This window comes from Enterobacter sp. CPE_E890 (assembly GCF_046521475.1).
Taxonomy (GTDB): domain Bacteria; phylum Pseudomonadota; class Gammaproteobacteria; order Enterobacterales; family Enterobacteriaceae; genus Enterobacter; species Enterobacter adelaidei.
On the sequence record NZ_JBKFZW010000001.1, the window covers coordinates 57010 to 518382 of the forward strand.

The 461373-nt window shown below is 54.1% G+C and carries 417 protein-coding genes, 11 tRNA genes, 6 rRNA genes, 13 pseudogenes and 1 riboswitch (2 of these 448 cut by a window edge); of the genes and pseudogenes, 220 read left to right on the forward strand and 227 right to left on the reverse strand.

Features of this window, described 5'->3' with window-relative positions; translation table 11 throughout:
* The 3 genes in view from ACLHV9_RS00275 to ACLHV9_RS00285 are tightly spaced (at most 14 nt apart) and all read left to right on the forward strand, a layout consistent with a single transcriptional unit that may run on beyond the window.
* Positions 1-1309, forward strand: the 3' portion of a protein-coding gene (locus tag ACLHV9_RS00275) for a ShlB/FhaC/HecB family hemolysin secretion/activation protein (RefSeq protein WP_407220031.1). It extends 389 nt beyond the left edge of the window; 1309 of the gene's 1698 nt are visible here — the last part of the coding sequence; the start codon falls outside the window, past its left edge; it ends in the stop codon at positions 1307-1309.
* A 14-nt stretch (positions 1310-1323) separates the two neighbouring features.
* Complete coding sequence (gene cdiA / locus ACLHV9_RS00280; RefSeq protein ID WP_407220032.1) at positions 1324-13458, forward strand: contact-dependent inhibition toxin CdiA; 12135 nt, start codon at positions 1324-1326, stop codon at positions 13456-13458.
* 8 nt (positions 13459-13466) lie between these two features.
* Entirely contained in the window at positions 13467-14093 is a 627-nt protein-coding gene (locus ACLHV9_RS00285) for an SMI1/KNR4 family protein (RefSeq protein ID WP_200871038.1), read from the forward strand.
* A gap of 322 nt (positions 14094-14415) precedes the next feature.
* Here ACLHV9_RS00285 and ACLHV9_RS00290 read toward each other — a convergent pair whose 3' ends face one another.
* On the reverse strand, positions 14416-14553 hold the full coding sequence (locus tag ACLHV9_RS00290; protein WP_407220033.1) for a hypothetical protein: 138 nt from the start codon (positions 14551-14553) through the stop codon (positions 14416-14418).
* A gap of 45 nt (positions 14554-14598) precedes the next feature.
* Here ACLHV9_RS00290 and ACLHV9_RS00295 point away from each other — a divergent pair, with 45 nt between their 5' ends.
* On the forward strand, positions 14599-14877 hold the full coding sequence (locus ACLHV9_RS00295; RefSeq protein ID WP_154231559.1) for a hypothetical protein: 279 nt from the start codon (positions 14599-14601) through the stop codon (positions 14875-14877).
* A gap of 40 nt (positions 14878-14917) precedes the next feature.
* Here ACLHV9_RS00295 and ACLHV9_RS00300 read toward each other — a convergent pair whose 3' ends face one another.
* The 4 genes from ACLHV9_RS00300 to ACLHV9_RS00315 all read right to left on the reverse strand — a co-directional run bounded on the left by ACLHV9_RS00300 (position 14918) and on the right by ACLHV9_RS00315 (position 18448).
* On the reverse strand, positions 14918-16006 hold the full coding sequence (locus tag ACLHV9_RS00300) for an AAA family ATPase (RefSeq protein WP_108089308.1): 1089 nt from the start codon (positions 16004-16006) through the stop codon (positions 14918-14920).
* Between the two features lie 145 nt (positions 16007-16151).
* Entirely contained in the window at positions 16152-17111 is a 960-nt protein-coding gene (locus tag ACLHV9_RS00305; protein ID WP_108089309.1) for a YbgA family protein, read from the reverse strand.
* Between the two features lie 101 nt (positions 17112-17212).
* Positions 17213-17623: a hydroxyisourate hydrolase gene (uraH, locus tag ACLHV9_RS00310; protein WP_028017825.1), complete on the reverse strand. Its 411-nt coding sequence runs from the start codon at positions 17621-17623 to the stop codon at positions 17213-17215.
* A 99-nt stretch (positions 17624-17722) separates the two neighbouring features.
* A complete protein-coding gene (locus ACLHV9_RS00315) occupies positions 17723-18448 on the reverse strand; it encodes a MerR family transcriptional regulator (protein ID WP_028017826.1) in 726 nt (241 codons plus the stop codon).
* A gap of 117 nt (positions 18449-18565) precedes the next feature.
* On the opposite strand from ACLHV9_RS00315, the gene ACLHV9_RS00320 reads away from it, so the two are divergent.
* The 3 genes from ACLHV9_RS00320 to ACLHV9_RS00330 all read left to right on the forward strand — a co-directional run bounded on the left by ACLHV9_RS00320 (position 18566) and on the right by ACLHV9_RS00330 (position 20710).
* On the forward strand, positions 18566-19090 hold the full coding sequence (locus ACLHV9_RS00320; protein WP_028017827.1) for a lipocalin family protein: 525 nt from the start codon (positions 18566-18568) through the stop codon (positions 19088-19090).
* Positions 19091-19167: 77 nt separating this feature from the next.
* A complete protein-coding gene (locus ACLHV9_RS00325) occupies positions 19168-20166 on the forward strand; it encodes a class I SAM-dependent methyltransferase (protein ID WP_108089310.1) in 999 nt (332 codons plus the stop codon).
* 100 nt (positions 20167-20266) lie between these two features.
* Positions 20267-20710, forward strand: a complete 444-nt coding sequence (locus ACLHV9_RS00330; RefSeq protein ID WP_028017829.1) for an acetyltransferase — start codon at positions 20267-20269, stop codon at positions 20708-20710.
* Between the two features lie 33 nt (positions 20711-20743).
* Here the strand turns inward: ACLHV9_RS00330 and ACLHV9_RS00335 are convergent, their stop codons facing one another.
* The 3 genes from ACLHV9_RS00335 to ACLHV9_RS00345 all read right to left on the reverse strand — a co-directional run bounded on the left by ACLHV9_RS00335 (position 20744) and on the right by ACLHV9_RS00345 (position 23204).
* On the reverse strand, positions 20744-21331 hold the full coding sequence (locus ACLHV9_RS00335; RefSeq protein ID WP_256124987.1) for a hypothetical protein: 588 nt from the start codon (positions 21329-21331) through the stop codon (positions 20744-20746).
* A gap of 444 nt (positions 21332-21775) precedes the next feature.
* The gene (locus tag ACLHV9_RS00340) at positions 21776-22804 is read right to left on the reverse strand and encodes a virulence RhuM family protein (RefSeq protein WP_139156808.1); all 1029 of its coding nucleotides are present in this window, start codon (positions 22802-22804) and stop codon (positions 21776-21778) included.
* 58 nt (positions 22805-22862) lie between these two features.
* Positions 22863-23204: a SymE family type I addiction module toxin gene (locus tag ACLHV9_RS00345; RefSeq protein WP_407220035.1), complete on the reverse strand. Its 342-nt coding sequence runs from the start codon at positions 23202-23204 to the stop codon at positions 22863-22865.
* 125 nt (positions 23205-23329) lie between these two features.
* On the opposite strand from ACLHV9_RS00345, the gene ACLHV9_RS00350 reads away from it, so the two are divergent.
* On the forward strand, positions 23330-23521 hold the full coding sequence (locus ACLHV9_RS00350) for a toxin-antitoxin system HicB family antitoxin (protein ID WP_108089333.1): 192 nt from the start codon (positions 23330-23332) through the stop codon (positions 23519-23521).
* Here ACLHV9_RS00350 and ACLHV9_RS00355 read toward each other — a convergent pair whose 3' ends face one another.
* The 15 genes from ACLHV9_RS00355 to ACLHV9_RS00425 form a co-directional block, all read right to left on the reverse strand.
* Positions 23522-23983 carry a hypothetical protein gene (locus ACLHV9_RS00355; RefSeq protein ID WP_108089313.1) on the reverse strand — a complete coding sequence of 154 codons (462 nt, stop codon included), beginning with the start codon at positions 23981-23983 and terminating at the stop codon, positions 23522-23524.
* Between the two features lie 182 nt (positions 23984-24165).
* A protein-coding gene (locus tag ACLHV9_RS00360) for an IS5 family transposase (RefSeq protein ID WP_100245687.1) occupies positions 24166-25010 on the reverse strand; the annotation gives its coding sequence in 2 pieces (ribosomal slippage) (positions 24166-24665 and positions 24665-25010; 846 coding nt in all).
* Between the two features lie 374 nt (positions 25011-25384).
* Positions 25385-25726: a TA system toxin CbtA family protein gene (locus tag ACLHV9_RS00365; RefSeq protein ID WP_057061651.1), complete on the reverse strand. Its 342-nt coding sequence runs from the start codon at positions 25724-25726 to the stop codon at positions 25385-25387.
* Positions 25727-25746: 20 nt separating this feature from the next.
* A complete protein-coding gene (locus ACLHV9_RS00370; RefSeq protein WP_057061652.1) occupies positions 25747-26064 on the reverse strand; it encodes a type IV toxin-antitoxin system YeeU family antitoxin in 318 nt (105 codons plus the stop codon).
* Between the two features lie 18 nt (positions 26065-26082).
* Entirely contained in the window at positions 26083-26304 is a 222-nt protein-coding gene (locus ACLHV9_RS00375) for a DUF987 domain-containing protein (protein ID WP_057061653.1), read from the reverse strand.
* Positions 26305-26312: 8 nt separating this feature from the next.
* Positions 26313-26789 carry a RadC family protein gene (locus tag ACLHV9_RS00380; RefSeq protein WP_057061654.1) on the reverse strand — a complete coding sequence of 159 codons (477 nt, stop codon included), beginning with the start codon at positions 26787-26789 and terminating at the stop codon, positions 26313-26315.
* A gap of 15 nt (positions 26790-26804) precedes the next feature.
* Positions 26805-27263 (reverse strand): antirestriction protein, encoded by a 459-nt coding sequence (locus ACLHV9_RS00385; protein WP_057061655.1) that lies wholly within the window; start codon positions 27261-27263, stop codon positions 26805-26807.
* A 102-nt stretch (positions 27264-27365) separates the two neighbouring features.
* A complete protein-coding gene (locus tag ACLHV9_RS00390; protein WP_057061656.1) occupies positions 27366-27605 on the reverse strand; it encodes a DUF905 domain-containing protein in 240 nt (79 codons plus the stop codon).
* A gap of 76 nt (positions 27606-27681) precedes the next feature.
* A complete protein-coding gene (gene ykfB / locus ACLHV9_RS00395; RefSeq protein WP_057061657.1) occupies positions 27682-28149 on the reverse strand; it encodes a protein YkfB in 468 nt (155 codons plus the stop codon).
* A 23-nt stretch (positions 28150-28172) separates the two neighbouring features.
* Complete coding sequence (locus ACLHV9_RS00400; protein WP_057061658.1) at positions 28173-28616, reverse strand: YfjS/YafY family lipoprotein; 444 nt, start codon at positions 28614-28616, stop codon at positions 28173-28175.
* On the reverse strand, positions 28616-28852 hold the full coding sequence (gene ypjK, locus ACLHV9_RS00405) for a protein YpjK (protein WP_032181217.1): 237 nt from the start codon (positions 28850-28852) through the stop codon (positions 28616-28618). The genes ACLHV9_RS00400 and ypjK overlap by 1 nt, the downstream gene beginning before the upstream one ends.
* A gap of 40 nt (positions 28853-28892) precedes the next feature.
* Entirely contained in the window at positions 28893-29594 is a 702-nt protein-coding gene (locus ACLHV9_RS00410; protein ID WP_057061659.1) for a WYL domain-containing protein, read from the reverse strand.
* A gap of 216 nt (positions 29595-29810) precedes the next feature.
* On the reverse strand, positions 29811-30632 hold the full coding sequence (locus tag ACLHV9_RS00415; RefSeq protein ID WP_057061660.1) for a DUF932 domain-containing protein: 822 nt from the start codon (positions 30630-30632) through the stop codon (positions 29811-29813).
* A gap of 91 nt (positions 30633-30723) precedes the next feature.
* Positions 30724-31587, reverse strand: coding sequence for a GTPase family protein (locus ACLHV9_RS00420; RefSeq protein ID WP_057061661.1), 864 nt, complete (start codon positions 31585-31587; stop codon positions 30724-30726).
* A 98-nt stretch (positions 31588-31685) separates the two neighbouring features.
* Positions 31686-32579 carry a hypothetical protein gene (locus ACLHV9_RS00425; RefSeq protein ID WP_057061662.1) on the reverse strand — a complete coding sequence of 298 codons (894 nt, stop codon included), beginning with the start codon at positions 32577-32579 and terminating at the stop codon, positions 31686-31688.
* Between the two features lie 330 nt (positions 32580-32909).
* Here ACLHV9_RS00425 and ACLHV9_RS00430 point away from each other — a divergent pair, with 330 nt between their 5' ends.
* The 4 genes from ACLHV9_RS00430 (at position 32910) to ACLHV9_RS00445 (ending at position 35415) form a co-directional block, all read left to right on the forward strand.
* Positions 32910-33485: an inovirus-type Gp2 protein gene (locus ACLHV9_RS00430; protein WP_057061663.1), complete on the forward strand. Its 576-nt coding sequence runs from the start codon at positions 32910-32912 to the stop codon at positions 33483-33485.
* Positions 33486-33618: 133 nt separating this feature from the next.
* Positions 33619-33825, forward strand: a complete 207-nt coding sequence (locus ACLHV9_RS00435; protein WP_048241909.1) for a helix-turn-helix transcriptional regulator — start codon at positions 33619-33621, stop codon at positions 33823-33825.
* Between the two features lie 114 nt (positions 33826-33939).
* A complete protein-coding gene (locus ACLHV9_RS00440) occupies positions 33940-34065 on the forward strand; it encodes a hypothetical protein (protein ID WP_256473287.1) in 126 nt (41 codons plus the stop codon).
* A 142-nt stretch (positions 34066-34207) separates the two neighbouring features.
* Positions 34208-35415 (forward strand): IS3 family transposase gene (locus ACLHV9_RS00445; RefSeq protein WP_100245688.1). Its coding sequence is split into 2 segments (ribosomal slippage): positions 34208-34529 and positions 34529-35415, totalling 1209 coding nucleotides; the frame shifts between segments, so codons are not numbered across the junction.
* 33 nt (positions 35416-35448) lie between these two features.
* Here ACLHV9_RS00445 and ACLHV9_RS00450 read toward each other — a convergent pair.
* The 11 genes and pseudogenes from ACLHV9_RS00450 to ACLHV9_RS00500 form a co-directional block, all read right to left on the reverse strand.
* Positions 35449-35757 (reverse strand): annotated as a pseudogene (locus ACLHV9_RS00450) (IS6-like element IS26 family transposase); the annotation flags it as partial.
* 63 nt (positions 35758-35820) lie between these two features.
* Positions 35821-35916: pseudogene (locus ACLHV9_RS00455) on the reverse strand ((4Fe-4S)-binding protein); the annotation flags it as partial.
* A gap of 80 nt (positions 35917-35996) precedes the next feature.
* Complete coding sequence (gene pgaD, locus ACLHV9_RS00460; RefSeq protein WP_057061619.1) at positions 35997-36503, reverse strand: poly-beta-1,6-N-acetyl-D-glucosamine biosynthesis protein PgaD; 507 nt, start codon at positions 36501-36503, stop codon at positions 35997-35999.
* Complete coding sequence (gene pgaC / locus ACLHV9_RS00465) at positions 36500-37834, reverse strand: poly-beta-1,6-N-acetyl-D-glucosamine synthase (protein WP_034167705.1); 1335 nt, start codon at positions 37832-37834, stop codon at positions 36500-36502. Before pgaC ends, pgaD begins: the two co-directional genes overlap by 4 nt.
* The gene (gene pgaB, locus ACLHV9_RS00470; RefSeq protein ID WP_058654543.1) at positions 37831-39852 is read right to left on the reverse strand and encodes a poly-beta-1,6-N-acetyl-D-glucosamine N-deacetylase PgaB; all 2022 of its coding nucleotides are present in this window, start codon (positions 39850-39852) and stop codon (positions 37831-37833) included. Before pgaB ends, pgaC begins: the two co-directional genes overlap by 4 nt.
* Positions 39853-39861: 9 nt before the next feature.
* On the reverse strand, positions 39862-42324 hold the full coding sequence (gene pgaA / locus ACLHV9_RS00475; protein ID WP_057061618.1) for a poly-beta-1,6 N-acetyl-D-glucosamine export porin PgaA: 2463 nt from the start codon (positions 42322-42324) through the stop codon (positions 39862-39864).
* Between the two features lie 232 nt (positions 42325-42556).
* Positions 42557-43045, reverse strand: a pseudogene (locus tag ACLHV9_RS00480) (IS3 family transposase); the annotation flags it as partial.
* A gap of 80 nt (positions 43046-43125) precedes the next feature.
* A complete protein-coding gene (ltrA, locus tag ACLHV9_RS00485) occupies positions 43126-44634 on the reverse strand; it encodes a group II intron reverse transcriptase/maturase (protein WP_001189111.1) in 1509 nt (502 codons plus the stop codon).
* A gap of 672 nt (positions 44635-45306) precedes the next feature.
* Positions 45307-45732: pseudogene (locus ACLHV9_RS00490) on the reverse strand (IS3 family transposase); the annotation flags it as partial.
* Between the two features lie 9 nt (positions 45733-45741).
* Complete coding sequence (locus ACLHV9_RS00495; RefSeq protein ID WP_001254932.1) at positions 45742-46893, reverse strand: IS30-like element IS30 family transposase; 1152 nt, start codon at positions 46891-46893, stop codon at positions 45742-45744.
* Positions 46894-46960: 67 nt separating this feature from the next.
* Positions 46961-47218, reverse strand: a pseudogene (locus ACLHV9_RS00500) (transposase); the annotation flags it as partial.
* 196 nt (positions 47219-47414) lie between these two features.
* Between ACLHV9_RS00500 and ACLHV9_RS00505 the strand changes: the two are divergent.
* The gene (locus tag ACLHV9_RS00505; protein ID WP_200925733.1) at positions 47415-48395 is read left to right on the forward strand and encodes an IS5-like element ISKpn26 family transposase; all 981 of its coding nucleotides are present in this window, start codon (positions 47415-47417) and stop codon (positions 48393-48395) included.
* Positions 48332-48541 (forward strand): annotated as a pseudogene (locus ACLHV9_RS00510) (hypothetical protein); the annotation flags it as partial. The gene ACLHV9_RS00505 and the pseudogene ACLHV9_RS00510, both read left to right, overlap by 64 nt.
* Here ACLHV9_RS00510 and ACLHV9_RS00515 read toward each other — a convergent pair.
* Together ACLHV9_RS00515 and ACLHV9_RS00520 are read right to left on the reverse strand one after the other, a co-directional pair.
* A pseudogene (locus ACLHV9_RS00515) lies at positions 48528-48728 on the reverse strand (integrase core domain-containing protein); the annotation flags it as partial. The pseudogenes ACLHV9_RS00510 and ACLHV9_RS00515 sit on opposite strands and share 14 nt — an antisense overlap.
* Positions 48729-48745: 17 nt before the next feature.
* Positions 48746-48913: pseudogene (locus tag ACLHV9_RS00520) on the reverse strand (IS3 family transposase); the annotation flags it as partial.
* A gap of 69 nt (positions 48914-48982) precedes the next feature.
* Between ACLHV9_RS00520 and ACLHV9_RS00525 the strand changes: the two are divergent.
* Positions 48983-50005 (forward strand): IS110 family transposase, encoded by a 1023-nt coding sequence (locus ACLHV9_RS00525; protein WP_057061586.1) that lies wholly within the window; start codon positions 48983-48985, stop codon positions 50003-50005.
* Between the two features lie 429 nt (positions 50006-50434).
* Here the strand turns inward: ACLHV9_RS00525 and ACLHV9_RS00530 are convergent, their stop codons facing one another.
* Positions 50435-51631 carry a tyrosine-type recombinase/integrase gene (locus ACLHV9_RS00530; protein ID WP_048241918.1) on the reverse strand — a complete coding sequence of 399 codons (1197 nt, stop codon included), beginning with the start codon at positions 51629-51631 and terminating at the stop codon, positions 50435-50437.
* A 298-nt stretch (positions 51632-51929) separates the two neighbouring features.
* Positions 51930-52024, reverse strand: a tRNA-Sec gene (locus tag ACLHV9_RS00535).
* 290 nt (positions 52025-52314) lie between these two features.
* Here ACLHV9_RS00535 and ACLHV9_RS00540 point away from each other — a divergent pair.
* Together ACLHV9_RS00540 and yicI are read left to right on the forward strand one after the other, a co-directional pair.
* Positions 52315-53706, forward strand: a complete 1392-nt coding sequence (locus ACLHV9_RS00540; protein WP_108089314.1) for a glycoside-pentoside-hexuronide family transporter — start codon at positions 52315-52317, stop codon at positions 53704-53706.
* Positions 53707-53718: 12 nt separating this feature from the next.
* Entirely contained in the window at positions 53719-56037 is a 2319-nt protein-coding gene (gene yicI, locus ACLHV9_RS00545; protein WP_407220036.1) for an alpha-xylosidase, read from the forward strand.
* 90 nt (positions 56038-56127) lie between these two features.
* Here yicI and ACLHV9_RS00550 read toward each other — a convergent pair whose 3' ends face one another.
* Together ACLHV9_RS00550 and xanP are read right to left on the reverse strand one after the other, a co-directional pair.
* Positions 56128-57816 (reverse strand): AsmA family protein, encoded by a 1689-nt coding sequence (locus tag ACLHV9_RS00550; protein ID WP_407220037.1) that lies wholly within the window; start codon positions 57814-57816, stop codon positions 56128-56130.
* 119 nt (positions 57817-57935) lie between these two features.
* Positions 57936-59327, reverse strand: coding sequence for a xanthine/proton symporter XanP (xanP, locus tag ACLHV9_RS00555; protein ID WP_014881972.1), 1392 nt, complete (start codon positions 59325-59327; stop codon positions 57936-57938).
* Positions 59328-59552: 225 nt separating this feature from the next.
* Here xanP and gltS point away from each other — a divergent pair, with 225 nt between their 5' ends.
* Positions 59553-60755 carry a sodium/glutamate symporter gene (gltS, locus tag ACLHV9_RS00560; protein ID WP_108089317.1) on the forward strand — a complete coding sequence of 401 codons (1203 nt, stop codon included), beginning with the start codon at positions 59553-59555 and terminating at the stop codon, positions 60753-60755.
* A gap of 2 nt (positions 60756-60757) precedes the next feature.
* Here gltS and recG read toward each other — a convergent pair whose 3' ends face one another.
* Genes recG through gmk form a run of 5 tightly spaced genes read right to left on the reverse strand, consistent with a single transcriptional unit; the run spans position 60758 to position 66624 of the window.
* Complete coding sequence (gene recG / locus ACLHV9_RS00565) at positions 60758-62839, reverse strand: ATP-dependent DNA helicase RecG (RefSeq protein ID WP_407220038.1); 2082 nt, start codon at positions 62837-62839, stop codon at positions 60758-60760.
* A 3-nt stretch (positions 62840-62842) separates the two neighbouring features.
* Positions 62843-63532, reverse strand: coding sequence for a tRNA (guanosine(18)-2'-O)-methyltransferase TrmH (trmH, locus tag ACLHV9_RS00570; RefSeq protein ID WP_028017841.1), 690 nt, complete (start codon positions 63530-63532; stop codon positions 62843-62845).
* 4 nt (positions 63533-63536) lie between these two features.
* Positions 63537-65651, reverse strand: a complete 2115-nt coding sequence (gene spoT, locus ACLHV9_RS00575; RefSeq protein ID WP_134708587.1) for a bifunctional GTP diphosphokinase/guanosine-3',5'-bis pyrophosphate 3'-pyrophosphohydrolase — start codon at positions 65649-65651, stop codon at positions 63537-63539.
* 19 nt (positions 65652-65670) lie between these two features.
* Positions 65671-65946: a DNA-directed RNA polymerase subunit omega gene (gene rpoZ / locus ACLHV9_RS00580; RefSeq protein ID WP_000135058.1), complete on the reverse strand. Its 276-nt coding sequence runs from the start codon at positions 65944-65946 to the stop codon at positions 65671-65673.
* Positions 65947-66000: 54 nt separating this feature from the next.
* Complete coding sequence (gene gmk / locus ACLHV9_RS00585) at positions 66001-66624, reverse strand: guanylate kinase (RefSeq protein ID WP_028017843.1); 624 nt, start codon at positions 66622-66624, stop codon at positions 66001-66003.
* A 250-nt stretch (positions 66625-66874) separates the two neighbouring features.
* Between gmk and ligB the strand changes: the two genes are divergently transcribed.
* Positions 66875-68545 (forward strand): NAD-dependent DNA ligase LigB, encoded by a 1671-nt coding sequence (gene ligB, locus ACLHV9_RS00590; protein ID WP_407220039.1) that lies wholly within the window; start codon positions 66875-66877, stop codon positions 68543-68545.
* Positions 68546-68547: 2 nt separating this feature from the next.
* Here the strand turns inward: ligB and ACLHV9_RS00595 are convergent, their stop codons facing one another.
* On the reverse strand, positions 68548-69165 hold the full coding sequence (locus tag ACLHV9_RS00595; protein WP_028017845.1) for a trimeric intracellular cation channel family protein: 618 nt from the start codon (positions 69163-69165) through the stop codon (positions 68548-68550).
* 426 nt (positions 69166-69591) lie between these two features.
* Between ACLHV9_RS00595 and ACLHV9_RS00600 the strand changes: the two genes are divergently transcribed.
* The gene (locus tag ACLHV9_RS00600; protein ID WP_126680703.1) at positions 69592-69951 is read left to right on the forward strand and encodes a hypothetical protein; all 360 of its coding nucleotides are present in this window, start codon (positions 69592-69594) and stop codon (positions 69949-69951) included.
* On the opposite strand, the gene ACLHV9_RS00605 is transcribed toward ACLHV9_RS00600, so the two are convergent.
* The 16 genes from ACLHV9_RS00605 to ACLHV9_RS00680 all read right to left on the reverse strand — a co-directional run bounded on the left by ACLHV9_RS00605 (position 69944) and on the right by ACLHV9_RS00680 (position 81918).
* On the reverse strand, positions 69944-70486 hold the full coding sequence (locus ACLHV9_RS00605) for a plasmid pRiA4b ORF-3 family protein (protein ID WP_048994696.1): 543 nt from the start codon (positions 70484-70486) through the stop codon (positions 69944-69946). The genes ACLHV9_RS00600 and ACLHV9_RS00605 overlap by 8 nt on opposite strands.
* Before the next feature lie 120 nt (positions 70487-70606).
* Entirely contained in the window at positions 70607-70792 is a 186-nt protein-coding gene (locus ACLHV9_RS00610; protein ID WP_071786473.1) for a hypothetical protein, read from the reverse strand.
* A 387-nt stretch (positions 70793-71179) separates the two neighbouring features.
* Positions 71180-71557 (reverse strand): hypothetical protein, encoded by a 378-nt coding sequence (locus ACLHV9_RS00615; protein ID WP_060682968.1) that lies wholly within the window; start codon positions 71555-71557, stop codon positions 71180-71182.
* A 417-nt stretch (positions 71558-71974) separates the two neighbouring features.
* Positions 71975-72286 carry a PerC family transcriptional regulator gene (locus tag ACLHV9_RS00620; protein WP_220394470.1) on the reverse strand — a complete coding sequence of 104 codons (312 nt, stop codon included), beginning with the start codon at positions 72284-72286 and terminating at the stop codon, positions 71975-71977.
* 11 nt (positions 72287-72297) lie between these two features.
* Positions 72298-72759, reverse strand: a complete 462-nt coding sequence (locus tag ACLHV9_RS00625; protein WP_407220041.1) for a single-stranded DNA-binding protein — start codon at positions 72757-72759, stop codon at positions 72298-72300.
* On the reverse strand, positions 72759-72968 hold the full coding sequence (locus tag ACLHV9_RS00630) for a hypothetical protein (RefSeq protein ID WP_020801608.1): 210 nt from the start codon (positions 72966-72968) through the stop codon (positions 72759-72761). The genes ACLHV9_RS00625 and ACLHV9_RS00630 overlap by 1 nt, the downstream gene beginning before the upstream one ends.
* 293 nt (positions 72969-73261) lie before the next feature.
* Positions 73262-75697, reverse strand: coding sequence for a primase-helicase zinc-binding domain-containing protein (locus tag ACLHV9_RS00635; protein ID WP_410375938.1), 2436 nt, complete (start codon positions 75695-75697; stop codon positions 73262-73264).
* Positions 75698-75710: 13 nt separating this feature from the next.
* Positions 75711-76337, reverse strand: coding sequence for a hypothetical protein (locus tag ACLHV9_RS00640; protein WP_407220044.1), 627 nt, complete (start codon positions 76335-76337; stop codon positions 75711-75713).
* Positions 76334-76546, reverse strand: a complete 213-nt coding sequence (locus ACLHV9_RS00645) for a hypothetical protein (RefSeq protein WP_063448822.1) — start codon at positions 76544-76546, stop codon at positions 76334-76336. Before ACLHV9_RS00645 ends, ACLHV9_RS00640 begins: the two co-directional genes overlap by 4 nt.
* Positions 76543-77358, reverse strand: a complete 816-nt coding sequence (locus ACLHV9_RS00650; protein WP_407220046.1) for a host cell division inhibitor Icd-like protein — start codon at positions 77356-77358, stop codon at positions 76543-76545. Before ACLHV9_RS00650 ends, ACLHV9_RS00645 begins: the two co-directional genes overlap by 4 nt.
* On the reverse strand, positions 77319-77906 hold the full coding sequence (locus ACLHV9_RS00655; protein ID WP_407220047.1) for a Bro-N domain-containing protein: 588 nt from the start codon (positions 77904-77906) through the stop codon (positions 77319-77321). Before ACLHV9_RS00655 ends, ACLHV9_RS00650 begins: the two co-directional genes overlap by 40 nt.
* Before the next feature lie 13 nt (positions 77907-77919).
* On the reverse strand, positions 77920-78354 hold the full coding sequence (locus ACLHV9_RS00660; protein ID WP_045620578.1) for a hypothetical protein: 435 nt from the start codon (positions 78352-78354) through the stop codon (positions 77920-77922).
* On the reverse strand, positions 78354-78572 hold the full coding sequence (locus ACLHV9_RS00665) for a helix-turn-helix transcriptional regulator (RefSeq protein WP_045620576.1): 219 nt from the start codon (positions 78570-78572) through the stop codon (positions 78354-78356). The genes ACLHV9_RS00660 and ACLHV9_RS00665 overlap by 1 nt, the downstream gene beginning before the upstream one ends.
* Before the next feature lie 109 nt (positions 78573-78681).
* A complete protein-coding gene (locus tag ACLHV9_RS00670) occupies positions 78682-79602 on the reverse strand; it encodes a hypothetical protein (RefSeq protein ID WP_149278260.1) in 921 nt (306 codons plus the stop codon).
* Positions 79599-80924 carry a tyrosine-type recombinase/integrase gene (locus tag ACLHV9_RS00675; RefSeq protein ID WP_407220048.1) on the reverse strand — a complete coding sequence of 442 codons (1326 nt, stop codon included), beginning with the start codon at positions 80922-80924 and terminating at the stop codon, positions 79599-79601. Before ACLHV9_RS00675 ends, ACLHV9_RS00670 begins: the two co-directional genes overlap by 4 nt.
* 130 nt (positions 80925-81054) lie before the next feature.
* A complete protein-coding gene (locus ACLHV9_RS00680; RefSeq protein ID WP_028017852.1) occupies positions 81055-81918 on the reverse strand; it encodes a YicC/YloC family endoribonuclease in 864 nt (287 codons plus the stop codon).
* Positions 81919-82043: 125 nt separating this feature from the next.
* Between ACLHV9_RS00680 and rph the strand changes: the two genes are divergently transcribed.
* Both rph and pyrE read left to right on the forward strand, forming a co-directional pair.
* Positions 82044-82760 carry a ribonuclease PH gene (gene rph / locus ACLHV9_RS00685; protein WP_028017853.1) on the forward strand — a complete coding sequence of 239 codons (717 nt, stop codon included), beginning with the start codon at positions 82044-82046 and terminating at the stop codon, positions 82758-82760.
* 67 nt (positions 82761-82827) lie between these two features.
* Positions 82828-83469 (forward strand): orotate phosphoribosyltransferase, encoded by a 642-nt coding sequence (pyrE, locus tag ACLHV9_RS00690; RefSeq protein ID WP_407220049.1) that lies wholly within the window; start codon positions 82828-82830, stop codon positions 83467-83469.
* Between the two features lie 41 nt (positions 83470-83510).
* Here pyrE and slmA read toward each other — a convergent pair whose 3' ends face one another.
* The 3 genes from slmA to coaBC form a co-directional block, all read right to left on the reverse strand.
* The gene (gene slmA, locus ACLHV9_RS00695; protein WP_028017855.1) at positions 83511-84107 is read right to left on the reverse strand and encodes a nucleoid occlusion factor SlmA; all 597 of its coding nucleotides are present in this window, start codon (positions 84105-84107) and stop codon (positions 83511-83513) included.
* Between the two features lie 120 nt (positions 84108-84227).
* Entirely contained in the window at positions 84228-84686 is a 459-nt protein-coding gene (dut, locus tag ACLHV9_RS00700) for a dUTP diphosphatase (RefSeq protein ID WP_015570042.1), read from the reverse strand.
* The gene (gene coaBC / locus ACLHV9_RS00705) at positions 84664-85875 is read right to left on the reverse strand and encodes a bifunctional phosphopantothenoylcysteine decarboxylase/phosphopantothenate--cysteine ligase CoaBC (protein ID WP_028017856.1); all 1212 of its coding nucleotides are present in this window, start codon (positions 85873-85875) and stop codon (positions 84664-84666) included. The genes dut and coaBC overlap by 23 nt, the downstream gene beginning before the upstream one ends.
* 170 nt (positions 85876-86045) lie before the next feature.
* Between coaBC and radC (ACLHV9_RS00710) the strand changes: the two genes are divergently transcribed.
* The 4 genes from radC (ACLHV9_RS00710) to mutM all read left to right on the forward strand — a co-directional run bounded on the left by radC (ACLHV9_RS00710) (position 86046) and on the right by mutM (position 88241).
* A complete protein-coding gene (gene radC / locus ACLHV9_RS00710; protein WP_028017857.1) occupies positions 86046-86714 on the forward strand; it encodes a RadC family protein in 669 nt (222 codons plus the stop codon).
* A gap of 218 nt (positions 86715-86932) precedes the next feature.
* Positions 86933-87169: a 50S ribosomal protein L28 gene (gene rpmB, locus ACLHV9_RS00715; protein WP_002436699.1), complete on the forward strand. Its 237-nt coding sequence runs from the start codon at positions 86933-86935 to the stop codon at positions 87167-87169.
* Positions 87170-87191: 22 nt separating this feature from the next.
* Positions 87192-87359, forward strand: coding sequence for a 50S ribosomal protein L33 (rpmG, locus tag ACLHV9_RS00720; RefSeq protein WP_003024094.1), 168 nt, complete (start codon positions 87192-87194; stop codon positions 87357-87359).
* A 72-nt stretch (positions 87360-87431) separates the two neighbouring features.
* Positions 87432-88241: a bifunctional DNA-formamidopyrimidine glycosylase/DNA-(apurinic or apyrimidinic site) lyase gene (gene mutM / locus ACLHV9_RS00725; protein WP_407220051.1), complete on the forward strand. Its 810-nt coding sequence runs from the start codon at positions 87432-87434 to the stop codon at positions 88239-88241.
* Positions 88242-88243: 2 nt separating this feature from the next.
* Here the strand turns inward: mutM and coaD are convergent, their stop codons facing one another.
* The 4 genes from coaD to ACLHV9_RS00745 form a co-directional block, all read right to left on the reverse strand.
* The gene (gene coaD, locus ACLHV9_RS00730; protein ID WP_049006993.1) at positions 88244-88723 is read right to left on the reverse strand and encodes a pantetheine-phosphate adenylyltransferase; all 480 of its coding nucleotides are present in this window, start codon (positions 88721-88723) and stop codon (positions 88244-88246) included.
* A gap of 3 nt (positions 88724-88726) precedes the next feature.
* A complete protein-coding gene (locus tag ACLHV9_RS00735) occupies positions 88727-89497 on the reverse strand; it encodes a glycosyltransferase family 2 protein (protein WP_407220052.1) in 771 nt (256 codons plus the stop codon).
* Positions 89497-90771: a lipid IV(A) 3-deoxy-D-manno-octulosonic acid transferase gene (waaA, locus tag ACLHV9_RS00740; protein WP_028017861.1), complete on the reverse strand. Its 1275-nt coding sequence runs from the start codon at positions 90769-90771 to the stop codon at positions 89497-89499. The genes ACLHV9_RS00735 and waaA overlap by 1 nt, the downstream gene beginning before the upstream one ends.
* Positions 90772-90837: 66 nt before the next feature.
* A complete protein-coding gene (locus ACLHV9_RS00745) occupies positions 90838-91821 on the reverse strand; it encodes a glycosyltransferase (RefSeq protein ID WP_049006989.1) in 984 nt (327 codons plus the stop codon).
* Between the two features lie 157 nt (positions 91822-91978).
* On the opposite strand from ACLHV9_RS00745, the gene ACLHV9_RS00750 reads away from it, so the two are divergent.
* Positions 91979-93082: a glycosyltransferase family 4 protein gene (locus ACLHV9_RS00750; protein WP_407220053.1), complete on the forward strand. Its 1104-nt coding sequence runs from the start codon at positions 91979-91981 to the stop codon at positions 93080-93082.
* Here the strand turns inward: ACLHV9_RS00750 and ACLHV9_RS00755 are convergent.
* From ACLHV9_RS00755 to rfaD, 5 genes are read right to left on the reverse strand one after another with little or no spacing between them, the layout of a single operon-like run.
* On the reverse strand, positions 93061-94170 hold the full coding sequence (locus tag ACLHV9_RS00755) for a glycosyltransferase family 4 protein (RefSeq protein WP_407220054.1): 1110 nt from the start codon (positions 94168-94170) through the stop codon (positions 93061-93063). The genes ACLHV9_RS00750 and ACLHV9_RS00755 overlap by 22 nt on opposite strands.
* Positions 94167-95270 carry a putative lipopolysaccharide heptosyltransferase III gene (gene rfaQ, locus ACLHV9_RS00760; RefSeq protein WP_208595152.1) on the reverse strand — a complete coding sequence of 368 codons (1104 nt, stop codon included), beginning with the start codon at positions 95268-95270 and terminating at the stop codon, positions 94167-94169. The genes ACLHV9_RS00755 and rfaQ overlap by 4 nt, the downstream gene beginning before the upstream one ends.
* Positions 95263-96249, reverse strand: coding sequence for a lipopolysaccharide heptosyltransferase RfaC (gene rfaC / locus ACLHV9_RS00765; protein ID WP_208595151.1), 987 nt, complete (start codon positions 96247-96249; stop codon positions 95263-95265). The genes rfaQ and rfaC overlap by 8 nt, the downstream gene beginning before the upstream one ends.
* 3 nt (positions 96250-96252) lie before the next feature.
* Entirely contained in the window at positions 96253-97299 is a 1047-nt protein-coding gene (gene rfaF, locus ACLHV9_RS00770) for an ADP-heptose--LPS heptosyltransferase RfaF (RefSeq protein ID WP_028017867.1), read from the reverse strand.
* Positions 97300-97308: 9 nt separating this feature from the next.
* Complete coding sequence (gene rfaD / locus ACLHV9_RS00775) at positions 97309-98241, reverse strand: ADP-glyceromanno-heptose 6-epimerase (RefSeq protein WP_008502707.1); 933 nt, start codon at positions 98239-98241, stop codon at positions 97309-97311.
* A 214-nt stretch (positions 98242-98455) separates the two neighbouring features.
* Between rfaD and kbl the strand changes: the two genes are divergently transcribed.
* The 6 genes from kbl (at position 98456) to ACLHV9_RS00805 (ending at position 105616) form a co-directional block, all read left to right on the forward strand.
* Positions 98456-99652 (forward strand): glycine C-acetyltransferase, encoded by a 1197-nt coding sequence (kbl, locus tag ACLHV9_RS00780; RefSeq protein ID WP_128348858.1) that lies wholly within the window; start codon positions 98456-98458, stop codon positions 99650-99652.
* A 9-nt stretch (positions 99653-99661) separates the two neighbouring features.
* Complete coding sequence (gene tdh, locus ACLHV9_RS00785) at positions 99662-100687, forward strand: L-threonine 3-dehydrogenase (RefSeq protein ID WP_028017870.1); 1026 nt, start codon at positions 99662-99664, stop codon at positions 100685-100687.
* 176 nt (positions 100688-100863) lie between these two features.
* The gene (locus ACLHV9_RS00790; protein WP_407220055.1) at positions 100864-102444 is read left to right on the forward strand and encodes a sulfatase-like hydrolase/transferase; all 1581 of its coding nucleotides are present in this window, start codon (positions 100864-100866) and stop codon (positions 102442-102444) included.
* 67 nt (positions 102445-102511) lie between these two features.
* Entirely contained in the window at positions 102512-103768 is a 1257-nt protein-coding gene (locus ACLHV9_RS00795) for an O-antigen ligase family protein (protein ID WP_028017872.1), read from the forward strand.
* Positions 103769-103806: 38 nt separating this feature from the next.
* On the forward strand, positions 103807-104697 hold the full coding sequence (locus ACLHV9_RS00800) for a glycosyltransferase (protein ID WP_229255536.1): 891 nt from the start codon (positions 103807-103809) through the stop codon (positions 104695-104697).
* A 7-nt stretch (positions 104698-104704) separates the two neighbouring features.
* A complete protein-coding gene (locus tag ACLHV9_RS00805; protein ID WP_256124988.1) occupies positions 104705-105616 on the forward strand; it encodes a capsular polysaccharide synthesis protein in 912 nt (303 codons plus the stop codon).
* A 36-nt stretch (positions 105617-105652) separates the two neighbouring features.
* On the opposite strand, the gene ACLHV9_RS00810 is transcribed toward ACLHV9_RS00805, so the two are convergent.
* Genes ACLHV9_RS00810 through gpmM form a run of 3 tightly spaced genes read right to left on the reverse strand, consistent with a single transcriptional unit; the run spans position 105653 to position 109426 of the window.
* A complete protein-coding gene (locus tag ACLHV9_RS00810; RefSeq protein ID WP_049006975.1) occupies positions 105653-106585 on the reverse strand; it encodes a divergent polysaccharide deacetylase family protein in 933 nt (310 codons plus the stop codon).
* A gap of 3 nt (positions 106586-106588) precedes the next feature.
* Positions 106589-107848, reverse strand: a complete 1260-nt coding sequence (gene envC, locus ACLHV9_RS00815) for a murein hydrolase activator EnvC (RefSeq protein ID WP_240739585.1) — start codon at positions 107846-107848, stop codon at positions 106589-106591.
* A gap of 33 nt (positions 107849-107881) precedes the next feature.
* Entirely contained in the window at positions 107882-109426 is a 1545-nt protein-coding gene (gene gpmM / locus ACLHV9_RS00820; RefSeq protein ID WP_108089328.1) for a 2,3-bisphosphoglycerate-independent phosphoglycerate mutase, read from the reverse strand.
* Between the two features lie 248 nt (positions 109427-109674).
* Between gpmM and ACLHV9_RS00825 the strand changes: the two genes are divergently transcribed.
* The 5 genes from ACLHV9_RS00825 (at position 109675) to cysE (ending at position 112786) form a co-directional block, all read left to right on the forward strand.
* Positions 109675-110106 carry a rhodanese-like domain-containing protein gene (locus ACLHV9_RS00825; RefSeq protein ID WP_028017878.1) on the forward strand — a complete coding sequence of 144 codons (432 nt, stop codon included), beginning with the start codon at positions 109675-109677 and terminating at the stop codon, positions 110104-110106.
* Positions 110107-110117: 11 nt separating this feature from the next.
* Positions 110118-110369, forward strand: coding sequence for a glutaredoxin 3 (gene grxC, locus ACLHV9_RS00830; RefSeq protein WP_014068373.1), 252 nt, complete (start codon positions 110118-110120; stop codon positions 110367-110369).
* 32 nt (positions 110370-110401) lie between these two features.
* Entirely contained in the window at positions 110402-110869 is a 468-nt protein-coding gene (secB, locus tag ACLHV9_RS00835; protein ID WP_003860835.1) for a protein-export chaperone SecB, read from the forward strand.
* Positions 110869-111888, forward strand: coding sequence for an NAD(P)H-dependent glycerol-3-phosphate dehydrogenase (gpsA, locus tag ACLHV9_RS00840; RefSeq protein WP_049006966.1), 1020 nt, complete (start codon positions 110869-110871; stop codon positions 111886-111888). The genes secB and gpsA overlap by 1 nt, the downstream gene beginning before the upstream one ends.
* 76 nt (positions 111889-111964) lie before the next feature.
* Positions 111965-112786, forward strand: coding sequence for a serine O-acetyltransferase (gene cysE / locus ACLHV9_RS00845; RefSeq protein WP_008502718.1), 822 nt, complete (start codon positions 111965-111967; stop codon positions 112784-112786).
* Here the strand turns inward: cysE and trmL are convergent.
* The 11 genes and pseudogenes from trmL to ACLHV9_RS00900 all read right to left on the reverse strand — a co-directional run bounded on the left by trmL (position 112783) and on the right by ACLHV9_RS00900 (position 124211).
* Positions 112783-113256, reverse strand: coding sequence for a tRNA (uridine(34)/cytosine(34)/5-carboxymethylaminomethyluridine(34)-2'-O)-methyltransferase TrmL (gene trmL / locus ACLHV9_RS00850; protein ID WP_028017880.1), 474 nt, complete (start codon positions 113254-113256; stop codon positions 112783-112785). The genes cysE and trmL overlap by 4 nt on opposite strands.
* A 45-nt stretch (positions 113257-113301) precedes the next feature.
* Positions 113302-114642 carry an MFS transporter gene (locus ACLHV9_RS00855; RefSeq protein ID WP_108089329.1) on the reverse strand — a complete coding sequence of 447 codons (1341 nt, stop codon included), beginning with the start codon at positions 114640-114642 and terminating at the stop codon, positions 113302-113304.
* 180 nt (positions 114643-114822) lie between these two features.
* Positions 114823-116010 carry an FMN-dependent L-lactate dehydrogenase LldD gene (lldD, locus tag ACLHV9_RS00860; RefSeq protein WP_108089330.1) on the reverse strand — a complete coding sequence of 396 codons (1188 nt, stop codon included), beginning with the start codon at positions 116008-116010 and terminating at the stop codon, positions 114823-114825.
* On the reverse strand, positions 116007-116780 hold the full coding sequence (lldR, locus tag ACLHV9_RS00865) for a transcriptional regulator LldR (protein ID WP_028017883.1): 774 nt from the start codon (positions 116778-116780) through the stop codon (positions 116007-116009). Before lldR ends, lldD begins: the two co-directional genes overlap by 4 nt.
* Positions 116777-117610: pseudogene (locus tag ACLHV9_RS00870) on the reverse strand (lactate permease LctP family transporter); the annotation flags it as partial. The pseudogene ACLHV9_RS00870 and the gene lldR, both read right to left, overlap by 4 nt.
* Before the next feature lie 255 nt (positions 117611-117865).
* A complete protein-coding gene (locus ACLHV9_RS00875) occupies positions 117866-118870 on the reverse strand; it encodes an IS110-like element IS5075 family transposase (protein ID WP_000427614.1) in 1005 nt (334 codons plus the stop codon).
* A 67-nt stretch (positions 118871-118937) separates the two neighbouring features.
* Positions 118938-119759: pseudogene (locus ACLHV9_RS00880) on the reverse strand (lactate permease LctP family transporter); the annotation flags it as partial.
* Between the two features lie 278 nt (positions 119760-120037).
* Positions 120038-120400: a YibL family ribosome-associated protein gene (locus ACLHV9_RS00885; protein WP_024906604.1), complete on the reverse strand. Its 363-nt coding sequence runs from the start codon at positions 120398-120400 to the stop codon at positions 120038-120040.
* A gap of 58 nt (positions 120401-120458) precedes the next feature.
* Positions 120459-121049, reverse strand: coding sequence for a mannitol operon repressor MtlR (mtlR, locus tag ACLHV9_RS00890; RefSeq protein WP_028018221.1), 591 nt, complete (start codon positions 121047-121049; stop codon positions 120459-120461).
* Entirely contained in the window at positions 121046-122194 is a 1149-nt protein-coding gene (gene mtlD, locus ACLHV9_RS00895; RefSeq protein WP_108089335.1) for a mannitol-1-phosphate 5-dehydrogenase, read from the reverse strand. Before mtlD ends, mtlR begins: the two co-directional genes overlap by 4 nt.
* A gap of 109 nt (positions 122195-122303) precedes the next feature.
* Positions 122304-124211, reverse strand: a complete 1908-nt coding sequence (locus tag ACLHV9_RS00900; protein ID WP_028018223.1) for a PTS mannitol transporter subunit IICBA — start codon at positions 124209-124211, stop codon at positions 122304-122306.
* Between the two features lie 657 nt (positions 124212-124868).
* On the opposite strand from ACLHV9_RS00900, the gene ACLHV9_RS00905 reads away from it, so the two are divergent.
* The 7 genes from ACLHV9_RS00905 to aldB all read left to right on the forward strand — a co-directional run bounded on the left by ACLHV9_RS00905 (position 124869) and on the right by aldB (position 133348).
* Entirely contained in the window at positions 124869-125225 is a 357-nt protein-coding gene (locus ACLHV9_RS00905; protein WP_028018224.1) for a DUF3302 domain-containing protein, read from the forward strand.
* Between the two features lie 2 nt (positions 125226-125227).
* Entirely contained in the window at positions 125228-126364 is a 1137-nt protein-coding gene (locus ACLHV9_RS00910; protein WP_028018225.1) for an HlyD family secretion protein, read from the forward strand.
* A 90-nt stretch (positions 126365-126454) separates the two neighbouring features.
* Positions 126455-127063, forward strand: a complete 609-nt coding sequence (locus tag ACLHV9_RS00915) for a glutathione S-transferase (RefSeq protein ID WP_028018226.1) — start codon at positions 126455-126457, stop codon at positions 127061-127063.
* 103 nt (positions 127064-127166) lie between these two features.
* Positions 127167-128552, forward strand: a complete 1386-nt coding sequence (selA, locus tag ACLHV9_RS00920) for an L-seryl-tRNA(Sec) selenium transferase (RefSeq protein WP_407220057.1) — start codon at positions 127167-127169, stop codon at positions 128550-128552.
* Entirely contained in the window at positions 128549-130393 is a 1845-nt protein-coding gene (gene selB, locus ACLHV9_RS00925; RefSeq protein ID WP_407220059.1) for a selenocysteine-specific translation elongation factor, read from the forward strand. The genes selA and selB overlap by 4 nt, the downstream gene beginning before the upstream one ends.
* A 179-nt stretch (positions 130394-130572) precedes the next feature.
* Complete coding sequence (gene yiaY / locus ACLHV9_RS00930) at positions 130573-131724, forward strand: L-threonine dehydrogenase (protein WP_407220060.1); 1152 nt, start codon at positions 130573-130575, stop codon at positions 131722-131724.
* Positions 131725-131809: 85 nt separating this feature from the next.
* Complete coding sequence (aldB, locus tag ACLHV9_RS00935; protein ID WP_028018230.1) at positions 131810-133348, forward strand: aldehyde dehydrogenase AldB; 1539 nt, start codon at positions 131810-131812, stop codon at positions 133346-133348.
* On the opposite strand, the gene ACLHV9_RS00940 is transcribed toward aldB, so the two are convergent.
* On the reverse strand, positions 133345-134310 hold the full coding sequence (locus ACLHV9_RS00940; protein ID WP_108089338.1) for a LysR family transcriptional regulator: 966 nt from the start codon (positions 134308-134310) through the stop codon (positions 133345-133347). The genes aldB and ACLHV9_RS00940 overlap by 4 nt on opposite strands.
* A gap of 117 nt (positions 134311-134427) precedes the next feature.
* Here ACLHV9_RS00940 and ACLHV9_RS00945 point away from each other — a divergent pair, with 117 nt between their 5' ends.
* The 3 genes from ACLHV9_RS00945 (at position 134428) to ACLHV9_RS00955 (ending at position 135986) form a co-directional block, all read left to right on the forward strand.
* Positions 134428-135168: a MipA/OmpV family protein gene (locus ACLHV9_RS00945; RefSeq protein ID WP_108089339.1), complete on the forward strand. Its 741-nt coding sequence runs from the start codon at positions 134428-134430 to the stop codon at positions 135166-135168.
* Between the two features lie 210 nt (positions 135169-135378).
* Positions 135379-135564 carry a type II toxin-antitoxin system HicA family toxin gene (locus ACLHV9_RS00950; protein ID WP_041911637.1) on the forward strand — a complete coding sequence of 62 codons (186 nt, stop codon included), beginning with the start codon at positions 135379-135381 and terminating at the stop codon, positions 135562-135564.
* 14 nt (positions 135565-135578) lie between these two features.
* Positions 135579-135986, forward strand: coding sequence for a type II toxin-antitoxin system HicB family antitoxin (locus tag ACLHV9_RS00955; RefSeq protein WP_108089340.1), 408 nt, complete (start codon positions 135579-135581; stop codon positions 135984-135986).
* Positions 135987-135989: 3 nt separating this feature from the next.
* Here ACLHV9_RS00955 and ACLHV9_RS00960 read toward each other — a convergent pair whose 3' ends face one another.
* The 3 genes from ACLHV9_RS00960 to ACLHV9_RS00970 form a co-directional block, all read right to left on the reverse strand.
* On the reverse strand, positions 135990-137066 hold the full coding sequence (locus ACLHV9_RS00960) for a type I restriction endonuclease (RefSeq protein WP_049006244.1): 1077 nt from the start codon (positions 137064-137066) through the stop codon (positions 135990-135992).
* A 205-nt stretch (positions 137067-137271) separates the two neighbouring features.
* Positions 137272-139221 carry a glycoside hydrolase family 127 protein gene (locus ACLHV9_RS00965; RefSeq protein WP_407220063.1) on the reverse strand — a complete coding sequence of 650 codons (1950 nt, stop codon included), beginning with the start codon at positions 139219-139221 and terminating at the stop codon, positions 137272-137274.
* A gap of 10 nt (positions 139222-139231) precedes the next feature.
* On the reverse strand, positions 139232-140632 hold the full coding sequence (locus tag ACLHV9_RS00970; RefSeq protein ID WP_049007774.1) for an MFS transporter: 1401 nt from the start codon (positions 140630-140632) through the stop codon (positions 139232-139234).
* Between the two features lie 224 nt (positions 140633-140856).
* Between ACLHV9_RS00970 and ACLHV9_RS00975 the strand changes: the two genes are divergently transcribed.
* The gene (locus ACLHV9_RS00975; RefSeq protein ID WP_407220065.1) at positions 140857-141666 is read left to right on the forward strand and encodes a helix-turn-helix domain-containing protein; all 810 of its coding nucleotides are present in this window, start codon (positions 140857-140859) and stop codon (positions 141664-141666) included.
* On the opposite strand, the gene araD is transcribed toward ACLHV9_RS00975, so the two are convergent.
* The 9 genes from araD to yiaK form a co-directional block, all read right to left on the reverse strand.
* Positions 141667-142362 carry an L-ribulose-5-phosphate 4-epimerase gene (araD, locus tag ACLHV9_RS00980; RefSeq protein ID WP_028018236.1) on the reverse strand — a complete coding sequence of 232 codons (696 nt, stop codon included), beginning with the start codon at positions 142360-142362 and terminating at the stop codon, positions 141667-141669.
* Positions 142356-143216 (reverse strand): L-ribulose-5-phosphate 3-epimerase, encoded by an 861-nt coding sequence (locus ACLHV9_RS00985; protein ID WP_108089344.1) that lies wholly within the window; start codon positions 143214-143216, stop codon positions 142356-142358. The genes araD and ACLHV9_RS00985 overlap by 7 nt, the downstream gene beginning before the upstream one ends.
* 2 nt (positions 143217-143218) lie before the next feature.
* Positions 143219-143872 carry a 3-keto-L-gulonate-6-phosphate decarboxylase UlaD gene (ulaD, locus tag ACLHV9_RS00990; protein WP_028018238.1) on the reverse strand — a complete coding sequence of 218 codons (654 nt, stop codon included), beginning with the start codon at positions 143870-143872 and terminating at the stop codon, positions 143219-143221.
* Complete coding sequence (locus ACLHV9_RS00995) at positions 143869-145374, reverse strand: FGGY-family carbohydrate kinase (protein WP_028018239.1); 1506 nt, start codon at positions 145372-145374, stop codon at positions 143869-143871. The genes ulaD (ACLHV9_RS00990) and ACLHV9_RS00995 overlap by 4 nt, the downstream gene beginning before the upstream one ends.
* 55 nt (positions 145375-145429) lie before the next feature.
* Positions 145430-146392 carry an IS110 family transposase gene (locus tag ACLHV9_RS01000; protein ID WP_407220067.1) on the reverse strand — a complete coding sequence of 321 codons (963 nt, stop codon included), beginning with the start codon at positions 146390-146392 and terminating at the stop codon, positions 145430-145432.
* Between the two features lie 238 nt (positions 146393-146630).
* Positions 146631-147950 carry an MFS transporter gene (locus ACLHV9_RS01005; RefSeq protein ID WP_108089345.1) on the reverse strand — a complete coding sequence of 440 codons (1320 nt, stop codon included), beginning with the start codon at positions 147948-147950 and terminating at the stop codon, positions 146631-146633.
* Between the two features lie 43 nt (positions 147951-147993).
* On the reverse strand, positions 147994-148920 hold the full coding sequence (locus ACLHV9_RS01010; RefSeq protein WP_108089346.1) for a DUF4862 family protein: 927 nt from the start codon (positions 148918-148920) through the stop codon (positions 147994-147996).
* 26 nt (positions 148921-148946) lie between these two features.
* On the reverse strand, positions 148947-149414 hold the full coding sequence (locus ACLHV9_RS01015; protein WP_108089347.1) for a YhcH/YjgK/YiaL family protein: 468 nt from the start codon (positions 149412-149414) through the stop codon (positions 148947-148949).
* 10 nt (positions 149415-149424) lie between these two features.
* The gene (yiaK, locus tag ACLHV9_RS01020) at positions 149425-150423 is read right to left on the reverse strand and encodes a 3-dehydro-L-gulonate 2-dehydrogenase (protein ID WP_108089348.1); all 999 of its coding nucleotides are present in this window, start codon (positions 150421-150423) and stop codon (positions 149425-149427) included.
* Positions 150424-150649: 226 nt separating this feature from the next.
* Between yiaK and yiaJ the strand changes: the two genes are divergently transcribed.
* Both yiaJ and ACLHV9_RS01030 read left to right on the forward strand, forming a co-directional pair.
* Positions 150650-151468, forward strand: a complete 819-nt coding sequence (gene yiaJ / locus ACLHV9_RS01025; protein ID WP_010436731.1) for an IclR family transcriptional regulator YiaJ — start codon at positions 150650-150652, stop codon at positions 151466-151468.
* A 3-nt stretch (positions 151469-151471) separates the two neighbouring features.
* Positions 151472-151927 carry a 4Fe-4S dicluster domain-containing protein gene (locus ACLHV9_RS01030; RefSeq protein ID WP_108089349.1) on the forward strand — a complete coding sequence of 152 codons (456 nt, stop codon included), beginning with the start codon at positions 151472-151474 and terminating at the stop codon, positions 151925-151927.
* Here the strand turns inward: ACLHV9_RS01030 and ACLHV9_RS01035 are convergent.
* The 5 genes from ACLHV9_RS01035 to ACLHV9_RS01055 all read right to left on the reverse strand — a co-directional run bounded on the left by ACLHV9_RS01035 (position 151911) and on the right by ACLHV9_RS01055 (position 158722).
* Positions 151911-153629: a ShlB/FhaC/HecB family hemolysin secretion/activation protein gene (locus ACLHV9_RS01035; RefSeq protein ID WP_108089350.1), complete on the reverse strand. Its 1719-nt coding sequence runs from the start codon at positions 153627-153629 to the stop codon at positions 151911-151913. The two genes, ACLHV9_RS01030 and ACLHV9_RS01035, sit on opposite strands and share 17 nt — an antisense overlap.
* A gap of 90 nt (positions 153630-153719) precedes the next feature.
* On the reverse strand, positions 153720-154562 hold the full coding sequence (locus tag ACLHV9_RS01040) for a collagen-like triple helix repeat-containing protein (RefSeq protein ID WP_410397550.1): 843 nt from the start codon (positions 154560-154562) through the stop codon (positions 153720-153722).
* 29 nt (positions 154563-154591) lie between these two features.
* Complete coding sequence (locus tag ACLHV9_RS01045) at positions 154592-154927, reverse strand: hypothetical protein (RefSeq protein ID WP_410397551.1); 336 nt, start codon at positions 154925-154927, stop codon at positions 154592-154594.
* 317 nt (positions 154928-155244) lie between these two features.
* Positions 155245-156501, reverse strand: coding sequence for a valine--pyruvate transaminase (gene avtA, locus ACLHV9_RS01050; RefSeq protein WP_108089379.1), 1257 nt, complete (start codon positions 156499-156501; stop codon positions 155245-155247).
* A gap of 193 nt (positions 156502-156694) precedes the next feature.
* Positions 156695-158722 (reverse strand): alpha-amylase, encoded by a 2028-nt coding sequence (locus ACLHV9_RS01055; protein ID WP_407220069.1) that lies wholly within the window; start codon positions 158720-158722, stop codon positions 156695-156697.
* 314 nt (positions 158723-159036) lie between these two features.
* Here ACLHV9_RS01055 and ACLHV9_RS01060 point away from each other — a divergent pair, with 314 nt between their 5' ends.
* A complete protein-coding gene (locus tag ACLHV9_RS01060) occupies positions 159037-159861 on the forward strand; it encodes a protein bax (protein WP_032666887.1) in 825 nt (274 codons plus the stop codon).
* 39 nt (positions 159862-159900) lie between these two features.
* Here ACLHV9_RS01060 and xylR read toward each other — a convergent pair whose 3' ends face one another.
* The 4 genes from xylR to xylF form a co-directional block, all read right to left on the reverse strand.
* The gene (xylR, locus tag ACLHV9_RS01065; RefSeq protein WP_028018248.1) at positions 159901-161079 is read right to left on the reverse strand and encodes a D-xylose utilization transcriptional activator XylR; all 1179 of its coding nucleotides are present in this window, start codon (positions 161077-161079) and stop codon (positions 159901-159903) included.
* A 33-nt stretch (positions 161080-161112) separates the two neighbouring features.
* Complete coding sequence (xylH, locus tag ACLHV9_RS01070) at positions 161113-162294, reverse strand: xylose ABC transporter permease XylH (RefSeq protein ID WP_108089352.1); 1182 nt, start codon at positions 162292-162294, stop codon at positions 161113-161115.
* Positions 162272-163813, reverse strand: a complete 1542-nt coding sequence (locus ACLHV9_RS01075; protein WP_028018250.1) for a xylose ABC transporter ATP-binding protein — start codon at positions 163811-163813, stop codon at positions 162272-162274. Before ACLHV9_RS01075 ends, xylH begins: the two co-directional genes overlap by 23 nt.
* A gap of 72 nt (positions 163814-163885) precedes the next feature.
* Complete coding sequence (xylF, locus tag ACLHV9_RS01080) at positions 163886-164878, reverse strand: D-xylose ABC transporter substrate-binding protein (RefSeq protein WP_407220070.1); 993 nt, start codon at positions 164876-164878, stop codon at positions 163886-163888.
* Between the two features lie 372 nt (positions 164879-165250).
* On the opposite strand from xylF, the gene xylA reads away from it, so the two are divergent.
* The 4 genes from xylA (at position 165251) to ACLHV9_RS01100 (ending at position 169650) form a co-directional block, all read left to right on the forward strand.
* Positions 165251-166573 carry a xylose isomerase gene (xylA, locus tag ACLHV9_RS01085; protein ID WP_407220071.1) on the forward strand — a complete coding sequence of 441 codons (1323 nt, stop codon included), beginning with the start codon at positions 165251-165253 and terminating at the stop codon, positions 166571-166573.
* A gap of 60 nt (positions 166574-166633) precedes the next feature.
* Positions 166634-168088, forward strand: a complete 1455-nt coding sequence (gene xylB / locus ACLHV9_RS01090) for a xylulokinase (protein ID WP_108089355.1) — start codon at positions 166634-166636, stop codon at positions 168086-168088.
* Positions 168089-168190: 102 nt separating this feature from the next.
* The gene (locus tag ACLHV9_RS01095; protein WP_108089356.1) at positions 168191-168730 is read left to right on the forward strand and encodes an isochorismatase family protein; all 540 of its coding nucleotides are present in this window, start codon (positions 168191-168193) and stop codon (positions 168728-168730) included.
* Positions 168730-169650 (forward strand): GlxA family transcriptional regulator, encoded by a 921-nt coding sequence (locus ACLHV9_RS01100; protein ID WP_108089357.1) that lies wholly within the window; start codon positions 168730-168732, stop codon positions 169648-169650. The genes ACLHV9_RS01095 and ACLHV9_RS01100 overlap by 1 nt, the downstream gene beginning before the upstream one ends.
* Here the strand turns inward: ACLHV9_RS01100 and ACLHV9_RS01105 are convergent.
* Positions 169643-170638, reverse strand: coding sequence for an acyltransferase (locus ACLHV9_RS01105; RefSeq protein WP_108089358.1), 996 nt, complete (start codon positions 170636-170638; stop codon positions 169643-169645). The two genes, ACLHV9_RS01100 and ACLHV9_RS01105, sit on opposite strands and share 8 nt — an antisense overlap.
* Positions 170639-170821: 183 nt before the next feature.
* Between ACLHV9_RS01105 and ACLHV9_RS01110 the strand changes: the two genes are divergently transcribed.
* The 3 genes from ACLHV9_RS01110 to glyS all read left to right on the forward strand — a co-directional run bounded on the left by ACLHV9_RS01110 (position 170822) and on the right by glyS (position 174278).
* Entirely contained in the window at positions 170822-171127 is a 306-nt protein-coding gene (locus ACLHV9_RS01110; RefSeq protein WP_028018256.1) for a YsaB family lipoprotein, read from the forward strand.
* Positions 171128-171287: 160 nt separating this feature from the next.
* Entirely contained in the window at positions 171288-172199 is a 912-nt protein-coding gene (gene glyQ / locus ACLHV9_RS01115) for a glycine--tRNA ligase subunit alpha (RefSeq protein ID WP_003860141.1), read from the forward strand.
* Between the two features lie 9 nt (positions 172200-172208).
* Complete coding sequence (gene glyS, locus ACLHV9_RS01120; protein WP_108089359.1) at positions 172209-174278, forward strand: glycine--tRNA ligase subunit beta; 2070 nt, start codon at positions 172209-172211, stop codon at positions 174276-174278.
* A gap of 93 nt (positions 174279-174371) precedes the next feature.
* Here the strand turns inward: glyS and ACLHV9_RS01125 are convergent, their stop codons facing one another.
* Together ACLHV9_RS01125 and ACLHV9_RS01130 are read right to left on the reverse strand one after the other, a co-directional pair.
* On the reverse strand, positions 174372-174821 hold the full coding sequence (locus ACLHV9_RS01125) for a hypothetical protein (protein ID WP_108089360.1): 450 nt from the start codon (positions 174819-174821) through the stop codon (positions 174372-174374).
* Positions 174788-174934, reverse strand: a pseudogene (locus ACLHV9_RS01130) (HAD family hydrolase); the annotation flags it as partial. The gene ACLHV9_RS01125 and the pseudogene ACLHV9_RS01130, both read right to left, overlap by 34 nt.
* 797 nt (positions 174935-175731) lie before the next feature.
* Between ACLHV9_RS01130 and ACLHV9_RS01135 the strand changes: the two are divergent.
* Complete coding sequence (locus tag ACLHV9_RS01135) at positions 175732-177351, forward strand: ABC-F family ATP-binding cassette domain-containing protein (protein ID WP_108089361.1); 1620 nt, start codon at positions 175732-175734, stop codon at positions 177349-177351.
* A gap of 38 nt (positions 177352-177389) precedes the next feature.
* Here the strand turns inward: ACLHV9_RS01135 and ACLHV9_RS01140 are convergent, their stop codons facing one another.
* Complete coding sequence (locus ACLHV9_RS01140) at positions 177390-177677, reverse strand: HTH-type transcriptional regulator (protein ID WP_028018260.1); 288 nt, start codon at positions 177675-177677, stop codon at positions 177390-177392.
* A gap of 330 nt (positions 177678-178007) precedes the next feature.
* On the opposite strand from ACLHV9_RS01140, the gene ACLHV9_RS01145 reads away from it, so the two are divergent.
* Both ACLHV9_RS01145 and cspA read left to right on the forward strand, forming a co-directional pair.
* The gene (locus tag ACLHV9_RS01145; RefSeq protein ID WP_028018261.1) at positions 178008-178718 is read left to right on the forward strand and encodes a DUF3053 domain-containing protein; all 711 of its coding nucleotides are present in this window, start codon (positions 178008-178010) and stop codon (positions 178716-178718) included.
* A 247-nt stretch (positions 178719-178965) separates the two neighbouring features.
* A complete protein-coding gene (gene cspA, locus ACLHV9_RS01150) occupies positions 178966-179178 on the forward strand; it encodes an RNA chaperone/antiterminator CspA (RefSeq protein ID WP_003860775.1) in 213 nt (70 codons plus the stop codon).
* Between the two features lie 58 nt (positions 179179-179236).
* On the opposite strand, the gene ghrB is transcribed toward cspA, so the two are convergent.
* The 6 genes from ghrB to ACLHV9_RS01180 form a co-directional block, all read right to left on the reverse strand.
* Entirely contained in the window at positions 179237-180211 is a 975-nt protein-coding gene (gene ghrB, locus ACLHV9_RS01155; RefSeq protein WP_407220072.1) for a glyoxylate/hydroxypyruvate reductase GhrB, read from the reverse strand.
* Positions 180212-180237: 26 nt separating this feature from the next.
* The gene (locus ACLHV9_RS01160) at positions 180238-181518 is read right to left on the reverse strand and encodes an MFS transporter (RefSeq protein WP_028018263.1); all 1281 of its coding nucleotides are present in this window, start codon (positions 181516-181518) and stop codon (positions 180238-180240) included.
* An 82-nt stretch (positions 181519-181600) separates the two neighbouring features.
* On the reverse strand, positions 181601-182539 hold the full coding sequence (locus tag ACLHV9_RS01165; RefSeq protein ID WP_108089363.1) for a sugar kinase: 939 nt from the start codon (positions 182537-182539) through the stop codon (positions 181601-181603).
* Positions 182540-182542: 3 nt separating this feature from the next.
* Positions 182543-183292 (reverse strand): sugar phosphate isomerase/epimerase family protein, encoded by a 750-nt coding sequence (locus tag ACLHV9_RS01170; RefSeq protein WP_108089364.1) that lies wholly within the window; start codon positions 183290-183292, stop codon positions 182543-182545.
* Positions 183293-183395: 103 nt separating this feature from the next.
* Positions 183396-184412, reverse strand: coding sequence for a LacI family DNA-binding transcriptional regulator (locus ACLHV9_RS01175; RefSeq protein WP_049006066.1), 1017 nt, complete (start codon positions 184410-184412; stop codon positions 183396-183398).
* A gap of 97 nt (positions 184413-184509) precedes the next feature.
* The gene (locus ACLHV9_RS01180; RefSeq protein WP_028018267.1) at positions 184510-185172 is read right to left on the reverse strand and encodes an OmpA family lipoprotein; all 663 of its coding nucleotides are present in this window, start codon (positions 185170-185172) and stop codon (positions 184510-184512) included.
* A gap of 211 nt (positions 185173-185383) precedes the next feature.
* Between ACLHV9_RS01180 and ACLHV9_RS01185 the strand changes: the two genes are divergently transcribed.
* Positions 185384-187663 (forward strand): molybdopterin guanine dinucleotide-containing S/N-oxide reductase, encoded by a 2280-nt coding sequence (locus ACLHV9_RS01185; protein ID WP_256124989.1) that lies wholly within the window; start codon positions 185384-185386, stop codon positions 187661-187663.
* On the opposite strand, the gene ACLHV9_RS01190 is transcribed toward ACLHV9_RS01185, so the two are convergent.
* Together ACLHV9_RS01190 and tag are read right to left on the reverse strand one after the other, a co-directional pair.
* Positions 187626-188072, reverse strand: coding sequence for an N-acetyltransferase (locus ACLHV9_RS01190; RefSeq protein ID WP_108089366.1), 447 nt, complete (start codon positions 188070-188072; stop codon positions 187626-187628). The genes ACLHV9_RS01185 and ACLHV9_RS01190 overlap by 38 nt on opposite strands.
* Positions 188050-188631 carry a DNA-3-methyladenine glycosylase I gene (tag, locus tag ACLHV9_RS01195; protein ID WP_108089367.1) on the reverse strand — a complete coding sequence of 194 codons (582 nt, stop codon included), beginning with the start codon at positions 188629-188631 and terminating at the stop codon, positions 188050-188052. The genes ACLHV9_RS01190 and tag overlap by 23 nt, the downstream gene beginning before the upstream one ends.
* Before the next feature lie 162 nt (positions 188632-188793).
* Here tag and ACLHV9_RS01200 point away from each other — a divergent pair, with 162 nt between their 5' ends.
* The 9 genes from ACLHV9_RS01200 to dppF all read left to right on the forward strand — a co-directional run bounded on the left by ACLHV9_RS01200 (position 188794) and on the right by dppF (position 199378).
* The gene (locus ACLHV9_RS01200) at positions 188794-189492 is read left to right on the forward strand and encodes an autotransporter domain-containing protein (protein WP_108089368.1); all 699 of its coding nucleotides are present in this window, start codon (positions 188794-188796) and stop codon (positions 189490-189492) included.
* Between the two features lie 238 nt (positions 189493-189730).
* Complete coding sequence (locus ACLHV9_RS01205) at positions 189731-190933, forward strand: MFS transporter (protein WP_028018272.1); 1203 nt, start codon at positions 189731-189733, stop codon at positions 190931-190933.
* A 260-nt stretch (positions 190934-191193) separates the two neighbouring features.
* Positions 191194-192885, forward strand: a complete 1692-nt coding sequence (eptB, locus tag ACLHV9_RS01210) for a kdo(2)-lipid A phosphoethanolamine 7''-transferase (protein ID WP_028018273.1) — start codon at positions 191194-191196, stop codon at positions 192883-192885.
* Between the two features lie 91 nt (positions 192886-192976).
* A tRNA-Pro gene (locus ACLHV9_RS01215) sits at positions 192977-193053 on the forward strand.
* A gap of 621 nt (positions 193054-193674) precedes the next feature.
* Positions 193675-195282 (forward strand): dipeptide ABC transporter periplasmic-binding protein DppA, encoded by a 1608-nt coding sequence (gene dppA, locus ACLHV9_RS01220; protein ID WP_028018274.1) that lies wholly within the window; start codon positions 193675-193677, stop codon positions 195280-195282.
* Positions 195283-195442: 160 nt separating this feature from the next.
* The gene (gene dppB, locus ACLHV9_RS01225; protein WP_028018275.1) at positions 195443-196462 is read left to right on the forward strand and encodes a dipeptide ABC transporter permease DppB; all 1020 of its coding nucleotides are present in this window, start codon (positions 195443-195445) and stop codon (positions 196460-196462) included.
* Between the two features lie 9 nt (positions 196463-196471).
* On the forward strand, positions 196472-197374 hold the full coding sequence (gene dppC, locus ACLHV9_RS01230) for a dipeptide ABC transporter permease DppC (protein WP_028018276.1): 903 nt from the start codon (positions 196472-196474) through the stop codon (positions 197372-197374).
* A 10-nt stretch (positions 197375-197384) separates the two neighbouring features.
* Positions 197385-198368, forward strand: coding sequence for a dipeptide ABC transporter ATP-binding protein (gene dppD, locus ACLHV9_RS01235; protein WP_013094994.1), 984 nt, complete (start codon positions 197385-197387; stop codon positions 198366-198368).
* Complete coding sequence (gene dppF, locus ACLHV9_RS01240; RefSeq protein ID WP_028018277.1) at positions 198365-199378, forward strand: dipeptide ABC transporter ATP-binding subunit DppF; 1014 nt, start codon at positions 198365-198367, stop codon at positions 199376-199378. The genes dppD and dppF overlap by 4 nt, the downstream gene beginning before the upstream one ends.
* Positions 199379-199422: 44 nt before the next feature.
* Here dppF and coaA read toward each other — a convergent pair whose 3' ends face one another.
* Positions 199423-200373, reverse strand: coding sequence for a type I pantothenate kinase (coaA, locus tag ACLHV9_RS01245; protein ID WP_028018278.1), 951 nt, complete (start codon positions 200371-200373; stop codon positions 199423-199425).
* A gap of 317 nt (positions 200374-200690) precedes the next feature.
* Between coaA and ACLHV9_RS01250 the strand changes: the two genes are divergently transcribed.
* The 13 genes from ACLHV9_RS01250 to rpoC all read left to right on the forward strand — a co-directional run bounded on the left by ACLHV9_RS01250 (position 200691) and on the right by rpoC (position 214761).
* A tRNA-Thr gene (locus ACLHV9_RS01250) sits at positions 200691-200766 on the forward strand.
* An 8-nt stretch (positions 200767-200774) separates the two neighbouring features.
* Positions 200775-200859, forward strand: a tRNA-Tyr gene (locus ACLHV9_RS01255).
* A gap of 117 nt (positions 200860-200976) precedes the next feature.
* A tRNA-Gly gene (locus tag ACLHV9_RS01260) sits at positions 200977-201051 on the forward strand.
* 6 nt (positions 201052-201057) lie between these two features.
* Positions 201058-201133, forward strand: a tRNA-Thr gene (locus tag ACLHV9_RS01265).
* A 118-nt stretch (positions 201134-201251) separates the two neighbouring features.
* Complete coding sequence (gene tuf, locus ACLHV9_RS01270; protein WP_014830236.1) at positions 201252-202436, forward strand: elongation factor Tu; 1185 nt, start codon at positions 201252-201254, stop codon at positions 202434-202436.
* 229 nt (positions 202437-202665) lie between these two features.
* Positions 202666-203049 (forward strand): preprotein translocase subunit SecE, encoded by a 384-nt coding sequence (gene secE, locus ACLHV9_RS01275; protein WP_013094999.1) that lies wholly within the window; start codon positions 202666-202668, stop codon positions 203047-203049.
* Between the two features lies 1 nt (position 203050).
* Entirely contained in the window at positions 203051-203596 is a 546-nt protein-coding gene (gene nusG / locus ACLHV9_RS01280) for a transcription termination/antitermination protein NusG (protein ID WP_003862341.1), read from the forward strand.
* A gap of 156 nt (positions 203597-203752) precedes the next feature.
* Positions 203753-204181 carry a 50S ribosomal protein L11 gene (rplK, locus tag ACLHV9_RS01285; RefSeq protein WP_008503452.1) on the forward strand — a complete coding sequence of 143 codons (429 nt, stop codon included), beginning with the start codon at positions 203753-203755 and terminating at the stop codon, positions 204179-204181.
* 3 nt (positions 204182-204184) lie between these two features.
* On the forward strand, positions 204185-204889 hold the full coding sequence (gene rplA / locus ACLHV9_RS01290; protein ID WP_013095000.1) for a 50S ribosomal protein L1: 705 nt from the start codon (positions 204185-204187) through the stop codon (positions 204887-204889).
* 291 nt (positions 204890-205180) lie between these two features.
* A complete protein-coding gene (gene rplJ, locus ACLHV9_RS01295; RefSeq protein ID WP_004097644.1) occupies positions 205181-205678 on the forward strand; it encodes a 50S ribosomal protein L10 in 498 nt (165 codons plus the stop codon).
* Between the two features lie 66 nt (positions 205679-205744).
* A complete protein-coding gene (gene rplL, locus ACLHV9_RS01300) occupies positions 205745-206113 on the forward strand; it encodes a 50S ribosomal protein L7/L12 (RefSeq protein ID WP_014882064.1) in 369 nt (122 codons plus the stop codon).
* Positions 206114-206432: 319 nt separating this feature from the next.
* Complete coding sequence (gene rpoB, locus ACLHV9_RS01305) at positions 206433-210461, forward strand: DNA-directed RNA polymerase subunit beta (protein ID WP_014882065.1); 4029 nt, start codon at positions 206433-206435, stop codon at positions 210459-210461.
* Positions 210462-210537: 76 nt separating this feature from the next.
* Entirely contained in the window at positions 210538-214761 is a 4224-nt protein-coding gene (rpoC, locus tag ACLHV9_RS01310) for a DNA-directed RNA polymerase subunit beta' (protein ID WP_028018476.1), read from the forward strand.
* A gap of 55 nt (positions 214762-214816) precedes the next feature.
* Here rpoC and ACLHV9_RS01315 read toward each other — a convergent pair whose 3' ends face one another.
* The 10 genes from ACLHV9_RS01315 to ACLHV9_RS01360 form a co-directional block, all read right to left on the reverse strand.
* Positions 214817-215134 carry a PTS lactose/cellobiose transporter subunit IIA gene (locus tag ACLHV9_RS01315; protein ID WP_028018475.1) on the reverse strand — a complete coding sequence of 106 codons (318 nt, stop codon included), beginning with the start codon at positions 215132-215134 and terminating at the stop codon, positions 214817-214819.
* Positions 215134-215442 carry a PTS sugar transporter subunit IIB gene (locus ACLHV9_RS01320; protein WP_010425948.1) on the reverse strand — a complete coding sequence of 103 codons (309 nt, stop codon included), beginning with the start codon at positions 215440-215442 and terminating at the stop codon, positions 215134-215136. The genes ACLHV9_RS01315 and ACLHV9_RS01320 overlap by 1 nt, the downstream gene beginning before the upstream one ends.
* Before the next feature lie 179 nt (positions 215443-215621).
* Positions 215622-217163 carry a diguanylate cyclase domain-containing protein gene (locus ACLHV9_RS01325; protein ID WP_407220074.1) on the reverse strand — a complete coding sequence of 514 codons (1542 nt, stop codon included), beginning with the start codon at positions 217161-217163 and terminating at the stop codon, positions 215622-215624.
* Positions 217164-217481: 318 nt separating this feature from the next.
* Positions 217482-218615 (reverse strand): 2-iminoacetate synthase ThiH, encoded by a 1134-nt coding sequence (gene thiH, locus ACLHV9_RS01330; protein WP_407220075.1) that lies wholly within the window; start codon positions 218613-218615, stop codon positions 217482-217484.
* A complete protein-coding gene (gene thiG / locus ACLHV9_RS01335) occupies positions 218612-219382 on the reverse strand; it encodes a thiazole synthase (protein ID WP_134708758.1) in 771 nt (256 codons plus the stop codon). Before thiG ends, thiH begins: the two co-directional genes overlap by 4 nt.
* A 1-nt stretch (position 219383) precedes the next feature.
* Positions 219384-219584, reverse strand: coding sequence for a sulfur carrier protein ThiS (thiS, locus tag ACLHV9_RS01340; RefSeq protein WP_028018471.1), 201 nt, complete (start codon positions 219582-219584; stop codon positions 219384-219386).
* Positions 219568-220323, reverse strand: coding sequence for a thiazole biosynthesis adenylyltransferase ThiF (gene thiF, locus ACLHV9_RS01345; RefSeq protein WP_128348912.1), 756 nt, complete (start codon positions 220321-220323; stop codon positions 219568-219570). Before thiF ends, thiS begins: the two co-directional genes overlap by 17 nt.
* Positions 220316-220951 (reverse strand): thiamine phosphate synthase, encoded by a 636-nt coding sequence (gene thiE, locus ACLHV9_RS01350; RefSeq protein WP_407220077.1) that lies wholly within the window; start codon positions 220949-220951, stop codon positions 220316-220318. The genes thiF and thiE overlap by 8 nt, the downstream gene beginning before the upstream one ends.
* Positions 220951-222849, reverse strand: a complete 1899-nt coding sequence (thiC, locus tag ACLHV9_RS01355) for a phosphomethylpyrimidine synthase ThiC (RefSeq protein ID WP_407220078.1) — start codon at positions 222847-222849, stop codon at positions 220951-220953. The genes thiE and thiC overlap by 1 nt, the downstream gene beginning before the upstream one ends.
* A 78-nt stretch (positions 222850-222927) precedes the next feature.
* A riboswitch (TPP riboswitch) is annotated at positions 222928-223041 on the reverse strand.
* 54 nt (positions 223042-223095) lie between these two features.
* Complete coding sequence (locus ACLHV9_RS01360) at positions 223096-223593, reverse strand: Rsd/AlgQ family anti-sigma factor (RefSeq protein ID WP_028018467.1); 498 nt, start codon at positions 223591-223593, stop codon at positions 223096-223098.
* Between the two features lie 95 nt (positions 223594-223688).
* Between ACLHV9_RS01360 and nudC the strand changes: the two genes are divergently transcribed.
* The 6 genes from nudC to ACLHV9_RS01390 all read left to right on the forward strand — a co-directional run bounded on the left by nudC (position 223689) and on the right by ACLHV9_RS01390 (position 228041).
* On the forward strand, positions 223689-224462 hold the full coding sequence (nudC, locus tag ACLHV9_RS01365; protein ID WP_407220079.1) for an NAD(+) diphosphatase: 774 nt from the start codon (positions 223689-223691) through the stop codon (positions 224460-224462).
* A gap of 38 nt (positions 224463-224500) precedes the next feature.
* Positions 224501-225565 (forward strand): uroporphyrinogen decarboxylase, encoded by a 1065-nt coding sequence (gene hemE / locus ACLHV9_RS01370; RefSeq protein ID WP_108089375.1) that lies wholly within the window; start codon positions 224501-224503, stop codon positions 225563-225565.
* Positions 225566-225574: 9 nt separating this feature from the next.
* Positions 225575-226246 (forward strand): deoxyribonuclease V, encoded by a 672-nt coding sequence (gene nfi / locus ACLHV9_RS01375; RefSeq protein WP_049007696.1) that lies wholly within the window; start codon positions 225575-225577, stop codon positions 226244-226246.
* Positions 226247-226287: 41 nt separating this feature from the next.
* Complete coding sequence (locus tag ACLHV9_RS01380; protein WP_028018463.1) at positions 226288-226878, forward strand: YjaG family protein; 591 nt, start codon at positions 226288-226290, stop codon at positions 226876-226878.
* Positions 226879-227064: 186 nt separating this feature from the next.
* The gene (gene hupA, locus ACLHV9_RS01385) at positions 227065-227337 is read left to right on the forward strand and encodes a nucleoid-associated protein HU-alpha (RefSeq protein WP_002445246.1); all 273 of its coding nucleotides are present in this window, start codon (positions 227065-227067) and stop codon (positions 227335-227337) included.
* An 11-nt stretch (positions 227338-227348) separates the two neighbouring features.
* On the forward strand, positions 227349-228041 hold the full coding sequence (locus ACLHV9_RS01390; RefSeq protein ID WP_407221164.1) for a DUF1481 domain-containing protein: 693 nt from the start codon (positions 227349-227351) through the stop codon (positions 228039-228041).
* 57 nt (positions 228042-228098) lie between these two features.
* Here the strand turns inward: ACLHV9_RS01390 and purD are convergent, their stop codons facing one another.
* Both purD and purH read right to left on the reverse strand, forming a co-directional pair.
* Positions 228099-229391, reverse strand: a complete 1293-nt coding sequence (purD, locus tag ACLHV9_RS01395) for a phosphoribosylamine--glycine ligase (RefSeq protein ID WP_028018461.1) — start codon at positions 229389-229391, stop codon at positions 228099-228101.
* A 15-nt stretch (positions 229392-229406) separates the two neighbouring features.
* The gene (gene purH / locus ACLHV9_RS01400) at positions 229407-230996 is read right to left on the reverse strand and encodes a bifunctional phosphoribosylaminoimidazolecarboxamide formyltransferase/IMP cyclohydrolase (protein WP_407220082.1); all 1590 of its coding nucleotides are present in this window, start codon (positions 230994-230996) and stop codon (positions 229407-229409) included.
* 565 nt (positions 230997-231561) lie between these two features.
* On the opposite strand from purH, the gene ACLHV9_RS01405 reads away from it, so the two are divergent.
* The 7 genes from ACLHV9_RS01405 (at position 231562) to aceK (ending at position 242506) form a co-directional block, all read left to right on the forward strand.
* Positions 231562-233099 (forward strand): 16S ribosomal RNA (locus tag ACLHV9_RS01405).
* Between the two features lie 208 nt (positions 233100-233307).
* Positions 233308-236206 (forward strand): 23S ribosomal RNA (locus ACLHV9_RS01410).
* A gap of 72 nt (positions 236207-236278) precedes the next feature.
* Positions 236279-236394: ribosomal RNA gene (rrf, locus tag ACLHV9_RS01415) — 5S ribosomal RNA — on the forward strand.
* Together the 16S, 23S and 5S rRNA genes form the textbook arrangement of a ribosomal RNA operon.
* A gap of 178 nt (positions 236395-236572) precedes the next feature.
* Positions 236573-237502 carry a homoserine O-succinyltransferase MetA gene (metA, locus tag ACLHV9_RS01420; RefSeq protein WP_028017990.1) on the forward strand — a complete coding sequence of 310 codons (930 nt, stop codon included), beginning with the start codon at positions 236573-236575 and terminating at the stop codon, positions 237500-237502.
* A 270-nt stretch (positions 237503-237772) separates the two neighbouring features.
* A complete protein-coding gene (gene aceB, locus ACLHV9_RS01425; RefSeq protein ID WP_129325466.1) occupies positions 237773-239374 on the forward strand; it encodes a malate synthase A in 1602 nt (533 codons plus the stop codon).
* Positions 239375-239405: 31 nt separating this feature from the next.
* Positions 239406-240710: an isocitrate lyase gene (aceA, locus tag ACLHV9_RS01430; protein ID WP_049007765.1), complete on the forward strand. Its 1305-nt coding sequence runs from the start codon at positions 239406-239408 to the stop codon at positions 240708-240710.
* A gap of 50 nt (positions 240711-240760) precedes the next feature.
* Positions 240761-242506: a bifunctional isocitrate dehydrogenase kinase/phosphatase gene (aceK, locus tag ACLHV9_RS01435; RefSeq protein WP_049007764.1), complete on the forward strand. Its 1746-nt coding sequence runs from the start codon at positions 240761-240763 to the stop codon at positions 242504-242506.
* Here aceK and iclR read toward each other — a convergent pair.
* A complete protein-coding gene (gene iclR, locus ACLHV9_RS01440; RefSeq protein ID WP_129325465.1) occupies positions 242478-243305 on the reverse strand; it encodes a glyoxylate bypass operon transcriptional repressor IclR in 828 nt (275 codons plus the stop codon). The genes aceK and iclR overlap by 29 nt on opposite strands.
* Before the next feature lie 193 nt (positions 243306-243498).
* Here iclR and metH point away from each other — a divergent pair, with 193 nt between their 5' ends.
* The 5 genes from metH (at position 243499) to rluF (ending at position 250472) form a co-directional block, all read left to right on the forward strand.
* Complete coding sequence (gene metH, locus ACLHV9_RS01445) at positions 243499-247182, forward strand: methionine synthase (RefSeq protein ID WP_129325464.1); 3684 nt, start codon at positions 243499-243501, stop codon at positions 247180-247182.
* 116 nt (positions 247183-247298) lie between these two features.
* Positions 247299-248930 (forward strand): Na/Pi cotransporter family protein, encoded by a 1632-nt coding sequence (locus ACLHV9_RS01450; RefSeq protein ID WP_129325463.1) that lies wholly within the window; start codon positions 247299-247301, stop codon positions 248928-248930.
* A 95-nt stretch (positions 248931-249025) separates the two neighbouring features.
* Positions 249026-249319: a type II toxin-antitoxin system CcdA family antitoxin gene (locus tag ACLHV9_RS01455; protein ID WP_049007761.1), complete on the forward strand. Its 294-nt coding sequence runs from the start codon at positions 249026-249028 to the stop codon at positions 249317-249319.
* On the forward strand, positions 249297-249545 hold the full coding sequence (locus tag ACLHV9_RS01460) for a CcdB family protein (protein WP_407220084.1): 249 nt from the start codon (positions 249297-249299) through the stop codon (positions 249543-249545). The genes ACLHV9_RS01455 and ACLHV9_RS01460 overlap by 23 nt, the downstream gene beginning before the upstream one ends.
* A gap of 54 nt (positions 249546-249599) precedes the next feature.
* On the forward strand, positions 249600-250472 hold the full coding sequence (gene rluF / locus ACLHV9_RS01465) for a 23S rRNA pseudouridine(2604) synthase RluF (RefSeq protein ID WP_049007759.1): 873 nt from the start codon (positions 249600-249602) through the stop codon (positions 250470-250472).
* Here rluF and ACLHV9_RS01470 read toward each other — a convergent pair whose 3' ends face one another.
* From ACLHV9_RS01470 to lysC, 3 genes are all read right to left on the reverse strand, one after another.
* On the reverse strand, positions 250473-250745 hold the full coding sequence (locus ACLHV9_RS01470; protein ID WP_128348336.1) for a DUF3811 domain-containing protein: 273 nt from the start codon (positions 250743-250745) through the stop codon (positions 250473-250475).
* Positions 250746-250795: 50 nt separating this feature from the next.
* Entirely contained in the window at positions 250796-251740 is a 945-nt protein-coding gene (gene panS, locus ACLHV9_RS01475) for a ketopantoate/pantoate/pantothenate transporter PanS (RefSeq protein ID WP_407220085.1), read from the reverse strand.
* Between the two features lie 90 nt (positions 251741-251830).
* The gene (gene lysC / locus ACLHV9_RS01480; RefSeq protein ID WP_028017979.1) at positions 251831-253180 is read right to left on the reverse strand and encodes a lysine-sensitive aspartokinase 3; all 1350 of its coding nucleotides are present in this window, start codon (positions 253178-253180) and stop codon (positions 251831-251833) included.
* A 375-nt stretch (positions 253181-253555) separates the two neighbouring features.
* On the opposite strand from lysC, the gene pgi reads away from it, so the two are divergent.
* The 6 genes from pgi (at position 253556) to psiE (ending at position 259878) form a co-directional block, all read left to right on the forward strand.
* Positions 253556-255205, forward strand: coding sequence for a glucose-6-phosphate isomerase (gene pgi / locus ACLHV9_RS01485; RefSeq protein WP_108089384.1), 1650 nt, complete (start codon positions 253556-253558; stop codon positions 255203-255205).
* Positions 255206-255571: 366 nt separating this feature from the next.
* Complete coding sequence (gene yjbE, locus ACLHV9_RS01490; RefSeq protein WP_028017977.1) at positions 255572-255814, forward strand: exopolysaccharide production protein YjbE; 243 nt, start codon at positions 255572-255574, stop codon at positions 255812-255814.
* Positions 255815-255876: 62 nt separating this feature from the next.
* Positions 255877-256515, forward strand: coding sequence for a YjbF family lipoprotein (locus tag ACLHV9_RS01495; RefSeq protein ID WP_407220086.1), 639 nt, complete (start codon positions 255877-255879; stop codon positions 256513-256515).
* Positions 256512-257249: a capsule biosynthesis GfcC D2 domain-containing protein gene (locus tag ACLHV9_RS01500; protein WP_407220088.1), complete on the forward strand. Its 738-nt coding sequence runs from the start codon at positions 256512-256514 to the stop codon at positions 257247-257249. Before ACLHV9_RS01495 ends, ACLHV9_RS01500 begins: the two co-directional genes overlap by 4 nt.
* Positions 257249-259345: a YjbH domain-containing protein gene (locus ACLHV9_RS01505; protein WP_049007752.1), complete on the forward strand. Its 2097-nt coding sequence runs from the start codon at positions 257249-257251 to the stop codon at positions 259343-259345. Before ACLHV9_RS01500 ends, ACLHV9_RS01505 begins: the two co-directional genes overlap by 1 nt.
* Before the next feature lie 122 nt (positions 259346-259467).
* Positions 259468-259878: a phosphate-starvation-inducible protein PsiE gene (gene psiE / locus ACLHV9_RS01510; RefSeq protein ID WP_000202963.1), complete on the forward strand. Its 411-nt coding sequence runs from the start codon at positions 259468-259470 to the stop codon at positions 259876-259878.
* 97 nt (positions 259879-259975) lie between these two features.
* Here the strand turns inward: psiE and malG are convergent, their stop codons facing one another.
* The 3 genes and pseudogenes from malG to malE all read right to left on the reverse strand — a co-directional run bounded on the left by malG (position 259976) and on the right by malE (position 263736).
* Positions 259976-260866 (reverse strand): maltose ABC transporter permease MalG, encoded by an 891-nt coding sequence (malG, locus tag ACLHV9_RS01515; RefSeq protein WP_014830272.1) that lies wholly within the window; start codon positions 260864-260866, stop codon positions 259976-259978.
* Positions 260867-260880: 14 nt separating this feature from the next.
* Positions 260881-262425 (reverse strand): maltose ABC transporter permease MalF, encoded by a 1545-nt coding sequence (malF, locus tag ACLHV9_RS01520; RefSeq protein WP_407220089.1) that lies wholly within the window; start codon positions 262423-262425, stop codon positions 260881-260883.
* Positions 262426-262546: 121 nt separating this feature from the next.
* A pseudogene (malE, locus tag ACLHV9_RS01525) lies at positions 262547-263736 on the reverse strand (maltose/maltodextrin ABC transporter substrate-binding protein MalE).
* Positions 263737-264108: 372 nt separating this feature from the next.
* Between malE and malK the strand changes: the two are divergent.
* From malK to ubiA, 5 genes are all read left to right on the forward strand, one after another.
* Positions 264109-265218 carry a maltose/maltodextrin ABC transporter ATP-binding protein MalK gene (malK, locus tag ACLHV9_RS01530; RefSeq protein WP_028017971.1) on the forward strand — a complete coding sequence of 370 codons (1110 nt, stop codon included), beginning with the start codon at positions 264109-264111 and terminating at the stop codon, positions 265216-265218.
* A gap of 71 nt (positions 265219-265289) precedes the next feature.
* Positions 265290-266603, forward strand: coding sequence for a maltoporin (locus ACLHV9_RS01535; protein ID WP_407220090.1), 1314 nt, complete (start codon positions 265290-265292; stop codon positions 266601-266603).
* Positions 266604-266716: 113 nt separating this feature from the next.
* On the forward strand, positions 266717-267673 hold the full coding sequence (gene malM, locus ACLHV9_RS01540; protein WP_028017969.1) for a maltose operon protein MalM: 957 nt from the start codon (positions 266717-266719) through the stop codon (positions 267671-267673).
* Positions 267674-267853: 180 nt separating this feature from the next.
* Entirely contained in the window at positions 267854-268351 is a 498-nt protein-coding gene (ubiC, locus tag ACLHV9_RS01545; RefSeq protein WP_028017968.1) for a chorismate lyase, read from the forward strand.
* Between the two features lie 12 nt (positions 268352-268363).
* Complete coding sequence (gene ubiA / locus ACLHV9_RS01550) at positions 268364-269233, forward strand: 4-hydroxybenzoate octaprenyltransferase (RefSeq protein ID WP_129324855.1); 870 nt, start codon at positions 268364-268366, stop codon at positions 269231-269233.
* An 87-nt stretch (positions 269234-269320) separates the two neighbouring features.
* Here the strand turns inward: ubiA and zntA are convergent, their stop codons facing one another.
* The gene (gene zntA, locus ACLHV9_RS01555; protein ID WP_108089392.1) at positions 269321-271492 is read right to left on the reverse strand and encodes a Zn(II)/Cd(II)/Pb(II) translocating P-type ATPase ZntA; all 2172 of its coding nucleotides are present in this window, start codon (positions 271490-271492) and stop codon (positions 269321-269323) included.
* Positions 271493-271568: 76 nt separating this feature from the next.
* Positions 271569-272195 carry a lysoplasmalogenase gene (locus ACLHV9_RS01560; RefSeq protein ID WP_108089393.1) on the reverse strand — a complete coding sequence of 209 codons (627 nt, stop codon included), beginning with the start codon at positions 272193-272195 and terminating at the stop codon, positions 271569-271571.
* A 129-nt stretch (positions 272196-272324) separates the two neighbouring features.
* Between ACLHV9_RS01560 and ACLHV9_RS01565 the strand changes: the two genes are divergently transcribed.
* Entirely contained in the window at positions 272325-272681 is a 357-nt protein-coding gene (locus ACLHV9_RS01565) for a DUF2500 domain-containing protein (RefSeq protein ID WP_049007748.1), read from the forward strand.
* A gap of 49 nt (positions 272682-272730) precedes the next feature.
* Here ACLHV9_RS01565 and ACLHV9_RS01570 read toward each other — a convergent pair whose 3' ends face one another.
* Positions 272731-273012, reverse strand: coding sequence for a DUF1145 family protein (locus ACLHV9_RS01570; protein ID WP_049007747.1), 282 nt, complete (start codon positions 273010-273012; stop codon positions 272731-272733).
* Entirely contained in the window at positions 272996-273598 is a 603-nt protein-coding gene (rsmD, locus tag ACLHV9_RS01575) for a 16S rRNA (guanine(966)-N(2))-methyltransferase (protein WP_028017962.1), read from the reverse strand. Before rsmD ends, ACLHV9_RS01570 begins: the two co-directional genes overlap by 17 nt.
* Positions 273599-273725: 127 nt before the next feature.
* Here rsmD and ftsY point away from each other — a divergent pair, with 127 nt between their 5' ends.
* The 6 genes from ftsY to livJ all read left to right on the forward strand — a co-directional run bounded on the left by ftsY (position 273726) and on the right by livJ (position 280711).
* On the forward strand, positions 273726-275186 hold the full coding sequence (gene ftsY / locus ACLHV9_RS01580; protein WP_108089394.1) for a signal recognition particle-docking protein FtsY: 1461 nt from the start codon (positions 273726-273728) through the stop codon (positions 275184-275186).
* 2 nt (positions 275187-275188) lie between these two features.
* Positions 275189-275854 carry a cell division ATP-binding protein FtsE gene (gene ftsE / locus ACLHV9_RS01585; protein ID WP_025758973.1) on the forward strand — a complete coding sequence of 222 codons (666 nt, stop codon included), beginning with the start codon at positions 275189-275191 and terminating at the stop codon, positions 275852-275854.
* Positions 275847-276902, forward strand: coding sequence for a permease-like cell division protein FtsX (gene ftsX, locus ACLHV9_RS01590; RefSeq protein WP_028017960.1), 1056 nt, complete (start codon positions 275847-275849; stop codon positions 276900-276902). The genes ftsE and ftsX overlap by 8 nt, the downstream gene beginning before the upstream one ends.
* Positions 276903-277153: 251 nt before the next feature.
* Positions 277154-278011, forward strand: coding sequence for an RNA polymerase sigma factor RpoH (gene rpoH, locus ACLHV9_RS01595; RefSeq protein ID WP_028017959.1), 858 nt, complete (start codon positions 277154-277156; stop codon positions 278009-278011).
* Between the two features lie 136 nt (positions 278012-278147).
* Positions 278148-279413 (forward strand): 4-aminobutyrate--2-oxoglutarate transaminase, encoded by a 1266-nt coding sequence (locus ACLHV9_RS01600; RefSeq protein WP_407220095.1) that lies wholly within the window; start codon positions 278148-278150, stop codon positions 279411-279413.
* A 197-nt stretch (positions 279414-279610) separates the two neighbouring features.
* Positions 279611-280711, forward strand: a complete 1101-nt coding sequence (gene livJ / locus ACLHV9_RS01605) for a branched chain amino acid ABC transporter substrate-binding protein LivJ (protein ID WP_139156810.1) — start codon at positions 279611-279613, stop codon at positions 280709-280711.
* A 217-nt stretch (positions 280712-280928) separates the two neighbouring features.
* On the opposite strand, the gene panM is transcribed toward livJ, so the two are convergent.
* Entirely contained in the window at positions 280929-281318 is a 390-nt protein-coding gene (panM, locus tag ACLHV9_RS01610) for an aspartate 1-decarboxylase autocleavage activator PanM (RefSeq protein ID WP_108089397.1), read from the reverse strand.
* 424 nt (positions 281319-281742) lie between these two features.
* Here panM and livK point away from each other — a divergent pair, with 424 nt between their 5' ends.
* The 10 genes from livK (at position 281743) to ugpQ (ending at position 291806) form a co-directional block, all read left to right on the forward strand.
* On the forward strand, positions 281743-282852 hold the full coding sequence (livK, locus tag ACLHV9_RS01615; protein ID WP_028017955.1) for a high-affinity branched-chain amino acid ABC transporter substrate-binding protein LivK: 1110 nt from the start codon (positions 281743-281745) through the stop codon (positions 282850-282852).
* Positions 282853-282898: 46 nt separating this feature from the next.
* Positions 282899-283825, forward strand: coding sequence for a high-affinity branched-chain amino acid ABC transporter permease LivH (livH, locus tag ACLHV9_RS01620; protein ID WP_028017954.1), 927 nt, complete (start codon positions 282899-282901; stop codon positions 283823-283825).
* Positions 283822-285099: a branched chain amino acid ABC transporter permease LivM gene (livM, locus tag ACLHV9_RS01625; protein ID WP_013099130.1), complete on the forward strand. Its 1278-nt coding sequence runs from the start codon at positions 283822-283824 to the stop codon at positions 285097-285099. Before livH ends, livM begins: the two co-directional genes overlap by 4 nt.
* A complete protein-coding gene (gene livG / locus ACLHV9_RS01630) occupies positions 285096-285863 on the forward strand; it encodes a high-affinity branched-chain amino acid ABC transporter ATP-binding protein LivG (RefSeq protein WP_008500101.1) in 768 nt (255 codons plus the stop codon). The genes livM and livG overlap by 4 nt, the downstream gene beginning before the upstream one ends.
* A gap of 17 nt (positions 285864-285880) precedes the next feature.
* Entirely contained in the window at positions 285881-286594 is a 714-nt protein-coding gene (gene livF / locus ACLHV9_RS01635) for a high-affinity branched-chain amino acid ABC transporter ATP-binding protein LivF (protein WP_108089413.1), read from the forward strand.
* Between the two features lie 248 nt (positions 286595-286842).
* Positions 286843-288159 carry a sn-glycerol-3-phosphate ABC transporter substrate-binding protein UgpB gene (gene ugpB / locus ACLHV9_RS01640; RefSeq protein WP_028017953.1) on the forward strand — a complete coding sequence of 439 codons (1317 nt, stop codon included), beginning with the start codon at positions 286843-286845 and terminating at the stop codon, positions 288157-288159.
* 102 nt (positions 288160-288261) lie between these two features.
* Positions 288262-289149, forward strand: a complete 888-nt coding sequence (ugpA, locus tag ACLHV9_RS01645) for a sn-glycerol-3-phosphate ABC transporter permease UgpA (RefSeq protein ID WP_023618241.1) — start codon at positions 288262-288264, stop codon at positions 289147-289149.
* Positions 289146-289991, forward strand: a complete 846-nt coding sequence (ugpE, locus tag ACLHV9_RS01650) for a sn-glycerol-3-phosphate ABC transporter permease UgpE (RefSeq protein ID WP_028017952.1) — start codon at positions 289146-289148, stop codon at positions 289989-289991. Before ugpA ends, ugpE begins: the two co-directional genes overlap by 4 nt.
* A 1-nt stretch (position 289992) precedes the next feature.
* Positions 289993-291063: a sn-glycerol-3-phosphate import ATP-binding protein UgpC gene (locus ACLHV9_RS01655; RefSeq protein ID WP_028017951.1), complete on the forward strand. Its 1071-nt coding sequence runs from the start codon at positions 289993-289995 to the stop codon at positions 291061-291063.
* Positions 291060-291806: a glycerophosphodiester phosphodiesterase gene (gene ugpQ, locus ACLHV9_RS01660; protein WP_108089398.1), complete on the forward strand. Its 747-nt coding sequence runs from the start codon at positions 291060-291062 to the stop codon at positions 291804-291806. Before ACLHV9_RS01655 ends, ugpQ begins: the two co-directional genes overlap by 4 nt.
* On the opposite strand, the gene ACLHV9_RS01665 is transcribed toward ugpQ, so the two are convergent.
* Positions 291790-292167: a DUF2756 family protein gene (locus ACLHV9_RS01665; protein ID WP_108089399.1), complete on the reverse strand. Its 378-nt coding sequence runs from the start codon at positions 292165-292167 to the stop codon at positions 291790-291792. The genes ugpQ and ACLHV9_RS01665 overlap by 17 nt on opposite strands.
* Positions 292168-292290: 123 nt before the next feature.
* Here ACLHV9_RS01665 and ggt point away from each other — a divergent pair, with 123 nt between their 5' ends.
* Positions 292291-294036, forward strand: coding sequence for a gamma-glutamyltransferase (gene ggt, locus ACLHV9_RS01670; protein WP_176691053.1), 1746 nt, complete (start codon positions 292291-292293; stop codon positions 294034-294036).
* Between the two features lie 77 nt (positions 294037-294113).
* Here the strand turns inward: ggt and yhhY are convergent, their stop codons facing one another.
* Complete coding sequence (gene yhhY, locus ACLHV9_RS01675; RefSeq protein WP_108089400.1) at positions 294114-294602, reverse strand: N-acetyltransferase; 489 nt, start codon at positions 294600-294602, stop codon at positions 294114-294116.
* Between the two features lie 256 nt (positions 294603-294858).
* Here yhhY and ACLHV9_RS01680 point away from each other — a divergent pair, with 256 nt between their 5' ends.
* The 5 genes from ACLHV9_RS01680 (at position 294859) to gntU (ending at position 299810) form a co-directional block, all read left to right on the forward strand.
* Positions 294859-295896 (forward strand): oxidoreductase, encoded by a 1038-nt coding sequence (locus ACLHV9_RS01680; protein ID WP_028017946.1) that lies wholly within the window; start codon positions 294859-294861, stop codon positions 295894-295896.
* Positions 295897-296019: 123 nt separating this feature from the next.
* Positions 296020-296715: a pirin family protein gene (locus ACLHV9_RS01685; RefSeq protein WP_108089401.1), complete on the forward strand. Its 696-nt coding sequence runs from the start codon at positions 296020-296022 to the stop codon at positions 296713-296715.
* Between the two features lie 101 nt (positions 296716-296816).
* Entirely contained in the window at positions 296817-297812 is a 996-nt protein-coding gene (gntR, locus tag ACLHV9_RS01690) for a gluconate operon transcriptional repressor GntR (protein WP_028017944.1), read from the forward strand.
* Positions 297813-297938: 126 nt separating this feature from the next.
* Positions 297939-298466, forward strand: a complete 528-nt coding sequence (gntK, locus tag ACLHV9_RS01695; RefSeq protein WP_008503362.1) for a gluconokinase — start codon at positions 297939-297941, stop codon at positions 298464-298466.
* Positions 298467-298469: 3 nt separating this feature from the next.
* On the forward strand, positions 298470-299810 hold the full coding sequence (gene gntU / locus ACLHV9_RS01700) for a gluconate transporter (protein ID WP_407220098.1): 1341 nt from the start codon (positions 298470-298472) through the stop codon (positions 299808-299810).
* Positions 299811-299926: 116 nt separating this feature from the next.
* On the opposite strand, the gene plsB is transcribed toward gntU, so the two are convergent.
* Positions 299927-302347 (reverse strand): glycerol-3-phosphate 1-O-acyltransferase PlsB, encoded by a 2421-nt coding sequence (gene plsB, locus ACLHV9_RS01705; protein ID WP_108089402.1) that lies wholly within the window; start codon positions 302345-302347, stop codon positions 299927-299929.
* Positions 302348-302501: 154 nt separating this feature from the next.
* Here plsB and ACLHV9_RS01710 point away from each other — a divergent pair, with 154 nt between their 5' ends.
* The 5 genes and pseudogenes from ACLHV9_RS01710 (at position 302502) to ACLHV9_RS01730 (ending at position 305316) form a co-directional block, all read left to right on the forward strand.
* Positions 302502-302870, forward strand: a complete 369-nt coding sequence (locus tag ACLHV9_RS01710) for a diacylglycerol kinase (RefSeq protein WP_028017941.1) — start codon at positions 302502-302504, stop codon at positions 302868-302870.
* 107 nt (positions 302871-302977) lie between these two features.
* Positions 302978-303586, forward strand: coding sequence for a transcriptional repressor LexA (gene lexA / locus ACLHV9_RS01715; protein WP_025757830.1), 609 nt, complete (start codon positions 302978-302980; stop codon positions 303584-303586).
* A gap of 63 nt (positions 303587-303649) precedes the next feature.
* A complete protein-coding gene (gene dinF, locus ACLHV9_RS01720; RefSeq protein ID WP_128348326.1) occupies positions 303650-304987 on the forward strand; it encodes an MATE family efflux transporter DinF in 1338 nt (445 codons plus the stop codon).
* Positions 304987-305058, forward strand: a pseudogene (locus ACLHV9_RS01725) (hypothetical protein); the annotation flags it as partial. The gene dinF and the pseudogene ACLHV9_RS01725, both read left to right, overlap by 1 nt.
* A gap of 48 nt (positions 305059-305106) precedes the next feature.
* Positions 305107-305316, forward strand: coding sequence for a CsbD family protein (locus ACLHV9_RS01730; protein WP_028017939.1), 210 nt, complete (start codon positions 305107-305109; stop codon positions 305314-305316).
* Positions 305317-305382: 66 nt separating this feature from the next.
* Here the strand turns inward: ACLHV9_RS01730 and zur are convergent, their stop codons facing one another.
* A complete protein-coding gene (gene zur / locus ACLHV9_RS01735; protein ID WP_028017938.1) occupies positions 305383-305895 on the reverse strand; it encodes a zinc uptake transcriptional repressor Zur in 513 nt (170 codons plus the stop codon).
* 115 nt (positions 305896-306010) lie between these two features.
* On the opposite strand from zur, the gene ACLHV9_RS01740 reads away from it, so the two are divergent.
* From ACLHV9_RS01740 to pspG, 4 genes are all read left to right on the forward strand, one after another.
* Positions 306011-306499: a cupin domain-containing protein gene (locus ACLHV9_RS01740; protein WP_049007735.1), complete on the forward strand. Its 489-nt coding sequence runs from the start codon at positions 306011-306013 to the stop codon at positions 306497-306499.
* Between the two features lie 170 nt (positions 306500-306669).
* Positions 306670-307917: a conjugal transfer protein TraF gene (locus ACLHV9_RS01745; RefSeq protein WP_407220099.1), complete on the forward strand. Its 1248-nt coding sequence runs from the start codon at positions 306670-306672 to the stop codon at positions 307915-307917.
* Positions 307918-307998: 81 nt separating this feature from the next.
* Complete coding sequence (dusA, locus tag ACLHV9_RS01750; RefSeq protein ID WP_407220100.1) at positions 307999-308994, forward strand: tRNA dihydrouridine(20/20a) synthase DusA; 996 nt, start codon at positions 307999-308001, stop codon at positions 308992-308994.
* A gap of 136 nt (positions 308995-309130) precedes the next feature.
* Entirely contained in the window at positions 309131-309373 is a 243-nt protein-coding gene (pspG, locus tag ACLHV9_RS01755) for an envelope stress response protein PspG (protein ID WP_028017934.1), read from the forward strand.
* A gap of 184 nt (positions 309374-309557) precedes the next feature.
* On the opposite strand, the gene ACLHV9_RS01760 is transcribed toward pspG, so the two are convergent.
* Positions 309558-310541, reverse strand: coding sequence for a quinone oxidoreductase (locus ACLHV9_RS01760; protein WP_407220101.1), 984 nt, complete (start codon positions 310539-310541; stop codon positions 309558-309560).
* A gap of 66 nt (positions 310542-310607) precedes the next feature.
* Between ACLHV9_RS01760 and dnaB the strand changes: the two genes are divergently transcribed.
* The 5 genes from dnaB to ACLHV9_RS01785 all read left to right on the forward strand — a co-directional run bounded on the left by dnaB (position 310608) and on the right by ACLHV9_RS01785 (position 315787).
* Positions 310608-312020 (forward strand): replicative DNA helicase, encoded by a 1413-nt coding sequence (gene dnaB / locus ACLHV9_RS01765; RefSeq protein ID WP_025757838.1) that lies wholly within the window; start codon positions 310608-310610, stop codon positions 312018-312020.
* 16 nt (positions 312021-312036) lie between these two features.
* The gene (gene alr / locus ACLHV9_RS01770) at positions 312037-313116 is read left to right on the forward strand and encodes an alanine racemase (RefSeq protein ID WP_028017932.1); all 1080 of its coding nucleotides are present in this window, start codon (positions 312037-312039) and stop codon (positions 313114-313116) included.
* A gap of 119 nt (positions 313117-313235) precedes the next feature.
* The gene (gene tyrB, locus ACLHV9_RS01775; protein ID WP_028017931.1) at positions 313236-314429 is read left to right on the forward strand and encodes an aromatic amino acid transaminase; all 1194 of its coding nucleotides are present in this window, start codon (positions 313236-313238) and stop codon (positions 314427-314429) included.
* A gap of 174 nt (positions 314430-314603) precedes the next feature.
* Complete coding sequence (gene aphA / locus ACLHV9_RS01780; RefSeq protein ID WP_028017930.1) at positions 314604-315317, forward strand: acid phosphatase AphA; 714 nt, start codon at positions 314604-314606, stop codon at positions 315315-315317.
* A gap of 116 nt (positions 315318-315433) precedes the next feature.
* Positions 315434-315787, forward strand: a complete 354-nt coding sequence (locus tag ACLHV9_RS01785; protein ID WP_049007732.1) for an MmcQ/YjbR family DNA-binding protein — start codon at positions 315434-315436, stop codon at positions 315785-315787.
* A gap of 3 nt (positions 315788-315790) precedes the next feature.
* Here ACLHV9_RS01785 and uvrA read toward each other — a convergent pair whose 3' ends face one another.
* The gene (gene uvrA, locus ACLHV9_RS01790; RefSeq protein WP_028017928.1) at positions 315791-318613 is read right to left on the reverse strand and encodes an excinuclease ABC subunit UvrA; all 2823 of its coding nucleotides are present in this window, start codon (positions 318611-318613) and stop codon (positions 315791-315793) included.
* A 251-nt stretch (positions 318614-318864) separates the two neighbouring features.
* On the opposite strand from uvrA, the gene ssb1 reads away from it, so the two are divergent.
* The gene (ssb1, locus tag ACLHV9_RS01795) at positions 318865-319389 is read left to right on the forward strand and encodes a single-stranded DNA-binding protein SSB1 (protein WP_008503384.1); all 525 of its coding nucleotides are present in this window, start codon (positions 318865-318867) and stop codon (positions 319387-319389) included.
* Positions 319390-319449: 60 nt separating this feature from the next.
* Here the strand turns inward: ssb1 and ACLHV9_RS01800 are convergent, their stop codons facing one another.
* Entirely contained in the window at positions 319450-319731 is a 282-nt protein-coding gene (locus ACLHV9_RS01800; RefSeq protein WP_028017927.1) for a YjcB family protein, read from the reverse strand.
* Between the two features lie 490 nt (positions 319732-320221).
* On the opposite strand from ACLHV9_RS01800, the gene ACLHV9_RS01805 reads away from it, so the two are divergent.
* Positions 320222-321625, forward strand: coding sequence for a sensor domain-containing diguanylate cyclase (locus ACLHV9_RS01805; protein ID WP_108089415.1), 1404 nt, complete (start codon positions 320222-320224; stop codon positions 321623-321625).
* Between the two features lie 340 nt (positions 321626-321965).
* Positions 321966-323531 carry an EAL domain-containing protein gene (locus tag ACLHV9_RS01810; RefSeq protein WP_028017925.1) on the forward strand — a complete coding sequence of 522 codons (1566 nt, stop codon included), beginning with the start codon at positions 321966-321968 and terminating at the stop codon, positions 323529-323531.
* A gap of 6 nt (positions 323532-323537) precedes the next feature.
* Here ACLHV9_RS01810 and soxS read toward each other — a convergent pair whose 3' ends face one another.
* Positions 323538-323864 (reverse strand): superoxide response transcriptional regulator SoxS, encoded by a 327-nt coding sequence (gene soxS / locus ACLHV9_RS01815; RefSeq protein ID WP_013095071.1) that lies wholly within the window; start codon positions 323862-323864, stop codon positions 323538-323540.
* 97 nt (positions 323865-323961) lie between these two features.
* Here soxS and soxR point away from each other — a divergent pair, with 97 nt between their 5' ends.
* The 4 genes from soxR (at position 323962) to ACLHV9_RS01835 (ending at position 328799) form a co-directional block, all read left to right on the forward strand.
* Positions 323962-324420 carry a redox-sensitive transcriptional activator SoxR gene (gene soxR, locus ACLHV9_RS01820; protein WP_023331806.1) on the forward strand — a complete coding sequence of 153 codons (459 nt, stop codon included), beginning with the start codon at positions 323962-323964 and terminating at the stop codon, positions 324418-324420.
* A 266-nt stretch (positions 324421-324686) separates the two neighbouring features.
* Entirely contained in the window at positions 324687-325358 is a 672-nt protein-coding gene (locus tag ACLHV9_RS01825) for a glutathione S-transferase family protein (RefSeq protein WP_108089408.1), read from the forward strand.
* 294 nt (positions 325359-325652) lie between these two features.
* Complete coding sequence (gene ghxP, locus ACLHV9_RS01830) at positions 325653-327002, forward strand: guanine/hypoxanthine transporter GhxP (protein WP_028017923.1); 1350 nt, start codon at positions 325653-325655, stop codon at positions 327000-327002.
* 150 nt (positions 327003-327152) lie between these two features.
* Entirely contained in the window at positions 327153-328799 is a 1647-nt protein-coding gene (locus ACLHV9_RS01835) for a Na+/H+ antiporter (protein ID WP_028017922.1), read from the forward strand.
* Positions 328800-328873: 74 nt separating this feature from the next.
* Here the strand turns inward: ACLHV9_RS01835 and ACLHV9_RS01840 are convergent, their stop codons facing one another.
* Positions 328874-329761, reverse strand: a complete 888-nt coding sequence (locus ACLHV9_RS01840; protein WP_028017921.1) for a LysR family transcriptional regulator — start codon at positions 329759-329761, stop codon at positions 328874-328876.
* A gap of 101 nt (positions 329762-329862) precedes the next feature.
* Here ACLHV9_RS01840 and ACLHV9_RS01845 point away from each other — a divergent pair, with 101 nt between their 5' ends.
* On the forward strand, positions 329863-330273 hold the full coding sequence (locus ACLHV9_RS01845; RefSeq protein ID WP_028017920.1) for a CidA/LrgA family protein: 411 nt from the start codon (positions 329863-329865) through the stop codon (positions 330271-330273).
* Entirely contained in the window at positions 330266-330955 is a 690-nt protein-coding gene (locus tag ACLHV9_RS01850; RefSeq protein WP_014830302.1) for an LrgB family protein, read from the forward strand. Before ACLHV9_RS01845 ends, ACLHV9_RS01850 begins: the two co-directional genes overlap by 8 nt.
* A 33-nt stretch (positions 330956-330988) precedes the next feature.
* Here the strand turns inward: ACLHV9_RS01850 and actP are convergent, their stop codons facing one another.
* From actP to acs, 3 genes are all read right to left on the reverse strand, one after another.
* Positions 330989-332638, reverse strand: coding sequence for a cation/acetate symporter ActP (gene actP, locus ACLHV9_RS01855; protein ID WP_108089409.1), 1650 nt, complete (start codon positions 332636-332638; stop codon positions 330989-330991).
* Positions 332635-332949, reverse strand: a complete 315-nt coding sequence (locus tag ACLHV9_RS01860; protein WP_108089410.1) for a DUF485 domain-containing protein — start codon at positions 332947-332949, stop codon at positions 332635-332637. Before ACLHV9_RS01860 ends, actP begins: the two co-directional genes overlap by 4 nt.
* Positions 332950-333027: 78 nt before the next feature.
* On the reverse strand, positions 333028-334986 hold the full coding sequence (gene acs, locus ACLHV9_RS01865) for an acetate--CoA ligase (protein WP_407220104.1): 1959 nt from the start codon (positions 334984-334986) through the stop codon (positions 333028-333030).
* Positions 334987-335409: 423 nt separating this feature from the next.
* Between acs and gltP the strand changes: the two genes are divergently transcribed.
* Entirely contained in the window at positions 335410-336723 is a 1314-nt protein-coding gene (gene gltP, locus ACLHV9_RS01870; protein WP_014830305.1) for a glutamate/aspartate:proton symporter GltP, read from the forward strand.
* 37 nt (positions 336724-336760) lie between these two features.
* Here gltP and ACLHV9_RS01875 read toward each other — a convergent pair whose 3' ends face one another.
* The 3 genes from ACLHV9_RS01875 to fdhF all read right to left on the reverse strand — a co-directional run bounded on the left by ACLHV9_RS01875 (position 336761) and on the right by fdhF (position 340177).
* On the reverse strand, positions 336761-337435 hold the full coding sequence (locus tag ACLHV9_RS01875) for a tetratricopeptide repeat protein (RefSeq protein WP_134708612.1): 675 nt from the start codon (positions 337433-337435) through the stop codon (positions 336761-336763).
* A gap of 121 nt (positions 337436-337556) precedes the next feature.
* Positions 337557-337709 carry a Hok/Gef family protein gene (locus tag ACLHV9_RS01880; RefSeq protein ID WP_028017915.1) on the reverse strand — a complete coding sequence of 51 codons (153 nt, stop codon included), beginning with the start codon at positions 337707-337709 and terminating at the stop codon, positions 337557-337559.
* Positions 337710-338029: 320 nt separating this feature from the next.
* Positions 338030-340177: a formate dehydrogenase subunit alpha gene (fdhF, locus tag ACLHV9_RS01885; RefSeq protein WP_080351377.1), complete on the reverse strand. Its 2148-nt coding sequence runs from the start codon at positions 340175-340177 to the stop codon at positions 338030-338032.
* Between the two features lie 256 nt (positions 340178-340433).
* Here fdhF and ACLHV9_RS01890 point away from each other — a divergent pair, with 256 nt between their 5' ends.
* Complete coding sequence (locus ACLHV9_RS01890; protein ID WP_108089416.1) at positions 340434-341165, forward strand: response regulator; 732 nt, start codon at positions 340434-340436, stop codon at positions 341163-341165.
* On the opposite strand, the gene ACLHV9_RS01895 is transcribed toward ACLHV9_RS01890, so the two are convergent.
* The 6 genes from ACLHV9_RS01895 to ACLHV9_RS01920 are packed head-to-tail and all read right to left on the reverse strand — an operon-like array spanning position 341162 to position 347257.
* Positions 341162-342166 carry a carbohydrate kinase family protein gene (locus ACLHV9_RS01895; RefSeq protein WP_108089417.1) on the reverse strand — a complete coding sequence of 335 codons (1005 nt, stop codon included), beginning with the start codon at positions 342164-342166 and terminating at the stop codon, positions 341162-341164. The genes ACLHV9_RS01890 and ACLHV9_RS01895 overlap by 4 nt on opposite strands.
* A complete protein-coding gene (locus tag ACLHV9_RS01900) occupies positions 342166-343026 on the reverse strand; it encodes a ketose 1,6-bisphosphate aldolase (RefSeq protein ID WP_108089418.1) in 861 nt (286 codons plus the stop codon). Before ACLHV9_RS01900 ends, ACLHV9_RS01895 begins: the two co-directional genes overlap by 1 nt.
* 10 nt (positions 343027-343036) lie before the next feature.
* Entirely contained in the window at positions 343037-343723 is a 687-nt protein-coding gene (locus ACLHV9_RS01905; protein ID WP_108089419.1) for a D-lyxose/D-mannose family sugar isomerase, read from the reverse strand.
* Positions 343724-343772: 49 nt separating this feature from the next.
* Entirely contained in the window at positions 343773-344714 is a 942-nt protein-coding gene (locus ACLHV9_RS01910; RefSeq protein ID WP_049007723.1) for an ABC transporter substrate-binding protein, read from the reverse strand.
* A gap of 30 nt (positions 344715-344744) precedes the next feature.
* Positions 344745-345740 (reverse strand): ABC transporter permease subunit, encoded by a 996-nt coding sequence (locus tag ACLHV9_RS01915; protein ID WP_049007722.1) that lies wholly within the window; start codon positions 345738-345740, stop codon positions 344745-344747.
* Positions 345737-347257, reverse strand: a complete 1521-nt coding sequence (locus ACLHV9_RS01920) for a sugar ABC transporter ATP-binding protein (protein ID WP_049007721.1) — start codon at positions 347255-347257, stop codon at positions 345737-345739. Before ACLHV9_RS01920 ends, ACLHV9_RS01915 begins: the two co-directional genes overlap by 4 nt.
* A gap of 125 nt (positions 347258-347382) precedes the next feature.
* Between ACLHV9_RS01920 and ACLHV9_RS01925 the strand changes: the two genes are divergently transcribed.
* Positions 347383-349665: a hybrid sensor histidine kinase/response regulator gene (locus ACLHV9_RS01925; RefSeq protein ID WP_108089420.1), complete on the forward strand. Its 2283-nt coding sequence runs from the start codon at positions 347383-347385 to the stop codon at positions 349663-349665.
* 69 nt (positions 349666-349734) lie between these two features.
* A complete protein-coding gene (yjdP, locus tag ACLHV9_RS01930; protein ID WP_049007719.1) occupies positions 349735-350058 on the forward strand; it encodes a DDRRRQL repeat protein YjdP in 324 nt (107 codons plus the stop codon).
* Between the two features lie 45 nt (positions 350059-350103).
* Here yjdP and phnP read toward each other — a convergent pair whose 3' ends face one another.
* The 16 genes from phnP to ACLHV9_RS02010 all read right to left on the reverse strand — a co-directional run bounded on the left by phnP (position 350104) and on the right by ACLHV9_RS02010 (position 361756).
* Entirely contained in the window at positions 350104-350862 is a 759-nt protein-coding gene (gene phnP, locus ACLHV9_RS01935; RefSeq protein WP_108089421.1) for a phosphonate metabolism protein PhnP, read from the reverse strand.
* A 9-nt stretch (positions 350863-350871) separates the two neighbouring features.
* Positions 350872-351306, reverse strand: a complete 435-nt coding sequence (phnO, locus tag ACLHV9_RS01940) for an aminoalkylphosphonate N-acetyltransferase (protein WP_049007717.1) — start codon at positions 351304-351306, stop codon at positions 350872-350874.
* The gene (phnN, locus tag ACLHV9_RS01945) at positions 351299-351850 is read right to left on the reverse strand and encodes a ribose 1,5-bisphosphokinase (protein ID WP_028017901.1); all 552 of its coding nucleotides are present in this window, start codon (positions 351848-351850) and stop codon (positions 351299-351301) included. Before phnN ends, phnO begins: the two co-directional genes overlap by 8 nt.
* A complete protein-coding gene (gene phnM / locus ACLHV9_RS01950) occupies positions 351847-352983 on the reverse strand; it encodes an alpha-D-ribose 1-methylphosphonate 5-triphosphate diphosphatase (RefSeq protein WP_028017900.1) in 1137 nt (378 codons plus the stop codon). The genes phnN and phnM overlap by 4 nt, the downstream gene beginning before the upstream one ends.
* Positions 352980-353660 (reverse strand): phosphonate C-P lyase system protein PhnL, encoded by a 681-nt coding sequence (gene phnL / locus ACLHV9_RS01955; RefSeq protein WP_108089422.1) that lies wholly within the window; start codon positions 353658-353660, stop codon positions 352980-352982. The genes phnM and phnL overlap by 4 nt, the downstream gene beginning before the upstream one ends.
* A 9-nt stretch (positions 353661-353669) precedes the next feature.
* Positions 353670-354425, reverse strand: a complete 756-nt coding sequence (phnK, locus tag ACLHV9_RS01960; RefSeq protein WP_014068565.1) for a phosphonate C-P lyase system protein PhnK — start codon at positions 354423-354425, stop codon at positions 353670-353672.
* Positions 354422-355267, reverse strand: a complete 846-nt coding sequence (gene phnJ, locus ACLHV9_RS01965; RefSeq protein WP_407220107.1) for an alpha-D-ribose 1-methylphosphonate 5-phosphate C-P-lyase PhnJ — start codon at positions 355265-355267, stop codon at positions 354422-354424. The genes phnK and phnJ overlap by 4 nt, the downstream gene beginning before the upstream one ends.
* Positions 355260-356324 (reverse strand): carbon-phosphorus lyase complex subunit PhnI, encoded by a 1065-nt coding sequence (locus tag ACLHV9_RS01970; RefSeq protein WP_028017897.1) that lies wholly within the window; start codon positions 356322-356324, stop codon positions 355260-355262. Before ACLHV9_RS01970 ends, phnJ begins: the two co-directional genes overlap by 8 nt.
* The gene (gene phnH, locus ACLHV9_RS01975; RefSeq protein WP_108089424.1) at positions 356324-356908 is read right to left on the reverse strand and encodes a phosphonate C-P lyase system protein PhnH; all 585 of its coding nucleotides are present in this window, start codon (positions 356906-356908) and stop codon (positions 356324-356326) included. The genes ACLHV9_RS01970 and phnH overlap by 1 nt, the downstream gene beginning before the upstream one ends.
* Positions 356905-357357 carry a phosphonate C-P lyase system protein PhnG gene (gene phnG, locus ACLHV9_RS01980; protein ID WP_108089425.1) on the reverse strand — a complete coding sequence of 151 codons (453 nt, stop codon included), beginning with the start codon at positions 357355-357357 and terminating at the stop codon, positions 356905-356907. Before phnG ends, phnH begins: the two co-directional genes overlap by 4 nt.
* The gene (phnF, locus tag ACLHV9_RS01985) at positions 357358-358083 is read right to left on the reverse strand and encodes a phosphonate metabolism transcriptional regulator PhnF (protein WP_108089426.1); all 726 of its coding nucleotides are present in this window, start codon (positions 358081-358083) and stop codon (positions 357358-357360) included.
* 20 nt (positions 358084-358103) lie between these two features.
* Positions 358104-358883: a phosphonate ABC transporter, permease protein PhnE gene (phnE, locus tag ACLHV9_RS01990; protein WP_028017893.1), complete on the reverse strand. Its 780-nt coding sequence runs from the start codon at positions 358881-358883 to the stop codon at positions 358104-358106.
* A gap of 53 nt (positions 358884-358936) precedes the next feature.
* Complete coding sequence (gene phnD, locus ACLHV9_RS01995; RefSeq protein ID WP_108089427.1) at positions 358937-359953, reverse strand: phosphonate ABC transporter substrate-binding protein; 1017 nt, start codon at positions 359951-359953, stop codon at positions 358937-358939.
* Positions 359954-359977: 24 nt separating this feature from the next.
* On the reverse strand, positions 359978-360766 hold the full coding sequence (gene phnC, locus ACLHV9_RS02000; RefSeq protein WP_108089428.1) for a phosphonate ABC transporter ATP-binding protein: 789 nt from the start codon (positions 360764-360766) through the stop codon (positions 359978-359980).
* A gap of 136 nt (positions 360767-360902) precedes the next feature.
* A complete protein-coding gene (gene yjdN / locus ACLHV9_RS02005; RefSeq protein ID WP_049007707.1) occupies positions 360903-361340 on the reverse strand; it encodes a VOC family metalloprotein YjdN in 438 nt (145 codons plus the stop codon).
* 80 nt (positions 361341-361420) lie between these two features.
* Positions 361421-361756 (reverse strand): zinc ribbon domain-containing protein YjdM, encoded by a 336-nt coding sequence (locus ACLHV9_RS02010; protein WP_028017889.1) that lies wholly within the window; start codon positions 361754-361756, stop codon positions 361421-361423.
* Positions 361757-362351: 595 nt separating this feature from the next.
* Here ACLHV9_RS02010 and crfC point away from each other — a divergent pair.
* Both crfC and ACLHV9_RS02020 read left to right on the forward strand, forming a co-directional pair.
* Complete coding sequence (gene crfC, locus ACLHV9_RS02015; RefSeq protein ID WP_108089429.1) at positions 362352-364706, forward strand: clamp-binding protein CrfC; 2355 nt, start codon at positions 362352-362354, stop codon at positions 364704-364706.
* A complete protein-coding gene (locus ACLHV9_RS02020) occupies positions 364703-365578 on the forward strand; it encodes a diguanylate cyclase regulator RdcB family protein (RefSeq protein ID WP_407220109.1) in 876 nt (291 codons plus the stop codon). Before crfC ends, ACLHV9_RS02020 begins: the two co-directional genes overlap by 4 nt.
* 58 nt (positions 365579-365636) lie before the next feature.
* Here the strand turns inward: ACLHV9_RS02020 and kdgT are convergent, their stop codons facing one another.
* Positions 365637-366629, reverse strand: a complete 993-nt coding sequence (kdgT, locus tag ACLHV9_RS02025) for a 2-keto-3-deoxygluconate transporter (protein ID WP_049007705.1) — start codon at positions 366627-366629, stop codon at positions 365637-365639.
* A gap of 649 nt (positions 366630-367278) precedes the next feature.
* On the opposite strand from kdgT, the gene proP reads away from it, so the two are divergent.
* A complete protein-coding gene (proP, locus tag ACLHV9_RS02030; protein WP_028017885.1) occupies positions 367279-368781 on the forward strand; it encodes a glycine betaine/L-proline transporter ProP in 1503 nt (500 codons plus the stop codon).
* A 34-nt stretch (positions 368782-368815) separates the two neighbouring features.
* Here the strand turns inward: proP and ACLHV9_RS02035 are convergent, their stop codons facing one another.
* Complete coding sequence (locus tag ACLHV9_RS02035) at positions 368816-369769, reverse strand: nickel/cobalt transporter (protein ID WP_407220110.1); 954 nt, start codon at positions 369767-369769, stop codon at positions 368816-368818.
* A gap of 498 nt (positions 369770-370267) precedes the next feature.
* Between ACLHV9_RS02035 and ACLHV9_RS02040 the strand changes: the two genes are divergently transcribed.
* From ACLHV9_RS02040 to rrf (ACLHV9_RS02055), 4 genes are all read left to right on the forward strand, one after another.
* Positions 370268-371802, forward strand: a 16S ribosomal RNA gene (locus tag ACLHV9_RS02040).
* Between the two features lie 85 nt (positions 371803-371887).
* Positions 371888-371963: transfer RNA gene (locus ACLHV9_RS02045), tRNA-Glu, on the forward strand.
* A 192-nt stretch (positions 371964-372155) separates the two neighbouring features.
* Positions 372156-375056 (forward strand): 23S ribosomal RNA (locus ACLHV9_RS02050).
* A gap of 73 nt (positions 375057-375129) precedes the next feature.
* Positions 375130-375245 (forward strand): 5S ribosomal RNA (gene rrf / locus ACLHV9_RS02055).
* Positions 375246-375610: 365 nt separating this feature from the next.
* Here rrf (ACLHV9_RS02055) and ACLHV9_RS02060 read toward each other — a convergent pair.
* From ACLHV9_RS02060 to aspA, 12 genes are all read right to left on the reverse strand, one after another.
* Positions 375611-375847: a hypothetical protein gene (locus tag ACLHV9_RS02060; RefSeq protein WP_224435138.1), complete on the reverse strand. Its 237-nt coding sequence runs from the start codon at positions 375845-375847 to the stop codon at positions 375611-375613.
* Positions 375831-376175 (reverse strand): YkvA family protein, encoded by a 345-nt coding sequence (locus ACLHV9_RS02065; protein WP_176690040.1) that lies wholly within the window; start codon positions 376173-376175, stop codon positions 375831-375833. The genes ACLHV9_RS02060 and ACLHV9_RS02065 overlap by 17 nt, the downstream gene beginning before the upstream one ends.
* Positions 376176-376204: 29 nt before the next feature.
* Positions 376205-376768 carry a recombinase family protein gene (locus ACLHV9_RS02070; RefSeq protein WP_085425220.1) on the reverse strand — a complete coding sequence of 188 codons (564 nt, stop codon included), beginning with the start codon at positions 376766-376768 and terminating at the stop codon, positions 376205-376207.
* Positions 376769-377037: 269 nt separating this feature from the next.
* Positions 377038-377472 (reverse strand): RadC family protein, encoded by a 435-nt coding sequence (gene radC / locus ACLHV9_RS02075; RefSeq protein ID WP_057060399.1) that lies wholly within the window; start codon positions 377470-377472, stop codon positions 377038-377040.
* Between the two features lie 491 nt (positions 377473-377963).
* Positions 377964-378899: a hypothetical protein gene (locus ACLHV9_RS02080; RefSeq protein WP_057060400.1), complete on the reverse strand. Its 936-nt coding sequence runs from the start codon at positions 378897-378899 to the stop codon at positions 377964-377966.
* A gap of 44 nt (positions 378900-378943) precedes the next feature.
* A complete protein-coding gene (locus tag ACLHV9_RS02085; RefSeq protein WP_063448579.1) occupies positions 378944-380518 on the reverse strand; it encodes a site-specific integrase in 1575 nt (524 codons plus the stop codon).
* 129 nt (positions 380519-380647) lie between these two features.
* Positions 380648-380723: transfer RNA gene (locus ACLHV9_RS02090), tRNA-Phe, on the reverse strand.
* Between the two features lie 127 nt (positions 380724-380850).
* A complete protein-coding gene (locus tag ACLHV9_RS02095; protein ID WP_028016412.1) occupies positions 380851-381426 on the reverse strand; it encodes a transcriptional regulator in 576 nt (191 codons plus the stop codon).
* Between the two features lie 49 nt (positions 381427-381475).
* Positions 381476-383167, reverse strand: coding sequence for a protein-disulfide reductase DsbD (locus tag ACLHV9_RS02100; RefSeq protein ID WP_407220112.1), 1692 nt, complete (start codon positions 383165-383167; stop codon positions 381476-381478).
* Positions 383143-383466: a divalent cation tolerance protein CutA gene (cutA, locus tag ACLHV9_RS02105; RefSeq protein WP_028016414.1), complete on the reverse strand. Its 324-nt coding sequence runs from the start codon at positions 383464-383466 to the stop codon at positions 383143-383145. The genes ACLHV9_RS02100 and cutA overlap by 25 nt, the downstream gene beginning before the upstream one ends.
* A 113-nt stretch (positions 383467-383579) precedes the next feature.
* A complete protein-coding gene (locus ACLHV9_RS02110) occupies positions 383580-384881 on the reverse strand; it encodes an anaerobic C4-dicarboxylate transporter (RefSeq protein WP_028016415.1) in 1302 nt (433 codons plus the stop codon).
* 115 nt (positions 384882-384996) lie between these two features.
* On the reverse strand, positions 384997-386433 hold the full coding sequence (aspA, locus tag ACLHV9_RS02115; protein WP_407220113.1) for an aspartate ammonia-lyase: 1437 nt from the start codon (positions 386431-386433) through the stop codon (positions 384997-384999).
* A 335-nt stretch (positions 386434-386768) separates the two neighbouring features.
* On the opposite strand from aspA, the gene ACLHV9_RS02120 reads away from it, so the two are divergent.
* Positions 386769-387233 (forward strand): FxsA family protein, encoded by a 465-nt coding sequence (locus ACLHV9_RS02120; protein ID WP_025758222.1) that lies wholly within the window; start codon positions 386769-386771, stop codon positions 387231-387233.
* A gap of 33 nt (positions 387234-387266) precedes the next feature.
* On the opposite strand, the gene yjeH is transcribed toward ACLHV9_RS02120, so the two are convergent.
* A complete protein-coding gene (gene yjeH / locus ACLHV9_RS02125; protein ID WP_407220114.1) occupies positions 387267-388505 on the reverse strand; it encodes an L-methionine/branched-chain amino acid transporter in 1239 nt (412 codons plus the stop codon).
* Between the two features lie 179 nt (positions 388506-388684).
* Between yjeH and ACLHV9_RS02130 the strand changes: the two genes are divergently transcribed.
* The 3 genes from ACLHV9_RS02130 (at position 388685) to ACLHV9_RS02140 (ending at position 391141) form a co-directional block, all read left to right on the forward strand.
* Complete coding sequence (locus ACLHV9_RS02130) at positions 388685-388978, forward strand: co-chaperone GroES (protein ID WP_003855929.1); 294 nt, start codon at positions 388685-388687, stop codon at positions 388976-388978.
* Positions 388979-389009: 31 nt separating this feature from the next.
* Entirely contained in the window at positions 389010-390653 is a 1644-nt protein-coding gene (gene groL, locus ACLHV9_RS02135; protein ID WP_028016418.1) for a chaperonin GroEL, read from the forward strand.
* A 134-nt stretch (positions 390654-390787) separates the two neighbouring features.
* On the forward strand, positions 390788-391141 hold the full coding sequence (locus ACLHV9_RS02140; RefSeq protein ID WP_023310115.1) for a DUF4156 domain-containing protein: 354 nt from the start codon (positions 390788-390790) through the stop codon (positions 391139-391141).
* Between the two features lie 45 nt (positions 391142-391186).
* Here ACLHV9_RS02140 and epmB read toward each other — a convergent pair whose 3' ends face one another.
* Positions 391187-392215 (reverse strand): EF-P beta-lysylation protein EpmB, encoded by a 1029-nt coding sequence (gene epmB, locus ACLHV9_RS02145; RefSeq protein WP_028016419.1) that lies wholly within the window; start codon positions 392213-392215, stop codon positions 391187-391189.
* 40 nt (positions 392216-392255) lie between these two features.
* Here epmB and efp point away from each other — a divergent pair, with 40 nt between their 5' ends.
* The 3 genes from efp (at position 392256) to ecnB (ending at position 393267) form a co-directional block, all read left to right on the forward strand.
* Entirely contained in the window at positions 392256-392822 is a 567-nt protein-coding gene (efp, locus tag ACLHV9_RS02150; RefSeq protein ID WP_010427766.1) for an elongation factor P, read from the forward strand.
* A gap of 58 nt (positions 392823-392880) precedes the next feature.
* Positions 392881-393012 (forward strand): entericidin A/B family lipoprotein, encoded by a 132-nt coding sequence (locus ACLHV9_RS02155; protein ID WP_024907352.1) that lies wholly within the window; start codon positions 392881-392883, stop codon positions 393010-393012.
* Between the two features lie 108 nt (positions 393013-393120).
* Positions 393121-393267, forward strand: a complete 147-nt coding sequence (gene ecnB / locus ACLHV9_RS02160) for a lipoprotein toxin entericidin B (protein ID WP_003025482.1) — start codon at positions 393121-393123, stop codon at positions 393265-393267.
* A gap of 37 nt (positions 393268-393304) precedes the next feature.
* On the opposite strand, the gene ACLHV9_RS02165 is transcribed toward ecnB, so the two are convergent.
* Positions 393305-393904 carry a helix-turn-helix transcriptional regulator gene (locus tag ACLHV9_RS02165; protein WP_028016420.1) on the reverse strand — a complete coding sequence of 200 codons (600 nt, stop codon included), beginning with the start codon at positions 393902-393904 and terminating at the stop codon, positions 393305-393307.
* Between the two features lie 262 nt (positions 393905-394166).
* Between ACLHV9_RS02165 and sugE the strand changes: the two genes are divergently transcribed.
* Positions 394167-394484: a quaternary ammonium compound efflux SMR transporter SugE gene (gene sugE / locus ACLHV9_RS02170; protein ID WP_028016421.1), complete on the forward strand. Its 318-nt coding sequence runs from the start codon at positions 394167-394169 to the stop codon at positions 394482-394484.
* On the opposite strand, the gene ACLHV9_RS02175 is transcribed toward sugE, so the two are convergent.
* Together ACLHV9_RS02175 and blaACT are read right to left on the reverse strand one after the other, a co-directional pair.
* Entirely contained in the window at positions 394481-395011 is a 531-nt protein-coding gene (locus ACLHV9_RS02175) for a lipocalin family protein (protein ID WP_028016422.1), read from the reverse strand. The two genes, sugE and ACLHV9_RS02175, sit on opposite strands and share 4 nt — an antisense overlap.
* A gap of 96 nt (positions 395012-395107) precedes the next feature.
* Positions 395108-396253: an ACT family cephalosporin-hydrolyzing class C beta-lactamase gene (gene blaACT / locus ACLHV9_RS02180; protein ID WP_108089434.1), complete on the reverse strand. Its 1146-nt coding sequence runs from the start codon at positions 396251-396253 to the stop codon at positions 395108-395110.
* Between the two features lie 132 nt (positions 396254-396385).
* On the opposite strand from blaACT, the gene ampR reads away from it, so the two are divergent.
* Positions 396386-397261, forward strand: coding sequence for a LysR family transcriptional regulator AmpR (gene ampR / locus ACLHV9_RS02185; protein ID WP_049007261.1), 876 nt, complete (start codon positions 396386-396388; stop codon positions 397259-397261).
* Between the two features lie 30 nt (positions 397262-397291).
* Here ampR and frdD read toward each other — a convergent pair whose 3' ends face one another.
* From frdD to frdA, 4 genes are read right to left on the reverse strand one after another with little or no spacing between them, the layout of a single operon-like run.
* Complete coding sequence (gene frdD / locus ACLHV9_RS02190) at positions 397292-397651, reverse strand: fumarate reductase subunit FrdD (protein ID WP_013095272.1); 360 nt, start codon at positions 397649-397651, stop codon at positions 397292-397294.
* A gap of 10 nt (positions 397652-397661) precedes the next feature.
* A complete protein-coding gene (frdC, locus tag ACLHV9_RS02195) occupies positions 397662-398057 on the reverse strand; it encodes a fumarate reductase subunit FrdC (protein WP_108089435.1) in 396 nt (131 codons plus the stop codon).
* Between the two features lie 10 nt (positions 398058-398067).
* Positions 398068-398802: a fumarate reductase iron-sulfur protein gene (frdB, locus tag ACLHV9_RS02200; RefSeq protein ID WP_028016426.1), complete on the reverse strand. Its 735-nt coding sequence runs from the start codon at positions 398800-398802 to the stop codon at positions 398068-398070.
* Entirely contained in the window at positions 398795-400585 is a 1791-nt protein-coding gene (gene frdA, locus ACLHV9_RS02205; protein WP_028016427.1) for a fumarate reductase (quinol) flavoprotein subunit, read from the reverse strand. Before frdA ends, frdB begins: the two co-directional genes overlap by 8 nt.
* A 310-nt stretch (positions 400586-400895) precedes the next feature.
* On the opposite strand from frdA, the gene epmA reads away from it, so the two are divergent.
* Together epmA and yjeM are read left to right on the forward strand one after the other, a co-directional pair.
* Positions 400896-401873, forward strand: a complete 978-nt coding sequence (gene epmA, locus ACLHV9_RS02210) for an elongation factor P--(R)-beta-lysine ligase (RefSeq protein ID WP_028016428.1) — start codon at positions 400896-400898, stop codon at positions 401871-401873.
* Between the two features lie 195 nt (positions 401874-402068).
* Positions 402069-403568 (forward strand): glutamate/gamma-aminobutyrate family transporter YjeM, encoded by a 1500-nt coding sequence (gene yjeM, locus ACLHV9_RS02215; protein WP_407220116.1) that lies wholly within the window; start codon positions 402069-402071, stop codon positions 403566-403568.
* Positions 403569-403606: 38 nt separating this feature from the next.
* On the opposite strand, the gene mscM is transcribed toward yjeM, so the two are convergent.
* From mscM to rsgA, 3 genes are all read right to left on the reverse strand, one after another.
* A complete protein-coding gene (gene mscM / locus ACLHV9_RS02220) occupies positions 403607-406930 on the reverse strand; it encodes a miniconductance mechanosensitive channel MscM (RefSeq protein WP_028016430.1) in 3324 nt (1107 codons plus the stop codon).
* 19 nt (positions 406931-406949) lie between these two features.
* Positions 406950-407918 (reverse strand): archaetidylserine decarboxylase, encoded by a 969-nt coding sequence (gene asd, locus ACLHV9_RS02225; protein WP_407220117.1) that lies wholly within the window; start codon positions 407916-407918, stop codon positions 406950-406952.
* Positions 407919-408015: 97 nt separating this feature from the next.
* Positions 408016-409068: a small ribosomal subunit biogenesis GTPase RsgA gene (gene rsgA, locus ACLHV9_RS02230; protein ID WP_032666746.1), complete on the reverse strand. Its 1053-nt coding sequence runs from the start codon at positions 409066-409068 to the stop codon at positions 408016-408018.
* A 107-nt stretch (positions 409069-409175) separates the two neighbouring features.
* Between rsgA and orn the strand changes: the two genes are divergently transcribed.
* The 4 genes from orn to ACLHV9_RS02250 all read left to right on the forward strand — a co-directional run bounded on the left by orn (position 409176) and on the right by ACLHV9_RS02250 (position 410217).
* The gene (gene orn, locus ACLHV9_RS02235) at positions 409176-409721 is read left to right on the forward strand and encodes an oligoribonuclease (protein ID WP_108089440.1); all 546 of its coding nucleotides are present in this window, start codon (positions 409176-409178) and stop codon (positions 409719-409721) included.
* A 196-nt stretch (positions 409722-409917) separates the two neighbouring features.
* A tRNA-Gly gene (locus ACLHV9_RS02240) sits at positions 409918-409993 on the forward strand.
* A 36-nt stretch (positions 409994-410029) separates the two neighbouring features.
* A tRNA-Gly gene (locus tag ACLHV9_RS02245) sits at positions 410030-410105 on the forward strand.
* A gap of 36 nt (positions 410106-410141) precedes the next feature.
* Positions 410142-410217 (forward strand) — tRNA-Gly (locus ACLHV9_RS02250).
* Positions 410218-410487: 270 nt separating this feature from the next.
* Here ACLHV9_RS02250 and queG read toward each other — a convergent pair.
* Complete coding sequence (queG, locus tag ACLHV9_RS02255; protein WP_028016434.1) at positions 410488-411627, reverse strand: tRNA epoxyqueuosine(34) reductase QueG; 1140 nt, start codon at positions 411625-411627, stop codon at positions 410488-410490.
* Between queG and nnr the strand changes: the two genes are divergently transcribed.
* The 14 genes from nnr (at position 411626) to rlmB (ending at position 427403) form a co-directional block, all read left to right on the forward strand.
* Positions 411626-413149 carry a bifunctional ADP-dependent NAD(P)H-hydrate dehydratase/NAD(P)H-hydrate epimerase gene (nnr, locus tag ACLHV9_RS02260; RefSeq protein WP_108089441.1) on the forward strand — a complete coding sequence of 508 codons (1524 nt, stop codon included), beginning with the start codon at positions 411626-411628 and terminating at the stop codon, positions 413147-413149. The genes queG and nnr overlap by 2 nt on opposite strands.
* Complete coding sequence (gene tsaE, locus ACLHV9_RS02265; RefSeq protein ID WP_028016436.1) at positions 413142-413603, forward strand: tRNA (adenosine(37)-N6)-threonylcarbamoyltransferase complex ATPase subunit type 1 TsaE; 462 nt, start codon at positions 413142-413144, stop codon at positions 413601-413603. The genes nnr and tsaE overlap by 8 nt, the downstream gene beginning before the upstream one ends.
* Positions 413604-413619: 16 nt before the next feature.
* Entirely contained in the window at positions 413620-414957 is a 1338-nt protein-coding gene (gene amiB, locus ACLHV9_RS02270; RefSeq protein WP_049005157.1) for an N-acetylmuramoyl-L-alanine amidase AmiB, read from the forward strand.
* A gap of 9 nt (positions 414958-414966) precedes the next feature.
* Positions 414967-416811, forward strand: a complete 1845-nt coding sequence (gene mutL, locus ACLHV9_RS02275) for a DNA mismatch repair endonuclease MutL (protein ID WP_108089442.1) — start codon at positions 414967-414969, stop codon at positions 416809-416811.
* Complete coding sequence (gene miaA / locus ACLHV9_RS02280; protein WP_049005159.1) at positions 416804-417754, forward strand: tRNA (adenosine(37)-N6)-dimethylallyltransferase MiaA; 951 nt, start codon at positions 416804-416806, stop codon at positions 417752-417754. Before mutL ends, miaA begins: the two co-directional genes overlap by 8 nt.
* 85 nt (positions 417755-417839) lie before the next feature.
* Positions 417840-418151: an RNA chaperone Hfq gene (hfq, locus tag ACLHV9_RS02285; protein WP_008502919.1), complete on the forward strand. Its 312-nt coding sequence runs from the start codon at positions 417840-417842 to the stop codon at positions 418149-418151.
* A 73-nt stretch (positions 418152-418224) separates the two neighbouring features.
* Positions 418225-419505, forward strand: coding sequence for a ribosome rescue GTPase HflX (hflX, locus tag ACLHV9_RS02290; protein WP_028016440.1), 1281 nt, complete (start codon positions 418225-418227; stop codon positions 419503-419505).
* 56 nt (positions 419506-419561) lie between these two features.
* A complete protein-coding gene (hflK, locus tag ACLHV9_RS02295) occupies positions 419562-420824 on the forward strand; it encodes an FtsH protease activity modulator HflK (protein ID WP_028016441.1) in 1263 nt (420 codons plus the stop codon).
* 2 nt (positions 420825-420826) lie between these two features.
* Positions 420827-421831 carry a protease modulator HflC gene (gene hflC, locus ACLHV9_RS02300; RefSeq protein ID WP_028016442.1) on the forward strand — a complete coding sequence of 335 codons (1005 nt, stop codon included), beginning with the start codon at positions 420827-420829 and terminating at the stop codon, positions 421829-421831.
* 71 nt (positions 421832-421902) lie between these two features.
* The gene (locus ACLHV9_RS02305; protein WP_010427497.1) at positions 421903-422100 is read left to right on the forward strand and encodes a DUF2065 domain-containing protein; all 198 of its coding nucleotides are present in this window, start codon (positions 421903-421905) and stop codon (positions 422098-422100) included.
* Between the two features lie 104 nt (positions 422101-422204).
* On the forward strand, positions 422205-423503 hold the full coding sequence (locus ACLHV9_RS02310) for an adenylosuccinate synthase (RefSeq protein ID WP_024907332.1): 1299 nt from the start codon (positions 422205-422207) through the stop codon (positions 423501-423503).
* Between the two features lie 193 nt (positions 423504-423696).
* Positions 423697-424122 carry a nitric oxide-sensing transcriptional repressor NsrR gene (gene nsrR / locus ACLHV9_RS02315; protein WP_023293453.1) on the forward strand — a complete coding sequence of 142 codons (426 nt, stop codon included), beginning with the start codon at positions 423697-423699 and terminating at the stop codon, positions 424120-424122.
* A 38-nt stretch (positions 424123-424160) separates the two neighbouring features.
* On the forward strand, positions 424161-426602 hold the full coding sequence (rnr, locus tag ACLHV9_RS02320) for a ribonuclease R (RefSeq protein WP_108089443.1): 2442 nt from the start codon (positions 424161-424163) through the stop codon (positions 426600-426602).
* Positions 426603-426671: 69 nt separating this feature from the next.
* Positions 426672-427403: a 23S rRNA (guanosine(2251)-2'-O)-methyltransferase RlmB gene (gene rlmB, locus ACLHV9_RS02325; RefSeq protein WP_028016444.1), complete on the forward strand. Its 732-nt coding sequence runs from the start codon at positions 426672-426674 to the stop codon at positions 427401-427403.
* Between the two features lie 35 nt (positions 427404-427438).
* Here rlmB and ACLHV9_RS02330 read toward each other — a convergent pair whose 3' ends face one another.
* Positions 427439-428719 carry an MFS transporter gene (locus ACLHV9_RS02330; protein ID WP_407220119.1) on the reverse strand — a complete coding sequence of 427 codons (1281 nt, stop codon included), beginning with the start codon at positions 428717-428719 and terminating at the stop codon, positions 427439-427441.
* A 201-nt stretch (positions 428720-428920) separates the two neighbouring features.
* Between ACLHV9_RS02330 and ACLHV9_RS02335 the strand changes: the two genes are divergently transcribed.
* On the forward strand, positions 428921-430543 hold the full coding sequence (locus tag ACLHV9_RS02335) for an isovaleryl-CoA dehydrogenase (RefSeq protein ID WP_108089608.1): 1623 nt from the start codon (positions 428921-428923) through the stop codon (positions 430541-430543).
* Here the strand turns inward: ACLHV9_RS02335 and ACLHV9_RS02340 are convergent.
* From ACLHV9_RS02340 to bsmA, 3 genes are all read right to left on the reverse strand, one after another.
* Positions 430540-432471: a methyl-accepting chemotaxis protein gene (locus ACLHV9_RS02340; protein ID WP_407220121.1), complete on the reverse strand. Its 1932-nt coding sequence runs from the start codon at positions 432469-432471 to the stop codon at positions 430540-430542. The genes ACLHV9_RS02335 and ACLHV9_RS02340 overlap by 4 nt on opposite strands.
* A 170-nt stretch (positions 432472-432641) precedes the next feature.
* Positions 432642-432929: a DUF1471 family protease activator YjfN gene (yjfN, locus tag ACLHV9_RS02345; RefSeq protein ID WP_032666749.1), complete on the reverse strand. Its 288-nt coding sequence runs from the start codon at positions 432927-432929 to the stop codon at positions 432642-432644.
* Positions 432930-433065: 136 nt separating this feature from the next.
* On the reverse strand, positions 433066-433395 hold the full coding sequence (bsmA, locus tag ACLHV9_RS02350; RefSeq protein ID WP_028016449.1) for a biofilm peroxide resistance protein BsmA: 330 nt from the start codon (positions 433393-433395) through the stop codon (positions 433066-433068).
* 137 nt (positions 433396-433532) lie between these two features.
* On the opposite strand from bsmA, the gene yjfP reads away from it, so the two are divergent.
* Entirely contained in the window at positions 433533-434255 is a 723-nt protein-coding gene (yjfP, locus tag ACLHV9_RS02355) for an esterase (RefSeq protein ID WP_108089446.1), read from the forward strand.
* Here the strand turns inward: yjfP and ulaR are convergent.
* Both ulaR and ulaG read right to left on the reverse strand, forming a co-directional pair.
* Positions 434252-435007, reverse strand: coding sequence for an HTH-type transcriptional regulator UlaR (gene ulaR, locus ACLHV9_RS02360; protein WP_028016451.1), 756 nt, complete (start codon positions 435005-435007; stop codon positions 434252-434254). The two genes, yjfP and ulaR, sit on opposite strands and share 4 nt — an antisense overlap.
* Before the next feature lie 109 nt (positions 435008-435116).
* Positions 435117-436181: an L-ascorbate 6-phosphate lactonase gene (gene ulaG, locus ACLHV9_RS02365; RefSeq protein ID WP_028016452.1), complete on the reverse strand. Its 1065-nt coding sequence runs from the start codon at positions 436179-436181 to the stop codon at positions 435117-435119.
* 358 nt (positions 436182-436539) lie between these two features.
* Between ulaG and ulaA the strand changes: the two genes are divergently transcribed.
* From ulaA to ACLHV9_RS02395, 6 genes are read left to right on the forward strand one after another with little or no spacing between them, the layout of a single operon-like run.
* Complete coding sequence (gene ulaA / locus ACLHV9_RS02370; protein ID WP_407220123.1) at positions 436540-437940, forward strand: PTS ascorbate transporter subunit IIC; 1401 nt, start codon at positions 436540-436542, stop codon at positions 437938-437940.
* 12 nt (positions 437941-437952) lie between these two features.
* The gene (ulaB, locus tag ACLHV9_RS02375; RefSeq protein ID WP_003856022.1) at positions 437953-438258 is read left to right on the forward strand and encodes a PTS ascorbate transporter subunit IIB; all 306 of its coding nucleotides are present in this window, start codon (positions 437953-437955) and stop codon (positions 438256-438258) included.
* 9 nt (positions 438259-438267) lie between these two features.
* Complete coding sequence (ulaC, locus tag ACLHV9_RS02380; protein WP_028016454.1) at positions 438268-438735, forward strand: PTS ascorbate transporter subunit IIA; 468 nt, start codon at positions 438268-438270, stop codon at positions 438733-438735.
* A 12-nt stretch (positions 438736-438747) separates the two neighbouring features.
* Positions 438748-439398 carry a 3-keto-L-gulonate-6-phosphate decarboxylase UlaD gene (gene ulaD, locus ACLHV9_RS02385; protein ID WP_407220124.1) on the forward strand — a complete coding sequence of 217 codons (651 nt, stop codon included), beginning with the start codon at positions 438748-438750 and terminating at the stop codon, positions 439396-439398.
* A gap of 9 nt (positions 439399-439407) precedes the next feature.
* A complete protein-coding gene (locus ACLHV9_RS02390; RefSeq protein ID WP_028016455.1) occupies positions 439408-440268 on the forward strand; it encodes an L-ribulose-5-phosphate 3-epimerase in 861 nt (286 codons plus the stop codon).
* A complete protein-coding gene (locus ACLHV9_RS02395; RefSeq protein WP_108089448.1) occupies positions 440261-440947 on the forward strand; it encodes an L-ribulose-5-phosphate 4-epimerase in 687 nt (228 codons plus the stop codon). Before ACLHV9_RS02390 ends, ACLHV9_RS02395 begins: the two co-directional genes overlap by 8 nt.
* A gap of 141 nt (positions 440948-441088) precedes the next feature.
* Here the strand turns inward: ACLHV9_RS02395 and yjfY are convergent, their stop codons facing one another.
* The gene (gene yjfY / locus ACLHV9_RS02400; RefSeq protein ID WP_028016457.1) at positions 441089-441364 is read right to left on the reverse strand and encodes a DUF1471 family protein YjfY; all 276 of its coding nucleotides are present in this window, start codon (positions 441362-441364) and stop codon (positions 441089-441091) included.
* Between the two features lie 345 nt (positions 441365-441709).
* On the opposite strand from yjfY, the gene rpsF reads away from it, so the two are divergent.
* Genes rpsF through rplI form a run of 4 tightly spaced genes read left to right on the forward strand, consistent with a single transcriptional unit; the run spans position 441710 to position 443149 of the window.
* Positions 441710-442105: a 30S ribosomal protein S6 gene (gene rpsF, locus ACLHV9_RS02405; protein ID WP_014830397.1), complete on the forward strand. Its 396-nt coding sequence runs from the start codon at positions 441710-441712 to the stop codon at positions 442103-442105.
* 6 nt (positions 442106-442111) lie between these two features.
* On the forward strand, positions 442112-442426 hold the full coding sequence (priB, locus tag ACLHV9_RS02410) for a primosomal replication protein N (RefSeq protein WP_008502895.1): 315 nt from the start codon (positions 442112-442114) through the stop codon (positions 442424-442426).
* Positions 442427-442430: 4 nt separating this feature from the next.
* Positions 442431-442658: a 30S ribosomal protein S18 gene (gene rpsR / locus ACLHV9_RS02415; protein WP_000135199.1), complete on the forward strand. Its 228-nt coding sequence runs from the start codon at positions 442431-442433 to the stop codon at positions 442656-442658.
* A gap of 41 nt (positions 442659-442699) precedes the next feature.
* The gene (rplI, locus tag ACLHV9_RS02420) at positions 442700-443149 is read left to right on the forward strand and encodes a 50S ribosomal protein L9 (RefSeq protein ID WP_028016458.1); all 450 of its coding nucleotides are present in this window, start codon (positions 442700-442702) and stop codon (positions 443147-443149) included.
* A 68-nt stretch (positions 443150-443217) separates the two neighbouring features.
* Here the strand turns inward: rplI and ACLHV9_RS02425 are convergent, their stop codons facing one another.
* On the reverse strand, positions 443218-443856 hold the full coding sequence (locus tag ACLHV9_RS02425) for a LysM-like peptidoglycan-binding domain-containing protein (RefSeq protein ID WP_407220126.1): 639 nt from the start codon (positions 443854-443856) through the stop codon (positions 443218-443220).
* Between the two features lie 233 nt (positions 443857-444089).
* Between ACLHV9_RS02425 and fklB the strand changes: the two genes are divergently transcribed.
* Together fklB and cycA are read left to right on the forward strand one after the other, a co-directional pair.
* Positions 444090-444710: an FKBP-type peptidyl-prolyl cis-trans isomerase gene (gene fklB, locus ACLHV9_RS02430; protein WP_028016460.1), complete on the forward strand. Its 621-nt coding sequence runs from the start codon at positions 444090-444092 to the stop codon at positions 444708-444710.
* A gap of 312 nt (positions 444711-445022) precedes the next feature.
* Entirely contained in the window at positions 445023-446432 is a 1410-nt protein-coding gene (cycA, locus tag ACLHV9_RS02435) for a D-serine/D-alanine/glycine transporter (RefSeq protein ID WP_049005168.1), read from the forward strand.
* A 95-nt stretch (positions 446433-446527) separates the two neighbouring features.
* Here cycA and ytfE read toward each other — a convergent pair whose 3' ends face one another.
* Positions 446528-447190, reverse strand: coding sequence for an iron-sulfur cluster repair protein YtfE (ytfE, locus tag ACLHV9_RS02440; protein WP_028016462.1), 663 nt, complete (start codon positions 447188-447190; stop codon positions 446528-446530).
* A 242-nt stretch (positions 447191-447432) separates the two neighbouring features.
* On the opposite strand from ytfE, the gene ACLHV9_RS02445 reads away from it, so the two are divergent.
* Positions 447433-449082, forward strand: a complete 1650-nt coding sequence (locus tag ACLHV9_RS02445) for a methyl-accepting chemotaxis protein (RefSeq protein WP_129324129.1) — start codon at positions 447433-447435, stop codon at positions 449080-449082.
* On the opposite strand, the gene ACLHV9_RS02450 is transcribed toward ACLHV9_RS02445, so the two are convergent.
* The 3 genes from ACLHV9_RS02450 to ACLHV9_RS02460 all read right to left on the reverse strand — a co-directional run bounded on the left by ACLHV9_RS02450 (position 449079) and on the right by ACLHV9_RS02460 (position 451874).
* Positions 449079-450044, reverse strand: coding sequence for a DMT family transporter (locus ACLHV9_RS02450; protein WP_407220127.1), 966 nt, complete (start codon positions 450042-450044; stop codon positions 449079-449081). The two genes, ACLHV9_RS02445 and ACLHV9_RS02450, sit on opposite strands and share 4 nt — an antisense overlap.
* Before the next feature lie 75 nt (positions 450045-450119).
* Positions 450120-450944: an AraC family transcriptional regulator gene (locus ACLHV9_RS02455; RefSeq protein WP_028016465.1), complete on the reverse strand. Its 825-nt coding sequence runs from the start codon at positions 450942-450944 to the stop codon at positions 450120-450122.
* 81 nt (positions 450945-451025) lie between these two features.
* Positions 451026-451874, reverse strand: a complete 849-nt coding sequence (locus ACLHV9_RS02460; protein ID WP_410376027.1) for an SDR family oxidoreductase — start codon at positions 451872-451874, stop codon at positions 451026-451028.
* Between the two features lie 84 nt (positions 451875-451958).
* On the opposite strand from ACLHV9_RS02460, the gene ACLHV9_RS02465 reads away from it, so the two are divergent.
* Complete coding sequence (locus ACLHV9_RS02465) at positions 451959-452342, forward strand: winged helix-turn-helix transcriptional regulator (protein ID WP_407220130.1); 384 nt, start codon at positions 451959-451961, stop codon at positions 452340-452342.
* Positions 452343-452413: 71 nt separating this feature from the next.
* Here ACLHV9_RS02465 and ACLHV9_RS02470 read toward each other — a convergent pair whose 3' ends face one another.
* Positions 452414-454357 carry a bifunctional 2',3'-cyclic-nucleotide 2'-phosphodiesterase/3'-nucleotidase gene (locus ACLHV9_RS02470; RefSeq protein WP_049005173.1) on the reverse strand — a complete coding sequence of 648 codons (1944 nt, stop codon included), beginning with the start codon at positions 454355-454357 and terminating at the stop codon, positions 452414-452416.
* Between the two features lie 190 nt (positions 454358-454547).
* On the opposite strand from ACLHV9_RS02470, the gene cysQ reads away from it, so the two are divergent.
* Positions 454548-455288: a 3'(2'),5'-bisphosphate nucleotidase CysQ gene (gene cysQ, locus ACLHV9_RS02475; protein WP_028016469.1), complete on the forward strand. Its 741-nt coding sequence runs from the start codon at positions 454548-454550 to the stop codon at positions 455286-455288.
* Here cysQ and ACLHV9_RS02480 read toward each other — a convergent pair.
* Positions 455282-455839 carry a YtfJ family protein gene (locus ACLHV9_RS02480; RefSeq protein ID WP_407220131.1) on the reverse strand — a complete coding sequence of 186 codons (558 nt, stop codon included), beginning with the start codon at positions 455837-455839 and terminating at the stop codon, positions 455282-455284. The two genes, cysQ and ACLHV9_RS02480, sit on opposite strands and share 7 nt — an antisense overlap.
* A 324-nt stretch (positions 455840-456163) precedes the next feature.
* Here ACLHV9_RS02480 and ACLHV9_RS02485 point away from each other — a divergent pair, with 324 nt between their 5' ends.
* Positions 456164-456370 carry a DUF1107 domain-containing protein gene (locus ACLHV9_RS02485; protein ID WP_028016471.1) on the forward strand — a complete coding sequence of 69 codons (207 nt, stop codon included), beginning with the start codon at positions 456164-456166 and terminating at the stop codon, positions 456368-456370.
* A 71-nt stretch (positions 456371-456441) separates the two neighbouring features.
* On the opposite strand, the gene ACLHV9_RS02490 is transcribed toward ACLHV9_RS02485, so the two are convergent.
* Both ACLHV9_RS02490 and msrA read right to left on the reverse strand, forming a co-directional pair.
* Positions 456442-457779: a hemolysin family protein gene (locus ACLHV9_RS02490; RefSeq protein WP_028016472.1), complete on the reverse strand. Its 1338-nt coding sequence runs from the start codon at positions 457777-457779 to the stop codon at positions 456442-456444.
* A gap of 208 nt (positions 457780-457987) precedes the next feature.
* Positions 457988-458629, reverse strand: coding sequence for a peptide-methionine (S)-S-oxide reductase MsrA (gene msrA, locus ACLHV9_RS02495; RefSeq protein ID WP_208594673.1), 642 nt, complete (start codon positions 458627-458629; stop codon positions 457988-457990).
* Positions 458630-458853: 224 nt separating this feature from the next.
* Between msrA and tamA the strand changes: the two genes are divergently transcribed.
* Positions 458854-460587, forward strand: a complete 1734-nt coding sequence (tamA, locus tag ACLHV9_RS02500; RefSeq protein WP_407220132.1) for an autotransporter assembly complex protein TamA — start codon at positions 458854-458856, stop codon at positions 460585-460587.
* Positions 460584-461373, forward strand: partial view of an autotransporter assembly complex protein TamB gene (gene tamB / locus ACLHV9_RS02505; protein ID WP_108089456.1) — the 5' portion only. The gene runs 2987 nt beyond the window's last position; 790 of the gene's 3777 nt are visible here — the first part of the coding sequence; it begins with the start codon at positions 460584-460586; its stop codon lies off the right edge, out of view. Before tamA ends, tamB begins: the two co-directional genes overlap by 4 nt.

Genomic DNA, 461373 nt, shown 5'->3' on the forward strand with positions numbered 1-461373 from the left:
CAGCCGGGGATATATCACCAGCCGGGCTTTTCTTACCGAGCAGGATCTCTCCGGCGGCCAGCTGAATATTGTTGTGCTGGAAGGCAGACTGGAAGCGATCCGTCTGGAAGGCGAAACGCCGCGTATGCTGAAAATGGCGTTTCCGGGACGGGTGGGGGGCATTCTTAATTTACGCGACATCGAACAGGGCATGGAGCAAATTAACCGTTTGCGCACCGAACCGGTTCAGATCGAAATTCTTCCGGGGACGCAGGCCGGATATTCCATCGTTAATCTCACGGCAAAACCGGAATTTACCTTAAGTGCATCCGTAAGCCTGGATAATAGCGGGCAGAAGAGTACCGGGGAAGATCAGCTGAGTGGCGTGCTCACCGCCAATAATATGCTGGGGCTGGCGGATAAATGGTTTGTCAGCGGCGGGCGCAGCAGTGATTTTGCCAGCGCGTACGATGCGCAGAATTTCCAGGCGGGCGTCAGCGTGCCGTTTGGTTACGGATTACTGGACTACAGCTACGCCTGGAGTAACTACCGGACCACCATCAGTAACCAGGGGTTCAACTGGCTCTCCACGGGCGATACCAAAACCCACCGCGTTAACGCGTCATGGGTGGTCTTCCGCAACGGGGATGTCAAAACCGGCATTGCGGCAGGCGTGGTTCAGCGCTCCAGCCGCAACTGGCTTAACGACGCGCCGCTTCAGAGCAGCACGCGTAACCTCTCCAGCCTGGTCCTGGGAATTACCCACACGCAAAAAATGCTGGGCGGTGTGGCGACCTTCAACCCGACCTGGAGCCACGGTATGCCGTGGTTCAATGCCGAAACCGACGAAGATAAGTCCGGGGATATGCCGCGCGCTGAATTCCGCAAATGGAGCCTGAACGCCAGCTTCCAGCGGCCGATTACCCGTAACGCCTGGTGGCTGACCAGCGCCTACGGCCAGTGGTCGCCCGACCGCCTTTACGGCTCCGAGCGCCTGACGCTCGGCGGTGAAAGCTCCGTGCGCGGTTTTAAAGAGCAGTACCTGTCCGGGGACAACGGCGGCTACTGGCGTAACGAGCTGGGGTATTCCCTCTTCACCCTCCCGGTGCTTGGTGCGGTGAGCGCAACGCTCGCCGTTGACGGCGGCTGGCTGGAAAAAGACCGTCAGGACCGCTTTGCCTCCGGCACGTTATGGGGTGGTTCGGTGGGGCTGAGCAGCGCAGGGCGCTGGTACAGCAGCCAGATTTCGGTCGGTACGCCGTTGCACTACCCCGACTGGCTCGGCCCGGATCATGTGAGCGTTAACTGGCGCATTGCCTTCATGCTTTAAGAGACTCTACGACTATGGATACCAGTCACCCACCCGTTCGTTTCTCGCAGCGTCTGATCAGCTGGATTGTCTGCGGCCTGATGGTCTGGCAGCCGATGGCACCTGCCGTCGCGGCGGCGCTTACGCCGACCGGGCAGACCACGGTCGATCGGGCGGGGAACGGGGTGCCGGTCGTCAACATCTCCACGCCGAACGGGGCGGGTATTTCGCATAACCAGTTCGGTGAGTATAACGTCGGCAAAGAGGGGCTTATCCTCAACAACGGTACGGACCGTTTAACCCAGACCCAACTCGGCGGGCTTATCCAGAACAACCCCAACCTGCAGGCCGGGCGGGAAGCGAAAGGCATCATCAACGAAGTTACGGGGGCAAACCGCTCCCAACTGCAGGGCTATACGGAAGTTGCCGGCAAGGCGGCAAACGTCATGGTGGCCAACCCGTACGGCATCACCTGTAACGGGTGCGGATTTATCAACACCCCGAACGTCACCCTGACCACGGGGAAACCGCAGTTCGACGCCAGCGGTAACCTGCAGGCGCTGGAGGTGACGAAAGGCGCCATCACGGTTGAAGGCCAGGGGCTGGATGCCAGTAAAAGTGACGCGCTGACGCTGATTGCGCGCGCGACGGAAGTGAACGCCGCGATACATGCGAACGACCTGACGGTAACGGCAGGGGCGAACCGCGTGGGCGCAGACGGCAGCGTCAAACCGATTGCCGGTGAGGGCGCCGCGCCCGTGGTGGCGGTGGATACCGGCGCGCTCGGTGGGATGTATGCCAACCGTATCCGCCTGGTCTCCAGCGAGACGGGCGTGGGGGTGAACCTCGGTAACCTGAATGCGCGCCAGGGCGATATTCAGCTGGACGCGGGCGGGAAACTGACGGTCACCAACAGTCTGGCCAGCGGTTCTATCGCCGCAAATGGTGCGGGGGTGACCCTCAACGGCAGCCATCAGGCCGGGGGCGCGCTGAATGTAACCAGCTCGCAGGATGTGGAACTCAATAACAGCACGCTCGCCAGCCAGGGCGATATGCGCCTTTCCGCTGCGGGGAAAGTGCAGACGACGGGCGGCGGGACAAACAGCGCGGGCGCGCTGTCGGTGAGCAGCGGGCAGGGGATGACGCTCAGCAATACCTCCCTGGTCTCCCGCAGCGCGGCGACGCTGGACAGTAAAGATACCCTGACCGTAAACGGCGGCGGCGTGTCGGCACAGGGTGGGGCGCTAACCGTCACGAGCAAACAGGGAATGGCGCTTGCGGATGCAACGCTGACGGGTCAGGCCGACACTACGCTGTCCACCGACGGCAGCCTGACGCAGCGCGGCGGCAGCGTCACCAGCAAAGGCGCGCTCAGCGTGGCGGCCGGGAAGGATATCGCGCTGACGAATACCCGCAGCGGTAGCGATACCCGCGCGACGCTCAGCAGCGGCGGTACGCTGACATCCACGGCCAGTGCGGTCTCGGCAGGGGAGAGTCTGGCCCTGAGCGGCGGACAGCTGGTGATGGACGGCCAGAGCCGGGCCGATGCCACGGGCGATGTCCGCCTGACGGGCAGCACCGTCAGTAGCCAGGGGCAGGTGAATGCAGGGCGCGACATTGCGCTCTCCGGCAACAGTGTGTCCAACAGCGGCCAGCTGGCGGCGAAAGGCCACCTTGACGTGAACGCAGGAGAGCTGACAAACGGCGGCACGGTGCAGGGTAATGACGTCACCCTGAAGGGGCAGACGGTTACCAATAGCGGCACCTTGCAGAGTGTCGGCAACCTGGCGTTAAGCGCCGGAACCCTGGAGCAGCGGGGCACGCTGAGCGCGAAAGGCAATGCAAACGTCACGGTGCAGCAGACCCTGCGTAACGGCGGCAGCCTGCTGGCTGACGGCGCGATGAGCGTGACGGCAGACGCGCTTGAACAGAATGGCACCCTTTCCGGCGCGACGGCGCTGACGGCGCAGGCCGGTACTCTGACCAGCGGTCAGGCGTCCCATACCACCAGCCAGGGTAACGTACAGATTACCGCGACCCGCAGCGCCAGCCTGAACGGGCAGACGGACGCGGCGGGGGCCTTAACCGTCAGCACCGGCGATCTGACTACCGGCCAGGATGCGCATATGCAGAGCGGGCAGGCGCTCACCCTGCAGGCGCAGAATGCCGCACTGAACGGCACGCAGGCGGCGAAGGGCGCCCTGTCGGTGACGGCGGGCGCGATTGCGCATACCGGTAAATCCACCGGTGACACGCTGAGTTTTAACGCGACCGGCGACCTGACCAGCGGCGGAGAGCTTACCGCCAGCGCCATCACGCTCAGCGGACAGAACATCCTCCAGTCCGGTGTCGCAAAAGCGGACCGCATGACCCTGACGGCCCCCGGGCGCATCACCAGCAGCGGCTCTCTGGTTGCCGGCACGCTGGCGCTGGACGCTGCCTCGGTGGAGAACAGCGGACTGCTGCAGGGTACCACCCTGCTCGGCCTGAAGACCGGGTTACTCACAAACCTCGCAGGCGGATCGGTCTACAGCACGCAGGATTTAACGCTGAACGTTCCGGTGCTGGCTAACAGCGGGCTTATCTCCACCGACGGCGCGCTGCGCATTAAAGGCGACACGCTGACAAACCAGGGGGAAATCAACGGCATCAGCCTGAGCAGCGACTACCACAGCCTGACCAACACCGATACCGGACGCCTGCTGGCGGACGACCGACTCACCCTGAACGGCACTGCGTTTGCTAACGCGGGCAATATTGCGGCCAGCGACCTGCACATCACGGCGGACAGCCTGCAAAACCAGGGCACCGTTGAGGGGGACTCGGCGCTGACGCTCGGCGTGACAGACCTCACTAACCGTGGCGCGCTGCGCAGCAGCGGAACGCTGACGCTCGGCGGTGAAACGCTTGCCAACAGCGGCGAGCTCAGCGCCACCGTGCTGCTGCTGAACCTGACCCGCCAGGCCAGCAACGATGCCGACGGGCGGGCAATTGCCCGGGACGGCCTGACGCTGACCGCCGCCAGCCTGACGAACAGCGGGCTGATGGCCGGTACCAACGCGCAGTTTAACAGCGCGTCGGTGACCAACGGCGGCACGCTGCAGGGGACACATTCCCTGACGGCGACCGGGGCACAGCTCAGCAACCAGCATGCGGGCATGCTACTCTCCGGCGGCGCGCTCGACCTGCACCACACCACCCTGAACAACGCCGGGCTGCTGCAGGGCAACACCCTGAACCTCGCTACCGGCGAGTGGATTAATACAGGTAACGCGCTGGGGGAAACGGGCGTGACGGCGGCGGTGACCGGCACGCTGACCAACAGCGGTAAGGTGCTCAGCCAGCAGGCGCTGAACGTCCAGGCCGACAGGACCGATAACCGTGGCCAGCTGCTGGCGAAAGTGCTGACCCTGCGGGGTGACCTGCAGAACAGCGGCCTGCTTCAGGGCAGCAGCACGCTGGCCTGGTCCGGGAACACCTTCGCGAACCAGGCTCAGGGGCAGGTGACGGGAGGCGAAACCCTGACCCTGAGCGGACAAACCCTCAGCAACGCGGGCAGCCTTCAGGCGCGCAGCGCGACGCTTGAGGCAGGGAGCCTGAATAACCAGGGCAGCGTTCAGACGCTGGACGGCCTGACCCTTTCCACGACCGGCAGGCTGGATAACACAGGCGCACTGCTCAGCCAGAACCTGTTTACGCTGACGGCGGCGCAGCTGTTCAACGACGGCCAGCTGGCCGGGAAAGCCCTCACGGTGAAGGCTGCGCAGCTGAACAACACCGGGATTCTTCAGGGCAACGACACGCTGGCGCTGACCACCCGCGCGCTGAGCAACGGCGCCACCGGGCAACTGGTGAGCGGCAGCCCTCTGGATTTATCCCTCGACACGCTCGATAACGCTGGTCTGCTGCTGGTGAACGGCGGGTTCACCCTGCGGGGCAGCGACCTGACGAACCGGGGCGATATTCAGGCGCAGAGCCTGGATTTGGGCCTGAGCAAGGCCCTGACCAATACGGGGAACATCGTTGCCACCGAAGATGCTGCACTTAACGCAACGACGCTGACCAGCAGCGGCACGGTGGCGGGCAAAACGCTGACAGCAGGCGGTACTGAGCTGCGCAACAGCGGCCTGATGCAGGGCAGCAACGCGGTTAACGTCACCGCCGACCGCTTTATCAACGAGCTGAACGGTAAATGGCTCTCCGGCGGCGGCTTCACGCTGACCGGCGGACAGCTGACGAACGCCGGTACGCTGCAGGGCGCCACGTTGGGCATGACCGGCACCGCCCTCACCAACAGCGGCACGGTAAACGGGCAGACGGGACTCAGCGGCACGCTCAGTGGGGCGTTAACCAATACCGGGCTGCTGCAGAGCGGCGGCACGACCACCTTCACCGCGGACACCCTGGCGAACCCGGGGCGCATCACGGGCGGTACGCTGTCCCTCACTGCCCGCGATATGAACAACGGCGGGCTGATGCAGGGAACGAACGGTCTGGCGCTCACCGGCACCACGCTGACCACGGGCGCGACCTCGCGCACCCTCTCCGGCGGCATGCTGACGCTGGATGCAGGCCAGCTGACCACGCAGGGCACGCTGCAGGGGAACGGCGCGGACATCAGCGCCAGCGACTGGACGCACGGCGGGTCTCTGCTCAGCCAGGGAACGCTGACGGCCACGACCGGCGGCACGCTGACCTCAACCGGCTCGCTGATGAGCCAGGGCAGGGCGGATATCACCGCACAGACGCTGGATAACCGCGGGCAGCTCCTCAGCGAGGGCGATGTGACGCTCGGCGGCAGCACGCTTAAAAACAGCGGCACCGTGCAGGGGAACACCCTCGCGCTGCGTCAGAGCAGCATTAACAACCAGGGCACCTTAACCGGTCTGCAGAGCCTGACCGTTCAGGGGCAGCAGCGGCTGATGGCGCGCATGGCGATGGCCGCGCCGCAGCAGGAGCTGATCAACGACGCAGGCGGTAAGCTTCTCACCCAGGGTACTCTGACGATTGCGTCCGGGGCAGTGACCAACGCCGGCAGCTGGCAGGCACAGAACATCCTGCTTAACGCCCGGTCGCTCACCAACAGCGGCGCGGTGCAGAGCGCCGACGCGCTGCAGATGACGCTGGCAGACACGCTCACCGGGACCGCAGGCAGCAGGATCACCGCGCTGGGTGCGGCAACGCTGCAGGCCGCAACGCTGGCGAACCAGGGGCAGTGGGCGGCGAAAAACCTGACGCTGACAGGCGGCACGCTCAGCAACAGCGGCGCCATCAGCGGCGTGAATGGCCTGACCCTCAGCCAGACCGGCGCAGTCAGCCAGCAGTCTGGCGGCACCCTGCTGTCCGGCGGGGCGCTGAACGTCACGGCGGCCTCCGTCACCAGCGACGGCAAAATGCAGGGGGGCACGCTCGGCATCACCACCGGGGCGCTCACCAACAGCGGACGTCTGCAGGGCGATAACGGCGCGACGCTGGCCCTAAGCGGGACGCTGACCAACAATAGCGGGGGCGAAATCGTCAGCCGCGATGCGCTGACGCTGACCACGCCCACGCTGTTTAACTACGGCCTGATCCAGGGCGGCGGCGAGACGCGCGTGACCGCCTCCTCCCAGGCGCGTAACGACGGCAGGCTCCTCTCCGGTGCGCGCCTGACGCTCGGCACGCCGCAGTTCACCGGCACCGGCTGGCTGCAGGCCACCGACCTGATCCTGAATGCGGCAAACGCCACCAACGGCGGCACGTGGGTGGCCGATCGCGCCACCCTGACCGGCACCAACTTCGCCAGCCAGGGCACCACCCAGGCGGGACAGCTGACGGTTAACTACAGCCAGCTGAACAACAGCGGCACGCTGCTCGGCAACACGCAGCTGAATATTGGCGCGGACCAGGTAACCCAGAGCGCGGGCGGCAAGCTGCTGAGCGGCGGCAACCTGTGGCTGCAGAGCCGGGGGCTGGACCTTACCGGCCAGCTGGTGTCCCTGGGGGACTTAACGCTGCAGCTGACGAACGCGTTTACCAGCCGGACCGCCGTGGCGGCAGGCAGAACCCTGACCATCAACAGCGGCGGCGACATCGATAACCGCAGTGTGTTGCAGGGGCAGGCGGTCAACCTGAACGCGGGCGGGCAGCTCAGCAACAACGGACAAATCACCACCGGCGGCGGCACGAGTACGCTCTCCGGCAGCAGCGTGGCGCTGAACGCCGCGGGTTCGGTGCAGGGCGGAGGTGACATCACCGTTGCCAGCCGGAGCAATATTACCGTGGACGGCTTCACCGGCACGCGCGGCTCGCTGACCCTGAGCGCGCCAGGTTCCATCGTCAACACCGCGCTGCTGTACGCGGCGAATAACCTGGCGCTGTTTGCCGACAGCATCACCAACCAGCGCGGCGACATCATGGCGGGGAACAACCTGTGGATGCAGCGGGATGCGGCGGGGAATGCGAACAGCCAGGTGGTGAATACGTCGGGGAATATTGAGACGCAGAATGGCGATATTGGGATCAGAACGGGGCATTTGCTGAATGAACGTGATGGACTGAATATCAGTAGCTATGAAAATAAATACTCGAATGCTTTACCCGACACGTCTAAGCCTCTGAGTCGTGTTTATTATGTGAAAGATAAGCCGGATTTTGAAATTAGCCTGGAAGAATGGAAAAATAACGGGGAAAAGGTTGTTTATTATTCATGGCAAAATTGTACGGGAGCAATGAATGAACACTGTCGCAATGTAATCCAATATCGTCTGTCTGGCGAAGATACCCGGCAGTTCATTCTTAGTGAGTCCGTCGTTCAGGTTTCAGCTAACGGGGGTGCGGCTCGCATTGCCGCTGGGCGCGATATTAATATTAATGCTGGCTCAATGGAAAACAAAGCTAGCAATATCCTTGCAGGACGGGATATAGCACTCTCCGGTTCAACTTTAAATAACCTTTCCGCAGAAGGTGGGCGTAAAGTTGAATATGTTGAGGCAAATTATCGTTGTGAATGGTTCTACCAGGATTGTGGTAGTGATTATTGGCAACCATTGGAGAAGCTTAGTAATAATAAATGGTATTGGTGGGATGAAGATGAATTAAAATACCGCAGTTATGTTCCTTATCGGTTAGGTGAACATAAGACGGAATTTACTACTGATGGAGCTGCATACCGCGCCGTCATCCAGGCAGGCGGTAACGTCACAGCAAACTTCACCAGTAACATCAGCAACACCAATACCACTGCGAACGCGGGCGGCGTTAGCAACGTCATCTCCACGCCGTCGCTGAACACCCTCAGCAACCAGACCATCGGCAGCGGCGTTCAAAAGCAGGGGCTGAACGCTACCGGCACCGTGGCGGTGAACTCGCCGCAGTGGAACGATCAGCTTCAGGGGGCGCTGCAGCAGCTTAACGGCGGCGGTGCGCTGGAAAACGGCGGCGCGTCCGGCACGCCTCTTAGCAACATTGCTACCACGCAGAAAGGCAACGCGAACCTCGGCCAGTTGGGCGCGCTGGCGAACGCCGGGGTCACCACCGCCGATCTCCGAACCGCTCAGGGCGGAGCCGTCGGGTATTATCAGGGCCAGCGCGTCGATACCAGCGCTTACCCGCTGCCGTCGGGCAACAACGGCTATTTCGTCTTCTCCGATAACCCGAAAAGTCCGTACCTGATCGGCATCAACCCGAAACTGAACGGTCTCGGACAGCTTGATCCCGCCCTGTTTGCCGACCTGAACGCGATGCTCGGGGTCAAACCGTCGTCCACGGCGCCGCAGGAGACGCGGCTGGCGTTTACCGACGAGAAGCAGTTCCTCGGCTCGTCCTACATGCTCGGCCGCCTCAACCTGAACCCGGATTACGACTACCGTTTCCTCGGTGATGCGGCGTTCGATACCCGCTATGTCTCCAACGTGGTGCTCAACCAGACCGGTAACCGCTACCTGAACGGCATCGGCTCCGATCTGGATCAGATGCGCTATCTGATGGACAACGCCGCGGCGGCGCAGCAGTCGCTGGGCCTGCAGTTTGGCGTCTCGCTGACCGCCGATCAGATTGCCGCACTCGATCACAGCCTGCTGTGGTGGGAGAAAGCCACCGTCAACGGCGAAACCGTGATGGTGCCGAAACTCTACCTGTCGCCGAAGGACGTCACCGTCAATAACGGCAGCGTGATCGCGGGTAACAACGTTACCCTGAAGGGCGGCGACATCACCAACAGCGGCAGCTCGCTGCTGGCGAAAAACAGCCTGACGCTCGACAGCCAGAACAGCATCAGCAACCTCAACAATGGCCTGATGAAAGCGGGCGGCGACCTGAACCTGAGCGCCATCGGCGATATCAATAACATCAGCTCCACCATCAGCGGCAAAACGGTCGCGCTGGAGAGCCTGGACGGCAGCATCAACAACCTGACCCAGGTTGAGCAGATTGATATCAACGCCGGAGGGAAGTACGGCAAGATCGGCCTGAAAGACACCCTGCTGGGCAACACGGCGTCCATTTCCGCGCAGGACGGCCTGTCGCTTGAGGCGGGGAAAAATATCACCGTCACCGGGGCGAACCTGGCCTCCGGCGGTGATATGCTGCTGAACGCGTGGGGCGATATTGCCGTCAACGCGAATCAGATCAACGACGCATTCAGCTCCAGCCGGGAGAAAACCAGCCGTTCGTCTGTCACGTATCAGGGCAGTAACGTCACCGCGGGCGGCAACCTACTGGTGAACGCTGGACATAATCTTGACGTGACCGCCAGCGACCTGAAGGCGGGCGGCAGCGCGGGGCTGAGCGCGGGCAACGATCTCAATCTGAACGCGGCACAGACCAGCGAAAGCAGCCGTAAAGGGAAAAGCGAGTCCCACAGCACCGGGCTAGACCGCACCACGATTTCCGCAGGTGATAACCTGGTGCTGAAGGCCGGGCAGGATATCAACGCCCAGGCCGCCGCGCTGGCGGCGGAGAAAAGCGTCGGGCTGCAGGCGGGCCGCGACGTGAATCTGGCGGCGGAAGAGACCACGCAGGGCGATAGCTATAAGTCAGGCAAGAAAACCGTCATCAACGAATCGGTACGCCAGCAGGGAACCGAGATCGCCAGCGGGGCGAATACCCAAATCCTTGCCGGACGAGATGTCACCACCGAAGCCGCGCAGGTGACGGCGAAGGGCGATATCGGCGTGGCGGCGGGCCGCGACGTCAGTCTCAATACCGCAACCGAAAGCGATTATCACTACAAAGAGCAGACCAAAACCAAAAAAGGGTTCCTGAGCAAGAAAACCACCCACACTATCGAGGAGAACAGCGCGACGCGTGAATCCGGCTCATTGCTGAGCGGCGACAACGTGCAGGTGGTGGCGGGCAATAACCTGCAGGTGTTCGGTTCCGCCGTGGCGGGCGATGGCGACGTGAAGCTTAAGGCGGGCAACAACGTCGATATCGTGGCAGCCACGAACAGCGACACCTCCTGGCGCTTTAAGGAAGAGAAAAAATCCGGCCTGATGGGCTCGGGCGGGATTGGTTTCACCATCGGCAGCAGTAAAAGCACCCAGGATCTTCGTGAGAAGGGCACCACTCAGAGTCAGAGCTTCAGTACGGTGGGTTCGACGGGGGGGAGCGTTGATATTGCCGCCGGTAATCAGCTGCATGTCGGCGGCGCGGACCTGGTGGCTGGCAAAAATATGGCGCTCAGCGGCGACAGCGTGACGATCGAGCCGGGTCATGACAGGCTCACCAGCGATCAAACCTTCAGGCAGAAAAGCAGTGGCCTGACGATTGCCCTCTCCGGCGCGGTGGGTGACGCGGTGAACACTGCGGCCAGTACGGCAATGGCGGTGAAAGACCAGAGTGATGGCCGTCTCGCCGCACTGCAGGCGACCAAAGCGGCGCTGTCGGGTGTTCAGGCCGTGCAGGCCAACCGTCTCGCTGAAGCGACTAACGGCAGCGACCCCACTAGCAATGGTGCGTTTGGCGTGATGGCCTCCATTGGCGGACAGTCCTCTAAATCCACCTCGCACTCGGAGCAGGATAAAACGACAGGCAGCACGCTGAATGCCGGGGGTAACCTCGCCATCACGGCGACAGGTCAGGGAAAAACGGCCAACAGCGGTGATATTACCGTGGCGGGCAGTCAGCTGAAGGCTGGCAAGGATCTGACGCTCAATGCGGCTCAGGATATCAACCTGACGAGTGCAGCCGACACCAATAAACTGACGGGCAGTAACTCCAGCAAGGGTGGCTCAATCGGGATCGGTATTACCGCCGGTCCGAATGGCGCGGGTATCACCGTCTCTGCCAGCGTAAACGCCGCCAGAGGCAGCGAAAAAGGCAATGGAACCTCCTGGAACGAAACGACGCTGGATGCCGGACAGAACGTCAGCCTGACCAGCGGCCGCGATACGGTGCTTAAAGGCGCGCAGGTCAACGGCGATAAGGTCACGGCGGATGTCGGGCGCGACCTGACCCTCAGCAGCCTGCAGGATAGCGACAAATACAACAGCAAACAGCAGAGCATGAATGCGGGTGCAAGCTACACCTGGGGAGCGGGCGGCGGTAGCGGCAGCTTTAGCATCAGCCGCGATAAGATGAAGAGCAACTACGACTCGGTGCAGGAGCAGACCGGGATCTTCGCAGGCAAAGGCGGCTTTGATATTAACGTTGGCAACCATACGCAGCTGGACGGTGCGGTGATTGCCAGCCGTGCTGATGCAGACAAAAACCGCCTTGAGACCGGCACGCTGGGCTTTACGGACATCAACAATAAGGCGGAGTATAAGGTTGAGCATCAGGGTGTGGGCTTCAGTACTGGCGGCGGGGTTGCGGGTAATCTGGTTAGCAACATGGCCAGCACAATGCTGGCAGGAATGGGCGGCAGCGGCCATGCTGAAGGGACGACGCAGTCAGCGGTAGCCGATGGTGCTATCATTGTTCGCGACCAGGCTAACCAGAAGCAGGACGTCAGCACGCTCAGCCGTGACACTGACCATGCCAACGGCAGCATCGGCCCGATCTTTAACAAAGAGAAAGAGCAGAAACGCCTGCAAACCGCGCAGATGATTGGCGATATCGGCAATCAGGTTGCGGATATTGCGCGCACCAACGGCAAAATTGCGGCCACGGAAGCGGCCAACGAGAAGATGAAAACCGCTGGCGGCGATGCGCGTAACGCCGCCATCAGCCAGCTGAAAAAAGACGGTAAAGAGATTACCGATCAGGCGGTTCATGACCAGATGTACCAGACCTTCTATAACGAAGCGTTTAACCAGTCTGGTATGGGGACGGGGCAGAGCACCCAGCGGGCCATCACAGCAGCAACGGCAGCGGTTCAGGCGCTGGCAGGCGGAGACATTAAAGCTGCGATTGCGGGCGCTTCCGCGCCGTATATCGCCAATGCCATCGCAAATGCCATTCCGGATACGGATCTTAAGGGACGTGTGCTGGCCCATGCGGTTGTCAACGCCGCGCTTGCAGCGGCTTCCGGCAGAGATGCGGCGTCCGCTGCAGCGGGTGCGGCGGTGGGTGAGCTTGTCGGTAAAATTGCGGTAGACAAGCTGGCCGGTAAGATTGCGGTTGACGGCTTTGGCAAACCGGTCAGCGAACTGAGCGAGGAAGATAAACAGACGGTATCTGCGCTGGCGACACTGGCTTCTGGCCTGGCTGGCGGGCTGGTGGGAGACAGCAGCGCGAATGCGTTAACGGCGGCTCAGGCGGGCAAGACGACGGTTGAGAATAACACGCTGAGTCCTGGCCATGATGAAGAGAAAATTGAGAAAGAACACGGCAATTTCCCATTAAAAGTTTATCCAATTAATCCTCTGAAAATGGGGGTGGTAGATGATGATGGTATTGTCCAGGGGGCCGGAGGTAAGGTAATAATTATTAATAAATCGAAGTACCCCGAATCTGCTAAGCATATTGAAGATGCTCAGGCTGCAGGGCAGCCAGCTGTTTTAACTATTGATCGTGGCGGTGCAGCTCAGAGACGGCGGGAGTCATTAAAGGATACACCCCCAGTGAAAGGTATGGATAGAGATGAATATCCGCCGGCAATGTTTAAAGAAGGTGGCACCGGCGCTTCGGTTAGGCCCATCACATCTTCTGATAATCGTGGTGCTGGTGCTTGTATTGGTGCACAATGCCGAAATTTACCAGATGGTACATCTGTAACTATAAAGACAGATGGGGATATTAAGAAATGAGTACTTTTATGAAAAAATTACTATCTATTAGTGGTGATGAATTATCATCAAATCAATCGGTTAAGGATTGCTCTGTATTGTTCAACTCGCCAATCGCAGCTCAATTAGATGAGTTGTTGAGGGAAAAAAATGGGTTTTATGGTTTTGAGTCAGCATTACACGTTTTCCCTTATGAAACGACAGATAAAGAGATAGGGTTGCTGGACTGGAATGAAAAGGAGTTATGGATTTCCGCTTATGAAGATATGGCTTTAGATGCATTGTATTTTGCAGAGGATATCTTTGGTGGACAATTTTGTTTAAAAGATGATGGTGTTTATTATTTCGATCCAGAAACGGCAAATGTAGATAAATTAGCTAATACCATAAATGAGTGGAGTAAGTTAATTCTATCAGATTATAGGGTTATAACTGGTTATCCTTTGGCACATTCATGGCAATTGATTAATGGTCCCATTCCTCCAGGATGTCGTTTAGTACCAAAAATCCCATTTATAGCAGGCGGATTATATGAACTTAGCAATCTATACATGTGTACCTCACATGAATCATTGAAAATAAGAGCAAATATTGCATTGCAGGTTCGAGATATTCCTGATGGTAGCAATATCCAGATAATTATTAGCGATGAATAAATATCTGTTATGCAAAGGAATTTTGTAACCCAGTGAGTGAAAAGATAAAGTTGTGTAGGCAGCAGAAGCCACTCAATCAAATTTTTCCGGAAATTTCGCTAAGCTTGTTAGATGGATATCAAGTCCAACTGTACGAAATTATTTGCTAAGTGCAATTTTTAATGAGCTATAATTAATAATATTAATATAAAAGATGCTTTTGCAAAAACCGTTAGGTTGTTGTAAAGTGTGGTCTACTTATTTTATTGATGTTTGATTTTTCCTCTCGAATTTTGATTGTAATTAAATTAATTATCAGTCATGTGGTTTTTATGGTTGGAGATTAAACGGATGCCAGTACAAATGTTATTGCATCAATCGTGGCAATCGTGGCAATCGTGGCAATCGTGGCAATCGTGGCAATCGTGGCAATCGTGGCAATCGTGGCAATCGTCAGGTAGTCGAGATAGACAATCTTCAATGTAAGCGCTGAGAAGAGGTCTATACGTATCTCGACGTACGGCCAATGATGAGTACTAAATATTACGAAAGGAATGATGGACGATTATTCAAAATGATGATTAATCCGCGATTAAAACTTTTCTTGTTACTGGTCTTACTCTGGATGTCTGGCCTCTTTATCACTATGGCTGGTGGCCGTCTGCTGATTGCAGCGGCCTCGTATCTCTTCATAAATGATTTTGATTTCAAGTGGAGCGACTTGATTACTGCGCTCAAAATCTCTGTAGGCGCAGGGTTCATCATTGGAGGGGGGCAGTCCCTGCAGGTGAAAGAGAAAAAATGAAAATTTCATTTTACTGGACTTCAAAGGAAGAGAATGCGGCTTACCCCAGCCTCTCCACCCTCGTCTCCCCCTCCACCATCGACAGCTGATACAGCGAAAACGATCGCTGCTTCTCAATCAACTTTGCCAGCTCCGGCGAGTGGCTGGTGAGCCAGATCTGCGAGTAGCGGCTGGCTTCGGCGATTAAGCTCGCCAGGGCTGGCAGCATCTGCGGGTGCAGGCTGTTTTCCGGTTCGTTCAACGCGATAAACGCCGGTGGGCGCGGGCTTAACAGCGCTACCGCCAGGCACAGGAAACGCAGGGTGCCGTCGGAGAACTCCGCCGGTTCCAGTGGTCTGCTCAGCCCCTCGCGCTGCATCATCATGCGAAAACGTCCGCCGGTGTTGTCGCTGTAAAACACGCAGCCGGGGAAGGCCTGGTCAAGGATGCGCATCAGCAGCAGCTCGTCGCCAATCTCGACAATGGTCTGAAACGCTGCCGCCAGGTTAGCGCCGTCGCTGGCCAGCACCGGGGAGCGAAAACCGACCTGCGGGGCGCGCATCGCCGAGCCGATTGATACAGAAAACTCATGATAAAAGCGCCAGTTACGCAGGGACTCGCGCATCTGCGACACTTCCGGGTAAAGGTGTGGTTCGCCGAGCTGTCCGAATACCGATTCGTTCTCGTACAGCGTGCCGCTGTGGGTCACTTTCTCGTGATGCACGTTGTTCAGAAACACTGCCTGGTTCTTACGCTTCATCAGCTGTGACGAAGGACGACGGTGCTGGCCGCTCAGCCAGATGGACTCTTCTTTGATCACCGGGTCGAGCTGAAACTGCGACGGATACGGCAGCTTTTCGACAAAGCCCACCTGCAATTCGTATTCGTAGGTTTCGGTTTCTACCGCCAGGTTCATGCGCCGCAACTGGTCGCTGCGGGTTTTCCCTGCCCAGAACACCTTCAGAATGCCGCCCTCGTGCGCCAGCGCCTGGGAAAACTGCCCCTGCGCGGCGCTGTGCATCAGGTGTATCGCCTTGTAAATATTGGATTTACCGGTGCCGTTCGGCCCGAAGACGATGTTGAGCTGCTCCAGCTCCAGCGACATGTCGCGGATGGATCGGTAGTTTTGAATGTGCAGGGTGTTGATCACAGGCAGGCCCCTTTCGCAGAATAAGCCTGTATATAATCACAGCCTTTGAGATGAAATGCAAAAAAGAGACGACAGTGAGGATGTCGTCTAAACGGGGTACTGCTTTGGGCCTCTAAGGGTCAATGGGGCCTTCGCATTTTTATGATCACTTGACTGCCAGACGCAGACCCAAATCATCAGGATAGGGATCAAAGTAGTTTTGCGTCATCAGATACCGGTCGGGGTATTCGGCCAGGTAATGCTTCAGCAGCGTTATCGGGGCGAGAATAGGCAACTGTCCGTTGCGATAGTGCAGGATTACGTCGCGCAGCTCGCCGCGCTGGCGGGTGTTCAGCTGGTTACGAAAATACCCCTGAATATGCATCAGCACGTTGGTGTGATTCTTACGCGAAGCGGGTTTTTTCAGGATGGTCATCAGCTTTTCCCGGTACGCCACGAAGAAGGCGTCCAGGTCTTCCCACTCGTGCAGCGAGGCAACGAACGGGCCGATTTCACGGTAACCCGCCTGATGGTGCGCCAGCAGCTGGAGTTTGTAACGGCTGTGGAAGTCCAGCAGCGCGCGGCGCGTGAGGCCATTTCTACGCAGCGTGTTCAGTTCGTGCAGGGCAAAAACACGTTCGACAAAGTTTTCCCGCAGAACCGGGTCGTGCAGCCGTCCATCCTCTTCCACGGGCAGCCACGGCCAGGTTTCAAGGAGCGCGGCGGTGAACAGCCCGACACCCTCCTTGCGGCCCCGGTTGCCGTTTTCGTCATACAGCCGCACGCGTTCCATGCCGCAGCTTGGGGATTTTGCACAGACAATGAACCCCGCCAGATCGCCGATTTTCGACAGATAATCTGTCGTAAAGTCAGCCATTTTCTGCGTGAGATTGTCATGAGGTGGCTTGCTGAAGCGCAGCTGCGTTTCACAGCTTTCTGTCAGCGTTAAACGAATGGCAGGGCGTGGCGTAGGCAGCCCAATCGCCATTTCAGGGCAGACCGGCTTGAAGCTTACCCACTGGGCCAGTTCGTCCATGACAAAACCCATACGTTTATGCCCGCCGTCAAAGCGAACGGCGGAACCGGTCAAACATCCGCTAATACCCAGCACAGGTTTTTTTGTCATGGTGTGGTCCTCCCATTCTCCCTTTAAAACTTACACAACATGCGTAATTTGTCCAAGTATTAGCGTAAGTATTTTTTATATTCCTTTAAAATCAATGAATATTAACTTCCCTTGTAGGTCGAGTAACCGTACTGGCTCAGCAGGAGTGGGATGTGCAGTTTTTCGTTGGTGCGGGTCACGGTAAACAGCACCGGGATCTCCGGGAAGAAGGAGTCCAGCTTTTTGCCGTGGAAGTAATCTGCGGTTTTGAAGGTCACTTTATACACGCCAGGCTGCATATCCTGATCCTGCGGATAAAGCGATTTGATACGTCCGTCGTGGTCGGTTTTACCGCTGGCAACCTGCGTCCATTTGTCCTGCTGCTGTTTTTCCAGCGTGACGGTAACGTCGGATGGCGGCATCCCGGTTTGCTGGTCAAGAACGTGTACACTCAGCGTGCCGACAGGGGCACTAAATACAGCCGGAGCAAAGGCCAGGGTGGTCAGCATCAGCAAAGGGGCGGTTTTTTTCATGGTGTTTTCCTGTTGGGTTATTCGTCACAGGAAAACGTTAGCATCTGCGGTGCGAAAAAATATTCAACTTTTCGTGAAGATTCCCACAGGAGAAAATCGTCAGAGGATAATCACTTCAAGCGATACCTGCTGCTGCCACTGCTCCACCTGCTTTTTCCGTGCAGCGGTGAGTTTACCGCTGGTGACCAGAAGCCATTTACGATCCGGGAATATTTCCGGTGCCAGCGCGGCAGGAGGCGAGGGCAGAATGTCGATCCGGTGACCTTGCCCGGTGCGCGTTAAGGCTTCGAGCCAGATCTCGCACGGGTCATTCAGATGCCAGCCACTGAGCAGAATATTATCGCCAGGCGCTTTTTTATCTCCCTCGAGACAAAACGAGGTGTAGGCGATGATGATGCCATCGAGGATTTCACGCAGGGTCATGGCAGCAGCGACGTTAGCGGAGACCTGACTACGCAAGGGGCGCAGTACGTTCGCGACCAGCTCTGGCCGAGGGTATTCGCGTCCGGCATCGTAAATCATCTGGCGCAGGGACTCGACTTTACCGTCCTGCAGGCGTTGCAGCATGTTCTGTTGCAGGGTTTGCCAGTTATTGGTCCGACCCGGTGTCGGGCGTTCCAGCAGGGGTTTGACCTGGCCAATCGGGACCCCTTTTTTTACCCAGTCGAGGATTTTTAGCGCCTGCTGGACGTCTTCATCGCTGTACTGGCGGTGACCGCCATCCGTGCGCTGCGGCTTGAGTAAACCATAGCGACGCTGCCACGCCCGCAGCGTGGTGGCGGTGATGCCGCTGAGTCTGGCGAATTCGCCGATGGAGTAAGCCATGCCCGTGTCCAGAGTGGAGGAATATTCTCAATATACTACGAATTTTCCCGGACGGGATGAAGCGTCGAAACGGTGCACTACAATTAACGTCCAATCATGCAAATGAAAGGAGTTCTCATGAAGGTATGGCCTGTTGTGACCGGTGTCGCCATCGCTCTGACACTGGTCGCCTGTAAATCTCCTACGCCGCCGAAAGGCGTACAGCCCATTTCAGGCTTTGATGCCAGCCGCTATCTCGGCAAATGGTACGAAATCGCTCGCCTGGAAAACCGCTTTGAACGCGGGCTGGAGCAGGTGACTGCCACCTACGGCAAACGCAGTGACGACGGCATTAGCGTGCTAAACCGGGGTTATGACCCGGTGAAGAAGACGTGGAATGAGAGCGAAGGCAAAGCGTATTTTACCGGTGAACCGACCACGGCGGCGCTGAAGGTGTCGTTCTTCGGCCCGTTCTACGGCGGCTATAACGTGATCAAGCTGGACGATAAGTACCAGTACGCGCTGGTGAGCGGCCCGAACCGCGATTACCTGTGGATTTTGTCGCGTACCCCGACAATCCCGGATGCCGTGAAACAGGATTACCTGAATACCGCGCGCGGTTTGGGTTTTCGTGTTGATCAACTGGTGTGGGTGAAGCAGTGAAGATCGTGCTTTCTTCGTAGGGTATTACTGGTCTGCCTGGATAGACTTTCGTTATTAGCGTAACGGGAGACAACGAGATGAACTGGCAGCCTTTTCGCGGCGACGCGCCGGAAAATATGACGATTTTCAGTGCGTCATTTCCCGATGTCAGCGACCAGTGGCCGATGAAAGACGATGCTGCCCGTGAGATCGCTGCGCTTGACCGGGCGCTGAAAGCCGAGCCAGCGCTCCGGCCCCCGCTGATTGAATACGAAGAAGGCGGGCAGGCCGTGCTTGTCCCTCAGAACCGTTATTCCGAACAGGCTTTTCGTAACCGGCCGGCGCTTACCGCGTGGCGAACGCGACTGGTGCCCTCCGCGCTGGCGTTGTTTGTGGTGCAAAACCCGCTGGAAGACCGTCTGCCTGACGGTACAAAAATGGACAGCGACAGCCGCCAGTGGTTTATCCACGCTAACGATGCGGTTGGCGTGCGCTCCCGTGCCAAAGTACTGGCCGCGCTGGTGGAAAAGTACATTCATAACGAAAGTGAGAACAACTGGGTCAGCCTGGCGAGTGGGGCCGCTATTCCGGTGCTTGAGGCGCTGCGCGAGGCAAAGCTCGACGGTCAGCAGGTTTTTCTCACGCTGGTGGACAAAGACCCCGTGGCGCTCAGCTGGGCCGAAACCATGGCGGCGCAGGAAGGCATTGTGGTGGGCGAACAGCTGACCCTGCTCAGACGCAACTTGTTGCACACGCTGGTGCGTAACGAGGACTTACTGCTGGAGCTGGGCGAGCAGCAGGCCGAGCTTGTCGATGCACTGGGGATTTTCGAATACTTCAACGATACCGATGCGGTGATTTTCCTCCAACGCGCGCTGCGGATGGTCAAGCCCGGCGGCGCGGTGATTGTCTCGAACATGTTGACCAGCAGCCCGCAAATTGACTTTGTGCTGCGGGGTATCGGCTGGGAGGATATTCACCCGAGGTCGTTACAGCAGCTGCAGGATATCCACCTCGCGGCGGGCGTGCCGGTGGAAAACGTCACCGTGGTTGTGCCGAAGGACGGGGTGTATGCGGTGATGGAAATTAAGGTTTAGCACGGTCGGTTCCCTCTCCCTGTGGGAGAGGCCAGGGTGAGGGGGAAAGGAATGTACGGAGTGACTTGAATTAACTTACTTATCCGCACATGATCCCACGATGAAAATAGAAACCGCACACCCCTCACACTTCGAACGTCTGGTCGCGATCTGGGAATCCTCCGTTCGCGCCACCCACCACTTTTTACAGGAAAGCGATATTGCGGCGCTGCGCCCGCTATTGCTCAACGCTTATTTACCTAACCTCAAGGTCGTGATTGCTGAAGATAACGCAGGCGCTATTCACGGCTTTTTAGGCGTTGATGAAAATCGCATTGAAATGTTGTTTGTTGATGATGAGAGCCGGGGGAAGGGCGTCGGGAAATTGCTTCTGCAATACGCCATCGCAGAGTTTGGCGTGAATGAAGTGGATGTGAACGAGCAAAACCCGCAGGGGGTGGAATTTTATCGCCATATGGGGTTTGAGCAGGTTGGCCGCTCAGAGCTGGACGGGCAGGGGAATCCGTTTCCGTTGTTGCATTTGCGGTTGGGTGGGCAGGCTTAACGCCCTCTCCCTGTGGAAGAGGGCGTCTGCAAGCTAGTTACTGGTAATTTGCCCGATGATTACGCCACGCACTTTGTCGCCATCGAAGTAATAAGAGACCGTATTGCTCTGGATGAATCCATTCTGTACTGGCGTCTCATGATAAAAAAGCATCGCTTTCTTTTTTGCGATCTCTTTCTTGCCGAACAATGCGACTAAATTCCCATGCGTCGTATTTAATAATGGAACATTAGCGACTGAGACGCTGACAGGTTCAGTTGTTTTAGCACACTCTTCATGGATGCCATCCCTGGATATGACTAGCGCAGTTAACAATCCTGCACCCATTTCGTTATCCGAGATGAACCAGTAATTCGTGCCATCGTCGTCATGAAGGCAGACCCAGCGTGAGGAACTGTCTTTATTAACTGGTGTGCTGGAGATATCTGACAGGTGAGTAACCTCCATTTGCACGGTTTTCTTGCCTATGGTGATGGTTGGGGAAAGGGGCGCTGTTGTAGAAATTTCCGTCAGCGAGCCGTCTTCATCGTAATACTGGGCCGCAAAGCCGGTCATTCCCGTTGCTGAGACGTGCGAACTGACTGCAACGAGTAATGGCAATAAACAAAATAAACGCTTCATTTGACAATCAATACCGTATCGTTGCTTTTCCAGATACTCCTTCTGGCACTCAGAGGAGCAACGATGCAGCTCGCTGAAGTGTCATCAGAGTGCAGACTGCTTTTACCACTTGCTGTGATTTTCCCGTAGATTTTTTCTCCAGGTTGTTCGAACGAGTGCATAAATTCAATCACTTCTATTGAATCCTCACGATCTTTTATAGACTGAGGGAAACTACCCTTCATTAGTCGTTTAAATTGTGACTTACATTTCAAAACAGGAATTCTAAAAAACGTTATCTGGTCAAATAGAAAGTTATCGTTGAGAGATATGGGGGGTGCCAATTGATGTTAAAAAATTATAAGTTTGATTTATCATTATTCTTCCATTGCAAAAATAATGATAAAAAAACAGCATCAAGTATTGAAATGCTGAATATCACTCAATAATGCATTTGTATCGGGGTTATCGTTTAGCCTGCTTATCCCATTTTAATAAGCCGACGATATCTTTCTCACCTTCGGCTTCTTTCAGCAGGCGCTGCTTTTTTTCAAACTCTATGAATTCTGAGCACGCCTTTTCATCAGCCACTTTCTTGCTGATTTTGCCTGCTCCTTCTAAAACGTCCCGGTCGTTAAATTGCAGGAACTGATCGAGCTTGGTTTGCCAGTCTCGTAAAAATACTTGCTTGCGGCGTTTGGCCTGATCTTCAGCAAAATCGAGCCACATATTAACGACGCGATTAAGCCCGCTCACCTCATCCTGAGACAGATAATTTTTTGCAGTAGTGACATCGCTTTTACGGACTTCTTCGCCTTTATAGCTGGTCAGTCCCATATGTGGTTGAGTGGCGTCCGCACGTTGGTGAATCAACTCAGCAGCGGTGTGCCCAGTGCAGGCAAAATGCAGTTTATTCTGGATAGTCTGGAAGAATTGCGTGGTTTCTTTGAGCGATGGCTGATAGTCAGCGGCTAATGCAAATATCTCCCTCACGCGAAGATAGACCCGGCGTTCGCTGGCCCGTATATCGCGAATGCGTTCCAGCATTTCATCGAAATAGTCAGGTACGGGAGAAGATCCCACAGGCGGATTTTTCAGACGCTCGTCGTCCATAACGAAGCCTTTAACCAAGTATTCCTGTAGCGTTTGGGTGGCCCACTGGCGGAACTGTGTACCTCGTGTGGAGCGGACGCGATAGCCGATAGCGAGAATGACGGGCAGGCTAAAATATTGAACGTTATATACTTTACCATCGCTGGCAGTTGTTCGGTAAAACCGAACAACTGAATTTTCGACCAGCTCACCCTCATCAAAAATGTTCTTGATATGCCCACTGATCGTTGCTTTGGCTTTGCCGTATAACTCACAGATCGTGGCCTGTGAGAGCCACAACGTATCGCTTTCGAAGCGGCATTCAATGCGAACTTTTCCATCCTTGCTGGCAAACATGACGAACTCACCGGCTGGTGAATTTATTAATTCTTCATATGTCATGCTGCCTCCGCGTCATAAGGTTGATGCCCGTAAGCTCGTAGTATGCCAGAAACAGCCGCTAAGCCAGGTGGTTTGTATTTGATTTTGCGAGGCGCTTTCCAGGACGCGGAGTTTGGAGCGCTGCAAGCGCGTCCTCTATCTCAATGAGCTTTGCCTTCGTCCGTTTATAATCATCCTGCAACCTCTGCTCCTGCTCGTTATACGCCACCAAAACGATGCATCCTTTCATCACCTTTACCGTGACCTGCTGCCCGGTATCAAAACCTGCTGCGCGTAGCCACTTGCCGGAAAGGATGATTTTCGGCGTGGATTTGTCGAAAACATTCGGGCGGTATCCCACAATTAATGAACGCTCGATTCCGGATTGGTCGGTGTCTGGGGTAGAATGCGAATCAGCCATAATCAACTCCTTGATAGTTGGTGAGGTTAGACGCTCCGGTTGTGCTCCCGCACATCGGGGCGTTGCAAATACAGGAATTTTAGGTGGCCTCCTATGTGTATCGGAGTAGATGGATAGGTGGCCTCATGTCAATCATATCGCGCGAAAAAAAACCAAAAGGTGGCGGGCAGTCACCGCAGTTTAAAATGCGTATTGATCCGGCATTGAAGGAGCAGTTGGATGCAGTGGCTGCTGAGGAAGGGGTGAGTCTCGCCAGCTGGTTGAAAGAGTTAGCGAGAGAGGTTTTAATTAAAAGAGGTATCTATCCAAAAGGGTGATTATTTATCTGGGGTATCGGGGAAAATACTTTTTAGGCTTTTTATTTTTTCTGAGAATGCTTTATCTCTGTCTTGTAGCATATTATTGATTCTTTCCATCTCATTCATTCGCTGTTCACGATCGCTTTCTAAAACTGAGCTTTTAAGTTCGTCTCTAACATCATTTAGAGCGTTTTGAATAGGTAATGTGCTTTCTTTATATTCTCTCGAGAAATTATTTATTTGGGTATCAAGAATTGAGGCTGTGTTATTTATTATAGTTGTTGCTTCCAGCTCTTTTGATGCCCAAAGATAACCAGAAATACTAGCTATAAGATTCACAATAAAAAACATTGAAGTAATAACAACGATATGTGCTGTTGGACGATTAGATTGATTAAGGCTAATAATTGCACGGTATGAATAATAGACAATAGCGGCAATTAAACCGAGATATCCAGCTTTTAACAATTCTGGAAGCATATTTAGAATAGCCTTTCAATGAAGGTGAAGTTAACATTTTTGGCGGAGATCACAGGAGTCGCATATGATGATTAACTTATTGATTTTTTATTAATTTTTTTCAGGGATAAATAACTAACCCCCATAAGCACCCCCAGATGATTTTGCTTGTGTGGATCAGGGGTATGACTAGGCTGTGTCCCTTAATTGCATAATCTTTTGTAAAACAGTCTGATACAGCCCAGTTTAACCATCGCCAGATAATTCCTCGCCGTTTTGTCATAACGTGTGGCTATGCGACGATATTCTTTCAGGCGACCAAAGCAACGTTCAACAACATTGCGATTACGGTAAGCATCACGATCGAGTTGTGAACGACCATCTGAGGCCATTTTTTCATTGGATTTGCGAGGAATGACGGCTTTTATACCCTTGTTTTTCAGTTCGTTCCGTAACGCATGTCCGGAGTAGGCTTTATCTGCCAGTACGGCATGACCACGTCGCTTCATGCTGCCATTCTGGCGCTGAACACCAATACCGTCCAGCAGACGTTGTGCGAACTGGCTTTCATGGGCTTGTCCGGGGCTCAGCACAATATTTAACGGCAGACCGCTTCCGTCTGTCGCCAGATGGATTTTGGTGCCAAAACCGCCGCGAGAGCGACCCAGCCCATTATCTCCGGCGATATCGGGATGTTTTTTTGAGCCCCGGCTGCACATTTGAGTGCACGGATATTACTGCCATCCAATGCTGTCGCTGACCAGTCAATAAGACTGTTTGTATCAAGTAACGTAAGTAACTTGTTGAAAATCATGTTAATCACTCCTGACTTTGACCACCGGTTAAAACGGTTGTAAACGGTCTTCCATGGACCATATCGTTCAGGCAAATCGCGCCATGGTGCGCCTGAACACAGCACCCAGAACATACCATTGATGACCATACGGTGTTCTGCCCATGGGCGTCCGGCCCGTGGTGTTGCTGGTTCAGCAGGTAATAAGGGCTGGATGAGAGCCCATGCATCATCGGGAAGGTCGTAACGAGCCATAGTTCAATGTGTTGTGGAAACAGGCAGTTACTATAGCTCAGGTGATTAAGGGACACAGCCTAGCTGTTTTTTAGCCGTTTTTTCACTGTGGCAAGGCGGCATCCACTTCTCACCTTCCGCTTCTATTAAGTGCCTAGTTGTTCTGTAAACCGAGCGATTGAAGTTTGGCACATTAAGTTTGCCAACAACCAGCTACGCGTTCAAGTTTGGTTGAACAAACCAGTTCATGATGATCAATTAAGACTTCAGCTTCTTTCTGCATGATATGTTGTCCGTAATAGTAAACGCGCCCACCAATAATAGCGGGCGCATTATGCAATGAATGTTTAAGGAGGAAAGTTCGACATTTGAACTGGGAAAACAGTTCGCAATATTCACCCCATTACGTTGTTACGGCTTTGCCGCAACAAACCAGTTGCCTGCCGCGCTCGCAGAATGTCTACAGCCCGGAGATAAGGGGATTGTTCCTGCCAGCTAAATCCCTTCCTGTCGATACGGACCAGTTCGTATTTCTCCACCAGAAAATTCACGGCATCAGCCATTGTGATACCGGCATTGATGTGTTCCTGAATTACGGTTTCATCACTGAACGGGGTGTCGTTTAGCGTCAGGCCATAGTGTTTTTCGAGCAGTCGGGTCAGCAGCATTTGCCAGACTGCCACGGGTGACAGGCAGGGCTTTACCGCCCGCGAAGTTGTTGCAGGTTGAGATTTCATGTTTGCTCTCGTGAAAGTAATTAGCGCGGAGTGGGGTAAACGGTGATGTATACGTAGCCGCAACTGCCAAGAGTATCGGCTTCGCAGGTGAAACCGTTGTGATACAGGGTGACGCAGTGGGCGTGTTGCGGATTCAGTTCGCCCATGGTCAGCATGGATTCCATCTGGCTGATAAAGTGCGGGAATGTGTCATCCAGCTTCCGGCATCCGGCGTCACTGAACTTGCCGGTGATGCTGGCCCGGTCAGCTAAATAATGCAGCCGGTTCCCCTCCTGTACCAGACGGGCTCCCAGGCGTGGCGTGATATCCCGCTGCAGGCCCCATGTGATGTTACACATTGATAACCTCATTTATTGTCAGTTCAGGGTAATACTCATCAGACAAGCATACGGTCCGTTGCGGTCCTGGCGGCGTTCGGCGTATACCGCCAGCACACCGGGAATATCCGGAACGTCCCTGCCGGTGTAATGACAGACGCTGCCGTGCCACTGATATTTGCCGGTGCAGTAGCGAAAGATTCGGGACTCAGGATGCTGGCGGTATATCGTCATTGCCCGGCGTTTACTGATAATTTTCATGTAATACCTCACAGCAGACCGTGTTCAGCGAACGAATATATTTGCCTGCCGCCGACAATCAAGTGGTCAGGGACGCGGATATCCACCAGCTGAAGCACCTGCACCAGTCGCTGCGTGAGGGTTTTATCGGCCTGGCTGGGTGTCGTCTCGCCGGAAGGATGGTTATGCGCGAGTATCACCGCCGCCGCGTTGAAGTGCAGAGCACGTTTGACCACTTCCCGGGGATGCACCTCAGTACGATTAATCGTGCCGGTAAAGAGCGTCTCATGGGCGATAAGCTGGTTCTGGTTATCCAGATACAGCACCCGGAACTCTTCCCGCTCAAGCGCGGCCATGTGCAGTCGCAGCCATTCACGTACGGCGTGGGTGGAGGTGAAGGCCACGCCGGGCTCATGCAGGTGCCGGTACAGAGCCCTGATCGCCCGCTGAATGAGACGCCGGTCCTGTGGTGTCATCTCGCCGGGTATAAAGGAAAGCTGTTTCATCCGTTGTTCCTCCGTTCAGTCGATGATACGCAGAATGGCGTGGGCTTCTGGATGCTGCAGGGCATAGTCCCGCAGGCGGTAATAGTGCGCGGTCATTGCGTCACACTCTGTACGGCAGGCGTGATGGCTGTATTCAATCAGGCAGACAGCGATGCCTGCGGCTTCCGCGCTCATTTGAGCATCATTGCCGTTCACGCTGTTGAGCAGATGCCATTTATCGTCACTGTCAGCATCAGGGGCCATAAACGCGCCGCCATTGCTGAGGGTGTAGAACGACCAGATGCCGCCGCTGTAGCCCTCACAGAAGCGGTCCATCCAGGCAAAAATACGCGGCTCCAGGGTTAGCCACTGCGAGATAGCGCCAAAGTGCTGCGGCCAGAAGCAGATACGCTGTTCGTCAGGTACCTGCGTGACGGTCAGTTCAAATTCGGGTTCGTTAGCAGATGCGAGGTTGTTTTGTGTCGCTGTTGTCATGGGTATGTCTCCATTAATAAAAAACGCCAGCGGCGATGGCTGGCGTATGGGGGGATCAAAGGTATTGGGGAAGGTGAAATGTCGCGGGCAAATGCTTCGGGATCAGCGGATAGAGGTGTCTGAGCGGATGCCTGAGGTGCGGATATAGCGGTTAAGACCTTCACCGGCATCCGGCTCAAAGTTCCATGCCCGCCAGACCATCCGCCCTTCAGTGTCGCGAACCACCAGGCGGAAGTGACTGCCCTGGTCGTCTTCGAGTGTGATATTGCTGTATGCGGTAGTAACCGCTTGCGCTTGTCTCCGGGTGAAGGGGCCGGGTGGCAGCAACACGGATTGGGACATTTTCAGGCTCCTGATAAAAGAAAACCCCGGCAGCCTGCTGGCTTTCGGGGTGGGTTTGCTGGGGAAGGTACGGCTATCAGTCGTTACCGCAGTCTCCGGGAGTGGGCAGAACTTTCTCTGCGTTCTTCAGGTCCACAGTGAAAGTCCCCGCTTTACGGTCATTGACGTAGACGTCGAATTGTCCGGTCTTACGGATGTCCATGATGAAGTCAAACCAGGCGTTATCGCCGTTACGCCAGCCCAGGCTGGAAGGAATAACGTACTGCTGGTGATTCATTACCACGGTGATCGTGGTGCCGTCATTGTGCGAACTGACCATCCTGTCATCCGTCTGGGTCAGAAAAACAGAATGCTGGTAGAAACCGTTCTGGTCCGGATTTCCCGTGCAATTGATGGTAAACATTTTCCCACTGGCATCCGTCACGCTGTATTCCGTATTGCCCTGGCCATAGCCCTGCTGCCAGAGTCCAGGAACCGCAGAGGCTGTAAAACTGGTAAACAGTGAACATGCCAGTACAAACCGGCTTAGTGAACCTATTGTCATTTCTGTCTCCTTTATCGTTGTTTTTATTCGTGGTTCTCAGGGTTTGAGGGTATCAGCAGTCGACCCATCAGTTTTCCGTCATGGGAGTACTCAAAGTATCTTTCTTTGGTATACGGGTCCGTCACATCCTGGTATTCCAGTTTGATGTTATCGGCAATACACAGCGCATTCATCAGTGGCTGGACGGTTTTTTCCTGCATATCCACGAGGTAGTAGTAACTGCCACCCTCGCAGCCATCGGGCGACTCACGGGTACGTAAGACCTGCAAGGTGAGACCGGATAAGTAGTCAACCTGTGACCATTCTTCGCTGACATCATCCTGGTGGCTGACCACATCGCTGAAATGCGGCGGGGTGAGATCCTTAAATTTACTGATGGCCGTCAGGTCATCACTTCTGTCATCGCATGCGCTGAGAAACAGAGTGGTGGCAACCAGCGCCAGCAGAGGTAGTGCTTTACGTTTCATTATTTTTTCCCTGAAATCAGCCGAACCACTTTGGCAAAGACATAAATGCCCACGAAAATACCCACCGGCACGCCGACGAACGGTGTCAGCGCGACACTGGCGGCACCTGCTGCACCTCCGCCCGTCAATAGTGCAGCAACCGTGGCAAGTGTCAGGGCCGTGAGGCTGTCGGACACCCCGGTTTTGTTCAGAATGATGACGATGACAACAATGGCGATAATGGCAATAACGGGCATAGGGCTCCTCCCTGTTGCCGGGTTGATAACAACGCTTGCGCTATTCTGGTGGGCTGTCGGCCGGAACAAACGTAAGCAGTGACTGCTGGATAAAGCGAAAATGGGGTAAGGTCTGAATAAAGACCGGGTCTTCAACAAGACGACACAGACTGTCGTTACGCCGGAAAGTCTCCTGCAGGGGCTGAACCAGATGGATTTCATCCAGGGTGAATACTGCGATATGTCCGTCGTGCTCTGCCACCAGATACCAGGCCTGCTGGTGGATGAGTAACCGGCAGGGAGCCAGCCTCTCACAGCGTCTCCCCTCCGCAATCAGCGTCACCCGCTTGCGCTCGGTAATAGCCTGAATCAGTCGCCAGAAACACAATGCGCCTGACGGCGAAGAAACCGGACTGGCTGGTGCTATTACGCAGGGGGACTCATCGCACATCAGCAGTGCGTTCACCAGACGACGGTCAAAGCCAGGGAAAAGACCGGCCATCCCGCTGCGGTGGGCAAAGATAAGCACGTCGGGCACCATCTGCGTCTCACTGCCCGCAGTGCGTAAGCGGCAATATCCGGACTGATACTCCAGGTCCAGATACATCAGCCGCTCACGAAAATCACGCCGCAGCGTGCGCACCGACACACCAAACTCAGCGGCAAGCTTACGCACACTCAGCGTTTCCCCTGCCACCAGACGGCTGATTATCAGTGACAGCCTGACAGCCAGCCGGTCATGGCGGCGTTCTGCCTGTGTCATGAGACGTTCTCCGTGGAATTTAACTGACTGAAAATGATGTGATTACTTTAAAGAGGGGGTCGGACAGGGTATGGACACCACAGAAACTATTTTTCATTTCTGCAAAAGCCAGAGGCAGCGGGGGTTACAGGCCTTCCCTCGGTGAGTGAGGACCGTCAGCACGGTGCGATGCGGACAGGTGGTGTCCGATATTAACAAAGCAGCAACATTAAACGGTCACTGCAGTTGCGTGAGCAGGGCTTCCGCCATCACCCACAGTGCCCGGTTAAGTTTCACGTCCCCGTCGATACCGCGAACGGCACGGGTATGTGACCGTCCTCCTTTGGCATTACGGCCACTGAGCCCGCCCTTAATCAGGTTCTCCTGAATACGCTGGTACGTGGTCCACAGGTCATTGCTCTCATCCTGCCAGCGGCGAGGGGAGAGGATCTGCGATTCAGTCACCGGCTGGTGGTCTTCACCAAAGCGGTATGTGAGGGCGGCTTTTGCCAGTGCCTGCTGTGCCGGGGGTGGCAACAGCAACGACTGCATGGCATCCTGTTTCTCCTCCACCCGGTCAAAAATCCCCAGCACCTCATACGCGCCTTCAATCACCTGACTCACCACGTCCCCCTTGTGTGGCACCCGCACCTCGCCAAACGACTCACCGCAGACGAGCCCGTTCTGACAAACCGCACGAAATAGTCCCGGCAACATCTGATACGAACTGGTTCCATCGTGAGAGTTGAGTAGAATAATTTCCGGCACCTGTTTACCGGTGATCTGCCCTTCCCGCCGCAGACGCAGCATATGCTTTGTATGTTCACGACGACCCGGGTCACGCACTCGGGTCTGACAGGCAAAGAATGGCTGGAAGCCTTCTCGCTGTAGGCTGTCGAGCAGGGAGATGGTGGGTATATAGGTATAACGCTCACTACGGGACTCGTGTTTGTCCTCACTGAATACACTGGGCACTACGCGAAACAGCTCTTCACGGGTTAACGGACGGTCGCGACGGATAAGGTTTGCTGCGCCAAAGCGCGAAGCCAGACGGGTCATAAGCAGACTCCTCATAACGGGAAAACAAATAAAAGGGATCCCCGTCGCATCGGCGACAGGGGCAGGGAAGTAACAGGGATGGGTTAAATACTCAGAAGAAGAAATCCCAGACGGCGCGGGCCACTGACACCACCGTGGTGCGCACGGCCTGAATGACGGCCCGCACCGGGGCGGGTATCAGGGGAAAGGCACTGATGCTATCGAGTACGGCCCCGACGGTTTCACCAAAATCGCTACGAGCCTGTTCCCGGACTACCGTCGTGCGAAAGGAAGGATGGAGTTGCGACACCACCGGGCTGGTGGCCTCACGTGGCAGGCACTTAATCATCCGCTCGGCCATCACCTTAAGCCCCCATTGTAGACGGACCGACACAGCACACACCGGATGGACGGGCTGGAACAGCTCATGCAGCAGGCAGATTTTGCGGCTGATATTCTGCTTCTGCGCCGTGGACAACTGTCCCCCACCGCTGGTAGGTTCGGCCTTATCCGACTGGCTGATAACAAACAGCACCTTATGCCGGTATACCTCTCCAATCACCTGATGATAAAAATGTTCATCCACCGCCAGCGCCCGGTCATCGGCCTTAATCAGCCACAGGACCAGGTCGAGGCGAGGAAGCTGTTCGCGGTACAGCGCAGCATACTCGGTATCGCGAGCGCCACTTTCGCCCACGCCGGGCAGATCCATCAGCGTCATATAGCGGTCGCCGACTTGCAGGCGAAAGCGCAGTGGCTCACGGGTACAGGCAGCCACATCGCTGACCGGTGATATATCTCCGGCAAACAGGGCATTGCACAGACTGCTCTTCCCAACACCGGTTTTGCCCATAATGCCGATCACTGGCTCGTAATGGGTTAACTGATTTATCTGCAGCAATAAACGTTCAGACACCCACTGTGGCAGGCTGGAAAGCGAATGATTTAATGACTGCAAACCTTGCTGGTTATTCATGACGACTCCTGCAATAAATAAAACTAAAAACGGCAGGACCGTAAAGCTCTGCCGTTATGCTGGTATATTCATGAGAGTAATATATATCTAACTTAGTTTTAATTCTTAAACCTTTTGTCTTTCCATGCAAGATTGATAGCATGCTCAATAACCCGAGAGTTAGATATCCCCTCAGAGATGGAAATATCCCGTATTTTGTCATGAGTTTCTTCAGAGACATTAACATTAAGCACTTTGAGATTTCCTGTCCTTTTCTTAACCCTTGATTTTTGAGTGCTTAGTGCACTTTTAAACCTTGTCAGGAAAAGCTTTTTATCAGCGTCACTGTTTTCATACCACGAGAACCAAGTGAAATAGGATGCATAACAAAATGCGAGTTTCTCCTCCATGCTTTCCCCTATTGGATATTCGCTCAGAGCCACCTTATTTTCCCGCAGGTAAGTGATTAGCCACTTAAGGGTCACACCGGTACTACCATTGACATCATTAAAAATATTTTGCCCCACAATCATATCGCTCCATTCACGATGAGATTTAATTATGTACTCTCTCATGCTTAGTGTAGGAGTAAGTTGTCGTACAATTTCTTTCAGGTAGTTAACCCTGGCATTATGCTCTGGGGGTAGCAATTTCCCAGACACTTTAAAATTATAAATACAAAAATTTTCAGTAAATCTATCACTAGAAGTTTTGGGCATGCTTACTGATAATTCAGTTTTAACAAGAAACCAATAACTGGCTCGAGGGTCACAAACGAACCACTCTAATTCGTCTGGTAAAGGGCTGGAGTTTTTCACGATAGCATAGGCATTATTTATTAAAGAATCAGCGCCTTGTTCATCAAATTCATTATGTGCCAAAAACTGCCGAACTCTCTCTTCATAACCCTTTACGTTAATTTCCCCTGCATCAGGTGAGTAATCTACACCCAAAGTCTTTAAGGCAGAATACAACATATTAACTTCATGTTTATCATCAAAAAACTGAACCATGACCCCCACCAATAATCACTACGTGATTTCATGCATAAAGGTTGTCATTTTACTAAAGTAAATTATTCATTATCAATATATATCATATGCATAGAGACAAAAAATCATCATTTTGTGTTACTTGTCACCTTTCCCAGCCCAGAACTCTGATTCGCCTGAAGCAAAACCGTTAGGTTAGAACCATGACTATGCTGGTGGTTTTTATTTGATTGTACTTTCAAATAATTAAGGTTAATTAATATAATTAATAAGAGCTCCATCTTAGATACCCACAGATATAAAAATACAACACATCCCCTTCCTCTGAACCATAACCTCAGAGGAAACAATATGAACGATAACTATCCATATATTGCAAAATATAAAATGGACTGGTTTTTACATAGTCTGATAAATCACCATCTGAACAAAGTCATTGAACGCTATTCAAAGGTTCTCGGTATTCGACTGGACTTTTCGTACAACCAGAACTCAGAACGTTACAAAAAGGAGTACAGTTGTCTTCAGGAGGATCTTCGAAAGCTATTTTGGCAAGTTGAACAGGAACATGGTGTAGCTGGATTTTTCTGGGTGATTGAATATGGTCAGGACAGTAGGTTTCATTCTCACTCGGTGGTGTATCTGGATGGGCAAAAAATACGTAAAGCATTTCCGATAGCAGAACGCATAGGTGCTTTGTGGAAGGAAATAACGCAAGGGGAAGGTAAATATCATCGATGTGAATATAAGGAGTGTTATAAAGCGGATATAAACAAAACTATTAACCATCTGGATACCGATTATATCCATGGCTTGAGATATATCATCAGCTACCTTGCCAAACAGGAACAAAAGCATGGAATGCATATTTACGCCTGTAATGAGGTACCGCCACCAAGTGGATTAGGCCGCCCAAGAAACGTGTAAACGAAGTATTCAATGCAGGAGATTATCACCCCTGCATATTTTTACAACAGAAGCCATTGATGTGGAGGAGCTGACGGTAATGATTGGTTTACTACCAGCTCCGGTTATTCATCCTTAACCGGAACACATCATCATGTATACAAAACCTACACTACTTGAAGATCAATTCATTGATATGAAATTCATTACCCAGCTTACTGGCCTGAGCGATAAATGGTTCTATAAACTGATACAGGACGGGATGTTTCCAAAACCAATTAAGTTGGGTAGGGCATCTCGCTGGCTTAAAAGTGATCTTGAAGAATGGTTATATTGTCGTATTAACGAATCGAGGAACTAATTGTTTCTTATTGAAACCTGCGTTGAAAATTAAATATTAAATATTAAATATTAAATATTAAATATTAAATGTTAATGCACTGGGTACCGCCTCTTCATGTAAGGCTTACCCTGCATGCACGGATCTACCATCTTTGGAATGCCCTTTATCGCTCTCGACGGTAATGGCCGTCTGATTGGTGCCAGAACGGTATATACATCTCACGACGATCTGCCGTCTTTGCAATACCATCCTGAGTAAGACACGCAACGCTCATAGTTTGCACATATAGAATCGTGATTTAACACCATCTGATGTAGCCCCCTGAAACACCGGACAGTAGCTGTATCTCCAGATAAGAGATAGGCTTGAATATATGTCTAACACTAACGCCAATTTTGAGATGACCGGGATCCTGTTAGGGCAAGAAGTCCGTAAACGTAAAACTCCTCAGGAGAAGATCGCCATTATCCAGCAGACGATGGAGCCGGGTATGAATGTCTCCCATGTCGCCCGCCTGCATGGTATCCAGCCCAGCCTGCTGTTTAAGTGGAAGAAGCAATATCAGGAAGGCAGCCTCACCGCCGTTGCGGCTGGAGAGGAAGTCGTTCCTGCTTCTGAGCTTACTGCTGCTCTGAAGCAGGTCCGGGAGCTTCAGCGCCTTCTGGGCAAGAAGACGATGGAAGTTGAGATCCTGAAAGAAGCCGTGGAGTACGGTCAGTCGCGAAAATGGATAGCGCACACGCCCTTGTTGCCAAAGGACGGGGAATAGCCCTGGTCAGCCGGACCATGGGCGTGTCGCGTGCGCAACTGTCACTGCGGATTAACCGTTCTGCCGACTGGCAGGACAGGCGCTGTAACCGGCGTAATGAAGAAGCAGACGCAGAAATACTGTCGGCTATCCTCAACATTATCAGCGATATGCCGAGTTATGGTTATCGACGCGTGTGGGGCATCCTGCGCAAGCAACGTCGCACAGAGGGACAGCCACCTGTGAATGCCAAACGGCTTTACAGGATAATGAGCGAGCATAACCTGTTGTTGTTGCATCACAAACCAGAGCGACCGAAGCGTGAACATAAGGGCAAGATAGCGGTGGCAGAAAGCGATATGCGCTGGTGTTCAGATGGCTTCGAGTTCGGCTGCGACAACGGCGAAAAACTGCGGGTAACGTTCGCGCTGGACTGCTGCGACCGTGAGGCCATAGACTGGGCAGCAAGCACGGGAGGCTATGACAGTTCGACCGTGCAGGATGTGATGCTGAGGTCGGTGGAAAAGCGCTTCGGCGACAGGTTGCCCGACACAGCGGTGCAGTGGCTGACGGATAACGGTTCAGCGTATACCGCGTATGAAACGCGGAGGTTCGCGAGAGAGCTGAATCTGGAGCCCTGCACAACAGCGGTGAGCAGCCCGCAGAGTAATGGCATGGCCGAACGGTTCGTGAAAACGATGAAAGAAGACTATATCGCGTTCATGCCAAAACCGGATGTGAGAACAGCACTGCGAAACCTTGCAGCAGCGTTCACGCATTACAACGAATGGCATCCGCACAGCGCGCTGGGATATCACTCCCCGAGGGAATACCGGCGGCAGCGGACATCGTTAACTTAAGATACTAAAGCTGTTCGGAGATGGAGGGTCAAGATCAACAGTGCGGCCCCGGCTGTCGACGGCCCGGTACAGATACGCCCAGCGGCCATTGACCTTCACGTAGGTTTCATCCATGTGCCACGGGCAAAGATCGGAAGGGTTACGCCAGTACCAGCGCAGCCGTTTTTCCATTTCAGGCGCATAACGCTGAACCCAGCGGTAAATCGTGGAGTGATCGACATTCACTCCGCGTTCAGCCAGCATCTCCTGCAGCTCACGGTAACTGATGCCGTATTTGCAGTACCAGCGTACGGCCCACAGAATGATGTCACGCTGAAAATGCCGGCCTTTGAATGGGTTCATGTGCAGCTCCATCAGCAAAAGGGGATGATAAGTTTATCACCACCGACTATTTGCAACAGTGCCGTTTCCTGAATGCTGACATATCGCCGTGTTGAAGTAGACGTCAATCTTCTCGCCGGTATAGGCCCGGTAACCTGCCTCCAGTAGTTCCTTTTCCACGACATTACCTCGCATTTTTATTGTCTGAGTCTAATCATAGACCGATGCGAGGCTGAGGGAAGTGGCGGGTAGCAGAAATATCACTCGGGCCTTTTCTGTAACAATGGCTCCCGCTCCGGCGGCAAATATTCCAGCATTGCAGGCGTCGGCGGCGGCAGGCGGTTATCGGCGATGTGCTTGTCCACATCGATATGACTGATTTCGCCATTCTCATGGTGATGGACCGTCAGCACCCTCGCTTTGTTCAACTCTGTAACCAGTTCACGGGTAATACGTAAACTTTCCGCCAGCTCATGGTCTTCCAGTCCTGGTCTGCGACTGCGACGCTCCACCCGAAAACGAAACTGGTTGTATTTCGCCCAGCCGATCAGCACCAGTCCGTTGACCAGCGCGACAAGGATGTAAAACGTGACCGTATCCAGCGTGGTGAAAAAGGGACGCACGCCCATATACCGTGAATGCGCCAGGGCCGTAATCAGCCCTTTGTAGATTAAGTATAAAAATCCAACCCAGGCAAAAATCGTTAACAGAACGTCAATGATGCGCGGCAGCAGACGCCGCTCCGTAAAGATCAGCGGCTGACTCATGATTCGATCCTCCCTATTCCACGGTCAGGACTCACCCAGCGCGCCCTGCCGCGTTTGCGTTTGAGCATCACTTTCGGGAATGACACCAACGTGGTAAACAGGCTCAACAGCCAGTACACCACCGGGAACCAGATTATCCAGAACAATGAGGCGCCAATGCCTTTTTCATAGCGTCGTTCAATCATCAGGCTTATCGCAAACTGTATTAAGCAGACCACGCCGAGAATAAGTCCGGTAAAGGCTGGCGGGAACAGATGTTGAACATACAGCGAGTCCGGCATCGGGATCATCAGTCCCAGCAGGAACAGCACGATACTGATCGCATAGGCAAATGCCCACGTGGTAGAAAAGCAGAACTCGAAAAATAGCGGCCACATGCGGCGGAACTCCCACGACCACAGACGGCGCATGTTAACAATAAACACCTCCGCCCCGCCTTGCGCCCAGCGCAGGCGCTGCTTCCACAGCCCTCTTAACGTTTCAGGCATCAGGATCCAGCACAGCGCGCGCGGCTCAAAGAATATCGACCAATGGCGCAATTGCAGCTTCCAACTGATATCGATGTCTTCGGTGATCATGTCCGGGCTCCAGTACCCCACCTCGGCCAGCGCGCGACGACGAAACGCCGCAACTACGCCAGAGACGCTAAAGATCTGACCATAGACTCGTTGAGTACGCTTAATTAAGCCGATAATGGAAGAGAACTCACCGACCTGCACACGACCGATTAGCGTGGAACGGGTGCGAATACGCGGGTTGCCGGTTACCGCCCCAACGCGTGGGAACTGGATCAGCGGAGCGACCAGATACGCCACGGCATCGCGATCCAGTAACGCATCGCCATCAATACACACCAGGTAATCGCTGCGCGCAGCGGCCGCGCCCGTTTTGAGCGCCAGCGCTTTGCCCTGGTTTTCAGCCAGATGAATGACGCGCAGGCTGGGGTACTCAATCGCCAACTGTTCCAGAACATCGTGCGTATCGTCCGTTGAACCGTCGTTAATGGCAATCACTTCGATATTCTTGTAGCGCTGTGCCATCGCAGCGCCGATGGTTTCCCGCGCGTTGATCCCTTCGTTAAAGCAGGGGATCAAAATGGAAACCAGCGGATTTCCCTCCAGCGTCGGTGGCGGTGTATCGTCTCCCCATTTCCAGTGACGCTCACGATAAAACCAGAAATAGACCCCGCCGCTTATCCATAATGCAGACATGAATAAAGGCCAGAAGAAGACGAAGTTCAACATGACTTCACCTGTAAAGATGACAGCCACGCCAAACGGCAGGCTGAACATCAGGCAAAGTATCAGGAAAGCAATAATGCGATCGGTCATTTTTGCGGGTACCAGTATGAGGAGAACGTCGAGCGAATCTCTGACATCTCAGGTTTGTCGCTGATGAAATCATCCGGATAATAGCCGTAGTTACCTGCACCACTTAGTTTCAGTTGGCGCATCCATTCGGCTATTTGTTTTCCACTGATTTCTGCCTCGTCCCCGGATTTACGCCAGTCTCGTGCCTGCAGTTCAAACACGGTTTTGTCCAGCGCGCCGGGTGTTTGTGCAACGGCATTGACTAATCTGTCGAGCCAGGCATTGGCATCATTAGCCGGGATCTGCTCCATGAATGGCATCGCCATGGGTGCCGTCCAGTCATAGGTATTGAGGAAATCATTCAGGTTTTGCGCAAACCAGGCTTCGCTTTCAGGCTCCAGTACCGGCATGGCGTATATATTGCGGGCAGTTTGCACCTGCGGACCGCGAATATTGCGTACCGATTGCGTCAGTTGCTTAGTAAAGTCGATCAGCATCTTACTTTTCAGGCGCGTCCAGCGTTCGAAGGTTTGAGGGTTGCTACGGATTTGCTCAATACTTCCCGGAAGCCCTGCGGCGCGGTAGGCGGCTAACGCCTCCGGTGACGCATCTTCAAAGTCCGTCAGGAAAGCATCGTCGTGGAACAAAATCCCTTTGAAGCTGGCATGCTTCGCCAGGTCTTCATAGATTTCAGTGATACGTTTACGCGCTTCGCTGTCCCAGGGAGACAGACGCACATAGTTCTCGTGATTGATCGCAGTGCGTCCTGTTTTCGGATCCCATGCCGTCACGCGTGGAATGGAAGCATCGAGGTCGAAAGCCAGTACCGGCATCCAGGCATATACCGTCACCCCGGCCCGCGTTTGTAACTGCCAGGAGATATAGTTAAAGAGATCGGCACGCATCGGCAGCCAGCGGTTAGGGAAATAGAGTTCGCGAATATTCCCGTCGCCTTTAGGATCGGCGTACGCCTGCAGGAAGACATGAGAAATGCGCATGTCATAAACACGCTGGATCAGCTTATCGATGTTTCGCTTCTGCTGGGCAGGATCTTTGTCATACACGTAATCCAGATCGACGTGCATCACACGCATCGTTTGTGGTTCACGTACCTGAGCAACCTGACTGGCAAAGCGCTTGAGAGACGGGTTATCAGAGATCAGTACGCGCGGGATATCATCAAGAAACGCAGCGTTCGCCAGCCCTTCATTGAGCGTAAAGGCCATCTTATAGCCATGTTCTTTGGCCAGCTTTAAGGTGGTGCCGTTAGCCGCACCATAAGGCCACACCCACGCGCGCGGCGATTTCCCGGTTACCGATTTAATCTTATTGGTGATCAGCGAGATATCAGTATTAATGCGACGATTGTACTGTTCGTCGGTTTCGTAAGTCCCTGTTTTCTTATCGAAAAGGCGATTCGCCACCGCAGGTTCTTTGCTTCCTTGCGGGTTCGCCTCAGCGCCGAAATGCGAGTTCCAGGTGTGCGCCCCCACTTCCACCAACGGCGATTTGCCCATTTCCTCGACCATCTTCCAGGTGGCAAATTTATCTCGCGCCGTCATTAAGCCGCCAAAATCGACTTTTTTATTGGCTGGAGAATCAACCCAACTGCCCACTGGAGCCCAGAGCGCAGGCCAGTTGTAGGCTTTCAGCAGCGGCCAGACGCGGGTATAAAAACTGCTGTATCCGTCGTCAAAGGTGAGTAAGACCGCTTTTTCCGGCAACACAATTTTACCGTCATGAGCGTCCAGAATTTGCTGCACGCTAATCGGGTTATAGCCATTATCACGCAACCAGGCCATTTGGTCGCTCAACGCGCTGGTGCGCATGGAGAGGTAGCGCTGGTCGGCGGCGCCATCCTCAACATCATGATAGCCGAGCACCAGGAAGCTGTTTTTCGGCCATGGATGATCTGCCGTCAACGGCGTTCTCTCTGCGGGAGGAACATAGCGAGGCGTTGTATTGTGCGCGCTACTGCACGCGGTAATCATCAACCAGCCAGTGATTAATGCGCTAAGCCACAGGCATCTTTTCAGCATGAACAATCCTTAAAACCTGACATTTAAATCGAAAGCGAGGGAGATATTCCGCTCACGTTTACCGTCATAGGGGCGTTTATCCCAAACCAGCATCACCCCGCCATCTACGACGTTGTTCCATTTGAGCCGTTGTCCATATCCCACCTGAACGATAGCGCCAACGTCTTCACCTTGCTGCCAGTAGCCACCCACTCCGGCTATGCCTTGCTGGGTCCACACGGTGTCATAATGGCGGTAAAGAACCTGTTCCGCGCTCAGGCCTGGCACAACGGAAAAATCACTCTTAGGGTTGTAATACGGCACATTCTCTTTAGTGTTGGTGCTCCCACCGATACCCGGGGTAAAGTCCAGCGTAAAGCGCGGCGTGGTCCACATGCGCTCTTTTCCGCTCAGCCCATATTCGATGCGATCGTTACCATCCGAGAAATGTGATGCGGCAAACGACAATTGGTATTCACGTCGTTCGTTTTGATACCAGCGAACAAACAAATCGCCGCTGTTGGCATATACGCCGCTACGCAGCGCGCGCAGTGGCGTGTTGCGCGAAAGACGCTCGGCCGAACCGCCCACGCGCCAGTTATCGTTGAAATCATGCCAGGCGGAAAGACGACCGCCTATTTTCTGCCCATCGCCATAGTTTCGGCCAGACACTTCCATTTCGGCCCAGTAATCACGGGAAGTCCATTCCGCACCAGCCGCCAGATCGCGGCTAATCCCTTTCCCTTCCTCAAACTCGCCGGTTGCGAAGTTGAATCCGGTAAACAGTCGCCAGTTGTCATTAATTGGCGGGCTGTAAATGGCCGTGTTGATGTTGAAATCATTCTTACCGCTGACCGGGCTATCGGACGAGATCCCCTGCGTGCCGCTAATACGTACTTCCGACATTTTATGCACATCACGCATGCGTGCGAGGCGCAGCGTCGCTTCATCATCCGGACTGCGAGCAATAACGTCATCCGTCAGTTCATCGGCCTGCTTCCACTCCTGGAGATCCAGCGCCACATAGGCCTGCTGACGCTCCAGTTCCAGGTTACTGGGCTCAATCACTTCCGCCAGTTTAAGCTCTTTCTCCGCCGCATGCGGCAGTCCACGGGCTTCAAGAACAGAAGCATAGGATATGCGCAGCCCTTGGTTACCCGAGCCTGTTCGCGCCAGATGCTCTGCGAGTTTTTCTGCCTCCGGCAGTTCATTGGCAGCGATATGATATTGCGTCAGCAACGACTGTCCCAGCAGCCAGTTATCGTTTGGCTGCGGCGTTGGCGAACCATAGATGCGTCGCAGATATGGGCTGTCTTTAATTAACGCATCGACCTGTTTTTTAGCTGCATCAAAGTTTTCATTATCGATGTGCGCGTAGAACAGATCCTGTTGATCCTCAGGACCGAGCGGCGTAACCGGAATCGGTCCGTTCGGATAGTAGATGCTCATCAGCATCGCTTCGGTTTTTTCCGGCTGCCGTTCGCTTAACCATGCCGATGCTACCCAGCGTTTTGCGTAGTTTGGCACCTCGCCGCTCGCAGACAGCGATTCGTATTCACTAATCACTTCAGAAGTGCGTTTACGGACCAGCAAGGCGCCCATGCGGTCAATTCTGGCCCGACGGACATCATTCTGCGCAGAAGGCTCATCTTTCCAGGCAGTCAGCAACTGGTCATAACGGGCTAGCGCTTTATCAGCCACGATAAAACGCTCTTCTTCATTACGCGCAGAGGTATAAGAGGAACGTACCATTTCAGCCGCCGCATCAAGCTCAAGGCGACGCTTCACCGGATCGGCAGTTGGTACCACCTCTGCCATATTTAAGGCGGGCCCGGAAACGCGGTTTGCTGACAGCGCAGACAGCAATGTGGATTTTGCATTTTTTTTGCCTGGATCGACGTCATCCGCCAGGCTGGCAACTAACAATGCATCCCAGTTTTTTCCCTGCGAATGGTAGACATAGGCAAGTAGCGCATCAGAATCAGCCCCGGGATGCGCCTGCGCCCATTTATTCGCTTCAGTAAGGGCTTGCTGATTGTAGCGAGCATCCGCCAACGTCATTATCCAGCCGGTACGTACATCTACGTTATCAGGCTCTTCCTGTAAAACGCTTTCCCAGATGGCTAAAGAATCATTCCAGTTCTTCTGGTTGCGATATGCTCGTGCAGCGGCGACTTTGCCCCGGGCAGGTACATTCATCTGTCCACGATACTGCTGCCAGATTTCAATTGTGGTTTTATCGTTGTTATCGACCCAACTGGAAACTTGCAGCCAGTCGGCAACCTGATTTGGCGTTAGCGCGCTTTTCTTTCCCTGATCCTCAAGGAAACGTAATAGCGGTGCGCTATTACCTCCCCGCGCTTCAATAACCAAAGCGTCATAATCTGATACCGCCGCAGAGATTGGCATCGGGAAAAGAATGCTTGCCGTAAATAAACAGCTTACAGACTTAAAACGTTTAATGAAGTTGGCATGTCGACGCATACTTAACATATCTGCCCTTATATCTTACATCATAGTGAAAATAGGCGTTTTCAATAAGTTACAGTCAATCCCTGACGGTTGCCGACCATGTAAGACGCACTGCCGCTTATTTCGTAATAGGGTTATGAAGCAATTAATTCTTTCGTCTTATTGACTACCCGTGCCTCGTCCTCTAATCATTGGAAAGAAGGCATAAACTCGAGAATTTTATCACTCAGCGTAGTTCGTGGCTATGAAGTGGTCAACAAAAACTGGCCACCGCGTTAGAGTTTTTCCAGTATCGGTTTTCTGATTCGTTTGGCGGTAACCCACCATTATATTCGTGCGGTCTTAGTGCGCTGTAATATCCAACGATATAGTCCGTTATTGCGTGAGCTGCATCGCTGAAGCTTACATAGCCCGTCGCTGGCACCCATTCGTTCTTCAGACTCCTGAAGAAGCGCTCCATTGGGCTGTTATCCCAGCAGTTTCCACGCCGACTCATACTCTGCCTGATCCGGTATCGCCACAGTAACTGCCGGAACTGCCTGCTCGTATAATGGCTGCCTTGATCGCTGTGGAACATCACCCCGACGGGCTTACCACGGGTTTCCCATGCCATTTCCAGTGCTTTCATGGTGAGCCTGCTGTCCGGCGAGAACGACATGGCCCAGCCCACTGGTTTTCTTGCGAACAGGTCGAGAACAACGGCGAGGTACGCCCAGCGCTTACCCGTCCAGAGTAGAGTAAGAGGCAGGGCGTAGTCGGACTATTTCCCTGCCTCTCCTCCCCGAACCGGACGTGCACCTTTCAGCGCATCCGGCTCTCCATTTAAATGCTGGCGAACGCCATTGCCACTTCTGTAAAGCGCGATGTATACGTGTTTCTGGTCTCCGTCCTCAGATAGGGATTACCTTCGGGTAGCCGCCAGCGGAACAGCTTCTTGCCTTGCCCCACCAACCGGTACAGTATTTCGCCGCTGAGCTTGCCGTGATTGGTTTTACCAAATAAAACCCACGTTTTGCTCTGACCCGGTTTCGGTGATTTACACCACCACCTCATCAGGGAAGCGATACCTGTACGGTATTTGCGGGCCAGCCAGTGAGCCAGCTTCCAGAACACGACACGGTCGATATAACTGAAGACTTTGGCCTTAAAATCAACGAACTGATAGAACATGGCCCAGCCTTTCAGTTTTCGGTTGAGTTGTTCAGCCATATCGACTTTGCTTTCACTGTAGTTGCCTGATAACAGTGCTGTCAGCGATGCGGCGAAGTTTCTGGCTTTCTCCTGCGGGATCGTTGAGACCACTCGCATCTCGCCATAACGACTGCGTTTGCGAATGATCCTGTGCCCCAGAAAGATAAAGCCGTCATTAACATGGGTGATTTTAGTCTTATCCATGTTCAGCCTGAGTTTCAGACTGCCTTCGAGCACACCCCGACACTCCTCCCTGATGGCTTCCGCCTGTGCTTTGGTGCCTTTGACGATGAGGACAAAATCATCGGCATAGCGGCAGTACGCCACCGCGGGTTTCCACTGCCAGTTTTCTCTGACCGCCGTACTTCGGCCCCGTTGGATACTGTTATTCCAGTACCACCGATCTTTTCTGGCTTTCCCGCTCAGGTAGCGCTCATGCAGGTATTGATCGAACTCATTCAGCATGATGTTCGATAATAGCGGCGATATAACACCGCCCTGTGGCACACCTTCACTGGCCGCCCGAAAGAGACCGACATCGATATGTCCCGCCTTGATGGTTTTCCACAGCAGAGTCATGAAACGTGCGTCACTGATCCTGCGGCGTACAGCCTTCATCAGCAGTCGATGATGTACGGTGTCGAAGTAACTGGACAGGTCGCCTTCAATCACCCAGCGTCCCCGGGTTTCACCGCAGTCTGTGAGCTGTAATTTCACCGTGCGGATCGCGTGGTGGACACTGCGCTCAGGCCGGAAGCCATATGAGAGCGTATGAAAATCACTCTCCCATATCGGCTCCATCGCCATCAGCATGGCCCGCTGAACAATACGATCCCGCAACGCGGGGATACCCAGTGGTCGCAGTTTGCCGTTGCTTTTAGGGATGTAAACCCGTCTGGCGGGCAAGGGCTGGTAGTGGCCTGAGAGTAATTCATCCCTGAGGATTTGCAGCTCAACAGCCAGTCTGGCCTGTAGCATTGTTTTGTTCACGCCATCAACGCCGGGGGTATGCGCCCCCTTTGATGAAAGCGTGATCCGCGCCGCTTCAGCCAGCCATTCTGGTTGTGTTATCAGACGCAGCAGCCGTTGAATCCGTAGGGACGGATCGGTGGCTGCCCATGTGGCAAGCTTGCGTTGCATTTCGCTGATTATCAAAGGTCTTCACCTCGTTAGGTCAGTTAATTCACGTCGCAAACACATTCAAACTGCTTCCCTTCGCCATGTAATGGGCTTTCCCCATCGCGGACTACTACGGAAGCTCCGCCAGCCAGCGCGTCATCGGAGCCATGCCCCCTTAACATCCGTCGCTGACCTTCCCCGGTTTACCTGCCTGGACTCAGGCATACTGAGGAGGCTGCCCGTCGCACTCTTTATCCTTGCTTGCCGCAAGTTGGCAGAAGTCAGCAACGCAAGCGTGATAGACGCTGCTGCCCCGGTGTTTCGCATACATGTCAAAACACCTTCGACCGGCAGTGCTTACGTATCACTGCCAGTTCCTCCTGCACGGCCTGTCAGATCACGTAGGCCGTGGTGACGTTTTCAACCCACAGAGGCGGATTAACGGGTTCATGTTCTTCAGCCTTTCAGTACTTAACCTTGAGGATCATCTCGGCTTAGTGATCTCGCCTCAATCCCCGTTGTCAGCGGGTTACATCACCCTGCGGGCATGCCGCAGGTCACTGCCGCTCAGGTTCTCCACCGTCACACCCGGTGGGATTGTTGGGTTTCTCATCGTGAGTTACCGGTTCAATATTCCAGACAGACTCGCGGTTCATTTAAGCATCCATGCCCGCCCTGAACTCCGGGCACACTATAGGTCACATCACCGCACCACACCTGATTTGGTTCCGTTACGGCGAACTGTCGCTCAAGATGATTCGGGATAGCAACGTGCTCATGACCGCCACGCTTATACCGGTGAGTCGGCTGCTGGCAACTGACCAGCCCCAGCTCTTTCATGAGTCTGCCAGCAAGCCAGCGCCCCATCTGGTAGCCTCTCTGGGTTGCCATTGTGGCGATGCTTCTTGCTCCGGCAGAGCCGTGGCTGATGCCATGCAGTTCAAGTACCTGACTGCGTAATACAGCCCGTCTGCCGTCTGGCTTTTCAGGACGGTTTTTCCAGTATTTGTAGCTGCTGCGATGAACCCCGAACACATGGCAGAGAGTGGCCACAGGATAACGCGCCCTGAGTTTCCCGATTATCGAGAACTGTTCAGGGAGTCTGACATCAAGAGCGCGGTTGTAGATTCAATCTGTCAATGCAACACCCCTTTCAATTATCTCTTTCGGTGTTTTGAACTTCAGTGTCTTTCTCGGTCTGTTGTTTAGCTGAGCAGCAACCAGATCTAGTTCATGTTGAGTATATTGGGCAAGACATGTCTTTTTAGGAAAGTACTGCCGAATTAGCCCATTTGTGTTCTCATTTGTTCCCCGCTGCCAAGGACTCTGAGGATCGCAGAAGTAAACTTTAACGCCGGTGCTGACAGTAAATTCTAGATGTCTGGCCAGTTCCATTCCTCTGTCCCATGTCAGTGATTTTCTGAGTTCTGACGGTAAACTCAGGAATTTGTCGGTAAGAGCCTGATTTACTGAGACAGAATCTTTGCCCCTGAGTCTAAGGATGATCGTATAACGTGATTTTCGGTCTACAAGTGTGGCTATATGAGAGTTTTTTGTACCTGAGACTAAATCGCCCTCCCAATGCCCCAGAGAGCGTCTGTTATCGATATTTCGGGAACGTTCGTGAATTGGTGTTCCGTTCACTATGTTAATCGTACCTCTTTCGCCTTTGCGGGTATGACGCCTGCCATGGCGAAGGCTATGCGACCGTCGCAGATGCTGTATATTCAGGTGGTGTAGCGCTTCACGGCTACGAAAGTACAGCGTTTTATAAATTGTCTCAGGTGATATTCGCAGCGTTTTTTGACGTGGTTTTGTTCGCCTTAACCATCCTGATATTTGCTCTGGAGACCATTTCATCTCCAGCTTTTCCAGAACAAGCTTTCGCAATGGTAAATTTTGATCCAGTAAGCACGGTTTTGGCCTTTTCGCCATTCTGTTGGCTCGGTTATTAGCATCAACAGCTTTGTAATAGCGTCTGCCCCGATTACGCTGAACTTCACGTGAGATCGTCGAAGGACTGCGATTCAGCGCAGTAGCTATCGCACGAATGCTCATTTTGGCTGACAAACCAGCTCGTATCTCCTCGCGCTCAGACAGTGTCAGGTGAGCTACAGCCCGCTTACGCTCATGGGGTTTTATGCCGCCAGTATCCCTTAACATAGTGAAGATCGTTCCGGGTTTTGAACCCAGGATATTCGCTATTTCACTGAAGCCTGTTCCGTTCTTCCATAGTTCAAAAACAGAGGCTTTTTCCTCTGCTGTAAATGTTCGTCTCATTCAAAAAACCTCCGCAACCCCATGTTTTCACATAACTGTTGCGTTGACCAATTGAATCTACAGTAGCCTTTTTTAATATTTCATTTTCCATTTCAATACGTTGTAGCTTTTTCCTGAGCTCACGGATTTCAATTTGTTCCGGGGTAATGGGGGAGGCTTTTGGTGTTTTGCCCTGCCGTTCATCACGTAATTGTTTCACCCATCGCGTCATTGTGGAAAGGCCGACATCCATAGCGCTGGCTGCATCTGCCACGGTGTAGTTCTGGTCAACGACCAGTTGAGCGGATTCGCGTTTAAACTCTGCGCTGAAATTTCTTTTTTTCATTATGACACCTGTGTTGTTCTGAGGTGAGCATATCACCTCTGTTCAGGTGGCCAAATTCAGTAAACCACTTCACTATGTAATAAGATAATGCTTAGGCAAAAAAAGGATTTTAGACTAAGTTATTCTAAGGAAGGTGCGAACAAGTTCCTGATATGAGATCATCATATTCATCCGGAGCGCATCCCAGAGGGACATCATGAGCCATCAACTCACCTTCGCCGATAGTGAATTCAGCACTAAGCGCCGTCAGACCCGAAAAGAGATTTTCCTCTCCCGCATGGAGCAGATTCTGCCATGGCAGAATATGACCGCTGTCATCGAGCCGTTTTATCCCAAGGCGGGCAATGGCCGACGGCCCTATCCGCTGGAGACCATGCTGCGTATTCACTGCGTGCAGCATTGGTACAACCTGAGCGACGGTGCCATGGAAGATGCCCTGTACGAAATCGCCTCCATGCGCCTGTTTGCCCGATTATCCCTGGATAGCGCCCTGCCGGATCGCACCACCATCATGAATTTCCGCCACCTGCTCGAGCAGCATCAACTGGCCCGTCAATTGTTCAAGACCATCAATCGCTGGCTGGCCGAAGCAGGCGTCATGATGACCCAAGGCACTTTGGTGGATGCCACCATCATTGAGGCACCCAGCTCTACCAAGAACAAAGAGCAGCAACGCGATCCGGAGATGCATCAGACCAAGAAAGGCAATCAGTGGCACTTTGGCATGAAGGCCCACATTGGTGTCGATGCCAAGAGTGGCCTGACCCACAGCCTAGTCACCACCGCGGCCAACGAGCATGACCTCAATCAGCTGGGTAATCTGCTTCATGGAGAGGAGCAATTTGTCTCAGCCGATGCCGGCTACCAAGGAGCGCCACAGCGCGAGGAGCTGGCCGAGGTGGATGTGGACTGGCTGATCGCCGAGCGTCCCGGCAGGGTAAAAACCTTGAAGCAGCATCCGCGCAAGAACAAAACGGCCATCAACATCGAATACATGAAAGCCAGCATCCGTGCCAGGGTGGAGCACCCGTTTCGCATCATCAAGCGGCAGTTCGGCTTCGTGAAAGCCAGATACAAGGGGCTGCTGAAAAACGATAACCAACTGGCGATGTTATTCACCCTGGCCAACCTGTTTCGGGTGGACCAAATGATACGTCAGAGGGAGAGATCTCAGTAAAAACCTGAAATAACGCCAGAAATGGTGGAAAAAATAGCCTAAATAGGCTGATTCGATGTGTTTGCGGGAAAAAAATCGGCCCAGATCCGCGAAATTTTAATCAGCGAGTCAGCTTGGGAAGAAATGACCTGCTTATTCGCACCTTCCCTCAGCAAATTCTGCTGGCGTCATCCAGCCCAGTGCAGAATGGGTACGCCTCTGATTATAGGGTATGCGACATGCATCGATTTTGCACCGTGCATCCTCCAGCGACATGAAGTAGTTCTCATTCAGGCACTCCTAGCGTAACCTGCCGTTGAATGACCCCACGGTGGCATTATCCGTTAACGCACCTGCCGCTCCCAGACTCATTCGCGCAGCCGTGCCAGCGTCAGGTTTTTTTTTGCCAGCACGTCCTGCAGTATCACCTTGTCGAGGCTCAGATCGGCCATCAGTTTCTTCAGCCACAGGTTTTCCTCTTCCAGCTGGCGTACGTGCTTCATCTCAGAGGGTGAAATACCACCGTATTTCTTGAGCCACGTAATGGGATGGACTACCTCCTTCCGCTGCGGTTAACTGTACGAAATGTGCTCATCAGGAGAATCACCATGAATATCGTATTTCTGGGTATTGATCTGGCTAAAAATGTTTTTCAGCTCTGCGGGTTAAACCAGGCCGGCAAACCGGTTTATACGAAACGCACTGGCCGAAAAGAATTGCTCCAGACGCTGGCAAATATTCCTGCATGTCTGATTGGGATCGAAGCGTCCACCGGGGCATTTTACTGGCAGCGTGAGTTTGAGAAACTGGGGCACAAAGTAAAGGTCATCAGTCCTCAGTATGTAAAACCCTTTGTCCGCGGGCAAAAAAATGACGGTAATGATGCACAGGCCATCGCAGTGGCTCTGATGCAACCGACAATGCAGTTCGTGCCACCAAAAAGCCCGGAACAACAGGATATCCAGGCTTTACACCGGGCAAGGCAGCGTATTGTCAATCACCGCACTGCTACAGTCTGTCAAATAAGAGGGCTGTTACTTGACCGGGGGATCCCCATTGGTAGTGCTGTCTCCAGAGCTCGCCGGGCTATTCCCCTAATCCTTGAAGATGCAGAAAACGGTCTGAGCTCCCGTATGCGCAGAGCAATTGCAGAGCTCTATGATCTCTTTAACGATCTCGAGCGTCGGATCCATTTTTTTGATAAGGAAATTGAAACAGTATTCAGGCAGTCAGAAGCCTGTCAGCGTATAGCCAAAGTTAAAGGCATTGGCCCTAAAACGGCTACGGCAGTTGTTGCCGCTATCGGCAAAGGAACTGAATTTAAGAACGGCCGTCACTTTGCTGCATGGCTTGGCCTGGTTCCGCGTCAGCACTCAAGCGGCGACAGGCTGGTACTGATGAATATGACAAAAAAGGGCGACAAGCATCTGCGGACACTTTTTATTCATGGTGCCCGCGCTGTCGTCAGGGTTGCCACGAATAACAATGATGGTTATATGAATCAGTGGGTTAACCAGTTAAAGGAACGGCGCGGTTTTAATAAAACGACCGTGGCGGTCGCTAATAAAAACGCGAGAATAATCTGGTCGATGCTGAGAAATGAAACCGAGTATCAGATAGTGGGCAGTTAATATCTTTCCAGAAAAAGTTGCAGCGTACTGAGAAATGGTGACAGGTTGCACCTGCACAATCGGAACCTGATTTTTATACTGGCCTCAGAGGCCGTCCAGTTGTTGAGGCGATTGTGTGCGGATTACCCATTTGGGCACAGATTTTCCTGATGCCGGATAGATGTAAGCAACAACCCAAAACCAGATTCAGTACTTGCAAAACGGAGGTAGTCCATAGATATAGAACGTCGCATCAGAAATGCCCAGCTTACGGCAGGCCTCAGGCACCGGCGTACCCAGTTCGGCCTGCTTCAGGGCTAAGACAATCTACTCTTCGGTGAATGGCGATTTTTCATCGGTACCACCTCCGTTCAGGGAGTAAAGATCATGCCAAGATTCTGTTTCAGAATGGCACTGGATTTTGGGTCAGGATCCACTAAAGACTATTAATTACGAGACATTTATTAACTTGGGTTTTCCAATTTTACTAATGTAATCCCCATACCACTGCATCATCTCCCGACGTCCATCCAGATACTGTGCATGGTTATATGTCCCACGAATTGCGTTCTTATCCACATGAGCAAGCTGCGTTTCGATCCACGCTGAGTTAAAGCCTTCTTCATGCAGAATGGTGCTCATCGTGTGGCGGAAACCGTGTCCCGTCAGCCTGCCTTTATATCCCAGCAATTCAATGACCTGGTTAATGCTTTCCTTACTAATTGGCTTGCGAGGATCGTTCCTACCGATAAAGACCAGTGGGTGGTGTTTTGAGATCGGCTCAAGCTGTTTAAACAGCTCAATGACCTGTTTTGAGAGCGGCACAATATGTGACCGCTTCATCTTCATCACTTCTGCTGGGATCTCCCATAATTTTGTCTCAAAATCGATATCCTCCCAGCGTGCGAAACGCAGTTCTTGCGTGCGAACACCGGTTAACATAATGATCTGAGTGGCAGTCTTAGTGATAATACTGCCGGTATAGCCTGCCAGATCGTTAAGGAAATAAGGAAGTTCATTGGCAGTAAGAAAGGGGAAATGCACTCTTTTCGGTGTTGCTAACGCGCTGGCAAGATCGGGAGCGGGGTTGTAGTCGGCCCTACCTGTGACAATTGCATAGCGGAACACCTCACCACAGCGTTGGCGGACCTTGCGCATTTTCTCCAGTGCTCCGCGTTTCTCCATTTTACGCAGTGTTTCCAGTAACTCCATTGGTTTGATTTCGGCAATAGGGCGCTTGCCAATGTAGGGAAAAATGTCTTTCTCAAAGGTATCGATGATTTCATCACGATATCGTAATGACCAGCGATCGGCTTTCGTCTGATGCCACTCTCGAGCAACAGCTTCGAAAGTGTTTTTCAGAGTCATTTGCTGGGCCACTTTCTCTTCTTTCTTTACCTCGCCCGGATCGCCTCCCGCAGCGAGAATTTTTCTGGCTTCGCTGCGTTTTTCGCGCGCGTCGGCCAGTGAAACATCGGGATAAACGCCAATAGAAAGCATCTTTTCTTTACCAGCAAATCGGTACTTCATTCGCCAGTATTTGGAACCATTAGCGTTAATTAGCAGATACATACCGCCGCCATCAGCCAGCTTATAGGGCTTTTCTTTTGGCTTTGCGGTTTTCACTTTAACATCGGTTAGTGCCATGACATCCTCCGGCTTTTGATGAATCCATGCTCCTGAGGGGATTTCTGCCAGTAACTAACCCGATACCCCCAATGCACCCCTTTTATAACAAAGATGTTGTTAAAAGCCGTTGTTATGTATCACATTTATTCCATTATGGGGGTGCGGATATTTCAAGAGGAAATAACACCCCCTAAAGCACCCCCAAAAACAACTTGATACGGGTTGAAGTCGGTTGACCTCTGGATGCAAAGAAATCCTGATATACAAGGGATTCGAAGGGGTTTGTTGACTTCGGGAGAGTTCAGACGAGGTTAATTGGCGGAAGATCACAGGAGTCGAACCTGCCCGGGAACGCTGGCGCCCCCAACTGGATTTGAAGTCCAGCCACCTCACCGGAGATGACGATCTTCCGCGCCTGCATTGCTACATGGAGGCGGGGCGCATTATAGCTACTTTCAGGCATTTACCACATACCCCTACACACTTTTTTCACCTCTCTTTTGACCTGTACACCCCTGTTTCAGTTAATTCCTAAGAAAATCCTCATGTTAGCCCCTCGTGCTTCCCAACATTTACCGCGATCACAAAAAACAAGAAACGTAATCTCTTAACCAGAAAACGCAATACCCGCCTTTGAAACAATGGTTTAAAACCAATGTAACCGGTCTCAGCGCCCCCTACAGCGTGAAGGATAAAAAAAGATGAGCGAAGTATTGTCAGTAAAAGAGAAGATTGGCTACGGCATGGGAGACGCCGCCAGCCATATCATTTTTGATAACGTCATGTTGTACATGATGTTTTTCTACACCGATATTTTCGGCATTCCCGCCGGGTTTGTCGGCACCATGTTCCTGCTGGCGCGCGCGCTGGATGCGATCTCCGACCCGTGCATGGGACTGATTGCCGACCGCACCCGCAGCCGATGGGGCAAGTTCCGTCCGTGGATTTTGTTCGGCGCTATCCCATTCGGCATCGTCTGCGTGCTGGCTTACACTACGCCGGACCTCAGCCTCAACGGTAAAATGGTTTACGCCGCCGTTACTTACACCCTGCTGACCCTGCTCTATACCGTCGTCAACATCCCCTACTGCGCGCTGGGCGGCGTGATCACCAATGACCCGACGCAGCGTATCTCCCTTCAGTCCTGGCGCTTTGTGCTGGCGACCGCGGGCGGAATGCTCTCCACGGTGCTGATGATGCCGCTGGTGAACCTGATTGGCGGCGACGACAAAGCCTTTGGATTCCAGGGCGGGATCGCCGTGCTGTCGGTTGTCGCGTTCCTGATGCTGGCGTTCTGCTTCTTTACCACCAAAGAGCGCATCCAGGTCCCACCGAGCACCACCTCCATGCGTGAAGACCTGCGTGATATCTGGCGAAACGACCAGTGGCGCATTGTTGGCGTGCTCACCATCTTCAACATCCTTGCCGTCTGCGTGCGCGGCGGGGCGATGATGTACTACTGCACCTGGATCATGGGTTCGCCGGAGGTGTTCGTCGCCTTCCTTACCACCTACTGCGTTGGCAACCTGATTGGCTCCGCGCTGGCAAAACCGCTCACCGACTGGAAGTGCAAGGTCAGCATCTTCTGGTGGACCAACGCCGCGCTGGCGGTGGTCAGCGTGGCGATGTTCTTCGTGCCGATGCATGCCACCGTCCTGATGTTCGGCTTCATCTTCGTTATCGGCGTGCTGCACCAGCTGGTGACGCCGATTCAGTGGGTAATGATGTCCGATACCGTCGACTACGGCGAATGGACCAACGGCAAGCGCCTGACCGGCATCAGCTTTGCGGGCACGCTGTTCGTGCTGAAGCTCGGCCTGGCACTGGGCGGGGCGATGATCGGCTGGATGCTGGCAGGCGGCGGCTACGACGCGGCAGCCAAAACCCAGAACAGCGCGACCATCAGCATCATTATCGGCCTGTTTACCCTGGCCCCGGCGATCTGCTACGTGCTGAGCGCCATTATCGCCAAACGCTACTACACGCTGAAAACCCCTTTCCTGACCAAAATCCTGGGCGAGCTGGCGCAGGGCGCGCGCCGCAATCAGCAGGAGTTTGAAAACCTGCCGGTCAGCAAAGAATTGCAGAACTAAGAGGACGAGAGTATGAAAATCAGTGATGGAAACTGGCTTATTCAACCGGGCCTGAACGTGACCTATCCGGTGCAGGTGTTCGATGTGGAGCAGCAGGGCAATGACCTGGTGGTGTATGTGGCGCCGCGCGACGTGCGCGAACGCACCTGGCAGCTCGACACGTTGATGTTCACGGTGCGCCTGTTTGCCCCGCAGGAAGGAATCGTCGGGGTGCGCATCGAGCACTTCCAGGGCGCACTGAATAACGGCCCGCACTATCCGCTGAACGTGCTGAAAGACGTGAAGGTAGAGATTGAAAACAACGCCGAATTTGCCGAGCTGAAAAGCGGCAGCGTCAGCGTGCGCGTCACCAAAGGCGAGTTCTGGGCGCTGGATTTCCTGCGTCACGGCCAGCGTATTACCGGCAGCCAGCTGAAAAACAACGGCTACGTGCAGGATACCAACACCAACCGCAATTACATATTCGAACGTCTGGATCTGGGCGTGGGTGAAACGGTCTATGGCCTGGGTGAACGCTTTACCGCCCTGGTGCGCAACGGGCAAACGGTCGAAACCTGGAACCGCGACGGCGGCACCAGCACCGAGCAGTCCTACAAAAATATCCCGTTCTACCTGACCAATCGCGGCTACGGCGTGCTGGTGAATCATCCGGAGAATGTCTCGTTTGAAGTCGGATCTGAGAAAGTCTCTAAGGTGCAGTTCAGCGTGGAAGGGGAGTATCTCGAGTACTTCGTGATCGACGGCCCGACCCCAAAAGAGGTGCTGAACCGCTATACGCAGTTCACCGGGCGTCCGGCGCTGCCGCCAGCGTGGTCGTTCGGCCTGTGGCTGACCACCTCGTTTACCACCAACTATGACGAAGCCACGGTCAACAGCTTTATCGACGGTATGGCCGAGCGCGACCTGCCGCTACACGTCTTCCACTTCGACTGCTTCTGGATGAAGGCCTTCCAGTGGTGCGATTTCGAGTGGGACCCGGTGACCTTCCCGGATCCTGAAGGGATGATCCGTCGCCTGAAAGAGAAAGGATTGAAGGTTTGCGTGTGGATCAACCCGTACATCGGCCAGAAATCCCCAATCTTCCAGGAACTGAAAGAGAAGGGTTACCTGCTCAAGCGTCCGGATGGCTCTCTGTGGCAGTGGGACAAATGGCAGCCGGGGCTGGCGATTTATGACTTCACCAACCCCGATGCCTGCAAATGGTACGCTGACAAGCTGAAAGGCCTGGTGGATATTGGCGTGGATTGCTTCAAGACTGACTTCGGCGAGCGTATCCCGACCGACGTGCAGTGGTTCGACGGTTCCGATCCGCAGAAGATGCACAACCACTATGCCTACATCTATAACGAACTGGTGTGGAACGTACTGAAAGAAACCGTCGGCGAAGACGAGGCTGTACTGTTCGCCCGTTCAGCGTCCGTGGGTGCGCAGAAGTTCCCGGTGCACTGGGGCGGTGACTGCTACGCCAACTATGAATCAATGGCAGAAAGCCTGCGCGGTGGGCTGTCGATCGGCCTGTCTGGCTTTGGCTTCTGGAGCCACGATATCGGCGGGTTCGAAAATACGGCTCCGGCGCACGTCTACAAGCGCTGGTGCGCGTTTGGGCTGTTCTCCAGCCACAGTCGCCTGCACGGCAGCAAATCCTACCGCGTGCCGTGGGCGTACGATGACGAGTCCTGCGACGTGGTGCGCCATTTCACTCAGTTGAAATGCCAGATGATGCCGTATTTGTATCGTCAGGCTGCGCTGGCGCGCGAGTTCGGTACCCCGATGCTGCGGGCGATGATGCTCGAGTTCCCGGACGATCCGGCGTGCGATTATCTCGACCGTCAGTACATGCTGGGGGATTCCATGATGGTTGCGCCGATGTTCTCCGAAGTGGGTGACGTGCAGTTTTATCTGCCGGAAGGACGCTGGACGCATCTGTGGCATAACGATGAAATCCAGGGCAGCCGCTGGCATAAACAGCAGCACGATTTTATGAGCCTGCCAGTTTATGTGCGCGATAACACACTGCTGGCGCTGGGCAATAATAACCTGAAGCCGGATTATGCGTGGCATGAGGGCACTGCCTTCCAGCTGTTTAACCTGGATGACGGCGCAACGGCGATGAGCGCAGTGCCTGCGACGGACGGCTCCGTGGCGTTTACGCTGAAGGCATCACGTCGGGGCGATATCGTGACCTTTACCGGCGCGGGAGACGCGCAAAACTGGTCGGTGTGCTTGCGCAACGTGCAGAAGGTGAGCGGCGTGAAGGGCGGCTCACACGCAGGCAGCGAGTGGGGTGTGGTGGTGAAAGCCGAGGGGAATGAGGTAGTGGTTCATCTTTGATTCATCAGGAATTGTGCGGTCTGATGCCCTCACCCAGGCCCTCTCCCACAGGGAGAGGGAACAAAACCTCACAGCCGCCGCCCGGCTTGTTTATTGCACCGGTGTTGAAACCGCACCGCCCGTCATTGTTTGCTCGACCTGCTGCTTATCCATATTCACTGCATTCAGTTTCCCGTTAACGGTTGGCTTCAGCGGGGCTTTGTCCTGCACGCTGCCGCTGGCGGTGAGCTGAATATTGCCGTCACCCGCAATTGGCAGCGCTGGCCAACCCCAGTGCTCGATCACGTTCAGCGGCACACCGCGCCCGTTCAGGCTAACAGTGGTTTGCCGTTGGGGCAGTTGTGAAACCGTCGCCGTGGCTTCCAGAATGCCTTTCTCAGTAAACGCGCTCAGGTCAGTAATATTCACCGTGGCAGCGTTAGCATTCAGTGCCAGTGACGGACGACGCACATCCACGCGGTTAAAGGTTGCCGCCGCGCCGTTCAGGGTTGCGCTACCGCCCCAGACGCCCCACTGGCGATCTTTCACCAGTTGCAGGTTCGCGCCATAGCCATCAAGAGAGGTGATCTGCCACGGGAAGGTCGGATCGATGTCGATCACCAGGTTACGGCTCAGACCGAATTTTTGCAGCGTCACGCTGTTCAGCCATTCCGGCAGAGGCTCCATCCACAGCGTTTTCCAGTTCTGCGGCAGGGTATACTCCAGCCCGGCGATGGCGACATCGTCCAGCACCAGCGCTTTACCGTCGCGCTGCCAGTTGCCAGAGGTGCGCACCATGCCGCCTTCCCAGCGGGAGGTTAGCTGGCGCAACGCCACGCCCTGAGGAGAGAATTCCGCATTCAGGATTGGGTCAAACAGATGCAGCGAGCCGTAGATGAATTCGCTGGCGTTCATGGATAAACGCCCTTCCTGACTCTGCCAGTCGCCTTTACTCAGCGTCAGGTTGCGCAGGCTTAAATCAAGATCAGTAACTGCCCAGTCCGGGCCCTGCAGGCGGGCATCGGTCACGTCCAGGCGGCCAATCTGCAGAGAGGGGATGGTGGTCAGCGGTGCGAAGAAATCCATCAGCGTTTTATCGCTCTGCAGGCGGATTTCGTTCAGACGCAGGGTGTCGATGATCCAGCTTCCGTCGGCGTTACGCAGGGCGGAGCCGGTGAGTGAACCGCGGGCCATATCGGCACCGATGGTGTTCAACACCACTTCCTTGCCGTTCAACTGACCCTCGATCAACACGTTGGTGGCCGGCACGCCGTTCAGGGTGAGCGATCCTGCGCTCATCTGGATCTGCGCATTTTTACCCAGCACGTTGCCTGCTTCTGGTTGCCATGGGCTGACACCCCCCGTGACTTTCTGGGCACTTAAATCCCACGCCGTATTGGGGCTGTTAAAGGCCATGTTGTTCAGTTGCAGACGGTCTGACTGGAAAGGCAGCGGCGCAGTCTGAGGAGAAAGGTTCAGCGTGCCATCGAACAGGGAGATGGTGTCCATATGCAGCGGATCGGTAACCTGTCGGCTACTGAGGCCAATATCGACTTTTTTGGCAACCAGCGTGGCGGGCTTGCCATCTCGGCCAAAGGTGACGTTTTCCAGAATGATGTGGGAAGGCGACGAAAAGCGGTGATTCATCTTGTCGAAACTGAGCTCGTAGTCGGTATTTACCGTCACCCAGTTGCTGACCTGACTCGCACCCCAGCGGGTCTGGAGCAGGATATAGAGCGCCAGTACCACAATCAGCACGGCTACCAGAAGATAGACGAGTAGCTTTCCAATAAATTTCATGGTCTTCCATCCCGCAAAACGCACATAAAGGAGTTATGCACGATTTATGCGCAATCCTCAAGGCGGGAATGGTGTAATAAGATGTCACGGCAGGCATTGACTGCCTGCCGTGAGAGAGATCAATTTTTCTCAGGCGGGAATACGAGGTTCAGCACGATAGCGGTGATACCGCCCGCGGCAATGCCGGAAGAGAGCAGGTTTTTCACCCAGTCCGGGGCAAACTGCAGGATCAGCGGCTGCTGAGACACACCCAGACCCACGGCCAGCGACAGCGCGATAATCATAATTGCACGGCGGTTCAGCGGTTCGCGGGAAACGATACGTACGCCGGAAGCGGCAATTGTGCCAAACATCACCAGCGTTGCGCCGCCCAGTACCGGCTCAGGAATGTGCTGCACAAAGCCGCTTACCGCCGGGAACAGACCGAGGACAATCAGCATCAGCGCCACCACAAAACCGACGTAGCGGCTGGCAACGCCAGTCAACTGGATCACGCCGTTGTTCTGGCCGAAGCAGGAGTTCGGGAAGGTATTGAATACCGCAGAGACAAACGAGTTCAGGCCGTTCGCCAGCACGCCGCCTTTCAGGCGCTTCATGTACAGCGGGCCGGAAACCGGCTGCTCGGAGACGTCTGACGTGGCAGTGATATCGCCGATGGTCTCCAGAGAGGTGATCATAAAGACCAGCATCAGCGGCAGGAGCAGGCCCCAGTCAATGCCCAGGCCGTAGTAGAGTGGTGTTGGAACGGTGATCAGCGCGCTGTTGGTCGGCGCGGTGTTCTCTGGCAGCATGCCCAGCGCCCACGCCAGCAGATAACCCGCCGCCATGGCAATCACCAGCGAGGCGACGCGCAGATACGGGTTGCGCTGACGGTTAAGCAGAATAATGATCGCCAGCACGACACCCGCCAGCAGCAGGTTTTTCGGCGCGCCGAAGGTGTGGTCGCTCATTGCGGCATAGCCGCCGCCGATGGAGGTGAGGCCCACCTGGATCAGCGACAGGCCGATAATCATCACGACGACGCCAGACACCAGCGGGGTGATGACGCGGCGAGCCAGATGCAGCACGCGGGAGATCACCATTTCCGTACAGCTGGCCAGCATCAGCGTACCGAACAGCGCCGCCATCATCGTCGGCACATCCGCACCGCCGGTTTTCAGCGCTGTACCACCCATGATCAGTGGTGCCACGAAGTTAAAACTGGTGCCCTGAATCGACAGCAGACCAGATCCGACCGGACCCCACGCTTTAATTTGAATAATCGAGGCCACGCCAGAGGCGAAGAGAGACATGCTGATGATGTGCTGAGTGTCCTGAGCCGGTAAACCGAGCGCCTGGCAGATCAGCAGCGCCGGGGTGATCACCGCAACAAACATCGCCAGAAGATGCTGGCAGGCGGCGAAAAGCGTTTGCGGCAGCGGCGGGCGGTCTTCAAGACGGTAAATCAGTTCGCTATTTTGCTTCTGCGCAATCGGTTGCGCATCTGGCGACTCTATGGTGTTAACGGACATCGGCGGCAATCCCACGGTGGAAAAGCGGGCATTTTATCTGACCATCTGGTAAAAGCAAACGATTGCCAGCAAAAAAAAGGAAGAAAATCTGCCGCTTTGAGCAGGTTTTCTACAACGTATAGGGAAAAAAAATTACACTTTTTGCGCCGGTGGCTCATGAAGAGCGCAAACCGGCCCAGGATAACGCCGCGTGTGTATGGAACACGCGCAATACAGGAGCCTTCTATGATTCATCTCGATACGTTGTCGACCCTTGTTGCCGCAACGCTGGTCTTACTGCTTGGCCGTAAGCTGGTGCATAGCGTTTCCCTTCTGAAGAAATACACCATTCCCGAACCTGTCGCCGGTGGCCTGCTGGTAGCGCTGGCCCTGCTGGTGTTGAAAAAGAGCATGGGCTGGGAAATTGATTTTGATATGTCCCTGAAAGACCCGCTGATGCTGGCCTTTTTTGCCACCATCGGCCTGAATGCCAACCTCGCGAGCCTGCGGGCAGGGGGTAAAGTACTCGGCGTATTTCTGATTGTGGTGGTTGGGTTGTTGTTGATGCAAAACGCTATCGGCATCGGAATGGCGACGTTGCTGGGGCTGGATCCGCTGATGGGGTTGCTGGCCGGGTCAATTACATTGTCTGGTGGACACGGTACCGGCGCGGCGTGGAGCAAGCTGTTTATCGAGCGCTATGGCTTTGAAAACGCAACTGAAGTGGCGATGGCCTGTGCGACCTTTGGCCTGGTGCTGGGTGGACTGATTGGTGGCCCGGTGGCGCGTTATCTGGTGAAGCACTCCACCACGCCGGACGGCAGACCGGACGATGAGCTGGTGCCGACTGCATTCGAAAAACCGGATGTTGGGCGCAGCATTACTTCACTGGTGCTGATTGAGACCATCGCGATGATTGCCATCTGCCTGACGGTGGGGAAAGTGGTTGCGCAATGGCTGGCAGGTTCCCCGTTCGAACTGCCGACGTTTGTCTGCGTGCTGTTTATCGGGGTGATCCTGAGCAACGGTCTGGCGCTGATGGGTTTTTATCGTGTGTTCGAACGTGCGGTTTCAGTGCTGGGCAACGTTTGTCTGTCGCTGTTCCTCGCAATGGCGCTGATGAGCCTCAAACTGTGGGAGCTGGCCTCGCTGGCGCTGCCGATGGTGGCCATTCTGGCGGTGCAGGCACTGTTTATGGCGCTGTACGCGATGTTTGTTACCTGGCGCATGATGGGCAAGAACTACGATGCGGCGGTGCTGGCAGCGGGTCATTGCGGGTTTGGTCTGGGGGCAACCCCAACGGCGATTGCCAACATGCAGGCGATCACTGAACGCTTTGGCCCATCGCATATGGCGTTTCTGGTGGTACCGATGGTCGGTGCGTTCTTTATTGATATCGTCAACGCGCTGGTGATTAAGCTGTACCTGATGCTGCCGATATTTGCCTGAGGTCAGGCGTTGGAATAACGTTCGGTTTCCGGCATCCAGCGCTCAATTAACGCTGCCGCCTGTTCGGGGTAGCGTTCATGAATATGGCGGGCCAGGCGTTGAACTTCGGGGATCATCGCCTGATCGCGCAACAAATCCGCCACTTTGAATTCAGCATTCCCCGTCTGCCGCGTGCCCAAAAGTTCTCCCGGGCCACGTATCTCAAGGTCTTTTTGCGCAATAACAAAACCGTCGTTGCTGTCGCGCAGCACCTGCAAACGCATCTGAGCAGTTTTCGAGAGCGGTGCTTTGTAGAGCAGTACGCAGTGGGACGCTACCGCACCACGGCCAACACGTCCGCGCAGCTGGTGGAGTTGGGCAAGCCCCAGGCGCTCCGGGTTTTCGATGATCATCAGGCTGGAGTTTGGCACGTCCACGCCGACCTCGATCACCGTGGTGGCGATTAGCAGGTGTAAATCGCCCTGTTTAAACGACTGCATTACCGCCTGCTTTTCGGCGGGCTTCATACGTCCGTGAACCAGACCCACGTTCAGTTCCGGCAGCGCCAGCTTGAGCTCTTCCCACGTGGCTTCTGCAGCCTGCGCTTCCAGCAGCTCGGACTCTTCAATCAGCGTACACACCCAGTAGGCCTGACGCCCTTCATGCGTGCAGGCGTTGCGCACGCGGTCGATGATATCGCTGCGACGCGTGTCAGGAATGGCGACCGTGGTGACCGGGGTACGACCCGGCGGCAACTCGTCGATGGTGGAGGTATCCAGATCGGCGTAGGCGGTCATTGCCAGGGTGCGGGGGATCGGCGTCGCGGTCATGATCAGCTGATGCGGGTGGAAACCCTGCTGCAAACCTTTCTCCCACAGTGCCAGACGCTGATGCACACCAAAGCGGTGCTGCTCGTCGATAATCACCAGCGCCAGGCCGTTAAACTGAACCTGTTCCTGGAAGATGGCATGTGTGCCAACAATCATTTGTACCTGACCGCTGGCAATTGCGTCCTGTTGTGCAAGGCGGGCTTTGCCTTTTTGCTTCCCGGCAAGCCAGCCCACTTCAATGCCCAGCGGCGCAAACCAGGCGCGGAAATTGTTGGCGTGCTGTTCGGCCAGCAGTTCCGTCGGTGCCATCAGCGCCACCTGTTTGCCGTGGGCAATGGCGCGCAGGGCGGCCAGGGCGGCAACCAGCGTTTTTCCGGAGCCTACATCACCCTGCACCAGGCGCATCATCGGTACATCAAGCGCCATATCGCGTTCGATCTCGGCGGTGACGCGCGCCTGTGCACCGGTGGGTTTAAACGGCAGCGAGGCCAGCAGCTTATCTTTGAGCTCATCATGCGGGCTTAAGGGCTGGGCATGGAAACGTTGCGCACCCGCACGAAGCGCCAGCATGCTCAGGTTATGCGCCAGTAATTCCTCAAGGATAAGACGCCGTTGGGCGGGGTGTTTGCCGCTTTCTAAATCGCTGAGCTGGAGCGATGGTGGTGGACGGTGAAGAGTACGCAGCGCCTCGGGCAGACTCATCATGCCCTGCGCCAGCTCTGGCGACAGCAGCTCGGTGATGGCGCAGGTATCCAGCAGCTCCAGGGCCTGATCGGTGAGCTTACGCAGCGTCGCTTGCTTGATGCCTTCCGTCGTCGGGTAAACCGGGGTGAGCGTCTCCTGCAGCTCCGGCGTGCTGAGATCGCCCTGTACGCGGTATTCCGGGTGGATCATCTCTGCGCCGTATTTTCCGCGTTTGGCTTCGCCATAGGCCAGCACTCTGCGACCTGTCGCCAGGCTGTTTTTCATTGCCGCGTTGAAGTTGAAAAAGCGCATGGTGAGAATACCGGTGCCGTCGCTGATCTGACAGGTCATCATCCGGCGTCCACCAAACGTGATATTGCAGTTCAGGACTTCGCCTTCAACGGTGGCATAAATGGCAGGCAGCAAATCGCCAATTTTGTACAGCTGGGTGCGGTCTTCGTAACGCAGAGGGAGGTGGAGCAGGAGATCCTGCACGGTGTGCAGGCCGATTTTAGCCAGCTTATTGCTTTGCGCCGCGCCCACGCCCGTCAGGCTATTGAGCGGGATGGCATCCAGCAGGCGGCCTTTCATCGGTTACCCGGCGTACTGCATGGTGGCCCACCACTCGGCATCGGCTTCAATTTCGCCCTGCGCGTTGACGTGGGGGTAAGGCAATTTTTTCTGCTTCGCAACGCGAGCCAGCACCGGATAACCACCTTCGAACAGCAGGCGCTGCTGTTCATCTTCCGGCAGCATACTGTTGCTGCGTTTGTACATTCCGGCATTCTGACGCTGGCGCTGCGCTTCATAAAGAATAAGCGCGGAGGCCACAGAAACATTGAGGGACTGAACCATACCGATCATCGGAATGATAATGTCCTGATCCGCCAGATCCAGTGCTTCCTGAGTGATCCCGGTTTTCTCCTGACCCATCAAAATACAGGTCGGACGGGTGTAGTCGATCTCGCGGAAATCTACGGCTTTAGCGGACAGGTTAGTGGCAAGTACCTGCATACCGCGCCCTTTCAGGTGGGTTACGGCTTCGCCTATGCTCTGGTGGTGTTTGACAGAAACCCAGCTGTTACTGCCTGCAGCGGCAGATACCATGGTTCGCATGCGGGAGCCCGGCCAGACAGCGTGCACTTCATGCACGCCGACGGCGTCTGCAGTACGGACAATGGCAGAAACGTTATGGGGCTTATGGACCTGCTCCATGCAGACCGTCAGGTCTGGTTGACGCCTGGCGAGCATCTCGCAGATACGTGCATAACGTTGTGCATTCATAAAACTAGTTTCTGTTTCGGGTGACTTTAATCACGTCCGGCATGACGCGGATCTTGCGCATAATGTTCGCCAGATGCACGCGGTCGCGGGCGGTCAGACGAATAAAGGCGCTGTATACGCGGCCATCTTTTTCTTCCGTATTCAGACTCTGAATGTTGGAAGAGGCCGTGTTGATCGCTGCCGTCAGGTTCGCCAGGGCACCCTGGTGGTTGAACATATCCACCTTAATTTCGGTGATAAATTCCTGTGCGGTCTCTTTGTCCCACTCGACCGCCATAAACTTCTCGGCTTCTTTCTGGTAGCCGCGAATGTTACGACAGGATTCGTGGTGGATAACCAGCCCTTTGCCCGGGCTGACGTGCGCAATAATCGGGTCGCCAGGGATTGGACGGCAACATTTTGCGAAAGTGATAAGCACGCCGTCTGCGCCTTTGATAGGCAAATGACCGTGGCTTTGCGTAGCGGGCTGCGCAACGGAGGCATCCCCCTGTTGCAGATTTTTCGCTACCACTACACTCATGGCGTTTCCGAGGCCGATCTCTGCCAGCAGGTCATCAAGCGAGGCGAGTTTCATGCGCTCCAGCTCACGCTGAATGTTCTCTTGCGGGATCTCAGCCAGCTTACGGCTGCCGCCCAACGCGTGGTTGAGCAGACGACGTCCCAGACTGACCGAATCATCGCGCTTGAGGTTTTTCAGTAACTGACGGATTTTGGCGCGTGCTTTAGAACTCACGACAAAGTTCAGCCAGGCCGCGTTCGGACGTGCGCCCGGTGCGGTAATAATTTCCACCGTCTGGCCACTGGAGAGCGGCTGAGACAGCGGGTAAGGCTGTCTGTCGACGCGTGCACCCACGCAGGCGTGCCCGATATCGGTATGCACGGCGTAAGCGAAGTCGACCGGTGTTGCCCCAGCAGGCAGTTCGACAATGCGACCCTCTGGGGTGAAAACGTAAATCTCATCCGGGAAGAGATCGGATTTAACGCTCTCGATAAATTCAAACGAGCTGCCCGCACTCTGCTGAAGTTCCAGCAGGCTCTGCATCCAGCGTTGTGCGCGGATTTGTGCGGTGGTGCTGCTTTCACCGCCGTGCTCTTTATACGCCCAGTGTGCGGCCACACCCATTTCTGCCATCTGGTCCATATCTTCGGTGCGGATCTGCACTTCGACAGGCACGCCGTGCGGACCAATCATTGAGGTATGCAAAGATTGATAGCCGTTCGCTTTTGGAATGGCGATGTAATCTTTCATGCGCCCCGGGCGCGGTTTGTAGAGGCTGTGCATCTGCCCCAGCACGCGATAGCAGGTATCGGAGTCGTGGACGATCACGCGGAACGCGTAGATATCCATAATCGAGTGAAAACGCTGCTCTTTGAGCACCATTTTGCAGTAGATGGAGTACAGATGTTTTTCACGACCGCTGACGCGGCACGGAATTCCCGCTTCCTGTAAACGCCCTTCAATTTCCGAGAGGATCTTTTGAATCATCTCTTTACGGTTACCGCGTGCGGCTTTCACCACCTCTTTAATCACACGATAGCGATTCGGGTACAACGCTTCAAAACCCAGCTCTTCCAGCTCGGTTTTAATGTGATGGATACCTAAACGATGCGCCAGTGGACTGTAGATTTCGAGGGTTTCACGGGCAATGCGGCGACGTTTATCCGGGCGAAGTGAGCCCAGCGTGCGCATATTGTGGGTACGGTCAGCGAGTTTGATAAGAATGACGCGGATATCCTGCACCATCGCCATAATCATCTTGCGGAAGTTTTCGGCTTGCGCCTCTTTCTTGTCGCGGAAATTCAGCTTATCAAGCTTAGAGACCCCTTCCACCAGTTCGGCAACGCTTTTGCCAAACAGCTGTTCCATGTCCTGGTAAGTGGCAGGGGTATCTTCAATCACGTCGTGCAGCAGAGCGGCCATCAGTGTTTCGTAGTCGAGTTTCATCTCGGCCAGAATACAGGCTACCGCTACCGGGTGCGTGATATAGGGTTCACCGCTTGAACGTGTCTGGCCCTCGTGAGCGTCACGTGCAACGAGATACGCCTGCTGAAGACGCTTAATCTGCTCTTCAGGCAGGTAGGTTTGAATCAGTTGATTCAGGCTTTCAAACAGATACAAGGGCGACCCGCAGGTTTAATTAACGACGACCTTCAGCAATAGCGGTTACGGCCTGCAGTTCTGCGGCTTCCTGCTCTTGCTGCTCCTGGCGCTCACGCACGTCGAGGATCTGGTTGTTAATCAGACCTTCTTCGATTTCGCGAAGTGCGATAACGGTAGTTTTATCGTTTTCTTCCGGTACCAGCGGATCTTTACCGCCTACCTGCATCTGACGAGCGCGACGCGCGGCGACCAGCACCAGGTCAAAACGGTTACCAATTTTCTCTACAGCGTCCTGAACAGTTACGCGTGCCATACTTAAAATGCTCCACAGGTGAAGAAATGACTGGGCATGATACTGAAAGTGGGTTCAGTCTGCCAACAGTTTGGTGATTAATGCGTCATGTCGCTGCTTCTGGCGGCTCATACGCAGACGTTCTGCGCGAAGAATGGTTTTGAGATCGCTCAGCGCGGCATCAAAATCATCATTCACAATAAGGTAATCATATTCCGCGTAATGGCTCATTTCTGCAACTGCCTGTTCCATACGCTTTGCAATCACTTCTTCGCTGTCCTGGCCACGACCGCGCAGGCGGCGATCCAGCTCATCTTTCGATGGCGGTAAAATAAAGATGCTGCGTGAGTCAGGCATCTTCTTGCGAATCTGCTGTGCGCCCTGCCAGTCGATATCCAGGAATACATTTACGCCAGTTGCCAGAACCTGCTCAATGGTTTCACGCGAGGTGCCGTAATAGTTACCGAACACTTCTGCGTGTTCAAGAAACGCGTCTCTGCCAATCATCGCTCTGAATTCGTCGTGATTCACAAAGAAATAGTGCTCACCATGTACTTCACCCGGACGCGGCGCTCGCGTGGTGTGAGAAACAGAAACCTGTGTGTCGTACAACGGTTGGGTTTTTAACAGTGCCTGAATAAGGCTGGATTTACCCGCGCCACTAGGGGCAGAAACAATATAAAGCGTGCCTTGAGCCATGAGAGTCTTTTGTATGTGTTAGCGAAGAAGTCCTACATACGGGCTTATTATACACGTCACCGCTCTGTGACGTAGTCTTTGTCACACTTTTTCCCCTCGAATATTGAATTTTGCGTGCCGTTTTCAGGTTTTATCTGTGGTTTTCAGCAACCAAAAGAAATACCGGACAGCGTCTCGCATTGTGAAACGTTGACGTTAGCGTTGTGTCAGGCATCCGGGTATACCTCCTGCAACACAAAGGAGGGTTGAGATGTGGCAATGGATAAGCGGGTTAATGCTGTTGTGGTGTGGTTATGGGGTTGCTGTGTGTCCGGTGTGGTCACAGGCAAAAGCAGAGAAAGAAATTGCGTCCTTAAGTGCGCAAATCAAACGCTGGGATGATGCCTACTGGAAACAGGGCGTTAGCGAGGTCAATGACGAGGTATACGACCAGCTTAGCGGCCGGTTAAAACAGTGGCAGCACTGTTTTGGCAGAGAATCACTGGATGCCGCCATTCCTGCCCTGACGGGAAATATCAAACATCCTGTCGCCCATACCGGGGTCCATAAAGTGGCCAGTAAAGAGGCGCTTCGCTCGTGGATGCATGCCCGGCACAATCTCTGGATGCAGCCAAAAGTCGACGGCGTGGCGGTGACGCTGGTCTATCGTGACGGAAAGTTAATTCAGGCCATCAGTCGTGGTAATGGCCTTAAAGGTGAGGACTGGACTGCACAAGTACGTTTGATCCCGTCAGTCCCTCAAGACGTGTCGGGTGCGCTGGCAAACAGTGTCCTGCAAGGGGAGCTTTTTTGGTTGCGCGAAAACCACATTCAACGACAGATGGGTGGAGTGAATGCACGCGCAAAAGTGGCGGGTGCGATGATGCGGCAAAAGGACAACGCGCTTCTGAAACAGACAGGGATATTTATCTGGGCCTGGCCGGATGGACCCAAAGATATGCAAAACATGTTGTCTGAACTTTCCAGTGCAGGGTTTCCTCTGACGGCGCGCTATACCTTGCCAGTTGAGACTGTAGAAGGCGTCGAGAAACAGCGTTCAACGTGGCAAAACACGGCATTACCCTTTGCCACGGATGGCATTGTGGTGCGATCCGCAGATTCTCCCCAGGGTGAAAACTGGTTGCCCGGGGAAGGTAGCTGGGTTGTCGCGTGGAAATATTCCCCTGCAACCCAGGTAACAGAGGTCAGTGATATCCGTTTTACCGTGGGGCGAACGGGCAAAATTTCCGTTGTAGCAGCGCTGGAACCCGTGCAACTGGATGATAAACAGGTGCAGCGAGTGAGCCTGGGATCGGTCGGTCGTTGGCAGAGGCTGGATATTGCCCCGGGCGATCAGATACAGGTTAGCCTGGCCGGTCAGGGTATCCCCCGGTTTGATAAGGTGGTCTGGCGAGGAACGGATCGACAAAAACCACTCCCTCCTCCCTCGCGTTATCATTCAATGAGCTGTTTTTATGCTTCACCGGAGTGTATGGAACAATTCTTTGCGCGGTTGACGTGGCTCAGTTCAAAGCAGGTATTCAACATTGAAGGTTTAGGAGAATCAGGATGGCGGGCACTCTGGCAAGCACATCATTTTGAACATCTCTTCTCATGGCTGTTATTAACTCAGTCGCAGCTGCAGTCTACGCCGGGGTTTTCCGCAGCGCGTGGGTTAGCGCTCTGGCATCGCTTTAATCTGGTGCGTGAGCAACCTTTTATTCGCTGGCTTATGGCGTTGGGTGTGCCTCTGACACAGGCCTCGCTGAAGGCGATGGGGGACATGTCCTGGCAGAAGATGAGCGCGCGTAATGAAAAGGACTGGCAGTCCTTGCCGGGGACGGGAGAGGAGAAAGCGCGGCAAATCGTTAACTGGATGCACGCGCCTCAGGTAGATGTGCTGGCAAAGTGGCTAGCGGAGCAGCACATCAAAGGATTTTGACATTAATGAGCGCTGTGTTTGTAGTGAAAAACAGGCAGTCCAAGCTTCAGCCGCAGCGCCAGCATGCGCGCTGTAAAGCCGAACAGCAGCGTGGAGATGACCACCACATCATGGTTCGACACGTAATGTTGCAGGGCGATATACAGCACTGCTGCTGCGAAGGATATGCCGGCATACAGCTCTTTTTGAAAGACCAGAGGAATGCGTTTGCAGAACATATCGCGCAGTACACCTCCGAATACGCCCGTGATCACCGCGGCAATGGTGGCAATAACAGGCCCTTCACCCATATCGAGCGCGATTTGTGCTCCGATGATCGAAAAGACGATCAGCCCCAGTGCATCAAGCACCAGGAACAAGCGGCGTAGATGAGGCATAACGGGCGCCACAATGGTGGTGAGTACGGCAGCCGTCGCCACGATAATCACGTACTCAGGGTGTTTAACCCAACCGAGTGGGTAATGACCAAGCAGGATATCGCGTACAGAACCGCCGCCCAATGCGGTAGCAGTGGCGATAATGATCACACCGAAGGTGTCCATCCGGCGACGTCCGGCGGCGAGTGCGCCAGTCATGGCCTCTGCGGTGATACCAATAATATAGAGAATGTGAAGCAACATATAACCTCCGGAGTGAACGTGGGGAGGTTAGCGATTTGTGCGCAAGATCACGATTGAGATTTTCTAAGGCGATTCAGTTTGCCATATAAAATATTATCAAGCCTTACCGTAAATGGCTTATGAATGGTGGTGAGATGAGAAATCCCGGCATGTAACGGATTAGAAATAATAATGGATGGCGCCATCCGACGCCATCCGGAAGGTGTTACTCGATTGGATCTGTTTATTGAGTAGTGGCTTTAAATTCCCGTGGTTACTGGATTTCATATAATGCGTTTTCTCAGTAGGTACACCCATGTGTACACGGCATTTTGAGGTGCTGCCTTTTACTGCTCATTTTATGCTCTTATGCTTGCTGTTCTGGCCTCTTATCTTTTGCGCCTTATTGTATGATACCTCTATCCCACAATAAGGAATCAGCCAGCCATGAGAATGACCAGCCGCAAAAAAGAGATACTCAGTTACTTTGAGCCGGATAACCTCGAGTGGGTATCGGGTGAGATCGGCGCTCCGCCACTCGATGTGTCGGGCGTGGCCTACCTGCTTCACGGCATGAAGTCGTTCGATAAGCGCCACCAGCTCGAATCAACCCGGCGCACACTGGAAAGCATGGTTGCTGGTGGACTGCTTGAGCGGGTGACAGTGTATGAATTGCGTCAGGTACGGCGCGGCGGTGAGACTAACGCAACGGTCGTGCGCTACGGTTTACCCGGTCACTGCGCTGTTATGCGCGATACTGGCGGCGCTGATAACGCAATATCAGGTGAATACATGCGGGTCAGTTAAGAGCCAGCAATCTGTCGTTGATGCGGCTCAGGTCGTAAACCCGGCGTTCAATATCCAGCATCAGGAAATTGTGGATCTCGGCCTGCTCAGGATTATCAGACTCTCTGGCCTGTAATAGCAATTCATTGTAACCATGCAAGCCGCCTGAGTTTTCCGCCGGGGTGGTGCCTTTCCCACGCAGGCAGCTAATGGGCTGATTACTCGTATCGTGTGTTTGCTTCTCCAGCACAATGACGCAATCCCACCAGTCGCCAAAGTCATACGTGTAAACCAGCTTGTCACCATCATTCTGGAGCGCTGCCCATAGTGGTGTGATTGCCGCATTACCCATGCTTTCATCCTCACCCCATACGCGATACTCGCTACCGGGATCACCTTTACGCCCTTTCTCGAACATATACAGGTGTTCGTCATTCCAGCCAAAAGCCAACTGGATCACCGCGTGAAGTTCACTAAAGGGGATTTGCTCTGGAACCAGCACACGCCGCCATATTGGTGGTTTGCTGTCTCGGATGGTTATCTTTAGCTGGTACATGCAAATCCTGAATAAATGCGAATCGGAAGGATAACGATACTGACGCACTCACAATTCTGTAAAGGTGAATAAAGGTAATTTGCTTAATAGGCATAAGTTACATGCGGAATAATCCCGTATCTACCTGCGCGGCGCTGGCTTCCTCCACTGGTAGGCGGGTGATCGCATCATTTCGCGGAATTTGTCACGCCGGGCTATATCGGCATTAACTGAGCGTTCTATCTCCCGTTGATCTGCCGGGGTTAGCTGGTGGCCTTCGTGCTCCAGTTTGGCGGTGGTCAATAAAGCTATTTCGCGTGGTGTCATACGTCATACCCATCTGGAAGGATGAAACACGCCCGGATTAAATTTTATTTTTCGCGGGTATAAAAATACGAGGAGGCGGGCAGTCCTTAAGGCTCAGGGTTGCAGAGATTTGGCCTCCCCCTCCCGGTGATAGTTTATTGCTTGATGTGGACGGCTTGCTATATTGGCGGCGAATGCAAATTGTCGCAGAAGTCTATCCCGTTCCTTGACGCCCCGTGCGGGCGTTTTGCTTTTACAAAGTCAGGCCAATGCCTCTGGCTGCTTTCCCCGTCTTACGCTCAATCACGCCCGTGATTCTGTCCACTACTGGCGCGGGTCTCGCCTCATATGGGCTTTGGTTCTGTCCTGAACAGTCCAGTATTTCAACATCGGTGACTATACGGATTGCTAACATGCGCCGCTTTTTTTAACCCTTCGCAGATCCCGCCTTGCTTGCATTGAAACGGATCTCGCTAAACTCAGCTCAAGCCGTGCGATTCTGTCGGCATGTAGCCCCATGAATCCGTTAATCAATGTCATCTCGCGCCATTCTTCTGTTCCCGGCGTCGGATTATTCGCCAGTAATAGCCCGTATCTCTCAGCCAGCATGAGGTTTCTTGCACGATTTCGCACCAGCGGAGAAAGCGCCTCGCCCCCCTCAAATGGGAAGAATGCCCGCCGACTGCGTTCGCCATGCTTGACGGCATTATTATTGCCCAATGGTGCGCCTGCGCCTTTCCGCTTGCCACCCCATCCCGATCTTGATTGTTGGCTATTTTTTTTCATTTAACGGCTCACTGTGCGCATTTTTGTGCGCAAAAACCTTAACAAACCCTAACAATACCTTAATAAAACTGTATATCTAACTTCCGCCATCTACTGCGAACGGATAGCGCCCAAGCCAGAAATATCAAGCCTCTCCACCATTTTGCGAATGCGCAATTCGCGCTTACAAATTACTGCGAATTCGCAATTTCTGTACGCAATGCCACCGTTAGCATTCGTCAGGTGGTACGCACGTTAAATGCGCAGTTTTGCCGCGTACCTGACTGCGTACTGCGAACCAGTGGCGCGAACCAGAATATTTTGGACAATCTAAATCACATTCTGGCTTCCAGCCCGCAACTGGCGCGGGTTTAGCGCTACGAGGGTTTAAGATCCGTCCAGGACAGTCCAGGATTTACATCCGTTCTGGTGCGAACGTTACTGCGAACCATCGCCCCCGCTGGTGGGCTGTCGTTGCTTCTTACCACCATTTAATCGGAAGGCATTGCCGTTTGGTTGCGCTATCCCCATGCGGTGTTGTGTCTCAGTGACTGCTTTATGCAGATCGCCGTAATCATCGGTTTTCACTGGTGGGCGCTTCACGTTCGTCAGACACGTATCACGGCGCTGCTTTACCCATTCCCGATCATCGTCCTCAGCACAAATCATCATGACTTCCTGCCAGCGTGTAGCTGCCCTGCGATACAGCCCCTTCGCTTCCAGAGCCTCGGCTTTGCTGTCCTTTACCATGCTTTTCTCCCTCAGAATGGCGCTTCATCGTCGAATGGCTGGCGCTGGTCAAAATCATCAGGGGTGTTATATATTTCCCATCCCGGCGCGGATTGCGTTTCGTGGCCCCTGCTGGCTCCGCTTGCTTTGACTGACTCGGCCCGCTTCCCGCCGGGGCGTACCGTTCTGGCGCTGATCACGCTGTCGGCTACTACCTGATACCCCTGCTGCGTACCGCCATCCTTGCCCGTCCACTGATTGATCTGCATCGCTCCGGCAACACTGACTAAATCGCCTTTAACGTGCCCTGCCAGTGCGTCGGCCTGTTTGCCGAATGCCACCACGCCCAGCCAGAAAGTAACCTCTCCGCCCTCTGCTGCATGGCAGGGCAGTGCCACCGCTAACCGTCCCATTGCCATGCTTGTACCGTTCGTTGTGGTGCGGGTCTGGGGATCTGCCACCAGCCGCCCGTAGGCTGATATCTGTGCTGTCATTAAGCGCCCTCCATTCTTGATAACGTGTTGTCAATATTCCCGGCGGCTCGTTTCAGGTAGTCCATGCTGTCATTTAGCCGGGATAATTCGCCAGCCAGTAACAAGGCCGCCGCCTCCTGCGCGGTGAACCCCTGCGCTTCAATCTCTCTAATAACTTCGATCTGCTTTTTATGATGTTCGTTCATTTTTTCGCCCTTTAGCTGAATCATACCCCCCCCTGTAAATCTTTTTTGGGGTGTAATATCCCTACCAAACCCTACTAATCGATGAAACCCAGATATGGCGCGGCTTTCAGGCTAGTAGGGAATTGTTTTTCTTACCCTACATAACCCTACTTATCCCTACTAAATCACTTCAACGGCATTTTACTGCCTGTTTTATTTGGTAGGGATATGTAGGGATAAGTAGGGATAAGTATATATATCCCTACCAGTCTACAAACCCCGTCATTACTGGCCTTAAATGACTTTGTAGGGATAGGTAGGGATAAATCAGGGGTAAACTATTCTTCGCCCCCTTCGGCGGTGCTGCTGCCATATGCTCGCGGTATAAACTCCTCAGCCATCTCGTTATAGCCCACGTTGGTTTGCGCTCTGCCGTTAATGCTTCGCGTCAGGTAGCTGGCTCGGTACTCTTTTGCTGCTGATTTTATGGCGCGTGAAAACTTATTGACGGAAAGCGGTTTACCCAGCCCGTGATACTCCATAAACGCCAGGTAAAGATGATAAAGATACGCCCTCGGCTCTGGCTGGCCTGCCCATGTACCTCCGCCCATCATCATGCCTTTGGGTTCGTTCATGAAAAAAAGTGCCGCACACATATCGATAACCGGATCTGTGCCGCGTTTAACGTCTAGCGCCTCCTGAGAATCGCGCTGCTCAAGTAATAGTGCTTTTGCTTTGTTCTGGTCGGCAAAGGTGGTTAGCAGGTGGCGGATAATCACCGGGATTTCTCGCCTGATTTTTGCGGTTAAATCCGGGTCTTTGTCTGCGTCTGATACCGGGTTATTAAACGGGAATATCACGCGGCGGCGGGCAATGCCCCCGTTTCGCTCCGTGAATGTCATCGGCTCGTTATTGGTTGCCATAACAACGGCATTTAGCACGGTTGTGAACTGCTTTTCATATTTCCCATCAATCTCTACCGGATCGCCGCCCGTAATGGCCTTAATCCCCGCACCCTCTCCAACATAGCGGGTCTGGTCAGGCATGATAATGAGACTTTTGCCCACGAACTGCGCCCTTCCTCGAGCGGTGTCCAACGTCATCATGCTACCGCTGGCGGTGTTGTGTTCACCTGCCAGCGTGGTTGCTATGCTGCTGAATACGGATTTCCCACTGCCGCCCTCGCCAGTTACCTCAATGAATAGCTGCCAGTCGTGACGCTTCGCCAGCACCATAAACAAGGCTGCTTTGATACGCTCGGCCTTATGATGGTCGCCAGCCGTTGCATGATTCAGCCAACGGGTAAAATCGGGGGCGCTGGTGGAAATATTCTCCCCCGGCGCTGGCGGGGTGTAGGTGATCCCATTGTGGTTCATCAGCCAGTTACCAGGCGAATGGGCGGAAAACGTCTGTGCGGCGAGGTCATAAACGCCGTTATCAAAACCAATCAGATCCCCGCTCCGCTCACCAATTACCGGGATTTGCAGTTTCATGGTTGCGACAACCGATTTAATCCCCTTTTCGGTGTAGTGGGCTTCGTGCTCGTCGAAAATTGCCACCATAACCCTTTCTAATTCGCTGTCTGGTAGCTTCACCCATACGCCAGATTCGTAGCAGTAAACAGCGCCACTATCAGGGTTAACCGCCAACATATCCCAGCGAGATGAAAGCAACCGCGCTTTCTGGCTGGCTGCCATTTGTGCAATATCTCCGGCATCGGCTTTACGGCGGGATTTACCGCCCTCAATGGCCTGTAGTTGTGGTTTCACGGCATCCCCCTGAATCTGGTACATCGAATCGTTAAAAGCGGCTGTAGCGGCTTCCAGCCCGTTTTGCTGGCGGTAGTCGTCCCAGTCGGCTTTATGGTCTGTCGGCGGCAGCGCCACCCAGCCAGCCACGGATAAAGCTGCTTTCTCTGCGGCCTCCTTCCCGATGTTGGTGGCTCCGGTTTCGGAGGCTGCTGTAGGGTGGTCGTTATCTGCGGCGATAATAATTTGCGACTGCGGGTATTTCCGGCGCATTACTCCGGCAACGTGGATCAGGTTCCCGGCGTCAATTGCCGCCACTGTGAGCGCCTCCGGGCGCATCAGGTGAACAGACAGAGCGGTAGCCAGCCCCTCGGCAATTAATACGCTCTGCGGCTGTTCTGGTGCGTTTACGGCGTGATATGCCCCGCGCTTCGCTGAACCTGTCAGAAGTCGCTTCTCTCCCTGCGGTGTAATGGTCTGCGCTGCTGCCACTGCGCCGGATTCGTCCACCAGCTCCAGCAATAACGAACCATCCGGCATAACCGGATAGTTAAACCCGGTCAGCCCTTTTGATTGCAGGTACTCAGATTCGCCCCGTGTGACGCTCTGGCGCATTCCGGCATACAGACGGGCAAACGTAGCCCTTCGCTGCTCTGCGTCCTCTGCTGCCTGTTTCTGGCGCTCAGACTCCATTTGCTCCCGCCTCTGGCTGGCTGCTGTCGGGTCGGTTTCCGCTGCCCGGTAATCAATACCCAGCACATCAGCGGCAAGGTGCGCCGCCTCCGTGGTGTCGCAGTTGTTAACCCGCTTGATTAAATCCAGCCCGTCGCCCGCGCCGCACTGGTTGCAGATAAAGCTGCCGCGCCCGTTGTCGTCGAACCGGAAGCGATCCGTACCGCCACATGCAGGGCATGGGGCATGGCGGCGTGATGAATCAGGCACGTCGATAGACAGGCCAGCCAGTACATAAGGCCATCGCCCGGCGGCGGCACTGGTCACTTCGCGGATAAGGTCGATATTACGCATTCGTGTACCTCCCTCAGTGCGCCAGCGGCATTTCAGGCAAGCCGTTTTCATTCAGATCAGCAATGAATCCATCATGCAGCTCTGCCAGCGTTTCACGTCCGAACGGGGTCAGCTCGCCGCGCTCCGTGTCGATCATGGCCTGATAAAAAACAATGGCGTTCGCTGTTCCCTGCTCAACGCCGTAGCGCTCAATCATTGCGCCTTCCATGTTGTTAGCCATCGCCAGACGTTCCGCGAACGGGTAAACCACAATCCCCGCTGTGTCATTTGAATAAAACGTCACCAGCGACGATTTGCCGTCAGCCTCCGTGACGGTGGTTGTGCCGTTTTCGCGCTTCATCTCAGAAATGAACGTCGCAGCAATCAGCCAGCGCCACATGGTGACGTTATGCTGCGCGGTAAAGTCGAACCAGCCACGCGCCCCGCCATCAGCAACGGCAAAATGAATGGCGTAGCCGATATCGGGCGTATCGTCGTACTCTCCCGCATCCAGACGGCTTACAGCGCTCTCATAGGTGATAATGGCTACATGCTCATACATCCCGGCATCGTTGCGGGTCATGATATTGACGCCGTGCGGTGTGGCTTCGGCGTGGAATAAGTCGGGATTTCCCGATTTAAAGTTCAGTACGTTGCTCATGCTTTATCCATCGCTTTTAAGTCCATGCCAGCCAATTCATCCTCTACTGAATCCATCAATTCGGGGATACCATCCAGAAGGGAAATGATTGCGCCGATTAATTTAGCCGTGCCGCTATCGTTTTTATTCGTCGCCTCAAGCCAGAGAGACAGGACTTCCTGCGCCTGTTGGATACGGCAGGTTGAATCGGCCAGGGATACTTTGCTCATGCTGCCACCTCCAGACGGATACGGCCTGCAAAGAAACAGACGTGATCCCGCGCCAGAGTGCGGCGGGCTTCGCGCTCAGTTTCAGCAGCAATGTGATGGATTTTTGCGGTAATTGTTGGCATGTCGCGGCGAACGGCTGCGATTAGCCAGATAAATTGTGGATTTTGGGTAGGGGTAGTAGCCAGCATAGCGGCAGCCTCTGTGGAATGATGTTTGAAATCACCACCAAAGACGCCAATCACTGGTGGTGAACTGAACGAGGTTGGCGTACCGGCTTCCACAGATACCGGCGCATCTTTCGATGCCCTCGCCCAGCCCACCATTGAAGGATGTAGCCGTGCGACGCACACAAAAAAACCGCATTTAGCGCGGTTGTGCGCTGTGGATAATTGCAGGACGCCAATCCCGGCACCAGATTCTGCTGGTGCTCTATAACCATAAACCGGGTTGGCGATAGTCGGCAAGCCCTTTTTTATGGACTCCAGAAACTCACCTTCGCGCACGCGCGTACTTCTCCGAAAACTCCCGCCAGTAGAATGATTTCCCCCTCGCGTAGTGATGTCAGAAAAACCTTCCTCGCGTGCGTGTACTGGTGCAAAAAGTCCCGTGCGCGTACTGGTCTCGAAACTCTCCTCGTTACCACGACGAGAAAATGAGGAGCTGGCATTAGCTGGCACTGTTATGCCAGCTTTACCCTCATGCGCGTGCACGATCCCGCGCAAGGTACACATCAGGCCAGCCAGGGGAAAGGCTTTATTCTGGACGGCGGGCATTAGTGAACCTCCGGCAATTGAGGCTGATATTTGCGCCATAACTCAGCTTCTTCGGCGATCAGGCGGGACTTCTCACCTTTGCAGGCTTGCAGGTCTTTACCGCGCTTGCTGGCCTTCTTGTCGTAAGCTGCTTTGCGTTTGCTGTGGTCGTTCAGGAAGGCGAACGGCACACCATAGGAGCCAGTTTTACGAATAGACGGGATAACCTCGCGGAATACCCAGTTAGTGAAACGATGTGCGAACGTTCCGGCGGTGCTGGCCTTCCGGCTGCGGGCGATTAATTTGTAAAAGCCCGATTCGCAGACAGTACGCATAACCTGCAATCCACCGGGGGTGGGTGTTAAACACACCCCCTTTTCATCGGCATCTAATCGCCTCAATGCGACTTTGTGATCGGCTATTTCCAGTGCCTCACAAACATCTTTGGCGATAAACCACGGATCGCCATCCATATTGACGATGCGAACTTTGATACCCTCAAACCGGATAACGGAAATATCCCCTTTGACTGCTTGAGGAATTTTTTTCTGGCTAACGTAGGATTGTGGGGCGGCCTCCGAATTGAATCGGCTTTTTTCGATTTTCATTTGTCAGGCTCCGTTAGGCGGCGTTAAACGCGTCCGGGTAGAGGTTCAGAATGTCGGTAATATCCTGCTGAGATAACCCGTGATGTTCATTAATGGCGGCGTTATGGTTCACAAGCTGGATCACCTTGAGAACATCGCCACGGCAGGAAAAGCGGTAGCGCAGGTGTGCGCCGATACCATCCGGGTTTTTCTCGTCGATACGCTCCAGTTGAATATCAAGCTGGCGCTCCAGTTCAGACGCATAATTACGCCCGGATGAAAGACGGCAGTAGCGCAGAATATCATTTTCTGTCCATCCCTCTACGCCAGTGCGCAGCATATAGACGCGGGCGCGGTGTTTCTTTGGGGTTCGCTTAGGTACTTGTACCGGGCTGGTGGTCGGCGTAATATCAGACGTGCGAATATCTGAGTTAGCCGCCTGCTGTACGGGGCGGTTTTTCTTTTTCATTACGCCACCTTCCCGCGACGTTCTGCCAGCCAGTTATTAATCTCTACCGCATCAAAGGCGGTCACGTTATCGGTGAGCTTCACCGGGCGCGGCAGCGTGCCGTTCTTAACCCAGCGGTCAATGGTTGGCATGGAAACACCAAGAAGTTCCGGCATACGGAAACGACGGATGTATCCAGTAGTGGGAAGTGCTGATTGTGCTGCTTGATGGGCTGTCATATGTCCCGTAACTCCTATGATAGCTGGTGTTACGGGCATTTAAGGCAAAAAAGACCCTCCTGTGAATTACACTAAATTTAATATCATGATGCTAATTTTTAGTATCTGACTACTTGGGCTTTCCTGCTGTAGTGCGATCCATGGGCTTGCGGTTCATATCTGAGATTATTTTTTTTAGATAGTCGATAGACGGCTCGGAATAACCTGCACCAACAGATAGCCAATGATTTATTGTTGCGTTAGCCCAAGCATCATTTGTGTCTATACCGTTAATATTTTTACATTCATCAGGAAAGGTATTGCGTGTGTATATAAGAGCCATCAGACAGTTCTCTCTATTCTGACTAAATCTTTTAGTATTCCCATGCTCTTGTATTTCATTCACTGTATTAACAGTGTTTTTTAGAGGGGAATGATATCTTGGGGTTATAGCTGTGCAATTATCTATACAATCTCTAACACGCAGAAACCAACCCCTTGAAATGTAAATACTATCAAGAGAGATCACTTCTTCATCTTGACGCATTATTTCTGTCTTTATTTCTTCAGGGTTGCTGAAAATATCGCTAGGTAAATCAAATTTGTGAGCTTCTCCTAAAAGGATTGACTCAACGGTATCTGAATTGTCGTAATCAACACAATCATGCGAAGCGGTAAGTAACGGGCCAATCTTTGAAGATCCATAACGTAATACTCCATTTATTGTGCCACTGTTAAGATGCCAAATCCCAGATGCTAAGCCAGTGTTATACCTAACTCCGTGGAGTTCTTTTTCTTGACCGTCATAGAGCACTGGGTCGATAAGATAAAAGTGTGAGTTTTTGAGGCAATTAGTATCTTGTATTACTTTATCTTGCGCCCAGGCTTCCTTATTGATAAATCCGGCCAAAACGCAAGGTATACCATCTAAGATCACACCTAAGTGAATTGCTCCAGATGCCCCCATAAGCAATAAGTCATTGGTTTCAATTTCCAGTAACTCTGAGGCTCTGACGATATGGAAATAAGTGTTTGGAGGAATTTTTTTCATTTACTCATCCATTTTTTAATTGAAGTGACGTTGTAATCTTCGCCATGTTCCAGCGCTACCAGCAAATCACACCACTGCGCCAGCGCCGCTTTACGCTCATCAAAATACTGGTGACGGTTATAGATACCCTCCACGCCTTTAATTTTGTGATTAAGGCATCTTTCAGCCACTACCGGATCAACGCCCAGCGCGGCTAAATGGGTGCGGGCTGTGCGCCGGAAGTCGTGAATAGTGAAGTTAGGAACGTCCGGCATTTCATGGCGAACCTTTGCCAGCGCAACGGGCAGGGTACTTTCCTGAATATGGGGAATCATCCGGCTTTGCATCTTTCTGGCTGGCAGCACCCATGCTGTATTGCATGAGAAGGTGTGAAGCTCCCGTAGCCATGCAACTGCTGGTGGGGGTAACGGTATGTCGATAGCATCGCCGTTTTTGCTGCGTTCTTCGGGTAAGTGCCAGATTGCCCGGTCTAGGTCGAACTCTTCCCAGCGGGCAGCGCACAATTCCATCTTACGCACGCATAAGGTCAGTAGTAGCTTGAAGGTAAGCTCGTTCTGGCGGCTGAATCCCTTCGCCATACGCATGGCCTGAAACAGCCTGATCAGTTCTTCACGGGTTAACCATCGGTCACGGGCAACCTCTTTCCCTCCAGCGTCGGCAACCTCAAACGCAGAACAGGGGTTTATCTCCAGCGCGTGTCGTTTAATCCCATAATCGAATATGCGGCGTGTCCATCTCAGCACGTCCGTTGCTATGGTCGGCGCTCCACGGTCAACAATACCTTTCAGCATGTCGTCGATATGGCGCGGCTTTACGTCCTCAACCTTCATGCTGCCAATGCAGGGGTTTATATCTTTGTCGATACGGCGGCGGAGTATATCGGGGTGCTTCCAGCGCGGCAGGATCTGACGCTCAAAGTATTCAGCCGCCAACTCTGAAACGCGCATGGCGTTCTTCTCAGCTTCCATCTTCGCCAGTGCTTCGGTTTTGCGTTCCTGCTTCTCCCCCGCAACGTCATAGCCCAGCGATACACGCGCCGATAATTCTTTGGCGGATTCCCTGGCTTTGGCTAATGACAGTTCAGCATAAGAGCCAATCAGCATAGCGCGAGACTTCCCGGCAAGTTTATAGCGGAATCTCCATGTAGGGATTTTGTCGGCTTCACGGTAACGCAGGTATAAACCGTTTCCGTCTGCCCGCCCCTCGAATCGCTCCCCGCTCTTAATCCATGCGCGGATCTGCATATCAGTCAGTTTTGGCATTTTGCGAATATCCAAACTTTGAATAGGGGGTGTACCCAAAGTGATGTACACAAACCTCATTGGGTACACCTTTGTGTACACCATAATCATGCGCTTTGTTGCGTCGTTATGATAGCCCATGATAACAAAAAAGCCCGCTGGTTTGCGGGCTTGATGTGATTTATGCGTCGTCTTGAATCTTGCTGATAGCTTACTCGATATTCTGGATCTGCTCGCGCATTTGCTCAATCAGAACCTTAAGTTCAATCGCTGAGTTGGTTACTTCGGCATTGATCGACTTAGACGCCAGGGTGTTCGACTCGCGGTTGAACTCCTGCATCATAAAGTCCAGACGGCGGCCCACAGCTTCCTTCTTCTTCAGGATGTTGTAGGTCTCTTTAACGTGCGCTTCCAGACGATCCAGCTCTTCAGCTACGTCAACGCGCTGCGCCATCAGCACCAGCTCTTGTTCCAGACGGTTATTTTCCAGCTGAACTTCGGCTTCTTCCAGTTTGGCGACCAGGCGCTCGCGCTGCCATTGCAGCACTTCCGGCATATGGGTGCGCACTTTCGCTACTTCAGTGCTAACGCCTTCAAGACGCTGCTCAATCATCGCCTTCAGTGCCTGACCTTCGGTTTCGCGGGCAACGATAAAGTCATCCAGGGTGCTGTCAAGGGCACTGAGAATTTCAGCGGCAATGGCATCCAGGTCCTGCTCACCGGCGGCCATGACGCCTGGCCAGCGCAGAATATCAACCGGGTTGATTTCGCCTTCATCGCTCTGCATTTTGACCCAGTTCGCTGCATTAACGAGCTGTTTTGCCAGTTTTTCGTTGAGGATCAGTTCGCCCTGCGCGCTGGCATCAGGCTCAAAACGCAGGTTACATTCCACTTTACCGCGCGTCAGACGCGTACGGATTCGCTCACGTACGACGGGCTCAAGGCTGCGGAACTGCTCCGGCATACGGAAATAGGTTTCCAGATAGCGCTGGTTTACCGAGCGCATTTCCCAGGTAGCGCTACCCCAGCTACCCTTGATTTCACGCCGGGCGTAGGCGGTCATACTGCGGATCATAGATATTCCCGTTTTTAAAGGAGAGATGGGGGGATTATAGCTTTCGGGGGCTTCTCAGGATAGGAATAAGCGTCCTTTATCCGTATAATGCGCAGCCACATTCGTTTCAAGCCGGAGAATTCATCATGCGTCCAGCAGGTCGTAGCGCCAATCAGGTGCGTCCCGTCACCCTGACCCGTAACTATACAAAACACGCTGAAGGCTCCGTGCTGGTTGAGTTTGGTGACACCAAAGTACTGTGTACTGCATCTATTGAAGAAGGTGTTCCGCGCTTTCTGAAAGGTCAGGGCCAGGGCTGGATCACGGCTGAATACGGCATGCTGCCGCGTGCGACCCATACCCGTAATGCCCGCGAAGCGGCAAAGGGTAAACAGGGTGGCCGTACCATGGAGATTCAGCGTCTGATCGCGCGTGCGCTGCGCGCCGCCGTTGATCTGAAAACCCTCGGTGAATACACCATTACCCTTGACTGTGACGTGATTCAGGCAGACGGCGGTACGCGTACGGCGTCGATTACCGGTGCCTGTGTAGCGCTGGCCGATGCCCTGAATAAACTGGTTGCAGCCGGTAAGCTGAAAACCAATCCAATGAAAGGGATGGTTGCAGCCGTTTCCGTGGGTATCGTTAACGGTGAAGCGCTTTGCGATCTGGAATACGTGGAAGATTCCGCTGCCGAGACGGACATGAACGTGGTGATGACCGAAGACGGTCGCATCATTGAGGTGCAGGGCACTGCAGAAGGTGAGCCATTCACCCATGAAGAACTTCTTACCTTGCTGGCTCTGGCCCGAGGGGGAATCGAATCTATCGTAACGACGCAGAAGGCGGCGTTAGAAAATTGATTTTAAAGGCGACCAATGAGTCGCCTTTTTTTTGCCTGTAAGACAGACAAACCAAAGGAGCAAATCCATGAAATCGTATCAGCGCCAGTTTATTGAGTTTGCGCTTAACAAGCAGGTACTTAAGTTTGGCGAATTTACGCTGAAATCCGGGCGTAAGAGCCCTTATTTCTTCAACGCCGGGCTGTTTAATACCGGGCGCGATCTGGCATTGTTAGGCCGTTTCTATGCCGAAGCGCTGGTGGATTCCGGGATTGATTTTGACCTGCTGTTTGGCCCGGCCTATAAAGGCATTCCGATTGCGACCACCACAGCGGTGGCGCTGGCAGAACATCACGACCGCGACGTGCCATACTGCTTTAACCGCAAAGAGGCCAAAACCCACGGTGAAGGTGGGAATCTGGTCGGCAGCGCGTTGCTGGGTCGCGTCATGCTGGTCGATGATGTGATCACTGCTGGCACAGCAATTCGTGAATCTATGGAAATTATCCAGGCCAATGGCGCGACGCTTGCAGGCGTGCTGATTTCTCTGGATCGTCAGGAACGTGGTCGCGGAGAGATCTCTGCCATTCAGGAGGTGGAGCGCGATTACAACTGTAAAGTGACGTCGATTATCACCCTGAAAGATCTGATTGCGTATCTGGAAGAGAAGCCTGAGATGGCGGACCATCTTGCAGCGGTACGCGCATATCGAGAAGAGTTTGGCGTGTAATGTTATTGCCCGGAAGCGCTACGCTTACCGGGCCTACGGCGTTACTGCAATTGGGCAGCCACTAACGGCCAGCGGGCGTCAAAATCGTCCGTTGGACGGTATTTGAATTCGCTACGCACAAAGCGGGAGAGCATCCCTTCACAAAATGCCAGAATCTGGCTTGCCAGCAGCGTCTCATCCGTGTTGTACCCTTCCCCTTCACGCATTTTCTTCTCACGCAGAACCTGGCGCAGTTGCGCTTCAATACGCTCGAAAAGCTGGTTAATGCGGCCCTGCAGTCTGTCCTGCTCAAACATCAGTGCGTGACCGGTCAGGATACGGGTTAAGCCCGGATTGCGTTCACCAAAGCCCAGGATTAACAGCACAATCAGACGCAGACGCGCGGTGGTGTCTTTTTCGTCTTTCAGAATCAGGTTGATGCGCGTGATCAGGCTGTCTTCGATAAACTCGATCAGGCTGTCGAACATCCGGGTTTTGCTGGGAAAATGACGATACAGCGCCGCCTCAGACACGCCTACAGAAGCGGCCAGTTTCGCGGTGGTGATGCGTTGACTGCCATCGCTGGATTCAAGCATCAGAGCCAGAGATTGAAGTATTTCTTCGCGACGATTCCTTTTCGCGGTTTGTTTTTCTGCCATGTTACAAAATACCCCTGAAAATAAGCACTTGCCAGGCTGGCATCCACACAGCGACCGCAAACTGAGGCTTGCGGTTTGTTATTGCATTATGGCGCTGTGGGACGCGTATTTATTGGGCGATTATTTACGCCCGGAATGGCCGAAGCCGCCTTCGCCACGGTCGGTGGCGTCAAAGTCTGCCACCAGGTTAAATTCTGCCTGTACCACCGGTACGAAGACCATCTGCGCAATACGCTCGCCAGGTTCAATGGTGAAGCTGTCCTGACCACGGTTCCAGACGGAGACCATCAGTTGACCCTGGTAGTCGGAGTCGATCAGGCCAACCAGGTTACCCAGCACAACGCCATGCTTATGGCCCAGGCCAGAACGTGGCAGGATCACTGCGGCGAGTGATGGGTCAGCAATGTGGATCGCCAGACCCGTCGGGATCAGAGTAGTGGCACCCGGAGCCAGTTCTACGGCGTCATCGAGACAGGCTCGCAGGTCAAGTCCGGCAGAGCCGGAGGTGGCATAGGTTGGCAGCGGAAATTGCTCGCCAACACGCGGGTCCAGAATCTTAACGTCGATTTTTTTCATCATAACGGGTAACGATCTCGTCCAGTAATTGTTGGCCCAGGAGTTCCTTGCGCTCAAGCGGTAAGACTTTATCTCCATCCTGCCAGAAAAGGTGCAGTGCGTTGCTGTCGCTGTTAAATCCTTGCGTGGCCAGCGATACGTCGTTCGCGCAAATCAAATCGAGGTTTTTGCGGGTACGTTTTTGCCGGGCATATTCTTCCACATTATTTGTTTCTGCGGCAAACCCAACAACGTAAGGTCGATGGCTTTTTAGTGCGGCAACACCGGCAACGATATCCGGGTTTTTCACCATTTTTATTGTTAATTCATCACCTTGCTTTTTGATTTTAGCCTCGGCGATGGTCTCGGCGCGATAATCTGCGACGGCCGCACAGCCGATAAAAATCTGTTGGTTTTGCGCATGTGCTTGTACTGCGGCTTCCATTTCCAGCGCGGTAGTCACATCAATGCGCTGAACAAACGGCGGTGTAGGTAATGAGACCGGGCCGCTCACCAGCGTAACGTTTGCACCGCGCTTTGCTGCCGCTGCCGCAATCGCAAAGCCCATTTTACCGGAGCTGTGGTTAGTGATGTAACGCACCGGATCCAGCGGTTCACGCGTTGGGCCCGCGGTAATCATGATATTGAGATGTTGCAGATCGTTGACAGGGGAAAAATGGGCTGCAGCCATATCAACGATAGTCAGCGGGTCGAGCATACGTCCTGGGCCGATATCACCACAGGCCTGACTGCCGCTATCCGGTCCCCAAATTAACAGGCCACGAGCGGCCAGCGTCTCCAGATTATGCTGGGTGGCGGCATTGCGATACATCTGCTGGTTCATCGCGGGTACGACGGCGACGGGGGCAGGCGTGGCCAGGCAAATGGTTGAGACCAGGTCATTTGCCATGCCGGCCGCCACACGAGCGATTAAATCTGCCGTGGCAGGGGCAAGAATAACCAGGTCAGCCCATTTCCCAAGCTCAATATGGCCCATCGCAGCTTCGGCTGCCGGATCAAGCAGGCTGTCAGATACCGGGTATCCTGAAACGGCCTGCAGGCTCAATGGAGTGATAAAGGCTTTACCGCCTTCGGTGATCGCGACCCGCACATCGGCTCCACGCTCACGCAGACGACGCACCAGTTCCGGCGCTTTATAAGCAGCAATACCGCCGCTCACGCCAAGAACGATTTTTTTACCGGCCAGGCTCATCATGATTCTTTCCTGTTGGGGTTCACCAGAGAGCGGGCATTTTATCACAATCCCTAATATGGGGTGATTTTGTCCTTCGGACACTTTGCGAGGCGTTACGCAAGATTGCAACGTCGCCGTCGAGCGCCTGTCTGGCTTGTGGCAGCATGAGAGGAAAAGGGAGAAAGAGCATGGAAGAAGAGGATGAGCAGTTGCTGCCGCGCGAAAAACTGCTGCGTTATGGAGTAACCCTGTTAAAAGACGATGAGCTCCTGGCGCTCTTTTTACGTACCGGCACCCCCGGAAAAACGGTATTTACGCTGGCAAAAGAGCTGATAGGGCATTTTGGTTCACTGTATGGCTTGTTGACTGCCGACCTGGCTCAGTTTAAGCACGTCGAGGGGATCGGCGTGGCGAAATATGCTCAATTGAGGGGCATTGCCGAACTTGCACGGCGTTTTTACAATGTCCGTCTGGAAGAAGAGGATCCAGTTCTGACCCCAGAAGGCGCGCGTGAATTCCTGCAAAGCCAGCTGGCGGATGCGGAGCGCGAGATCTTTATGGTGATCTTTCTCGACAACAGAAACCGGATACTGAAACATAGCCACCTCTTTTCGGGCACATTGAGCCACGTTGAGGTACATCCGCGTGAAATTGTGCGCGAAGCGATAAAAGTGAATGCAGCCGGCGTGATCCTCGCGCATAATCACCCCTCTGGCTGTGCACAACCGAGCAGAGCTGACAAAGAAATTACCGAACGCATTATCAAATGCTGTCAATTCATGGACATTCGTGTGCTGGACCATCTGATAATTGGCCGCGGAGAGTACATTTCTTTTGCAGAACATGGCTGGATTTAGGCTATTTCTCGCGATCCATCGGGATCTTTGTCTGTTCGGGACTTGAGCACACCGCCGAGTCAGCGTATACTACGCCACCTTTGAGAATCTCGGGTTTGGCATTTGGGCCTGGCAATCGAGAGTTCACTTAGAACTATGCGATGACCGGGCTGTAAAGCCTGACGAGGCGCCGATACCCCATACGAAGCTCGAGCTAATTTGATTTTTGGAGAATAGACATGTCCCGAGTCTGCCAAGTTACTGGCAAGCGTCCGGTGACCGGTAACAACCGTTCCCACGCACTGAACGCGACTAAACGCCGTTTCCTGCCGAACCTGCACTCTCACCGTTTCTGGGTTGAGAGCGAGAAGCGTTTTGTCACCCTGCGTGTATCTGCTAAAGGTATGCGTGTAATTGATAAGAAAGGCATCGATACAGTTCTGTCTGAACTGCGTGCCCGTGGCGAAAAGTACTAAGTACTTAAAGAGGAAATAAATCATGGCTAAAGGTATTCGCGAGAAAATCAAGCTGGTTTCTTCTGCTGGTACAGGTCACTTCTACACCACCACGAAGAACAAACGTACTAAGCCGGAAAAACTGGAACTGAAAAAATTCGATCCAGTTGTACGCCAGCACGTACTGTACAAAGAAGCTAAAATCAAATAATTTTAGTCTCCTTGTATTGAAAAACCCCGCAACTGCGGGGTTTTTTGCATTCTGTATCTCAACGGAGGAACCATGCCAGAATTACCAGAGGTAGAGACTAGCCGCCGCGGTATTGAGCCGCATCTGGTCGGTGCGACTATTCTTCATGCGGTTGTCCGTAATGGGCGTCTTCGCTGGCCGGTTTCCGATGAGATCCATGCGTTAAGCGACAAACCGATCCTCAGCGTTCAGCGTCGCGCCAAGTATCTGCTGCTGGAGCTGCCCGACGGCTGGATTATTATCCATTTGGGGATGTCCGGGAGCCTGCGTATCCTCACTGAAGAACTGCCATCGGAAAAGCACGACCACGTCGATCTGGTCATGAGTAACGGCAAAGTGCTGCGTTACACCGACCCAAGACGCTTTGGTGCATGGTTATGGACTAAAGAGCTTGAAGGTCACAGCGTGCTGGCGCATTTGGGGCCAGAGCCGCTCTCAGACGCGTTTAATGCGGAATACCTGAAAGAGAAGTGTGCGAAGAAGAAAAGCCCGATTAAGCCCTGGCTGATGGATAACAAGCTGGTGGTCGGCGTGGGGAATATCTATGCCAGTGAATCACTGTTTGCTGCCGGGATCCATCCCGATCGGCTGGCCTCTTCGCTGTCTGCGCAAGAGTGCGAGCTGCTGGTGAGGGTGATTAAAGCGGTGCTGCTGCGTTCCATTGAGCAGGGCGGAACAACGCTGAAGGACTTCCTGCAGAGTGACGGTAAGCCCGGTTATTTTGCTCAGGAGCTACAGGTATATGGCCGTAAAGGTGAGCCATGCCGCGTGTGCGGAACGCCGATTATCGCAACGAAGCATGCCCAGCGCGCCACGTTTTATTGCCGTCAGTGCCAGAAATAGGGCTACTTTAACTTTTCCATCAACGCCTGATGGACGTTAACCGGCAGGAAATGGGTCACATCGCCGTGATGCCGTGCAACTTCTTTCACCAGCGTGGAAGAGATAAATGACCACTCTTTGGAAGGCATCAGAAACACGCTCTCCAGCTCCGGCATCAGGTGGCGGTTCATGTGCGCCAATTGCATCTCGTACTCAAAATCTGCCACTGCGCGTAAGCCGCGGATCAGGATATTAGCCTGCTGGGCGCGGGCGAAATTAGCCATCAGGTCACTGAAGCCCACCACCTCAACGTTCGACAGATGTGAGATCGCATCGCTGGCGAGCTGTACGCGCTCGGGCAGATCGAACATCGGTTTCTTACTGGGGCTGGCGGCTATCGCCAGAATCACCTTGTCAAACATACTCGCCGCACGGGTGATAATATCAAGATGACCGTTAGTGATGGGATCGAAGGTACCCGGATAAATCGCTTTTGTGCTCATGGCTCACGTTTTCTCTGAGTAGCCGCGGCTAAGCGCCCACAGCTCGGTGTATTTGTTGAAAGTATACTGGGCATTCACCACCGCCAGTAACCAGCCCTGTTTACCATCCAGAACGCCGCCACGTAGCAGCAGCGTTTTCAGAAACGCGCCCAGCGTGTGGGTGAAGATACCGGTCAACGTGGCCTTCTTGCCGCGCTGATGACGTTCCTGCGCCCATGCGGTGGCATAGTTGAGCTGTTTACGCTGGAAGCTGGCGAAATCGCGGCAGGTCAGGTGCAGTAAATCACCGTTTAAGGCGACTACCGGGGCGGTTTCGCAGGCCAGGGATTCATGCACCAGGTTATCGTTGTACTGATAACGCTCGCGCTCGTACAGGCGCATCACGCGGTCAGGGTACCAGCCGCTGTGGCGCATAAACCGGCCGAGAAAGTAGTTACGACGCGCGATGCTGTACACCGCACCTGGCTGCGGCGCAGAGAGCACACTCTGAATCGCCTGCTGGAGTTCTGGCGTGATGCGCTCGTCGGTATCGAGCATCAGGACATAATCACCAGTGGCGTGTCCCTGCGCGCGCTGGCGCTGGATGCCATAGCCTTGCCAGTCTGTGTCGATAAAGACCTTTGCGCCCGCTGCACGGGCAACATCCACCGTGTTGTCCGTGCTGCCGGAATCAAGCACGATAATTTCGTCGGCCCAGGCGACAGAGGCCAGGCAATCGGGAAGCAGGTCGGCGGCGTTTTTGGCGATCATCACGACCGACAGACGCTGAGACATTAGTGGCTCCGCTGAGGCAGATAAGGTTGCAGAAGCTGCAGCAGACGGGTCAGTGCGCCCTGATTCTGATGCAGCACTTCGACGGCATGGCGACCGTACCACAGACGGTAATCTTCGTCGGTCAGTAAGGTCGAAACCTCTTTGACCACTGAGTCCGCATCGGTCACGGTAATTAAACCATCGGCTTGCTGCAATTTAGCGCAGATATCTTTGAAATTAAATGTATGCGGCCCCATCAGCACCGGAATCGCATGCGCCGCTGGCTCCAGCGGGTTATGACCACCGCGCTCGACCAGGCTGCCGCCGACAAAGGCGAGGTCGGCAATGCCGTACAGCAGCATCAGTTCGCCCATCGTATCGCCAATCACCACCTGGGTGCTGCTGGACGGGATCTCGCCGCTGCTACGCAGGGTGAAACTGAAACCGCCTTTTTGCACCATCTCGCGGGCGTCTTTGAAACGTTCCGGGTGACGAGGCACCAGAATGAGCAATAAATCCGGGAATTTTTCCAGCAGCTTACGGTGTGCTTGCAGGATGATCGCTTCTTCGCCGTCGTGGGTACTGGTCGCAATCCAGACCTGACGACGCGGCGCCCACTGGCGGCGCAGTGTCACCGCTCGGGCAGCGAGTTCAGGTGTGACCGAAATATCGAATTTCAGACTGCCGGTTACCGCGAGCTGATTGCGCTTAAGACCAAGAGAGACAAAGCGTGCGGCATCTTCTTCGTTTTGCGCGGCAATTAGCGTGATCTGGCTCAGCAGGCGGCGCATAAATTTGCCCAGCTTGCCGTACCCTTTCGCCGAGCGTTCTGACAGGCGCGCGTTGGCAATCACCAGCGGAATTTTACGGGCGTGCAGGGCGGAAATCATGTTTGGCCACAGCTCGGTTTCCATCACGATCACAAGCTTTGGGCGAACAGTTTCGAGGAAACGGTTCATGGCGCAGGGCAGGTCGTAGGGCAGATAGACGTGATGCACGTCTTTACCAAATGCGGACATCACGCGCTCAGAGCCGGTTGGGGTCATGGTGGTGACGGTGATCGGCAAAGAGGGATAACGATGGCGCAGGGCGCGTACCAGCGGAATAGCCGCCAGCGTTTCGCCAACCGAAACGGAATGCAGCAAAATACCGTCCGGCGCGACTTTATTGCGGCAAAAGCCATAGCGCTCAGCCCAGCGTTTACGATACGCAGGTGCTTTACGGCTACGAAGCAACAGTCTCAGCCACACCAGTGGCTGAATGATGTAGAGCAGGGCGGTATACAACAATTCCAAGCGATTATCCGTTTTTTTAGTTTCGGCGGGCAAATTCTAAGCATTTAAGCCAGGTAAAGCTATCTCTTATGCCAGATACCGCTTTAAACGGAAATAACGGCGACCCAGGCGCCAGTGCTGGCGAAGCCCACGGGCGTTTTTCCAGATAAGCGTCCAGATCCCGCGATCGAACAGTTCCTGAATAATTTCACGCTTTTTGGCTGCATCACCAATGTTGTTAATCGCGTGCAGAATACCCAGACCCTCTTTCGCGATTTGCCACTGGCAGGCGGGCACGCGGCGTACGGCATCCGGGTAGCGCTGGTTGATAACGTCCAGCATCTCAAGGATTTTCATATAGTGACGCGCGTTACGCATCCGCGTGTCATCCGTGCCTGGCGTGTGTGATACCGAGGCGGAATGGATGAGATAGTCGTAGAACGTTTCGTCGGTGTACTGAACGCGTTTTGCGGTAAGCAGCACTTCGGTCGTCCACGGGATATCCTGATGACGCAGTCCATGCTCAAACGTGAACCCCTGCGCTTTAATAAAGGCGTGGCGGTAAATATTCAGCCAGGTCACATGCAGGAATTTACGCGAAGCCAGCGCGCGCTGAAGCCAGGTTGGGCCGTCCAGCACGTCGGTGGACTGCAGCTTGTCGGACGGGAAGATTTTTTTCGACGGTCTACCGTCATCATAAATATAGGTGCCGTTACAGGTGGCAACGTCGAGATCGTTTTTCTTCGCCATCTCAAGCAGGCGTGGGTACATGCCCGGGTAGATCACATCGTCGATGTCCGGAAACGCGACATATTCGCCAGTTGCCTCTGCCAGACCGGTGTTACGGGCGGCAGAGACGCCCTGGTTGGCCTGTTCGATAACCTTGTAATACGGAAATTCACTGGCATATTGCGCAATGATGGCCGCAGAGTTATCACTTGACCCATCGTCCACAACGACCAGTTCCAGACTGTCCAGATGTTGAGCTTTGATGCTGTCGAAAAATGCACTCAGGAATTTTTCACCGTTATAGACGGCGACTACAAGGCTCAATAAAGGTGTGTCGGACATGCTTTCTCCGTTGTGTTCAGGGCAGGCCACCCATGTTGGTGGTACCATTCGTGCTGTATTATATCCGGTGGATACTAAAAACATATGCCTGGAGGGACAAAGATCCCCTCAGGCGGCAAATTAGCGTCATGCTGGCGAGATTCTTAACAGGAAATGTATGCATATTGTTCACACTGAAGCAGACGGCGGCAAAGGCGGACAGCCTCTGCGCATTATTAACGAATCGCTCGGGATGATTCAGCGTGGCCATCAGGTGACCCTTCTTTGCCCGGAAACTGCACCGCTGCATACGCTGGCGCGTGATGCTGGGTTGACGGTTGTCACGATGCCGTTGAAACGTAAGAACCTTAAAAACCTGCAGTTGCTGCGCCGCTGGCTGAAGGATAACCGCCAGTCTATTGATGTCATCAATAGCCATAACTCGGCGGATACCTGGCTGGTGGCACTGGCGAATCTGACGCTCTCTAATCCTGTGCCACTGGTCCGTACCCGCCATGCTTCAGGTGTACCGCGTAACAACTGGACGACGCGCTGGCTGTTCCGTAAAGCCTGTGCGCATATCGTCACGACCGGCGAAGCGCTGCGTCATCAGGTGGCGAATATTGGTGTCCCGATGTCCCAGAGTACGTCGGTGCCGAGCGGTGTGGATACGCAGCGTTTCCGCCCGGGAGATAAGTACGAAGCCCGTGCGCATTGTGGTTTGTCGCAGGAGGATTTCTGGCTGGGTGTGGTGTCGCATCTGCGTCCGAACAAAGGCCATAGCGTACTGCTGCGCGCCCTGGCGAAAATCGACAATCCGCAGATTAAGCTGGCGATCGTCGGTGAAGGTTCACATAAAGCGACGCTGGAACAGGAAATTGTCGCGTTGGGATTACAGCAGCGTGTAGTGATGGCGGGGCATCAAAGCGATCCGGAGAGCTGGTTCCCGGCGTTTGATATTGCGCTAAGCCCTTCGCACGATATGGAAGGTGTACCCCAGGGCGTCCTGCAATCGCTGGCATCTCGCATTGCCACCATCGCGACCGATGCCGGCGGGACGGGTGATGCGGTGATTGATGGCCAGACGGGGATTCTGGTCGCACAGCGTGATGAAAATGCGCTGCACGATGCCATCATTAAGCTGTATGACGACGCATCCCTTCGCGAGAAGCTGGCGCAGCAGGGTTATGATTACCTGAGCACCCACTTTACTCGCGAATGTATGCTGGACGCGATGGAGAAAGTCTTCTCTGAAGCGGCTCAGCGCAGCAGATCGCGATAAAGCGCCTGTAGCTCTTTTGCCATTCTGTCCAGGGTGTAGGGTTCAGCTGTTGCGCGCGCCGCCGCTGAATAATCAACGCCCTGGTCACGGCCTTTCAGCCACTGGGCGATAGCCTGCTGGTAGCCTTCACTGTCCAGCGCATCACGCACCCAGCCGTTCTGTCCTTCAGTTATCCACTCTGCCGCGCCGCAGCCGTGGCTGGTGAGCAGCGGCAGACCGCAGGCCAGCGCTTCCACGCAGACATTCGGGAACGGATCGTAGAGCGTCGGCAGAATAAGTGCGTCCGCCGTACCGTAAACTTCCCGCACATCCGCAACCGGCCCCAGGAACTTCACCCGCGAAGAAACTCCCAGCGTCTGTGCCAGCTTTTCGAATTTGCGCGCGTGTTTATCTCGTCCGGCAATCAGTAGCCAAACGTCAGGATGAGGCACGATGGCACGCAGCGCGGTCGCAACACCTTTACGACTGAAACCGGACCCGACATACGCCAGCACTGGCGCATCCTCCGGGATGCCGAGCGCAGTACGCTGCGATAACGAGCGGACATTCGGGCTGAAATGCGCCGTATCCACGCCGTTGTAGATAACGGTCAGTTTGTCATCCGTCAGCGCGAAGCGGCGGGCGATGTCATCGCGTACCATCTTTGAGTTACAGATCACCTTGCGCAGTTGCGGATGGGTAAACATCTGCGCTTCAGCCTGCAAAATATAGCGGTGGTAACGGCTGAATGACTGCGCCCAGCGCGCCAGCGGCGACAGAATGCGGCCATACTGTTCAAGCCAGGTGGCGTGTACGCCGTCGCCTGCGCGGAAAATAGTTGCCCCGGGAATACGCTCATGACTTTGCACAATATCGAACTGAGCAAAATGCGAGGCCGCTTCCACCGCAAACCCAGATTCACGGGCGATACGGTTACGAAACGGCGGATTTACCGTCAGCGTTTTCCAGCCTGACGCATCTTCCCACTGGCGGGCAATCAACGTGACATCCAGGGTGGTATCCTGGGCCAGCACGTTTAAGGCGCGGGAAACGAAACGCTCCGCACCGCCGTTGGGGTTGTAGGTCTGTCGGACGATCGCCAGTTTCATGCCGGATATTCCAGCAGCAGGGTATCAATGGCGCTCAGCACCTGTTGCGGGGTAATGGCGGTGATGCAGTCGGAAACGCCACCGTCACCGCAACCCGCTTTGCCGCAAGGCTGGCAGGTAAATCCGGCGGTGATCACACGATAATTCACCCCCCACGGTGCCCACTTGATTGCCCCGGTTGGGCCAAAGATAGCCACGGTTGGGGTCCCCACGGCACTCGCGAGGTGCATCGGCATAGAGTCAACGCCGAAGTAGATACGCGCGTGTTTCATCAGGGCGCCGAGCTCTTTCAGGTTCAGCTGTCCGCTCAAATCAAACACCGGCTGGGTAAGCGCAGCGCGCAGCTCATCCATATACGCGGTTTCTTCTTTCGACGGCGCGGCTGAGAGGATAATCGGCAGGCCGCGAGCCGCCAGGTTATCGATGGTTGCTGCCAGCTTTTTGATATCCCAGGCCTTAAACATCCAGCGCGACGTCGGGTGCACCAGGATGTAGGATTTACTCTCCAGGCCAAACCCGGCCAGTTTCTCAGCGACGGAGGTTTCCGCCGCATCGCCCGGTACAAACAGGGTATGTTTGTCTTCAGCAGACTGCGGGTGGATCCCGATCCGGCGCAGGGCGTCCAGGTTCACTTCCACCATATGACGGCTGTTGTCCTGAATCGCCGGGTAGAGCGTGGTGAAGGATTTCACCCAGCGACGACGTGCCAGCCCACCGCGTTTATCCGGCTTAAAGCCGACGGAGACGCGTGGCTTCAGTCGACGCGCCAGACGCGCGCCGTGCCAGTGTTCGGTCAGGTTAATCAGCACATCGTACTGACGCCCTTTCAGCGTATTGACCAGGGCGCGATACAGACGGAATTGCTCGAACCAGCCCTTTTTGCGCCAGTTGCGACCAATGGTATGTACCTGATCGATATGCGGATGGCTGGTCAACATCGCCTGCGTGTCGTCGTAGACCAGCGCGTCGACTTCAACGTTTGGCCAGTTCTTTTTCAGTACGGTAAAGACCGGTGAGGTAAGCAGCACGTCACCGTGGTGACGCAGCTTAATGATCAGCACGCGCTTCGGTGGGCGCTCCGCTGAGAAAAAATCAGACATAGGCTCTCTCTGCTGCCAGCAAAGGCTCTAATTGTGCAAATACCGCAGCGGCACTAAGGTCGCTCAGCTGCGATGAATGTTCCGGGCGGCAGATATGTTGATTTTTTCCGTAGCCGCCGATAAGACCCGGGTCCGTTGGGCCGTAAAGCGTAATATTAGGTCTATCCAGCGCGGCCGTCAGGTGGCTCAGGCCAGTATCAACCGATACCACTGCCGTAGCACCCGCCAGCTCTTGTGCCACGCCGTCGAGCTTCATGCGTGGCAAGACGTCCACATAATCAAATCCTTCCGCCAGGCGTCTGGCGCGCGCTTCTTCATGCGGTGCCCCCCACGGCAGTTTGATGCGCAAACCTGCTGTGCCCAGTAAACCAATCAGCTCACGCCAGTGGGTTTCCGGCCAGTGTTTGTCATCCCGGGTAGTGGCATGGAGGAAAATGAGATAAGGGGAGCTATTTTGCCGTGAATTGTGAAGAAAATGCTGTGAAATGGCGTAATCACCCTGCACTTCAGGTTTTGTATAGCCCAGGCTTTTGGCAAACAGTTCACGGGTGCGTTCCACCGCGTGCTGCTGCTTAGCGATAGCGTGGCGACGGTTATAGAACAGGCTCGCCAGCGGTTCACGGGCGCTGTGCCAGTCCATGCCGTGCTTTACGCCGTGTGCCAGTCGTGTTACCAGCGCAGCGCTTTTGACCAGCCCTTGTGCGTCGATAATGGCATCGTACTGCTGAGCCTGCACCGCATCACGAAACGCTTTGCGTTCGGCTTTAATCGGTGCCGAGAACCACGCCTTACGCCAGCGGCGGATAGCCACCGGGATCACACGGTCGACCGCTTCATGCCAGGTGGGGATCTGCGCGAAGCCTTCTTCCACCACCCAGTCAAAACGAATGCCGGGAATGGCCTGCATGGCATCCGTCAGCGACGGCAGCGTATGCAGAACATCGCCCATCGAAGAGGTTTTAACGATCAATACCCGCATCCGTTATCCTTCTTCGCTCAACAGCAGTTCGTTGAGCTCTTCCAGCACGCGCTCTGGCGTAATGTCGATCAGGCTCTGGTGATAGCCTTCCGCCGCATCGCCTTTACGCACTTTGTGGTAGCCGGTGATCAGGCGAATAACACGCGCTTTGTGGGACAGCGGCGGGGTAAAGTCCGGGCTGCTTGGGCCATACAGCGCAACCAATGGGCGGTTTAGCGCCGCGGCGACGTGCATCAGACCGGAATCATTAGTGACCACGGCTTTACAGGCGGCAATCAGAATAACCGCTTGCTCCAGCTGGGTTTCCCCGGCCAGGTTGCGGCACCAGGCCTGCTGTTCTGTGCTCAGCGTGGCAAGGATTTCGTTACCGGCGTCGTGATCTTTTGCCGAACCGAACAGGACAATCTGATAGCCTTCGTCAATCAGCTGTTTTGCCAGCTCCGCATAGTGATAGTGCGGCCAGCGTTTTGCCGGGCCGAACTCTGCGCCAGGGCAGAAGCCGATCATCGGACGTTCGGCCGAAATGCCAAATGCGTTGCAGGTCTGGGATTTTTCGCCATCGTTAACCTGCAACTGCGGCCACAGCAGCGGCTGCGGCAGATCTTTCGCGCTGCGCATCACGCCTTTGTCGTAGGCCAGCGCGACATAGCGCTCTACCATCAGCGGCCAGGCCTCTTTATCCAGCACGCGGGCGTCGTTCAGCAGACCGTAACGCATTTCACCGCGCCAGCCTGTACGATGAGGCACGCCTGCAAAGAAAGGCACCAGGGCAGATTTGAAGGAGTTGGGCAGCACGTAAGCGCGATCGTAACGCTTCTCGCGCAGGCTGTGGCCGAGCTTGCGGCGTTCGCCGATTTCCAGCGCCCCGTGGCCGAGCGGCATTGGGATCGCCTCGTTAACTTCCGGCATACGCGATAACAACGGACGGCACCATGCAGGTGCCATCACGTCGATTATCGCCTGGGGATAGCGCGCCTTGAGCGTGCGATAGAGACTTTGCGACATCATCATGTCGCCCACCCATGACGGGCCGATCACCAGTATCTTCATGCTTGTTTCTTACGCGTCGCGGTTCAGCCAGGCCATATATTCCGTTACGCCTTCCGCAACGGTCTTGAACGGCTTGTCATAACCTGCTGCGCGCAGGTTGGTCAGATCAGCCTGAGTGAACGCCTGATAGCGGCCTTTCAGTTTATCCGGGAACGGAATGTACTCAATGCTGCCTTTTTTGTGGTACGCCAGGGTCGCGTCTGCAACAGCCTGGAAGGATTCCGCGCGGCCCGTACCCAGGTTAAAGATGCCAGACACGCCGTTTTCCCAGAACCACAGATTCACTGCGGCAACGTCGCCTACGTAGACGAAGTCACGCTTAAAGCCGTCGCTGCCTTCGAACAATTTCGGACTTTCACCATTATTCAGTTGGGTGTTCAGATGAAACGCGACGCTTGCCATGCTGCCTTTGTGCCCTTCGCGCGGCCCGTACACGTTGAAATAGCGGAAGCCCACAATCTGGGAATTCGCTTCAGGCAGAACCTGACGGACGTATTCGTCGAACAGGAACTTAGAGTAACCGTAGACGTTCAGCGGCTGCTCATATTCGCGGGATTCGATGAAGTCTGACGTACGACCGCCATAGGTTGCTGCTGAAGAGGCATACAGGAACGGAATTTCACGCTCCAGGCAGTAGTGAAGGATCTCTTTAGAGTACTGATAGTTGTTGTCCATCATGTACTTGCCGTCCCACTCGGTGGTGGAAGAGCATGCACCTTCGTGGAAGATTGCTTCGATTTCGCCGAACTCTTCACCTGCCATAATCTGGATAAGGAAGTCTTCTTTATCCATATAGTCAGCGATGTTCAGATCCACCAGGTTGACGAACTTGGTGCCATCTTTCAGGTTGTCAACCACCAGGATGTCGGTGATGCCTTTGTCGTTGAGAGCCTTAACAATATTGCTGCCGATAAAGCCTGCGCCGCCGGTAACGATGATCATAACTGTACCTTTGAAGTGTGGGGGCCGGGGACAATCCCGGACGCTAATGTGCTTATCATATCATTAGTATGGCTGCCCTTCAGCCATTCACCGACATAGCGCAAGGGTACACGTGATTTATGCTGCAAAAACGAGAAGAGATAATGTGTCATCTCGTCATGAACTATAGGTTTGGGTAATATGTCCCGAAATTTGCCGAGTCTGGAGAATTGCAATGCGTGGTGATTTTTACAAACAGTTAAATAGCGACCTCGAAACTGCACGTGCAGAAGGGTTGTTCAAGGAAGAGCGTATTATCACGTCTGCTCAGCAGGCGGACATCACCGTTGCCGATGGCAGCCATGTGATCAACTTTTGTGCGAACAACTACTTAGGTCTTGCGAATCACCCTGAGCTGATTGCCGCTGCGAAAAACGGCATGGACACCCACGGTTTCGGCATGGCTTCCGTCCGCTTTATCTGCGGTACCCAGGACAGCCATAAGCAGCTTGAGAAAAAGCTGGCGAGTTTCCTCGGAATGGAAGACGCCATTCTGTACTCCTCCTGCTTCGACGCCAACGGCGGTCTGTTCGAGACCCTGCTCGGCGCAGAAGATGCGATTATCTCCGACGCACTGAACCATGCTTCCATTATTGACGGCGTTCGTCTGTGCAAAGCGAAGCGTTTCCGTTACGCCAACAACGACATGGTTGAGCTGGAAGCGCGCCTGAAAGAAGCGCGTGAAGCGGGCGCTCGCCACGTGCTGATCGCCACCGACGGCGTGTTCTCCATGGACGGCGTGATTGCCAACCTGAAAGGCGTGTGCGATCTGGCGGATAAATATGATGCGCTGGTGATGGTTGATGACTCTCACGCGGTCGGTTTTGTCGGCGAGAATGGTCGTGGTTCCCACGAATACTGTGACGTGATGGGGCGTGTGGACATCATCACCGGTACGCTCGGTAAAGCACTGGGCGGTGCGTCTGGTGGCTATACCGCTGCGCGTAAAGAGGTGGTTGAGTGGCTGCGTCAACGCTCCCGTCCGTATCTGTTCTCCAACTCCCTGGCACCAGCCATTGTTTCTGCCTCTATCAAAGTGCTGGAGATGGTGGAGTCTGGGGCGGCGCTGCGTGACCGTCTGTGGTCCAACGCCCGTCTGTTCCGTGAAAAAATGAGTGCCGCAGGCTTTACCCTGGCCGGTGCTGACCACGCCATCATCCCGGTCATGCTGGGTGATGCGGTAGTCGCACAAAACTTTGCCCGCGAACTGCAAAAAGAAGGGATTTACGTCACCGGGTTCTTCTTCCCGGTGGTGCCAAAAGGTCAGGCGCGTATCCGCACCCAGATGTCTGCGGCGCATACGCCTGAACAAATTGAACGTGCGGTGGAAGCCTTTACCCGCATCGGAAAACAGCTGGGCGTAATTGCCTGAGGACGTGTGATGAAAGCGTTATCCAAACTGAAAGCGGAAGAAGGGATTTGGATGACCGACGTGCCGGAGCCGGAAGTCGGTCATAACGATCTGCTGATCAAAATTCGTAAAACGGCTATCTGCGGTACTGACGTTCACATCTACAACTGGGACCAGTGGTCGCAGAAAACCATTCCGGTACCGATGGTGGTGGGTCACGAATATGTCGGCGAAGTGGTGGGTATCGGCCAGGAAGTAAAAGGCTTCAAAATTGGCGACCGCGTCTCCGGTGAAGGCCATATTACCTGCGGTCACTGCCGTAACTGCCGCGGTGGGCGTACGCACCTGTGTCGTAATACCATTGGCGTGGGCGTAAACCGTCCGGGCTGCTTCGCGGAATACCTGGTGATCCCGGCGTTTAACGCGTTCAAAATCCCGGATAATATCTCTGACGATCTGGCCTCCATCTTCGACCCGTTCGGCAACGCGGTACACACGGCGCTTTCATTTGACCTGGTCGGTGAAGATGTGCTGGTTTCCGGCGCAGGCCCAATCGGGATTATGGCGGCAGCGGTGGCGAAGCACGTTGGTGCGCGAAATGTCGTGATTACCGACGTGAATGAATACCGTCTGTCACTGGCACGCAAAATGGGCGTGACCCGCGCGGTAGATGTCTCTAAAGAGAGCCTGAGCGACGTAATGGAAGAGCTGGGCATGACCGAAGGCTTCGACGTAGGCCTGGAGATGTCCGGCGCGCCACCGGCGTTTCGCACCATGCTGGATACCATGAACCACGGTGGTCGTATTGCCATGCTGGGTATTCCACCGTCAGACATGTCTATCGACTGGAACAAGGTTATCTTCAAAGGGCTGTTCATCAAAGGCATCTATGGCCGTGAGATGTTTGAGACCTGGTACAAGATGGCTGCACTGATCCAGTCTGGCCTGGATCTGTCGCCAATTATCACTCATCGTTTCTCCATTGATGAATTCCAGCAGGGCTTTGACGCAATGCGTTCAGGCCAGTCCGGGAAAGTTATCCTGAGCTGGGATTAACCTGCCCTCAGGCACCCGTTTTTACGGGTGCCCTTACACTTTTTAGCGGTTTGACTTTCCAGGGGTTACTTGTTAACTTCTGGCGAATTTTTCTCCACAGAGTCTTCTCCGCGCGTTCATTCTTGCAGTCATAATGATTACGTCAGGAAAGATTTTGCCAGGCTAATCAGGCTATTATGTCCACATTGTTTTCGCAGAAGTTGGTTAACACCCCTCCACGGCTTGCCGCTTTTTTAACGGTGGTAATTTCGCTGCTAATAGTCATTGGCGTTAATATTATCCATGCCAAATATAATGCGGTGATTAACCGTACGCTGGTTTTTGCACTGATATTGCTGACACTGAAATGTATAAACAATAAATTAATCAGAAATGTACTGGCGATTATTTTATTAATTCCGGTTGCGGCAGATATTACTTTACAGTTATACGCATGGAATAATTTCAATTCAGCGTTTAGCTATGGGTTTGCGCTGAGCGTACTCAACACGACACCAGGTGAAGCAAGTTCGATGCTCGGCTTGTACTGGCGCGATTGTCTGACCTTTATTGCCCTGTCTGCATTATTTATTTATGCCGCCAATACCGGCATGTGGCCTGTCGCACCGCGTTTTCGTCGCTGGCCAGCCATCGTGCTTGTCGTCACGCTGCTGTCTTTTTATGGTCAGGCGTTACAGCACCAGCTCCGGAAAAGCAGTGTTGAAAGTCTGGCGCAGCGTGTGGTTCAGGCGACGCCTGTTAGCACGGCAAAAGTTTTCATGCAGGCGATTGAAGATAATGCAGTAGTCGCCAACATCGGTAACAACATCCCTGATTATAAGATCGCGCTAACCGAAACCGGCATCGAAAATTATGTGCTGATCATTGGCGAGTCCGAGCGTACGGCAAATATGGGTATCTATGGTTATCAACGAGATACTACACCGGAGCTGGAGAAGCAAAAATCGCAGCTTTTACTGTTCCGTAATGCTGTGACGCCAGCACCGGTTACAATTATGGCCGTGCCACTGGCGTTGACCGCTGATGCCGTGAATGCGCGCGATCCGAAAAAATATGGCGATAACGTCATCAATATCGCGAATAAGGCGGGATATGATACTTACTGGTTTAGTCGTCAGGGCAAGGGTGGGGCGCATAACAACGTCATCACCGGAATTGCCATGAACACCAGACAGCATGAATGGATTGATGGCGGCTACGATGAAGACCTGCTGCCTCTGTTGCAGAATGCGCTTAAAACACCGGGCAAAAAACTGGTCGTCCTGCATTTATATGGGAGCCATGAGCCTTCCTGTCGACGTTTCCCGGCCAGTGAGGCGGTGTTACACGGTGATAATGAAGCCGATGATTGTTATGACAACTCGGTGCGCTATACGGATAAGTTGATGGGCAAGGTGTTTAGCTTGCTGGAAAACTCGCGCTCTTCGGTCATGTATTTCTCCGATCATGGCCTGATTCGCGATCCGAAGCGCGCTGTGGCTTACTCCCATGGCAACGTTAATCCTCCGCGAGAAGCTCTGCATATCCCGGCGTTTATCTGGTATGGACAACAGGTTGATTCGGATAAAAAGTATACCGGAGATTACAATACTGTTTGGTCTGCTGATGACGTTAATACGCTTGCTGAACTGTGGCTTGGGATCCACCGTCATGGAGAGCCTGTTCAGACGGTACAGTCCTGGCTTGCGGGTTACAATAAGGATGTTACCGTGCTGGACACAACCGGGAAGTCCTATGACTGGCGTAATATTCGTTAACACTGGTGCGATAAACTTGTTTTTAGCGGTGTGCTAGCCTGCTTTACTTTTAGTAAATGGAATGATGATGATTAATGTAGAACGAGATAAGGTCCAGTTTGCATTGTTGCAATTACTCTTCGGACTGTGCGCGTTTGCTTTTGGTTGCGTCGTGGTTTCACCTAATTTATCCGCGAAAATTTTGGGGCTGGCGGGTATAACCGCATTAGTGATTTTCTTGTTGGATATTAAAAACTTCAGAAAGAATGATGCATTCTGGCTTTGTCTGGTTCTGCTGATCATCGGGGTTTGCGATCTGATCTGGTACCGGATGTATAAGGTTGATAGCGAAGCGATCAACTCGTATCGCGCTTACCTTGAAGTCGGGAAAATCTGCCTGTTTGGGGCTTTCTCCATTTTTGTGTTTGTAAACCGTAATCAGCTCAAAGTAGGCTGCAATAAGATCCATATGTTACTGGTCATCGCATTGCAATTGATGATTGTGGTCTACGCAGGATATCAACATCTGTTTCTTGAAAACCAAAGGGTAACGCTTTCCCTTGCCGGCGGTGCGGATGCGACAGGGGCTGCCTACACCATCGCATTTATCTCGTTCTACACGATTCTGGTCCTGCAACACAGTTCAAGCAGATGGAAAGAGTTTTTTATCCTCGGACACTTTTTTATTACCTTCCTGATACTGGTGGCGACAGAAACGCGTGCCGCCATTCTGACCTATCCGATTATTTTCTTCGGTTTGCTGGTGGTGAAGCTGTACAAGGAAAAGCATATTCCGTGGAAGGGGGTTTCTGTTTTCCTGATCGCATTGTTGGCTGGCGCATTTATGATGAAAGACAACCTGATTCAGCGTTATAACGACTTTAACAGCGACATTGTTTCCTATGATAAAGCAAACAGTGTCACTTCGGTTGGTGCCCGTTTCGTTATGTGGAAGTCGGGACTGATAGCATCTAAAAATAATTATTTGTGGCAGTCTACAGATGAGCGGAACACCATAATCCGGGAAGAAATAAAAAAGGATCCAAGCTTGTCAGGTGCATTGGATTACATCCGTGGTCATCTTCATAATGAAATCGTTGAAACACTCTCTGTAAAAGGCCCTTCTGGCGTTATTCTTTATATCCTGTTTGTAATATCGCTTGGCTGGTATGCACTGTGTAAACGTAAAAGTATTATTCTTTTCGCTTTCCTTGTTTCGATAGTTATGTTTGGAGTGGGCGGCGTAATGTTCTATTCTAAAACAACACCTGTAGCCTGGATGCTGACACTTATAATGTCGATCGTTTTCCTGGAACAAAACAAACATCGAACGGTCATTAAGTAATCATTTTGATTCTCCATCGGGAAAAAGGTATTCTCCCGATGGAGAAATATCTTTTACCAGACGAGCGCGCCATGAACGAACTGATTTCAGTAATCATCACTACTTACAACAGAGAGGAGTTGCTGGAACGCGCAATTCGTTCAGTTATTGCTCAGACATATCCTGCGGTAGAACTGGTTATTGTTGATGACTGTTCTAATGAAAAAACCGCGCAACTTATTGAGCGTATGCGCGCGGAGTGTGAGGCGCGCTTCGTGCATTTCACCTACGAACGTAATGAGAAGAACAGCGGTTCCAATTTCAGCCGCAACCGGGGTTACGCACTCTCGCACGGCGTGTTTGTCACCGGTCTGGATGACGACGACTATTTCCTCCCTGAGCGTTTATCAAAGCTGGTTTCGCGCTACGATGAAAACTATGCCTTTGTCACGGATACGCCTGCCAGACTGGACAAAACTCACCGCACCTATCCAGATACCAACGATAAAAGAATAATTGGTTTACAGGATATCCTCTGTGAAAACGTGGTGGGTAATCAGGTACTAACAACAAAAGAGAAACTGTCAGGTGTGGGTGGTTTTTCCCCTGAGATTAAACAACAGCAGGATCGCGATGTCTGGATTAAATTAATCCTGAAATATGGTCCTGGTATTAAATACAGTTTTAGCACTGCCATGGTGGATGCTGAGCACGGCAGTAACCGAATTACCTCGCAAATTAAAAAATATAATGCTTACCGGAAGCTCTATTTTAAATATCGTGAGCATATGTCCGATGAAACCAAAAGCAACAACCTGTTCCAGCTGATGTCTTTCCGTGGCTTTAAATCTTCTCGCATGAACTGTTTATTACGCGGGCGTAAAAAAGATGCCAAGCTGAGAATGAAACTGCTGCGCCGGACATTAAAAGAGATGTTCAGGGGCGCATAAGGGCGGAATGATGAATCTCAATCTAATCAATAAACTCATCAAAAAAACACGGCGCTGGCACAAGAAAACCGGTTTATCTCTTTTCCAGCGTGCGGCTGAGCATTTTGAGCAGAAGAAGAAAGAGACGCTGTTTGACGTTATTGATGCGCTGAAAATTCAGCCGGAATCCGCGAGTAACACTGAACCTGCACAGTCGCGTATCATCTGGGTCTGCTGGTTTCAGGGGCTGGAAAGCGCGCCAGAGCTGGTTAAACGTTGCATCGAATCCGTGCAACGAAATACGCCAGACGCTCAGGTTGTCATCCTGACGGATGACAATATTCCTGACTACCTCTCATTACCGGAACACATTGAAGCCAAATATCAGGCCGGGCTTATCAGCAAAGCGCAGTATTCCGATATTGTTCGCTGCTCTTTACTGTATCAGTACGGTGGGATCTGGATGGATGCCACCGTCTTTATGACGAAAGCCGTGCCTGAGTCTTTCTATGAAAATAGCTTCTCATCGCTGCGTTTTGACTCGGGTGAAAATGCGACAAGCCAGGGATTCTGGACGGCTTATTTTCTTGCCTCACAAAAGGGCAATACCCTGGTGAAACTGGTCAGGGATATCCTTTATCGCTACTGGCAACATCACGATATCCTGCTCGAATATTTCTTAATTGATTACAGCTTCTTGTATGCACGCGAACGTTATCCTCAGTTTCGCGAGCTCATGAATGCACAGCCGGTGACGGGAAATAATCGCTTTTTGATTCGCCAGTTTATCTCTGCCGCACCTGATGCTGCGGCAGTAGAGACACTGAATCGCGATCCTGTGGGTATCTATAAACTCTCACACAAGGAACAGTATCGTACTGCGGATAACGGTAAGCCGACGCTGTACAGCCAGATCCTCGACGATACCTTCCGTCTGTAATAACAAAAAGCCACCCTTACAGGTGGCTTTTTGTTATCAGGATTTCTTACCCCATCCCTGCCATTGCTGCTGAACGTATTTCACCAGCGTGCTTTCTCCAATGCTTTCGCCAATCACCGAGAAGAAGCGGGTCGCGTAGACCGGCGCTGGCGGCTGTTTTGGTTTGCAACTCTTCACGCCGCGGAAAGGATTACGTGGAGCTGTCGGAGCGGGCTGGGCCGAATTCGGTGTAGAGGTGTCCACCTGCGGTTCATTCAGCAGGTCGCTCGGGCGTACCAGCGTGATGTCAGACGGTAATGTCGGCAGCATCTGTTGCAGAACACGGACGGTAGACGGATGCGGGTGACCGATAGCAATAGCTGAGCCATTGCGTCTTGCCAACTGCACGGCACGATTGAACTGGACGCGAATGTCCGCTTCGTTTTGCGTATCATCCAGGAATACCTTGCGCTTAATCACCTTCACACCCGTTCCCTGAGCGGCGCGCATCGCCTGGCTGTTGCCAATCGTCATGCTATCGAGGAAGTAGAGGTTATAGCGCTCCAGCGCCTGCATCACCTTGAGCATCCCATACAGGCTCGATGTCATCGCGCTGCCCATGTGGTTGTTCAGCCCTACGGCATACGGCACTTTGTTGTAGGCGTCGCGGATGATGCGCTCGATCTCATCGCTGCTCATATCCGGGCGCAGGGTATCTTTTTCCAGTGGCTGCTTGCTGAGCGGTGCCATCGGCAGATGGATGAGAACCTGATGTCCACTGTTATGGGCTTTGGTCGCCATTTCGCGCGCGTGAGGCGCATTGGGGAGGACGGCAACAGAGATGGCTGACGGCATGGCCAGCACCTGGTTTTCAGTTTGCGGACGATAACCGAAGTCATCAATCACAATGGCGAGTTTACCGGCGTATACCGGTGCAGCCAGCGCCAGTGCGCTGGCGACGGAGAAAACAATTCGACGAAATTGAAGCAAAACTTATCTTCCCAACCACGGCTGTGGATTGACCGCCTGACCCTGGCGACGAATTTCGAAATAGAGTGACGGGCGGCCCTGACCGCCACTGCTGCCCACAAGGGCGATGGGTTGGCCGGCGCGCACCTGCGTGCCGACGCTGACCAGTGCGCTCTGGTTGTAGCCGTAAAGACTCATATCACCTTTACCGTGTTCGACCACCACTACCAGCCCGTAACCCTGCAGCCAGTCGGCCAGAATCACGCGGCCATCGGCAATGGCTTTCACTTCGCTACCTTCAGACGCACCGATAACTATCCCTTTCCAACGTAGCTCACCCTGCAGCTGTTCGCCATAACGATGCAGAATTGAACCACGTACGGGCCAGTACGCCTGGCCGCGAGGAGAGCCCAAACCACCGGTTCGCGACATCAGGGAACGTTCGCTTTCGCTTGGTTTGTAGGTTGTCCCTTTGCGGGATGCTTCCTGCTGTTTGTCGCGAACGGCCTGCGCCTCGCGGGCCTCTTTGTCAGCGCGTGCTTTCGCTGCGGCTTCTGCACGGGCGATGCTGTTGCGCAGTTTTGATTCGTTGGCACGCATTTCGCTCAACTGGCTCTGCCCTTCCTGAATGGAGGACTCAAGGCCAGAAAGCGTTTTCTTACGCTCGTTACGTGCCTGCTCGAGTTTTGCCTGCTGGGCCTGCTGATCGTAGAGCAGCGTCTGCTGCTGGCTCTGCTTTTCTTCCAGCTCGGCTTTTTGCGTGGTGACCTCTTCGCGCGTCTGTTTCAACTGCGCGATAGTCTCCTGACGCGCCTGGTTCAGGTAGCCAAAGTAGGCCTGCAGGCGCTGACCACGCTGGCTCTCTTCACCGCTGAGGATTAGCTGAAGGCCGGTGTGCTCACCCTGGCGGAATGCGGCATCAAGCTGCGCCGCAAGGTTGCGTTCCTGCGCATCACGCTGACGTTCCAGTTTGGCAATCGACGCGTTCATCTCGTCGATTTGCTTATTCAACTGGGCGAGGGTGTTTTGCGTTTCACGGAGTTTACGCGTGGCGGCGGAGATCGCCTCTTCCTGCTGTTTAAGCTGGGCGAGCAGTGCGGAGCGTTGCTGTTGTTGCTGACGTACCGCACGCTCTTTGGCGGCGATATCGGCCTGAATAGATTTGAGCTGGTCGCGGTCATCCGCGTGGGCGGATGCAGCGCACAGCAATACGCCAGCGCTGAGTGCGCTGGCGTAAAACAGAGGTCTGACTGATAACCTAAGCGGCTTCACGACCCATGTGATTGAAAAAATCGCCTTTCCCCTCATGGGGAGCGATTATTCCACGATGAACAGCGGCTTACCAGTCATCTCTTCAGGGATCGGCATACCCATCAGCGACAACATGGTTGGCGCGATGTCAGAAAGCTTGCCGCCTTCAACTGCTTTCAGGGCTTTATCACCGACATAAATCAGTGGAACAGGCAGGTTGGTATGGGCGGTGTGCGCCTGGCCGGTTGCCGGGTCGCGCATCTGTTCAGCGTTACCGTGGTCAGCGGTGATCAGGAGCTGACCACCAACAGATTCAACGGCTTTCGCGACCTGATCAACACAGTGATCCAGCGCTTCAACTGCTTTTACCGCCGCTTCCATGACCCCGGTATGGCCAACCATATCGCCATTTGGGTAGTTACAGATGATGGTGTCGTACTTGCCGCTCTCGATGGCCGCAACCAGTTTTTCGGTCAGTTCCGCAGAGCTCATTTCTGGCTGCAGATCGTAGGTGGCCACTTTCGGCGAGTTGATCAGAATACGGTCTTCGCCTTTGAACGGCTCTTCAACGCCGCCGTTAAAGAAGAAGGTTACGTGTGCATATTTTTCAGTTTCGGAAATACGCAGCTGCGTTTTGTCGTTCTTCGCCATCCACTCACCAAAGGTATTGGCCAGTGAGGCTGGTGGATATGCGCATGGGGCTTTGATGTCTGCCGCATATTCAGTTAGCTGGATGAAATCGAGGTTGACCACTTTCTTACGGGCAAAACCGTCGAAATCGCTGTTAACGAACGCACGGGTGATTTCACGCGCGCGGTCAGCACGGAAGTTCATGAAGATCAGCGCGTCGCCATCTTCCATGGCGGCATCAGCCTGGCCTTCAGCACGAATGACGGTCGCTTTCACGAATTCGTCGTTTTCATCACGCGCGTAAGCGGCTTCCAGACCCTCAACAGCGGTGGCGAACTGGAATTCACCTTTCGCCAGGGTCATCAGGTCATAGGCCTGTTCAACGCGATCCCAGCGATTGTCGCGGTCCATGGCATAGTAACGACCAATGATGGACGCTACGCGGCCTTTACCCAGCGCGGCGAATTTCTCTTCGAAGGCTTGCAGAGAGCCTTTTGCGCTGCGTGGTGGCGTATCGCGACCGTCCAGGAAGGCGTGCAGATAGATTTTTTCCGCACCGCGCTCAGCGGCCAGTTCAACCATCGCCATGATGTGATCTTCGTGGCTGTGAACGCCGCCAGCAGAGAGCAGGCCCATGACGTGAACGGCTTTGCCTGCAGCCACGGCTTTATCTACCGCGCCAGACAGAACAGGGTTGGAGAAGAAGGTACGTTCTTTGATTTCAACGTCCAGGCGGGTCAGATCCTGATACACGATACGGCCCGCGCCCAGGTTCACGTGACCCACTTCGGAGTTACCCATCTGGCGATCCGGCAGACCGACTTCCAGGCCGGATGCGTCAATCAGGGTATGGGGACGTTTTGCCCACAGTGCATCCATGACCGGGGTTTTGGCGTTGAAAATGGCGTTATCCTGTTGATCTTCACGGTAGCCATAGCCATCCAGAATCACCAGTACCATAGGTTTTTTAGAAACCGACATTGCGACAACCTCATGCTCAAGAGACGAAAAATTTGCGTAATTTTACTACAGCTGAATCGATCAAATAGCCGCAGAAGATCAAAGAATGCGTAGGGGTAAGGCGCTTCTCTGGTCATTTTGAGGCTTTTTTTTCGTGGCATGCCGCAGAAAATGGATTAGCTTAATGTCGCTGGCTGTATTTGCCACAACGCACAGGTATACTCCTGTCCTGGTTTTTTTAATCACTTAGTCGGGAGTTGTTACCCCCCATGCAAGAAATTATGCAATTTGTTAGCCGCCACCCGGTTCTGAGCATCGCGTGGATTGGCCTGCTGGCCGCTGTGCTGTTCACTACCTTTAAAGGGCTGACGTCTAAAATTAAGGTGATCACCCGTGGTGAAGCCACGCGCCTGATCAACAAAGAAGACGCTGTAGTTGTCGATCTCCGTCAGCGTGATGATTTCCGCAAAGGCCACATCGCAGGTTCTATCAACTTGCTGCCTGCTGAAATCAAAGCGAACAACGTTGGTGAGCTGGAAAAGCATAAAGCCCAGCCAATTATCGTCGTGGATGGTACTGGCATGCAGGCGCAGGAATCGGCTAACGCACTGCACAAAGCAGGTTTCGAAAACGTAACGGTACTGAAAGAAGGTATTTCCGGCTGGAGCGGGGAAAATCTTCCTTTGGTTCGCGGTAAATAAGGAGTTCAGTGATGGCCAATATTGAGATCTACACCAAAGCAACCTGTCCGTTCTGCCATCGTGCGAAAGCACTGCTTAACAGCAAAGGCGTCACGTTCCAGGAATTGCCAATCGACGGTGACGCGACAAAACGCGAAGAGATGATTCAACGTAGTGGTCGCACGACGGTTCCGCAGATTTTTATTGATGCGCAGCACATTGGCGGCTGTGATGACTTGTATGCGCTCGACGCACGTGGTGGACTCGATCCCCTGCTGCGCTAAGAGACTTTAGGACAATTAAAAAGGGTTTTTCCATGTCAGAACAAAACAACACCGAAATGACTTTCCAGATCCAGCGCATCTACACCAAGGATGTCTCTTTCGAAGCGCCAAATGCGCCACACGTTTTCCAGAAAGATTGGCAGCCAGAGGTTAAACTTGATCTTGATACCGCATCCACCCAACTGGCGGATGATGTGTATGAAGTCGTACTGCGTGTGACTGTTACCGCTTCTCTGGGCGAAGAAACGGCTTTCCTGTGTGAAGTACAGCAGGGCGGCATCTTCTCCATCGGCGGCATTGAAGGCAACCAGATGGCGCATTGCCTGGGTGCATACTGCCCGAACATCCTGTTCCCGTATGCGCGTGAATGCATCACCAGCCTGGTTTCTCGCGGTACATTCCCGCAACTGAACCTTGCGCCAGTAAACTTTGATGCGCTGTTCATGAACTATCTGCAGCAGCAAGCTGGCGAAGGTGCTGAACAACATCAGGATGCCTGATGAGCACTGTTAATGCGTCAATGACTGTGATCGGTGCCGGCTCATACGGCACCGCTCTTGCCATCACACTGGCAAGAAATGGTCACGATGTGGTCCTGTGGGGCCACGATCCAAAACATATCGCGACGTTGCAACATGACCGCTGCAACGTGGCGTTTCTCCCTGACGTTCCGTTCCCAGACACCCTGCACCTGGAAAGCGATCTTGCGACCGCACTGGCAGCCAGCCGCAACATTCTGATTGTGGTGCCAAGCCATGTCTTTGGCGAAGTGCTGCGCCAGATCAAGCCGCTGATGCGTCCGGATGCACGTATTGTATGGGCGACGAAAGGACTGGAAGCCGAAACCGGGCGTCTGCTGCAGGACGTTGCCCGCGAAGCGCTGGGCGATACTATTCCGCTGGCGGTCATCTCCGGCCCGACCTTTGCCAAAGAGCTGGCTGCTGGCCTGCCAACAGCGATTTCGCTGGCTTCAACCGATCAGGCCTTCTCCGACGATCTTCAACAGCTGCTGCACTGCGGCAAGAGCTTCCGCGTCTACAGCAACCCCGATTTTATCGGCGTGCAGCTGGGCGGTGCGGTGAAGAACGTGATTGCGATTGGTGCCGGGATGTCAGACGGCATTGGTTTTGGCGCCAACGCACGTACGGCGTTGATCACCCGTGGTTTGACAGAAATGTCCCGTCTGGGAGCGGCACTGGGTGCCGATCCGGCGACCTTTATGGGGATGGCAGGTCTGGGCGACCTGGTGCTGACCTGTACCGACAACCAGTCGCGTAACCGCCGCTTTGGCATGATGCTCGGACAGGGCAGCGATGTAAAAGGCGCGCAGGAGAAGATTGGTCAGGTGGTTGAAGGTTACCGCAATACCAAAGAAGTGCGCGAACTTGCCCATCGGTTTGGCGTTGAAATGCCAATAACCGAGGAAATTTATCAGGTATTGTATTGCGGAAAAAATGCGCGCGAGGCAGCATTGACCTTATTAGGTCGTGCGCGCAAGGACGAGCGCAGCAGCAACTAGTCGCAGGGAACCGTTGTCACCCAACGATACGGCCAGCAGAGACTGGCCGATCGTACTATTACGTCTGGAGTAAGCAATGCCGTGTGAAGAACTGGATATCGTCTGGAACAATATTAAAGCCGAAGCCCGGGCGTTGGCCGACTGCGAGCCTATGCTGGCCAGTTTCTACCACGCGACGCTACTCAAGCACGAAAACCTCGGCAGCGCCCTGAGCTATATGCTTGCCAACAAACTGGCCTCCTCAATTATGCCTGCCATCGCCATTCGCGAAGTGGTAGAAGAGGCCTACGCCGCAGATCCGGAAATGATCGCCTCTGCCGCCTGTGATATCCAGGCTGTGCGCACGCGTGACCCGGCTGTCGATAAATACTCTACACCGCTGCTGTACCTGAAAGGCTTCCATGCGCTTCAGGCCTACCGCATTGGTCACTGGCTGTGGAACGAAGGCCGCCGCGCGCTGGCCATCTTCCTGCAAAACCAGGTGTCTGTAACCTTTCAGGTTGATATCCACCCGGCGGCGAAAATTGGCCGTGGGATTATGCTCGACCATGCCACCGGCATTGTTGTCGGTGAAACGGCGGTGATTGAAGATGACGTCTCTATTCTGCAATCGGTCACGCTGGGCGGTACGGGCAAAACCAGCGGCGATCGTCACCCGAAGATCCGTGAAGGGGTGATGATTGGCGCAGGTGCCAAGATCCTCGGGAATATCGAAGTAGGGCGCGGGGCGAAGATTGGTGCGGGTTCAGTCGTGCTTCAGCCAGTTCCGCCGCACACCACCGCCGCTGGCGTACCGGCACGTATTGTCGGCAAGCCAGACAGCGATAAACCGTCAATGGATATGGATCAGCACTTCAACGGTATCCACCATACTTTCGAGTATGGGGACGGTATTTAACTTCTGAGAATGGCGCCCGGGTATCCCAACTGGCGCCATGCTTCATACACAACCACTGACACCGCATTTGACAGGTTCATGCTGCGGCTGTCCGGCATCATTGGAATACGGATTTTTTGCTCTGCGGGCAGGGCGTCCAGGATGATTGCGGGCAGGCCACGGGTTTCCGGGCCAAACATCAGATAATCCCCTTCCTGATAGCTCACCGCGCTGTGTGCAGGCGTCCCTTTCGTGGTCAGGGCGAACATACGCTGTGGCTTTTCGCTTTCCAGAAACGCGGCGTAATCATGATGACGCACCACGGCAGTAAATTCATGATAATCCAGCCCCGCGCGCCGCAGACGTTTGTCGTCCCACGTAAAACCCATTGGCTCAATGATATGCAGGCGAAAACCGGTGTTCGCACACAAGCGGATGATATTGCCGGTATTCGGCGGGATTTCTGGTTCGAATAAAACGATGTTAAGCATGCTGCCCCCTTAATTGCGGGGGCAGAATAGCAGAAAAGAGAGGAACTACGCGACGCCGGGTTCCTGCGAGCGGCTATACAGCATTTTGTAGACGGTTGCCGCAGCGGCCACCAGGGCGGGTACGCTGAGGATCATTAAAATACTGTCTGCCTGCCACTGCATGGAAAGAAGCTGGGCGCTGGTCATGGTTCCCGCCACGCCGCCAAAGCGGCCGATGCCCTGCATCCAGGCGATACCTGTCGCGCGGCACTCGGTAGGGTAAAAGGTAGCGGCCAGGGTCTGCATGCCAGATTGCGCACCGTTCATTGCGATCCCCATCAGGAAAATGAGTCCGCCAAACAGGGCGATATGGTTATGCTCAAGGCCGAGTAACAGGATCAGTACCATTGTCAGGACAAATCCCCCTGCGACCACCTTGTGCGCTTCCCAGCGGTCCATCATCCAGCCCGCGAGCAGAATGCCTGCGGTACCGCCGAAGGTGAACAGCGAGGTGAGCCAGGCGGATTCCGCCAGAGCATAACCCATCCCCTGCATCAGCGTCGGCATCCAGCTCAGCAGGACGTAGTAAATAACCAGCCCCATAAAATAGGTCACCCACAGCATCAGGGTACCGGGCAGCCAGGGCATAGAAAACAACTGCGCCACGCTCCCTTTTTTAGACACGACTTTCTCCTCCGCCAGGAAAAAGCCCGTGGCACTCTCCAGCGTGCTGCGGGCGAATCGGCTGGCGATACGGCGGATCTGCATGACGTCTTTCCCGCGCTGAACCAGAAACTTCACTGACTCCGGTAAAAGCAGCGCCAGCAGCAGCGTTAAAATCAGCGGAGCAATCGCGCCGGTCAGCAGCACGCTTCGCCAGCCGTGGTGGGGGATAAGCCAGGAAGAGATCGCGCCGCCGCCAGCCGCACCCAGAGGGAAGCCGCAGTACATGGTGTTAATCGCCATGGCGCGGCAGCGCTGGGGGGCAAACTCGGAGATCAGCGTGATGGCATTGGGCATTGCAGCGCCGAGGCCCAGACCCGTCAGAAAGCGCCACAGCGTGAGCGTATTCAGACTTTGCGCCCAGGCCGTTCCCAGGCTCGCAAGACCGAAGAACAGACACGAAAAGACCAGTACGCGTTTGCGTCCCATCCGGTCCGATACCGGACCGGCGATAAGTGCCCCCAACGACAGCCCCAGCAGCGCTGCGCTCAGCACCGGCCCCAGATCCTGTTTGTGTATCCCCCATTCTGCCGACAGCGTAGGCGCGATGTAACCCATCGCCGCCGTATCAAAACCATCGATCGCCAGAACCAGAAAGCCCAGCACGATAAGAAGCCAGTGAAACCCTGAAAAGGGACTCTCATCGATCACCTGCTGAATATCCACCTTACCTGAATATGTCATACGCTCCCCTCTGATGTGATGTTGTTTTTGTGTTCTTGTATTTGCTTGTCTATACAATTGCGCGCGGCAGGTTGATGTCAAATTTTCTTATCCAATATGTTATCTGGATGTTATTTTTGGCATAAAAAAGCGCCCGAGGGGGAATCGGGCGCGTGAAAAAGAGGTGTTAATGGGGAAGACTCAGGCTGCGTTTCCCTGAGCAAGCGGAGCCAGCGCCGCCGGTAATTTGCTTAACTCCTGCACCAGGGAATCCTTACTGATTTCACTAATCGTTTTCGCGCCAGTTAACGTCATCGCCACCTTCATCTCTTTTTCGATCAGGTTCAGCAGGTTTGCCACACCCGCATGGCCCGCCGTCGCCAGCGCATACAGATACGCACGCCCCAGCAGTACGCTGTCAGCGCCCAGCGCGATCATACGCACCACGTCCAGCCCGCTGCGGATGCCGCTGTCGGCCAGGATAGCGATGTCGCCTTTCACTGCATCGGCAATGGCAGGCAGGGCTCGTGCGGAAGAGAGCACACCGTCAAGCTGGCGTCCGCCGTGGTTAGAAACCACAATCCCGTCAGCGCCAAAGCGTACCGCGTCGCGGGCATCTTCCGGGTCGAGGATCCCTTTGATCACCATCGGGCCGTCCCAGAAATCGCGGATCCACTCCAGGTCTTTCCAGGAGATGGACGGGTCGAAGTTATTTGCCAGCCAGCCGATGTAATCTTCCAGCCCGGTAGGTTTACCAAGGTAAGCCGAGATGTTGCCCAGATCGTGTGGACGGCCGTTCAGACCGACATCCCAGGCCCATTGCGGATGCGTCACCGCCTGCCAGTAACGGCGCAGGGCGGCATTCGGGCCGCTCATGCCTGAGTGAGCATCACGGTAGCGTGCGCCGGGGGTTGGCATATCGACGGTAAAGACCAGCGTTGAGCAGCCCGCCGCTTTGGCACGCTCCAGCGCATTACGCATAAACCCGCGATCGCGCAGAACGTACAGCTGGAACCACATCGGGCGCTTGATGGTTGGAGCGACTTCTTCAATCGGGCAGACGGAAACGGTGGAGAGGGTAAACGGAATACCTTTGGCATCCGCGGCCGCGGCCGCCTGTACTTCGCCACGACGGGCGTACATGCCGCACAGGCCTACGGGGGCGAGGGCGACCGGCATGGAGAGCGTTTCATTGAACAATTTCGTCTCAAGGCTCAGGTCAGACATATTCTTCAGCACGCGCTGGCGCAGAGCCACTTCCGACAGGTCTTCCACGTTGCGACGCAGGGTGTGCTCGGCATAGGCCCCGCCGTCGATATAGTGAAACAGGAAAGGTGGCAAAATGCGCTGCGCCGCGGCGCGATAGTCACTGGCTGCTGAAATAATCATGCTTTGTTCTCCCTGGAAATATCACTGTCGCCAGGCAGACGGGTAATACGCGCCTGTCGGGCCTGATCTTCATCGAATCGTTTAATGGTGGTGTGTACGAAGCCCAGATGCGCCATCATCGCTTTGCGCGCGGCCTCGGCATCACCGGCCAGAATGGCGTTGAGCACCGCCTCGTGTTGTTCGGTCAGCTGGGCAAACACCGGCGGAACCAGATACATACGCTGGCGGCTCTGCTTCACGGAGGATTGCAGCAAGTCGAAGAAACCGCGCATGGTCTGCAGCAGAACCACGTTGTGTGATGCCTCGGCAATCGCCAGGTGAAAGCGCACGTCCGCCTGGGAGGCGATATCCGGGTCACTGCTTTGCGTGGCCTCAAAACAGGCTCTTAGCTTCTCTTTATCGGCCTCGGTTGCCCGCATGGCTGCATGCCAGGCGGTACTGGTTTCGATGGCGTGACGCGCTTCAAGGATGTCGAAGCTGTAGTCCGGGTCGTTCTCCATCAGCGTTTTCAGTGGCTGAACGATGTTTTGCTCAGACCAGTCATCATGCTGCCAGCGGACAAACGTGCCACCACCGCGGCGGCTTACCAGTACCCCTTCGCTGACCAGTGTTGCCAGTGCCTCACGCAGCGAATTACGTGATACACCAAGCTGGGCGGCGAGCTGGCGTTCGGCGGGCAATTTCATGCCCGCTTCCAGCTGTTGTTCTTCAATCAGCGCCCGCACGCGAGAGGCTATCTCGTCGGACAGGCGTCTGGGCATCACTATCATGGAATCATCCAGGTTAAGACATAGGCCTGCAGGGTGGTGATCACCCCGACCATGCAGGTGAATATCAGGCTGTGTTTCACGGTAAAGCGGAACAGGTCCGACTCTCTACCCACCAGTCCCACCGCAGCACAGGCAATGGCGATAGATTGCGGGGAGATCATTTTCCCGGTCACGCCGCCAGTGGTGTTAGCTGCCACCAGAAGGACATCTGACACACCAATCTGTTGGGCCGCCGTTGCCTGCAGAGCAGCAAACAGGGCGTTAGACGAGGTATCTGAACCGGTCAGGAACACCCCCAGCCAGCCGAGGAACGGCGAGAAGAAGGTGAAGGCGTGGCTGGTATGGGCCAGCGCCAGCGCCAGCGTCGATGACAGGCCGGAGTAATTCGAGATAAACGCGAACGCCAGCACCATGCCGATGGAGTAAATCGGCAGCATCAGCTCTTTAATGGTCGCCGCAAAGGTCTGTACTGCAGCGATAGGCTTCATGCGCAGCCATACAACAGAAAGGATAGCGGCAAACAGAATCGCCGTACCGGTCGCGGAGAACCAGTCGAATTTGTATACCGCGGCATACGGCGTTGCGGCGTGGACCACCGGCGGCATACGGGCGACCATCTTGTCGAGGAACGGTACGGAGATGTTAATCACCATGTCGTACAGTGCGCCACCCGGTGCGAAGAGGGCTTTAAACGGTGGGATGCTCCACAGCGTTACCGTTGCGGTCAGGAACAGGAACGGCGACCAGGCACGGATCACCTGTCCTGCCGTATAGCCTGTACGCGCCAGGGTTTGATCGACCTGAGAGGCGCCCATATCGGCAAAACGGAATCTATGGTCACTCCCGTTTTTGCAACACCGATTTTGACGACAAGTTGGCTTGCTTGAATCTATCCGGCGTCTGAATGGGATTTTATTCCCGCGCCTCGATGAGTTCCGCGCCTGATGAACCTCCAGAAAATATACGGCTTCAATGAGCCTTTCCGTTTTACAGGTTCCTCAACAGGCCGGTGGGCCGTTAGTATCATCAATATCAGTATTCGCAAAACCAGATGAATGATTGTTTAAACTGGTGTATTTCTGCCTTTATGCTTCGTAAGTTTGCTGTCGCGCCGTCAGTGCCCAGGCTATTCTGGCCAGCTTGTTTGCCAGAGCACAGGTGACGACAAAGTTGCTTTTCCGACACAACAACTCCCTGACCCAGTCGGCCAACTTGCCAGACTGGTGTTCCAGTTTTTGTATGAATACCCTGGCACACTGAACCAACAAAGTTCGGATCTTTTTGTTGCCCCGCTTGCTAATCCCTAACAATGTCGTCCGACCTCCCGTGCTGTACTGTCGGGGTACCAGCCCTGTTGCCGCCGCAAAGTCACGGCTGCTGGCGTACTGCTTCCCGTCGCCAATCTCAGTTGAAATAGTACTGGCAGTCAGCGTTCCAACGCAGGGAATACTCAGCAAGCGCTGTCCAACCTCATCTTCGTCCAACTTTCGTTTCAACTGAGATTCCAGATCTTTAATCTGCTCAACAAGATAGTGATAATGCTGTTGTAATTTCAGCAGTAACTGGCTGAGATAAAGAGGCAAACTACTGTCCTCAAGAAGGGTACTCAGTCGACTAATAACGGCAGCACCTCGCGGAACGCTGATACCAAATTCCAGCAGAAAAGCATGCATCTGATTAGTTGTTTTCACCTTATCCTGAACCAGGGATTCACGGACACGATGCAGAGCTCGCATTGCCTGCTGAGATTCGGTTCTGGGCTGCACGAAACGCATAGATGGACGTGATGCTGCTTCACAGATAGCTTCAGCATCAACGAAGTCATTTTTGTTGCTTTTAACGAATGGGCGGACAAATTGCGGTGATATCAGCTTTGGAAAATGCCCTAACTCTGCCAGCTTGCGTGCCATAAAGTGAGAACCGCCACAGGCTTCCATCGCGATGGTTGTTGCCGGGCATGTCGCCAGAAATTCGATTAGCTTTGGTCGGGTGAATTTTTTACGGTAAACGGCCTTCCCACGATGATCCTGACAATGAATATGGAAAGAGTTCTTACCCAGATCGATACCAATAAGCGCAATGTTTTCCATGATGGTTCTCCGAATGAAAGCCTGTCCTCAGCATAGTACTGGGAAGGAGGGAGTGACCATCTCATTAAATACGTACCGGCTGCCAGCGCTTCAGGAACAGCGTCAGACAAACCAGCGAAACCAGCGAAGAGATAATGTCCGGCAGTTCAGGGCCGAGGAAGTTGGAGCTGAGATACTGGGCGATGGCGAACGAACCACCTGCCACCATCACCGCAGGCCAGGTCTCCTTCACGCCGCGCCAGCCGTCCATAATCGCCATGATCCAGAACAGCACGATAATGGTCAGGAACGGCAGTTGGCGGCCCACCATCTGGCCAATCTCGAAGCTGTCCAGCCCGGTGACCTGTCCGGCCACCAGAATTGGAATGCCCATCGCACCAAACGCGACGGGGGCGGTGTTCACAATCAGGCACAGACCCGCGGCATACAGCGGGTTAAAGCCCAGACCGACCAGCAGCGCGGCGGTGATCGCCACCGGTGCGCCAAAACCTGCTGCCCCTTCCAGGAACGCCCCAAAGGAGAAGCCGACAATCAGCATCTGCAGGCGCTGGTCCGGCGTGATGGAGAGGATTGACGAGCGAATGATGTCGAACTGCCCGGTTTTCACCGAGATTTTATAGACAAAGACCGCGGCGATGATGATCCACGCAATCGGCCACAGGCCGTAGAAGAAACCGTAGACGACAGAGGCCAGTGCGCGATCGACCGGCATTTTATAGAAGAACAGCGCCACCATCAGCGCGATAGCAACGGTATACGTCGCGGCGAGGTAGCCCTTCAGCTTGAGCTTAATCAGCGCAAAGAAGAAGAACAGGATCGGAAGCGATGCGATCAGGCTCGACAGCCAGATATTTCCGGCCGGGTCGTAGTTTTGTTGCCAGAGGCTCATGCAGGTCTCCTGGGGACCAGACAGCCTGCGCTGCGGGTGAGTCTCCGCTCAACTCTGCGTCACAGGTTGTGTAAAAGTGGTCCTGCCAATGTTGTGTTGTAGGGTTAATGACAATGAATGGTTAACCAGATGTTATGAGCTAGCAATGGTTTTGTGAGCAGAAATGATGGATTTGTGAAGCGGGGAAGAAAGAAACAGGGGATTGGTTGGGCCAATTTGAGTGGGGTAAGGTCTGTTGCCCTCACCCCGGCCCTCTCCCTGTGGGAGAGGGGGAATGATCAGAACGCGGTCTTACAAAAACCCGTCATCTCTTTCAGGCCCATTTCACGGCCCAGCTCGGTCATTGGGTGCACCACCACCAGACCACGAACGCTTTTCTTCAGCTTGCCCATGTCGGCCTGCTCTTTTTTGGTGATCGCACGGCGGTGCGGCATGTTCATCAGCTTCTGCGCTTCTTTGCTCAGCTTCTGGCCTTTGACTTCGCGCAGGCGCTCGATTTCGGTTTCCAGCGTGGCGACCTCTTTTTCCAGCTCAGCGTACTTCTCGGCGGAATCGACCAGTGACAGGCCAGCCATCTGGTGGCGGATCAGATCCAGACGGTCGCTCAGGCGTTTAATTTCGTTCTTTTCGACTTCTTTCATGACAAATAACTCTGAAAACGGGGAATTTACAGGGAAGGATACACCAATGTGAGCAGGCTTACTTCTGAAACGCTTTTTTTAAGCTGATTCGGGAAATCAGCTCAGTCAGGGAGAGGACCATTGTGGAGCGAACAACCTGTTGATAACGCAGCTTTTGCATCGCGTATAGCTCAGGATCGCTGTTATCAAACTGAGGTGCCGGGGGAAGGGCGGTGACGCAATGCAACTCGCCGAAAGGTCCAAGGATCTCATCATCGGTAAAGGTGTACTCATTACCGTCATGATTTAACTCTTCGCGCAGCGCCATCAACAGCTCAGCGTCTTCATACTCTGGCCTGCTCAGCACACCAAGGCCATAAATCAGCTTCAGACGCACTGAGAGATCGCCCAGCGGGCCGTCTCCGTCCAGTAACGGTTCTACAGCATATTTTACCGCGTAGTCGTCTTTGCGAAACACCTGAAGCACCAGGATATTCACCGCCTCGGTTAGCAACTCGACGGCGGCAATCAGGAAACTTCGTACGGTTTTGCCAGCATTCAGACGCTCAAGCACACGATTTTCAAAGGCCTGGGTTTGTTCCATTATTGCCTGCATATCTGACAATCTGTAATCAGGGCGCAGGGTTACCTGCGCCACACTCTGCATCATTTGGTTGCGTTATATGCGTTAACCGCCTCCACAACCACGTCGCTGTTGGCGTCCAGACCTGAAATCTGCGCCAGCGCAGCCTGCGCGCCTTTATCATTAATCAATTGAGCCAGTTCCTGCGCCTGCGGATCCTGCTCGCTGCGGTAGTGCATTGCGGCGGCAATCCCTTTCACCAGGTTGGCGTGCGGCAGACCGTATTCCAGCGTGCCCAGCAGCGGTTTAATCAGGCGATCGCCCGCGCTCAGCTTGCGCAGGGGCTGACGGCCAACGCGCTCAACGTCATCTTTCAGATACGGGTTTTCAAAACGACCGAGGATTTTCTGGATGTATGCTGCGTGTTTATCAGCATCAAAACCGTAGCGTTTGATCAGCACCGCGCCGCTCTCTTCCATTGCCCCTTTTACCACAGCGCGGATGTTCTCATCGAGAATCGCGTCACGGATGGTCTGATGACCGGCCAATTTTCCGAGGTACGCGGTTATAGCATGCCCGGTGTTCAGCGTGAAGAGTTTGCGTTCGACAAATGCCATCAGGTTATCAGTTAATTCCATCCCCGGGATGGTTGGCAGCGTGCCTTTAAACTGCGTTTTATCGACGATCCACTCGCTGAAGGTTTCAACGGTCACTTCCAGCGGGTCGTGGGTGGCGGATTCAGACGGCGGGACGATACGGTCAACGGCGGAATCAACAAACCCCACGTGCGCTTCAACCCAGGCTTTATCTTCGTCGGCAACAGCGGCGAGCACATGGCCTTTCAACTGCGTGGTGCCGCGCACCATGTTTTCACAGGCGATGATGTTCAGCGGGGTATCAATGTTCTGCGCTTTACGTTTTGCGAGGCCTTTCGCCACTGCAGGAGCGATACGCTCAAGCACGACCGGACCCACGGCGGTGGTCACCAGATCGACGCTGGCGATCAGGTCGATAACGTCGTCGCCAATGCTGCTTACGGCATTCACACCTGAAACCGTTTCAACCTGCTCGTTTTCTCCAACCACGTGTACCTGGTAGCTATGACGGGCATTCAGGGCGTCTAGCACCACCTGGTTCACATCGGCGAATGTCAGCGTAATGCCCGCGTCTGCCAGCAGTTTGCCGATAAAGCCACGACCGATATTACCTGCGCCAAAATGTAATGCTTTCATAGTGTTAACCTTCATCAATGTTTTTTACCCGAGAGGGCTGGGGTGAGGAACCGCATAACTTTCCCCTCACCCTAGCCCTCTCCCCTGTGGGGAGAGGGCGGAAATGGGCTTACTTGTTCAGCAGCGCCAGTACTTCTTCCACGCTGGTGGTGCTGGCCAGACGCTCAATGACAGACTCATCATCCAGGGCGTTAGTCAGGCTGGTAATCACCTGAATGTGCTCGTTATTGCGAGCGGCGATACCAATCACCAGACGGGCGATGTCGTCTTCTTCTTCACCGAAGCGCACACCCTGCGGATACTGACAGAATACGACGCCGGTTTTCAGCACGCGATCTTTCGCTTCAACCGTACCGTGCGGAACCGCGATGGATTCACCCAGGTATGTTGGCGTCAGTTTTTCACGTTCCAGCATCGCATCAACGTATTCAGGTTGAACGTAGCCACCTTTCACCAGTTGCTCACCGGCAAAGCGAATCGCCTCTTCTTTGGTAGCAGCAGTACGACCGAGGAAGATGTTCTCCGCACCCAGTTTGAACAGGTGGGCGTTGCTCTCGTCGAAACTGTCCTGCAGGCTGGAGCGCACTTTCACTTCGTTGTCTTCGTGACGCTGCGCGGCAACCAGACGCTCGGTCAGGCTGGTGTACAGGCCGCTGTCGAGGAAGTTGGTCAGCGAAATATGCTGTGCCTGCGGAACCTGACGCATGGCGCGTTCGGTCAGATCGCGGTGCGTGATAACCAGGTCCACATCCGGTGGCAGACTGTTGATGGCGCTGTTGGTCACAGAGATGTTAGTCAGACCCGCATCCTGCACTTTTTTACGCAGCACACCTGCACCCATTGCGCTGGAACCCATACCGGCGTCACAGGCAACGATGATTTTACGCACGTGGCTCAGGTCGTTAGAGACATCACCAGCCGCCAGCGGTGTAGCACCTTTGGATTCCGCTTTCATGTCGTGCATACGACGGGTAGCCGCTTCGATATCATCATCTTCTTTCACTTTGCTGGTTTTCAGCAGGATAGAAGAGACCACGAAGGAGACCGCCATTGCTGCACAGATAGCCGCGATGTTTGCGAAGTAAGCCCCTTTTGGCGTCATCGCCAGTACCGCCAGGATAGAACCCGGAGACGCCGGAGAAACCAGACCACCGCCCAGCACGCTCAGTGTGAACACACCGGTCATACCGCCGAGGATAACGGCCAGGATCAGACGCGGATTCATCAGCACGTACGGGAAGTAAATTTCGTGGATACCACCCAGGAAGTGAATGATAGCCGCACCGCCCGCAGACTGCTTCGCGCTACCGCGACCAAAGAACATGTACGCCAGCAGAACACCCATACCCGGGCCCGGGTTCGCTTCAATCAGGAAGAAGATGGATTTGCCAAGCTCATGAGACTGCTGAATACCCAGCGGTGAGAAGATACCGTGGTTGATGGCGTTGTTGAGGAACAGGATTTTCGCCGGTTCAACAAAGATAGACGCCAGCGGCAGCATGTCGTGCGCAACCATGAAGTTAACGCCTGCTGCCAGAATTTTGGACAGCACTTCAACCGCAGGGCCAATGCCGAGGAACGCCAGAATCGCCAGGATCATACCAATGATGCCTGCGGAGAAGTTGTTCACCAGCATTTCGAAGCCAGAGCGAATCTTACCGTCTACCCAGGAGTCAAAGTGTTTGATTGCCCAACCGCCCAGAGGACCCGCAATCATTGCGCCCAGGAACATTGGCATATCCGCACCGACAATCACACCCATGGTTGTGATTGCACCCACTACACCGCCACGGTCACCGCCCACCAGACGACCACCGGTGAAACCGATGAGCAGCGGCAGCAGATAAGTAATCATTGGGCCAACAAGTTTCGCCAGCGTTTCGTTAGGCAACCACCCTGTCGGAATGAACAATGCGGTGATGATACCCCACGCGATAAACGCGCCGATATTTGGCATCACCATGTTGCTGAGGAAACGACCAAAGCTTTGTACTTTGATCTTGAAATCGGATGACATAAAACACCCCTTCTTCTGTTTACGCTTAGGCTTGCGGCCCGAGGTTTATTGTTAATGTGAGGCGGCAGAGGTAGCCGGGCCCTGTTCATGCTGTGAAATCTGGCACTGAATCGTTCAACTGTCCAGATGACGAAAATTTGTGTGATGCGTGTCACGTAAATGTAGGGGGTGTGGATATCAATGTGGTGATCTGAATCACAAAGTAAGTGGGCAAAAAAAATACGATGACGAAAAATAGAGCAGAAACGACCCTTTTTTGTGATTTTTGTCACATTTGATCCTGGCGGATTTGTCTCTGTATTGTGACTTATTTCACAAAATATTTTTATGCAGAATTCTCCGGCTGTGATCCTTAACAAATTCTGTCTTGCGATTTAGCGTCAGGATGGCATGGGGCGACACAGAAAGCTAAAAAACCACTTTTCATATGTGGTATGGCGAAAAGTTAAAACGTGGATTACTCTCATATTGTAAGGTTAAGTCTATTATTATTCAGGTTATATTTTGACACGTTTATAAACTTGCATGGAGATATTATAAAAATCCATACTCCCCGGCTGCTGAAATAGCAAGTGATTACTGTTCCTATAAAAAATTAATTAGGTTGCGTACCGTTTTATTAATTTAATGAGTTGACGTTGTTTAAGTGAGGAGAATATGTTTCTCAACTATTTTGCGCTGGGCGTATTGATTTTCGTATTCCTGGTCCTTTTTTACGGCGTCATAGCCATTCATGACATCCCGTATAATATGGCCAAAAAACGTAACCATCCCCATGCCGATGCGATTCATACGGCAGGATGGATTAGCCTGTTTACGCTCCATGCTATATGGCCGTTCCTGTGGATCTGGGCCACGCTTTACCGTGAAGATCGCGGCTGGGGGATGCAAAACCACATCTCGAAGCCTGATGAGGTACCGGGCATGGATGCACTGACTAAACGCGTGGCGGAGCTTGAACAAAAGCTGGCAGCGGCACAACCCACTGCTGATAAGAACACGCTGGAGCGCTAATCATGGATCTGTTGATTGTTCTGACCTATGTGGCATTTGCCTGGGCCATCTTTAAAATATTCCGTATTCCCGTTAACCAGTGGACGCTCGCCACCGCGACATTAGGCGGGATATTTATTGTCGCCGGACTTATCCTGCTAATGAACTATAACCACCCGTATACCTTTACGGCTCAAAAGGCGGTTATTTCTATTCCGATTACGCCGCAGGTTACCGGGGTGGTCAGTGAAGTGACTGATAAAAATAATCAGCTCATTAAAAAGGGTGAAGTGTTATTTAAACTTGATCCAGGCCGCTACCAGGCGCGTGTAGACAGACTCCAGGCTGACCTGGTGACTGCGACGCACAATATCGACAACCTTAAGGCACAACTGTCGGAAGCGGTAGCCAACACCACGCGGGTGTCTGCGGAACGCGATCGTCTGTATAAAGATTATCAGCGCTACCTGAAAGGCAGTCAGGCAAAGGTTAACCCGTTCTCTGAAAGCGATATCGACAATGCGCGCCAGAACTATCTGGCACAAGACGCGTTGGTTAAAGGCTCTGTCGCCGAACAGACGCAAATTCAGACTCAGTTAGACAGCATGGTTAACGGTGAGCAATCTCAGGTTGCCTCTCTGCGCGCCCAGCTTGCCGAAGCCAAATACAACCTGGAACAGACCGTAGTGCGTGCGCCAAGCAATGGCTATATCACCCAGGTACTGATTCGTCCGGGGACGTATGCCGCCGCGCTGCCTCTGCGCCCGGTGATGGTCTTTATCCCGGAACAAAAACGCCAGATTGTGGCGCAGTTCCGTCAGAACTCGCTGCTGCGTCTGAAACCGGGCGATGAAGCTGAAGTGGTGTTCAACGCGCTGCCGGGTCAGGTCTTCTCCGGTAAGCTCACCAGCATTCTGCCGGTGGTGCCGGGTGGATCATATCAGGCTCAGGGTGCGCTGCAGTCTCTGACGGTGGTTCCGGGTACGGATGGCGTGCTGGGTACTATCGAGCTTGACCCGAATGCCGATGTCGATGCACTGCCAGACGGTATTTATGCTCAGGTGGCGGTTTATTCGGACCATTTCGCCCATGTTTCGGTGATGCGTAAGGTACTGCTGCGTATGACCAGCTGGATGCACTACCTCTACCTCGATCACTAATCCTTTCAGGGCAGGAATGCGACATGCAGACCTGCCCTTTTTTCGTCGCTTGATCCATACTGATTTTTTTCCGGCATCAAGGATCAGGCAATGAAACTCATCGGTAGCTACACCAGTCCCTTCGTGCGAAAAATCTCTATTCTCCTGCTGGAGAAAGGGATTGAATTTGAATTCGTCAATGAACAGCCTTACAACGCCGAAAACGGCGTCGCGCAGTACAACCCGCTAGGTAAAGTCCCGGCACTGGTGACGAACGAGGGTGAATACTGGTTTGATTCCCCGATTATTGCGGAGTACATCGAGCTGCTGGGCGTAGCCCCGGCAATGCTACCGGCTGACCCAAAAGCCGCGCTGGCTGTGAAGCAAATTGAAGCCCTGGCCGATGGCATTATGGATGCGGCGTTAACTTCCGTACGCGAGCAGGCAAGACCCGCCGCCCAACAGTCGGAAACAGAACTGCTACGCCAGCGTGAAAAAATCAGCCGCAGCCTGGATATGTGTGAGCAGCTCATCCAGGAGGGAAAAATCCAGCCTGACAGAGTGGATCTGGCGACAATAGCGATCGCCTGCGCCATCGGTTATCTCAACTTCCGTCATGTTTCCCCTGGCTGGTGTGTCGATCGCCCGTTGCTGGTAAAACTTGCCGAAACGCTGTTTAGCCGTGAGAGTTTTGCCCGCACCGAACCGCCAAAGGCTTGATACGGGTTATAACACTTCGCTGCCGGAGGCGGTACAATCCCTCCACATGTTAACTCCCTCTCCCGTCGGGAGGGGGGATGATATTTACTCGCCAGGCGCTTTCATGACTACTCATCATTCGCTGTACAGCCAAATTCCCGCTACCGACCGTCTTCTTCGCGAGCCTCGCATTCATGCTGCTGTTGAGCGTTTCGGCCATACCGCGACGGTTGAGATGTTACGGTTGCTTCAGGATGAAGCCCGACACCACATTCAGGCAGAAAACACTCTGCCCGACTGGTGCACGGCGTGGGAGCAGGAAGTTGAAAAGCGGCTGGATGAGAAAACGCAAAGTGCACTTCGTCCGGTGATTAACCTGACGGGTACGGTACTGCACACCAACCTGGGGCGCGCGCAGCAGGCGGAAGAGGCGGTTGCTGCGGTCGCGCAGGCCATGCGAATGCCTGTGACGCTGGAGTACGATCTGGACGGTGCAGGGCGCGGACATCGTGACCAGGCACTGGCGGACCTTCTCTGCCAGCTGACCGGCGCGGAAGATGCCTGCGTTGTGAATAACAACGCCGCCGCGGTGCTGCTGATGCTGGCGGCCACCGCTAGCGGCAGAGAGGTGGTGGTTTCCCGCGGTGAGCTGGTTGAGATTGGCGGCGCGTTTCGCATTCCGGACGTGATGCGTCAGGCGGGCTGTTCGCTGCATGAAGTGGGCACCACTAACCGCACTCATGCGAAAGATTATCGCGCGGCGGTGAATGAAAATACCGCCCTGCTGATGAAGGTTCATACCAGCAATTACCATATTGAAGGTTTCACCAAAACCGTTGAAGAAGCTGAGCTGGCAGCGATTGGACGCGAGCTGAATATACCGGTGATTGCCGATCTCGGTAGTGGTTCCCTGGTCGATCTCAGCCAGTACGGTTTGCCAAAAGAGCCGATGCCACAAGAGATGATTGCGGCGGGTGTTAGCCTGGTGAGCTTTTCCGGCGACAAACTGCTGGGGGGGCCTCAGGCGGGGATAATAGTGGGTAAGCGTGAGCTGATTGCGCAGTTGCAGCAGCATCCGCTCAAGCGAGCCCTGCGCGCGGATAAAATGACGCTCGCGGCACTGGAAGCGACATTGCGGCTCTATCTGCATCCGGAGAAACTGGCTGACCGCCTGCCCACGCTGCGTTTGCTAACCCGGGATGCCGCTTCAATTCGTGCACAGGGTGAATTGCTGCTACCCCGAGTTGCCCCTCATTACCCTGATTTTGACGTTCGCATTGAACCCTGCCAGTCGCAGATTGGCAGCGGTTCACTGCCAGTGGACAGACTGCCGAGTGAAGCGCTCACGTTCACCCCGCGTGACGGGCGCGGTAGCCACCTTGAAACCCTGTCGTCGCGCTGGCGCGCGTTGCCGACGCCGGTTATCGGGCGGATTTACGACGGCAGAATGTGGCTGGATCTACGCTGCCTTGAAGATGAAGAGCGATTTCTGGAGATGTTGTTGAAATGATTATTGCCACCGCCGGTCACGTCGACCACGGAAAAACCACGTTATTGCAGGCGATTACGGGCGTAAATGCCGATCGTCTTCCGGAAGAGAAAAAGCGCGGCATGACCATCGATCTGGGCTATGCCTACTGGCCGCAGCCTGATGGTCGCGTGTTGGGCTTTATTGATGTTCCGGGGCATGAAAAGTTTCTGTCCAATATGCTGGCGGGCGTGGGGGGGATCGATCATGCCCTGCTGGTGGTGGCCTGCGATGATGGCGTGATGGCGCAAACGCGCGAGCATCTGGCGATCCTGCAACTGACGGGCAACCCGCAGCTAACCGTTGCGCTGACCAAAGCCGATCGCGTGGATGAGGCGCGCATCAGTGAGGTGCGTGAAACGGTACAGGCGACCCTACGGGAATATGGTTTTGCGGATGCGCCGCTTTTTGTCACCGTAGCGACTGAAGGTCGTGGTATCGACGATCTTCGCCGCCATTTGCAGCAATTGTCGTCGCGCGACCACGCCAGCCATCATCGTTTCCGTCTGGCGATTGACCGGGCGTTTACCGTTAAAGGTGCGGGTCTGGTCGTCACGGGTACGGCGCTAAGCGGCGAAGTGAGAGTGGGTGACAGTTTATGGCTGACGGGCGTTAACAAACCGATGCGTGTGCGCGGTTTACATGCGCAAAACCAGCCCGTAGAGCATGCTCATGCCGGGCAGCGAATCGCACTCAATATTGCCGGTGATGCGGAAAAAGACCAGCTTAACCGTGGTGACAGGCTGTTGGCTGATACCCCTCCAGAACCGTCTGAGCGCGTGATCGTCTCCCTGCAGACAAACGTGCCCCTGACCCAATGGCAACCGCTGCATATTCATCACGCGGCCAGCCATATTACCGGACGCATCTCGCTGCTGGAAAACGACCTTGCCGAGCTGGTTTTTGATTCACCACTCTGGCTTGCAGATAATGACCGTCTTGTTCTGCGCGATATTTCAGCGCGGGAAACGCTGGCCGGGGCGCGAGTGGTGACACTTCACTCACCGCGACGTGGCAAGCGTAAACCTGAGTATCTGCAATGGCTGTCTGCTCTGGCGCAGGCGACGGATGATAAAACAGCGCTGCTGGTTCATCTCGAGCGCGGTGCGGTGAATCTTGCTGACTTTGCATGGGCTCGCCAGTTGAGTGAGGAAGGTTTACGTCAGCTGACCCAGGAGCCGGGCTTTATTCAGGCTGGCAACAGCCTGCTGAATGCCCCGGTGGCGGCGCACTGGCAGCGTAAAATATTGAACACGCTTGCGACTTACCATGAACAGCATCAGGATGAACCGGGCCCCGGCCGCGAGCGTCTGCGCCGCATGGCGCTGCCGATGGAAGACGATGCTCTGGTGCTGCTGTTGATTGAAAATATGCGCGAAACGGGGGCGATTAAAAGTCACCACGGTTGGCTGCATCTGCCGGATCACAAAGCCGGGTTTACCGCTGAGCAAGAGGCAGTATGGCAAAAAGTGGCATCACTGTTTGGCGATGAGCCATGGTGGGTTCGCGATCTGGCCCGCCAAACGAATACTGACGAGCAAGTGATGCGCCAGGTATTGCGCCATGCGGCGCAGCAGGGGCTTATCGTCGCGATCGTGAAAGATCGTTATTACCGTAACGATCGCATTGTTGCGTTTGCCAACCTGATCCGTGAGCTGGATCAGGAACGAGGCTCTACCTGTGCAGCCGATTTCCGCGACCGTTTGAATGTTGGCCGCAAGCTGGCGATCCAGATCCTGGAATATTTCAACCGTATCGGGTTTACCCGCCGTCGCGGAAATGATCATTTATTACGCGATTCACTATTATTTCCGCAAACATAAAACAGGAATTAATACAAAAATAGAATAGATAGAAAGAGATTTAAATATTAATTCACACCTTCGCAGGGTTAAATTTATTCAACCTGCGAAGGTCTTCGCAAAATCATATTTTTGATCATGTTTTTTGCGTAATTTTTACCTTATGCTGCAGACAATTTTTATCTTTTTGAGGAAATATCATGGCTGCATCTGTATTTTATATTCCTTCCGTGAATATTATTGGTTCTGATTCATTAAACACCGCAATGGATACCATGCGCGACTACGGCTGGCGCCGCGCGCTGATTGTCACCGATACCATGCTGAGCAAGCTGGGTATGGTCGCCAGTATTCAACATGCTCTGAAAGAACGTGATATTTCCAGCGTTGTGTATGACGGCACGCACCCTAATCCGACGACAGCAAATGTGGCGGCAGGTCTGGAAATATTAAAAGCAAATCAGTGTGACTGTATTATTTCACTGGGTGGTGGTTCACCTCACGATTGTGCAAAAGGTATTGCGCTGGTGGCAGTGAACGGCGGTGATATTCGTGATTATGAAGGTGTCGATCGCTCTGCAAAACCACAATTGCCGATGATTGCTATTAATACTACCGCGGGTACGGCTTCGGAAATGACGCGTTTCTGTATTATTACTGATGAGACGCGTCATATTAAAATGGCGATAGTGGATAAGCACGTTACGCCAGTACTGTCCGTTAACGATTCCTCGCTCATGTCAGGAATGCCACCCTCACTGACAGCGGCAACCGGTATGGATGCCCTGACGCATGCGATTGAAGCGTATGTGTCTGTGGCGGCCACACCTATTACCGATGCCTGCGCGCTGAAAGCGGTGACGATGATTAGTGAAAACCTGGTACATGCCGTTGAAGATGGCAGTAACGCTCAGGCGCGTGAAGCGATGGCCTATGCACAATTCCTCGCTGGAATGGCGTTTAACAATGCTTCACTAGGCTATGTACACGCGATGGCGCATCAGTTGGGTGGCTTCTACGATCTGCCGCATGGCGTCTGTAATGCTGTACTGCTTCCACACGTTCAGGTGTTTAACAGCAAGGCTGCGGCGGGGCGTCTGCGCGACTGTGCAAAAGCCATGGGCGTGAATGTGAGTGAGATGACCGACATGCAGGGAGCCCAGGCCTGCATCGTTGAGATCCGTGCGCTGGCCCGCAAGGTCAATATCCCGGCGGGCCTTCGCGAACTGAACGTCAAAGAGGAAGATATTCCGGTCCTGGCAACCAATGCGCTGAAGGATGCCTGTGGGTTCACCAACCCGGTTCAGGCGACCTATGAAGAGATAATGGAAATTTACCGCGCCGCGATGTGACCCTTGTCGTAAACCCGTCACCGGCTGGCGAGAAAATCGTCAGTCGGGACTACCCTTGTTGTACACCAACAGCAAGGAGACGGTCATGACAAACAATCCTCCCTCATCGCGTATCCAGCCTGGCGAGTATGGTTTTCCCCTCAAGCTGAAACCCCGTTATGACAACTTTATTGGCGGTGCCTGGGTGGCTCCCGTCGACGGCGAATACTATTCCAACCTGACCCCCGTCACCGGTCAGCCGCTTTGTGAGATAGCCAGCTCCGGCAAGCGTGATATCGATCTGGCGCTGGATGCGGCGCATAAAGCGAAAGATAAATGGGGCCATACTTCCGTCCAGGACCGTGCGGCCATATTGTTCAAGATTGCCGACCGGATGGAGCAAAATCTGGAGCTGCTGGCGACGGCGGAAACCTGGGATAACGGCAAGCCTATCCGGGAAACAATGGCGGCAGATGTGCCGCTGGCCATTGACCACTTCCGCTATTTTGCTTCCTGTATTCGTGCTCAGGAAGGCGGAATCAGTGAGGTCGACAGCGATACCGTGGCGTATCACTTCCACGAACCTTTGGGCGTGGTGGGGCAAATCATTCCGTGGAACTTCCCGCTGCTGATGGCGAGCTGGAAAATGGCACCTGCGCTGGCAGCAGGGAACTGTATTGTCCTCAAACCGGCGCGCCTGACCCCGCTGTCGGTCCTGTTGTTGATGGAAGTGATTGGCGATCTGCTGCCACCGGGGGTGGTCAACGTGGTGAACGGTGCCGGAGGTGAAATTGGTGAATATCTGGCGACCTCAAAACGTATCGCCAAGGTGGCATTTACCGGGTCGACGGAAGTGGGTCAGCAGATCATGCAGTACGCGACGCAGAACATCATTCCGGTAACGCTGGAACTGGGCGGTAAGTCTCCGAATATTTTCTTTGCCGATGTGATGGATGAAGAAGATGCCTTCTTCGATAAAGCCCTGGAAGGGTTTGCTCTGTTTGCCTTCAATCAGGGGGAAGTGTGCACTTGCCCGAGCCGGGCGCTGGTTCAGGAGTCAATTTACGAGCGCTTTATGGAGCGCGCGATCCGTCGTGTGGAGTCTATCCGCAGCGGTAACCCGCTTGATAGTGTCACCCAGATGGGGGCGCAGGTTTCTCATGGACAACTGGAAACGATCCTCAACTATATTGATATCGGCAAGAAAGAAGGGGCAGATATCCTGACCGGTGGCCGCCGTAAAGTGCTCGGTGGGGATCTGCAGGAAGGGTATTATCTTGAGCCGACGATCCTGTTCGGTAAGAACAATATGCGAGTCTTCCAGGAGGAAATTTTCGGACCGGTGCTGGCAGTGACGACCTTCAAAACGATGGAGGAGGCACTGGAAATTGCGAATGACACACCGTATGGCCTGGGGGCGGGTGTCTGGAGCCGCAACGGTAATCTGGCTTATAAAATGGGAAGAGGCATTCAGGCCGGGCGCGTATGGACTAACTGTTACCATGCCTATCCGGCGCATGCGGCATTTGGTGGTTATAAGCAATCGGGCATCGGGCGTGAAACGCACAAGATGATGCTGGAGCATTACCAGCAGACAAAATGTCTACTGGTCAGTTATTCCGATAAACCTCTGGGACTGTTCTAATCACTCCGTTCAGGCCGTCCATTGACGGCCTGAGCAATTTGCTGGCGCAGGCAGTTTAGTACGCCATCCAGGACGTATTGCACACGCCAGGGTTGATATTCGCGCTTGCGGAATATGGTCGTCAGGTCGAGCCACCACTCCTCCTGATGCGGGAAGCAAGGGACCAACATTCCCTGCGTTAATTCTTTTTTCAGGCTCTCTTTGGGAGCAAAAACAATTCCAAGGTTATTTCTCGCCAGTTCCAGAGCCGTCTGGGTATTGTCGCAAATATAGTTCCCGGTCACTCTATAATCATGGATCTCATCGCTGCCATGCACGCGGAAACGCCAGATGTTTGCATCATCAACCAGCATGGAGTCTATAAGAATACAGGAGTGGTTAATTAAATCTTCAGGTCCCGTTAAGGGGTGTTTATTTAAATACTCTTTGGTTGCAAATGCTGTGACCGAATATTTTGTTAAAACACTCGCAACCAGACTTTCGTCTTTCGGTTGCGCATAGGTGATTAAAATATCGCAGTCATCAGGAAAGGAAACACCTTCTGAATATTCATTCCGATCCAGGTTGTACGTTTTCAGGGAGATGCGGATATCACCGATATCCTCTATCTTGTGGATCACGTGTCGCGCGAGGTAGGTCACAATGCCCGTAGGGGCATAGATTGTCACTTTTCCACGTTTTTCGTGCTTATAATCAGCAATGAAATTAACAAGTTGGCTGTTTTTGTCCAGCGAGGCGTTAATGTAAGGGAGTAATGCTTCACCGAACTGGGTCAGGGCCAGCTGGCGCGTGGTGCGCTCAAAAACCTTAAGTCCAACCCGTGTTTCAAAATCAGACAGATATTTACTGACGTTGGCCTGCGCCATGCCCAGCAGGGCGGCGGCATCGCCAATACTGTGGGTTGCTGCGATGACGGATATAATTTTTAATTCGCGTGGCTTTAGTTGTAATTTACTCATCATGCACACCAATCTATATGATTTTATATATAATATTATATAAAGCGCAGCGTTGCATTGACAAATTTGTAACCATTATTATTCGCCTCGCTTGTTTGGCGTTTAAATGGATTACATGTAATGACTATTAAATACAATTTACTCATCGCTGCCACGTTATTTGCAACATCATCTGCAATGGCCGGTGACTTTTCACTTGGAGCGGGGGCTGTATTTAATGAGTCTCCTTACAAAGGATATAATGAAAATACAACGGCAGTACCTTTAATTAGCTACGAAGGCGATCGTTTCTATGTGCGCCAGACCACAGGAGGGTGGATCCTGTGGAAAGATGCCAAAAATGAATTCAGCCTGACCGCATCCTGGATGCCGCTCCATTTTGATCCTGATGACAACGACGACCATCAGATGAAAAAGCTTGATGAGCGAAAAGCCTCTGCCTTCCTCGGTGGCGCATACTACCGCCATGAAAACTGGGGTTCGCTGAAAGTGGCGGTCTCTGGTGATGCCACGGATGAAAGCGGCGGCGTGATCGGTGAAGTATCCTACTTCCATCCAATCCGTATGGAACGCCTGACTCTGACGCCATCTGTCGGTATTTTCTATAGCGATGAGAGCTATAACGACTACTACTACGGTGTATCCGGCAGTGAGTCTCGTCGCTCAGGCCTGGACGAATACACCGCAGGTGACAGCTGGACGCCATACGTTGGTCTGGCGGCTAAATATCAGTTAACCCAGAAACTGTTCCTTAACGCCAGCGCGGTTTATACCGTGTTACCTGATGACGTGAAGAACAGCCCGATGATCGACCGTGACGACAGCTTCGCGCTGATGACCGGCCTGACCTGGCGTTTCTGATGCGGTAAAGCCGGGTGGCGGCTTCGCCTTACCCGGCTTACGATAGCCCCTGCATTTTTATCTGCACTCGACTGTAATCCCCTTTTCTTTTCACGATACTTCTTCCCGTTCCGACAAAAGCGGCTGCACTGGTGTTTCTCAATACGCTAATGTGATTCGACCCGGTAGTGATGGTGTGTGTCATGTGTATAATCATGGAAGGATTGGGATGTGAAAAGTGCGGATGTGATTACTGTTCTGATCGGTCATGGCTGGAAATGTGTCAGAACGAAAGGAAGCCATCATCAGTTTCGCCATCCCGAACAGAAAGGGCTTGTTACTGTCCCACATCCTAAGAAGGATATTAAACCGGGCACTCTCGCGCAGATCTGGCGGCAGGCGGGGATTAAACACTGATATCAGGAGTAGTTATGTTTTATCCGGCTTACATTCATTCTGACTCAGACGGAAGTGCCAGCGGTTTTTTCCCTGACGTTCCAGGTTGTTTTTTTGCAGGTGTTTCCCTGGATGAGGCTTTTCAGGATGCTCGTGATGCTCTCACAGCACACTTCGAAGCGCTGTTTGAAGTGGAGGAAACATTGCCTCTTCCGGGTAATGTTGAAACACATCTGGAAAGTCGTCCTGATGACTTCATTGGTGGGCAATGGCTGCTGGTGGACATTGATATGAAACAGTTTGATGGCAGGGCAGAGCGTATCAACATCACCATGCCCCGTCGTTTACTGGTAAAGATTGATTCCTTTGTCAGTGAGCATCCTCAGTTTAGCAACCGAAGCGCATTTCTGGCTGAGGCAGCACGTCGCGTGCTGCCCCGGTAAAAATTAATTATACAGAGCTGCTGTTGCTTTCAGGATATCTGCAAAGGAATAGATATCATCGACTGTCGTTATTGGGTGACGCGTTTCGTTTTTTTCTATGTCGAAAAGTCCGATGTATTTTTGCGTGCGATTAAAATGCAATCGGCAAAGGGGTTTGCGGTTGTTATCATCCACAAGGATACCAAAGTAGCTTTTGGTATCTCTGTGAGTGATACGAGGTGCCTCCAGTACCGCTCTGGTGATTGCTTTAACAATATGATATCCCTCGAGCTCCTCTAGCGTTGTTACCACATCGCTTTCGTCTTTATGTTCGTCTTCCTCAATATGCGATGACTCATTTGGAGTTTCGATGATCGCTGGGGTTATGCCTGTAATGGCTGACTTGAGGCGCTCATTTACCTGATCATTTATGTACTGGCTTGCAGCTTTTTTAGTCAAATTTAAAAAAGACTCTCTGACTTTTTGGGTGAGAATCCCATCATAAACTCGGGATGCAAAAAATTTCACAAAGTCATCTTCAGGGTTATTTAACTGAGAATGCAGGATTTTTTTGATTTGGCTGACATATTTTAATTCACCAGCAGCATTGATAATTGATTCCAAATCAAACGAAGATTTAGTTAATTTTTTTAACTCAGGTATTATATTTTCGTCAATATCAAGAAGATCTACCTCCAAAAAAGGTTTTTCATCCATTTTATTAGGAGCATCCAGATCGGTAAAGAATTTATAATTTTGTCCATTGGTGAGGATTGAGATTCTGGCATTTGTTACATGAAAATACCTGAATAACTGCGAGGCATGATTTATATTCAATGGTTCGCCAATTTTTTTACATTCAATAAGTATCTGTACATCATTGTTTTTCATTATAGCATAATCGATTTTCTCACCTTTTTTTGTACCGATGTCACAGACAAACTCAGGTGTCACCTCTGAAGGATCAAAAACATCATAGCCCAGAACGTTATGAATGAACGGCATTACAAATGCAGTTTTTGTTGCTTCTTCAGTATTAATTACATCAAGTTGTTGTTTTATTTTATTTGATAAGGCATTTAACCTTTCAGTGAATTCCATGGGATATCCTTATTTTGAGCTGTGTGTCTTTATGGAATAACACTAAAATGCATGTCAGACAATGGTATGTCTGAGTTGAACGGCTGCAAAAAAACAATACCGAGGGTTAGATCACATTGTCTTTCAATCTATGATAATCAGTGAGCTCGGCATCACCGAGCTCGATAAAAATATTATATATTAATAAAGGTGATATTATTCTTGTTTATGCTTCATCCACCCAAATCCGCATTTCTCCTTCTCCCCGGTTAGCCCAGCTAAACCAGGGAATAAAGGTCAGCGTCTGGGGCTGACGTTGTACCGGCGAGCGGTCATACTGCCACAGCGCATCCTTGTCCTTCACGTGACAGCCAATCCCCTCAGCCTGTATCAGCATCTTGTGCGCGAAAATCCCTTTCCCTTCAAAGACCCGGAACTCGCTGTCTTGCGGCAAGGAAAGGTTATGCAGATTGGCACCGTTATCCGCTTCTTCAAGGCAGTAAACCAGCGGTCCGCGCTGTAGCGCGACTTTCCCTGCCTGCTGGCGTACCTGCGGGTTTCCATACACCCGGCAAACGGGCATCGGTAGCGTCAGCGTGACGACATCTCCTTCTTGCCAGTTTTGGGTCAGGTAGAGATATCCCCGTGAAATTTCACCCGTAGTGTCTTCACCGTTCAACGATACGCCAGGCGCCGCGCACCAGTCCGGCAGCCGCAGGGCTAGCGTATGCGTGACGGGAACAGGTGAGGTAATTTCGATTTTCACCTGTTCATGCCATGGGTAGTTACCGCTAATCCGCAGCGCCAGTGTTTCATCGCCAACAGGAATGACGACATCGTTGCCGACGTAGAGATTAATAAAAAGCGCATCCTGGCGAACGGTATAAATGTAATGCCCCAGCGACGTCAGCACGCGGGCGATATTCGGCGGGCAACAGGCGCAGCCAAACCAGCGCTGGCGGACGGGTTTCACGTGATCGTAGATATGGTTGAACGTCAGGGTTTTCGGATGTACTTCCAGCGGGTTTACATAGAAGAAGTGCTTACCGTCCAGCGCCATGCCGCCGAGTACCGTGTTATATAGCGCGCGCTCCATCACGTCGGCGTAGTGACCGTCGGCCTCCATTTCCAGCATCCGGCGGGCAAACATCATCAGACCGATGGAGGCGCAGCTTTCGGCATATACCGTATCGTTGGGCAGATCGTAATCGCTGCTAAAGGCTTCCCCGCTGCTTTGCGACCCAATCCCGCCGGTAATGTACAGCTGGCGCTGGGCCATGTTGTTCCACAGCCGCAGGCAGTCCTGGCGTTTTCCTTCGTCATGACTCAGGCGCGCCAGATGCGCCATGCCCGCCATCAGGTAGACAAAACGCACCGCGTGGCCGATGGCCGTTTGTTGTTCAGCAAGTGGCTGATGCGCCTGGCTGTAGGCTTTGTCCTTGACCATCCAGGCGGGCCCGTAGGTGTTCCAGTATGATGTTCTGCCGCGCTTCTCGTATTCGATATCATAGAAGTGAGGCTGTACACCGCGTTGTTCGATGAAATATTTCACCAGTGCCAGGTAGCGTGGCTTCTGCGTGATGTCGTACAACCGCATCAGCGCCAGCTCTATTTCCGGGTGACCCGGATAACCGTGTAGCTGGTTCTCGCCGGGGCCAAACACGCTGTCGATGTGATCGGCCAGTTTGCACACCACCTCCAGCAGACGGCGTTTTCCGGTTCCCTGAAAATATGCCACGCCAGCCTCAATCATGTGTCCGGCACAATACAGCTCGTGGCATTCAGCCAGATTCGTCCAGCGCGCTTCAGGGGCTTTCACCGTGAAATAGGTGTTGAGATAACCGTCTTCGCATTGTGCCGCCGCAACCAGCTCAATTACCTCATCAGCAGTTTTTTCCAGGTCTGAGTCAGGCTTCTGACACAGGGACCACGCTACGGCTTCCAGCCATTTTGCTACGTCACTGTCCTGAAACACCATGCCGTAGAATTCGCCTTTCTCCAGACCCGCCGCAATACGGAAGTTGGTGATGGCGTGGCTGGGTTCGGCTTCCGTCACGCGATCGTTCAGCGCATCCCACTGGTAGGGGATCACCACATCGCGTACCAGCCGTTGATATTGCCCGAGAAACGGGTCGTTAATTTTCAGTTTATGCAGGTCGGCTTCCATTATGGACATCTTGTTCTCCTCAGGACTGTACGTGACGCTGGCGCAGGTCGGTGGCAATGCGCGACATCATTGGATTGTTGAGTCTGCACCAGCGAATTGAGACAGCCAGCAGCAGGTGGAAAAGAGCAGGGAGTAATGTCTCCATGGCGGTGATACCTTGCAGAGATGCCGGCGTCTGGTTACCGGCACCAGGTTGATAGGCTACGGCGATAAACACCAGGCTGATGATCCCGGCGCTGGAAGCCCATGCGAGCTTGATGAAAAACAGGTTAAAGGCGAAGTTCATGCCCGACGAGCGCACGCCGTTTTTCCATTCGCCGTAGTCGTCGGCGAAGGCCATCAACGAGAAGTGCAGCGGCAGCGTAAAACCCAGGATGACGCCGTTGCTCAGGATCACAATCAGCCAGAGCGTCTGGTAATTTGGTCCGCCTGGCAGGAACCACATTCCCGCCGCGAGCACGGCCAGCACCAGGTTGGTGTAATAGTAAAGTTTGACCGTATCAAAACGGCGGGACAGCGGGTTAACGATCACCGCCCCAAGAATGGCCGCAAAGGTCACCATGGTAAAAAACAGCGAGGTGTAGGCGGTGCTGCCCTGAAGCACGTAGGTGATGAAGTACATATACCCGCCACCTCGAATGTTGAAGACGTTGATCAGCAGGAACGACATCACCAGCATCAGCAGCAGCTGATCGTTTTTACGCAAACCGGCCAGATGCTCACGCAGTGTAAACTTGCCCATTAGCGCCAGCGGGACGCGCTCGCGTACCCAGAAGAAGCAGCACAGGAACATCATCACGGCGACACCGCACAGCACGCCCACGCCAAGCTGATAACCCTTCGCGGCATTACCCTGGCCTAATACGGATACCAGCCACGGCAGACCAACAGACACTAAAAATCCGGCAACGCCGCACAGCACAAAACGCCATGACTGGCAGGAGATCACCTCGTTGTGTCGGGTTGTCATGGTGTTGATCAGCGCGCAGTAGGGCACGTTGATGGCGGTATAGCCTACGGATAACAGTAAATAGGTACCGAACGCCCAGGTAATTTTTACTCCCATGCTGGCTTCCGGGACGGTGAAGGTCAGTACGCCGATGATCCCAATCGGGAACGCGACCCACAGCTGCCAGGGGCGGAAACGTCCCCACCGGCTTTGCGTGCGGTCAGCAATCACGCCCATTACCGGGTCGGAGATGGCATCAAACACGCGTAATGCAATAAACAGCGTGCCGACAAGGGCGGGCGTCAGACCAAAGATATCGGTATAGAAAAAGGTGAGAAAGTTCATGATAAGACAGGTAATGACCGTGCCGCCCGCGTCACCCAGGCCATAGCCTATTTTTTCGCGAACTGACAGGCGGTCATCTATTGCCGGTTGTGCAACGTCAGATTCTGTAATCGGTGTGGAAGTCATGAGGTAACTCCTCGGTAATCGATTTTTATCGTATTTATGCAAGGTACCCCATTTATTCTGCACCGAACGACAGGGCCAACAAGGGAAGGGAAAAGTATAAAAAGATGACAATTCCGACCTGATGCTAAAAATGTGAGTTGGATCGGGAAGGGACATTAATATTTATTAATAATCAATGAATAAACTTAATTTCCATGACGATAAAAGCGGGATAGTGAATACCGATGCTTGAATTATCCATAGCGCTTCCGATTAAGGTACAAAATGGCGGGTTATTTATTTCCCGAGGTGTGGGTCGTCATCCGGCGCGAAAGCTGGCGTCGTGGGAAATAATTTTTGTCGAAAAAGGGACGTTAACGATCCTGGAGGAAAACACCCTTTTTGAGGTGAAGGCTGGAGAGAGTTTATTGCTTTGGCCGGATCGGCGGCACGTTGGTGTGGAGGATTTCCCGGCAGATCTCAAATTCTACTGGCTGCACTTCGAAGTGGAAAACACAGGGCATGGCTCCCCCTCTCTGGCAATAGAACAGCATTGCAGCGTCAGGGATGCGCAATATGTCATTTCTCTGTTCCGTCAGTTTCTGAGTGAGCAGGAAAAATTACAGCGTAGTATGGCGCTGGAGCTCCTTTTACTCCTGATTTTGCAGCAAGTTTCGCTCTCTTCGGGGTATGAGGACAAAATGGATGAGGCTGGAGCCGCAATGGCGTGGAAGGCGAAACAGCTTATTCGCACACAATTTCATTTACCCCTCTCTACTTCGAAGCTCGCCAGAGAGTTGCACTGTAATGCCGATTATCTGGGGCGCGTGTTTCGTCGCACTTTTCATTTAACCCTGACGGAGGCGATACATCGCCAGCGCGTCAGGGCGGCGGAAAAGCTGTTGCTGGATGGCTCTGCATCGCTCACCGAAGTGGCAACCCGCTGCGGGTTTAATGACGTGGGCTATTTCCGGCAGATATTTACCAAACACACGGGCTTAACACCCGCCGTCTGGAAACGGCGGTACTGTAAGGAGCACATCAATTCCGGGTGATTACTGCCCGTAATAGGCATTCGCCCCGTGCTTGCGCAGATAGTGCTTATCCAGTAACTCCTGTTGCATCACCGGTAGCTGCGGTGCCAGCTGACGTGAAAACAGGCCCATACAGGCGCACTCTTCCAGCACCACCGCGTTGTGTACTGCATCGGCCGCATTTTTTCCCCAGGCGAACGGACCGTGAGAATGGACCAGCACTGCCGGAATTTGCATCGGGTTTAAGTCGCGCTCCTCGAAGGTTTTGATGATCACTTCCCCCGTCTGATATTCGTATTCCCCGGCTATTTCAGCCGTGGTCATCAGCCGTGTGCAGGGGATCGCGCCATAAAAGTAGTCGGCATGCGTGGTGCCCCATGCAGGTAAATCCAAACCCGCCTGCGACCAGATTGTGGCGTGGCGGGAATGCGTATGGACTATGCCGCCAATCTCAGGGTAACGGCGATACAATGCAAGATGCGTTGGCGTGTCGGAGGAGGGCTTTTTGCTGCCTTCGACTACCGCACCCGTGGCAAGATCAACCACCACCATGTCGTTTGCGGTCATCACGTCATACTCTACGCCGGAGGGTTTGATCACCATTAGCCCGCTTTCGCGATCGACCGCGCTGACGTTGCCCCAGGTAAATGTCACCAGCTGGTGGGCGGGAAGCGCCAGGTTTGCTGCCAGCACTTCAGCTTTGAGTTGTTCTAACATGTCATGCCTCCTTCCTGCATACGGGCTTCAATCCAGCGACGCGCCTGGATGATTTCCAGTACGGGCTCTTTTGCTTTTTCAGTCCACATTTCAATCAGAAACGCGCCGCGATAGTTCAGTTGGTTCAGCGTGTTAAACACGCCGACAAAATCAACACAGCCTTCGCCAAACGGCACATCGCGGAACTGTCCCGGGCTGTTTTCAGTGACGGGTTGGGTATCTTTCAGGTGGATTGCGGCAATACGGTCAATGCCCAACGTCAGCTCGGCGGTGACATCGTTGCCCCACGCGCTCAGGTTTCCGACATCCGGGTAAACGCTAAACCACGGTGAAGCGAGCATGTCGTCCCACTTTTTCCATTTGCTGATCGAGTTCATAAAGGCGGTATCCATGATCTCCACTGCCAGCATCACTTGTGCCGCAGCGGCTTGTTCCACCGCCCACGCCAGCCCTTCAGCGAAGCGTTGTTGAGTGCCTTCATCATGTTCTTCGTAATAGACGTCATAACCTGCAAGCTGAATGGTGCGGATACCTAAATCACGCGCCAGCCTGATGGCTTTGGTCATGATTTCGCGGGCGCGCTCGCGCACGGCTTCATCGCGGCTACCAAACGGGAAACGACGGTGGGCAGATAAGCACATGGATGGAATCGACACGCCGGTTTCCAGCATGGCTTCAACCAGCGATGCACGCTGCGTGGTGCTCCACTCAAGACGTGACAGACGTTCGTCAGTTTCATCAACCGACATTTCGACAAAATCAAACCCGCAGCTTTTCGCCAGCACCAGACGTTCCGGCCAGGTGAGATCTTTCGACAGCGCTTTTTCGTAAATACCTAACGGATGCTGACGCATGGTTACTCTCCCCAGATGTCGCGGATTTGTGAATGGAATGCCTGTGCCACCTGCGGTGGCTTTTCAGCACCAGCCAGCGCGCGGCCGGCAATAAAGGCTTTGACGTTTATCTGCTTAAACAGCGGCAGGTCGGCAGGAGTGATCCCGCCGGTAATCGAAAGCTGTAAACCGATGTCGGAGAGCGCTTTCATTTTCGCGAGATCCGCTTCGCCCCACTGCTGACCACTCGCCTGCGCGTCGCGCCCGCGGTGATAGATGGCCTGTTTCACCCCGATGTGGTGCCATGCGCGTGCATCTTCCAGCGTCCAGTTACCAAACAGCTCCATCTGGATTTCGCCGCCGCAGCGTTGAGCGACGTCATGGCCTTTTTTAACGGTCGCCAGCGGTGCCGCGCAGATGATGGTCATCCAGTTCGCGCCTGCACCGAACGCCTGTTCTGCCAGCGTTTCTCCAGCGTCGGCTACTTTCCAGTCCGCCACGATGATTTTGTCCGGGCACTGCTCGCGAAGGGCACGCACGGCCTGTAAACCCTCGGTCAGGCACAGAATGGTGCCCGCCTCGACGATATCAACGTGATCCGCAAGCAAAGCGACATCGCGCTGCGCGGCCTGAAGTGAGGTATGGTCGAGCGCCAGTTGAAGTAATGGACGGCTCATAGGTCGAACTCCTTAACACGGGCGTGATAGCCCTGTAGTGCGGTAATCAGTAACTGGTAGCGGTGATATTTGCGCTGGTAGGCAGCATGGGCACGCATGTCGGGTTCAATGACCCTGGTGTCGTGTCGCAGGGCACGCTGAGCGGCGTGGAAATCGGTATAGATGCCCGTACCGACAAGTGCTGCCAGCGCCGCACCGGAGCAACCGGTCTCTTCCACCTGCGGTAGTTCTATTGCCAGACCGCTGACATCTGCCAGCATTTGCATCCACACGTCTGAATGTGTGGGGCCACCCGTGACGCGCAGCGACGTCACGTGTGTAAAGCGTTCCAGCATGCGGTTCAGGTGGGTCATGTGGCTAAAGACCACGCCCTCGTAAACCGCCTGCAACAGATGGGCCCGGGAGTGGAGTGCCTGCATTCCGTAAAAGCCGCTGGTCATCTCCAGACCAGCGTTGCTGCCATAGAGGAACGGCAGGAAAAACACATCGCTTTCCGCCTTCGGTAAGCTGGCAACGGCATCGTTAATCTCACTGAACGAGACGTCACCCCATTGCGCTGTCAGCCACTCCAGGTTGCCGGATGAGGTCGGGCTGGCTTCGTGCACGATGTACTGCTGCGGGTGCACATAGCGGCCATATACATAGGGAAAGGGTTCGTTATCACGAATGCCGTTGGCGATCCCGCTGGTCACGGCCCAGGTTCCCATCACCGCGTTAAGCGTGTTGTCATCATGGAGTCCGGCGCAGATCGCGGTGGAAACCACATCAAACAGCCCGCCAACGACGGGAGTACCCGCCGCCAGACCGGTAAGCGAGGCTGCCTGAGCGGTGATTTCCCCGCAAATTTCTGCGGAGCCGACAATCGGCGGTAGTGCACCGTCAATTTCGCTGATATCAAGCCAACGTGTGAGCTGTGGATCGTACTGAGCAGTGCTCATGTTGTAGAGATTGGACTCCGAGATATTGCTCTCTTCGCAGCCTTTTTCCCCCGTCAGACACCAGCGCAGGTAGTCGTGCGCCATCATCACGCAACCAATCTGCTGATACCGCTGTGGTTCGTTCTCTTTGACCCAGCGCAGGAGCGAAGTCGGATGCCCGGTCCATAGCGTCTGGCGAGTATGCGGGTACAGTTTTTCGGGAATGCCGTCCTGCTGCCAGCGCTGCACAATCTCCAGTGCCCGACGGTCAGAAGAGAGCATGGCGTTTCCCAGCGGCTGATCCTGTTTATCAAGCAGAAACAGCCCTTTGCCCTGAGCCGAAATACCGACACCTTTGATCTGCTCGCCATCGACCCTGGCATTTTTGAGCAGTAGTGCGACGGTCGTGTGGCAGTGCTGCCAGAGCTGGTGCATATCCCGCTCAGCATAGCCAGGACGTGGGCTGAGAGTGGCAACCGAACGGCGCTCAATACAGACCTCTTTTCCCTGACGGGTGTATAAACCGGCTTTCAGATAAGTACCGCCACAATCGATACCCAGCCAGAAGGGCTCTTTTTCACTCATCTTTGATTCTCTTGTGTTGCTCCCTCTCCCGGTGGGAGAGATACCGTCTTGCCGGTTATCCGGCAAGCGGTATTTCAGCATTAAATTCATGCCCGGATTTCACCACACCATAAGCCAGTTGCAGTAATTTCCTCATTCCGGCACATACTCGTTCTTTTCCTGTCTTTCCCCGGGCTGCAAGCCTGTCCATCAGGTTTTTCACCACCTCATTGCATCTTCCTGCCACAATCGCTGGCATATACAGTGCGCTGCGTAGCTCTGCATGGCCCACTTTCGACAGCCTGCTTTTTCCTTTCCACATCCCTGACTCACAACGACGCGGATTCAGACCGGCGTATGCCACCAGAGCTTTGCTGTCGCTGAACCGTCGCAGGTTACCTGCGAACGCCAGCAGGCTCACACTCAGCATGTCTCCTATTCCGGGGATACTCTTCAGTAGCTCCCGGTCCCGCTTCAGATCCGGGTTGTCATCGATGTGCCGGTTGATTTTCTTGTGCGTTTCTTCAATCAGTTCCTCCAGCATCGCAACGTGTTCATTCAGGGAAGGAACAATGACTTCATCCGCTGCTTCAAGACGATTTATCTCCATCTGACGCATCTCTTCCAGGTTACGCAGGTGGCGCACCAGAGCTGTCAGTTGCCGTTCGCTCAGCGGAGCAGGATGCCAGGGGGCGGGCTGATGCAGGGCGCAGTAGCGTGCTATCAGCGCCGCGTCGCTTTTGTCCGTTTTATTGCGGGTCAGTTCAGTGCTTGCGAACGCATGGATACGTGCCGGGTTTTCAAGGCTGACGCAGCAGCCATTATCGGCCAGCAGGGTGGCCAGTTCAGTGCTGTAGCAACCTGTTGCTTCCATGCAGACGTGGCAGTCGCCAAAACGTGCCAGCCAGTTCAGGAATTCACGGCATCCGGCAGACGTATTAGAGAATTTTTTGGTTTTGTACTTCTGATTTGGCAGCAGGACAGCAACATCAAATTTGAGTTTGGCAATATCAACGCCGACAGGGACAAGATTCATCATGGCACTCCGTAACCTTATGAATAATATCGCCGGACCATCCTTATATGTGGGTGCTCAGGGCACAGGATACCGTTCGGTCTTGAGGCGACAGGGAAACGGGTTACCGGGGCATAATCTCTCCCGCGGGCTCAGGGGCGCCAGGGCCGGGTGATGCTCACCGGTAACCTCCCGATGATCAATCGGGGATCTTCTCCGCCGGAGCAGAGAAGATCAATACATAAGGGCTGGGGTGAGGACATCAGGCCGCACGTTTATGTGGATTCACCGTGGGATTCGGCTCAGAGCCGGCATCGCATTTCGCCGGTAACAGCAGGGCCAACAGCGATGCCAGCGCCAGAGAAACCGCCAGGCAGTAAACCCCTGCGTCTTTGCTGTACAGCGTGATAAGCACGCCAACCGCATAAGGGCCGCAGAAGCCACCGAGGTTACCCAGGGCGTTAATCACGCCGCGCGCACCGCCCGCCATTTCGGCGCTAAACAGACGCGCCGGAATAGTCCAGAACACACCCGCAGCGGATTGCAGGAAGAAGCCGCAGCCCACCAGCGCGGCATAGGCCAGCCAGGTGTTCTCTTTTAGCGCCACAGAAAGGAACATACAGAGCGCGAAACCAATCAAGGGCAGGGAGACAAACAACTTGCGCTTGCCGGTACGGTCAGAAAGAGACGAGAACAGGAACATGCCCGCAATCGCGCCGATGTAAGGCAGAATGGCGAGCATCCCTACCTGGCCGATACTGGTATGCGTCAGCTCTTTCAGGATGGTTGGCAGCCAGAGGGTGTAACCATAAATTCCGGTCTGGTAGAAGAAGTTCAGGGCGATCAGCTGCCACATGGTTTTGTCGGACAGCACTGCGCTGAGCGAGGCATTTTTCACCTCTTTACCGGCAATCGCCAGCTGTTCCGCCGCCAGCGTTTTCACCAGGTAGTTTTTTTCGGCTTCCGATATCCAGCGGGCTTCTTGTGGACGGTCATACACGGTGAATGCCCAGAGCACCAGCACCACAACGGACATCAGCCCTTCAATAATGAACAGCCAGCGCCAGTCGAGCGCGGTGATGATCCAACCCGACAACGGTGCTGTGATGATCCCGGCAATGGGCACGAACATAATCACAATCGCGTTGGCGCGACCGCGCTCGGCATCCGGGAACCAGTTACTGATCATGGTGAGCACAACGGGCAGCATCCCGCCCTCCGCCACGCCGAGTAAGAATCGCAGCACCAGAAGCTGATACTGATTCGTCACGAGACCCGTGAGTACCGAGATCACCGCCCAGGCGACCAGCGACCAGCCGATAAACTTCTTACCACTACCATGAACAGCAATTTTGCCACCGGGAACCTGCAGGAACAGATAGCCGATAAAGAAGATACCGCCCGCCAGGCCAGCCATTGTGGCGGATATACCTAATTCTTCATCCATACCACCTGGCATCGCAAATGCAATATTCACTCGGTCCATATAAGAAATAATGCAGGCGATAAGAATAGGGGGGATGATTCTTAGCCAGCGCTGGCGCGGAATATCCGCATGTAGAGCTTGAGAATTCGTGTTCATATTTAATGTCTCAGTAAATGTAACCGGAATAAGATTTTTATTTTTATTGTGTCGCTTTTTTCATGGCGCTAATGCCGTCGCGCAAAATGGCAATGCGATGGCTGACGTCAGCATTAGCATTTATTTCCAGCAATTTAATACCGGAGAATTTTAATGTTGCGGCGCTCGCCGCAGTAAAGAGTGTTTTTGCGTGTTCAGTGGTCAGTAAACTGTCGGCGCAGAATGAAGAAAATGGTGCATGGAGATCCTGCCAGTCACCGTATTCACCGGTTGCTGTTGTCCCGGAGAACATTAGCGCGCCGAGCTTTCCGGCGTTGAGTGCGGTCTGAACATGCTCAAGCGGAAGGGCGGTGTTACGACCTTCGATGGCCGAACGTGCCCAGTTGATGCAGACGCTGATATCCGTATCTTTCACCACTTCCAGTACCTGCTCCAGGGGTAAAAACCCCTTACGCGGAGCGAGTCCGGTCATAGCATCGCAGTGCTCAAGAACCAGATCGCATGACCAGTCCCAGTCTGCTATTTCACGAATGGAGCGAGAGAATGCCTCGGTGGCGTGTTCGACAGAGGCATTACCTGCCTGCGGTGCTGCCTGCATCTCCAGGGCGATCACTTTCCCGGGGTAACGGGCATTCACGGTGTCAATTTTCTGGTGCAGATGGCGATAGAATTCGACGCAGGCCTTACGCTGTTGCTCGTCGGCGGAGGCCAGACCGAACGCGCCGTTGGTGCCGCGGCGGCGCATGGTTTCCATTACTGCCGTCACGACGATTTGCCAGTCCCCTGGCGTATGACGGAACAGCCATTCATCACCAAACGGATGCAGGTTTTCCAGGCAAGGTTGTTCCAGCCCGCGGATGTTGGGCGTGTCGGAAAGTTCCCGCCAGAAGGTTTGTTCTTCTTGTTCCCCTTTCTGGTGAAACGAAGGTGCGCAGGGGTACGCACCAATAATAAAACCGGTGTTGGTCATTTCGCATTCCTGTATTTATCAGAAAATTAATTCAATTCACTGATTGCCACTTTCACCACAATTTTACGAATTGTGGATTCTTTGCTCTTAATACAGGCAGGACGATGAACATCCTGCGGGAAAAATATGGCATAACTGCCGGGTATCATTTCAATAAATGATTCATTTTCGCTGGCGTGATAAAAAATAATATCCCGCTGTTCCAGTAATGATTCGCTTATTTTGTTGGTGCCGGTATCTATAGCGATACCGATTTTCTCTTCACCCCAAGCCAGAAACTGGATATCCAGATAACGTCGGTGTACTTCCGGGCGGTTCTCATGCCACGCTTTGGTGGTGAGATCGAGCACCTGGGCGAAGATGTTGCGTCCCTCAATTTCAACAACGCCCGGCTCCAGTGCCGTGAAGTCCGTGGTGCGCAGAAAATCGAGCGCCTTTTCAATCGACTGTGGGAGACGGCACGGATTTGGCTGTGAAATATGTCCGAATATCATCGTCCACTCCTTACAGGGCCTGGATTTTCGCCCACACGCTGTCATCAACCGTGATGCCGTTACGGCGGTTCTCTTCCTGCAGGCGGGTGAATTCATGCCCCGGCAGACGGATGGCGACGTTTTCGTCTGAGCGCTCAGCGTTGGTGATGAAATCCATAATGCGCTGAAGTTTGGCATCGCGAGTTGGGCCGTCGATCAGTTTATCGACCTCAATGGCGATAAAGATCTGCGATACACCGTACTCGTCGCTGTTGTCCTGAGTGACTTCCGCCACGGAAGAACCGTTGGAAAGCAGTGTCGCGATCATATCCAGTACGATAGACAGGCCGGACCCTTTCCAGTAGCCCATTGGCAAAATGCGACGGTTTTTCTCAATGACGCCGGGTTCACGGGTGAGATTACCCTCGTCGTCAAACCCGCCATCAACCGGCAACTCGCGCCCGGCCAGGCGATTTACTTCCAGCATGCCGTAGGAGAACATCGACATCGACATGTCGACCATGGTGATTGGGTTGGAGGGAATCGCAACGATTAGCGGGTTGGTGCCAATGCAGCATTCTTTTGATCCCCACGCGGGCATCACAGCAATGGAGTTGGTCCAGCAAATTCCAATATAACCCTTCTCCGCCGCCTGCCAGCCGTAGCTGCCGCCGCGCATCCAGTGGTTTGCGTTACGCAGAGCCACCAGGCCGATCCCATGATCGGATGCCAGCTCCGTGGCGCGATCCATCATTTTCTTCGCTGTCAGGTTGCCGATGGCGCGCTGAGCATCCCACTGCTCAATGGCACCTAATGACGTTACCCGTTTTGGCAGAGCGTCAGGAATGATGTCGCCAGCGTCAAGTTGCTGAATAAAACGCGGGAAACGGTTCACGCCGTGTGAATAGACGCCGGATTCTGTAGTGCGGGCAAACATCTCCGCACAGGCATCTGCGGCGTCAGCTTTTACGCCGCGGTCGATCAGGACCCGATTAAACGCCGCTTTCAACTCTTCAAAGGTCACTTTCATCCCTGTTCTCCTGTTCATTTTAGGTGTCAGTGCGAGTGCTTTTTTATCGTTAAATTTCACTATACGAAATCTGATTTCAAATATAGCGATCAAAATTTGTCAGATCAACGACATTCATGTTTTTCAAAAATCATTAAAATCAACTGGTTGTGTTTTTTCTGTTGAGATCGTGAACTAAACCACACTTTGCGCTACCATCAGGAGCGCGATAAAAAGGAGCCATTTAATGAGCACGAAAGAGAGCGAAATGACGCAAGAAAAAGAGAGGCCTGCAGGTAGCCAGAGCTTGTTTCGCGGCCTGATGCTGATTGAGATCCTCAGCAACTATCCGAACGGGTGCCCGCTCGCGCATTTATCGGAACTGGCTGGTTTGAATAAGAGCACCGTGCACCGGTTACTCCAGGGGTTACAGTCGTGCGGGTACGTTACCCCGGCGCCTGCGGCGGGCAGTTACCGTCTGACCACCAAATTTATCGCCGTCGGGCAAAAGGCGCTGTCGTCGCTCAATATCATCCACGTGGCGGCGCCACACCTTGAAGCGCTGAATATTGCTACGGGTGAAACGGTGAACTTTTCCAGCCGGGAAGACGACCACGCGATCCTGATTTATAAACTCGAGCCGACAACCGGTATGCTGCGCACGCGTGCTTATATCGGTCAGCATATGCCGCTTTACTGCTCAGCGATGGGCAAGATCTACATGGCGTTTGGTCACCAGGACTATGTGGCGAGCTACTGGGAAAGCCATCAGGAACAGATCCAACCTTTGACCCGCAACACCATCACAGAATTGAGTGCCATGTATGATGAGCTGGCGGAAATTCGCGATCGCAGCATGGCGATGGACAAAGAAGAGAACGAGCTGGGTGTCTCCTGTATCGCCGTGCCGGTGTTTGATATTCATGGCCGCGTGCCGTATGCGATCTCCATATCGCTATCGACATCACGCATGAAGCAGGTGGGCGAGAAAAACTTGCTTAAACCACTGCGCGAAACGGCAGAGGCTATTTCAAAAGAACTGGGTTTTAACGTACGCGAGGCGTAACAGATGAACCGATTTATCATGGCGGATGCGGAAAAATGCATCGGGTGCCGCACATGCGAAGCGGCCTGTGCGGTCTCGCATCAGGATTCCGTATCCGCACATGCCTTTACGCCACGCATTCGTGTGGTTAAAGGGGGGTCATATACCACGGCGGTTGGCTGTCACCAGTGTGAAGACGCACCCTGCGCCAATGTCTGCCCAACCCATGCCATTCGCCGCTCGGCGGGAGCGTGGCTCGTTGATCAGACGCGCTGCATTGGTTGCAAAAGCTGTGTGCTGGCGTGCCCGTTTGGGGCGATGCAGGTTCGGCTTGAGGGGAATAAGGCACACGCGCTGAAGTGTGATTTGTGCCTGCATCGCGAAGGCGGACCGGCCTGTGTAGCGGCCTGTCCAACCCACGCGTTGCGCTGTGTTGATCCTGTCAGTATTCGGGCTGAAAGGCTTACTGCATTTTATTGAAATTCCACGTGAACGTCAGACTGTAGCGCCAGTCCCTGTTGCGACTGTCTGTCGGAACATCCCCGACGGGCCTTGCCGCCTCAACTGTGACGCTATAATGACGCGTATCGCCTACCATCACGCCGGCAGCCACTGACCCAAGCCGTTGGTGGGGCAAACCTGACGTGTTATACCAGGTTTGCGCGGTATCGGTCAGGATGTAGGGTTGGATGGTGGTAAGCCAGGTACTCTCTTTTCGCATCTGGATATAGCGCAGTTCTACCTGTCCGCCATAGCCATAATCGCCGCTTGCTTCACTGTCCTGGTATCCACGGCCAAACCGCTGAGCACCGAAGCTAACGCGCTCGGGCTCTGGCAGCGTGTTATTTGACCAGTCCCCCTCCCAGGATGTAGATAGTCGCCATTTATCGGCAAACACCCACGCAGCGTCCAGATAGCTTTTCGTGAGCGTAAAATTCATATCGGGTTTGGGGGCTGAGACGATATCAGCGCCCATCGCATCAATACCCTGACGGACGTTGAGTCGGCCGCTGATGCTGGCGGTTGTGAATTGATGTGCACCATTAATACCCACTTCCAGCGCGGGATAACGCGCGTGTTGGTTGAGGGAGTCCAGCTTATAGGTTTTGCCCTGCAGTCTGGCCTGCAGAGCATAATCATCCTGGCGATCGGTATAATCAAAACCGCTGGTAAAATTAATTTGCGATTTTTGCGTTAACAGCAACGGATAACCAAAACTTACGCCACCGTTGTATTGCGTTGTTTTTTGTTTTGAGTCGACCTTTATATTATTTGGTAAAGCGAGGAGTGTTGAGAAATCTTGCGGATCCTCCCGGTAATAGCTGCCTTTGAGCTGCATTGTCAGCCCTTCATCGTTTAAAAACTGCTGCCAGTTCAGACCGACATAATTTTTTCGCGTGTTGCTATCTAATGGCACGAGTGTGGCCACGCCAAGCTGATCGCCATAACTTGTCAGGTTGCTGAGCGTTCCGTTCAGCATCATGAGATCTTGCCCTTTACGGGTATCGATTGTGGAGGCGATATTCCAGCTCCGCTCCTGGTTGGCGGTTATCTGCATCGCTGCCGCGCCATAGATATTGGTTGGCAACTGCGCGTTAGCCGTGACCGGAACGTTGGGGGTGCGGGTCATCAGCTGACTATAGCGATCAAACGTATCCTGAGAGAGCGGTTTTTCCGCCATGATTTTTTCAGACAATCGTTTAAGACGTTCGGCGATATGAGGGTTATTACTGATAATGTCGCTGTGGGCGACATACCCTTCAACCAAAACAATTTTAATATTTCCCTGCTGGAAATTGTTATCAGGCAACCAGGCATAAGAAAGTGGGAGACCATCTGCCTTGTAGCGTGCCGTAATATCGTTTACCAGCCCCGTGAGCGTTTTTAGCGGCACAGTTTTTCCGGCGTACGGCCTGAAGGGCTGAAGTAATTCCTGCAACGGATAACGCGTGCCGCCAATAAACTGAATGTGATGAATGGTAATGGGCGTTTCAGGCGTCAGCGTTGACTGCGGTTTTTCTATTTTGACTTTCGGCTGTGGGACGGTCTCAGGCTGTTCTGGGGCAATGTTACGAGAAACTTGCGCCGGGTTATCAGGGTTAATAATAGAGGGCAGTGTATCGGCGCGGGCCATGCTCAGCACAACCAGCCCCGTCAGCGAAAAAAGGAAATGGTGTTTCATCGCGCTATCCCTGTTCATCATTCCCGGTTAGGGGGAGTGTCGCTGTATAAAGCGCCCCTGAACCAGGGGCGCAGAATGACAATAAGCAGGTTACTGTTTTGGCATCAGCAGACCGGTGGTTAACGTGTTGAGACCGTTGACCGGGTTAGTTGTCGACGTGTTTTGACTTGATGTTGTTGCTGCGTTGGCCGTAACGCCCGCAGTCAGGGTATTGAGGGTCGTATTGACCGTTGCACCCAGGCTGTTGTTCGTGGCCGCCACATTGGCATTAGCCGTGAGAGAGCCTGAACTTCCTCCGGTTGTCGAAGAGGCGGGTTTGACCAGCGTACCGCTATCCGTAACCGTCTGGCCGACATTTTGAACGACCTGACCCACGCCGTTAAGCCCGCTATTACTGCTGCTGACGTTGGTTCCCACGCCGCTGACGGTGTTACCCACCTGGGTCAGCAGGCCGTTGACCGGTGTGCCGAGACCCGTCGTGGTGCCCACGCTTTGCGTGACGCCCTGTACTCCGCCCAGCGTCTTGTTGGCAACGGTCGTGGTATCGGTTGTTACCTGAGCGATCGCAGGGCTGCTTACCGTGTTGGTAAGACCCGTGCCGGTGTTACTGACCAGTTGCCCGGTACTGTTGACCACGCTGCCCGTCAGGCCGGTTACGCCGCTAACCGGTGTTCCGGAAGTGGAGCTCGCCAGGCCCGTGCCTACCGTTGAAACGGTATTGCCCAGGGAGGTAACCGACGTGGTCACGCCTTTAACCGTTGTGCCCACACCGTTCGCGTTGTTTGGATCGCCAACGCCAGTCGTGACGCCTGTCCCCACGGTGGACACGGCGCTGCCAACACCGCTGACGGTGGTTGAAACGGTTGACGTGACGGGATTATTTGTTGGAAGCTGGCTTCCAAGGCCATCCACCGTAGAGCCAACGCTGGTCACCGTTTTGCCGGCATCACCCAGTATCGTATTTACGCCTGCGGTAGTGGTTCCGCCACCGCCCGTGTTGCCTGTTCCGGTTCCTCCGCTGCCATTGCCTCCTGAGCCTGAGCCTGAGCCTGAGCCTGAGCCTGAACCAGAACCAGAACCCGTACCGCCACCAGCGCCTGTCCCGGTACCCGAGTCGTTGCTGCCCGAACCGCCATTGCTCGCGGTCGTGCCACTTCCATCACCTGAGCCGCTGCTGCTTCCCGTCGCAGGGTTATTTTTGGCCGTTGAATGATGAGAGCCGCCACCGCTTCCACTGCAGGCAGAAAGAGAGAACGCGAGCAGTACCGCAACAGCAATAGCGCTGATGCGACTAACATTATTAGGTAGCATATGAATACTCCACGCAAAAGAACGCCGAGCGGCGTATTAGTGAGTATATGCACTATTTTTAAATATGCATGAAAGTGACTCGGGATGGTATTTTCTTGCGTTGCAGGTGGTTATTTCAAAATAACAATAAGTTAAGATCTTTAATTGGTGCTTAATTATTGATGGGGAAGTTAGTGAGCGTAAATTAAAGGAATATTCCTAAGGAAACTCAATGAGGATGTTGAATGAAACGCTACAGAATATATCCTTGATACAAGATTAAGATCACGGAAAAATAAGGCTCTTCATTTGAAGAGCCTTATTTTTAACAATTGCCTTCGCGCCAGGCTTTTTCGATTTCTTCGGCCAGAATTTTGACACCCGCTTCGATTTTTTCCGGATCGGGCACGTAGTTCATACGCATGCACTGGTGCGTATGCGGCCACGGTTTATCCAGGCCTGGGAAGAAGTAATCGCCCGGTACCATCAACACGCCGCGCTTCTTCAGGCGTTGATAGAGCAGTTCGGTGGTGATGGGTAGATCCTTAAACCACAGCCACAGGAAAATCGCCCCTTCAGGTTTGTGGATCAGGCAGCGTTCTTCCGGTAAATAGCGGCGAAGTGTCGCAATTGTCTCCTGAACACGCTGGTAATAGAACGGCTTAATCACCTCATTGGACAGACGCAGCAGGTCGTTGCGCTTAATCATTTCGCACATCATCGCCGGGCCGATACCGCCCGGCGAAAGGCTGATAATGCCGTTCATGTTGGTAATGGCGGTGATGATTTTTTCATTCGCGATGATAATCCCGCAGCGGCTACCCGGCAGGCCCAGCTTAGAGAGGCTCATGCACAGGACAATGTTCGGGTTCCACAGCGGACGTGCTTCGCTGAAGATAATGCCCGGGAACGGTACGCCATAGGCGTTATCGATCACCAGCGGAATGCCGTGTTGATTCGCCAGCGCATCCAGTTTCATCAGTTCGTCATCGGTGATCACGTTGCCCGTTGGGTTCGTCGGACGTGATACGCAGATCATGCCCGTCTCTTCACCAATATGCAGGTGTTCAAAATCGACGTGATATTTAAACTGGCCTTCCGGCAACAGCTCGATATTCGGGCGCGCGGAGACGAACAGATCCTCTTCCAGGCCGGAATCGGCGTAGCCGATATACTCTGGTGCCAGCGGGAACAACACCTTTTTGGTGGTGCCGTCGGCGCGACGCCCTGCGAACAGGTTAAACAAGTAGAAAAACGCGCTCTGGCTGCCGTTTGTCAGTGCAATATTCTGTGGTTCGATATCCCAGCCCAGCTCGTCACGCAGCATTTCGGCGAGGAGTGCCAGCAGTTCGGTTTTACCCTGCGGGCCGTCGTAATTGCAAAGCGCATCGGTTGCTTTGCCGCTTTCCAGCATCTGAGCGAGCAGCGTCTGGAAATAGGTATTCATCTCCGGGATTTGAGCCGGGTTTCCCCCGCCGAGCATGATTGCGCCCGGTGTGCGCAGCCCGTCGTTGAGGTCCTCCATCAGGCGAGTAATGCCTGAATGGCGGGTGAATTTGTCGCCGAAAAGTGAAAACGTCATAGCAGGTGATCTATCGAGCTTATTTTGAAAGTGGGTAACCATAACGCTAGCACCGTGCTGGTGCAAATCGGGTGGTGTGGTCGGATTTGTTGTTTTATGTGGCAGGAATGGATTTGTGTAGTGAATAGTTCTGTTGATTTTTCCCTCACCGTAACCCTCTCCCAACGGGAGAGGGTACTGGAGTGAGCCGTTATTAATTACCTGCCCATACTACCATCACCTTATCGCCATTATGCTCGCGCACGAAGCCATATCCCTCTTTCAGCGACAGCGTGGTTTGTTTGCCTTCACCAATCGCCGGATGGCGCGCGCGGAACTGACCCAGCGTTTGCCAATGGGCGACGGTTAAGGACTGTTTGCCCGTGACGTCCTGCCAGTTCATATCCGAACGGGTACCTTGTAACGGGTCTGAACCTGTTGGCCCAAATGGACGTTCAGATTCATCTCCGTAATAGATTTGTACGCTACCCGGTGCTAACAAGAGCAGTTCAGCTGCGCGTTGACCCCCTTCACGGAACAGGCGCGTGTCATGCGAAGAGAGATAGCTCAGGACGTTGAAACTTTGCAGTTTTTCCGCCATCTGCTGCCAGGTGAGGTCGATATCCGCCAGACAGTTCACCGCTTTTGCCGCCTGCTCCTGATAATCAAAGTTAATCATCGCATCGAAACCGTGGCGGTAATAATCGCTCTGCATGACGCCGTGGCCCCAGGATTCCCCGGTCATCCAGAATGGTGCATTGTCGAGCTTTTTGTCCGGGTGAGCACCTTTCCAGGCCGCCAGCGCCTGGCTGGCCTGGTCTTTCAGCTGTTGCCAGGCCGCAAGCTCAACGTGTTTGGCCGTATCAACCCGGAAACCATCAATACCGTAGTCACGCACCCACTGGCTGAGCCAGTGGGTCAGGTAATCGCGCGGGGTATACCCGGAGATGGCTTTCGTATGGGTATCAGGCTTGTGTTGATAGAAGTTTGGCAACCCGGAAGGTGTGGTGGATTCCGTTTTCAGGTCGGGTAAAAATGCCAGCGACATGGTTAAATCATCAAAGCCGGGGTTGTCGTAATCACCGATATCAGTGCGGATCCACTTTTTCCCCCACCATTTATCCCATGCGGCTTTGTCGCTAAAGTTGATGTAGTCGTTAAAGCTGTGCCAGCTTTGGCCTGCGCCCGGCTTCCAGTCCGTCCAGCGTTCTCCCAACGTCTTTTTCAGCTCATCACCCTGCAGATACAAGGCGCCAAACTGATACTCCTGCATGTCCGCAAGCGTCGCGTAACCCGTGTGGTTCATGACGATATCGAACAGGATACGAATGCCACGTTTATGCGCTTCATCGACCAGATGACGTAAATCATCTTCGGTGCCCATGTTGGCGTCGAGCTTCGTCCAGTCCTGAGTGTAATAGCCATGATAGGCGTAGTGTGGGAAGTCACCTTTGGTGCCACCGCCGACCCAGCCGTGGATCTGCTCCAGCGGCGAGCTAATCCACAGCGCGTTCACCCCCAGCTGTTGTAAATAGTCGAGCTTGCTGGCGAGCCCCTTGAGATCTCCACCGTGGAAGGTACCAATCTCCTGCATGCCGTCTTTGTGACGGCCATAGCTGTTGTCGTTGCTCGGGTCACCATTCACAAAACGGTCGGTCAGCACAAAATAGACAGTGGCGTTCTGCCAGCTAAACGGCGCAGGCTTGTCGGTTTCGGCGCGCTCAAGCAGCAGCAGGCCGTTGCTGTTGGCGGCCGGCTGCAGAGTGATTTTTCCATTCTGCACTGTCACCGTCTGCTTACTGTAGTAGTCGCGTACGACGGAGCCTTCCGGGAAGGTATGGCTGACGTCCAGCGTCAGCGGTTTACCGTCCCATTTCGGGCACTGGTGGATAACGTTGGTAACCGGCTGTTCTGCGGCACTCTGGATGGTCAGCATCAGGGTGGGTGTGCCGGATCGGGTATCAATCCGCATCTGGTATTCACCGTCGCGGAAAAGACGCCACTGCGGCGGCGTGCCGTCACAGGGTTTGAGCGACAGCATCTCGTTGAGTTTTATCGCATCTGTTGGCTGCCAGCACGTCTTGTCAAAACTTAGTGTAAGAGGACGCGTACCCTTCGCGAGCTTTGTCTGGCTGGTGAAAATCCCGGTGCCTTCGGTGTTAAATGCATTAAACCCCGGTGATGACCAGCCTGCATGTGCCAGTGCGGGTAACATCAGAAAGGCTATTGCGGTGCGTTTCATTCCATTTTCCTGTCGCGGCATTTTTGACCAGTGTGCCACCAGGCTGAGGGTAAAAACTCATCCCTTATCGCTTTCTGCCAGGAGGACGCGAGAGGATGAGTGATCTCGCGCAAAATTAAGCAGTTATCTGCGATACCGCACACATTTTTTCGGGAATGGTGTTTTTGTGAGCAAGTTTTAGATGACATAGTTTCGGAATTGGACTATTTCTATACGTGCTCTTGAAGTCTATTTTTGATATGATTTGAGATTCCGCTCTCAAATTTGTGAAAAAAATAAGGTGTTAGGATGATTACATCCGACCAGGAGACCTAATGATATCGACTCCCATTCGACGATATGGGGCTGCGATACTCATGTTACTCACCACGGCATTTTCGGGTGAGGTGCTTGCGAAGACGCACACGGATACAACGAGTAAGAAAGCCCACGTTATAAAGACGACAAGTAGTAAGGTTAGCAGTAAACAAGAGTATTCTCGCAATAGTGCAAAGAGTAGTTCACTTCCTGATTTGCGAAAATACCCTTCCGGAACACCAAGGAAAAAAGCGTTTCTCCGGACGGTAATGCCTTACATCACGAGTCAAAATGCCGCGATTACTGCGGATCGTAACTGGCTGATTTCCAAACAGTACGATAGCCGCTGGTCGCCGTCAGAACGCGCGCGTCTGAAAGATATCACGAAGCGCTACAAGCTGAGCTGGAACGGTAACACGCGTCGTGTGCCGTGGAATTCTCTGCTGGAGCGTGTGGATATCATCCCGAATAGCATGGTTGCGACCATGGCGGCAGCCGAAAGCGGCTGGGGCACGTCAAAGCTGGCGCGTAGCAACAACAACCTTTTCGGCATGAAATGTGTGAAAGGTCGTTGTAACAATGCGCCTGGTAAGGTGAAAGGCTATTCGCAGTTTGAATCCGTGAAGGATTCCGTGAGTGCCTACGTGGTGAATCTGAACACGCATCCGGCCTATTCATCGTTCCGTAAATCACGCGCACAGCTGCGTAAAGCGGATCAGGAAGTGACGGCCACCACGATGATCCACAAGCTGAAAGGTTATTCGACGAAGGGACAGAGCTATAACAACTATCTGTTCGCCATGTACCAGGATAACCAGCGCTTAATCGCCGCCCATATGTAATCTCAATAAAACGCCTTCCACTGGAAGGCGTTTTCTTTTCTATATCAGCACCTCACTGTAGCGATCCCGGTACTCTTTTGGCGTGGTGTCGTACTCTTTGCGAAACACCGAATAGAAATATTGCAGAGACGGGTAGCCGCACATCTGCGAGATTTCGTTAATCGACAGTGACGTGGAGATGAGCAAGCTGCGCGCTTTCTCCAGCTTTTCAGCATGGATGACGGCATGAATGGTTTCGCCCACTTCTTCTTTGAAGCGTTTCTCCAGATTCGAACGCGAAATACCCACCGAATCCAGCACCTGATCGACCTTAATTCCCTTGCAGGCGTGGTTGCGAATAAAGTGCATGGCCTGAATGACGGCCGGGTCGCTTAAGGAACGATAGTCGGTTGAGCGGCGTTCAACGACGCGGACAGGAGGCACAAGCAACCGCTGAAGCGACAGGGATTCTTTATCCAGCAGACGATGCAGCAGCTTCGCTGCCTGATAACCCATCTGACGCGTCCCTTGTGCAACGGAGGAGAGCGCCACGCGAGACAGATAGCGGGTGAGTTCTTCGTTATCAATGCCAATCACGCACAGTTTTTCTGGTACCGGGATGTGCAAATGTTCGCATACCTGCAAAACGTGGCGTGCGCGGGCGTCCGTGACGGCAATAATCCCGGTTTGCGGTGGCAGCGTTTGCAGCCAGTCAGCCAGACGGTTTTGCGCGTGCTGCCAGTTTTCAGGGGCGGTTTCCAGCCCCTGATACACTACGCCACGGTACTTCTCCTGCGCGACCAACTGGCAAAACGCGTGTTCACGCTCAACGGCCCAGCGCTTGCCGCTGGTGGCGGGTAAGCCATAAAACGCGAAGCGATGGACACCTTTCTCTTTTAAATGGAGAAAGGCTGCCTCCACCAGAGCATGGTTATCGGTGGCAATATAGTGAACCGGCGGATAGTGTTCGGGGGAATGGTAAGAGCCGCCGACGCCCACAATCGGGACGTCGACGTCTGTCAGCAGTTGCTCAATGACGGGATCGTCATAGTCGGCGATAACGCCATCACCCAGCCAGTCTTTGATGTTCTCCAGACGGGTACGAAAATCTTCCTCAATGAAGATATCCCATTCGGATTGCGACGCCTGCAAATATTCACCAACCCCTTCAACAACCTGACGGTCGTAGGCTTTATTGGCATTGAATAACAACGTAATGCGGTGACGCTTTTCGAACATGGCTCTCTTCCCAATTAAGTCATCATACTGTTATCAGGCCCGTCGTTTGGTGGCCGAGTCCATCCAGACGGCGAGTAAAAGAATGGCCCCCTTGACGATATACTGCCAAAACGTCGGGACGTCCATCATACTCATCCCGTTATCCAACGACGCCATGATAAATGCCCCCATGACCGCGCCCGCCACGCTACCGATACCACCCGCGAGGCTGGTACCACCAATTACGCAGGCGGCGATGGCATCCAGCTCGGCGATGTTACCGGCGGAGGGAGAACCCGCCCCCAGACGTGAGCTGAGGATCAACCCGGCGATAGCCACCATCAGACCGTTAATGGCGAACACCGCGAGTTTGGTACGCTCGACATTGATCCCGGAGAGGCGAGCGGCCTCCAGATTGCCGCCGATGGCGTAAATGCGGCGGCCAAACGCGGTGCGCGTGGCCATAAACATGCCACCCAGCAGTAACAGTGCCAGCAGCAATACAGGCGTCGGGACGCCACGGTAGTCGTTCAGAAGCCAGATTGCGCCTAGCACAATAACCGCCGTAAGGGCCTGACGCCCCACCACGGACGTTGATGCAGGAGAAGCCAGCCCCAGCGCCTGACGGCGCATGCGCCCACGCCACTGCCACGCGACAAACGCCAGCAAACCTACCACGCCAATCGTAAAGCCCACGCTATCGGAGAGGTAACTCTGACCAATCTGCGACATCGCCGCGCTGGTGGGGGAGACGGTGGTGCCGTTGGTAATGCCGATTAAGATCCCGCGGAAGGCCAGCATCCCTGCCAGAGTGACAATGAACGACGGGACTTTACGGTAGGCAACCCACCAGCCGTTCCAGGCACCGAGTACAAGTCCCAGCACCAGCGTCACCGCAACGGTCAACGGCAGCGGCCAGCCAAGCCAGACGTCAAAAATGGCCGCCACGCCACCGAGTAAACCCATCATCGAACCGACTGACAGGTCGATCTCCGCTGAGATAATCACGAACACCATGCCCACAGCCAGAATGCCGGTGATGGCCGTCTGACGCAGCAGGTTAGAGACGTTACGCGCACTTAAGTACGAGCCATCGGTCATCCAGGTAAAGAACAGCATGATGACGATAATCGCCGCGATCATCACGAAAACTTGCAGATTCAGCGCTTTTAGCCCCGCAAATGATCCGGGCGTCGGAACCGCGACTTTGATATCAGACGGATTGCTTTTCGACATGACGTTCGCTCCTTAAAGCGGCTTCCATCACCTGCTCCTGCGTCAGGTTCTGGTTAATCAGGTTGGCTTTCAGTTTTCCCTCGTGCATTACCAGCACGCGGTCACTCAGACCGAGTACTTCGGGTAATTCAGACGAGATGACAATGACGGCAATCCCTTGCTGTACAAGCTGATTAATCAGTTTGTAGATTTCATATTTGGCACCGATATCAATCCCGCGCGTTGGCTCATCAAGGATTAATATGCGTGGATTGAGAAGCAGGCAGCGCGCCAGAATGGCCTTCTGCTGGTTGCCCCCACTCAGTCGGCCAATGGCCAGTTCCGGAGAGGATGTTTTTACCTTCAGTCGGGCGAGCGACTGGAGAATACACTGCTGCTCAGCGGCATCATCCAGGCTGCTCAGGGTGCCGGAAAACTGATCAAGAGCTGCAAGGGTGATGTTTTTACCCACTGCCATGACCGGTACGATGCCGTCTTTTTTGCGGTCTTCCGGCACCATGGCAATGCCGCGGGCAATCGCCTGCTGGCAGTTGTCGATTTTCACCGGCTGACCGTCGATATATATCGTGCCCTCCCAGCGCCCCGGCCACACGCCAAACAGACACTGTACGGCTTCGGTGCGCCCGGCGCCGACTAACCCGGCAATACCGAGAATTTCGCCGCTGTGCAGAGAAAACGAGACGTTATTTACACGCTTGATGTGGCGGTTAACGGGATGCCAAGCGGTCAGGTTTTCCACGCGCAACACTTCATCGCCGGTTGCATGAGGTTCATTCGGGTAGAGCGCCGTCAGCTCGCGGCCTACCATCATGGTGATGATGTCATCTTCACTCATGCCTGCGGCTTCGCGCGTGCCGATGTGTTGCCCGTCGCGGATCACGCAGATGGTGTCAGAAATGGCTTTGACCTCATTCAGCTTGTGCGAAATGTAGATACAGGCGATGCCGTGGTTTTGCAGATCGCGGATGATATTGAGCAGTACCGCGGTTTCCTGTTCGGTGAGCGACGCCGTTGGTTCATCAAGGATCAGCAGCCTGACCTGTTTATTAAGCGCTTTCGCAATTTCGACCAGCTGCTGCTGCCCCAGACCAAGATCGCCCACGCGGGTATCCGGTGAAATGCTGAGACTCACCTGCGCCAGCAGCTTTTCACAGCGCAGCGTCATGGTGTCGTAGTCCAGCACGCCGTGGCGGGAAATCTCAGCCCCAAGGAAAATGTTCTCCAGCACGGTGAGATGCTTCACCAGTGCCAGCTCCTGGTGGATGATGGCGATGCCTTTACGTTCGGTATCGCGAATGTGTGTCGCTTGGATGACTTCACCGGCAAAGACGATTTCGCCTTCGTAGCTGCCGTACGGGTAGATCCCGCACAGCACTTTCATCAATGTTGATTTGCCCGAACCGTTTTCACCACACAGCGAAACCACTTCGCCGGGGTTCAGCCGGAGACTGACGTTGTCGACGGCTTTCACCGTACCGAAGCGCTTAGTGATGCTTTTCATTTCAAGTAAATAAGACATAACTGCTCCACGTAACCCGAGGGAAGAACAGTACAACGTGATGCGCCCCTGCAGAGCAGGGGCTGCGTAAGGTTACAGTTCGCTCTTCTTGTGGAAACCGTCTTTAATGACAGTGGCGTCAATGTTCTCTTTATTGACTTCAATCGGTGTGAGCAGGCGAGCCGGAACATCCTTCAGCCCGTTATTCAGCGTTGCGTCTGCTTTAGGCTGCTTACCATTACCCAGCTCTACGGCGATTTCCGCAGCCGTATTGGCAAGCTGGGTAATGGGTTTGTAGACCGTCATGGTTTGGGTGCCTGCGATAATGCGTTTTACACCGGCCAGATCGGCATCCTGACCCGATATCGCGACTTTACCGGCCAGCCCCTGGGCGCTCAGTGCCTGGATAGCACCGCCTGCGGTGGCATCGTTGGAGGCCACAACCGCATCAATTTTGTTATTGTTGGCAGTGAGTGCGTTTTCCATAATTTTCAGCGCGTTTTCTGGTAGCCAGCCGTCGGCCCATTGATCGCCAACCACTTTAATATTTCCGTCGTCGATGTAAGGTTTAAGGACTTTCATTTGCCCTTCGCGGAACAGTTTGGCGTTGTTATCCACCGGAGAACCGCCCATCAGGAAATAATTACCCTGAGGCACCTTGTCGATCAGGCTTTGCGCTTGTAATTCACCGACTTTTTCATTGTCGAACGAAATATAATAATCAATGTCCGCATTATTAATCATACGGTCATAGGCCAGGACTTTTATGCCTTCTTGTTTAGCTTCTTTCACCACGTTACTTAATACCTGGCCGTTATAGGGGATAATGACCAGGACATCGACGCCACGGTTGATCATATTCTCAATTTGCGCCATTTGCGTTTCTTCATTGCCGTTAGCCGACTGAACAAACACGCTTGCGCCGAGTGATTCTGCTTTTTTAACAAAAATATCGCGATCTTTTTGCCAGCGCTCCAGACGCAGATCGTCAATCGCCATACCGATTTTCACCTCCTTCGCATGTCCGGCAAAGCTTGCCAGGAGGAGAGTTGTGCATAGAGTAAGGGTCAGGTTCTTTATCTTCATAATTATTAGGCCTTTTTGTAGGGGTATGTGTTGCTGAGATAAAAGAAACATTCACTACTGAGACGCAGCAAATTCTTAACGGGGAAAGGCGGGCTGGCAATTACAGATTTTTATCTTCTCATTATGATATTTGGTTTATTTCTGAATTTATGACCGCGATCGGATTTTAAAATACGTAACGTCTTAATTGCATTTGATTCTGGAATGCACACCGAAAAATAGTTTGCTTGCGCATTATTTTGCGAGCCAGTGCACAGTTGTGCATTCTCTCAATAGCAGTGTGAAATAACGTAATTGAGCAACCCAAAATGTCTATTCACTATTACTCCTGTATCTATGACTCACCGCATACCCCTGATTATGGAGCTCAATATGCAAGCTTATTTCGACCAACTCGATCGTGTTCGTTACGAAGGCCCAAAAACGACCAATCCTTTAGCATTTCGTCACTACAATCCGGATGAGCTGGTGCAGGGAAAGCGCATGGAAGATCATCTGCGCTTTGCCGCCTGTTACTGGCATACCTTCTGCTGGAATGGTGCCGATATGTTCGGTGTGGGTTCCTTTGAGCGCCCGTGGCAGCAACCTGGTGAGGCCATCGAGCTGGCGAAGCGTAAAGCCGATGTGGCGTTTGAGTTCTTCCACAAGCTGAACGTGCCGTACTACTGCTTCCATGATGTCGATGTGTCACCGGAAGGCGCGTCGCTGAAAGAGTACCTGAACAATTTTGCGCAGATGGTGGATGTGCTGGCGGCGAAACAGCAGCAAAGCGGCGTGAAGCTGCTGTGGGGCACGGCAAACTGCTTCACCAACCCTCGTTACGGTGCGGGCGCGGCAACCAATCCGGATCCGGAAGTGTTTAGCTGGGCGGCTACGCAGGTTGTGACGGCAATGAACGCCACGCATCAGTTGGGTGGTGAGAACTATGTTCTGTGGGGCGGTCGTGAAGGCTATGAAACCCTGCTCAACACCGATCTGCGCCAGGAACGCGAGCAGATTGGCCGCTTTATGCAAATGGTTGTCGAGCATAAGCACAAAATCGGTTTCCGCGGGACGCTGCTGATTGAACCGAAACCGCAGGAACCGACGAAGCATCAGTATGACTACGATGTGGCGACCGTGTACGGCTTCCTGAAGCAGTTCGGCCTGGAAAAAGAGATTAAAGTTAACATTGAAGCCAACCATGCCACCCTGGCGGGTCACTCTTTCCATCACGAGATTGCCTCTGCTATTGCGCTGGGCATCTTCGGCTCTGTTGATGCTAACCGGGGCGATGCACAGCTGGGCTGGGATACAGACCAGTTCCCGAACAGCGTGGAAGAGAATGCGCTGGTGATGTATGAAATTATCAAAGCGGGTGGTTTCACCACGGGTGGCCTGAACTTTGACGCCAAAGTGCGTCGTCAGAGTACCGATAAATACGATCTGTTCTATGGCCACATTGGCGCGATGGACACGATGGCGCTGGCGCTGAAAGTGGCCGCGCGTATGATTGAAGACGGTGAACTGGATAAACGCGTGGCGAAGCGTTACAGCGGCTGGAACAGTGAGCTGGGCCAGCAAATTTTGAAAGGTCAGTTATCACTTGCGGAAATCGCGAAGTACGCTGAACAACATCAACTGGCACCGCAGCACCAGAGCGGGCACCAGGAGTTGCTGGAAAATCTGGTCAATCACTATCTGTTCGATAAATAACAGCATCCAGGCCCGGTCGGCGCAGCGCCACCGGGCATTTCTGTTAAAGGAGTCACCGGAATGTATATCGGGATCGATCTTGGCACATCGGGTGTGAAAGCCATCCTGTTAAGCGAGCAAGGCGATGTGGTAGCAACACAGACAGAAAAGCTGCAGGTTTCACGTCCGCACCCGCTGTGGTCGGAACAGGATCCGGAGCAGTGGTGGCAGGCGACGGATCGTGCAATACAGGCCTTAAGTGAACAACACAGTCTGCGTGACGTGAAAGCGCTGGGGATCGCCGGGCAAATGCACGGCGCTACGCTGCTGGATAGCCACCAGCGCGTGCTTCGTCCTGCGATCCTCTGGAACGATGGCCGCTGTGCAGAAGAGTGTGCGCTTCTTGAGGCGCGCGTGCCCACATCCCGCGACATCACCGGCAACCTGATGATGCCCGGTTTTACTGCGCCCAAATTACTGTGGGTGCAGCGACACGAGCCGGAGATTTTCCGTCAGGTGGCGAAAGTCCTGCTACCGAAAGACTATCTGCGCTTTCGTATGACGGGCGATTTTGCGTCCGACATGTCTGATGCCGCCGGCACCATGTGGCTCGACGTGGCGAAACGTGACTGGAGCGAGGCGATGCTGGATGCCTGCCATTTGACCCGCGAGCATATGCCCGCACTGTTCGAAGGCAGCGAAATTACCGGTACATTGCTGCCGGCCGTTGCTGAACGCTGGAATATACCTGCCGTACCGGTGGTGGCCGGTGGCGGTGACAACGCGGCGGGTGCCGTGGGCGTCGGCATGGTTGAGGCGGGACAGGCGATGCTTTCTCTGGGAACGTCTGGCGTCTATTTTGCCGTCAGCGACGGGTATCGCAGCAATCCTGAAAGTGCGGTACACAGCTTCTGCCATGCCCTTCCGGGGAAATGGCATTTGATGTCGGTCATGCTCAGTGCGGCGTCTTGCCTGGACTGGGCGGCGAAGCTGACCGGCATGGCCGACGTTCCGGCGCTCATTTCTGCGGCGCAGCAGGCGGATGACGCTGCGGGTACCGTCTGGTTTTTACCGTATCTTTCCGGCGAGCGTACGCCGCACAACAACCCGGAAGCGAAAGGGGCGTTCTTCGGTTTAACCCATCAGCATGGCCCGGCAGAACTGGCGCGTGCGGTGCTGGAAGGTGTGGGCTATGCGCTGGCCGACGGAATGGACGTGGTGCATGACTGCGGTCTGAAACCGGCAAGCGTCACCCTGATCGGCGGTGGTGCGCGAAGCCCTTACTGGCGACAGATGCTGGCGGATATCAGTGGATTGCAGCTGGATTTTCGCACCGGTGGCGATGTCGGGCCAGCACTTGGTGCCGCGCGTCTGGCACAGATAGCCATTAACCCTGAAAAACCGCTTGCGCAGCTGTTGCCGCAGCTTACGCTTGAACAGGCGCATTTACCTGACGCGTCACGCCATGCGCGGTACGCGGAAAGACGCGACGTGTTCCGCAAAATCTATCAGCAGCTGCTGCCGCTGATGTCGTAAATACGCTTGTCCTGGATAGGCACGAGGATGTCCTTTTTTGGTCTGTGCGTGCCTTCCTTTCCTTGTCAGTATGGTGTCACACCATTGGCGAGGAGATCTCTCATGTCACGCATTGCATTAATCAATATTGATACGCAGCAGTCGTTCCATCACCGCCATTACTGGCAGGAGGACGACATTCCTGCTTTTCAGCAGGCGATGCTGGGGCTGATTGAAGGTTGCCAGGCGCGCGGTATTCCGGTCGTGGATATTTTCCATGTCGATGAAGACGGCCCTTTTACCCTGCAAAGCGGCTTTGTCAAACCAATGGCCTTTTTGCGTCATCAGCCGGATGTGGTTTTCCAGAAACACGTCCATAATGCCATCACGGATACCGGGCTTGACCGCTGGTTGCGCGAGCGTGATATCAATCAGCTTATTATCTGCGGCATTCGCACTGAACAATGCTGTGAAACCACTGCACGCGTGGCATCCGATCTGGGTTATGCTGTGACCTTTGTTAGCGAGGCAACGCTTACATTTCCAATGACCTACAAGGGCATTACCCTTAGTGCAGCGGAAATTCGTCATCGTACCGAGACGGTGCTGTCCGGGCGTTTTGCCGAGATTAAAACGGTAGCGGAGACGCTGGAGTCATTGTAATGCGCATCGACGTCTGGTTCGTGATGTTGCCCGGGGTGCTGTCATTAGATATGACGGGCCCGGCGGAGACCTTTGTGCTGGCTGGCGACGCGTTTCGTCTGCATTACATTGGCCCGCAACCGGACGTTCCGACGTCGATAGGTCTGACGATGAGCGGCATCCAGCCCTTGCCGGAAAACCTGCCTCCAGGCAGTCTACTGGTCCTGCCGGGGGTGAGCGACTCCCGCTGTCAATTCTCAACGCCACAGGCGCAGCAGATCCAGCACTGGCTGATGCGCCTGCAGCCGCAGATCCAACGCCAGGATATTACCGTGATGTGCGTCTGTTCAGGGGCGTTGCTGGCAGCAAAATCAGGCCTGCTGAATCACCGTCAGTGTACAACCCATCATGATGTTATTAACCGTTTACGCACCGCGGCTCCCACGGCGACGATTAAAGAAAACCGGATATTTGTGCAGGATGAGAATATCTGGACCAGCGCAGGGATCACCTCTGGCATCGATCTGGCGCTGCATATGATTAACCGCCTGTGTGGCCCGGAAAAGGCGCTGGCCGTGGCACGTGAGATGGTGGTCTGGTTCCGCCGTTCCGGAGATGACCCCCAGTTATCCCCGTGGTTGCGCTACCGCAATCATCTTCATCCGGCCATCCATCGGGCGCAGGATGCGCTCACCGCCGAGCCGCAAAAAACATGGAATTTGCCTGAGATCGCCGCCGTGGCGCATGTCAGCCCACGTCATCTAACCCGGCTTTTTCAGTCGCATTTAGGGATTAGCGTTCGCGATTATCTGGAGCAGTTGCGTCTGGCGGTGGCGGAGCAGTGGTTGTTGCAGGGGCGCGGTGTGGAGCAGTCTTCACTGGCGGCAGGGTTTTCCTCCCCGCGCCAGTATCATCGCGCCCGGCAGCGAAGCGTTAACTGACGAAGCGGCGCGTGTCTATTTTTTGCAGCAGCATCGACAGCAGCAGGCTGACAACCAGCGTGGCGACAAAAATCCAGATAATATCCAGCACCGGCCAGCTTTTCAGCTCAATGCCCCTCGTTCGTAGCGCGTGGATGATCAGCGCGTGAAATCCATAAATCCCCAGAGAATGCCGCGAGATAACGCTCAGCATGGGCAAGGGACGCGTATTCAGGGTATTTTTGGCAAGCGTGAGGAGCGATACGGCACAGATAAAGACCATTGGTCCGCAATACAGATACCAGGTATCGGCAAAATTGCCACGCCACTGCAACTCGTGCAGCGTCCCGCGTGAAATCACCGCCACGCCAGCGATAAACAACGCCCCACACAGCCAGTTCATACCGCGTTTTTGAGTATCCATCATCCCAATGGCGCGCCCCAGCATGCCATATAGCACGTAGTAAAAAGTATCGCCGCTGATATAGAGGTTGACCGGCAACCACTCAAATCCGTCGATTTTCTGTGAGACTGTATTCGGGTTGGCGATAATGCCAATCACCACCATCAGAGCCAGGAGCATTTTGCCGCTGACGTTTTTCACCTGAATGAGCGGAGAGACCAGATAGATAACGATAATGGCGAAGAAGAACCACAGATGGTAGAACACCGGTTTCTGCAGCACGTATCTCAGCGATAACCCGGCATTAATGGAAGTGAACAGGGTGATATAGAGCAAGGCAACGGCGCTGTAAAATCCCAGGCAGGCGGCGATGCGGATGAAGTGCTTTGGTTGCGCACTACGCTCTCCAAAAAAGAGAAAGCCGGAAATCATAAAGAATAGCGGCACGCTGACGCGCGAAGCCGCGTTGAGAATATTGGCGATATCCCAGTTAACAGGAGTGATGCTGTGCGGATTCGTGACATACCAGGTCGTCGTGTGGATCATCACCACCATCAGACACGCTATTCCTCGCAGGTTATCAATCCAGTTAATTTTTGACTGCATCAGTTCCTCGTATTCCCTGTAAATTGAGTATGACTGTCATTTTCCAGAAGTCTTCTTCTGGAAAAATCTGAGTTTTATTCAGAAGGCTTGTAGGGAGGCCGCGAGATTCGCAGAATGCCGGACCGTAATCTATAAAAGCTTTGATACTAAAAATAACAGCCACTGACCAGGGCGGTGATAAAAATGATGATGAAGCGTGTGGCGTCACTCTTTCTGCTGTTCATGCTGGCAGGGTGCAGTGCCCCACAAGAAGCCCCTGTGCAAAAAGCGCAGCAGGGGAAAATAAGCCCGGAACGTTCGCTGAATATGGAACAGCTCTGTAAGGGGCAGGCGGCCCGACGCTATAACTCGGACGTGCAGAAAATTGATGTCACCGGGTTTGAGCGCTTTCAGGGAAGTTATGAGCTGAGGGGTTATACATCCCGTAAAGAGGGCTTTATCTGCTCGTTTGATGCGGACGGCCAGTTTTTACACCTCTCTATGCGTTAGCCTGCTCGTATAATCTACAGCCAGACGCCATCAGCGCTCTGGCTCGACGGCTTATTTCCCAATTTTCCCTAAACAAACCCGTTTCATACTGTATATCTTGCAGCCAGCGGGTATACTGGTCCCTTCCATTTAAAACCACACGTATCCAGCACGAAATACTATGCAAAAGTTTGATACCAAGACCTTCCAGGGCCTGATCCTGACCTTACAGGATTACTGGGCTCGTCAGGGCTGTACCATTGTTCAACCTTTGGACATGGAAGTCGGCGCAGGCACTTCACACCCGATGACCAGCTTACGCGCGTTGGGGCCGGAGCCAATGGCGACCGCGTATGTGCAGCCTTCCCGTCGTCCGACCGATGGTCGCTACGGTGAGAACCCGAACCGTCTGCAGCATTACTATCAGTTCCAGGTGGTGATTAAGCCATCACCAGACAATATTCAGGAACTGTACCTCGGGTCACTGAAAGAGCTGGGTATGGATCCAACCATTCACGACATTCGTTTCGTGGAAGACAACTGGGAAAACCCAACGCTGGGTGCCTGGGGTCTGGGTTGGGAAGTGTGGCTGAACGGTATGGAAGTGACCCAGTTCACCTACTTCCAGCAGGTTGGTGGTCTGGAATGTAAACCGATTACCGGTGAAATCACTTACGGTCTGGAACGTCTGGCCATGTATATTCAGGGCGTAGACAGCGTTTACGACCTGGTCTGGAGCGACGGCCCGCTGGGTAAAACCACCTACGGCGACGTGTTCCATCAGAACGAAGTGGAGCAATCCACCTATAACTTCGAATACGCAGACGTGGACTTCCTGTTCACCTGCTTCGAGCAGTACGAGAAAGAAGCGCAGCAGTTGCTGGCGCTGGAGACTCCGCTGCCGCTGCCTGCTTACGAGCGTATTCTGAAGGCCGCCCACAGTTTCAACCTGCTGGACGCCCGCAAAGCCATCTCCGTGACTGAACGTCAGCGCTACATTCTGCGTATTCGTACCCTGACCAAAGCCGTTGCAGAAGCTTACTATGCGTCCCGTGAAGCCCTTGGCTTCCCGATGTGCAATCGAAACAAATAAGAGGCGGCCATGTCTGAGAAAACTTTCCTGGTGGAAATCGGCACTGAAGAGCTGCCACCAAAAGCCCTGCGCAGCCTGGCTGAATCTTTTGCTGCGAACGTGACTGCCGAGCTGGATAACGCTAGCCTGGCACACGGTAAAATTGAGTGGTTTGCTGCACCGCGTCGTCTGGCGCTGAAAGTGGCAAATCTGGCGGCGTCTCAGCCGGATCGCGAAGTCGAAAAACGTGGCCCTGCAATTGCCCAGGCGTTTGACGCCGAAGGCAAGCCGAGTAAAGCGGCTGAAGGTTGGGCGCGTGGTTGCGGTATTACCGTTGACCAGGCTGAGCGTCTGACCACCGACAAAGGTGAGTGGTTGCTGTATCGTGCCCATGTGAAAGGTGAAAGCGCAGAAGCGCTGCTGCCTGACATGATTGCCACTTCCCTGGCCAAGCTGCCTATTCCAAAACTGATGCGCTGGGGTGCGTCTGACGTGCACTTCGTGCGTCCGGTTCACACTGTGACCCTGCTGTTGGGCGATACCGTTGTTCCTGCCACCATTCTGGGCGTAGCCTCCGATCGCGTGATCCGTGGCCACCGCTTTATGGGCGAGCCGGAGTTCACCATCGACAATGCCGACCAGTACCCAGAGATCCTGCTGGAACGCGGTAAAGTCATTGCTGACTACGAACAGCGTAAAGCCAAAATCAAAGCGGACGCGGAAGACGCGGCGCGCAAGATTGGCGGTAAAGCCGATCTGAGCGACAGCCTGCTGGAAGAAGTGACTTCACTGGTGGAATGGCCGGTTGTACTGACCGCGAAATTCGAAGAGAAATTCCTGGCCGTTCCGGCTGAAGCACTGGTGTACACCATGAAGGGTGACCAGAAGTACTTCCCGGTTTATGCCAACGACGGCAAACTGCTGCCAAACTTCATCTTCGTTGCCAATATCGAATCCAAAGATCCGATCCAGATTATCTCGGGTAACGAGAAAGTGGTTCGTCCACGTCTGGCGGATGCGGAGTTCTTCTTCAACACCGACCGTAAAAAACGTCTGGAAGATCATCTCCCGCGTCTGCAGACCGTGCTGTTCCAACAACAGCTGGGTACGCTGCGTGACAAAACTGACCGTATCGCGGAGCTGTCTGGCTGGATCGCGCGTGAAATTGGTGCGGACGTAAACCACGCCACTCGTGCTGGCCTGCTGTCCAAGTGTGACCTGATGACCAACATGGTGTTCGAGTTTACCGACACCCAGGGTGTGATGGGGATGCACTACGCGCGTCACGATGGCGAAGCGGAAGATGTGGCAGTTGCCCTGAACGAGCAGTATCAGCCGCGCTTTGCGGGTGACGAACTGCCGTCTAACCCGGTGGCTTGCGCCGTCGCGATTGCCGATAAGATGGACACCCTGGCGGGTATCTTTGGCATTGGTCAGCATCCGAAAGGCGATAAAGACCCGTTCGCGCTGCGTCGTGCTGCACTGGGCGTGCTGCGTATCATCGTTGAGAAGAACCTGAACCTGGATCTGCAGACCCTGACTGAAGAAGCGGTGCGTCTGTATGGTGACAAGCTGACCAACGCGAAAGTCGTGGATGACGTGATCGACTTTATGCTCGGTCGTTTCCGCGCGTGGTATCAGGACGAAGGCTACACCGTCGATACCATTCAGGCGGTACTGGCGCGTCGTCCAACACGTCCGGCCGATTTCGATGCACGTATGAAGGCGGTGTCCCACTTCCGTACGCTGGAAGCGGCATCAGCCCTGGCGGCGGCCAACAAGCGTGTATCCAACATTCTGGCTAAGTCTGATGAAACGTTGAACGAGCGCGTGAACGCCGCGACCCTGAAAGAGCCGGAAGAGATCGCTCTGGCAATGCAGGTTGTGGTGCTGCGTGACAAGCTCGAGCCGTTCTTCGCTGAAGGTCGCTATCAGGAAGCGCTGGTAGAACTGGCGGAACTGCGTGACGTTATCGACGCCTTCTTCGAGAAAGTGATGGTGAACGTAGAAGATAAAGAACTGCGTATTAACCGTCTCTCTATGCTCGAAAAACTGCGTGAGCTGTTCCTGCGCGTGGCGGATATTTCGCTGCTGCAGTAATGTGCCCGTTGCTACAAATGCTAAAAACCCGCTTCGGCGGGTTTTTTTAAGGGGCTTTTGTAGGCCGGATAAGCGTAGCGTCATCCGGCAGGTTTAGCCGATCGCGATTGTGCCTTCGTCTGTCTGCAGCCAGCGCGGTGCCTTCAGCGTATCGGCAAAGTAGCTGACCAGCTCGCACAGCAAATCTTCCATAACGATTTCAGATTGTCGCGGCAGTGTGCCGTTCATCAGCAACTGCGTAATCTCCTGACAGTAGCGCCCCAGCTGATCGCTCTCGGATTCGAAAGCTGGAACGCGTGACGGGAGTTCCTTCACGGTCAGGCTGGCTTTTAAAGCGTCCGGAACAGGATCCAGAAGCGTGGGTTGCAGAAGATTCAGGCAGGCATAGAGTCTGCCGTAAAGCGCCATTTTTGGGGTGGGTTCTTCGCAATCTACCAGTGCGTCGGTAAAACGTTCGCAGTTATCCGCCAGTTCGGTGAATTCGGTGGCGTGGTTGAAGGGCAGAGTGATTAAAGAATGAACTTGGGTTGGGGTAGTAGCCATATTGGCAGCCTCCGATAAGTGATAAAGCTTCCACCATCGGAAATGCTAATTTCGCTGGTGGTGGACTGAACAGAGTTAGCATTACCGGCCTTATCGGATACCGGCGCATCTTTCGATGCCCCTGCTCAGCCCACCATTGAGATGTAGCAAAGCATGCTGCACAAAATGTGCCGCCGATAAGATAAGCCAGGATGCTAAACCCGGCACCTGATTTTGCAGGTGCGAAGAGAACTTACTGCTCATCAAAACAGGCGGCAACAGATTTGAGCTATACCACTGAGGATATTACCATTTCTGGAAAGAGACTCGCAAAATTACCGCAATGAAAAGCATACTGCGGGCAGAGGTCTTACAGCGACGCTATGGTCCGGCTGTAAATCGCTGAGGCGTTTCCTGTAGGCCGGGGCGAGGCGCATGGATGCGCCGAGAGGGCGGGCTTTACAGGGATGTTACCTCCGCCCGTCCCCGATAAGCCGGAAGGAATAAGCCGAAGGTACCGCGTAGCGGCGATTTACCGCCGGGAGCCCGGGTAGCCAGGGTGGTGGCGACTGAGCCACCCTGGCACGTTCACGGGTATTGTCGTTACAGAGTAGCAAGGAACATAAAGTGAACGGAATGACCACCAGAGCCATATGCTCCCCCTCACCCTAACCCTCTCCCCAAAGGGGCGAGGGGATTGTTCACTGCTCGCATTAATTTGTGGGGATCCCTCAGCCCAAAGGGAGAGGGAGTATAAGTCGTCCAAAATTTAACCTTGAAATGTTCAACGCATTCCCGCTATCCTTGTCCCCGTTAAATTTCTCCCTCAGGAGCGCCCCCCAAAAATGAACAAACACGACTGATGAATTTCGATCCTTGCTAAACGCCACCGCGTCGGCAGGGGATGTTTTGATTTCATTCAGGAGTGCTTATGGCTCATTTTGCGCAGTCCCCTTCTTTTATTTTGCATCAGGTCACCTGTCAGTTTGCGACGGGCGATACCCTTTTTGGTCCGCTGAATTTTTCTCTGGAACCGTCTTTGTGCGCACTGGTTGGCCGCAACGGAAGCGGGAAAACGCGTCTGCTGCGCTTGCTTGCAGGGCTTGATGAGCCCGCAAGCGGGCATATCGAACGTACAGGAACACACGTCTATGTGGCTCAACAGCAGGATATTTTGCCGCACACTACGCTGGCTGAGCTGCTCGGATACGAGGCAATCTTCGCGGCGCGATCGCGTATCGACAGCGGGGACTATCAGCCTGAAGATCTGGAAATGCTCGACGGGAACTGGGATTTAGCAGAACGCCTGAGCGAGGCGTTTATCCATGCGAAATTGCCACCGTTTGACCCCGATAAAATAGCCAGCGAATTCAGCGGCGGTGAACGCATTCGCGCCCTGCTGTGCGGCGCATTCACTGCACAAGCAGATTATCTGTTGCTGGACGAACCCACCAACCATCTTGATCGACAAGGCCGGACGTGGCTCTACGACCGGCTCAGTTGTTTTCAGGGTGGCGTGCTGGTGGCCTCCCATGACCGCGAACTTCTGGAGCTGGTGCCGCGTATCCTTGAACTGAGCGCCTCGGGTCTGCGCAGCTACGGCGGGAATTACGCGGATTATATCCATCAGCGGGATTTAGAACAGCAGGCGGCCCGTGCGGCGCTGGAACATGCGGCGACGGAGCGAAAACGCACCCGAGCGCGAATGCAAAAAGAGCATGACGACAGCCAGCGGCGTTCGGCAAAGACATTGCGCACCGTCGATACCCTGAATATCGCGTCGTTCGAGCGGGTCAAATATAAAGGCGCGGCAAAGGAGCGGATCGGCTCCTGGAAAAAACAGCACAGCGATCAAAATGAAGCCCTGAACACCGCGGTGAACAAGGCTCGCGAACGGGTTGAAGCGGATAATCCGGTGATGTTTACCTTGCCTGGAAGTCAGATTCCCGAAGGGAAACAGGTGCTGGTTCTGGAGGATCTTGTGTTGCCGCATGTGAATATCTCACCGCTCAACTGGCGAATGGTCGGACCGATGCGCGTGGCATTGAAGGGACCGAACGGCTGCGGAAAGTCGACATTGTTAAAAGCGATCCTCGGTGAAAATACCCCTCGTTCCGGTGCCTGTAAGGTATCTGTAAGCTGTGCTTATCTCGACCAGCATCTGTCTCAGCTCGATCTTTCGCAGTCGGTCATGACGCATCTCAATCTGGGGAATACACCGCTGGATGAGGGCGTGATACGAACCCGTTTAGCCCAGCTTCAACTGGGTGCCGACAAGGTCACGCTCCCGCTGGCAGAGTTGAGCGGCGGCGAACGTCTTAAGGCTGCCCTGGCCTGCGTACTGTGGCGCGCGGAGGCTACGCAGCTCCTGCTGCTGGATGAACCGACCAACCATCTGGATCTTGCATCAGTCCAGGCGATTGAATCGGCACTGGCTGGCTTCCCCGGTGCGCTGCTGGTGGTGTCACACGATGAGGCATTTTTAAAAGGGTTAATGTTGACGCATGAGCTGGTGTGGGAAGAGGAGGGTTGGCGCTGTGAAAGTCTTTAAACACAAGCCCCCGCAGAGGCGGGGGCATTCGAACGTTATTACGCTATCTGTTTGCTGAATGCAGGGCTGGCCTGAATCAGGCGCATCAGCTTTAACTCGGTTGGCGTGGGTTTTTCACGTTTTGACTCCCACTCCTGTACCATCGCCACGCTGACACCCATTGCTCTGGCGAATTCTTCGGTTTTCAGTCCTGTCCCTTTGCGCAATTGCTCATATTCTGTAAAGGGATTGGACTTTTGTTGCAGGGTAATCGTCTGCGGTACATCTTTAAAAATAATCTGTTCCAGACTGCTCAGCAGCTCAAACTCAGGATCTTTATATTCCATTGAGAACTCCTCTTAAATCACACATCGGGATCAAGAACATCAGAGAGCCAATTAAGGATAGTCTCTAATACAAACGAGGGATCGTCATGGTTGTGATTAATCGTGCGGAAAAGATCGCTTTACCAGTATCAACGATATGGATAGTTATGCTAATTACCTGATTACTCATATGTCGGCGTCGTCAGGCATTTTTTGTAAAGGCTAAGAAATAAAACGGCAATAGCCGTTTTGATTGAAAAGAGTATCTTGCAAGGCTGACCTGGACTATCCTTGTCAGCGTCGGGCACGCGTGTGCCGGTGTGCGCTTTTTTGGGTGAAAGGAGTAATAAAATGGCGACAGGAAAGTCCTGCTCTCGCTGGTTTGCGCCTATTGCGGCGTTGTTGATGGTTGTTAGCCTGAGTGGGTGTTTTGATAAAGAAGGCGATCAGCGCAAAGCGTTTATCGATTTTCTGCAGAATACAGTGATGCGCAGCGGCGAGCGGTTGCCGACGCTGACTGCGGATCAGAAAAAACAGTTTGGCCCCTTCGTGTCCGATTACGCCATTCTTTATGGTTATTCACAGCAGGTGAGCCAGGCGATGGATTCCGGTATTCGTCCGGTGGTGGATAGCGTGAACGCCATCCGCGTGCCGCAGGATTATATGACCCAGCGTGAACCGCTGCGCCAGTCCAACGGTGCACTCGGCGTGCTGAGCCAGCAGCTGCAGAATGCGAAAATGCAGGCTGATGCGTCACGTTCAGCGCTGAAGCAGGGCGACGATCTCAAACCGGTCTTCGACAAAGTGTATGAGAAAGTGGTGACGAAACCTTCTGAAGCGCTGCAGCCGTTGATTCCGGCCGCACAAATTTTCACGCAGCAGTTGGTCCAGGTGGGTGACTTCATCTCCCAGCAGAATACGCAGGTGAGCTTTGTCGCTAACGGTATTCAGTTCCCAACCTCGCAGCAGGCAAGTCAGTACAATACGCTGATTGGGCCGCTGGCCTCCCAGCATCAGGCCTTTAGTCAGGCGTGGACTGCAGCGGTCACTGCCACAGAATAAACTGAAAAACCCCGTCTCAGGCGGGGTTTTTTTTATTCCTGATTAAAATAACGCTTGTCATTCCTCTGGCACATCGGTATAACTGTTCCCGTCGGTTTGTTACACAGACCTAAAGCAGTTTAGTAAAGCAGTCCAGATTGTTATCCATAGATACCCTTCGTAGTGACCCTTCCTTCATCGCTTAAAAATCTGTAACGCAATCCATCAAGCCGGAAGGCACAATATATTTGTTAATAAGGTAATTTCTATGTCTGCTAAAATGACTGGTCTGGTAAAATGGTTCAACGCTGATAAAGGTTTCGGCTTCATCACTCCTGACGATGGCTCTAAAGACGTGTTCGTACACTTCTCTGCTATCCAGAACGATGGCTACAAATCTCTGGACGAAGGTCAGAAAGTGTCCTTCACCATCGAAAGCGGCGCTAAAGGCCCAGCAGCTGGTAACGTTGTAAGCCTGTAAGCTTCCAACCCAGTAGCAAAGAATTTAAAAACCCGCCTTCTGGCGGGTTTTTTCGTTTCTACTGTTGTATCTGCGGGTTGACGCAGTTTAGCTCCACTTTTCCGCTGAGTGCGGCGATCAGGTTATCTACCGCCGTGGCCGCCATATTGTAGCGCGTTTCATGAGTGGCTGAGCCGATATGGGGCAGAGCAACCACGTTAGGCAGCGAAAGCAGGGGAGAATCCACCGGCAGCGGCTCCTGTTCAAATACATCCAGACCTGCGGCATGGATCTCACCGTTTTGCAGGGCTTCAATCAGCGCCTTCTCATCCACCACCGGGCCACGACCCGCGTTGATGAAAATGGCTGATTTCTTCATCTTCGCGAATTCCTCTTTGCCAATCAGATGATGCGTTTCTTCCGACAGCGGCAGGATCAGGCAAACATAATCGGCTTCCTGCAGCAACGTATCCAGCTCGCAATAGCGCGCGTTAAAGCGCTCTTCAGCTTCAGTGTGATGACGGCGCGCGTTATACAGAATCGGCATGTTAAAACCAAAATGTGCGCGCTGCGCCAGTGCCAGCCCGATACGTCCCATGCCAACAATGCCCAGCGTTTTGCCGTGAACATCTACGCCGAACCAGTCCGGACCAATGCTCTTTGTCCATTCGCCCGCTTTGACGCGTTCAGCCACTTCCACCACGCGACGGGCCGTGGTGAGTACCAGCGCCATCAGCGTGTCGGCCACGGTTTCCGTCAGGGCATGTGGCGTGTGCATCAACAGGATCTTGCGGGCGTTAAGAGCATCCACATCGAAGTTGTCGTAACCCACGGAAACGGTAGAGGTAGCACGAAGCTTCGGCATTTTTTCCAGCAGAGTGACATCCACTTTTTCGCTTGAACCCAACAGGCCTTCGGCGCTGGCGAACGCTTCAGCGTGCTGTGCCACGGTCTCCGGGCTCAGGTTCTTCACCTGCGTGACGCTGAAGTGTTCTTCAAGACGTTTCTGCAGATCTTCCGGCAGGGCTTTATACAAAATGACGGACGGCTTCATGCTAATCTCCGTTGATTTCTAAGGATTCAGGCGTGGCGTGCGCCGACGGGGTGTTGTTGATTGTTAGCAGGCTTAACAATCAGAGTAAGCCACACGGAGGCGAAAAGCGCTACCCCCATAAAGATGTATGATGCGGATGGACTGCCCGTAGCACCGTTCAGATAACCGACAAACCAGGAGCCGCAGAACGAACCCAGCGCACCCATACTGTTAATCAGCGCCATCGCGCCACCTGCCACGTTACGCGGCAGCATTTCCGGAATGATGGCAAAGAACGGACCGTACGGGGCGTACATGGCTGCACCGGCAATGACCAGCAGAGCGTAAGAGGCCCAGAAGTGATTCGCACCTACGGCCCAGGAGCCAATGAAAGCAAAGGCAGCGATCAGCAGCAGCGGCCAGACAAACAGCTTACGGTTCTGCAGCTTATCCGATGCCCACGATGCGACGATCATGGCGATGGTTGCCGCCAGATACGGCACGGAAGAGAGCCAGCCTACCTCTACCATGCCGAGGTTTTCGCCACCGCTGCGGATAATCGACGGCAGCCACAGCACAAAGCCGTACACGCCAATACTCCAGGTAAAATATTGCGCACAAAGCAGGATCACGTTACGCGAGCGGAAGGCTTCACCATAGTTACGTACGGCCTTCAGACCTTGTTGTTCTTTATCCAGCTGTGCCTGCAGCGCCGCTTTTTCGTCTTCGGAAAGCCATTTCGCCTGAGCCGGCTTATCTTTCACCAGCACCCACCAGCAGAAGGCCCAGATAACCGCGGGTACCCCTTCGATGATAAACATTTCGCGCCAGCCGAAGGACTGGATCAGGTAGCCGGAAACTACCGACATCCACAGTACCGTGACCGGGTTACCGAGGATCAGGAAGGTATTCGCGCGGGAGCGTTCAGATTTAGTAAACCAGTTGCTGATGTAGATCAGCATCGCCGGCATGACGGCCGCCTCAACGACGCCGAGGATAAAGCGAATGGCGGCCAGGGCAGGAATATTGTTCACCACGCCGGTCAGTGATGCGCAGGCACCCCACAGGATCAGACAGATGAAGATCAGCTTACGCACGCTGCGGCGTTCGGCGTAGATAGCGCCGGGGATCTGGAAGAAGAAATAACCCAGGAAGAAAAGGGCACCCAGCAGGGAGGAGATACCTTTGGTGATCCCAAGGTCTTCGGTGATCCCCGCCGCGGACGCGAAACTGAAGTTGGCACGATCAAGGTACGCCAGGCTGTACGTGATAAACACGATTGGCATGATGTACCACCAGCGTTTCACTGCATTGGTCGAACTGTTCATAGGCTTGCCTCTGTTGTTGAGGTTGTTACCGCCGTTGTCTGTAGGGTACACGGTGGTTTGTTTTGTTGGGTGAGGGGAATGTTTATTCGTTAAGCTCTGCTCGGGTTGGTAATCCTTCGCTATCGCCTTGTACCTGAATAGCCAGCGAGCCTACCCTGTTGCCCCGCGCGACGGCTTGCTGCAGTGGTTTACCTTCCAGCAGAGCGCTAATGACTCCCACGGCAAAGCCATCGCCCGCGCCGACGGTGTCGACCACGTTTTCAACTTTTACCGCAGCGACCGCACCTTGTTCACCTTCGGCGGTTTTAAACCATGCGCCATCGGCACCGGTTTTCAGCACCACGGCTTTTACCCCTTTATTCAGGTAGAAGTCGGCGATGCCTTCAGGCGTGCTTTCACCGGTAAGGATCATCCCTTCTTTCACTCCCGGCAGAACCCAGTCAGCCTGGAATGCCAGATGGTTAAGTTTCTCAACCATTTCCGCTTCACTTTTCCACAGCACCGGCCGCAGGTTAGGATCGAAAGAGATCGTTTTGCCCTGTGCCTTCATGGTAGATGCAGCATGATCCAGCAATGCGTATGAGCTGGCTGAGAGCGCTGCCGCCACGCCGCTCAGGTGCAAATGGCGTGCATAGGCAAAATAGTCGGCGTGGTAATCTTCCACTGAGAGATGGCTTGCCGCCGACCCTTTACGGAAATACTCCACAATGGGATCGGTTCCATTTTCGACCTTAGATTTAAGCTGAAAGCCGGTCGCGAAGCGTCCGTCGAGCGTCACGCCTGCCGAATCAATCCCTTCTTTTTTCAACGAGTCGAGAATGAAATGACCAAAGCTATCGTCCCCTACGCGGCTGACCCAGCCCACGTTCAGGCCGAGACGCGCCAGGCCGGTCGCGACGTTCAGCTCTGCGCCAGCCACGCGTTTGATGAAATGCTCTACCGCGCTCAGCTCGCCGGTTTCGGTAGCGACAAACATCGCCATGGCCTCGCCAATCGTAATGACATCCAGCGTCTTGTGCATGGTTTACTCCTCGCGCAGCAGGTTGACGTAATGGCGGGTAACGGCGGTTAAATCCGTCCCTTCCAGCGGAAACTCGATACCTCGCGGGGCATCGGCGGGTAACTGGCAGAGCAGATCCAGCCAGCGCGCATCAGCACGATCCGGTGCCACGGCGCGGAAATTATCCTTATGCGGAACGGCGGCTTTAACGTGGATATAGCTCACAGCAGGGGCCAGATGACGGGCGGCTTCTTCAGGGGAGTCGCCGACCCATAGCCAGTTACCCATATCGAAGGTTAGCGTAACGGGCAGTGCCCTCTCCCGGCAGGCAGCTTTAAAGCCCTGCATTGGCGCAAGCTGGCCGCAGTCGGTCTGGTCGTTTTCCACCACCAGCGCCATGCCGCTTTTATTCAGCAGGTTCCGCAGGGCTTCAAGCGGCTGGGTGTCGCTGAAATACCCGAGTGAAACTTTCAGCCACAGCGCATTCAGGGTGCTGGCCTCGGAGAGATAGCGGGGCAGGTCCGGGTTGAGGGTACCGTCAGGCATAAACAGGGCGGCGGGGGCGGAGTAACACGCCAGCAGGCCCAACAGTTCAATAGATTCACCCAGCGCAGGCAGTGCCAGTAACTCTTCGCTGTTGAACAGCTCGCGGCGGATCTCCACGCCGTCGGCACCTGCACCCGCAATCACGGGAAGCATTGCCCGTTGACCGCCTGCCTGTCGCACCTGTTCCGCGCCGTACGCGGCGGTGACCACCATGATTTTCCTGCCCATCTTCGGACTCCATCGCAATATATCAATGTTATTACGCTAGATGGAACCGGTTCCAAAGGAAAGTTCAGGATGTCGAAATTATGATCGGTATCACAAGGGAAAATTAACGCGCGGTGGAGCCGCGAACGATCAGCTCGCCGGAGAAGACCTGCTCGCGTACGGCATCACTGGTGCCTTCAATACGACGAACCACTTGTTCTACAGCAGCATAGCCAATCTGCCAGGTGGGCTGTTTGAGGGTGGTGATACCGACGCCCGCCAGTTCTGCCCACTCCAGTTCATCGAACCCCAGCAGACCAATATCGCTGCCCCAGTGCAGGCCAATCCGCTTGAGCGAGCGGGCGACTTGCAGCGTCAGTGCCCCGTTGGCGGAAATGACGGCTTTGCGCATCCCACGATGTCGGGTGTGGAACTGGCGCAGGGTGTTGTCGAGTTGATCGGCTTCGTGTAATGGGGTTTCGGCATTTTCGGCGATCACGCCGGGATAACGCTCCAGAGTGGCGCGAAACGCGCTCAGACGCTCGCGACGCGTGTTAACCATTCCCAGTGGTTCGCTTAGAAACAGAATGGCTTCAAAACCCTGTTCGATCAGATGCTCGGTGGCGGTAGTGGCGGCCTGGGTGTTATCCAGCCCGACGACATCGCAGGCAAATTCAGGGATTTTACGATCGATAAGGACCATGGGAAGAGACGATTGCTGCAGGCGGTTTAACCCCTCTTCACGCATGCCCACGGCGTTAACCACAATCCCTTCCACCTGGTAGCTACGCAGCAGATCGAGATAATGCAGCTCCTGGTCGACTTCGTTGTTGGTATTACAGACCAGCGGCGTAAAACCTTTCTCGCGACAGGCGGCTTCAATACCGCTCAGCACGTTTACGGAGTAGGGGTTGGTGATATCGGCGATGATAAGCCCGATAAGGCGGGTACGCCCCCGCTTGAGCCCGCGCGCCATGATGCTGGGGCGGTAATCGAGATCGGCAATGGCCTGTTCAATTCGAGCCAGCAGCGCATCGGACAACAGATGTTTTTCGCCGTTGAGATAGCGCGAAATGCTGGTTTTACCGGTTTTGGCTGCTTTCGCCACGTCGCTGATGGTGGCCCGGGCTGGTTTGCTCATCGCTGATTTCCCTGAATTTAGTGAGAATACCTTAGCGGGAAAATCAACGATGGCAAGTGGTTCATACCCTCTCCTGCGGGGAGAGGGGGAAATGCGATTACTGCACAGGGCTTAACGTAATCTCAACGCGGCGGTTCTGCGCTTTGCCTTCCGCCGTGCTATTGCTGGCGATCGGGTTGGCAGGACCCATTCCGCTGGTGCGGATGCGGTTCGCTTCAACGCCCTGAGTGATCAGCGAACTGGCCACGGAATCGGCGCGCTGTTGAGACAGACGCATGTTCAGATCCTGGCTACCGGTGCTGTCGGTGTAGCCAATCACGTTCACGGCGGTTTTGTTATACTCTTTCAGCACCATTGCCACACCGGTCAGGGTGTTCGCACCCGCAGGTTTCAGCGTTGCGCTGCTGCTGTCGAAGGTAACATTGTTCGGCATGTTCAGAATGATGTTGTCACCACTACGCGTCACACTCACGCCGGTTCCCTTCATTTTGTCGCGGAGTTTCGCTTCCTGCACGTCCATGTAATAGCCGACGCCACCGCCCAATGCTGCTCCCGCCGCTGCACCAATCAGTGCGCCTTTACCACGGTCTTTCTTGGAGGAGGAGAGCGCGCCAACGCCAGCACCTACCAGCGAGCCGATCCCCGCGCCGATGCCGGATTTACCCGCCTGGCTTTCACCGGTGTAAGGGTTAGTTGTGCAGCCAGAAACAGCCAGTGCACCGCTCACCAGAGCGGCAATAACGAGTACGCGTTTTTTCATCTTCTTTCCTTAATCCTTTTTATTCTTTGCCACGGCGAGCGTGGCAGTTGATTATGACGTCCAGATACGGAGAAAATTCCGGGTATTACTCTGAAATTTGTGACAAACCATAAACTGCCTCAACAAGAAGGCGGTAAACCTGCACGCAACCAGGAGCGCACGCTTGAGCACCTCAACGAAAACCATTCTGACCGCCGCCCACTGGGGGCCGATGCTGGTCGAAATCGATGGCGAAAATGTTCTGTCGTCCCGCGGGGCATTGCCAACCCAACATCCCAACTCGTTACAGACCGCCGTTCGCGATCAGGTGCATAGCAAAACGCGCGTGCGCTGGCCGATGGTGCGTAAAGGTTTTCTGGCCTCGCCGGACAAACCGCAGGGAATCCGTGGTCAGGATGAGTTTGTTCGCGTGAGCTGGGATGAGGCGCTGGCGTTGATTCACGCCCAGCATAAGCGCATTCGCGATACCTGGGGGCCGTCGTCCATTTTTGCCGGGTCTTACGGCTGGCGTTCTAACGGCGTGCTGCACAAGGCCTCGACGCTGCTGCAGCGCTATATGAGCCTGGCGGGGGGCTATACCGGTCATCTGGGGGATTACTCCACCGGCGCGGCGCAGGCGATCATGCCGTACGTGGTGGGGGGAAACGAAGTTTATCAGCAACAGACCAGCTGGCCGCTGGTGCTGGAGCATACCGACGTGGTGGTGCTGTGGAGCGCTAACCCCCTAAATACGCTGAAAATTGCCTGGAATGCCAGCGACGAACAGGGTATTGGGTATTTCGACGCGCTGCGCAAAAGCGGCAAGCGCATCATCTGCATTGACCCGATGCGCTCTGAAACCATGGATTTCTTCGGCGACAGTGCCGAGTGGATTGCCCCGCATATGGGCACCGACGTGGCAATGATGCTGGGTATCGCCCATACGCTGGTCGAAAACGGCTGGCACGATGGCGAATTCCTGAGGCGTTGTACCACTGGCTTCGATAAATTCGCTGAATACCTGACGGGCCAATCCGATGGGGTAGCGAAAACGGCAGAGTGGGCGGCAAATATTTGCGGCGTTACTGCGGATAAAATCCGCGAACTGGCGGCGTTATTCCATAAAAACACCACGATGTTAATGTCCGGCTGGGGAATGCAGCGCCAGCAGTTTGGCGAGCAGAAGCACTGGATGCTGGTGACGCTTGCCGCAATGCTTGGGCAGATCGGCACGCCGGGCGGGGGTTTTGGTCTCTCTTATCACTTCGCCAATGGTGGTAACCCTACTCGCAAAGCTGCCGTGCTGGCCTCTCTGCAAGGCTCAGTGCAGGGCGGTGTGGATGCCGTGGATAAAATCCCGGTGGCGCGAATTGTTGAAGCCCTGGAAAACCCCGGTGGGTTTTATCAGCACAATGGGCTGGACCGCCACTTCCCGGATATTAAATTTGTCTGGTGGGCGGGCGGATCGAACTTCACGCACCATCAGGATACCAATCGCCTGATCCGCGCCTGGCAGAAACCAGAGCTGGTGGTGATCTCAGAGTGCTTCTGGACAGGCTCGGCTAAGCATGCCGACATCGTGCTGCCAGCGACAACCTCGTTTGAGCGTAACGATCTCACCATGACCGGTGACTACAGCAACCAGCATATGGTGCCAATGAAGCGCGTTGTGGTCCCACGCGATGAAGCGCGGGATGATTTCGAGGTGTTTGCTGAACTGAGCGAGCTGTGGGAAGCAGGTGGCCGCGAGCGTTTTACCGAAGGTAAAACCGATCTGCAGTGGCTTGAGACGTTCTACCAGATAGCCAGCCAGCGCGGTGCCGCCCAGGGTGTGACACTCCCACCGTTTACTGAATTCTGGGAAGCAAACCAGATATTCGAGATGCCCGAGAGTGAACAGAACGCGCAGTTTGTTCGTTTTGCCGATTTCCGCCGTGACCCGGAGAGCCACCCGCTGAAAACCGAGAGCGGGAAGATCGTGATCTACAGCGAGCGCATAGCCAGCTTCGGGTATGCCGACTGCCCGCCGCACCCTATGTGGCTCGAGCCGGACGAATGGCACGGCAATGCCAAGCCGGAGCAGCTCCAGGTGTTGTCTGCCCACCCTGCGCACCGCCTGCACAGCCAGCTTAACTATACCTCGCTGCGCGAACAGTATGCGGTTGCCGGGCGAGAACCGATCACGTTGAATACCTTCGATGCCAAAGCCCGTGGGATTGTAGACGGTGACGTGGTGCGCGTCTGGAACCAGCGGGGACAGGTCCTGGCCGGTGCGGTGGTCAGTGACGGGATTAAACCGGGTGTTCTGTGCATTCACCAGGGGGCATGGCCAGATCTTGAGCCGGCCGAAGGCGGTATCTGTAAAAACGGGGCGGTTAACGTGCTGACCAAAGATCTCCCCAGCTCGAAGCTGGGGAATGGTTGTGCAGGGAATACGGCACTGGCATGGGTCGAAAAGTATGAGGGACCCGAGCTTACCTTAACGGCGTTTGATCCGCCTGCCAGCTCATGATCCAGGTCGGATGTTGGGTGTCATCCTGCCAGGCGCTGTCTTCGATGCGAAAGCCCTGAGCATGGTAGAAATTCACCGCCCGGACATTTTTCTGGTACACCTCCAGGCTTAAATACGGGAAGTGCTGTTGAACATGGTTCAGCAGCGCTTGCCCGATGCCTTTCCCGATGTATGCCGGTGCGACAAACAGTGCCCCAACAAACTTAGACTGCATCACGCTGATAAATCCGCAGGGTTCGCCATCCTGTTCCCAGACCCAGGTTTCAGCCGAAGGCAGGTAAACGTCCCGCACCATCGCCTCGTTCTCTTTCCAGTAACTCGCCTCGATAAACGGATGCGCTTCTGTGGTGCTTTCAAGCCATAGGCTCAGAAGTGGCGCGGTATTCTCATTTTGCCATTTGCGGATCATGATGGCCTCCCGGATGACAGAAGCAGCCGGTAACGTGGTCGTTGACCAGGCCACAGGCCTGCATAAAGGCGTAGCAGATGGTGGAGCCGACAAATTTAAAACCGCGTTTTTTCAGGGCCTTAGAGAGTGCATCTGATTCAGGCGTCGATGCCGGGATCTCTGCCAGCGTGGCAGCGTGGGTAATTTGCGGATCGTTATTCACAAACGACCAGACAAAGTCTGAGAATGATTCGCCGTTTTGTTCCATCGCCAGCCAGGCGCGTGCATTGCCGATGATGGCCTGAATTTTACCGCGATGGCGGATGATACCGGCATCCTGCACCAGCCTTTCGACGTCCTCATCGGTCATGGCGGCGACGGCGACAGGATCAAACTGGTGGAAGGCATTGCGGTAGTTTTCACGTTTCTTGAGCACAGTAATCCACGACAAACCCGCCTGCTGACCCTCCAGGCAGATCATCTCAAAGAGTTTTTTACCATCTTTTTCCGGCACGCCCCATTCCTGGTCGTGATAGTCGATATACAGCTGATCCTGGCTTACCCAACCGCAACGTTCCATCCGTCATCTCCCTTATTGATACTGATTTTGCAAATATTTCGTTCTGACTGGCTTGACGTGTTTACTATAAAGACAATAGTTAATACAGGGCCATATGCTCTATAAGCTCTTCCTGAATAACGACAAATATCGCCGAATTCGGCTCTCTCTGGGGTCGCGTTGATGATGATAAAAAAAATCAGTGGTCGCCATGCTGCTTCTGGCCTGGTGGGAATTTCAGCCTGCCTGTTTTTTTGTAATACAGCGTCTGCCTGGCAACAGGAATATATCGTTTCAGACGCCCAAAATAATACGGCGGAACGCTATACATGGGACGCGGATCACCAACCGCGTTATGAGGATATTCTTGCTGAGCGTATTCAGACTTCACAAAATGCGCCAGGTCTTGCCCTGAATGTACCGTCTGGCAGTACGACAGAGGGGGCAATGAGCGTGGGCTGGAATTTTCCCGTTTCAGCGCATATCACTACCGGCCCTGTCGTGGCGTGGCGGTACGACGGCACGGCTCCCATGATGATCAACGAATTTGGTGATAGCGCGTCGACACAGTCAGTCACTGACCCGCTCTGGCATGCCAGTGTTAGCACGCTGGGCTGGCGCGTGAATACCCAGTACGGCGATCTTCGTCCGTGGGCACAGATCAGCTATAACCAGCAGTTTGGTGAAAACCAGTGGAAATCTCAGTTTGGCATGCCGCAAACCCCAGCCCCGGTACAAAACGGGAGCTGGATGGATGTGACGGTCGGTACGGATATTCCGTTTAACACGCATGTAGCGGCCTATGCGTCGCTCGCTCAAGGGGAACGCGCCACTACAGGTGAGGAATTTATGTATACCCTGGGCGTGAGTGCGAATTTCTAGAGTTGTTACTTTTTTAAACGTTACGGTAACATCTCAAATACAATAGCCATAGGGGTTGTAGCGATAGCAGGTACTAACACGCTATCGCTTCATTCCCCCACAAGGTCATTCATTCCTGATTCCAGGCATTTCATTCCATTCTTCCTGCATTTCATGCCGTTTTACCCCTGGTCTTTTAAGGTTTTGTTTATCGTTGTCCTCAGCGAACTTCCTTAATTTCTCTTGCAGGACAACTGCCATGAACACATCAACTTATAACCGTACGCGCTGGCTAACGCTCTTTGGTACCATCGTCACCCAGTTTGCGTTGGGTTCGGTCTATACCTGGAGCCTGTTTAACAGCGCACTTTCCGATAAGCTCGGCGCACCGGTCAGCCAGGTTGCATTCTCCTTTGGGCTACTGAGTCTCGGGTTGGCGCTCTCGTCTTCCGTCGCGGGCAAGCTGCAGGAGCGTTTTGGTGTGAAGCGTGTGACCATGGCGTCCGGCATTCTGCTGGGCGTGGGTTTTTTCCTGACGGCACACTCCAGCAACCTGATGATGCTGTGGTTGAGCGCCGGGGTACTGGTGGGGCTGGCAGATGGTGCAGGTTACCTGTTGACACTCTCGAACTGCGTGAAGTGGTTCCCGGAACGTAAAGGCCTTATCTCTGCGTTTGCCATCGGTTCTTATGGCCTGGGCAGCCTCGGTTTTAAATTTATCGATTCTCATCTGCTGGCTTCCGTTGGTCTCGAAAAAACCTTCATGATCTGGGGGGTTATCGTTCTGGTCATGATCCTCTTTGGTGCTACGCTGATGAAAGATGCGCCTCAGCAGGAGGTTAAATCCGTGAACGGTGTGGTGGAGAACGATTTCACCCTGGCGCAATCTATGCGTAAACCGCAGTACTGGATGCTGGCGGTGATGTTCCTGACGGCCTGCATGAGTGGTTTGTACGTCATCGGTGTGGCGAAAGATATCGCTCAGGGAATGGTGAAACTGGATGCGGCAACGGCTGCGAATGCGGTGACCGTGATCTCCATTGCCAACCTTTCCGGGCGTCTGGTGCTGGGTATTCTGTCTGACAAAATCGCCCGTATCCGTGTGATTACGATTGGCCAGGTTGTTTCGCTGGTGGGCATGGCGGCGCTGCTTTTCGCACCTCTGAATGAAGCGACCTTCTTCGCGGCGATTGCCTGCGTTGCGTTCAACTTCGGTGGCACCATTACGGTCTTCCCGTCACTGGTGAGCGAATTCTTTGGTCTTAACAATCTCGCGAAAAACTACGGTGTTATTTATCTTGGCTTCGGGATCGGCAGTATCTGCGGTTCGCTGATTGCCTCACTGTTCGGTGGGTTCTATGTGACCTTCTGCGTGATCTTCGCCTTGCTGATCATTTCGCTGGCGCTGTCTACGACGATTCGTCAGCCGCAGCGGGAAGTCTTTAAAGAAGCGCATGCCTGACAACGAAGAAAAAGGCCGGTCATCCGGCCTTTTTCTTATCGAACAATACTGCCTTTAGACGCATTTGTCGGATTCTGGGTCTGCTTTTTTGTAAATAACTGTACCGATCACACTCTCTGCTGCCACTTTTTCCCTTCCCTGTGGTCTACTTACCACGCTTGTAGTCGTTTCATTGAACGATCCCCTGAGCGTATGTCTAATCTGTCCACTTTTTATATTGAGGTGGGCGGCTGTACTGTCCCTTTTTCCGGGTAGATTGCATGAAATACATTAAATCGATGGCGCAACAAAAGCTGTGCTTTTTGCTGGCGTTGTACATCGGCCTGTTTATGAATGGCGCAGTGTTTTTCCGTCGGTTCGACGGTTACGCGCAAGATTTTACCGTCTGGAAAGGAATTGCAGCGGTTGTCGAATTGGTCGCTGCTGTACTGGTCACCTTCTTTTTATTCCGTATTCTTACGCTGTTTGGCCGTCGCGTCTGGCGAGTGCTGGCGACGTTTATCGTGCTGTGCTCGGCAGGGGCCAGCTATTACATGACCTTTATGAACGTTGTCATTGGCTACGGCATTATCGCCTCGGTGATGACCACGGACATCGATCTCTCTAAAGAAGTGGTTGGGCTGCATTTTGTACTCTGGCTGGTGGCCGTGAGTGCCCTGCCGCTGCTCCTTATCTGGAGCAACCGTTGCCGGTATACGCTGGTTCACCAGATCCGCACGCCGGGAAAACGTTTCAGAAGCGTGGCGATAGTTCTGCTGGCCGGTCTGATGGTCTGGGGACCTATTCGTCTGCTGGAAGTAAAACAGAAATATGATGAGCGTACCTCTGGCGTGGATCTGCCAAGCTACGGTGGTGTGGTCGCCAACTCTTATTTACCGTCTAACTGGATCTCCGCGCTGGGATTATACGCGTGGGCGCAGGTGGATGAGTCTTCTGATAATAAATCGTTGATTAACCCGGCGAAGAAATTCACTTATGTCGCGCCAAAAGATATCGATGATACCTATGTCGTCTTTATTATCGGGGAAACTACGCGCTGGGATCATATGGGTATTCTCGGCTATGACCGCGATACCACACCAAAAATGGCACAGGAGAAAAACCTGATTGCCTATCGCGGTTATTCCTGCGACACCGCCACTAAGCTCTCCTTACGCTGCATGTTCGTACGTGAGGGTGGTGCGAGCGATAACCCGCAACGTACCCTGAAAGAGCAAAACGTCTTCTCGGTGCTGCATCAGCTTGGGTTTACGTCTGACCTCTATGCGATGCAAAGCGAGATGTGGTTCTACAGCAACACCATGGCCCAGAACATTTCTTATCGCGAGCAGATTGGTGCGGAGGCGCGTAACCGTGGCAAGCCTGTCGATGACATGCTGCTGATTGACGAGATGAAACTGTCTCTGAACGGAAATCCTGATGGTAAGCATATGATCATTCTGCATACTAAAGGGTCGCACTTTAACTACACCCAGCGTTACCCGCGTAGCTTTGCCAAATGGACGCCGGAGTGCGTTGGTGTGGATAAAGACTGTTCTAAAGCGCAGCTGATTAACTCCTACGACAACTCAGTGATGTATGTGGATCACTTTATTGATACGGTGATTGACCAGGTCCGCGATAAGAAAGCGATTGTTTTCTATGCTGCGGACCACGGTGAATCCATCAATGAGTTCGAGCACCTGCACGGTACGCCACGTAAGATGGCTCCGCCGGAGCAGTTCCGCGTGCCAATGATTGTGTGGATGTCTGACAAGTATCTGGAAGATCCGGAGAAAGCGAAGATGTTTGCTCAACTGAAGAAAGAAGCTGATATGAAGGTACCGCGTCGTCATGTTGAGCTGTACGACACCATTTTAGGTTGCCTGGGTTACACCTCACCAGATGGCGGTATTAACGAAAATAACAACTGGTGCAAACTCCCTGACCGCACCTCCAAAGCCGCGCAGTAGCTCGCCTGGCGAGAATATCGCCAGTTGAATGGCTTTTTGAAAATAAGGGATTGACGGGGGCGCACCTCAGCAGTAAGATGCGCTCCGCATTCGGCGAGTAGCGCAGCTTGGTAGCGCAACTGGTTTGGGACCAGTGGGTCGGAGGTTCGAATCCTCTCTCGCCGACCACATTCTAAAAAAGGGCTAACCGTAAGGTTAGCCCTTTTTGCATTAGAGCCTTAACCCGTCAGATTACCCAAAACGCCTCTTATCCCTGCTTCTCCCTGCCTGTTAACGATTTTGTGACATAATCCATTGTATTTTTTTATATATAGATTGATCTTTTTTCGCGTTGCTTATGGATAACCTCAGCATTTTTCGCTGTGCGTTTTAACGTTCGTGGAATTTAGTGCTCAGATAATCACCATTCTGTAAGAAAATTTACCCATTCTGAATAAAAGTTAATCACTGATTGTTGCGAAATATGAAGATATTTGTGCTGCAAGATAGCGAGTAGCATAAATTTCCCTGCTGAAAACTGGCATGCATAGTTTTTTTAATCTTTGTTTGCGGTTTCTCACACTCAGCGTAAATCCCCGCCACCTGTATTGACGTTTTCACATTCTGTTGACAGATTGTAGGGCATGAGGGGCATTTCAGGGACGATCTGCGCTGCAACTCAAACGCTCTTCTGAAAGGATTCTCCATCCCTTTAACGCCTTAGGGCATCACCGACCGGACCGGGTAAAAAATAAATAAAGGTCAGGCGGCGTAACACAACAAAGCAAAACATCACATTGGAGCAGAATAATGAGTATTTCCTTGAAGAAGTCAGGGATGCTGAAGCTTGGTTTGAGCCTGGTGGCGATGACCGTGGCAGCAAGCGTACAGGCAAAAACCCTGGTTTACTGTTCTGAAGGCTCGCCGGAAGGCTTTAACCCACAGCTCTTTACCTCTGGTACGACGTACGACGCAAGCTCTGTACCGATCTATAACCGTCTGGTTGAATTCAAAACCGGTACCACGGAAGTTATTCCTGGTCTGGCTGAGAAGTGGGACGTCAGCGAAGACGGTAAAACCTATACCTTCCACCTGCGCCAGGGCGTGAAGTGGCAGGACAGCAAAGAATTCAAACCCACGCGCGACTTCAACGCCGATGACGTGGTGTTCTCCTTTGACCGTCAGAAAAACGCTCAGAACCCGTACCACAAAGTGTCTGGCGGCAGCTATGAATACTTCGAAGGGATGGGGCTGCCAGATCTGATCTCTGAAGTGAAAAAAGTTGACGATAAAACCGTGCAGTTCGTGCTGACTCGCCCGGAAGCGCCATTCCTGGCTGACCTGGCGATGGACTTCGCGTCTATTCTGTCTAAAGAATATGCAGATAACATGCTGAAAGCCGGTACGCCGGAAAAAGTGGACCTGGATCCAATCGGTACCGGCCCATTCCAGCTGCTGCAGTACCAGAAAGATTCTCGCATTCTGTACAAAGCGTTCCCGGGCTACTGGGGTACGAAACCTCAGATCGACCGTCTGGTGTTCTCCATCACGCCTGATGCGTCTGTGCGTTATGCAAAACTGCAGAAAAACGAATGCCAGGTTATGCCATACCCGAACCCGGCTGATATCGCCCGCATGAAGCAGGATAAGAATATCAACCTGCTGGAGCAGGCTGGTCTGAACGTGGGCTATCTCTCCTTTAACACCGAGAAGAAACCGTTTGATGATGTAAAAGTGCGTCAGGCGCTGACTTACGCGGTGAACAAAGAAGCGATCATCAAAGCCGTTTACCAGGGCGCAGGCGTAGCCGCTAAGAACCTGATCCCACCAACAATGTGGGGCTACAACGACGACGTTAAAGACTACAGCTACGATCCTGAGAAAGCGAAAGCACTGCTGAAAGAAGCAGGCCAGGATAAAGGCTTTACCGTTGAACTGTGGGCGATGCCGGTACAGCGTCCGTATAACCCGAACGCACGCCGTATGGCGGAAATGGTTCAGGCTGACTGGGCGAAGATTGGCGTACAGGCCAAGATTGTGACCTACGAGTGGGGCGAGTACCTGAAGCGCGCCAAAGCGGGTGAGCACCAGGCGGTAATGATGGGCTGGACCGGTGATAACGGGGATCCGGACAACTTCTTCGCCACCCTGTTCAGCTGTGCTGCTGCGAAAGACGGTTCCAACTACTCTCGCTGGTGCTACAAGCCGTTTGAAGACCTGATCCAGCCGGCGCGTGCGACCGACGATCACAACAAACGTATTGAACTGTACAAGCAGGCTCAGGTTGTTATGCACGATCAGGCTCCGGCGCTGATTGTTGCTCACTCCACCGTTTACGAGCCAGTGCGTAAAGAAGTGAAGGGCTACGTGGTTGATCCACTGGGCAAACACCACTTCGAAAACGTATCGGTTGAATAATAAGTAGGGTGTTCTCCCTCTCCCCCGGGAGAGGGCAGGGGTGAGGGACGTGCATGCATCCCCTCACCCTAACCCTCTCCCGACGGGAGAGGGAATTTACATTTGTGAGCAATACAGACGTCACGCCATTGGTCGTGCGTCATCAGAGAGAATCCGGGTTATGTTGCAGTTCATCCTCCGACGTCTGGGACTTGTTATCCCCACGTTTATCGGTATCACCCTTCTCACTTTTGCCTTCGTCCATATGATCCCCGGCGACCCGGTAATGATTATGGCGGGCGAGCGTGGTATTTCCCCTGAGCGCCATGCACAGCTGCTGGCTGAGCTTGGTCTGAACAAGCCGCTGTGGCAGCAGTACCTCAACTATATCTGGGGCGTGTTGCACGGTGATTTGGGTATTTCGCTGAAAAGCCGTCTTCCGGTGTGGGATGAGTTCGTGCCGCGTTTCAAAGCGACACTCGAACTTGGTGTCTGCGCCATGATTTTCGCCACTGCGGTGGGTATTCCTGTTGGAGTCCTGGCTGCGGTTAAACGTGGCTCTATTTTTGACCATACTGCCGTGGGCCTGGCGCTGACCGGCTACTCCATGCCTATCTTCTGGTGGGGCATGATGCTGATTATGCTGGTATCGGTGCAGCTTAACCTGACGCCGGTCTCCGGGCGCGTCAGTGATATGGTCTTCCTCGATGATTCCAACCCGTTGACCGGCTTTATGCTGATTGATACGGCTATCTGGGGCGAAGAGGGCAACTTCATTGATGCTGTCGCGCACATGATCCTGCCTGCAATGGTGCTCGGTACGATTCCTCTGGCGGTGATTGTGCGTATGACCCGTTCATCCATGCTGGAAGTACTGGGTGAGGATTATATCCGCACCGCGCGCGCCAAAGGCCTGACGCGTATGCGTGTCATCATCGTTCATGCGCTGCGTAACGCCATGCTGCCGGTGGTGACCGTTATCGGTCTGCAGGTGGGTACGTTGCTGGCAGGTGCGATCCTGACCGAAACCATCTTCTCCTGGCCAGGCCTGGGGCGTTGGCTGATTGACGCGCTGCAACGCCGTGACTATCCGGTCGTGCAGGGCGGTGTGCTGCTGGTTGCGACGATGATTATCCTCGTTAACCTGCTGGTCGATTTGCTGTACGGCGTGGTGAACCCGCGTATTCGTCATAAGAAGTAAGGGGCCATCATGTCACACGTTTCTGAAAATAAAGTGGTTGCTGCACCGGTTCCAATGACGCCGCTGCAGGAATTCTGGCACTACTTCAAGCGCAACAAAGGCGCGGTAGTGGGGCTGGTCTATGTCTCTATCATGATCCTGATTGCGGTGTTTGCGAACGTCCTGGCACCGTATAACCCGGCGGATCAATTCCGTGATGCTCTGCTAGCACCTCCTGCGTGGCAGGACGGTGGTAGCCTGGCGCACCTGTTAGGTACCGATGATGTGGGTCGTGACGTGTTGTCGCGTCTGATGTACGGTGCACGTCTGTCGCTGCTGGTCGGCTGCCTGGTGGTGGTGCTTTCCCTGATCATGGGGATTGTACTGGGTCTGGTTGCCGGTTACTTCGGTGGTATCGTTGATAACATCATCATGCGTATCGTCGATATTATGCTGGCTCTGCCAAGCCTGCTGCTGGCACTGGTGCTGGTGGCGATCTTCGGCCCGTCGATTGGTAACGCTGCGCTTGCATTGACCTTCGTGGCGCTTCCCCACTACGTACGTTTAACGCGTGCGGCGGTGCTGGTGGAAGTGAACCGGGATTACGTCACGGCGTCTCGCGTGGCGGGTGCAGGCGCTATGCGTCAGATGTTTGTCAATATCTTCCCTAACTGCCTTGCGCCGCTGATTGTTCAGGCGTCGCTCGGTTTCTCTAACGCCATTCTTGATATGGCCGCTCTTGGCTTCCTGGGCATGGGTGCGCAGCCGCCAACACCGGAGTGGGGCACTATGCTCTCCGACGTGTTGCAGTTCGCACAAAGCGCCTGGTGGGTCGTCACCTTCCCGGGTCTGGCGATTCTGCTGACGGTGCTGGCATTTAACCTGATGGGTGATGGTCTGCGTGATGCACTTGATCCCAAACTGAAGCAGTAAGAGGCACGAGATGGCGTTATTAAATGTAGATAAATTATCAGTGCACTTCGGCGACGAAGGCACCCCGTTTCGCGCCGTGGACCGCATCAGCTACAGCGTAAATCAGGGCGAAGTGGTTGGCATCGTAGGGGAGTCAGGTTCCGGTAAGTCGGTAAGCTCGCTGGCAATTATGGGGCTGATTGATTACCCAGGCCGCGTAATGGCGGAAAACCTGCAGTTCAACGGTCAGGATCTGAAGCGTATTTCCGAAAAACAGCGCCGCCAGCTGGTGGGCGCGGAAGTAGCGATGATTTTCCAGGACCCAATGACCAGCCTGAACCCGTGCTATACCGTCGGTTTCCAGATTATGGAAGCGATTAAGGTGCATCAGGGCGGGAATAAGAAAACCCGTCGTCAGCGCGCGATCGATCTGCTGAACCAGGTCGGGATTCCTGACCCGGCATCGCGTCTGGACGTTTACCCGCACCAGCTTTCAGGCGGGATGAGCCAGCGCGTGATGATTGCGATGGCCATTGCCTGTCGGCCAAAACTGCTGATTGCGGATGAACCGACGACGGCGCTGGATGTGACCATTCAGGCGCAAATTATCGAGCTGCTGCTGGAACTGCAGCAGAAAGAGAATATGGCGCTGGTGCTGATTACGCACGACCTGGCGCTGGTGGCCGAAGCGGCGCACAAAATCATCGTGATGTATGCCGGCCAGGTGGTGGAGACCGGAAGTTCCCACGATATCTTCCGCGCGCCGCGTCATCCGTATACTCAGGCTCTGCTACGTGCGCTGCCGGAGTTTGCCCAGGACAAAGCGCGGCTGGCGTCACTGCCGGGCGTGGTACCGGGTAAATACGACCGACCACAGGGCTGTCTGCTGAATCCGCGTTGTCCGTATGCGACGGACAAATGCCGGGCAGAAGAGCCAGAGCTGAACCAGCTTGCTGACGGTCGTCAGTCGAAATGCCACTACCCACTCGATGATGCCGGGAGGCCAACACTATGAGTACGCAACAGGCCACCACGCAACAACCGCTGTTGCAGGCTATCGACCTGAAAAAACACTACCCGGTGAAGAAGGGGATTTTTGCCCCTGAGCGACTGGTGAAAGCGCTGGATGGCGTCTCCTTTACCCTCGAACGCGGTAAAACGCTGGCGGTGGTCGGGGAGTCGGGCTGCGGTAAATCGACGCTGGGCCGTCTGCTGACGATGATTGAAACGCCAACCGGTGGTGAGCTTTACTATCAGGGGCAAGATCTGCTCAAGCACGATCCGCAGGCACAGAAACTGCGTCGCCAGAAAATCCAGATTGTGTTCCAGAACCCGTATGGTTCTTTGAACCCGCGTAAAAAAGTGGGACAGATCCTGGAAGAGCCGTTGCTGATTAACAGCAATCTGAGCAAAGAGCAGCGTCGGGAAAAAGCGCTGGCGATGATGGCGAAAGTTGGCCTGAAAACTGAGCATTATGATCGCTACCCGCATATGTTCTCCGGTGGACAGCGTCAGCGTATCGCTATTGCACGTGGTCTGATGCTCGACCCGGATGTGGTGATTGCCGATGAACCGGTTTCGGCACTCGATGTTTCCGTCCGCGCGCAGGTGCTGAACCTGATGATGGACTTGCAGCAGGAGCTGGGGCTCTCTTACGTGTTCATCTCGCACGACCTTTCAGTGGTGGAGCACATTGCTGATGAAGTGATGGTGATGTATCTGGGGCGTTGCGTGGAGAAGGGGACGAAAGATCAGATCTTTAATAATCCTCGTCACCCGTATACCCAGGCACTGCTTTCCGCAACGCCGCGTCTGAACCCGGACGATCGTCGTGAGCGTATTAAGCTGACGGGCGAGTTGCCAAGCCCGCTGAATCCGCCTCCGGGGTGTGCATTCAACGCCCGCTGCAGTCGTCGCTTCGGTCCTTGCACCCAGCTCCAGCCACAGCTGAAGGATTATGGTGGTCAACTGGTCGCCTGCTTTGCAGTCGACCAGGATGAAAATGGCGAAAAGCCACATGCTTAAAACAAAAAAACCGGCGTTAAGCCGGTTTTTTTATCTCTGCGCTATTATTTCCGCAAGCGAATCTGGTCGACAGCGTGCTTCTCGCTCTTGGTGAGGATTAAGCTCGCACGCTCGCGCGTTGGCAGGATGTTCTCTTTCAGGTTCACGTAGTTGATCTCGTTCCACAGCCCTCTTGCCACATTAACCGCTTCTTCTTCAGAAAGCTGGGCGTAGTGATGGAAATAGGAGTCCGGATCAGTGAATGCCCCCTCACGGAACTTCAGGAAGCGGTTGATATACCAGTTCTGGAGTAAATCTTCCGGCGCATCGACATAAATAGAGAAATCGACAAAATCGGAGACAAACACATGATGCGGATCGTGAGGATAGTCCATTCCGCTTTGCAGAACGTTCAGCCCTTCCAGAATCAGGATATCCGGCTGGACCACCGTTTTATCTCCGTCCGGGATGCGATCGTAGATCAGGTGTGAATACACCGGCGCAGTCACGTGAGGCACGCCCGATTTCAGGTCAGAAACAAATTTCACCAGACGGTGCATATCATAAGAGAGCGGGAAGCCTTTCTTCTTCATCAGCCCGCGTTCTTTTAGTACTTCGTTTGGATGCAGGAAGCCATCGGTGGTGATCAGCTCCACGCTGCGGTGCTCCGGCCAGCGGCTCAGCAGCGCCTGCAGGACACGCGCAGTCGTGCTTTTACCTACGGCCACGCTACCCGCAATACTAATGATATAAGGAATGCGTTGACCATTCGTCCCGAGGAACTGTTCCAGCACCGCCTGACGGCGCAGGTTGGAACTTATATAGAAGTTAAGCAAGCGAGAGAGGGGGAGATATATTTCTGCGACCTCTTCCAGGGACAGGTCTTCGTTTATCCCTTTTAACCGTGCGATTTCACCTTCCGTCAGCGTCATAGGGACGGAATCACGCAGGGCAGCCCACTGGCTGCGGTTAAAATGAAGATAAGGTGTCATTAACGATTGCTCTTTTTTGCTCATAAGCATGCTTCAGTGAGCCAGCACAATACTGCCGGATCATGGCTCATCACACAGTTAATTTTGGACAATGGGCAGGAGGTTAACACCAGATGACAGGAATAATAAGAAAAAAGATGGAAAGCGCTGCGTTACGCGTAAGCCGTCACGCTACGGTGTATACCGTGCAAATCAGCGTGATATGTTGAATATTTGACCTCGAATGACTGCTTTTACAGCGTTCAGTACGCTGTTCGCATAAAATGTGAGCGAAAGAACGTTTTATGCAAATTTTTAGTTGCATGACTGCGCAGGTATCCATAGAATGCGCGCTACTTGATGCCGACTTAGCTCAGTAGGTAGAGCAACTGACTTGTAATCAGTAGGTCACCAGTTCGATTCCGGTAGTCGGCACCATCAAGTCCGGTGGGGTTCCCGAGCGGCCAAAGGGAGCAGACTGTAAATCTGCCGTCACAGACTTCGAAGGTTCGAATCCTTCCCCCACCACCACTTTCTGGCAGCGTTAATGCCGCCGGAGCTGGTTGGAAAAATTAACCAGCTCAAACTTAAAAAGAGAGAAATCTCTTTTTTTGTTACAGAAAGAACTGGGTAGCCGAGTTTCAGGATGCGGGCATCGTATAATGGCTATTACCTCAGCCTTCCAAGCTGATGATGCGGGTTCGATTCCCGCTGCCCGCTCCAATACGTGCTGATATGGCTCAGTTGGTAGAGCGCACCCTTGGTAAGGGTGAGGTCCCCAGTTCGACTCTGGGTATCAGCACCACTTCACTTCTCCTTCCCGTTTCTCTCTGTTTCAATTTTACTGTATTCAACAATTCAGGCATTTCGCCTGGTTGATGTGGTGATATCACCGATTTATCCGTGTCTTAGAGGGACAATCGATGTCTAAAGAAAAGTTTGAACGTACAAAACCGCACGTTAACGTCGGTACTATCGGCCACGTTGACCATGGTAAAACAACGCTGACCGCTGCAATCACTACCGTTCTGGCAAAAACCTACGGTGGTTCTGCTCGCGCATTCGACCAGATCGATAACGCACCAGAAGAAAAAGCTCGTGGTATCACCATCAACACCTCTCACGTTGAGTACGACACCCCGACTCGCCACTACGCACACGTAGACTGCCCAGGCCACGCCGACTATGTTAAAAACATGATCACCGGTGCTGCGCAGATGGACGGCGCGATCCTGGTTGTTGCTGCGACTGACGGCCCAATGCCTCAGACCCGTGAGCACATCCTGCTGGGTCGTCAGGTAGGCGTTCCTTACATCATCGTGTTCCTGAACAAGTGCGACATGGTTGATGACGAAGAGCTGCTGGAACTGGTAGAGATGGAAGTTCGTGAACTGCTGTCTCAGTACGATTTCCCAGGCGACGATACTCCAATCGTTCGTGGTTCTGCTCTGAAAGCGCTGGAAGGCGATGCAGAGTGGGAAGCGAAAATCATCGAACTGGCTGGCTTCCTGGATTCTTACATCCCAGAACCAGAGCGTGCGATTGACAAGCCATTCCTGCTGCCAATCGAAGACGTATTCTCCATCTCCGGTCGTGGTACCGTTGTTACCGGTCGTGTAGAGCGCGGTATCATCAAAGTTGGTGAAGAAGTTGAAATCGTTGGTATCAAAGAGACTGCGAAGTCTACCTGTACTGGCGTTGAAATGTTCCGCAAACTGCTGGACGAAGGCCGTGCTGGTGAGAACGTTGGTGTTCTGCTGCGTGGTATCAAACGTGAAGAAATCGAACGTGGTCAGGTTCTGGCGAAGCCAGGCTCAATCAAGCCACACACCAAGTTCGAATCTGAAGTGTACATTCTGTCCAAAGACGAAGGCGGCCGTCATACTCCGTTCTTCAAAGGCTACCGTCCACAGTTCTACTTCCGTACTACTGACGTGACCGGTACCATCGAACTGCCAGAAGGCGTAGAGATGGTAATGCCAGGCGACAACATCAAGATGGTTGTGACTCTGATCCACCCAATCGCGATGGACGACGGTCTGCGTTTCGCAATCCGTGAAGGTGGCCGTACCGTTGGCGCGGGCGTGGTTGCTAAAGTTCTCGGCTAATTGCTGATAACATTTGACGCAATGCGCAATAAAAGGGCATCATTTGATGCCCTTTTTGCACGCTTTCACGTCAGAACCTGGCTCATCAGTGATTATTTTTGTCATAATCATTGCTGAGACAGGCTCTGCAGAGAGCGTATAATTCGAAAAGCGAATTAGCATTTCGATTTGGTTTGCCTCGCGATCGCGGGGTGAAAATGTTTGTAGAATACTTCTGACAGGTTGGTTTATGAGTGCGAATACCGAAGCTCAAGGGAGCGGGCGCGGCCTGGAAGCGATGAAATGGGTAGTGGTAGCCGTTCTGCTGATCGTAGCGATTGTTGGCAACTACCTTTATCGTGACATTATGCTGCCGCTACGTGCGCTTGCAGTGGTAATTCTGATTGCTGCAGCGGGTGGTGTCGCGCTGTTGACGACGAAAGGCAAAGCGACCGTCGCTTTTGCTCGCGAAGCGCGTACCGAAGTCCGCAAGGTAATTTGGCCGACTCGCCAGGAAACATTGCACACCACGCTGATTGTAGCGGCGGTTACCGCTGTAATGTCACTGATCCTGTGGGGACTGGATGGTATTCTGGTTCGCCTGGTATCCTTTATCACTGGCCTGAGGTTCTGAGATGTCTGAAGCCCCTAAAAAGCGCTGGTACGTCGTTCAGGCGTTTTCCGGTTTTGAAGGCCGCGTAGCAACGTCGCTGCGTGAGCATATCAAATTACACAACATGGAAGAGTTATTTGGCGAAGTTATGGTTCCGACCGAAGAAGTGGTCGAGATCCGTGGCGGCCAACGTCGCAAAAGCGAGCGTAAATTCTTCCCGGGTTACGTGCTGGTTCAGATGGTTATGAACGACGCGAGCTGGCACCTTGTGCGCAGCGTACCGCGTGTGATGGGCTTTATCGGCGGCACATCTGACCGTCCGGCGCCAATCAGCGACAAAGAAGTTGATGCGATTATGAACCGCCTGCAGCAGGTGGGTGATAAGCCGCGTCCGAAAACGCTGTTTGAACCGGGTGAAATGGTTCGTGTTAATGACGGTCCATTTGCTGACTTTAATGGTGTGGTTGAAGAAGTGGACTACGAGAAGTCCCGCCTGAAAGTTTCTGTTTCTATCTTCGGTCGTGCGACCCCGGTAGAACTGGACTTTGCCCAGGTCGAAAAAGCCTAAGCAGCGATCAAAAAAGCGACGATTTAATCGTTGCACAGGGCGCGAGATTGGAATACAATTTCGCGCCTTTTGTTTTTATGGGCAACGGCCCGTAAAACGAATTTTATTCACGGGGAGCCTCGCTGAGGCGTTATTACCCAATCAGAGGATTTTAGAATGGCTAAGAAAGTACAAGCCTACGTCAAGCTGCAGGTTGCAGCTGGTATGGCGAACCCAAGTCCACCAGTTGGTCCAGCTCTGGGTCAGCAGGGTGTGAACATCATGGAATTCTGTAAAGCGTTCAACGCAAAAACTGAATCCCTGGAAAAAGGTCTGCCAATCCCAGTCGTAATCACTGTTTACGCTGACCGTTCTTTCACTTTCGTTACCAAAACCCCTCCAGCAGCTGTTCTGCTGAAGAAAGCGGCTGGTATCAAGTCTGGTTCCGGTAAACCGAACAAAGACAAAGTGGGTAAAATTTCCCGCGCTCAGCTGCAGGAAATCGCGCAGACCAAAGCTGCCGACATGACTGGTGCCGACATTGAAGCGATGACTCGCTCCATCGAAGGTACTGCACGTTCCATGGGCCTGGTAGTGGAGGACTAAGAAATGGCTAAACTGACCAAGCGCATGTCCGTGATCCGTGACAAAGTTGATGCGACCAAACAGTACGACATCAACGAAGCTATCGCTCTGCTGAAAGAACTGGCTACCGCTAAGTTCGTTGAAAGCGTTGACGTTGCTGTTAACCTGGGCATCGATGCTCGTAAATCTGATCAGAACGTTCGTGGTGCAACTGTACTGCCACACGGTACTGGCCGTTCCGTTCGCGTAGCTGTATTTACTCAGGGTGCAAACGCAGAAGCTGCTAAAGCTGCTGGCGCTGAACTGGTAGGTATGGAAGATCTGGCTGACCAGATCAAGAAAGGCGAAATGAACTTCGACGTTGTTATCGCATCTCCAGATGCAATGCGCGTTGTTGGCCAGCTGGGCCAGGTTCTGGGTCCACGCGGCCTGATGCCAAACCCGAAAGTGGGTACCGTTACTCCTAACGTTGCTGAAGCGGTTAAGAACGCTAAAGCAGGTCAGGTTCGTTATCGTAACGACAAAAACGGCATCATCCACACCACCATCGGTAAAGTGGACTTCGACGCTGACAAACTGAAAGAAAACCTGGAAGCTCTGCTGGTTGCGCTGAAAAAAGCAAAACCAACTCAGGCGAAAGGCGTGTACATCAAGAAAGTTAGCATCTCCACCACCATGGGTGCAGGTGTTGCAGTTGACCAGGCTGGCCTGAGCGCTGCTGCAAACTAATGCCTTTACGTGGGCGGTGATTTTGTCTACAATCTTACCCCCACGTTTGCTAACGAAAGTTAGCGGCTAAAAGATTTGTTCGTTGGAGCCTGGCCTATCCAGGCCTCCGTCGAAGACCGCAGGTGTTTCGTAAGAGACTTAATCCCCTGCGTAGACGGTGACAGAACGCTAAGATTATTTTTTGAATACTCTGGCTTGTTTCTGCTCACCGTATTTAGACGCTCTTCCCGTTGGGTCGAGTGAAGTGAGTTCCGGAACATGAGTTCCGGCAAACATCCAGGAGCAAAGCTAATGGCTTTAAATCTTCAAGACAAACAAGCGATTGTTGCTGAAGTCAGCGAAGTAGCCAAAGGCGCGCTGTCTGCAGTAGTTGCGGATTCCCGTGGCGTTACTGTAGACAAAATGACTGAACTGCGTAAAGCAGGTCGTGAAGCTGGCGTATACATGCGTGTTGTTCGTAACACCCTGCTGCGTCGCGTAGTTGAAGGTACTCCATTCGAGTGCCTGAAAGACACGTTTGTTGGTCCGACCCTGATTGCATACTCTATGGAACACCCGGGCGCTGCTGCTCGTCTGTTCAAAGAGTTCGCGAAAGCGAATGCAAAATTTGAGGTCAAAGCTGCAGCCTTTGAAGGTGAGTTGATCCCGGCATCGCAAATCGATCGCCTGGCAACCCTGCCGACCTACGAAGAAGCAATTGCACGCCTGATGGCAACCATGAAAGAAGCTTCGGCTGGCAAACTGGTTCGCACTCTGGCTGCTGTTCGCGATGCGAAAGAAGCTGCTTAATCGCAGTTGTCTTTATAAAGCATTTGCTTACGTATAAACTTATTCTGATTTTCAGGAACAATTTAAATGTCTATCACTAAAGATCAAATCATTGAAGCAGTTGCAGCTATGTCCGTAATGGACGTTGTAGAACTGATTTCTGCAATGGAAGAAAAATTCGGTGTTTCTGCTGCTGCCGCTGTAGCTGTTGCTGCTGGCCCAGCTGCTGACGCTGCTGAAGAAAAAACTGAATTCGACGTAATTCTGAAAGCTGCAGGCGCTAACAAAGTTGCTGTTATCAAAGCAGTACGTGGCGCAACTGGCCTGGGTCTGAAAGAAGCTAAAGACCTGGTAGAATCTGCTCCAGCTGCGCTGAAAGAAGGCGTGAGCAAAGACGACGCAGAAGCACTGAAAAAATCTCTGGAAGAAGCTGGCGCTGAAGTTGAAGTTAAATAAGCCAACTTTTCTGGTTGCAGCCTAAGTAATTAGGCTGATGGCTGGTGACTTTTTAGTCACCAGCCTTTTTGCGCTGTAAGGCATCAGTAGCATTTCACACTGTTTGACTGCTGGTTGTCCTGACAATGCTTGTTTCTATCGACGACTTAATATATTGCGACAGGGTGCTCGCTCTGTGTAAATCGCAACGAAATGGTTTAAGCGTGATAGCAACAGGTATTGCGGAAAGTATTCAATTTTCCGGTCCACAAAATGGTGTTGCACAAACTGTCCCTTCGTCGGACAGATGGGTCGACTTGTCAGCGAGCTGAGGAACCCTATGGTTTACTCCTATACCGAGAAAAAACGTATTCGTAAGGATTTTGGTAAACGTCCACAAGTTCTGGACATTCCATATCTCCTTTCTATCCAGCTTGACTCGTTCCAGAAGTTTATCGAGCAAGATCCTGAAGGGCAGTACGGTCTGGAAGCAGCCTTCCGTTCCGTGTTCCCGATTCAGAGCTACAGCGGTAATTCCGAGCTGCAGTACGTCAGCTATCGCCTTGGCGAGCCGGTGTTTGACGTTCAGGAATGTCAGATCCGTGGCGTGACCTATTCCGCACCGCTGCGCGTAAAATTGCGTCTGGTGATCTATGAGCGCGAAGCGCCAGAAGGCACCGTAAAAGACATTAAAGAACAAGAAGTCTACATGGGTGAAATTCCACTCATGACAGACAACGGTACTTTCGTCATCAACGGTACTGAGCGTGTTATCGTTTCCCAGCTGCATCGTAGCCCGGGCGTCTTCTTCGACAGCGATAAAGGTAAAACACACTCTTCCGGTAAAGTACTGTATAACGCGCGCATCATTCCTTACCGTGGTTCATGGCTGGACTTCGAGTTCGATCCAAAAGACAACCTGTTTGTCCGTATCGACCGTCGTCGTAAACTGCCTGCAACCATCATTCTGCGTGCGCTGCAATATACCACTGAGCAGATCCTGGACCTGTTCTTTGAGAAAGTGATCTTTGAAATCCGCGACAACAAGCTGCAGATGGAGCTGGTGCCGGAACGTCTGCGTGGTGAGACCGCGTCGTTCGACATCGAAGCCGACGGCAAAGTGTATGTGGAAAAAGGTCGCCGTATCACCGCGCGCCACATCCGCCAGCTGGAAAAAGATGATATCAAACACATCGAAGTTCCAGTTGAATACATTGCAGGAAAAGTAGCCGCGAAAGATTACGTTGATGAATCAACTGGCGAGCTGATCTGCCCGGCGAACATGGAGCTGAGCCTGGATCTGCTGGCTAAGCTGAGCCAGTCTGGCCACAAACGTATCGAAACGCTGTTCACCAACGATCTGGACCATGGTCCATACATCTCTGAGACTATCCGCGTCGACCCAACGACCGATCGTCTGAGTGCGCTGGTTGAAATCTACCGCATGATGCGTCCTGGTGAGCCACCAACTCGCGAAGCGGCTGAAAGCCTGTTCGAGAACCTGTTCTTCTCCGAAGACCGCTACGATCTGTCCGCGGTTGGTCGTATGAAGTTCAACCGTTCTCTGCTGCGTGATGAGATCGAAGGTTCCGGTATCCTGAGCAAAGACGACATCATCGAAGTGATGAAGAAGCTCATCGATATCCGTAACGGTAAAGGCGAAGTGGATGATATCGACCACCTCGGCAACCGTCGTATCCGTTCCGTTGGCGAAATGGCGGAAAACCAGTTCCGCGTTGGCCTGGTACGTGTAGAGCGTGCGGTGAAAGAGCGTCTGTCTCTGGGCGATCTGGATACCCTGATGCCTCAGGATATGATCAACGCCAAGCCGATCTCTGCAGCAGTGAAAGAGTTCTTCGGTTCCAGCCAGCTGTCTCAGTTCATGGACCAGAACAACCCGCTGTCTGAGATCACGCACAAGCGTCGTATCTCTGCACTCGGCCCAGGCGGTCTGACCCGTGAACGCGCAGGCTTCGAAGTTCGAGACGTACACCCGACTCACTATGGTCGCGTATGTCCAATCGAAACGCCTGAAGGTCCAAACATCGGTCTGATCAACTCCCTGTCCGTGTACGCACAGACAAACGAATACGGTTTCCTTGAGACGCCGTACCGTAAAGTGACTGACGGTGTTGTAACCGACGAAATTCATTACCTGTCTGCTATCGAAGAAGGCAACTACGTTATCGCTCAGGCGAACTCCAACCTGGATGACGAAGGCCACTTTGTAGAAGATCTGGTTACCTGCCGTAGCAAAGGCGAATCCAGCTTGTTCAGCCGCGACCAGGTTGACTACATGGACGTATCCACCCAACAGGTGGTATCCGTCGGTGCGTCCCTGATCCCGTTCCTGGAACACGATGACGCCAACCGTGCATTGATGGGTGCGAACATGCAACGTCAGGCCGTTCCGACTCTGCGCGCTGATAAGCCGCTGGTTGGTACCGGTATGGAACGTGCTGTTGCCGTTGACTCCGGTGTTACTGCGGTTGCTAAACGTGGCGGTACTGTTCAGTACGTGGATGCCTCTCGTATCGTTATCAAAGTTAACGAAGACGAGATGTACCCGGGTGAAGCAGGTATCGACATTTATAACCTGACTAAATACACCCGTTCTAACCAGAACACCTGTATCAACCAGATGCCTTGCGTATCTCTGGGTGAGCCAGTTGAGCGCGGCGACGTGCTGGCAGACGGTCCGTCCACCGACCTCGGTGAACTGGCGCTCGGTCAGAACATGCGCGTAGCGTTCATGCCGTGGAACGGTTACAACTTCGAAGACTCCATCCTCGTCTCCGAGCGTGTGGTTCAGGAAGATCGTTTCACCACCATCCACATTCAGGAACTGGCATGTGTGTCCCGTGACACCAAGCTGGGGCCAGAAGAGATCACCGCTGACATCCCTAACGTGGGTGAAGCTGCGCTCTCTAAACTGGATGAATCCGGTATTGTTTACATCGGTGCGGAAGTGACCGGCGGCGACATTCTGGTTGGTAAGGTAACGCCGAAAGGTGAAACCCAGCTGACGCCAGAAGAGAAACTGCTGCGTGCAATCTTCGGTGAGAAAGCGTCTGACGTTAAAGACTCTTCTCTGCGCGTACCAAACGGTGTTTCCGGTACGGTTATCGACGTTCAGGTCTTCACTCGTGATGGCGTTGAAAAAGATAAGCGTGCGCTGGAAATCGAAGAGATGCAGCTCAAACAGGCTAAGAAAGACCTGTCTGAAGAACTGCAGATCCTCGAAGCAGGTCTGTTCAGCCGTATTTATGCGGTGCTGGTTGCCGGTGGCGTTGAAGCTGAGAAGCTCGACAAACTGCCACGCGATCGCTGGCTGGAACTGGGCCTGACCGACGAAGAGAAACAAAATCAGCTGGAACAACTGGCTGAGCAGTATGACGAACTGAAACACGAGTTCGAGAAAAAACTCGAAGCGAAACGCCGTAAAATCACTCAGGGCGACGATCTGGCACCAGGCGTGCTGAAGATTGTTAAGGTATATCTGGCTGTTAAACGTCAGATCCAGCCTGGTGATAAGATGGCAGGTCGTCACGGTAACAAGGGTGTTATCTCTAAGATCAACCCGATCGAAGATATGCCGCACGATGCTAACGGTACGCCGGTAGATATCGTACTGAACCCACTGGGCGTACCGTCTCGTATGAACATCGGTCAGATTCTGGAAACCCACCTGGGTATGGCTGCAAAAGGTATTGGCGACAAGATTAACGCCATGCTGAAACAGCAGCAGGAAGTCGCGAAACTGCGCGAATTCATCCAGCGTGCCTACGATCTGGGTACCGACGTGCGTCAGAAAGTCGACCTGAACACCTTCAGCGATGAAGAAGTGCTGCGTCTGGCAGAGAACCTGCGCAAAGGTATGCCAATTGCAACGCCGGTATTCGACGGTGCAAAAGAAGCTGAAATTAAAGAGCTGCTGCAACTGGGTGGTCTGCCAACGTCTGGTCAGATTACGTTGTTTGACGGCCGTACCGGTGAACAGTTCGAGCGTCCGGTAACCGTAGGTTACATGTACATGCTGAAACTGAACCACCTGGTCGACGACAAAATGCACGCTCGTTCTACCGGTTCTTACAGCCTGGTTACTCAGCAGCCGCTGGGTGGTAAGGCACAGTTCGGTGGTCAGCGCTTCGGGGAGATGGAAGTGTGGGCGCTGGAAGCATACGGCGCGGCATACACCCTGCAGGAAATGCTCACCGTTAAGTCTGATGACGTGAACGGTCGTACCAAGATGTATAAAAACATCGTGGACGGCAACCATCAGATGGAACCGGGCATGCCAGAATCCTTCAACGTACTGTTGAAAGAGATTCGTTCGCTGGGTATCAACATCGAACTGGAAGACGAGTAATTCTCGCTCAAACAGGTCACTGGTGCCGGGTTAACCCCCGGCACCAGATTGTGCTAACTCCGACGGGAGCAAATCCGTGAAAGATTTATTAAAGTTTCTGAAAGCGCAGACTAAAACCGAAGAGTTTGATGCGATCAAAATTGCTCTGGCTTCGCCAGACATGATCCGTTCATGGTCGTTCGGTGAAGTTAAAAAGCCGGAAACCATCAACTACCGTACGTTCAAACCTGAGCGTGACGGCCTTTTCTGTGCGCGTATTTTCGGGCCAGTAAAAGATTACGAGTGCCTGTGCGGTAAGTACAAGCGCCTGAAACACCGTGGTGTGATCTGTGAGAAGTGCGGCGTTGAAGTGACCCAGACCAAAGTGCGCCGTGAGCGCATGGGCCACATCGAGCTGGCATCTCCAACCGCTCACATCTGGTTCCTGAAATCTCTGCCGTCCCGTATCGGTCTGCTGCTGGATATGCCGCTGCGCGATATCGAACGTGTTCTGTACTTCGAATCTTATGTGGTTATCGAAGGCGGGATGACGAATCTGGAACGTCACCAGATCCTGACTGAAGAGCAGTATCTGGACGCGCTGGAAGAATTCGGTGACGAATTCGACGCGAAGATGGGTGCGGAAGCTATTCAGGCCCTGCTGAAGAGCATGGATCTGGAGCAAGAGTGCGAGCAGCTGCGTGAAGAGCTGAACGAAACCAACTCCGAAACCAAGCGTAAAAAGCTGACCAAGCGTATCAAACTGCTGGAAGCGTTCGTTCAGTCTGGTAACAAACCAGAGTGGATGATCCTGACCGTTCTGCCGGTTCTGCCGCCAGATCTGCGTCCACTGGTTCCGCTGGATGGTGGTCGTTTCGCGACTTCTGACCTGAACGATCTGTATCGTCGCGTCATTAACCGTAACAACCGTCTGAAACGTCTGCTGGATCTGGCTGCGCCGGATATCATCGTACGCAACGAAAAACGTATGCTGCAGGAAGCAGTAGATGCCCTGCTGGATAACGGTCGTCGCGGTCGTGCGATCACCGGTTCTAACAAACGTCCTCTGAAATCTTTGGCCGACATGATCAAAGGTAAGCAGGGTCGTTTCCGTCAGAACCTGCTCGGTAAGCGTGTTGACTACTCCGGTCGTTCTGTAATCACCGTAGGTCCATACCTGCGTCTGCATCAGTGCGGTCTGCCTAAGAAAATGGCGCTGGAGCTGTTCAAACCGTTCATCTACGGCAAGCTGGAGCTGCGTGGCCTGGCCACCACCATCAAAGCCGCTAAGAAAATGGTTGAGCGTGAAGAAGCTGTCGTTTGGGATATCCTGGACGAAGTTATCCGCGAACACCCGGTACTGCTGAACCGTGCACCAACCCTGCACCGTCTGGGTATCCAGGCATTTGAGCCAGTCCTGATTGAAGGTAAAGCTATCCAGCTGCACCCGCTGGTTTGTGCGGCATATAACGCCGACTTCGATGGTGACCAGATGGCTGTTCACGTACCGCTGACGCTGGAAGCCCAGCTGGAAGCGCGTGCGCTGATGATGTCTACCAACAACATCCTGTCTCCAGCGAACGGTGAACCTATTATCGTTCCTTCTCAGGACGTTGTATTGGGTCTGTACTACATGACCCGTGACTGTGTTAACGCCAAAGGCGAAGGCATGGTGCTGACTGGCCCGAAAGAAGCTGAGCGTATTTATCGCGCTGGCCTGGCCTCTCTGCATGCGCGCGTTAAAGTGCGTATCACCGAATACGAAAAAGATGAAAACGGCGAGTTCGTTGCGAAAACCAGCCTGAAAGACACGACCGTTGGCCGTGCCATTCTGTGGATGATCGTACCGAAGGGTCTGCCTTTCTCCATCGTCAACCAGGCGCTGGGCAAGAAAGCGATCTCCAAAATGCTGAACACCTGTTACCGCATTCTGGGTCTGAAGCCGACCGTAATCTTCGCTGACCAGACAATGTACACCGGCTTTGCTTATGCAGCGCGTTCAGGTGCATCTGTTGGTATTGATGACATGGTCATCCCAGAGAAGAAACACGAGATCATCTCTGAAGCGGAAGCCGAAGTTGCTGAGATCCAGGAGCAGTTCCAGTCTGGTCTGGTAACCGCGGGCGAACGCTATAACAAAGTTATCGATATCTGGGCTGCGGCGAACGATCGTGTATCCAAGGCGATGATGGATAACCTGCAGACCGAAACCGTGATTAACCGTGACGGCGTTGAAGAACAGCAGGTTTCCTTCAACAGCATCTACATGATGGCCGACTCCGGTGCGCGTGGTTCTGCTGCACAGATTCGTCAGCTGGCAGGTATGCGTGGTCTGATGGCGAAGCCAGATGGCTCCATCATCGAAACGCCAATCACCGCGAACTTCCGTGAAGGTCTGAACGTACTCCAGTACTTCATCTCTACTCACGGTGCTCGTAAAGGTCTGGCGGATACCGCACTGAAAACAGCGAACTCCGGTTATCTGACGCGTCGTCTGGTTGACGTTGCGCAGGATCTGGTTGTAACCGAAGACGATTGTGGCACCCTCGAAGGTATCACCATGACCCCGGTTATCGAGGGTGGTGATGTTAAAGAGCCACTGCGCGATCGCGTACTGGGTCGTGTAACCGCGGAAGACATTCTGAAGCCGGGTACTGCAGACATTCTGGTTCCACGCAATACGCTGCTGCACGAACAGTGGTGTGACCTGCTGGAAGCAAACTCTGTTGACTCAGTGAAAGTACGTTCCGTTGTATCCTGTGACACCGACTTTGGTGTATGTGCGCACTGCTATGGTCGTGACCTGGCGCGTGGCCACATCATCAACAAAGGTGAAGCAATCGGTGTTATCGCGGCACAGTCCATCGGTGAGCCGGGTACACAGCTGACGATGCGTACGTTCCACATCGGTGGTGCGGCATCTCGTGCGGCTGCTGAATCCAGCATCCAGGTGAAAAACAAAGGTAGCATCAAGCTCAGCAACGCGAAGTCTGTTGTTAACTCCGCAGGCAAGCTGGTTGTGACCTCTCGTAACACCGAGCTGAAACTGATCGACGAATTCGGTCGTACCAAAGAGAGCTATAAAGTACCTTACGGTGCGGTTATGGCGAAAGGTGATGGTGAGCAGGTTGCCGGCGGTGAAACCGTTGCAAACTGGGATCCACACACCATGCCAGTTATCACCGAAGTAAGTGGTTTCATCCGCTTCACTGACATGATCGACGGCCAGACCATTACTCGTCAGACTGACGAGCTGACCGGTCTGTCTTCTCTGGTAGTTCTGGATTCCGCAGAGCGTACTACTGGCGGTAAAGATCTGCGTCCTGCGCTGAAAATCGTTGATGCTCAGGGTAACGACGTTCTGATCCCGGGTACCGATATGCCTGCGCAGTACTTCCTGCCAGGTAAAGCGATTGTTCAGCTGGAAGATGGCGTACAGATCAGCTCTGGTGACACCCTGGCGCGTATTCCTCAGGAATCCGGCGGTACCAAGGACATCACCGGTGGTCTGCCACGCGTTGCGGACCTGTTCGAAGCACGTCGTCCGAAAGAGCCGGCAATCCTGGCTGAAATCAGCGGTATCATTTCCTTCGGTAAAGAGACCAAAGGTAAACGCCGTCTGGTTATCACTCCAGTAGATGGCAGCGAGCCGTACGAAGAGATGATTCCTAAGTGGCGTCAGCTCAACGTGTTCGAAGGTGAACGTGTAGAACGTGGTGACGTGGTTTCCGACGGTCCAGAAGCGCCGCACGATATCCTGCGTCTGCGTGGTGTGCATGCTGTTACTCGTTACATCGTTAACGAAGTACAGGACGTATACCGTCTGCAGGGCGTTAAGATTAACGATAAACACATCGAAGTTATCGTTCGTCAGATGCTGCGTAAAGCAACCATCGAAAACGCAGGTAGCTCTGAGTTCCTGGAAGGCGAGCAGGTTGAATACTCTCGCGTTAAGATCGCTAACCGCGATCTGGAAGCGAACGGCAAAATCGGTGCGACCTTCGCACGCGATCTGCTGGGTATCACCAAAGCGTCTCTGGCAACCGAGTCCTTCATCTCTGCAGCATCGTTCCAGGAAACTACGCGTGTCCTGACCGAAGCGGCTGTTGCAGGTAAACGTGATGAACTGCGCGGTCTTAAAGAGAACGTTATCGTGGGTCGTCTGATCCCGGCTGGTACCGGCTATGCGTACCATCAGGATCGTATGCGTCGTCGTGCTGCGGGCGAACTGCCAGCTGCACCGCAGGTCACTGCTGAAGATGCATCCGCGAGCCTGGCAGAACTGCTGAACGCAGGTCTGGGTGGTTCCGACAACGAGTAATCGTTGATTCAGCTAATAAAAAACCCGCTTCGGCGGGTTTTTTTTATCTCTTTTTTCAGTTAATCAGCGGTAGCCGACGGTACAGCTCTATCATATCGCCCGCCAGGTCCTGAATGACCATCGCGTTCATCAGGTGATCCTGAGAATGGACGGTGATCAGGTTAACCGGCAGCTTCCCGGTACCTTCATCAAGACCAATAAGCTGCGTCTGAATCGTGTGCGCATGCTTCACATATTCGCGCGACTCTTCCATCGCCTTTTCGGCTTCGGCAAAGTCACCTTTACGTGCCATCTGCAACGCCGTAAGGGCAGCACTGCGTGCCGCACCTGCGTTGACCAGCAGTTCCATGATTGTGGTTTCTAAGTCTTCCATTATGACTCCAGCAGTTTGAGCGCTTTTTCCAGTACGGCATCGCCTTTCATCATGCCGTAATCCATCATGTCGATCACCGCGACCTTTTTACCCAGTGGGTCGGCCTGTGCCTGTAGTTTAGCCTGCTCGTATTTAACCTGTGGCCCCAGTAATACGATGTCGGCCGTCGCGATGTTGTCTTTAAACTCCGCAACCGGAACGGCTTTAATGGTGACTTCAACCCCTTTTTTCTGTGCGGCATCTTTCATACGTTGAACCAGCATGCTGGTTGACATTCCCGCTGCACAGCATAAAACGATGTTCTTCATAATCAGCCTCGATCTACATGTGTTTATTGATAATTATCCCGTGCAGAACGCTTCAACAACCGCTTTACCGTGATTGTGTGTGAGGCATCACAAAGAAACCGACGATTTTCTGAAACCGGTTACAATTTTGCATTGGTGAGCAGCTTACCCGCCGGAACGGGCAGGCTGAAAGGTGAGGATTAGCTGATGGACGTGCGGATAATGCGATTTTTTCCCTGCTGCTTCGCGCTGTAAAGTGCGTTATCAACACTACCCACAAATTGTTCCAGCGGTTCATGGTGCCATTCTCCCAGACCACCACTGAACGTTACCCGCAGGTTTTCTTCCCGCCAGGCGCGTTTTTCAACGGCGGTACGCCACGCCTCAAGTAGTGAAAGTGCCGAAGCAATCTGCTCAGCCTGGAAGACTACCGCGAACTCTTCCCCTCCGTAACGGTAAACCGAGACGTGATGTGGCTGCATTATCTGAAGCCCTTCGCGGGCCACGTTGCGCAGGACGATGTCACCGGTTAAGTGGCCCAGCGTATCGTTAATCGACTTGAAGTTATCAATATCCACCAGCGCCATTGCAAAAGGCTGGTGTGCTTCCAGAAGATCCGCCACATCGCTATCGAACGCGCGACGGTTTTTGCAGCCCGTCAGCGCATCGTGCGTTGCCTGGCGGACATACGCCATCTCACGCTCTTTATTGGACTGGATAGTGTGGCTCAGCATCGCTTCCAGACGCGGCGCTTCGCTGACGTCGCCGGTTTTGATGGCATTGATAATGTGCATCAGCACGGTACGCGATGCATGGCGCAGGTATAAACCAAAGAGGATGATGATGATGGCCGCCAGGGCAAACCCCCAGCCAACAATCGTCGTTTCGTGGCGAGTAATATCAGTGAGCGTCGCACCCGATACCCGGTAAATAACAAACCAGTCCGGGTTGGTAAACGAATAATAGTAATACCAGGCGTTGCTTTTCTTGTCGTAAAGATGCCCTTCGCCGCTGGTCATTTTGTCCATCAGCGCTTCGCTCACGTACTGCTTGAAGAGTGCACCGGTATCCGGGTGCAGCACCACAGCACCGTCGCGTTCGACGATGAAGAACTCCCCCTGAACGGGTGCTACCATCTGGCGCAGAGTATAGCCCATTGACGTGAGATCGAGATGAAAAGCGAGCGTTCCCTTCAGCCTGCCTTCTGGTGAAATCACGGGCTTATAAAGAGTGACCGTGGGGTGACCCGTAAAGTAATCCATATAAGGGCGGGTATAGTGGCTGAAGATGCTGGCTTCCGCCTGGGCGACAAACCACGGTCGCGTCCGGGGATCGAAGGTTTTACTCGTCTCCGTGGGGAGCACTTCCGGTGCGCGGAGATAATGCCCCTGCGTGTCTGCCAGTGAAATGGAGGAGACGGTCGGCATCAGGTTCTGCAAATGCATCATCATCTGCAGCCCCTGCGTCGGGTTAACGTTTAGCGTCTCGTTTAGCCTGTCGTCGCGCGCGAAGTACATCGCGGAACGGCCAAGGATATAGTCATTTTCACGCAGGATAGATTCGGTGTAATTCACCGCCAGGTTATGCGTGAAATTGCTATTAATCTTGTGATAATCCTCAAGAAAATCCTTTCGTTGCGAAAGCGTCACCGCGACCGCGATCAGCACAAAACTGCACAGGATCCCCGCGAAGCTGAGCATAATTGGCCGGGTGAAAGAGAGTTTTTTGCTGTGAAGTGCCATGAGTTGTACATCGATCCTGATGGTGAATGCTTTTTGTCTGCCGATATCCTCTCAGCATAGTCGCTGTCCTGCGATTGGCTGTGAATTATACGATGTACGTTTTCAGACGAGATGATTTATATTAAGAATCACTAAGAAATTACTTATGAACATTCTGGATTCAGGCAGAGGCAGGGCGAAACGAGGAAGAAGCTTTTTCGCCCTGGCCAGCGTCCGTTGCTGGCCTTGAGACAATAAAAAACCGGACGATTGCTGACAATCATCCAGTTGTGACTCTCCGAAGCGTCTCGACAATTTTTTCCCGGGTTGCGGTGTGTTTCAACGCAATTGCGAGGTTCTTCCCAGCCAGCTGTCCCAGTCTTTCCAGACAGGCTGTAGACCCTGTTCAGTCAGAGCGGCAGCGACGGCTTCCGGACGTCGCCCGTCATGTGGCGCAAACTGCTCCAGTTCCGGATGGTCGTCGGCGTAGCCGCCGGGCTGCGTTTTGGAAAATGCGCTAACGTTGTTGATCGCAAGTGGGATCACGCGATCGCGAAACGCCGGGGACTCGCGCGTTGAGAGAGACAACTCAACCTCCGGAGCAAGCAGGCGGAATGCACAGATGGTTTGCACCAGTTGACGCTCATCCATCAGAGAAGCCGGTTCAACCCCTCCCGTGCAAGGCCGCAGCCGGGGGAAGGAGATAGAGTAACGGCTCTGCCAGTAGCGTTGCTGGAGCCATAGCAGATGTTCTGCCACCATGTAGCAATCTACCCGCCAGCTATCCGATAGCCCGATCAGCGCCCCCAGACCGATTTTGTCGATCCCGGCGCGTCCCAGTCTGTCCGGTGTCTCCAGCCGGAAAAAGAAATCCTGTTTCTTTCCCTTGAGGTGATGCCGGGCATATGTCGCCTCGTGGTAGGTTTCCTGATAGACCATGACCCCGTCCAGCCCGAGCGTTTTTAACTCCGCGTATTCCTCTTGCGACAGGGGCTGCACTTCCATTTGCAAAGAGGCAAACTGACGACGAATGGCGGGGAGGTGCTGACGAAAATAGTCCATCCCCACTTTCCCCTGATGTTCACCCGTGACCAGCAGAAGATGCTCAAAGCCCATTTCACGAATGGCCGCACACTCACGCGCAATTTCACTCTCATCGAGCGTTTTCCGCTTGATGCGGTTACTCATGGAGAAACCGCAATAGGTACAGTCATTGGCGCACAGGTTAGAGAGGTAAAGCGGGACGTAAAAACTCACCGTGTTGCCAAAGCGCTGGCGTGTCAGCCTCTGAGCACGCTGTGCCATCGGTTCAAGATAGGTGCTGGCTGCCGGGGAGAGCAGGGCCATCAAATCCTCACGGGTGAGGTGACGGGCGTTCAATGCTCGCTCCACGTCAGCAGCCGTCTTGCTGTTGATGCGCAGGGCAATGTCGTCCCAGTTAAGCTGCCGCCAGCGCTCGGTAAACGTACTCATGAGATTGCCTCCAGAAAACCGGTCAACGGGCTGGTGGCCTGAGCCTGAAAACTGCGCGAGCCGGGGCCGGACGCCCTTGCCAGCACGCCGGCCTCTACGGCCATGCGGAACGCGCGCGCCATCATGACCGGGTCATCAGCTACCGCGATGGCCGTGTTCACCAGCACGGCGTCTGCGCCCATCTCCAGCGCCTGCGCAGCATGGCTTGGCACACCAATGCCCGCATCCACAACGACTGGCACGGTGGCCTGCTCAATAATGATTTCAAGCATCGCACGGGTTTCCAGCCCCTGATTGGAGCCGATGGGGGCGCCCAGCGGCATAACGGCGGCACAGCCGACCTCTTCCAGACGCTTGCACAGTACGGGGTCGGCTCCGCAGTAAGGCAGAACGATAAACCCCTGCTGAACCAGTTTTTCGGCTGCTTTCAGCGTTTCGATAGGGTCAGGTAGCAGCCAGCGGGCATCCGGGTGAATTTCCAGCTTCAGCCAGCGGGTGCCGAGCGCTTCTCGCGCCAGTTGTGCGGCAAAAATCGCCTCCTCTGCCGTTTTCGCGCCGGACGTATTGGGCAGCAGCGTAACGCCTGCTTCCAGTAAAGGTGCCAGAATGGCATCGCTGTGGTGACGCAGGTCCACGCGCTTCATGGCCAGCGTCACCAACTGGCTGCCGCTTTCCCGGATGGCCTCCACCATCAGCTGTGGAGAGGCGAACTTTCCGGTTCCGGTAAACAGATGTGAATCAAAGACTTTATCGGCAATACGTAACATCTCAGCCCCCTGCGATAACCTGAAACAGCAGGATCTGATCACCTTCATTGACCTGCTGAAGCTCCCACTGCTCGCGCGGCAGGATCTGTTGATTGAGCGCCAGCGCTGTGCCTGGTTTAAGCTGACGTAATTTATCGAGCAAAACGGCAACGGTAAGCCCGTCGTCGCAGCTCATCGGCTCATCGTTAAACAGAATGCGCATCGTGGCCTCCGCATACCGGGCAGTGGCTGGCACGGTGAAGCGCCAGCTGTCGCCAGCCGCTGGAGCGGGCATCAAACAAGCGCAGCGTATTGCGTTCCGTCTCCATGCCGCTAAGCAGCTTGATAGCTTCCAGCGCCTGCATTGTGCCCATCACGCCGACCACCGGACCAAGAATGCCCGCCGTCCGGCAGTTGCGCGTTGGCTCGGCATCATCCGGCCACAGGCAGCGATAGCAGCCCTGCGACCACGGCGGAGTCAGGACCATCATCTGCCCGCCGAAACCCACCGCGCTGGCGGTGATAAGCGGCGTATTATTTGCCACGCAGGCGGCGTTGATCGCCTGACGCGTCGCCATATTGTCGGTGCAGTCCAGCACCACGTCGGCCAGGGCAACTTCGCGTTGCAGGCTTTCACCGCTGAGCCGTTGCTGTAAGGCAATCAGTTCGATATCCGGGTTAAGCTGGTTCAGCCGCTGGCGGGTGATTTGCGCTTTAGGCTGGTTAATATCCTCGGTGGTAAAGAGAATTTGCCGTTGCAGGTTGCTGAGGTGAACGTCGTCGTCATCGGCCAGTACCAGCGTGCCGACGCCCGCCCCTGCCAGATAGAGCGCGGCAGGGGCTCCTAACCCGCCCAGACCCACAATCAGAACCCGGCTGGCGAGCAGCTTTTGCTGTCCGTCAATGGCGATATCCTCCAGCAGAAGCTGACGGCTGTAGCGCATAAAATCACGATCATTCATCGCCTGCTCCTGCCAGCTGTAACAGCTGCTCGGTAGCCGACTGCCAGTCTGCTGCCTGGGTAATGGCGCTGACGACGGCAATGCTGCCGACCCCGGTCTCCAGCACCGCCGGGGCACGTTCAAGGCTGATGCCGCCGATGGCAACAGTGGGATAATCGGCAAGGCGTTCAACGTGACTCGCCAGCTGCGCCAGACCTTGCGGTGCGGAGGGCATCTGCTTGGTTTGCGTCGGGAAGACGTGGCCGAGGGCGATGTAAGAGGGGCGGGCGGTCAGCGCGACGTCGATTTCCATATCGTCATGCGTTGACACCCCCAGACGCAGCCCTGCGTCGCGGATCGCATTGAGGTCGGTTGTCTCAAGGTCTTCCTGACCCAGATGTACGCCGTAAGCCTGATGTTTGATCGCCAGTCGCCAGTAGTCGTTGATAAACAGGCGAGCGTCATAGCGACGCCCCAGCGCGATGGCAGAAACCACATCCGCCTCTACCTCTTCATCGTGTTTATCTTTAATGCGTAGCTGGATTGTGCGAACGCCCGCCGCAAGCAGGCGCTCTATCCATTCCACGCTATCCACCACCGGATAGAGCCCTAAACGAAAGGGCACAGGTGGGAAATCGGGCTGGTACATTACGCCTCCTCTTTTTTGAGGTAGATTTCACCGCCTTTGGCGCGGAAGGTTTCTGACATATCCGCCATGCCCACTTCAATGGTTTGTGCGGCAGCGTAGTCACGTACCTCCTGGCTGATTTTCATCGAGCAGAATTTCGGCCCGCACATGGAGCAGAAGTGTGCCACTTTGCCTGATTCCTGCGGCAGTGTTTCGTCGTGATAGGCGCGAGCAGTGAATGGGTCGAGCGCCAGGTTGAACTTATCTTCCCAGCGGAATTCGAAGCGTGCTTTCGACATGGCGTTATCACGGATTTGCGCGCCCGGGTGGCCTTTCGCCAGATCGGCTGCGTGGGCGGCAATCTTGTAGGTGATCAGACCCTGTTTTACATCTTCTTTGTTTGGCAGGCCGAGGTGCTCTTTCGGCGTGACGTAGCAGAGCATGGCGCAGCCGAACCAGCCAATCATTGCCGCACCAATCCCGGAGGTGAAATGGTCATAGCCCGGCGCGATATCGGTGGTCAATGGCCCGAGGGTGTAGAACGGCGCTTCGTGGCAGTGCTCCAGCTCTTCAGTCATGTTGCGACGGATCATCTGCATTGGCACATGTCCCGGGCCTTCAATCATCACCTGTACGTCATATTCCCAGGCGATTTTGGTGAGTTCACCCAGCGTGTGCAATTCGGCAAACTGCGCTTCGTCATTGGCATCGCGGATGGAGCCAGGACGCAGACCGTCGCCCAGCGACAGAGAGACATCGTACGCGGCGCAGATTTCGCAAATCTCACGGAAGTGTTCGTAGAGGAAGTTTTCCTGATGATGGGACAGACACCACTTCGCCATGATCGAACCGCCGCGCGAGACGATGCCGGTCAGACGTTTCGCCGTCATCGGCACGTAGCGCAGCAGTACACCTGCGTGAATAGTGAAGTAGTCTACGCCCTGTTCAGCCTGTTCCAGTAACGTGTCGCGGAAGGCCTCCCAGGTAAGATCTTCGGCAATGCCGTTGACCTTCTCCAGCGCCTGATACACAGGCACCGTCCCGATTGGTACCGGGCTGTTACGCAGGATCCATTCGCGGGTTTCGTGAATATAACGGCCAGTGGAGAGGTCCATCACCGTGTCCGCACCCCAGCGCGTCGACCACACCAGTTTTTCCACCTCTTCTTCGATAGACGAAGTAACGGCCGAGTTACCGATGTTAGCGTTGACCTTCACCAGGAAATTACGGCCAATAATCATTGGCTCAGATTCTGGGTGGTTGATGTTGGCAGGGATAATCGCGCGGCCAGCGGCGACTTCATCACGCACAAATTCCGGCGTAATGTTTTCCGGCAGGCGCGCGCCAAAACCTTCTCCAGGATGCTGGTGGCGCAGAATTTCGCTACGGATGCGCTCACGGCCCATGTTTTCGCGGATGGCGATGAACTCCATTTCGGGGGTGACGATCCCCTGACGCGCGTAGTGCAACTGGGTCACGCATTTGCCCGCTTTAGCGCGTTTCGGTGTCAGCAGGTCGGTGAAGCGCAGTTCGTCCAGACCGTCGTCGGCCAGGCGCTCTTTGGTATAGGCAGAACTTTGCTCGTTTAGCTCCTCGCTGTCCAGGCGGGCGTCGATCCACGGTTGGCGCAGCTTAGCCAGGCCTTTCTGAACGTTGATGGCAATTTCAGGGTCACCGTAGGGACCGGAGGTGTCATACACCGGCACAGCTTCGTTGTCTTCATACTGTGGGTTATCTTTGCTGCCACCGATAAGCGTTGGGCTAAGCTGAATTTCACGCATCGGCACGCGGATATCCGCCTGAGAGCCGGTGATGTAGATGCGTTTAGAGTTCGGGAAAGCGGTGCCTTCCAGGGTATCAATGAAGTGTTGGGCGTGTGCGCGCTGTTCGCGGCGGGTCAGTTTAGTAGTGGTAGACATAGCTCATTCCAAAAGTGAAGGACATGGCTTGTCAGACGACGGATGAAGCAAGAGAAGATCGCCCGCAGGCGATACAACAGCAGTGTGACTCTTGTTCCCTTCGCAGGTATTAGCCTGATCAGGTTCCGCGGATCCCGAATTAACGGTCTCAGCCCGCGTTTTTGCAAACGCTGGGCACTCCGACAAGAAAAATCCCCCTCGTGAGAGGGGCGAATGTTTGTAAATTACTCGTTAACGATTAAGAACTCAAGCAGGGCGCGCGATGTTATCTTCGTTGCTGGCACTGAGATTGCTATCCAGCACGAGGGCGATCAGCTTATCTTCCAGTGTGAATCGTTCTTCCAGCGCTTCGCCAAGGTCGGAAAGCGCCTGCTGAAACTCAAGATAGTTATCGTGATCGATCGCATTCTCAAGCGTGGAATCGTAGTAGTCCATAATCTGCTGGGTATTGGCTTCCAGCAGCGGATAGAGTTTACTGGCCGCTAAATACGGCGTAGTCCCTTCCATTTCGCGGATAATGCGTTCATAAATATTGAAATGGCCGTCGGACAGGTAGTCGACCAGGCTCTGACAAAAATCATCCAGCGCTTTTTCATTCAGACGCATAAACGATTCTTTGCCAGGCTTAATACCGACCAGATTGTAATAAGCCACGAGTAGATGCTTGCGCACATGTAGCCAGCGATCCACCAGTTTGTTACTTCCTCTAACGCGCTCAGTCAGGCTTTCTAGCTGGTTTAACATGTTCGACTCCGCAAAGTTTAGAATTGAATCTGCTTATCCAAAATGTAACCACAATGCTAACAACATGTCAGTGAAGCGAAGGTAGTGCAATAGATATGGATCGTATTATTGAAAAATCAGATCTTGGTTGGTGGATCGTCAGTCACGAACAAAAATTATGGCTCCCCGTCGGGGAAATTCCCTATGGTGCGGCGGAAAAATTCGATCTTGTTGGTCAACCTGCACTGAGGATCGGTGAGTGGCATGGCGATCCCGTGTGGATGGTCCAGCAGGCTCGACGTCAGGACATGGGATCGGTTCGTCAGGTGCTGGATCTGGATGTGGGGCTGTTCCAGCTGGCGGGCCGTGGTGTACAGCTGGCGGAGTTTTATCGTTCGCATAAATACTGCGGTTACTGCGGGCATACTATGCACCCGAGCAAAACCGAGTGGGCGATGCTCTGCAGCCACTGCCGTGAACGCTACTATCCGCAGATCGCGCCGTGCATTATCGTCGCTATCCGTCGCGAGGATTCTATCCTGCTGGCGCAGCATACCCGTCACCGCAACGGCATTCACACTGTGCTGGCCGGGTTTGTCGAAGTGGGCGAAACGCTTGAGCAGGCGGTGGCGCGCGAAGTGATGGAGGAGAGCGGGATTAAAGTGAAGAACCTGCACTATGTTACCTCCCAGCCGTGGCCGTTCCCACAGTCATTAATGACGGCATTTATGGCCGAATATGATAGCGGGGACATCGTCATCGACCAGAAAGAGTTACTGGAAGCGAACTGGTATCGGTATGACGATTTACCTCTGTTACCGCCGCCAGGTACGGTGGCGCGTCGGCTAATAGAAGATACTGTGGCAATGTGTCGGGCTGAGTATGAGTAGTGTTACACTGAGGCCATGACGCTTAAGGAACTGCAAAAATGACCGAACTGAAGAACGATCGTTATCTGCGTGCGCTGCTGCGCCAGCCCGTTGATGTCACCCCGGTGTGGATGATGCGCCAGGCGGGACGCTATCTGCCAGAGTACAAAGCCACGCGCGCGCAGGCAGGCGATTTTATGTCGCTGTGCAAAAACGCTGAGCTGGCCTGTGAAGTGACGCTCCAGCCGCTGCGCCGCTTCCCGCTGGATGCTGCGATCCTCTTCTCGGATATTCTGACCATCCCGGATGCGATGGGCCTTGGGCTCTATTTTGAAACCGGTGAAGGTCCACGTTTCACCTCCCCAATCAAAAGCAAAGCCGACGTCGACAAGCTGCCTGTTCCCGATCCTGAAGATGAACTGGGCTATGTGATGAATGCCGTGCGCACCATTCGCCATGAGCTGAAAGGTGAAGTGCCGCTGATCGGTTTCTCTGGCAGTCCGTGGACGCTGGCGACTTACATGGTTGAAGGTGGCAGCAGCAAGGCTTTCACCGTGATTAAAAAGATGATGTACGCGGAGCCGCTGGCGTTGCATGCGCTGCTCGACAAGCTGGCGAAGAGCGTCACGCTCTACCTCAACGCACAGATTAAAGCGGGCGCACAGTCGGTGATGATTTTCGACACCTGGGGCGGCGTACTCACCGGACGCGATTATCAGCAGTTTTCGCTCTATTACATGCACAAGATCGTTGATGGCCTGCTGCGTGAAAACGAAGGCCGCCGCGTGCCGGTGACCTTGTTCACCAAAGGCGGCGGTCAGTGGCTGGAGGCGATGGCTGCAACGGGATGTGACGCGCTGGGTCTCGACTGGACAACCGATATTGCCGATGCGCGCCGTCGCGTGGGTGACAAGGTGGCGCTGCAGGGCAATATGGATCCGTCCATGCTTTATGCACAGCCGGCTCGCATTGAAGAAGAGGTGGCAACCATTCTCGCCGGTTTCGGCCAGGGCGAAGGGCACGTCTTTAACCTCGGGCATGGTATTCATCAGGATGTGCCGCCAGAACACGCTGGCGCCTTTGTGGAGGCGGTACACCGACTCTCTGCGCAATACCACAAGTAAGGAATCGCTATGGATCTCGCGTCATTACGCGCCCAACAAATTGAACTGGCTTCATCCGTGATCCGCGAGGATCGTCTGGATAAGGATCCCCCGCAGTTTATCGGTGGAGCTGACGTCGGGTTTGAGCAGGGTGGGGACGTGACGCGAGCGGCGATGGTGGTACTGAAATATCCCTCGCTTGAGCTGGTGGAGTACAAAGTGGCGCGTATTGCCACCACCATGCCGTACATCCCGGGCTTTCTCTCCTTCCGCGAATACCCCGCGCTGCTGGCAGCGTGGGAACAGCTCTCGCAAAAACCTGACCTACTGTTTGTCGATGGGCACGGTATTTCGCATCCGCGCCGTTTAGGCGTGGCCAGCCACTTTGGCCTGCTGGTGGATGTTCCCACCATCGGCGTAGCTAAGAAACGCTTGTGCGGCGCGTTTGAACCGCTTTCTGCCGAGCCTGGCGCGCTGGCGCCGCTCATTGATAAAGGTGAACAACTGGCGTGGGTATGGCGCAGCAAAGCCCGTTGTAACCCGCTGTTTATTGCCACCGGACATCGGGTGAGCATGGATAGCGCTCTGGGGTGGGTGCAGCGCTGTGTGAAGGGTTACCGGTTACCAGAGCCGACGCGCTGGGCTGATGCGGTGGCTTCTTCACGCCCAGCTTTTGTTCGTTGGCAGGAAATTCAGCGATGATTCAGGTAAACTGCGCCTAATTTTCGATTCGAGAGATCATCATGTTACAAAACCCGATTCACCTGCGCCTTGAGAAGCTGGAAAGCTGGCAGCACGTCACCTTTATGGCTTGCCTGTGCGAGCGCATGTATCCCAACTATGCCGCGTTCTGCAAGCAGACGGGCTTTGGTGATGGTCATATTTATCGCCGAATTCTGGATCTGATCTGGGAAACGCTGACGGTGAAAGACGCGAAGGTGAATTTCGACTCTCAGCTCGAAAAGCTGGAAGAGGCGATTCCGGTTGCGGATGATTTTGACCTGTACGGTGTCTATCCGGCGATCGATGCCTGTGTGGCGTTAAGCGAGTTGATTCACTCCCGCCTGAGTGGTGAAACGCTGGAGCATGCTATCGAAGTCAGTAAGGCATCGATTACGACCGTTGCGATGCTGGAAATGACTCAGGAAGGTCGTGAAATGACCGACGAAGAGCTGCGTGCGAACCCGGCGGTAGAACAAGAATGGGACATTCAGTGGGAAATTTTCCGCCTGCTGGCAGAGTGTGAAGAGCGCGATATCGAGCTGATAAAAGGGCTGCGCGCGGACTTACGTGAGGCCGGTGAGAGCAATATTGGTATAATTTTTAATCAATGAGACAATAAAACTTGAGATAACGCCCGTTTTGTCGCTCCTCGACTCTTCCCTTTCGCCCCTTGTCTGGTCTACATTTGGGGGGCGAAAAAAAGTGGCTATCGGTGCGTGTATGCAGGAGAGTGCTTTTTTGGCATTTTCGTCGCACTCGATGCTTAGCAAGCGATAAACACATTGAAAGGATAACTTATGAACAAGACTCAACTGATTGATGTAATTGCGGACAAGGCTGATCTGTCTAAAGTGCAGGCTAAAGCTGCTCTGGAATCTACCCTGGCTGCAATTACTGAGTCTCTGAAAGAAGGCGATGCTGTACAACTGGTTGGTTTCGGTACCTTCAAAGTGAACCACCGTGCTGAGCGCACTGGCCGCAACCCGCAGACCGGTAAAGAAATCAAAATCGCCGCAGCTAACGTGCCAGCATTCGTTTCTGGTAAAGCTCTGAAAGACGCTGTTAAGTAAGACGCGTGGCAGTGAACAGTTTTAACGAAGGGGCGGTAACGCCCCTTTTGTCTGTCTGGCGTGGTGCGCTCGCGCTGGCCGGCGTGCTGTTGCTGTCTGCCTGTAGTCATGACTCCTCTCTACCACCGTTTACCGCCAGCGGCTACGCTGACAACCAGGGGGCAGTCAGAATATGGCGCAAAGATTCCGGCGGTGAAGTCCATCTGCTTTCTGCTTTTAGCCCGTGGCATAACGGCAATACCTCGACCGCGGAGTATCGCTGGCAGGGCGATGACCTGTCGCTGATCGAACTGAACGTCTACAGTAAGACCCCTGAACATGTGAAAGTGCGTTTTGATGACCATGGCGAGCTGAGCTTTATGCAGCGTGAAGTGAGCGGTCAAAAACAGCAGCTTTCCAGCGATCAAATTGCTCTCTATCGTTATCGTGCTGAACAGATCCGCCAGACCAGCGATGCGCTGCGTCAGGGACGCGTTGTACTGCGCCAGGGGCGCTGGCACGCCGATGGGACGGTAACAACTTGCGAAGGGCAGACAGTGAAGCCTGAGCTTGAATCCTGGGCAACCGAACATATTGAACGTCGTCAGCGTCATTCATCTATGGAGGTGAGTGTGGCGTGGCTTGAAGCACCGGAAGGTTCTCAACTGCTGCTGGTGGCGAACGAAGACTTCTGCACCTGGCAGCCGACAGAAAAAAGTTTCTGACGTAAATCCCCTCTCCCTTGAGGGAGAGGAGTTGGGTGAGTGTAACAGACGGTTCCGTTACTCCCCTTGCTCACGCGCAATCGCGCGATAGCCGATATCCTGACGGCTAAAGCTACCGTTCCAGTGAATATCCGCCATCAGCGCATAGGCGCGCTTCTGTGCTTCTGCAACGCTATGACCCAACGCGGTCGCACACAGCACGCGGCCACCGTTGGTCAGTACGCGATCGTCGTCAGACAGTTTCGTACCCGCATGGAACACTTTACCGCCTTCGAGCTCTTCCAGCGGCAGACCGTGGATCTCATCTCCGGTGTTGTAATTGCCCGGATAGCCGCCAGCGGCAATCACCACGCCCAGAGATGCACGTTCGTCCCACTCGGAAGTTTTCTCATCCAGCTTACCTTCACAGGCTGCCAGGCACAGATCGACCAGATCGGATTTCATGCGCAGCATGATCGGCTGAGTTTCTGGATCGCCAAAGCGGCAGTTGAACTCGATGACCTTAGGGTTACCCTGTTTATCGATCATCAGACCCGCATAGAGGAAACCAGTGTAAGTGTTCCCTTCGGCTGCCATACCTTTTACGGTTGGCCAGATGATGCGATCCATCGTGCGCTGATGTACTTCGTCAGTCACGACCGGAGCGGGTGAGTAAGCGCCCATACCGCCGGTGTTCGGGCCGGTATCCGCATTGCCTACGCGTTTATGATCCTGGCTGGTAGCCATCGGTAGAACGTGCTCGCCGTCGACCATTACAATGAAGCTCGCCTCTTCACCATCGAGGAACTCTTCGATCACGATGCGATGGCCTGCGTCGCCGAATGCGTTGCCTGCCAGCATGTCCTGCACCGCGGCCTCCGCTTCTTCGAGAGTCATCGCCACGATAACGCCTTTACCGGCAGCCAGGCCGTCGGCCTTAATGACAATCGGCGCGCCTTTTTCACGCAGATAAGCCAGGGCTGGCTCAACTTCCGTGAAGTTCTGATATTCCGCCGTCGGGATGTTGTGACGCGCGAGGAAATCTTTGGTGAAGGCTTTGGAGCCTTCGAGCTGTGCTGCACCTTCGGTTGGCCCGAAGATTTTAAGGCCGGCTGCGCGGAACGCATCCACCACGCCAATCACCAGCGGCGCTTCCGGGCCGACGATGGTCAGATCGATTTTCTCGTTCTGGGCAAAGCTCAGCAGTGCTGGAATATCGGTCACGCCGATAGCCACGTTCTGCAGCGCAGGCTCCAGCGCCGTACCGGCGTTGCCCGGTGCCACAAAGACGGTTTTCACCAGCGGAGACTGTGCCGCTTTCCACGCCAGCGCGTGCTCGCGTCCGCCGTTACCAATCACTAATACTTTCATTTTCTGCTCCGGGAATTAATGGCGGAAGTGACGCATGTCGGTGAAGATCATCGCAATACCGTGTTCATCGGCAGCGGCAATCACTTCGTCATCACGAATGGAACCGCCAGGCTGGATCACACAGGTGATACCTACTGCTGCGGCAGCATCGATACCGTCACGGAACGGGAAGAAGGCGTCAGACGCCATGGCGGAGCCTTTCACTTCCAGACCTTCATCACCTGCTTTAATCCCGGCAATTTTTGCAGAGTAGACACGGCTCATCTGGCCCGCACCTATCCCGATGGTCATGTTCTCTTTCGCGTAGACAATGGCGTTGGATTTCACGAATTTCGCCACTTTCCAGCAGAACAGCGCGTCACGCAGTTCCTGCTCGGTTGGTTGACGTTTGGTCACCACGCGCAGGTCGGCTTCTGTCACCATACCCAGGTCGCGGTCCTGAACCAGCAGACCGCCGTTCACGCGTTTGAAGTCCAGGCCTGGTACACGCTCAGCCCACTGGCCGCAAACCAGCACGCGCACGTTCTGTTTTGCAGAGGTGATTTTCAGCGCTTCTTCAGATGCGGATGGCGCGATGATCACTTCGACAAACTGACGGGAGATGATGGCCTGTGCCGTTTCAGCATCCAGCTCGCGGTTGAAGGCGATAATACCGCCGAACGCGGAGGTCGGGTCGGTTTTGTAGGCGCGATCGTAGGCATCCAGAATAGAACTACTTACCGCGACGCCGCATGGGTTGGCGTGCTTGACGATAACGCAGGCAGGCTCACTGAACTCTTTCACACATTCCAGCGCAGCATCGGTGTCAGCGATGTTGTTATAGGAAAGCGCTTTGCCCTGAACCTGTTGAGCGGTAGCAACCGAGGCTTCTTTGACCTCTTCTTCTATATAGAAGGCTGCCTGCTGGTGGCTGTTCTCACCATAACGCATATCCTGCTTCTTAATGAAGTTCAGGTTCAGGGTGCGCGGGAAGCGGCCTGAAGGATCTTTGCTTTCACCGTGGTAAGCCGGCACCAGGCTACCGAAGTAGTTGGCGATCATGCTGTCGTAAGCTGCGGTGTGTTCTAATGCTTTGATAGCGAGATCGAAACGCGTTAGCAGAGTCAGTGACCCTTCGTTGGCATCCATCTCATTAATAATGGTGTTGTAGTCGCTGCTCTTCACCACGATAGCCACATCTTTATGGTTCTTGGCAGCGGAGCGCACCATGGTCGGGCCGCCGATATCAATATTCTCTACGGCATCTTCCAGCGAGCAGCCTTCGCGGGCAACAGTCTGAGCGAACGGATAGAGGTTAACGACAACCATGTCGATTGGCGCGATATCATGTTTTTCCATAATGGCGTCGTCCTGACCGCGGCGGCCAAGAATACCGCCGTGGACTTTCGGATGCAGGGTTTTGACGCGTCCATCCATCATTTCCGGGAAACCGGTGTAATCGGACACTTCGGTTACCGGCAGACCTTTATCTGCTAACAGGCGAGCGGTACCGCCTGTGGAAAGCAGCTCCACACCACGTGCAGAAAGTGCCTGAGCGAATTCGACGATACCGGCTTTATCAGAAACACTGAGCAGAGCGCGGCGGACTGGACGACGTTGTTGCATGGTAAATCCCCTGGATTTCACGATTACAGAGAGCGTTAGATGAATTTTCCAGCGAAAAACTCATCTAACACACCTGACAGGGCATCCTTGTTAAGCGCGAGCATTTTAACGAAAACGTTTGCGCAACGCTCGCACATTTTCACTTTTTCGTATCATTGTGGATAACTCTGTGTGTAAAAAGGTATAAAGCGGGGTTTTGCTGGGGAATGCAGCAGTCAGTCATTTTTTTGCAACTTTTCGGTTGCGGCCTGCGGAGAACTCCCTATAATGCGCCTCCATCGACACGGCGGATGTGAATCACTTCACAAACAACCCGGTCGGTTGAAGAGAAAAAATCCTGAAATAACGGGTTGACTCTGAAAGAGGAAAGCGTAATATACGCCACCTCGCAACGGTGAGCTGAAAGCCGCGTTGCACCTGCTCTTTAACAATTTATCAGACAATCTGTGTGGGCACTCAAAGTGACATGGATTCTTAACGTCCTCGGACGAAAAATGAATACCAAGTCTCAACGAGTGAACACGTAATTCATTACGAAGTTTAATTCATTGAGCATCAAACTTTTAAATTGAAGAGTTTGATCATGGCTCAGATTGAACGCTGGCGGCAGGCCTAACACATGCAAGTCGAGCGGTAGCACAGAGAGCTTGCTCTCGGGTGACGAGCGGCGGACGGGTGAGTAATGTCTGGGAAACTGCCTGATGGAGGGGGATAACTACTGGAAACGGTAGCTAATACCGCATAACGTCGCAAGACCAAAGAGGGGGACCTTCGGGCCTCTTGCCATCAGATGTGCCCAGATGGGATTAGCTAGTAGGTGGGGTAACGGCTCACCTAGGCGACGATCCCTAGCTGGTCTGAGAGGATGACCAGCCACACTGGAACTGAGACACGGTCCAGACTCCTACGGGAGGCAGCAGTGGGGAATATTGCACAATGGGCGCAAGCCTGATGCAGCCATGCCGCGTGTATGAAGAAGGCCTTCGGGTTGTAAAGTACTTTCAGTGAGGAGGAAGGTGTTGAGGTTAATAACCTCAGCAATTGACGTTACTCGCAGAAGAAGCACCGGCTAACTCCGTGCCAGCAGCCGCGGTAATACGGAGGGTGCAAGCGTTAATCGGAATTACTGGGCGTAAAGCGCACGCAGGCGGTCTGTCAAGTCGGATGTGAAATCCCCGGGCTCAACCTGGGAACTGCATTCGAAACTGGCAGGCTAGAGTCTTGTAGAGGGGGTAGAATTCCAGGTGTAGCGGTGAAATGCGTAGAGATCTGGAGGAATACCGGTGGCGAAGGCGGCCCCTGGACAAAGACTGACGCTCAGGTGCGAAAGCGTGGGGAGCAAACAGGATTAGATACCCTGGTAGTCCACGCCGTAAACGATGTCGATTTGAAGGTTGTTCCCTTGAGGAGTGGCTTCCGGAGCTAACGCGTTAAATCGACCGCCTGGGGAGTACGGCCGCAAGGTTAAAACTCAAATGAATTGACGGGGGCCCGCACAAGCGGTGGAGCATGTGGTTTAATTCGATGCAACGCGAAGAACCTTACCTACTCTTGACATCCAGAGAACTTAGCAGAGATGCTTTGGTGCCTTCGGGAACTCTGAGACAGGTGCTGCATGGCTGTCGTCAGCTCGTGTTGTGAAATGTTGGGTTAAGTCCCGCAACGAGCGCAACCCTTATCCTTTGTTGCCAGCGGTCCGGCCGGGAACTCAAAGGAGACTGCCAGTGATAAACTGGAGGAAGGTGGGGATGACGTCAAGTCATCATGGCCCTTACGAGTAGGGCTACACACGTGCTACAATGGCGCATACAAAGAGAAGCGACCTCGCGAGAGCAAGCGGACCTCATAAAGTGCGTCGTAGTCCGGATTGGAGTCTGCAACTCGACTCCATGAAGTCGGAATCGCTAGTAATCGTAGATCAGAATGCTACGGTGAATACGTTCCCGGGCCTTGTACACACCGCCCGTCACACCATGGGAGTGGGTTGCAAAAGAAGTAGGTAGCTTAACCTTCGGGAGGGCGCTTACCACTTTGTGATTCATGACTGGGGTGAAGTCGTAACAAGGTAACCGTAGGGGAACCTGCGGTTGGATCACCTCCTTACCTTAAAGAACCTGCCTTTGTAGTGCTCACACAGATTGTCTGATGAATGATAAATTTCAAAATGTACTGCGAAGTGCATTGTGAAATTTTGCTCTTTAAAAATCTGGATCAAGCTGAAAATTGAAACGACACACATGTTATGTGTGTTCGAGTCTCTCAAATTTTCGCAAGTCGATGATGAATCGAAAGAAACATCTTCGGGTTGTGAGGTTAAGCGACTAAGCGTACACGGTGGATGCCCTGGCAGTCAGAGGCGATGAAGGACGTGCTAATCTGCGAAAAGCGCCGGCGAGGTGATATGAACCTTTGACCCGGCGATGTCCGAATGGGGAAACCCAGTGTGATTCGTCACACTATCGTTAACTGAATACATAGGTTAACGAGGCGAACCGGGGGAACTGAAACATCTAAGTACCCCGAGGAAAAGAAATCAACCGAGATTCCCCCAGTAGCGGCGAGCGAACGGGGAGCAGCCCAGAGTCTGAATCAGCTTGTGTGTTAGTGGAAGCGTCTGGAAAGTCGCACGGTACAGGGTGACAGTCCCGTACACGAAAGCACACAGGCTGTGAACTCGAAGAGTAGGGCGGGACACGTGGTATCCTGTCTGAATATGGGGGGACCATCCTCCAAGGCTAAATACTCCTGACTGACCGATAGTGAACCAGTACCGTGAGGGAAAGGCGAAAAGAACCCCGGCGAGGGGAGTGAAAAAGAACCTGAAACCGTGTACGTACAAGCAGTGGGAGCACCTTCGTGGTGTGACTGCGTACCTTTTGTATAATGGGTCAGCGACTTATATTCTGTAGCAAGGTTAACCGTATAGGGGAGCCGAAGGGAAACCGAGTCTTAACTGGGCGTTAAGTTGCAGGGTATAGACCCGAAACCCGGTGATCTAGCCATGGGCAGGTTGAAGGTTGGGTAACACTAACTGGAGGACCGAACCGACTAATGTTGAAAAATTAGCGGATGACTTGTGGCTGGGGGTGAAAGGCCAATCAAACCGGGAGATAGCTGGTTCTCCCCGAAAGCTATTTAGGTAGCGCCTCGTGAACTCATCTTCGGGGTAGAGCACTGTTTCGGCTAGGGGGCCATCCCGGCTTACCAACCCGATGCAAACTACGAATACCGAAGAATGTTATCACGGGAGACACACGGCGGGTGCTAACGTCCGTCGTGAAGAGGGAAACAACCCAGACCGCCAGCTAAGGTCCCAAAGTCATGGTTAAGTGGGAAACGATGTGGGAAGGCACAGACAGCCAGGATGTTGGCTTAGAAGCAGCCATCATTTAAAGAAAGCGTAATAGCTCACTGGTCGAGTCGGCCTGCGCGGAAGATGTAACGGGGCTAAACCATGCACCGAAGCTGCGGCAGCGACGCTTATGCGTTGTTGGGTAGGGGAGCGTTCTGTAAGCCGTTGAAGGTGTCCTGTGAGGGGTGCTGGAGGTATCAGAAGTGCGAATGCTGACATAAGTAACGATAATGCGGGTGAAAGCCCGCACGCCGGAAGACCAAGGGTTCCTGTCCAACGTTAATCGGGGCAGGGTGAGTCGACCCCTAAGGCGAGGCCGAAAGGCGTAGTCGATGGGAAACAGGTTAATATTCCTGTACTTGGTGTTACTGCGAAGGGGGACGGAGAAGGCTATGTTAGCCGGGCGACGGTTGTCCCGGTTTAAGCATGTAGGCGGAGGTTCCGGTAAATCCGGTACCTTATTAACGCTGAGGTGTGATGACGAGGCACTACGGTGCTGAAGTAACAAATGCCCTGCTTCCAGGAAAAGCCTCTAAGCATCAGGTAACACGAAATCGTACCCCAAACCGACACAGGTGGTCAGGTAGAGAATACCAAGGCGCTTGAGAGAACTCGGGTGAAGGAACTAGGCAAAATGGTGCCGTAACTTCGGGAGAAGGCACGCTGATATGTAGGTGAAGCCCCTGCGGGTGGAGCTGAAATCAGTCGAAGATACCAGCTGGCTGCAACTGTTTATTAAAAACACAGCACTGTGCAAACACGAAAGTGGACGTATACGGTGTGACGCCTGCCCGGTGCCGGAAGGTTAATTGATGGGGTTAGCGGCAACGCGAAGCTCTTGATCGAGCCCCGGTAAACGGCGGCCGTAACTATAACGGTCCTAAGGTAGCGAAATTCCTTGTCGGGTAAGTTCCGACCTGCACGAATGGCGTAATGATGGCCGGCTGTCTCCACCCGAGACTCAGTGAAATTGAACTCGCTGTGAAGATGCAGTGTACCCGCGGCAAGACGGAAAGACCCCGTGAACCTTTACTATAGCTTGACACTGAACACTGGTCCTTGATGTGTAGGATAGGTGGGAGGCTTTGAAGCGTGGACGCCAGTCTGCGTGGAGCCGACCTTGAAATACCACCCTTTAATGGCTGGTGTTCTAACGTAGACCCGTAATCCGGGTTGCGGACAGTGTCTGGTGGGTAGTTTGACTGGGGCGGTCTCCTCCCAAAGAGTAACGGAGGAGCACGAAGGTTAGCTAATCCTGGTCGGACATCAGGAGGTTAGTGCAATGGCATAAGCTAGCTTGACTGCGAGAGTGACGGCTCGAGCAGGTGCGAAAGCAGGTCATAGTGATCCGGTGGTTCTGAATGGAAGGGCCATCGCTCAACGGATAAAAGGTACTCCGGGGATAACAGGCTGATACCGCCCAAGAGTTCATATCGACGGCGGTGTTTGGCACCTCGATGTCGGCTCATCACATCCTGGGGCTGAAGTAGGTCCCAAGGGTATGGCTGTTCGCCATTTAAAGTGGTACGCGAGCTGGGTTTAGAACGTCGTGAGACAGTTCGGTCCCTATCTGCCGTGGGCGCTGGAGAATTGAGGGGGGCTGCTCCTAGTACGAGAGGACCGGAGTGGACGCATCACTGGTGTTCGGGTTGTCATGCCAATGGCACTGCCCGGTAGCTAAATGCGGAAGAGATAAGTGCTGAAAGCATCTAAGCACGAAACTTGCCCCGAGATGAGTTCTCCTGACTCCTTGAGAGTCCTGAAGGAACGTTGAAGACTACGACGTTGATAGGTCGGGTGTGTAAGCGCAGCGATGCGTTGAGCTAACCGATACTAATGAACCGTGAGGCTTAACCTTACAACGCCGAAGCTGTTTCGGCGAAGAGACAGACAATCAACTTTCAGCCTTGATACAGATTAACAGAATTTGCCTGGCGGCTTTAGCGCGGTGGTCCCACCTGACCCCATGCCGAACTCAGAAGTGAAACGCCGTAGCGCCGATGGTAGTGTGGGGTCTCCCCATGTGAGAGTAGGGAACTGCCAGGCATCAATCGAGAAAACCCCGTACCGTAAGGTGCGGGGTTTTTTGCTTTGGATCTTACACATTCCCTCCTTGAAACTTTCTCACCTTTCACTTGCAGACTCGACATTCAGATCATTTCTGGTTATCGTTAGCTGTCTGGATGTCTAAACGTTTATACGTATGCTGTGAGGATATAAGGTTATGCCGATTCGGGTGCAGGACGAGCTACCAGCCGTCAATTTCTTACGTGAAGAAAATGTCTTTGTCATGACGGCTTCACGCGCTACAGGTCAGGAAATTCGCCCGCTGAAGGTGCTTATTCTCAATCTGATGCCAAAAAAGATCGAAACAGAAAACCAGTTTCTTCGTCTGCTTTCGAACTCCCCGCTTCAGGTTGATATCCAGCTGCTACGAATTGATGCCCGTGAGTCGCGAAATACACCTTCTGAGCATCTGAACAATTTCTACTGTAACTTCGATGACATCCGCGATGAAAACTTCGATGGACTGATTGTAACGGGAGCACCACTGGGCCTGGTTGAATTCAATGATGTTGCCTACTGGCCGCAGATAAAACAGGTGTTGGAGTGGGCAAAAGATCACGTCACCTCCACGCTCTTTGTCTGTTGGGCGGTACAGGCGGCACTGAATATCCTGTATGGCATTCCAAAGCAAACCCGCACTGAAAAGCTCTCTGGCGTATATGAACATCATATTCTGCATCCACACGCATTACTGACGCGCGGATTTGATGACACTTTCCTTGCCCCACACTCTCGCTATGCCGATTTCCCGGCACAACTGATCCGCGATTATACCGATCTGGAGATCCTGGCTGAAACGGAAGATGGTGATGCCTACCTGTTTGCCAGCAAAGATAAGCGTATTGCTTTTGTCACTGGGCATCCCGAGTATGACCCAAACACCCTCGCGGCTGAGTTTTTCCGTGACGTCGAAGCGGGTCTGAATCCGGATGTTCCGTACAACTATTTCCCGAAAAACGATCCGCAAAACAAACCGAGAGCAACCTGGCGCAGCCACGGGAATTTGCTGTTTACGAACTGGCTCAACTATTACGTCTACCAAATCACACCATACGATCTGCGTCACATGAATCCGACGCTGGAGTAATCTTCTGCACTAAACGATCCTAAAGCGTTTCAGCTATTCAGATCAGGCACCTTCGGGTGCCTTTTTTATTTCCGAAATGCCACTCACCACTCAATAAAACTTTAATTTCAATTAAATCAATAAATTGAATCTAAAATTAAATTAAAATGGAAATTGTTTTTGATTTTGTAAAAAATATAGATAGTCTTAATTCTGCTGAGCGAAAACTACACAACGATCTTTCGTTCGCATTGGGGATGTGAATTTGGATCTTTGATGAGGAGCAGAGTGATGACTCAACAGGCAACGACGGTCGATGAACTGGCCTTTACCCAGCCGTATGGCGAGCAAGAACAGCAAGTTTTGACGGCGGAAGCGGTAGAATTCCTGACTGAACTGGTAACACGCTTTACGCCACAGCGTAATAAGCTGCTGGCAGCGCGCATTCATCAGCAGCAGGAAATTGACGATGGCAAGTTGCCTGGTTTTATTTCGGAAACCGCTTCCATTCGCCGTGGCGAGTGGAAAATCCGCGGCATCCCTGAAGATTTACAGGATCGCCGGGTTGAGATCACGGGGCCGGTAGAGCGCAAAATGGTGATCAACGCCATGAACGCGAACGTTAAAGTCTTTATGGCTGATTTTGAAGATTCTCTGGCACCGGACTGGCGTAAGGTCATTGAGGGGCAGATCAATCTGCGCGACGCCGTGAACGGCACCATCAGCTATACCAACGAAGCCGGCAAAATTTACCAGCTCAAACCGAACCCGGCGGTGCTGATATGCCGCGTACGCGGGCTGCACCTGCCTGAAAAACACGTCACCTGGCGTGGGGAAGCCATTCCGGGCAGCCTGTTTGATTTCGCGCTCTATTTCTTCCACAACCACAAAAACCTGCTGGCAAAAGGTAGCGGCCCTTACTTCTATCTGCCGAAAACCCAATCCTGGCAGGAAGCGGCCTGGTGGAGTGAGGTGTTTAGTTATGCGGAAGATCGATTCAACCTGCCGCGCGGCACCATCAAAGCCACGCTGCTGATTGAAACGCTGCCTGCCGTGTTCCAGATGAATGAAATTCTGCATGCCCTGCGCGATCACATTGTCGGCCTGAACTGCGGGCGCTGGGACTACATTTTCAGCTACATCAAGACCCTGAAGAATTATCCCGATCGCGTACTGCCGGATCGTCAGGTTGTCACCATGGATAAACCGTTCCTGAGCGCTTACTCGCGTCTGCTGATCAAAACCTGCCACAAGCGTGGTGCCTTTGCGATGGGCGGCATGGCCGCGTTTATTCCAAGCAAAGATGCGGAGCGTAATAGCCAGGTACTCAACAAGGTGAAAGCCGATAAAGAACTTGAAGCACGCAATGGTCATGACGGGACGTGGATTGCACATCCGGGCCTGGCCGATACCGCGATGGAGGTATTCAACCGCGTGCTTGGCGACAATAAAAACCAGCTGTTTGTCACGCGTGAAGACGATGCGCCAACAGCTGAAGAACAGCTGCTAGCACCATGTGCGGGTGAACGCACCGAAGAGGGTATGCGTGCCAATATCCGCGTTGCCGTGCAATACATCGAAGCGTGGATCTCCGGCAACGGCTGTGTGCCTATCTACGGCCTGATGGAAGATGCCGCGACGGCGGAGATCTCACGTACCTCCATCTGGCAGTGGATCCACCATCAAAAAACGCTCAGCAACGGTAAGCCGGTAACCAAATCCCTGTTCCGCCAGATGCTGGCCGAAGAGATGCGGGTGATCCAGGACGAGCTGGGCGAACACCGCTTCAGCAGTGGACGTTTTGACGACGCTGCGCGCCTGATGGAGCAAATCACCACATCAGATGACTTAATCGACTTCCTGACCCTGCCGGGCTACCGCTTCCTGGCGTAACTCACCACATAACAATATGGAGCATCTGCACATGAAAACCCGTACCCAACAAATCGAAGAATTAAAGAAAGAGTGGACACAACCTCGCTGGGAAGGCATCCGCCGTCCGTACAGCGCGGAGGAAGTGGTGAAATTACGCGGCTCGGTCAATCCGGAATGCACGCTGGCGCAAAATGGCGCGGCGAAAATGTGGAAGCTGCTGCACGGTGGTTCCAAAAAAGGTTACATCAACAGCCTTGGCGCGCTGACGGGCGGTCAGGCACTGCAGCAGGCGAAGGCGGGGATTGAAGCCATTTACCTGTCCGGCTGGCAGGTCGCGGCGGACGCTAACCTGGCCTCCAGCATGTACCCGGATCAGTCGCTCTATCCGGCTAACTCCGTACCGTCGGTCGTGGATCGGATCAACAACACCTTCCGCCGTGCGGATCAGATCCAGTGGGCGGCAGGCATTGAGCCAAACGATCCGCGCTTTGTTGATTACTTCCTGCCGATCGTTGCGGATGCAGAAGCGGGTTTCGGTGGCGTGCTGAACGCCTTCGAGCTGATGAAATCGATGATTGAGGCCGGTGCAGCGGCCGTTCACTTCGAAGACCAGCTGGCGTCAGTGAAGAAATGCGGACATATGGGCGGCAAAGTGCTGGTCCCGACCCAGGAGGCGATTCAGAAGCTGGTTGCGGCGCGTCTGGCTGCTGACGTGCTCGGCGTGCCGACATTAGTCATTGCCCGTACGGATGCGGATGCAGCTGACCTGATTACCTCAGATTGCGACCCGTACGACAGCGAGTTCATTACCGGTGAACGTACCAGCGAAGGGTTCTATCGTACCCATGCCGGTATTGAGCAGGCGATAAGCCGTGGTCTGGCGTACGCTCCTTATGCGGACCTGGTCTGGTGTGAAACCTCCACGCCGGATCTGGCGCTGGCAAAACGCTTCGCCGATGCTATTCACGCGAAATACCCAGGCAAGCTGCTGGCCTACAACTGCTCGCCTTCCTTCAACTGGCAGAAAAAGCTGGATGACAAAACCATCGCCAGCTTCCAGCAGCAGCTGTCCGATATGGGCTACAAATACCAGTTCATTACCCTGGCAGGCATTCACAGCATGTGGTTCAACATGTTCGACCTGGCACATGCCTATGCGCAGGGTGAGGGTATGAAGCACTACGTTGAGAAGGTGCAGCAGCCGGAATTTGCCGCGGGTAAAGATGGCTACACCTTCGTGTCTCACCAGCAGGAGGTGGGAACTGGCTACTTTGATAATGTGACCACGATTATTCAGGGCGGCACCTCCTCCGTCACCGCCTTAACGGGATCAACCGAAGAAGCACAGTTCTAATCTTTTCCCCCTCTCCCCCCTCGGGGAGAGGGTTGGGGTGAGGGGGATATATGTCGCGTGGTCTGGAATTACTGATTGCCCAAACTATTCTGCAGGGCTTCGATGCCCAGTATGGCCGTTTTCTGGAAGTGACCTCCGGCGCGCAGCAGCGCTTTGAACATGCAGACTGGCAGGCGGTTCAGCAGGCCATGAAGCAGCGTATCCATCTCTACGACCACCATGTGGGTCTGGTGGTGGAGCAGCTGCGGTGTATCACCGAGGGTAAAAGTCCTGACGCGGATTTTTTATTGCGCGTGAAAGAGCACTACACCCGCTTGTTACCCGATTACCCGCGCTTCGAGATTGCGGAGAGCTTTTTTAACTCCGTCTATTGCCGGTTATTTGACCACCGCTCATTATCTCCTGAGCGGTTATTTATCTTTAGCTCCCAGCCCGAGCGACGCTTTCGCACCATCCCACGTCCGCTGGCGAAAGATTTCTTCCCCGATCGCGGGTGGGAAAAGCTCCTGCACCGCGTATTAACAGACTTGCCGCTGCGTTTGCCCTGGGAGAATAAAACCCGGGATATCGGTTATATCCATGCGCATCTGACTGAAACCTTCGGCGAGGACGTTCTTGGGCACAGCCATTTGCAGGTCGCCAATGAACTGTTCTATCGCAATAAAGCCGCCTGGCTGGTGGGAAAACTGATTACGCCGACAGCCATCGTGCCGTTTCTGTTACCGATCCACCGCACCGACGACGGCGAACTGTTTGTCGATACCTGCCTGACCACCAGCGCCGAGGCCAGCATTGTGTTTGGCTTCGCCCGTTCCTACTTTATGGTCTACGCGCCGTTACCTGCCGCGCTCGTGGAATGGTTGCGCGAGATCCTGCCGGGCAAAACCACCGCCGAGCTGTATATGGCGATTGGCTGTCAGAAGCACGCCAAAACGGAAAGCTATCGGGAGTATTTGCGCTATGTCACCACGGCGGATGAACAGTTTATCGAAGCACCGGGCATTCGCGGTATGGTGATGCTGGTCTTCACCCTGCCGGGTTTTGACCGCGTCTTTAAGGTGATTAAAGATAAATTCGCGCCGCAGAAAGAGATGACGGCTGCACATGTCCGCGCCTGCTACCAGCTGGTTAAAGAGCACGACCGTGTTGGACGCATGGCCGATACCCAGGAATTCGAAAACTTTGTGCTGGATAAGCAGCAGATCGATCCAGCACTCATGGCGCTTTTAATGCAGGAAGTACCCGGCAAAATCACCGATATTGGTGACAAAATTGTGATTAGCCATCTCTACATTGAACGCCGTATGGTGCCCCTGAACATCTGGCTGGAGCAGTCCGAAGGTCAGGCGCTTCGCGATGCCATTGAAGAGTATGGCAATGCGATTCGCCAGCTTGCTGCCGCCAATATCTTCCCGGGGGATATGCTGTTTAAAAACTTCGGCGTCACCCGCCACGGACGCGTCGTGTTCTACGATTACGATGAAATTTGTTACATGACCGAGGTGAATTTCCGCGACATCCCGCAGCCCCGCTATCCGGAAGATGAACTCTCCGGTGAGCCGTGGTACAGCGTCTCGCCGGGCGATGTATTTCCTGAGGAGTTCCGCCACTGGCTGTGCGCTGACCCGCGAATTGGGCCATTATTCGCAGAGATGCACGACGATCTGTTCCACGCCAGCTACTGGCGTGGATTGCAAACGCGAATTAAGAATGGGCATGTTGAAGATGTGTATGCCTATCGACGTAAGCAGCGGTTTTGCGTGCGGTTTAACGAATCCCACCATACGCCAGCGTAACCTCTTTCGCCGCCTTAATCACCAGCGCGCCCAGCTCAGTCACGCGATCATCCGTCATGCGTGAAATCGGCCCGGAGATGGAGATGGCGGCGAACGGCTCGCGGTGTTCGTCAAAGATACAGGCTGCAATGCAACGCAGGCCCAGAGCATGTTCCTCGTCATCAAACGAATAGCCGCGTTTGCGGGTCAGGGCCAGATCCTCTTTAAGATGCACCGGCGAAACCAGCGTTGCGTGGGTGTAGGCGTGCAACCCTTTACGGTGCAATAACCCCGTCACCTGCTCTTCGCTCAGTTGCGACAGAAACGCTTTCCCCGCCCCGGAGGCGTGCATAGGGAGCTTGCCGCCAATGGGGGCCGACATACGCATCAGCTGCGTACACTGTACCTGGTCGATGATGATCGCCTGATGGTCGCTCTGGTCGAGTACCGCCAGGTTTACCGTCTCGCCGGAATCTTCCATCAGCTTGCGCAGGATCGGGTGCACAATCGCCAGCAGATTACGGCTTTGCAGGAAGCTGCTGCCGACGATAAACGCATGCGCGCCTACAGCCCAGTGTCCCAGCTCACCGACCTGACGGACAAAGCCCAGCTGCTGCATGGTGGTCAGCAGTCGATGCGTTGTGGAGTTCGGCAGGCCAGCCTGCTGGGCCAGCTCCGTCAGGGCCACGCTATTGTGCGACTCGGCTATCCACTCCAGCAGCTTCAAACCGCGCGTGAGCGATTGAACCTGTCCGCCCTGTTGTGCGGTGGTGGTAGCAGCAGGTTTTCTGCCGCGTTTAGCGGGAACGGTCGCGACCATGACGATCTCCTTTTTCTGTATCGTGGAAATCATTTTCGTTTTATTTGGTGAATTTGCAACCGTTATCCTGACTGATCGGAGGAGTGATAGTGAACATGTCTCATGTTACTCCTGTGTGACTTTTCCACCCTGCGAGATTATGCCAGTATGGAATGCAGCCTTTTGGCCTTGTTGAGCGTTGTCGGGAGCAAGTGTGAGCAGCAAAGTAGAGCAACTGCGTGCGCAGTTAAATGAACGAATTCTGGTGCTGGACGGCGGCATGGGCACCATGATCCAGAGCTATCGTCTGAGTGAAGACGATTTCCGCGGTGAGCGCTTTGCCGACTGGCCATGCGATCTGAAGGGTAATAACGACCTGCTGGTGCTGAGCAAGCCGCAAGTCATTACCGATATCCACAACGCGTACTTCGAAGCGGGTGCAGATATCGTTGAAACCAACACCTTCAACTCGACAACCATCGCCATGGCGGATTACCAGATGGAATCCCTGTCGGCGGAAATCAACCTTGAAGCCGCGAAGCTGGCGCGTGCCTGTGCCGACGCCTGGACCGCCCGCACGCCGGATAAACCTCGTTACGTTGCCGGGGTACTGGGGCCGACCAACCGCACCGCGTCGATTTCACCGGACGTGAACGACCCGGCGTTTCGTAATATCACCTTTGATCAGCTGGTTGCTGCCTACCGTGAATCAACCAAAGCGCTGGTGGAAGGGGGTTCCGATCTGATCCTGATCGAAACCGTATTCGATACCCTCAATGCCAAAGCCGCGATTTACGCGGTGAAAGAGGAGTTCGAGGCGCTGGGCGTTGACCTGCCGATCATGATTTCCGGCACCATTACTGACGCCTCCGGTCGTACCCTGTCCGGCCAGACAACCGAAGCCTTTTATAACTCCCTGCGCCACGCCGAAGCGCTCTCCTTCGGCCTGAACTGCGCGCTGGGTCCAGATGAACTGCGCCAGTACGTGCAGGAGCTGTCCCGTATCGCGGAATGTTATGTCACCGCGCACCCGAACGCCGGTCTGCCGAACGCGTTCGGTGAATACGATCTCGATGCCGACACCATGGCGGCGCAAATCCGCGAGTGGGCCGAGTCTGGCTTCCTGAACATCGTCGGCGGCTGCTGCGGCACAACGCCGGAGCACATCGCGGCCATGAGCAATGCGGTGGCCGGGCTGCCGCCGCGAAAATTACCTGAGCTGCCTGTTGCCTGCCGCCTATCCGGCCTTGAGCCGTTGACCATCGGCGACGACAGCCTGTTTGTGAACGTGGGTGAGCGTACTAACGTCACCGGTTCAGCAAAGTTCAAACGTCTGATCAAGGAAGAGAAGTACAGCGAAGCGCTGGACGTTGCCCGCCAGCAGGTGGAAAGCGGTGCGCAGATTATTGATATCAACATGGATGAGGGGATGCTCGACGCCGAAGCGGCGATGGTGCGTTTCCTCAACCTGATTGCCGGCGAGCCGGACATCGCCCGCGTGCCGATCATGATTGACTCCTCGAAGTGGGAAGTCATCGAGAAAGGGCTGAAATGCATTCAGGGTAAAGGCATCGTTAACTCCATCTCGATGAAAGAGGGCGTTGATATCTTTATCCACCACGCGAAGCTGGTACGCCGTTACGGTGCGGCCGTTGTGGTTATGGCCTTTGATGAAGTGGGCCAGGCAGACACCCGCGAACGCAAGATTGAGATTTGCCGCCGCGCGTACAAAATTTTGACCGAAGAGGTAGGCTTCCCGCCGGAAGACATCATCTTTGACCCGAACATCTTCGCCGTCGCGACCGGGATTGAGGAGCACAACAACTACGCTCAGGACTTTATCGGCGCGTGTGAAGACATCAAACGCGAGCTGCCGCATGCGCTGATCTCCGGCGGCGTGTCGAACGTGTCGTTCTCGTTCCGCGGTAACGACCCGGTGCGTGAAGCTATCCACGCCGTGTTCCTCTACTACGCCATCCGTAACGGGATGGATATGGGGATCGTAAACGCCGGACAACTGGCGATTTACGACGACCTGCCGGCAGAACTGCGCGACGCGGTAGAAGACGTGATCCTGAACCGTCGTGACGATGCGACCGAGCGGATGCTGGATCTGGCGGAGAAATATCGTGGCAGTAAATCGGATGAAGCAGTCAACGTTCAGCAGGCCGAGTGGCGTTCCTGGGATGTGAAAAAGCGCCTGGAATATTCGCTGGTGAAAGGGATTACCGAGTTTATCGAACTGGATACCGAAGAAGCGCGTCTTCAGTCCGCACGTCCGATTGAAGTGATCGAAGGGCCGCTGATGGACGGCATGAACGTGGTCGGTGACCTGTTCGGCGAGGGCAAAATGTTCCTGCCGCAGGTAGTGAAATCCGCCCGCGTGATGAAGCAGGCGGTGGCCTACCTTGAACCGTTTATCGAAGCCAGCAAAGAGAAAGGCTCCAGCAACGGGAAAATGGTGATCGCCACCGTGAAGGGCGATGTTCACGACATCGGCAAGAATATCGTTGGTGTGGTGCTGCAGTGTAATAACTACGAGATTATCGATCTTGGCGTGATGGTACCCGCGGACAAAATCCTCAAAACCGCACGTGAAGTGAATGCCGACCTGATTGGCCTCTCCGGGCTGATCACCCCGTCGCTTGATGAGATGGTCAACGTGGCGAAAGAGATGGAGCGTCAGGGCTTTACCATTCCGCTGCTGATTGGCGGGGCGACCACCTCAAAAGCGCACACGGCGGTGAAAATCGAGCAGAACTACAGTGGCCCGACGGTCTACGTGCAAAATGCCTCGCGAACGGTAGGCGTGGTGTCCGCGCTGCTCTCTGACACCCAGCGCGACGAGTTTGTTACGCGCACCCGCAAAGAGTACGAAACCGTCCGTATTCAGCACGGTCGCAAGAAACCGCGCACGCCGCCCGTCACGCTGCAGGCGGCGCGCGATAACGATCTGGCATTTGACTGGTCGAGCTACACGCCGCCTGTCGCGCACCGTCTGGGCGTGCAGGATGTGACTGCCAGCATCGAGACGCTGCGCAACTACATCGACTGGACGCCGTTCTTTATGACCTGGTCGCTGGCGGGCAAATATCCGCGCATCCTCGAAGACGACGTTGTCGGTGAAGAAGCACAGCGCCTGTTTAAAGATGCCAACGACATGCTCGACAAGCTGAGCACAGAGAAAACCCTCAACCCGCGTGGCGTGGTGGGGCTGTTCCCGGCGAACCGCGTGGGCGACGATGTTGAAATTTATCGCGATGAAACCCGCACTCACGTGCTGGCGGTGAGCCGCCATCTGCGTCAGCAAACCGAGAAAGTGGGTTTCGCGAACTACTGCCTGGCCGATTTCGTTGCGCCGAAGCTTTCTGGTAAAGCCGATTACATCGGCGCATTTGCCGTAACCGGTGGTCTGGAAGAAGATGCCCTGGCGGATGCGTTCGAAGCGCAGCACGATGATTACAACAAAATCATGGTCAAAGCGATTGCCGACCGTCTGGCGGAAGCCTTCGCCGAGTACCTGCACGAGCGCGTACGTAAGGTACTCTGGGGCTACGCGGCCAATGAGAACCTCAGCAACGAGGAACTGATCCGCGAAAACTATCAGGGGATTCGTCCGGCACCTGGCTACCCGGCCTGCCCGGAACACACCGAAAAGGGCACTATCTGGAAGCTGCTGGATGTTGAAGCGCATACAGGGATGAAACTCACCGAGTCGTTCGCCATGTGGCCAGGGGCGTCCGTTTCCGGCTGGTATTTCAGCCATCCTGACAGCAAGTACTTCGCCGTGGCGCAGCTGCAACGCGATCAAATCGAAGATTACGCCCTGCGCAAAGGTATGAGTGTCTCTGAAGTGGAGCGTTGGCTAGCGCCGAATTTAGGCTACGACGCGGACTGACGTCACTTTTCCTTACAACAAACAGGGCGCTCATTGGGCGCCCTGTCTCTTTATTACGTTTAAACCCTTATACTGAACCAAGGGAAAACGAATAACGATAAGGAGGTACATCTTCCGTGCTGACTCTGTTACATCTGCTCTCCGCAGTCGCACTGCTGGTATGGGGCACCCATATTGTCCGTACCGGCGTGATGCGCGTATTTGGTGCTCGTTTACGCACCGTTCTCAGCAGCAGCGTTGAGAAGAAACCGCTCGCCTTCTGCGCGGGTATTGGTGTAACGGCACTGGTTCAGAGCAGCAACGCCACGACGCTGCTTGTCACCTCGTTTGTGGCGCAGGATCTGGTGGCGCTGGCCCCGGCGCTGGTGATTGTACTGGGTGCTGATGTGGGTACCGCGTTGATGGCGCGTATCCTGACCTTTGATCTCTCCTGGCTGTCGCCGTTGCTGATTTTCATTGGCGTCATCTTCTTCCTTGGCCGCAAACAAACGCGGGCCGGACAGCTCGGACGCGTAGGGATTGGCCTGGGGCTTATCCTGCTGGCGCTGGAACTGATTGTGCAGGCGGTTACTCCCATTACCGAGGCTAATGGTGTTCAGGTCATCTTCGCTTCGCTGACCGGCGACATCATGCTGGACGCGCTGATCGGTGCAGTGTTTGCCATCGTCAGTTACTCGAGCCTGGCCGCAGTATTGCTGACGGCAACACTCACCGCTGCAGGGGTGATCTCCTTCCCGGTCGCGTTATGTCTGGTGATCGGGGCCAACCTCGGCTCTGGCCTGCTGGCGATGCTCAACAACAGCGCCGCCAATGCTGCCGCCCGTCGAGTGGCGCTTGGCAGCCTGTTGTTTAAGCTGGTGGGGAGTCTGATTATCCTGCCCTTTATCCACCCGCTGGCGAACCTGATGGATAACCTCCCGCTGCCAAAAGCGGAGCTGGTGATCTATTTCCACGTTTTCTATAACCTGGTGCGCTGCCTGGCGATGGTACCTTTTGCTGAACCGATGGCCCGTTTCTGTGAACGACTTATTCAGGATGAACCGGAGCTGGATGCGCGTCTGAAACCTAAGCATCTGGATACGTCCGCGCTGGACACCCCTGCACTGGCGCTGGCGAATGCGGCCCGTGAGACGCTGCGCATAGGCGATGCGATGGAAACCATGCTCGAAGGGCTGCAAAAGGTGATGCACGGCGAGCCACGTGAAGAGAAAGAGCTGCGCAGACTGGCGGACGACATCAACGTGCTCTATACCGCCATCAAGCTCTATCTTGCGCGTATTCCGCAGGATGAACTGGCGGAGGAGGAGTCCCGCCGCTGGGCGGAAATTATCGAGATGTCGCTTAACCTGGAGCAGGCCTCAGATATCGTTGAGCGCATGGGCAGCGAGATTGCCGACAAATCCCTTGCCGCGCGTCGCGCATTTTCAGGTGAAGGCCTGAAGGAGCTGGAGGCGCTGCACGAACAGCTTGTCAGCAACCTCAAGCTGGCGATGTCGGTGTTCTTCTCCAGCGACGTGCCGAGTGCGCGCCGCCTGCGCCGCAACAAGCATCGTTTCCGTATTCTGAACCGCCGCTACTCGCACGCCCACGTTGAGCGTCTGCATCAGCAGAACGTGCAGAGTATCGAAACGAGTTCGCTGCACCTGGGGCTGCTGGGGGATATGAAACGTCTCAACTCGTTGTTCTGCGCGGTGGCGTACAGCGTGATGGAACAGCCGGATGAAGACGACGAGCGGGATGAATATTAATCTCTGAAAGCGCCTCGCAAAACCGTTTTGCGAGGCGTGACACCTTATAAAGCGCCATTTACTCTTCAGACCTTACATTTTTAAGGGAATAGAAAATGCTCGTTTATTACGCTACTCTTCGCCAATTCATGCGCATTCCGATGGGGGTTCTCATGCGCACTACTCAAGGCATTAAAAAATCAGTTAATGTGTCGTTAGCACCAGAAATTCTTGAAGAGGCGCGACGGCTTAAACTTAATCTATCCGCTGTACTCACGGCTGCGCTGCAGGAGCAGTTTCGTGCGCATCAGCGCGCCGAGTGGTTAGCAGAAAATAAAGCTTCTATTGAGGCCATTAACCAGTGGGTTGATGAAAACGGCTCTTTTAGTGACTTTCAGAGGTCGTTCTGATGAAGCAGTCCTGGTCGCCCCCGCAGTTGAGCTTAGCCACCTGGGAGGCATTCAACCGCCTGCGAAAGTGTGCCCTGTCGTTGAGATAGCGGGTAAGCCCTGCGTGGTCATGATGCACATGATGGCAGGCATATCGCCAAAAGAGTTAGGCGAGCGTGTCGCCGATCTTACGCAAAAACGGGCTTCATTGCGGGATGCACTCGATTTTTTGATCAACGGTTACTAACACTTTTTTGTCAGCCGCAAGGTAAGGTATATTTCGCCCTTCACAGGAGAAACTATGCTGCCAACTCAATCAACCCGATTAAACAAATACATTAGCGAGAGCGGGATCTGCTCACGTCGCGAGGCTGACCGTTACATTGAACAGGGTAACGTGTTCCTGAACGGCAAACGCGCCACCATTGGCGACCAGGTCGTCCCTGGCGATGTGGTTAAAGTGAATGGTCAGGTCATCGAACCCCGCGATGCTGAAGACCTGGTGTTTATCGCGTTGAATAAACCGGTTGGTATCGTCAGTACCACGGAAGATGGCGAGCGGGACAACATCGTTGATTTCGTTAACCACAGCAGCCGTGTCTTCCCGATTGGTCGACTGGATAAAGACTCCCAGGGGCTGATTTTTCTCACCAACCACGGTGACCTGGTGAACAAAATTCTGCGCGCCGGAAATGACCATGAGAAAGAGTACATCGTCACGGTGAATAAGCCTGTGACGGATGAGTTTATCCGTGGGATGGGGGCGGGCGTGCCAATTCTGGGCACCGTTACGAAGAAGTGTAAGGTGAAGAAAGAAGCACCGTTCGCGTTTCGTATTACGCTGGTCCAGGGTTTAAACCGGCAGATCCGCCGTATGTGTGAGCACTTCGGTTATGAAGTGACGAAGCTGGAACGCACGCGCATCATGAACGTCAGCTTGTCCGGGATCCCGCTGGGTGAATGGCGTGATTTAACGGATGACGAGCTGATCGAGCTGTTCAAACTTATTGAGAATTCTTCATCCGAAGCAAAGCCGAAGGCCAAAGCCAAACCTAAAACCCAGGCGATTAAGCGCCCGGTGGTGAAGGCGCCGCAGGCGGAAGAGAAAGGACGCGGCAAACCGGCCAACGGGAAACGCTTTACCCAGCCTGGCCGTAAAAAGAAAGGGCGCTAATCAGCGCCTTCCACGAGTCGATGTGTTGGCAGACCACGAGAAGGTCGCCTCCGCATCGGGTTTATAAGCCTGCTGCTTTTTCAGTTTGCGGGCTTTTTTCGCCGCGGCCTCACGCTGCGCCATCAGCTTATCGATGTACTCTTTTTTCACCTGATTGGTTTCGGCGTTCGTCAGCGTGCGGCCATGTGCGATACGGGCGCGGTCGAGAAGCGTTTTCAGTTCGCGCTGCTCAGCTTCCGTCATGTCTTTCTGGGTCAAACGTGGTGTAGCCATTGCTGAAGCCTCCTGATGGGGAGGATTCAGTGTAAAGCAAGCCGCGTAAATTAACCCTGCTTCACTGCATCTTTTTTCGTTTGCTCATCAATCGGTTTGCCGGACCAGTAGCCCGCCAGTAGCGAGCCGGAGAGGTTATGCCAGACGGAGAACAGCGCGCCAGGTAGGGCCGCCAGTGGTGAGAAGTAAATCTTACCGAGTGCTGCCGCCAGACCGGAGTTCTGCATTCCCACCTCGATTGCCAGCGTGCGGCAGGTGGACTCGTCAAAGCCAAACAGCTTCCCGCCCCAGTAACCACCGAGTAATCCAATGGTGTTATGCAGCACTACCGCGACGATCACCACAAAGCCTACAGAAGCAATGTGTGAGGCGGAACCCGCGACCACGGCGCTGATGATCGCCAGAATGCAGACCATCGAGAACGCCGGCAGATACGGTTCAACCGTTTTCACCACGCGCGGGAAAAGATGGTGAATGACCAGCCCTAGCGCAATCGGGATCACCACGATTTGCAGGATGCTGAGTAACATGCCCATGACGTCCACCTGAATATGTGCGTCCACATATAAGCGCGTTAACAGTGGGGTAGCAATCACGCCAACCAGCGTGGAAACGGAAGAGATAGTGACGGAGAGTGCCACATCGCCTTTCGCAAGATAGATCATGACGTTGGACGCCGTGCCGCTGGCCACGCTGCCCACCAGCACCATCCCGGCGGAGAGATCGGGCGGCATCTTAAAGGCCATCGCCAGAAGCCACGCGGCGAGCGGCATCACCAGGTAGTGCAGGAATATGCCTGCAGCGACGGGGGCCGGGCGCGACAGCACGCGTTTAAAATCGTCGATTTTCAGATGCACGCCCATACCGAGCATGATCAGCATCAGCAGGGTGGTGACCCATGGACCAATACCGGTGAACGAGGTGGGCGTGTAATACGCGACTACGGAGAGCAGCAGCGCCCATAACGGGAACAGCCGTGTGATGGCGGATAACATAGGTATTTCCTTGCGATTGTGTTGTGTTTAGTTATGAAAAAGCCGGGTCTGTGCCCGGCTTATCGTTATTGTTTATCGTGCTAACGAATTTTATTCAAACAAATTCTGATGAAGTTTCTGCACCACCTGCTCCGCCTGATCGGCAGGGACCAGGAAGCAGAGGTTATAGCTGGATGCACCGTAACAAATCATACGGATGTTGAACGGGTCGAGTACGCCGAAGACCTCTTTCCCTACGCCGCAGGCACGCGACAGCTTGTTGCCAATGATGGCAACCAGCGCCAGATTTTCTTCTACTTCCACGCGGCACAGTTCAGAAAGCTCAATCAGCAGTGACTGTGTCAGCAGGGTGTCACCAGTGGAGGTGGAACCGGTAGTATCCAGCGTCAGCGCGATGCTCACTTCGGAGGTGGTGATCAAGTCTACAGAGATGTTATGGCGCGCCAGAATGCCAAACACTTCCGCCAGGAAGCCACGGGAGTGCAGCATATTGTGGCTGTGCAGCGTGACCAGCGTCTGGCGACGGCGCAGGGCCAACGCGCGGAACAGTGGTGGATTTTCCGTTTTCTTGCAGACCAGCGTACCGCCTGCTTTCGGGTCTTTACTGGAGCCGACGAAGACCGGAATATCGCTGCGTACGGCGGGCAGCAACGTTGCCGGGTGCAGCACTTTCGCACCGAAGGTGGCCATTTCAGCCGCTTCTTCAAAGGCGATCACATCAATACGTTTCGCCGCAGAAACGACACGCGGGTCGGTGGTGTAAATACCCGGAACGTCAGTCCAAATATCCACGCGCGTGGCATGCAGGGCCTCGCCCAGCAGCGCGGCGGTGTAGTCGCTGCCGCCACGGCCAAGCGTGGTGGTGCGGCCTTTCGCTTCACTGCCGATAAAGCCCTGGGTGATCACGATACCGTCTGCCAGACGGGGAGCCAGCTGCTGATTGGTCAGCTCCGCAAGCGCTTCAACGTCCGGCTCGGCGCGGCCAAAGCGATCGCTGGTACGCATCACTTTGCGCACGTCAAACCACTGCGCCTGAATGTTACGCTCGCGCATGATTTCCACAAACAGCAGAGTCGACATCAGTTCGCCATGGCTGACCAGTTCATCGGTCAGGGCGGTGGAGGTGGCCAGAGAAGCCGCTTCTGCCAGCGTGGTGATATTTTCCAGCAGGCGTTCCACTTCTTCGCGGATGACATTCGGGTTCTGCAGACGTTCAAGGATGTCGAACTGAATTTTGCGCAGTGCATCCAGCTTAACGAAACGCTCGGTCGCTTCCAGTCCTTCAGACAGAGAAACCAGCAGGTTCGTCACGCCAGCAGAGGCAGAAAGCACCACCAGGCGGGTATTCGGATCGGCTAGCACCACATCGGCGCTGCGGTTCATGGCATCGTAATCGGCCACACTGGTGCCGCCAAATTTGGCGACCACAAAACTCGTCATAACAACCTCGTGTCAGGGAATGAATAAAGCGACCTTGGCACAAGAATGAAACGAAAACAGGTGCAGGCGCAAAATACGGCCCTATAAATAAAATGCGGGGGAGGTCCTGTCAATGCCGGGATTATGCGGATTTTTCATGGGGGGGTACCCCTGAGAAACAGGACTTATAACAGGGCCATATTTTATGCTTCATTTTACCCGGTTTTGACCGACATTTCGCCGCCGCAGGAGCGCTCTCCAGCAGCTATACTTTTCGGGTCTTTTCACCTGCGTTTGATGCAGGCCAGGGCAATGGCATAAAAACCATCACAATTTTTATTTGCAGGCGCTACAATCGACCGCAGTCACAATTCTCAAATCAGAAGAGTATTGCTAATGAAAAACATCAACCCAACGCAGACCGCTGCCTGGCAGGCACTACAAAAACATTTTGATGAAATGAAAGACGTCACTATCGCGGAGCTGTTCGCGAAAGATGCCGATCGTTTCAACAAATTCTCCGCGACCTTTGATGACCTGATGCTGGTGGATTTCTCCAAAAACCGCATTACCGAAGAGACGCTGGCGAAACTGCAGGATCTGGCAAAAGAGACGCAGCTTGCTGACGCCATCAAATCCATGTTCTCCGGTGAGAAGATCAATCGCACCGAAGACCGTGCCGTGCTGCACGTGGCGCTGCGTAACCGTAGCAATACGCCAATCATCGTTGACGGCAAAGATGTAATGCCGGAAGTGAACGCGGTGCTGGAAAAGATGAAAGCCTTCTCCGAAGCGATCATCTCTGGTAGCTGGAAAGGCTACACCGGCAAAGCCATCACCGACGTGGTTAACATCGGTATCGGCGGTTCTGACCTCGGTCCATTCATGGTGACCGAAGCGCTGCGTCCATATAAAAACCACCTCAACATGCACTTTGTCTCTAACGTCGATGGTACCCACATCGCCGAAGTGCTAAAGAACGTGAACCCGGAAACCACTCTGTTCCTGGTCGCATCTAAAACCTTCACCACTCAGGAAACCATGACCAACGCCCACAGTGCGCGCGACTGGTTCCTGAAGACTGCAGGCGACAACAAGCACGTGGCGAAACACTTCGCGGCGCTGTCCACCAACGGCAAGGCAGTTGGCGAGTTCGGGATTGATACCGCGAACATGTTTGAGTTCTGGGACTGGGTGGGCGGCCGTTACTCTCTGTGGTCTGCAATCGGTCTGTCCATCATCCTGTCTGTCGGCTTCGACAACTTCGTTGAGCTGCTCTCAGGCGCACACGCGATGGATAAACACTTCTCCAGCACCGCACCAGAGAAAAACCTGCCTGTGCTGCTGGCGCTGATTGGTATCTGGTACAACAACTTCTTCGGCGCTGAAACCGAAGCGATCCTGCCATACGATCAGTACATGCACCGTTTCGCGGCCTACTTCCAGCAGGGCAACATGGAATCCAACGGTAAATACGTTGACCGTAACGGCAACGCCGTGGATTACCAGACCGGTCCAATCATCTGGGGTGAGCCGGGCACGAACGGTCAGCACGCGTTCTACCAGCTGATTCACCAGGGCACCAAAATGGTACCGTGCGATTTCATCGCCCCGGCTATCACCCATAACCCACTGTCCGACCACCATCCGAAGTTGCTGTCTAACTTCTTCGCCCAGACTGAAGCGCTGGCATTTGGTAAATCCCGCGAGGTGGTAGAGCAGGAATACCGTGACCAGGGTAAAGATCCGGCAACCCTGGACCACGTTGTGCCGTTCAAAGTGTTCGAAGGCAACCGTCCAACCAACTCCATCCTGCTGCGCGAAATCACGCCGTTCAGCCTGGGGGCGCTGATTGCCCTGTACGAGCACAAAATCTTCACGCAGGGCGCGATCCTGAACATCTTCACCTTTGACCAGTGGGGCGTTGAGCTGGGCAAACAGCTGGCAAACCGTATCCTGCCAGAGCTGGGTGACGATAAAGCGATTGCCAGCCATGACAGCTCGACAAATGGTTTGATCAACCGTTATAAAGCATGGCGTGCGTAATTAAAATGTCATGAAAAATGCCGGCGATATGCCGGCATTTTTTTATCGGATAATTCCTGATGTCTGTTAATTAACTCAAATTCTGGATCTGAGTTTAATCCGAAAAAGACGCTTAACCCGTTAATTGCTGCGGTTTATTTTAAGAAAATACGCACTAATTTGTTAATATGTATATATTATAACTTATTGATTTTAATTAATTATATATTTATTTTATTTTTATTCTATTTCCATTTTAACCATTATTCCGAAAACCCCACCCCTATTTCCCCTTACGACAATCCCACGGCAGTAGTTGTGTATACTCGATTCCGCCTGAAATTCTTTTCGGGCAAATCTCCATTCATTCATTGAAGGGAAATTGTTATGAAGAAAGTACTGTATGGCATTTTTGCCATATCTGCGCTTGCGGCGACATCTGTTTATGCAGCTCCGGTTCAGGTCGGGGAAGCGGCAGGGTCGGCTGCGACGTCTGCGTCTGCGGGAAGTTCTACCGCAGCCAGCGCCAGCACCGTAAGTTCAGCCGTGGGTGTCGCGCTGGCGGCAACCGGTGGCGGTGATGGCTCCAATACCGGAACCACGACCACCACAACGACCAGCACCCGATAATTCCGGGTGTTTTAATCATAACCACACTTCGGTGTGGTTATTTCGCCCTTCGGAGAAGAGTCGTGAAGCGACCTGCAATCATCATGATTTGCCTGCTCTTGCAGGCGTGCTCAGCCACCACCAAAGGGCTGGGGAACTCACTGTGGGACAGCATGTTCGGCACACCGGGTGTACATCTGACCGATGATGAACTTCAGAACATGCCGTATGCCAGCCAGTACATGCAGTTAAACGATGGCCCGCAACTGTTTGTGGTGCTCGCTTTCGATGAAAACGGGCAGCAGAAATGGGTGACGCAGGATCAGGCCACCATCGTGACGCAGCATGGACGTCTCGTGAAAACCCTGTTGGGCGGAGACAACCTGCTTGAGGTGAACAAAATCGCTGCCGACCCGCTTATCAAACCCAACCAGATCACCGACGGCGCAAGCTGGACGCGCACGATGGGCTGGACCGAGCATAAACAGGTGCGTTACGCCACCGCACGCTCTACCTTCCGTTGGGAGGGGACGGACAGTGTCAGCGTGGGAAGTGACAAAACCCAGGTTCGCGTGCTCGATGAAGAAGTGATCACCGACCAGGCCACGTGGCATAACCGTTTCTGGGTCGACGATGACGGACAAATCCGTCAGTCCCTGCAGTATCTCGGTGCCGGATTCTTCCCGGTCAAAACTACGCTTATCAAGGCCGCGAAATCATGAAAACACTTATTCGCGTTGCGCTGATCGCCAGTTTTGCCGCGCCGCTTGCCTGGCCTGCCGGAACGGTGAAGGTCTATATCCCGGACAGCACGCAGCCCAAAACACTGACCAACGCCGGGCATCTGATCGATCTCGTCGGCCAGCCCAGACTGGCGAACAGCTGGTGGCCTGGCGCGGTGATCGCTGAACGCCAGAAAACCGCTGAAGCGGAACAACAATACAAGGCGCTCCTCGCCAGGCTGACGGGGTTAGCGGAGCAGGAAGAGGGTGACGATGCGGCGGCGATTAACAGCGTTCGCCAGCAGGTTCAGGCCCTGAAAATCACCGGTCGGCTACCAGTGAACCTCGATCCGGATGACGTGCGCGTGTCGGAGAACGGTAACCCGGCTCTGGAAGGGGAATATACGCTCTGGCTGCCTGCACAACCCTCAACCATCACCGTTTTTGGTCTTATCAGCCACCCCGGGAAAAAGCCCTTTACACCCGGTCGTGACGTGGTGAGCTATCTCGACGAGCAGAGCCTGTTAAGCGGTGCGGATAACAGCTATGCCTGGGTGGTTTACCCTGACGGGCACACACAAAAAGCGCCAGTGGCCTACTGGAACAAACGCCATATCGAACCTATGCCTGGCAGCATCATTTTTGTCGGTTTTGCCGACCATTTCTGGACGAAGGCGTATGACGGACTTAACGCCGATATCCTTCGCTCCCTGATACAGCGGATTCCGGAATAATGAAAAGAACCTATCTCTACAGCATGCTGGCACTTTGTGTGAGTGCCGCCTGCCATGCAGAAACGTATCCGGCACCTATTGGCCCGTCCCAGTCAGACTTCGGTGGCGTCGGTTTACTGCAAACGCCCACCGCACGTATGGCGCGTGAGGGTGAGTTGAGCCTTAACTATCGCGATAACGATCAATACCGCTACTACTCGGCGTCGGTGCAACTGTTTCCGTGGCTTGAAACCACGCTGCGCTATACCGACGTGCGTACGAAACAGTACAGCAGCGTAGAGGCGTTCTCCGGCGATCAGACTTACAAAGATAAAGCCTTCGACCTCAAAGTACGTCTGTGGGAAGAGAGTTACTGGATGCCCCAGGTCTCCGTCGGCGCCAAAGATATCGGCGGTACCGGTCTGTTTGATGCGGAATACATTGTTGCCAGTAAAGCCTGGGGACCGTTTGATTTCTCACTCGGTCTGGGCTGGGGTTATCTCGGTACCAGCGGCAACGTCAAAAACCCGTTTTGCTCGTACAGCGATAAATATTGCTACCGCGATAATAGCTACCAGAAAGCGGGTTCGATCAACGGCGACCAAATGTTCCACGGACCGGCGTCGCTGTTTGGTGGCGTCGAATACCAGACACCCTGGCAGCCGCTGCGCCTGAAGCTGGAGTATGAAGGGAATGACTACTCGCAGGATTTCGCTGGCAAGATTGAACAGAAGAGCAAGTTTAACGTCGGCGCCATTTATCGCGTCACCGATTGGGCCGACGTTAACCTCAGCTACGAGCGTGGCAATACCTTCATGTTTGGCTTCACGCTGCGCACTAACTTCAACGACATGCGCCCGCACTACAACGATAACGCACGGCCTGCATACCAGCCGGAGCCGCAGGACGCCATCCTGCAGCACTCGGTGGTGGCAAACCAGCTGACGTTGCTGAAATATAATGCGGGTCTGGCGGATCCGAAAATTCAGGTAAAAGGCGATACGCTGTATGTTACCGGCGAGCAGGTGAAATACCGCGACTCGCGTGAAGGGATCGAACGCGCCAACCGGATCGTCATGAACGATCTCCCGGATGGGATCCGCACGATCCGCGTGACGGAGAATCGTCTCAACCTGCCGCAGGTGACGACGGAAACGGACGTCGCCAGCCTCAAGCGCCATCTGGAAGGTGAACCGCTTGGGCATGAAACCGAGCTGGTGCAAAAACGCGTAGAGCCGATCGTGCCAGATACCACCGAGCAGGGCTGGTATATCGACAAGTCGCGCTTCGATTTCCATATCGATCCGGTGCTGAATCAGTCCGTCGGCGGGCCAGAGAACTTCTACATGTATCAGCTGGGCGCGATGGCGACAGCGGATCTGTGGCTCACCGACCACCTGCTGACCACCGGTAGCCTGTTTGGCAACATTGCTAACAACTACGACAAGTTCAACTACACCAATCCGCCAAATGACTCGACGCTGCCGCGCGTGCGCACCCGCGTGCGTGAGTACGTGCAGAATAATGTCTATGTGAACAACCTGCAGGCCAACTACTTCCAGTACTTCGGCAACGGCTTCTACGGCCAGGTGTACGGCGGATATCTGGAAACCATGTTCGGCGGCGCTGGGGCAGAAGTGCTTTATCGTCCTGTCGACAGCAACTGGGCGTTCGGGATTGATGCCAACTACGTCAAACAGCGTGACTGGCGCAGCGCCCAGGACATGATGAAGTTCACTGACTACAGCGTCAAAACCGGCCACCTGACCGCCTACTGGACGCCGTCGTTTGCCCCTGACGTGCTGGTGAAAGCCAGCGTCGGCCAGTACCTGGCGGGTGATAAGGGCGGCACACTCGATATATCCAAACACTTTGACAGCGGCGTCGTGGTGGGCGGCTATGCGACCATCACCAACGTCTCGCCGGACGAATATGGGGAAGGGGACTTCACCAAAGGGGTTTACGTGTCGATTCCGCTGGATCTGTTCTCGTCAGGCCCAACCCGCAGCCGTGCGGCAATTGGCTGGACGCCGCTGACGCGCGACGGGGGTCAGCAGCTTGGACGTAAGTTCCAGCTGTATGATATGACCAGCGATAAAAACATAAACTTCCGCTGATGCCTGACCAGCCCGGTGGTACTTCACCACCGGGCGATCGCACGAAATATAAACAAAAAATATAGATCTCCGTCACATTTTTGCGTTATACAGGAACCTCGCCCCGGAGAATGAGGTGCTGTATGACATCCCTGACTCGCCCGCGCGTTGAGTTTATCTCAACTATCCTCCAGACCGTGCTGAACCTCGGTCTGTTGAGCCTTGGACTGATACTGGTCGTCTTTTTGGGAAAAGAGACGGTGCATCTGGCGGATGTGCTGTTTGCCCCTGAACAAACCAGCAAATATGCGCTGGTAGAAGGACTGGTGGTCTACTTTCTCTACTTTGAATTTATCGCCCTGATTGTGAAGTACTTTCAGTCCGGCTTTCACTTCCCGCTGCGTTATTTTGTCTACATTGGGATCACCGCGATAGTGCGGCTGATCATCGTCGATCATAAATCCCCGCTCGACGTGCTGATCTACTCGGCGGCGATCCTGCTGCTGGTCATTACGCTCTGGCTGTGTAACTCGAAGCGGCTGAAACGCGAATAAAAAAATGGCGGCCCGGAGGCCGCCTAATAACAGTCACAAGTTGGGTCAATACAATACGTCTAAAGTTGAGGGTTGCAGTGGCATAACAAAATGAAACTTAACCTTTCACACCGCCCGCCGTCAGGCCATTCACCAGCCAGCGCTGTGCCAGCAGGAATACCACGGTAATCGGGATGGCGGAGAGCACCGCCGCCGCCGCAAAGTCGCCCCACAGGTAGTTTTGCGGGTTGAGGTATTGCTGCATACCGACGGCCAGGGTGTAGCTATTCACATCGCGCAGTAACAGAGAGGCGACGGGCACTTCGGTGATGGCGGCGATAAACGACAGGATAAACACCACCGCCAGGATAGGCACCGACAGCGGCAGCAGCACCAGACGGAACGCCTGCCACGGGGTTGCACCATCCAGTGCCGCAGCTTCTTCCAGCGAGCCGTCGATGGTTTCGAAATACCCTTTTATGGTCCATACATGCAGTGCGATACCGCCAAGATAGGCGAAGATTACGCCACCGTGGGTGTTCAGGCCGATAAACGGCACGTACTGGCCCAGACGGTCAAACAAGGCATACAACGCGACCAGCGACAGTACCGCCGGGAACATCTGGAAAATCAGCATCCCTTTCAGCAGTGAGGCCTTGCCCGGGAACTTCATACGGGCGAAAGCGTACGCACACGTGGTGGAGAGCGTCACGATACCTATCGCGGTGATCCCGGCGATTTTCACCGAGTTCCACAGCCATAACAGCACCGGGAACGGCGGCGGTGTGACGCGACCATCCGCGTGTTCCACGCTGAAGCCCAGCGCGAGCTTCCAGTGCTCCCAGGAGATTTCATCCGGGATCAGGCTTCCGGTGGCGAAGTTACCCGAACGCAGGGAGATGGCGATGACCATCAGTAGCGGGAACATAATCGCCGCGATGAAAATCAGCAGGCCTAAATGCGTCGCCAGGAGGCGCAGTTTCTGAGATTTGGGTTGTACCATAGCCATGATCGATGCCCTCCTTAGTCAAATTTCATTCGTGTGGCTTTCAGGTTCACAATCGCCAGGGCGCCAACCAGCAGGAAGATCAGGGTGGCAATCGCCGCCGCCAGACCGAAGTCCTGACCGCCGCCGCCTTCAAAGGCGATACGGTAGGTGTAGCTCACGAGCAGGTCGGTATAGCCTGCCGGCGTGGTGGTGCCAAGACGGTCAGGGCCGCCGTTGGTCAACAGTTGAATCAGCACGAAGTTGTTAAAGTTGAAGGCGAAGCTGGCAATCATCAGCGGCGTCAGCGGCTTAATGAGCAGCGGCAGCGTAATCTTAAAGAAGTTCTGGAACGGACCCGCGCCGTCCATCGCCGAGGCTTCGTACAGATCGTCCGGGATCGCTTTCAGCAGCCCCATGCACAGGATCATCATGTACGGATAACCCAGCCAGGTATTGACGATGATAATCATCGAACGGGCAGTCGTCGGGTCGCTGAACCAGGCCGGTTTGATACCAAACAGCGCGCTCAGCATCATGTTGATTTCACCGAAGCTCTGGTTAAACAGCCCTTTGAAAATCAGAATCGAAATAAACGACGGTACGGCATACGGCAGAATCAGCAGTACGCGATAAATCGCTTTGCCTTTCAAGGCTTCCCACTGCACGAGGCAGGCCAGAACCATGCCCACAGCCACGGTCAGGATCACGGTCAGAACCGAGAAGACCACCGTCCAGACGAAGATGGCGAAGAACGGTTTCTGAATGCCTTCGTCGGTAAACACGCGGGTAAAGTTGTCCCAGCCGATGGTGACGGTATAGCCCGGGCTGAGCTTGTCATCACCCCATTTGCCATCGGCAGTAATGGACTGATAGAAACCAATGTCGTTGTTCGGACGATATTTCACGCCGCTCTGGTTGTTGGTCAGCGTGCCGTCATCCGCCAGCGTGTAGAGTGGCTGCGTGCCGGAGAACTGGCGCAGTGAGCTCATGGTCACTTTGCTTTCGTCTGGCAGTACGGCGGTGAGCTGGGTCAGCGCCTGACGGTTTTGGGTAATGACGCGCAGGTTGGCACGTTCGCCTTCCGGCAGCGCTGCGGCCTCTTTTAAGGCCAGCTTCTGCTCGCCGCCAAATTTGAACGCGTCGGAAACATAGTATTTGCTGCTTGCTTCGTCAGTAAGCGCTAACTTCCACTCGTTACCGGCAGGATACAGGCCGAAGTTAAAGGTCTTGCCGGCCTGGTAAGAGCGATCCAGAAGGACCTGCGTTGCGCGTTCTTGCGCCAGCTGGTTGGTGCTGCTGTAGTTGGTGAACGCAATGGCAATAGTACAAATCAGCGGGAAGAGAACAAACAGCCCCATCCCGGCCACGCCCGGGTAGACATAGCGCCAGGCATAGGCTTTACGGTTGGAGAAAATATACAGGCCAGCAGAGCTTAAAATCAGCGTCATGATGGCGAACAGATATTCCCCTTGTACGTACATTAAAACAACAAGGTAACCCACCAGCAGACACAGCAGACCCATCACTGACCATTTCAGCGCGTCGCTTTGCCACCAGTGTTTCTTTTTAATGACATCCATGGGGTTTTTCCTCTACAACGGTGGAAACTTATCGTCAGGTGGCGCTGCGCTTACCTGACCTACGGATCGTGCCGTAGTCGTAGGGCGGGTAAGCGCATGCGCCACCCGCCGTTTTTCAGACTTACTTAGTAATACGACCCTGCGCATCTTTCAGCGCGGCATCAACAGTCTGACGACCGCTTGCCGCATTGATGACCGCAGTACGGGTGGCGTACCAGAACGCTGCCATTTGCGGGATGTTCGGCATAATTTCGCCTTTCTGAGCGTTATCCATGGTGGCCGCAATACGTGGGTCTTTTGCCAGATGATCCTGGAAGGATTTCAGCGCAACGGCACCCAGCGGTTTGTCCTTGTTCACTTCATCCAGACCCTGATCGGTCAGCAGGTAGTTTTCCAGGAACTCTTTCGCCAGCTCTTTGTTCGGGCTTGCCGCGTTGATACCCGCGCTCAGCACACCAACGAACGGTTTAGACGGCTTGCCTTTGAAAGTTGGCAGCAGCGTCACGCCGTAGTTGATTTTGCTCTTGTCGATGTTGGTCCAGGCCCACGGACCGTTGATGGTCATCGCGGTTTCGCCTTTGTTGAACGCCGCTTCTGCGATGGAGTAATCGGTATCCGCGTTCATATGTTTGTTTTTGATGAGGTCAACCAGGAAGGTCAGACCCGCTTTCGCGCCAGCGTTGTCCACGCCCACGTCTTTCACGTCATACTTGCCGTTTTCAAACTTGAACGCGTAACCGCCGTCCGCAGCAATCAGCGGCCAGGTGAAGTACGGTTCTTGCAGGTTGAACATCAGCGCGCTCTTACCTTTCGCTTTCAGCTCTTTATCCAGTTTCGGGATCTCTTCCCAGGTTTTCGGTGGGTTAGGTACCAGGTCTTTGTTGTAAATCAGAGAAAGGGCTTCAACCGCGATTGGGTAAGCGATCAGCTTGCCGTTATAGCGAACGGCGTCCCAGGTGAACGGGAACAGTTTGTCCTGGAAGGCTTTGTCCGGCGTGACTTCTGCCAGCAGACCCGACTGCGCGTAACCACCGAAACGGTCATGCGCCCAGAAGATGATGTCCGGGCCGTCACCAGTTGCTGCAACCTGTGGGAATTTCTCTTCCAGTTTATCCGGGTGTTCTACGGTCACTTTGATCCCGGTGTCTTTCTCGAATTTTTACCCACTTCGGCCAGGCCGTTATAGCCTTTATCGCCGTTAATCCAGATTACCAGCTTACCTTCTTCAATTTTGGCGAGAGCCGGTGCGGAAATCATCATTGCTGCAAGGGCGGACAATGCGAAAACACGTGCGCCAGTCTTGATCTTCATATCTGCCATCCTTTTTTGGTGATGTGCTCGTGGATACAATGAGGTGGTTCAACGTGACTCAGTCTCCTTATTTGACATCCTCTTTCCATCCTCCCAACCCCTACGCCCCACCCCCGGTTTGTGTGATCTTCGTTGCATAAATTTAAGTTATGAGTGCTGGCGCACATAAAAACACACTGAATTTTGCAGGTGGCTTCACGAATTTTGCCTCAGCCCTCCAGCCGCGGTCGCAGAGCCTGCTCCCTCATCCTCCCGCCTCCTCCCCCATAAAAAAGCCGGGGGGTGGAGGATTCGGGAAAGTAATGGATACCCCATAGTGAACTTATCTTGAATGTTTCTGTCGGCGACAGGTTGTAACGAAGGGAGAAGGGCATGGCGAGCGTACAGCTGCGTAATGTAACGAAAGCCTGGGGTGACGTTGTGGTGTCGAAAGACATCAATCTGGACATCCACGAAGGTGAGTTCGTGGTATTTGTCGGCCCATCAGGCTGCGGTAAATCTACTCTGCTGCGTATGATTGCCGGTCTTGAAACGATCACCAGTGGCGATTTGTTTATTGGTGACACCCGTATGAACGACATCCCGCCTGCCGAACGTGGCGTAGGCATGGTGTTCCAGTCTTATGCGCTTTACCCCCATCTGTCTGTTGCCGAAAACATGTCCTTTGGCCTGAAACTGGCGGGTGCGAAGAAGGACGTGATTAACCAGCGCGTCACGCAGGTGGCGGAAGTGTTACAGCTGGCGCACCTGCTTGAGCGTAAACCGAAAGCGCTTTCCGGTGGTCAGCGTCAGCGTGTGGCGATTGGCCGTACCCTGGTGGCGGAACCGCGCGTGTTCCTGCTCGATGAACCCCTTTCCAACCTGGATGCCGCTCTGCGTGTCCAGATGCGTATTGAAATCTCCCGTCTGCACAAACGTCTTGGCCGCACGATGATTTACGTCACCCACGATCAGGTCGAAGCGATGACGCTGGCCGACAAAATTGTGGTGCTGGACGCCGGTCGCGTGGCGCAGGTGGGCAAACCGCTGGAGCTTTATCACTACCCGGCAGACCGCTTTGTTGCGGGCTTCATTGGCTCGCCAAAGATGAACTTCCTGCCCGTCAAAGTGACGGCAACTGCGATCGAACAGGTACAGGTGGAGCTGCCAAACCGCCAGCAGGTCTGGCTGCCGGTCGACAGCGCCAATGTACAGGTAGGGGCAAACATGTCCCTCGGTATTCGTCCTGAGCACCTGCTGCCGAGCCACATCGCCGATGTGACGCTGGAAGGTGAAGTTCAGGTTGTCGAACAGCTTGGTCACGAAACACAGATTCATATCCAGATCCCCGCCATCCGTCAGAACCTGGTCTACCGCCAGAATGACGTGGTGTTGGTAGAAGAGGGTGCCACATTCGCTATCGGCTTGCCGCCAGAGCGTTGCCATCTGTTCCGTGAGGATGGCACTGCATGTCGTCGGTTGCACAAAGAGCCAGGCGTTTAAGCAATCCCAAAAGAAGACACGAAACCGACAGGTGAAGTGTTCAAAGAAAAGCAATGATCTCAGGAGATAGAATGATGATTACTCTGCGCAAACAAGTCCCTCTGGCAATCGCCGTTGCGGCAGGCATCCTGTCTGCCCAGGCAGGCGCCGTGGACTTTAAAGGTTATGCTCGTTCCGGCATTGGCTGGACCGGGAGTGGCGGTGAGCAACAGTGTTTCCAGGCAACCGGTGCACAAAGTAAATACCGTCTCGGTAACGAATGTGAAACCTATGCGGAATTGAAACTGGGCCAGGAAGTGTGGAAAGAAGGCGATAAGAGCTTCTATTTCGACACCAACGTTGCGTATTCCGTCGCTCAGCAGAACGACTGGGAATCTACCAGCCCGGCCTTCCGTGAAGCTAACGTGCAGGGTAAAAACCTGATTGACGCACTGCCAGGTTCCACCATCTGGGCCGGTAAGCGCTTCTATCAGCGTCATGACGTTCACATGATCGACTTCTACTACTGGGATATTTCTGGTCCTGGTGCGGGTATCGAAAACATTGACCTGGGCTTCGGTAAGCTCTCTCTGGCTGCAACTCGTTCTTCTGAAGCGGGCGGCTCAGCGACCTTTGCCGATCGTGACGCGCTGGGTAACCGTATTTATGACAACCTGGTACCGAACGATGTCTTCGACGTCCGTTTAGCACAGATGCAGGTCAATGAAGGCGGTACGCTGGAGTTCGGTGTTGATTATGGTCACACCAATATTCCAGATGACTACTACCTGCAGCCTGGCGCATCTAAAGACGGTTGGATGTTCACCGCTGAACATACCCAGAGCATGCTGAAGGGCTTTAACAAGTTTGTGCTGCAGTACGCAACTGACTCTATGACCTCCAACGGCAAGGGCCGTCCGGAAGGTGGTAGCATCAACAACAACGGCGACATGTGGCGTGTTCTGGACCACGGTGCGATCTCTCTGGGCGACTCCTGGGATCTGATGTACGTAGGTATGTACCAGGACATCAACCTGGATAACAACAACGGCACCAAATGGTGGACCGTCGGTGTGCGTCCTATGTACAAATGGACGCCAATCATGAGCACCCTGTTAGAAGTGGGCTACGACAACGTTAAGTCTCAGAAAACCGACGACACCAACAGTCAGTACAAAATCACCCTGGCACAACAATGGCAGGCAGGCGACAGCATCTGGTCCCGTCCAGCTATCCGTGTCTTCGCAACTTACGCGAAGTGGGATGAAAAATGGGGCTACGCGAACGGCGACTCCGGTGCAGGCTATGACTCTGGTATTGCGTACAGCGACACGTCCGCAAAAACCTTCAGCCGAGGCGACTCTGATGAGTGGACCTTCGGTGCCCAGATGGAAATCTGGTGGTAATTCGTTAGACCTGACGTAATGACCTAAAAGAGGGGCGCAAGCCCCTCTATCCTTAGGGTGCTGCGCGCTATTGCCTGGCCACCGCAGTGCTCACGCTATCAGAGGTAATAACAATGAAAATGAAGAAAAGTCTCGTCGCGCTGTGCCTCTCTGCGGGGCTGATGGCCTGTGTTCCGGCGGTCTCCTTTGCAGACGTGAATTTCGTACCACAAAATACCAGCGCTGCGCCGGCTATCCCGGCGGCGGCGCTCCAGCAACTGACCTGGACGCCAGTTGATCAATCCAAAACGCAGTCGACACAGCTTTCTACGGGCGGCCAGCAACTGAACGTGCCGGGGATCACCGGGCCGGTTGCCGCCTACAGCGTGCCGGCCAACATTGGTGAGCTAACCCTGACGCTGACCAGCGAAGTGAACAAACAAACCAGCGTCTTCGCACCTAACGTACTGATTCTGGATCAGAACCTGACGCCATCTGCTTTCTTCCCAAGCGAATATTTTAGTTACCAGGAACCAGGCGTGATGAGCGCCGACCGTCTGGAAGGCAAAATGCGCCTGACGCCTGCCCTGGGCCAGCAGAAGATTTATGTTCTGGTTTTCACGACCGAAAAAGATCTGCAGCAGACCACTAAGCTTATCGATCCGGCAAAAGCCTATGCGAAAGGCACCGGCAACTCGGTTCCGGATATTCCGGATCCATTAGCGCGTCACGTCACCGACGGTTTGCTTAAGCTGAAAGTCTCAACAAACAATGCATCCAGCGTGCTGGTTGGCCCACTGTTTGGCTCTTCCGGTACTGGCCCTGTCACAGTAGGCAATACAGCCGCGCCTGTGTATGCCGCTCCAGCCGCCACAGCCGCTGCCGCACCGGTAGCCGCCGCAGCACCAGCCCCATCGAAGAAAGCTGAACCGGTTCTGAACGACACCGAAGAGTACTTCAACAACGCCATTAAGCAGGCGGTGAAGCGCGGCGATGTCGATAAAGCGCTGAAACTGCTTGATGAAGCCGAACGTTTAGGTTCAACCACTGCCCGTTCCACCTTTATCAGCAGTGTAAAAGGCAAGGGGTAACCGTTTCCCCACAGTGCTGATTTGTTAGTAGTTTGGTGCGCCTGAGTGGGCGCACTTTTTTTGATATTCTCCGGGCTGTTGCGCTCTTGTTGCGATAGTGATCGTTAAATAACGTTTGGCCGCCCTCAATCTGCTTTTCTGCGATACAATGCCATCACGTTATGTATCGGAGAGTCTGGCATGTCACACCCTGCGCTAACGCAACTGCGTGCGCTGCGCTATTTCGACCAAATACCTGCGCTTGATCCGCAGCAACTGGACTGGTTGCTGCTGGAAGATTCCATGACGAAACGTTTTGAGCAGCAGGGTAAAACGGTCACGGTGACCCTGATTCAGGAAGGGTTTGTCTCTGGCGATGAGATTGCTGCCGAGCTGCCGCTATTGCCGCAAGAGCCACGTTACTGGCTGCGTGAAATTTTACTCTGCGCTGATGGCGAGCCATGGCTTGCCGGGCGGACGGTGGTGCCCGAATCCACCCTTTCCGGGCCCGAGCTGGCGCTGCAACGGCTGGGGAAAACGCCTCTGGGGCGTTACCTTTTCACCTCGTCTGAGCTTACCCGAGATTTTATTGAGATTGGTCGTGATGCCGAACTGTGGGGGCGTCGTTCCCGCCTTCGCCTGAGCGGTAAACCGTTAATACTGACGGAGCTTTTTTTACCGGCATCGCCGTTGTACTAAGAGGAAGAAAAAATGGAGTGGAGCCTGACGCAGAATAAGCTGTTGGCCTATCACCGCTTAATGCGTACCGATAAACCGATTGGCGCGTTACTGTTGCTGTGGCCGACCTTATGGGCGCTGTGGGTCGCGACGCCGGGCGTGCCACCGCTGTGGATCCTGGGCGTATTCGTTGCCGGCGTCTGGCTGATGCGCGCGGCAGGCTGCGTGGTCAATGACTATGCCGATCGTAAATTCGACGGGCATGTAAAACGTACTGCCGGTCGTCCGTTACCCAGCGGACAGGTCACCGGGAAAGAAGCCCGCGTGCTGTTCATTGTTCTGGTGCTGCTCTCTTTCCTGCTGGTGTTAACCCTTAACACCATGACCATTCTGCTTTCCGTTGCGGCGCTGGCCCTGGCCTGGGTTTATCCGTTTATGAAACGCTACACCCATCTGCCTCAGGTGGTGCTGGGGGCGGCATTTGGCTGGTCGATTCCGATGGCGTTTGCGGCAGTTAGTGAGTCCTTACCACTCAGCTGCTGGCTGATGTTCCTGGCGAATATTCTCTGGGCCGTGGCATATGACACGCAATACGCGATGGTAGACCGCGACGATGACCTGAAAATTGGCATCAAATCAACCGCTATCCTCTTTGGTCGTCAGGACAAGCTGATTATCGGTATCCTGCAGGTCGCGGTACTGGCACTGATGGTCGCGATTGGTCGCCTGAACGGGCTGAACTGGGAGTTTTACTGGTCCGTGCTGGTGGCGGGTTTGCTGTTTGCGTACCAGCAAAAGTTGATTGCGAAGCGCGAGCGTGATGCCTGTTTTAAGGCGTTTATGAATAATAACTACGTCGGTCTGGTGCTGTTTTTAGGCCTGGCGATGAGCTATTTCTTATAAAAAAGTCGGGTGGCGACTTCGCCTTACCCGACCTACGAGTTAGCAGAACATGTAGGCCCGGTAAGCGTTAGCGCCACCGGGCTTTTTTTACCGGCGACGTAGCAGCCGAAGCGCGTTCGCCGTCACCAGCACCGTTGCCCCGGTATCCGCCAGCACCGCCAGCCACAGCCCGGTCATGCCGAGCAGGGTCGTCACCAGGAATATCCCTTTCAGCCCCAGCGCGATGCCAATGTTCTGACGGATATTGGCACGCGTCGCACGTGCCAGCCCGATCATCTGCGCCAGCCCGGTCAGGCGGTTGTGAGTCAGAGCCGCGTCAGCCGTTTCCAGCGCCACGTCGGTACCGCTGCCCATCGCAATACCAATGGTCGACGCTTTCATCGCCGGGGCATCGTTAATCCCGTCACCAACCATCGCCAGCGGGGCATGAGCGTTCAACTCTGTGACTGCGCTGACCTTATCTGCAGGCAACAATCCGGCTTTAAATTCCAGCCCCAGTTCACCGGCAATTGCGGCTGCCGCACGAGGGTTATCGCCTGTAAGAATAACGCCCTGTACGCCCAGTTGATGTAGCGCCGCCACGGCTTCTTTTGCGTCATCACGCAGGGTATCGCGCAATGCCAGCATTCCCCTCGCCACGCCGTCCTGCATGACGACTACGACCGTTTGCCCGGTCTGTTCTAACGCCTCAACCTCTGGAGTAGAAGACTTGCCAGCCGCGACAATCAGCACCTTTTTACCGTCGACGACTGCCTCAATGCCTGAGCCCATCAGTGCCCGCTGGGAAGTTGCCGCAGGGATGGTGAGTTCACGCGCCTTCGCTTCACGCACAATCGCCTGCGCCAGCGGGTGGGTTGAACCTTGCTCTACGGCAGCTGCCAATGTCAGCAGTTCGTTTTCACTGATTTCCTGCGGATAAACACCGGTCACCTGCGGCTTACCTACGGTCAGCGTACCGGTTTTATCGAAGGCAATGTGCTGAACCTGGCTTAGCTGTTCCAGGGCGGCTCCGCCTTTGATCAGCGCTCCGCGACGTGCCGCCGCCGCAAGCCCGGATGTGATGGCCGCCGGGGTGGAGATCACCAGCGCACACGGACAGCCAATCAACAGCAGCGTCAGACCTTTATAAATCCAGCCTTCCCACGGTGCGCCGAAAAACAGGGGTGGAACGACAGTGACCAGCAGGGCAACCAGCATGATGGCGGGGGTGTAAATCCTGCTGAAGCGATCGATAAACCGCTCAACTGGCGCGCGACGCTCTTCGGCTTCTTCAATCAGCTTCAGGATACGGTCGATGGCGCTGTCACCGGGTTCGGAAAGCACCGTCAGTTGCACCAGACGATCAACACTGGTGGCACCCGCAGGCACTTTTTCACCGGTTGTACGTTCAACCGGAATCGATTCTCCGGTGAGGGCGCTTTCGTCGAAACTTGCTGTTGCGGTGAGCAACTCACCGTCTGCAGGCAGACGCCCGCCTGCGGCGACTTCAATCACATCGCCCGGGCGCAGCGTGTTGATGGCGACGGTTTCCCGGTTGTCGTTGATCACGCGTGTGGCGGTTTCAGGTTTCAGGGCCATTAGCGCGCTGACTCCTTTACGCGCGCGGCTGGCGGCCCAGCCCTCAAGACGTTCACCGATTAAGAACAGCAGCAGCACCATCGCCGCTTCTGCTGTCGCACCAATAAACAGTGCACCAATAGCGGCCACGCTCATCAGCGTTTCGATGGCAAACCAGCTTCCGCTTTTCATCAGCCGCAATGCCTGACGGGCAATTGGGAACAGCCCAACCAGCGTGGTGGCGATGAATGCCAGATTGCCGAACGGATGGTTAATCTGTTCCAGTCCCCAGCTCAGGGCCATCATGATGATGAGGGTAATAAGCGGCAAATTTTCTCGCAGGGAAGAGGTTTTTTCTGCAGGCGCATTTTCGCTACGCAGACTGTAACCCGCCTGACTTACGGCAGCTTCAACCTGTTGGATAACGTCGTTATCCGCGCTGACCAGCAGCTTTTCAGTGGCAAACAGAACCTGGACATGACTCACTCCCGGCACCTGTTTTACCGCGTTTTCAACTTTACGGGCGCAGGCGGCGCAGTCCATACCGTTGACGACCCAACTGTAGCGGTTGCCGTTTTCAGGGAGTATTTCGGTTTGTGTTTCGCACACACCTTCGCAGCAGCAGTCGTCCTTCGGCGGAACCGGACTGAGCTTAAGTGCTGAGAATTGTGGGACTTTTTTTGGTGTTTCTGGAGTCGACATGGCAGTCTCCGGCAATGATAATTTTCTCATTAACCGCAGCATACACTCTGGAGTCGACTCCAGAGTCAAGGCTTATTTAAATATACAGCGAGCGCACAATCAGGAAGTGTCCGGCAAAGTAGCAGGCGGCGGCAATCGCGTTATCCGCCCGGAAACGACGGCGATAGTGGCTGCCCAGCCACACGATATTCCCGAGTAACAACAGTGCTGCACCGAAGAACGCGGACATCGCCGGTGCCGTTGGACGGAAGAACCACAGTTCGCCTGCCAGCCATACCATCACCAGCGTCATGGCGATAAAGGTGCAGACCGGCAAACGCATCTCTTCCAGACGCGACCAGATCACCGCGATAAGCAGTGCGCCAATCACCAGCAGTACCAGCGACAGCGGCCAGAAGAATGAAAGCGTCATCTGGCTGGCAAAGTAGATGGTATAGAGCAGATGCGACAGGAAAAATGCCCCCACGGCATACAGCAGACGCTGACGTGGCAGCAGGGTTAAGGCATCGCCAATCAGGGAAGCACACAGCCCGGCGAGGACCAGATAGCTTACGGCGTTAAACATCGGCGCTTGCCAGGCCAGCAGCAGCAGGAGCAACAGCGTGACCGGTTTAAACAACCAGCGCTGCCAGGTGGGACCGCGGTACGACGCATCGACATAAAGCCATGCGGAAAAACAGACAGCGATAAATGACCAAAGCATATTAACTCCCTGTATCTGTTAAGGCTGAATAATCAGTTTCTGATCCAGTGTAGTGATGCGGACGGGCGTTTGGCAATGGCAGGGAAGGCAGGGTATCCTGAATTCCGCATAATCTGATGGGATTTTAGAATGAGCAAGATGCCGCTGTTTTTCATTATCGTGGTGGCGATTATTGTCATAGCCGCCTCGTTCCGTTTCGTACAGCAGCGCCGCGAAAAGGCGGATAACGATGCTGCACCGCTGCTGCAAAAGCGCGTGGTAGTGACGAACAAACGCGAAAAACCGCTTAACGACCGCCGCTCACGCCAGCAGCAGGTGACGCCAGCAGGCACGACAATGCGCTATGAAGCGAGCTTTAAGCCGGAAACCGGCGGGCTGGAGATGACCTTCCGCCTGGAGGCGCAGCAGTACCATCAGTTGACGGTGGGAGAGAAAGGGACGCTGAGTTATAAAGGGTCCCGATTCGAAGGTTTTACGCCTGAATAATGCTCTCACCCTCTCCCTGTGGGAGAGGGTGAGAGCATCAGGCCACACCTTACTTCTTCACCTGCGCCTTAAATTTCTTCATCCACACCAGCAGTTCAAACACGCCGAAAATAAAGACGCGCAGCTGCTGCCAGCCGGTCATCTGCGGGCCATCTTTTGGCAGACCATTTTTCAGCATTACCATCTGCAGGGCGTGCATAAACGATGTGAAAACCAGCGCGACGTTAACAAAAATATTCATCGGTCGCGGGAACGGGTGCACCAGGTTGAGAATTAAAAACGCCCAGACGCCCAGCATCAACAAACGTCCCAGATTAATCAGTACCGGCATCGGATTCTCCTTGAGCCTGACGGTGATACAGACGATAAGCAACCTGACCTGCCACTTTTTCACGGTGCAGATCCCAGTGGGCGGGAACTGGTGGTAAACCGTTTTCCACTTCACTTTCCACGTAAATTAATGCGTCATCTGCCAGCCAGCCATTTTGCTCCAGCAGGGATAACGTCTCTTCCAGCAGTCCCTTACGGAACGGTGGGTCGACAAACACCACGTTATGCGGCGTGCCTTTCTGCGCGAGGAAACTCAGCGTGTTGGTGTTCACGACTTTAGCGTTGGTTGCCTTTAGCGTCGCCAGATTTTGCTGCAGCGTCTGCGCCACGCCGCGTTCCATCTCCAGCAGCGTGGCGCTGGCGGCATAGCGTGACAGCGCTTCCAGTCCGAGTGCGCCGCTTCCGGCGAAACAGTCGAGACAGTGGGCGTCTACCATTGACGGGGCCAGCCAGTTAAACAGCGTCTCGCGTACGCGGTCGGTAGTAGGGCGTAAACCGGGGCTGTCCGGCACCGGTAGTTTCCGGCCTCGCCACTGACCGCCGATAATACGAATTTGACCGGCCGGGGCGCGGTTGGGTTTCTTCATCTCAGGAAAGCTCTGTTAACAATTGGCCTGCGATTGCGGGCGGTGATGTCAATTAAGTAAAGTGTTAGACTATTTCATCATTTTTTTAGCTTCCATGTATATAGCGCCGCGAGGAGTGTAGTCGCAGATGGCAAAACAAAAAAAACGTGGCTTCTTTTCCTGGCTGGGCTTCGGTGAAAAAGAGCAAGAAACAGAACAGAAAACCGAAGAGCAACATGCCGTTGAAGAGCAGTCGCAGCCTGAAACGCCTGTAGAAACCGCCGCGGTTGTCGAAGCGGAAGAGACGGCACACAGCAAAGAAGAGATTGAATCTTTCGCTGAAGAGGTGGTTGAGGTCACTGAACAGGTTCAGGAAAGCGAGAAGCCAGAACCGGTTGTCGCCGAAGAGATTCCCGAAGCACCACAGGCCGTCATCGAACACGAAGAACTGCCGCTGCCGGAAGAGGTGAAAATCGAAGCCGTTTCTGCCGAAGAGTGGCAGGCCGAAGCGGAAACCGTTGAAATTGTTGAGGCGGTGGAAGAAGAAGCCGAAAACGAACCTGAACTAACCGACGAAGAGCTGGAAGCACAGGCGCTGGCAGCAGAAGCGGCTGAAGAAGCGGTTATCGTGGTGCCAGTGGAAGAGCAGGCCGAAGAGGAGATCGTTCAGGAACAGGAAAAACCGACTAAAGAAGGTTTCTTCGCCCGCCTGAAACGCAGCCTGCTTAAAACCAAAGAAAACTTAGGTTCCGGATTTATCAGTCTTTTCCGCGGCAAGAAGATCGACGACGATCTGTTTGAAGAGCTGGAAGAGCAGCTGCTGATCGCCGACGTCGGTGTGGAAACCACCCGTAAGATCATCACCAACCTGACTGAAGGGGCGAGCCGCAAACAGCTGCGCGACGCCGAAGCGCTGTATGGCCTTCTGAAAGACGAGATGGGTGAAATTCTCGCAAAAGTTGACGAACCGCTTAATATTGAAGGCAAAACGCCATTTGTTATTCTGATGGTTGGCGTGAACGGTGTGGGTAAAACCACCACCATCGGCAAGCTGGCGCGTCAGTTCGAACAGCAGGGTAAATCGGTGATGCTGGCGGCAGGTGATACCTTCCGTGCAGCAGCGGTTGAGCAGCTCCAGGTGTGGGGTCAGCGCAATAACATCCCGGTGATTGCCCAGCATACCGGCGCGGATTCCGCATCCGTTATCTTTGACGCCATCCAGGCGGCGAAGGCGCGCAACGTGGATGTACTGATTGCCGATACCGCAGGGCGTTTGCAGAACAAATCGCACCTGATGGAAGAGTTGAAGAAAATCGTCCGGGTGATGAAAAAACTGGACGAAGAAGCACCGCATGAAATTATGCTGACCATTGATGCCAGCACCGGACAGAATGCCATTAGTCAGGCAAAACTGTTCCATGAAGCGGTAGGACTGACGGGGATCACGCTGACCAAACTGGACGGCACCGCCAAAGGCGGGGTGATCTTCTCCGTGGCCGATCAGTTCGGCATTCCTATCCGTTACATCGGTGTGGGCGAGCGTATTGAAGATTTACGTCCGTTTAAGGCGGACGACTTTATTGAGGCACTATTTGCCCGAGAGGACTAACAATGATTCGCTTTGAACACGTCAGCAAGGCCTATCTCGGTGGGAGACAAGCGTTGCAGGGGGTGACATTCCACCTGCAACCGGGCGAGATGGCATTCCTGACCGGCCATTCCGGCGCGGGGAAAAGTACCCTGCTCAAGCTTATCTGTGGGATCGAACGGCCAAGTGCCGGGAAAATCTTTTTCGGCGGTCATGAGATAAGCCGCCTGAAAAATCGCGAAGTGCCGTTTCTGCGTCGGCAGATCGGCATGATTTTCCAGGACCACCACCTGCTGATGGATCGCACCGTTTTCGATAACGTGGCGATTCCGCTGATTATTGCCGGTGCCAGCTATGATGATATCCGCCGTCGCGTCTCTGCGGCGCTGGATAAGGTCGGGCTGCTGGACAAAGCGAAGAATTTCCCGATCCAGCTCTCCGGCGGTGAACAGCAGCGCGTGGGCATTGCCCGTGCGGTGGTGAACAAACCTGCGGTGCTGCTGGCGGATGAACCGACCGGTAACCTGGACGACGCCCTGTCAGAAGGGATTTTGCGTCTGTTTGAGGAGTTCAACCGCGTAGGGGTGACGGTTTTGATGGCGACGCACGATATCGGTCTCATTTCCCGCCGTTCGTACCGCATGCTGACCCTGAGCGACGGTCATTTGCACGGAGGCCATGGTGAATAAGCGTGATGCAATAAACCAGATTCGACAGTTCGGAAACCGGTTTGACCGTTTCCGTAAGTCGCAGGGCGGTGGTGATGGCAATCGTAATGCGCCAAAGCGCCAGAAAGCCGCGCCAAAGCCTGCTTCCCGCAAAACCAACGTGTTTAACGAGCAGGTGCGCTACGCGTTCCACGGCGCACTGCAGGACCTGAAAAGCAAACCGCTGGCGACGTTCCTGACGGTGATGGTGATTGCCATCTCCCTGACGCTGCCAAGCGTCTGCTATATGGTCTATAAAAACGTCAACCAGGCGGCCTCGCAGTACTATCCGTCCCCGCAGATCACGGTTTATCTGGATAAAGCGCTCGACGATAACGCCGCAGCGCAGGTGGTTGGGCAAATTCAGGCCGAGCAGGGTGTGGAGAAGGTTAACTATCTCTCGCGTGAAGACGCGCTGGGCGAGTTCCGCAACTGGTCAGGCTTTGGCGGCGCGCTGGACATGCTTGAAGAGAACCCGCTGCCTGCCGTGGCGGTGGTGATCCCGAAGCTGGATTTCCAGGGTACCGATTCGCTTAACACCCTGCGCGATCGCATCACGCGCATTAAGGGCATTGATGAAGTGCGCATGGATGACAGCTGGTTTGCGCGTCTCTCTGCCCTGACCGGGCTGGTAGGCCGCGTGGCGGCGATGATTGGCGTGCTGATGGTGGCGGCGGTCTTCCTCGTCATCGGTAACAGCGTGCGCCTGAGCATCTTCGCCCGTCGCGATACCATCAACGTGCAGAAACTGATTGGTGCGACGGATGGTTTCATCCTGCGTCCGTTCCTCTATGGCGGCGCACTGCTCGGTTTTTCCGGCGCATTTCTTTCACTGATATTGTCAGAAATTTTGGTGATGCGTCTGTCGTCGGCAGTCACAGAAGTGGCGCAGGTTTTCGGAACGAAGTTTGATATCAGCGGCTTAGGGTTCGATGAGTGCCTGTTGCTGCTGCTGGTGTGTTCGATGATTGGGTGGGTGGCAGCCTGGCTGGCAACCGTTCAACATTTACGTCACTTTACTCCCGATTAATAAAAGCGTGATATAATCTTTCCCTGCACCGAGATGTTCGCTCTGCAGGGAAAGCGTCCCTGTTGTCTCTTCCCCTGTTATCATCTTCATGTCACATTTTGTGCGTAATTTATTCACCGTTGCACCTGGAACTTGTGGATAAAATCACTGTCTGATACAAGAGTGAATGCTAATCTCGTTGCTCAAACGCTTTGGCATGGTTGTTGCCTGATGGGGATAACCTGGACCAGAAGAAACATTGAGAGGAATGAATGACCAAAGAAATGCAAACTTTAGCTTTAGCCCCTGTTGGTAACCTGGAGTCTTACATCCGGGCTGCGAACACCTGGCCGATGTTAACGGCCGAGGAAGAAAAGGAGCTTGCTGAAAAGCTGCATTACCAGGGCGATCTGGAAGCAGCTAAGACGCTGATCCTGTCTCACCTGCGCTTTGTTGTTCACGTTGCTCGTAATTATGCGGGCTACGGCCTGCCGCAGGCGGACTTGATTCAGGAAGGTAACATCGGTCTGATGAAGGCTGTGCGTCGCTTCAACCCGGAAGTGGGTGTGCGACTGGTCTCCTTCGCCGTGCACTGGATCAAAGCAGAGATTCACGAATACGTTCTGCGTAACTGGCGTATTGTGAAAGTCGCCACGACAAAAGCGCAACGCAAACTGTTCTTCAACCTGCGTAAAACCAAGCAGCGTCTGGGCTGGTTCAATCAGGATGAAGTTGAAATGGTGGCGCGCGAGCTGGGCGTATCCAGCAAAGATGTGCGTGAGATGGAATCCCGTATGGCCGCGCAGGACATGACCTTTGATATGTCCTCCGACGACGACGCATCCGACAGCCAGCCGATGGCACCGGTACTGTATCTGCAGGATAAAACCTCTAACTTTGCTGACGGCATTGAAGAGGATAACTGGGAAGATCAGGCCGCGAACAAGCTGACCCATGCGATGGAAGGCCTCGACGAACGTAGCCAGGATATTATCCGCGCCCGCTGGCTGGACGAAGATAACAAGTCCACGCTGCAGGAACTGGCCGACCGCTACGGCGTTTCCGCTGAACGTGTTCGTCAGCTTGAGAAGAACGCCATGAAAAAACTTCGCGCCGCTATCGAAGCGTAAGATAAGCGAAGTACACCGAGAACCCTCGAATGCAAATTCGGGGGTTTTGTTTTTTTAGCGCCCGCTCTGGCGAATTCCTTCCCCCTGGCAAACACTTACTGATGCGCTAAGCAGGCGACTTTCTCAGGGGGACAGGGTGAAAAATAACGAACTGAACGACCGGCGTTTACAGGCGACGCCGCGCGGCATCGGCGTGATGTGTAATTTTTATGCCGATAAAGCTGAAAACGCCACGGTGTGGGACGTGGAGGGTAATGAGTACATCGACTTCGCTGCGGGGATCGCGGTACTGAATACCGGCCATCGCCATCCCAAAGTCATTGCCGCCATCGAAAAGCAACTCCATGCCTTTACCCACACGGCCTACCAGATTGTGCCGTACGAAGGCTACGTGGCGCTTGCCGAACGTCTCAACGAACGCGTGCCCATTGAGGGCCCGGCGAAAACGGCGTTTTTCTCCACGGGGGCTGAGGCTGTCGAAAACGCCGTAAAAATTGCCCGCGCGTATACCAGGCGTCCTGGCCTTATCACCTTCGCTGGTGCATTCCACGGCCGCACCTTTATGACGATGGCTTTAACGGGGAAAGTGGCACCCTACAAACTGGGTTTTGGCCCGTTCCCCGGCTCGGTTTACCACGCGCAATATCCTAATGAACTGCACGGCGTCAGCACGGCGGAAGCGTTAAAAAGCCTGGAACGCATCTTTAAAGCGGATATCGCACCTGACCAGGTCGCGGCTATTATTCTCGAGCCGGTTCAGGGGGAAGGTGGTTTCAACATTGCCCCTGCTGATTTTATGCAGGCCCTGCGCGCCCTGTGCGATACCCACGGCATTTTGCTGATTGCCGACGAGGTGCAAAGCGGCTTCGCCCGTACCGGCAAGCTATTCTCGATGGAACACCACTGCGTGAAGCCCGATCTGATCACCATGGCGAAAAGCCTGGCGGGCGGGATGCCGCTCTCGGCGGTTTCTGGCCGTGCGGAGGTGATGGACGCACCCGCGCCGGGCGGGCTGGGCGGCACCTACGCCGGTAACCCGCTGGCGATTGCGGCGGCGCATGCCGTGCTGGACGTGATTGATGAAGAGGATCTCTGCACGCGCTCGGCGCACCTTGGTCATCACCTGGTGGAAGTGCTGAGCAAAGCGAAGGAACATTGCCCGTATATCGCTGACATTCGTGCGCAAGGCTCGATGGTGGCGGTGGAGTTTAACGACCCGCAATCAGGGCTCCCGTCGCCGGAATTCACCCGTCAGGTACAAGAACGCGCGTTGCAGGAAGGGCTACTTCTTCTGAGCTGCGGCGTCTACGGCAACGTCATTCGTTTCTTGTATCCGCTGACTATCCCTGAAGTGCAGTTCCGTAAAGCGCTGGACATCATCTCCGCGTCGCTGACACGTTAAAGCCATATGCCCGGCGGAAATCTCTGCCGGGCTTATCATATATTCATTTCAAATTAGCTATTCCAAAATCATAAAAATGGGGTATGTTTTAGCAGAGTATGCTGAAAAAGCGCGAGTGGCATACCTATAACTGAAATAAAGCGCTACACAACAACATCACAATAATCGTAATAACCATAATAATGGGGAATCTCAGGATGAACATGAAGGGTAAAGCGTTACTGGCAGGATGTATCGCGTTGGCATTTAGCACGATGGCACAGGCAGATATTAAAGTGGCTGTCGTAGGAGCGATGTCCGGTCCGGTAGCACAGTATGGTGACCAGGAATTTACTGGCGCAGAACAGGCGGTTGCAGACATTAATGCCAAGGGCGGTATTAAGGGCGAAAAACTGCAGATCGTAAAATATGATGATGCCTGTGACCCGAAACAAGCGGTCGCGGTTGCGAACAAAGTGGTGAACGACGGGATCAAATACGTTATCGGTCACCTGTGCTCTTCCTCTACTCAGCCAGCGTCTGACATCTACGAAGACGAAGGCATTCTGATGATCACCCCGGCAGCGACGGCACCAGAGCTGACCTCGCGCGGCTACAAACTGACCCTGCGCACCACCGGTCTGGACTCTGACCAGGGCCCAACCGCAGCGAAATACATCGTTGAAAAAGTGAAGCCGAAGCGCATTGCCATCGTTCATGACAAGCAGCAGTACGGTGAAGGTCTGGCGCGTTCCGTACAGGACAACCTCAAGAAAGCGAATGCCGACGTGGTGTTCTTTGACGGTATTACTGCCGGTGAGAAAGACTTCTCCACCCTGGTGGCGCGTCTGAAGAAAGAGAATATTGATTTCGTTTACTACGGTGGCTACCACCCGGAAATGGGTCAGATCCTGCGCCAGGCGCGTGCTGCAGGCCTGAAAACCCAGTTCATGGGCCCGGAAGGGGTGGCGAACGTTTCCCTGTCTAACATCGCGGGCGAATCCGCTGAAGGTCTGCTGGTGACCAAACCGAAGAACTACGACCAGGTTCCGGCGAACAAACCAATCGTAGATGCCATCAAGGCGAAGAAACAGGATCCAAGCGGTGCGTTCGTGTGGACCACCTACGCTGCGCTGCAGTCTCTGCAAGCGGGCCTGAACCAGTCAGCCGATCCGGCTGAGATCGCGAAATACCTGAAAGCGAATTCCGTAAATACCGTTATGGGGCCGCTGTCATGGGATGAGAAGGGCGATCTGAAAGGCTTCGAGTTCGGCGTGTTTGACTGGCACGCGAACGGCACGGCGACAGACGCCAAATAATTTTCCCGTCGCCTTTCGCGCCGCAGGTGCGTTGGCTGCGTTATTCAACCCCGGTCACTTACTTATGTAAGCTCCCAGGGATTTCATAACTTGCCGCCTTCCTGCAACACGAAATTCTTGGGAAAAACCGCAAAAAGGCAACGTAAGTTGCCTTTTTTAATGTTTTCTCCCTCTCCCACAGGGAGAGGGCCGGGGTGAGGGCATCAGGCCGCACAGATCATCTGTGGCGCTTCTCCCACCCATTCTCCTGCGCCGTAAACCCTAACGCCTGCATAAATGCCGCCATCACGCCACGGTCTTCCACGCCCACGTCGGCCATCCACCAGGAGGTCACGCTCGGGTTTTCGCGGATCACTTCTTCAATCAAATACTGCCCTACACCACGACGACGGGTGACGTCACGCACGCGCAGTGAATCCAGCGCCCCTTCGGTGCCGCTCAGGGTCACGCGAACCGCTGCCAGCAGGCGCTCGTTAAAGCGCGCGGCATAAATGCGGTGAGTCTCGTCGACGTGCAGTGACGAAGGGGAATATTCCGGCCAGATCTTGCCCAGGTCGATATGATCCTGGTCGCTAAAGGTCACCAGACGAACGATTGTCAGTTTCATTAGCTTGTTGTCCAAATCAAATTGAGTAGGGGCAGTGTACTCAATTTATTCACTCAGCGGCTTCCTCTTTTTATTCTCATTAACCAGGTGATTAGTTTTTTGGCAACGCAATGGGCAGTTTGAAAACACATGGATCGAAAAATAAGCAGAATTTTAACCTGAATGGCAGTGATTTATTCGGCGCTTTGTACCGTTATTTTATGCTGCAAACTGCACTTTTATTTGTTTATCTCTGCCTGATTTCAGAATATTATCTTTGCTTAATAGCCTGAAAAATAGAGATTTTAGTCAGGTTTTTGACAAAAACCTGCGCTAAACCATTAAAGGCACTGGTAAAAATAGCGTTGTGCATTAAAAGTACAGAATGCTTTTTAACCAGAATAAAACAAAATATAAACACGACATCACGAATGGGGATTCAGAGATGAGAAGGAACGCGAAAACGTTACTCGCGGGGATGGTTGCATTGTCGATTTCGCATGCGGCCATGGCGGAAGAGATTAAAGTTGCTGTAGTCGGTGCGATGTCCGGTCCTGTTGCCCAGTGGGGGGATATGGAGTTCAACGGTGCGCGCCAGGCCATCAAAGACATCAACGCCAAAGGCGGCATCAAAGGCGACAAACTGGTTGGTGTGGAATATGACGATGCCTGCGATCCTAAACAGGCCGTTGCGGTCGCCAACAAAATCGTCAACGACGGTATTCAGTATGTGATCGGCCACCTGTGCTCATCCTCTACCCAGCCGGCGTCTGATATCTACGAAGACGAAGGCATTCTGATGATCACCCCAGGTGCGACCAACCCGGAGCTGACCCAACGCGGCTATCAGCACATTATGCGTACCGCGGGTCTGGACTCCTCTCAGGGCCCAACCGCCGCCAAATACATCCTCGACACCGTTAAGCCGCAGCGCATTGCCATTATTCATGACAAACAGCAGTACGGTGAAGGCCTGGCGCGTTCCGTTCAGGACGGTCTGAAAAAAGGCGGCGCGAATGTCGTCTTCTTCGATGGAATTACCGCCGGTGAGAAAGATTTCTCCGCGCTGATTGCCCGTCTGCAAAAAGAGAATATTGATTTCGTTTATTACGGCGGCTACTACCCGGAAATGGGCCAGATGCTGCGCCAGGCGCGTTCGGTAGGGCTGAAAACCCAGTTTATGGGGCCGGAAGGCGTGGGTAACGCCTCCCTGTCAAACATCGCGGGTGATGCTGCCGAAGGCATGCTGGTAACGATGCCAAAACGCTATGACCAGGATCCGGCCAACAAGGCTATCGTTGATGCGCTCAAGGCGCAGAAGAAGGATCCGAGTGGTCCGTACGTCTGGATCACCTACGCGGCTGTGCAGTCTCTGGCAACCGCACTGGATCGCTCCGGCAGCAAAGAACCGCTGGATCTGGTGAAAGATTTAAAAGCACACGGGGCGAACACCGTGATTGGGCCGCTGAACTGGGATGAGAAAGGCGATCTGAAGGGATTTGAGTTTGGTGTCTTTAAGTGGCACGCCGACGGTTCATCCTCGGCCGCCAAATAATTATCCCACCGCCCGGACTGACGGGCGGGTATAAAAAGGTTTGCATATGTCCGAGCAGTTTCTCTATTTCCTGCAGCAGATGTTTAACGGCGTCACGCTGGGAAGCACCTACGCGCTGATCGCCATCGGCTATACGATGGTTTACGGTATTATCGGCATGATTAACTTCGCCCACGGCGAGGTGTACATGATCGGTAGTTATGTCTCCTTTATGATCATCGCCGCGCTGATGATGATGGGTATCGACAGCAGCTGGCTGCTGGTCGCTGCCGGGTTTGTCGGCGCGATCGTGATTGCCAGTGCCTACGGCTGGAGCATCGAACGCGTGGCCTACCGGCCAGTGCGCAGCTCCAAGCGCCTGATTGCCCTGATCTCCGCCATCGGTATGTCAATCTTCCTGCAAAACTACGTCAGCCTGACCGAAGGCTCGCGCGACGTGGCGTTGCCAAGCTTGTTTAATGGCCAGTGGGTTGTCGGGGCGAGTGATAACTTCTCTGCGTCTATTACCACCATGCAGTTGGTTATCTGGATCGTGACCTTCATTGCGATGCTGGCGCTGACCTTGTTCATTCGTTATTCCCGCATGGGGCGCGCCTGTCGTGCCTGTGCGGAAGACCTGAAGATGGCGAGCCTGCTTGGCATTAACACGGACCGTGTGATTGCACTTACCTTCGTGATTGGTGCGGCAATGGCTGCCGTCGCAGGTGTGCTGCTCGGTCAGTTCTACGGTGTGATTAACCCGTACATCGGCTTTATGGCCGGGATGAAAGCCTTCACCGCAGCGGTGCTGGGCGGTATCGGCAGCATTCCGGGCGCGATGATTGGCGGTCTTATCCTCGGCGTGGCGGAAGCGCTCTCCTCGGCGTATCTGAGTACGGAATATAAAGATGTGGTGTCGTTTGCCCTGCTGATTCTGGTTCTGCTGGTAATGCCTACCGGTATTCTGGGTCGTCCGGAGGTAGAGAAAGTATGAAACCGATGCATTTTGCAATGGCGCTGCTCTCTGCCGCCATGTTCTTCGTGCTGGCGGGCGTCTTTATGGGCGTTCAGTTAGAGCTGAACGGTACTAAGCTGGTGGTGGACACCGCAGCAGATATCCGCTGGCAGTGGGTGTTTATCGGCACTGCCGTGGTGTTCCTGTTCCAGCTGCTGCGTCCGCTGTTCCAGAAGACGCTGAAAGGCGTTTCTGGCCCGAAATTCGTGCTGCCTGCGATTGATGGTTCAACTGTTAAACAGAAGCTGTTCCTCGTCGCCCTGCTGGTGGCGGCGGTGGCGTGGCCGTTCGTGGTGTCGCGCGGGACGGTAGACATTGCCACTCTGACCATGATCTACGTGATCCTCGGTCTCGGTCTGAACGTGGTAGTGGGTTTGTCTGGCCTGCTGGTGCTGGGCTACGGCGGCTTCTACGCCATCGGCGCCTACACATTTGCGCTGTTGAACCACTATTACGGCCTCGGCTTCTGGACGTGTCTGCCGCTGGCGGGGTTGGTTTCTGCGGCTGCGGGCTTCCTGCTGGGCTTCCCGGTGCTGCGCCTGCGCGGTGACTACCTGGCGATTGTGACCTTAGGCTTTGGTGAAATCGTCCGTATCCTGCTGCTCAACAACACCGAAGTGACCGGTGGCCCGAACGGTATCAGCCAGATCCCGAAACCGACCTTCTTTGGTCTGGAATTCAGCCGTACCGCTCGTGAAGGCGGCTGGGATACCTTCAGCAACTTCTTTGGCGTGAAATATGACCCGTCTGACCGTGTCATCTGGCTCTACCTGGTGGCGCTGCTGCTGGTGGTGATTACCCTGTTCGTGATCAACCGTCTGCTGCGCATGCCGCTGGGCCGCGCGTGGGAAGCACTGCGTGAAGATGAGATCGCCTGCCGCTCCCTGGGCCTGAACCCTACCCGCATCAAGCTGACCGCGTTCACCATCAGTGCCGCGTTTGCCGGTTTTGCCGGGACGCTGTTTGCCGCACGCCAGGGCTTTGTCAGCCCGGAATCCTTCACTTTTGCCGAATCTGCCTTTGTGCTGGCGATTGTGGTGCTCGGCGGGATGGGTTCGCAGTTCGCCGTTATCCTGGCGGCCATCCTGCTGGTGGTCTCGCGTGAGCTGATGCGCGACTTTAACGAATACAGCATGCTGATGCTGGGTGGTTTAATGGTGCTGATGATGATCTGGCGTCCGCAGGGCTTGCTGCCGATGACCCGTCCACAGCTGAAGCTGAAGAACGGGCAAGCGAAAGGAGAGCAGGCATGAGTCAGCCATTATTATCCGTTAACGGTCTGATGATGCGTTTTGGCGGCCTGCTGGCGGTCAACAACGTGAATCTGGATCTGCACAAGAAAGAGATTGTCTCCCTGATTGGCCCGAACGGCGCGGGGAAAACCACGGTCTTCAACTGTTTGACCGGTTTCTACAAGCCGACGGGCGGCACCATTATGCTGCGCGACCAGCACCTTGAAGGCCTGCCCGGGCAACAGATCGCCCGTATGGGCGTGGTGCGTACTTTCCAGCACGTGCGTCTGTTCCGCGAGATGACGGTCATTGAGAACCTGCTGGTGGCGCAACATCAGCAGCTGAAAACCGGGCTTTTCTCCGGCCTGCTGAAAACCCCGGCCTTCCGACGCGCGCAGGATGAAGCGCTGGATCGCGCTGCCACCTGGCTCGACCGCATCGGTCTGTTGCAGCACGCTAACCGTCAGGCTAGCAACCTGGCCTACGGCGACCAACGCCGTCTGGAGATTGTGCGTTGCATGGTGACGCAGCCGGAAATCCTGATGCTCGACGAGCCTGCTGCTGGCCTCAACCCGAAAGAGACCAAAGAGCTGGACGAGCTGATTGCCGAGCTGCGCGATCATCACGACACCACCATCTTGCTGATTGAGCACGATATGAAGCTGGTGATGGGCATTTCTGACCGTATCTACGTGGTAAACCAGGGCACGCCGCTGGCAAACGGCACGCCGGAAGAGATCCGCAACAATCCGGACGTGATCCGCGCCTATTTAGGCGAAGCATAATGGGGGCGAGCCATAAGATGGAAAAAGCGATGTTAACGTTCGACAAGGTCAATGCGCACTACGGCAAGATTCAGGCGCTGCACGATGTCAGCCTTCATATCAATCAGGGGGAAATCGTCACCCTGATTGGGGCCAACGGCGCGGGCAAAACCACACTGCTCGGCACCCTGTGCGGTGACCCGCGCGCGACCAGCGGGCGAATTGTGTTTGATGGCAAAGACATTACCGACTGGCAGACCGCCAGAATCATGCGTGAAGCCGTGGCGATTGTGCCGGAAGGGCGCCGCGTGTTTTCCCGCATGACGGTCGAAGAGAACCTGGCGATGGGCGGGTTTTTCGCCCACCGCGATGAATACCAGACCCGCATCAAGTGGGTGTATGAACTCTTCCCGCGCCTGTGGGAACGCCGTATTCAGCGTGCGGGTACTATGTCCGGTGGTGAACAGCAGATGCTGGCGATTGGCCGTGCGCTGATGAGCCAGCCGCGATTGTTGCTGCTCGATGAACCGTCGTTGGGGCTTGCGCCAATCATCATCCAGCAGATTTTCGACACTATCGAACAGTTGCGTAATGAGGGGATGACCATCTTCCTCGTCGAGCAGAATGCTAACCAGGCGCTGAAGCTTGCAGACCGTGGCTACGTGCTGGAGAACGGCCGCGTGGTGCTCTCTGATACTGGAGACGCGCTGCTCGCGAACGAGGCGGTGCGGAGCGCTTATTTAGGCGGTTGAGCCGTCTTCATCGCCCGGTGGCGCTTACGCTTACCGGGCCTACAGGATCGAGTAGGCCGGGTAAGGCGTAGCCGCCACCCGGCTTTTTTTCACCCCCAACCCCCTTCACACAACCATCATCCCCCTGACGCCTGGCTGTCACTTATCTGTAAAAAAACAGTTATTTTTCTGTCATTCGAGCATGTCATGTTACCTCGCGAGCATAAAACGCGTGATATCGCGCATCCGGCACAATAAGAGAGATGACAATGACATCGTTACGACACACAGCTTTGGGTCTGGCAATTGGTCTGGCTTTTGCGACGAACGCAATGGCTGTCACCACCATTCCGTTCTGGCATTCCATGGAAGGGGAGTTGGGTAAAGAAGTTGACTCCCTGGCGCAGCGTTTCAACGACACCCATCCGGATTACAAAATTGTGCCGGTGTATAAAGGTAACTACGAGCAGAGCCTGAGCGCAGGTATCGCTGCTTTCCGTACCGGCAACGCGCCTGCGCTGTTACAGGTTTATGAAGTGGGTACCGCCACCATGATGGCCTCTAAAGCCATCAAACCGGTGTACGAAGTCTTTAAAGACGCGGGTATCAACTTCGACGAATCCCAGTTCGTACCGACCGTTTCCGGTTACTACACCGATTCCAAAACCGGCCATCTGTTGTCCCAGCCGTTTAACAGCTCCACCCCTGTGCTGTACTACAACAAAGACGCCTTCAAAAAAGCCGGTTTAGATCCAGAGCAGCCGCCAAAAACCTGGCAGGATCTGGCGGAGTACACCGCGAAGCTGAAAGCGGCAGGGATGAAGTGCGGTTATGCGAGCGGCTGGCAGGGCTGGATCCAGATTGAAAACTTCAGCGCCTGGCATGGCCTGCCGGTGGCGACCAAAAACAACGGTTTCGACGGCACTGACGCGGTCCTGGAGTTCAATAAGCCAGAGCAGGTGAAACACATTGCGCTGCTGGAAGAACTCAACAAGAAGGGCGATTTCAGCTACTACGGCCGTAAAGACGAATCCACCGAGAAGTTCTACAACGGCGATTGCGCTATTACTACCGCTTCTTCCGGCTCGCTGGCAGACATCCGTCATTACGCCAAATTCAACTACGGCGTGGGCATGATGCCTTACGACGCTGACGTGAAAGGCGCACCGCAGAACGCCATCATCGGCGGGGCAAGCCTGTGGGTGATGCAGGGCAAAGACAAAGGGACCTACAAAGGCGTAGCCGAGTTCCTCGACTTCCTGGCAAAACCAGAAAATGCCGCCGAATGGCACCAGAAAACCGGTTACCTGCCAATCACCAAAGCCGCCTATGACCTGACCCGCGAGCAGGGCTTCTACAGCAAGAACCCGGGCGCGGACATCGCGACGCGTCAGATGCTGAACAAGCCGCCGTTGCCGTACACCAAAGGTCTGCGTCTGGGCAATATGCCGCAGATCCGCACCATCGTCGATGAAGAGCTGGAAAGCGTGTGGACCGGGAAGAAAACGCCACAGCAGGCGCTGGACTCTGCGGTAGAGCGCGGAAATCAGCTGCTGCGCCGCTTTGAGCAGTCGACCAAATCGTAAAAAAATGCCCGGTGGCGCTGCGCTTACCGGGCCTACGACGTGCCCCATGTAGGCCGGGTAAGGCGTAGCCGCCACCCGGCATTGTTCAGGAACCAAATCTCAATGTCATCATCCCGTCCGGTGTTCCGGTCCCGCTGGCTGCCCTATCTGCTGGTCGCGCCACAGCTGGTCATCACCGTTATCTTCTTTATCTGGCCTGCGGGCGAAGCGCTGTGGTATTCGGTGCAAAGCGTCGATCCGTTCGGGCTTTCCAGCCAGTTTGTTGGCCTGGACAACTTCACCGCGCTGTTCCATGACAGCTACTACCTGGACTCCTTCTGGACGACGATGAAGTTCAGCGCGCTGGTCACCGTCAGCGGCCTTGTTGCCTCGCTGTTTTTCGCCGCGCTGGTGGATTACGTGGTGCGCGGCAGCCGTCTGTATCAGACCCTGATGCTGCTGCCTTACGCCGTTGCGCCCGCCGTCGCTGCCGTGCTGTGGATCTTCCTGTTTAACCCTGGGCGCGGGCTGATTACCCACTTCCTGGCAGAGTTCGGCTACGACTGGAACCACGCGCAGAACAGCGGCCAGGCGATGTTCCTGGTGGTATTCGCCTCGGTGTGGAAGCAGATCAGCTACAACTTCCTGTTCTTCTTTGCCGCGCTGCAGTCCATTCCGCGCTCGCTGGTGGAAGCTGCGGCAATTGACGGCGCCGGGCCTATTCGTCGTTTCTTCAGGCTGTCGCTGCCGCTGATCGCCCCGGTGAGTTTCTTCCTGCTGGTGGTTAACCTCGTGTACGCCTTCTTCGATACCTTCCCGGTGATCGACGCAGCGACCGCAGGCGGCCCGGTGCAGGCGACAACGACGCTTATCTATAAGATCTACCGCGAAGGTTTTGCTGGCCTGGATCTCTCAGCCTCCGCAGCGCAATCCGTCGTGCTGATGTTCCTTGTCATCATCCTCACGGTGGTGCAGTTCCGTTATGTCGAAAGTAAGGTGCGCTACCAATGATTGAGAACCGTCGCGGGCTGACGATTTTCAGCCATACCATGCTGATTTTAGGGATTATTGTCATCCTGTTCCCGCTGTACGTGGCCTTTGTCGCCGCCACGCTGGACACCAAAGCGGTGTTTGATACGCCGATGACGCTGATCCCGGGCGGTCATCTTTTCGAGAATATGTCGACCATCTGGACGCAGGGCGTGGGCGTTAACAGCGCGCCGTTCTGGTTGATGATGCTCAACAGCTTCATCATGGCGTTCGGTATCACGGTGGGCAAAATTACGGTGTCGATGCTCTCGGCCTTTGCCATCGTCTGGTTCCGCTTTCCGCTGCGCAACCTGTTCTTCTGGATGATCTTCATCACCCTGATGTTGCCGGTGGAGGTGCGTATCTTCCCGACGGTGGAGGTCATCGCCAATCTTGGGATGCTCGACAGCTATGCGGGCTTAACCCTGCCGTTGATGGCCTCGGCGACCGCCACCTTCCTGTTCCGCCAGTTCTTTATGACCCTGCCGGACGAGCTGATTGAAGCCGCGCGTATCGACGGCGCTTCACCGATGCGCTTCTTCCGCGACATCGTGCTGCCGCTGTCGAAAACCAACCTTGCGGCGCTGTTTGTGATCACCTTTATCTACGGCTGGAACCAGTACCTGTGGCCGCTGCTGATTATTCAGGACGTCAACCTCGGCACTGCCGTGGCGGGCATCAAAGGCATGATCGCCACTGGTGAAGGCACCACCCTCTGGAACCAGGTGATGGCGGCGATGCTGCTCACCCTTATCCCCCCGGTCGTTATCGTTTTAGCCATGCAGCGTGCGTTTGTGCGTGGTTTAGTGGACAGTGAGAAATAAGATGGCAGGTTTAAAACTTCAGGCAGTGACTAAAAGCTGGGATGGCAAAACCCAGGTTATTCAGCCGTTAACGCTCGACGTGGCGGACGGCGAATTTATCGTGATGGTCGGGCCGTCCGGCTGCGGTAAATCAACCTTGTTGCGCATGGTGGCGGGGCTTGAGCGCGTGACCTCCGGGGATATCTGGATTGACCGTCAGCGCGTCACCGAAATGGAGCCGAAAGACAGAGGTATCGCGATGGTGTTCCAGAACTACGCGCTCTATCCGCACATGAGTGTGGAAGAGAACATGGCCTGGGGGCTGAAAATCCGCGGGATGGGCAAAGGGCATATCGAGGAGCGCGTGAGAGAAGCGGCCCGCATTCTGGAGCTGGATGGCCTGCTGAAGCGCCGACCGCGTGAGCTTTCCGGCGGTCAGCGTCAGCGTGTGGCGATGGGGCGCGCGATTGTGCGTGACCCGGCGGTGTTCCTGTTTGATGAACCGCTCTCCAACCTCGACGCCAAGCTGCGCGTGCAGATGCGCCTGGAGCTACAGCAGCTGCATCGCCGCCTGAAAACCACCTCTTTGTACGTGACCCACGATCAGGTCGAAGCGATGACGCTCGCCCAGCGCGTGATGGTGATGAACAAGGGGATAGCTGAGCAGATTGGCACCCCGGTTGAAGTGTATGAAAAACCGGCCACCCGCTTTGTGGCGAGCTTTATCGGCAGCCCGGCAATGAACCTGCTGGAAGGGCGTATCAGCAGCGCGGGAACCCATTTTGAGCTGGAAAGCGGGATGGCATTGCCGATCAACTGGTACTATCGTGGCTACGCCGGGCGTAAAATGACGCTCGGTATCCGCCCGGAGCATATTGGTTTAACCTCTCAGGCGGAAGGCGGCGTACCGCTGGTGATGGATACGCTGGAGATGCTGGGCGCTGATAACCTGGCGCACGGACGTTGGGGCGAGCAAAAAATGGTGGTGCGTCTGGCGCATCAGGAACGCCCTAAAGCCGGCAGCACGCTGTGGCTGCATCTGCCGGAAAATCACCTGCACTTATTTGACGGTGAAACAGGACAACGAGTATGAGCAACTGGCCTTATCCCCATATTGTCGCCCACCGTGGCGGCGGTAAACTGGCGCCGGAAAACACCCTGGCGGCAATTGATGTTGGCGCGCGTTACGGCCACACGATGATCGAGTTCGACGCCAAGCTGTCGAAAGACGGCGAAATTTTCCTGCTGCATGACGATAACCTCGAACGCACCAGCAACGGTTGGGGCGTGGCGGGTGAATTGCCGTGGCGCGATCTGCTGAAAGTGGATGCCGGAAGCTGGTACAGCGGCGAATTCAAAGGCGAGCCGCTGCCGCTGCTGGCGGAAGTGGCGGACCGCTGCCGTCAGCACGGCATGATGGCCAACATTGAAATCAAACCGACAACCGGCACCGGGCCGCTAACGGGCAAGGTCATCGCGCTAGCAGCACGGGAGTTGTGGGAAGGCATGACGCCGCCGTTGCTCTCCTCGTTCGAAATTGACGCGCTGGAAGCGGCACAGGCGGCCGTACCGGAGTTGCCGCGTGGGCTGCTGCTGGACGAGTGGCGCGACGACTGGCGCGAGCTGACGACACGCTTAGCGTGTGTCTCTATCCATCTCAATCACAAGTTGCTGGATGAGGCGCGGGTGAAGATGTTGAAAGACGCGGGTCTGCATATTCTGGTCTACACCGTCAATAAACCCCAGCGTGCAGCCGAACTGCTGCGCTGGGGCGTGGACAGCATCTGTACCGATGCGATTGACCTGATCGGCCCGGACTTTAGTTCTGCGGATTAAGCATACTGCCGTTCGACTGTTGCGGCAGCATATGCTGCTGTCCGCTGCTCTGCATTGTTCCGTTGCCTAACATGCCACCGTTATGGTTGGGCAGCGGCTGTTCCCGCACCTGACCCTGCTGCACGCGCTGAGTGTTGGCGTTCATCTGATTTTGCAGGCTTTGCTGTTGCATCTGGGTCTGCGTTTTCAACTGCTGGTTAAGCATCCCTTTTTGCTGTTGCTGCTGGCTCATCATCTCCGTCTGCATACGCTGCTGGCTCGGAATGACATAACCCTGCTGGTTCGGATTGTTCATGGTATTCAGTGGCTGTGCGAGCGCGGTAAACGGTAACAGCGCGGTAAGAATCAGTAAGCGTTTCATTGTCATTTCCTCCTTTTGAGGCCTCTCTTAAGTTTACCCTGATTTCACCATGACGATGATTTTTTAGGAGTTGTGAACCAGGCTTAAGCGGGGAATATGGATCCCTTCACCTGGAGAACAATAATGATGAAACCAACATTTTTACGCTGGGTAGCGATCGCCGCGCTGATGGCAGGCGGCACATTTAGCGTGGCGGCCAACCCGCCAGCGGCACCGCCAGTCTCTTACGGCGTGGAGGAAGATGTTTTCCATCCCGTGCGGGCGACACATGGCATGGTGGCTTCGGTGGATGCGCTGGCAACAAAAGTGGGCGTCGATATTCTCAAGCAGGGCGGTAACGCGGTGGATGCGGCTGTTGCCGTCGGGTACGCGCTGGCGGTGACGCATCCGCAGGCGGGTAACCTGGGGGGCGGGGGGTTTATGATGCTGCGCACCAAAGACGGGAAAACCACGGCTATCGACTTCCGTGAAATGGCTCCCGGCAAGGCTTCCCGTGATATGTTCCTTGACGATCAGGGCAATCCGGACAGCAAAAAATCGCTGACCTCGCATCTCGCGTCCGGCACGCCGGGCACCGTGGCGGGTTTCTCGCTGGCGCTGGAAAAATACGGCACTCTGCCGCTGAACAAAGTCGTGCAGCCTGCCATCAAGCTGGCGCGGGATGGCTTTATTGTGAATGACGCCCTGGCCGACGATCTCAAAACCTATGGCAGTGAAGTCATTCCGAACCATGAAAACAGCAAGGCGATCTTCTGGAAAGACGGTGAGCCGCTGAAGAAGGGCGATAAGCTGGTGCAGAAGAACCTTGCCAAAAGCCTGGAGCTGATTGCGGAGCACGGCCCGGACGCCTTCTACAAAGGCGCGATTGCAGACCAGATTGCTGAAGAGATGCAAAAGAACGGCGGGCTCATCACCAAAGCGGATCTGGCAGAATACAAGGCGGTGGAGCGTGCGCCGATCAGTGGAACCTATCGCGGCTACGAAGTCTTCTCCATGCCACCGCCGTCCTCTGGTGGCATTCACATCGTGCAGATCCTCAACATTCTTGAAAACTTCGATATGCACAAATTCGGCTTCGGCAGTGCCGATACCATGCAGGTGATGGCTGAGGCGGAAAAGCATGCCTACGCTGACCGTTCGGAATATCTCGGCGATCCGGACTTCGTGAAGGTGCCGTGGCAGGAGCTGACCAATAAGGCTTATGCCAAATCGATTGCAGAACAGATCGACATCAACAAGGCTAAGCCGTCGAGTGAGATCCGCCCGGGCAAGCTGGCACCGTACGAAAGCAACCAGACCACCCATTTCTCGGTGGTGGATAAAGACGGTAACGCGGTGGCGGTGACCTATACGCTGAATACCACCTTCGGCACCGGGATTGTGGCGGGCAATAGCGGCATTCTGCTGAATAACGAGATGGATGATTTCTCTGCCAAACCGGGCGTGCCGAACGTCTACGGGCTGGTCGGTGGTGATGCGAATGCGGTGGGGCCGAAGAAGCGTCCATTGTCGTCCATGTCGCCTACCATCGTGGTGAAAGACGGTAAAACCTGGCTGGTGACCGGTAGTCCTGGTGGTAGCCGTATTATCACTACTGTGCTGCAAATGGTCGTGAACAGTATCGACTTTGGGATGAACGTTGCCGAAGCGACCAATGCCCCGCGTTTCCACCATCAGTGGCTGCCGGATGAGCTGCGTGTCGAGAAGGGCTTTAGCCCGGATACGATCAAACTGCTGGAGCAGCGCGGACAGAAGGTGGCGGTGAAAGAGGCGATGGGGAGCACCCAGAGCATTATGGTCGGGCCGGATGGCGCACTGTTTGGGGCATCGGACCCGCGTTCGGTGGATGATTTAACGGCGGGGTATTGATTATATTGCCGGGTGGCGGTTTCGCCTTACCCGGCCTACGTTTTTCATTCCCTCTCCCACAGGGTGAGGGCAACAAACTACTTCATTCTCGCCATATAATACGCATCGACATACTCACCGTTGCGCAGCCCGTAACGTTTGCCGGTGCCTTCAATTTCAAATCCGTGCTTCTTGTAGACCGCAATGGCCGGTTCGTTGTCGACAAACACCGTCAGCTCAATACGATCAACCCGCAGCCAGTTGTCGCACATATCAATCATGGTGCGAAGCAGCGTGCTGGCAACGCCGCGGTTGTGCCACTGCGCCCCTACACAAATACCGAAATCAGCGACGTGGCTGCGGCGCGGCCGCTGTGCGACATCAATCGTGAGATGCCCGACGACGATATCATCAATGCAGGCAACTAACTGCTTAATCCCGGGCTGATCGCTTAGCCGCATCTGCCACATTTCCATAGAAGGATGAGGGACTTGTAGCGTGTTGTGGTACACCTCCGGCTGGGCGTGAATCTGACGAATGGCGTCATAATCTTTCGGTTCAGCGTGGCGTATCACTATCTCACTCATTCCTTCGCCCTCTGTGGGTTAATGTCCTCTTTAACATCAGTGACTTTAAAATTTGAGTCAACCGCTATTTTTTGCAAAAAAGTATTGGACAACTGCGAATGAGAATGATTATTATTGTCCTGCATTCAGGAAGACCGCTACGGGAACCTGAAAGCACGACATTGCTCACATTGCTTCCAGTATTACTTTAGCCAGCTTTTAGCTGGCTTTTTTTTTGTTATGGTAGACCTCAGTAACCTTCCAAAAGGACTGAGCCATGACACTACATTGCGCATTTATTGGATTTGGTAAAAGTACGACCCGCTATCACCTTCCGTATGTCCTTCACCGTAAAGATTCCTGGCATGTGGCCCATATCTACCGCCGCCGCGCGAAGCCAGAGGAGCAGTCTCCGCAGTATTCCCACATCCATTTCACCAGCGATCTGGACGAAATCCTTAACGATCCGCAGGTGAAACTGGTCGTTGTCTGTACTCATGCTGACAGCCATTTTGACTACGCGAAACGCGCCCTGGAAGCAGGCAAAAACGTGCTGGTGGAGAAGCCGTTTACGCCGACCATCGCCGAAGCGAAGGCGTTGTTCGCACTGGCGAAAAGCAAAGGGCTGACCGTTACGCCATATCAAAACCGTCGCTTTGACAGCTGTTTCCTGACGGCGAAAAAAGCGATTGAGAGCGGTAAGCTCGGTGACATCGTCGAGATTGAAAGTCATTTTGACTACTATCGCCCGGTGGCAGAAACCCAACCTGGTCTGCCGCAGGATGGCGCGTTCTATGGGCTGGGTGTACACACCATGGATCAGGTCATCTCCCTGTTTGGCCGTCCGGACCACGTGGCATATGACATCCGCAGCTTGCGTAACAAAGCCAACCCGGACGACACGTTTGAAGCGCAGCTGTTCTACGGCGACCTGAAAGCCATTGTCAAAACCAGCCATCTGGTGAAAATCGACTATCCAAAATTTATCGTTCACGGTACGAAAGGCTCGTTTATCAAATACGGTATTGACCAGCAGGAGACCAGCCTGAAGGCCAATATCATGCCGGGTGAACCGGGCTTTGCGGCGGATGATTCGGTTGGCGTGCTGGAATATGTGAAGGCGGATGGCACGACGGCCAGAGAAGAGCTGAAGCCCGAGGTGGGTGATTATGGCCGCGTGTACGATGCACTGTTTGCGACTATCCATAGCGGCGCGGCGAATTACGTCAAGGAATCTGACGTTCTGACTAACCTTGAAATCCTTGAACGGGCCTTTGAACAGGCTTCTCCTGCCACGGTAACCCTCGCGAAATAAGCAAAAATGGCTCCTCTGCGCTTGTTCATAATTTTTGAACAGAGGAGTCAATTTTCACCCTCTATGATCCCAGGCCATTTGCGTCCACACTTACTCCATCGAAACGAACTGAGGGTGAAAACAATGATCTACTTACGCAAAGCAAACGAACGTGGTCACGCGAATCATGGCTGGCTGGACTCATGGCATTCATTCTCGTTTGCCGACTACTACGACCCGAACTTCATGGGCTTCTCCGCACTGCGCGTGATTAACGACGACGTGATTGATGCAGGACAGGGCTTCGGCACTCACCCGCACAAAGACATGGAAATTCTGACCTATGTGCTGGAAGGCGCGGTTGAACACCAGGACAGCATGGGCAACAAAGAGCAGGTTCCTGCGGGCGAATTCCAGATTATGAGCGCGGGTACCGGGGTGCGTCACTCTGAGTACAACCCGAGCAAAACGGAAAAACTGCACCTGTATCAAATCTGGATTATTCCAGAAGAAACCGGCATCACGCCACGCTATGAGCAGCGCCGCTTCGACGCCAAACAGGGTAAACAGCTGGTGCTGTCCCCGGATGCGCGAGAAGGCTCCCTGAAGGTATATCAGGATATGGAACTGTATCGCTGGGCGCTGGCGAAAGACGAACAGTCTGTTCATCAGATTGCGGCTAACCGCCGCATCTGGATCCAGGTGGTGAAAGGTGAAGTCACCATCAACGGTACTAAAGCAACAACGGCTGATGGCCTGGCCATCTGGGACGAGCAGGCGATCTCCGTACACGCTGACAGCGAGAGTGAAATTCTGCTGTTTGACCTGCCTCCGGTGTAATAAATCATAAATAAATGCCCAACCTTCCCTCTGACAGGGGAAGGTTGGGCTTTGTCCGTGATAAACTGAGCAAATCTCTCACTTCAAGATTTCTCAGGACGATGAAAAAGAAACGCCCCGTACTTCAGGATGTCGCCGACCGCGTTGGTGTGACCAAAATGACGGTCAGCCGCTTTTTACGTAACCCGGAGCAGGTTTCCGTGGCGCTGCGTGGCAAGATTGCCGCGGCTCTTGATGAACTGGGTTATATCCCTAACCGCGCACCCGATATTCTCTCCAATGCGACCAGTCGTGCGGTGGGCGTCCTGCTTCCCTCTTTAACCAACCAGGTTTTCGCCGAAGTGCTGCGCGGAATTGAAAGTGTGACCGATGCGTTTGGTTATCAGACCATGCTTGCGCACTACGGGTACAAGCCGGAGCTGGAAGAGGAACGTCTTGAGTCCATGCTTTCCTGGAACATCGACGGCCTTATCTTAACGGAGCGTACCCACACGCCGCGCACGCTGAAGATGATCGAAGTGGCGGGCATTCCGGTGGTGGAGCTGATGGACAGCCAGTCCCCATGCCTCGATATCGCCGTGGGTTTTGATAACTTCGAAGCGGCACGTCAGATGACGGCGGCGATTATCGCGCGCGGTCATCGTCACATTGCCTATCTGGGAGCGCGTCTTGATGAACGTACTATCATCAAACAGAAGGGATACGAGCAGGCGATGCTCGACGCGAACTTAATCCCGTACAGCGTGATGGTGGAGCAGTCCTCTTCCTATACGTCGGGTATTGAGCTGATGCGTCAGGCGCGGCGTGAGTATCCGCAACTGGACGGTATATTCTGTACCAACGATGACCTTGCTGTCGGTGCAGCGTTCGAATGTCAGCGTCTGGGACTTTCCATCCCGCGTGATATGGCGATTGCCGGTTTCCACGGCCACGATATCGGCCAGGTCATGGAGCCTCGTCTGGCGAGCGTCCTGACACCGCGTGAACGTATGGGGCGTATTGGCGCAGAACGCCTGCTGGCGCGCATTCGTGGCGAGACGGTTACCCCTAAAATGTTAGATTTAGGTTTCACCTTGTCACCGGGTGGATCTATTTGAGCTGACAAATTTGAGCTAGCTCACACTTATTCACTTCTCGCACGTTTGGATATTGCTTCTCTTTTGCCCCGGCAGGACAATGTTACCGATAACTGTTACCCGTAACAATTGACTGAGGGACACCCTTTGAGCACGACTAATCATGATCACCACGTCTACGTCCTGATGGGCGTTTCCGGTAGCGGGAAATCAGCCGTGGCCAGCGAAGTGGCGCATCAACTCCAGGCTGCGTTTCTTGATGGTGACTTCCTCCATCCGCGCAGCAACATCATGAAAATGGCCTCCGGCGAGCCGCTGAACGACGACGACCGCAAACCGTGGTTGCAGGCGCTGAATGACGCCGCGTTCGCGATGCAGCGCACCAACAAAGTTTCCCTTATCGTTTGCTCCGCGCTGAAAAAAACCTACCGTGACCTGCTGCGTGACGGCAACCCGAACCTCTCTTTCATCTACCTGAAAGGGGATTTTGAGGTGATTGAAAGCCGTCTGAAGGCGCGCAAAGGTCACTTCTTCAAGACTCAGATGCTGGTGACGCAGTTCGAAGCGCTGCAGGAACCAGGTGAAGATGAGAAAGATGTCTTAGTGGTTGATATCGATCAGTCACTGGAAGGTGTTGTTGCCAGCACCATCGAGGTCATTAATAAAAGGCAGTAAGTTTTGAGTACATTAACGCTTGTTTTGACAGCAGTGGGTTCCGTGTTGCTGCTGCTGTTTTTAGTGATGAAGGCGCGTATGCACGCTTTCGTTGCTTTGATGGTGGTTTCTATTGGTGCAGGTCTCTTTTCCGGGATGCCGCTCGACAAAATCGCAGCGACCATGGAAAAAGGGATGGGCGGTACGCTGGGCTTCCTGGCGATTGTCGTCGCGCTTGGGGCGATGTTTGGCAAGATTTTACATGAGACAGGCGCTGTTGATCAGATAGCCGTCAAGATGCTGAAATCCTTCGGACATAACCGTGCGCATTATGCGATTGGCCTGGCCGGTCTGATTTGTGCCCTGCCGCTGTTCTTTGAAGTGGCGGTTGTGTTGCTGATTAGCGTGGCGTTCTCTATGGCGCGCCACACTGGGACTAACCTCGTGAAGCTGGTTATCCCACTGTTTGCGGGCGTGGCAGCGGCAGCGGCGTTCCTGCTGCCCGGGCCAGCGCCGATGCTGCTGGCATCCCAGATGCACGCTGATTTCGGCTGGATGATCCTGATTGGTCTGTGCGCGGCGATCCCGGGGATGATTATTGCCGGTCCGCTGTGGGGCAACTTCATCAGCCGTTACGTTGAACTGCACATTCCGGATGACATCACCGAGCCGCACCTCGGCGAAGGTAAAATACCCTCCTTCGGCTTCAGTCTGTCACTGATCCTGCTCCCGCTGGTGCTGGTTGGCCTGAAAACCATTGCCGCGCGCTTTGTGCCGGTAGGTTCCAGCGCGTACGAATGGTTTGAGTTTATTGGCCATCCGTTCACAGCGATCCTGGTGGCGTGTCTGGTGGCGATTTATGGCCTGGCGATGCGTCAGGGGATGCCGAAAGACAAAGTAATGGAAATCTGCGGTCATGCGCTGCAACCTGCGGGCATTATTCTGCTGGTTATCGGTGCGGGTGGGGTGTTCAAGCAGGTTCTGGTGGATTCCGGCGTGGGTCCCGCTCTGGGTGAAGCGCTGACCGGAATGGGCTTGCCGATAGCCGTGACCTGCTTCGTGCTGGCGGCTGCGGTGCGTATCATTCAGGGTTCTGCGACCGTCGCGTGTTTAACCGCCGTGGGTCTGGTGATGCCGGTGATTGAACAGCTGCATTACTCAGGCGCGCAAATGGCTGCGCTGTCTATCTGTATTGCAGGTGGGTCTATCGTGGTTTCTCACGTGAATGACGCAGGTTTCTGGCTGTTCGGTAAATTTACCGGTGCCACCGAAGCGCAGACGCTGAAAACCTGGACGCTGATGGAAACCATCCTCGGTACGACAGGCGCAATTGTCGGGATGATTGCCTTTACGCTGCTGAGTTAAATGCGGTGATTTGGCAAGGTTAAAAATAAGGCCCGGTAGCGTTAGCGCTTACGGGCCTTAATCATTCTGCGAAAGACAGGCCGGGAAGAGTGAAAACTCCGCCCGGCTTTGTATTGTCACTCGCCCTGTGTTGAACTCTCAATCGTCAGACGCACATCAGACGTAATCAGTTCAGCCAGCATCTGATAGACCTTCAGCGTCTCTTCTGGCTCGGCATCGCCCGTATCACTGATAAAGCCTTCATCACGCAGCGTCAGAACCAGTGAACTGAAGACCGCTTTGTCGAAGAATTCAGGAGCGTTAATACCGTGCAGAACGGACAGGCGCTGTGCCAGCGTCCGGCTCTCTTTCTCCAGCGTTCCACGGTTGATAGACGGGTTCGCACTGAGCAACCAGAATGTAATGGCATAACGCTGCAGCGTTTCACGCGCACCGGCCGCCAGCAGTTGCAGGGTACGGGAACGTGACGGATTGATGTGCAGCTCGTCGTTCACAACGGTGATCAGCCCCTGACGACGCAGTTCTTCCGTCAGTTTATCCAGCTCGCCAGCCAGCTCATCCTTGCTCCAGCGCAGGAACAGCTCCGCTTTCAGCATCGGGTAGAGCGTGTCAACGTGACGCAATAGCTCCTGGCGTGAAATGCGACGATGCTGGGTGATGATAGCTGCCATGAGTGACGGCAGCATCAGCATATGGGCGATATTGTTGCGATAGTACGTCATCAGTACGGCCTGCTCGCGCGGCAGAATGATGATGTCGCCGATCGTGTCCTTTTCGACTTCGAACTTATTCATCTGCAAAGCGTGATCGATAAGCTCACTGGCGCTCGCAGAAGGTACCGTCGAGTCAACCGAGTACGGGACGTTGCGCATCATATCGAGATAACAATCGAGCTGCTCTGTCAGCTGTTCGCGAGTCAGTGAGCGCTGGCGAGACGCCAGAAGCGCCGTGCAACACAGGTTCATAGCGTTTGCCGCACCGGCGTTGTTAATACGCACCATCAGCTCAGACGCGATGCCGTTGACCGTTGGCGTCAGCCAGGCCGGACGAACCGCTTCGATAGGGTCGATAGACTCGCGCCACTCCGGAACGTGATGGTTCAGATACGTCATCAGCGGCATCGGCTCGCCAAAGTTCACGTAGCCCTGTCCGAGATTACGTAGCTTGCTCAAACCGCGCAGCATTTGCGGCAGGCTCTCTTTCTCTTTAGTCGCGCCACGCAGCTCTTTAGCGTAAGTCCCCACCTCCATCACATGCTCATAGCCGATGTAGATTGGCACCAGCGTGATTGGACGAGTTCCTCCGCGCAGCATGGCCTGAATGGTCATGGACAGCGTGCCGGTCTTCGGATCGAGCAGACGGCCGGTACGGGAGCGACCACCTTCCACGAAGTACTCAACGGAATATCCGCGGCTGAACAACTCACCCAGATACTCGCGGAACACCGTGGAGTAGAGCTTATTGCCCTTGAAGGTACGGCGAATAAAGAAGGCGCCCAGTCGACGGAAAATCGGGCCAGCTGGCCAGAAATTCAGGTTAATACCGGCCGCGATATGCGGCGGTACCAGCCCCTGGTGATAAAGCACATAGGAGAGAAGCAGGTAGTCCATGTGGCTGCGGTGGCAGGGGACATAGACAATTTCATGGCCATCATGCGCCAGTTGGCGTACACGCTCGGCGTTATGGACGTTGATGCCCTGATAGAGACGGTTCCAGGTAAAGCTGAGAATACGATCGGACAGACGAATCATCTCGTAAGAGAAGTTCGCTGCAATCTCTTCCATCAGTGCAATGGCGTTCTGCTGGGCTTTCTCATGTGAAATCTTCTTGCTGCGTGCTTCGTCTTCGACGGCACGGGCAATCGCTTTGGAGGCCAACAGCTTGTTGAACAGATCCTGACGCGCCGGGAGACGCGGCCCAACGGCAGCGAGGCGCTGACGGGCGAAGTGCATACGCGCTACGCGCGCCAGTTTTTGCGCGATGATCTTATCGGTGCCATGCTCGTCCGCCATTCGACGCAGCGAAACGGAAGGGGAGAAACGCACAAAGCTGTCGCGTCCCAGCCAGGAGACCGCGAAGAACTTCTGGATGCCGTTAAGCATGCGCAGCGGTGGATTCTCTTCACCTTTTTCACGACCCGGGCGACGACCAAACATCACGGATACTGGCACCATCTGCACATCCAGATCAGGATTGCTGCGGTGCAGGTCGAGATAGTCATGGAACAGCTTGATGGACTCTTCTTTTGGCGTGTAATAGGTAAACACGCGCGGTCCACCGTGAATGAACACGTAGCGCGGCAGCAGAGTACCGTCAACTTCTAGCGGTTCAAGCGGGTCAGGTAAGTCATGCGCCAGGCACTGGGCGCGAAGCGTCAGTAAGTCTGCCTTCGAGTTATAAGGCAAAACGTACATAATGGGGCGCGACGTATCGAGCCCCAATTCCAGCGCGGGTTCTGCTGGGATAGACTTGCTTTTTACCAGGATGCTTAATGGTAAATTAAGTAATTTGTAGTAAATTCGTGGCCAGCCGGACATAAACGATGTAAAGCCTCTGGTTAATAATGCAATTGCGGCGCAAGGATAACAGAAAGCGCGCAAAATTTCTGTTGTTACCCGTCATACTTCAGGCGGTAGCGAAACTCGCTGCCACTCTAGTTACTGACGCTATTTCCAATAAAAGGTTCTTTTAATGGCCAATAATACCACTGGGTTAACCCGAATCATCAAAGCCGCCGGCTATTCCTGGAAAGGTTTCCGTGCCGCGTGGATCAATGAAGCCGCCTTTCGCCAGGAGGGCGTCGCCGCTATCATCGCGGTGATTATCGCCTGCTTCCTTGATATTGATGCAATAACACGCGTTCTTCTGATCGGCTCCGTACTGCTGGTGATGATAGTGGAAATTCTCAATAGCGCTATTGAGGCCGTTGTTGACCGGATTGGCTCAGATTTCCACGAGCTCTCTGGCCGGGCAAAAGACATGGGTTCCGCTGCCGTGTTGCTGGCGATTATTACTGCGGTCATTACCTGGGTCACGCTGCTTTGGTCACATTTCCGATGAGCCTCGAGGAATAATTAAGTCCCTGGTTTTTTGTGCAGTTTTTGGTTCCAAAATCGCCTTTGACTGTATATACTCACAGCATAACTGTATATACACCCAGGGGCGGAATGAAAGCGTTAACGACCAGGCAGCAAGAGGTGTTTGATCTCATCCGGGATCATATCGGCCAGACGGGTATGCCACCCACGCGTGCGGAAATCGCTCAGCGTCTGGGCTTCCGTTCTCCGAATGCTGCCGAAGAACACCTGAAAGCGCTGGCGCGTAAGGGCGTGATTGAGATTGTTTCGGGCGCGTCACGCGGTATTCGCCTGCTGGTGGAAGAAGAGACGGGCATTCCGCTGGTGGGGCGTGTTGCTGCCGGTGAGCCTTTACTGGCACAGCAGCATATTGAAGGCCACTACCAGGTCGATCCGGGGATGTTTAAACCGAGCGCTGATTTCCTGCTGCGCGTAAGCGGCATGTCGATGAAAGACATCGGTATTCTTGACGGTGATCTGCTTGCGGTTCACAAAACGCAGGATGTGCGAAACGGCCAGGTTGTGGTCGCGCGTATTGATGACGAAGTGACCGTTAAGCGTCTGAAAAAACAGGGTAATACCGTACAGCTGCTGCCTGAAAACAGCGAATTCTCCCCGATTGTGGTGGATCTTCGCGAACAGAACTTCTCTATCGAAGGGCTGGCAGTAGGGGTGATTCGCAACGGCGAATGGCTGTAATCTCTTCCTGACAGGCTACGGCGTTGCTGTAGCCTGCTTCCTTTACCTCTCCCGGTATTTTTCATGTCACTGCTGACGGCATCAGATAAGGCATTGTGGCGTCTTGCACTGCCGATGATTTTCTCCAATATTACCGTGCCCTTGCTGGGTCTGGTCGATACTGCTGTTATTGGTCATCTGGATTCACCTGTTTATCTTGGCGGCGTGGCGATTGGCGCGACGGCAACCAGCTTCCTGTTTATGCTGCTGCTCTTTTTGCGCATGAGTACTACCGGGCTCACGGCACAGGCGTATGGTGCCAGAGATCCGCTGCGTCTGGCGCGCGCGCTGGTGCAGCCGCTCATTCTTGCGCTTGGTGCGGGAGTATTAATCGTTGTATTGCGCTCGCCCCTGATTGACCTCGCGCTTCACATCGTTGGCGGTAACGAGGCAGTGCTGGAGCAGGCGAGACGTTTCCTGGAAATTCGCTGGCTCAGTGCGCCGGCATCACTGGCTAACCTGGTTCTGCTGGGGTGGTTACTGGGCGTGCAGTATGCCCGCGCGCCTGTCATTTTGCTGGTGGTGGGAAACCTTCTCAACATTGTGCTTGATGTCTGGCTGGTAATGGGTCTGCATATGAACGTGCAGGGGGCTGCACTGGCGACGGCAATTGCCGAATACGGGACTTTTATCATCGGTCTGTGGATGGTCTGGCGCGTGCTGGCGATGCGCGGGATCTCTCTTGCGCTACTCAAAACCGCATGGCGCGGCAATATCCGTAAGCTGCTGGCACTCAACCGTGACATCATGCTGCGTTCACTTCTCCTTCAGCTCTGTTTCGGTGCGCTGACGGTTTTCGGGGCTCGGCTGGGGCCAGACATCGTCGCGGTCAATGCCGTATTGATGACGCTACTGACCTTTACCGCCTACGCGCTGGACGGTTTTGCCTATGCTGTGGAAGCACATTCCGGGCAGGCGTACGGTGCGCGCGAAAGCGGGCAGCTTCAGGATGTCTGGCGGGCAGCCTGTCGTCAGTCAGGGCTGGTGGCACTGGCATTTGCGCTGGTTTATGCCGTTTTTGGCGAGCAGATCATTGCATTACTCACCTCACTTCCCACACTGCGTGAACTGGCGAGCCACTATCTCATCTGGCAGGTGATCTTACCGGTGGTCGGTGTCTGGTGTTATCTGCTGGACGGCATGTTCATTGGGGCTACGCGCGGAGCCGAAATGCGTAACAGTATGGCGGTGGCAGCAGCAGGGTTTGGTCTGACGCTGCTGACGCTCCCCTGGCTTGGCAATCACGGTTTGTGGCTGGCGTTGGCCGTTTTCCTCTCGTTGCGGGGCCTGTCTCTGGCCTTTATCTGGCGCCGTCACTGGCGAAATAATACCTGGTTTCCTTCCCATCACGATATATCGTGATGGTTAAAGATTCCGAATATCAAAATAGCTGCAGAATCCTTAACTACAATTATTATCACGTCCAGCAGAAAAGAACGTAACGGACGTTACGACCCGACGCTTAACAAGAGGACACGATGATGAATAAAGACGAAATCAGCGGCAACTGGAAGCAGTTCAAAGGTAAAGCGAAAGAGCAGTGGGGGAAGCTGACAGATGACGATATGACCGTCATTGAAGGTAAACGCGATCAGCTTGTCGGTAAAATCCAGGAACGCTACGGCTACGCAAAAGACCAGGCGGAAAAGGAAGTCGGCGACTGGGAAAAACGCAACGACTACCGCTGGTAACCGGGTTATACCCGAAAGTACAAGGAAGTACACCCTGAGGGCGGCCATGAGCCGCCTTTTTCATTGCTAGCGAGGTTTTTTCTTCACAACGATTGTGTGGTCGTGCTGGCACTTATCGTGATGGCTGCATGATTCCACCTCGACACAGGCAGAGCACAGCCCATGTGCTTCAATAACATTATGACGCAAGGCAAAGCCCATTTTGGCCGCCAGCGTATGCATAATGTCTTCAACACCTTCAGCCCCTTCTTCTTTTACCACGCCGCAGCGGTCGCAGATAAACATGGCTGATGTATGGGTTGGCTGGTCAAACAGGTGGCACAGCACATAGCTGTTTGTGGATTCAACCTTATGCACGAACCCTTGTTCCAGCAGAAAATCGAGCGCGCGATACACCGTAGGCGGTTTGGCCTGCGGCTCGCTTTCGCGGAGCAGGTCGAGCAGATCGTACGCGCTGATGGCTCCCTGTTGCAGGCTCATCAGGCGTAATACCTCAAGGCGCTGCGGAGTCAGGCGCACATTGCGTTGCGCGCAGAGCTTTTCGGCCTGCGCTAACAGCTCTTTTGTGGACTTATCCATTTAGCACCCCGGATGTTATAGGACGGAAAACCCTCACTTTATCATGTTCTGGTAAAAACACCGAGATCCGCCTGTCTGTGCTATACCTGACGCATTGCAAACCGGGAAACGAACAATGAAAAGACCTGACTGTATTCGACACTGGCGCGATGTGGAAGGCGCTGATAACTCAACCTATCCCGACAGCGACGAGCGTTTTTCCATCGGTGCGCCGCTGGCTCGCAAGCTCGGGCTAGGGCGTATTGGTATCCATCATGAGCGTTTACCCCCCGGACGTCGGACATCCTATCCTCATGCGGAAAGCGACGAAGAAGAGTTCATTTATGTGCTTGAAGGGTATCCTGAAGCCTGGATTAATGGCTATTTGTGGAAACTTGAACCCGGCGATAGCGTAGGGTTTCCCGCCGGAACCGGCGTCTGCCACACCTTTATCAACAACACGGACGAAGAGGTTCGACTCCTGGTAGTTGGCGAAGCCAACAAGAAGCACAACCGCATCTACTATCCGCTCAACCCAGTGTATGCCGCCACGCGAGAAGATCGCTGGGTCGATCACCCGCCCCAGTTTTTTGGGCCACATGATGGAAAACCTGGGAAAAAATAATTTCCTCTTCTATAAATATTGAGGGCCGTCACAAATTACAACAGGTCTGGTTAGAATTTAACTTAAGGAAATGGCGGGTCTTTTTGTACTTATTCACAGCAATAGTTCGTACCTGTTTGGGTGATAACAGACAGGGGTTATTTCATAACAGACTATAAGACGAGCATACTGTGAAAAAACATTTTAAATTTTCGGTGGTTAGCATCGCCGTCTCCTTGTTTATGGCAAATCAGGCCGGAGCAGCCAATACCTGGACAGAAGCACGTAGCGATGCGATGGGGGGGACGGGGGTCGCGGCTGGGAGCTATGGCAGCGGGGTGTTAATCAACCCGGCGTTGCTTGCAAAGGCGAAACCTGACGATGGTATCACGGTGATCCTGCCCTCTATCGGTGCGCAAATTTCAGACAAAGACAACCTGCGCGATAAGATTGATGACATCAGTGATGATGTCAGCGCCTATCGCAGTACCCTGGATAATATCAATCTTATCGATCTCCTTAATCCTTCCAGTGCTGCATCGCGACAGGTCTCTGCCGCCGCAGGCGACCTTGCCGATCAACTGGATTCACTGAAAGGGAAAACCGCCAGCGGTAAAGCGGGAGGTGGGATCGCTGTAAGTATTCCTAATGACGTGCTATCACTGGCTTTCGTGGCCAAAGCCAATGCGCGTGCTCGCGTGAGTTCTTACATCGATCAGGGTGATATCGACAAATTGCGCGCGGTGGAAGCCGTTCCGGCGGCCGTATTTGGGGTTGACCCGAATGATTTGAAATCAAAGGGTTTTGGTCGTGCTGCAATCGTTTCAGACTATGGCGTTGCAGTGGCGCGTCAGTTTGATATCAGCGGCGTGCCTGTTTCCGTGGGTATCACTCCTAAGCTGCAACAGACCTGGCTCTACAACTATACGGTCTCGATCTACAACTTTGACAGTGGCGATATCAACAGCAGTCGCTATCGCAACGACGATACTGGGTTTAACGTTGATGCCGGCCTTGCTGCTGATTTCGGTGAAAACTGGACGGTGGGTTTGACCGGTAAAAACCTGTTCTCGCGTGATATCGACACCAAAGAGGTGGATGGCGTGCGCGATACTTACCAAATCAGCCCTGTCGTTACTGCGGGGGCGGCCTGGCATACCGATCTCCTGACGCTGACGGCGGATGGTGACCTGACCGAAACCAAAGGTTTTAAAAGCGAAGAGAACTCCCAATATGTTGGCGTGGGTGCGGAAGTGACGCCATTGAGCTGGCTGGCGGTTCGCGCAGGTTATCGTGCTGATGTGAAAGACAATGACAGCAATGTCTTTACCGCAGGTGTGGGGTTTGCACCGCTTAACACGGTTCATATCGACCTGATGGGTCTGTATGGTGAAGACGAAACCTGGGGCGCGGGGGCGCAACTGAGCATGACGTTCTAAAGTCCACCGGAGGCGCTGCGCCTCCGGCTTTTCTTTGTGCTATAGTAGCGCCCCTTTTCACCAGATGCTTAAAACTTCGCCATGTCGTCAGAATTACAGACTGCTTTCCCTGCACACCGTTTCTCCATTGCGCCAATGCTCGACTGGACGGACAGACACTGCCGCTACTTCCTGCGTCAGCTCTCCCGCCATACGCTGCTGTACACCGAAATGGTGACCACCGGTGCGATTATTCACGGTAAGGGCGACTATCTGGCTTACAGCGAAGAGGAGCACCCGGTTGCCCTGCAGCTTGGCGGTAGCGATCCGGCCGCGCTGGCGCAGTGTGCGAAGCTGGCAGAAGCGCGTGGCTACGACGAGATCAACCTCAACGTTGGCTGCCCGTCTGACCGCGTGCAAAACGGTATGTTTGGCGCGTGCCTGATGGGGAACGCACAGCTGGTGGCGGACTGCATTAAGGCGATGCGCGATGTCGTCTCCATTCCGGTCACGGTCAAAACCCGTATCGGCATTGACGACCAGGACAGCTACGAATTCCTGTGCGACTTTATCAATACGGTATCCGGGAAGGGTGAGTGCGAGATGTTTATCATCCACGCGCGAAAAGCCTGGCTCTCTGGCCTCAGCCCGAAAGAGAACCGTGAGATCCCGCCGCTGGACTACCCGCGCGTGTATCAGCTGAAGCGTGACTTCCCGCACCTGACGATGTCAATCAACGGTGGCATCAAGTCGCTGGAAGAGGCCAAAGCGCATCTGGAACATATGGATGGCGTGATGGTCGGGCGCGAGGCGTATCAGAACCCGGGCATTCTGGCGACGGTCGATCGCGAAATCTACGGTGTAGAAGGCGCAGATACCGATCCGGTTGCGGTGGTTAGTGCCATGTATCCGTACATCGAACGCGAGCTGAGCAACGGCACATATCTTGGCCATATCACCCGCCACATGCTTGGCCTTTTCCAGGGTATTCCGGGAGCGCGTCAGTGGCGACGTTACCTGAGCGAGAACGCGCATAAAGCCGGTGCCGACATCGAGGTGCTGGAACATGCGCTGAGACTGGTGGCTGATAAGCGATAAATTTCGCTAAAAGATGGTCAAATTCACCACGCCCTGCAAATCTTTGCGGGGTGTTTTGCTTTAAGAACAATGAGTTAGTTTTGGCATGCTTTTTGTAATGGTTACTGCATTACTCAGGAGCGTGTGGGAGAAAAACATGCTGGAACTACTTTTTGTGATTGGCTTTTTCGTCATGCTATTAGCCACAGGCGTTTCGCTGCTCGGCATTCTGGCCGCTATCGTTGTCGCCACGGTGGTGATGTTTATCGGCGGATTATTTGCCCTGACGATCAAGCTGTTGCCGTGGCTGCTGCTGGCTATTGTGGTGGTGTGGGTGATACGGGCGATTAAAACGCCAAAAGTGTCCACTTATCAGCGCAATAACCGCTTTCGTTACTAAGGTATTGAGGGGTTCGTCACATACTTGTAACTTTTCTGGTGGCATTGCTTAGAACAGAATAGGATTTACTTATCGAATCTGTCACTATGACTGCCGCTAAAGAATTCATCGAGCTGTACCCTACATACAGCCGAACTAAAAAAAGAAAGGGCTTCCTCAGGGAAGCCCAATTTCTTTTCTGGATTCAGGGAATTAACAGACTTGAACCCTGTGTCACCCTGCTCTCAAGTACCTCATGCGCGCGCTGTGCATCGACCAGCGGATATTTCTGCGCATCTGCCACATCCACTTTAATCACCCCACTGGCGATCAGCGAGAACAGCTCGTTACTGGCTTCCTCAAGCTCTTCCCGGTTAGTAATGTAACCTTGCAGGGAAGGGCGAGTCACATACAGTGAGCCTTTCTGGTTCAGAATGCCGAGGTTAACCCCGGTCACAGCACCTGACGCATTCCCGAAGCTCACCATTAGCCCGCGGCGCTGCAGGCAATCGAGAGACGCTTCCCAGGTGTCTTTCCCCACCGAGTCATACACCACCCGCACTTTTTTGCCGTTGGTGATTTCTTTCAGCCGCTCGACGATGTTCTCTTCACGATAGTTAATTACCTGCCAGGCTCCCGCCTGCAATGCGCGCTGCGCTTTTTGCGCGTTGCCCACGGTACCGATCAGTTTCGCCCCCAGCGCTTTTGCCCACTGACACGCGATCAGCCCCACACCACCCGCAGCAGCATGGAACAGGAACTGCTCGTCAGGTTTAATTTCGTAGGTTTTACGCAGCAGGTAATAGACCGTAAGCCCTTTCAGAAATGAGGCTGCAGCTTGCTCAAAGGAGATGGCGTTGGGCAGCAGGGCGGCTTTATCCGCCGGGACGTTGTGGACGGAACTGTATGCCCCCAGAGCAGATTGGGCGTACACCACGCGATCGCCCTCTTTAAGGTGCTTAACGGCGCGGCCAGTTTTGATAACCACTCCTGCCGCTTCGGTACCCAGACCGCTCGGCAGTGATGGAGGCGGGTAGAGGCCTCCGCGAATATAGGTATCAATGTAGTTGATACCTATGGCCTTGTTTTCAACCTGAACTTCGTTTTCGCCTGGTGCTACTGGGGTAAATTCCACCGCTTTCAGCACTTCTGGCCCACCGTGTTTCTGGAATTCAATGCGCGTTGCCATGCTCCCTCCGTAAGAAAAATATGGTAATCTTTCGACCCACTCTTTATCTCGGTAACTCCATTCACTATGGCAGGAAACAAACCCTTCAACAAACAGACTGAACCTCGCGAGCGTGATTACCAGGTCGCAGGCTTAAAAGTCCCGCCGCACTCGATTGAAGCGGAACAGTCGGTGTTGGGCGGTTTAATGCTGGATAACGAACGCTGGGACGACGTCGCTGAGCGCGTGGTGTCTGAGGATTTCTACACCCGACCGCATCGTCATATCTTTACCGAAATGGCGCGTCTGCAGGAGTCGGGTAGCCCGATTGACCTGATCACACTTGCGGAATCGCTGGAGCGACAGGGACAACTGGACAGCGTCGGTGGGTTTGCCTACCTGGCAGAATTATCGAAAAACACGCCAAGTGCGGCGAATATCAGTGCTTACGCGGATATCGTGCGTGAACGTGCTGTAGTTCGTGAGATGATCTCGGTGGCGAATGAGATCGCCGAGGCCGGTTTTGATCCGCAGGGTCGCACCAGTGAAGATCTGCTCGATCTCGCCGAATCCCGGGTCTTTAAAATCGCGGAAAGCCGCGCAAATAAAGATGAAGGCCCGAAAAACATTGCTGATGTGCTCGACGCCACCGTCGCCCGTATCGAACAACTGTTCCAGCAGCCACATGACGGTGTGACCGGTGTGAACACCGGTTATGACGATCTCAATAAGAAAACCGCTGGCCTGCAGCCGTCGGATCTGATTATCGTCGCGGCGCGTCCGTCGATGGGTAAAACGACATTTGCGATGAACCTCGTCGAAAATGCGGCGATGTTGCAGGATAAGCCGGTGCTGATTTTCAGTCTTGAGATGCCCTCCGAGCAGATTATGATGCGTTCCCTGGCGTCACTCTCGCGCGTGGATCAGACCCGCATTCGTACCGGTCAGTTGGACGACGAAGACTGGGCGCGGATCTCCGGCACCATGGGCATTCTGCTGGAAAAACGGAATATCTATATTGATGACTCCTCCGGCCTGACGCCGACGGAAGTCCGCTCCCGTGCGCGTCGTATCGCCCGTGAACACGGCGGTATCGGCCTTATCATGATCGACTACCTTCAGCTGATGCGCGTCCCGTCGCTCTCCGACAACCGTACGCTGGAAATTGCAGAGATTTCCCGCTCACTCAAGGCGTTAGCCAAAGAGCTGCACGTGCCCGTGGTGGCACTCTCACAGCTTAACCGCTCCCTGGAACAACGCGCCGACAAACGCCCGGTCAACTCCGACCTGCGTGAGTCTGGCTCCATCGAGCAGGATGCTGACTTAATCATGTTTATTTACCGTGATGAGGTTTATCACGAGAACAGCGACCTGAAAGGGATCGCCGAAATTATTATAGGTAAGCAACGTAACGGCCCAATCGGTACGGTACGTTTGACCTTTAACGGACAGTGGTCGCGTTTCGACAACTATGCCGGTCCTCAATATGATGATGAGTAATTTCTAAGGAATTCAAATGCAAGCGGCAACAGTAGTCATTAACCGCCGCGCTCTGCGACACAACCTGCAACGTCTGCGTGAACTGGCTCCCGCCAGTAAGCTCGTTGCAGTCGTGAAAGCGAACGCTTACGGACACGGTCTTCTTGAGACCGCGCGAACGCTCCCCGATGCCGACGCCTTTGGCGTCGCCCGTCTTGAAGAAGCCATCCGACTGCGTGCGGGTGGGATCACACAACCCATTTTGCTGCTGGAAGGCTTTTTCGAAGCCACTGATTTGCCTACTATTGCCGATCAGCACCTGCACACCGCCGTTCACAACGAAGAACAGCTGGCTGCGCTGGAAACCGCCGAGTTAAGCGAGCCGGTAACCGTGTGGATGAAGCTCGATACGGGCATGCACCGACTGGGCGTCCGTCCGGAAAACGCACAAGCGTTTTATCAGCGTTTATGCCAGTGCAAAAATGTGCGCCAGCCAGTGAACATCGTCAGTCACTTTGCTCGTGCCGACGAGCCTGAATGTGGTGCGACCGAACAACAGCTCGATATCTTTAATACCTTCTGCGAAGGTAAGCCGGGAATGCGCTCTATTGCCGCGTCTGGCGGTATTTTGCTGTGGCCACAATCCCACTTCGACTGGGCGCGTCCGGGCATTATTCTTTACGGCGTATCGCCGCTGGAGAACAAACCCTGGGGACCGGATTTTGGCTTCCAGCCGGTGATGTCATTGGTGTCTAACCTGATTGCCGTGCGTGAGCACAAAGCGGGTGAACCCGTAGGCTACGGTGGAACCTGGATCAGCGAGCGTGATACCCGGTTGGGCGTTGTGGCGATGGGTTATGGTGACGGCTATCCACGTGCCGCACCGTCGGGTACGCCAGTGTTGGTCAATGGCCGTGAAGTGAAGATTGTTGGTCGCGTGGCGATGGACATGATTTGCGTCGATCTGGGGCCGGAAGCGCAGGAGAAAGCGGGTGACGCAGTGGTGATGTGGGGTGAAGGCTTGCCCGTTGAACGCATTGCTGAAATCACGAAAGTGAGTGCTTACGAACTTATTACACGCCTGACGTCGCGGGTGGCGATGAAGTACATAGATTAACTTATAGCTGGAGTGAGAGTGTTACTCTCACTCCACGTTTATTAACATCCCCTCGATCTTCTGCCATATCCGGTTTATTGTTGAAATCCCTGCCTCATCGAATTCCGGAGAATCATCGCGTGTTTCAGAAAGTTGACGCCTATGCCGGCGACCCCATTCTCTCCTTAATGGAGCGTTTCAAAGAAGATCCTCGCAGCGACAAAGTGAACCTCAGCATCGGTCTGTATTACAACGAGGATGGCATTATTCCTCAATTAAAAGCCGTTGCCGAAGCTGAAGCACGCCTTAACGCTGTACCACATGGCGCATCGCTTTATCTGCCGATGGAAGGGTTAAATACTTACCGTAACACTATCGCGCCGCTGCTGTTTGGTGCCAATCATCCGGTGCTCGCGCAAAAACGTGTCGCCACCATCCAGACGCTTGGCGGATCGGGTGCGCTAAAAGTCGGCGCAGACTTCCTGAAAAAATACTTCCCGGATTCCGGGGTGTGGGTCAGTGATCCTACGTGGGAAAACCACGTGGCTATCTTTGAAGGCGCAGGTTTTAAGGTCGCGACTTATCCATGGTTCGACAGCGAAACCAACGGTGTGCGTGTAGAGGCATTACTGGAAAAACTGCACACCTTGCCGGAGCGCAGTATTGTGCTGCTGCATCCATGTTGCCATAACCCGACCGGCGCGGACCTCACTAATGACCAGTGGGATGCAGTAATTGAGGTACTGAAAGCGCGTAATCTGATCCCGTTCCTCGACATTGCCTATCAGGGCTTTGGCGCAGGCATGGAAGAAGATGCTTACGCCATTCGCGCCGTTGCCAGCGCAGGTCTGCCGGCGCTGGTGAGTAACTCTTTCTCTAAAATCTTCTCTCTGTACGGCGAACGCGTCGGCGGTCTGTCCGTGGTGTGTGAAGATGCCGAAGCCGCCAGCCGCGTGCTGGGTCAGCTGAAGGCGACGGTGCGCCGCATTTACTCCAGCCCGCCAAACTTTGGTGCGCAGGTCGTCGCCACGGTTCTTGGTGATGCGCAACTGAAAGCATCCTGGCTTGCTGAAGTGGAATCAATGCGTACGCGCATTCTGGCGATGCGTCAGGAGCTGGTTAACGTCCTGAAAGAGGCCGTGCCGGGCCATAACTTCGACTATCTGCTCAAGCAGCGCGGGATGTTCAGCTATACCGGCCTGAGTGCCGCTCAGGTCGATCGTCTGCGCGAAGAGTTCGGCGTCTATCTGATTGCCAGCGGCCGTATGTGCGTGGCGGGGCTGAATGCCAGCAATGTTCAGCGCGTGGCGCAGGCCTTTGCCGCTGTAATGTAAGTAAGTGATCACATTCTCTGTTCTTTCAGAAGAGAGAATGTGATCTTTCTTCTTTTTCGCTGATCCATAAGCAAAAACTCCTTTCCTTCGCTTCCCGCTGGGGTTATGGTCGGATAGTTTTTTGACCATTCGCTCAAAATAAAACGATAACAAACTGAATATTCAGGGGAAAACATGCGCAAGATCACACTGGCGCTCAGCGCCGCCTGCTTATTGTTCTCGCTTAATAGCGCAGTCGTTGCGCGAGCTTCCGCACCGACGCCGCTTTACACCGGAACCACCGCCGCCATCCTTGCCGAGCAGGCGCCTGTTCACTGGGTCTCTGTGGCACAAATCGAAAATAGTCTGATGGGGCGTCCGCCAATGGCCGTGGGCTTCGATATTGACGATACCGTCCTGTTCTCAAGCCCTGGTTTCTGGCGCGGTAAGAAAACATATTCACCGGACAGCGAAGACTATCTGAAAAACCCGGAGTTCTGGGAAAAAATGAACAACGGCTGGGATGAGTTCAGTATCCCGAAAGAGGTCGCCCGATCGCTTATTGCCATGCATGTTAAGCGCGGCGACAGCATTTACTTTGTTACCGGACGCAGCCAGACCAAAACCGAAACAGTATCTAAAACCTTGCAGGATGATTTTCTGATCCCTGCCGCTAACATGAATCCGGTCATTTTTGCGGGAGATAAACCCGGTCAGAACAGCAAAACGCAGTGGCTGGAGCAGAAAAATATCAAAGTGTTTTATGGCGATTCTGATAACGATATCACCGCTGCGCATGATGTAGGGGCAAGAGGGATCAGGGTTTTACGCGCCTCTAATTCGACCTATCGACCACTGCCTATGGCCGGGAAATTTGGTGAAGAGGTGATTGTTAATTCTGAATACTGAGGTATGCTGGTTTTTTGTACAAATCACGCCTGCCGGGTTTACCTTTTGTCGTCTTGCTGCACACTTAAAGAGGCAGGAACTCAGGCCGTGTCCAACCCATTTAGAGGGGAGCTAAGATGACAATTTCGGAGATACTCCAGTACTGCATGAGTAAGCCCGGCGCGGAACAAAGCGTCCACAGCGACTGGAAAGCCACGCAGATCAAAGTGGCTGACGTGCTGTTTGCGATGGTGAAAGAGGTTGAAGGCCGTCCGGCGGCTGCACTGAAAACCAGCCCGGAACTGGCTGATTTATTACGCCAGCAGCACCATGACGTCCGACCGAGCCAGCATCTCAACAAGGCTCACTGGAGCACTGTCTACCTCGATGGTTCTCTGCCGGGCTCGCAAATTTACTATCTGGTGGATGCATCGTACAAGCAGGCGGTTGAACTGCTGCCGGAAACGACCCGACAGCAGCTCTCCGTGTGACAATTACAGCAACGGTTTAAGGAAGCGTGCGGTGTGCGAGGCTTCGCACTCTGCAACGGTCTCTGGCGTACCGGAGACGAGGATTTCACCGCCGCCGCTACCGCCTTCCGGGCCAAGATCGACAATCCAGTCCGCGGTTTTAATCACGTCCAGGTTGTGTTCAATGACCACAATGGTGTTGCCCTGGTCTCTGAGCTGATGCAGAACGTCCAGCAACTGCTGGATATCGGCAAAGTGCAGGCCGGTGGTTGGCTCATCCAGAATGTAGAGCGTCTGACCGGTGCCGCGTTTCGACAGCTCACGCGCCAGCTTCACGCGCTGCGCTTCACCACCCGAGAGCGTCGTTGCTGACTGTCCGAGACGGATATAGGTCAGCCCCACATCCATTAACGTTTGCAGCTTACGCGCCAGCGCCGGGACGGCATCGAAGAACTCGCGTGCTTCTTCAATGGTCATATCCAGCACTTCATGGATAGTCTTGCCTTTGTACTTAATTTCCAGCGTTTCGCGGTTATAGCGTTTGCCTTTGCACTGGTCGCACGGCACGTAGATATCCGGCAGGAAGTGCATCTCAACTTTGATCACTCCGTCGCCCTGGCACGCTTCACAGCGCCCACCACGCACGTTGAAGCTGAAACGTCCTGGTGTATAGCCGCGTGAACGAGATTCCGGTACGCCAGCAAAGAGTTCACGTACAGGCGTAAAGACGCCAGTATAGGTCGCCGGGTTAGAACGTGGGGTACGGCCAATCGGGCTCTGGTCGATGTCGATAACCTTGTCGAAATGCTCCAGGCCCTGAATATCGCGGTACGGTGCTGGCTCGGCAAGCGTTGCGCCGTTCAGTGCCGTCTGTGCAATCGGGAATAGCGTATCGTTGATAAGCGTTGATTTGCCGGAACCGGACACGCCAGTAATACAGGTAAACAGCCCGACAGGCAGCGTCAGGGTGACGTCTTTCAGGTTGTTGCCGCGTGCACCGGTCAGCTTCAGGACTTTTTCCGGGTTTGCTGCCACGCGCTGTTTCGGCACGTCGATCTTGCGCTTGCCGCTCATGTACTGGCCGGTCAGCGATTCAGGCACCGCCATGATATCTTTCAGCGTCCCTTCCGCGACCACCTGGCCGCCATGCACGCCTGCGCCCGGGCCGATGTCGATAACGTGGTCAGCGGCGCGGATCGCGTCTTCGTCGTGCTCAACCACAATTACCGTGTTACCGAGGTTACGCAGGTGGATCAGCGTGCCGAGCAGGCGTTCGTTATCACGCTGGTGAAGGCCGATAGACGGCTCATCCAGGACGTACATCACGCCGACTAAACCTGCGCCGATCTGGCTGGCAAGACGGATACGCTGGGCTTCACCGCCGGAGAGCGTTTCAGCGGAGCGTGAAAGCGTCAGGTAGTTCAGGCCGACGTTCACCAGGAATTTCAAACGATCGCCGATCTCTTTCAGCACTTTCTCGGCGATTTTCGCGCGCTGTCCGGAGAGTTTCAGGTTGTTGAAGAAGTCCATCGCGTGGCCGATGCTCATGTCTGAGATCGTCGGCAACGCCGTATTTTCGACAAAGACGTGGCGCGCTTCGCGACGCAGACGCGTGCCGTCACAGGTGGCGCACGAGCGGTTGCTGATGAATTTCGCCAGTTCTTCGCGTACCGCGCTGGATTCGGTCTCTTTGTAGCGGCGCTCCATGTTGTGCAGCACACCTTCAAACGGGTGGCGACGCACAGAGGTATCACCGCGATCGTTCATGTACTTGAACTCGATGTTCTCTTTGCCGGAACCGAACAGGATCACTTTGTGCACACTTGGGCTCAGGCTGGCCCACGGGGCTTCAACATCGAACTTATAGTGCTCTGCCAGCGATTTCAGCATCTGGAAGTAGTAGAAGTTACGCTTGTCCCAGCCGCGAATGGCCCCGCCTGCCAGGGACAGTTCCGGGTTCTGGATCACACGATCCGGGTCGAAATACTGCTGAACGCCCAGGCCGTCACACGTCGGGCATGCACCCGCCGGGTTGTTGAAGGAGAACAGGCGCGGTTCCAGCTCGCGCATGCTGTAGCCGCAAATCGGGCAGGCAAAGTTAGCGGAGAAGAGCAGCTCTTCTGCTTTCGGATCGTCCATGTCGGAGACCACGGCCGTGCCGCCGGAGAGTTCCAGCGCCGTTTCAAAGGATTCCGCCAGACGCGTCGCGAGATCGTCACGTACTTTGAAGCGGTCAATCACCACTTCGATGGTGTGCTTTTTCTGCAGCTCCAGCTTGGGGGGGTCTGACAGATCACACACTTCGCCGTCGATACGAGCGCGGATATAACCCTGGCTTGCGAGGTTTTCCAGCGTTTTGGTGTGTTCGCCTTTACGCTCTTTAATGATGGGGGCCAGCAGCATCAGGCGTTTGCCTTCCGGCTGCGACAGCACGTTATCCACCATCTGGCTCACGGTCTGGGCCGCCAGCGGGACGTCGTGGTCCGGGCAGCGCGGCTCACCCACACGGGCATACAGCAGACGCAGGTAGTCGTGAATTTCGGTAATGGTACCGACCGTTGAACGCGGGTTGTGCGAGGTGGACTTCTGCTCAATAGAGATAGCAGGAGACAACCCTTCAATGTGGTCGACATCCGGTTTTTCCATCAGCGACAGGAACTGACGCGCGTACGCAGAGAGTGATTCAACGTAACGACGCTGTCCTTCGGCATATAAAGTGTCGAAAGCCAGTGAGGATTTGCCAGACCCCGAAAGCCCGGTCACGACAATCAGCTTGTCGCGAGGGATTATGAGGTTGATATTCTTGAGATTGTGGGTGCGGGCGCCCCGAACTTCGATCTTATCCATTCACCTTTCCCGGTTGGAACACGGATTGCCTGGTTTGTTTGAAGGACAAACGGCTGTCAGAAACGGCTAATTATGACACAATTTAACCTGTTTGAATATACAGTATTGGAATGCATTTTCTGGTTCGCTGTGTAACAATACTCAGTTCGCGTGCGAACTCTGGAAGATGCTACGCAACTATCAAAGTGGCGTCTGGAAATGGTACACTCGCGCGTTTACACTATTAAGAAACGTATTCAGGAGACACGAACATGGCCAGCAGAGGCGTAAACAAGGTGATTCTCGTCGGTAATCTGGGCCAGGACCCGGAAGTACGCTACATGCCGAGTGGTGGCGCAGTTGCCAACATTACGCTGGCTACTTCCGAATCCTGGCGTGATAAAGCGACCGGTGAGATGAAAGAGCAGACTGAATGGCACCGCGTTGTGCTGTTTGGCAAACTGGCAGAAGTGGCCGGTGAATATCTGCGTAAAGGTTCTCAGGTGTATATCGAAGGCCAGCTGCGTACCCGCAAATGGACCGATCAGTCCGGCGCTGAGAAATACACTACTGAAGTTGTGGTAAACGTTGGCGGCACCATGCAGATGCTGGGTGGCCGTCAGGGCGGTGGCGCACCAGCAGGTGGCGGCCAGCAGCAGGGCGGTTGGGGTCAGCCTCAGCAGCCGCAGGGTGGCAACCAGTTTAGCGGTGGCGCACAGTCTCGCCCGCAGCAGCAGTCTGCTCCTGCGCCGTCTAACGAGCCACCAATGGATTTCGACGACGATATTCCGTTCTGATCCCCTGATATCCAAACAAAAAACCCAGACAATAGTCTGGGTTTTTTATTCCGTAAGGGATCAGGTAATCACCATCGGCCAGTCTGGTGGCGTGTGGCTCATCGCTTCAACCATCACCACTTTAATATTTTCCCAGACGGCAGCGATATCCAGCAGGGTGATGCCAAGCAGGCCCGTTGCAAACCAGCAGGCAGCACCCAGCCCAAGCAGGGTGCTGATGATAGCAAGGCCAGCGTAATCAGACTTACGAAACTGAATGTTCAGCGTACTGGCTAAAAACATCAATACCGCACTCAACAACGGCCAGCGTAAGAGAACCATGCTGGTAGTAATGGTTGCCATAAAACCCATCCTCTACAAAACAGACTCACTGAATGAAACAGTGTTTTTAATTACATAAGATATGTGAACTATATCACATTTGATGATTTATTCGCCAGTGTCAGGATGATGAAAATTGAAGGATTCATAGCTGTATGAAATGGATAGGTATCAGATAGAAAATATATCTTTGCTGGCTAAGAAACCCTTTTCCCCTACTCTTCATAATGAATTCATCGAGATAGCAAAACCTCTGCAAGACGGCGCCTGTTGTACAACGTTTACAGCAATAAACCTATAGATTATGCTTGAGTGGACATATTAATTTACTCGCAGCTAACCTTTCAGGTTTTTGAATTTTATTATTATTTTTATTTCTTTGTCCGTTTTTAATTACACACAACAGTCGTTTCATTTCGTTGTGCTGATTTTCAGCCTCCAGCTCTGGCTGACCGGTTTTTGAACCTGAAGACAGTTGCGTCCGGTTTATCGCGTGATAATCGGCAAAAAGATGAAAAAAAAACGATGTGAGATTGTTAATGACAGCATGCAGGCTTTGCATGCGCTGGCTAAGTTGATGCCCCAGCTTCACACTCAGTGTTCACTGGCAGAAATGCTGGAGACGATCAATCGCTCGCTGGGGGCGAGCCTGGCCTGGGTAAGCGTTAATGATAATGACGGGCTGCACCGTGTCGTCTGCGCAGGTGAGGTGGCCTGCCACTCTTTTGAAGCCGCCGATTTTCTGGCAGGTACCCTGCTCCAGCGGCATCACCGATCATGGCGGGTGATCTACTGGAAAGAGAATATTGGCCGCGCCTTATTTCCTCCGCAGCACCCTGGCTATACGCAATTGCAAAGCGGGGTGTTATGCAAACTTTCAACCCATGACTGGCATTGCAGGGGATATTTCTTTTTAGCATTCGATGAGAAATTGTATTCTCTGCCGATCCTGAAAAATATCGTCGTGGTGCTGGTCGAAAAATTAAAAGACTATTTTGAGGAAATTATTGCCCGCGAGAAAACTGCACAGGAAATGCAGCGTGTCGTGACACAATATAAGACTCTGTTTGAACGGGCGCCGGTTTTAATGAACTCTTTCGACAAATTTAACCGCTGCGTATTGTGGAATGCCGAGTGCGAAAAAGTATTTGGCTGGACGATGGCGGAGATCGGGGCTCATGCCGATCCACTCTCGCTGTTTTATCCAGACCCTGAAGAGCGGCGTCGGGTAAGAGAGTCGGTAAATGTCTCTCCACTCAAGGACATGTATGAGTGGCATCCGCTACGTAAAGACGGTACGAAGTTGACCGTATTGTGGTCAAACATTCTGTTGCCAGACAACTCTATCCTGAATATTGGGCTCGACATTACCGAGCGGAAGAAAGCAGAACAGCAGCTGGAAGTGAAAGCCACTATTGACGATCTCACCGGCTGTTTTAACCGTTCGGCGATTTTGCAGCAGCTGGAACTCGCGCAATCCGCAAATGCCAGGCGGGAGCCTAACAGCCATTTTTCTGTTCTGATGTTTGACCTGGATTTTTTCAAACAAATCAATGATGAGTGGGGACACCAGGTGGGCGATGCGGCGCTTCTTCACTTTTGTGATTGTATCCGTGAGTTAGCCCCTTCAGATTCTGCATTAGGGCGCGTGGGAGGGGAGGAGTTTTTGCTTCTGCTGGCGCAAACTCATTGTCATGACGCGGCGCAACTGTCCGCCAGGCTGCATACCACGCTGAAAACCAAACCGCTGAGGGTTGGAGAGAAAAAACTGGAGCTGTCGTTTAGTGCAGGAGTCGTGGAGGTGTGCGGGGATCAGTTCGATACATCGGCATTGCTGACACGAGCGGATAAAGCATTATATGACGCCAAGCGTACGGGACGGGGAAAAACGGTAGTGGCAGCTGGCTATTTATAAATCAGCGAACAAAATACACCCGAAAAAATAGCATGAAATTTCATTAAGAAGTTGTGCTTTTTTCATGCTGTCCAAAGTTTGGCTTAATCAACGATCCTCTGTTGTGTTATCTTCGCACCATCCCTTACGGGATGGGTAAATATTTTCCTTAATTGAAACGGAACGAATACTTACAGTTTAGCTTACGGGAAAATATTATCGTCATAACGAAATTTAAGATTTTTAATACTAAAAGTCAGTTGCTAACTTCGCATGATTCATGCAACGTAATCACCTGTTTAGCAAAGCATCCGGCCTTCATTACTACAGGCGTACAACATGCAGGGATATAGGGCGGGAAATGAATCGTAGCGCGCGGCGCAAGATGCTCAGGGTGGTAGGGATCATCATGGTAGTTATGCTACCGGTGATGCTTGCGCTATGGTTTGCCCAGCTAAGAGCCGTATCGGAAACAAGTGCTCAGCTACGTACCTTTGCAGAACTGGCTTTAGACAAAACAGAACTGGTTATTCAACAGGTTGAACTGGCCCGGGACGAGGCGGTAAAATACCAGGGCGAACTTTGTACGCCGGGACATCGTCAATATATGCTGAACGTTGTTCGTGGCCGTCTGTTTGTCGCCGATTTAATTTATGCCGAAGGTCAGAATTTTCTTTGTTCGACCGTTTTTACACCGGAACACCCCTACTCAATTTCCGTCGCCAATTACACGCGTAAACCGGATGTCGCTATCTATTATTATCGCGATACCCCATTTTATACTGGCTATAAAATGACATATATGCAGCGTGGGAATTATGTGGTGGTGGTCAATCCGCTTTCGTACAGCGAAGTGATGTCAAACGATCATTCCCTTTCATGGGGAGTGTACGACACGATAACCAATGCATTCTTTTCCGTTAGCCAAAAAGCCAATGTTTCTTTATTAAATTCGATGATTCGGGATAAGGAATCGGTATTTCAAAAAGATAACCGTTTTTATACCGTCGTAAAATCGCCAAAAAGACCGATTGCGGCTATTGTGTCAACATCGAATAAACGCTTTTATGAAACGCTTTATCATCAGGCGACATTGACGCTGCCACTAGGGATGATCTGCAGCATTATTATTTTGCTGGTATGGTCGCGTACCCATCGTGAACTCAATTCCCCTGGGCGCTTGCTGCAACGGGCGCTGAACAAACGCCAGCTTTGCCTGCACTATCAGCCGATCATTGATATCAAGAACAATCAGTGTGTGGGGGCTGAGGCGTTGTTACGCTGGCCTGGTTTTAACGGACAGGTGATGAGCCCGGCAGAGTTTATTCCGCTGGCTGAAAAAGAGGGAATGAGCGAGCGGATAACGGATTATGTTGTTGAGGAGGTGTTCAGCGATCTGGGCCATTTCCTGGCCGCACATCCGCACCTCTATATCTCGATTAACCTGTCGGCCACGGATTTCCACTCCTCGCGGCTGATCGCCATGATTTCTGACAAGGCCCGCCACTATGACGTGCGTGCCCAGCAAATCAAGATTGAGGTGACGGAACGCGGGTTTATTGATGTGCCAAAAACCACACCGGTGATTCAGGCTTTCCGTCAGGCAGGTTATGAAGTCGCAATTGATGATTTCGGGACGGGTTACTCTAACCTGCATAACCTCTATTCGCTGAACGTTGATATCCTCAAAATCGACAAATCCTTTATCGACACCTTGACGACCAACAGCACCAGTCACTTGATCGCCGAGCATATTATTGAGATGGCACAAAGCCTGCGCCTGAAAACCATTGCGGAAGGGGTAGAGACGGCAGAGCAGGTCGGTTGGTTGTTGAAGCGCGGTGTTCAGTTCTGTCAGGGATGGCACTTCGCGAAAGCGATGCCGCCCCAGGAGTTTATGACCTGGCAGCAGCAACCTTTGCATTGATAGTGATTAATTCAACTGGTGGCGATAATCGCTCGGCGTGCGGTCAAATTCGCGACGGAACACGCGGGAAAAGGTTTGTTGCGACACATAACCAAGATCCATCGCGATATCAAAAATGGGCCGCTGCGTTGAGCGTAGCGCCTGGGCTGCCAGCAGCAGTCTGCGCTGACGAATGTACTCACCCAACGTCTGATGCATAACCGTCCGGAACATCCTCTGTAAATACCATTTCGAATAGCCCGACTTTTTAGCGACCACATCAATGTTCAACGGTTGGTCGATATGTTCATCAATCCATTCAATAAGTGTCTGAATAATCTGCTGATGTGACATACGGTGCCCCTCTGTAGATACAACTTTCCTGGTTGATTCGTCGTTTTCTCTGCGGGGGAGTATAATTCCTCAAGTTAACTTGAGGTAAAGAGGTTTTATGGAAAAGAGATTGCCGCGAATTAAAGCGCTGTTAACTCCAGGTGAAGTGGCAAAGCGAAGCGGCGTTGCAGTATCCGCGCTCCACTTCTATGAAAGCAAAGGGTTAATCAAGAGTATCCGTAACGGTGGAAACCAGCGCCGCTATACCCGCGATGTGCTTCGCTATGTGGCGATTATCAAAATTGCGCAGAGAATCGGAATTCCCCTGGCCACTATTGGCGAGGCATTTGGCGTGCTGCCGGAAGGTCACACGCTGAGCCCGAAAGAGTGGAAGGAGCTTTCGTCCCAGTGGCGTGAAGAGCTGGACAGGCGTATCCATACGCTGGTCGCGCTGCGTGACGAGCTGGATGGCTGCATTGGTTGCGGCTGTTTGTCCCGGAGCGATTGTCCGTTGCGTAACCCGGGCGACAGGCTGGGTGAACAGGGAACGGGGGCGCGGTTGCTGGAAGAGGATTAATAAAGAACTAAAGCGCCACATAAGGGCGCTTTAGTTTTTCCCGGTCTTTGTCTTTCTCTCTATCCCGCTGGTTCACGGGAGGGTTTCCCCCGACATCAGCACCCCTCATGTCGAGCTGGTTGGGGAGGTTCCGGATTGTGCTGACACTTTAATTCTATGCAAGCCCCGTCATTTCGCCAGCCACGTCGGTTGTTTTTTAGCCGAATTTTTTTCGCGGTGTTGTTCGATTTTCTATAGTTAAAAAGTATGAATAACAGGAGACAACCATGCTTACGGTACATCACCTTAACCAGTCGCGCTCACATCGTGTGATCTGGGCGCTGGAAGAACTCGCCCTGCCTTATGAGATCATTCACTACCAGCGCGAAAAGAACATGCTGGCTCCTGAGTCCCTCAAAAAAGTGCACCCGTTGGGCAAATCGCCGGTCGTCGAAGATAATGGCCTGATTCTGGCGGAGTCAGGCGCCATTCTGGAGTATTTGCAGGAAACGTACGATCCCGGCTCTCGGTTGAAACCCTTGGATCCCGCTCATAAGGTGCAATACCGCTTCTGGCTGCATTATGCCGAAGGGTCGCTGATGCCGCTGTTACTCATGAGGCTGGTGTTTAACAGCCTCGGTAAACCCCCTGTGCCGTTTGGTATCCGAACGCTGGGCAAAGCGCTGGGACAGGGAGTGCAAAAAGCCTATCTTAACCGCCAGCTGGAAACCCATGCGCGCTTTATTGAGTCGCATCTTGCTAAAAACAGCTGGTTTGCCGGGGATTCGCTCAGCATGGCCGACATCCAGATGAGTTTCCCGATTTTTGCCCTGCTGGCGCGCGGTGGCATCAATAATCTGCCGCATATTCAGGCATGGAAGAAAAAGGTTGAGAACAGCCCCGGGTGGAAAAGAACGCTGGAACAAGGTGGGCCGTTATCTATCCCGGGGGACGATTGAAATGTAAACAAATTGCGCATAAACGATAACGTTTGCGCATCCTCTGTTTATTTCTTCAGCGTCATAAGTGAATTTTAGCGAAAAACGACAAAGTTCAGTTGAAAAGGGCGGTGATTAGGCTAGATAATCGTTTGCCTTAATTTGACCACCCGTTTGTAAGCGCGGAGCTAAACGTTTGCTTTTTATGTGACGCCCTTTCGTCACCAACGCAACTCAAGGATTTGACGTTTAGCTGGCAGTGGCGTCTCCACCACGCTTACGGACTTTCTAAAAAACTCTCAGGGGATGTTTTCTATGTCTACGCCATCTGCGCGTACTGGCGGTTCACTTGACGCCATGTTTAAAATTTCGGCTCGCGGCAGCACCGTGCGCCAGGAAGTCGTTGCCGGTCTGACAACGTTCCTGGCGATGGTTTACTCCGTCATTGTTGTGCCGGGCATGCTGGGCAAAGCGGGCTTCCCGCCTGCAGCTGTCTTTGTTGCTACCTGCCTTGTGGCCGGTGTGGGCTCCATCGTGATGGGCCTGTGGGCGAACCTGCCGCTGGCAATTGGTTGCGCTATCTCTCTGACGGCGTTTACCGCATTCAGTCTGGTGCTGGGTCAACACATCAGCGTACCGGTTGCGTTGGGTGCCGTGTTCCTGATGGGTGTGCTGTTTACCGTTATTTCAGCGACCGGCATCCGTAGCTGGATTTTGCGCAACCTGCCGCACGGCGTAGCGCACGGTACGGGTATCGGTATCGGCCTGTTCCTGCTGCTGATTGCCGCCAACGGCGTCGGTCTGGTCATCAAGAATCCGCTGGACGGTCTGCCGGTTGCGCTCGGCCACTTCGCGAGCTTCCCGGTGATTATGTCTTTGATTGGCCTGGCGGTGATTATCGGTCTGGAAAAACTGAAAGTCCCGGGCGGTATTCTGCTGACCATTATCGGGGTTTCTATTGTCGGCCTGATTTTCGATCCTAACGTCCACTTCTCCGGGATTTTCGCCATGCCGTCGCTGAGCGATGACAAAGGCAACTCCCTGATTGGTAGCCTGGATATCGTCGGCGCGCTGAACCCGGTGATCCTGCCAAGCGTGCTGGCGCTGGTGATGACTGCCGTGTTTGATGCAACCGGAACTATCCGTGCGGTAGCGGGACAAGCGAACCTGCTGGATAAAGACGGTCAGATTATTGATGGCGGCAAAGCGCTGACCACGGACTCCCTGAGCAGCGTCTTCTCTGGTCTGGTGGGTGCAGCGCCGGCTGCAGTATACATCGAGTCCGCAGCGGGTACGGCGGCAGGCGGTAAAACCGGCCTGACGGCGATCACCGTCGGCGTGCTGTTCCTGCTGATCCTGTTCCTTTCTCCGCTCTCCTATCTGGTTCCGGCGTATGCGACCGCACCAGCGCTGATGTACGTTGGTCTGCTGATGCTGAGCAACGTGGCAAAAATCGACTTTGCTGACTTTGTGGATGCGATGTCAGGCCTCATCACTGCGGTATTTATCGTACTGACCTGTAACATCGTGACCGGCATTATGATCGGTTTTGCATCGCTGGTGATTGGTCGTCTGGTCTCTGGCGAGTGGCGCAAACTGAACATCGGCACGGTGGTGATCGCCGTTGCGCTGGTGGCGTTCTACGCGGGCGGTTGGGCAATCTAAGTTGTCCTTTGATGCGAAAACGGGTGGCTCAGGCCGCCCGTTTTTATTTTCAGGACTCATCCTGTTGCCTTTTGCGTTACTCTGGGGAAGATAGAATAAAAGGCACGACGCCTTCCGGAGTACATAAGCAACACAGCAAACAGGGAACGCATGGAAATCTTCTTCACAATACTCATCATGACCCTTGTGGTCTCGCTATCTGGGGTAGTTACACGCGTACTGCCCTTTCAGGTCCCCCTTCCATTAATGCAAATTGCCATCGGCGCGCTGCTGGCGTGGCCGACGTTTGGCCTGCACGTGGAGTTCGATCCCGAACTGTTCCTCGTGCTGTTTATCCCACCACTGCTGTTTGCAGATGGGTGGAAAACCCCCACGCGCGAATTCCTTGAGCACGGGCGAGAGATTTTCGGTCTGGCGCTGGCGCTGGTGGTGGTCACCGTGGTTGGGATTGGTTTTCTGATTTACTGGGCGGTGCCGGGTATCCCGTTAATTCCCGCTTTTGCGCTGGCCGCCGTCCTGTCACCAACCGATGCTGTGGCACTTTCTGGCATTGTGGGTGAGGGCCGAATTCCGAAGAAAATTATGGGCATTCTACAGGGTGAGGCGCTGATGAATGACGCCTCCGGCCTGGTCGCCCTGAAGTTTGCGGTGGCGGTTGCGATGGGCACGATGGTCTTTACCGTCGGCGGTGCGACGCTGGAATTCTTCAAGGTGGCGATTGGCGGTATTCTCGCAGGCTTCGTGGTGAGCTGGCTGTACGGACGTTCGCTGCGATTCCTCAGCCGTTGGGGCGGCGATGAGCCCGCAACGCAAATCGTGCTGCTGTTCCTTCTGCCTTTTGCCTCTTATCTGATTGCCGAACATATCGGCGTGTCAGGCATTCTGGCGGCGGTGGCGGCAGGCATGACCATCACCCGTTCCGGCGTGATGCGTCGCGCACCGTTGGCTATGCGTCTGCGTGCGAACAGCACCTGGGCAATGCTGGAATTTGTCTTTAACGGCATGGTGTTCCTGCTCCTGGGCCTGCAATTGCCTGGCATTATGGAGTCCTCGCTGGTGGCGGCCGAGGCCGATCCTAACGTTGAAGTCTGGATGCTGTTTACCGATATCGTGCTGATCTACCTGGCGCTGATGCTGGTGCGTTTCGGTTGGCTGTGGACGATGAAAAAGTTCAGCGTGCGTTTCCTGACGAAAAAACCGATGGAGTTCGGCTCGTGGACCACACGTGAACTGCTGATTGCCTCCTTCGCAGGGGTACGCGGGGCGATTACCCTCGCCGGTGTGCTCTCTATTCCATTGTTGCTACCGACGGGCGATGTCTTCCCGGCGCGCTATGAGCTGGTGTTCCTGGCGGCAGGTGTGATTCTGTTCTCGCTGTTTGTTGGCGTGGTGATGTTGCCTATTTTGCTGCAGCACATTGACGCCGGTGATTCGACCCAGCAGCACAAGGAAGAGCGCATTGCCCGTGCGGCGACTGCCGAAGTGGCGATTGTGGCAATCCAGAAAATGGAAGAACGTCTGGCCGCCGATGCGGAAGAGAACATCGACAATCAGCTGCTGACGGAAGTCAGTTCCCGCGTGATTGGTAACCTGCGTCGCCGTGCCGATGGGCGTAACGATGTGGAAAGTTCACTGCAGGAGGAGAACCTCGAACGCCGGTTCCGTCTGGCGGCGCTGCGTTCAGAGCGTGCCGAACTGTATCACCTGCGCGCCACGCGCCAGATCAGTAACGAAACGCTGCAAAAGCTGCTGCACGATCTGGATCTGCTGGAAGCGCTGTTGATAGAGAATCAGTAACGCGCTTTTGCCCGGTGGCGCTACGCTTACCGGGCCTACGTGCTCGATCGGTTCCCTCTCCCTGTGGGAGAGGGTTAGGGTGAGGGGATCCAAAACCCCTCACAGCACTCCAGCCACGCCTGGGCGCTGTGCGACAAATACACCCCTTCGCGCCAGATCATCCCCAGCTGCCAGTGCAGGTTGCTCTCCAGCGGGATCCAGCGCAGCGTATTTTTATCCAGACGCTCGCAAATCGGTTGTGGCAGGATGGCAATCCCCACGCCTGCCTGCACCATCGCGGCCAGGAAATCCCACTGACCGCTGCGAACCGCAATGCGCGGCTTCACGTTGTGTTGATTAAATAACGTCATCAACTGGCGGCTGAGCGCAAAGTCTTCGTTGTAAATCAGCAGCGGATGTTCGCCGAGAAGCTCGGGTTTCACCGAGTCTCTCTTCAGCCAGTCGCCGGAGCGGGGAACCAGTACGCACAGTGGATGGCTGAAGAGTGGCAGTGTCGCCAGGCCACTCTCTTCCTCAACGGGGAGGGCGGTCATCGCCACGTCCAGCTCGCCGTTGATAACCGCCTGCTGGACGGTTAACCCGCCAAACTCTGAAATCTTTAGCTCTACGCCGGGATAGCGCTGACGAAAAAGGCTAATCGGCCCGGCCATCATCATCCCTACCATCGGCGGAATGCCGAGACGAAGCACACCTTTCGTCAGATGATTGATATCGTCCAGCTCCGCTTCCAGCTGGCGGAACTCCGCCAGGATTGCCAGCCCACGCTCAAAGACGACGCGCCCGGTATCGGTCAATAACAGCTTGCGCCCGTCGCGGATCAGCAAAGTGCAGTTCAGTTCATCTTCGAGGTTTTTCAGCATCTTGCTGATGGTGGGCTGGGTAACAAACAACTTCTCCGCTGCGCGGGTAAAACTTTGCTGACGAACCACTTCGACAAAATAGCGCAGCGTTCTTATGTCCATGATTATTCCTCGAAACTATACCTTTGATGATTTTAATTCATTTCTGTCCATACCGTGCGCTCACTATACTGGCGCCTCGTCTCATTTTTGAGGAAACCCCCATGGCCGTGGCGTTAAGCCGTGTTACGCCTGCCGTTGTGCAACGACTCCAGGTACCGGTTCAGGTACTGCTCTACGCGGGACTGTTTGTTTTTGCCGAATATCTTGTCGGCTGGTTGCATCTGCCGTTGCCAGCCAACCTGGTGGGGATGATGCTGATGCTTACGCTCATCCTTTGTCGCGTCATTCCCCTCAATTGGGTACGGGCCGGCGCGCGCTGGCTGCTGGCGGAGATGCTGCTGTTCTTTGTCCCTGCCGTGGTGGCGGTGGTGAACTATGCGCAACTGCTGATGGTGGATGGCTGGCGCATCTTTGCGGTTATCGCACTGAGTACGCTGATGGTGCTGGGGACGACCGCCTGGGTGGTGGATAAAGTGTATCGCTTTGAAATCAGCAGGCACAAACATGACTAACTTTCAGATAAGCGTCTTGTGCCTGATTGCGACGCTGGTGATCTACTTTGCTAACAAGCGGCTGTATCGCCGTTTTCACGCCCTGCCGCTGATGCCGCTGGTTTTCACGCCGATCCTGCTGGTGTTGATGCTGGTCTTCGGTCATATCTCCTGGCAGAACTACATTGGCGAATCCCACTGGCTACTGTGGCTGCTGGGGCCGGCGACTATCGCCTTTGCCGTCCCGGTGTATGACAACCTGGCGATTATCAAACGCCACTGGATGTCACTCAGTGCAGGCGTGATCACCGCCACGGTGGTGGCGGTCTGTAGCTCGGTCTGGCTGGCGCGGCTGTTTACGCTGCCCGATGAAATTCAGCGCAGCCTGGCGGTACGTTCGGTGACGACACCATTTGCGCTGGCCGCGGCCAAACCGCTTGGCGGACAGCCGGATCTGGTGGCGCTGTTTGTTGTTGTCACTGGCGTCTTCGGCATGGCGGTGGGCGATATGCTGTTTCTGCGGCTGTCTATTCGGGAAGGGATGGCGAAAGGCGCGGGCTTTGGCGCGGCGTCGCACGGTGCGGGCACGGCACGTTCCTATGAGTTGGGTCAGCAGGAGGGCGTGGTGGCGAGCCTGGTGATGATGCTCTCAGGCGTGGTGATGGTGCTGATTGCGCCGCTGGTGGCGTGGGTGATGTTTTAAATTCCCCGGCCAGAGTGACCGGGGAGGAAAGGCTTAGTGCGCGCGACCCTGCTCAACGCCAAGACCGGTTTGCGAACGAATAAACTGGGCGCGGAATTTCTCGCGTTCCAGGTTACCCTCCGGCGAATTGTCGGTGGCCGAGAAGAACCAGATACCGATAAACGCCACGGCAATAGAGAACAGCGCCGGGTATTCATACGGGAAGATAGCTTTCTCGTGACCGAGTATCTGCACCCAAATGGTTGGGCCCAGAATCATCAGGATCACCGCCGTCAGCAGTCCCAGCCAGCCACCAATCATCGCCCCACGGGTGGTCAGTTTTGACCAGTACATGGAGAGCAGGATGATCGGGAAATTGCAGCTTGCCGCGATCGAGAAGGCCAGCCCCACCATAAAGGCGATGTTCTGCTTCTCAAAGAGAATGCCCAGCAGAATAGCGACCACACCCAGCACCAGCACGGTGATCTTGGAAACCTTCAGCTCATCACGTTCGCTCGCGCCTTTACGGAAGACGTTGGCGTAGAGGTCGTGTGACACTGCAGACGCGCCTGCCAGCGTCAGCCCTGCAACCACCGCAAGAATGGTGGCGAAGGCCACGGCGGAGATAAAGCCGAGGAACAGATTACCGCCCACCGCGTCGGCCAGGTGCACCGCCGCCATGTTGTTACCACCAATCAGCGCACCTGCCGCATCTTTAAACACCGGGTTTGCCCCCACCAGCATGATGGCACCAAAGCCGATGATAAAGGTCAGGATATAGAAGTAACCCATGAAACCGGTGGCGTAGAAAACGCTCTTACGTGCTTCGCGTGCATCGCTCACGGTGAAGAAACGCATCAGGATGTGCGGCAAACCTGCAGTACCGAACATCAGACCCAGACCGAGCGAAAGGGCTGAAATCGGATCTTTCACCAGACCGCCCGGGCTCATGATGGCTTCACCTTTCGGGTGGACCGCCATCGCTTCGGTAAACAGGTTATTGAAGCTGAACCCAACGTGTTTCATCACCATGAAGGCCATAAAGCTGGCGCCGAACAGCAGCAGTACGGCTTTGATGATCTGCACCCAGGTCGTTGCCAGCATGCCGCCGAACAGGACGTACATCACCATCAGGACGCCAACCAATACCACTGCGACGTGGTAGTTCAGGCCGAACAGGAGTTCGATCAATTTACCCGCGCCCACCATCTGCGCAATCAGATACAGCGCAACCACCACCAGCGAGCCACAGGCTGAGAGGGTGCGAATCGGCCCCTGTTTCAGGCGATAAGATGCGACGTCTGCAAAGGTGTAGCGTCCCAGGTTACGCAGGCGTTCAGCAATCAGGAACAGAATGATTGGCCAGCCGACCAGGAAGCCGAGCGAGTAAATCAGACCATCGTAGCCTGAGGTATACACCAGGGCAGAGATGCCGAGGAACGAGGCCGCGGACATAAAGTCGCCGGCAATCGCCAGTCCATTCTGGAAACCGGTAATGTTGCCGCCCGCAGTGTAGTAATCGTTACGGGAGCGCACGCGTTTCGACGCCCAGTACGTGATGTAGAGCGTCAGCAGGACGAAAATCAGGAACATCACAATCGCCTGCCAGTTGGTTGGCTGGCGCTGTACCTCGCCGGTAATGGCATCCGCCGCGTGGGCGGCAAAGGGAAGTGTGGCGGCTAGCGCCGTCAGGACTCGCTTCATGATGCTTTTACCTCTCGCAGTACCGCTTTATTAAGACGATCGAATTCACCGTTCGCGCGCCAGACGTACACGCCGGTCAGCACAAATGAAATCACAATCACGCCAATGCCAATGGGGATCCCGCGCGTGACGCTGGTCCCCTCGTGCAGCGGGGTGCCGAGCCAGTGTGGGGCAAAGGCGATAAGCAGAATAAAGCCGACGTAGATAATCAGCATGATGATGGAAAGGATGAAGGCAAACCGTTGCCGTTTATCGACGAGCTCCCTGTAGTGCGCACTATTCTCTATCTGCTGACAAATATCGTTATTCATCACAGAGTCTCCAGAAGTATTGGTAGGGGAGGTTTTATTGTTCCCTCTCCCTTGCGGGAGAGGGTTAGGGTGAGGGGGTTACGAAGGCATTGCGATGGCCTGCTTCTCTTCGAGCAGTTTGTCCACCACGCCAGGATCCGCGAGCGTTGAGGTATCACCGAGATTGCTGGTGTCCCCGGCCGCGATTTTGCGCAGAATACGGCGCATAATTTTGCCTGAACGAGTTTTCGGCAGCGAGTCGGTCCAGTGCAGAACATCTGGTGTGGCAAGCGGGCCAATCTCTTTACGTACCCAGTTGCGCACTTCGGCATACAGCTCTGGCGACGGCTCTTCACCGTGGTTCAGGGTGACATAGGCGTAAATCGCCTGGCCTTTGATGTTATGCGGGATACCTACCACGGCGGCTTCAGCAATCTTCGGATGAGACACCAGTGCAGATTCAATCTCGGCGGTGCCCAGACGGTGGCCGGAGACGTTCAGCACATCGTCCACGCGCCCGGTTATCCAGTAGTAACCATCTTCATCGCGACGCGCGCCATCGCCACTGAAATACATGTTTTTAAAGGTGGAGAAATAGGTCTGCTCGAAGCGTTCGTGATCGCCGAATAACGTGCGCGCCTGACCTGGCCAGGAGTCAGTGATCACCAGGTTGCCTTCGGTTGCCCCTTCAAGCGGATGACCTTCGTTATCCACCAGTGCAGGCTGTACGCCGAAGAATGGGTTCGTTGCAGAACCTGCTTTCAGTTGGGTCGCTCCCGGCATTGGGGTGATCATAAAGCCGCCGGTCTCGGTCTGCCACCAGGTGTCCATCACCGGGCATTTCTCGTTACCGATTTTCTTCCAGTACCACTCCCAGGCTTCCGGGTTAATTGGCTCACCCACGGAACCAAGAATACGCAGGGAAGAGCGGTCAGTACCTTCGATGGCTTTATCGCCTTCTGCCATCAGCGCACGGATCGCCGTTGGCGCAGTATAGAGAATGTTGACCTTGTGTTTGTCGACCACCTGACACATACGCGCTGGCGTCGGCCAGTTTGGTACACCTTCAAACATCAGCGTGGTGGCACCGCAGGCCAGTGGGCCGTACAGCAGGTAGCTGTGTCCGGTGACCCAGCCCACGTCGGCGGTACACCAGTAAATGTCACCCGGGTGATAGTCGAAGACGTATTTGAAAGTGGTGGCCGCATAGACCAGATAGCCGCCGGTGGTGTGCAGCACACCTTTCGGCTTGCCGGTCGACCCGGAGGTGTAAAGAATGAACAGCGGATCTTCCGCATTCATCTCTTGCGGCTGATGCTGGTCGCTCGCTTTATCAATCAAATCGCTCCACCACAGGTCGCGACCTTCTTTCCAGTCGATCTTACCGCCGGTACGCTTGAGCACCACAACGTTGCTGACGCTTTTCACGTTCGGGTTTTTCAACGCTTCGTCGACGTTTTTCTTCAGCGGAATACTGCGACCAGCGCGCACGCCTTCATCGGCGGTGATCACCAGTTTAGAATTTGAATCGACAATACGACCGGCAACCGCTTCTGGCGAGAAGCCGCCGAAGATGACGGAGTGGATCGCACCGATGCGCGCGCATGCCAGCATGGCAACCGCCGCTTCGGGTACCATCGGCATATAAATAGCCACGACATCGCCTTTTTTAATGCCCTTTTCCAGCAGGACGTTGGCGAAACGGCACACGTCGCGGTGCAGTTCTTTGTACGTAATGTGTTTGCTCTGTGAGGCATCATCGCCTTCCCAGATGATGGCCGTCTCGTTCCCGCGCTCGGCAAGGTGACGGTCCAGGCAGTTTGCCGCCAGGTTCAGCGTGCCATCTTCATACCATTTTATGGAGACGTTGCCTGGCGCAAAGGAGGTGTTTTTCACCTTCTGATAAGGTTTAATCCAGTCAAGGATATGACCCTGTTCACCCCAGAAGATGTCCGGGCTGTTGATAGATTGCTGATATTTCTCGTGGTACTGCTCCGGGGTGATCAGGCAACGGTCCGCAATGTTTGCGGGAATGTCATGTTTGTGTATTTGGCTCATGGCTTTTTTTCTCCTTGTAAGATGTTAATAATATGTCGCAAAAACGTTAATTGTAGGGGCTTTACAAGCTTTGTTTATTATTTGGGCGGCAGATCACGCATTGTTTGAATAGTATGAAAAATGAGCGAATGAAACTTTGAAGAAAAATAATTTAGCGAGCCGATTATTCACAAATTAACCTAAAAAAGCGTTTTTATAACAAAAGGTTATTTATCGGGATTGTCACAAACTCGCGTCATAGCAACTTTTTGTAGTGAAACGCATCGTTCTTTAAGGCTTGCGCAACATACCGTGCAAATGATACTCATACGCCGCGTTAAAAAATCCCATAAACCAACGCAACACAATTCATACCCTTTCAGTATGGCTCCATATTCATGCAGTTTGAGTGATCAGGGAGCTTCATTGAGGAAGTCAGTTTCTATGAAAAACGTTAAAGTCAGCCTGGCCTGGCAAATTTTGCTAGCCCTTGTGCTGGGCATCTTGCTGGGTAGTTATCTCCATTATCACAGTGACAGTCGCGAATGGCTGATTGCGAACCTGCTCTCGCCAGCAGGTGATATCTTTATTCATCTGATCAAGATGATTGTGGTACCGATTGTGATCTCGACGCTGGTGGTCGGTATTGCGGGCGTCGGCGATGCGAAACAGTTAGGCCGTATCGGGGCGAAAACCATTATCTATTTCGAAGTGATCACGACGATTGCCATTATCCTGGGCATTACGATGGCGAATGTGTTCCAGCCAGGCTCCGGGATTGATATGTCGCAACTCGCGACGGTGGATATTTCGAAATACCAAAGCACAACTGCTGATGTGCAGAGCCATGCGCATGGCCTGATGGGCACAATCCTGTCGCTGGTTCCGACCAACATCGTGGCGTCTATGGCGAAGGGTGAGATGCTGCCTATCATCTTCTTCTCGGTGCTGTTTGGTCTGGGTCTCTCTTCCCTCCCCGCGACACACCGTGAACCGCTGGTGACGGTGTTCCGCTCAATCTCTGAAACCATGTTCAAAGTGACTCACATGGTGATGCGCTATGCGCCGGTTGGGGTGTTTGCGCTTATTGCTGTGACCGTAGCGAATTTCGGTTTCGCCTCCCTGTGGCCGCTGGCGAAGCTGGTGATTCTGGTGCACTTCGCCATCCTGTTCTTTGCGCTGGTGGTGCTGGGCATCGTGGCGCGTCTGTGCGGGCTGAGCATCTGGATCCTGATTCGTATCCTGAAAGATGAGCTGATTCTGGCCTACTCCACGGCAAGCTCTGAGAGCGTGCTGCCGCGTATTATTGAGAAGATGGAAGCCTACGGCGCACCGGCGTCGATCACCAGCTTCGTGGTGCCAACCGGCTACTCCTTTAACCTGGATGGCTCAACGCTGTATCAGAGTATTGCGGCGATCTTCATCGCTCAGCTGTACGGGATTGACCTGTCGCTGTGGCAGGAGATCGTGCTGGTGCTGACCCTGATGGTGACTTCAAAAGGTATCGCAGGCGTACCGGGCGTTTCGTTCGTGGTGCTGCTGGCAACGCTGGGTAGCGTCGGGATCCCGCTGGAAGGCCTGGCATTCATCGCCGGTGTTGACCGTATCCTCGACATGGCGCGTACGGCGCTGAATGTGGTGGGTAATGCGCTGGCGGTGCTGGTGATTGCCAAGTGGGAACACAAATTCGACCGTAAAAAAGCGCTGGCGTATGAACGCGAGGTGCTGGGTCGTTTTGATAAGACGGCTGACCAATAATGTAAAAAGCCGGGTGGCCTGCGCCACCCGGCAATGTTTACTCCCCGCTCAACGCGTCAAACTCTTCGCATCCCGTATCAAACCCTTCAGTACAACTCAGGTTCAACCAGTACAGCGCTTTCTGTTTATTGGGGGTGATAAAGCCTTTCTCACCCTGTCTGAACAACATTCCAGCCCAGTACTCGGCGTAGCCCGTACGTGAAAGTGCTGAACTGCGTTTAAACCATGATGCCGCCTGAACATCGTCCTGAGCCACTTCTACACCGTTGGCATAAATCAAACCCAGCAGCAGTTGCGCATCTACCGCCGAGTCATTGTCGATATCTTCGGTTGCCGTTTGCAGCAGTTTGATGGCCTGTGGATAGTCGGTTTTGCCTGCCTGGGTATTGACCAGCACGCGTGCCAGCATGATCGCACCCCGTTTACTGCCCGCAATGTTCGCCTGCTGCGCCAGCGCTTTAGCCTGCGCGTAATCGCCCTGCGTAAACTGGATTTGTGACAGCAGCGCCATCGCATCAACGTCGCCCCCTTTTGCCGCTTTCTCTGCCCACAGCGCCGCCTGTTTGCTGTCGCCAGAGCTGAAGTACGTATCGGCAAGATAATACTGGGCGCGGGCATCACCCGCTTCAGCTTGCTTTTTATACTGGCTGCCAATCTCATCGGCACGGGCAAGCGACGTAAAAACTAACAACAACAGGAAAATGTGTTTCATGGATTCTTATCATCTTGGTACATGCCGCGCAGTATAATCGCGGTGACAGAAGAAAAAAATGGGTGCATTAAGACCTCAGCATCCGACAAGCCGGGCGGAACCGTCGCTCCGCCCGAAGAGGTTAGCCTGCGTTGCAGGCTAATTTCGCCGCCACCTCCTGATGTTCACTCTTTATTGTGAGTTCGCATAACTTACCGCGATTAATAAAGGTAAATATCACTATCGTCAGGCAAATAATAAAGACAATGCCTAACGCAGTTTTTAATGGCGTCATGCCTTTTACTCCTTGTGAAAACTAGAATAAGAGGCTACTCTCAACCTGTTGGTGTTGAGGGGTAGCCTCGGGTAAATGACGATTTCCCGGGGCTTTCCACTTTCTGTCCCTCAACAATGCTCAAGACAGAAAGTCTTAAGCACCCGCCGCACATCTTATCCCTCTGAATTAAAATGCAAAGATGTAATTCTTGTTTGCGTAAATTACATTATTTCTGCGAGCGGCTTTCCAGAATAATAATTGATATTTCGAATGCTTTAAGCGGAAATAAAAAGGGAGTGAATATCTCACTCCCTTTATTCACTGATGAATTAACAGCTTCAACCCATTGCGCTTTCGCGCAGTCGGGCTTTCAGCTTGTTATATTCGTCGATGACATACTGTTCCGCAGCGTGCTGATCCGCAATTGGCTCCACGTTGACGGCGCAGTATTTATACTCCGGCGTTTTAGTTATCGGGCTTAAGTTCTCCGTCACCAGCTCGTTACAGGCACCAATCCACCACTGGTAGGTCATATAGACCGCACCTTTGTTAGGACGGTCGCTGACCTGCGCACGAGTAATGATTCGGCCTTTACGAGAGTTCACCCACACCAGCGCTTCATCCTCAATACCGAGACGGTCAGCGTCGGCGGTGTTGATCTGCGCATAGCCTGGTTCATCCGCCAGTGCCGCCAGCGCGGCACAGTTGCCCGTCATGGAACGACAGGAGTAGTGGCCAACTTCACGCACGGTGGAAAGCACCATCGGATACTCATCGGTGAGTTTGTCGATAGGGGCGACCCAGTCACACGTGAAGAATTGTGCCAGTCCGTTCGGGGTGTCGAATTTCTCTTTGAAGAGATACGACGTGCCCTGATCAGCCTCTGACTCATCCCGGCACGGCCACTGGATATACCCCAGTTCACCCATTTTTTCGTAAGTGGCACCAAAGAAATCCGGGCACAGATGACGCAGCTCGTCCCAGATCTCCTGAGTGTTGTTGTAGTGCATTGGGTAGCCCATGCGTGTGGCGATTTCGCTGATGATCTGCCAGTCCGTTTTCAGATCCCACTTCGGCTCTACCGCTTTAAAGAAGCGCTGGAAGCCACGGTCTGCTGCCGTATAGACACCTTCATGCTCACCCCAGGACGTTGACGGTAGAATCACATCCGCCGCTGCCGCGGTTTTGGTCATAAAGATATCCTGGACAATCACCAGCTCCAGGTCCTCAAACCCTTTGCGCACCGCAGACAGCTCGGCGTCGGTCTGGAGCGGATCTTCGCCCATGATGTAGGCCGCACGCACTTCGCCGTGCGCCGCGCGGTGCGGCAGCTCGCTGATGCGATACCCGGTGTGTTCCGGCAGGCTTTCCACGCCCCAAGCCTTCGCGAACTTGGCGCGGTTCTCCGGGAATTTCACGTACTGATAGCCCGGATAGGTATCCGGCAGTGCACCCATATCACACGCGCCCTGCACGTTATTCTGCCCACGCACCGGGTTGACGCCAACGTGTGCCTTACCGAGATTCCCCGTCAGCATGGCGAGGCTGGTCAGAGAACGCACGGTTTCCACCCCCTGGTAGAACTGGGTCACGCCCATGCCCCACAGGATCGCGGCGGTTTTCGCCCCGGCATACATCCGTGCCGCCTGGCGGATCTCCTGCGCGCTGACGCCGGTTATCGCTTCTACCGACTCTGGCGTATAGCCTTCGACAATTTTCCGGTACTCGTCAAAGCCTTCCGTACGGGTGGCGACAAACGCCTGGTCGTACAGGTTCTCCTCAATAATGACGTGCCCCATTGCGTTCAACAGCGCGATGTTCGAACCGTTTTTCAATGCAATGTGCATATCGGCAATGCGCGCGGTTTCAATTTTGCGCGGATCGCAGACGATGATCTTCGCCCCATTCTGTTTGGCGCGAATAACATGGTTCGCGACGATAGGGTGAGAATCCGCCGGGTTATAGCCGAAAATAAACACGAGATCGGTATTATCTATCTCGTTGATCGCATTACTCATTGCGCCGTTACCGACCGACTGGTGCAGACCTGCAACCGATGGGCCGTGTCAGACGCGAGCGCAGCAGTCGACGTTATTGGTACCAATAACGGCGCGCGCGAATTTCTGCATTACATAGTTCGTTTCATTTCCCGTCCCACGTGAGGAACCGGTGGTCTGAATGGCATCAGGGCCGTATTTGGCCTTAATGGCACTCAGGCGTGAGGCGACGTAATCCAGCGCCTCATTCCAGGAGACGGCTTCCAGCTTGCCACCGCGCTCGCGGCGGATCATAGGGGTTTTCAGGCGCGGGGTGAGGATTTGAGTATCGTTAATAAAATCCCAGCCGTAGTAACCTTTCAGGCACAGCGTGCCCTGATTGGTTTTCCCCTGCGCGGCCTCCGCCCGGACGATTTTGCCGTTATCGACCACCAGGTGAATTTTGCAACCTGAGGCACAATAAGGGCAAACCGTGACGACTTTTTTCATCAGTCTGCTCCAGTTAATCGAATCTTTCGCACCCACTATGCAGCTTCTATGCCATGTTTTTTATATGGGTATACCCAGACTTTACGGCCCATTTGCAGTGAAAACCCTGACGAAAAGCAGCCAATCGTCAAAATTGACGTGTCGACAGGGCAGCGGATGTGACATGGGTTGAATTTTCGTGACTGAAAAAACTATTTGACTGGAGCCGACGGCAGAATGGTTCAGACTTAAAATAATCCCCTGACGGAAGCATGCGATGAAACCGGCGATTCTGGTGGTTGATGACGATATTGCAGTCTGCGAACTGCTTCAGGATGTGCTGAGTGAGCACGTCTTTAGTGTGCTGGTCTGCCATAACGGCCAGGATGCCCTGAACCGTGTTCATCAGGAGCCGAATATTGCCCTGGTTCTGCTGGATATGATGCTGCCGGATATCAACGGTCTGCAGGTTTTGCTGCAGCTGCAAAAGCAGCGTCCGGCGCTACCGGTGGTCATGTTAACCGGGCTGGGCAGTGAGTCAGACGTCGTGGTGGGGCTGGAGATGGGGGCCGACGATTATATTGGCAAGCCGTTTAACCCGCGCGTGGTGGTCGCCCGCGTTAAAGCCGTGCTGCGTCGAACGGGCGTGCTGGCCGCAGACGTTCCCGTGCCGAGTATAGAGGGGATTACCTTTAACGGCTGGACGCTGGATACCGCGCGCTGTGAACTGAGCGATCCTAACCGTAATACCGTGCCCTTAACGCAGGGCGAGTACGGTTTGCTGCTGGCACTCACGCAAAATGCTCGCCGGGTACTGAGCCGTGATCAATTGCTTGAGTTAACCCACAGCGAAAGCGCCGAGGTCTTTGACCGTACTATTGATGTGTTAATCATGCGCCTGCGACGGAAAATCGAGGCCAATCCGCACCAGCCTGCACTCATTAAAACCATCCGTGGACTGGGCTACGTTTTTGCCACCGACGTCTCTCACAGCGAAAAAGCGGCCTAAGTATTCTCTTTAATAAACAGCTGCAACTCGGCCAGCGTTTTCGCGCCGTCAATCGCATTGGCGGCCAGCAGGCTTGCCCGCGCGCAGGCGTGTGCCAGATAAATACTGTCCGTTAGCGACAATGATTCATGGCAGCCGTATAAAAAGCCCGCACAAAAGGCATCTCCCGCGCCAACGCTGCCGATGATCTGTTCCTGTTCCAGCAACCATGACGGGATCCAGCGGCCTTGCTCACCCGGCGCTTCACCCCATGCGCCTTCCGGGCAGTGGATCACCACGCGCTGACGAACGCCAGATGCCAGCAGTTGAGAAGCGGCCTGGGCAATATGGGTAATGTGCAGTGCATCATGCTCGTCACGCATCTCCAGCCCGCTAAACTCTCCGGCTTCCAGCTCGTTAATCACCAGATAATCGAGATGGCGAAGGGCAGGGAGCACCAGCGGCTGGTAGCGCGGGTCGCCCTTGCGGGACACCAGATCGAGCGACGTTTCATACCCCTGGTCGCGCATTTGCGCCAGCAGCCGCGCGCTACGGGTGCCAAACTCGTCATCCGGCATGTCCAGGCTGTCGAGCAACAGCAAATAACCGAGATGGAAGATCTTCATCGATCCGTCTAAACGATCGAAGGCGGGAAGATCCAGCAGACGGTTTGCCCCTGGCGAGTGGAAAAAGGTGCGCTGTCCGCTGGGATCGGTCATGACCTGCGACATGGAGGTCGGTGCAAAGGTGGTGCGCTGTACGCGCTGACGGTTGACGTGGTACTGGTCGAGCATTGCCAGAATGTAGTCCCCGTCGCTATCTTCACCAATCAGTCCCACGGCCTGCAGAGGCAGGCCAACGTGCATTTTCGCCAGCGTCAGAAGGACGTTGAGCGGCGCGCCGCCGGTGGAACGTTCGCTGTGGGTAATTTCTGCCAGCCAGCCGCGTTCTGGCCACTGCACGATCTGGTGGACGTGATCCACCAGCATATTGCCCGCAGCAATAATCCCTTTGCGTTCCATTATGCCTGCCCCGCGCTGCCAAAGATGCGCATCTGTTCTGCGACCGTATCGGAAATCGCCTCTTCTATACCCAGCAACAGTTCGGCAAACTCGTCATAAAGTGGCTGGCGTTTTGCCATACGCTGCTCAACGGCGGACAGAGCCGCTTGCGACATCCCGGTGTAGAAATTGATTTTATGAATGCCCAGTTCGATGGCGCGACGAAAATCGGCATCGCTAATCCCGGAACCTCCATGCAGCACCAGCGGCAGACCCGTCTGCTGGCGAATCGCATCCAGGCGTGGGAAGTCGAGTTTCGGCTCGCCTTTGTATTTGCCGTGTGCATTACCAATGGCGACGGCCAGGGCATCAATACCCGTCAGATCGACAAATTCGCGTGCCAGTTGCGGATCAGTATAAAAGGCTTCATCCGCATGCCCATACAACGCGCCGCCTTCGTCACCGCCAACCGCGCCCAACTCAGCCTCCACCGACACACCCACCGCGTGGCACATCTTCACGACTTCCCGCGTCTGGCGAATGTTTTCCTCGTAACTCAACGCGGAGCCGTCGAACATCACCGAACTGAACCCTAAACGCAGGGCGCGCACCACTGCCTCGAAGTGCAGACCGTGGTCGAGGTTGAGGACCACGGGAATATCGTGGCGAGCGGCCTCGAACTTAACCGCTTCGACAAGCGAATCCAGCGACACATACTTAAAATGCACTTCGGCGATGTTGATGATAAACGGCGATCGTTCCTGCCTGGCGGCGGCAAACAACGCACGCAGGAAATGGGAGTCGAGTACGTTAAACGCACCCAGTGCGTAGCGGTGCTCTCTGGCGTGCTCAAGACCGTTGGCAAGAGAAATCAATGGCATCATTCACTCCTTAAATCCGAAACAGGCTGTACTCGTTGCACAACACCAGTACCGCCGGTTCGTCTTCTTCAATACTGTTGTAGCGCGCGATGGGCTGCAGAAAATGGTTATCGTGTTCGTCATCGTTCACGGATGACACTTCGCCCACCAGAACGTCGCCAAACCCGCGTTCGCCCCAGAAACTGTGGTACAGGCCGGGCGTGAGACAGATGCTTTCCCCTGGTGTGAGGCGCAACTGGCTACCGGGCGCGTGGGTCTGTCGACAGCCGTCGACGCTGACCGTCACATCGGTATTTTCGGTCTCTTCATGCCCTCCGGCATTCCACAACTCTATGATCAGATTTCCGCCGCCCCGGTTGATGATGTCTTCCCGCTTGCGCCAGTGGAAATGCATCGGCGTGACCTGGCCGTCTCGCACGTGCATGATTTTTTCTGCGTAGCATTTTTCATACGGTACCCCGTTGGGGGAGCCATTGCGCAGAGTAAACAGCGTCAGGCCCTGGGCGGCAAAATTGTTGCCACCGAATGCCGTCACATCCCAGCCGAGCCTGAGGTCGAACACTTCCTGCCATGCGGCCTGGTCAAGCTGCTGCCATTTTGTTGGCGGAAAGCTGGCAAAAGGGGGGAGGTGCACATCGTGCATGGAGAAAAACTGCCGCGTGTGGCCGAGGATTTCGTTGATGTCGGAGCGTTTCATGGGGACTCCTTGAAAACAGTCCCCTCTCCCGGTGGGAGAGGGGAAAGGGTTACTTAACCGTCCATCCCTTATAGGTTCCGACATTCTTTTTATCGATCATCGTCACCGGGATCAGCACAGGCGCTTTCGGTGCAGGCTTGCCCTGTAATATGTCATAGCCGATCTCCACCGCTTTTGCCGCCATCACCTGCGGATCTTGCGCTGGGGTCGCCACAAACAGGGAGTTTTCCCGCTTCAGCGCTTCTTCACCGTCCGGGCTACCATCCACGCCAACGATAAAGAACTCGCTGCGTTGTGCCTGTTTGGCTGCCAGATCGGCACCGATCGCGGTGGGATCGTTAATCGCGAACACGCCGTCGATCTTCGGATTGGCGGCCAGTAAGGAGGTCATCACTTCCAGCCCACCCTCACGGCTGCCTTTGGCGTTTTGGTTATCTGAGAGCACCTTGATATCCGGATGTTTTTTGAATTCTGTCTGACAACCTTCCACGCGGTTCTGTACCGCTGACACCGGTGGCCCGTTGATGATCACCACATTGCCTTTACCTTTCAGGCGGTCGGTTATGTACTTACAGGCCATTTCGCCTGCCTGAGTGTTATCGGAGGTGATGGTGGCATCTGCCCCTTCCGCTGCCACGTCAACCGCGACCACCACGATCCCGGCGTCCTTCGCGCGTTTTACCGCCGGGCCGATACCTTTGGAGTCCGCCGCGTTAAGGATGATCATGTCCACTTTGGCGGCAATAAAGTTGTCGATCTGCGCCACCTGCTGACCCAGATCGTAACCGCTGGAGACCAGCGTGACTTTAACGTTATCCCCCGCCAGTTTGCGCGCTTCCAGCTCGGCACCTTTGGTGATCTGCACGAAGAACGGGTTAGCCAGGTCACCCACCGTCACACCGATGGACTTCAAATCTTTCGCCTGCGCAAACGGCGTTGCGGCAAGCAGTGCGCCAGCACAGAGCGCGGTCACTAACGGTTTCAAACGCATCTTTTCTTCCTCGCTTGTAGGGTATTGTTGTTATGCACTTTGATGGTGTCGGGTACGGTATTTGTCGATCAGCACCGCAATGATGATCACCGCCCCTTTGATCACCAGTTGCCAGAAGTAGGAGACGCCCATTAGCGTCATGCCGTTGTTGAGGGTGGCGATGATCAGCGCACCTACCAGCGTGCCGGTGATCGTGCCGATCCCGCCGACAAAGCTGGTACCACCGAGGATCACTGCCGCAATTGCATCCAGCTCATAACCCATGCCCAGATTGCCGTTGGCGCTGTAAAGTCGCGATGCGCTCATGATCCCGCCCAGGCCAGAGAGCAGACCGCTCATGCCGTATACAAACAGCAGCACCATCCAGACTTTAATACCTGTCAGTCGTGCTGCCTGCATGTTGCCGCCGACCGCATAGATGTGAACCCCAAGCGTGGTGCGGCGCAGGATAAACCAGCACACCGCAATCACTGCCAGGGCGATCACCACCAGCCAGGGAATGGGGCCGAGATAGTTATTACCGATCCACTCAAAATTGATGTTTGAGTTAATGACCGTTGTGCCGTCGGCCAGAAGATAGGCCGCGCCGCGCAGCGCGGTATAGGTCCCGAGCGTGACGATAAAGGGCGGCAACCCGGCAAAGGCCACCAGCGCACCGTTGAACAGGCCCAGCACCATGCCGAGCATCAGCGCGGCCGGAATGGAGAGCATCGCAAATTCAGGGATAAGCGAGACCACCATCGCCGCTACCGCCGTGGTGCCCAGAATCGAGCCCACGGAGAGGTCAATACCGCCGGTTAAGATGATGAATGTCATCCCTGCCGCCAGCACGATGTTGATCGAGGCCTGACGGGTAATGTTGAGCAGATTGCTCTCGGTGAAGAAGTTAGGGGCGATAAAACCAAATACCGCCACAATCAGGATTAAAATCGGCAAAATACCGACCGTTTGCATCAGATCGCTCATCAGCATTTTTTTGGCGGAGGCGGATTTCGCCACCTGCTGCGGATGGGTAGGAGTTGTCATGATTGCACCGCCTGATGATGAGTGTCGTTCACGCCGGTTGCCAGCGTCATAATGTTTTCCTGAGAGATGTCGCGCCCGTGGAGTTCACCCGCAATGCTGCCTTCACGCATGACGTACACCCGGTCACTCATGCCCACCACTTCCGGCAGTTCGCTGGAGATCATCAAAATCGCCACGCCCTTGCGCGCCATCTGGTTCATGATGCGGTAGATCTCGCTTTTCGCGCCGACGTCCACGCCGCGCGTCGGTTCGTCCAGAATCAGAATGCGCGGGCCGATTGCTACCCAGCGGGAGATCAGCAGTTTTTGCTGGTTACCGCCTGATAGCCCACCAGCGCGCACCTGAGAATGGGGCACGCGGATGTTAAGCAGGGCGATGGCGTCATCGGAAATGGACTGTGCTTTTTTGCGGTTAAGCATGCCGAAGGTTGCGTCGCGCTCCAGCGTGGCCATGGTGATGTTCTCCTGCGCCGCCAGCTCCAGGAACAACCCCTGTTCCTTGCGGTTTTCAGTGAGAAAACCGATCCCGTTTTCAATTGCCGCACGCGGGGAGTGGATCACTACCGGCTCGCCATCAACTTCAATCATGCCGCCTGTGGCTTTGCGCGCGCCGAAGATCAGCTGTGCCAGTTCGGAGCGGCCAGCCCCCACCAGGCCCGCCAGACCGACAATTTCCCCTGAACGTACCTGCAGGCTGCAAGGCTGTACTTTTTTACCGTCGGTGAGGTGGTGAACGTTGAGACGCGGGCTGCCGAGTGGAATATCCCGTTCTTTGTTAAACAGATCGCTTAAGGGGCGACCGACCATCATCTTCACCAGCTCAGAGGCGTTCAGTTTGTCGCGGGTCAGGCTGCCGACGTACTGCCCGTCACGCAGAACGCTGACGCGGTCGGAGAGTTCGTACACTTCCGCCATCCGATGGCTGATATAGATGATGGCCATTCCTTCATCGCGCAGGCGCAAAATCAGCTCAAACAGGCGATGGGTTTCTCGTGAGGAGAGGGCCGCGGTGGGTTCATCCATCACCAGAATGCGGCTGTTGCGGTGCAGTGCGCGGGCTATTTCCACCTGCTGCTGCTCGGCAATGGTCAGCTTCATCACCAGGTCGGTGGCGTTAAAATGTGCGCCAAGGCGCTCAATCACAGCCTGCGCCTGAGCAGCCATCTCTTTGCGCTGTACCAGCCCGCCCCGCGACAACTCGCTGCCAAGAAAGATGTTTTCGGCGACGGTCAGATTGGGCGCTAGCTGCATCTCCTGATAAATCAGGGTAATGCCTGCGGCCAGCGCATCTTTTGGCCCCTTGATGTGAAACGGCTGACCGTCGATCAGGATCTCACCGCTGGTGGCGGTATAGGCTCCCGCGAGGATCTTCATCAGCGTGCTTTTTCCCGCGCCGTTTTCACCCATCAGCGCGTGGATCTCACCGGGGAAGACCGTCAAATCCACACCCTTGAGCGCGTGGAAATTGCCAAACGTCTTGGCAATGTGACGCATCTCTAATACCGGGGTTCTGCTCATGGCGGATCTCCTGTGAATGTCGATATCTGCACTTCATCACAGGTGCGTAAATGCAAAATGTCAGAAGCCGTTCATATTTGTCATAGTTATGAATAGCTAATGTCGATCACAGTTACGGAGCTAACATGTCATCACACCGCCCCCCGTTTTTTGCCAGCGCCCGTGGTCGCCTGCTGATTTTCAATCTGCTGGTGGTCGCCGTGACGCTCATGGTCAGCGGTGTGGCGGTGCTCGGCTTCCGTCACGCCAGCCAGATCCAGGAGCAGGTTCAACAGCAAACGCTGGATGACATGACCGGCAGTATGAATCTCGCACGGGATACCGCCAGCGTGGCAACGGCGGCGGTGAGGCTTTCGCAAGTCGTAGGGGCGCTGGAATATAAAGGCGAAGCTGACCGGTTGAAGCAGACGCAAATGGCACTGCGTCACTCGCTGGAACAGCTTGCTGATGCGCCACTGGCGCAGCAGGAACCGGCGCTGGTGGCGCGAATTATTCAGAGAAGCAATGAATTACAGCAGAGCGTGACGGAGATGCTTGAACGCGGGCAGCGACGCCATCTGGAACGTAATGCGCTGCTGAGCTCGCTGTATCAGAGTCAGAGCTACTTACGGCATTTGCAGGATATCAATCGCCGTTACGACAGCAAGGTCCCGGATGCACAGCAGCTAATGGAGATGGACAGGCTGATTATCGCCGCTATCGACACCCCCTCGCCGCGCGCCACGGTGCAGCAGCTGGATGCGGTGACGGCAACGCTGCCGCGGAGTGCGGCGCAGCCGGTGGTGAATGATGTCCTGCCCGATTTTAACGACGAACTGCGTAAGCTCGCGCCGCTGTCGAAGCAACTGGAAGAAAGCGATCTGGCGATAAGCTGGTATATGTTCCACATCAAGGCGCTGGTAGCGATCCTCAACAGTGATATTAATCAGTACGTCGAACAGGTGGCGCAAGCCTCCCGGCTTCGCACGGCCCAGAGCCATCACGAATTGCAATCTATCAGCGTATTTATCAGCATTTTCGCCGTGCTGGCGCTGATCATCACCGGATGCGCCTGCTGGTATATCTATCGCAATCTGGCCTCAAACCTGACGGCCATTTCCCGGGCGATGTCGCGTCTTGCTCACGGCGAACAGGATGTGTCCGTTCCCGCCCTCCAGCGGCGTGATGAGCTGGGTGAGCTGGCGCGTGCGTTTAACGTTTTTGCCCGCAACACTGCCTCACTTGAGCACACCACGCGTCTGCTGAAAGAGAAAACCACGCAGATGGAGATCGACCGCATTGAGCGTCAGGGGCTGGAAGAGGCACTGCTGCACAGCCAGAAGATGAAAGCCGTTGGACAACTGACGGGTGGGCTGGCGCATGATTTTAATAACCTGCTGGCGGTGATCATCGGCAGTCTTGAGCTTACCGATCCGGAATCAAAAGATGCACCGCGTATCACCCGGGCGCTGAAGGCTGCCGAACGCGGTGCACTCCTCACTCAGCGCCTGCTGGCGTTTTCCCGTAAGCAATCCCTGACGCCGCACGCGGTCGAGATGAAACCGCTGCTGGAAAACCTCAGGGAACTCATGCTCCACTCCTTGCCTGCGACCCTGACGCTGGAGATTGAAGCGCAATCTCCCGCCTGGCCCGCATGGATAGACGTCAGCCAGCTGGAGAACGCCATTATCAATCTGGTGATGAATGCCCGCGATGCGATGGAAGGGCAAAGCGGGGTGATTAAGCTCCGTACCTGGAATCAGCGCGTCACCCGTAGCGACGGGCGCAGGCAGGATATGGTGGCGCTGGAGGTGATTGACCGCGGCAGCGGTATGTCGCAGGAGGTGAAATCCAGGGTCTTTGAACCGTTCTTCACCACTAAGCAGACCGGAAGCGGGAGTGGGTTAGGTCTGTCGATGGTCTACGGCTTTGTCCGCCAGTCAGGTGGTCGCGTGGAGATTGAAAGCGCGCCGGGGCAGGGGACGACCGTTCGGCTTCACCTCCCGCGCTCGATGCTGCCCGTTATGTCTGAGGATGAAGTGCTCTCTGCCACCGCCGCCGGTGATAGCGAGCGGCTGGTGCTGGTGCTGGAAGATGAGGCGGATGTTCGTCAGACCCTGTGCGAGCAGCTGCACCAGCTTGGCTATCTGACGCTGGAGGCGGAGAACGGTGAGCAGGCGTTGAGAATGCTGGAAGTTTCACCAGATATTGGCATGCTTATCAGCGACTTAATGCTGCCAGGCAATCTGAGCGGTGCCGAAGTGATCGGCCATGTGCGCAGCCACTTCCCTCAGTTGCCGGTGTTGCTGATTAGCGGCCAGGATTTACGTCCGGCGCACAATCCACAGCTGCCGGACGTGGCGTTACTGCGCAAGCCATTTACGCGGGTGCAGTTGGCGCAGGCGCTGCGGAAGGTGATGGCAATTTGAGATTCCTCCGCTACCTCTCTCGTTTGCCGTTTATTACTGTAAAGCCAGCCCACCTGCGAGACTGGCCTTATGAAACGTTACTCAACTGCTCTGTTATTTGGTCTGCTGTCACTCACCAGCCAACTGGCTCACGCCGATATTGTTGATGATGCCATTGGCAATATTCAGCAGGCGATCAATGACGCCTATAATCCCAGCAGTAGCCGAAGCAGCGATGACGACGATCGTTATGACCGCAGCCGTCAGATCGACAGTCGACAGTACGACGACCGTCGTCGGCAGCTTGAAGACAGACGCCGCCGTTTAGACGAGCGTCAGCGTCAGTTGGATGACGATCGCCGTCGGTTAGAAGAGGATGAGCGCAGGTTAGAAGACGATTACGACCGAGGGTAAGTGCGGCCTGTTGCCCTCACCCTCTCCACGCGAGAGGGTGAAAAACTAATCCAGCGCCAACATCATGCCGTCATATCCCGCTTCAAACCCTTCCGGAAGCGGATTATTCATCATCCACACGTCAAACTGATGGCTGATGTGCGTCAGGATCACTTGCGGGCAGCCAATCGTCTCGTTTAGCGCAATCACGGTATTTAAGTCGCAATGGTTTCGCGGCGTTTCATCGCGCGGTTCGTGGCTGCAGTCGATAATCATCGCCTGCGGCCGGTTGTTAAGCAGGAACTTCACCGTTTTTTCCGACAACCCGGCGGTATCCGATAGCCAGGCCACGCGGCTGTGGGCCGATTCCAGCAAATACCCGAAGGTCAGTTTCGAGTGGTTGAGCGGCAACGGTGTGACCCGCAGCCCCTGTAGCTCAAACATCACAAACGGTTCCACTGTATGGCTGAAGTCCAGGAGCCCCGGGTGCCTGAACAGGTCGTCACAGCCCACGTCGTCCGGCGGACCATAGACAGGAATGGTCGCCCCCACTCCCCAGCGCAGCGGGAATAACCCCTGAACGTGATCCATATGGTAATGCGTGAGCAAAAACTGCTGGAAGCTGCCTGCCGGCCAGTCGTCCATCAGATGCGGAATACCGGCATCCAGCAAGGTTATGGCTTCATTGAATTTGACCACCGCGCTGCACGGACGACGGCGATAGCTATCCTGCAAACGCGCCCGGCGACACGCCGCGCAGTCGCAGCCAAATACCGGAACCAGCTGGGCACCGCCGGTGCCGGTTAACGTGATCGTCAGACTCATCGCATACCTCTACAGCGGTTTGGTGAATCGAAAATGACTCTGTGTGTAACCTTCACGGACATAAAAACGGTGGGCATCCACGCGTTTTACGCTGGTGGAAAGCTCGGTTAACTCCGCTCCCGCCTGACGTGCGACGTCTTCTGCCCACGCCAGGAGTTGGCTCCCCACTTTGTGACCACGCGCCTGCGGCATCACCACCAGCTCCTGGATTTCGCCAATCCAGCGTGCGTGATGCAGGTGAAACTGCATATGTAGGCCAATCATGCCGACGATCTGCCCGTCCAGCTCGGCAAGCTGATAACGCATATTGTGGTCCTGTAGATTGGCAAGATAACCGGTGTGAAATGCCATATGATCGAACTCAGCCTGTTTTAGCTCGCAGATGAGAGCGTAAACCATCGCCGCATCGTCGGCGGTGGCGGGGCGAAGCTGGCAGTCAGGCATGCTGTTTCTCCTTCTGACGGATCAGCGATAAAAAGGTATCGACAGACTGTAGCAAACTTCCGTCATTATTGAGGATATGACATTCAGACGGGGTATAACGCGCCGCGCGCTCAAGCCGCTGGTCTATCTCACGGGCTGATTCGCGCCCCCGGCTCTGCAACCGGCTGCGCAGGACATCGGGGGAAACCTGCAGGCAGACCGGCAGCAGGGCGGCTTCATATCGGGCGCGCGCTTGTTGAAGGTGTGCACGCGAACCGTTGACCAGCACGTCGAAACCCGCGTGTAGCCACAGGTCTATCTCGATACCCACCCCGTAGTAATAACCGTTAGCGTGCCAGCTAAGCGCCAGCAGGTTTTGCCCAGCGCGGGTGAAAAACTCCTGCTCACTCAGGGCAATATGATTTTCACTTCCGGCATTCGCCGCGCGGGTAATATAGCGGTGTGCGACCAGCAGTTGCGGGTGTTCCCGCTGCCTTAACGCGGACAGCAGGCTGTCCTTACCGGAGCCGGACGGCCCCATTAGCCAGATTAGTCTTCCCATCAGAATACCCGTTTTCCCTGACGCCAGACGTGGTCGATATGGATATGCTCACCTTTACGGTGGGCCAGCACCAGATCCGCCCGTTTACCTTCGGCAATCTCTCCACGATCCTGAAGATTCAGCGCCGATGCCGGGTTTTTCGTCACCAGACGAATGGCCTGCGGCAGCGTGAATCTGTTGCCCTCGTCGTCCGCCACCCGGAATGCCGCATCCAGCAGGCTGGCGGGGTAGTAATCGGAGGAGAGGATATCGAGTAGATCAAGTGAGGCGAGCTTGCTTGCCGCCACGTTGCCGGAATGCGAGCCGCCGCGCACAATGTTCGGCGCGCCCATTAGCACGTTCATGCCGTGCTTACGGGAGGCTTCAGCTGCTTCAAATGTGGTGGGAAATTCGGCGATCACGCTACCAAGCTGATGAGATTCGAGTACATGTTCATGGGTGGCGTCATCATGGCTGGCCAGCGCGATGTTGCGGTCCCGGCACATCGCAGCAATGGAGAGGCGATTCGGCTGCGACCACTGTGCCGCCAGCGCCAGCTGCTCATCTTCGTAGCGGGCCATCTCGGCATCGGTGAGAGAATACTTGCCCTGGTAGTATTCGCGATATTTCTCAATATTGGCGAACTGGCGCTGCCCTGGGGAGTGGTCCATCAGTGACACCAGCGAGACCGGCTCACGACCGACCAGCTTTTCAAACAGCGGCAGGGTGGTGTGATGCGGCAGTTCGCAGCGTAGATGCAGGCGGTGCTCGGCGCGGTTGAGACCACGTTTTTGCGTCTCTTCCACGGCGTTAATCATCTTCTCCAGATTTTCCAGACGATCGCCTCCGTCGCGCACGTCACCAATCGCTACCGCATCCAGTACGGTGGTGATGCCGCTGGCGACCATCAGCGCGTCGTGGCTGCTCATCGCCGAATGGGCGGGCCAGTCCACTTTCGGGCGCGGGGTGAAGAACTTATCCAGATTATCGGTATGCAGCTCGATCAGCCCTGGCAGCAGCCAGCCGCCTTCGCCGTCCATGGCTTCTGGGGAGCGACTCAGGGTTTCGGCGAACGCGCGGATCACCCCGTCCTGGATCTCAATGGAGCCGCCAACCACTTCATTTTCCAGCACCAGCTTGACGTTATTGATAATCATGCGTGGGTCCCCATTGGATGCAGTCTGTCTGCCACGCGCGAACGCACGGTTTCGTCGTGGAAGATCCCGACGATCGCCGCGCCGCGCGCTTTAGCCTGTTCGATCAGCTCCACCACCGCAGTGCTGTTTTTGCTGTCGAGCGAGGCGGTGGGTTCATCGAGCAGTAAAATCGGGTAATCGACGATAAACCCGCGCGCAATGTTCACGCGCTGTTGCTCGCCGCCGGAAAAGGTCGATGGCGCAAGGTGCCACAAGCGCTCGGGCACGTTGAGGCGCGTCAGCAGGCTGGCGGCTTTGGCGGCGCAAGTTTCACGCGGCATGCCAAGATCCAGAAGCGGCTGCATCACCACGTCCAGGGCGGAGATCCGCGGGATTACCCGCAGAAACTGGCTCACCCAGCCGATCGTTGAGCGGCGGACTTCCAGCACTTTCCGTGCGGGTGCCTGAACCAGATCGACCCACTCATCGCCGTGGCGGATGTGAATATGGCCTTCGTCCGGCAGATAGTTGGCATACAGGGAGCGCAGCAGGGTGGATTTTCCGCTGCCGGAATGGCCGTGCAGGACCACACATTCGCCCTTGCTGACCTCAAGTGAAGCATTTTGCAGCACCGGCAGGCGCACGCCGTTTTGCTGATGGAGCACAAAGGTTTTACTTACGTTTTGCACGCGGATCATGTTGGCCTCTTAATTCTGCAATACCGACGACACCAGCAGCTGGGTGTACGGATGATGGGGATCGTCGAGTACCCGGTCGGTTAACCCACTTTCCACCACCTGACCTTGTTTCATTACCAGCAAACGGTCCGCCAGCAGGCGCGCCACCCCCAGATCGTGGGTCACAATCACCACCGCGAGGTTCAGCTCTACCACCAGGCCGCGCAGCAGATCGAGCAGTCTCGCCTGCACGGAGACGTCCAGCCCGCCGGTGGGTTCATCCATAAACACCAGCTTCGGATGGGTGACTAGGTTGCGGGCGATTTGCAGACGTTGCTGCATGCCGCCGGAAAATGTTGTCGGCAGGTCGTCGATACGCGAGGCAGGGATTTCAACTTCTTCCAGCCAGTGTTGCGCCGTGGCGCGGATATTGCCGTAATGGCGCGCGCCGGTGGCCATCAAGCGCTCGCCGATGTTGCCTCCCGCAGATACCTGGCGGCGCAGGCCGTCCATCGGGTGCTGATGCACCACGCCCCATTCGGTGCGCAGCAGGCGGCGGCGTTCGGCTTCGCTCATGCCGTACAGAGATTGGCCTTCATATAAAATGTCGCCATTCTGTGGTGTCAGGCGCGCAGAGATGGACTTAAGCAGGGTGGTTTTGCCCGAGCCGGACTCGCCGACGATCCCCAGCACTTCCCCCGGCCATAGCTCAAAAGAGACATCGCTGAAGCCTTTGCCAGGCGCATAAAGGTGGGTCAGGTTGTTGACCGAAAGCAGCGGTTTCATTGGCCTTTCGCCTCGCTCTGTTGGCGGCAGAAATCGGTGTCGGAGCAGACAAACATCCGTTTGCCCGTGTCATCCAGCACCACTTCGTCCAGATAGCTGTGTTTCGAACCGCAGATGGCACACGGCTCATCCCACTCCTGCACCGTAAACGGGTGGTCATCGAAGTCGAGACTCTCCACACGGGTGTAGGGCGGCACGGCGTAGATGCGCTTTTCACGCCCGGCACCGAATAGCTGCAGCGCAGGCATCATGTCCATCTTCGGGTTATCGAATTTCGGGATCGGCGACGGGTCCATCACGTAGCGACCGTTCACCTTCACCGGGTAGGCGTAGGTGGTGGCGATATGGCCGAAACGGGCTATATCTTCATACAGCTTCACCTGCATGATGCCGTACTCTTCCAGGGCGTGCATGGTGCGGGTTTCGGTTTCACGCGGCTCAATAAAGCGCAGCGGCTCAGGGATAGGGACCTGAAAAATCAGGATTTGATCTTCGGTGAGTGGCGTTTCTGGAATGCGGTGACGGGTCTGGATCAGCGTGGCATCTTCGGTTTTTTCGGTGGTGTTAACACCCGTCACGCGCCTGAAGAAGTTACGAATCGACACGGCGTTGGTGGTGTCGTCCGCCCCCTGGTCGATGACCTTCAGTACATCCGCTTCCCCAATCACGCTGGCGGTAAGCTGAATACCGCCGGTGCCCCAGCCGTAGGGCATCGGCATTTCGCGGCCGCCGAACGGTACCTGATAGCCCGGGATTGCCACCGCTTTCAGGATAGCGCGGCGGATCATACGTTTGGTTTGCTCATCCAGATAAGCAAAATTGTAGCCGCTTAAGTTAGCCATTTTCGCGCTCCCGTTGCAGGCGTTTCAGTAGTTCCAGTTCGGCCTGGAAATCAACGTAGTGCGGCAGCTTGAGGTGCGAGACAAAGCCTGCGGCCTCAACGTTATCCGCGTGGGCCAGCACGAACTCTTCGTCCTGTGCCGGGCCGGAGATGTGTTCACCGTAGTCCGGGGCCTGCAGCGCGCGGTCGACCAGCGCCATTGCCATCGCTTTACGTTCACTCATACCGAACGCCAGCCCGTAACCCCGGGTAAAGTGTGGCGCTTCGTCTTCCGGAGCGACAAAGCCGTTGACCATTTCGCATTCCGTGAGCAGCAGTTCCCCGATGTTCACGGCAAAACCCAGCTCTTCAGGCACAATTTCAACGTCAATGAAGCCGCTACGAATTTCTGCTGCAAACGGGTGGTTACGCCCGTAACCGCGCTGTGTCGAGTAGGCCAGCGCCAGCAGATAACCTTCGTCGCCGCGCATCAACTGCTGAAGGCGCGACGAGCGTGAGCACGGATAAACCGGCGGTGTGCGGGTAATGTCGTCTGGCGTGCTGCCGGTGTCTTCTTCGGCTTTTGCCAGCCCCTGATGCGCCAGCAGGCTAAAGACGTGCGGGGAGGCATCTTGCTGCGGCTCGGCCGTGCTCAGGGAAGGCGTTTCACCGTTTGCCAGCAGCGTGAAATCCAGCAGGCGATGGGTGTAGTCGTAGGTGGGGCCGAGCAGTTGACCGCCAGGGATGTCTTTATAAACGGCCGAAATGCGGCGTTCCAGGCGCATCTCAGCGGTGTTAACGGGCTCACTCACCGCCAGTCTGGCAAGCGTGGTGCGATACGCGCGTAACAGAAAGATGGCTTCGACGTTGTCACCGCTGGCCTGTTTTAACGCCAGCGCCGCCAGCTCGCGGTCAGCGATGCCGCCTTCGGTCATGACACGGTCGACGGCGAGGTTTAACTGCTGCTCTATCTGGGCAACGCTCAGCTCAGGAAGCTGCTCATCACCCCGTCGTCTGTGCGCCTGCAGCGCATGGGCGGCGGCGATGGCTTTTTCGCCCCCTTTGACGGCAACGTACATCAGCATACCTCCACGTGAGTGGTTCGCGGTATTGCCAGCAGGCGTTCACCGCAGGTCAGGATCAGGTCGATACCCAGCGGGAACGGGTGGGGACGTTCGGTCAGCTCATGAATGATGCAATCCGGCAGCTGTGGCGCGACCATCCGTTCGTCAGCGATGCCAGCACCGGTCAGGCGCAGCATGCGACCGCCGCTCAGGCTGGAGACCTGCAAAATCAGCGTGGCGCTGGTTTCCGGCGCGACGGCGCTGCCTTCGCTCAGGGCGTTGAGCTGTTCGTGGCTGATTTGCTCATCGGCCACGGCAAACACGGCTTGTCGGGGCTGTTCAACCAGCGGAGCGTTGGTGTGAAAACGCAGGTTCTGGCTGGCGATATCATTCGAAAGCGCGCCTGAGAGCCACACCGGAGTATCGTTGTCGGCAAGGGTCAGCAGTACGCTGGTGGTCGCCAGGTTTAGCGGCAGCCAGCTTTGTGAAAGCTGGTGCAGCGAGACAATCACGCCCGGCTCGCTCATGGCTTTCAGCAGGCGACGAAAACTCTGTTGGGCATCCTGGACAGCAAGGGTAAAAGCGGGTTGAAGCGTCATGCGTTATCTCCGCGAACGAGCGTAAAGAAGTCGACCCGGCTGGTGTTCACTTCGGCCTGACGTGCGGCAAGGCGTGCGGCGCGGTCGGCTTCCAGAGGGGCGATAAGGGTTTCCATTAACGTCTGGAAATAAGGTTGTTCCTGCAAAAGCGCGTCTATCACTGCGCAATGTTCGGCATGCTGTTTATCGCGACCGAGCACGTAGCCGTAGCCCAGCGTGCCGCTGTTCAGGCGGATCACGGCACGGGTAAGGGTGGCATCACCCGCGAAGAAGCGCTCACCGGTACCTCCCATGCGCGCCTGGATCTGTACCAGGCCGATTTCCGGCGGGCGAATAGTGTCGTAGTCCGGCGTCAGGCCGAGCGCGTTCATACGGCTGTGCAGCGCAGCAGGCTGACAGTGGGCCAGCACGCGCATCCAGCGTTGACGGGTGGCGGTATCGAAGTGCATTCAGTGCTCCATGGTGAATTCGATCATGTCGGCGCGGGTCAGACTGACGGAGTATTCCGTCGCGTCGACTTCACCGTCACGGTGGTTAAGGGTGCGCACGCAGAGCAGCGGGGCCATGTTGGGGATTTCCAGCACCTTGCTCTCTTTTGCCTGCGCGCGGCGGGCACTGATACGCGTTTGGGTACGCCTGAGTGCAATACCGGTGGCATCACGCAGGAAGTCATGCAGTGAACCGCTGGTGAAATGTTGCAGCACAGGCCAGAGGCTCATGTCACTGAAGTAGTGATCTATCTGGCAAACGGCCACGCCATTGACCCGGCGCAGGGTGCGCAGATGGACGACGTTGTCGCCCTCCTGAATGCCCAGCGCATCGGCTACATGGCTCGACGCCGGGCGCAGCACGGAGAGCAGCTTTTCGCTGGTGGGGTGACTGCCCTGATCGAGCAGGTTCTGGCTAAAGCGCGCCTGCGCATTGAGCGGGTAGTCGAACGGGCGCATCAGTACCAGTACGCCAATCCCCTGACGGCGCTGGACCCAGCCGCGCTCGACCAGTTGGTCAATGGCGCGACGCAGGGTGTGGCGGTTCACTTCGTAGCGATCGGCAAGCTGTTGTTCGGCGGGCAGGTAGTCTCCGCAACGGTAGTGCGTGCGCAGTTCCACTTCGAGCTTTGCCGCAATTTCTTGCCAGCGGGTAGGGTAACTGGTCGGACGTCTGGATAAGTGCATATAAATCAAAGCCTCGTTTCTCAGATGAAGTGCTTACGCAAACGTTGAGAGAGGAAATCCAGCAGGCTCACCGTGATGATGATAAGCACCATCAGGGCGCAGGTTTGCTGGAACTGGAAACCGCGAATCGCTTCCCACAGGGTGACACCAATCCCGCCTGCGCCCACCATACCCACGACGGTGGCGGAACGGACGTTGGACTCGAAGCGGTACAGCGAGTAAGAGATCAGAAGCGGCATGACCTGGGGCAACACGCCATAGAGAATTTCTTCGATTTTGTTCGCACCTGTTGCGCGGATACCTTCCACCGGACCCGGTTCAATGGCTTCAACAGCTTCAGAGAGCAGTTTGGAGAGCACGCCGGTGGTGTGAATGAACAGCGCCATTACCCCGGCAAACGGGCCAAGTCCGACGGCCACCACGAACAGCATGGCGAAAACCATTTCGTTAATAGCGCGGCAGGCGTCCATCAGGCGACGCACCGGCTGATAAACCCACCACGGTACGATGTTTTCGGCACTCATCAGGCCAAATGGAATGGAGAGAATGACGGCAAGGGCGGTACCCCAGACGGCGATTTGCAGGGTGATCGCCATTTCGCCGAGATAATCCTGCCACTGGCTGAAATCCGGCGGGAAGAAGTCGGCGGCGAAGGTCGCCATGTTGCCCGCGTCTTTGAAGAGCAGGAGCGGATCCATCTCCGCGCCCTTCCAGGAGATAACCAGCACCGCCAGCAGGATGGCCCAGCTTATCAGCGAGAACCAGCTGCGCTTCGGCGGCGGGAGGGTGATGGTTTGCATGTTGGCTCCTTTGGGTTTAGTCCCCTCTCCCTCAAGGGAGAGGGAGAAAAGCGTTACTGAACCGCTTTATTTACGCTGGTCATGGCGCCAAGTGCGGCGGTCAGACGGTCGAGATCGTCCAGTTGCGACTGAATCGCGGCGACTTTGCTGGTCTTCTCTTCGTCCTTCAGACCCTTGTTGTCCTTCACACCCTGCATCTCTTTAAACAGCGCCAGCTGGCGAATCGGCACCAGCTGCAGGTCGCTGGATGCGCGGAACGGCGCCCAGCCAAGTTTCGCCAGAACTGCCTTCTCTTCCGGCGTTTTGCCGTAGTTCATAAAGAAGTCGTAGACCTTGTCCTTGGTGCTCTCAGAGAGATTTTTGCGCCATACAATCGGGTCGCCCGGGATCAGCGGTGATTTCCAGATGACCTTCAGCTCTTTGAGTTTGTCCGGTGCGGAGGTCTTCAGCTTGTCGAGGTTTTCGGTGTTGTTGGTGGCAACATCCACCTGCTTGTTGGCCACGGCCAGGGCGTTAGTTTCGTGGCTGGCGTTGACGGTGCGCTTGAAGTCACTGGCAGACGCGTTGTTTTTGGCGAAGACGTAGTAGCCAGGGACCAGGAAGCCAGAGGTGGAATTCGGGTCGCCGTTACCAAAGGTCAGATCTTTGCGTTTGGCGAGCATGTCGTTGAGGTTATTGATTGGGCTGTCTTTATTAACGATCAGCACACTCCAGTAACCCGGGGAGCCATCTGCCGCAACGGTCTGGGCAAAGACCTGGCCGTTCGCGCGATCGACTGCTTCCATCGCAGAGAGGTTGCCGTACCAGGCGATGTCCACTTTGTTAAAGCGCATCCCCTGGATGATGCCGGCGTAATCCGGCGCGAAGAAGGCGTTCACCTTGATCCCCAGTTTGGTTTCCATATCTTTCAGGAACGGTTCCCACTGAGGTTTGAGATTCTGCTGTGATTCCGTCGAAATAATGCCGAAGTTCAGCGCTTTTTCCTGTTCTTCCGCGTACGCAGGGCTTAACAGGGTGCTGATGCTGAACATACTGGTAAAGGCCAGTGCGGCAACGGCTTTGTAGCTCATGTACTTTCCTCGGATCGGGTTGGGTTATGCAGCCTGCGCGTTCTCGTCGACGCGGTTAATGCTGCGGTAGAGATGGTCAAAACGGTCGTTATCAAACTGATGGCTTGCGCCATCAAAGAACACGTGCCCCTGACGCAGCGCGACAATGCGCTCGCAGTAGCGCAGGGCGTAATCCACCTGATGCAGCGTCACCACCACGGTGATGCCATCGTTCTGGTTAATGTCTCTCAGGGTTTCCATCACGATGCGCGCGGATTCCGGGTCGAGCGAGGCAATCGGCTCATCGGCCAGGATCACTTTGGCTTTTTGCATCAGCGCACGGGCAATCGCCACGCGCTGCTGCTGACCACCGGACAGGGTGGAGACACGCTGGTGGGCGAAATGCGCCATGCCAACGCGAGTCAGCGCCTGCAACGCCTGTTGTTTCTGAGAAGGGGAAAACCAGCGCAGACAGGTGCGCCAGAACGGCGTGCTGCCGAGTGCGCCAATCAGGACGTTCTCCAGCACCGTCAGGCGGTTCACCAGGTTGAACTGCTGGAAGATATAGCCTGTTTGCGCGCGGCTTTTACGGATATCACTCGCCAGACGGCCCGCGCGCTGCACGGTGTTACCCAGCAGTTCGACGTGACTTTCCGGTGCTTTATCGCAGGTAATAAGGCCGCTCAGGTGGCGCAGAAGGGTGGACTTACCTGAACCAGATGGCCCCAGCAGTGCCACCATTTCGCCCTGCTGGACGGTCAGATCAACGGCATGCAGAGCCTTGTTATGATGAAAGGTCTTGCTCAGTTTCTCGACGCGGATGACAGTTTGCATATGCTGGGCCTCACGATAAATGTGGCCTCATGCTGGCGCATCAATATGACATTTGGGTTAAGTCTGGGTTGCGGGAATTTGAAGAGTTGAGCGGAGTTTGATGACAGGCGGAGGCAGACCGCCCACCGCCCGAAAATTAGTGCTGCTGCTTAACAACGTTAATCATCCACGGCACGCCGTATTTATCGATGACTTTACCGAAACCATGTGCCCAGAAGGTTTCCTGCCAGGCCATTTCGATATTCCCACCCACGGCGAGATTGTCGAACCAGCGTTTGCCTTCATTGACGTCCTGGGTGTCGAGAACCAGCGTGAAGCCTGCATACTGAGCGTTGCTGCCTGGCGGCATCCCGTCGCTCATCATGATATCGCTGCCCGCAATGCGGACGTTAGAGTGAGCGATCGCCGAATCCGGAAATTGCATACCGGACGGACAGCCTTCTTCGCTGTTATCGCTTTTGGGCATTTCGCCGAAGGTGATTTTATAGAGGAGCTCAGCACCGACGGCTTGCTGATAGAAGGCGGTGGCCTCTGCGCAGTTACCGGCGAATGAGATGTAGGGACTTAACGGCATAATCTTTACCTCACGTAAGAAAAGCTCGTTAAGTGTAGTTCCTGAATGCCCGGTATGCGAAGCGCCACCGGGCAGGTCAATCAGTTCTTTTTCACGAATTCAGATTTCAGTTTCATCGGACCAAAGCCGTCAATTTTGCAGTCGATATTATGATCGCCTTCAACCAGACGGATATTTTTCACTTTGGTACCAATCTTCAGCATGGAAGAGCTGCCTTTCACTTTCAGATCTTTAATCACGGTGACGCTGTCGCCATCCGCCAGCAGATTGCCGTTCGCATCTTTTACGACAAGTGCATCAGCATCGTGTGATGGCTCGGCATCATTCCATTCATGGGCACATTCCGGGCAGATAAACATGCCATTATCTTCATAGGTGTATTCAGAATTGCATTTTGGGCAGTGTGGGAGTTGCATATCGGTATCCTCAAAAAGTGTTAACGCGCTGGAAAGTGCCAGCTAAATGACGGCAGTGCGCCGAAAAAGGCGGCAAGTATAGCGCAAATCCACACGGTTGTCGGTGACATTGTTGATTAAAAAAATGCAAAAAGTGTATAGCGAGTGACATTTCCTGTCAGTCAGTTAAGCGATGCTTATGCCATTAACACGGTGGGAAGAAATGGCGTTAAATATATCGAATATTTTATTGCAGCAAATTGCTACGCTCCTTCATTTCGGATAAGGTGAAGCAACACATTGTTATTTATCTCCGGACTTCCCCGCCATTCATATCTTATGGTGGTGACGCATTACCTCTCTTTTTAGGTGGGTAAATAACGATGATATATCCTGAAGCTTCTTAAAAATGGGCTACGCTTTTTTCTTTTGGCCGTCAGGCCAGGAGGAGAGCTTCACACGCCATGCAAGGATAGTGAATTATTTCTGATTAGCATCAATCAGTTATATTTCGGCGAACATGTTTTCCACACGTGATCATATAAGCCTGAACAACATAATAAAAACCAGTGGCTTAATAAAAGTAATAAATTTGCGTTAAGGAAAGGCTTTTATCATGCACACACAGACCATTTTTGAATTAAGCCAGGAAGCAGAGCGTTTGTTACAGCTTGCCCTGCAAAATCTCGATACGCTGAAATCAGTGCCGACGGCGATGCTGGAGAGCACCACGGCGGCGATTACGGGTGAAAAGAACAACGTCTTGCCTTTGCATTTTAGTGCGCGCGGTGTCGAAGCACAGCAGGCAATGTTGAATAATGAATTACGGAAAATAACGCGTCTGGAAATGGTTCTGGCTATTGTTGGTACCATGAAAGCGGGGAAATCGACCACTATTAATGCGATTGTGGGCACGGAAGTGTTGCCGAACCGCAATCGTCCGATGACAGCGCTACCGACATTGATCCGTCATACACCGGGTCAGAAAGAGCCTGTACTGCATTTCTCTCATGTCTCGCCGATTGATGATTTGATCCGACTGCTACAGAAAAAGCTCTGCGATAACGATCGTGGGAAACTGGCTCAGCGTCTGGAAATTGATAAAGATATGAATATGCTGCTGGAGCGAATTGAAAAAGGGGAAGCTTTTGAGAAGCATCACCTGGGCGCGCAGCCGATATTTCATTGTCTGAAAAGCCTCAATGACCTCGTCAGACTCTCCCTGGCGCTGGGTGTCGAATTTCCCTTCTCTGAGTACGCGGCTATCGAACACATTCCGGTGATCGAAGTAGAGTTCGTACATCTTGCGGGTCTGGATGCCCACCTCGGTCAGCTGACGCTGCTCGATACCCCAGGGCCTAATGAGGCCGGGCAACCGCATCTGCAAAAAATGCTTAGCGAGCAGTTGTCCCGTGCATCGGCAGTACTGGCAGTGATGGATTACACCCAGCTTAAATCTATTTCTGATGAAGAGGTCCGCCAGGCTATTTCGGTCGCGGGGAAATCAGTGCCGTTGTATGCCCTGGTCAATAAATTCGATCAGAAAGATCGTAATAGCGACGATGAAGAACAGATCAGGGCGATGATCTCCGGCACGCTCATGAAAGGCAATATTTCGCCCGGGCAGATCTATCCTGTTTCATCAATGTGGGCGTATCTGGCGAACCGCGCCCGCTACGAGATGATTACCCACGGACAACTGCCGGATCACCAGGAGCAGCCCTGGGTTCAGGATTTTGCCGAAGCTGCCCTTGGGCGTCGTTGGCGTACAGCGGATTTGGATGATATCGACCATATTCGTCATGCCGCCGATCTGTTGTGGGAAGACTCGTTATTTGAACAACCGATACGCAAACTGATTTACGCCGCCTATGCCAATGCGTCGTTATTTGCGCTGCGTTCGGCGTCGCATAAGCTTCTAAACTACGCGCAAAATGCCCGGGAGTATCTCGATTTTCGTTATCAGGGGCTGACTGTGGCCTTTGAGGAACTCGAACTTAACATTACGCGAATTGAAGAGGATATGGCGCAGCTGCAGACGCGTCAGCAGGTGGTCAGCGATGAAGTGAAACATGAAGTCGAGGAGGCGCTGAATGCAACGGATGACTTTATGGCGTTGCAGAAAAGTGCGCTTCAGCAGGCGATTGGTCATGTTTTTAGCCGTCCCAATATTCTTGATTTGGCCGGGAATGATCCGCTGAATCTTCGTCGCGAAGAACCGGAAGCGCTTAAACAGCTTACGCTGGAAGATGAGGGACAGGCGCAGATTGTGCTGAGTAAAATCCGTTCCTCCTGCGAGCTGGTCATGCTGGATGCGCAGACGAAGATCTGTCGGGAGTTGGCGTTACGTTTTGATCAGCTGGAGTCTACGCTTGCGCGTTCACTGAATGAAGCGATGCGGCCTATTGAAACGCGTATTAAAGAACATCTGAGCCATGCCGGTTTTCGCGCACGGATTAGCTTCCCGGCGTTTCAGGCTAACCAGCTTAACTTCAACACGCGGGCGCTGTTTAACGATGCAATTGCGCAGGATAACACTCCGGCAGGCCAATCATCTGGCGGGAGTAGCATGCGTGAAACGGTCTCTCGCTGGCTCAATAACCCCGGCTGGGGTTGGGATGATTACGTCGAAACGCGCACGCGTTATGTTATCGATATTGCACAGCTACATGACAAATTTAAGCAACATATTGAGCAGTTTTGTGAACAAATCCGTAAAGCTTTATCCGCGCAGGTCGATGTCTCTGTTACGGCAGGAATGGCAACGTTCTTTGCAGAATTTTCGTTATGCCTGACCGGGTTACAGGAAAGCTTGCGTGATAGCCTCGCAGTGCGTCAACAAAATGAGCATTCAACCCGAGCGCTCTGCCAGTTGTTGAAGCAAAGTATTACTACTGCGACGTGGATTCAGGAAGATACCCGACTGTTACGCGATGACATTCAAACTCTATTCGCGGCAGAGCAACCATGACAACACAACTACTGGACGGTCCCGGGAGAACGCTGGAGTGTATTAATCCAAAATTTATGGTCGATCTGGTGCAGGGTGTCGATGCGCCGCGTCATCCCCACCAGGGACCACAACAGCTGCAGTTTCGTGAGCGTTTGACTCAGGAGATCATGACGCATACCCGGCTACGGCCTTGGGCAATGGCAGGAATGCTCAATGAAAATGCGGCGTTACGCCTTGGGCTGGCAGAAAAACTGGCCGGTATGCTTGACCCCGGTCATCTCGCGCTGACGCTGATGGCCGATAAACTGATGGCGCTGCGTCAGCAGACTCACCCGCGGGCTCCGCAATCACCGGGCCTGATGCAGCAGTACGCTGAACTCTCCTCTCATTTTACCCAGCGTGCAGCTTATAAAGAAAAGGCGCTGACCCAACGCGGATTAACGGTGCAGGCGGGTGAGCACAGTGAGCAAATTTTTACCCGCTGGCGAGCCGGGCTCTATGATGGCTGGTCTCTGGCCGGGCGCTGCTTTGTCGTCCTGGAAGAACTGCGCTGGGGGGCATTTGGCGACGCATGTCGCCTGGCCAATGAAGATGTGTCGGCAATGCTCAAGGATAACTTACGCAGCATGGCGGCGAACTATCTGGCGCAAGGTATCAATGCGTCTTCCTCTACCCGCCATTTTTATCACCAGTGGTTAACGACGCCTGCTTCTCCAGGATTGATCGATCATAAAGATATGCTGGGCTGGTTGGGTGACTGGTGCCAGGCGGATAAGCATCCTGTGAGCTGGTCAGTGACGCAAAACTGGCAAACCGTCGCGCTGGGTATGCCGAGGCTCTGTTCGGCAAAACGGTTGGTGGATGGGATGATGGAAGAGATTTTTGGGTGAATCCCTTACACATCTGCCCCCCTTTCCCCACAGGGAAAAGGGGGGCAGATGTGATGTGTTAATGATTCATTTCTATTGGTTTCGGTTCAGGCTGGGACTCTTGCCTATTTCCGTAACGTTTTGCATACAGCGCCGTGATGATGGGCACCAGGATCGCGGTAACAATCACGCTGGCAGCAACCAGTGCCGTCGCTGACGCGGCCACCGGTTCGAAGGCCGGATTTATTTGGGCAATGATCACCGGGTTTGCTACCGCCGCACCTGCGGCTGAAGAGGCGGCGACACCCGCCGTTCCGTTTCCTCCTCCAATCACGCGGTCGGCAATAATCAGCGGAATACCGGTGATGATGATGACAGCCACGCCCAGCACAATACCCAGCAGGCCTGTATCGAGAATGACATTCAGATTGATGGTGTTACCCAACGCGAAACCAAAGAACGGGATCAGTACTGGAGTGGCTTTGCTAAAGAAGTCACGCAAGTCGTGATCCAGGTTACCCAGGGCAAAACCAATCAGGAATGGCAGGATCGCGCCGACAAAGTGGTGGGGTTCAAATGATGCCAGGCCAGCAGACCCCAGAATCAGCATCGTCATCAGCGGGCCGGATTCCAGAGACATCAGTACAAATGCCCCCGACTCTTCTTTCGTTCCATACTGGTTCATCAGGCTGGCATACAATCCACCGTTGGTCATATCCATCGCAGAGACAATTGCCAGAACTGATAAACCGGCGAAGAACCCGGTCTGAATTCCATTCTCCGGAATGAACATTGCACATATCATTGCCACAGCCCAGGCGACTGCTATTTTGGTTATCACCAGCGTACCGGATTTACGTAATACGGTACCCGTTGCCCGCAAATTAATGGATGCTCCAATACAAAAGAACCAGACTGCCAGAATGGGAACGGTGCCGGTTATCATTCCTTTTGTGAAACCACCAAAATAGGCTCCGGTATCAGGAGCCAGGGTATTCAGGATGGCACCCAGTACCAGCGGAACCAGCATCATGCCGCCAGGTATGCGTTCTATCGTGGCCTTAATCTTCATATATAACCCTCACATCTGATCCCGCGAAACGGGTGATAATCGCTAAAAATAATTCAATAAATTCAATCAATTGAATTTTTTTTCCGTGAATTTATTTCGATAGCCATGCAGCAAAAAATAAACGTGTGTTCTCGTTTAGCCATGTTTGAAAACACATGTAACGTTGTATTTGGATTTATCATGCGATCAATGGAATGTTGATTCAACAAAAACAAAACAATGTTTTAGTTATCTTTGTCACATATTCAATGTAAATTTTCGGATGGGTTCTTGATGGGCGGAGTTATGTAAATCTAATGTGAATTAATGCGGTTTGTTTTTCCGTTACAAAAGAAATAATGACGCGCGTGAGGATATTCTTGTAGGGGGAATGAGGAAGGTCTTATTGGCGCTAATTGACAAAAACTTAACTCAGTTGACCTTATGCGAAAATTAGCGTGAAGTTGATCACAAATATAAACGCTGGTAGGGTAAAAAGGTCATTAACTGCCCAGACAGGCGTCAACAGGTTCGGTTGTATCGACGTAAAACGTCAATGTAAGTAAACCTGCTACGCTTGAATAAGGCGATTCGCATGGAGCGGATCCCATGGTTCACAGAACGCAAACTGGACTGTGAAACAGACAGGGCCGAGTCTACGAGGATAGTTATGCTGAGAAGGAAAAAGATTAAACCCATCACACTTCGCGACGTCACCATCATTGATGACGCAAAATTGCGTAAAGCCATTACCGCAGCTTCGCTCGGTAATGCGATGGAGTGGTTCGATTTTGGTGTCTACGGCTTTGTGGCCTATGCGTTAGGTAAAGTGTTCTTCCCCGGGGCTGACCCCAGCCTGCAGATGATTGCCGCACTGGGTACGTTTTCCGTTCCCTTCCTGATTCGCCCGCTGGGCGGCCTGTTCTTCGGTATGCTCGGCGATAAATATGGTCGCCAGAAGATCCTTGCCATTACCATCGTCATTATGTCGATCAGTACGTTTTGTATCGGCCTGATCCCGTCGTATGCCACGATCGGGATCTGGGCGCCGATTCTGCTGCTGATATGTAAGATGGCCCAGGGCTTCTCCGTGGGTGGGGAGTATACCGGTGCCTCGATCTTCGTCGCAGAGTATTCCCCGGACCGTAAGCGTGGCTTTATGGGGAGCTGGCTGGACTTTGGCTCGATTGCCGGGTTTGTCATGGGCGCGGGCGTAGTAGTACTGATTTCAACTGTGGTAGGGGAAGATAATTTCCTCGACTGGGGCTGGCGTATCCCGTTCTTCCTGGCCTTGCCGCTGGGGATCATTGGTCTGTACCTGCGTCATGCGCTTGAAGAGACCCCAGCATTCCAGCAGCACGTCGAAAAACTGGAACAGGGTGACCGTGAAGGGCTGCAGGAAGGTCCGAAGGTGTCGTTCAAAGAGATTGCCACTAAGCACTGGCGCAGCCTGCTGACCTGTATTGGTCTGGTTATTTCTACCAACGTCACCTACTACATGCTGTTGACTTACATGCCGAGCTATTTGTCGCATAACCTGCATTACTCGGAAGATCACGGTGTGCTGATTATTATCGCCATTATGGTCGGTATGCTGTTTGTGCAACCGATTATGGGTCTGTTAAGTGACCGCTTTGGCCGTCGACCGTTTATTATCCTGGGGAGTGTTGGTCTGTTTGCCCTGGCAATCCCGGCATTCATTCTGATTAACAGTAATGTACTGGGGCTGATTTTCGCGGGTCTGCTGATGCTGGCAGTGATCCTCAACTGTTTTATTGGGGTGATGGCCTCCACATTACCCGCGATGTTCCCGACACACATTCGCTATAGTGCGCTGGCCGCAGCTTTTAACATTTCGGTGCTGATTGCCGGTCTGACCCCGACCCTTGCCGCCTCGCTGGTGGAGAGTACGCAGAACCTGATGATGCCTGCTTATTACCTGATGGTGATTGCGGTGATTGGTTTGATTACCGGTATTGCTATGAAGGAGACGGCAAATCGTCCACTGAAAGGGGCGACGCCTGCCGCATCCGATATTCAGGAAGCGAAAGAGATCCTGCGTGAGCACTACGATAATGTAGAGCAGAAGATTGAGGATATTGACGCAGAGATTGAAGAACTGCAGAAAAAACGCTCCCGACTCGTGGATCAGCATCCACGCATCAACGAGTAATAAATGAAACCCGCCAACGGCGGGTTTTCTTTTATTAGCATCCGGCGGCGATGTAGTCGCCATTGGCGCTGATGGGGATCACTGTCAGGAACAGGATCGTCGCGAACAGGATCAGGACTATCCCTCCGGCTATTTTGACTACCGGTACCAGCCATTTTAGTGAGGCGCTTCCTCCAAACCAGGCCACGGTGCGCTCACGGGCGTAACGTACTGCCAGTGAAAGTCCCATAATAGAGAGTGCCGTTCCCAGAGACATGGTCATTACTGCGGCCATCCCCCAGGTGACAATGCCCAGCGCGTTCGAGAACATCAGGATCATGATTGCCCCACTACACGGGCGCGCGCCAATTGCCAGAATCACACCCAGGCGGGTTTTCCAGTCACCTTGTGTCAGATTTGCTCCCACACCATGGTGGCTACAGCCACAGTGTTCGTCATGCTGATGGAGGGGCTTGATGGCTGAAATAGTCATCCTGTGCGGACGCAGGCTCTTTAGCGACTGGTAAATGATAAATGCACCAAATGCGCCAATGAGTACTGCGCTTATCTTCTCAACATACCAGCGGCTGGTACTGATATCCCCTGATGCGAGGTTAAGCCCTACCGCCAGAATAAAGACAAAAAGAATGGCGCTGACGCCTTGCATCAGGCTGCCAAGGAAAGGGACGACCCGGGCGGCCAGCTCGCTTTCCTTATTTGTAGTCAGGTAGGTCGTCACGATGAACTTTCCGTGTCCGGGGCCAATGGCGTGGAGAACGCCATAAAGGAAAGCCCCCGTTAATAGCCATAATCCGCCGCTGTACTGGTGGTTATTAAGCTGCAGCAAATACATCACCAGATAACGGTGCAGCGTAATTTGCGTGGCTAGGCACCACTGGATAAAGGCATTCCAGTGCGTATGCAGGGTAAAACCGGCAAAGAGGATCGCCAGCAACATCAGTCCTGCTGTGGGGATACGCCAGTCACGGGTGAGGCGTTGTGTGGTCATGAAGGTGGCCTGCGGAGGAGAATATTTGCCGCTAGTATAGTTGATCTTCCTCCTCGGTTCGCAGGATCACGCCAGGATCCATGAAAAAATGTGGATAAGTCTGTGTGTAAATGGGTATAAAGCGGGGTTTTGCTGGGGAATGCAGCAGTCAGTCATTTTTTTGCAACTTTTCGGTTGCGGCCTGCGGAGAACTCCCTATAATGCGCCTCCATCGACACGGCGGATGTGAATCACTTCACAAACAACCCGGTCGGTTGAAGAGAAAAAATCCTGAAATAACGGGTTGACTCTGAAAGAGGAAAGCGTAATATACGCCACCTCGCAACGGTGAGCTGAAAGCCGCGTTGCAACTGCTCTTTAACAATTTATCAGACAATCTGTGTGGGCACTCAAAGTGACATGGATTCTTAACGTCCTCGGACGAAAAATGAATACCAAGTCTCAACGAGTGAACACGTAATTCATTACGAAGTTTAATTCATTGAGCATCAAACTTTTAAATTGAAGAGTTTGATCATGGCTCAGATTGAACGCTGGCGGCAGGCCTAACACATGCAAGTCGAGCGGTAGCACAGAGAGCTTGCTCTCGGGTGACGAGCGGCGGACGGGTGAGTAATGTCTGGGAAACTGCCTGATGGGAGGGATAACTACTGGAAACGGTAGCTAATACCGCATAACGTCGCAAGACCAAAGGGGGACCTTCGGGCCTCTTGCCATCAGATGTGCCCAGATGGGATTAGCTAGTAGGTGGGGTAACGGCTCACCTAGGCGACGATCCCTAGCTGGTCTGAGAGGATGACCAGCCACACTGGAACTGAGACACGGTCCAGACTCCTACGGAGGCAGCAGTGGGGAATATTGCACAATGGGCGCAAGCCTGATGCAGCCATGCCGCGTGTATGAAGAAGGCCTTCGGGTTGTAAAGTACTTTCAGCGGGGAGGAAGGTGCTGAGGTTAATAACCTCAGCAATTGACGTTACCCGCAGAAGAAGCACCGGCTAACTCCGTGCCAGCAGCCGCGGTAATACGGAGGGTGCAAGCGTTAATCGGAATTACTGGGCGTAAAGCGCACGCAGGCGGTCTGTCAAGTCGGATGTGAAATCCCCGGGCTCAACCTGGGAACTGCATTCGAAACTGGCAGGCTAGAGTCTTGTAGAGGGGGTAGAATTCCAGGTGTAGCGGTGAAATGCGTAGAGATCTGGAGGAATACCGGTGGCGAAGGCGGCCCCCTGGACAAAGACTGACGCTCAGGTGCGAAAGCGTGGGGAGCAAACAGGATTAGATACCCTGGTAGTCCACGCCGTAAACGATGTCGATTTGGAGGTTGTTCCCTTGAGGAGTGGCTTCCGGAGCTAACGCGTTAAATCGACCGCCTGGGGAGTACGGCCGCAAGGTTAAAACTCAAATGAATTGACGGGGGCCCGCACAAGCGGTGGAGCATGTGGTTTAATTCGATGCAACGCGAAGAACCTTACCTACTCTTGACATCCAGAGAACTTAGCAGAGATGCTTTGGTGCCTTCGGGAACTCTGAGACAGGTGCTGCATGGCTGTCGTCAGCTCGTGTTGTGAAATGTTGGGTTAAGTCCCGCAACGAGCGCAACCCTTATCCTTTGTTGCCAGCGGTCCGGCCGGGAACTCAAAGGAGACTGCCAGTGATAAACTGGAGGAAGGTGGGGATGACGTCAAGTCATCATGGCCCTTACGAGTAGGGCTACACACGTGCTACAATGGCGCATACAAAGAGAAGCGACCTCGCGAGAGCAAGCGGACCTCATAAAGTGCGTCGTAGTCCGGATTGGAGTCTGCAACTCGACTCCATGAAGTCGGAATCGCTAGTAATCGTAGATCAGAATGCTACGGTGAATACGTTCCCGGGCCTTGTACACACCGCCCGTCACACCATGGGAGTGGGTTGCAAAAGAAGTAGGTAGCTTAACCTTCGGGAGGGCGCTTACCACTTTGTGATTCATGACTGGGGTGAAGTCGTAACAAGGTAACCGTAGGGGAACCTGCGGTTGGATCACCTCCTTACCTTAAAGAACCTGCCTTTGTAGTGCTCACACAGATTGTCTGATGAAAAGTAAATAGCAAGGCGTCTTGCGATTGAGACTTATACGTCCCCTTCGTCTAGAGGCCCAGGACACCGCCCTTTCACGGCGGTAACAGGGGTTCGAATCCCCTAGGGGACGCCACTTGCTGGTTCGTGAGTGAAAGTCACCTGCCGTCATATCTCAAAACTGACTTGCGAGTCATGTTTGAGATATTTGCTCTTTAAAAATCTGGATCAAGCTGAAAATTGAAACGACACATCTTAATGGTGTGTTCGAGTCTCTCAAATTTTCGCAAGTCGATGGTGAATCGAAAGAAACATCTTCGGGTTGTGAGGTTAAGCGACTAAGCGTACACGGTGGATGCCCTGGCAGTCAGAGGCGATGAAGGACGTGCTAATCTGCGAAAAGCGCCGGCGAGGTGATATGAACCTTTGACCCGGCGATGTCCGAATGGGGAAACCCAGTGTGATTCGTCACACTATCGTTAACTGAATACATAGGTTAACGAGGCGAACCGGGGGAACTGAAACATCTAAGTACCCCGAGGAAAAGAAATCAACCGAGATTCCCCCAGTAGCGGCGAGCGAACGGGGAGCAGCCCAGAGTCTGAATCAGCTTGTGTGTTAGTGGAACGGTCTGGAAAGTCCGACGGTACAGGGTGATAGTCCCGTACACGAAAATGCACAGGTTGTGAACTCGAAGAGTAGGGCGGGACACGTGGTATCCTGTCTGAATATGGGGGACCATCCTCCAAGGCTAAATACTCCTGACTGACCGATAGTGAACCAGTACCGTGAGGGAAAGGCGAAAAGAACCCCGGCGAGGGGAGTGAAAAAGAACCTGAAACCGTGTACGTACAAGCAGTGGGAGCACCTTCGTGGTGTGACTGCGTACCTTTGTATAATGGGTCAGCGACTTATATTCTGTAGCAAGGTTAACCGTATAGGGGAGCCGAAGGGAAACCGAGTCTTAACTGGGCGTTAAGTTGCAGGGTATAGACCCGAAACCCGGTGATCTAGCCATGGGCAGGTTGAAGGTTGGGTAACACTAACTGGAGGACCGAACCGACTAATGTTGAAAAATTAGCGGATGACTTGTGGCTGGGGGTGAAAGGCCAATCAAACCGGGAGATAGCTGGTTCTCCCCGAAAGCTATTTAGGTAGCGCCTCGTGAACTCATCTTCGGGGGTAGAGCACTGTTTCGGCTAGGGGGCCATCCCGGCTTACCAACCCGATGCAAACTACGAATACCGAAGAATGTTATCACGGGAGACACACGGCGGGTGCTAACGTCCGTCGTGAAGAGGGAAACAACCCAGACCGCCAGCTAAGGTCCCAAAGTCATGGTTAAGTGGGAAACGATGTGGGAAGGCACAGACAGCCAGGATGTTGGCTTAGAAGCAGCCATCATTTAAAGAAAGCGTAATAGCTCACTGGTCGAGTCGGCCTGCGCGGAAGATGTAACGGGGCTAAACCATGCACCGAAGCTGCGGCAGCGACACTATGTGTTGTTGGGTAGGGGAGCGTTCTGTAAGCCGTTGAAGGTGTCCTGTGAGGGGTGCTGGAGGTATCAGAAGTGCGAATGCTGACATAAGTAACGATAATGGGTGAAAAGCCCGCACGCCGGAAGACCAAGGGTTCCTGTCCAACGTTAATCGGGGCAGGGTGAGTCGACCCCTAAGGCGAGGCCGAAAGGCGTAGTCGATGGGAAACAGGTTAATATTCCTGTACTTGGTGTTACTGCGAAGGGGGGACGGAGAAGGCTATGTTAGCCGGGCGACGGTTGTCCCGGTTTAAGCATGTAGGCGGAACGATTAGGTAAATCCGGTCGTTTATTAACGCTGAGGTGTGATGACGAGGCACTACGGTGCTGAAGTAACAAATGCCCTGCTTCCAGGAAAAGCCTCTAAGCATCAGGTAACATCAAATCGTACCCCAAACCGACACAGGTGGTCAGGTAGAGAATACCAAGGCGCTTGAGAGAACTCGGGTGAAGGAACTAGGCAAAATGGTGCCGTAACTTCGGGAGAAGGCACGCTGATATGTAGGTGAAGCCCCTGCGGGTGGAGCTGAAATCAGTCGAAGATACCAGCTGGCTGCAACTGTTTATTAAAAACACAGCACTGTGCAAACACGAAAGTGGACGTATACGGTGTGACGCCTGCCCGGTGCCGGAAGGTTAATTGATGGGGTTAGCGGTAACGCGAAGCTCTTGATCGAAGCCCCGGTAAACGGCGGCCGTAACTATAACGGTCCTAAGGTAGCGAAATTCCTTGTCGGGTAAGTTCCGACCTGCACGAATGGCGTAATGATGGCCAGGCTGTCTCCACCCGAGACTCAGTGAAATTGAACTCGCTGTGAAGATGCAGTGTACCCGCGGCAAGACGGAAAGACCCCGTGAACCTTTACTATAGCTTGACACTGAACACTGGTCCTTGATGTGTAGGATAGGTGGGAGGCTTTGAAGCGTGGACGCCAGTCTGCGTGGAGCCGACCTTGAAATACCACCCTTTAATGGCTGGTGTTCTAACGTAGACCCGTAATCCGGGTTGCGGACAGTGTCTGGTGGGTAGTTTGACTGGGGCGGTCTCCTCCCAAAGAGTAACGGAGGAGCACGAAGGTTAGCTAATCCTGGTCGGACATCAGGAGGTTAGTGCAATGGCATAAGCTAGCTTGACTGCGAGAGTGACGGCTCGAGCAGGTGCGAAAGCAGGTCATAGTGATCCGGTGGTTCTGAATGGAAGGGCCATCGCTCAACGGATAAAAGGTACTCCGGGGATAACAGGCTGATACCGCCCAAGAGTTCATATCGACGGCGGTGTTTGGCACCTCGATGTCGGCTCATCACATCCTGGGGCTGAAGTAGGTCCCAAGGGTATGGCTGTTCGCCATTTAAAGTGGTACGCGAGCTGGGTTTAGAACGTCGTGAGACAGTTCGGTCCCTATCTGCCGTGGGCGCTGGAGAATTGAGGGGGGCTGCTCCTAGTACGAGAGGACCGGAGTGGACGCATCACTGGTGTTCGGGTTGTCATGCCAATGGCACTGCCCGGTAGCTAAATGCGGAAGAGATAAGTGCTGAAAGCATCTAAGCACGAAACTTGCCCCGAGATGAGTTCTCCCTGACTCCTTGAGAGTCCTGAAGGAACGTTGAAGACTACGACGTTGATAGGTCGGGTGTGTAAGCGCAGTGATGCGTTGAGCTAACCGATACTAATGAACCGTGAGGCTTAACCTTACAACGCCGAAGCTGTTTCGGCGAAGAGACAGACAATCAAATTTCAGCCTTGATACAGATTTAACAGAATTTGCCTGGCGGCTTTAGCGCGGTGGTCCCACCTGACCCCATGCCGAACTCAGAAGTGAAACGCCGTAGCGCCGATGGTAGTGTGGGGTCTCCCCATGTGAGAGTAGGGAACTGCCAGGCATCAAACAAGAAAAACCCCGTACCGCAAGGTACGGGGTTTTTTGCTTTGTGCGTGAAAAATGTCAGGTAGTGACTTTGCCTTGCCTTCAGTAGCGCCCATAGAACATGGTAAGGCCAGCCACTTGGTTTCTTTGAAAGATGATTTAAGCGGTGGAAACAACATTTGAGGTTTGATAAACGCAGAAAAGCAAAAACCCAGCCATAGGCTGGGTTCTTTAAATAGTGGTGCCGGACTCGGAATCGAACCAAGGATTCGTTTCTATAGCAACGAAATCACCTAATAACAGTAAGTTACCTTTATGCTTCGATTCCGAATGTACCACTACTCCGTACCACATTCAAGAGCACTAAAGCTGACGATCTTACTACTTATCCTTGTTGGATTCAGCAGCCTTCAGTTTGTCATACATATCTTTGGCCTTGAATATGGTTGAAGGATCCACCTTATCCATAACCTTATCTGCGAATGCATCAATATGTTTATCTAACTCACCATCAAGCTTAAGTTTATCATTAACCATTTTCTTCACTTCGTGCTTAATGATTTTCTCTTTTACTGTCTCAGGTAATAGTTTATCTCGTATGTCAGTCAAAAAGCTCATCAACCTTCTCCTTTGCTTTCCCTTTAACTGCATCGTCTATACAACCTGCCACTGCTACAAGAGCTGCGGCGATTACAGCCATGTCATCGGTATACCCGAGTATCGGGGTTAAGTCGGGGATAATATCTATCGGTGACACTAAGTAAGCCAGCGCGCCGTAGATGGTTGCTCTGTGTGTAGTTGTGCAGTTGTCACTTTCTAAGCCGTAATACAAACGGAATACCTGCTCAAGTGAATCTTTTCCGATAGTTTTACAGTATTTCTTTACTTTCGACCAAAAACCGCTCTCGTTGTAGTCACCAATATCGATCTTGCCTGTATCATCCATTAACATTTCCTCAAAGTAGTGTTCTCATATCACTTATCTAACAGGTCAGGGCGCTCGTTCCGAACAATCCGGTAAATACTAGTGATGCCGATACCTAACTGGCGGGATATCTCCGGTTTACTCATACCGTTTTCGACCAAATCTATAACTTCTTGAGTTTTACTTGTGGCGGTCGCTCTCCGTCCTTTGTACTTGCCTTTTAGTTTTGCCAATGCGATGCCTTCGGCCTGACGCTCCAGCATCAGCTCACGTTCGAACGTGGCGATAGCGCCGATCATGGTCAGCATTAACTTTCCGGTCGGAGTGGCTGTGTTGATACCAATATTAAGGATGTTTAACGCCACGCCTTTGCCTTGCAGGTACTCCGAAATTTCAAGCAAATGTCGAGTGTTACGGGCGAGTCTGTCAAGTTTTGTTACACATACTATATCGCCTTCGCGAACAAACTCCAGTAAAGCCTGTAGTTCTGGGCGGTCATCTTTTGCCCCGCTGATCTTTTCCCTGAATACCTTCTCGCAACCGGATAACGCTGCGATTTGTGCATCGAGACTCTGCTCGGTAGTTGATACACGGGCGTAACCGAGTGTAGCCATGTGGACTCCTTACCCTGCCAATAGACTCACCGCCCTGCAAAGACCTGCCAGAATACCAAACCGACCCTGTAGCAGGGGCGAGTGCGGCATTCCACCGTTGCGGCGGTGGCAGGTCTTTGGGGCATGGGCTATTGGTATGGGTCTAGCGGTAGTAGGGGATTAGAGGAAATCTTCTTCTGAGGCGTAGCGTGCTGCCATTCCCCGGAAGAAGACGGTTGCAAAGGTTGTCAGAGCCATTATCAGGGCTTCAACAAGTAAGGATTTCCAGTTCATAGCCAGCCCCTGTCTGCGAATGAAACTGTTTGACCACCGCCCACGACGATGTGATCTACCAGTCGGACTTCGATTAGCTCCATAACTTTCTGAATATTGAGCGTTATCGCTTTATCCTGAGCGGATGGCTCGGCGTTGCCAGATGGGTGATTATGGGAACAGATAACACCTGCGGCGTTGAGCTTAAGCGCCTGCCGGGCAATCTCGCGGGGGTAGACTGGCGTTGTCGCTATGCTGCCGTGGAACATTTCCTGATAGTTCAGGACGTGATTCCGGTTGTCGAGGAATATCACACTGAACACTTCCTGCTCCCGATCGCCAAGCTGTAAAGCCAGATAGCTCGCAGTGTCCTGCGGTGATGCCAGTGTGTCGGTACGGTAGAGCCGTTGAGTGAGAATTTCGCGGGCCTGATTGATGATTTCATCATGCATGATTCATCCTCCTGTGGTGATCTGCATATTTCTTGTACCTGCGGAGCGGGGAATCTTGGAAAGGAGGTTTGGGCGAGTGGCTTTAGATGCCTGCCTGACGATCTGTACGGGCCTGTGAGCTGCGTTCAGGAGTGATTCATACCTAGAATGCAGAAAGGCCGTGAGAGGCCTACACGGCGTCTGGTGACTTCTGACGTGAAAAGAACTTTTGGGGAGTTGAGGCTACAAAATCATTAAGCTGTCGCTCAGTTCGACGTATTGATACGGCGGGAACTTTGCACTTTTGGTAAATGCGAGTTAGCGTTGATAGCTTAAGGATTATTATCTGTAGGATGCTATGAGTAAGATGAATTTGAGTAATAAAAATTGATAGAACCCTATAAATCTATATAAGTGTCTTGGGGTTAGGTTTCAAAGGTTGCAACGTTTGGACAGGTAGAAAAGCCTAATCCCTTAGGCTTTTGTTGTAACTTTTGATGCAACTTTTCGGTTTATATGCCGTATGACCTCAATTTCGCACGTTGGAAGTATATGTCCCTGCGTTTATCAAAGGGGATTGTCAGCCTGTCCAGCAGTTTACCCATCTCACTTAGAGGCTGCCGTGGGCTTTTTAGCAGGAAAATGCATTCGTTATGGGCTGCATCATAGGCTTTTCGGGCTGACTCGCTGCTTATCTTTAGCGTGGAGTCTGAAAGGCTGATACAGGCCATTCGCAGGCAGTGGGAATAGCAATCCTCCAGACTGACGAACCGCTTTAGCTGGCGGACCGCTTCCAGCCATACTTCCTGTTCTGCATGTCTGACCCTGATTAGCTTTGTACCGTGCAGATTTTTCCGTAACCACCGATCCCGTCGTTTATCGTTGAACTGATAACGTGTCGTTCTATGAGCCTCCTCATCAAATTCAATGATGAACTGGCGTTTAGCGGTTTTTCCTTTTGCCATATCGGTATACCACTGCTCAGTGAGGAAGAAATCTACTCTGTAGGGACCGATCTGCTTTTGCCGTTCGAGTTCATAGCTTGTGAATCGTGGTTGTTGCCTTAGTTCGACGATCAAATCGTGTAATTTGACGCCAAATTGCCCTTCAAGACGGCTTTCACCGGACCTAACTGGCAGTTTCAAACCAGATTTAAGCTCAATTGCATCAATGAGAAGTCCGTTCTGGCTGGAGTGGATGCTGTAAGTCAGCAGGGCAAGGGCATCGCCAGCGGGAATCCAGCCGTTTTTGTCGGGAATTTCACCGTCAATCAGGCCGGATGTGCAGCACGACAGGACATTTTCGGGAGCCTTGAGCAATTTGGCATGTGTCCGCTGTGCCCATTGAGTAAATCTTGTTGCCTGAGGCGTCATTTTCCGCAAGAAAGCAACGGAAAGCTGGGGGACCCCGTCAACGGTCTGCCAGTCTGAGTCAGGAATTCTTAACATTTTGATAATCTCCAGTAAGTTACTGTGCCTTATACCGCTGAAAGTCAGTTTTCCAGCCGCTTTAGCTCCAGTCTGGGGATCCTCTCAATGAGCACCCGGCTTGTTTCAATCAGATAGCTGCCATAACGCCGTGGAACGGAGCCGGGAACATGTCCGAGAATGTTGTTCTGCGTGTCTTCGCGGACGTCCAGAGCACGGCATTGCGTAATGAAATAGTGACGGAAGCTGTGGGAGGGTTTAACTTCCTTACGGATGCCGTGCTTACGGATCAACCGGCCCCACCAGCGGCCATAGTTGTAGGCGTATTTATCGTTAACGACAGATTTCTCAGCAAAGAGCTGGCCTTCTCTGGTATTGACGAAATCCATAAAACCCAGCTCCAGTATATGGCTGTGTATCGGGACGTAACGCACGGAGCCAGCCGTTTTGACTGATTGCTCTTTCCCCATCTGGATTTTGAAGCAGGGAACACCGAAAGCATCCACGATATCGGCCCTGCGTAGCTGTCCGATTTCCTCAACGCGAGCCCCGGTGTAGTAAAGGATTATCGGCATCCAGTAGGCCATTTCGCCATAGAGAGATTGCTCCCCGTGGAACAGTGGTAGCCGGAACATCACCCTGATTTCGTCGTCGGTGAACGGGATATCCTCATTGATCGTCTGCACTTTTTTACGCATTTTGAAACTATCGAAGGGATGTTCATCCACGAGGTCGTCTTGGAGTGCAACAGTGAACATGGCCGAGAGGTGCATGAAGTTGTTTCGCACGGTGTTGGCGCTGAGTTTCTTGCCCTGAGCTTTGGCCTGATTCTCCAGCGACAGCAAGTTGACGGCCTTACTGCGGTTAGCCGGGGTCAGCTCCAGGAGCGTACGGAACGCCGCGAGGTCACTCTTCGAGATGTCCCGGATGGGTTTATCACCGATGAATTTGATGAATCGGTTAGCCGATGGTGTGTAATCCCGTATACGTGACTCAGCTCTGTCCTTGTCGGTTAGCCGGATATGTGCTTTGTAATGCTCGAAAAGACTGGCGAAAGTCATGCTTTTCTTTTGTTGCGTGGCGTTGATGGCGGTGTAGACAGGTAGTTCATCAATAATATACATTTCTGCCGTACTGAGCCTGTACTCCGCCAGACGCCATGCGAGCTTTTGTCTCCATGCGGGCGTCAGTACTGCTGGCGTCCACCGAAGAGCCTCTTCGAGTTCAGGCTGCATAAGTTGGGTGACAAGCTGCAAATCTGCCTCGTCTGCCTGCTCTCCCTTACGCAGACATTCGCTTAATTGCACGTTATCTGCGGTCAGGCCATAACCATAATCGTCTTGCCGTACATAACGTGCTTTGATGGTTTCTGGCTGCTGGAGGATTCTGGTCATCCATACCGAAGCGATCACCTCTGTATCGTCCTGCGTTACGGAGCGCTCTGCTTTGGCGTTCTGGATGATAGCGTTAATTTTTGCCAGAGCGACAGGGGCTTTGAGCTTGGCTTGTCCGAGGTCTTTCGTCTCAAGGGAACGTTTTAGTTCGCCTTTGCCGATGGCTGAACGCAGCTCCAGAGGAACCGCTTTGCGGATGTAGTAGGTGCCGTTTCGGTCTTTGGTAGGCTTTATCATAATGCCCATTTTGTACCACCTTTCTGTACCACCGGGAAGCGGGGCCGGAGGAAATTAAAAAGAGGTAACTACCGATAAACCAACAAGTTGTTGACTCAGAAAGCAAAAACCCCCGCCGAAGCGAGGGTTATAAATGAGTGGTGCCCGGACTCGGAATCGAACCAAGGACACGGGGATTTTCAATCCCCTGCTCTACCGACTGAGCTATCCGGGCAACGGAGCGCATTAAACCGCAATCAGGCCTTATCGTCAACCTTATTTCAGGAAAAGCTGTTCAACTGCTTAAGTTTGCGGCAATCTGACGGTTTACGCGCCGAATCAGCCCAATTTAGCCGATTCGTTTACGTCAATGCTCCGCCCATACGACATTGAGCAAAGCGCAGAATGTCTTCAGCCAGGCGATGTGCCGTATCGACATCAGCCTGGCTACGGTTTACCAGCATGCGGCTCAGGCAACCCTCCAGTACCAGCTCCATCTGCTTAGCCACCATTGCCGGGTCATCCACTTCCAGTGTGGTCAGCAGTTCGTGGGTGAAGTCATGCGCCGCCCGTTTTTGCTGATCCGCCAACTGATGGATAGGATGGCCAGGGTCAGGATAGAACGTACAGGCTGCAATAAACAGGCAGCCCGGATAACGGTTGTTACTGACACATTCGGTCAGGGCGGTATAGCGCGCCAGCAGCTTTTGTTCCGCTGTCAGTTCTTCGTTCAGCATCAGTTGCCTGCGCCAGACATCAACCTGCTGGCTGAGATAGCGCAGAGCATCATAAAGCAGTGCCTCTTTATCCGGCCAGAAGCGCTTAAGCTCATCCAGAGGGTAATCGATACGGTCGGCTACCATCTCAAGCGTGGTGCTGGCGATCCCTTGAATCTCAAGTAATTGCAGGGCTTGTCCCAGTACGTCTTCACGTTGCACGGTTTTCTCCTCCGCTATTCCCAACGGTTTGTCCCGTCTAAAGTGTTGTTTACGGTTGGCGATCGCGCAAATGTGTGCTGAAAGCCGCCGCATCCATAAACCCGGTTACGCGCTGTTCCGGCTGCTCTTTCCCCTGTTCATTGAAGAACAAAATGGTTGGCAGACCGAGAACATTAAGTTGTTTCAGCAGGGCCTTGTCCTGTGCACTGTTGGCTGTAACGTTCACCTGGAGGAGAACAGTCTCTTTCAGGGCGCTTTGCACCTGTGGATCGCTAAAGGTGTATTTTTCGAACTCTTTACAGGCGACACACCAGTCAGCATAGAGATCGAGCATCACCGGTTTACCTTTTGCCTCTGCCAGGGCGCTGTTGAGTTCATCCACGTTTTTAATTTGGGTGAAGTTCAGATGCGCTTGTGTCTGACCCACCGGTGTGCCGAACGCCCAGTCCTGCAGAGGGCGTATGCTCACCAGCGCGGCAGCCAGCAGCAGGATTTGCACCAGGCGCATCCATGGCTGTTTCGCCCCCAGGCTGACGAGAAATGCCCAGGCAAAGAATGCTACGCCGAGCATCGCCCATAGGCGCAAGCCCCAGACGTCGCCAATGATACGCTCAAGGAGGAATACCGGCAGCGCGAGGATGACAAAGCCAAACGCGGTTTTCACCGTTTCCATCCACGGACCACTCTTAGGCAGCAGACGATTACCAAATACTGTTACCAGAATGAGCGGTAGACCCATCCCTAAAGCATAAAGGTACAACGTACCCCCGCCGAGCCACATATTGCCGCTCTGGGCGATGTAGAGCAGGATGGCGCTCAGTGGGGCCGTAGTACACGGGGAACAAATCAGACCGGCAATCGCCCCCATCGCAAACACGCCGCCTGCAGAGCCCCCCTGCTGACGGTTACTCATCATCGTTAAGCGGGTTTGCAAAGCCGACGGTAACTGCAGGGTAAACAGGCCGAACATCGACAGTGCCAGCAGGATAAAGATCGCCGACAAGCCAATAAGCACATAAGGATGTTGAAGTGCCGCCTGGAACTGTAACCCAGCAGCGGCAACCACAAGGCCGAGCGCCGTATAGGTAAGCGCCATACCCTGCACGTAAATAAAGGCCAGCAGCAGCGCGCGGGCGGTGGAAAGGCGTTGCTTACCGCCCAGCACGATGCCAGAGATGAGCGGATACATCGGCAGCACGCAGGGGGTAAAAGCAATGCCAATGCCAATCAGTAAGGCCCACAGTGCGGAGAACGGAAGGTCAGCGGGAGCTTCACGCTTCTCGCCCGAAGGAAGAGGGGTAACCGTGGTTGACGCTTTCACTTCACTGAGTGGAACCACCTTCGTTTCAGGGGGATAACAGAACCCGGCATCCGCACACCCCTGATAGGTCACCGTCAGCGTGGCGCCTTTATCGGCCTGATTCACCGTAACAGGCACGCTCAGGCGCTGGCGATAGATTTCACTTTTGCCGTAAAACTCATCCTCATGCCACTCGCCTGGGGGCATCTGTAAAGCGCCCACGTTTGCCTGAGCTGGCGTGATGCTTACCTGCTTGCGGTAGAGGTAATACCCCTCTTTGACCTGCCAGTTGAGATTCAGGTCGTGCTGATTTTGCTGAAAATCGAAAATGAACGCCTGGTCGGCAGGGATAAAATTCGAACGGCCGGGTGCGTCAAACAACCCGGCAAATACTGACGTGCTGCACAGCAGCAGGATCAGCGTAAGGAAGCGTTGAGCCATGAGAGATAGTCGTTATCGCCGTGGACTACTGGCAACACCAGCAGCTCTGGGGTTTGGTAAGGATGATGAGATTTGAGGCAGTCCAGGAGTGCCTGCTGGTTCGCCTGATTCGTTTTTAACAGCATCTGGACTTCGTACTCCTGCTCCAGTTTACCTTCCCAGCAGTAAAGGGAGGTGGCTCCGGGGAGGAGCGTCACGCAGGCAGCCAGCTTTTCGGCCAGTACTTTGGCGGCGAGATCCTGGGCAGAGGCTTCATCGGGGGCGGTGCACAATACGACAACAGCATCAGGCGTGTTCACAAGTCGACCTCCTCATCACGAAAGTCTTCACTATATCACGCGAGGCGATTGGTCATTAATGAATCGGGCCGCAGAGCGGCCCGATTTTAACTATTTTTACAACAACGCATGGTTTACAGCACGATGCCGCCGATGATAAATCCGAGGATCACGCACAACGTAATGGCGACCACACCCGGGATCAGGAACGCATGGTTAAACACGTATTTACCGATACGGGTTGAGCCGGTGTCGTCCATCTCCACTGCGGCCAGCAGAGTTGGATAGGTTGGAAGAACAAACAGAGCAGAAACCGCCGCAAACGAAGCGATTGCCGTCAGTGGCGTTACGCCCAGCATCAGTGCCGCAGGCATCAGTGCTTTGGTGGTCGCCGCCTGAGAGTAAAGCAGGGTAGCGGCGAAGAACAGGACTACCGCCAACAGCCATGGGTAGTTGTGCAGCAGGTCACCCGCAACGGTCTGAATATCGCTGATGTGTGCTTTCACGAAGGTATCACCGAGCCATGCAACGCCCAGTACGCAGACACAGGCGCTCATACCGGATTTAAAGGTGCTGGCGTTCAGCACTTCGCTGGTGTCAATTTTGCAGGTGATGCTAATCAGCGTAGCGATGGTCAACATGAACACCACAATCGCTTCGTTACGCGGCAGCACCGGGTTCTGGATCAAGCCCACCGTGTCACTGATGGCGGTCGCGTAGAACATGACTGCGACGATACCGATCAGGAACAGCAATACCGAGCGTTTTGCATGCGGTTTCAGTTCGAAGACCTGGCTACCACGCAGTTTCACTTCACCCTTAGCCAGACGTTCCTGATACACCGGATCGTCTTTCAGTTCGGCGCCAAGGAAGTTACACAGTACGGCAGTAATCATCACCGCAATCAGCGTCACCGGAATACAGATCGCCAGCAGCGTCAGGTAACTCACGCCCATCGGTTCAAGAATACCGGCGAAGAAGACTACGGCAGCGGAAATTGGTGACGCGGTGATTGCAATCTGCGACGCAACTACCGCAATGGAGAGCGGACGAGAAGGACGAATACCTTGCTCTTTCGCCACTTCGGTAATCACCGGCAACGTGGAGAATGCGGTGTGTCCGGTTCCCGCGAGAATGGTCATAAACCAGGTCACCAGTGGGGCAAGGAAGGTGATGTATTTTGGATGGCGGCGCAGCATACGCTCCGCCAGACTCACCAGGTAGTCCATACCGCCTGCCACCTGCATCGCTGCGATAGCGGCAATAACTGCCATGATGATTTCGATAACGTCAAAAGGTATTGCACCGGGTTTGATCTGAAAGATAAGGGTAAGAACGAGCACCCCGAGACCGCCGGCAAAACCGATGCCGATACCCCCGAGTCTTGCTCCCAAATAAATCGCCAACAAGACGATGACGAGTTCTGCTCCAAACATAAGGACCTGCCTTGCTTATTAACAAGTTGATATTGAATTGTTGTATTTTGGTAACGCTTATAAAGAAAAAAGGCACGTCACAAGTGACATGCCTTAAGAAGCCTAGCCTGAACGGTTACTGTTCGCTTTCATCGGTATATCGTTTCGCTTTATATGCCGGGTGCATCAGGTTTTGGGCCGAGAAAATATCGTCCAGCTCGGCTTCGGTCAACAGTCCGCGTTCCAGAACCACTTCACGTACGCTCTTACCGGTTTCGGCGCAAATCTTACCGACGATGTCACCGTTGTGGTGGCCGATGAACGGGTTGAGGTAGGTGACGATCCCGATGGAGTTATAGACATAACCTTCACAGACTTCTTTATTCGCTGTGATGCCGTTAATGCATTTTTCCAGCAGGTTGTAGCTGGCGTTGGTCAGGATGTGGATGGATTCAAACATCGCCTGGCCAATCACTGGTTCCATCACGTTCAGCTGCAACTGACCCGCTTCAGAGGCCATAGTCACGGTCGTGTCGTTACCGATGACTTTGAAGCAGACCTGGTTCACCACTTCAGGCACAACCGGGTTCACTTTGGCTGGCATGATGGACGAGCCCGCCTGTAGTTCTGGCAGGTTGATTTCGTTCAGACCCGCACGCGGACCAGAGGAGAGCAGGCGCAGGTCGTTACAGATTTTGGACAGTTTCACCGCCAGACGTTTCAGGGCGCTGTGTACCATCACGTAAGCGCCGCAGTCGGAGGTCGCTTCAATCAGGTCTTCTGCAGGGACAACCGGCAGGTTAGAGACTTCAGCCAGTTTCTGTACCGCCAGTTGCTGATAGCCATCTGGAGTGTTCAGACGTGTACCGATGGCAGTTGCGCCCAGGTTCACTTCAAGCAGCAACTCGGAGGTGCGCAGCAGGTTTTTCGTTTCTTCGTTGAGCAGCACGTTAAACGCGTGGAATTCCTGGCCGAGGGTCATTGGCACTGCGTCCTGTAATTGGGTACGACCCATTTTCAGGATATCCTGGAACTCAACCGCTTTACGCTGGAAGCCATCGCCCAGCTGGTTAATCGCGTCCACCAGTTTCACCACGGAGGCATACACCGCGATACGGAAACCGGTAGGGTAGGCGTCGTTGGTGGACTGGCATTTATTAACGTGGTCGTTCGGGTTCAGGTACTGGTATTCACCTTTCTGGTGACCCATCAGCTCCAGGCCAATGTTTGCCAGTACTTCGTTGGTATTCATGTTGACAGAAGTGCCCGCGCCGCCCTGATAGACGTCAACCGGGAACTGGTCCATGCATTTGCCGTTGTTCAGCACTTCATCGCAGGCCGCGATAATCGCATTTGCCGCGCTTTTAGGAATGGTTTGCAGCTCTTTGTTGGCCAGTGCTGCGGCTTTTTTCACCATCACCATGCCACGGACAAATTCAGGGATGTCGCTGATTTTGCTGTTGCTGATGTAGAAGTTTTCAATCGCTCTCAGAGTGTGGACACCGTAGTAGGCATCCGCTGGAACTTCCCTGGTACCCAACAAGTCTTCTTCGATACGAATGTTGTTTAACATGTGAACCTTCTTTTCAAGCTGCCGATGGATTGTACTAAACACACAGTATTAATGTGGTTTTGAATATTTTCTGACCGACGATTATTCCCTCAATCAGCCAGATGCTCGAGATCATATGCTGATGATAGCGAATTGCCGTAAGCTGGATCACTTATTATCGAGCCGATTCCATGATAATTATTAATCTGTGAAATGAGTCACCGCTTTAATATTTCCAAAAAAAATATCCGTGCAAACTGATTGAAATTTCGCTAACCGTCACCATCTCATACAAACGCGCGTCGCGAACACATTCAGACAGGGGCCCAACGGCACCTGCCACACAGGAGATGCCAGTGCGCTGGATACCGTTTATTGCTTTCTTTCTCTATGTTTACATTGAGATTTCCATTTTCATCCAGGTTGCCCATGTGCTGGGCGTCCTGCTGACGCTGATTCTGGTGATTTTCACCTCTGTCATCGGCATGTCGCTGGTGCGTAATCAGGGTTTCAAAAATTTCCTGATAATGCAGCAGAAGATGGCTGCTGGTGAAAGCCCGGCCGCGGAGATGATCAAAAGCGTGTCGCTGATTATTGCGGGCCTGCTGCTGATTCTGCCGGGGTTCTTCACCGACTTCCTCGGCCTTTTATTGCTTCTGCCGCCGGTGCAAAAGCACCTGACCATGAAGCTGCTGCCGCATCTGCGCTTTAGCCGTATGCCGGGCGGTGGGTTCAGCACCGGCCCGGGTGATACGTTTGAAGGGGAGTATCAGCGTAAGGATGAACAGCACGACCGTTTAGACCATAAAGACGATCGGTGATGTTGTTGCCCGGTGGCGCTTCGCTTACCGGGCCTACGGATTCTGCCGTTTTGGTAAAAACAGCCACAGCCCTACCAGCATGACAATAGCGTACACGCTCTTCCATCCCACCATCGCGAGCAACAGCAGGCAAAGCACACCTCCGATGACCGCCAGCGCTTTGTAGCGACCTTTCAGCAGACGACAACCCGCCAGCATGCACAGCAGGTAGATCATGATGAAAATGCCGTTGGCGTAGACGATCAGCGCATCCAGATTGATATTCAGGGCGTAAATACACAGCGTGCTCAACACACAGCAGCCCAGTACGGCATTCAGGGCATTCAGCGGAAGCTGGCGTTTTGACAGACGCGCGAGACGGCTTTCAGGCTTGTACAACGCTTGCGACCACACCAGGCGGGCAAAACTCTGAATGTAGATATTGAGGCTGGCAAAACAGGCGAGATAACCAATCACGCAGGCCACCCAAAGGGCTTTCACCCCAAACAATTGCACCACAATGCCTGGTAGCGAGGCGGCAGCCGCTTTATCCGCCCCGAATGCGTTAAAGTGCAGCACAAGCACGGTACACGCCCAATAGACCGTTCCCGCCAACAACAGACCAATCATCAGCGCGCGCGGGAAATCGCGTTCAGGTTGCGTAAACTCGGAAGCCAGATGGGCGAACGCTTCAAGTCCAACAAAGCACCAGAACATGACGGAAAGCGCAGCGAAAAGCTGCGAATGGTCAACATCCTTGAGTGCCGGGAAGGGAATTTCCGCTACGGTGAGATCTCCTGCCCACCAGATAGCGACAATCAGTGCGACGATAAGGATTGCGACCAGCGTTTGCAGATTGGCACTGGAACTGGCTCCGCGCGAACCGACCCACCAGACAATCGCCAGCGTACCTAGTTCGGCTAACAGCAACTGCTCATTATGCCAACCAAACAGCGCCTGGCCAAAGCCGGTCGCAATATGAAGCGCCGCAGGCAGGCCAACCGGAATGACGGAGAGAAACAGCCAGCCGGTAACACGCTGCAACCGCGGGCCAAAGGCCAGCCCGACAAAATGCGCCACGCCGCCTGCGCTGGGAAAATGCCGCCCCAGGATGGCAAACACAATGGCTATTGGGAAAACCAGCACAATCAGTACCGGCCACGCCCACAGGCTGTTATTTCCGGCAACCATCGCCGCCAGTGCGGGTACGGCAAACACGCCCGTCCCTAACAAGGAGGTTGAGAGCAGGCCAACGCCTTGCGCCAGCCCCAACTCCTGCTTGAGTCCACTCATTGACATCGCCCTGCCAGTACTAAAAGAGAGGCGATGGTAACACTTTCGCAAATTTTTTTTTCAACTCCCCCTTGAAGGGGGAAAAAGCTATCCCCATCTCTCAGGGCACTAGTCGGAAAACCGCATGCGGGCCGGCGTCATCCATAACTGATAATGACTTTCTCAAAGGAGAGCTATCAATGAGTATTCGTCCGTTACATGATCGTGTGATCGTCAAACGTAAAGAAGTTGAAACCAAGTCTGCTGGCGGTATCGTTCTGACCGGTTCTGCAGCAGCCAAATCAACGCGTGGCGAAATCATCGCTGTCGGTAAGGGCCGCATCCTGGAAAACGGAACTGTGCAGCCACTGGACGTTAAAGTTGGTGACATCGTAATTTTCAACGATGGCTACGGCGTGAAATCCGAGAAGATCGACAATGAAGAAGTGTTGATCATGTCCGAGAGCGACATTCTGGCAATTGTTGAAGCGTAATTTACGCACGAGAATTTGAGGAAATAAGAACATGGCAGCTAAAGACGTAAAATTCGGTAACGACGCTCGTGTAAAAATGCTCCGCGGCGTAAACGTACTGGCAGATGCAGTTAAAGTAACTCTGGGCCCGAAAGGCCGTAACGTAGTGCTGGATAAATCCTTCGGCGCGCCAACCATCACCAAAGATGGTGTTTCTGTAGCACGTGAAATCGAGCTGGAAGACAAGTTCGAAAACATGGGTGCGCAGATGGTGAAAGAAGTTGCCTCTAAAGCGAACGACGCTGCAGGCGACGGTACCACCACCGCGACCGTACTGGCGCAGGCTATCATCACCGAAGGTCTGAAAGCCGTTGCTGCTGGCATGAACCCAATGGATCTGAAACGTGGTATCGACAAAGCTGTCGCTGCTGCTGTTGAAGAACTGAAAACGCTGTCTGTACCATGCTCTGACTCTAAAGCGATTGCTCAGGTAGGTACCATCTCCGCTAACTCCGACGAAACCGTAGGTAAACTGATCGCGGAAGCGATGGACAAAGTCGGTAAAGAAGGCGTCATCACCGTTGAAGACGGTACCGGTCTGGAAGACGAACTGGACGTGGTTGAAGGTATGCAGTTCGACCGCGGTTACCTGTCCCCATACTTCATCAACAAGCCAGAGACTGGTGCTGTTGAACTGGAAAGCCCGTTCATCCTGCTGGCTGACAAGAAAATCTCCAACATCCGCGAAATGCTGCCAGTGCTGGAAGCCGTTGCGAAAGCAGGCAAACCGCTGGTTATCATCGCTGAAGACGTTGAAGGCGAAGCGCTGGCGACCCTGGTGGTTAACACCATGCGTGGTATCGTGAAAGTGGCTGCGGTGAAAGCACCTGGCTTCGGCGATCGCCGTAAAGCGATGCTTCAGGATATCGCTACTCTGACTGGCGGTACCGTTATCTCTGAAGAGATCGGTATGGAGCTGGAAAAAGCGACCCTGGAAGACCTCGGCCAGGCTAAACGTGTTGTGATCAACAAAGACACCACCACCATCATTGATGGCGTAGGTGAAGAAGCCGCTATTCAGGGCCGCGTTGGTCAGATCCGTAAGCAGATCGAAGAAGCCACCTCTGATTACGACCGTGAAAAACTGCAGGAGCGCGTAGCGAAACTGGCAGGCGGTGTTGCCGTAATCAAAGTGGGCGCAGCGACCGAAGTTGAAATGAAAGAGAAGAAAGCACGCGTTGACGATGCCCTGCACGCGACCCGTGCTGCGGTAGAAGAAGGCGTGGTTGCTGGTGGTGGTGTTGCGCTGGTGCGCGTTGCCGCTAAACTGGCTGGCCTGACTGCGCAGAACGAAGATCAGAACGTGGGTATCAAAGTTGCACTGCGTGCAATGGAAGCACCTCTGCGTCAGATCGTATCCAACGCCGGTGAAGAGCCATCTGTGGTTGCGAACAACGTGAAAGCGGGCGAAGGTAACTACGGTTACAACGCAGCGACTGAAGAATACGGCAACATGATCGACTTCGGTATCCTGGACCCAACTAAAGTGACCCGTTCTGCTCTGCAGTACGCGGCATCTGTTGCTGGCCTGATGATCACTACCGAGTGCATGGTGACCGACATGCCTAAAGGCGACGCACCTGACTTAGGTGCTGCTGGTATGGGCGGCATGGGCGGTATGGGCGGCATGATGTAATCGTGCGTTCTACGTCGTAGAATGTGAAAAACCCCCGGGCAGAAATGCTCGGGGGTTTTTCTTTTGGTCATCTTTTAGGTATAAGGTTTACACACGGACAACTACTGTCCAGCTTATTGAAAACGAGGAATAACATGCGCGTAAAAGTCTGTGCAGGGATCGTAGGAGCAGCATTGCTGCTGGCGGGTTGTAGCTCCAGCAATGAACTGTCGGCAGCGGGCCAGGGCGTTCGCTTTGTGGAAGATAAGCCTGGCAGTGAATGTCAGCTGTTAGGCACCGCAACCGGTGAGCAAAGCAACTGGATGTCGGGTCAGCATGGCGAGGAAGGCGGTTCTATGCGCGGCGCGGCGAATGCCCTGCGTAACCAGGCTGCGGCCATGGGTGGGAACGTGATTTACGGCGTAAGCAGCCCAACGCAGAGTATGCTGTCCAGCTTCGTGCCGACCGCCAGCCAGATGAATGGCCAGGTCTACAAGTGCCCGAACTGATTGCCTTTTCCCTCTCCCGTTGGGAGAGGGTTAGGGTGAGGGGAATTAGTGTTGCCGCAACTGTAAATCCAGCGGCGTCTTGCTTGGCTCACCGCCAATCTCACGTGCCAGTTTCGGCACCATATAGCCTGAAACCAGCGTTAACAGTTCGCGCATAATCTGCCGGGCTTCTTCATCCGTTACCATGAAATGTGCCGCACCCTGAACGCGATCCAGCACGTGCAGGTAATAGGGCATTACTCCGGCATCAAACAGGGCATTGCTCAGGTCAGCCAGCACGTGGGCGCTATCATTCACGCCACGCAGCAGCACGCTCTGGTTTAGCAGCGTCACGCCCGCTTTACGCAGACGCGCCATCGCCGCGCGAAAATCATCGCCAATTTCGTTCGCGTGGTTAATGTGGTTCACCAGCAGCACCTGCAGTCGAGACTGCTCCAGGCGCGACACCAGGCCGTCAGTGATACGCGCCGGAATGACAATCGGTAAACGGCTGTGAATGCGCAGACGCTTAATGTGCGGGATGGCTTCAAGCTGAGTCAGCAGCCAGTCCAGCTCGTGATCTTTCGCCATCAGCGGATCGCCACCGGAAAAAATAATCTCGTCCAGCTCCGGATGGGCGGCAATATAGTCCAGCGCGACCTGCCAGTTGCGTTTATTGCCCTGATTTTCCGCATACGGGAAGTGCCGACGGAAGCAATAACGACAATTTACCGCGCAGCCACCTTTTACCAGCAGCAGGGCTCGGTTGAGATACTTATGCAGTAAACCTGGCACCACACTGTTCTGCTCTTCCAGAGGATCGGTGCTATAACCCGGCGCGGTGACAAATTCATTCTGCGAAGTAAGTGTTTGTTTTAAAAGTGGATCGTCGGGGTTGCCTTTCTCCATCCGTGCCACAAACGCACGGGGAACGCGCAGGGCGAAAAGGCGCTTTGCCTCGCGTCCTGCAAGCAACTCTGGGTGCTGATCGAGGTCTAAAAGACGCAGCAATTCATCAGGACTGGTGATTACATCGGCAAGTTGCGATAACCAATCTTCTCTGGACGGGGTGTTTAGGGTTACAATATGCGCCATTTTGTGGCTTAGCTACCAGTTAACAAATTTAGAGGGCCTTATGGCAACGTACTATAGCAACGATTTTCGTGCTGGTCTTAAAATCATGATGGACGGCGAACCGTACGCGGTTGAAGCCAGCGAATTCGTTAAACCAGGTAAAGGCCAGGCATTCGCACGCGTTAAGCTGCGCCGTCTGCTGACCGGTACCCGTGTTGAGAAAACCTTCAAGTCTACTGACTCCGCTGAAGGCGCTGATGTTGTTGATATGAACCTGACCTATCTGTACAACGACGGTGAGTTCTATCATTTCATGAACAACTCTACTTTCGAACAGCTGTCTGCTGATGAGAAAGCGGTAGGTGACAGCGCGAAATGGCTGCTGGATCAGGCCGAGTGCATCGTGACCCTGTGGAATGGCCAGCCTATCGCTGTGACCCCACCTAACTTCGTTGAGCTGGAAATCGTAGAAACTGATCCAGGTCTGAAAGGCGACACCGCAGGTACCGGTGGTAAGCCAGCCAAACTGTCTACCGGCGCAGTGGTTAAAGTTCCACTGTTCGTACAGACTGGCGAAGTGATCAAAGTGGATACCCGCTCCGGCGAATACGTATCCCGCGTGAAGTAATTTACGTTTTGATTGAAGGCGCAGCGCCCGCTGCGCCTGATTTTTACAGGCAGGGATGATGAAACGTACCGTTAAAATTCTGCTTCTGTTAGCGCTTTCCAGCGCATTACTCTCCGGCTGTAACACCACGCGTGGAATGGGACAAGATATCCAGGATCTCGGTCATATCATTTCTCACGCCGCCAGCTAAGTTCGTCTAATTTTCCTAAAAATGCTTCCTTTTCCGTCAGCCGACGGGATCTTGTCTATTCTTAAGTTGCTATACACAAAACAACTTTGGCTATAAAAGGAAGATATTATGGTTAAGAAGACAATTGCAGCGATCTTTTCAGTCCTGGTACTTTCTTCGGTGTTAACGGCCTGTAATACCACGCGTGGCGTCGGTCAGGATATTTCTGAAGGTGGTAGCGCAATCTCTGGTGCGGCAACAAAAGCCCAGCAGTAATTAACAAACGGTACGGGACCTGATGGGTTTCGTACCGTCAGCTTTCTGATTCCTGCAAGGATAAAAACGGTGAAAAACGCGTATCCATATGCAGTTTCATGCGGATATTACGTTTATAGGTATAGACCGTTTTCCCGTTGATACTCAGGTGAGCGGCAATTTTCTGATTGCTCGCACCGTCCATCCACAATGTCAGCACTTTCTCTTCCTGCCGGGTCAGCAAGGGGGCCGCCGTCGTCGGCCTGTCAGCGCTTGCGCGCGAGACTAATGCGTCGTTGATAACCGTTGCGACTTCTTCGAGGCTGGCGTTTTTCAACAATGACGACCAAACCGGGAACTGCCCGAGCCAGTCCGTCATGCTGTTGTCTTCTCCCGATTGTAGCAAGATAAAAGGCAATTTTTCACTGGCGTTAAGTAGGGTAGAGAGCTGTTGGAAATGGTGAATATCCTGCCTGAAGCCGTACAGGTCAGCGATAACCAGATTGGGTTTCCATTGCAGAATGTGCTCTCTGGCAAGAAATAGATTATTCAGCCCGGTCACAACGTAGTGCCCAGGGAACAAACCGGAGTGATTGAGCCATGCTTCAAACCCTGCGCGGGTGAAGTGACAACGGTCAATCAATAGAATTTTGAACATATTTTATTCGCAGTCGGCTAGTGGTTTGGCTTCCTGCCATCAGAAAGCACATCATCATAGAGAAGTCAGATGAGTGGTAAATGCCTGAACTCCGCGCCATACTGCGGCTATTTCTTGCCTTAACGTGTTCAGCAGAAAGGGATTGAAAAAAAATCGCACGCTAAGCAAAATAAAGGGCGTAATCTTTGCCTTACGGGACGACCCGTAAGCGTATCTTTCACCGGGGACGGCCCCAACTTACCTGTAAGTTAAGGAGCCTGAAATGTCCTGGATCGTTCTTTTAATTGCCGGCCTGCTCGAAGTGGTATGGGCGATTGGTCTCAAGTACACCCACGGATTTACCCGTCTGACGCCCAGCGTCATTACCGTTACCGCGATGATAGTCAGTATCGTCCTGTTGTCGTGGGCGATGCGTTCTTTGCCTGTGGGAACGGCTTATGCTGTCTGGACTGGCATTGGTGCCGTAGGCGCTGCCATCACAGGCATTCTGCTGCTGGGAGAGTCAGCGAGCCTGGCACGTATCGCCAGCCTCGCTCTGATCGTGGCCGGTATCATTGGGTTGAAACTCAGCACGCATTAATGGGGTTGTTCTACCCAGATGAGTTTTGACACATCAAACCCCTGCCGGGTCGCAACATCCAGCATCTGCTGTTTCATCTCAGACGAGATGGTTGGCGTGCGGGAGAGTATCCACAGGTAGTTGCGATCCGGCCCGCAAACCAGCGCATGGCGGTACTCTTTGTCGAGTGCTATTACGTTGTAGCCGCCATAGAAGGGGCCAAAGAAGGAGACTTTGAGCGCGGCCCTCCGTGGATCGCCAGTGAAGTATGCTTTTCCTGTCGACTGCTGCCACATCTCCCGGTCGGGATTATAGCCCCTGTTGATCACCTGAATACCGCCATCATCCATCGGACTGTAATTCGCAGTGACTTTCTCTAAGCCCCGTTCAAACCGATGGTCCAGGCGGGCGATTTCATACCATGTTCCGAGGAAGCGTTGTGCATCGAAAGGCGTGACAACGGTAACGCCAGAAGGTGGGGTAGGGGAACTACAGGCAACCACTAAAAACGCGGCTGTCACCGCGGCGATAACAGGCAGAATGCGCATAGGAGTTTCCTTACTGTTTTTTTGTTAAGTGTAGATGACGGCAAGGAAAATGCGGGGTGTTTTGCCGGGTAAGCAGAGTCGCCACCCGGCAATGTTTTACTTCAGCGCGTCGAGGATATGATATGCCGCCTCAACTCGTGCCGGGTTCGGGTAGCTTTTATTCGCCAGCATCACAATGCCAAGCTGCTTTTCTGGAATAAACGCCACATAGCTGCCAAACCCGCCAGTAGAGCCCGTTTTATGCACCCAGGACGCTTTTACCGGAGTGGCCGTGGGATTCACTTCTACCGCAGGCAACGGTGCCAGGGCAACCTTATTATCGCTACCCTCGACCACGGTTTTGGCCTCTACCGGCCAGTTCAGCATCTCCCAGCCTAACCCTTGATACATGGCACCTACGCGCCAGTATCGGGATTGCGCAAGGGCGATACCTTGCTTCAGAGAGGTATCCTGCAGAGTATCGGGAGACATGTTCGCCATCACCCAGCTCGCCATATCTTTGACATTGGTTTTCACACCATAGGCTTCGGCATCCAGCATGCCCGGCGAAACGTGGACGGCTTTACCGTCACGGTATCCCCAGGCGTAATGCTCTCGTTCAGATTCCGGAACGTTAATCCACGTATGGTCCAGCTTGAGCGGCTTAAAGACCCGCGTCGTTATGGCCTGCTCATAGTTCATACCGGAAGGTTTAACCGCAAGGGCGCCAAAAAGACCAATACTGGCGTTCGCATAAAGACGCGTGGTTCCCGGCTTCCACTCTGGCTGCCAGTCCTGATAGAAGCGCAGCAGAGAGGCGTTATCGGTCACCTCATCCGGTACCTGTAATGGCAGACCACCCGCAGTATAGGTAGCCAGATCCAGCATGCGAATTCCCTGCCACTGCTTGCCTGTCAGCTCAGGCCAGTATTTTGTTACCGGATCGCTCAGCGAAATTTCACCGCGAGCAATGGCATCGCCACCCAGGACGCCGGTGAAGGTTTTACTTATAGAACCCAGCTCGAACAACGTTTGCGGGGTAACAGGTTTGTTCGCCGCGATATCGGCTTTGCCGAAGGTAAAGTAGTACGGCTGACCCTGATAAATTACGGCGACCGCCATCCCCGGGATGGTCTGCGCTTTCATCAGCGGGGTAACGGTACGTTCGACCACTGCAGCCAGCTGTTTTTCTGACATCGGTGCAGCAAAGACGGAGCAGGAGGTGCTGAGTAACAGGGCGCAGCAAAGGGATTTTTTCATCATCAGTTATCTTCCGTAATAGCAGGTCAAAGGAGTGTCCGGGCCCGTCAGACAGCTGTAGTTTGTGGGATTTGACTGTCGCTGACAAACGGTTAAATTTAGCATTAGCTGTTAATTTTTCTAACGGATGGGCCGATGACTCGCAGCTATCTCCCGCTTAATTCGCTTCGTGCTTTCGAAGCAGCCGCAAGGCATCTCAGTTTTACTCATGCCGCGATAGAGCTGAATGTTACCCATTCTGCTATCAGCCAGCATGTTAAGACGCTGGAACAGCATCTGAACTGCCAGCTTTTTGTTCGCGTTTCGCGCGGGCTGATGCTGACGACAGAAGGTGAGAATTTGCTGCCAGTGCTTAACGATTCGTTCGATCGTATCGCCGGAATGCTGGATCGCTTTGCCAGCCATCGTGCGCAGGAGAAACTCAAAATTGGTGTGGTAGGAACCTTCGCGACCGGTTTTTTATTCTCGCGGTTGTCTGATTTCCGCCGCTGCTCTCCGCATATCGATCTTCACCTTTCAACCCATAACAACCGCGTCGATCCGGCGGCTGAGGGGCTTGATTACACTATCCGCTACGGTGGCGGGGCGTGGCACGGGACCGAAGCGCAGTTCCTTTGTGATGCGCCGCTGGCTCCACTTTGTTCACCCGATATCGCCGCCGGGCTCCATACTCCGGCCGACATTCTGAAATTTACCCTGCTGCGCTCCTACCGGCGCGATGAGTGGTCCGCGTGGATGCAGGCGGCGGGAGAGCATCCCCCGTCACCCACGCATCGGGTGATGGTGTTTGATTCGTCTGTCACCATGCTGGAAGCCGCGCAGGCCGGTGTGGGAATTGCGATCGCTCCGGTCGATATGTTTACGCATTTGCTCAACAGCGAGCGCATTGTACAGCCGTTTGCCACACAGATTGATCTGGGCAGTTACTGGTTAACAAGACTACAGTCGAAAGCCGAAACCCCGGCAATGCGTGAGTTTGCGCAGTGGCTGGTGGGCAAAATGCAGAACTAAAAAGGCCCGCCGGAGGGCGGGCCACAAGGGTCAGATAGTGACCACGGCAATCAGCGTTACCACGGTCAGAATGGTTGCCAGGCCGTAGAATACCCATTTACCGCTCGGGACATGGATTTTCAGGTCATGCATCGCATGGTGAATACGGTGCAGGCCACACCACAGCGGCAGGACGATCATCAGGAAGATGAATACGCGGCCGATAAAGCTACCCGCAAACGCCAGTACGCGTTCGTAGCTCAGTGCATCGCCCGGGAACAGCCCCAGCGGCAGCATAATGCCGACCAGCAGGATGATCACAGGTGCGATGATGGCACTCCACATGCCGCCAGCGCCAAACAGTCCCCAGAAGACCGGCTCGTCAGAACGTTTTGGATTTGGATTGATCACAGTAGTCTCCTTACCAGAACAGTGCGACAAACAGAATGACCACAGTGACCAGAATCGTCACTGCCCAGAGGCCTTTAATCACCGGCTCTGGCCCCATTTTCTCGCCTTTTACGATAATGTTCGCCGCTTTTGGCGCCAGCTCAAACCAGGTTTTGGTATGAAGCAGCGCGGCCGCGAGCACGATCAGGTTCAGGACCACAATGATCGGGTTTTGTAGAAAGCCAACAAAGCTTGCCCAGGCTTCCGGACCATGCTTGAGGGTAAAAACACCGTACATCAGCTCAAGACTGAACCAGACCGCCGGCACCGCTGTGCCTTCACGCAGCATATAGAAGCGATAAAACGGCAGATTTTTCCACCAGGTGGACGGCACTGGCCGTACATAGGCTTTGCGTTTAGTCGTCATCATGCACTCCTTAGCGTGGTTTCAGGGTAGCGATAAGAAAGTCTTTCGAGCTTTCCACTTTACCCTGCTGAATAGCGGCGGCCGGGTCGACATGCTTCGGACAGACTTCGGAGCAGTAACCCACGAAAGTACAGCTCCAGACGCCGTTCTGGCTGTTAAGCTGCGCCATACGTTCTTTTTTACCGTGGTCGCGGCTGTCTTCGTTATAGCGGTGCGCCAGCGTAATGGCGGCCGGGCCGATGAATTCGGGATTCAGGCCAAACTGTGGACATGCGGCGTAACATAGGCCGCAGTTGATGCAGCCAGAGAACTGATGGTATTTCGCCATCTGGGCCGGGGTCTGGGTATTTGGACCCTGATCCGGCGTGCGCGGATTGCCGATGATGTAAGGCTTAATGGCTTCCAGACTTTCGATAAAGTGGGTCATATCGACCACCAGATCGCGCTCAATCGGGAAGTTGCCCAGCGCTTCAACCTTGATGCCCTTGGTGTAATCACGCAGGAAGGTTTTACAGGCCAGTTTCGGCACTTTGTTAACCATCATGCCGCAGGAGCCGCAGATGGCCATGCGGCAGGACCAGCGGTAGCTCAGGTCTGGTGCCAGGTTATCTTTGATATAGCCAAGCGCATCCAGCAGAGAGGTTTGCTCGTCATAGGGGACTTCATAGAAAGCGCTATGTGGTGCGGTGTCCACTTCCGGATTGTAGCGCACCACTTCAACTTTCAGTTTTTGCATCTCAGCCATTCGCCTTCTCCTTCTTCTCGGCGGCTTCTGCTTCTGCGCCGTACACGCGTTTAGCCGGTGGCAGCGTGGTGATTTTCACGTCACTGTAGTCCAGACGTGTGGTGCCATCTGCATCGCGCCAGGCGAGAGTGTGTTTCAGGAAATTGACGTCGTCACGTTCGGTACAGCCTTCATCAAGACGCTGATGCGCCCCGCGTGACTCTTTACGCGCCAGCGCAGAGTGCGCCATACATTCTGCCACGTTCAGGCCGTGACCCAGCTCGATGGTATAGAGCAGGTCGGTATTGAAGACACTGGAGGTATCGGTAATGCGCACACGTTTGAAACGCTCCTGCAATTCCGCCAGCTTATCGACGGTTTTTTGCATCAGCTCAGGGGTACGGTAGATACCACAGCCTTCTTCCATCGACAGGCCCATTTCATCGCGGATCTTAGACCAGTTCTCGTTACCTTCCTGGTTCACCAGGTCTTTCAGGCGTTTTTCAACGTCAGTAACCTGAGCATCGAGCGCGGCACCGTTAGCTTCGCCCGCTGTAGCCGCGCGTTCCATTGCGCGCTCGCCCGCCATGCGACCAAAGACGACCAGCTCTGCCAGCGAGTTAGACCCCAGACGGTTGGCGCCGTGCAGGCCCACAGAGGAGCATTCACCCACGGCGAACAGGCCTTTGATACGGGTTTCGCACTGCTGGTCGGTTTCGATCCCGCCCATGGTGTAGTGCGCGGTTGGACGTACCGGAATCGGTTCTTTCACCGGATCAACACCGACGTAGGCTTTTGCCAGTTCGCAGATGAACGGCAGGCGTTCCAGCAGCTTCTTCTCACCCAGGTGACGCAGGTCGAGATAGACCACATCGCCGCGTGGTGTAGAGATGGTGTTGCCTTTGCGCCACTCGTGCCAGAAGGCCTGGGAGACTTTGTCGCGTGGGCCGAGTTCCATGTATTTGTTTTTCGGCTCGCCAAGCGGGGTTTCCGGGCCCATGCCGTAATCCTGCAGATAGCGGTAGCCATTTTTGTTGACCAGAATACCGCCTTCACCACGGCAGCCTTCCGTCATCAGAATGCCGGAGCCCGGCAGGCCAGTCGGGTGATACTGTACGAACTCCATATCGCGCAGCGGCACACCGTGGCTGAGCGCCATGCCCATACCGTCACCGGTGACGATGCCGCCGTTGGTATTGTAGCGATACACGCGGCCCGCACCGCCCGTTGCCATCACCACCGCATTAGCGCGGATCTGGACGAGCGTGCCTTCCATCATGTTCATCGCCACCAGGCCGCGAGCCTGTCCGTCATCAACCAGAATGTCGAGGACGAAATGTTCATCAAAGCGCTGAATTTGTGGGAACTGAAGAGAGGTCTGGAACAGAGTGTGCAGCATGTGGAAGCCGGTCTTATCGGCGGCGAACCAGGTACGTTCGATTTTCATTCCGCCGAAGCGGCGAACGTTGACGCTGCCGTCCGGACGGCGACTCCACGGACATCCCCACTGTTCAAGCTGGGTCATCTCCGTAGGACAATGGTGTACAAAGTAGTCAACCACATCCTGTTCGCAAAGCCAGTCGCCCCCTGCAACCGTGTCGTGGAAATGGTATTCAAAGCTGTCATGATCCTGCGCGACGGCGGCGGACCCTCCTTCAGCTGCAACCGTGTGGCTGCGCATTGGATAGACTTTTGAAATCAATGCGATTTTAGCGTTGGGATTAGCTTGTGCTGCAGCAATCGCAGCACGTAATCCAGCACCGCCAGCGCCAATTACGGCAAGATCGGCTTGAAAAGTTTGCACGACATTCCTCCAGATTTTTGTTATTTCGCAACGCGACAAACTAAAGGTAGTTCACCTGCCCAAAGGGACAATTGCGAAAGCGTTTCCACTGCTCCTTTATGGGTAAAACAGTATAACCGTGTAGATGTCAGGGAAATTTGACGTGTTCGATTTTTTTGCTGTTCTGTAGGGTGATTTATCATCGTGATTGATGAATTGCGTCACGTAATTACGCACCTAAATGAAATGCGCGTTTTTACTGCGCAAAATTTGTCTCTGTCCCCGCTAACGAGTAGACTTCGTGCCCTTGTCTGAAATCGGAGAATTACTCATGAGCGAAACGGCCACCTGGCAGCCGAGCGCATCCATCCCAAATCTGTTAAAACGCGCTGCAATTATGACGGCGATCCGCCGTTTCTTTGCCGACCGCGGAGTCCTGGAGGTGGAAACGCCGTGCATGAGTCAGGCAACGGTAACCGATATTCATCTGGTCCCGTTTGAAACCCGTTTTGTTGGCCCGGGGCACTCTCAGGGCATGAATTTGTATCTGATGACCAGCCCGGAATACCACATGAAACGCCTGCTGGCGGCAGGATGCGGTCCGGTGTATCAGCTGTGCAGAAGCTTCCGTAATGAAGAGATGGGGCGTCACCACAATCCGGAATTCACCATGCTGGAGTGGTATCGTCCGCACTATGATATGTACCGTCTGATGAATGAGGTGGATGACCTGCTGCAGCAGGTGCTGGATTGCTCAGAAGCGGAAACTCTCTCCTATCAGCAGGCTTTCCAGCGCTATCTGGAAATCGATCCATTGTCAGCAGACAAGACTCAATTGCGCGAAGTGGCGGCAAAACTGGATCTCAGCAATGTGGCAGATACTGAAGAAGATCGCGATACGCTTCTGCAGTTGCTGTTCACGTTTGGCGTTGAACCGCAGATTGGCAAAGACCGCCCGACGTTTGTCTATCACTTCCCGGCAAGTCAGGCGTCTCTGGCGCAGATCAGCACGGAAGATCATCGTGTGGCAGAGCGTTTTGAGGTCTATTACAAAGGCATCGAGCTGGCGAACGGTTTCCACGAATTGACGGACGCGCGTGAACAGCAGCAGCGCTTCGAGCAGGATAACCGTAAGCGTGCCGCGCGCGGTCTGCCGCAGCAGCCTATTGATGTTAATCTGCTTGAGGCATTAAAAGCAGGTTTGCCGGATTGCTCCGGCGTGGCGCTGGGTGTTGACCGCCTGGTGATGCTGGCGCTGGGTGCAGAACAGTTGGGCGATGTGATTGCGTTTACGGTCGATCGTGCCTGAAAAAATGCCGGGTGGCGCTGCGCTTACCCGGCCTACGCCCCCTGTGGCAATATTCCTTTCCATTTCGCATAACAACATTAAAAACTGCCACATTCTCTATACACGGGTCTTTTTCTTAATTTGCTCGCTATAGGCACAATTTTTGTCTGGTCTTCTGCTACCATCCGCGCAGATTAATTTCCTTTGGATGGTTCTATGTCCCACTCACTCAAAAAGATGACCCTCACCGGGCTCATCCTGATGATTTTTACCTCCGTCTTTGGCTTCGCTAATAGTCCGTCGGCCTTTTACCTGATGGGTTACAGTGCGACGCCGTTCTATATCGTTTCAGCCCTGTTCTTCTTCATCCCATTCGCGCTGATGATGGCGGAAATGGGGTCGGCATACCGGAAAGAAGAAGGAGGGATCTACTCGTGGATGAATAACAGTATCGGCCCGCGCTACGCGTTTATTGGCACGTTTATGTGGTTCTCCTCTTACGTTGTCTGGATGGTCAGTACAGCGGCCAAAGTTTGGGTACCGTTCTCGACGTTTGTTTTCGGTAGCGATAAAACCCAGGTCTGGTCTCTGGCTGGCCTCAGTTCTACGCAGGTGGTTGGGATTCTGGCCGTTTGCTGGATGGTGGTTGTGACGCTGGTCGCGTCTAAAGGCATCAATAAGATTGCCCGGATTACCGCCGTGGGCGGGATCGCAGTGATGTGTTTGAATCTGGTGCTGCTCCTGGTCAGTATCGCTATTCTGTGCCTGAACGGCGGTCACTTTGCGCAGGAGGTGAACTTTGTTGCTTCGCCTAACCCAAGTTATCAGTCCGGCCTTGCGATGCTCTCTTTCGTGGTATTCGCCATTTTCGCCTACGGTGGTATCGAGGCGGTAGGGGGTCTGGTCGACAAAACGGAGAACCCGGAAAAGAACTTCGCGAAAGGGATTATATTTGCCGCCATCGTCATTTCCATTGGCTATTCGCTGGCAATCTTCCTCTGGGGGGTCAGTACCAACTGGCAGCAGGTGTTGAGCAACAACACCACTAACCTTGGCAACATTACTTATGTGTTGATGAAAAGCCTGGGAATGACGCTGGGACAGGCGATGAACCTGACGCCGGAAGCGGCGGTGACAATGGGCATCTGGTTTGCGCGCATTACCGGCCTGTCAATGTTCCTCGCCTATACCGGCGCGTTCTTTACGCTGATCTACTCGCCGCTGAAAGCGATTATTCAGGGTACGCCAAAAGCGCTGTGGCCTGCACGTATGACCCAGCTGAATAGCGCAGGCATGCCTGCCAACGCCATGTGGATGCAGTGTCTGTTGGTGTGCGTATTCATTCTGCTGGTATCGTTTGGCGGTGATACCGCGTCAGCGTTCTATAACAAGCTGACCCTGATGGCGAACGTGTCGATGACGCTACCGTATTTGTTCCTGACGCTGGCGTTCCCGTTCTTCAAAGCGAAGCAGAGTCTTGAACGTCCGTTTGTGATTTTTAAAACCCGCACGTCAACGCTACTGGCGACGACTGTGGTCGTGCTGGTGGTGGCGTTCGCGAATATCTTCACTGTCATTCAGCCGGTGATTGAGGCGAATGACTGGAACAGCGCGATGTGGATGGTTGGCGGCCCGATCTTCTTCTCGCTGCTGGCGATGGGGATTTATGAGAATTACCGCCGACGCTCAGTGGCGTACGTCACTGAAGCGGTGTAGCGGTTAAAGCGCCCCTCCCGAAAGAGAGGGGCGAAGATTTACAGGCTTCCCGCCGGGCGCTTACGTGCCGCCGACGTCAATGTTCTTCCCGTTTTACGTCCGTCCAGACTTTCCAGACGCATCTGGAACGGTGGGAATGGCATATCAATACCATGCTCGCGGAAGCCAGCCAGAATCAGCTGGTGGATCTCGTGGCGCAGCGGCATACGGTGTCCCATTTCTGCAGCGTAAATACGCAGCTCGAAAATCTGAATCCCCTGCTGCAAATCGACCAGGAACACTTCCGGTGCCGGGTTATCGAGCACCAGCGTGCAGCGCTCGGCTGCGGTGTAGAGAATTTGTGTCACCTCTTCACTGTTGGCATCCGACGGTGCCGGTAGTGTCAGCACCACACGTGTGACCGAGTCTGACAGCGACCAGTTGATGAACTGTTCGGTGATGAATGCCTTGTTCGGCACGATGATCTCTTTACGGTCCCAGTCGCTGATCGTTGTGGCGCGGGTATTGATCTTCGTTACGCTACCGGTCAGATCGCGGATCGTCACCGTATCGCCTATACGTATCGGTTTTTCAAACAGGATGATCAGGCCGGAAACAAAGTTAGCGAAAATTTCCTGCATGCCAAAGCCAAGTCCAAATGTCAGCGCAGCGACCAGCCACTGTAATTTAGACCACTCAATGCCAATCATTGAGAAACCCACCATCCCGCCAAAGAGCAGGATCAGGTATTTAGTGATGGTGGTAATGGCGTAGCCCGTGCCGGGGGTTAAATCCAGATGTTGCAGCAGAGCCAGCTCCAGCAGCGCCGGGAAGTTACGTACCAGTTGGGTAGTAATGATCAACACCAGAATGGCAATCAGTACTGAACCTAAGGTTATAGGCTCCAGACTTTCCACGCCCTGAACTGTAGATGTCACGTCCCAGAGAGAGATGTTCTCCAGGAAGCCAAACGCGGAGTGAATTTCCGACCACAGAACGATCACCGACAGGAGAGCAATCAGCATCAGGATGGAGCGCACCAGGCGCAGGGACTGGGTACTGATGGCATCCAGATCCAGTTCGACATCGTCCGCCTCCGTCGTCCCTTCCGTGCTGTTGACGTGGTTTGGCTCATCCTCACCCCGCGCACGCTGAGCGAGGATTTCTGCCCGGCGATGCTTGGCACGGTCGAAGGCCAGACGGCGGCGCTGAATCAACATCCAGCGACGGATGACGTGATACACCACCAGAAGCAGGAACCAGATCGCCACCGAGGTTTCCAGCCGCGCCAGCAGCGCCTTCGAGGTCGCCAGGTAACCCACTGCCGCTGCCAGCATCGCAATCAGCGGAGCGCTCAGCAGCAGGTTCCAGAGCAGGCGGTTGAACATGTTGTCGCCGCTACCGGATTTATCAAGATAGAGCGGTATACCGGCGCGTTTCAGGCTGAGCGTGACGATGGCCAGCGCCCCGCATATCAGCATAAAGCAGAGGCGACCCAGTGAGCCTGAGAACTCCCGGTCGTTAAGATTATCGAACATAATCAGCGCCATAATGAGTGGCACAATCAGTCCGATGCTCATCAGATAGTAACGCATAGCGCGTGCAACACGATTGCGCGGCCAGCCAAAGTGGGCGATGAACAGGCCATTTGGCCGCGCGAATGTGGCACAAATCATCACGACCCACAGCAGTGGAACCGTCGCGGTGACGCCATCGCCTATCGCCACGGCGAGCGGATAGGGCCAGGCTTCCCGCAGGCCGTACCCCAGCGTCATCCACAATACCGGTAGGGGAGAGGCCACGAGAATCGACCAGAACACCGTGCGGAGCGTCAGCCAGAAGTGATCCTGGGTGACTTTCCCCACGCGCGAACTGGAACGCTCCAGAAAACGGGTGAAATGTCTGCGCGAGTAAATGCTAAAGCCCACCAGAATCAATGCGCCCAGCAGTGGGAAAATGGTCTCTTTGCTGGTGAGCATCATCACGCTGGCCTGTCCCAGCTGGCTGAAGGTGTCCAGTGAAATCAGGCGGCGCAGATCCTGAACAATCTCAATTGGCCACGAGAAAGTCATTGGACGCACGTCAGAGGTCCAGAAGAGGTAACGGTGCGTTGCCTCGTTTACCTCTTTCAGCGCATCTTCCAGCTGACTGTTTGACACCTTCAGCTTGGTAAGCTCGAGGATCAGCGTATCACCGCCCTGGAGCAGTGAGTTCAGGAGTTCACGCTGGGTGCGCAACTGGGCTTCAAGGATCCGGTTTTGCTCACTGCTCAGAGGTTGCCCGTCAGCCTGACGGATCTGGCGAATTTGCGGTTGTTTATTGAGAAGATCTTCAAAGTGCAGTCGCTGAACGCGTAGCTGGGCCATCTCGGTATCCAACTGCTGCGGCTTCGGCATTTCCGGCAGGCGTGCCACCTGAGCACGTAACGCCTCGCCCAGAAGGTTTGATGACCCAAGCCACTGCGACTGTTCGCGCAGAGTGTTGAGCGCCTGGCGGACCTGCAGGGTTTGGTTCGTCGCCTGCCGCTGTTGTGAAGCGACCAGGTCCATACGCTGTGCCTGCTGGTTCAGTGCCGCTGAAAGCTCTCGGTTGATCTTGAACTGATCGACGATGCCGACGGGCAGGTTCGCGCTGTTTTCCGCCAGTAGCTCGGTACTTTCCAGCGCGCGTTCGGCCTCGCGCTGGCGCTGGCTATTCAGCTGGTTACGTAGCGCCTGGAGATAAGCATCAAGCTGTTCGCTCTGTTTTTGCGCCAGTTCTGAACGCATCCGCGATAGCTCCTGGCGGTTATTGGCGGAGAGCTGCGCCAGCTCCAGTTCATCGACCAGCGCTTTCAGGCGGGCAGACTCTGCCTGCAGCCCAAGGTTTTGTGCCTGGTTTTGCGGCGTGTTGCCGGTTTGTGTGCCGACACGGCGTTCAACCTCGTTGAGCTGACGGCGGGCATCGGTTTGCTGTTGCGGAAGCTGGCTGAGGGAGTCGGCAATTTCACGCGCTCGCTCCTGCTCCTGCTGAGCAAGGCGGCTCTTTTCCAGAAGCTGGCTGCTGACCTGCAGGATCTCCTGGTTCAGGGCGTCCGAGGTCATGCCTGCGGGCACGTCGCGCGGTTCGTCACGCAAATTATTGAGCTGCGCGCGCAGCGTCTGCGAGAGTTTGGGGAAGTTGTCGATAACTTGCTGATATTGCTGAGCGCGCTCAAGGGAGCCTTTCCGCTCCTCAAGCGCGTTCAGGGCAGACTGGAGCGACTCGACGGTCTCTGGCTGAGCGGGTTTGGCCGCTTTTGCCTGCTCCAGTTCCTGCGTTATCTGTTTGGCGTCGGGGGCTGTCGCTGCGTACGCCCCCATGCTGAGGCACCAGGCCATCAGTAGAACGATAATCGGGCGCACGTCAGCGATCCTTCTGTTGTTAGCCTTCGTCTTTTTTGTCGTCAACCAGCGGGCTGGCGTCGTGCTCGGCGTTAATCTCTTCCTGTGACAGCGGAGCAGGTTCTGCATCTGGCGTCACGAAGGTTTCGGTAGAGACCGCCAGCGGCTGGCCCAGTTTGGTGACCGACAGGCTTTTGAGCTGTTCAGCCAGCTTCACTTTGCCCGGCGCAAACAGGTTGATTACGGTAGAGCCCAGCTTGAAGCGACCCATCTCCTGACCTTTCAGCAGGGCGACAGAGCCTTCCGCTTCACCGGCAGGCCAGGTCCAGCGCTTGATCACGCCTTCACGTGGCGGAGTGATGGTGCCTGCCCAGACGGTTTCGATGCTGCCGACGATGGTGGCACCCACCAGAATCTGCGCCATTGGGCCAAATTCAGTATCAAACAGGCAGATGACGCGTTCGTTACGGGCAAACAGGTTTGGTACGTTTTGCGCGGTCAGATGGTTCACGGAGAACAGATCGCCCGGAACGTAGATCATTTCACGCAGAATACCGTTGCACGGCATGTGCACGCGGTGGTAGTCGCGCGGTGACAGATACGTGGTGGCAAACGTACCGTTACGGAACAGGTCTGCCATCAGGTAGTTACCCGCCAGTAAGGCCTCCAGGCTGTAGTTGTGGCCCTTCGCCTGCAGAATTTTGTCGTCTTCGATATCACCCAGCTGGCTAATTACGCCGTCTGCTGGCATCACCAGGACGTTAGGGTCGGTGTTTACCGGGCGCACTTCGTCACGCAGCGGGCGCACGAAAAATTCGTTAAAGGTGCGGTAGCTGGCGGTATCCGGCTTCTGCGCCTCTTTCATGTCGACCTTGTAATATTTTACGAAAAGGTCGATGACCAGTTTGGTCAGCCAGCCTGCTCGTTTGCTTGCGCCCCAGCCCGCCAGGCGAGTGAGCCACAGTTTTGGCAGAATGTATTGAAGCGAAAGTTTAAATGCGTTTAACAAGGTAGCCTCCAGGCCATTGTTTTGTCGTTCCTGATCCGGCGGCAAAGCACCGGAACCTGAAAAAAGGGGACGATTTTAGCGATGCTTAGCTTAGTTGTCAGTTATCAGAATCAGAAAAGTTTTTACGCGTTTTTACTTGATCCATGCTCTCAAGAATACGGTGGTAATTCTCGAAGCGAGTCTCCGCGATTTCACCGTTCTCGACCGCTTCACGGATAGCGCAACCTGGGTCGTTATCGTGTTTACAGTCGCGGTATTTGCAAGCGCCTAAATAATCATGGAATTCGACAAATCCGTTGAAGATTTGTTCCGGCTCGAGATGCCATAAACCGAATTCGCGCACCCCCGGAGAGTCGATCACATCGCCGCCATGTGGGAAGTGATACAGGCGTGATGCGGTGGTCGTGTGCTGGCCCAGACCCGAGACATCAGACACATCGTTGGTGAGGATCTCCTGCTGGAGACCAAGCAGGTTATTCAGCAGGCTCGATTTACCCACGCCGGATTGACCCGCGAAGATGCTGATACGATCGGTGAGCGCCTCTTCCAGCGGTTTCAGGCCATCTTTGGTGTAGCTGGAGACCATCAGAACGCGGTATCCAATCTTGCGATAGATATCCATCTGTTCATTGACGAAAGCCATTCCTTCGTCATCCAGCAGATCGATTTTGTTCAGCACGATAATCGGTTCAACCTGCAGTGTTTCGCAGGCGACGAGGTATCGGTCGATAATATTGAGTGAAAGTTCAGGCAAAATCGCCGAGACGATAACGATTTGGTTAATGTTGGCGGCAATCGGTTTCACGCCGTCGTAGAAATCGGGACGGGTTAACACAGACGTGCGCTCATGGACCGCTTCAACGATACCTTTTACCGTAACACCTTCCGCCGCCTCTTTACCCGGACGCCAGACGACGCGGTCACCGGTCACCAGAGAACGAATGGTCCGGCGGATGTTGCAGCGGTGGATCTCACCATCGGCGGATTCCACGTCGGCATGCATACCGAAACGGCTGATGACTACGCCTTCCGTTGGTTCGCCAAACAGGTTGTCGTCGTAATCGACCTTCTCCGAAGTGGTTTTAAGACGGCGCTGGTGATTGGCATTCACGCGGCGCTGCTGCCCTTTGGAGAGTTTATTTTTACTCAATCGCGCTGGCTCCTGGTCGCCCGTAAGGGGCAAAACCTCTATGATACACTCTAATTAATACTAGTTAACCTGCTACTGCCGGTTATGCGAGAAGGGTGGAAAATAACATGAGCGCGGATGAAAACAACCTGATTTGGATCGATCTTGAAATGACCGGGCTGGATCCCGAGCGCGATCGCATCATTGAGATTGCAACCCTGGTGACCGATGCCAACCTGAATATTCTGGCGGAAGGGCCGACGATTGCTGTTCATCAATCTGATGAACAGCTGGCATTGATGGATGACTGGAACGTGCGTACCCATACCGGCAGCGGTCTGGTGGAGCGCGTGAAGGCCAGTACTCAGGGTGACCGTGAGGCGGAGCTGGCGACGCTTGAATTCCTGAAACAGTGGGTTCCGGCAGGCAAATCGCCAATCTGTGGTAATAGCATCGGCCAGGATCGCCGCTTTCTGTTTAAGTACATGCCGGAGCTCGAGTCTTACTTCCACTACCGCTATCTGGATGTGAGCACCCTGAAAGAGCTGGCTCGTCGCTGGAAACCTGAAATCCTGGATGGCTTTAAAAAACAGGGGACGCATCAGGCAATGGACGATATTCGTGAGTCTGTTGCGGAGCTGGCGTATTACCGCGAAAACTTCATTAAGCTGTGATTTTGAGATCCGGCGCCTTGCGTGGCCGGGTTTTTGCCGTTAAATTGTGCAGCTTGCCGATTAAATAAGCATTTGAACTGAATTTCAAAAAAATCGCTTTCAGGGGGGTTGCAGCTAAAAGGATTTCTCGTATAATGCGCCTCCCGTAACGACAGAGAATTACACGTTACGACAGCAACAAAAGCAGTACAGATTTGCGGGAATAGCTCAGTTGGTAGAGCACGACCTTGCCAAGGTCGGGGTCGCGAGTTCGAGTCTCGTTTCCCGCTCCAAAATTTGAAAGTGCTTTTAAAGCATGCACCACCCAAGCGGGAATAGCTCAGTTGGTAGAGCACGACCTTGCCAAGGTCGGGGTCGCGAGTTCGAGTCTCGTTTCCCGCTCCAAAATTTGAAAGTGCTTCCACAGCACGCACCACCCAAGCGGGAATAGCTCAGTTGGTAGAGCACGACCTTGCCAAGGTCGGGGTCGCGAGTTCGAGTCTCGTTTCCCGCTCCAAATTCTTCTTCATCTTTAAAATATCCACAGCGAAAAGAGTCGTTGGGGACGTTTTCTGTTGTCTCTGAAATACTCTTGTGAACAGAGTTATCCACAGAAATTACGTTTAATCGGAATCGGCTAAAAACTTAGCAGGGTGAATAGTATTCGTGTAATTGGCTGTATTATATGAATAAAATTTGATTTCAAAATGTTATTGAGATCACTTGACCTCTTCTCCAGTCCCGATGCTGCTTGAGTTTGTATTTTTATACACAGGCTGTGAATATATTATGCGTCGCGCGTAAGCCCTTTCTCAATCACCCTCACCAGGCGTTGTTTCTTCGGTAATTGCACCTCGACTACGCAGGCATTTCGCTTCTCGATTTGCTGTGCAACCGCCCATTCTATGTGTTCATCGAGAAGTGGGTGCTCACCTCTGCGGCTTTCGAGCGCCTGAATATTGGCTTCATCCCAGGGCGCATTCCCCAGTGCAACGGCAACATTACGTAGCCAGCGCAGATGGCCAATGCGACGAATGGCAGACCCTTCTGTCACTTTCAGGAACCAGGCTTCGCTCCAGGCGAACAGCTCAACGAGTTGCGGTGCGTGCAGAGCTTTACGCGGACTGAAATCTTCTTCATCCGTGAGTTGTGAATAGCGGTTCCATGGGCAGATCAGCTGACAGTCATCGCAGCCGTAGATTCGGTTGCCGATAAGCGGCCGGAACTCCTCAGGGATCGCACCTTCCAGTTCGATAGTGAGGTAGGAGATGCAGCGGCGAGCATCAACAGTATAGGGTTCAACGATCGCGCCGGTGGGGCAGATGGTCATACAGGCCACGCAGCGGCCACAACCTTCCTCTACCGGGCCGTCTACCGGCAGCGGTAAATCAATCAGCAGTTCCCCGAGGAAGAAGAACGATCCGGCGTCGCGGCTAAGGATAAGTGAGTGCTTACCTGTCCAGCCAAGCCCGGCTTTTTCAGCGATCGGGCGCTCAAGAATAGGCGCAGAATCGACAAAGGGTCTAAAATTCAGCGAAACACAGTGCTGCTGAATAGTTTCCCCGAGTTTTTTTAAACGGTTACGCAGAAGTTTATGGTAATCACGTCCCAGGGCGTACCGGCTGACGTAACCCAGCGAGGGGTTTTTTAGCGTGCGCGCAAAAGCCGCGTTGGCGGGCAGGTAGTTCATGCGTACGCTGATGACACGCAATGTGCCCGGCAAAAGCTCGTGCGGACGGGCGCGCATCATGCCATGACGCGCCATCCACTCCATTTCGCCGTGGTATTGTTTGTCCAGCCAGGCCTGTAGTTTCGGCTCGCTGGCGGAGAGGTCGGTATCGGTAATGCCTACCTTCTGGAAGCCAAGCTCAGCACCCCACTGTTTAATTTTTTGCGCTAACTGATTGAGATCGAGGGGCTGTGACATGACGGACCATACAGTGAAGAAAAACCCCGCAAGTATACCACATTCCATCTGGCATGCGGACGACCTCCGGCGCGCCGAAAAAGAGGCAGCAGACAGCCTCGGTATCACCCTATATGAACTCATGCAGCGCGCAGGCGAAGCCGCGTTTAACGTTGCCCACAATGCATATCCGCAATCCAGACACTGGCTGGTTTTGTGCGGGCACGGCAATAACGGCGGTGACGGTTATGTTGTCGCCCGTCTTGCCGTTGCTGCGGGTATCCGCGTGACGTTGCTGGCGCTGGAGAGTGATAAACCGCTGCCGGAGGAGGCCTGCGCGGCCCGAGATGCCTGGCTGAATGCCGGCGGTGTGATTCATGCTCCTGATATCCTCTGGCCGGAGGATATGGATCTGATTATTGATGGTCTGCTCGGGACCGGTCTACGCAGTGCGCCGCGTGAGAACATTACCGCGTTGATTACACATGCCAATTGCCATTCCGCGCCGGTGGTGGCGCTGGATATTCCCTCAGGCCTGATAGCACAAACTGGCGCGACGCCGGGGGCAGTGATTCAGGCGGCGCATACGGTGACATTCATCGCCCTGAAGCCGGGTTTACTGACCGGCAAAGCGCGGGATGTGGTCGGTGTGTTGCACCACAATGCGCTGGGGCTGGACAGCTGGTTAGCTGGTCAGGAAACGCACCTTTCGCGCATTGATGCTTCGCAGCTTGCAGAGTGGCTGCCCCCGAGACGTCCCACATCCCATAAAGGCGATCATGGCAAACTGGTGATTGTCGGGGGGGACTACGGTACGGCGGGGGCTATCCGCATGGCGGGTGAAGCGGCATTGCGAAGCGGTGCTGGTCTGGTACGAGTCCTCACGCGCATCGAGAATATTGCACCGATCGTTACTGCCAGACCCGAGTTGATGGTGCATGAGCTTACGCTCCCGATGCTCGAGGAAAGCCTCGAGTGGGCAGATGTGGTCGTTATCGGCCCCGGGCTTGGGCAGCAGGCGTGGGGTAAACAGGCCCTGCAAAAGGTCGAGAATTTTCGTAAACCGATGCTGTGGGATGCTGACGCGCTGAACCTTCTGGCAATCAACCCGGATAAGCGTCACAATCGCATTCTGACGCCACACCCCGGCGAAGCCGCGCGTCTGCTTAACTGCAGCGTGGCAGAAATTGAAAGCGATCGCTTACTTTCTGCTCAGCGTCTGGTAAAACGTTACGGAGGTGTTGCCGTTTTGAAAGGGGCAGGAACCGTCGTCGCCAGTGACGAGACGCTGGGCATTATTGATGCCGGAAATGCGGGCATGGCGAGTGGCGGAATGGGTGATGTGCTTTCAGGCATCATTGGCGCATTGCTTGGACAGAAACTTCCCCTTTATGATGCAGCCTGTGCGGGCTGCGTGGCTCATGGTGCAGCGGCAGATCAACTGGCTGCACGTTACGGTACACGCGGTATGCTGGCCACCGATCTTTTTTGCACGCTACGGCGTGTTGTTAACCCGGATGTGATTGACGTAGAAAATGACTAATCGAGCGATTCCTTTACCTGATGAACAAGCCACTTTAGATCTCGGCAAGCGCGTGGCGCAGGCCTGTCAGGGGGCAACCGTCATTTATCTGTATGGTGATTTAGGTGCGGGTAAAACCACCTTCAGCCGGGGCTTTTTACAGGCGTTAGGGCATAGCGGGAATGTGAAAAGCCCAACCTACACGCTGGTAGAACCGTACACCCTTGAAAATCTCATGGTGTACCACTTCGATTTATACCGCCTTGCGGATCCTGAGGAGCTGGAATTTATGGGGATCCGTGATTATTTTGCCAATGATGCCATTTGCCTGGTGGAGTGGCCGCAACAAGGTGCGGGTGTGTTGCCTGACCCGGATGTCGAAATTCACTTAGATTACCAGGCACAAGGGCGTGAGGCACGCATCAGTGCGGTTTCCTCATCAGGGTGTTCCTTACTGGCTCGTTTAGCCGGTTAAGCTTAGGGATAACGGGATGATTAATCGCGTTAAAAGTTGGTTGTTGGCTGCCACCGTGCTGCTGTGCGCGCAGGCCGGGGCGGCTAACCTCTCAGATATTCAGGTATCGAACGGTGAAAGCCAGGCTCGGATCACATTCAGTTTTATGGGTGACCCTGAATACGCTTTTTCACAGCCAGACAGCCACAGCGTGGCGCTGGATATCAAACAAACCGGAGTGATTCAGGGATTACCGCTGCAGTTCAGCGGTAACAATCTGGTGAAGAGCATTCGCTCCGGCACACCACAAGATAGCCAGTCATTGCGCCTGGTGGTTGATCTCACCGAAAAGGGCAAAACGAAGGCGGTCAAGCAACAAAACGGCGCGAACTATACGGTGGTTTTTACCATCAATGCTGACGCACCTCCACCACCACCGCCTCCGCCAGTGGTGGCAAAACGCGTCGAAGAACCGGTTTACACGCCGCGTCCTTCTGAGCCTGCACGTAATCCGTTTAAATCGGACAGCGACCGCATTACCAGTGTCACCAGCAGTAATAGCGTTACACGCCCTGCGGCCAGCGCACGTCGTGCGGTCAGCGGTGATAAAGTGATTATCGCGATTGATGCAGGGCATGGTGGTCAGGATCCCGGCGCGATTGGTCCAGGCGGCACGCGGGAGAAAAACGTCACGATTGCGGTAGCCCGTAAGCTGCGGACGTTGTTAAACGATGATCCGATGTTCAAAGGCGTGCTGACTCGCGACGGCGACTATTTTATCTCTGTAATGGGCCGCTCAGATGTGGCGCGTAAACAAAATGCCAACTTCCTGGTCTCCATTCATGCGGATGCAGCGCCAAATCGTAGCGCGACTGGCGCATCGGTATGGGTGCTTTCGAACCGCAGGGCGAACAGCGAAATGGCAAACTGGCTGGAAGAGCACGAGAAACAGTCTGAACTGTTAGGCGGTGCGGGTGATGTGCTGGCAAACAGCCAGTCTGATCCATATCTCAGCCAGGCAGTGCTGGATTTACAGTTCGGTCATTCCCAGCGCGTCGGTTATGATGTCGCCACTAACGTATTGAATCAGTTGCAGGGCATCGGAGCATTGCATAAGCGTCGTCCGGAGCATGCGAGCCTGGGGGTTCTGCGTTCGCCGGATATTCCATCCATTCTGGTGGAGACAGGCTTTATCAGCAATAACAGTGAAGAGCGTCTGCTGGGCAGCGACAGCTACCAGCAGCAACTTGCCGAAGCCATTTATAACGGTTTGCGTAAATATTTTGAGGCGCATCCTCTGCAGTCCGCGCCACAGGGCGGGGCAGCTCAGACGGCCAGTGCCGCGCAGCCTGGCGAGATAACTGCGACCAACTAAGGAGAATTCATGCCGATTCAGGTTCTACCGCCGCAGCTTGCGAACCAAATCGCCGCCGGTGAGGTGGTAGAACGCCCTGCGTCGGTGGTGAAGGAGCTGGTGGAAAACAGCCTCGATGCGGGCGCGACCCGCATTGATATTGATATTGAACGCGGTGGCGCGAAGCTAATCCGCATTCGTGATAACGGCTGTGGTATCAAAAAAGACGAGCTGGCGTTAGCGCTGGCTCGTCACGCTACCAGCAAAATTGCTTCTCTGGATGATCTGGAAGCCATCATTAGCCTCGGCTTTCGCGGTGAAGCGCTGGCCAGTATCAGCTCGGTTTCCCGTTTGACGCTGACCTCCCGCACGGCTGACCAGGCAGAAGCCTGGCAGGCCTATGCTGAAGGGCGCGATATGGATGTGACGGTCAAACCTGCGGCGCATCCTGTCGGTACGACGCTGGAAGTCCTGGATCTGTTCTACAACACTCCCGCCCGACGCAAGTTCATGCGTACCGAAAAAACCGAGTTCGGCCATATCGACGAAATCATCCGTCGTATCGCGCTGGCCCGTTTCGATGTCACCATTAACCTCAGTCATAATGGCAAAGTGATGCGCCAGTACCGAGCGGTGGCCGAAGGCGGGCAGAAAGAGCGTCGACTGGGAACTATTTGCGGGACACCGTTTCTGGAACAGGCGCTGGCCATTGAGTGGCAGCATGGCGATCTGGCTTTACGCGGCTGGGTGGCTGACCCAAACGCCAGCAGCGCGGCGTTCGCGGAGATCCAGTATTGCTACGTGAATGGCCGAATGATGCGGGACCGTCTCATTAATCACGCCATTCGTCAGGCCTGCGAAGATAAGCTCGGAGCCGACCAGCAACCTGCTTTTGTGCTTTATCTGGAGATCGACCCGCATCAGGTCGACGTGAACGTCCATCCAGCCAAGCATGAAGTAAGGTTCCACCAGTCACGACTGGTACACGATTTTATCTATCAGGGCGTGCTGAGCGTATTGCAACAGCAGGTTGAACCGGTGTTGCCACTGGAAAATGAAGAGCCTGCCCCACGTTCGTTCCCGGAAAACCGTGTTGCTGCGGGCCGGAACCATTTTGCGGAACCCGCTGCGGTACGCGAGCCGGAAGCGCCGCGTTTCTCCTCTGCAGGGAGCGCTCCGCGCCCAACGGGAGCAAACTACCCGAACGCTCAGCCTGGCTATCAAAAGCAGCAGGGGGCGTTGTATCGCAAACTGCTGGAAACCCCAGCCGTGGAGCGTAAAGAACACATCCCGGTAGCGTCGTCTTCCCTGGACGCTCATAGCCAGAGTTTTGGCCGGGTGTTGACGATTGTCGTACCGGATATGGCACTGCTTGAGCGTGACGGCAAATTGATGCTTCTGGCATTGCCGGTAGCCGAACGCTGGCTCAAACAGGTGCAGCTCACTCCGGGCGAAAACTCGGCCTGCGCGCAGCCGCTGCTGATCCCGGTTCGTCTGAAAATATCCGCTGAAGAAACAAGGGTATTGCAACGTGCAGAGGCCCAACTGGCGCAGATGGGCATTGAAATTGTGCTCGAACCACAACATGTGACAATTCGTGCAGTGCCTTTACCCTTACGCCAACAAAATTTACAAAACTTGATTCCTGAACTGATAGGCTACCTGGCGCAGCAAACATCGTTTGATGCCGCCAACACCGCGCACTGGATCGCCCGTCATCTGGCAAGCGAACACACGCCGTGGAGTATGGCGCAGGCCATTAGCGTGCTGGCAGAGGTTGAACGTCTTTGTCCGCAACTGGTGAAATCGCCGCCAGGGGGTCTATTACAACCTGTTGATTTACAAACGGCGATGAACGCCCTGAAACATGATTGACGTAAGCAAGGCGAGCCTGCCTAAGGCGATTTTTTTGATGGGGCCAACGGCCTCCGGCAAAACGGCACTGGCCATTGAGTTGCGTAAAGTTTTGCCCGTAGAGTTGATTAGCGTTGATTCCGCCCTCATCTATCGGGGGATGGACATCGGCACGGCGAAGCCTGACGCAGAAGAGTTGCGTGCGGCACCGCACCGTTTGCTGGATATTCTCGACCCTGCTCAGGCTTACTCCGCAGCGGATTTCCGCCGGGATGCCTTAGCTGAGATGGCCGAGATAACAGCGGCGGGACGTATACCGCTGTTGGTTGGCGGAACCATGCTCTATTTCAAGGCGTTGCTGGAGGGGCTATCACCTCTGCCATCAGCGGATCCTGAGGTAAGAGCGAAAATTGAGCAGCAGGCGGCAGAGCAGGGCTGGGACGTTTTGCACAAGCAACTGGCAGAGATTGATCCGGTTGCTGCAGCACGGATCCATCCAAATGATCCGCAAAGGCTTTCCCGGGCACTGGAAGTTTTTTTCATTTCGGGTAAAACTTTAACGGAACTGACGCAAACGTCAGGAGAGGCTCTGCCGTATCAGGTGCATCAGTTCGCCATCGCCCCGGCGAGCCGTGAACTGCTCCATCAGCGAATTGAGCAGCGTTTTCATCAGATGTTAGCTTCAGATTTTGAAGCAGAAGTGCGGGCGCTATTTGCCCGTGGAGATTTGCATACGGATATGCCTTCCATTCGTTGTGTGGGATACCGCCAGATGTGGTCGTATCTTGAAGGTGAGATTTCATACGATGAAATGGTTTATCGAGGTGTTTGCGCCACGAGACAGTTAGCGAAGCGCCAGATCACCTGGTTGCGCGGTTGGGAGGGGGTTCACTGGTTAGACAGTGAAAAACCGCAACAGGCGTTAAACGAAGTGATTGAGGTTGTTGGTGATATCGCTCACTGAATGTGTACAATTGAGACGTATCGTGCGCAATTTTTCAGAATCGCAAGGTTCTAAGTACAAAACAAGCATATAAGGAAAAGATAGAATGGCTAAGGGGCAATCTTTACAAGATCCGTTCCTGAACGCATTGCGTCGGGAACGTGTTCCAGTTTCTATTTATTTGGTGAATGGTATTAAGCTGCAAGGTCAGATTGAGTCTTTCGATCAGTTCGTGATCCTGTTGAAAAACACGGTCAGTCAGATGGTCTACAAGCACGCGATTTCTACTGTTGTTCCGTCTCGTCCGGTATCTCATCACAGCAATAACGCTGGCGGCGGCACTGGCAGTAACTACCATCACGGCAGCAACGCGCAGGGTTCTTCAACGCCAGCGCAGGACAGCGACGAGACCGAATAAGGTCTCTGCTGTTATCCACACGGGGAGCCAGGGATCCTGCGTTCCCCGCTGATCTTTTTAGAGAGGTTTACGCTTGTTTGACCGTTATGATGCCGGTGAGCAGGCGGTGCTGGTACACATCTATTTTTCGCAAGACAAAGATATGGAAGACCTCCAGGAGTTTGAATCTCTGGTCTCTTCCGCCGGTGTCGAAGCAATGCAGGTGATTACCGGTAGCCGTAAAGCGCCGCACCCAAAGTATTTTGTTGGTGAAGGTAAAGCAGTTGAAATTGCGGATGCCGTAAAAGCAACTGGCGCTTCAGTTGTGTTGTTTGATCATGCGCTGTCTCCGGCCCAGGAACGTAACCTGGAAGCGCTTTGCGAATGCCGTGTTATCGATCGCACGGGGTTGATTTTAGATATTTTTGCTCAGCGTGCGCGTACCCATGAAGGTAAGTTGCAGGTTGAGCTGGCGCAGTTGCGCCATCTGGCAACGCGGCTTGTGCGTGGCTGGACCCACCTTGAGAGACAGAAAGGCGGGATTGGTTTACGCGGTCCGGGGGAAACCCAGCTCGAAACCGACCGTCGTTTGCTGCGTGGCCGTATTACTCAGATCCTCTCACGTCTGGAACGCGTTGAGAAACAGCGTGAGCAAGGTCGTCGTGCACGCTCAAAAGCCGACATCCCAACGGTGTCGCTGGTGGGGTATACCAACGCCGGTAAATCCACCCTGTTTAACCAGATTACTGAGGCCCAGGTTTATGCCGCAGACCAGTTGTTTGCGACTCTGGACCCAACGTTACGTCGTATTGACGTCGCCGATGTGGGTGAAACAGTGCTGGCGGATACCGTAGGGTTTATCCGTCATTTGCCTCACGACCTGGTGGCGGCGTTTAAAGCTACCCTGCAGGAGACGCGACAGGCGACCCTGCTGGTGCACGTGATTGACGCGGCGGATGTTCGTGTGCAGGAGAACATCGACGCGGTAAACGTGGTGCTCGAAGAGATCGACGCCCACGAGATCCCAACGCTGTTGGTGATGAACAAGATCGATATGCTGGAGGATTTCGAGCCGCGTATTGATCGAGATGAAGAGAACAAACCGATTCGGGTCTGGCTTTCTGCCCAGTCCGGTATTGGTGTGCCACTGCTTTTCCAGGCTTTGACAGAACGTCTTTCCGGTGAGGTAGCTCAGCACACGCTGCGATTGCCGCCACAGGAAGGCAGGCTGCGCAGCCGGTTTTATCAGCTTCAGGCGATAGAAAAAGAGTGGATGGAGGATGACGGCAGCGTGGGGATGCAGGTGCGTATGCCGATCGTTGACTGGCGTCGCCTCTGTAAACAAGAACCTGCGCTGGTCGACTATATCGTCTGATCAGAAAGGGGATGCCTGAATAATTCGCCCTTGCATAACAAATATGGAGCATATACATGGCGTGGAATCAGCCCGGTAACAACGGACAAGACCGCGACCCGTGGGGAAGCAGCAATAATCAAGGCGGCAACTCTGGGGGAAATGGCAACAAAGGTGGTCGCGAGCAGGGGCCGCCAGATCTGGATGATATCTTCCGCAAGCTGAGCAAAAAGCTTGGTGGCCTTGGCGGAGGTAAAGGTTCTGGCTCGGGTGGAAATTCTACCCAGGGGCCGCGCCCGCAAATGGGTGGCCGCGTGGTGGGCATTGTTGCCGCTGCGGCGGTGATCATCTGGGCTGCCACCGGGTTCTACACCATTAAAGAAGCGGAACGCGGTGTCGTCACCCGTTTCGGTAAGTTCAGTCATCTGGTGGAGCCAGGTCTTAACTGGAAACCGACCTTCATTGACGACGTTACCGCGGTAAACGTGGAATCTGTCCGTGAACTGGCGGCGTCTGGTGTGATGCTGACCTCTGATGAGAACGTGGTGCGCGTTGAGATGAACGTGCAGTACCGCGTAACCGATCCTGAACGTTATCTGTTTAGCGTGACCAGCGCCGATGACAGTCTGCGCCAGGCGACTGATAGCGCCCTGCGTGGTGTTATCGGTAAATACACCATGGATCGCATCCTGACCGAAGGTCGTACCGTTATTCGTAGCGATACCCAGCGCGAGCTGGAAGAGACCATTCGCCCGTACAACATGGGTATTACCCTGCTGGACGTCAACTTCCAGGCAGCTCGTCCGCCGGAAGAGGTGAAAGCGGCGTTTGATGACGCGATTGCTGCCCGTGAAAACGAACAGCAGTACATCCGTGAAGCGGAAGCGTACACCAACGAAGTGCAGCCACGTGCTAACGGCCAGGCGCAGCGTATTCTTGAAGAAGCTCGCGCATATAAAACCCAGACCATCCTGGAAGCACAGGGTGAAGTGGCGCGTTTCGCGAAAATTCTGCCGGAATATAAAGCGGCTCCGGAAATTACCCGTGAACGTCTCTATATCGAGACCATGGAAAAAGTGCTGAGCCACACGCGTAAAGTGCTGGTTAACGACAACAAAGGCGGAAACCTGATGGTACTGCCACTGGACCAGATGCTGAAAGGCGGTTCGGCTCCGGCGGCGAAAGCTGACACCAGCGGTTCCAATAACCTGCTGCGTCTGCCACCTGCGTCGTCCAGTAGCTCAAGCGCAACAACCACGCCTTCTTCGAACGATGGTGACATCATGGACCAACGCCGTGCTAACGCGCAGCGTAACGACTACCAGCGTCAGGGGGAATAAGGATGCGTAAGTCAGTTATTGCGATCATCATCATCGTACTGGTCGTGCTCTACACCTCTATTTTCGTTGTGAAAGAGGGTGAACGAGGGATCAAATTCCAGTTCAGCAGCGTCGTCCGTGATAGCGACAAGCGTCCGGTGATCTATGAACCGGGCCTGCACTTCAAAGTGCCGTTCATTCAGTCGGTGAAAACGCTTGATGCCCGTATCCAGACCATGGATAACCAGGCTGACCGTTTCGTGACCAAAGAGAAGAAAGACCTGATCGTTGACTCTTACATCAAGTGGCGTATCAGTGATTTCAGCCGTTACTTCCTGGCGACAGGCGGTGGCGACGTTTCTCAGGCTGAAGTGCTGTTGAAACGTAAGTTCTCTGACCGTCTGCGTTCTGAGATTGGACGTCTGGATGTGAAAGATATCGTGACCGATTCCCGCGGCCGTCTGACACTGGAAGTGCGTGATGCGCTGAACTCCGGTACCGCAGGCACCGAAGACGAAGTCTCAACACCGGCAGCGGATGATGCGATTGCTAAAGCGGCTGAACGCGTTCAGGCTGAAACCAACGGCAAAGTGCCGGTGATCAACCCGAACAGTATGGCGGCCCTGGGTATTGAAGTCGTTGACGTGCGTATTAAGCAGATCAACCTTCCTGTGGAAGTGTCCGAGGCGATCTACAACCGTATGCGCGCCGAGCGTGAAGCGGTCGCCCGTCGTCACCGTTCACAGGGTCAGGAAGAGGCTGAGAAGCTGCGCGCGGCAGCGGACTACGAAGTCACCAAGACACTGGCGGAATCTGAGCGTCAGGGACGTATTCTGCGCGGTGAAGGTGATGCAGAAGCCGCGAAGCTGTTTGCAGATGCCTTCAGCCAGGATCCGGACTTCTACGCCTTTATCCGTAGCCTGCGAGCTTACGAGAATAGCTTCCAGAGCAACCAGGATGTAATGGTCCTCAGCCCGGACAGCGATTTCTTCCGTTATATGAAGACGCCGACCAACGCGACGCGATAAACTCAGGCTCGTTTGAGTATTCAAACCACCGCTCTTCACGGAGCGGTGGTTTTCTTTTATAAGGAATAAAAATGAATTCAACCATTTGGCTCGCGCTGGCGCTGGTGTTAGTGCTGGAAGGTCTTGGCCCGATGCTTTATCCGCGCGCATGGCGTCGTATGATTGCGACGATGAGCCAGCTCCCAGATAATATTTTGCGTCGTTTTGGCGGCGGTCTTGTGGTTGCTGGCATCGTGATCTACTACATGTTGAAGAAAACGATTGGCTGATCAAAAAGTGGTCGGATTTGGCGCATTTTGAGGTCAAAAAGTGCTGTATATCTGAAAAAGCGATGGTAGAATCCATTTTTAAGCAAACGGTGATTTTGAAAAAAATGGGTAACAACGTCGTCGTACTGGGCACCCAATGGGGTGACGAAGGTAAAGGGAAGATTGTTGATCTTCTGACTGAACGGGCTAAATATGTTGTACGCTACCAGGGCGGTCACAACGCAGGCCATACTCTCGTAATCAACGGTGAAAAAACCGTCCTCCATCTTATTCCATCAGGCATTCTTCGTGATAACGTCACCAGCATCATCGGTAACGGCGTTGTGCTGTCTCCTGCTGCGCTGATGAAAGAGATGAAAGGTCTGGAAGACCGTGGTATCCCTGTTCGTGAGCGTCTGCTGCTCTCCGAAGCTTGCCCGCTGATCCTGGATTATCACGTGGCACTGGACGTTGCGCGTGAGAAAGCGCGTGGCGCGAAAGCGATCGGTACCACCGGCCGTGGTATCGGCCCGGCTTACGAAGACAAAGTAGCTCGTCGCGGTCTGCGCGTGGGCGACCTCTTCGACAAAGCAACCTTCGCTGAAAAGCTGAAAGAAGTGATGGAATATCACAACTTCCAGCTGGTGAACTTCTACAAAGCTGACGCTGTTGACTACCAGAAAGTACTGGATGACGTCATGGCGATTGCTGACATTCTGACCGGTATGGTTGTTGATGTATCCGATCTGCTGGACCAGGCGCGCAAGCGTGGCGATTTCGTCATGTTTGAAGGTGCGCAGGGTACGCTGCTGGACATCGACCACGGTACCTATCCGTACGTAACCTCTTCTAACACCACCGCAGGTGGCGTTGCGACCGGCTCCGGCCTGGGCCCACGTTATGTGGATTACGTTCTGGGTATCATCAAAGCTTACTCCACTCGCGTGGGTGCAGGTCCATTCCCGACCGAACTGTTTGATGAAACCGGCGAGTTCCTGTGCAAGCAGGGTAACGAGTTTGGCGCGACCACCGGTCGTCGTCGTCGTACCGGCTGGCTGGATGCGGTTGCAGTGCGTCGCGCAGTGCAGATCAACTCCCTGTCTGGCTTCTGCCTGACCAAGCTGGACGTACTGGACGGCCTGAAAGAAGTGAAAATCTGCGTAGGCTACCGTATGCCAGATGGCCGCGAAGTGACCACCACTCCGCTGGCGGCTGACGACTGGGAAGGCATCGAGCCAATCTACGAAACCATGCCAGGCTGGTCTGAGACCACTTTCGGTGTGAAAGAGCGTAGCGGCCTGCCACAGGCGGCGCTGGATTACATCAAGCGTATTGAAGAACTGACCGAAGTGCCGATCGATATTATTTCTACCGGCCCGGATCGTACTGAAACGATGATCCTGCGCGACCCGTTCGACGCATAATCTTCGTGACTGCTGGCCTGCGGGGGTGACCCGTAGGCCGGATAAGCGTAGCGCCATCCGGCGACCACTCCTCGATCTCTGCTTTTTCGCCCCGTCAGTCAAATAAATTAGCCGCTAACTATCTGGCTGGTTTATCATCATTAATGTATATCTCAGCGGTTTGTCCGCGATTTCCCTTTTTCCTGAGGTTGATGTGCAGTTAACAAGTTTCACCGATTACGGCTTACGCGCGCTGATCTACATGGCGTCGTTACCCGATGGGAAAATGACCAGTATCTCTGAAGTGACAGAGGTCTACGGCGTGTCTCGTAATCATATGGTCAAAATAATCAATCAACTTAGTCGTGCCGGATATGTTGCTGCCGTTCGCGGGAAGAATGGGGGGATCCGTCTCGGTAAACCGGCGCAGAGTATTCGTGTTGGCGATGTGGTACGTGAGCTGGAGCCATTGTCTCTGGTGAACTGCAGCAGCGAGTTCTGCCACATTACACCCGCCTGCCGTCTGAAAAAGGCGCTTTCTAAGGCCGTGCAAAGTTTTCTCAAGGAACTGGATAACTACACGCTGGCCGATTTGGTTGAAGAGAATCAACCGCTTTATAAATTATTGCTGGTGGAATGAAGAAAATTTCCACCGGAGCTGACAACGGAGGAACCGACATGTCACAAGATCCATTCCAGGAACGCGAAGCCGAAAAATACGCGAACCCTATCCCCAGCCGCGAGTTCATCATTGAACACTTAACAAAACGCGAAAAACCCGCCAATCGTGAAGAACTTGCCGTTGAATTAAATATTGAAGGTGAAGAGCAAATTGAAGCCCTTCGCCGTCGCCTGCGCGCCATGGAGCGTGACGGGCAACTGGTCTTTACCCGCCGTCAGTGCTATGCGCTGCCAGAACGCCTTGATCTGCTGAAAGGAACCGTCATTGGTCACCGTGACGGCTATGGCTTCCTGCGCGTAGAAGGTCGTAAAGACGATCTGTACCTTTCATCTGAACAGATGAAAATGTGTATCCACGGTGACCAGATCCTGGCCCAGCCGCTGGGCGCTGACCGTAAAGGTCGCCGCGAAGCTCGCGTGGTGCGCGTGCTGGTGCCAAAAACCAGCCAGATTGTTGGCCGCTACTTTACCGATGCGGGCGTCGGCTTTGTGGTACCGGACGACAGCCGTCTGAGTTTTGATATCCTGATCCCACCTGAAGAGGTTATGGGCGCGCGCATGGGCTTTGTGGTGGTGGTTGAGCTCACCCAGCGTCCTACCCGTCGCACTAAAGCGGTCGGGAAAATCGTGGAAGTATTGGGCGATAACATGGGCACCGGCATGGCTGTTGATATGGCGCTGCGTACCCATGAGATCCCTTACATCTGGCCGAAAGCGGTTGAAGAACAAATTGAAGGCCTTCGTGAAGAAGTACCTGAAGAGTCTAAAGCTGGCCGCGTGGATCTGCGCGATCTGCCACTGGTGACGATTGATGGCGAAGATGCCCGCGACTTCGATGATGCCGTGTACTGCGATAAAAAACGCGGTGGTGGCTGGCGTCTGTGGGTTGCCATCGCGGATGTGAGCTACTATGTTCGCCCGCACACCCCGCTGGATAACGAAGCGCGCAACCGCGGTACCTCGGTTTACTTCCCGTCACAGGTCGTGCCGATGCTGCCGGAAGTGCTCTCTAACGGTCTGTGCTCCCTGAACCCGCAGGTTGACCGCCTCTGTATGGTTTGTGAGATGACCATCTCCACCAAAGGGCGCTTAACAGGTTACAAATTCTACGAAGCAGTCATGAGCTCACATGCGCGCCTGACCTATACCAAAGTCTGGCATATGCTGCAGGGCGACCAGGATCTGCGCGAACAATATGCGCCGCTGGTGAAGCACATTGAAGAGCTGCATAACCTCTACAAAACGCTGGATCAGGCGCGTGAAGAGCGCGGCGGGATCTCCTTTGAGAGCGAAGAGGCGAAGTTTATCTTCAACGCGGAACGTCGCATTGAACGTATCGAACAGACCCAGCGTAACGACGCGCACAAGCTGATTGAAGAGTGTATGATCCTGGCGAACATCTCGGCGGCACGTTTTGTTGAGAAAGCCAAAGAGCCTGCGCTGTTCCGTATTCACGATAAACCGTCGACGGAAGCCATCACCGCGTTCCGTTCAGTACTGGCTGAACTGGGTCTGGAGCTGCCTGGTGGTAACAAGCCAGAGCCGCGTGATTATGCCGAGCTGCTGGAATCCATTGGCGACCGTCCGGATGCAGAAATGCTGCAGACCATGCTGCTGCGCTCCATGAAGCAGGCGATTTACGATCCGGAAAACCGTGGGCACTTCGGTCTGGCGTTGCAGTCCTACGCGCACTTTACGTCGCCAATTCGTCGTTACCCGGATCTTTCCCTGCACCGTGCAATCAAGTATTTGCTGGCGCAGGAGCAGGGCCATAAAGGGAACACGACTGAAACCGGAGGCTACCACTATTCAATGGAAGAGATGCTGCAACTGGGTCAGCATTGTTCCATGACCGAACGCCGCGCGGATGAAGCGACCCGTGAAGTCTCAGACTGGCTGAAGTGCGACTTTATGCTGGATCAGGTCGGTAACGTTTTCAAAGGTGTGATCGCCAGCGTGACCGGTTTTGGTTTCTTTGTTCGTCTCGATGAGCTGTTTATCGACGGTCTGGTGCATGTCTCCAGCCTGGATAACGACTACTACCGTTTTGACCAGGTCGGGCAGCGTCTCATTGGCGAATCCGGCGGTCAGACCTATCGTCTGGGCGATCGTGTGGAAGTGAAGGTCGAAGCGGTCAATATGGACGAGCGCAAGATCGACTTCAGCCTGATCTCCAGCGAGCGTGGCCCGCGTAATGTGGGTAAAACGGCGCGTGAGAAGGCGAAAAAGGGTGGCAACGGTAATACCAGCGGCAAACGTCGTCAGGCGGGTAAGAAAGTGAACTTCGAGCCAGATAGCGCCTTCCGCGGCGAGAAGAAAAAGAAACCGAAGGCAGCGAAGAAAGAAGCTCGCTCCGCGAAAAAGCCTTCCGCTAAGACCCAAAAAATTGCCGCCGCTACCAAAGCGAAGCGCGCGGCGAAGAAAAAGCAGGCGGAGTAATTCCGCCCCTTACCCTGACCCTCTCCCCATCGGGGAGAGGGAAAAGTATCGTCATAATGAGAACCATCAATGAGTGAAATGATTTACGGCATCCACGCGGTGCAAGCCCTGCTGGAGCGCGCACCGGAGCGTTTTCAGGAAGTGTTCATTCTGAAAGGGCGTGAAGACAAGCGTCTGATGCCGCTGATCCACGCCCTGGAGGCACAGGGTGTGGTGATCCAACTGGCAAACCGCCAGTTCCTGGATGAGAAAAGTGACGGCGCGGTTCACCAGGGGATCATTGCCCGCGTGAAGCCGGGTCGTCAGTATCAGGAAAACGATCTGCCGGATCTGATTGCCGAGCTGGATAACCCATTCTTCCTGATCCTCGATGGCGTTACCGATCCGCACAACCTTGGTGCATGTCTGCGTAGTGCTGATGCTGCCGGTGTACACGCGGTCATCGTGCCAAAAGATCGCTCTGCACAGCTGAACGCCACGGCCAAAAAAGTGGCCTGCGGCGCGGCAGAGAACGTTCCGTTGATCCGTGTTACCAACCTGGCGCGCACCATGCGTCTGCTGCAGGAAGAGAATATCTGGATTGTCGGTACCGCCGGTGAAGCCGATCATACCCTCTATCAGAGCAAAATGACTGGCCGTCTGGCGCTGGTGATGGGAGCCGAAGGTGAAGGTATGCGTCGTCTGACGCGCGAGCACTGCGATGAGCTAATCAGCATTCCGATGGCGGGCAGCGTGTCGTCTCTGAACGTTTCTGTTGCGACGGGCATCTGCCTGTTTGAAGCGGTGCGTCAGCGGGGCTAGCCTTTTGTGCCCGGTAAGCACAACGCCACCGGGCATTAACCTCGCTCCTCTAACGACCGCAAATGGTCATCCTTCCTGAGCGTCATCAGCGCCGCAATGCTCACCACTGCTGTCGTCATGACGTAGTACGCTGGAATATCCAGATTGCCCGTCTCTTTAATCAGCCCGGTAATAATCAACCCTGCGCAGCCTGAAAAAATAGCGTTCGACAGGGAGTAAGCCAACCCAAGCCCGGTATAGCGCACACGCGTCGGGAACATCTCAGAGAGCATCGCCGGGCCAGGCCCTGCCAGCATTCCCACCAGACCACCTGCAATCAATACCACCAGCGCTTTCACTGCCAGCGTACTGGATTCGGCCTGCAGGATTTTCAGGAGTGGCAGGGCGAGGATCAGCAGCAGCGTGGTGGCGATAATCATCACCGTGCGACGCCCGATCCGGTCGCTCAGGATCCCAGAGGGAATGATGGTGAGTGCAAAACCAATATTCGAAATTACCGCTATTAATAACGCCTGGTTAAAGCCGGTGTGCAGCGCTGACTGCAGGTAGGTTGGCATAATCACCAGATAGGTATACCCCGCCGCTGACCAGACCATCACCCTGCCAATCCCCATTATGATAGCTCTGAGGGTCGCAGCGGTATCCGCCCGAGCGGTGACCGGTTTGTCCTGCTGCTGCACAAAGCTGGGTGTCTCTTCCATGCTTACCCGAAGCCATAGTGCGACGACGCCCATGGGCAGCGCCAGGAAGAACGGAATGCGCCAGCCCCAGTCATGCAAAGCTTCAGGGGTGAGGAGGGCGGAGAGCAGCGCGACAATACCCGCGCCTGCCAGTAATCCCAGCGCCACGGTGAAGGATTGCCACGCGCCGTACAGGCCGCGCTTGCCGCGCGGGGCAAACTCCGTCATCAGCGAGACCGCACCGCCGTACTCGCCGCCCGCGAACAGCCCCTGCAGGATGCGAAGCAGTGTAATAATGAGCGGTGCGGCAATCCCAATGCTGGCGTAGACCGGCACCACGCCGATAGCAGCGGTAGCGAGCGTCATCAATACCAGCACAATGATTAGCGTTGGCTTACGGCCAATCCTGTCACCGATGCGGCCAAACACCACCGCGCCCAGGGGACGGAAAAAGAAGGCGATGGCAAACGAGGCGTAGGTCAGGATCAGGCTGGTTAGCCCCGTTTCCCCCTCAAGCTGGAAGAAGTTTTTCGCAATAACGGTCGCCAGAAAACCGTAGACCGCAAACTCATACCACTCGATAAAGTTACCAATGGAGCCTGCAATTAATGCTCTCTTGTGCGCATCCGGTTGCATAACGATCCTCACTGAAGGGGGTAAGAATAAATTATTCAACAAAAGATAAGTGATGAAATAGTTTATTCTTATGTTCTGTGAGCTATTTCACGAATGATATCAGCAGGATCGCCACTGTGTGACTTCACTCCCATGCAGCGTGTATGCGGTCTGTCCATACTTACCTTCATTGCCACCGAGCCACTGAAGGAGGGAGACAGCATGCACTGGCAGACCCATACCGTTTTTAATCAACCAGCTCCACTCTCAAACAGTAACCTTTTCCTCTCTGACTGCGCCCTGCGTGACGCAGTTTCCCGCGAGGGTGCCGAGTGGGATAGTGAGCTGCTCGCCAGCATCGGGCAGCAGTTAGGCACCGCTGAGTCACTGGAGCTGGGCAGGCTGGCGAACGTGAATCCACCTGAGCTATTACGCTATGATGCCACCGGGGAGCGGCTGGATGATGTCCGCTTTCATCCCGCATGGCACTTGCTGATGCAAGGACTGTGTGCCAACCGTGTACACAACCTGGCGTGGGAAGAGGAGGCGCGAAAGGGCTCCTTTGTCGCCAGAGCCGCACGGTTTGTTCTGCATGCGCAGGTCGAAGCCGGCACGCTTTGTCCCATAACCATGACTTTTGCTGCGACACCCTTGCTACAGCAGACGCTCCCCAAAATATTTCATGACTGGCTGACGCCGCTACTCAGCGATCGCTACGATCCTCATCTTGCTCCAGGATCGCAAAAGCGTGGTCTGCTGATCGGCATGGGGATGACGGAAAAGCAGGGCGGATCCGACGTTCTCAGCAACACCACCAAAGCAGAAAAATGCAGCGATGGTAGCTACCGGCTGGTGGGACACAAATGGTTTTTCTCGGTGCCTCAAAGCGATGCGCATCTGGTGCTGGCCCAGGCGAAAGGCGGACTCTCCTGCTTTTTTGTTCCCCGTTTTTTGCCTGACGGACAACGGAATGCCGTGCGTCTGGAGCGGCTGAAAGACAAGCTCGGTAACCGATCCAACGCCAGCAGCGAGGTGGAGTTTCTTGATGCCTCCGGCTGGCTGCTTGGGGAAGAGGGCGAAGGAGTGCGGCAGATCCTGAGAATGGGCGGGCTGACGCGTTTTGACTGCGCACTAGGCAGCCACGGGCTGATGCGCCGGGCGTTATCTGTGGCGCTTTACCACGCCCATCAGCGGCAGACGTTCGGGAAAAACCTTATCGATCAACCCTTGATGCGTGATGTGCTGAGCCGTATGGCCCTGGTGCTGGAGGGGCAAACTGCACTGTTATTTCGTCTGGCGCGGGCGTGGGATAAACGCGCGGATCCGCAAGAAGCCGCCTGGGCTCGGTTGTTCACCCCTGCGGCGAAATTTAGCGTGTGCAAAGCCGGAATCCCCTTTGTGGCAGAAGCAATGGAAGTCCTCGGCGGTATGGGCTACTGCGAGGAGAGCGAACTACCACGACTCTACCGTGAGATGCCGGTAAACAGCATCTGGGAAGGATCGGGCAATATTATGTGCCTGGATGTGTTGCGCGTACTGACTAAGCAGCCCGGTGTCTTCGACCTGCTGACCGACGATTTTGCGCAGGTGAAAGGGCAGGACAGACACTTCGATCGTAGCTGGCGGCAACTACAGCAAAAACTGCGTAAACCTCAGGAGGCACAGGGGCGGGAGATCGCGCAGCAGCTTTTCTTACTGGGTGCCGGGAGCCAAATGCTGCGGCACGCATCGCCACCCGTGGCGCAGGCGTGGTGCCGCATGATGCTTGATACCCGCGGTGGGACGCTGATGAACGAGCAGGTGCAAAGTGACCTGCTGCTGCGTGCCACCGGCAGGGTTGGCTAGTTTTTCAGCTGGAACAAGCTCACCAGTTGGGTGAGGTGTGAACCTTTCTCACGCAGCGTTTGTGCCGTTTGTTCGCTGCGTGAGACGCGATCGGCGTTGATGTGTGATGCTTCGCCAATATGGGTCATAGCAAGATTAACCTGACCGATTCCTGCGGATTGCTCGCGTGACGCGTGGTTAATCTCCATGACCAGCTGGCTGATGTTATCAATATGAAGAATGATGGAGTCCATCGCCAGACGCGTCTGTTCGGACAGCGCGTGTCCTTCACTGACTTTCCTGAGCGTATCGCCAATCAGCTGTTCAATCTCCTTCACTGCGTTAGCGCTACGTCCAGCCAGAGCGCGAACTTCCTGCGCGACCACCGCAAAACCTTTTCCGTGTTCACCAGCACGAGCCGCCTCTACTGCTGCATTGAGCGCCAGGATATTGGTCTGGAAAGCGATTGACTCAATCACGCGCGTGATGTCTTCGATGCGTTTTGACGCTTCCCGGATGTCATCCATGGTGGCAACAGCATGGGTTACCGTCTCGCCACCCTGATGTACCGCGAGCGAGGTTTCACTTACCAACTGCTGTGTTTGCTCCATATTGGCCGCGTTTTGCTGTACGGTTGCGGCCAGTTGCTCCATGCTGGCGGAGGTCTCTTCCACGCTGCTGGCCTGTTTGTTGATCTGCTCTGAAATCTCGCCGGTATCGGAGGCCAGGGCGTTTGTCCCCATATGGATTTCACCTGCCGCTTCGCGAACCTGCAGAACCATTTTTTGCAGTCCGCCACCGATACCATTGATGGCATCAACCAACTGACCAACCTCGTCCTGGCGCGTTACGGGAAGGCTGGAACGCAGATCGCCCGCAGCATACTGACGAGCCAGATGAATCACATTTCTCAGCGGTTGGGTAAGCATCCGACGAATAATCATCACAAAGAGGCCCGCGAAGAGTACAGACAACACCACACCAGCCAGCAGGAAACGGTCACGCAGAGTGGTCACGCTTGAGAGCAGTACGGATTTATCCACTTCGCCGACGATGGTCCAGTTCCAGCCTGGCAGCGGGGTATAGGCCATTTTCACCGTGCGGCCATCTTCAGTGATGCGTTCCAGTGTGCCGGGTTTGTCACTCAGCAGCTGCTGTTGTGTTGCACTGTCCCATTTCGGTAACTGACCCTCCTCGCTGGAATGGAACAGATACTGGCCGTGCGTTTTGCCGTTGCTGCGATCCAGCACAAAGAAGTGGCCGCTCTCACCCAGGCGGCGGTTGAGGATTTTCTCGCGCATGACGTTCCAGGAGCGGGTGATGTCCACGCCGACAAAGACGATCGCAATGATCTGTCCTTCGGCGTTTTTAACGGGCTGGTACTGGGTGATGTAACGCTTGCCAAACAGCAGCGCCAGTCCACGGTAGACTTCGCCTTTGCTTACGGCAGCGAAGGCCGGGCTGGAGACATCCAGAACAGTACCCATTGCACGCTCGCCATTCTCTTTGCGCAGGGAAGTGGCCACGCGAACAAAGTCGTTACCGCTGCGTACAAACAGCGTCGAAATGGCTCCCGTACGATTCAGGAACTCGTCCGAAAGGGTGTTATTTTCATGCAGCCCGGTTTCTCCGCCTTTCAGAAGCGGAACGCTAAGCCCGTTTATCGTCTGGGGTTGGGAACGATCAATATTCAGAGGCTGCGGTAAAAAGGTGGAAAACAGGCGGGTATAACTCTCGACCTCTTCACTCAGGCTGGTGTTAAACATCTGCACCATATCGACCATGCCAGTGGACTGGTTATGCAGATCCTCGACCGCAAGCTCTTCAAGCTGCTGGCTGGCTTTTTGGCTGAGCAGAAAAGTGAAAAGCAAAAACAGTATGGCGACACTGACACCCGTAAGCAGTGACAGCTTCGTACCAAGTCCTGCACGGCGAAAAAAATTGATCATAAATTGCTCATCATTGAAAAGGTATGGTTCTTCAACGGCAGAGCGGGGATGACGTTTATCCCTTTAATGTAACAAAGTGTTATTTAATTGTTTTTAATATGTTTGTTGCGAGGGGAAAAATTTGCAAAAACGAAAAGCCACTAAAAGTAAGTGGCTTTTATTGGGAGGGGTTAAACATAAAGAATGGCCTGTACGCGCCAATGATCAACATGGTTATCTTCCTGCATCTGGATGATTCGATACCAGGAAGCGCCCTGCTCATCGGCCTTCAATGCAACTACACGTTCAACGTCTTGCGGGCTCCCTGAAATATTATTCACGGAGATCTGGCCTATTTCATTCAGACCCGTTACACAATCAGCACTGGCGAATTCTGCTGACTGTGCGGTTGTGCTCACAAGGCCAGCTGAGAGCAACAGAGAGGTCAAAGCAAGAGTTCGTTTCATCGTCAGCTCCATTTCACATATTTCCGGTATCCGCCGGGCAATCCTTCGCAAATAAACTCACTTCCATTGTCGCGGGCATGGAGTTTATTGTGGACAGGAAAATGTCTATGGACGCAAAGCAGTGTAAATGTCGTTCAAAGGAAGACCATTACTTATGGTACAAAATTGCCTGTGAGTACCACTGTCCCGTTATGATGGTTTCATCGATCATAATGATGACGTAATAATCTGCTTTGGCGGCGACGGCTTGTGCTTTTATTGCCTCTTCAGCGTCATCCGGAGAGCCGCGAACCAGCGCGGAGACTGTGCCCATTCGCTGTAATCCTTCCGTCTGATTACGACGAATCTCCTGTGGATGATCGGCGACCGGTGGAGCGGGCTGCGGCGTTCCCTGCAGTGCGTTACAGCCACTGAGCAGAGACACCAGCAATAAAGCAGCAAACCTGCGCATAACCATATCTCGTTTCCTGATAGCCATAGTGTAGTTGTCTGTGAATTTAGTTTTGGGGGAATGTTCCCGAAGTGTTATCTGGGACGTATATTTCGAATGAAAATGACGTGAAAGCGTAACCCAGTTCTCAACATTATGAATCATACATTCGGACAGGGTCGACAATGATTGAAATTGAAATACGCCATCTCGGCGGCCATGAAATTTTACACGCGATACCAGCGGGAAAACGTGATGTGCCGCTGCCTGTTATCGTTTTTTATCATGGGTTTACGTCTTCGAAGCTGGTTTACAGTTATTTTGCGGTGGCGCTGGCTCAGGCCGGCTTTCGAGTGGTAATGCCGGATGCACCTGACCACGGCGCACGCTTTACGGGTAATGAACAGGCGCGGCTTGGACAGTTCTGGCACATTCTGCACGGCAGTCTGACCGAGTTTGCCGGGTTGCGTGATGCGCTCTATGAGGCAGGGCTGGTGGCTGATGATCGTCTGGCCGTGGCCGGGGCGTCAATGGGGGGCATGACGGCGCTGGGGATTATGACGCATCACCCAGAGGTGAAATCCGTCGCCTGCCTGATGGGCTCGGGCTATTTTACCTCACTGGCGAAGACGCTTTTTCCCCCTCAGGATTTAACGGAAATGACCGCGACGCTGGCAGAGTGGGAAGTGACCCGGGTATTGCCGCGTCTTGCCGATCGTCCCCTGTTGCTGTGGCATGGTGACGCGGATGATGTGGTCCCGCCCGATGGAACCTTCCGACTACAGCAGGCGTTAATGAATGAAGGACTGGACGGTAATCTCACCTGTCTGTGGGAAGCGGGCGTCCGCCACCGCATCACGCCCACGGCACTGGACGCCACGGTGGCATTCTTCCGCCAGCATTTTTAAACGCGCAGGACTTTGACGCCCTGATCCTCCAGTTTCTGGAGGATCTCTGGGTTGGCCCCTTTGCCGGTGATCACCATGTCGATCTGTTCGGCGCGGCTGAATAACATCCCTGCGCGCTCGCCCACTTTGCTGCTGTCGACCAGCACTACGAGCTTGCCTACAACGTTGAGCATGTTTTGCTCCGCCATCGCAGTCAACATATCGGTTTTATACAGGCCATCAGCGGTAAGGCCTTTACCGCTGGTAAACATCCAGTGACCGGCATAAAGACTGTTTTCGCTATCCTGTGGGCTGAGAGTGATGGACTGACTTTTATTGTACTGGCCACCCATAATAACGACGCTTTCATGTTCCTGATCGATAAGATAGTTGGCGAGCGGTAAGTAGTTGGTGATGATTTGCACCGGTTTTCCGCACATCTCCCGGCCCAGAAGAAACGCCGTGGAGCCACAGTTGATCACCACGCTTTCGCCGGGATTCACCAGCTGCGATGCGGCTCTGGCAATACGCACTTTTTCATCATGATTTTGTGCCTGATGAATGTTCATTGGCGTCCAGCGCGGGCGTTGTTGGCTGATCGCTTCTGCGCCGTTGCGGACTTTTTTCAGTTTCCCGCTCTCATCCAGCTTGTTGATATCCCGCCGTGCTGTCGCCGGGGAAATCCCTAAATGCTCGATGACTTTCTCGACGGTGATGAAACCTGTTTGCGCCAGGAGTTCCAGGAGAATTTGATGCCGTTGCGCTTCCGTCATGAGCTATTCCGATAAGAATTGATTTGAAAAGATGATATTTGAAATAGCATGAAATTACTAAAATAATTATGGAATCGCCAGACAGAAGTCTGGCGATTTGGCTTCACAATCAGAGGAAGGACTTGAACGGCAGGTCGGGTTCGATGGTGAAGCAATCATCAAAGCCACGCGGGTAGTGATACTCGAGATTGTCTTTGTCCAGTGGCCAGGTGAACTTGCCTCCAACCTGCCAGATGAATGGCTTGAAGCCATATTTCAGACGATCTTTTTTCATCTCCCACAGTACGCGGATTTCCTGTGGGTCGGCCTGGAAATTGGACCAGATATCATGGTGGAACGGGATCACCACTTTGGTGTTCAATGCTTCCGCCATGCGCAGCATATCAGCGCTGGTCATCTTGTCAGTGATGCCGCGTGGGTTCTCGCCGTAGGAGCCCAGCGCCACGTCAATCTGATGTTCATTACCGTGCTTCGCATAGTAGTTGGAGTAGTGAGAGTCACCGCTGTGGTACAGAGAGCCGCCAGGGGTTTTAAACAGATAGTTAACCGCGCGCTCGTCCATGCCATCTGGTAGTACCCCAGCGGCTTTCTGATCGGCAGGCAGAGTAATCAATGCGGTACGGTCAAAGGCATCAAGCGCGTGGATTTCAATGTCTTTAATTTTCACCACATCGCCCGGCTTCATGACAATGCAGCGCTCTTTCGGTACACCCCAGCCAATCCAGAGATCCACGCAGGTCTGCGGTCCGATAAACGGGACGTCATCGGCACAGTTTTGCATGACCGCTGCCGCTACATTTACGTCGATATGGTCGTTGTGATCGTGCGTTGAGAGAACAGCATCGATCTGCCGAATAGCAAATGGATCAAGCACAAAAGGTGTCGTACGCAGGTTTGGCTGCAGTTTTTCCACACCCGCCATACGCTGCATCTGATGGCCTTTTTTCATCAACGGGTTGCCGTGGCTCTGTTTACCCGTACCGCACCAGAAATCGACGCAAATGTTCGCACCGCCCTCTGATTTCAACCAGATACCGGTACAACCCAGCCACCACATTGCAAAGGTACCGGGAGCAACCCGTTCCTGCTCGATCTCTTCGTTCAGCCAGCTACCCCATTCCGGAAAGGTGCTCAGAATCCATGATTCGCGGGTGATGGTGTTTACTTTACTCATCGTTTGACTCCTGGTTTTAATCAAAAGTAATCACAATGTGATTTGTTATGATTAATGCTGGCACCATTTGACGTACTTTGCAACGGTAAAAATGAGGAATTTTATCTGTTCGACTTCACGGATTATCCGCTTTTACCTTGTTAGACTATCTCTTATTAATGATTAATTGCATGAATTATAAAGATTAAATTATTTATCTCAGAGGGCGGTGAAAATCATTACTCACAGCATGGAAATAATTTGCGTGATACGTCACAAATAATCAAGTTCAATCTTGTGGTGATTATTTGTGATTACTAGAGTGATGGCACCAACCACACAGGGATTGCCCCTCGTGTTCTCATTTCTGGAGAGAGTTATGGAGATCCTCTACAACGTCTTTACCGTGTTCTTTAATCAGGTAATGACTAACGCCCCGCTGCTGCTGGGTATCGTGACGTGCCTGGGCTATACCCTGCTGCGCAAGAGCGTCAGCGTTATTATTAAAGGCACGATTAAGACCATCATTGGTTTCATGCTGTTGCAGGCAGGGTCAGGCATTCTGACCAGCACGTTTAAGCCTGTCGTGGCCAAAATGTCGGAAGTGTATGGCATCAATGGTGCGATCTCTGACACATATGCATCAATGATGGCCACCATCGATCGCATGGGTGATGCCTATAGTTGGGTCGGTTATGCGGTGCTGCTCGCGCTGGCGCTGAACATTATTTATGTTCTTCTGCGCCGCATTACAGGCATTCGCACCATCATGCTGACGGGACACATCATGTTCCAGCAGGCGGGGCTCATTGCGGTTTCTCTCTATATTTTCGGCTACCCAATGTGGACCACGATTATCTGCACCGCAGTGCTGGTATCGCTCTACTGGGGTATCACCTCCAACATGATGTACAAGCCAACACAGGAAGTGACTGATGGTTGCGGTTTTTCCATCGGCCATCAGCAGCAGTTTGCCTCCTGGATTGCTTACAAAGTTGCACCGTACCTGGGTAAAAAAGAAGAGAGCGTTGAAGACCTCAAGCTGCCTGGCTGGCTGAATATCTTCCACGACAACATCGTTTCTACGGCGATTGTGATGACCCTTTTCTTCGGCGCCATTCTGCTCTCCTTCGGCATTGATGTAGTGCAGGCGATGGCAGGGAAAACCCACTGGACGGTCTATATCCTGCAGACCGGCTTCTCCTTCGCAGTGGCAATTTTCATCATCACTCAGGGCGTGCGTATGTTCGTTGCCGAGCTGTCTGAAGCCTTCAACGGGATTTCCCAGCGCCTGATTCCTGGCGCAGTACTGGCGATTGACTGTGCGGCTATCTACAGCTTCGCACCGAACGCGGTGGTCTGGGGCTTTATGTGGGGCACTATCGGCCAGCTGATTGCGGTGGGCATCCTGGTAGGCTGCGGCTCCTCAATCCTGATTATCCCAGGTTTTATCCCGATGTTCTTCTCCAACGCCACCATCGGCGTCTTTGCAAACCACTTTGGCGGCTGGCGCGCGGCGCTCAAGATCTGCCTGGTGATGGGCATGGTGGAAATTTTCGGTTGTGTGTGGGCGGTCAAGCTCACCGGCATGAGCGCCTGGATGGGCATGGCGGACTGGTCAATTCTGGCGCCACCAATGATGCAGGGCTTTGCATCCGTCGGACTGGTCTTTATGGCCGTCATCATTCTGATTGCTCTGGCTTATATGTTCTTCGCGGGCCGCGCTCTGCGCGCTGAAGAAGATGCGGAAAAACAAACAGCAGAAATGTCTGCTCATTAAGGAGTTTCGATTATGACCGTACGTATCCTGGCTGTGTGTGGCAATGGGCAAGGTAGCTCCATGATCATGAAGATGAAAGTGGACCAGTTTTTAACCCAGTCAAACATCGATCACACGGTGAACAGCTGCGCAGTGGGTGAATACAAAAGTGAGCTGAACGGCGCGGACATCATCATCGCCTCTACCCACATCGCCGGCGAAATTAGTGTGTCAGGCAATAAATATGTCGTGGGTGTACGCAACATGCTTTCACCTGCGGATTTCGGACCAAAGCTGTTGGAAGTGATCAAAGAACATTTCCCACAAGACGTGAAGTAAGGACGCCACATGAAACTACGTGATTCTCTGGCAGAGAATAATTCCATTCTTTTACAGGCTGAGGCCAGCACCTGGCAGGAAGCGGTGAAGCTGAGCGTGGATTTACTGGTTAAAGCTGATGTTGTCGAGCCACGTTATTACCAGGCCATTCTGGATGGCGTTGCTCAGCACGGCCCTTACTTTGTCATTGCACCGGGCCTGGCCATGCCGCATGGCCGGCCGGAAGAGGGGGTGAAGAAAACCGGCTTTGCCCTGGTGACGCTGAAAACGCCGTTGGTGTTTAACCATGAAGATAACGACCCGGTAGACATTCTTATCACCATGGCCGCTGTTGATGCCAATACCCACCAGGAGGTGGGCATCATGCAGATCGTGAATCTGTTTGATGACGAGGCCAATTTCGACCGTTTACGTGCCTGCCGCACCGAGCAGGAAGTGCTGGATTTAATTGATATCGCCACTGCGGCGGCAGTTTAAGAGGAATTGAACATGTCATTACCAATGTTGCAGGTTGCGCTGGATAACCAAACGCTGTCCCACGCTTACGAAACGACCCGTCTGATTGCAGAAGAAGTGGACATCATCGAAGTTGGAACCATTTTGTGCGTGGGCGAAGGTGTCCGTGCCGTTCGCGACCTGAAGGCGCTCTATCCGCACAAAATCGTGCTGGCGGATGCCAAGATTGCGGACGCAGGCAAAATTCTCTCTCGTATGTGTTTTGAAGCCAACGCCGACTGGGTCACCGTGATCTGCTGTGCGGATCTCAACACCGCCAAAGGCGCGCTGGACGTGGCAAAAGAGTTTAACGGCGACGTGCAGATTGAACTGACCGGCTTCTGGACCTGGGAGCAGGCGCAGGAGTGGCGCGACGCGGGCATTCAGCAGGTGGTTTACCACCGTAGCCGTGATGCACAGGCTGCAGGCGTGGCGTGGGGTGACGCAGATATCAGTGCGATTAAACGTCTCGCTGATATGGGCTTTAAAGTGACCGTTACGGGCGGCCTGGCGCTGGAAGATCTGCCGTTATTCAAGGGTATTCCAATTCACGTCTTCATTGCGGGTCGTAGCATCCGCGATGCTGCCTCCCCGGTAGAAGCGGCGCGTCAGTTCAAACGCTCCATCGCTCAGCTTTGGGGCTAAGGAGCGGGTATGTTGTCAAAACAAGTCCCGCTTGGCATCTATGAAAAGGCACTCCCCGCGGGGGAGTGCTGGCTGGCGCGGTTACGGTTGGCAAAAGAGCTGGGTTTCGATTTTGTCGAAATGTCAGTGGATGAGACAGACGATCGCCTCTCTCGCCTCGACTGGAGCCGTGAACAACGCCTGGCGCTGGTGGGCGCTATCGCTGAAACGGGTGTGCGCGTGCCCTCCATGTGTCTCAGTGCCCATCGGCGGTTCCCGCTTGGGAGTGAAGATGATGCCGTGCGTGCTCAGGGTCTGGAGATCATGCGGAAAGCGATTCGCTTTGCTCAGGACGTCGGCATCCGGGTGATCCAACTGGCGGGTTATGACGTTTACTATCAGGAAGCCAACGATGAAACGCGCCGTCGTTTCCGTGACGGCCTGAAAGAGAGCGTCGAGATGGCAAGCCGTGCGCAGGTGACGCTGGCGATGGAGATCATGGATTATCCGTTAATGAACTCGATCAGCAAAGCGCTGGGCTACGCGCACTATCTGAATAATCCGTGGTTCCAGCTCTATCCTGATATTGGCAACTTGTCGGCATGGGATAATGACGTGCAGATGGAACTGCAGGCAGGTATAGGTCATATCGTGGCGGTTCACGTCAAAGATACGCGGCCTGGTGTGTTCAAAAATGTTCCGTTCGGCACCGGGGTGGTGGATTTCGAACGGTGCTTCCAGACGCTCAAGCAGACAGGGTATTGCGGGCCTTACCTGATTGAGATGTGGAGTGAAACGTCGGATGACCCGGCCGCGGAAGTGGCGAAAGCGCGCGACTGGGTGCGTGAGCGAATGGCGCGGGCGGGTATGCTGGAGGCTGAACATGCTTAAGCTCAAACAGCAGGTCTTTGAGGCCAATATGGATCTGCCGCGTTACGGCCTGGTGACCTTCACCTGGGGTAACGTCAGTGCTATCGATCGCGATCGTGGGGTGTTCGCGATTAAGCCGAGCGGTGTGGCGTATGAAACCATGAAAGTGGACGATATGGTGCTCGTGGATCTCGAAGGAAATGTTGTCGATGGCAAATGGCGACCTTCTTCCGATACGGCCACTCACCTGGCGCTTTACCGGCGTTATCCTTCACTGGGGGGTGTTGTGCATACGCACTCAACGCATGCTACGGCCTGGGCACAGGCGGGTCTGGCAATACCCGCTCTGGGAACTACGCACGCAGATTACTTCTTTGGCGACATCCCCTGTACACGGGCACTTACGCAGGATGAAGTGGAAGGTGAGTACGAACTCAACACCGGTAAGGTGATTATTGAGACCTTGGGAGACAGTGAGCCGCTGCATACACCGGGCATTGTGGTGTACCAGCACGGTCCATTCTCGTGGGGTAAAGATGCCCACGACGCTGTCCATAATGCGGTGGTCATGGAGGAGGTGGCACGAATGGCGTGGATTGCCCGCGACATTAACCCACAGCTTCAGGGCATTGATGATTACCTGATGGACAAGCACTTCAAGCGTAAGCACGGCCCAAACGCATATTACGGGCAAAAGTGAATAAGTGCTCTGGAATACCAAAAAACAGTTGTAACCGGTGGTATTTCAGAGCCATTCATAAAAAAAAGCCCCCGGGCTGGGGGCAAGTTAAACTATGGCTATGTTCTCGTTGTTGGGCTTCCTGGTGCTAGCGTTAAAACGTTATCTGTATATATCTGCACTGGCGTGCATGTTGCCGTTGCTACCGGGTTCACGCATCAGAATGACGTGATAGTATGTAGCACCCTGAGCATCGGTTTCTTTGTTAAGAGCCTGATCTGCTTCACTTTCAGTGGCGAAATTATGATTGATGTAGATTACGCCCAAGCTTTGCACATCATCCATGTTTCTGGCCTGTCGGCTGTCTATTTTGATGGCTGCCATCGCGTTTGCACTGAGCAAAAGCGCAGCCATTATGGCTAATACGATTTTTTTCATGATATGCGCTCCACGACTGCGTGCTGTGAGAGAGTGGTGTGATACTCCTTCTTTAATTCAGATGACCTCTGATTAAAGTGTAATCACTCATTCGGCGGGAAAGCGTGACCATTTCTGATGCTGTTGTTCAAAAAAACAACGCTTTCGGATGTGAATAATTTTAAATCATCCACTTAGACCAGCTTTGCGCTTTGTGCGAATTATTTGTGCAATCAGCTTGAGTTTCCAGGGGTGTACAAGTATTATGACGCGTCAATTTTTCAGCCGACCTTTAACACGTTCCTTGCCTCCCCGGGCCTCGGCTGACCCAGACAGGAGGCTGAATAATCCGTAAGGAGCAATTCGATGCGTCATTACGAAATCGTTTTTATGGTCCATCCTGACCAGAGCGAACAGGTTCCGGGTATGATCGAGCGCTACACTGGTGCAATCACTGCAGCAGCGGGCACGATCCACCGTCTGGAAGACTGGGGCCGCCGTCAGCTGGCTTACCCGATCAACAAACTGCACAAAGCTCACTACGTTCTGCTGAACGTTGAAGCGCCGCAGGAAGTGATCGATGAGCTGGAAACTAACTTCCGCTTCAACGATGCCGTTATCCGCAGCATGGTTATGCGTACTAAACACGCAGTTACCGAAGCATCTCCGATGGTTAAAGCGAAAGACGAGCGCCGCGAGCGTCGCGATGATTTCGCAAACGAAACCGCAGATGATTCTGATGCTGGGGATTCTGAAGAGTAATTTCTGATGACCAACCGTCTGGCGTTGTCCGGCATCGTATGCAGGGCTCCCCTTCGAAAGGTCAGTCCATCAGGAATTCCGCATTGCCAGTTCGTGCTTGAGCATCGTTCTGTGCAAGAGGAAGCCGGGTTTCACCGGCAGGCATGGTGCCAAATGCCCGTTATTATTAGCGGACACGAAAACCAGGCCATTACTCACAGTTTAACGGTCGGTAGTGCAGTAATCGTTCAGGGGTTCATCTCTTGCCACAAGGCAAAGAACGGTCTGAGCAAAATGGTTCTGCATGCCGAGCAGATTGATTTGATAGATTCTGGAGACTAGCCATATGGCACGTTATTTCCGTCGTCGCAAGTTCTGCCGTTTCACCGCGGAAGGCGTTCAAGAGATCGACTATAAAGATATCGCAACGCTGAAAAACTACATCACCGAAAGCGGTAAGATTGTCCCAAGCCGTATCACCGGTACTCGTGCAAAATACCAGCGTCAGCTGGCTCGCGCTATCAAACGCGCTCGCTACCTGTCCCTGCTGCCGTACACTGATCGTCATCAGTAATCGGGCACGGTCCATTAATACGACTTTAAGAGGATAAGGTAATGCAAGTTATTCTGCTTGATAAAGTAGCAAACCTGGGCAGCCTGGGTGATCAGGTAAACGTTAAAGCGGGCTACGCTCGTAACTTCCTGGTTCCACAGGGTAAAGCTGTTCCAGCTACCAAGAAAAACGTAGAGTTTTTCGAAGCACGTCGCGCTGAACTGGAAGCCAAACTGGCTGACGTTCTGGCGGCTGCTAACGCTCGCGCTGAGTCAATCAACGCACTGGGCACCGTTACCATCGCTTCCAAATCTGGCGACGAAGGTAAACTGTTCGGTTCCATCGGTACCCGCGATATCGCTGATGCAGTTTCTGCAGCAGGCGTTAAAGTGGCTAAGAGCGAAGTTCGTCTGCCGAACGGCGTTCTGCGTACCACTGGTGAGCACGAAGTTGACTTCCAGGTTCACAGCGAAGTGTTCGCTAAACTGGTTGTTAACGTTGTAGCTGAGTAATTTTTTACTCTGCTCACGTCGAGACGCCGGCCTTGTGCCGGCGTTTTGCTTTTTAAAGAACTGGGTTCTTAACGTGCCCTGATAAAACTGCCATCTGGCTGACGGGTAAACATCACCTGCTGACCATTTCCCGTATCAATCGTTAGCCCGGTGACCACACCGCTGGCATTCTGACGAATCTGCACCATCTGACCATTTTGCAGGTTGCTGAGCGGCTTACCTGAACCCTCCACCTGCGCCATGGCATACACATCCGTTGGCGGCAGGTTATGGTCGCGGAACAGCTGCGCCAGGGTTTTGCCTGGTTCTACGCGATAAGAGCGCCACTGCTGCTGGATACCGGTGGGCTGCTGCGTCTGTGGCTCAGCAGCGGCCTGTTCCTGCGGCTGTTCATCCTGGACCGGTTCTGGCTCAACTGGCGCGACCTGACCCGGATCGTTAGACGGCGTGACCAGCTGCGTCTGCATGGGTTGTGCATCAGGCTGAGGCCGCGTCTGCGACTGAATGTCCAGCTGTGCATTGCGGGTGACGGGCGCGGTATTGACATCATCGCCGCCGGAAGGAAGCAGGAAGCCCACGATCACCATCAGCGCGCCGATGATGATCCCTCTGCGATGCAGAGGAGGCAGCGGGTCCATGATGCGAAAATTGTCCGGCGCCTGCCAGATTTTCGCCAGGGTAGGTTTCAGTTCAAATCGCCCGGGCATGGCTCTCCTCCTGCTCCGCGTATTTTTTATCCTGTGCTCCGAAGTATAGTTTGCTAACTGCCTGAACGACGTAGCAAACCCGACATCCGTGACATCAGTTCGGGATTAATCCTGGTTATCTCTATTGTTTCTGTTTCGTCGCGGTTTGTCACCTTAACTTCAGACAAAGTTTTACCCATAAGGGCATGGCTGATATGCTGCCCGCTACTTTAAATGTGATGGAAGGAAATCCCATGACCACCCCGACTTTTGACACTATCGAAGCGCAGGCAAGTTACGGTATCGGCTTGCAGGTAGGACAGCAGCTGAGCGAATCCGGCCTGGAAGGTCTGTTACCTGAAGCGCTGGTGGCGGGTATCGCTGATGCGCTGGAAGGCAAACAGCCTGCCGTTCCGGTTGATGTTGTGCACCGTGCGCTGCGTGAAATCCACGAACGTGCTGACGCTGTACGTCGCGCACGTTTCGAAGAGATGGCAGCAGAAGGTGTTAAATTCCTGGAAGAGAACCGCGAGCGTGAAGGTGTGAACAGCACGGAGTCAGGCCTGCAGTTCCGCGTGATCAACCAGGGCGATGGTGCAATCCCGGCTCGCACTGACCACGTTCGTGTGCATTACACCGGTAAACTGATCGACGGTACTGTGTTCGACAGTTCTGTTGCGCGTGGCGAACCGGCTGAATTCCCGGTGAATGGTGTTATCGCGGGCTGGATCGAAGCGTTGACCCTGATGCCAGTCGGATCCAAATGGGAACTGACTATTCCGCACAACCTGGCTTACGGCGAGCGTGGTGCTGGTGCATCCATCCCGCCATTCAGCACGCTGGTCTTTGAAGTCGAGCTGCTGGAAATTCTGTAATCGACTTTTCTTATTTCCTCTCCCCGGTTGGGGAGGGGAAAATAGTGTTAAAACCTATAGTTACGATGTAATCAATATTTTATCTTGCAAACGAAACTGTTGCGTGTATTTTTGTGAGCTGTTTCGCGCTGTATGAGTGATATGACACTCACTTTCAACATATTATTAACATAATATCTAAATCATAGTATTCATCCCGCCGATTCTTACCTAATATCGATAAGCCCTTACAAAGGGATCGTCATTTTTTGACGTATTTAAAGGCCAGAAGAGCCTTAACAACACAGACAGGCATAAACAGGAAAATATCACATGGTAGATCAGGTCAAAGTCGTCGCCGACGAAGAGGCGCCGTCTGAACAGTCGCTACGGCGCAATCTCACAAACCGTCATATTCAGCTCATTGCCATTGGAGGAGCCATTGGTACCGGGCTGTTTATGGGGTCAGGCAAAACTATCAGTCTTGCCGGGCCGTCGATCATATTCGTTTATATGATTATCGGTTTTATGCTTTTCTTCGTGATGCGTGCAATGGGTGAATTGCTGCTCTCGAATCTCGAATACAAATCCTTCAGCGACTTTGCTTCTGACCTCCTCGGGCCATGGGCGGGCTATTTCACTGGCTGGACCTACTGGTTCTGCTGGGTCGTCACCGGTATGGCGGATGTTGTAGCGATTACGGCTTACGCGCAGTTCTGGTTCCCCGGCCTTTCGGACTGGGTGGCTTCGCTGGCGGTCATTGTTCTGCTGCTGAGCCTTAACCTCGCCACCGTTAAAATGTTCGGTGAGATGGAATTCTGGTTCGCGATGATCAAAATCGTGGCCATCGTAGGGCTCATCGTGGTGGGGCTGGTGATGGTTCTCACGCACTTCCAGTCGCCAACGGGCGTTCAGGCCTCGTTTACTCATCTGTGGAATGATGGTGGTTGGTTCCCGAAAGGCATTAGCGGCTTCTTTGCGGGCTTCCAGATTGCGGTATTTGCTTTCGTGGGCATTGAACTGGTGGGGACCACGGCTGCAGAGACCAAAGATCCTGAGAAATCTCTTCCGCGCGCCATTAACTCAATTCCGGTTCGTATCATCATGTTCTACGTCTTCGCGCTGGTCATCATTATGTCCGTGACGCCGTGGAGCTCTGTCGTGCCAACCAAGAGCCCGTTCGTTGAGCTGTTCGTCCTGGTGGGTCTGCCAGCGGCAGCGAGCCTGATTAACTTCGTGGTGCTGACCTCTGCGGCCTCTTCTGCCAACAGCGGCGTATTCTCCACCAGCCGTATGCTGTTTGGTCTGGCGCAGGAGGGCGTGGCGCCGAGCGCGTTCGCCAAGCTGTCTAAGCGGGCGGTACCGGCAAAAGGGCTGACCTTCTCCTGCATGTGTCTGCTGGGTGGTGTGGTGATGCTCTACGTGAACCCAAGCGTGATTGGCGCGTTCACCATGATTACCACGGTCTCTGCGATCCTGTTTATGTTCGTCTGGACCATCATCCTTTGTTCATACCTGGTGTACCGCAAGCAGCGTCCACACCTGCATGAAAAATCGATCTACAAGATGCCACTGGGCAAGTTGATGTGCTGGGTGTGCATGGCGTTCTTCGTCTTCGTGCTGGTTCTGCTGACGCTGGAAGATGATACCCGTCAGGCACTGATCGTCACGCCGCTGTGGTTTATTGCGCTGGGGCTGGGTTGGGTGTTTATCGGTAAGAAACGTATGGCAGGCATAAGGTAAAAGCAAAACGGCAACGTCAGTTGCCGTTTTTAGTTTTTGCACCCTCTCCCGGTGGGAGAGGGCCGGGGTGAGGGCATCAGGCCGCAGCGGCTTTTTTATTCCCCGGATAATGCACGTGGGAACAGAACGTTATTCTCAAGACTGATGTGTTCCATCAGGTCGTCGATCGTTTCGTTAATGCCGTTGTACATCGCTTTCCAGGTGGTACAGGCTTCTGGCGGCGGTGTAACGTTGCCGGTAGTGTGTTTGATCACTTCCAGCAGTTCACCTGCTTCATCGTGTTCGCTTTCCATCACGCTGATAGGCCCCATTGCCTGACTGCCCATTCCCTGTTTGATCATCGGGAAGAGGATCTGCTCTTCTTTCATCATGTGGCTGGAAAGTTCTTCGTGCAGCATAGTCAGGTATTTTGCCAGGCCGCGCGGTACGGAAGGTTTGTCGGCATGTACGCGCTCGACTTTGGTTGCCTGCAGGATCAGTTCCGGCAGCTGTTCACGGTGACGGTCATGGTATCGTACGATGATATGGTCGATGATTTCAGCGAGCGGGGCAGTTCGCCAGTCTTTGTCGACGGGCTGCTCGGCCAGCAGCGCCAGCTCTGCTTCAATCACCTCAACATCCAGCTCTTTGCGCGAGGCTGCACGCGCCAGGGTTTGCTTACCGCCACAGCAGTAATCCATGTCGTATTTACGAAACAGCGCAGAAGCGCGAGGGATGGAGAGCGCCAGCTCGCCGAGGGGTTGGTCGCGATAGGCCATAGCAGTTACCTCGTCATCAATAATATAAGATGCATATTAAATGCATCTTTAAGCAAGCGCTATAACCCTTTAGAGGGAAGGGGGGAAATGAGATTCGGATCACAAAAAATCGCTCTTATTAACTCCCTGAATGGACTTAAGAAAGTGGTTTAGAAAGTTTTTAAAGGCGTAGAAACAGTAAACAACCCGTCGCGCCTGCCGATATATCCACGTCAAACAAACCTGCATATAAAAGGCAACGCATGTTTAAACGTATAAAAGTTATTACCCTTCTGATTTCGGTGCTGCTTGTACTCGGCATTATGCAACTGATCTCCGCTGGTATCTTTATCAACGCGCTGAACAACGATAAAGACAACTTCACCGTGTCGCAGCTTTCCAGCAAGAATGTGGCGGAATTCACCGATGCGTGGATCAGTCTGAACCAGGCCCGCGTCACCCTGAACCGTGGGATGTTGCGCCTGCAAAGCAGCATGGCCTCTCAAATTAACGGTGGTCAGCTGAATGAGCTGGTGACGACGGCTAAAAATCTGCTGACTGAAGCACAGGTTCATTATGATAAATACAATGCCTTGCCGAATACTCCTGGTCTGGATGAGAACCTGACGAATCGCCTGGAGGAGCAGTACCGCAATTATTCTGCGACGCTGGCACAAATGAACGTGTTGCTGAGCCAGGGTAATCTGGAAGATATGTTCAAGCAGAATGCCGAGCAAAAACAAAACGCGATGCAGACGGTTTATCGTGAATGGCGTGAAGCGCAGGCCGCGCTCAGTGATAAAGGCATCAGGGATAATGAAAGCGACTACAAACGCATCCTGTGGATCCTTTCTGCTGTCATGCTGCTGGTCATTGTGGTCATTATCTCCAGCTGGATCGCCATGCGCCGCGTGCTGTTGCTTCCGCTGGAAGAGATTATCAGCCATATCCGCGCCATTGCGGCAGGCGATTTAACCCAGCCGATTCAGGCTGACGGTAAGAACGAGATGGCGATCCTTGCGCACAACGTTCAGGAGATGCAAGCCTCACTGGCGAATACCGTGGGTGTCGTGCGTCAAGGCGCTGATACTATTTACACCGGGGCGGGCGAAATCTCTGCGGGCAGTAACGATCTCTCTTCCCGTACCGAGCAGCAGGCCGCTTCTCTGGAAGAAACGGCAGCCAGCATGGAACAGCTGACGGCAACCGTGAAACAGAACGCCGATAACGCGCGTCAGGCTTCTCGTCTGGCACTGGATGCTTCTTCAACCGCGAAGAAGGGCGGTCATGTGGTGGAAGGAGTGGTACGCACCATGGATGAAATTGCTACCAGTTCCAGCAAAATTGCGCAAATTACTAACGTAATCGACGGAATTGCTTTCCAGACGAATATTCTGGCGTTGAACGCGGCGGTGGAAGCTGCCCGTGCAGGCGAGCAGGGACGTGGTTTTGCGGTGGTAGCCGGTGAAGTGCGTACCCTGGCACAGCGCAGCGCCCAGGCCGCGAAAGAGATCAAAGCGCTGATCGATGATTCCGGTGAGCGCGTGAATGCAGGTTCTCAGCTGGTGAATGAAGCGGGCGCGACGATGGCGGAAATTGTCAATGCAGTCACTCGCGTCACCGACATCATGGGCGAAATTGCCTCTGCGTCTGACGAACAGAGCCGTGGTATTGATCAGGTTGGCCAGGCCGTGGCAGAGATGGATCGCGTCACTCAGCAGAACGCCTCGCTGGTGGAGGAGTCTGCGGCAGCGGCAGCAGCGTTGGAAGATCAGGCTGCACGTCTGAACGAAGCGGTGGCGGTATTTAAAATTATCCGCAACCAGACGGTCAAAGTAGCTCCGGTGAAAACCTATGCACCAAAGGCGCAGCCCGTAGCGGCTGCGTCTGAGGCCAACTGGGAAACGTTCTAACTCTCCGACGCCGGAACAATCATCGGTTTTTCCGGCTTCGCTCTTACCGCCATCACCACCCCGATGACCAGCAGCGCGATCCCCCAGGCCGTGAATAACGGCGGCACGCTCTGGCGCATCAGGAAGGTGTAAAGCAGCCCGGCCAGGGTTTCGAAAACAATCAGCGGCCCTAAGATCACCGTCGGCAGCTTCTGACTGGCAATATTCCAGCACAGCGCTCCCACCCATGAGCACAGCACCGCAATCGCAACCATCAGGCCAATAAACACCCACGGCCTTGGCCCGAAGGGCTGGGTGAAGTCTGGCTGTTGATGGCCTAACCAGATGCACGCCCCGGCATATCCCACCAGTGAGACGGGCAGCGTCACCAGCGCCTGCGCCGTTGCCCACATCATCGGATGCTTGTCCGGGTTCTCCCGCAGCCAGCGTGCATTTCGCAGGGCATACCATGCCCAGCACGCCACGGAAATGAACGCCAGCATAATGCCAGAACCGTACCGCCACAGGTCAACATTCGCCTGCCCATGACGCAGCTCGGCAATATTGACGCATACCAGCCCCACGGCGGTGCATCCCAGCGCTGGCACCATTTTTGACCACGCCAGTTTGCCATCGCGCTGGCTATAGAGCAGGTTAGCAAAGACGGGGATAACGACCGGCAGCGTGCCGATAATCATGGTAGACACTGGCGCCCCGGTACGCTGAATGGCGCTCGCGAGGCAAACGTAATAGATAAGATTGCCCATCATGGTCAGCGCCAGCGCGGTACCCCAGTCCTGACGGCTGAGCTGACGCAAGCGCGCGCGTCCCAGCCACGCCAGGGGCAGGGCAATCAGCCCCAGCGCCAGGTAACGTCCGGTCGACTGCAGTATTGCCGGATATTCGGGCACGATCAGCGGGCCGACAAAGATTAACCCCCACATCATCCCTGCCAGCAGGGCATACAACACACCACTAATCATTTTTCCATCCACAGGTATTTACGCTGTACTCAGTGTAGGAGGGGCAAAGTGGCGCGTATTGTATGAGATTGCGCTTTAACGTCGGGTGACCTGCTTCTGGTAGCGCACGGGGGTAATGCCGTAGCGGCGGGTAAACGCGCGGGTTAAATGTGACTGATCGGTCAGCCCGGTTGCGGCGGCGACTTCGGCTGCAGGCATACCGTGCGTGAGGAACGCTTTGGCCCGCCACAGGCGGATGGCCATCAACATCTGATGCGGGGTAACGTGAAAATGGGCTTTGAACTGGCGCAGAAAATGGTACGGGCTCAGCGAAACAACGTTGGCCAGTTCATCCAGCGTCAGGGCGTGCATATAGTTATCGTGCAGATATTCGCGTACCCGTTCGAAGCGGTGTGCGCCTTCGCGGATCAGCGGCGCGTGATGGGCGAGCGGCTGGAAAGTGTCAATGAGATCCAACAAAAGCCCTTTTTGAGCCAGCGGGTCGTCCGTATGCCACAGACCATAGATGAGCCTGCCGATTTGCTGTGAGCGTAGCGGGTCATACCGGGTGACATCGCTAAACCACCAGTGACGAAGGCCTGTCACCTCTTCCAGCAGATCGGGGTCGATATAGACCATCCGGTAACGCCAGCCACCTTCGGTGGCGGACTCGCCGGTGTGGATCTCGTCCGGATTCATGGTGACGACGGATTTTTCAGACGCGAGGTGTTGGGTACCGCGATAGCGAAAGCGTTCCGCACCGGTCTCGATGGTGCCGATGCCAAAGGCTTCGTGGGTGTGAGGCTCAAAGGCGTATTCAGAAATATGCGCGTGATAAAGTTCAAGGCCCGGCAGTTCCGCCAGATGGCGAAAGCGCGCACTGTCTCTCTCATCAATAAACTGTTCCGGTACGCCTTGCACGTTGAACCTCCTCATGGGTCATCTCTCCATTATCAAAGATGACCCGAGGGGATGCCACAAAAAATAACCAGTTCGTAACAATTACAGAATTGCGTTGACGCTGTCTGCCAGCGAAGTGGTTGGGCGACCGATCAGTTTGCTCAGGGTATGGCTGTCATCGAACAGGCCGCCTTTGGATGCGCCCACGTCAGAGTCCGCCAGCATATCCGCCAGCCCGGCCGGAAGACCAACCCCCTTCAATGCGGCGGCAAAGTCCGCTTCACTCAGGTTCTGATACGCTACGTTTTTGCCGCTTTGCTTGCTGAGTTCTGCAGCCAGATCGCTCAGTGTCCAGCTATTGTCACCCGCCAGTTCGTAAACTTTGCCTGCATGACCTTCTTCAGCGATGACTTTTGCTGCCGCAGCAGCGTAATCCGCACGTGTGGCTGAGGCAATTTTGCCGTCACCCGCAGCCCCTATAAACACGCCGTGCTCCAGGGCTGGTGGTGCACTCGCCAGATAGTTTTCGGTATACCAGCCGTTGCGCAGCAGGGCATAAGGAATGCCGGAGGCCGCCAGCGCTTTTTCAGTGGCAACGTGTTCAACGTGCAGGCCGAGCGGTGATTTATCTGCATGCAGCAGGCTGGTGTAGGCGATGAATTTCACGCCCGCCGCTTTAGCGGCGTTAATGACGTTTTGATGCTGCGCGGCGTGCTGGCCGACTTCGCTGGAGGAGATCAGCAGGAGTTTATCCACGCCGTTCAGCGCCGTGGTAAACGCTGCCTGGTCAGTATAATCCGCCTGACGCACGACAATACCTTGTTGGCTGAGTGCCCCGGCTTTTGCCGGATTACGCACAATGGCCACAATCTGGTTGGCCGGAACGGATTTTAAAAGTTGTTCGATAACAAGATGGCCAAGCTGGCCGGTAGCACCGGTAATTGCGATCATGAGAGAACTCCTTCGTGTTTGTCTTGTGTTGTGGCACACTATCACTGACACTAACTTTTAGTAAGTACGTACAAAAAGGTAAGTATGAAAATGACGTCAACACTCAGTGAACTGTTACGAGACGGAAACCTGTTTGCCGAACAGTGCCCATCGCGCGAGGTGTTAAAGCATGTTACAAGCCGTTGGGGCGTGCTGATCCTGGTGGCGTTACGTGATGGCACGCATCGCTTTAGCGATCTGCGCCGCAAGATGGGCGGCGTGAGCGAGAAGATGCTGGCTCAGTCGCTTCAGGCGCTGGAGCAGGACGGGTTCGTTGATCGCGTTTCGTATCCTGTTGTGCCGCCGCACGTAGAGTATAGTCTGACGTCGTTAGGTATTGAGGTAAGTGAGAAAGTCGCCGAGCTGGCGGACTGGATTGAGGTGAATACGCCGAAGGTGATGGCGAATCGGGACGATCGGGCGGCCTGATGCCCTCACCCTCTCCCGGCCGGGAGAGGGAACAAACACTAATAACGGCAACGTGCGTTGCCGGTTTGTTTTTACCTGCTCAAATCCACCTGATAAATCGCGAACCCGATATCGTCCGTCGCTACCTTCTTCATCGGGTACTGCGCCTTATCCTTAATGAACGTTGCCGCCTTATCGGACGGTGATGTTTCAAAGCGGATGTCCAGCTTCGTATCGCTGTGAATCGGCGCCAGGCGCCAGTTGTTATCCACCGCCGGGTGAATTTCGCCTGCTTTTTTCGATTCTGCACTGATCCATGCGGCCAGTACTGAGCGGTTTTCATCCGGTGAGGCAAAGGCGATGTGGCTGTCGCCTGTCCCGGCAAACTTACCGCCATAGGCGCGATAGTTATTGGTTACGACCAGGAACGTGGCATTCGGATCAATGGCTTTGCCATTGAAGGTCAGGTTTTTGATGCGCTCCGCCTGCGGGTTAATGGCCTGACATTCGCCGTCATATTTTGCAGGTTGGGTGACATCAATCTGATAATTTACGCCGTCGATCACGTCGAAGTTATAGGTGCGGAATCCGTCCCAGTTAATCAACGATTGCGGTTTACTGCTGTGTGGATCAATCTGGTTGAACTGCCCGGCGGAACACTCCAGCCACTCTTTCACCTCTTTGCCCGTCGCTTTAACCACCACCAGGGTGTTCGGGTAGAGATAGAGGTCGGCGGCGTTACGGAAGGTCAGCTTGCCTTTTTCGACTTCAACATAGCTGGCTGGGTCGTTCTTACGTCCACCCACTTTGAACGGTGCGGCGGCAGACAGCACCGGCAGTTTTGCCAGATCCGGATCGCCCTGAACGAAGTGCTCGGCGTAGGCTTTCTGCGCCATGTTGACGACCTGGACGGTCGGGTCGTCCTGCACCAGCGCCAGGAAGCTGTACATATTGTCAGCGGATTTACCGATCGGCTTACTGACGAATTCGCGCGTGGCGTCGTGATCGTGCTTCAGCACGTTGACCAGTTTTTTATCTTCAGCGGCCAGCGATTTTTTGGCGGCAGCATCATAAATGGGGCGCGCTTCGGCTTTCGACTGGGTAACCTTCCAGCTGCCGCTGTCATTATTCAGAACCAGATCGACGACGCCGAGGTGGTCACCCCACATCCCGGGCATAACCGACGGTACGCCGTTGAGCGTCCCTTTTTCGATGTCAGCCCCTTTGATGCTGGCAAAGTCTTTACCGGGGAAGACCGCGTGAGCGTGGCCGAAGAGGATCGCGTCAACACCCGGCACTTCACTCAGGTAGTAAACCGAGTTCTCCGCCATCGCCTGGTATGGATCGGCTGAAAGACCTGAGTGAGCAACAACGACCACTAAATCGGCCCCTTTCTCGCGCATCTCCGGCACGTAGTGGCGCGCGGTCTCGGTGATGTCATTAACGGTCACTTTACCGCTGAGGTTTGCCTTATCCCACGTCATGATTTGCGGCGGTACAAAGCCGATATAGCCGATTTTCAGCGTCTGTTTTTTACCGTCCTTGTCGACAACCTCGGTCTCTTTAATCAGGTAAGGGGTAAACAGTGGCTTTTGGGTCTTAACGTCGATGATATTGGCATTAACATACGGGAATTTGGCCCCTGCCAGTGCATCATGCAGGTATTTCAACCCGTAGTTAAATTCGTGGTTTCCCAGGTTGCCGACGGTATAGTCCAGCGTGTTCATCGCTTTATAAACAGGATGGATCTCGCCTTTTTTCAGTCCCTTTGCCGCCATGTAATCGCCAAGCGGACTCCCCTGAATGAGATCGCCATTGTCGACCAGTACGCTGTTTTTCACTTCTTCGCGGGCGGCGTTAATCAAACTGGCCGTGCGTACCAGTCCGAATTTTTCCGTAGGGGTATCTTTGTAGTAATCGAAGTCCATCATGTTGCTGTGCAGATCTGTCGTTTCCAGAATACGCAGATCGACTGTCGCTGCCTGCACGCTTGCTGCAATCAGCGTCGCCAGGAGCGTTGCGCTAAACTTAATCATCAGAGGAGTCCTTTTTTCGATCCAGGCCACAAAAGAGTATGTATCTATAGCTTGTTGCTTACAGAAATGTGAATCCTGACAGAAAAATGTGTGCTGAAACCGGAATTACTTCACAGATAGCGGAATTGTTCACATTACGATATAACTAAAACAAAGAGTTAACCTCACTGCGTTAACAAAGAGGTGGAGAATGTTAGATAAAATTTGTCAGCTCGCACGGGATGCGGGGGACGCCATCATGCAGGTGTATGACGGTGTAAAACCCATGGAGGTCGTCAGTAAAGCAGACGACTCTCCGGTCACGGCAGCAGATATCGCGGCGCATAAGGTGATCCTGCAAGGGTTGCAGGCCTTAACGCCGGAGATCCCTGTATTGTCAGAAGAGGCACCACAGAGCTGGGATGAACGTCAACACTGGCAACGTTACTGGCTTGTCGATCCGCTGGACGGAACTAAAGAGTTCATCAAGCGTAACGGTGAATTCACCGTCAATATCGCCCTGATTGAGAAGGGCAAAGCGGTGCTGGGTGTGGTCTATGCGCCGGTAATGAAAGTGATGTACAGCGCCGCAGAAGGGAAGGCCTGGAAGGAGGAGTGCGGTGTGCGTAAGCAGATTCAGGTTCGCGATGCGCGCCCGCCGCTGGTGGTGATAAGTCGCTCTCACAGCGACAGCGAATTGCAGGAGTATCTGCAACAGTTGGGTGAACACCAGACCACCTCAATTGGCTCATCGCTGAAATTCTGCCTGGTAGCGGAAGGTCATGCGCAATTGTACCCTCGCTTTGGGCCAACCAACGTTTGGGATACTGCCGCCGGACATGCCGTTGCTGCGGCAGCCGGGGCGCATGTCCATGACTGGCAGGGAAAGACGCTGGACTACACCCCGCGCGAATCCTTCCTCAACCCCGGCTTCCGCGTCACGATTTATTGAGCCAGTAGCTTGTGCAGCAGGGCAACCACCTGCTGCACCTCTTCCTGGGTTAACGCCCCGTCTTTCACCCACTGTACCCGGCCGTCTTTATCCAGCACGATAATGGCGGAGCTCTCTTCTTCCAGCTGCCAGGCCTGACGCGTCACGCCGTTACTGTCGACGATAAACTGCGACCACGGGTAGAGCTTTTTATTGCTCTCAAGGCTTGAACGCACAAACATACCGGAGCCAGGAATGGCGTCATCGGTATTCACAATCGTGGTGGTCTGATAGCGGTCATGGGGGAATTTTGCCACCTTGATCGCTTCCACCAGGTTGGCATTTTTCTCTTTTGCGGATGTACGACCGGCAATATGTTGTACAACTCTCACTTTGCCTGCGAGCTGCGCGCTATTCCAGGGTTTGTAGCTAAACTTATCATTGTCGAGAATCAATTCTCCCCGGTCAGCAATACCGACTGGCGGTACACGTTGTCCTTTTTCAATGTTGTGAGCGCAAGCCCACAGGGGCAGCAGCAGGCAGGCTGCTGCAAGGATATTACGTAGGGTCATGGCGTTTCCTTATTGTTTGCAGGTGATCCGACCACTTGGTCTTACGCTTTTAATCATAAGTGCGATCAATGTGGTTTTCCCGCAATCCCGATGCCAGTTTGCGGGTGAACGCACATATCCATGAAAAAACGACGGCTTATACTGCCCTGAGTCACGGTTTGCAAAGATTATTCTGAATAATTGTAATCAAACGGTAAATAAACTTATGCATACTGGGTATCAAGGTTGTTCTGGTCTATAGTCAATGGGCATTAAAATTTGCGCTCAGGACAGTCGGGCCGATTGTGGCGCCGCAAGAGCGTATGATTCGCAGGAGATACAAGAATGAAAATTTTCCAACGCTACAACCCGCTTCAGGTGGCGAAGTACGTGAAGATCCTGTTCCGTGGACGGTTGTATATCAAGGATGTTGGCGCTTTTGAGTTTGATAAGGGCAAGATTCTTGTCCCAAAAGTGAAGGATAAGCAGCACTTGTCTGTGATGTCCGAAGTCAACCGTCAGGTTTTGCGTCTGCAAACTGAGATGGCTTAACCAGCGTGCTATGCAGTAGTTAAAAAAACGGCTCCCGATGGGAGCCGTTGATGTTTGTGGGGACAGGAATTTTACGCTGACACCTTCTCTTCTACATCCGGCAGCTTCGGTACCAGCACGGTCGGTTTATTGTCGATACGCGTCACCAGCAGCTGGTCGATGCGGTAGTTATCAATATCCACCACCTCAAACTTGTAGCCGGAGAACTTCACCGAGTCGGTACGTTTCGGGATCTTACGCAGCATAAACATCATAAAGCCGCCGATGGTCTCGTAGTTACCGGACTGAGGGAACTCGTCAATATCCAGCACGCGCATCACGTCTTCAATCGGTGTGCCGCCATCAATCAGCCATGAATTATCGTCACGCTGAACAATCTGCTCTTCCAGGCCCTGGCCAACCAGGTCACCCATCAGGGTAGTCATCACGTCGTTCAGGGTGATAATACCTACCACCAGCGCGTATTCGTTCATGATCACCGCGAAGTCTTCCCCGGCGGTTTTGAAACTTTCCAGCGCTTCTGAGAGGGTCAGGGTGTCCGGCACAATCAGGGTATTGCGGATTTGCACGCCGCTGGTGAGCGCCAGGCTCTGGTTTGCCAGCACGCGGTTGAGCAGATCTTTGGAATCGACATAACCGATGATGTGGTCGATATCTTCATTACAGACGAGGAACTTGGAGTGAGGATGCTCCGCCACTTTGTTCTTCAGACTCTGCTCATCTTCATGTAAATCGAACCAGATAATGCTTTCACGACCCGTCATGGAAGACGGCACGGTGCGGGATTCCAGTTCAAACACGTTCTCGATCAGCTCGTGTTCCTGCTTACGCAGCACCCCGGCCAGCGCACCCGCTTCCACAACGGCATAGATATCGTCGGAGGTGATGTCGTCTTTGCGCACCATTGGCAGCTTAAAGATGCGGAAAATCACGTTCGCCAGGCCGTTGAAGAACCATACCAGCGGGCGGAAAACAAACAGGCAGAAGCGCATCGGGTTGATGATACGCAAAGCCACAGCTTCTGGCGCAATCATACCGATGCGTTTCGGGGTCAGATCAGCGAAGAGGATGAACAGGCCTGTCACCAGCGAGAAGGAGAGAATAAAGCTCAACTGCTCGGCGAGTTCGGCAGACATGTACTGAATAAAGAGGCTATAAAACGCCGGCGAGAATGCTGCATCGCCCACGATACCACCCAGAATCGCGACCGCGTTCAGGCCAATCTGCACCACGGTGAAGAACGTACCGGGGTTTTCCTGCATCTTCAGAATGCGAGAGGCGTTAATGTTGCCTTCATCGGCAAGCAGTTTGAGTTTGATTTTACGGGACGCGGCCAGCGAGATCTCAGATATCGAGAAAAATGCACTGACGGCAATAAGACAAAGTATTACTAAAATACTGTTTAACATAGTTTATCCGGCTTCTCGCCAGATCCTCGGAAGGGAAGTTGATACCATTTGTGTGAAAACACGTAGAACGTCAGCTCGTAGCGTTGAGCTGATTATTTCAGCGGGTAGTATAGCGTAAAGGAGTGTAAACCTGCCAGAGGTCACGTTTTGGCAGAAAAAGTGATGATTTTCAAACCCGGCGAAATCCATTTCTGCCAGATTCAAGCGGCTATTCTGCTTGCGGCGGCAGGCAGACGCCAATACCACCAATGCCGCAGTAGCCGTACGGGTTTTTATGCAGATACTGCTGGTGATCGTCTTCGGCATAGTAGAACGGTTTCGCCGTCGCGATTTCCGTGGTCACCTCGCGCGTATCGCCAGCATCACGCATGGCTTTCTGGAAGCGCTCAAGGCTGGCATGAGCGGCAGCATCCTGCTCCGGTGTGAGCGGATAAATGGCCGAACGATATTGTGTGCCGTGGTCGTTACCCTGACGCATGCCCTGCGCCGGGTCGTGGTTTTCCCAGAACACCTGCAGAAGCTGCTCGTAGCTAATCACCGCAGGGTCATACACCACACGAACGGCTTCCGCATGGCCGGTTTCGCCAGAGCACACTTCGCGGTAGGTTGGATTTGGCGTGTAACCGCCAGTATAACCGGCTGCCGTGCTGTAAACGCCGGGCAGTTGCCAGAACAGGCGTTCCACACCCCAGAAACAACCCATCGCAAACAGGGCGATTTCCATTCCATCAGGAACGTTGGTCATTGAATGGTTGTTTACGGCGTGTAAGGTCGCCACAGGCATAGGCGTGTTGCGTCCCGGTAATGCATCAGCTTGTGAAACAAGATGCGTTTTGTCGAATAAACTCACGATGGGGTCTCCCGGGGGCCGATGTTTCGGTTAAGGTTGTCACGAAGCGTTTAATTGAACACAATAAATGCGCTAAATGAGTCTAGATTTAATCATAAGAAATATTTGGGTGTTGCACCCATTTTCAACCCGCGATGTGGGTTTTTGGCTAACAGGCCGTATTTTGCCGCGGAGCGGCAGTGCATTTGCTTCCAGGGTGGAAACAGGGATATTCAGGAGAAAACGTGATAAAAATCCGCCAGTTATGTTTGGTCAGTTTGCTACTAACAAGCGGGATTGCCAGTGCGGCGAACGTTCGTTTGCAGGTTGAGGGGTTGTCCGGGGCGCTGGAAAAAAACGTGCGTGCGCAGTTGTCGACCATCCAGAGTGATGAGGTGACGCCGGACCGCCGTTTTCGCGCGCGCGTAGATGACGCGATTCGCGAAGGGCTAAAAGCGCTGGGTTATTACGAACCTACCATTGATTTTGACCTACGCCCGCCGCCAAAGAAGGGGCGCCAGGTGCTTATTGCCCGCGTCTCGCCGGGTGAGCCGGTACTGATTGGCGGCACAAACGTCATCCTGCGCGGTGGAGCGCGCACAGACCGGGATTATCTGGATCTGCTCAGTACGAGGCCGAAAATCGGCACGGTACTTAATCACGGTGATTACGACCATTTCAAAAAAGAGCTGACGAGCGTTTCCCTTCGTAAGGGCTACTTTGACAGCCAGTTCAACAAAAGTCAGCTTGGCATTGCGCTGGACAGACATCAGGCCTTCTGGGATATCGATTACGACAGTGGGGAGCGCTATCGTTTTGGCGATGTTACCTTTGAAGGATCGCAAATCCGTGAAGAATATCTGCAAAATCTCGTGCCCTTCAAAAAAGGGGATTACTACCAGTCGAGCGATCTGGCGGAACTGAACCGTCGCCTTTCAGCCACCGGATGGTTTAATTCCGTGGTTGTCGCGCCGGAATTTGATAAGTCGCGCAAAACCAAAGTGTTGCCACTGCATGGCGTCGTCTCGCCACGGATCGAGAACACCATTGAGACCGGTATGGGTTATTCGACGGATGTCGGTCCGCGCGTGAAGGCCACATGGAAAAAGCCGTGGATGAACTCGTACGGCCACAGCCTGACGACCAGCGCGAGTATCTCCGCTCCGGAACAGCAGCTCGATTTCAGCTATAAAATGCCCTTGCTGAAAAACCCGCTGGAGCAATATTACCTGGTTCAGGGGGGCTTTAAGCGTACCGACCTGAATGATACCAAGTCAGATTCCACCACCCTTGCCCTGTCACGCTACTGGGATCTCTCCAGCGGCTGGCAGCGTGCCATTAACCTGCGCTGGAGTCTCGACCACTTTACGCAGGCCAACGTCACCAACACCACGATGTTGCTCTATCCGGGGGTGATGATCAGCCGTACCCGCTCACGCGGCGGTCTGATGCCTGACTGGGGCGATTCCCAGCGTTATTCCATTGATTACTCCAACACTATGTGGGGTTCCGATGTCGACTTCTCGGTGATTCAGGCACAAAACGTCTGGATCCGTACGTTGTATGACAAACACCGCTTTGTGATGCGCGGCAACCTCGGCTGGATTGAAACCGGCGACTTCGACAAAGTCCCGCCGGATCTGCGCTTCTTCGCCGGTGGCGACCGTAGCATTCGCGGCTATAAATACAAATCCATTGCGCCAAAAGATGACAGCGGCAAGCTGATCGGTGCGTCGAAACTGGCCACCGGCTCGCTGGAGTATCAGTACAACGTCAGCGGTAAATGGTGGGGGGCGATGTTTGTCGACAGCGGCGAAGCGGTGAGCGACATCCGCCGCAGCGATTTCAAAACCGGCGCGGGCGTGGGTGTGCGCTGGCAGTCACCCGTCGGGCCCATCAAGCTCGATTTCGCCGTTCCGGTGGGCGACAAAGAAGAGCATGGTTTACAGTTTTACATCGGTCTGGGGCCTGAATTATGAGTTTATGGAAGAAGATAAGCCTCGGGGTGCTGATTTTTATCGTACTGCTGCTCGGTACGGTGGCGTTTCTGGTGGGAACGACGACCGGGCTGCACCTGCTGTTTAACGCCGCTAACCGCTGGGTGCCGGGACTTGAAATTGGTCAGGTGACGGGCGGCTGGCGCGATCTGCGTCTGAAGAACATTCGCTATGAGCAACCTGGTGTGGCCGTAAACGCCGGGGAGTTCCACCTTGCGGTGAAGCTGGGCTGTCTGCGGGACAGCAAGCTGTGCGTCAACGATCTGTCGCTAAAAGATGTTAACGTGGCGATAGATTCAAAGAAAATGCCGAAGTCTGCGCCGGTCGAGGAAGAAGACAGCGGCCCGCTGAATCTCTCCACGCCGTATCCGATCGCGCTCTATCGGGTGGCGCTTGATAACGTCAATATCAAAATCGACGACACCACCGTCTCCGTGATGGATTTCACCTCCGGCCTGCGCTGGCAGGAGAAAAACCTCACCCTGACGCCGACGTCCCTGCAGGGATTACTGATCGCGCTGCCGAAAGTGGCCGACGTGGCGCAGGAAGAGATCGTTGAGCCGAAGATCCAGAACCCGCAGCCGGAAGAGAAGCCGCTGGGTGAAACGCTGAAAGACCTCTTCTCGAAACCCGTCCTGCCGGAAATGACCGATGTTCATCTGCCGCTGAATCTCAACATTGAGGAGTTCAAAGGCGAGCAGCTGCGTCTGACCGGCGATACCGATCTGACGGTCTATAACATGCTGCTTAAAGTCAGCAGTATTGACG

Bases quoted from the DNA above. Each gene is read 5' to 3' on its own strand.
- ACLHV9_RS01145 (WP_028018261.1), top strand. From the start codon at position 178,008: ATGGCGACAGGAAAGTCCTGCTCTCGCTGGTTTGCGCCTATTGCGGCG.
- plsB (WP_108089402.1), bottom strand. From the start codon at position 302,347: ATGTCCGGCTGGCCACGAATTTACTACAAATTACTTAATTTACCATTA.
- ACLHV9_RS00430 (WP_057061663.1), top strand. From the start codon at position 32,910: ATGAACGATAACTATCCATATATTGCAAAATATAAAATGGACTGGTTT.
- dppB (WP_028018275.1), top strand. From the start codon at position 195,443: ATGTTGCAGTTCATCCTCCGACGTCTGGGACTTGTTATCCCCACGTTT.
- gpsA (WP_049006966.1), top strand. From the start codon at position 110,869: ATGAGCACTGTTAATGCGTCAATGACTGTGATCGGTGCCGGCTCATAC.
- uraH (WP_028017825.1), bottom strand. From the start codon at position 17,623: ATGAAAAAAACCGCCCCTTTGCTGATGCTGACCACCCTGGCCTTTGCT.
- ACLHV9_RS01180 (WP_028018267.1), bottom strand. From the start codon at position 185,172: ATGAAAAAACGCGTACTCGTTATTGCCGCTCTGGTGAGCGGTGCACTG.
- ACLHV9_RS00400 (WP_057061658.1), bottom strand. From the start codon at position 28,616: ATGAAACGTAAAGCACTACCTCTGCTGGCGCTGGTTGCCACCACTCTG.
- gmk (WP_028017843.1), bottom strand. From the start codon at position 66,624: ATGGCTCAAGGCACGCTTTATATTGTTTCTGCCCCTAGTGGCGCGGGT.
- ACLHV9_RS01505 (WP_049007752.1), top strand. From the start codon at position 257,249: ATGAAAAGAACCTATCTCTACAGCATGCTGGCACTTTGTGTGAGTGCC.
- fklB (WP_028016460.1), top strand. From the start codon at position 444,090: ATGACCACCCCGACTTTTGACACTATCGAAGCGCAGGCAAGTTACGGT.
- ACLHV9_RS00650 (WP_407220046.1), bottom strand. From the start codon at position 77,358: ATGGCGCAAATATCAGCCTCAATTGCCGGAGGTTCACTAATGCCCGCC.
- nusG (WP_003862341.1), top strand. From the start codon at position 203,051: ATGTCTGAAGCCCCTAAAAAGCGCTGGTACGTCGTTCAGGCGTTTTCC.
- ugpA (WP_023618241.1), top strand. From the start codon at position 288,262: ATGTCATCATCCCGTCCGGTGTTCCGGTCCCGCTGGCTGCCCTATCTG.
- rpoZ (WP_000135058.1), bottom strand. From the start codon at position 65,946: ATGGCACGCGTAACTGTTCAGGACGCTGTAGAGAAAATTGGTAACCGT.
- ACLHV9_RS01095 (WP_108089356.1), top strand. From the start codon at position 168,191: ATGTCACGCATTGCATTAATCAATATTGATACGCAGCAGTCGTTCCAT.
- thiE (WP_407220077.1), bottom strand. From the start codon at position 220,951: ATGTACCAGCCCGATTTCCCACCTGTGCCCTTTCGTTTAGGGCTCTAT.
- dinF (WP_128348326.1), top strand. From the start codon at position 303,650: ATGTCACTGCTGACGGCATCAGATAAGGCATTGTGGCGTCTTGCACTG.
- ACLHV9_RS01805 (WP_108089415.1), top strand. From the start codon at position 320,222: ATGAAAAAAAAACGATGTGAGATTGTTAATGACAGCATGCAGGCTTTG.
- lysC (WP_028017979.1), bottom strand. From the start codon at position 253,180: ATGACGAGTTTTGTGGTCGCCAAATTTGGCGGCACCAGTGTGGCCGAT.
- ACLHV9_RS01325 (WP_407220074.1), bottom strand. From the start codon at position 217,163: ATGGCACTTCACAGCAAAAAACTCTCTTTCACCCGGCCAATTATGCTC.
- ACLHV9_RS00325 (WP_108089310.1), top strand. From the start codon at position 19,168: ATGAACTGGCAGCCTTTTCGCGGCGACGCGCCGGAAAATATGACGATT.
- lldD (WP_108089330.1), bottom strand. From the start codon at position 116,010: ATGATTATTTCAGCAGCCAGTGACTATCGCGCCGCGGCGCAGCGCATT.
- rplL (WP_014882064.1), top strand. From the start codon at position 205,745: ATGTCTATCACTAAAGATCAAATCATTGAAGCAGTTGCAGCTATGTCC.
- ACLHV9_RS00340 (WP_139156808.1), bottom strand. From the start codon at position 22,804: ATGACATATGAAGAATTAATAAATTCACCAGCCGGTGAGTTCGTCATG.
- cycA (WP_049005168.1), top strand. From the start codon at position 445,023: ATGGTAGATCAGGTCAAAGTCGTCGCCGACGAAGAGGCGCCGTCTGAA.
- ugpQ (WP_108089398.1), top strand. From the start codon at position 291,060: ATGAGCAACTGGCCTTATCCCCATATTGTCGCCCACCGTGGCGGCGGT.
- phnL (WP_108089422.1), bottom strand. From the start codon at position 353,660: ATGATCCGCGTGCAAAACGTAAGTAAAACCTTTGTGCTCCATCAGCAA.
- hemE (WP_108089375.1), top strand. From the start codon at position 224,501: ATGACCGAACTGAAGAACGATCGTTATCTGCGTGCGCTGCTGCGCCAG.
- ACLHV9_RS01135 (WP_108089361.1), top strand. From the start codon at position 175,732: ATGGCTCATTTTGCGCAGTCCCCTTCTTTTATTTTGCATCAGGTCACC.
- ACLHV9_RS01710 (WP_028017941.1), top strand. From the start codon at position 302,502: ATGGCCAATAATACCACTGGGTTAACCCGAATCATCAAAGCCGCCGGC.
- xylR (WP_028018248.1), bottom strand. From the start codon at position 161,079: ATGTTCGAAAAGCGTCACCGCATTACGTTGTTATTCAATGCCAATAAA.
- ACLHV9_RS00595 (WP_028017845.1), bottom strand. From the start codon at position 69,165: ATGTTGCTTCACATTCTCTATATTATTGGTATCACCGCAGAGGCCATG.
- soxS (WP_013095071.1), bottom strand. From the start codon at position 323,864: ATGTCACATCAGCAGATTATTCAGACACTTATTGAATGGATTGATGAA.
- aldB (WP_028018230.1), top strand. From the start codon at position 131,810: ATGACAAACAATCCTCCCTCATCGCGTATCCAGCCTGGCGAGTATGGT.
- ACLHV9_RS01810 (WP_028017925.1), top strand. From the start codon at position 321,966: ATGAATCGTAGCGCGCGGCGCAAGATGCTCAGGGTGGTAGGGATCATC.
- epmA (WP_028016428.1), top strand. From the start codon at position 400,896: ATGAGCGAAACGGCCACCTGGCAGCCGAGCGCATCCATCCCAAATCTG.
- rfaD (WP_008502707.1), bottom strand. From the start codon at position 98,241: ATGATCATCGTTACCGGCGGCGCAGGCTTTATCGGCAGCAATATTGTT.
- ACLHV9_RS00975 (WP_407220065.1), top strand. From the start codon at position 140,857: ATGCTTGAATTATCCATAGCGCTTCCGATTAAGGTACAAAATGGCGGG.
- hupA (WP_002445246.1), top strand. From the start codon at position 227,065: ATGAACAAGACTCAACTGATTGATGTAATTGCGGACAAGGCTGATCTG.
- ampR (WP_049007261.1), top strand. From the start codon at position 396,386: ATGACTCGCAGCTATCTCCCGCTTAATTCGCTTCGTGCTTTCGAAGCA.
- efp (WP_010427766.1), top strand. From the start codon at position 392,256: ATGGCAACGTACTATAGCAACGATTTTCGTGCTGGTCTTAAAATCATG.
- gltS (WP_108089317.1), top strand. From the start codon at position 59,553: ATGATTCATCTCGATACGTTGTCGACCCTTGTTGCCGCAACGCTGGTC.
- panS (WP_407220085.1), bottom strand. From the start codon at position 251,740: ATGTTATCCGCCATCACACGGCTGTTCCCGTTATGGGCGCTGCTGCTC.
- ACLHV9_RS01205 (WP_028018272.1), top strand. From the start codon at position 189,731: ATGAACACATCAACTTATAACCGTACGCGCTGGCTAACGCTCTTTGGT.
- ACLHV9_RS00390 (WP_057061656.1), bottom strand. From the start codon at position 27,605: ATGTCCCAATCCGTGTTGCTGCCACCCGGCCCCTTCACCCGGAGACAA.
- xylH (WP_108089352.1), bottom strand. From the start codon at position 162,294: ATGTCGAAAAGCAATCCGTCTGATATCAAAGTCGCGGTTCCGACGCCC.
- ACLHV9_RS00750 (WP_407220053.1), top strand. From the start codon at position 91,979: ATGCATATTGTTCACACTGAAGCAGACGGCGGCAAAGGCGGACAGCCT.
- ggt (WP_176691053.1), top strand. From the start codon at position 292,291: ATGATGAAACCAACATTTTTACGCTGGGTAGCGATCGCCGCGCTGATG.
- ACLHV9_RS01175 (WP_049006066.1), bottom strand. From the start codon at position 184,412: ATGAGCAAACCAGCCCGGGCCACCATCAGCGACGTGGCGAAAGCAGCC.
- rph (WP_028017853.1), top strand. From the start codon at position 82,044: ATGCGTCCAGCAGGTCGTAGCGCCAATCAGGTGCGTCCCGTCACCCTG.
- ACLHV9_RS00910 (WP_028018225.1), top strand. From the start codon at position 125,228: ATGGATCTGTTGATTGTTCTGACCTATGTGGCATTTGCCTGGGCCATC.
- nnr (WP_108089441.1), top strand. From the start codon at position 411,626: ATGACGGACCATACAGTGAAGAAAAACCCCGCAAGTATACCACATTCC.
- ACLHV9_RS00370 (WP_057061652.1), bottom strand. From the start codon at position 26,064: ATGTGTAACATCACATGGGGCCTGCAGCGGGATATCACGCCACGCCTG.
- livM (WP_013099130.1), top strand. From the start codon at position 283,822: ATGAAACCGATGCATTTTGCAATGGCGCTGCTCTCTGCCGCCATGTTC.
- mtlD (WP_108089335.1), bottom strand. From the start codon at position 122,194: ATGAAAGCATTACATTTTGGCGCAGGTAATATCGGTCGTGGCTTTATC.
- yjfP (WP_108089446.1), top strand. From the start codon at position 433,533: ATGATTGAAATTGAAATACGCCATCTCGGCGGCCATGAAATTTTACAC.
- phnO (WP_049007717.1), bottom strand. From the start codon at position 351,306: ATGCCTGACTGCCAGCTTCGCCCCGCCACCGCCGACGATGCGGCGATG.
- ACLHV9_RS00675 (WP_407220048.1), bottom strand. From the start codon at position 80,924: ATGAGGTTTGTGTACATCACTTTGGGTACACCCCCTATTCAAAGTTTG.
- ACLHV9_RS00985 (WP_108089344.1), bottom strand. From the start codon at position 143,216: ATGCGTCAGCATCCGTTAGGTATTTACGAAAAAGCGCTGTCGAAAGAT.
- ACLHV9_RS01925 (WP_108089420.1), top strand. From the start codon at position 347,383: ATGTCATCACACCGCCCCCCGTTTTTTGCCAGCGCCCGTGGTCGCCTG.
- dppD (WP_013094994.1), top strand. From the start codon at position 197,385: ATGGCGTTATTAAATGTAGATAAATTATCAGTGCACTTCGGCGACGAA.
- pgaD (WP_057061619.1), bottom strand. From the start codon at position 36,503: ATGAGTCAGCCGCTGATCTTTACGGAGCGGCGTCTGCTGCCGCGCATC.
- ACLHV9_RS01730 (WP_028017939.1), top strand. From the start codon at position 305,107: ATGAATAAAGACGAAATCAGCGGCAACTGGAAGCAGTTCAAAGGTAAA.
- proP (WP_028017885.1), top strand. From the start codon at position 367,279: ATGCTGAGAAGGAAAAAGATTAAACCCATCACACTTCGCGACGTCACC.
- ACLHV9_RS00610 (WP_071786473.1), bottom strand. From the start codon at position 70,792: ATGACACCACGCGAAATAGCTTTATTGACCACCGCCAAACTGGAGCAC.
- ACLHV9_RS02465 (WP_407220130.1), top strand. From the start codon at position 451,959: ATGAAAATGACGTCAACACTCAGTGAACTGTTACGAGACGGAAACCTG.
- phnF (WP_108089426.1), bottom strand. From the start codon at position 358,083: ATGCACTTATCCAGACGTCCGACCAGTTACCCTACCCGCTGGCAAGAA.
- ACLHV9_RS01880 (WP_028017915.1), bottom strand. From the start codon at position 337,709: ATGACGCCATTAAAAACTGCGTTAGGCATTGTCTTTATTATTTGCCTG.
- ACLHV9_RS02425 (WP_407220126.1), bottom strand. From the start codon at position 443,856: ATGCCCGGGCGATTTGAACTGAAACCTACCCTGGCGAAAATCTGGCAG.
- yhhY (WP_108089400.1), bottom strand. From the start codon at position 294,602: ATGAGTGAGATAGTGATACGCCACGCTGAACCGAAAGATTATGACGCC.
- mtlR (WP_028018221.1), bottom strand. From the start codon at position 121,049: ATGATGCAGAGTGTGGCGCAGGTAACCCTGCGCCCTGATTACAGATTG.
- rfaF (WP_028017867.1), bottom strand. From the start codon at position 97,299: ATGAAGATACTGGTGATCGGCCCGTCATGGGTGGGCGACATGATGATG.
- ghxP (WP_028017923.1), top strand. From the start codon at position 325,653: ATGTCTACGCCATCTGCGCGTACTGGCGGTTCACTTGACGCCATGTTT.
- ACLHV9_RS01560 (WP_108089393.1), bottom strand. From the start codon at position 272,195: ATGCTTTGGTCATTTATCGCTGTCTGTTTTTCCGCATGGCTTTATGTC.
- ACLHV9_RS00900 (WP_028018223.1), bottom strand. From the start codon at position 124,211: ATGTCATCCGATTTCAAGATCAAAGTACAAAGCTTTGGTCGTTTCCTC.
- ssb1 (WP_008503384.1), top strand. From the start codon at position 318,865: ATGGCCAGCAGAGGCGTAAACAAGGTGATTCTCGTCGGTAATCTGGGC.
- ACLHV9_RS01315 (WP_028018475.1), bottom strand. From the start codon at position 215,134: ATGGAAGACTTAGAAACCACAATCATGGAACTGCTGGTCAACGCAGGT.
- ACLHV9_RS01850 (WP_014830302.1), top strand. From the start codon at position 330,266: ATGACTAACTTTCAGATAAGCGTCTTGTGCCTGATTGCGACGCTGGTG.
- trmL (WP_028017880.1), bottom strand. From the start codon at position 113,256: ATGCTTAACATCGTTTTATTCGAACCAGAAATCCCGCCGAATACCGGC.
- ACLHV9_RS00745 (WP_049006989.1), bottom strand. From the start codon at position 91,821: ATGTCCGACACACCTTTATTGAGCCTTGTAGTCGCCGTCTATAACGGT.
- tuf (WP_014830236.1), top strand. From the start codon at position 201,252: ATGTCTAAAGAAAAGTTTGAACGTACAAAACCGCACGTTAACGTCGGT.
- actP (WP_108089409.1), bottom strand. From the start codon at position 332,638: ATGAAGCGAGTCCTGACGGCGCTAGCCGCCACACTTCCCTTTGCCGCC.
- rfaQ (WP_208595152.1), bottom strand. From the start codon at position 95,270: ATGTCTGATTTTTTCTCAGCGGAGCGCCCACCGAAGCGCGTGCTGATC.
- ACLHV9_RS02470 (WP_049005173.1), bottom strand. From the start codon at position 454,357: ATGATTAAGTTTAGCGCAACGCTCCTGGCGACGCTGATTGCAGCAAGC.
- yiaK (WP_108089348.1), bottom strand. From the start codon at position 150,423: ATGAAAGTGACCTTTGAAGAGTTGAAAGCGGCGTTTAATCGGGTCCTG.
- aceB (WP_129325466.1), top strand. From the start codon at position 237,773: ATGACTCAACAGGCAACGACGGTCGATGAACTGGCCTTTACCCAGCCG.
- rluF (WP_049007759.1), top strand. From the start codon at position 249,600: ATGCTGCCAACTCAATCAACCCGATTAAACAAATACATTAGCGAGAGC.
- hfq (WP_008502919.1), top strand. From the start codon at position 417,840: ATGGCTAAGGGGCAATCTTTACAAGATCCGTTCCTGAACGCATTGCGT.
- ACLHV9_RS00365 (WP_057061651.1), bottom strand. From the start codon at position 25,726: ATGAAATCTCAACCTGCAACAACTTCGCGGGCGGTAAAGCCCTGCCTG.
- ACLHV9_RS01905 (WP_108089419.1), bottom strand. From the start codon at position 343,723: ATGAAACGCTCCGACATCAACGAAATCCTCGGCCACACGCGGCAGTTT.
- cysE (WP_008502718.1), top strand. From the start codon at position 111,965: ATGCCGTGTGAAGAACTGGATATCGTCTGGAACAATATTAAAGCCGAA.
- ypjK (WP_032181217.1), bottom strand. From the start codon at position 28,852: ATGCCCGTTATTGCCATTATCGCCATTGTTGTCATCGTCATCATTCTG.
- ftsY (WP_108089394.1), top strand. From the start codon at position 273,726: ATGGCAAAACAAAAAAAACGTGGCTTCTTTTCCTGGCTGGGCTTCGGT.
- rplK (WP_008503452.1), top strand. From the start codon at position 203,753: ATGGCTAAGAAAGTACAAGCCTACGTCAAGCTGCAGGTTGCAGCTGGT.
- ACLHV9_RS01760 (WP_407220101.1), bottom strand. From the start codon at position 310,541: ATGGCAACGCGCATTGAATTCCAGAAACACGGTGGGCCAGAAGTGCTG.
- ACLHV9_RS00440 (WP_256473287.1), top strand. From the start codon at position 33,940: ATGCACGGATCTACCATCTTTGGAATGCCCTTTATCGCTCTCGACGGT.
- malF (WP_407220089.1), bottom strand. From the start codon at position 262,425: ATGGATGTCATTAAAAAGAAACACTGGTGGCAAAGCGACGCGCTGAAA.
- ACLHV9_RS00295 (WP_154231559.1), top strand. From the start codon at position 14,599: ATGATGAGTACTAAATATTACGAAAGGAATGATGGACGATTATTCAAA.
- ulaD (WP_028018238.1), bottom strand. From the start codon at position 143,872: ATGAGCCGTCCATTACTTCAACTGGCGCTCGACCATACCTCACTTCAG.
- ACLHV9_RS01035 (WP_108089350.1), bottom strand. From the start codon at position 153,629: ATGAAACACCATTTCCTTTTTTCGCTGACGGGGCTGGTTGTGCTGAGC.
- rpoH (WP_028017959.1), top strand. From the start codon at position 277,154: ATGACCAAAGAAATGCAAACTTTAGCTTTAGCCCCTGTTGGTAACCTG.
- yjdP (WP_049007719.1), top strand. From the start codon at position 349,735: ATGAAACGTTACTCAACTGCTCTGTTATTTGGTCTGCTGTCACTCACC.
- dusA (WP_407220100.1), top strand. From the start codon at position 307,999: ATGTCGTCAGAATTACAGACTGCTTTCCCTGCACACCGTTTCTCCATT.
- coaD (WP_049006993.1), bottom strand. From the start codon at position 88,723: ATGAGCACAAAAGCGATTTATCCGGGTACCTTCGATCCCATCACTAAC.
- ACLHV9_RS01680 (WP_028017946.1), top strand. From the start codon at position 294,859: ATGACACTACATTGCGCATTTATTGGATTTGGTAAAAGTACGACCCGC.
- panM (WP_108089397.1), bottom strand. From the start codon at position 281,318: ATGAAACTGACAATCGTTCGTCTGGTGACCTTTAGCGACCAGGATCAT.
- ACLHV9_RS01845 (WP_028017920.1), top strand. From the start codon at position 329,863: ATGGCCGTGGCGTTAAGCCGTGTTACGCCTGCCGTTGTGCAACGACTC.
- ACLHV9_RS01010 (WP_108089346.1), bottom strand. From the start codon at position 148,920: ATGACCAACACCGGTTTTATTATTGGTGCGTACCCCTGCGCACCTTCG.
- lexA (WP_025757830.1), top strand. From the start codon at position 302,978: ATGAAAGCGTTAACGACCAGGCAGCAAGAGGTGTTTGATCTCATCCGG.
- araD (WP_028018236.1), bottom strand. From the start codon at position 142,362: ATGTTAGAACAACTCAAAGCTGAAGTGCTGGCAGCAAACCTGGCGCTT.
- rfaC (WP_208595151.1), bottom strand. From the start codon at position 96,249: ATGCGGGTATTGATCGTTAAAACCTCTTCGATGGGCGATGTTCTGCAT.
- ACLHV9_RS02100 (WP_407220112.1), bottom strand. From the start codon at position 383,167: ATGGCTCAACGCTTCCTTACGCTGATCCTGCTGCTGTGCAGCACGTCA.
- ACLHV9_RS01000 (WP_407220067.1), bottom strand. From the start codon at position 146,392: ATGATGAATCTTGTCCCTGTCGGCGTTGATATTGCCAAACTCAAATTT.
- ACLHV9_RS02065 (WP_176690040.1), bottom strand. From the start codon at position 376,175: ATGGATGATACAGGCAAGATCGATATTGGTGACTACAACGAGAGCGGT.
- ACLHV9_RS02080 (WP_057060400.1), bottom strand. From the start codon at position 378,899: ATGTTAAGAATTCCTGACTCAGACTGGCAGACCGTTGACGGGGTCCCC.
- pyrE (WP_407220049.1), top strand. From the start codon at position 82,828: ATGAAATCGTATCAGCGCCAGTTTATTGAGTTTGCGCTTAACAAGCAG.
- livG (WP_008500101.1), top strand. From the start codon at position 285,096: ATGAGTCAGCCATTATTATCCGTTAACGGTCTGATGATGCGTTTTGGC.
- ACLHV9_RS00605 (WP_048994696.1), bottom strand. From the start codon at position 70,486: ATGTACCAGCTAAAGATAACCATCCGAGACAGCAAACCACCAATATGG.
- ACLHV9_RS01835 (WP_028017922.1), top strand. From the start codon at position 327,153: ATGGAAATCTTCTTCACAATACTCATCATGACCCTTGTGGTCTCGCTA.
- dppF (WP_028018277.1), top strand. From the start codon at position 198,365: ATGAGTACGCAACAGGCCACCACGCAACAACCGCTGTTGCAGGCTATC.
- ACLHV9_RS02460 (WP_410376027.1), bottom strand. From the start codon at position 451,874: ATGATCGCAATTACCGGTGCTACCGGCCAGCTTGGCCATCTTGTTATC.
- gltP (WP_014830305.1), top strand. From the start codon at position 335,410: ATGAAAAACGTTAAAGTCAGCCTGGCCTGGCAAATTTTGCTAGCCCTT.
- yjfN (WP_032666749.1), bottom strand. From the start codon at position 432,929: ATGGAGCTGACGATGAAACGAACTCTTGCTTTGACCTCTCTGTTGCTC.
- hflK (WP_028016441.1), top strand. From the start codon at position 419,562: ATGGCGTGGAATCAGCCCGGTAACAACGGACAAGACCGCGACCCGTGG.
- rplI (WP_028016458.1), top strand. From the start codon at position 442,700: ATGCAAGTTATTCTGCTTGATAAAGTAGCAAACCTGGGCAGCCTGGGT.
- thiS (WP_028018471.1), bottom strand. From the start codon at position 219,584: ATGCGCATTCTGTTTAACGATGAGCCGATGAGCTGCGACGACGGGCTT.
- ACLHV9_RS00670 (WP_149278260.1), bottom strand. From the start codon at position 79,602: ATGAAAAAAATTCCTCCAAACACTTATTTCCATATCGTCAGAGCCTCA.
- ltrA (WP_001189111.1), bottom strand. From the start codon at position 44,634: ATGCAACGCAAGCTTGCCACATGGGCAGCCACCGATCCGTCCCTACGG.
- ACLHV9_RS00960 (WP_049006244.1), bottom strand. From the start codon at position 137,066: ATGGAATTCACTGAAAGGTTAAATGCCTTATCAAATAAAATAAAACAA.
- ACLHV9_RS02010 (WP_028017889.1), bottom strand. From the start codon at position 361,756: ATGCAACTCCCACACTGCCCAAAATGCAATTCTGAATACACCTATGAA.
- ACLHV9_RS01685 (WP_108089401.1), top strand. From the start codon at position 296,020: ATGATCTACTTACGCAAAGCAAACGAACGTGGTCACGCGAATCATGGC.
- orn (WP_108089440.1), top strand. From the start codon at position 409,176: ATGAGCGCGGATGAAAACAACCTGATTTGGATCGATCTTGAAATGACC.
- rplJ (WP_004097644.1), top strand. From the start codon at position 205,181: ATGGCTTTAAATCTTCAAGACAAACAAGCGATTGTTGCTGAAGTCAGC.
- mutM (WP_407220051.1), top strand. From the start codon at position 87,432: ATGCCAGAATTACCAGAGGTAGAGACTAGCCGCCGCGGTATTGAGCCG.
- ulaD (WP_407220124.1), top strand. From the start codon at position 438,748: ATGTCATTACCAATGTTGCAGGTTGCGCTGGATAACCAAACGCTGTCC.
- ACLHV9_RS02390 (WP_028016455.1), top strand. From the start codon at position 439,408: ATGTTGTCAAAACAAGTCCCGCTTGGCATCTATGAAAAGGCACTCCCC.
- ACLHV9_RS00530 (WP_048241918.1), bottom strand. From the start codon at position 51,631: ATGGCACTAACCGATGTTAAAGTGAAAACCGCAAAGCCAAAAGAAAAG.
- avtA (WP_108089379.1), bottom strand. From the start codon at position 156,501: ATGACGTTTTCACTTTTCGGCGACAAATTCACCCGCCATTCAGGCATT.
- epmB (WP_028016419.1), bottom strand. From the start codon at position 392,215: ATGGCGCATATTGTAACCCTAAACACCCCGTCCAGAGAAGATTGGTTA.
- phnC (WP_108089428.1), bottom strand. From the start codon at position 360,766: ATGCAAACTGTCATCCGCGTCGAGAAACTGAGCAAGACCTTTCATCAT.
- ACLHV9_RS00620 (WP_220394470.1), bottom strand. From the start codon at position 72,286: ATGGTAAAGGACAGCAAAGCCGAGGCTCTGGAAGCGAAGGGGCTGTAT.
- dut (WP_015570042.1), bottom strand. From the start codon at position 84,686: ATGATGAAAAAAATCGACGTTAAGATTCTGGACCCGCGTGTTGGCGAG.
- ACLHV9_RS00320 (WP_028017827.1), top strand. From the start codon at position 18,566: ATGAAGGTATGGCCTGTTGTGACCGGTGTCGCCATCGCTCTGACACTG.
- ACLHV9_RS01895 (WP_108089417.1), bottom strand. From the start codon at position 342,166: ATGGAACGCAAAGGGATTATTGCTGCGGGCAATATGCTGGTGGATCAC.
- ACLHV9_RS00495 (WP_001254932.1), bottom strand. From the start codon at position 46,893: ATGAGACGAACATTTACAGCAGAGGAAAAAGCCTCTGTTTTTGAACTA.
- ACLHV9_RS02485 (WP_028016471.1), top strand. From the start codon at position 456,164: ATGAAAATTTTCCAACGCTACAACCCGCTTCAGGTGGCGAAGTACGTG.
- ACLHV9_RS00940 (WP_108089338.1), bottom strand. From the start codon at position 134,310: ATGATGAGTAAATTACAACTAAAGCCACGCGAATTAAAAATTATATCC.
- ACLHV9_RS00640 (WP_407220044.1), bottom strand. From the start codon at position 76,337: ATGAGCAACGTACTGAACTTTAAATCGGGAAATCCCGACTTATTCCAC.
- ACLHV9_RS00660 (WP_045620578.1), bottom strand. From the start codon at position 78,354: ATGAAAAAGAAAAACCGCCCCGTACAGCAGGCGGCTAACTCAGATATT.
- ACLHV9_RS01920 (WP_049007721.1), bottom strand. From the start codon at position 347,257: ATGAGCAGAACCCCGGTATTAGAGATGCGTCACATTGCCAAGACGTTT.
- ACLHV9_RS00345 (WP_407220035.1), bottom strand. From the start codon at position 23,204: ATGGCTGATTCGCATTCTACCCCAGACACCGACCAATCCGGAATCGAG.
- priB (WP_008502895.1), top strand. From the start codon at position 442,112: ATGACCAACCGTCTGGCGTTGTCCGGCATCGTATGCAGGGCTCCCCTT.
- blaACT (WP_108089434.1), bottom strand. From the start codon at position 396,253: ATGATGAAAAAATCCCTTTGCTGCGCCCTGTTACTCAGCACCTCCTGC.
- rlmB (WP_028016444.1), top strand. From the start codon at position 426,672: ATGAGTGAAATGATTTACGGCATCCACGCGGTGCAAGCCCTGCTGGAG.
- frdB (WP_028016426.1), bottom strand. From the start codon at position 398,802: ATGGCTGAGATGCAAAAACTGAAAGTTGAAGTGGTGCGCTACAATCCG.
- ACLHV9_RS01665 (WP_108089399.1), bottom strand. From the start codon at position 292,167: ATGAAACGCTTACTGATTCTTACCGCGCTGTTACCGTTTACCGCGCTC.
- ACLHV9_RS00350 (WP_108089333.1), top strand. From the start codon at position 23,330: ATGTCAATCATATCGCGCGAAAAAAAACCAAAAGGTGGCGGGCAGTCA.
- lldR (WP_028017883.1), bottom strand. From the start codon at position 116,780: ATGATAGTGATGCCCAGACGCCTGTCCGACGAGATAGCCTCTCGCGTG.
- ugpE (WP_028017952.1), top strand. From the start codon at position 289,146: ATGATTGAGAACCGTCGCGGGCTGACGATTTTCAGCCATACCATGCTG.
- phnP (WP_108089421.1), bottom strand. From the start codon at position 350,862: ATGAGTCTGACGATCACGTTAACCGGCACCGGCGGTGCCCAGCTGGTT.
- ACLHV9_RS00825 (WP_028017878.1), top strand. From the start codon at position 109,675: ATGCAAGAAATTATGCAATTTGTTAGCCGCCACCCGGTTCTGAGCATC.
- ACLHV9_RS01740 (WP_049007735.1), top strand. From the start codon at position 306,011: ATGAAAAGACCTGACTGTATTCGACACTGGCGCGATGTGGAAGGCGCT.
- ACLHV9_RS01565 (WP_049007748.1), top strand. From the start codon at position 272,325: ATGAGCAAGATGCCGCTGTTTTTCATTATCGTGGTGGCGATTATTGTC.
- purD (WP_028018461.1), bottom strand. From the start codon at position 229,391: ATGAAAGTATTAGTGATTGGTAACGGCGGACGCGAGCACGCGCTGGCG.
- nfi (WP_049007696.1), top strand. From the start codon at position 225,575: ATGGATCTCGCGTCATTACGCGCCCAACAAATTGAACTGGCTTCATCC.
- rpmB (WP_002436699.1), top strand. From the start codon at position 86,933: ATGTCCCGAGTCTGCCAAGTTACTGGCAAGCGTCCGGTGACCGGTAAC.
- secE (WP_013094999.1), top strand. From the start codon at position 202,666: ATGAGTGCGAATACCGAAGCTCAAGGGAGCGGGCGCGGCCTGGAAGCG.
- coaA (WP_028018278.1), bottom strand. From the start codon at position 200,373: ATGAGCAAAAAAGAGCAATCGTTAATGACACCTTATCTTCATTTTAAC.
- ulaC (WP_028016454.1), top strand. From the start codon at position 438,268: ATGAAACTACGTGATTCTCTGGCAGAGAATAATTCCATTCTTTTACAG.
- pgi (WP_108089384.1), top strand. From the start codon at position 253,556: ATGAAAAACATCAACCCAACGCAGACCGCTGCCTGGCAGGCACTACAA.
- ACLHV9_RS02035 (WP_407220110.1), bottom strand. From the start codon at position 369,769: ATGACCACACAACGCCTCACCCGTGACTGGCGTATCCCCACAGCAGGA.
- ligB (WP_407220039.1), top strand. From the start codon at position 66,875: ATGTGGCAATGGATAAGCGGGTTAATGCTGTTGTGGTGTGGTTATGGG.
- ACLHV9_RS01875 (WP_134708612.1), bottom strand. From the start codon at position 337,435: ATGAAACACATTTTCCTGTTGTTGTTAGTTTTTACGTCGCTTGCCCGT.
- ACLHV9_RS02445 (WP_129324129.1), top strand. From the start codon at position 447,433: ATGTTTAAACGTATAAAAGTTATTACCCTTCTGATTTCGGTGCTGCTT.
- selA (WP_407220057.1), top strand. From the start codon at position 127,167: ATGACTACTCATCATTCGCTGTACAGCCAAATTCCCGCTACCGACCGT.
- ACLHV9_RS02480 (WP_407220131.1), bottom strand. From the start codon at position 455,839: ATGACCCTACGTAATATCCTTGCAGCAGCCTGCCTGCTGCTGCCCCTG.
- zntA (WP_108089392.1), bottom strand. From the start codon at position 271,492: ATGTCGACTCCAGAAACACCAAAAAAAGTCCCACAATTCTCAGCACTT.
- ACLHV9_RS02305 (WP_010427497.1), top strand. From the start codon at position 421,903: ATGAATTCAACCATTTGGCTCGCGCTGGCGCTGGTGTTAGTGCTGGAA.
- crfC (WP_108089429.1), top strand. From the start codon at position 362,352: ATGCACACACAGACCATTTTTGAATTAAGCCAGGAAGCAGAGCGTTTG.
- ACLHV9_RS00550 (WP_407220037.1), bottom strand. From the start codon at position 57,816: ATGAAATTTATTGGAAAGCTACTCGTCTATCTTCTGGTAGCCGTGCTG.
- xylB (WP_108089355.1), top strand. From the start codon at position 166,634: ATGTATATCGGGATCGATCTTGGCACATCGGGTGTGAAAGCCATCCTG.
- ACLHV9_RS01125 (WP_108089360.1), bottom strand. From the start codon at position 174,821: ATGGCTACTACCCCAACCCAAGTTCATTCTTTAATCACTCTGCCCTTC.
- radC (WP_028017857.1), top strand. From the start codon at position 86,046: ATGGAAGAAGAGGATGAGCAGTTGCTGCCGCGCGAAAAACTGCTGCGT.
- ACLHV9_RS01470 (WP_128348336.1), bottom strand. From the start codon at position 250,745: ATGGCTACACCACGTTTGACCCAGAAAGACATGACGGAAGCTGAGCAG.
- ACLHV9_RS01825 (WP_108089408.1), top strand. From the start codon at position 324,687: ATGCTTACGGTACATCACCTTAACCAGTCGCGCTCACATCGTGTGATC.
- thiG (WP_134708758.1), bottom strand. From the start codon at position 219,382: ATGTTACGTATTGCCGATAAAGTCTTTGATTCACATCTGTTTACCGGA.
- glyS (WP_108089359.1), top strand. From the start codon at position 172,209: ATGTCTGAGAAAACTTTCCTGGTGGAAATCGGCACTGAAGAGCTGCCA.
- xylA (WP_407220071.1), top strand. From the start codon at position 165,251: ATGCAAGCTTATTTCGACCAACTCGATCGTGTTCGTTACGAAGGCCCA.
- ACLHV9_RS02060 (WP_224435138.1), bottom strand. From the start codon at position 375,847: ATGAGCTTTTTGACTGACATACGAGATAAACTATTACCTGAGACAGTA.
- ACLHV9_RS01970 (WP_028017897.1), bottom strand. From the start codon at position 356,324: ATGTACGTTGCCGTCAAAGGGGGCGAAAAAGCCATCGCCGCCGCCCAT.
- malM (WP_028017969.1), top strand. From the start codon at position 266,717: ATGAAAATGAAGAAAAGTCTCGTCGCGCTGTGCCTCTCTGCGGGGCTG.
- yiaY (WP_407220060.1), top strand. From the start codon at position 130,573: ATGGCTGCATCTGTATTTTATATTCCTTCCGTGAATATTATTGGTTCT.
- ACLHV9_RS00680 (WP_028017852.1), bottom strand. From the start codon at position 81,918: ATGATCCGCAGTATGACCGCCTACGCCCGGCGTGAAATCAAGGGTAGC.
- ACLHV9_RS01570 (WP_049007747.1), bottom strand. From the start codon at position 273,012: ATGCCGGTACTGATTAATCTGGGACGTTTGTTGATGCTGGGCGTCTGG.
- phnK (WP_014068565.1), bottom strand. From the start codon at position 354,425: ATGAAACCGCTGCTTTCGGTCAACAACCTGACCCACCTTTATGCGCCT.
- ugpB (WP_028017953.1), top strand. From the start codon at position 286,843: ATGACATCGTTACGACACACAGCTTTGGGTCTGGCAATTGGTCTGGCT.
- ACLHV9_RS01900 (WP_108089418.1), bottom strand. From the start codon at position 343,026: ATGCCATTGATTTCTCTTGCCAACGGTCTTGAGCACGCCAGAGAGCAC.
- ACLHV9_RS02310 (WP_024907332.1), top strand. From the start codon at position 422,205: ATGGGTAACAACGTCGTCGTACTGGGCACCCAATGGGGTGACGAAGGT.
- ACLHV9_RS00410 (WP_057061659.1), bottom strand. From the start codon at position 29,594: ATGACACAGGCAGAACGCCGCCATGACCGGCTGGCTGTCAGGCTGTCA.
- ACLHV9_RS00285 (WP_200871038.1), top strand. From the start codon at position 13,467: ATGAAAAAATTACTATCTATTAGTGGTGATGAATTATCATCAAATCAA.
- hflC (WP_028016442.1), top strand. From the start codon at position 420,827: ATGCGTAAGTCAGTTATTGCGATCATCATCATCGTACTGGTCGTGCTC.
- phnM (WP_028017900.1), bottom strand. From the start codon at position 352,983: ATGATTATCAATAACGTCAAGCTGGTGCTGGAAAATGAAGTGGTTGGC.
- ACLHV9_RS01500 (WP_407220088.1), top strand. From the start codon at position 256,512: ATGAAAACACTTATTCGCGTTGCGCTGATCGCCAGTTTTGCCGCGCCG.
- cdiA (WP_407220032.1), top strand. From the start codon at position 1,324: ATGGATACCAGTCACCCACCCGTTCGTTTCTCGCAGCGTCTGATCAGC.
- ACLHV9_RS02020 (WP_407220109.1), top strand. From the start codon at position 364,703: ATGACAACACAACTACTGGACGGTCCCGGGAGAACGCTGGAGTGTATT.
- ACLHV9_RS01160 (WP_028018263.1), bottom strand. From the start codon at position 181,518: ATGAACAGTTCGACCAATGCAGTGAAACGCTGGTGGTACATCATGCCA.
- ACLHV9_RS00955 (WP_108089340.1), top strand. From the start codon at position 135,579: ATGTTTTATCCGGCTTACATTCATTCTGACTCAGACGGAAGTGCCAGC.
- ACLHV9_RS01455 (WP_049007761.1), top strand. From the start codon at position 249,026: ATGCTCGTTTATTACGCTACTCTTCGCCAATTCATGCGCATTCCGATG.
- rnr (WP_108089443.1), top strand. From the start codon at position 424,161: ATGTCACAAGATCCATTCCAGGAACGCGAAGCCGAAAAATACGCGAAC.
- ACLHV9_RS01800 (WP_028017927.1), bottom strand. From the start codon at position 319,731: ATGGCAACCATTACTACCAGCATGGTTCTCTTACGCTGGCCGTTGTTG.
- livK (WP_028017955.1), top strand. From the start codon at position 281,743: ATGAGAAGGAACGCGAAAACGTTACTCGCGGGGATGGTTGCATTGTCG.
- ACLHV9_RS01200 (WP_108089368.1), top strand. From the start codon at position 188,794: ATGATGATAAAAAAAATCAGTGGTCGCCATGCTGCTTCTGGCCTGGTG.
- rpoB (WP_014882065.1), top strand. From the start codon at position 206,433: ATGGTTTACTCCTATACCGAGAAAAAACGTATTCGTAAGGATTTTGGT.
- ACLHV9_RS00625 (WP_407220041.1), bottom strand. From the start codon at position 72,759: ATGACAGCACAGATATCAGCCTACGGGCGGCTGGTGGCAGATCCCCAG.
- ubiA (WP_129324855.1), top strand. From the start codon at position 268,364: ATGGAGTGGAGCCTGACGCAGAATAAGCTGTTGGCCTATCACCGCTTA.
- pgaA (WP_057061618.1), bottom strand. From the start codon at position 42,324: ATGTTAAGTATGCGTCGACATGCCAACTTCATTAAACGTTTTAAGTCT.
- phnD (WP_108089427.1), bottom strand. From the start codon at position 359,953: ATGAGCTACAAAGCCGTTGCCGCACTGGCCTTTACCAGTATGTTCAGC.
- ACLHV9_RS00635 (WP_410375938.1), bottom strand. From the start codon at position 75,697: ATGCGTAATATCGACCTTATCCGCGAAGTGACCAGTGCCGCCGCCGGG.
- miaA (WP_049005159.1), top strand. From the start codon at position 416,804: ATGATTGACGTAAGCAAGGCGAGCCTGCCTAAGGCGATTTTTTTGATG.
- ACLHV9_RS00380 (WP_057061654.1), bottom strand. From the start codon at position 26,789: ATGAAACAGCTTTCCTTTATACCCGGCGAGATGACACCACAGGACCGG.
- ACLHV9_RS00795 (WP_028017872.1), top strand. From the start codon at position 102,512: ATGATTAATGTAGAACGAGATAAGGTCCAGTTTGCATTGTTGCAATTA.
- uvrA (WP_028017928.1), bottom strand. From the start codon at position 318,613: ATGGATAAGATCGAAGTTCGGGGCGCCCGCACCCACAATCTCAAGAAT.
- rpsR (WP_000135199.1), top strand. From the start codon at position 442,431: ATGGCACGTTATTTCCGTCGTCGCAAGTTCTGCCGTTTCACCGCGGAA.
- aspA (WP_407220113.1), bottom strand. From the start codon at position 386,433: ATGTTAAACAACATTCGTATCGAAGAAGACTTGTTGGGTACCAGGGAA.
- ytfE (WP_028016462.1), bottom strand. From the start codon at position 447,190: ATGGCCTATCGCGACCAACCCCTCGGCGAGCTGGCGCTCTCCATCCCT.
- ACLHV9_RS00305 (WP_108089309.1), bottom strand. From the start codon at position 17,111: ATGACAAAAAAACCTGTGCTGGGTATTAGCGGATGTTTGACCGGTTCC.
- recG (WP_407220038.1), bottom strand. From the start codon at position 62,839: ATGAAAGGCCGCCTGCTGGATGCCATCCCGCTCAATAGCCTGACGGGC.
- ACLHV9_RS02070 (WP_085425220.1), bottom strand. From the start codon at position 376,768: ATGGCTACACTCGGTTACGCCCGTGTATCAACTACCGAGCAGAGTCTC.
- ACLHV9_RS00735 (WP_407220052.1), bottom strand. From the start codon at position 89,497: ATGTCTCAGCGTCTGTCGGTCGTGATGATCGCCAAAAACGCCGCCGAC.
- iclR (WP_129325465.1), bottom strand. From the start codon at position 243,305: ATGGTCGCGACCGTTCCCGCTAAACGCGGCAGAAAACCTGCTGCTACC.
- ACLHV9_RS00995 (WP_028018239.1), bottom strand. From the start codon at position 145,374: ATGAGTGAAAAAGAGCCCTTCTGGCTGGGTATCGATTGTGGCGGTACT.
- ACLHV9_RS00970 (WP_049007774.1), bottom strand. From the start codon at position 140,632: ATGACTTCCACACCGATTACAGAATCTGACGTTGCACAACCGGCAATA.
- ecnB (WP_003025482.1), top strand. From the start codon at position 393,121: ATGGTTAAGAAGACAATTGCAGCGATCTTTTCAGTCCTGGTACTTTCT.
- ACLHV9_RS00385 (WP_057061655.1), bottom strand. From the start codon at position 27,263: ATGACAACAGCGACACAAAACAACCTCGCATCTGCTAACGAACCCGAA.
- tag (WP_108089367.1), bottom strand. From the start codon at position 188,631: ATGGAACGTTGCGGTTGGGTAAGCCAGGATCAGCTGTATATCGACTAT.
- ACLHV9_RS02085 (WP_063448579.1), bottom strand. From the start codon at position 380,518: ATGGGCATTATGATAAAGCCTACCAAAGACCGAAACGGCACCTACTAC.
- amiB (WP_049005157.1), top strand. From the start codon at position 413,620: ATGATTAATCGCGTTAAAAGTTGGTTGTTGGCTGCCACCGTGCTGCTG.
- ACLHV9_RS01535 (WP_407220090.1), top strand. From the start codon at position 265,290: ATGATGATTACTCTGCGCAAACAAGTCCCTCTGGCAATCGCCGTTGCG.
- ACLHV9_RS02330 (WP_407220119.1), bottom strand. From the start codon at position 428,719: ATGCAACCGGATGCGCACAAGAGAGCATTAATTGCAGGCTCCATTGGT.
- ACLHV9_RS01140 (WP_028018260.1), bottom strand. From the start codon at position 177,677: ATGGAATATAAAGATCCTGAGTTTGAGCTGCTGAGCAGTCTGGAACAG.
- ACLHV9_RS01785 (WP_049007732.1), top strand. From the start codon at position 315,434: ATGACAATTTCGGAGATACTCCAGTACTGCATGAGTAAGCCCGGCGCG.
- ulaA (WP_407220123.1), top strand. From the start codon at position 436,540: ATGGAGATCCTCTACAACGTCTTTACCGTGTTCTTTAATCAGGTAATG.
- nudC (WP_407220079.1), top strand. From the start codon at position 223,689: ATGGATCGTATTATTGAAAAATCAGATCTTGGTTGGTGGATCGTCAGT.
- metA (WP_028017990.1), top strand. From the start codon at position 236,573: ATGCCGATTCGGGTGCAGGACGAGCTACCAGCCGTCAATTTCTTACGT.
- phnG (WP_108089425.1), bottom strand. From the start codon at position 357,357: ATGCACTTCGATACCGCCACCCGTCAACGCTGGATGCGCGTGCTGGCC.
- ACLHV9_RS00915 (WP_028018226.1), top strand. From the start codon at position 126,455: ATGAAACTCATCGGTAGCTACACCAGTCCCTTCGTGCGAAAAATCTCT.
- xylF (WP_407220070.1), bottom strand. From the start codon at position 164,878: ATGAAGATAAAGAACCTGACCCTTACTCTATGCACAACTCTCCTCCTG.
- trmH (WP_028017841.1), bottom strand. From the start codon at position 63,532: ATGAATGCACAACGTTATGCACGTATCTGCGAGATGCTCGCCAGGCGT.
- livJ (WP_139156810.1), top strand. From the start codon at position 279,611: ATGAACATGAAGGGTAAAGCGTTACTGGCAGGATGTATCGCGTTGGCA.
- selB (WP_407220059.1), top strand. From the start codon at position 128,549: ATGATTATTGCCACCGCCGGTCACGTCGACCACGGAAAAACCACGTTA.
- ACLHV9_RS02155 (WP_024907352.1), top strand. From the start codon at position 392,881: ATGAAACGTACCGTTAAAATTCTGCTTCTGTTAGCGCTTTCCAGCGCA.
- ACLHV9_RS00435 (WP_048241909.1), top strand. From the start codon at position 33,619: ATGTATACAAAACCTACACTACTTGAAGATCAATTCATTGATATGAAA.
- dnaB (WP_025757838.1), top strand. From the start codon at position 310,608: ATGGCAGGAAACAAACCCTTCAACAAACAGACTGAACCTCGCGAGCGT.
- ACLHV9_RS00330 (WP_028017829.1), top strand. From the start codon at position 20,267: ATGAAAATAGAAACCGCACACCCCTCACACTTCGAACGTCTGGTCGCG.
- rpsF (WP_014830397.1), top strand. From the start codon at position 441,710: ATGCGTCATTACGAAATCGTTTTTATGGTCCATCCTGACCAGAGCGAA.
- ACLHV9_RS00885 (WP_024906604.1), bottom strand. From the start codon at position 120,400: ATGAAAGAAGTCGAAAAGAACGAAATTAAACGCCTGAGCGACCGTCTG.
- thiH (WP_407220075.1), bottom strand. From the start codon at position 218,615: ATGAGTACGTTTACCGAGCGCTGGCGGCAGCTTAACTGGGACGACATT.
- malG (WP_014830272.1), bottom strand. From the start codon at position 260,866: ATGGCTATGGTACAACCCAAATCTCAGAAACTGCGCCTCCTGGCGACG.
- ghrB (WP_407220072.1), bottom strand. From the start codon at position 180,211: ATGAAGCCGTCCGTCATTTTGTATAAAGCCCTGCCGGAAGATCTGCAG.
- yjeM (WP_407220116.1), top strand. From the start codon at position 402,069: ATGTCCCACTCACTCAAAAAGATGACCCTCACCGGGCTCATCCTGATG.
- ACLHV9_RS01860 (WP_108089410.1), bottom strand. From the start codon at position 332,949: ATGAATAACGATATTTGTCAGCAGATAGAGAATAGTGCGCACTACAGG.
- ACLHV9_RS00945 (WP_108089339.1), top strand. From the start codon at position 134,428: ATGACTATTAAATACAATTTACTCATCGCTGCCACGTTATTTGCAACA.
- zur (WP_028017938.1), bottom strand. From the start codon at position 305,895: ATGGATAAGTCCACAAAAGAGCTGTTAGCGCAGGCCGAAAAGCTCTGC.
- ACLHV9_RS01655 (WP_028017951.1), top strand. From the start codon at position 289,993: ATGGCAGGTTTAAAACTTCAGGCAGTGACTAAAAGCTGGGATGGCAAA.
- ACLHV9_RS00600 (WP_126680703.1), top strand. From the start codon at position 69,592: ATGAGAATGACCAGCCGCAAAAAAGAGATACTCAGTTACTTTGAGCCG.
- gpmM (WP_108089328.1), bottom strand. From the start codon at position 109,426: ATGTCGGTTTCTAAAAAACCTATGGTACTGGTGATTCTGGATGGCTAT.
- ACLHV9_RS00755 (WP_407220054.1), bottom strand. From the start codon at position 94,170: ATGAAACTGGCGATCGTCCGACAGACCTACAACCCCAACGGCGGTGCG.
- ACLHV9_RS01005 (WP_108089345.1), bottom strand. From the start codon at position 147,950: ATGAACACGAATTCTCAAGCTCTACATGCGGATATTCCGCGCCAGCGC.
- queG (WP_028016434.1), bottom strand. From the start codon at position 411,627: ATGTCACAGCCCCTCGATCTCAATCAGTTAGCGCAAAAAATTAAACAG.
- groL (WP_028016418.1), top strand. From the start codon at position 389,010: ATGGCAGCTAAAGACGTAAAATTCGGTAACGACGCTCGTGTAAAAATG.
- aceA (WP_049007765.1), top strand. From the start codon at position 239,406: ATGAAAACCCGTACCCAACAAATCGAAGAATTAAAGAAAGAGTGGACA.
- ACLHV9_RS00335 (WP_256124987.1), bottom strand. From the start codon at position 21,331: ATGAAGCGTTTATTTTGTTTATTGCCATTACTCGTTGCAGTCAGTTCG.
- mutL (WP_108089442.1), top strand. From the start codon at position 414,967: ATGCCGATTCAGGTTCTACCGCCGCAGCTTGCGAACCAAATCGCCGCC.
- ACLHV9_RS02110 (WP_028016415.1), bottom strand. From the start codon at position 384,881: ATGTTTGGAGCAGAACTCGTCATCGTCTTGTTGGCGATTTATTTGGGA.
- dppC (WP_028018276.1), top strand. From the start codon at position 196,472: ATGTCACACGTTTCTGAAAATAAAGTGGTTGCTGCACCGGTTCCAATG.
- ACLHV9_RS00525 (WP_057061586.1), top strand. From the start codon at position 48,983: ATGAATATCGTATTTCTGGGTATTGATCTGGCTAAAAATGTTTTTCAG.
- ACLHV9_RS01915 (WP_049007722.1), bottom strand. From the start codon at position 345,740: ATGACAACTCCTACCCATCCGCAGCAGGTGGCGAAATCCGCCTCCGCC.
- ftsE (WP_025758973.1), top strand. From the start codon at position 275,189: ATGATTCGCTTTGAACACGTCAGCAAGGCCTATCTCGGTGGGAGACAA.
- yjfY (WP_028016457.1), bottom strand. From the start codon at position 441,364: ATGAAAAAAATCGTATTAGCCATAATGGCTGCGCTTTTGCTCAGTGCA.
- rsmD (WP_028017962.1), bottom strand. From the start codon at position 273,598: ATGAAGAAACCCAACCGCGCCCCGGCCGGTCAAATTCGTATTATCGGC.
- yicI (WP_407220036.1), top strand. From the start codon at position 53,719: ATGAAAATCAGTGATGGAAACTGGCTTATTCAACCGGGCCTGAACGTG.
- ACLHV9_RS01320 (WP_010425948.1), bottom strand. From the start codon at position 215,442: ATGAAGAACATCGTTTTATGCTGTGCAGCGGGAATGTCAACCAGCATG.
- sugE (WP_028016421.1), top strand. From the start codon at position 394,167: ATGTCCTGGATCGTTCTTTTAATTGCCGGCCTGCTCGAAGTGGTATGG.
- ACLHV9_RS01190 (WP_108089366.1), bottom strand. From the start codon at position 188,072: ATGATCCGCAAATGGCAAAATGAGAATACCGCGCCACTTCTGAGCCTA.
- ACLHV9_RS01840 (WP_028017921.1), bottom strand. From the start codon at position 329,761: ATGGACATAAGAACGCTGCGCTATTTTGTCGAAGTGGTTCGTCAGCAA.
- ACLHV9_RS00630 (WP_020801608.1), bottom strand. From the start codon at position 72,968: ATGATTCAGCTAAAGGGCGAAAAAATGAACGAACATCATAAAAAGCAG.
- ubiC (WP_028017968.1), top strand. From the start codon at position 267,854: ATGTCACACCCTGCGCTAACGCAACTGCGTGCGCTGCGCTATTTCGAC.
- ykfB (WP_057061657.1), bottom strand. From the start codon at position 28,149: ATGACAATAGGTTCACTAAGCCGGTTTGTACTGGCATGTTCACTGTTT.
- ACLHV9_RS00415 (WP_057061660.1), bottom strand. From the start codon at position 30,632: ATGACCCGTCTGGCTTCGCGCTTTGGCGCAGCAAACCTTATCCGTCGC.
- pspG (WP_028017934.1), top strand. From the start codon at position 309,131: ATGCTGGAACTACTTTTTGTGATTGGCTTTTTCGTCATGCTATTAGCC.
- radC (WP_057060399.1), bottom strand. From the start codon at position 377,472: ATGCATGATGAAATCATCAATCAGGCCCGCGAAATTCTCACTCAACGG.
- ACLHV9_RS00805 (WP_256124988.1), top strand. From the start codon at position 104,705: ATGATGAATCTCAATCTAATCAATAAACTCATCAAAAAAACACGGCGC.
- ACLHV9_RS00855 (WP_108089329.1), bottom strand. From the start codon at position 114,642: ATGACATATTCAGGTAAGGTGGATATTCAGCAGGTGATCGATGAGAGT.
- ACLHV9_RS00665 (WP_045620576.1), bottom strand. From the start codon at position 78,572: ATGACAGCCCATCAAGCAGCACAATCAGCACTTCCCACTACTGGATAC.
- ACLHV9_RS00420 (WP_057061661.1), bottom strand. From the start codon at position 31,587: ATGAATAACCAGCAAGGTTTGCAGTCATTAAATCATTCGCTTTCCAGC.
- ACLHV9_RS01105 (WP_108089358.1), bottom strand. From the start codon at position 170,638: ATGCAGTCAAAAATTAACTGGATTGATAACCTGCGAGGAATAGCGTGT.
- bsmA (WP_028016449.1), bottom strand. From the start codon at position 433,395: ATGGCTATCAGGAAACGAGATATGGTTATGCGCAGGTTTGCTGCTTTA.
- yjdN (WP_049007707.1), bottom strand. From the start codon at position 361,340: ATGCCGTTAAGTCCCTACATCTCATTCGCCGGTAACTGCGCAGAGGCC.
- ACLHV9_RS02335 (WP_108089608.1), top strand. From the start codon at position 428,921: ATGCACTGGCAGACCCATACCGTTTTTAATCAACCAGCTCCACTCTCA.
- ACLHV9_RS01030 (WP_108089349.1), top strand. From the start codon at position 151,472: ATGAACCGATTTATCATGGCGGATGCGGAAAAATGCATCGGGTGCCGC.
- ACLHV9_RS02450 (WP_407220127.1), bottom strand. From the start codon at position 450,044: ATGATTAGTGGTGTGTTGTATGCCCTGCTGGCAGGGATGATGTGGGGG.
- ACLHV9_RS02340 (WP_407220121.1), bottom strand. From the start codon at position 432,471: ATGATCAATTTTTTTCGCCGTGCAGGACTTGGTACGAAGCTGTCACTG.
- aphA (WP_028017930.1), top strand. From the start codon at position 314,604: ATGCGCAAGATCACACTGGCGCTCAGCGCCGCCTGCTTATTGTTCTCG.
- ACLHV9_RS01110 (WP_028018256.1), top strand. From the start codon at position 170,822: ATGATGATGAAGCGTGTGGCGTCACTCTTTCTGCTGTTCATGCTGGCA.
- tsaE (WP_028016436.1), top strand. From the start codon at position 413,142: ATGACTAATCGAGCGATTCCTTTACCTGATGAACAAGCCACTTTAGAT.
- ACLHV9_RS01165 (WP_108089363.1), bottom strand. From the start codon at position 182,539: ATGCACAAGACGCTGGATGTCATTACGATTGGCGAGGCCATGGCGATG.
- ACLHV9_RS01360 (WP_028018467.1), bottom strand. From the start codon at position 223,593: ATGTTAAACCAGCTAGAAAGCCTGACTGAGCGCGTTAGAGGAAGTAAC.
- ACLHV9_RS00355 (WP_108089313.1), bottom strand. From the start codon at position 23,983: ATGCTTCCAGAATTGTTAAAAGCTGGATATCTCGGTTTAATTGCCGCT.
- ACLHV9_RS02175 (WP_028016422.1), bottom strand. From the start codon at position 395,011: ATGCGCATTCTGCCTGTTATCGCCGCGGTGACAGCCGCGTTTTTAGTG.
- ACLHV9_RS00875 (WP_000427614.1), bottom strand. From the start codon at position 118,870: ATGGAAAACATTGCGCTTATTGGTATCGATCTGGGTAAGAACTCTTTC.
- cspA (WP_003860775.1), top strand. From the start codon at position 178,966: ATGTCTGCTAAAATGACTGGTCTGGTAAAATGGTTCAACGCTGATAAA.
- grxC (WP_014068373.1), top strand. From the start codon at position 110,118: ATGGCCAATATTGAGATCTACACCAAAGCAACCTGTCCGTTCTGCCAT.
- cysQ (WP_028016469.1), top strand. From the start codon at position 454,548: ATGTTAGATAAAATTTGTCAGCTCGCACGGGATGCGGGGGACGCCATC.
- ACLHV9_RS00655 (WP_407220047.1), bottom strand. From the start codon at position 77,906: ATGAAAATCGAAAAAAGCCGATTCAATTCGGAGGCCGCCCCACAATCC.
- ACLHV9_RS00905 (WP_028018224.1), top strand. From the start codon at position 124,869: ATGTTTCTCAACTATTTTGCGCTGGGCGTATTGATTTTCGTATTCCTG.
- thiF (WP_128348912.1), bottom strand. From the start codon at position 220,323: ATGAATGATCGTGATTTTATGCGCTACAGCCGTCAGCTTCTGCTGGAG.
- alr (WP_028017932.1), top strand. From the start codon at position 312,037: ATGCAAGCGGCAACAGTAGTCATTAACCGCCGCGCTCTGCGACACAAC.
- frdC (WP_108089435.1), bottom strand. From the start codon at position 398,057: ATGACGACTAAACGCAAAGCCTATGTACGGCCAGTGCCGTCCACCTGG.
- slmA (WP_028017855.1), bottom strand. From the start codon at position 84,107: ATGGCAGAAAAACAAACCGCGAAAAGGAATCGTCGCGAAGAAATACTT.
- thiC (WP_407220078.1), bottom strand. From the start codon at position 222,849: ATGTCTACCACTACTAAACTGACCCGCCGCGAACAGCGCGCACACGCC.
- glyQ (WP_003860141.1), top strand. From the start codon at position 171,288: ATGCAAAAGTTTGATACCAAGACCTTCCAGGGCCTGATCCTGACCTTA.
- soxR (WP_023331806.1), top strand. From the start codon at position 323,962: ATGGAAAAGAGATTGCCGCGAATTAAAGCGCTGTTAACTCCAGGTGAA.
- ACLHV9_RS00375 (WP_057061653.1), bottom strand. From the start codon at position 26,304: ATGAAAATTATCAGTAAACGCCGGGCAATGACGATATACCGCCAGCAT.
- xanP (WP_014881972.1), bottom strand. From the start codon at position 59,327: ATGTCCGTTAACACCATAGAGTCGCCAGATGCGCAACCGATTGCGCAG.
- ACLHV9_RS01170 (WP_108089364.1), bottom strand. From the start codon at position 183,292: ATGGGCAGGAAAATCATGGTGGTCACCGCCGCGTACGGCGCGGAACAG.
- ACLHV9_RS00790 (WP_407220055.1), top strand. From the start codon at position 100,864: ATGTCCACATTGTTTTCGCAGAAGTTGGTTAACACCCCTCCACGGCTT.
- phnE (WP_028017893.1), bottom strand. From the start codon at position 358,883: ATGCAAACCATCACCCTCCCGCCGCCGAAGCGCAGCTGGTTCTCGCTG.
- ACLHV9_RS02490 (WP_028016472.1), bottom strand. From the start codon at position 457,779: ATGTTAAACAGTATTTTAGTAATACTTTGTCTTATTGCCGTCAGTGCA.
- ulaB (WP_003856022.1), top strand. From the start codon at position 437,953: ATGACCGTACGTATCCTGGCTGTGTGTGGCAATGGGCAAGGTAGCTCC.
- ACLHV9_RS01910 (WP_049007723.1), bottom strand. From the start codon at position 344,714: ATGCGTTTGAAACCGTTAGTGACCGCGCTCTGTGCTGGCGCACTGCTT.
- ACLHV9_RS01045 (WP_410397551.1), bottom strand. From the start codon at position 154,927: ATGTTAGTCGCATCAGCGCTATTGCTGTTGCGGTACTGCTCGCGTTCT.
- pgaB (WP_058654543.1), bottom strand. From the start codon at position 39,852: ATGCTGAAAAGATGCCTGTGGCTTAGCGCATTAATCACTGGCTGGTTG.
- purH (WP_407220082.1), bottom strand. From the start codon at position 230,996: ATGCAACAACGTCGTCCAGTCCGCCGCGCTCTGCTCAGTGTTTCTGAT.
- ACLHV9_RS01060 (WP_032666887.1), top strand. From the start codon at position 159,037: ATGATATCGACTCCCATTCGACGATATGGGGCTGCGATACTCATGTTA.
- yiaJ (WP_010436731.1), top strand. From the start codon at position 150,650: ATGAGCACGAAAGAGAGCGAAATGACGCAAGAAAAAGAGAGGCCTGCA.
- ACLHV9_RS01380 (WP_028018463.1), top strand. From the start codon at position 226,288: ATGTTACAAAACCCGATTCACCTGCGCCTTGAGAAGCTGGAAAGCTGG.
- ACLHV9_RS00425 (WP_057061662.1), bottom strand. From the start codon at position 32,579: ATGGTTCAGTTTTTTGATGATAAACATGAAGTTAATATGTTGTATTCT.
- ACLHV9_RS01015 (WP_108089347.1), bottom strand. From the start codon at position 149,414: ATGATATTCGGACATATTTCACAGCCAAATCCGTGCCGTCTCCCACAG.
- livF (WP_108089413.1), top strand. From the start codon at position 285,881: ATGGAAAAAGCGATGTTAACGTTCGACAAGGTCAATGCGCACTACGGC.
- malK (WP_028017971.1), top strand. From the start codon at position 264,109: ATGGCGAGCGTACAGCTGCGTAATGTAACGAAAGCCTGGGGTGACGTT.
- secB (WP_003860835.1), top strand. From the start codon at position 110,402: ATGTCAGAACAAAACAACACCGAAATGACTTTCCAGATCCAGCGCATC.
- rplA (WP_013095000.1), top strand. From the start codon at position 204,185: ATGGCTAAACTGACCAAGCGCATGTCCGTGATCCGTGACAAAGTTGAT.
- coaBC (WP_028017856.1), bottom strand. From the start codon at position 85,875: ATGAGCCTGGCCGGTAAAAAAATCGTTCTTGGCGTGAGCGGCGGTATT.
- kdgT (WP_049007705.1), bottom strand. From the start codon at position 366,629: ATGAAGATTAAGGCCACGATAGAACGCATACCTGGCGGCATGATGCTG.
- ACLHV9_RS01890 (WP_108089416.1), top strand. From the start codon at position 340,434: ATGAAACCGGCGATTCTGGTGGTTGATGACGATATTGCAGTCTGCGAA.
- ACLHV9_RS02165 (WP_028016420.1), bottom strand. From the start codon at position 393,904: ATGTTCAAAATTCTATTGATTGACCGTTGTCACTTCACCCGCGCAGGG.
- gntR (WP_028017944.1), top strand. From the start codon at position 296,817: ATGAAAAAGAAACGCCCCGTACTTCAGGATGTCGCCGACCGCGTTGGT.
- ACLHV9_RS00540 (WP_108089314.1), top strand. From the start codon at position 52,315: ATGAGCGAAGTATTGTCAGTAAAAGAGAAGATTGGCTACGGCATGGGA.
- yjbE (WP_028017977.1), top strand. From the start codon at position 255,572: ATGAAGAAAGTACTGTATGGCATTTTTGCCATATCTGCGCTTGCGGCG.
- ACLHV9_RS00315 (WP_028017826.1), bottom strand. From the start codon at position 18,448: ATGGCTTACTCCATCGGCGAATTCGCCAGACTCAGCGGCATCACCGCC.
- ACLHV9_RS00645 (WP_063448822.1), bottom strand. From the start codon at position 76,546: ATGAGCAAAGTATCCCTGGCCGATTCAACCTGCCGTATCCAACAGGCG.
- ACLHV9_RS00505 (WP_200925733.1), top strand. From the start codon at position 47,415: ATGAGCCATCAACTCACCTTCGCCGATAGTGAATTCAGCACTAAGCGC.
- ACLHV9_RS02130 (WP_003855929.1), top strand. From the start codon at position 388,685: ATGAGTATTCGTCCGTTACATGATCGTGTGATCGTCAAACGTAAAGAA.
- ACLHV9_RS01185 (WP_256124989.1), top strand. From the start codon at position 185,384: ATGCTGGTCGAAATCGATGGCGAAAATGTTCTGTCGTCCCGCGGGGCA.
- ACLHV9_RS00800 (WP_229255536.1), top strand. From the start codon at position 103,807: ATGGAGAAATATCTTTTACCAGACGAGCGCGCCATGAACGAACTGATT.
- ulaR (WP_028016451.1), bottom strand. From the start codon at position 435,007: ATGACGGAAGCGCAACGGCATCAAATTCTCCTGGAACTCCTGGCGCAA.
- rpmG (WP_003024094.1), top strand. From the start codon at position 87,192: ATGGCTAAAGGTATTCGCGAGAAAATCAAGCTGGTTTCTTCTGCTGGT.
- psiE (WP_000202963.1), top strand. From the start codon at position 259,468: ATGACATCCCTGACTCGCCCGCGCGTTGAGTTTATCTCAACTATCCTC.
- kbl (WP_128348858.1), top strand. From the start codon at position 98,456: ATGCGTGGTGATTTTTACAAACAGTTAAATAGCGACCTCGAAACTGCA.
- dppA (WP_028018274.1), top strand. From the start codon at position 193,675: ATGAGTATTTCCTTGAAGAAGTCAGGGATGCTGAAGCTTGGTTTGAGC.
- tdh (WP_028017870.1), top strand. From the start codon at position 99,662: ATGAAAGCGTTATCCAAACTGAAAGCGGAAGAAGGGATTTGGATGACC.
- ACLHV9_RS01055 (WP_407220069.1), bottom strand. From the start codon at position 158,722: ATGAAACGCACCGCAATAGCCTTTCTGATGTTACCCGCACTGGCACAT.
- ulaG (WP_028016452.1), bottom strand. From the start codon at position 436,181: ATGAGTAAAGTAAACACCATCACCCGCGAATCATGGATTCTGAGCACC.
- eptB (WP_028018273.1), top strand. From the start codon at position 191,194: ATGAAATACATTAAATCGATGGCGCAACAAAAGCTGTGCTTTTTGCTG.
- livH (WP_028017954.1), top strand. From the start codon at position 282,899: ATGTCCGAGCAGTTTCTCTATTTCCTGCAGCAGATGTTTAACGGCGTC.
- ACLHV9_RS01075 (WP_028018250.1), bottom strand. From the start codon at position 163,813: ATGTCTTATTTACTTGAAATGAAAAGCATCACTAAGCGCTTCGGTACG.
- ACLHV9_RS02140 (WP_023310115.1), top strand. From the start codon at position 390,788: ATGCGCGTAAAAGTCTGTGCAGGGATCGTAGGAGCAGCATTGCTGCTG.
- phnJ (WP_407220107.1), bottom strand. From the start codon at position 355,267: ATGGCTAACTTAAGCGGCTACAATTTTGCTTATCTGGATGAGCAAACC.
- acs (WP_407220104.1), bottom strand. From the start codon at position 334,986: ATGAGCCAAATACACAAACATGACATTCCCGCAAACATTGCGGACCGT.
- ACLHV9_RS02395 (WP_108089448.1), top strand. From the start codon at position 440,261: ATGCTTAAGCTCAAACAGCAGGTCTTTGAGGCCAATATGGATCTGCCG.
- ACLHV9_RS01100 (WP_108089357.1), top strand. From the start codon at position 168,730: ATGCGCATCGACGTCTGGTTCGTGATGTTGCCCGGGGTGCTGTCATTA.
- yjeH (WP_407220114.1), bottom strand. From the start codon at position 388,505: ATGAGTGGACTCAAGCAGGAGTTGGGGCTGGCGCAAGGCGTTGGCCTG.
- phnH (WP_108089424.1), bottom strand. From the start codon at position 356,908: ATGACGCTTCAACCCGCTTTTACCCTTGCTGTCCAGGATGCCCAACAG.
- aceK (WP_049007764.1), top strand. From the start codon at position 240,761: ATGTCGCGTGGTCTGGAATTACTGATTGCCCAAACTATTCTGCAGGGC.
- pgaC (WP_034167705.1), bottom strand. From the start codon at position 37,834: ATGACCGATCGCATTATTGCTTTCCTGATACTTTGCCTGATGTTCAGC.
- ACLHV9_RS00965 (WP_407220063.1), bottom strand. From the start codon at position 139,221: ATGTCCATAATGGAAGCCGACCTGCATAAACTGAAAATTAACGACCCG.
- ACLHV9_RS00615 (WP_060682968.1), bottom strand. From the start codon at position 71,557: ATGAAAAAAAATAGCCAACAATCAAGATCGGGATGGGGTGGCAAGCGG.